General features: G+C 44.1%; 380 protein-coding genes, 6 tRNA genes, 3 rRNA genes, 9 pseudogenes and 1 riboswitch (2 of these 399 cut by a window edge). Of the genes and pseudogenes, 209 read left to right on the top strand and 189 right to left on the bottom strand.

What is annotated here, in order from left to right:
• Nucleotides 1–84, bottom strand: the start of a protein-coding gene (gene pepT, locus OCV44_RS18875) for a peptidase T (RefSeq protein WP_139685970.1). 1,149 nt of this gene lie to the left of the window's left edge; the window shows 84 of its 1,233 coding nt (coding positions 1–84); it begins with the start codon at nucleotides 82–84; its stop codon lies off the left edge, out of view.
• A gap of 349 nt (nucleotides 85–433) precedes the next feature.
• On the opposite strand from pepT, the gene OCV44_RS18870 reads away from it, so the two are divergent.
• The 3 genes from OCV44_RS18870 to OCV44_RS18860 all read left to right on the top strand — a co-directional run bounded on the left by OCV44_RS18870 (nucleotide 434) and on the right by OCV44_RS18860 (nucleotide 2,922).
• Nucleotides 434–580, top strand: coding sequence for a hypothetical protein (locus tag OCV44_RS18870; protein ID WP_170213753.1), 147 nt, complete (start codon nucleotides 434–436; stop codon nucleotides 578–580).
• Between the two features lie 423 nt (nucleotides 581–1,003).
• On the top strand, nucleotides 1,004–1,996 hold the full coding sequence (locus OCV44_RS18865; protein ID WP_246091825.1) for an aldo/keto reductase: 993 nt from the start codon (nucleotides 1,004–1,006) through the stop codon (nucleotides 1,994–1,996).
• Nucleotides 1,997–2,187: 191 nt separating this feature from the next.
• Nucleotides 2,188–2,922 (top strand): RNA methyltransferase, encoded by a 735-nt coding sequence (locus tag OCV44_RS18860; RefSeq protein WP_139685968.1) that lies wholly within the window; start codon nucleotides 2,188–2,190, stop codon nucleotides 2,920–2,922.
• A 97-nt stretch (nucleotides 2,923–3,019) separates the two neighbouring features.
• On the opposite strand, the gene fdxA is transcribed toward OCV44_RS18860, so the two are convergent.
• Nucleotides 3,020–3,343 (bottom strand): ferredoxin FdxA, encoded by a 324-nt coding sequence (gene fdxA, locus OCV44_RS18855; RefSeq protein ID WP_009844780.1) that lies wholly within the window; start codon nucleotides 3,341–3,343, stop codon nucleotides 3,020–3,022.
• A 254-nt stretch (nucleotides 3,344–3,597) separates the two neighbouring features.
• Here fdxA and OCV44_RS18850 point away from each other — a divergent pair, with 254 nt between their 5' ends.
• Nucleotides 3,598–5,229, top strand: a complete 1,632-nt coding sequence (locus tag OCV44_RS18850) for an NAD(P)/FAD-dependent oxidoreductase (protein ID WP_017098685.1) — start codon at nucleotides 3,598–3,600, stop codon at nucleotides 5,227–5,229.
• A 120-nt stretch (nucleotides 5,230–5,349) separates the two neighbouring features.
• On the opposite strand, the gene OCV44_RS18845 is transcribed toward OCV44_RS18850, so the two are convergent.
• From OCV44_RS18845 to bluB, 3 genes are all read right to left on the bottom strand, one after another.
• Nucleotides 5,350–6,816: a hypothetical protein gene (locus OCV44_RS18845; protein ID WP_139685967.1), complete on the bottom strand. Its 1,467-nt coding sequence runs from the start codon at nucleotides 6,814–6,816 to the stop codon at nucleotides 5,350–5,352.
• Between the two features lie 198 nt (nucleotides 6,817–7,014).
• Nucleotides 7,015–8,670 (bottom strand): ABC transporter substrate-binding protein, encoded by a 1,656-nt coding sequence (locus OCV44_RS18840; RefSeq protein WP_139685966.1) that lies wholly within the window; start codon nucleotides 8,668–8,670, stop codon nucleotides 7,015–7,017.
• Between the two features lie 132 nt (nucleotides 8,671–8,802).
• Nucleotides 8,803–9,459, bottom strand: a complete 657-nt coding sequence (bluB, locus tag OCV44_RS18835; RefSeq protein ID WP_009844776.1) for a 5,6-dimethylbenzimidazole synthase — start codon at nucleotides 9,457–9,459, stop codon at nucleotides 8,803–8,805.
• A gap of 433 nt (nucleotides 9,460–9,892) precedes the next feature.
• On the opposite strand from bluB, the gene OCV44_RS18830 reads away from it, so the two are divergent.
• The 3 genes from OCV44_RS18830 (at nucleotide 9,893) to OCV44_RS18820 (ending at nucleotide 12,314) form a co-directional block, all read left to right on the top strand.
• The gene (locus OCV44_RS18830) at nucleotides 9,893–11,089 is read left to right on the top strand and encodes a DEAD/DEAH box helicase (RefSeq protein WP_017109066.1); all 1,197 of its coding nucleotides are present in this window, start codon (nucleotides 9,893–9,895) and stop codon (nucleotides 11,087–11,089) included.
• Nucleotides 11,090–11,201: 112 nt separating this feature from the next.
• Nucleotides 11,202–11,606 (top strand): PPC domain-containing DNA-binding protein, encoded by a 405-nt coding sequence (locus OCV44_RS18825; protein WP_139685355.1) that lies wholly within the window; start codon nucleotides 11,202–11,204, stop codon nucleotides 11,604–11,606.
• 84 nt (nucleotides 11,607–11,690) lie between these two features.
• Nucleotides 11,691–12,314 (top strand): 3'-5' exonuclease, encoded by a 624-nt coding sequence (locus OCV44_RS18820; RefSeq protein WP_139685354.1) that lies wholly within the window; start codon nucleotides 11,691–11,693, stop codon nucleotides 12,312–12,314.
• Between the two features lie 69 nt (nucleotides 12,315–12,383).
• On the opposite strand, the pseudogene OCV44_RS18815 reads toward OCV44_RS18820, so the two are convergent.
• A pseudogene (locus OCV44_RS18815) lies at nucleotides 12,384–13,206 on the bottom strand (DUF6279 family lipoprotein).
• Nucleotides 13,207–13,471: 265 nt separating this feature from the next.
• On the opposite strand from OCV44_RS18815, the gene OCV44_RS18810 reads away from it, so the two are divergent.
• A complete protein-coding gene (locus OCV44_RS18810; protein ID WP_139685353.1) occupies nucleotides 13,472–13,645 on the top strand; it encodes an RNA helicase in 174 nt (57 codons plus the stop codon).
• A gap of 132 nt (nucleotides 13,646–13,777) precedes the next feature.
• Here OCV44_RS18810 and dbpA read toward each other — a convergent pair whose 3' ends face one another.
• From dbpA to OCV44_RS18765, 9 genes are all read right to left on the bottom strand, one after another.
• The gene (gene dbpA, locus OCV44_RS18805) at nucleotides 13,778–15,157 is read right to left on the bottom strand and encodes an ATP-dependent RNA helicase DbpA (protein WP_017074818.1); all 1,380 of its coding nucleotides are present in this window, start codon (nucleotides 15,155–15,157) and stop codon (nucleotides 13,778–13,780) included.
• A 176-nt stretch (nucleotides 15,158–15,333) separates the two neighbouring features.
• Nucleotides 15,334–16,242: an aldo/keto reductase gene (locus OCV44_RS18800; protein WP_139685352.1), complete on the bottom strand. Its 909-nt coding sequence runs from the start codon at nucleotides 16,240–16,242 to the stop codon at nucleotides 15,334–15,336.
• Between the two features lie 217 nt (nucleotides 16,243–16,459).
• The gene (locus OCV44_RS18795) at nucleotides 16,460–17,047 is read right to left on the bottom strand and encodes a hypothetical protein (RefSeq protein WP_139685351.1); all 588 of its coding nucleotides are present in this window, start codon (nucleotides 17,045–17,047) and stop codon (nucleotides 16,460–16,462) included.
• A gap of 211 nt (nucleotides 17,048–17,258) precedes the next feature.
• Complete coding sequence (locus tag OCV44_RS18790; RefSeq protein WP_139685350.1) at nucleotides 17,259–18,203, bottom strand: PstS family phosphate ABC transporter substrate-binding protein; 945 nt, start codon at nucleotides 18,201–18,203, stop codon at nucleotides 17,259–17,261.
• Complete coding sequence (locus OCV44_RS18785) at nucleotides 18,203–18,841, bottom strand: OmpA family protein (protein ID WP_139685349.1); 639 nt, start codon at nucleotides 18,839–18,841, stop codon at nucleotides 18,203–18,205. Before OCV44_RS18785 ends, OCV44_RS18790 begins: the two co-directional genes overlap by 1 nt.
• Nucleotides 18,841–20,154 carry a TolC family outer membrane protein gene (locus OCV44_RS18780; RefSeq protein WP_065678872.1) on the bottom strand — a complete coding sequence of 438 codons (1,314 nt, stop codon included), beginning with the start codon at nucleotides 20,152–20,154 and terminating at the stop codon, nucleotides 18,841–18,843. The genes OCV44_RS18785 and OCV44_RS18780 overlap by 1 nt, the downstream gene beginning before the upstream one ends.
• Before the next feature lie 34 nt (nucleotides 20,155–20,188).
• Nucleotides 20,189–21,514, bottom strand: a complete 1,326-nt coding sequence (locus OCV44_RS18775; RefSeq protein WP_139685348.1) for an HlyD family type I secretion periplasmic adaptor subunit — start codon at nucleotides 21,512–21,514, stop codon at nucleotides 20,189–20,191.
• Nucleotides 21,507–23,666 (bottom strand): type I secretion system permease/ATPase, encoded by a 2,160-nt coding sequence (locus OCV44_RS18770; protein ID WP_139685347.1) that lies wholly within the window; start codon nucleotides 23,664–23,666, stop codon nucleotides 21,507–21,509. The genes OCV44_RS18775 and OCV44_RS18770 overlap by 8 nt, the downstream gene beginning before the upstream one ends.
• Nucleotides 23,667–23,699: 33 nt before the next feature.
• Nucleotides 23,700–32,897 carry a T1SS-143 repeat domain-containing protein gene (locus tag OCV44_RS18765; RefSeq protein WP_139685346.1) on the bottom strand — a complete coding sequence of 3,066 codons (9,198 nt, stop codon included), beginning with the start codon at nucleotides 32,895–32,897 and terminating at the stop codon, nucleotides 23,700–23,702.
• A 252-nt stretch (nucleotides 32,898–33,149) separates the two neighbouring features.
• Here OCV44_RS18765 and OCV44_RS18760 point away from each other — a divergent pair, with 252 nt between their 5' ends.
• The gene (locus OCV44_RS18760) at nucleotides 33,150–34,997 is read left to right on the top strand and encodes a M3 family metallopeptidase (protein ID WP_139685345.1); all 1,848 of its coding nucleotides are present in this window, start codon (nucleotides 33,150–33,152) and stop codon (nucleotides 34,995–34,997) included.
• A gap of 93 nt (nucleotides 34,998–35,090) precedes the next feature.
• Here the strand turns inward: OCV44_RS18760 and OCV44_RS18755 are convergent, their stop codons facing one another.
• The 3 genes from OCV44_RS18755 to OCV44_RS18745 form a co-directional block, all read right to left on the bottom strand.
• Nucleotides 35,091–35,402: a hypothetical protein gene (locus tag OCV44_RS18755; protein ID WP_139685344.1), complete on the bottom strand. Its 312-nt coding sequence runs from the start codon at nucleotides 35,400–35,402 to the stop codon at nucleotides 35,091–35,093.
• Nucleotides 35,403–35,584: 182 nt separating this feature from the next.
• Complete coding sequence (locus OCV44_RS18750; protein ID WP_139685343.1) at nucleotides 35,585–36,625, bottom strand: porin family protein; 1,041 nt, start codon at nucleotides 36,623–36,625, stop codon at nucleotides 35,585–35,587.
• 171 nt (nucleotides 36,626–36,796) lie between these two features.
• Nucleotides 36,797–37,714 (bottom strand): DUF3187 family protein, encoded by a 918-nt coding sequence (locus OCV44_RS18745; RefSeq protein WP_246091784.1) that lies wholly within the window; start codon nucleotides 37,712–37,714, stop codon nucleotides 36,797–36,799.
• A 257-nt stretch (nucleotides 37,715–37,971) separates the two neighbouring features.
• On the opposite strand from OCV44_RS18745, the gene OCV44_RS18740 reads away from it, so the two are divergent.
• A complete protein-coding gene (locus tag OCV44_RS18740) occupies nucleotides 37,972–38,766 on the top strand; it encodes a response regulator transcription factor (protein WP_139685341.1) in 795 nt (264 codons plus the stop codon).
• 109 nt (nucleotides 38,767–38,875) lie between these two features.
• On the opposite strand, the gene OCV44_RS18735 is transcribed toward OCV44_RS18740, so the two are convergent.
• Nucleotides 38,876–39,709, bottom strand: coding sequence for a RecX family transcriptional regulator (locus OCV44_RS18735; protein WP_139685340.1), 834 nt, complete (start codon nucleotides 39,707–39,709; stop codon nucleotides 38,876–38,878).
• A 370-nt stretch (nucleotides 39,710–40,079) separates the two neighbouring features.
• Complete coding sequence (locus OCV44_RS18730) at nucleotides 40,080–41,684, bottom strand: mechanosensitive ion channel family protein (RefSeq protein WP_139685339.1); 1,605 nt, start codon at nucleotides 41,682–41,684, stop codon at nucleotides 40,080–40,082.
• A 252-nt stretch (nucleotides 41,685–41,936) separates the two neighbouring features.
• On the opposite strand from OCV44_RS18730, the gene OCV44_RS18725 reads away from it, so the two are divergent.
• The 5 genes from OCV44_RS18725 to OCV44_RS18705 all read left to right on the top strand — a co-directional run bounded on the left by OCV44_RS18725 (nucleotide 41,937) and on the right by OCV44_RS18705 (nucleotide 46,680).
• Nucleotides 41,937–42,185 (top strand): hypothetical protein, encoded by a 249-nt coding sequence (locus OCV44_RS18725; RefSeq protein ID WP_139685338.1) that lies wholly within the window; start codon nucleotides 41,937–41,939, stop codon nucleotides 42,183–42,185.
• Nucleotides 42,186–42,628: 443 nt separating this feature from the next.
• Nucleotides 42,629–43,105, top strand: coding sequence for a hypothetical protein (locus tag OCV44_RS18720; protein WP_139685337.1), 477 nt, complete (start codon nucleotides 42,629–42,631; stop codon nucleotides 43,103–43,105).
• Between the two features lie 95 nt (nucleotides 43,106–43,200).
• Nucleotides 43,201–45,264: a protein-disulfide reductase DsbD family protein gene (locus tag OCV44_RS18715; protein WP_139685357.1), complete on the top strand. Its 2,064-nt coding sequence runs from the start codon at nucleotides 43,201–43,203 to the stop codon at nucleotides 45,262–45,264.
• Between the two features lie 3 nt (nucleotides 45,265–45,267).
• Nucleotides 45,268–45,837, top strand: a complete 570-nt coding sequence (locus tag OCV44_RS18710; protein ID WP_139685336.1) for a protein disulfide oxidoreductase — start codon at nucleotides 45,268–45,270, stop codon at nucleotides 45,835–45,837.
• Between the two features lie 123 nt (nucleotides 45,838–45,960).
• Complete coding sequence (locus OCV44_RS18705) at nucleotides 45,961–46,680, top strand: DsbA family protein (protein ID WP_139685335.1); 720 nt, start codon at nucleotides 45,961–45,963, stop codon at nucleotides 46,678–46,680.
• Nucleotides 46,681–46,830: 150 nt separating this feature from the next.
• Here OCV44_RS18705 and OCV44_RS18700 read toward each other — a convergent pair whose 3' ends face one another.
• The gene (locus tag OCV44_RS18700) at nucleotides 46,831–48,096 is read right to left on the bottom strand and encodes an HD-GYP domain-containing protein (protein ID WP_139685334.1); all 1,266 of its coding nucleotides are present in this window, start codon (nucleotides 48,094–48,096) and stop codon (nucleotides 46,831–46,833) included.
• A 226-nt stretch (nucleotides 48,097–48,322) separates the two neighbouring features.
• Here OCV44_RS18700 and OCV44_RS18695 point away from each other — a divergent pair, with 226 nt between their 5' ends.
• Complete coding sequence (locus tag OCV44_RS18695) at nucleotides 48,323–48,868, top strand: GNAT family N-acetyltransferase (protein WP_139685333.1); 546 nt, start codon at nucleotides 48,323–48,325, stop codon at nucleotides 48,866–48,868.
• Nucleotides 48,869–48,986: 118 nt separating this feature from the next.
• On the opposite strand, the gene OCV44_RS18690 is transcribed toward OCV44_RS18695, so the two are convergent.
• Nucleotides 48,987–50,336: a sensor histidine kinase gene (locus tag OCV44_RS18690; RefSeq protein WP_139685332.1), complete on the bottom strand. Its 1,350-nt coding sequence runs from the start codon at nucleotides 50,334–50,336 to the stop codon at nucleotides 48,987–48,989.
• Nucleotides 50,329–51,018: a response regulator transcription factor gene (locus OCV44_RS18685; protein ID WP_139685331.1), complete on the bottom strand. Its 690-nt coding sequence runs from the start codon at nucleotides 51,016–51,018 to the stop codon at nucleotides 50,329–50,331. The genes OCV44_RS18690 and OCV44_RS18685 overlap by 8 nt, the downstream gene beginning before the upstream one ends.
• A gap of 538 nt (nucleotides 51,019–51,556) precedes the next feature.
• Here OCV44_RS18685 and OCV44_RS18680 point away from each other — a divergent pair.
• The 7 genes from OCV44_RS18680 (at nucleotide 51,557) to OCV44_RS18650 (ending at nucleotide 58,405) form a co-directional block, all read left to right on the top strand.
• Nucleotides 51,557–52,114: a hypothetical protein gene (locus tag OCV44_RS18680; RefSeq protein ID WP_139685330.1), complete on the top strand. Its 558-nt coding sequence runs from the start codon at nucleotides 51,557–51,559 to the stop codon at nucleotides 52,112–52,114.
• Between the two features lie 142 nt (nucleotides 52,115–52,256).
• Nucleotides 52,257–54,212, top strand: a complete 1,956-nt coding sequence (locus OCV44_RS18675) for a putative bifunctional diguanylate cyclase/phosphodiesterase (RefSeq protein ID WP_246091782.1) — start codon at nucleotides 52,257–52,259, stop codon at nucleotides 54,210–54,212.
• A gap of 358 nt (nucleotides 54,213–54,570) precedes the next feature.
• Entirely contained in the window at nucleotides 54,571–54,942 is a 372-nt protein-coding gene (locus OCV44_RS18670; RefSeq protein ID WP_139685328.1) for a GntR family transcriptional regulator, read from the top strand.
• Nucleotides 54,939–55,793, top strand: a complete 855-nt coding sequence (locus tag OCV44_RS18665; protein ID WP_139685327.1) for an ABC transporter ATP-binding protein — start codon at nucleotides 54,939–54,941, stop codon at nucleotides 55,791–55,793. Before OCV44_RS18670 ends, OCV44_RS18665 begins: the two co-directional genes overlap by 4 nt.
• On the top strand, nucleotides 55,793–56,650 hold the full coding sequence (locus OCV44_RS18660; RefSeq protein ID WP_139685326.1) for a hypothetical protein: 858 nt from the start codon (nucleotides 55,793–55,795) through the stop codon (nucleotides 56,648–56,650). The genes OCV44_RS18665 and OCV44_RS18660 overlap by 1 nt, the downstream gene beginning before the upstream one ends.
• Nucleotides 56,651–57,563: 913 nt before the next feature.
• A complete protein-coding gene (locus OCV44_RS18655; RefSeq protein ID WP_139685325.1) occupies nucleotides 57,564–57,851 on the top strand; it encodes a putative quinol monooxygenase in 288 nt (95 codons plus the stop codon).
• Nucleotides 57,851–58,405 (top strand): nucleotidyltransferase family protein, encoded by a 555-nt coding sequence (locus OCV44_RS18650; RefSeq protein ID WP_139685324.1) that lies wholly within the window; start codon nucleotides 57,851–57,853, stop codon nucleotides 58,403–58,405. The genes OCV44_RS18655 and OCV44_RS18650 overlap by 1 nt, the downstream gene beginning before the upstream one ends.
• 43 nt (nucleotides 58,406–58,448) lie before the next feature.
• Here the strand turns inward: OCV44_RS18650 and OCV44_RS18645 are convergent, their stop codons facing one another.
• Nucleotides 58,449–58,901 (bottom strand): NUDIX hydrolase, encoded by a 453-nt coding sequence (locus OCV44_RS18645; RefSeq protein ID WP_029405607.1) that lies wholly within the window; start codon nucleotides 58,899–58,901, stop codon nucleotides 58,449–58,451.
• A 291-nt stretch (nucleotides 58,902–59,192) separates the two neighbouring features.
• Between OCV44_RS18645 and OCV44_RS18640 the strand changes: the two genes are divergently transcribed.
• The 7 genes from OCV44_RS18640 (at nucleotide 59,193) to OCV44_RS18610 (ending at nucleotide 67,695) form a co-directional block, all read left to right on the top strand.
• Complete coding sequence (locus OCV44_RS18640; protein WP_139685323.1) at nucleotides 59,193–60,905, top strand: RluA family pseudouridine synthase; 1,713 nt, start codon at nucleotides 59,193–59,195, stop codon at nucleotides 60,903–60,905.
• Nucleotides 60,906–61,061: 156 nt separating this feature from the next.
• Nucleotides 61,062–61,442, top strand: coding sequence for a hypothetical protein (locus OCV44_RS18635; RefSeq protein ID WP_139685322.1), 381 nt, complete (start codon nucleotides 61,062–61,064; stop codon nucleotides 61,440–61,442).
• Nucleotides 61,443–61,754: 312 nt separating this feature from the next.
• The gene (locus OCV44_RS18630) at nucleotides 61,755–62,534 is read left to right on the top strand and encodes a hypothetical protein (protein ID WP_139685321.1); all 780 of its coding nucleotides are present in this window, start codon (nucleotides 61,755–61,757) and stop codon (nucleotides 62,532–62,534) included.
• A 179-nt stretch (nucleotides 62,535–62,713) separates the two neighbouring features.
• A complete protein-coding gene (locus OCV44_RS18625) occupies nucleotides 62,714–64,075 on the top strand; it encodes a DUF1254 domain-containing protein (RefSeq protein WP_139685320.1) in 1,362 nt (453 codons plus the stop codon).
• 163 nt (nucleotides 64,076–64,238) lie between these two features.
• Nucleotides 64,239–65,150 carry a LysR family transcriptional regulator gene (locus OCV44_RS18620; protein WP_170213733.1) on the top strand — a complete coding sequence of 304 codons (912 nt, stop codon included), beginning with the start codon at nucleotides 64,239–64,241 and terminating at the stop codon, nucleotides 65,148–65,150.
• A gap of 206 nt (nucleotides 65,151–65,356) precedes the next feature.
• Nucleotides 65,357–66,553 carry a multidrug effflux MFS transporter gene (locus tag OCV44_RS18615; RefSeq protein WP_446033456.1) on the top strand — a complete coding sequence of 399 codons (1,197 nt, stop codon included), beginning with the start codon at nucleotides 65,357–65,359 and terminating at the stop codon, nucleotides 66,551–66,553.
• A gap of 125 nt (nucleotides 66,554–66,678) precedes the next feature.
• Nucleotides 66,679–67,695, top strand: coding sequence for an alpha/beta hydrolase family protein (locus OCV44_RS18610; protein WP_139685318.1), 1,017 nt, complete (start codon nucleotides 66,679–66,681; stop codon nucleotides 67,693–67,695).
• A gap of 30 nt (nucleotides 67,696–67,725) precedes the next feature.
• Here OCV44_RS18610 and OCV44_RS18605 read toward each other — a convergent pair whose 3' ends face one another.
• Together OCV44_RS18605 and OCV44_RS18600 are read right to left on the bottom strand one after the other, a co-directional pair.
• Nucleotides 67,726–68,784, bottom strand: coding sequence for a helix-turn-helix domain-containing protein (locus tag OCV44_RS18605; RefSeq protein WP_139685317.1), 1,059 nt, complete (start codon nucleotides 68,782–68,784; stop codon nucleotides 67,726–67,728).
• Nucleotides 68,785–68,894: 110 nt separating this feature from the next.
• Nucleotides 68,895–69,851 carry a GlxA family transcriptional regulator gene (locus OCV44_RS18600; protein ID WP_139685316.1) on the bottom strand — a complete coding sequence of 319 codons (957 nt, stop codon included), beginning with the start codon at nucleotides 69,849–69,851 and terminating at the stop codon, nucleotides 68,895–68,897.
• An 89-nt stretch (nucleotides 69,852–69,940) separates the two neighbouring features.
• Between OCV44_RS18600 and OCV44_RS18595 the strand changes: the two genes are divergently transcribed.
• Entirely contained in the window at nucleotides 69,941–70,501 is a 561-nt protein-coding gene (locus tag OCV44_RS18595) for a cysteine hydrolase family protein (protein WP_139685315.1), read from the top strand.
• Between the two features lie 159 nt (nucleotides 70,502–70,660).
• Here the strand turns inward: OCV44_RS18595 and OCV44_RS18590 are convergent, their stop codons facing one another.
• From OCV44_RS18590 to OCV44_RS18580, 3 genes are all read right to left on the bottom strand, one after another.
• Nucleotides 70,661–72,004 (bottom strand): Na+/H+ antiporter NhaC family protein, encoded by a 1,344-nt coding sequence (locus OCV44_RS18590; RefSeq protein ID WP_139685314.1) that lies wholly within the window; start codon nucleotides 72,002–72,004, stop codon nucleotides 70,661–70,663.
• A 273-nt stretch (nucleotides 72,005–72,277) separates the two neighbouring features.
• On the bottom strand, nucleotides 72,278–73,042 hold the full coding sequence (locus tag OCV44_RS18585; RefSeq protein ID WP_139685313.1) for a hydratase: 765 nt from the start codon (nucleotides 73,040–73,042) through the stop codon (nucleotides 72,278–72,280).
• Between the two features lie 170 nt (nucleotides 73,043–73,212).
• A complete protein-coding gene (locus tag OCV44_RS18580) occupies nucleotides 73,213–74,997 on the bottom strand; it encodes an SgrR family transcriptional regulator (RefSeq protein ID WP_139685312.1) in 1,785 nt (594 codons plus the stop codon).
• A 603-nt stretch (nucleotides 74,998–75,600) separates the two neighbouring features.
• On the opposite strand from OCV44_RS18580, the gene rimK reads away from it, so the two are divergent.
• Together rimK and OCV44_RS18570 are read left to right on the top strand one after the other, a co-directional pair.
• On the top strand, nucleotides 75,601–76,506 hold the full coding sequence (gene rimK / locus OCV44_RS18575; protein ID WP_139685311.1) for a 30S ribosomal protein S6--L-glutamate ligase: 906 nt from the start codon (nucleotides 75,601–75,603) through the stop codon (nucleotides 76,504–76,506).
• 32 nt (nucleotides 76,507–76,538) lie between these two features.
• Nucleotides 76,539–76,967, top strand: coding sequence for an ATP-dependent zinc protease family protein (locus tag OCV44_RS18570; RefSeq protein ID WP_004733090.1), 429 nt, complete (start codon nucleotides 76,539–76,541; stop codon nucleotides 76,965–76,967).
• A 75-nt stretch (nucleotides 76,968–77,042) separates the two neighbouring features.
• On the opposite strand, the gene OCV44_RS18565 is transcribed toward OCV44_RS18570, so the two are convergent.
• Complete coding sequence (locus OCV44_RS18565) at nucleotides 77,043–77,831, bottom strand: MBL fold metallo-hydrolase (RefSeq protein ID WP_139685310.1); 789 nt, start codon at nucleotides 77,829–77,831, stop codon at nucleotides 77,043–77,045.
• Between the two features lie 353 nt (nucleotides 77,832–78,184).
• On the opposite strand from OCV44_RS18565, the gene OCV44_RS18560 reads away from it, so the two are divergent.
• The 8 genes from OCV44_RS18560 to OCV44_RS18525 all read left to right on the top strand — a co-directional run bounded on the left by OCV44_RS18560 (nucleotide 78,185) and on the right by OCV44_RS18525 (nucleotide 86,532).
• Nucleotides 78,185–79,216 (top strand): L-dopachrome tautomerase-related protein, encoded by a 1,032-nt coding sequence (locus OCV44_RS18560; RefSeq protein ID WP_139685309.1) that lies wholly within the window; start codon nucleotides 78,185–78,187, stop codon nucleotides 79,214–79,216.
• A gap of 170 nt (nucleotides 79,217–79,386) precedes the next feature.
• The gene (locus OCV44_RS18555; RefSeq protein ID WP_139685308.1) at nucleotides 79,387–79,989 is read left to right on the top strand and encodes a 2OG-Fe(II) oxygenase; all 603 of its coding nucleotides are present in this window, start codon (nucleotides 79,387–79,389) and stop codon (nucleotides 79,987–79,989) included.
• Nucleotides 79,990–80,263: 274 nt separating this feature from the next.
• On the top strand, nucleotides 80,264–81,556 hold the full coding sequence (locus tag OCV44_RS18550) for an extracellular solute-binding protein (RefSeq protein ID WP_139685307.1): 1,293 nt from the start codon (nucleotides 80,264–80,266) through the stop codon (nucleotides 81,554–81,556).
• Nucleotides 81,557–81,796: 240 nt separating this feature from the next.
• A complete protein-coding gene (locus OCV44_RS18545; RefSeq protein ID WP_139685306.1) occupies nucleotides 81,797–82,678 on the top strand; it encodes an ABC transporter permease subunit in 882 nt (293 codons plus the stop codon).
• Between the two features lie 38 nt (nucleotides 82,679–82,716).
• Nucleotides 82,717–83,559 (top strand): sn-glycerol-3-phosphate ABC transporter permease UgpE, encoded by an 843-nt coding sequence (gene ugpE / locus OCV44_RS18540; RefSeq protein WP_139685305.1) that lies wholly within the window; start codon nucleotides 82,717–82,719, stop codon nucleotides 83,557–83,559.
• Nucleotides 83,549–84,859: a sn-glycerol-3-phosphate import ATP-binding protein UgpC gene (locus tag OCV44_RS18535; RefSeq protein WP_139685304.1), complete on the top strand. Its 1,311-nt coding sequence runs from the start codon at nucleotides 83,549–83,551 to the stop codon at nucleotides 84,857–84,859. Before ugpE ends, OCV44_RS18535 begins: the two co-directional genes overlap by 11 nt.
• Before the next feature lie 56 nt (nucleotides 84,860–84,915).
• Nucleotides 84,916–85,635 carry a glycerophosphodiester phosphodiesterase family protein gene (locus tag OCV44_RS18530; RefSeq protein WP_139685303.1) on the top strand — a complete coding sequence of 240 codons (720 nt, stop codon included), beginning with the start codon at nucleotides 84,916–84,918 and terminating at the stop codon, nucleotides 85,633–85,635.
• A 159-nt stretch (nucleotides 85,636–85,794) separates the two neighbouring features.
• Nucleotides 85,795–86,532, top strand: a complete 738-nt coding sequence (locus tag OCV44_RS18525) for a sulfite exporter TauE/SafE family protein (protein WP_139685302.1) — start codon at nucleotides 85,795–85,797, stop codon at nucleotides 86,530–86,532.
• A 105-nt stretch (nucleotides 86,533–86,637) separates the two neighbouring features.
• Here OCV44_RS18525 and OCV44_RS18520 read toward each other — a convergent pair whose 3' ends face one another.
• The 3 genes from OCV44_RS18520 to OCV44_RS18510 all read right to left on the bottom strand — a co-directional run bounded on the left by OCV44_RS18520 (nucleotide 86,638) and on the right by OCV44_RS18510 (nucleotide 88,781).
• The gene (locus tag OCV44_RS18520; protein WP_139685301.1) at nucleotides 86,638–87,306 is read right to left on the bottom strand and encodes a L,D-transpeptidase family protein; all 669 of its coding nucleotides are present in this window, start codon (nucleotides 87,304–87,306) and stop codon (nucleotides 86,638–86,640) included.
• Between the two features lie 2 nt (nucleotides 87,307–87,308).
• Nucleotides 87,309–87,791 (bottom strand): GNAT family N-acetyltransferase, encoded by a 483-nt coding sequence (locus OCV44_RS18515; protein ID WP_139685300.1) that lies wholly within the window; start codon nucleotides 87,789–87,791, stop codon nucleotides 87,309–87,311.
• 213 nt (nucleotides 87,792–88,004) lie between these two features.
• Nucleotides 88,005–88,781, bottom strand: a complete 777-nt coding sequence (locus tag OCV44_RS18510) for a glycosyltransferase family 25 protein (protein ID WP_139685299.1) — start codon at nucleotides 88,779–88,781, stop codon at nucleotides 88,005–88,007.
• Nucleotides 88,782–89,330: 549 nt separating this feature from the next.
• On the opposite strand from OCV44_RS18510, the gene OCV44_RS18505 reads away from it, so the two are divergent.
• The 3 genes from OCV44_RS18505 (at nucleotide 89,331) to grxB (ending at nucleotide 91,617) form a co-directional block, all read left to right on the top strand.
• On the top strand, nucleotides 89,331–90,311 hold the full coding sequence (locus tag OCV44_RS18505; protein WP_139685298.1) for a Gfo/Idh/MocA family protein: 981 nt from the start codon (nucleotides 89,331–89,333) through the stop codon (nucleotides 90,309–90,311).
• 163 nt (nucleotides 90,312–90,474) lie between these two features.
• The gene (locus tag OCV44_RS18500; RefSeq protein ID WP_009846296.1) at nucleotides 90,475–90,636 is read left to right on the top strand and encodes a hypothetical protein; all 162 of its coding nucleotides are present in this window, start codon (nucleotides 90,475–90,477) and stop codon (nucleotides 90,634–90,636) included.
• Nucleotides 90,637–90,984: 348 nt separating this feature from the next.
• Nucleotides 90,985–91,617 carry a glutaredoxin 2 gene (grxB, locus tag OCV44_RS18495; RefSeq protein WP_139685297.1) on the top strand — a complete coding sequence of 211 codons (633 nt, stop codon included), beginning with the start codon at nucleotides 90,985–90,987 and terminating at the stop codon, nucleotides 91,615–91,617.
• Between the two features lie 127 nt (nucleotides 91,618–91,744).
• Here grxB and ppsR read toward each other — a convergent pair whose 3' ends face one another.
• Nucleotides 91,745–92,578 (bottom strand): posphoenolpyruvate synthetase regulatory kinase/phosphorylase PpsR, encoded by an 834-nt coding sequence (ppsR, locus tag OCV44_RS18490; RefSeq protein WP_009846294.1) that lies wholly within the window; start codon nucleotides 92,576–92,578, stop codon nucleotides 91,745–91,747.
• Nucleotides 92,579–92,756: 178 nt separating this feature from the next.
• On the opposite strand from ppsR, the gene ppsA reads away from it, so the two are divergent.
• Nucleotides 92,757–95,129 carry a phosphoenolpyruvate synthase gene (gene ppsA, locus OCV44_RS18485; protein WP_139685296.1) on the top strand — a complete coding sequence of 791 codons (2,373 nt, stop codon included), beginning with the start codon at nucleotides 92,757–92,759 and terminating at the stop codon, nucleotides 95,127–95,129.
• A gap of 92 nt (nucleotides 95,130–95,221) precedes the next feature.
• Here the strand turns inward: ppsA and OCV44_RS18480 are convergent, their stop codons facing one another.
• The 3 genes from OCV44_RS18480 to OCV44_RS18470 form a co-directional block, all read right to left on the bottom strand.
• Complete coding sequence (locus tag OCV44_RS18480) at nucleotides 95,222–96,544, bottom strand: IS4-like element ISVbsp1 family transposase (RefSeq protein ID WP_261900919.1); 1,323 nt, start codon at nucleotides 96,542–96,544, stop codon at nucleotides 95,222–95,224.
• 132 nt (nucleotides 96,545–96,676) lie between these two features.
• Nucleotides 96,677–97,474: a hypothetical protein gene (locus OCV44_RS18475; RefSeq protein ID WP_139686159.1), complete on the bottom strand. Its 798-nt coding sequence runs from the start codon at nucleotides 97,472–97,474 to the stop codon at nucleotides 96,677–96,679.
• A gap of 66 nt (nucleotides 97,475–97,540) precedes the next feature.
• A complete protein-coding gene (locus OCV44_RS18470) occupies nucleotides 97,541–98,896 on the bottom strand; it encodes a serine hydrolase domain-containing protein (protein WP_139686160.1) in 1,356 nt (451 codons plus the stop codon).
• Between the two features lie 94 nt (nucleotides 98,897–98,990).
• On the opposite strand from OCV44_RS18470, the gene OCV44_RS18465 reads away from it, so the two are divergent.
• From OCV44_RS18465 to OCV44_RS18440, 6 genes are all read left to right on the top strand, one after another.
• A complete protein-coding gene (locus tag OCV44_RS18465) occupies nucleotides 98,991–99,974 on the top strand; it encodes a helix-turn-helix domain-containing protein (protein WP_139686161.1) in 984 nt (327 codons plus the stop codon).
• Nucleotides 99,975–100,094: 120 nt separating this feature from the next.
• Nucleotides 100,095–101,432: an MATE family efflux transporter gene (locus OCV44_RS18460; RefSeq protein WP_139686162.1), complete on the top strand. Its 1,338-nt coding sequence runs from the start codon at nucleotides 100,095–100,097 to the stop codon at nucleotides 101,430–101,432.
• Between the two features lie 489 nt (nucleotides 101,433–101,921).
• Nucleotides 101,922–102,587 (top strand): helix-turn-helix transcriptional regulator, encoded by a 666-nt coding sequence (locus OCV44_RS18455; protein WP_211349785.1) that lies wholly within the window; start codon nucleotides 101,922–101,924, stop codon nucleotides 102,585–102,587.
• 24 nt (nucleotides 102,588–102,611) lie between these two features.
• Nucleotides 102,612–102,995 carry a RidA family protein gene (locus OCV44_RS18450; protein WP_102282131.1) on the top strand — a complete coding sequence of 128 codons (384 nt, stop codon included), beginning with the start codon at nucleotides 102,612–102,614 and terminating at the stop codon, nucleotides 102,993–102,995.
• 37 nt (nucleotides 102,996–103,032) lie between these two features.
• Nucleotides 103,033–104,439, top strand: a complete 1,407-nt coding sequence (locus OCV44_RS18445; RefSeq protein ID WP_102434078.1) for a cation:dicarboxylate symporter family transporter — start codon at nucleotides 103,033–103,035, stop codon at nucleotides 104,437–104,439.
• A gap of 77 nt (nucleotides 104,440–104,516) precedes the next feature.
• Complete coding sequence (locus OCV44_RS18440; protein WP_139686164.1) at nucleotides 104,517–105,839, top strand: CoA-disulfide reductase; 1,323 nt, start codon at nucleotides 104,517–104,519, stop codon at nucleotides 105,837–105,839.
• A gap of 197 nt (nucleotides 105,840–106,036) precedes the next feature.
• Here OCV44_RS18440 and OCV44_RS18435 read toward each other — a convergent pair.
• The 10 genes from OCV44_RS18435 to OCV44_RS18390 form a co-directional block, all read right to left on the bottom strand.
• A tRNA-Ser gene (locus OCV44_RS18435) sits at nucleotides 106,037–106,127 on the bottom strand.
• A 69-nt stretch (nucleotides 106,128–106,196) separates the two neighbouring features.
• Nucleotides 106,197–106,312: ribosomal RNA gene (rrf, locus tag OCV44_RS18430) — 5S ribosomal RNA — on the bottom strand.
• 125 nt (nucleotides 106,313–106,437) lie between these two features.
• A 23S ribosomal RNA gene (locus OCV44_RS18425) occupies nucleotides 106,438–109,331 on the bottom strand.
• 425 nt (nucleotides 109,332–109,756) lie between these two features.
• A tRNA-Val gene (locus OCV44_RS18420) sits at nucleotides 109,757–109,832 on the bottom strand.
• A gap of 68 nt (nucleotides 109,833–109,900) precedes the next feature.
• Nucleotides 109,901–109,976 (bottom strand) — tRNA-Ala (locus OCV44_RS18415).
• A gap of 25 nt (nucleotides 109,977–110,001) precedes the next feature.
• Nucleotides 110,002–110,077: transfer RNA gene (locus OCV44_RS18410), tRNA-Val, on the bottom strand.
• A 26-nt stretch (nucleotides 110,078–110,103) separates the two neighbouring features.
• Nucleotides 110,104–110,179 (bottom strand) — tRNA-Lys (locus OCV44_RS18405).
• A gap of 20 nt (nucleotides 110,180–110,199) precedes the next feature.
• A tRNA-Glu gene (locus OCV44_RS18400) sits at nucleotides 110,200–110,275 on the bottom strand.
• 123 nt (nucleotides 110,276–110,398) lie between these two features.
• Nucleotides 110,399–111,953, bottom strand: a 16S ribosomal RNA gene (locus OCV44_RS18395).
• Together the 16S, 23S and 5S rRNA genes with 6 tRNA genes alongside form the textbook arrangement of a ribosomal RNA operon.
• A 553-nt stretch (nucleotides 111,954–112,506) precedes the next feature.
• Entirely contained in the window at nucleotides 112,507–113,031 is a 525-nt protein-coding gene (locus tag OCV44_RS18390; protein ID WP_139683471.1) for a DUF3087 family protein, read from the bottom strand.
• Between the two features lie 419 nt (nucleotides 113,032–113,450).
• Here OCV44_RS18390 and trmY point away from each other — a divergent pair, with 419 nt between their 5' ends.
• On the top strand, nucleotides 113,451–114,050 hold the full coding sequence (gene trmY / locus OCV44_RS18385) for a tRNA (pseudouridine(54)-N(1))-methyltransferase TrmY (protein WP_139683472.1): 600 nt from the start codon (nucleotides 113,451–113,453) through the stop codon (nucleotides 114,048–114,050).
• Nucleotides 114,051–114,173: 123 nt separating this feature from the next.
• Here trmY and OCV44_RS18380 read toward each other — a convergent pair whose 3' ends face one another.
• From OCV44_RS18380 to OCV44_RS18365, 4 genes are all read right to left on the bottom strand, one after another.
• On the bottom strand, nucleotides 114,174–115,247 hold the full coding sequence (locus OCV44_RS18380) for an HlyD family secretion protein (RefSeq protein WP_139683473.1): 1,074 nt from the start codon (nucleotides 115,245–115,247) through the stop codon (nucleotides 114,174–114,176).
• A complete protein-coding gene (locus tag OCV44_RS18375; RefSeq protein WP_170213686.1) occupies nucleotides 115,214–116,530 on the bottom strand; it encodes a glycosyltransferase family 2 protein in 1,317 nt (438 codons plus the stop codon). The genes OCV44_RS18380 and OCV44_RS18375 overlap by 34 nt, the downstream gene beginning before the upstream one ends.
• Nucleotides 116,517–117,872, bottom strand: coding sequence for a TackOD1 domain-containing metal-binding protein (locus tag OCV44_RS18370; RefSeq protein ID WP_139683475.1), 1,356 nt, complete (start codon nucleotides 117,870–117,872; stop codon nucleotides 116,517–116,519). Before OCV44_RS18370 ends, OCV44_RS18375 begins: the two co-directional genes overlap by 14 nt.
• Nucleotides 117,873–118,278: 406 nt before the next feature.
• Nucleotides 118,279–119,379 carry a permease gene (locus OCV44_RS18365; protein ID WP_139683476.1) on the bottom strand — a complete coding sequence of 367 codons (1,101 nt, stop codon included), beginning with the start codon at nucleotides 119,377–119,379 and terminating at the stop codon, nucleotides 118,279–118,281.
• Nucleotides 119,380–119,612: 233 nt separating this feature from the next.
• On the opposite strand from OCV44_RS18365, the gene OCV44_RS18360 reads away from it, so the two are divergent.
• On the top strand, nucleotides 119,613–119,909 hold the full coding sequence (locus OCV44_RS18360) for an ArsR/SmtB family transcription factor (protein ID WP_004733042.1): 297 nt from the start codon (nucleotides 119,613–119,615) through the stop codon (nucleotides 119,907–119,909).
• On the top strand, nucleotides 119,893–120,492 hold the full coding sequence (gene sigZ, locus OCV44_RS18355; RefSeq protein WP_139683477.1) for an RNA polymerase sigma factor SigZ: 600 nt from the start codon (nucleotides 119,893–119,895) through the stop codon (nucleotides 120,490–120,492). Before OCV44_RS18360 ends, sigZ begins: the two co-directional genes overlap by 17 nt.
• 167 nt (nucleotides 120,493–120,659) lie before the next feature.
• Here sigZ and OCV44_RS18350 read toward each other — a convergent pair whose 3' ends face one another.
• A complete protein-coding gene (locus OCV44_RS18350) occupies nucleotides 120,660–121,274 on the bottom strand; it encodes a YitT family protein (RefSeq protein WP_139683478.1) in 615 nt (204 codons plus the stop codon).
• 396 nt (nucleotides 121,275–121,670) lie between these two features.
• Between OCV44_RS18350 and OCV44_RS18345 the strand changes: the two genes are divergently transcribed.
• The 4 genes from OCV44_RS18345 to OCV44_RS18330 all read left to right on the top strand — a co-directional run bounded on the left by OCV44_RS18345 (nucleotide 121,671) and on the right by OCV44_RS18330 (nucleotide 124,513).
• Complete coding sequence (locus OCV44_RS18345) at nucleotides 121,671–121,895, top strand: hypothetical protein (protein ID WP_170213679.1); 225 nt, start codon at nucleotides 121,671–121,673, stop codon at nucleotides 121,893–121,895.
• A 15-nt stretch (nucleotides 121,896–121,910) separates the two neighbouring features.
• Nucleotides 121,911–123,122 carry an MFS transporter gene (locus tag OCV44_RS18340; protein WP_065612846.1) on the top strand — a complete coding sequence of 404 codons (1,212 nt, stop codon included), beginning with the start codon at nucleotides 121,911–121,913 and terminating at the stop codon, nucleotides 123,120–123,122.
• 225 nt (nucleotides 123,123–123,347) lie between these two features.
• Nucleotides 123,348–124,073 carry a sulfite exporter TauE/SafE family protein gene (locus OCV44_RS18335; RefSeq protein WP_198589777.1) on the top strand — a complete coding sequence of 242 codons (726 nt, stop codon included), beginning with the start codon at nucleotides 123,348–123,350 and terminating at the stop codon, nucleotides 124,071–124,073.
• Nucleotides 124,074–124,150: 77 nt separating this feature from the next.
• A complete protein-coding gene (locus OCV44_RS18330; RefSeq protein ID WP_139683479.1) occupies nucleotides 124,151–124,513 on the top strand; it encodes an MmcQ/YjbR family DNA-binding protein in 363 nt (120 codons plus the stop codon).
• Nucleotides 124,514–124,567: 54 nt separating this feature from the next.
• Here OCV44_RS18330 and OCV44_RS18325 read toward each other — a convergent pair whose 3' ends face one another.
• On the bottom strand, nucleotides 124,568–125,314 hold the full coding sequence (locus OCV44_RS18325; RefSeq protein ID WP_139683480.1) for a phosphatase PAP2 family protein: 747 nt from the start codon (nucleotides 125,312–125,314) through the stop codon (nucleotides 124,568–124,570).
• A gap of 383 nt (nucleotides 125,315–125,697) precedes the next feature.
• Nucleotides 125,698–125,848, top strand: a riboswitch (FMN riboswitch).
• A gap of 186 nt (nucleotides 125,849–126,034) precedes the next feature.
• On the opposite strand from OCV44_RS18325, the gene ribB reads away from it, so the two are divergent.
• From ribB to OCV44_RS18295, 6 genes are all read left to right on the top strand, one after another.
• Nucleotides 126,035–126,691 (top strand): 3,4-dihydroxy-2-butanone-4-phosphate synthase, encoded by a 657-nt coding sequence (gene ribB / locus OCV44_RS18320; RefSeq protein WP_139683481.1) that lies wholly within the window; start codon nucleotides 126,035–126,037, stop codon nucleotides 126,689–126,691.
• A 325-nt stretch (nucleotides 126,692–127,016) separates the two neighbouring features.
• Entirely contained in the window at nucleotides 127,017–128,552 is a 1,536-nt protein-coding gene (locus tag OCV44_RS18315) for an ABC transporter substrate-binding protein (protein ID WP_139683482.1), read from the top strand.
• Complete coding sequence (locus OCV44_RS18310; protein WP_139683483.1) at nucleotides 128,545–129,558, top strand: ABC transporter permease; 1,014 nt, start codon at nucleotides 128,545–128,547, stop codon at nucleotides 129,556–129,558. Before OCV44_RS18315 ends, OCV44_RS18310 begins: the two co-directional genes overlap by 8 nt.
• Entirely contained in the window at nucleotides 129,555–130,430 is an 876-nt protein-coding gene (locus OCV44_RS18305; protein WP_139683484.1) for an ABC transporter permease, read from the top strand. Before OCV44_RS18310 ends, OCV44_RS18305 begins: the two co-directional genes overlap by 4 nt.
• Nucleotides 130,427–131,887, top strand: a complete 1,461-nt coding sequence (locus tag OCV44_RS18300) for an ABC transporter ATP-binding protein (protein WP_139683485.1) — start codon at nucleotides 130,427–130,429, stop codon at nucleotides 131,885–131,887. The genes OCV44_RS18305 and OCV44_RS18300 overlap by 4 nt, the downstream gene beginning before the upstream one ends.
• Nucleotides 131,888–132,345: 458 nt before the next feature.
• On the top strand, nucleotides 132,346–133,209 hold the full coding sequence (locus OCV44_RS18295) for a hypothetical protein (RefSeq protein WP_139683486.1): 864 nt from the start codon (nucleotides 132,346–132,348) through the stop codon (nucleotides 133,207–133,209).
• A gap of 130 nt (nucleotides 133,210–133,339) precedes the next feature.
• Here the strand turns inward: OCV44_RS18295 and OCV44_RS18290 are convergent, their stop codons facing one another.
• A complete protein-coding gene (locus OCV44_RS18290) occupies nucleotides 133,340–133,993 on the bottom strand; it encodes a cupin domain-containing protein (protein WP_139683487.1) in 654 nt (217 codons plus the stop codon).
• 149 nt (nucleotides 133,994–134,142) lie between these two features.
• Complete coding sequence (locus OCV44_RS18285) at nucleotides 134,143–135,048, bottom strand: LysR family transcriptional regulator (RefSeq protein WP_139683488.1); 906 nt, start codon at nucleotides 135,046–135,048, stop codon at nucleotides 134,143–134,145.
• A gap of 226 nt (nucleotides 135,049–135,274) precedes the next feature.
• Here OCV44_RS18285 and OCV44_RS18280 point away from each other — a divergent pair, with 226 nt between their 5' ends.
• Nucleotides 135,275–135,994 carry an SDR family oxidoreductase gene (locus OCV44_RS18280; protein WP_139683489.1) on the top strand — a complete coding sequence of 240 codons (720 nt, stop codon included), beginning with the start codon at nucleotides 135,275–135,277 and terminating at the stop codon, nucleotides 135,992–135,994.
• Nucleotides 135,995–136,105: 111 nt separating this feature from the next.
• Here OCV44_RS18280 and OCV44_RS18275 read toward each other — a convergent pair whose 3' ends face one another.
• From OCV44_RS18275 to OCV44_RS18265, 3 genes and pseudogenes are all read right to left on the bottom strand, one after another.
• Entirely contained in the window at nucleotides 136,106–138,019 is a 1,914-nt protein-coding gene (locus OCV44_RS18275; RefSeq protein ID WP_139683490.1) for a TRAP transporter permease, read from the bottom strand.
• A 73-nt stretch (nucleotides 138,020–138,092) separates the two neighbouring features.
• A complete protein-coding gene (locus tag OCV44_RS18270; RefSeq protein WP_139683491.1) occupies nucleotides 138,093–139,025 on the bottom strand; it encodes a TAXI family TRAP transporter solute-binding subunit in 933 nt (310 codons plus the stop codon).
• Nucleotides 139,026–139,237: 212 nt separating this feature from the next.
• Nucleotides 139,238–139,391, bottom strand: a pseudogene (locus tag OCV44_RS18265) (OmpW family outer membrane protein); the annotation flags it as partial.
• Between the two features lie 180 nt (nucleotides 139,392–139,571).
• Here OCV44_RS18265 and glgC point away from each other — a divergent pair.
• From glgC to OCV44_RS18250, 3 genes are all read left to right on the top strand, one after another.
• Nucleotides 139,572–140,795, top strand: coding sequence for a glucose-1-phosphate adenylyltransferase (gene glgC / locus OCV44_RS18260; RefSeq protein WP_139683492.1), 1,224 nt, complete (start codon nucleotides 139,572–139,574; stop codon nucleotides 140,793–140,795).
• Nucleotides 140,796–141,235: 440 nt separating this feature from the next.
• Nucleotides 141,236–141,592, top strand: a complete 357-nt coding sequence (hpf, locus tag OCV44_RS18255; RefSeq protein WP_009846260.1) for a ribosome hibernation-promoting factor, HPF/YfiA family — start codon at nucleotides 141,236–141,238, stop codon at nucleotides 141,590–141,592.
• Nucleotides 141,593–141,876: 284 nt separating this feature from the next.
• On the top strand, nucleotides 141,877–142,032 hold the full coding sequence (locus OCV44_RS18250; protein WP_139683493.1) for a DUF3012 domain-containing protein: 156 nt from the start codon (nucleotides 141,877–141,879) through the stop codon (nucleotides 142,030–142,032).
• Between the two features lie 50 nt (nucleotides 142,033–142,082).
• On the opposite strand, the gene dgcA is transcribed toward OCV44_RS18250, so the two are convergent.
• The 4 genes from dgcA to OCV44_RS18230 all read right to left on the bottom strand — a co-directional run bounded on the left by dgcA (nucleotide 142,083) and on the right by OCV44_RS18230 (nucleotide 146,115).
• Nucleotides 142,083–143,069, bottom strand: coding sequence for an N-acetyl-D-Glu racemase DgcA (gene dgcA / locus OCV44_RS18245; protein ID WP_139683494.1), 987 nt, complete (start codon nucleotides 143,067–143,069; stop codon nucleotides 142,083–142,085).
• A 57-nt stretch (nucleotides 143,070–143,126) separates the two neighbouring features.
• Nucleotides 143,127–144,134 carry an N-acetyltransferase DgcN gene (gene dgcN / locus OCV44_RS18240; protein WP_139683495.1) on the bottom strand — a complete coding sequence of 336 codons (1,008 nt, stop codon included), beginning with the start codon at nucleotides 144,132–144,134 and terminating at the stop codon, nucleotides 143,127–143,129.
• Nucleotides 144,135–144,225: 91 nt separating this feature from the next.
• Nucleotides 144,226–145,131: a LysR family transcriptional regulator gene (locus OCV44_RS18235; protein ID WP_139683496.1), complete on the bottom strand. Its 906-nt coding sequence runs from the start codon at nucleotides 145,129–145,131 to the stop codon at nucleotides 144,226–144,228.
• A gap of 147 nt (nucleotides 145,132–145,278) precedes the next feature.
• A complete protein-coding gene (locus OCV44_RS18230; protein ID WP_139683497.1) occupies nucleotides 145,279–146,115 on the bottom strand; it encodes an SGNH/GDSL hydrolase family protein in 837 nt (278 codons plus the stop codon).
• Nucleotides 146,116–146,393: 278 nt separating this feature from the next.
• On the opposite strand from OCV44_RS18230, the gene OCV44_RS18225 reads away from it, so the two are divergent.
• Nucleotides 146,394–148,454 (top strand): alpha-amylase family glycosyl hydrolase, encoded by a 2,061-nt coding sequence (locus OCV44_RS18225; RefSeq protein ID WP_139683498.1) that lies wholly within the window; start codon nucleotides 146,394–146,396, stop codon nucleotides 148,452–148,454.
• A 111-nt stretch (nucleotides 148,455–148,565) separates the two neighbouring features.
• Here OCV44_RS18225 and OCV44_RS18220 read toward each other — a convergent pair whose 3' ends face one another.
• Nucleotides 148,566–149,078 (bottom strand): RNA methyltransferase, encoded by a 513-nt coding sequence (locus OCV44_RS18220; protein WP_139683499.1) that lies wholly within the window; start codon nucleotides 149,076–149,078, stop codon nucleotides 148,566–148,568.
• A gap of 274 nt (nucleotides 149,079–149,352) precedes the next feature.
• On the opposite strand from OCV44_RS18220, the gene OCV44_RS18215 reads away from it, so the two are divergent.
• Nucleotides 149,353–151,014 (top strand): methyl-accepting chemotaxis protein, encoded by a 1,662-nt coding sequence (locus tag OCV44_RS18215; protein ID WP_139683500.1) that lies wholly within the window; start codon nucleotides 149,353–149,355, stop codon nucleotides 151,012–151,014.
• A gap of 100 nt (nucleotides 151,015–151,114) precedes the next feature.
• Here OCV44_RS18215 and OCV44_RS18210 read toward each other — a convergent pair whose 3' ends face one another.
• A complete protein-coding gene (locus OCV44_RS18210) occupies nucleotides 151,115–151,984 on the bottom strand; it encodes a LysR family transcriptional regulator (RefSeq protein ID WP_139683501.1) in 870 nt (289 codons plus the stop codon).
• Nucleotides 151,985–152,259: 275 nt separating this feature from the next.
• A complete protein-coding gene (locus OCV44_RS18205; RefSeq protein ID WP_139683502.1) occupies nucleotides 152,260–153,897 on the bottom strand; it encodes a methyl-accepting chemotaxis protein in 1,638 nt (545 codons plus the stop codon).
• Between the two features lie 256 nt (nucleotides 153,898–154,153).
• Between OCV44_RS18205 and OCV44_RS18200 the strand changes: the two genes are divergently transcribed.
• Nucleotides 154,154–154,579: a DUF3010 family protein gene (locus OCV44_RS18200; protein WP_009846243.1), complete on the top strand. Its 426-nt coding sequence runs from the start codon at nucleotides 154,154–154,156 to the stop codon at nucleotides 154,577–154,579.
• A gap of 265 nt (nucleotides 154,580–154,844) precedes the next feature.
• On the opposite strand, the gene OCV44_RS18195 is transcribed toward OCV44_RS18200, so the two are convergent.
• Entirely contained in the window at nucleotides 154,845–155,744 is a 900-nt protein-coding gene (locus tag OCV44_RS18195; protein ID WP_139683503.1) for a DMT family transporter, read from the bottom strand.
• 122 nt (nucleotides 155,745–155,866) lie between these two features.
• Here OCV44_RS18195 and OCV44_RS18190 point away from each other — a divergent pair, with 122 nt between their 5' ends.
• Entirely contained in the window at nucleotides 155,867–157,294 is a 1,428-nt protein-coding gene (locus OCV44_RS18190) for an aminotransferase-like domain-containing protein (RefSeq protein WP_139683504.1), read from the top strand.
• A gap of 216 nt (nucleotides 157,295–157,510) precedes the next feature.
• Here OCV44_RS18190 and yidZ read toward each other — a convergent pair whose 3' ends face one another.
• Nucleotides 157,511–158,479, bottom strand: a complete 969-nt coding sequence (gene yidZ, locus OCV44_RS18185) for an HTH-type transcriptional regulator YidZ (protein ID WP_139683505.1) — start codon at nucleotides 158,477–158,479, stop codon at nucleotides 157,511–157,513.
• Nucleotides 158,454–159,656: an MFS transporter gene (locus OCV44_RS18180; protein ID WP_139683506.1), complete on the bottom strand. Its 1,203-nt coding sequence runs from the start codon at nucleotides 159,654–159,656 to the stop codon at nucleotides 158,454–158,456. Before OCV44_RS18180 ends, yidZ begins: the two co-directional genes overlap by 26 nt.
• A gap of 481 nt (nucleotides 159,657–160,137) precedes the next feature.
• On the opposite strand from OCV44_RS18180, the gene OCV44_RS18175 reads away from it, so the two are divergent.
• The gene (locus OCV44_RS18175) at nucleotides 160,138–161,301 is read left to right on the top strand and encodes an amino acid permease (protein ID WP_139683769.1); all 1,164 of its coding nucleotides are present in this window, start codon (nucleotides 160,138–160,140) and stop codon (nucleotides 161,299–161,301) included.
• A gap of 135 nt (nucleotides 161,302–161,436) precedes the next feature.
• Here OCV44_RS18175 and OCV44_RS18170 read toward each other — a convergent pair whose 3' ends face one another.
• Nucleotides 161,437–161,874: a MarR family winged helix-turn-helix transcriptional regulator gene (locus OCV44_RS18170; protein WP_211349747.1), complete on the bottom strand. Its 438-nt coding sequence runs from the start codon at nucleotides 161,872–161,874 to the stop codon at nucleotides 161,437–161,439.
• A gap of 127 nt (nucleotides 161,875–162,001) precedes the next feature.
• Between OCV44_RS18170 and OCV44_RS18165 the strand changes: the two genes are divergently transcribed.
• A complete protein-coding gene (locus OCV44_RS18165) occupies nucleotides 162,002–162,424 on the top strand; it encodes an organic hydroperoxide resistance protein (protein ID WP_012601111.1) in 423 nt (140 codons plus the stop codon).
• A gap of 88 nt (nucleotides 162,425–162,512) precedes the next feature.
• On the opposite strand, the gene OCV44_RS18160 is transcribed toward OCV44_RS18165, so the two are convergent.
• Complete coding sequence (locus tag OCV44_RS18160) at nucleotides 162,513–164,492, bottom strand: methyl-accepting chemotaxis protein (RefSeq protein WP_139683508.1); 1,980 nt, start codon at nucleotides 164,490–164,492, stop codon at nucleotides 162,513–162,515.
• A gap of 425 nt (nucleotides 164,493–164,917) precedes the next feature.
• Between OCV44_RS18160 and OCV44_RS18155 the strand changes: the two genes are divergently transcribed.
• Complete coding sequence (locus OCV44_RS18155; protein WP_139683509.1) at nucleotides 164,918–165,091, top strand: hypothetical protein; 174 nt, start codon at nucleotides 164,918–164,920, stop codon at nucleotides 165,089–165,091.
• Nucleotides 165,092–165,218: 127 nt separating this feature from the next.
• Nucleotides 165,219–165,803: a TetR/AcrR family transcriptional regulator gene (locus OCV44_RS18150; RefSeq protein ID WP_139683510.1), complete on the top strand. Its 585-nt coding sequence runs from the start codon at nucleotides 165,219–165,221 to the stop codon at nucleotides 165,801–165,803.
• Nucleotides 165,804–165,923: 120 nt separating this feature from the next.
• Here the strand turns inward: OCV44_RS18150 and OCV44_RS18145 are convergent, their stop codons facing one another.
• Nucleotides 165,924–167,789, bottom strand: a complete 1,866-nt coding sequence (locus OCV44_RS18145; RefSeq protein ID WP_139683511.1) for a fructose-specific PTS transporter subunit EIIC — start codon at nucleotides 167,787–167,789, stop codon at nucleotides 165,924–165,926.
• Nucleotides 167,790–168,032: 243 nt separating this feature from the next.
• Here OCV44_RS18145 and OCV44_RS18140 point away from each other — a divergent pair, with 243 nt between their 5' ends.
• Together OCV44_RS18140 and OCV44_RS18135 are read left to right on the top strand one after the other, a co-directional pair.
• A complete protein-coding gene (locus OCV44_RS18140; RefSeq protein ID WP_009846233.1) occupies nucleotides 168,033–168,335 on the top strand; it encodes a PTS fructose transporter subunit IIB in 303 nt (100 codons plus the stop codon).
• Between the two features lie 7 nt (nucleotides 168,336–168,342).
• On the top strand, nucleotides 168,343–169,116 hold the full coding sequence (locus tag OCV44_RS18135; RefSeq protein WP_139683770.1) for a PTS sugar transporter subunit IIA: 774 nt from the start codon (nucleotides 168,343–168,345) through the stop codon (nucleotides 169,114–169,116).
• A gap of 150 nt (nucleotides 169,117–169,266) precedes the next feature.
• Here OCV44_RS18135 and OCV44_RS18130 read toward each other — a convergent pair whose 3' ends face one another.
• Nucleotides 169,267–171,045: a sodium:solute symporter family transporter gene (locus OCV44_RS18130; protein WP_139683512.1), complete on the bottom strand. Its 1,779-nt coding sequence runs from the start codon at nucleotides 171,043–171,045 to the stop codon at nucleotides 169,267–169,269.
• A 574-nt stretch (nucleotides 171,046–171,619) separates the two neighbouring features.
• Complete coding sequence (locus OCV44_RS18125) at nucleotides 171,620–172,459, bottom strand: helix-turn-helix transcriptional regulator (RefSeq protein WP_029223612.1); 840 nt, start codon at nucleotides 172,457–172,459, stop codon at nucleotides 171,620–171,622.
• Between the two features lie 378 nt (nucleotides 172,460–172,837).
• Between OCV44_RS18125 and OCV44_RS18120 the strand changes: the two genes are divergently transcribed.
• The 4 genes from OCV44_RS18120 to OCV44_RS18105 all read left to right on the top strand — a co-directional run bounded on the left by OCV44_RS18120 (nucleotide 172,838) and on the right by OCV44_RS18105 (nucleotide 178,200).
• The gene (locus OCV44_RS18120) at nucleotides 172,838–174,742 is read left to right on the top strand and encodes a PTS fructose transporter subunit IIABC (RefSeq protein ID WP_139683513.1); all 1,905 of its coding nucleotides are present in this window, start codon (nucleotides 172,838–172,840) and stop codon (nucleotides 174,740–174,742) included.
• A gap of 115 nt (nucleotides 174,743–174,857) precedes the next feature.
• The gene (gene manA, locus OCV44_RS18115; RefSeq protein ID WP_139683514.1) at nucleotides 174,858–176,075 is read left to right on the top strand and encodes a mannose-6-phosphate isomerase, class I; all 1,218 of its coding nucleotides are present in this window, start codon (nucleotides 174,858–174,860) and stop codon (nucleotides 176,073–176,075) included.
• A gap of 258 nt (nucleotides 176,076–176,333) precedes the next feature.
• Nucleotides 176,334–176,774, top strand: a complete 441-nt coding sequence (locus OCV44_RS18110; RefSeq protein WP_086969293.1) for a PTS sugar transporter subunit IIA — start codon at nucleotides 176,334–176,336, stop codon at nucleotides 176,772–176,774.
• Nucleotides 176,775–176,787: 13 nt separating this feature from the next.
• Nucleotides 176,788–178,200, top strand: coding sequence for a fructose-specific PTS transporter subunit EIIC (locus OCV44_RS18105; RefSeq protein WP_139683515.1), 1,413 nt, complete (start codon nucleotides 176,788–176,790; stop codon nucleotides 178,198–178,200).
• A 107-nt stretch (nucleotides 178,201–178,307) separates the two neighbouring features.
• Here OCV44_RS18105 and OCV44_RS18100 read toward each other — a convergent pair whose 3' ends face one another.
• Nucleotides 178,308–179,933, bottom strand: coding sequence for an ABC transporter substrate-binding protein (locus OCV44_RS18100; protein ID WP_139683516.1), 1,626 nt, complete (start codon nucleotides 179,931–179,933; stop codon nucleotides 178,308–178,310).
• A 158-nt stretch (nucleotides 179,934–180,091) separates the two neighbouring features.
• On the opposite strand from OCV44_RS18100, the gene mpaA reads away from it, so the two are divergent.
• Nucleotides 180,092–180,793, top strand: a complete 702-nt coding sequence (gene mpaA, locus OCV44_RS18095) for a murein tripeptide amidase MpaA (RefSeq protein ID WP_246091689.1) — start codon at nucleotides 180,092–180,094, stop codon at nucleotides 180,791–180,793.
• Nucleotides 180,794–180,941: 148 nt separating this feature from the next.
• Here mpaA and OCV44_RS18090 read toward each other — a convergent pair whose 3' ends face one another.
• Nucleotides 180,942–181,844, bottom strand: a complete 903-nt coding sequence (locus tag OCV44_RS18090) for a hypothetical protein (protein ID WP_139683518.1) — start codon at nucleotides 181,842–181,844, stop codon at nucleotides 180,942–180,944.
• A gap of 534 nt (nucleotides 181,845–182,378) precedes the next feature.
• On the opposite strand from OCV44_RS18090, the gene OCV44_RS18085 reads away from it, so the two are divergent.
• The 4 genes from OCV44_RS18085 to OCV44_RS18070 all read left to right on the top strand — a co-directional run bounded on the left by OCV44_RS18085 (nucleotide 182,379) and on the right by OCV44_RS18070 (nucleotide 186,210).
• Nucleotides 182,379–183,527, top strand: a complete 1,149-nt coding sequence (locus tag OCV44_RS18085) for an S-(hydroxymethyl)glutathione dehydrogenase/class III alcohol dehydrogenase (protein WP_017064961.1) — start codon at nucleotides 182,379–182,381, stop codon at nucleotides 183,525–183,527.
• Between the two features lie 153 nt (nucleotides 183,528–183,680).
• Nucleotides 183,681–184,520: an S-formylglutathione hydrolase gene (gene fghA / locus OCV44_RS18080; protein ID WP_139683519.1), complete on the top strand. Its 840-nt coding sequence runs from the start codon at nucleotides 183,681–183,683 to the stop codon at nucleotides 184,518–184,520.
• A 274-nt stretch (nucleotides 184,521–184,794) separates the two neighbouring features.
• Nucleotides 184,795–185,196 carry a hypothetical protein gene (locus OCV44_RS18075; RefSeq protein ID WP_139683520.1) on the top strand — a complete coding sequence of 134 codons (402 nt, stop codon included), beginning with the start codon at nucleotides 184,795–184,797 and terminating at the stop codon, nucleotides 185,194–185,196.
• Between the two features lie 276 nt (nucleotides 185,197–185,472).
• Nucleotides 185,473–186,210: an NUDIX hydrolase gene (locus OCV44_RS18070; protein ID WP_139683521.1), complete on the top strand. Its 738-nt coding sequence runs from the start codon at nucleotides 185,473–185,475 to the stop codon at nucleotides 186,208–186,210.
• Between the two features lie 142 nt (nucleotides 186,211–186,352).
• On the opposite strand, the gene exaC is transcribed toward OCV44_RS18070, so the two are convergent.
• Nucleotides 186,353–187,873, bottom strand: coding sequence for an acetaldehyde dehydrogenase ExaC (gene exaC, locus OCV44_RS18065; RefSeq protein ID WP_004732897.1), 1,521 nt, complete (start codon nucleotides 187,871–187,873; stop codon nucleotides 186,353–186,355).
• Between the two features lie 355 nt (nucleotides 187,874–188,228).
• Here exaC and OCV44_RS18060 point away from each other — a divergent pair, with 355 nt between their 5' ends.
• Complete coding sequence (locus OCV44_RS18060) at nucleotides 188,229–190,016, top strand: sigma-54-dependent Fis family transcriptional regulator (protein WP_139683522.1); 1,788 nt, start codon at nucleotides 188,229–188,231, stop codon at nucleotides 190,014–190,016.
• Nucleotides 190,017–190,423: 407 nt separating this feature from the next.
• Nucleotides 190,424–192,610: a methyl-accepting chemotaxis protein gene (locus OCV44_RS18055; protein WP_139683523.1), complete on the top strand. Its 2,187-nt coding sequence runs from the start codon at nucleotides 190,424–190,426 to the stop codon at nucleotides 192,608–192,610.
• 137 nt (nucleotides 192,611–192,747) lie between these two features.
• Here OCV44_RS18055 and OCV44_RS18050 read toward each other — a convergent pair whose 3' ends face one another.
• Complete coding sequence (locus OCV44_RS18050) at nucleotides 192,748–193,599, bottom strand: LysR family transcriptional regulator (protein WP_139683524.1); 852 nt, start codon at nucleotides 193,597–193,599, stop codon at nucleotides 192,748–192,750.
• Nucleotides 193,600–193,737: 138 nt separating this feature from the next.
• Between OCV44_RS18050 and OCV44_RS18045 the strand changes: the two genes are divergently transcribed.
• A complete protein-coding gene (locus OCV44_RS18045; protein ID WP_139683525.1) occupies nucleotides 193,738–194,385 on the top strand; it encodes a glutathione S-transferase family protein in 648 nt (215 codons plus the stop codon).
• 76 nt (nucleotides 194,386–194,461) lie between these two features.
• Here OCV44_RS18045 and OCV44_RS18040 read toward each other — a convergent pair whose 3' ends face one another.
• Complete coding sequence (locus OCV44_RS18040) at nucleotides 194,462–194,695, bottom strand: helix-turn-helix domain-containing protein (protein ID WP_009846209.1); 234 nt, start codon at nucleotides 194,693–194,695, stop codon at nucleotides 194,462–194,464.
• A gap of 10 nt (nucleotides 194,696–194,705) precedes the next feature.
• A complete protein-coding gene (locus tag OCV44_RS18035) occupies nucleotides 194,706–195,269 on the bottom strand; it encodes a DUF2975 domain-containing protein (protein WP_009846208.1) in 564 nt (187 codons plus the stop codon).
• Nucleotides 195,270–195,501: 232 nt separating this feature from the next.
• Between OCV44_RS18035 and OCV44_RS18030 the strand changes: the two genes are divergently transcribed.
• Nucleotides 195,502–196,944 carry an AGE family epimerase/isomerase gene (locus OCV44_RS18030; protein ID WP_139683526.1) on the top strand — a complete coding sequence of 481 codons (1,443 nt, stop codon included), beginning with the start codon at nucleotides 195,502–195,504 and terminating at the stop codon, nucleotides 196,942–196,944.
• A gap of 208 nt (nucleotides 196,945–197,152) precedes the next feature.
• On the opposite strand, the gene OCV44_RS18025 is transcribed toward OCV44_RS18030, so the two are convergent.
• On the bottom strand, nucleotides 197,153–197,560 hold the full coding sequence (locus OCV44_RS18025) for a hypothetical protein (RefSeq protein WP_026012354.1): 408 nt from the start codon (nucleotides 197,558–197,560) through the stop codon (nucleotides 197,153–197,155).
• A gap of 241 nt (nucleotides 197,561–197,801) precedes the next feature.
• Between OCV44_RS18025 and OCV44_RS18020 the strand changes: the two genes are divergently transcribed.
• The 3 genes from OCV44_RS18020 (at nucleotide 197,802) to OCV44_RS18010 (ending at nucleotide 199,808) form a co-directional block, all read left to right on the top strand.
• The gene (locus OCV44_RS18020; RefSeq protein WP_139683527.1) at nucleotides 197,802–198,503 is read left to right on the top strand and encodes a flavin reductase family protein; all 702 of its coding nucleotides are present in this window, start codon (nucleotides 197,802–197,804) and stop codon (nucleotides 198,501–198,503) included.
• Between the two features lie 90 nt (nucleotides 198,504–198,593).
• Entirely contained in the window at nucleotides 198,594–199,385 is a 792-nt protein-coding gene (locus OCV44_RS18015) for a CLCA_X family protein (protein ID WP_102514480.1), read from the top strand.
• 99 nt (nucleotides 199,386–199,484) lie between these two features.
• Complete coding sequence (locus OCV44_RS18010) at nucleotides 199,485–199,808, top strand: DUF4144 domain-containing protein (protein ID WP_139683528.1); 324 nt, start codon at nucleotides 199,485–199,487, stop codon at nucleotides 199,806–199,808.
• 84 nt (nucleotides 199,809–199,892) lie between these two features.
• On the opposite strand, the gene OCV44_RS18005 is transcribed toward OCV44_RS18010, so the two are convergent.
• The gene (locus OCV44_RS18005) at nucleotides 199,893–201,221 is read right to left on the bottom strand and encodes an anaerobic C4-dicarboxylate transporter (protein ID WP_139683529.1); all 1,329 of its coding nucleotides are present in this window, start codon (nucleotides 201,219–201,221) and stop codon (nucleotides 199,893–199,895) included.
• 411 nt (nucleotides 201,222–201,632) lie between these two features.
• On the opposite strand from OCV44_RS18005, the gene OCV44_RS18000 reads away from it, so the two are divergent.
• The 5 genes from OCV44_RS18000 to OCV44_RS17980 all read left to right on the top strand — a co-directional run bounded on the left by OCV44_RS18000 (nucleotide 201,633) and on the right by OCV44_RS17980 (nucleotide 205,732).
• Nucleotides 201,633–202,292 carry an HAD family hydrolase gene (locus OCV44_RS18000; RefSeq protein WP_139683530.1) on the top strand — a complete coding sequence of 220 codons (660 nt, stop codon included), beginning with the start codon at nucleotides 201,633–201,635 and terminating at the stop codon, nucleotides 202,290–202,292.
• 196 nt (nucleotides 202,293–202,488) lie between these two features.
• The gene (locus tag OCV44_RS17995; RefSeq protein WP_139683531.1) at nucleotides 202,489–203,115 is read left to right on the top strand and encodes an HD domain-containing protein; all 627 of its coding nucleotides are present in this window, start codon (nucleotides 202,489–202,491) and stop codon (nucleotides 203,113–203,115) included.
• 42 nt (nucleotides 203,116–203,157) lie between these two features.
• Entirely contained in the window at nucleotides 203,158–203,655 is a 498-nt protein-coding gene (locus tag OCV44_RS17990; RefSeq protein ID WP_139683532.1) for a GNAT family N-acetyltransferase, read from the top strand.
• A 180-nt stretch (nucleotides 203,656–203,835) separates the two neighbouring features.
• The gene (locus tag OCV44_RS17985) at nucleotides 203,836–204,522 is read left to right on the top strand and encodes a DNA-3-methyladenine glycosylase I (protein WP_139683533.1); all 687 of its coding nucleotides are present in this window, start codon (nucleotides 203,836–203,838) and stop codon (nucleotides 204,520–204,522) included.
• A gap of 328 nt (nucleotides 204,523–204,850) precedes the next feature.
• A complete protein-coding gene (locus OCV44_RS17980) occupies nucleotides 204,851–205,732 on the top strand; it encodes an AEC family transporter (protein ID WP_139683534.1) in 882 nt (293 codons plus the stop codon).
• A gap of 101 nt (nucleotides 205,733–205,833) precedes the next feature.
• Here the strand turns inward: OCV44_RS17980 and OCV44_RS17975 are convergent, their stop codons facing one another.
• Complete coding sequence (locus OCV44_RS17975; RefSeq protein ID WP_139683535.1) at nucleotides 205,834–207,093, bottom strand: hypothetical protein; 1,260 nt, start codon at nucleotides 207,091–207,093, stop codon at nucleotides 205,834–205,836.
• A gap of 22 nt (nucleotides 207,094–207,115) precedes the next feature.
• The gene (locus OCV44_RS17970; RefSeq protein WP_139683536.1) at nucleotides 207,116–207,364 is read right to left on the bottom strand and encodes a hypothetical protein; all 249 of its coding nucleotides are present in this window, start codon (nucleotides 207,362–207,364) and stop codon (nucleotides 207,116–207,118) included.
• Between the two features lie 302 nt (nucleotides 207,365–207,666).
• Here OCV44_RS17970 and OCV44_RS17965 point away from each other — a divergent pair, with 302 nt between their 5' ends.
• Entirely contained in the window at nucleotides 207,667–208,194 is a 528-nt protein-coding gene (locus OCV44_RS17965; protein WP_139683537.1) for a hypothetical protein, read from the top strand.
• Between the two features lie 198 nt (nucleotides 208,195–208,392).
• Here OCV44_RS17965 and OCV44_RS17960 read toward each other — a convergent pair whose 3' ends face one another.
• A complete protein-coding gene (locus OCV44_RS17960; RefSeq protein WP_086051367.1) occupies nucleotides 208,393–208,911 on the bottom strand; it encodes a hypothetical protein in 519 nt (172 codons plus the stop codon).
• Between the two features lie 337 nt (nucleotides 208,912–209,248).
• Complete coding sequence (locus OCV44_RS17955; RefSeq protein WP_139683538.1) at nucleotides 209,249–209,650, bottom strand: hypothetical protein; 402 nt, start codon at nucleotides 209,648–209,650, stop codon at nucleotides 209,249–209,251.
• Nucleotides 209,651–210,478: 828 nt separating this feature from the next.
• Here OCV44_RS17955 and OCV44_RS17950 point away from each other — a divergent pair.
• From OCV44_RS17950 to OCV44_RS17940, 3 genes are all read left to right on the top strand, one after another.
• Entirely contained in the window at nucleotides 210,479–211,219 is a 741-nt protein-coding gene (locus tag OCV44_RS17950; protein WP_139683539.1) for a MipA/OmpV family protein, read from the top strand.
• A gap of 525 nt (nucleotides 211,220–211,744) precedes the next feature.
• Nucleotides 211,745–212,191 (top strand): TetR/AcrR family transcriptional regulator, encoded by a 447-nt coding sequence (locus OCV44_RS17945; RefSeq protein ID WP_139683540.1) that lies wholly within the window; start codon nucleotides 211,745–211,747, stop codon nucleotides 212,189–212,191.
• 371 nt (nucleotides 212,192–212,562) lie between these two features.
• Nucleotides 212,563–213,477 (top strand): DMT family transporter, encoded by a 915-nt coding sequence (locus tag OCV44_RS17940; protein WP_139683541.1) that lies wholly within the window; start codon nucleotides 212,563–212,565, stop codon nucleotides 213,475–213,477.
• A 112-nt stretch (nucleotides 213,478–213,589) separates the two neighbouring features.
• Here the strand turns inward: OCV44_RS17940 and OCV44_RS17935 are convergent, their stop codons facing one another.
• From OCV44_RS17935 to OCV44_RS17925, 3 genes are read right to left on the bottom strand one after another with little or no spacing between them, the layout of a single operon-like run.
• Nucleotides 213,590–214,771 (bottom strand): MFS transporter, encoded by a 1,182-nt coding sequence (locus tag OCV44_RS17935; RefSeq protein WP_139683542.1) that lies wholly within the window; start codon nucleotides 214,769–214,771, stop codon nucleotides 213,590–213,592.
• On the bottom strand, nucleotides 214,761–215,936 hold the full coding sequence (locus OCV44_RS17930; protein ID WP_139683543.1) for a phosphotransferase: 1,176 nt from the start codon (nucleotides 215,934–215,936) through the stop codon (nucleotides 214,761–214,763). The genes OCV44_RS17935 and OCV44_RS17930 overlap by 11 nt, the downstream gene beginning before the upstream one ends.
• Nucleotides 215,937–215,947: 11 nt before the next feature.
• A complete protein-coding gene (locus OCV44_RS17925; RefSeq protein ID WP_139683544.1) occupies nucleotides 215,948–216,232 on the bottom strand; it encodes a GNAT family N-acetyltransferase in 285 nt (94 codons plus the stop codon).
• Nucleotides 216,233–216,547: 315 nt separating this feature from the next.
• Here OCV44_RS17925 and OCV44_RS17920 point away from each other — a divergent pair, with 315 nt between their 5' ends.
• Entirely contained in the window at nucleotides 216,548–217,294 is a 747-nt protein-coding gene (locus OCV44_RS17920; protein WP_139683545.1) for a flagellar brake protein, read from the top strand.
• A 120-nt stretch (nucleotides 217,295–217,414) separates the two neighbouring features.
• On the opposite strand, the gene OCV44_RS17915 is transcribed toward OCV44_RS17920, so the two are convergent.
• Nucleotides 217,415–219,775, bottom strand: coding sequence for a Lon protease family protein (locus OCV44_RS17915; RefSeq protein ID WP_009846167.1), 2,361 nt, complete (start codon nucleotides 219,773–219,775; stop codon nucleotides 217,415–217,417).
• Between the two features lie 240 nt (nucleotides 219,776–220,015).
• Here OCV44_RS17915 and OCV44_RS17910 point away from each other — a divergent pair, with 240 nt between their 5' ends.
• Both OCV44_RS17910 and OCV44_RS17905 read left to right on the top strand, forming a co-directional pair.
• Nucleotides 220,016–220,510 (top strand): hypothetical protein, encoded by a 495-nt coding sequence (locus tag OCV44_RS17910; RefSeq protein WP_009846166.1) that lies wholly within the window; start codon nucleotides 220,016–220,018, stop codon nucleotides 220,508–220,510.
• A gap of 12 nt (nucleotides 220,511–220,522) precedes the next feature.
• Entirely contained in the window at nucleotides 220,523–222,151 is a 1,629-nt protein-coding gene (locus tag OCV44_RS17905; RefSeq protein WP_139683546.1) for an ABC transporter ATP-binding protein, read from the top strand.
• A gap of 687 nt (nucleotides 222,152–222,838) precedes the next feature.
• Here OCV44_RS17905 and OCV44_RS17900 read toward each other — a convergent pair.
• The 3 genes from OCV44_RS17900 to OCV44_RS17890 are packed head-to-tail and all read right to left on the bottom strand — an operon-like array spanning nucleotide 222,839 to nucleotide 227,737.
• Nucleotides 222,839–224,107 carry a sigma-54-dependent transcriptional regulator gene (locus OCV44_RS17900; protein ID WP_139683547.1) on the bottom strand — a complete coding sequence of 423 codons (1,269 nt, stop codon included), beginning with the start codon at nucleotides 224,105–224,107 and terminating at the stop codon, nucleotides 222,839–222,841.
• Entirely contained in the window at nucleotides 224,097–226,451 is a 2,355-nt protein-coding gene (locus OCV44_RS17895; protein WP_170213680.1) for an ATP-binding protein, read from the bottom strand. Before OCV44_RS17895 ends, OCV44_RS17900 begins: the two co-directional genes overlap by 11 nt.
• A complete protein-coding gene (locus tag OCV44_RS17890; protein WP_170213681.1) occupies nucleotides 226,451–227,737 on the bottom strand; it encodes an ABC transporter substrate-binding protein in 1,287 nt (428 codons plus the stop codon). Before OCV44_RS17890 ends, OCV44_RS17895 begins: the two co-directional genes overlap by 1 nt.
• A 286-nt stretch (nucleotides 227,738–228,023) precedes the next feature.
• On the opposite strand from OCV44_RS17890, the gene OCV44_RS17885 reads away from it, so the two are divergent.
• Together OCV44_RS17885 and pyk are read left to right on the top strand one after the other, a co-directional pair.
• Nucleotides 228,024–229,400: an MFS transporter gene (locus tag OCV44_RS17885; RefSeq protein WP_139683550.1), complete on the top strand. Its 1,377-nt coding sequence runs from the start codon at nucleotides 228,024–228,026 to the stop codon at nucleotides 229,398–229,400.
• A gap of 150 nt (nucleotides 229,401–229,550) precedes the next feature.
• The gene (pyk, locus tag OCV44_RS17880) at nucleotides 229,551–231,029 is read left to right on the top strand and encodes a pyruvate kinase (RefSeq protein ID WP_139683551.1); all 1,479 of its coding nucleotides are present in this window, start codon (nucleotides 229,551–229,553) and stop codon (nucleotides 231,027–231,029) included.
• 895 nt (nucleotides 231,030–231,924) lie between these two features.
• Here the strand turns inward: pyk and OCV44_RS17875 are convergent.
• Complete coding sequence (locus OCV44_RS17875) at nucleotides 231,925–232,938, bottom strand: LacI family DNA-binding transcriptional regulator (protein WP_017631098.1); 1,014 nt, start codon at nucleotides 232,936–232,938, stop codon at nucleotides 231,925–231,927.
• A 97-nt stretch (nucleotides 232,939–233,035) separates the two neighbouring features.
• Nucleotides 233,036–236,110: a GH116 family glycosyl hydrolase gene (locus OCV44_RS17870; protein ID WP_139683552.1), complete on the bottom strand. Its 3,075-nt coding sequence runs from the start codon at nucleotides 236,108–236,110 to the stop codon at nucleotides 233,036–233,038.
• A 64-nt stretch (nucleotides 236,111–236,174) separates the two neighbouring features.
• On the opposite strand from OCV44_RS17870, the gene OCV44_RS17865 reads away from it, so the two are divergent.
• Nucleotides 236,175–237,122, top strand: coding sequence for an aldose 1-epimerase (locus OCV44_RS17865; RefSeq protein WP_139683553.1), 948 nt, complete (start codon nucleotides 236,175–236,177; stop codon nucleotides 237,120–237,122).
• 130 nt (nucleotides 237,123–237,252) lie between these two features.
• On the opposite strand, the gene OCV44_RS17860 is transcribed toward OCV44_RS17865, so the two are convergent.
• The 10 genes from OCV44_RS17860 to OCV44_RS17815 all read right to left on the bottom strand — a co-directional run bounded on the left by OCV44_RS17860 (nucleotide 237,253) and on the right by OCV44_RS17815 (nucleotide 251,733).
• A complete protein-coding gene (locus OCV44_RS17860; protein WP_139683554.1) occupies nucleotides 237,253–239,667 on the bottom strand; it encodes a GH36-type glycosyl hydrolase domain-containing protein in 2,415 nt (804 codons plus the stop codon).
• A 93-nt stretch (nucleotides 239,668–239,760) separates the two neighbouring features.
• A complete protein-coding gene (locus OCV44_RS17855) occupies nucleotides 239,761–240,852 on the bottom strand; it encodes an ABC transporter ATP-binding protein (RefSeq protein WP_008216689.1) in 1,092 nt (363 codons plus the stop codon).
• On the bottom strand, nucleotides 240,852–242,201 hold the full coding sequence (locus tag OCV44_RS17850; protein WP_139683555.1) for a GH1 family beta-glucosidase: 1,350 nt from the start codon (nucleotides 242,199–242,201) through the stop codon (nucleotides 240,852–240,854). Before OCV44_RS17850 ends, OCV44_RS17855 begins: the two co-directional genes overlap by 1 nt.
• A gap of 17 nt (nucleotides 242,202–242,218) precedes the next feature.
• Nucleotides 242,219–243,067 carry a carbohydrate ABC transporter permease gene (locus OCV44_RS17845; RefSeq protein ID WP_017061568.1) on the bottom strand — a complete coding sequence of 283 codons (849 nt, stop codon included), beginning with the start codon at nucleotides 243,065–243,067 and terminating at the stop codon, nucleotides 242,219–242,221.
• A gap of 46 nt (nucleotides 243,068–243,113) precedes the next feature.
• Nucleotides 243,114–244,100, bottom strand: coding sequence for a carbohydrate ABC transporter permease (locus OCV44_RS17840; protein WP_008216694.1), 987 nt, complete (start codon nucleotides 244,098–244,100; stop codon nucleotides 243,114–243,116).
• A gap of 67 nt (nucleotides 244,101–244,167) precedes the next feature.
• Nucleotides 244,168–245,415 carry an ABC transporter substrate-binding protein gene (locus OCV44_RS17835; protein ID WP_017631102.1) on the bottom strand — a complete coding sequence of 416 codons (1,248 nt, stop codon included), beginning with the start codon at nucleotides 245,413–245,415 and terminating at the stop codon, nucleotides 244,168–244,170.
• An 18-nt stretch (nucleotides 245,416–245,433) separates the two neighbouring features.
• Entirely contained in the window at nucleotides 245,434–246,441 is a 1,008-nt protein-coding gene (locus tag OCV44_RS17830) for a LacI family DNA-binding transcriptional regulator (protein ID WP_017068575.1), read from the bottom strand.
• 587 nt (nucleotides 246,442–247,028) lie between these two features.
• Complete coding sequence (locus tag OCV44_RS17825) at nucleotides 247,029–248,369, bottom strand: carbohydrate porin (protein WP_139683556.1); 1,341 nt, start codon at nucleotides 248,367–248,369, stop codon at nucleotides 247,029–247,031.
• A 374-nt stretch (nucleotides 248,370–248,743) separates the two neighbouring features.
• Nucleotides 248,744–250,804, bottom strand: coding sequence for a prolyl oligopeptidase family serine peptidase (locus OCV44_RS17820; RefSeq protein ID WP_139683557.1), 2,061 nt, complete (start codon nucleotides 250,802–250,804; stop codon nucleotides 248,744–248,746).
• A gap of 11 nt (nucleotides 250,805–250,815) precedes the next feature.
• Complete coding sequence (locus OCV44_RS17815) at nucleotides 250,816–251,733, bottom strand: LysR family transcriptional regulator (RefSeq protein ID WP_061015771.1); 918 nt, start codon at nucleotides 251,731–251,733, stop codon at nucleotides 250,816–250,818.
• Nucleotides 251,734–251,980: 247 nt separating this feature from the next.
• Between OCV44_RS17815 and OCV44_RS17810 the strand changes: the two genes are divergently transcribed.
• The 3 genes from OCV44_RS17810 (at nucleotide 251,981) to OCV44_RS17800 (ending at nucleotide 258,130) form a co-directional block, all read left to right on the top strand.
• Nucleotides 251,981–253,675 carry an L-lactate permease gene (locus OCV44_RS17810; protein ID WP_017071915.1) on the top strand — a complete coding sequence of 565 codons (1,695 nt, stop codon included), beginning with the start codon at nucleotides 251,981–251,983 and terminating at the stop codon, nucleotides 253,673–253,675.
• A 295-nt stretch (nucleotides 253,676–253,970) separates the two neighbouring features.
• Nucleotides 253,971–255,110 carry an FMN-dependent L-lactate dehydrogenase LldD gene (gene lldD, locus OCV44_RS17805; protein ID WP_102478988.1) on the top strand — a complete coding sequence of 380 codons (1,140 nt, stop codon included), beginning with the start codon at nucleotides 253,971–253,973 and terminating at the stop codon, nucleotides 255,108–255,110.
• Between the two features lie 164 nt (nucleotides 255,111–255,274).
• Nucleotides 255,275–258,130, top strand: coding sequence for an FAD-binding and (Fe-S)-binding domain-containing protein (locus OCV44_RS17800; RefSeq protein ID WP_139683558.1), 2,856 nt, complete (start codon nucleotides 255,275–255,277; stop codon nucleotides 258,128–258,130).
• A 120-nt stretch (nucleotides 258,131–258,250) separates the two neighbouring features.
• Here OCV44_RS17800 and OCV44_RS17795 read toward each other — a convergent pair whose 3' ends face one another.
• The 7 genes from OCV44_RS17795 to OCV44_RS17765 all read right to left on the bottom strand — a co-directional run bounded on the left by OCV44_RS17795 (nucleotide 258,251) and on the right by OCV44_RS17765 (nucleotide 266,200).
• Nucleotides 258,251–258,493 carry a hypothetical protein gene (locus tag OCV44_RS17795; RefSeq protein ID WP_139683559.1) on the bottom strand — a complete coding sequence of 81 codons (243 nt, stop codon included), beginning with the start codon at nucleotides 258,491–258,493 and terminating at the stop codon, nucleotides 258,251–258,253.
• A 114-nt stretch (nucleotides 258,494–258,607) separates the two neighbouring features.
• Nucleotides 258,608–260,344, bottom strand: a complete 1,737-nt coding sequence (locus tag OCV44_RS17790; protein ID WP_139683560.1) for an ABC transporter permease subunit — start codon at nucleotides 260,342–260,344, stop codon at nucleotides 258,608–258,610.
• A gap of 4 nt (nucleotides 260,345–260,348) precedes the next feature.
• Complete coding sequence (locus tag OCV44_RS17785; RefSeq protein WP_139683561.1) at nucleotides 260,349–261,860, bottom strand: ABC transporter substrate-binding protein; 1,512 nt, start codon at nucleotides 261,858–261,860, stop codon at nucleotides 260,349–260,351.
• Nucleotides 261,861–261,942: 82 nt separating this feature from the next.
• Nucleotides 261,943–262,794, bottom strand: coding sequence for an ABC transporter ATP-binding protein (locus OCV44_RS17780; RefSeq protein ID WP_139683562.1), 852 nt, complete (start codon nucleotides 262,792–262,794; stop codon nucleotides 261,943–261,945).
• Nucleotides 262,791–263,549, bottom strand: coding sequence for an ATP-binding cassette domain-containing protein (locus OCV44_RS17775; protein WP_019820142.1), 759 nt, complete (start codon nucleotides 263,547–263,549; stop codon nucleotides 262,791–262,793). Before OCV44_RS17775 ends, OCV44_RS17780 begins: the two co-directional genes overlap by 4 nt.
• Before the next feature lie 238 nt (nucleotides 263,550–263,787).
• A complete protein-coding gene (locus OCV44_RS17770) occupies nucleotides 263,788–265,122 on the bottom strand; it encodes an MATE family efflux transporter (protein WP_139683563.1) in 1,335 nt (444 codons plus the stop codon).
• 208 nt (nucleotides 265,123–265,330) lie between these two features.
• The gene (locus OCV44_RS17765) at nucleotides 265,331–266,200 is read right to left on the bottom strand and encodes an AraC family transcriptional regulator (RefSeq protein WP_019820145.1); all 870 of its coding nucleotides are present in this window, start codon (nucleotides 266,198–266,200) and stop codon (nucleotides 265,331–265,333) included.
• A gap of 115 nt (nucleotides 266,201–266,315) precedes the next feature.
• On the opposite strand from OCV44_RS17765, the gene OCV44_RS17760 reads away from it, so the two are divergent.
• The 4 genes from OCV44_RS17760 to OCV44_RS17745 all read left to right on the top strand — a co-directional run bounded on the left by OCV44_RS17760 (nucleotide 266,316) and on the right by OCV44_RS17745 (nucleotide 270,126).
• On the top strand, nucleotides 266,316–267,464 hold the full coding sequence (locus OCV44_RS17760) for an aminotransferase-like domain-containing protein (protein WP_139683564.1): 1,149 nt from the start codon (nucleotides 266,316–266,318) through the stop codon (nucleotides 267,462–267,464).
• A 314-nt stretch (nucleotides 267,465–267,778) separates the two neighbouring features.
• The gene (gene trhO, locus OCV44_RS17755) at nucleotides 267,779–268,768 is read left to right on the top strand and encodes an oxygen-dependent tRNA uridine(34) hydroxylase TrhO (protein ID WP_139683565.1); all 990 of its coding nucleotides are present in this window, start codon (nucleotides 267,779–267,781) and stop codon (nucleotides 268,766–268,768) included.
• Between the two features lie 467 nt (nucleotides 268,769–269,235).
• Nucleotides 269,236–269,493: a YdcH family protein gene (locus OCV44_RS17750; RefSeq protein ID WP_010432560.1), complete on the top strand. Its 258-nt coding sequence runs from the start codon at nucleotides 269,236–269,238 to the stop codon at nucleotides 269,491–269,493.
• Between the two features lie 96 nt (nucleotides 269,494–269,589).
• Nucleotides 269,590–270,126, top strand: coding sequence for a GNAT family N-acetyltransferase (locus OCV44_RS17745; RefSeq protein ID WP_139683566.1), 537 nt, complete (start codon nucleotides 269,590–269,592; stop codon nucleotides 270,124–270,126).
• A gap of 16 nt (nucleotides 270,127–270,142) precedes the next feature.
• On the opposite strand, the gene OCV44_RS17740 is transcribed toward OCV44_RS17745, so the two are convergent.
• Together OCV44_RS17740 and OCV44_RS17735 are read right to left on the bottom strand one after the other, a co-directional pair.
• A complete protein-coding gene (locus OCV44_RS17740) occupies nucleotides 270,143–273,058 on the bottom strand; it encodes an alkaline phosphatase family protein (RefSeq protein WP_139683567.1) in 2,916 nt (971 codons plus the stop codon).
• 113 nt (nucleotides 273,059–273,171) lie between these two features.
• On the bottom strand, nucleotides 273,172–273,510 hold the full coding sequence (locus OCV44_RS17735; protein WP_139683568.1) for a DUF1840 domain-containing protein: 339 nt from the start codon (nucleotides 273,508–273,510) through the stop codon (nucleotides 273,172–273,174).
• 333 nt (nucleotides 273,511–273,843) lie between these two features.
• On the opposite strand from OCV44_RS17735, the gene OCV44_RS17730 reads away from it, so the two are divergent.
• Entirely contained in the window at nucleotides 273,844–275,034 is a 1,191-nt protein-coding gene (locus OCV44_RS17730; RefSeq protein WP_139683771.1) for a GGDEF domain-containing protein, read from the top strand.
• On the opposite strand, the gene OCV44_RS17725 is transcribed toward OCV44_RS17730, so the two are convergent.
• Nucleotides 275,031–275,312: a hypothetical protein gene (locus OCV44_RS17725; protein WP_139683569.1), complete on the bottom strand. Its 282-nt coding sequence runs from the start codon at nucleotides 275,310–275,312 to the stop codon at nucleotides 275,031–275,033. The genes OCV44_RS17730 and OCV44_RS17725 overlap by 4 nt on opposite strands.
• Before the next feature lie 158 nt (nucleotides 275,313–275,470).
• Between OCV44_RS17725 and OCV44_RS17720 the strand changes: the two genes are divergently transcribed.
• Nucleotides 275,471–276,343, top strand: coding sequence for a pirin family protein (locus OCV44_RS17720; RefSeq protein ID WP_139683570.1), 873 nt, complete (start codon nucleotides 275,471–275,473; stop codon nucleotides 276,341–276,343).
• 211 nt (nucleotides 276,344–276,554) lie between these two features.
• On the opposite strand, the gene ppnP is transcribed toward OCV44_RS17720, so the two are convergent.
• Nucleotides 276,555–276,836, bottom strand: a complete 282-nt coding sequence (gene ppnP, locus OCV44_RS17715) for a pyrimidine/purine nucleoside phosphorylase (protein WP_086051398.1) — start codon at nucleotides 276,834–276,836, stop codon at nucleotides 276,555–276,557.
• Nucleotides 276,837–277,104: 268 nt separating this feature from the next.
• Here ppnP and OCV44_RS17710 point away from each other — a divergent pair, with 268 nt between their 5' ends.
• Nucleotides 277,105–277,569: a DUF2850 domain-containing protein gene (locus tag OCV44_RS17710; protein ID WP_139683571.1), complete on the top strand. Its 465-nt coding sequence runs from the start codon at nucleotides 277,105–277,107 to the stop codon at nucleotides 277,567–277,569.
• A 401-nt stretch (nucleotides 277,570–277,970) separates the two neighbouring features.
• A complete protein-coding gene (locus tag OCV44_RS17705; protein WP_139683572.1) occupies nucleotides 277,971–280,511 on the top strand; it encodes a glycosyl hydrolase family 18 protein in 2,541 nt (846 codons plus the stop codon).
• Between the two features lie 309 nt (nucleotides 280,512–280,820).
• Here the strand turns inward: OCV44_RS17705 and OCV44_RS17700 are convergent, their stop codons facing one another.
• Together OCV44_RS17700 and OCV44_RS17695 are read right to left on the bottom strand one after the other, a co-directional pair.
• Nucleotides 280,821–281,669 (bottom strand): alpha/beta hydrolase, encoded by an 849-nt coding sequence (locus tag OCV44_RS17700; RefSeq protein ID WP_139683573.1) that lies wholly within the window; start codon nucleotides 281,667–281,669, stop codon nucleotides 280,821–280,823.
• 197 nt (nucleotides 281,670–281,866) lie between these two features.
• Nucleotides 281,867–282,460, bottom strand: a complete 594-nt coding sequence (locus tag OCV44_RS17695) for a TetR/AcrR family transcriptional regulator (protein WP_139683574.1) — start codon at nucleotides 282,458–282,460, stop codon at nucleotides 281,867–281,869.
• Between the two features lie 161 nt (nucleotides 282,461–282,621).
• On the opposite strand from OCV44_RS17695, the gene OCV44_RS17690 reads away from it, so the two are divergent.
• Nucleotides 282,622–283,578: an AEC family transporter gene (locus OCV44_RS17690; RefSeq protein ID WP_139683575.1), complete on the top strand. Its 957-nt coding sequence runs from the start codon at nucleotides 282,622–282,624 to the stop codon at nucleotides 283,576–283,578.
• A gap of 122 nt (nucleotides 283,579–283,700) precedes the next feature.
• Nucleotides 283,701–284,741 carry an acyltransferase gene (locus tag OCV44_RS17685; RefSeq protein WP_139683576.1) on the top strand — a complete coding sequence of 347 codons (1,041 nt, stop codon included), beginning with the start codon at nucleotides 283,701–283,703 and terminating at the stop codon, nucleotides 284,739–284,741.
• A gap of 158 nt (nucleotides 284,742–284,899) precedes the next feature.
• On the opposite strand, the gene OCV44_RS17680 is transcribed toward OCV44_RS17685, so the two are convergent.
• A complete protein-coding gene (locus OCV44_RS17680; protein ID WP_139683577.1) occupies nucleotides 284,900–285,739 on the bottom strand; it encodes an AraC family transcriptional regulator in 840 nt (279 codons plus the stop codon).
• Between the two features lie 110 nt (nucleotides 285,740–285,849).
• Here OCV44_RS17680 and OCV44_RS17675 point away from each other — a divergent pair, with 110 nt between their 5' ends.
• Nucleotides 285,850–286,326: a YHS domain-containing (seleno)protein gene (locus OCV44_RS17675; protein ID WP_139683578.1), complete on the top strand. Its 477-nt coding sequence runs from the start codon at nucleotides 285,850–285,852 to the stop codon at nucleotides 286,324–286,326.
• A gap of 253 nt (nucleotides 286,327–286,579) precedes the next feature.
• On the top strand, nucleotides 286,580–287,215 hold the full coding sequence (locus OCV44_RS17670) for an START domain-containing protein (RefSeq protein WP_139683579.1): 636 nt from the start codon (nucleotides 286,580–286,582) through the stop codon (nucleotides 287,213–287,215).
• Nucleotides 287,216–287,256: 41 nt separating this feature from the next.
• On the opposite strand, the gene OCV44_RS17665 is transcribed toward OCV44_RS17670, so the two are convergent.
• The 4 genes from OCV44_RS17665 to OCV44_RS17650 form a co-directional block, all read right to left on the bottom strand.
• On the bottom strand, nucleotides 287,257–287,787 hold the full coding sequence (locus OCV44_RS17665; RefSeq protein WP_139683580.1) for a DNA mismatch repair protein: 531 nt from the start codon (nucleotides 287,785–287,787) through the stop codon (nucleotides 287,257–287,259).
• Between the two features lie 8 nt (nucleotides 287,788–287,795).
• Nucleotides 287,796–288,182: an MAPEG family protein gene (locus tag OCV44_RS17660; protein WP_139683581.1), complete on the bottom strand. Its 387-nt coding sequence runs from the start codon at nucleotides 288,180–288,182 to the stop codon at nucleotides 287,796–287,798.
• 647 nt (nucleotides 288,183–288,829) lie between these two features.
• Nucleotides 288,830–289,297: a YjiG family protein gene (locus OCV44_RS17655; protein ID WP_004737023.1), complete on the bottom strand. Its 468-nt coding sequence runs from the start codon at nucleotides 289,295–289,297 to the stop codon at nucleotides 288,830–288,832.
• Nucleotides 289,297–290,034 (bottom strand): nucleoside recognition domain-containing protein, encoded by a 738-nt coding sequence (locus tag OCV44_RS17650; protein ID WP_139683582.1) that lies wholly within the window; start codon nucleotides 290,032–290,034, stop codon nucleotides 289,297–289,299. Before OCV44_RS17650 ends, OCV44_RS17655 begins: the two co-directional genes overlap by 1 nt.
• 426 nt (nucleotides 290,035–290,460) lie before the next feature.
• Between OCV44_RS17650 and nhaD the strand changes: the two genes are divergently transcribed.
• A complete protein-coding gene (gene nhaD, locus OCV44_RS17645; protein WP_139683583.1) occupies nucleotides 290,461–291,900 on the top strand; it encodes a sodium:proton antiporter NhaD in 1,440 nt (479 codons plus the stop codon).
• Between the two features lies 1 nt (nucleotide 291,901).
• Here the strand turns inward: nhaD and OCV44_RS17640 are convergent, their stop codons facing one another.
• The 3 genes from OCV44_RS17640 to OCV44_RS17630 form a co-directional block, all read right to left on the bottom strand.
• On the bottom strand, nucleotides 291,902–292,285 hold the full coding sequence (locus tag OCV44_RS17640; protein ID WP_139683584.1) for a hypothetical protein: 384 nt from the start codon (nucleotides 292,283–292,285) through the stop codon (nucleotides 291,902–291,904).
• Between the two features lie 179 nt (nucleotides 292,286–292,464).
• Nucleotides 292,465–292,947, bottom strand: a complete 483-nt coding sequence (locus tag OCV44_RS17635; RefSeq protein ID WP_139683585.1) for a methylated-DNA--[protein]-cysteine S-methyltransferase — start codon at nucleotides 292,945–292,947, stop codon at nucleotides 292,465–292,467.
• 83 nt (nucleotides 292,948–293,030) lie between these two features.
• Nucleotides 293,031–294,407, bottom strand: a complete 1,377-nt coding sequence (locus OCV44_RS17630; RefSeq protein WP_139683586.1) for an AlkA N-terminal domain-containing protein — start codon at nucleotides 294,405–294,407, stop codon at nucleotides 293,031–293,033.
• Nucleotides 294,408–294,639: 232 nt separating this feature from the next.
• On the opposite strand from OCV44_RS17630, the gene OCV44_RS17625 reads away from it, so the two are divergent.
• A complete protein-coding gene (locus tag OCV44_RS17625) occupies nucleotides 294,640–294,843 on the top strand; it encodes a hypothetical protein (protein ID WP_017061519.1) in 204 nt (67 codons plus the stop codon).
• A 213-nt stretch (nucleotides 294,844–295,056) separates the two neighbouring features.
• Here OCV44_RS17625 and OCV44_RS17620 read toward each other — a convergent pair whose 3' ends face one another.
• Complete coding sequence (locus OCV44_RS17620) at nucleotides 295,057–295,947, bottom strand: LysR family transcriptional regulator (RefSeq protein WP_139683587.1); 891 nt, start codon at nucleotides 295,945–295,947, stop codon at nucleotides 295,057–295,059.
• Nucleotides 295,948–296,103: 156 nt separating this feature from the next.
• Here OCV44_RS17620 and OCV44_RS17615 point away from each other — a divergent pair, with 156 nt between their 5' ends.
• The 4 genes from OCV44_RS17615 to OCV44_RS17600 all read left to right on the top strand — a co-directional run bounded on the left by OCV44_RS17615 (nucleotide 296,104) and on the right by OCV44_RS17600 (nucleotide 298,670).
• Entirely contained in the window at nucleotides 296,104–296,457 is a 354-nt protein-coding gene (locus tag OCV44_RS17615) for a DUF413 domain-containing protein (protein WP_017097795.1), read from the top strand.
• Nucleotides 296,458–297,044: 587 nt separating this feature from the next.
• Nucleotides 297,045–297,845, top strand: coding sequence for a glucosamine-6-phosphate deaminase (nagB, locus tag OCV44_RS17610; protein WP_019819998.1), 801 nt, complete (start codon nucleotides 297,045–297,047; stop codon nucleotides 297,843–297,845).
• Nucleotides 297,846–297,948: 103 nt separating this feature from the next.
• Nucleotides 297,949–298,224 (top strand): hypothetical protein, encoded by a 276-nt coding sequence (locus OCV44_RS17605; protein WP_139683588.1) that lies wholly within the window; start codon nucleotides 297,949–297,951, stop codon nucleotides 298,222–298,224.
• A gap of 32 nt (nucleotides 298,225–298,256) precedes the next feature.
• Complete coding sequence (locus OCV44_RS17600) at nucleotides 298,257–298,670, top strand: glucosamine-6-phosphate deaminase (protein ID WP_139683589.1); 414 nt, start codon at nucleotides 298,257–298,259, stop codon at nucleotides 298,668–298,670.
• Between the two features lie 36 nt (nucleotides 298,671–298,706).
• Here the strand turns inward: OCV44_RS17600 and OCV44_RS17595 are convergent, their stop codons facing one another.
• The 3 genes from OCV44_RS17595 to OCV44_RS17585 all read right to left on the bottom strand — a co-directional run bounded on the left by OCV44_RS17595 (nucleotide 298,707) and on the right by OCV44_RS17585 (nucleotide 302,510).
• On the bottom strand, nucleotides 298,707–299,243 hold the full coding sequence (locus OCV44_RS17595) for an MltR family transcriptional regulator (protein WP_017100724.1): 537 nt from the start codon (nucleotides 299,241–299,243) through the stop codon (nucleotides 298,707–298,709).
• A gap of 50 nt (nucleotides 299,244–299,293) precedes the next feature.
• Nucleotides 299,294–300,442 (bottom strand): mannitol-1-phosphate 5-dehydrogenase, encoded by a 1,149-nt coding sequence (locus OCV44_RS17590; protein WP_139683590.1) that lies wholly within the window; start codon nucleotides 300,440–300,442, stop codon nucleotides 299,294–299,296.
• 181 nt (nucleotides 300,443–300,623) lie between these two features.
• Nucleotides 300,624–302,510, bottom strand: a complete 1,887-nt coding sequence (locus OCV44_RS17585) for a PTS mannitol transporter subunit IICBA (protein ID WP_139683591.1) — start codon at nucleotides 302,508–302,510, stop codon at nucleotides 300,624–300,626.
• A gap of 563 nt (nucleotides 302,511–303,073) precedes the next feature.
• Here OCV44_RS17585 and OCV44_RS17580 point away from each other — a divergent pair.
• From OCV44_RS17580 to norW, 4 genes are all read left to right on the top strand, one after another.
• A complete protein-coding gene (locus OCV44_RS17580; RefSeq protein ID WP_139683592.1) occupies nucleotides 303,074–303,940 on the top strand; it encodes a glycerol kinase in 867 nt (288 codons plus the stop codon).
• A gap of 323 nt (nucleotides 303,941–304,263) precedes the next feature.
• Nucleotides 304,264–304,920, top strand: coding sequence for an NAD(P)H-dependent oxidoreductase (locus OCV44_RS17575; RefSeq protein WP_139683593.1), 657 nt, complete (start codon nucleotides 304,264–304,266; stop codon nucleotides 304,918–304,920).
• A gap of 389 nt (nucleotides 304,921–305,309) precedes the next feature.
• On the top strand, nucleotides 305,310–306,815 hold the full coding sequence (norV, locus tag OCV44_RS17570; RefSeq protein WP_139683594.1) for an anaerobic nitric oxide reductase flavorubredoxin: 1,506 nt from the start codon (nucleotides 305,310–305,312) through the stop codon (nucleotides 306,813–306,815).
• Nucleotide 306,816: 1 nt separating this feature from the next.
• Nucleotides 306,817–307,986, top strand: coding sequence for an NADH:flavorubredoxin reductase NorW (gene norW, locus OCV44_RS17565; RefSeq protein WP_139683595.1), 1,170 nt, complete (start codon nucleotides 306,817–306,819; stop codon nucleotides 307,984–307,986).
• 113 nt (nucleotides 307,987–308,099) lie between these two features.
• Here the strand turns inward: norW and gltS are convergent, their stop codons facing one another.
• From gltS to OCV44_RS17545, 4 genes are all read right to left on the bottom strand, one after another.
• Nucleotides 308,100–309,326: a sodium/glutamate symporter gene (gltS, locus tag OCV44_RS17560; RefSeq protein ID WP_048660602.1), complete on the bottom strand. Its 1,227-nt coding sequence runs from the start codon at nucleotides 309,324–309,326 to the stop codon at nucleotides 308,100–308,102.
• Nucleotides 309,327–309,642: 316 nt separating this feature from the next.
• Nucleotides 309,643–309,999, bottom strand: a complete 357-nt coding sequence (locus OCV44_RS17555) for a YibL family ribosome-associated protein (RefSeq protein WP_086051420.1) — start codon at nucleotides 309,997–309,999, stop codon at nucleotides 309,643–309,645.
• A gap of 188 nt (nucleotides 310,000–310,187) precedes the next feature.
• Entirely contained in the window at nucleotides 310,188–312,152 is a 1,965-nt protein-coding gene (locus OCV44_RS17550; protein ID WP_139683596.1) for an acyltransferase family protein, read from the bottom strand.
• Nucleotides 312,153–312,230: 78 nt separating this feature from the next.
• Complete coding sequence (locus OCV44_RS17545) at nucleotides 312,231–313,409, bottom strand: O-antigen ligase family protein (protein WP_139683597.1); 1,179 nt, start codon at nucleotides 313,407–313,409, stop codon at nucleotides 312,231–312,233.
• 263 nt (nucleotides 313,410–313,672) lie between these two features.
• On the opposite strand from OCV44_RS17545, the gene OCV44_RS17540 reads away from it, so the two are divergent.
• The 15 genes from OCV44_RS17540 to OCV44_RS17470 all read left to right on the top strand — a co-directional run bounded on the left by OCV44_RS17540 (nucleotide 313,673) and on the right by OCV44_RS17470 (nucleotide 325,565).
• The gene (locus tag OCV44_RS17540; protein WP_139683598.1) at nucleotides 313,673–314,293 is read left to right on the top strand and encodes an LON peptidase substrate-binding domain-containing protein; all 621 of its coding nucleotides are present in this window, start codon (nucleotides 313,673–313,675) and stop codon (nucleotides 314,291–314,293) included.
• Between the two features lie 110 nt (nucleotides 314,294–314,403).
• A complete protein-coding gene (locus OCV44_RS17535; protein WP_139683599.1) occupies nucleotides 314,404–315,051 on the top strand; it encodes a sigma-70 family RNA polymerase sigma factor in 648 nt (215 codons plus the stop codon).
• Complete coding sequence (locus tag OCV44_RS17530; protein WP_139683600.1) at nucleotides 315,044–315,754, top strand: ChrR family anti-sigma-E factor; 711 nt, start codon at nucleotides 315,044–315,046, stop codon at nucleotides 315,752–315,754. The genes OCV44_RS17535 and OCV44_RS17530 overlap by 8 nt, the downstream gene beginning before the upstream one ends.
• A gap of 182 nt (nucleotides 315,755–315,936) precedes the next feature.
• Nucleotides 315,937–316,884 carry a YbgA family protein gene (locus OCV44_RS17525; RefSeq protein ID WP_139683601.1) on the top strand — a complete coding sequence of 316 codons (948 nt, stop codon included), beginning with the start codon at nucleotides 315,937–315,939 and terminating at the stop codon, nucleotides 316,882–316,884.
• Complete coding sequence (gene phrB, locus OCV44_RS17520) at nucleotides 316,881–318,326, top strand: deoxyribodipyrimidine photo-lyase (protein WP_139683602.1); 1,446 nt, start codon at nucleotides 316,881–316,883, stop codon at nucleotides 318,324–318,326. Before OCV44_RS17525 ends, phrB begins: the two co-directional genes overlap by 4 nt.
• Before the next feature lie 14 nt (nucleotides 318,327–318,340).
• Nucleotides 318,341–318,772, top strand: a complete 432-nt coding sequence (locus OCV44_RS17515; RefSeq protein ID WP_054546097.1) for a nuclear transport factor 2 family protein — start codon at nucleotides 318,341–318,343, stop codon at nucleotides 318,770–318,772.
• Nucleotides 318,772–319,503 (top strand): SDR family NAD(P)-dependent oxidoreductase, encoded by a 732-nt coding sequence (locus OCV44_RS17510; RefSeq protein ID WP_139683603.1) that lies wholly within the window; start codon nucleotides 318,772–318,774, stop codon nucleotides 319,501–319,503. Before OCV44_RS17515 ends, OCV44_RS17510 begins: the two co-directional genes overlap by 1 nt.
• A 2-nt stretch (nucleotides 319,504–319,505) precedes the next feature.
• Entirely contained in the window at nucleotides 319,506–320,777 is a 1,272-nt protein-coding gene (locus tag OCV44_RS17505; RefSeq protein WP_139683604.1) for an NAD(P)/FAD-dependent oxidoreductase, read from the top strand.
• On the top strand, nucleotides 320,774–321,589 hold the full coding sequence (locus OCV44_RS17500) for a DUF1365 domain-containing protein (protein WP_139683605.1): 816 nt from the start codon (nucleotides 320,774–320,776) through the stop codon (nucleotides 321,587–321,589). Before OCV44_RS17505 ends, OCV44_RS17500 begins: the two co-directional genes overlap by 4 nt.
• A gap of 100 nt (nucleotides 321,590–321,689) precedes the next feature.
• The gene (locus OCV44_RS17495) at nucleotides 321,690–322,970 is read left to right on the top strand and encodes an SAM-dependent methyltransferase (RefSeq protein ID WP_139683606.1); all 1,281 of its coding nucleotides are present in this window, start codon (nucleotides 321,690–321,692) and stop codon (nucleotides 322,968–322,970) included.
• Nucleotides 322,948–323,469: a DUF2878 domain-containing protein gene (locus OCV44_RS17490; protein ID WP_139683607.1), complete on the top strand. Its 522-nt coding sequence runs from the start codon at nucleotides 322,948–322,950 to the stop codon at nucleotides 323,467–323,469. Before OCV44_RS17495 ends, OCV44_RS17490 begins: the two co-directional genes overlap by 23 nt.
• Before the next feature lie 3 nt (nucleotides 323,470–323,472).
• Entirely contained in the window at nucleotides 323,473–324,060 is a 588-nt protein-coding gene (locus tag OCV44_RS17485) for a chalcone isomerase family protein (RefSeq protein WP_139683608.1), read from the top strand.
• On the top strand, nucleotides 324,057–324,599 hold the full coding sequence (locus tag OCV44_RS17480) for a DUF3833 domain-containing protein (protein WP_139683609.1): 543 nt from the start codon (nucleotides 324,057–324,059) through the stop codon (nucleotides 324,597–324,599). The genes OCV44_RS17485 and OCV44_RS17480 overlap by 4 nt, the downstream gene beginning before the upstream one ends.
• Nucleotides 324,600–324,930: 331 nt before the next feature.
• Nucleotides 324,931–325,194 carry a DNA polymerase III subunit epsilon gene (locus OCV44_RS17475; protein WP_086051435.1) on the top strand — a complete coding sequence of 88 codons (264 nt, stop codon included), beginning with the start codon at nucleotides 324,931–324,933 and terminating at the stop codon, nucleotides 325,192–325,194.
• Nucleotides 325,195–325,325: 131 nt separating this feature from the next.
• On the top strand, nucleotides 325,326–325,565 hold the full coding sequence (locus OCV44_RS17470; RefSeq protein ID WP_004732698.1) for an RNA recognition motif domain-containing protein: 240 nt from the start codon (nucleotides 325,326–325,328) through the stop codon (nucleotides 325,563–325,565).
• Between the two features lie 164 nt (nucleotides 325,566–325,729).
• Here OCV44_RS17470 and OCV44_RS17465 read toward each other — a convergent pair whose 3' ends face one another.
• The 3 genes from OCV44_RS17465 to OCV44_RS17455 all read right to left on the bottom strand — a co-directional run bounded on the left by OCV44_RS17465 (nucleotide 325,730) and on the right by OCV44_RS17455 (nucleotide 328,522).
• Complete coding sequence (locus OCV44_RS17465; protein WP_099165963.1) at nucleotides 325,730–326,074, bottom strand: ribosome recycling factor family protein; 345 nt, start codon at nucleotides 326,072–326,074, stop codon at nucleotides 325,730–325,732.
• A gap of 210 nt (nucleotides 326,075–326,284) precedes the next feature.
• Nucleotides 326,285–327,517: a MalY/PatB family protein gene (locus tag OCV44_RS17460; RefSeq protein WP_139683610.1), complete on the bottom strand. Its 1,233-nt coding sequence runs from the start codon at nucleotides 327,515–327,517 to the stop codon at nucleotides 326,285–326,287.
• 123 nt (nucleotides 327,518–327,640) lie between these two features.
• A complete protein-coding gene (locus OCV44_RS17455; RefSeq protein ID WP_102314784.1) occupies nucleotides 327,641–328,522 on the bottom strand; it encodes a LysR family transcriptional regulator in 882 nt (293 codons plus the stop codon).
• Between the two features lie 167 nt (nucleotides 328,523–328,689).
• On the opposite strand from OCV44_RS17455, the pseudogene OCV44_RS17450 reads away from it, so the two are divergent.
• Nucleotides 328,690–329,769 (top strand): annotated as a pseudogene (locus OCV44_RS17450) (NAD(P)/FAD-dependent oxidoreductase).
• 72 nt (nucleotides 329,770–329,841) lie between these two features.
• Here OCV44_RS17450 and OCV44_RS17445 read toward each other — a convergent pair.
• Nucleotides 329,842–330,309 carry an OsmC family protein gene (locus tag OCV44_RS17445; RefSeq protein ID WP_139683613.1) on the bottom strand — a complete coding sequence of 156 codons (468 nt, stop codon included), beginning with the start codon at nucleotides 330,307–330,309 and terminating at the stop codon, nucleotides 329,842–329,844.
• 56 nt (nucleotides 330,310–330,365) lie between these two features.
• Entirely contained in the window at nucleotides 330,366–330,758 is a 393-nt protein-coding gene (locus OCV44_RS17440) for a GFA family protein (RefSeq protein WP_139683614.1), read from the bottom strand.
• 238 nt (nucleotides 330,759–330,996) lie between these two features.
• Here OCV44_RS17440 and nagE point away from each other — a divergent pair, with 238 nt between their 5' ends.
• From nagE to OCV44_RS17420, 4 genes and pseudogenes are all read left to right on the top strand, one after another.
• The gene (nagE, locus tag OCV44_RS17435; protein WP_139683615.1) at nucleotides 330,997–332,475 is read left to right on the top strand and encodes an N-acetylglucosamine-specific PTS transporter subunit IIBC; all 1,479 of its coding nucleotides are present in this window, start codon (nucleotides 330,997–330,999) and stop codon (nucleotides 332,473–332,475) included.
• Between the two features lie 418 nt (nucleotides 332,476–332,893).
• Nucleotides 332,894–334,087 (top strand): AAA family ATPase, encoded by a 1,194-nt coding sequence (locus OCV44_RS17430; RefSeq protein ID WP_139683616.1) that lies wholly within the window; start codon nucleotides 332,894–332,896, stop codon nucleotides 334,085–334,087.
• Nucleotides 334,088–334,089: 2 nt separating this feature from the next.
• Complete coding sequence (locus tag OCV44_RS17425) at nucleotides 334,090–334,767, top strand: hypothetical protein (RefSeq protein WP_139683617.1); 678 nt, start codon at nucleotides 334,090–334,092, stop codon at nucleotides 334,765–334,767.
• 246 nt (nucleotides 334,768–335,013) lie between these two features.
• Nucleotides 335,014–335,148, top strand: a pseudogene (locus tag OCV44_RS17420) (type II toxin-antitoxin system prevent-host-death family antitoxin); the annotation flags it as partial.
• 18 nt (nucleotides 335,149–335,166) lie between these two features.
• On the opposite strand, the gene OCV44_RS17415 reads toward OCV44_RS17420, so the two are convergent.
• The 3 genes from OCV44_RS17415 to OCV44_RS17405 form a co-directional block, all read right to left on the bottom strand.
• Complete coding sequence (locus OCV44_RS17415) at nucleotides 335,167–336,453, bottom strand: sensor histidine kinase (protein WP_139683618.1); 1,287 nt, start codon at nucleotides 336,451–336,453, stop codon at nucleotides 335,167–335,169.
• A complete protein-coding gene (locus tag OCV44_RS17410; protein WP_139683619.1) occupies nucleotides 336,437–337,111 on the bottom strand; it encodes a response regulator transcription factor in 675 nt (224 codons plus the stop codon). Before OCV44_RS17410 ends, OCV44_RS17415 begins: the two co-directional genes overlap by 17 nt.
• 206 nt (nucleotides 337,112–337,317) lie before the next feature.
• Nucleotides 337,318–338,253: a LysR family transcriptional regulator gene (locus tag OCV44_RS17405; RefSeq protein ID WP_139683620.1), complete on the bottom strand. Its 936-nt coding sequence runs from the start codon at nucleotides 338,251–338,253 to the stop codon at nucleotides 337,318–337,320.
• A 134-nt stretch (nucleotides 338,254–338,387) separates the two neighbouring features.
• Here OCV44_RS17405 and OCV44_RS17400 point away from each other — a divergent pair, with 134 nt between their 5' ends.
• The 3 genes from OCV44_RS17400 (at nucleotide 338,388) to OCV44_RS17390 (ending at nucleotide 341,507) form a co-directional block, all read left to right on the top strand.
• Nucleotides 338,388–339,071 carry an SDR family oxidoreductase gene (locus OCV44_RS17400; RefSeq protein ID WP_139683621.1) on the top strand — a complete coding sequence of 228 codons (684 nt, stop codon included), beginning with the start codon at nucleotides 338,388–338,390 and terminating at the stop codon, nucleotides 339,069–339,071.
• A 101-nt stretch (nucleotides 339,072–339,172) separates the two neighbouring features.
• Nucleotides 339,173–340,366, top strand: a complete 1,194-nt coding sequence (locus OCV44_RS17395) for an MFS transporter (RefSeq protein ID WP_139683622.1) — start codon at nucleotides 339,173–339,175, stop codon at nucleotides 340,364–340,366.
• Between the two features lie 52 nt (nucleotides 340,367–340,418).
• The gene (locus tag OCV44_RS17390; RefSeq protein WP_139683623.1) at nucleotides 340,419–341,507 is read left to right on the top strand and encodes an alkene reductase; all 1,089 of its coding nucleotides are present in this window, start codon (nucleotides 340,419–340,421) and stop codon (nucleotides 341,505–341,507) included.
• A 296-nt stretch (nucleotides 341,508–341,803) separates the two neighbouring features.
• Here OCV44_RS17390 and rlmJ read toward each other — a convergent pair whose 3' ends face one another.
• From rlmJ to OCV44_RS17310, 16 genes are all read right to left on the bottom strand, one after another.
• Nucleotides 341,804–342,670, bottom strand: a complete 867-nt coding sequence (gene rlmJ / locus OCV44_RS17385; protein WP_139683624.1) for a 23S rRNA (adenine(2030)-N(6))-methyltransferase RlmJ — start codon at nucleotides 342,668–342,670, stop codon at nucleotides 341,804–341,806.
• Between the two features lie 232 nt (nucleotides 342,671–342,902).
• A complete protein-coding gene (secF, locus tag OCV44_RS17380; RefSeq protein WP_139683625.1) occupies nucleotides 342,903–343,826 on the bottom strand; it encodes a protein translocase subunit SecF in 924 nt (307 codons plus the stop codon).
• Nucleotides 343,827–343,828: 2 nt separating this feature from the next.
• A complete protein-coding gene (secD, locus tag OCV44_RS17375) occupies nucleotides 343,829–345,628 on the bottom strand; it encodes a protein translocase subunit SecD (protein WP_139683626.1) in 1,800 nt (599 codons plus the stop codon).
• Between the two features lie 273 nt (nucleotides 345,629–345,901).
• A complete protein-coding gene (locus tag OCV44_RS17370) occupies nucleotides 345,902–346,402 on the bottom strand; it encodes a hypothetical protein (protein ID WP_139683772.1) in 501 nt (166 codons plus the stop codon).
• 262 nt (nucleotides 346,403–346,664) lie between these two features.
• Nucleotides 346,665–349,481 (bottom strand): insulinase family protein, encoded by a 2,817-nt coding sequence (locus OCV44_RS17365; RefSeq protein ID WP_139683627.1) that lies wholly within the window; start codon nucleotides 349,479–349,481, stop codon nucleotides 346,665–346,667.
• 347 nt (nucleotides 349,482–349,828) lie between these two features.
• The gene (locus OCV44_RS17360; RefSeq protein WP_139683628.1) at nucleotides 349,829–352,591 is read right to left on the bottom strand and encodes a M16 family metallopeptidase; all 2,763 of its coding nucleotides are present in this window, start codon (nucleotides 352,589–352,591) and stop codon (nucleotides 349,829–349,831) included.
• Nucleotides 352,592–352,841: 250 nt separating this feature from the next.
• Nucleotides 352,842–353,666, bottom strand: coding sequence for a LytR/AlgR family response regulator transcription factor (locus OCV44_RS17355; protein WP_139683629.1), 825 nt, complete (start codon nucleotides 353,664–353,666; stop codon nucleotides 352,842–352,844).
• A 72-nt stretch (nucleotides 353,667–353,738) separates the two neighbouring features.
• On the bottom strand, nucleotides 353,739–354,773 hold the full coding sequence (locus OCV44_RS17350; protein WP_139683630.1) for a sensor histidine kinase: 1,035 nt from the start codon (nucleotides 354,771–354,773) through the stop codon (nucleotides 353,739–353,741).
• A complete protein-coding gene (locus tag OCV44_RS17345; protein ID WP_139683631.1) occupies nucleotides 354,773–356,065 on the bottom strand; it encodes a hypothetical protein in 1,293 nt (430 codons plus the stop codon). The genes OCV44_RS17350 and OCV44_RS17345 overlap by 1 nt, the downstream gene beginning before the upstream one ends.
• Before the next feature lie 9 nt (nucleotides 356,066–356,074).
• Nucleotides 356,075–356,869: an outer membrane lipoprotein-sorting protein gene (locus tag OCV44_RS17340; RefSeq protein WP_139683632.1), complete on the bottom strand. Its 795-nt coding sequence runs from the start codon at nucleotides 356,867–356,869 to the stop codon at nucleotides 356,075–356,077.
• The gene (locus OCV44_RS17335) at nucleotides 356,862–358,160 is read right to left on the bottom strand and encodes an ABC transporter permease (protein WP_139683633.1); all 1,299 of its coding nucleotides are present in this window, start codon (nucleotides 358,158–358,160) and stop codon (nucleotides 356,862–356,864) included. The genes OCV44_RS17340 and OCV44_RS17335 overlap by 8 nt, the downstream gene beginning before the upstream one ends.
• Nucleotides 358,148–358,846: an ABC transporter ATP-binding protein gene (locus tag OCV44_RS17330; protein ID WP_139683634.1), complete on the bottom strand. Its 699-nt coding sequence runs from the start codon at nucleotides 358,844–358,846 to the stop codon at nucleotides 358,148–358,150. Before OCV44_RS17330 ends, OCV44_RS17335 begins: the two co-directional genes overlap by 13 nt.
• 86 nt (nucleotides 358,847–358,932) lie before the next feature.
• On the bottom strand, nucleotides 358,933–359,613 hold the full coding sequence (locus tag OCV44_RS17325; RefSeq protein WP_139683635.1) for a hypothetical protein: 681 nt from the start codon (nucleotides 359,611–359,613) through the stop codon (nucleotides 358,933–358,935).
• 248 nt (nucleotides 359,614–359,861) lie between these two features.
• Entirely contained in the window at nucleotides 359,862–361,472 is a 1,611-nt protein-coding gene (locus tag OCV44_RS17320; protein ID WP_139683636.1) for a methyl-accepting chemotaxis protein, read from the bottom strand.
• Between the two features lie 439 nt (nucleotides 361,473–361,911).
• Entirely contained in the window at nucleotides 361,912–362,787 is an 876-nt protein-coding gene (locus OCV44_RS17315) for an NAD(P)-dependent oxidoreductase (protein ID WP_139683637.1), read from the bottom strand.
• Between the two features lie 12 nt (nucleotides 362,788–362,799).
• Nucleotides 362,800–363,702 carry a LysR family transcriptional regulator gene (locus OCV44_RS17310; RefSeq protein WP_139683638.1) on the bottom strand — a complete coding sequence of 301 codons (903 nt, stop codon included), beginning with the start codon at nucleotides 363,700–363,702 and terminating at the stop codon, nucleotides 362,800–362,802.
• A gap of 84 nt (nucleotides 363,703–363,786) precedes the next feature.
• Here OCV44_RS17310 and OCV44_RS17305 point away from each other — a divergent pair, with 84 nt between their 5' ends.
• Nucleotides 363,787–364,038, top strand: coding sequence for a DUF2798 domain-containing protein (locus tag OCV44_RS17305; protein ID WP_017099503.1), 252 nt, complete (start codon nucleotides 363,787–363,789; stop codon nucleotides 364,036–364,038).
• 165 nt (nucleotides 364,039–364,203) lie between these two features.
• Here OCV44_RS17305 and OCV44_RS17300 read toward each other — a convergent pair whose 3' ends face one another.
• The 4 genes from OCV44_RS17300 to phhA form a co-directional block, all read right to left on the bottom strand.
• Nucleotides 364,204–364,920, bottom strand: coding sequence for a YebC/PmpR family DNA-binding transcriptional regulator (locus OCV44_RS17300; protein ID WP_009846045.1), 717 nt, complete (start codon nucleotides 364,918–364,920; stop codon nucleotides 364,204–364,206).
• 96 nt (nucleotides 364,921–365,016) lie between these two features.
• Nucleotides 365,017–365,226, bottom strand: a complete 210-nt coding sequence (locus tag OCV44_RS17295; RefSeq protein WP_139683639.1) for a DUF3283 family protein — start codon at nucleotides 365,224–365,226, stop codon at nucleotides 365,017–365,019.
• A gap of 283 nt (nucleotides 365,227–365,509) precedes the next feature.
• On the bottom strand, nucleotides 365,510–365,848 hold the full coding sequence (locus tag OCV44_RS17290) for a 4a-hydroxytetrahydrobiopterin dehydratase (protein WP_102257696.1): 339 nt from the start codon (nucleotides 365,846–365,848) through the stop codon (nucleotides 365,510–365,512).
• Complete coding sequence (phhA, locus tag OCV44_RS17285) at nucleotides 365,838–366,632, bottom strand: phenylalanine 4-monooxygenase (protein ID WP_139683640.1); 795 nt, start codon at nucleotides 366,630–366,632, stop codon at nucleotides 365,838–365,840. Before phhA ends, OCV44_RS17290 begins: the two co-directional genes overlap by 11 nt.
• 205 nt (nucleotides 366,633–366,837) lie before the next feature.
• On the opposite strand from phhA, the gene OCV44_RS17280 reads away from it, so the two are divergent.
• The 3 genes and pseudogenes from OCV44_RS17280 to OCV44_RS17270 all read left to right on the top strand — a co-directional run bounded on the left by OCV44_RS17280 (nucleotide 366,838) and on the right by OCV44_RS17270 (nucleotide 370,430).
• Nucleotides 366,838–368,892 carry an acetoacetate--CoA ligase gene (locus tag OCV44_RS17280; protein WP_139683641.1) on the top strand — a complete coding sequence of 685 codons (2,055 nt, stop codon included), beginning with the start codon at nucleotides 366,838–366,840 and terminating at the stop codon, nucleotides 368,890–368,892.
• A gap of 15 nt (nucleotides 368,893–368,907) precedes the next feature.
• Nucleotides 368,908–369,054: pseudogene (locus OCV44_RS17275) on the top strand (carboxypeptidase M32); the annotation flags it as partial.
• 446 nt (nucleotides 369,055–369,500) lie between these two features.
• Nucleotides 369,501–370,430 (top strand): carbamate kinase, encoded by a 930-nt coding sequence (locus tag OCV44_RS17270; RefSeq protein ID WP_012601290.1) that lies wholly within the window; start codon nucleotides 369,501–369,503, stop codon nucleotides 370,428–370,430.
• 259 nt (nucleotides 370,431–370,689) lie between these two features.
• Here OCV44_RS17270 and OCV44_RS17265 read toward each other — a convergent pair whose 3' ends face one another.
• The 6 genes from OCV44_RS17265 to hppD form a co-directional block, all read right to left on the bottom strand.
• The gene (locus OCV44_RS17265) at nucleotides 370,690–371,895 is read right to left on the bottom strand and encodes an alpha/beta hydrolase (RefSeq protein WP_139683642.1); all 1,206 of its coding nucleotides are present in this window, start codon (nucleotides 371,893–371,895) and stop codon (nucleotides 370,690–370,692) included.
• 9 nt (nucleotides 371,896–371,904) lie between these two features.
• A complete protein-coding gene (locus OCV44_RS17260) occupies nucleotides 371,905–372,879 on the bottom strand; it encodes a DUF2860 domain-containing protein (protein WP_170213683.1) in 975 nt (324 codons plus the stop codon).
• A 222-nt stretch (nucleotides 372,880–373,101) separates the two neighbouring features.
• Nucleotides 373,102–373,800, bottom strand: a complete 699-nt coding sequence (maiA, locus tag OCV44_RS17255; protein ID WP_139683644.1) for a maleylacetoacetate isomerase — start codon at nucleotides 373,798–373,800, stop codon at nucleotides 373,102–373,104.
• A 21-nt stretch (nucleotides 373,801–373,821) separates the two neighbouring features.
• Nucleotides 373,822–374,859, bottom strand: a complete 1,038-nt coding sequence (locus OCV44_RS17250) for a fumarylacetoacetate hydrolase family protein (protein ID WP_135383522.1) — start codon at nucleotides 374,857–374,859, stop codon at nucleotides 373,822–373,824.
• A gap of 12 nt (nucleotides 374,860–374,871) precedes the next feature.
• On the bottom strand, nucleotides 374,872–376,002 hold the full coding sequence (locus OCV44_RS17245; RefSeq protein ID WP_017075602.1) for a homogentisate 1,2-dioxygenase: 1,131 nt from the start codon (nucleotides 376,000–376,002) through the stop codon (nucleotides 374,872–374,874).
• Entirely contained in the window at nucleotides 375,995–377,068 is a 1,074-nt protein-coding gene (hppD, locus tag OCV44_RS17240; protein ID WP_139683645.1) for a 4-hydroxyphenylpyruvate dioxygenase, read from the bottom strand. Before hppD ends, OCV44_RS17245 begins: the two co-directional genes overlap by 8 nt.
• 155 nt (nucleotides 377,069–377,223) lie before the next feature.
• Between hppD and OCV44_RS17235 the strand changes: the two genes are divergently transcribed.
• Nucleotides 377,224–377,406 carry a hypothetical protein gene (locus tag OCV44_RS17235; protein ID WP_139683646.1) on the top strand — a complete coding sequence of 61 codons (183 nt, stop codon included), beginning with the start codon at nucleotides 377,224–377,226 and terminating at the stop codon, nucleotides 377,404–377,406.
• Between the two features lie 93 nt (nucleotides 377,407–377,499).
• Here the strand turns inward: OCV44_RS17235 and OCV44_RS17230 are convergent, their stop codons facing one another.
• The gene (locus OCV44_RS17230; RefSeq protein ID WP_139683647.1) at nucleotides 377,500–378,159 is read right to left on the bottom strand and encodes an HAD family hydrolase; all 660 of its coding nucleotides are present in this window, start codon (nucleotides 378,157–378,159) and stop codon (nucleotides 377,500–377,502) included.
• A 353-nt stretch (nucleotides 378,160–378,512) separates the two neighbouring features.
• Nucleotides 378,513–380,921: a response regulator gene (locus OCV44_RS17225; RefSeq protein WP_139683648.1), complete on the bottom strand. Its 2,409-nt coding sequence runs from the start codon at nucleotides 380,919–380,921 to the stop codon at nucleotides 378,513–378,515.
• 88 nt (nucleotides 380,922–381,009) lie between these two features.
• Here OCV44_RS17225 and OCV44_RS17220 point away from each other — a divergent pair, with 88 nt between their 5' ends.
• Entirely contained in the window at nucleotides 381,010–381,768 is a 759-nt protein-coding gene (locus OCV44_RS17220) for a substrate-binding periplasmic protein (protein WP_139683649.1), read from the top strand.
• A 180-nt stretch (nucleotides 381,769–381,948) separates the two neighbouring features.
• On the opposite strand, the gene OCV44_RS17215 is transcribed toward OCV44_RS17220, so the two are convergent.
• Both OCV44_RS17215 and OCV44_RS17210 read right to left on the bottom strand, forming a co-directional pair.
• Nucleotides 381,949–382,509, bottom strand: coding sequence for an NADAR family protein (locus OCV44_RS17215; protein ID WP_139683650.1), 561 nt, complete (start codon nucleotides 382,507–382,509; stop codon nucleotides 381,949–381,951).
• Between the two features lie 190 nt (nucleotides 382,510–382,699).
• The gene (locus OCV44_RS17210; RefSeq protein WP_004732575.1) at nucleotides 382,700–382,894 is read right to left on the bottom strand and encodes a PA3496 family putative envelope integrity protein; all 195 of its coding nucleotides are present in this window, start codon (nucleotides 382,892–382,894) and stop codon (nucleotides 382,700–382,702) included.
• Nucleotides 382,895–383,255: 361 nt separating this feature from the next.
• On the opposite strand from OCV44_RS17210, the gene OCV44_RS17205 reads away from it, so the two are divergent.
• From OCV44_RS17205 to OCV44_RS17195, 3 genes are read left to right on the top strand one after another with little or no spacing between them, the layout of a single operon-like run.
• Nucleotides 383,256–384,080, top strand: a complete 825-nt coding sequence (locus OCV44_RS17205) for an ABC transporter ATP-binding protein (RefSeq protein WP_139683651.1) — start codon at nucleotides 383,256–383,258, stop codon at nucleotides 384,078–384,080.
• Nucleotides 384,081–384,089: 9 nt separating this feature from the next.
• Complete coding sequence (locus tag OCV44_RS17200; protein ID WP_139683652.1) at nucleotides 384,090–385,022, top strand: ATP-binding cassette domain-containing protein; 933 nt, start codon at nucleotides 384,090–384,092, stop codon at nucleotides 385,020–385,022.
• Nucleotides 385,019–385,564, top strand: coding sequence for a transcriptional regulator (locus tag OCV44_RS17195; protein ID WP_139683653.1), 546 nt, complete (start codon nucleotides 385,019–385,021; stop codon nucleotides 385,562–385,564). The genes OCV44_RS17200 and OCV44_RS17195 overlap by 4 nt, the downstream gene beginning before the upstream one ends.
• A 449-nt stretch (nucleotides 385,565–386,013) precedes the next feature.
• Here the strand turns inward: OCV44_RS17195 and OCV44_RS17190 are convergent, their stop codons facing one another.
• Nucleotides 386,014–387,993: a replication initiator protein RctB domain-containing protein gene (locus OCV44_RS17190; RefSeq protein ID WP_108202348.1), complete on the bottom strand. Its 1,980-nt coding sequence runs from the start codon at nucleotides 387,991–387,993 to the stop codon at nucleotides 386,014–386,016.
• Nucleotides 387,994–389,253: 1,260 nt separating this feature from the next.
• Between OCV44_RS17190 and OCV44_RS17185 the strand changes: the two genes are divergently transcribed.
• The 10 genes and pseudogenes from OCV44_RS17185 (at nucleotide 389,254) to OCV44_RS17140 (ending at nucleotide 401,635) form a co-directional block, all read left to right on the top strand.
• Nucleotides 389,254–390,471 carry a ParA family protein gene (locus OCV44_RS17185; RefSeq protein WP_086050453.1) on the top strand — a complete coding sequence of 406 codons (1,218 nt, stop codon included), beginning with the start codon at nucleotides 389,254–389,256 and terminating at the stop codon, nucleotides 390,469–390,471.
• 5 nt (nucleotides 390,472–390,476) lie between these two features.
• Complete coding sequence (locus OCV44_RS17180) at nucleotides 390,477–391,451, top strand: ParB/RepB/Spo0J family partition protein (protein WP_139683654.1); 975 nt, start codon at nucleotides 390,477–390,479, stop codon at nucleotides 391,449–391,451.
• Between the two features lie 93 nt (nucleotides 391,452–391,544).
• Nucleotides 391,545–393,677 (top strand): tRNA(Met) cytidine acetyltransferase TmcA, encoded by a 2,133-nt coding sequence (locus tag OCV44_RS17175; protein WP_139683655.1) that lies wholly within the window; start codon nucleotides 391,545–391,547, stop codon nucleotides 393,675–393,677.
• 531 nt (nucleotides 393,678–394,208) lie between these two features.
• Nucleotides 394,209–395,879 carry a FapA family protein gene (locus OCV44_RS17170; protein ID WP_139683656.1) on the top strand — a complete coding sequence of 557 codons (1,671 nt, stop codon included), beginning with the start codon at nucleotides 394,209–394,211 and terminating at the stop codon, nucleotides 395,877–395,879.
• Nucleotides 395,880–396,558: 679 nt separating this feature from the next.
• Nucleotides 396,559–397,134, top strand: coding sequence for a porin family protein (locus OCV44_RS17165; RefSeq protein WP_139683657.1), 576 nt, complete (start codon nucleotides 396,559–396,561; stop codon nucleotides 397,132–397,134).
• Nucleotides 397,135–397,362: 228 nt separating this feature from the next.
• A complete protein-coding gene (locus OCV44_RS17160) occupies nucleotides 397,363–398,985 on the top strand; it encodes a phosphoethanolamine transferase (protein WP_139683658.1) in 1,623 nt (540 codons plus the stop codon).
• A 327-nt stretch (nucleotides 398,986–399,312) separates the two neighbouring features.
• Nucleotides 399,313–400,248: a CorA family divalent cation transporter gene (locus OCV44_RS17155; RefSeq protein ID WP_139683659.1), complete on the top strand. Its 936-nt coding sequence runs from the start codon at nucleotides 399,313–399,315 to the stop codon at nucleotides 400,246–400,248.
• Nucleotides 400,248–400,787, top strand: coding sequence for a mechanosensitive ion channel domain-containing protein (locus OCV44_RS17150; protein ID WP_139683660.1), 540 nt, complete (start codon nucleotides 400,248–400,250; stop codon nucleotides 400,785–400,787). Before OCV44_RS17155 ends, OCV44_RS17150 begins: the two co-directional genes overlap by 1 nt.
• Nucleotides 400,780–400,869: pseudogene (locus tag OCV44_RS17145) on the top strand (AraC family transcriptional regulator); the annotation flags it as partial. The gene OCV44_RS17150 and the pseudogene OCV44_RS17145, both read left to right, overlap by 8 nt.
• Before the next feature lie 133 nt (nucleotides 400,870–401,002).
• Nucleotides 401,003–401,635 (top strand): esterase/lipase family protein, encoded by a 633-nt coding sequence (locus tag OCV44_RS17140; protein WP_139683661.1) that lies wholly within the window; start codon nucleotides 401,003–401,005, stop codon nucleotides 401,633–401,635.
• 143 nt (nucleotides 401,636–401,778) lie between these two features.
• Here OCV44_RS17140 and OCV44_RS17135 read toward each other — a convergent pair whose 3' ends face one another.
• Complete coding sequence (locus OCV44_RS17135; protein ID WP_009845992.1) at nucleotides 401,779–402,753, bottom strand: arginine deiminase-related protein; 975 nt, start codon at nucleotides 402,751–402,753, stop codon at nucleotides 401,779–401,781.
• 566 nt (nucleotides 402,754–403,319) lie between these two features.
• Here OCV44_RS17135 and OCV44_RS17130 point away from each other — a divergent pair.
• Nucleotides 403,320–405,170 carry an ABC transporter ATP-binding protein gene (locus tag OCV44_RS17130; protein ID WP_139683662.1) on the top strand — a complete coding sequence of 617 codons (1,851 nt, stop codon included), beginning with the start codon at nucleotides 403,320–403,322 and terminating at the stop codon, nucleotides 405,168–405,170.
• A gap of 297 nt (nucleotides 405,171–405,467) precedes the next feature.
• Complete coding sequence (locus OCV44_RS17125; protein ID WP_017100472.1) at nucleotides 405,468–406,172, top strand: DUF445 family protein; 705 nt, start codon at nucleotides 405,468–405,470, stop codon at nucleotides 406,170–406,172.
• 133 nt (nucleotides 406,173–406,305) lie between these two features.
• Here the strand turns inward: OCV44_RS17125 and OCV44_RS17120 are convergent, their stop codons facing one another.
• The gene (locus tag OCV44_RS17120) at nucleotides 406,306–406,794 is read right to left on the bottom strand and encodes an Lrp/AsnC family transcriptional regulator (RefSeq protein ID WP_086050466.1); all 489 of its coding nucleotides are present in this window, start codon (nucleotides 406,792–406,794) and stop codon (nucleotides 406,306–406,308) included.
• A gap of 279 nt (nucleotides 406,795–407,073) precedes the next feature.
• On the opposite strand from OCV44_RS17120, the gene OCV44_RS17115 reads away from it, so the two are divergent.
• Nucleotides 407,074–407,244 (top strand): hypothetical protein, encoded by a 171-nt coding sequence (locus OCV44_RS17115; protein ID WP_086050467.1) that lies wholly within the window; start codon nucleotides 407,074–407,076, stop codon nucleotides 407,242–407,244.
• Nucleotides 407,245–407,932: 688 nt separating this feature from the next.
• Here the strand turns inward: OCV44_RS17115 and putP are convergent.
• The 4 genes from putP to OCV44_RS17090 form a co-directional block, all read right to left on the bottom strand.
• Nucleotides 407,933–409,459 carry a sodium/proline symporter PutP gene (gene putP, locus OCV44_RS17105; RefSeq protein WP_211349748.1) on the bottom strand — a complete coding sequence of 509 codons (1,527 nt, stop codon included), beginning with the start codon at nucleotides 409,457–409,459 and terminating at the stop codon, nucleotides 407,933–407,935.
• 151 nt (nucleotides 409,460–409,610) lie between these two features.
• A complete protein-coding gene (locus OCV44_RS17100; protein WP_139683663.1) occupies nucleotides 409,611–410,315 on the bottom strand; it encodes a 1-pyrroline-5-carboxylate dehydrogenase in 705 nt (234 codons plus the stop codon).
• A gap of 11 nt (nucleotides 410,316–410,326) precedes the next feature.
• Complete coding sequence (putA, locus tag OCV44_RS17095) at nucleotides 410,327–413,482, bottom strand: bifunctional proline dehydrogenase/L-glutamate gamma-semialdehyde dehydrogenase PutA (protein WP_139683664.1); 3,156 nt, start codon at nucleotides 413,480–413,482, stop codon at nucleotides 410,327–410,329.
• 178 nt (nucleotides 413,483–413,660) lie between these two features.
• Nucleotides 413,661–414,488, bottom strand: a complete 828-nt coding sequence (locus tag OCV44_RS17090; RefSeq protein WP_139683665.1) for a helix-turn-helix domain-containing protein — start codon at nucleotides 414,486–414,488, stop codon at nucleotides 413,661–413,663.
• Between the two features lie 497 nt (nucleotides 414,489–414,985).
• Here OCV44_RS17090 and OCV44_RS17085 point away from each other — a divergent pair, with 497 nt between their 5' ends.
• The 3 genes from OCV44_RS17085 (at nucleotide 414,986) to OCV44_RS17075 (ending at nucleotide 419,241) form a co-directional block, all read left to right on the top strand.
• The gene (locus OCV44_RS17085; RefSeq protein WP_139683666.1) at nucleotides 414,986–416,095 is read left to right on the top strand and encodes a PEGA domain-containing protein; all 1,110 of its coding nucleotides are present in this window, start codon (nucleotides 414,986–414,988) and stop codon (nucleotides 416,093–416,095) included.
• 157 nt (nucleotides 416,096–416,252) lie between these two features.
• Nucleotides 416,253–418,082: a formylglycine-generating enzyme family protein gene (locus OCV44_RS17080; RefSeq protein WP_139683667.1), complete on the top strand. Its 1,830-nt coding sequence runs from the start codon at nucleotides 416,253–416,255 to the stop codon at nucleotides 418,080–418,082.
• A gap of 376 nt (nucleotides 418,083–418,458) precedes the next feature.
• Nucleotides 418,459–419,241: a PAS domain-containing protein gene (locus tag OCV44_RS17075; protein WP_390903462.1), complete on the top strand. Its 783-nt coding sequence runs from the start codon at nucleotides 418,459–418,461 to the stop codon at nucleotides 419,239–419,241.
• A 104-nt stretch (nucleotides 419,242–419,345) separates the two neighbouring features.
• On the opposite strand, the gene pdxH is transcribed toward OCV44_RS17075, so the two are convergent.
• Complete coding sequence (gene pdxH / locus OCV44_RS17070) at nucleotides 419,346–419,981, bottom strand: pyridoxamine 5'-phosphate oxidase (protein ID WP_086050475.1); 636 nt, start codon at nucleotides 419,979–419,981, stop codon at nucleotides 419,346–419,348.
• A 166-nt stretch (nucleotides 419,982–420,147) separates the two neighbouring features.
• Between pdxH and OCV44_RS17065 the strand changes: the two genes are divergently transcribed.
• From OCV44_RS17065 to OCV44_RS17040, 6 genes are all read left to right on the top strand, one after another.
• On the top strand, nucleotides 420,148–422,094 hold the full coding sequence (locus OCV44_RS17065; RefSeq protein ID WP_139683669.1) for a sensor histidine kinase: 1,947 nt from the start codon (nucleotides 420,148–420,150) through the stop codon (nucleotides 422,092–422,094).
• 76 nt (nucleotides 422,095–422,170) lie between these two features.
• Nucleotides 422,171–423,472: a sigma-54-dependent transcriptional regulator gene (locus tag OCV44_RS17060; protein WP_139683775.1), complete on the top strand. Its 1,302-nt coding sequence runs from the start codon at nucleotides 422,171–422,173 to the stop codon at nucleotides 423,470–423,472.
• A 112-nt stretch (nucleotides 423,473–423,584) separates the two neighbouring features.
• Nucleotides 423,585–424,976 (top strand): HlyD family type I secretion periplasmic adaptor subunit, encoded by a 1,392-nt coding sequence (locus OCV44_RS17055; protein ID WP_086050478.1) that lies wholly within the window; start codon nucleotides 423,585–423,587, stop codon nucleotides 424,974–424,976.
• A gap of 59 nt (nucleotides 424,977–425,035) precedes the next feature.
• On the top strand, nucleotides 425,036–425,704 hold the full coding sequence (locus OCV44_RS17050) for a transglutaminase-like cysteine peptidase (RefSeq protein WP_012600028.1): 669 nt from the start codon (nucleotides 425,036–425,038) through the stop codon (nucleotides 425,702–425,704).
• Nucleotides 425,705–425,709: 5 nt separating this feature from the next.
• Entirely contained in the window at nucleotides 425,710–427,620 is a 1,911-nt protein-coding gene (locus tag OCV44_RS17045; protein WP_139683670.1) for a bifunctional diguanylate cyclase/phosphodiesterase, read from the top strand.
• 17 nt (nucleotides 427,621–427,637) lie between these two features.
• Nucleotides 427,638–429,752, top strand: coding sequence for a type I secretion system permease/ATPase (locus OCV44_RS17040; RefSeq protein WP_139683671.1), 2,115 nt, complete (start codon nucleotides 427,638–427,640; stop codon nucleotides 429,750–429,752).
• A gap of 183 nt (nucleotides 429,753–429,935) precedes the next feature.
• Here OCV44_RS17040 and OCV44_RS17035 read toward each other — a convergent pair whose 3' ends face one another.
• The 4 genes from OCV44_RS17035 to OCV44_RS17020 form a co-directional block, all read right to left on the bottom strand.
• Nucleotides 429,936–430,232, bottom strand: coding sequence for a Bor family protein (locus tag OCV44_RS17035; RefSeq protein WP_139683672.1), 297 nt, complete (start codon nucleotides 430,230–430,232; stop codon nucleotides 429,936–429,938).
• 122 nt (nucleotides 430,233–430,354) lie between these two features.
• Nucleotides 430,355–431,674 carry a sensor histidine kinase gene (locus tag OCV44_RS17030; protein WP_139683673.1) on the bottom strand — a complete coding sequence of 440 codons (1,320 nt, stop codon included), beginning with the start codon at nucleotides 431,672–431,674 and terminating at the stop codon, nucleotides 430,355–430,357.
• A 36-nt stretch (nucleotides 431,675–431,710) separates the two neighbouring features.
• Entirely contained in the window at nucleotides 431,711–432,415 is a 705-nt protein-coding gene (locus OCV44_RS17025) for a response regulator (RefSeq protein ID WP_139683674.1), read from the bottom strand.
• 358 nt (nucleotides 432,416–432,773) lie between these two features.
• A complete protein-coding gene (locus tag OCV44_RS17020) occupies nucleotides 432,774–434,969 on the bottom strand; it encodes an EAL domain-containing protein (protein ID WP_139683675.1) in 2,196 nt (731 codons plus the stop codon).
• A 277-nt stretch (nucleotides 434,970–435,246) separates the two neighbouring features.
• On the opposite strand from OCV44_RS17020, the pseudogene OCV44_RS17015 reads away from it, so the two are divergent.
• Nucleotides 435,247–435,423, top strand: a pseudogene (locus OCV44_RS17015) (alpha/beta hydrolase); the annotation flags it as partial.
• Between the two features lie 16 nt (nucleotides 435,424–435,439).
• On the opposite strand, the gene OCV44_RS17010 reads toward OCV44_RS17015, so the two are convergent.
• Nucleotides 435,440–436,617 (bottom strand): IS3 family transposase gene (locus tag OCV44_RS17010; protein ID WP_249631935.1). Its coding sequence is split into 2 segments (ribosomal slippage): nucleotides 435,440–436,359 and nucleotides 436,359–436,617, totalling 1,179 coding nucleotides; the frame shifts between segments, so codons are not numbered across the junction.
• Between the two features lie 77 nt (nucleotides 436,618–436,694).
• Here OCV44_RS17010 and OCV44_RS17005 point away from each other — a divergent pair.
• The 9 genes and pseudogenes from OCV44_RS17005 to OCV44_RS16965 all read left to right on the top strand — a co-directional run.
• Nucleotides 436,695–437,615: pseudogene (locus tag OCV44_RS17005) on the top strand (alpha/beta hydrolase); the annotation flags it as partial.
• Nucleotides 437,616–438,045: 430 nt separating this feature from the next.
• Nucleotides 438,046–438,648, top strand: coding sequence for a transcriptional regulator BetI (gene betI, locus OCV44_RS17000; protein WP_139683677.1), 603 nt, complete (start codon nucleotides 438,046–438,048; stop codon nucleotides 438,646–438,648).
• 116 nt (nucleotides 438,649–438,764) lie between these two features.
• Entirely contained in the window at nucleotides 438,765–440,225 is a 1,461-nt protein-coding gene (gene betB, locus OCV44_RS16995; RefSeq protein ID WP_139683678.1) for a betaine-aldehyde dehydrogenase, read from the top strand.
• A gap of 72 nt (nucleotides 440,226–440,297) precedes the next feature.
• Nucleotides 440,298–442,025, top strand: a complete 1,728-nt coding sequence (gene betA / locus OCV44_RS16990; protein ID WP_139683679.1) for a choline dehydrogenase — start codon at nucleotides 440,298–440,300, stop codon at nucleotides 442,023–442,025.
• A 154-nt stretch (nucleotides 442,026–442,179) separates the two neighbouring features.
• Nucleotides 442,180–443,151 (top strand): choline ABC transporter substrate-binding protein, encoded by a 972-nt coding sequence (locus tag OCV44_RS16985; protein ID WP_139683680.1) that lies wholly within the window; start codon nucleotides 442,180–442,182, stop codon nucleotides 443,149–443,151.
• 108 nt (nucleotides 443,152–443,259) lie between these two features.
• Nucleotides 443,260–444,102: a choline ABC transporter permease subunit gene (choW, locus tag OCV44_RS16980; protein ID WP_012600072.1), complete on the top strand. Its 843-nt coding sequence runs from the start codon at nucleotides 443,260–443,262 to the stop codon at nucleotides 444,100–444,102.
• A gap of 2 nt (nucleotides 444,103–444,104) precedes the next feature.
• Nucleotides 444,105–445,316 carry a choline ABC transporter ATP-binding protein gene (gene choV, locus OCV44_RS16975; RefSeq protein ID WP_139683681.1) on the top strand — a complete coding sequence of 404 codons (1,212 nt, stop codon included), beginning with the start codon at nucleotides 444,105–444,107 and terminating at the stop codon, nucleotides 445,314–445,316.
• A 363-nt stretch (nucleotides 445,317–445,679) separates the two neighbouring features.
• Entirely contained in the window at nucleotides 445,680–446,162 is a 483-nt protein-coding gene (locus OCV44_RS16970; RefSeq protein WP_017111207.1) for a MarR family winged helix-turn-helix transcriptional regulator, read from the top strand.
• 445 nt (nucleotides 446,163–446,607) lie between these two features.
• Nucleotides 446,608–447,264, top strand: coding sequence for a Qnr family pentapeptide repeat protein (locus OCV44_RS16965; protein ID WP_139683682.1), 657 nt, complete (start codon nucleotides 446,608–446,610; stop codon nucleotides 447,262–447,264).
• Nucleotides 447,265–447,468: 204 nt separating this feature from the next.
• Here OCV44_RS16965 and OCV44_RS16960 read toward each other — a convergent pair whose 3' ends face one another.
• Nucleotides 447,469–447,684, bottom strand: a complete 216-nt coding sequence (locus tag OCV44_RS16960) for a hypothetical protein (protein ID WP_139683683.1) — start codon at nucleotides 447,682–447,684, stop codon at nucleotides 447,469–447,471.
• Nucleotides 447,685–448,260: 576 nt separating this feature from the next.
• On the opposite strand from OCV44_RS16960, the gene OCV44_RS16955 reads away from it, so the two are divergent.
• The 7 genes from OCV44_RS16955 (at nucleotide 448,261) to OCV44_RS16925 (ending at nucleotide 454,477) form a co-directional block, all read left to right on the top strand.
• On the top strand, nucleotides 448,261–448,521 hold the full coding sequence (locus OCV44_RS16955; protein ID WP_009845972.1) for a DUF5062 family protein: 261 nt from the start codon (nucleotides 448,261–448,263) through the stop codon (nucleotides 448,519–448,521).
• 467 nt (nucleotides 448,522–448,988) lie between these two features.
• Nucleotides 448,989–449,522, top strand: a complete 534-nt coding sequence (gene ectA, locus OCV44_RS16950; protein ID WP_139683684.1) for a diaminobutyrate acetyltransferase — start codon at nucleotides 448,989–448,991, stop codon at nucleotides 449,520–449,522.
• A gap of 35 nt (nucleotides 449,523–449,557) precedes the next feature.
• The gene (gene ectB, locus OCV44_RS16945; protein ID WP_102248727.1) at nucleotides 449,558–450,823 is read left to right on the top strand and encodes a diaminobutyrate--2-oxoglutarate transaminase; all 1,266 of its coding nucleotides are present in this window, start codon (nucleotides 449,558–449,560) and stop codon (nucleotides 450,821–450,823) included.
• Nucleotides 450,824–450,836: 13 nt separating this feature from the next.
• Nucleotides 450,837–451,223 carry an ectoine synthase gene (locus OCV44_RS16940; protein ID WP_009845969.1) on the top strand — a complete coding sequence of 129 codons (387 nt, stop codon included), beginning with the start codon at nucleotides 450,837–450,839 and terminating at the stop codon, nucleotides 451,221–451,223.
• Between the two features lie 79 nt (nucleotides 451,224–451,302).
• Nucleotides 451,303–452,727, top strand: a complete 1,425-nt coding sequence (locus tag OCV44_RS16935; protein ID WP_139683685.1) for an aspartate kinase — start codon at nucleotides 451,303–451,305, stop codon at nucleotides 452,725–452,727.
• A gap of 230 nt (nucleotides 452,728–452,957) precedes the next feature.
• Nucleotides 452,958–453,581 (top strand): HAD family hydrolase, encoded by a 624-nt coding sequence (locus tag OCV44_RS16930; protein WP_139683686.1) that lies wholly within the window; start codon nucleotides 452,958–452,960, stop codon nucleotides 453,579–453,581.
• A gap of 56 nt (nucleotides 453,582–453,637) precedes the next feature.
• Nucleotides 453,638–454,477: a hypothetical protein gene (locus OCV44_RS16925; RefSeq protein ID WP_139683687.1), complete on the top strand. Its 840-nt coding sequence runs from the start codon at nucleotides 453,638–453,640 to the stop codon at nucleotides 454,475–454,477.
• A gap of 99 nt (nucleotides 454,478–454,576) precedes the next feature.
• On the opposite strand, the gene OCV44_RS16920 is transcribed toward OCV44_RS16925, so the two are convergent.
• Entirely contained in the window at nucleotides 454,577–455,134 is a 558-nt protein-coding gene (locus OCV44_RS16920; RefSeq protein WP_139683688.1) for a sugar O-acetyltransferase, read from the bottom strand.
• Between the two features lie 152 nt (nucleotides 455,135–455,286).
• Nucleotides 455,287–456,285, bottom strand: coding sequence for an adenosine deaminase (gene add / locus OCV44_RS16915; protein ID WP_139683689.1), 999 nt, complete (start codon nucleotides 456,283–456,285; stop codon nucleotides 455,287–455,289).
• Nucleotides 456,286–456,405: 120 nt separating this feature from the next.
• On the opposite strand from add, the gene OCV44_RS16910 reads away from it, so the two are divergent.
• The 4 genes from OCV44_RS16910 (at nucleotide 456,406) to OCV44_RS16895 (ending at nucleotide 460,657) form a co-directional block, all read left to right on the top strand.
• Nucleotides 456,406–457,341, top strand: a complete 936-nt coding sequence (locus OCV44_RS16910) for a LysR substrate-binding domain-containing protein (protein WP_139683690.1) — start codon at nucleotides 456,406–456,408, stop codon at nucleotides 457,339–457,341.
• Between the two features lie 118 nt (nucleotides 457,342–457,459).
• A complete protein-coding gene (locus OCV44_RS16905; RefSeq protein ID WP_139683691.1) occupies nucleotides 457,460–458,914 on the top strand; it encodes a glutathione synthase in 1,455 nt (484 codons plus the stop codon).
• Nucleotides 458,915–459,086: 172 nt separating this feature from the next.
• A complete protein-coding gene (locus OCV44_RS16900) occupies nucleotides 459,087–459,605 on the top strand; it encodes a TetR/AcrR family transcriptional regulator (RefSeq protein ID WP_139683692.1) in 519 nt (172 codons plus the stop codon).
• Entirely contained in the window at nucleotides 459,602–460,657 is a 1,056-nt protein-coding gene (locus OCV44_RS16895) for an alcohol dehydrogenase family protein (RefSeq protein WP_139683693.1), read from the top strand. Before OCV44_RS16900 ends, OCV44_RS16895 begins: the two co-directional genes overlap by 4 nt.
• Nucleotides 460,658–460,744: 87 nt before the next feature.
• Here the strand turns inward: OCV44_RS16895 and OCV44_RS16890 are convergent.
• Nucleotides 460,745–460,996, bottom strand: a pseudogene (locus tag OCV44_RS16890) (peptide ABC transporter substrate-binding protein); the annotation flags it as partial.
• Between the two features lie 2 nt (nucleotides 460,997–460,998).
• Nucleotides 460,999–461,373, bottom strand: partial view of a Gfo/Idh/MocA family protein gene (locus tag OCV44_RS16885; protein WP_139683694.1) — the final stretch only. Its footprint extends 636 nt past the window's final position; the window shows 375 of its 1,011 coding nt (coding positions 637–1,011); its start codon lies beyond the right edge, outside the window — the gene reads right to left on this strand; the stop codon is at nucleotides 460,999–461,001.

Here is a 461,373-nt window from a genome sequence, read left to right as displayed (position 1 = left end):
TGAACTTGGGCAATGCTGATTAGAAGGATCGGATTTGGTATCAAAAGTAACGTAATTCAGAAAACGTTCTACAAGCTTTTCCATAATTCATCTCACCATGGATTAAATAATTGATTTACTGACTTTGTTCTTCATGTAGATAAGCGAGGCATTGTTAAGTTAATACGTACGCAGAGTCAGTCGCGAGGCTTTTCATCTTACGCCCCTGACCATGTATGTAATTGCTCTAAATCATTATTGTGCGAAATTAGATGTGCTTCCTATACTTGAAAACAGAGGGTTTCGTCAGTTCAATATTGCATACGGATGATAAGCGATCGCTTTGTACGCATTCTACGCCCTTCGCTCTCAGCCTAAAAAAAGTACAAAGTGGATGATGATCACAATTTATCCTTGATGCAGAATCTGTCATACGTTACACGGAGACACAGTTATGACGATTAATAAGTATTTCATTTTCTCTCCTCAAGCCTCTGAGGAAACGTTTCAACCAGTATTAACTGAGAAAGAAGTTCAAAGGCAGGAAGCTCTAAGGCTCGCGCAAACCCAAGGCGGGTTTGATACCAACGCGACCTCGTAACTCAATGAATACCTAGCAATATTATGAACCCCTATTAAAGGCTCTACTTCTCTCTGATGTAGAGCTTTTTTCCTTCAGCGCTTTTCTTCTCTATTTCTGTGGCGTCCTATTCAAGCGTCGAACCCATTCAAGCGTCGAACCTATTCACGCTTTGTGCCCCTCAGGCAGCCTCTCTATAATGTTTCGAATATACCGTTAGCTAATTCGCTACGCAGAGAAATCACCCACTAAACTTTCCCCAGCCATACCTTGTCGTGTCATTTTGTGCTAATAATTCATATTCGTTTTCATTCCTCACTCGCCCTCTTTTCAAATACTTTTATGCGAGTACCAGAGAACTTAACCACAGGAATCCCGAATTCAATGGAATATTCAAAGCTAGGAAGTAGTCAAATTCCCGTTTCCCGCATCTGTCTTGGTAGCATGACTTGGGGGCTGCAGAATACGCAACAACAAGCCGACCAACAGATCGAATACTCGCTAAGCCAAGGTATCAACTTTATTGATACGGCAGAAATGTACGCAGTGCCACCTTCACCTGATACCTATGGCAAAACAGAAGCGATCATCGGCAACTGGTTGTCTCGCAATCCGCAACGCCGCCAAGAACTGATCATAGCGAGTAAAATTGCAGGGCCCGGGCTTCCTTGGGTTCGAGATGGAGGCCCTATAACAGGTGAAGCCGTAATTGCAGCAGTTGACGCATCATTAATACGTCTACAAACAGACTATATCGACCTTTACCAACTGCATTGGCCAAACCGAACGACGCCTCACTTTGGCAAGCATTTCCCGAATCATATTCGATTCAGTGACATCGACCGAAAGCAGCATGAAGCGGAGATGTTAGAGATCCTTCAAGCACTAACGAGCTGCATTAAAGCAGGGAAAATCCGTCATGTGGGTTTGTCTGATGACACCACTTGGGGTATTAACACCTATCTCAAACTGAGCGAAAAGCATGATTTACCGCGAATGGTCTCTATTCAGAATGAATTTAGCTTGCTGCACGCAAAAGATTGGCCATATTTGATTGAGAACTGTGTGCATGAAGATGTCGCTTATCTGCCATGGTCACCTTTAGCTGCAGGCATGTTAAGTGGAAAGTACATCGATGGCGCAAGACCAGAAGGCAGCCGCTGGACTTACATGCAACGCAAAGGCATTTTCCGCGACACTGAGTCGGCTAATGAAGCCGTAAAAGGATATGTCGAAGTTGCGAACGCTCACGGATTTACACCGAGCCAACTAGCATTAGCGTGGTGTAACCAAGTTGATGGTGTCACCTCCACTATTATTGGCGCAACCACCATGGAACAACTGAAAGAGAACGTGGCAGCATTCAGCAAACCACTGTCAGAAGAGATCCTTACCGATATCAACACAGTGTTTAAGCGCTACCCTGCCCCATATTAATCATACAGGTCAGCTAATCTTGGGTTCAGCTTAATGTTAGATGAGTAAATCACATAAGAGCGCGCTATTTAGTGCGCTTTTCTTTTTTAAGTGGGTTGCTTTTGCTTTTTAGTGGATCGCATTGAGTTATCACGCTTTTGGTTATCCAACCTTTGCTCTATAATGCGCGGGCTTATATCTAGGATAAAAACATGATTTCAAAAAACCAATTAAAACTCCTTCGTGCTTTGGGCCAAAAGAAACAACGTAAAGCCCACGGCCTGTTTCTAGTTCAAGGTGAAAAAAACGTACTTGAGCTGTTCAATAGTGACTTAGTCGTAAAGAACGTCTTTGCTACGGCTGATTTTTTATCTGAAAATCACGCGTCACTGTTTGAGTTTGATTGTGTTGAAGCCTCGCTGGATGACCTAACCAAAGCAAGTACTTTGGTGAGTAACAACGCAGCGATTGCAGTTGTTGAGATCCCAACATTTGAACTACCAGAAGCAACAGGATTGATGATTGCGCTTGATGGAGTGTCTGATCCGGGCAACCTAGGTACGATTATTCGCGTCGCAGACTGGTATGGCATTAAGCATATCGTTGCGAGCAGCGATTGTGCAGATCCATACAGCCCGAAAACGATCAGCGCGACCATGGGCAGCTTTGGCCGAGTACACGTAAGCCAAACAGACTTACCTGAATACTTAGAGCAAGCGAACCTGCCTGTTTACGGAGCGTTCTTAGAAGGTGAAAGTGTTCATAAGACGGAATTTACTGCTAACGGCATTTTGCTGATGGGTAGCGAATCTCACGGCATTCGTGAACATGCGGCTAAATATGTGACTGATAAGATTACGATTCCAGCATTCGGTGGCGCAGAGTCTCTGAATGTAGCAATGGCGACAGGTATTATTCTCGACAACATGCGTCGTCAGCATAGCTAGATCTCATAAGCTAACGAGCCAGTCGACAGTGCTCAGATATTAAAAAAGGCGTATTGATTAAATCAGTACGCCTTTTTATTTGAGTTCTTTTCAACAATTACTTTTCTAGCATTGCCAACTTATCAGCGACACCATTCCACTTTTCAGCTTCATCCATCGGTGCTTTAACTTCAGTTTGCACTGGCCAAATCTCAGCAAGTTCGGCATTCACTTCAATAAAGATCTTTTGATCTTCTGGCAGATCATCTTCTTGGAAGATCGCTTGAGCGTCGCATTCAGGTACACACAAACCACAATCAATGCATTCGATTGGGTTGATTACCATGAAATTCGGGCCTTCATGGAACGCATCTGCGGGGCAAACCGCCACACAGTCTGTGTATTTACATTGAATACAGTTATCGCCTACGACAAATGCCATGATGCTCTGCTCTATAAGTTAGTCAAAATTTAAGAATGGAGGATAATACTCATCCCAAGGCAAAATTCAACATCATACGGCTCTAATATCGTGTCTATTTGCTCCATGTTTCCAAATTAGTATGACAGATAAATCAATTTCTCGTAAAATGCGCGCCATTGTGAGCTTATCGCTTCTTTCAACATCAGCGTTTTCATCAAACTCTGCGTTTAGAAGCGGTCTAGCTAAGACACCTATAAAGACGAGACATCGAAATGATACGTTTAACCGAAATTAAACTCCCTCTAGACCACGAAGAATCAGCCATTCAAGACGCTATTGAAGCAAAGCTTGGCATTAATTCTGATCAGGTACTTTCTTTTAATATCTTTAAACGTGGCTACGATGCTCGTAAGAAATCAAAAATCTTACTTATCTACACGCTTGATGTTCTAGTTGAAAACGAAGCTGAGTTGTTAGAGCAGTTCATTAGCGACCCGCACGTAAAAGTGACTCCTGACATGGAGTACAAATTCGTGGCTAAAGCGGTTGAGAACCAAACTGAGCGCCCTGTCGTTATCGGTTTTGGCCCTTGTGGTTTGTTCGCAGGCCTAGTGCTTGCTCAAATGGGCTTCAATCCAATCATCGTTGAGCGTGGTAAAGAAGTTCGTGAACGTACGAAAGATACCTTTGGTTTCTGGCGTAAGCGTACACTGAACACTGAATCAAACGTACAGTTTGGTGAAGGCGGCGCAGGTACATTCTCAGACGGTAAGCTTTACAGCCAAGTTAAAGATCCAAAGCACTACGGCCGCAAAGTAATCGAAGAATTCGTTGCTGCAGGTGCACCTGAAGAAATCCTATACGTAAGTAAGCCGCACATCGGTACCTTTAAACTGGTTACCATGATCGAGAAGATGCGTGCTTCTATCATTGAGCTAGGTGGCGAAATCCGATTCAGCACTCGCGTTGATGACGTTCACATGGAAGACGGTCAAATCACTGGTTTGACGCTTTCTAACGGTGAAGAGATCAAATCTCGCCACGTTGTACTGGCTGTTGGCCATAGTGCTCGTGATACGTTTGAAATGCTGCACGAACGTGGCGTTTACATGGAAGCTAAGCCTTTCTCTGTTGGTTTCCGTATCGAACATAAGCAAGCGATGATCGATGAAGCTCGCTTCGGTAAAAACGCAGGTAATCCTATCTTAGGTGCAGCGGACTACAAATTAGTACACCACTGTAAGAATGGCCGCACTGTATACAGCTTCTGTATGTGCCCGGGTGGTACTGTGGTTGCCGCGACTTCTGAAGAAGGTCGCGTAGTAACCAACGGCATGAGCCAATACTCTCGTGCAGAACGTAACGCAAACAGTGCCATCGTTGTGGGTATCGACCCAGAGCGTGATTACCCAGGTGACGCACTAGCAGGTATCCGTTTACAACGTGAATTAGAAAGTGCCGCTTATGTTCTAGGTGGCGAGAACTACGACGCCCCTGCACAGAAAATCGGTGACTTCCTGAAAGGTCGCGATCCAAGTGAAATCGGTGAAGTAAAACCATCATTCACGCCAGGTATCCACCTAACTGATATTTCAAAAGCGCTGCCTGATTTTGCTATCGAAGCGATTCGTGAAGCAATCCCAGCGTTCGAGAAGAAGATCAAAGGTTTCTCTACGCCAGACGGCCTACTAACTGGTGTTGAGACTCGTACGTCTTCTCCTGTATGCATCAAACGTGGCAAAGACTACCAAAGCATCAACCTTAAGGGCTTCTTCCCTGCTGGTGAAGGCGCAGGCTACGCGGGTGGTATCCTATCTGCTGGTATCGACGGTATTAAAGCTGCAGAAGCGCTAGCACTGTCTATGGTAGAACAGAACCAAGCTGAGAAGATTGAGATCGCTTAGACTCTTTCGATAAACCAAAGCTAAATAACGGTCAGCCAAAACTAAAAATCCAGTGCCTTGTAGACACTGGATTTTTTTATTGCATACGGATTATCTAGATTTACTCGGTATCGACGGGCTTTACTTACAAGTGTCTTTTGACCAGTTAACACCATCATTTGAACACTCAAACAGACTTGTTCCATTCTGGTAGTAATAACCTCTAGTCCAGTTCCCTTGGGAATATTTAGACGTTATCGTCTGAGTATAATCAAACGGTGTATTTTCAATTTGCGCATATTTATGACGAGTCCAGCTATCTGAACCGTGAGAAGTGTTCTCATTGAAATCAACTGATAGATAGTTTAATACATCAAAGTCGCTTCGTGAGATATTAGATAAAGTATCACTTAAATTGACCCACTCAGGGTAAGGAGCATTTGAACCATAATGGTACTTCACCTGAGTTTGAGTAAACTGGTCTTTATAATCACCAACAACATCTGACGTTAAAGTTTGGCTAAATCCATTACCCACATTTTGAGTGGAACAGCTTTCCCAATCAGGCTGTTGAGACCAACCACTATTCTTTACACCAAAGGTGGTTAGTGAATTGGGTTGCACCTGTTGTTTAATTGTTTCCTGAACTGAACACGAGTGCTGCGTTCCATCACTGCTCAATGAAAACCAAGCTTCCTTGTCATATTCCAAACCATTTTTCTTCTGGCTATTACGCTCAATGTGCTTATTTAATTCTAGTTCTGTTTGTAGATCAGCTGACACTTCATATTCAATAACAATCAGCTTGTCAGCAGTCATCACTGTTTTAACTTTATACCACTTATTAATTTCGTTCTTTTTAGAATAATCCCAATGCTCCCAGTAATAATCAACATAGGCTTGCTGAGCTTTGGGGTTTTCTTTTTGAATATCTTTAGTCTCTTGATACGACTTTTTAATGGCTGGCATCATTTTCTGCGCTAATTCATAAAGCTCAGTGTTTTGGGCTTTGACGAAGTCGCCATACAAGTCTTTCACTGCAATGTTATATCGATTCGCAATTCGGAAATCATGTTCCTTCACATTTTGGATAATGCTATTTTGAGTGTTTACAGCTTGCTTCAAAGCGGAACAACTGTTTAAACCACCTTTATATAGGTCGGCTTGGATCTGATTCCATAAAACGGTAGTAAGTGGCGTAGTAGATTTAATTTCTTGATCAGAACTCACTGTCATTACTGGTGGGAAGACTAATTGATAAGGTTCAGTAATCGGCGAATTAGGGCTATCCGCATCAATAGCACCGACCGGAACATTCACTACAATTGGGGCATAGTCCATACAGTCAGAGTTAGAACCAGTTAAAGACAATTGATAACTGCCTTCATCGTCCGTGATACTACTTGGCTCTCCCTCATCCAATACACCATTATAATTGATGTCTAGAAACGCGGTCGCACCGGAAATATACCCGTCAATGGCAACACCTTGTAAGGTTTTTGTTTGAGGAGCGGGAGCACTTGTACTGCTGCTACCACCGCCTCCTCCCCCGCCACAAGCAGCAAGACCACCAGCTATAAGTGCGATAGAAATAAGCTTAAGTTTCATTTAATTCGATCCTAATAAAATACATTAATAAGTAGGGTTGCCATTGGGGGGATGACCGAGAATGACTGTGATAGTCATGACCAGTCATAATAGCGATTGATATTCAAAAGAAACATGAAAGGGTGCTAGCCGATTCGTGCATGTTTTCATTTTGAACAGAAACTAAAAGATAGGGGAAATGGGGTAAAAATGGACTAATTACTTCTCGCTCGAAGCTATCCAAAGCTTATAAAAATCACTATAACCGGTTTGGTTAATCTCTACGCCATGAACCTCAACACTATTAAAAACCTTCTCTTTACCGTGAAATAACGGACAAAGTAACTTCTGTTGATAAAGCGAATCTTCAATCTCTTTCAAGTCGCTCATTGGGTTCTCGCCACTCACAGCAACTCTAACTCTCTCGCAATGCGCCTTCATCTCATAATTGTTGAAAATAAATCTAAGTCCAGAGGAAGCAAGTAACCAATCGTAAAGACCATAATCGGCTGGCTGTTCGATAATTTCTTCAATAAATAACAAGTCTGCCAACTCACTCATTGAGCTAGGATCACTAATATTAGGAAGCTCAACGATTTCAACCGTCACGCCAGTCTTTACAATCGTTTGAAGGAGCCAGTCCGCCATATCTTGAAGCAAAGGAATCGTCATTTTAGGTCGCGTTAATACAACTGCCCCCGTCAAAACAGGAATGAGATTACTGCGCGTTAATTCGCTAGGTGAAAAAGACAAGTCATCCGTCACCATATCAGCATCAAACTCTTTACTGCTGGACTTGATAAACGATACCAGCCTGTCGAGTTCTTCAGGGGTTATGCCTGAGTTTTCTCTACGATTAACCGCAAGGTACGAAAGAGCATTAATAGTGGTTTCTTCCGCAACACCCGATTTATTGAAACTCAGGGTGTGATCATTTAAGCCTTCGATGTCGGTGAGCGTTACCTGTTCTAACAAGGCATTTTGAGCAAAGTAACCTCGGTGACGTTTAAGAACCAAACACTCTTCGCTCCAATCATCCAATGAGAAAGGTCCTGTTCCGATATAGGCACTGCGGCCACTCGAAAAATAAATACGCTTGCGACGATAAATAGACGCGTGTGGACTAGTCAAAGCATAGAGAAACATTGGGTTTGCGTATGTCAGCTCAATAGTCAGTTGTTTATCACCCACCACTTGAACATCACTGACCTGATCAAATAAAGACTGTACCGGACCTTCAATATTTTTTAGCTGCAACAAACATTGAGCAACATCTTTGGCTGTTAAAGTTTCACCGTCATGGAATAACACATTCGGTCTCAACCAAAAATGCAGAAAGCGCCCTTCCATCTTCCAATGGTGCGCGAGGCTCGCTTGGGGATTTCCATCATGATCTTGGACTAGTAGCGTATTGTAGAGGCTTCTTAAGATGTGATGTTCAGCAGTTCGGTATGTTTTTGCTGGCTCAAGGTTATCGACCCACGGATATTGAGTGATCAGTAAATGGTCATGTTGTTGATTGAACAGACTATGTTTTTCAGTCGCTAGCGTCAGTGCCTTTATTGCCGCATCACCATAGCTTTCTAGAAGACGGGGAATAACATTAAAGCCCCCCTGTTCTAACTGAAGCGCTAACACTTGTTCTAATGCTTCGGGAAAGCTGACCAAAATTCTAAATTGGCTAAGCTTCCCTCTTCCTTTAGACGGAATCCAACAAATCCAGCGATATTCCGATAAGCATTTAAGAATGATCGAAGTGTTTCTGCGAGAAGTCGATAGCGAGTGTTCGAGATCATCGATCGTTAGATGATACTCTTCACCTATTTCATACTTTGCAATAAGTTGTTGAAGTCTACGTAAGTTAGCGTCGTTCATTGAATTCCAGACTAGAGCTGTATGTCAAATGTCATTAATATCAGTATGAATTTATAAATTCAACTTTACACTGAAATATCTATCACAAGTTTTGGCTTTAAATATCAATAAATTAGATAAAAAAGCCTTTAATCACTCCGTTTTACTAGGGCTCCACTTCCCTTCATGAATCGCTGAATTGACGTCTCTTCTTGGTAGCCAGCCCATGGTTTCAAGTTCGGGCTTATCTTTGAAGTGGTCAACGTAACCAATACACAGATACGCCACGATATCGATGTTTTCTGGGATATCTAATGCGTCTCGCAGTGTTGAGTCGTGAAGAATACTCACCCAACCTAATCCTAGGTTTTCGGCTCTTGCTGCTAGCCACAGGTTTTGAACTGCACACACGGTGCTGTATAGATCCATCTCTTGTTTGATGGTTCTACCTAACACAACTTTTCCGGTTCGATTACGGTCGCAAGTGACGCAGATACCGATAGGCGATTCAACAATGCCTTCAAGCTTTAGACGCTTGTACATTGCTTGCTTTTCATCGGTAAACATTTCTGCCGATTCAGCATGCGCTTGATTGAAGCCCGCTTTAATTTGTTGCTTAGTTTCGATATCACGGACAACAACAAAATCCCAAGGCTGCATAAAACCAACACTAGGAGCATGGTGCGCTGCGGTTAGCACACGCATCAAAACGTCTTCCGGGATCTCATCAGGAAGAAACTGACCACGAACATCTCGGCGAGAAAAAATCGTTTTATATACTGCATCGCGTTCATTCGGCGTAATTTCCATACATCCCTGTCTTATCGTCGTCTTATTGAGTCAGTATTATCCAACTAAAGTGTCTATGTTACTAGGGCGTGTTGACATTTCGTGGTTAAATTTTGTTCGAGATAAAAGCGTTTTAATCGCGGCGAGGGAGAAGTAGCCTAGTCATTCTAAGCAAATCTCCCTCAACAAAGAGTAAAACGCTTTTAGCCGAACCCTTCGGGCAGCGTTTGCTGGTCATTTCTACTACGTTATCGGCTTCTCATGTAGGCTAGCTACACATCAAAGCCTCTGCCTTGTATAAATACCCAGCAACTCGTTGCAAAAATCAGCTCGAAAGATCAACATGCCCTAGTAGTACACAAGCAACATGGTAGAATGCCGCCATTAATCTTATCCTTGTATAAGATTGTTGAACCTTTCCATCGCTATTTAGCCAAATCATACCGAGAAACTTATGCCATTTTCCAAGCTTGGATTAAGCTCACCTATTGTTAAAGCCGTTGCAAAACAAGGCTATGAAAAGCCAACTTCGATTCAAGAAAAAGCAATTCCGATTGTGCTTTCTGGTAAGAACCTAATTGCTGCTGCACAAACAGGTACAGGTAAAACTGCGAGCTTTGTTCTCCCTATCTTAGAAATGCTAAGTAAAGGTGAAACACAACGTAAAAAACGTATTCGTGCTGTTATTCTGACACCAACTCGTGAGCTTGCGATTCAGGTTGAACAGAACATTACTAAGTACGCAAAATTCCTAAACCTAACATCACTAGCGATGTACGGTGGCGTGTCTTACCAACACCAGAAAGACCGTTTGATTGAAGGTGTTGATATTCTGGTTGCAACTCCAGGTCGCTTGATCGACATGTACGGACAACGTGCCGTTCACTTTGATGAAGTTGAAGTATTGGTTCTTGATGAAGCAGACCGCATGCTAGACATGGGTTTCATCGAAGACATCAACAAGATCATCGCGCGTTTGCCACAAAACATTCAAAACCTGTTGTTCTCAGCAACGCTATCAACGCCAGTTCGAGCGCTAGCGAAAAGCGCAATCAGTGAAGCAGAAGAGATTTCAATTGCCAAAACTGACGCTTCTAAAGCGAACATCGAACAATGGCTAGTTACTGTAGATAAAGACCGCAAATCTGCACTTTTAAGCCACATGATCACTGACGGCGAGTGGGACCAAGCGCTTATCTTTATCGAGACTAAGCACGGCGCGGCTAAGTTGGTTGCTCAACTTGAAAAGCGTGGTATCGAAGCGGAAGCTTTCCACAGTGGACGTAGCCAAGCGATTCGTGAAAAGATTCTGGCTGATTTCAAAAAAGGTCGTCTGAAATATCTAGTTGCAACAGGTGTTGCTGCTCGTGGTATCGATATTGATAACCTAAGCCGCGTAGTGAACTACGACATCCCATTCCCAGCGGACGACTATGTTCACCGTATTGGCCGTACAGGCCGTGCTGATGCATCTGGTGAAGCGATCTCTTTCCTATCGAAAGATAACTTCAAGAACCTGTGTATCATTGAAAAACGTCTTGGTCACTTGATTGAGCGTCGCGTTGTTGAAGGTTTCGAGCCACGCAAAGAAGTACCAATTTCAGTATTGAACTTCGTGCCTAAGAAGAAAAGAGAACAGCAACAAGACTAAGTAATTTCAGCTATAGAAAATGAAAAAGTCGCGTTAGCCAAAATGAAAATAAAACGAAGCCCATGTGGCTTCGTTTTGCTCTTAGAAATACATATAAAGTTGAGGCAATAAGATGATCACTCCTATCGCAACGAGATTAACCCGCGGCCAAGACCTAAAGCTTGAGATCCAAAGGTTAGTGACCACACACAACATCTCGGCAGGTTCTATCGCGTCGTGCGTCGGTTGTGTCTCTCAACTCAATATTCGTTTAGCTAATGCGAACAACACCAAGCTAATCACAGCTCCATTCGAAATCGTATCAGTGATGGCAACGCTAACGCCTAACCACCAGCACGTTCATATATCCGTTGCTGATGAAAATGGCGATGTGATTGGTGGGCACTTACTTGAAGGGACGATTATCGCGACCACGGCTGAATTGATTGTTCACCGCTACGATACCTTGACCTTTAACAGAGAGCATGACGATTCGACGGGTTACACTGAGCTCACGATCAGCAGCAACACGCAATAGAACAACACCACGCAATAGATCGCCCCATAGCAACACTAAGCGCCCCATATAAAGCGATACAACCAAATAGTATTAGGAAACACGATGGCTCCAAACTCCGCAGACTCCGTTATCGTTCTCGATTTCGAAACCACAGGCTTATCACCAAACATGGGTGACCGAGCGATTGAAATCGGTGCGGTTAAACTCGTTAACGGCGAAGTCGTCGACACCTTCCAGCAACTCATGAACCCAGGATTTCGTGTTAGCGGGTTCATTGAAAGCTATACAGGAATCAATAACCGCATGTTAAGCACAGCAGCCAGTTGCAGCGAAGTGATGGATGAGTTTGCAGACTTTATCCAAGGCAGCCAACTTGTTGCTCACAATGCGTCGTTTGATAAACGCTTTCTCGATGCAGAATTAGACTTTATTGGCCGAGACTATACGGGTAAGTTTGCTTGCTCAATGTTGATTGCTCGCCGTCTCATCCAAGATGCGCCGACTCACAAGCTAGGCGACCTTGTGCGCTTTAAGAATATCGACAACGACGGTACTTTCCACAGAGCGTTAGCCGATTCAGAAATGACAGCACGGTTATGGTTATTGATGATTGATGAACTGCAACATGATCACGGTATTCAACAGCCGAGCTTTCAACTGATGCAAAAAATATCCAAGACAGCTAAAGCCTCTATTCCAAAACTGCTAATGAGTAACAGAGGCTAACTCTCTGCGTTCGGCTTTGAGTTTGTCAGAAGGCTAGTAGCAAACAGCCACTAGCCTTAAATAGCTACTCTACTCCTGCAGTGATTCAAACGTTCCTTTAAGGCTTGCTAATTCACTCATGAAATAAGCCCACTGCTTATTAGTACTGCTTTCTACAATATCGACTAGAAAAATGGCTGACGTTTCCATGTTCTTGTTAAGCTCAGACTCAAGTCCTTCAGGGTAATAAGCTTCATTGTTCAGAAGCAAATTCATGATAATTGGCTGAGCGATGCGTAAGTCGCTTTTCTTTTCCATCAGTGTCGATAAATCTTGATAAGTATTATTTTGATATTGACGCCAGCTATCATTGGTATTTACCCACTCTTGGGACCAATCCGAAAGAATCTGTTTTTGCTCTTCCGATACCGCCCCTAACCACCGCTCTAGCCTATCTTCTATTCGACTTCGATATCGCTCTCTCGAGTCTTTATCATTCAATGACAATCTTTCTTGGTAATACTCTTGCTGCTTTTCTCTAAAGTTCTTTAAAAATTCGTTATCTTGTTCAGGATTAAGCTGCATGCTTAACGCGTAAATATCGGGAGAGAACTTATTAACGATTGAGCGAATATGATCTTTAATTTGGTCACTTTGCAGAACTCATATCAGAACGGTCTGTGTTTAAGATCACTTCTAATTGCAATATATACAGAGGTAGTTGAGTTTCTTTATGCCATTGCTGCAATAAGTCGAGTCGCTCTTCGAGCTCCGATTCCTGACCATTGGAGAGAGTTACAAAGTCTTCAATATAGCTAACGGCAAACCAACTAATATTGTTATAAGCGAACTTGGTCCCACAGCCTGAGAATAGAAAACAGCTTAATAAGACTAACCAACGACACTTTCTCATTACACCCTCTCACAACATTTTACTGAACGACGAATCTCTAAACGTTCTTATAACACTAGCTACAAAATCAGGTTCTCGTAAAACTTTCAGATAAATTGGGACTTTGCCTTGCTAAATAGGCTGTTTCGGCAAATGCTTAAAATAAAATTAATTAGCTGTGGTGATGTTATTCATTTCTTATTAATCATTAAAAAAGCAACACAACACATATAAAACGGTATATGTTTTGCATAACTTCAAATGATTAGTATTTGGGAGGCAAGCTATGTCCGCAATTCCTCATCATACAAGCGAGTTAGAATATGAACTTTGCTATTTTGAAGATGGGAAAATAATCACAATTGCGATATTTGCTAATAATCGACAGGAAGCGATGGCTTGGTATCTTAGCGAAGGAAAACATATCAATGATCTTTATTCGATCAGACCGGATGAATAGATCTATGGTTAGTAGCTTGGGTGAATACGCTTAGGTAATAACTAATTAAGTTAAGATAATAACCAATTGTGGAACACCCTTTACTGCATTGCCATTAGAGTGACACTTGCAGTAAAGGGATACATTCTCGAATTATTTCAGAATTCGGGCGCGGAATTGACGACCCTTCATTTTACCTGATTCGATTTTACCTAATGCTTTCTTAGCCATTGATCTTTCTACAGCAACGTAAGCACGCATCGCGAACAAGTTGATCTTACCTACTGATTTACCATCAATGCCACCTTGGCCAGTCAACGCACCTAAAATATCACCTGCGCGAAGTTTCGCTTTCTTACCACCATCAATCTGGATGGTTACCATGTTTGAGTAGTACGGCTTAGCGATTGGTTTAGCTGGCAACTGAGACGGTTCGATTGGCATATCCATGTACTCATCAATTTGAGCAACACGGTGCATCTCTTTTTCGCTAAAGAAACTGATAGCTACGCCTTTGCTTCCTGCTCGACCAGTACGACCGATGCGGTGTACGTGAACCTCAGGATCGCGAGACAACTCAAAGTTGAACACAGCATCTAGGTTATCAACATCAAGACCACGAGCGGCAACATCGGTTGCAACCAAGATAGAGATGGTTTTATTCGAAAACTGAACCAAAGCTTGGTCACGTTCACGCTGTTCCATGTCGCCATGAAGCTCGATAACACTGAAACCACGGTGGCTTAGCTCATCATTTACGTTCTGCACTTCTTTCTTAGTATTACAGAACACAACCGCTGACTCTGGTTGATGATGAAGAAGCATTAGCTCTAGTGCGTCATCACGAGCTTCAGTACCTTCAACCTTATAAAAGTGTTGTTGGATACTTGAGTGATCGTGCGTTGATTCAACCTTCACCATTTCAGGGTTATTCATGATGCGGTCTGCAACAGATTTGATCTGTTTAGGGAAAGTTGCACTGAACAATAACGTTTGACGATCTTTTGGTGCTGCTTCAATAACAGCATCTAGTGCATCTTGGAAACCCATTTCCAGCATGCGATCGGCTTCATCTAACACAAGTGTGTTCAACTCAGACAGGTCAATACGCTCTCTCTCTAGGTGGTCCAGGATACGACCAGGAGTGCCCACAAGAATGTGTGCGCCATGCTCTAATGAACCAATTTGTGGGCCCATTGGCATACCGCCACATAGTGTCAGCACTTTAATATTGTGAATGCCACGAGCAAGAGTACGGATCTCTTTTGCTACTTGGTCTGCAAGCTCACGAGTCGGACATAACACTAAAGATTGAACACGAAAACGCTTAACGCGTAGGTTTTGCAGCACGCCTAAACCAAAGGCTGCTGTTTTACCTGAACCCGTTTTACCCTGACCGATAACATCCTTGCCATCCAGAATAATAGGAAGACTTAACGCTTGAATAGGCGTCATTTCAGTATAACCAAGAGAATCTAACGTATTTAGAAGCTCTGGCTTAAGGGCGATTGAAGAGAATTTTGAAGTGCTCAATGGAAATATCCAACTGGTGAAAAACAGAGTGCATTATGAGTGTTTTTGAAAATTATTCCACCTTAATCACAGTTTTGGAGCAACATGTTAGGCGAATACAAAAAAACCAGCTGGGGTGCTGGTTTTTTACGTTGAAACATCTAAGTCTGTGGATAAATGCCAGACCCCAAAGGTCTCTATGGCACACCGTGGCCTTTAGATTCAACCCATACGCGGTACCACTGCTCACGAGTCAGTTCGATTTTCAGTGCATCAACGGCAGTCTTGACACGTTCAATCTTTCCTGAGCCAATAATCGCAATTGGGTTAGACGGTAAACGACGAACCCAAGCGTAAATTACTTGGTCAATGCTGTCTGCACCCACTTCTTGGCGAATTGCTTCTAGCTCATCACGAACGCGAATCGCTTGCGCTGAATCGCCACTGAAGATGCTACCACCACCAAGACAAGACCACGCCATTGGACGAATACGGTTCATCTGCAGTTGATCTAAGGTACCATCATGGGCAACTTCGAAGTTCAGCGGATTGATTTCAACTTGGTTAGTCACCAGTGGCTTACCGAGTCGAGATTGCAGTAAGTCGAACTGACGTGGTGAAAAGTTAGAGACACCGAAGTGCTTAACTTTGCCGACTTTATGCAGTTCAGCGAACGCTTCTGCTACTTCATCTGCATCCATCAGTACATCTGGACGGTGAATCAGTAATACATCCAGTTCGGTTACACCCAAGCGCTCTAGAGAATTATTTACTGATTGGTAAATATGGTGCGCGCTGGTGTCATAGTGATTGATCTTGCGATCAGGAGTGTGGTCACCACACAAGTTGATGTCGCACTTGGTGACGATTTGGATATCATCACGAAGGCTTGGCTCAAGCGCTAATGCTTCACCAAACAACTTTTCACATTGGTAGTTACCGTAAATATCCGCGTGATCAACAGTTGTGATGCCAAGATCAATGTGCTGCTTAAGGAAAGTCAGGCGTTGTTTCGGGGTCATACCCCATTCTGCTGTACGCCAGTATCCTTGCACCAACTCAGAAAGTTCTGGGCCTTGTGGCGCTGTCGTTACTCTTGCAACCATGGGTTGTCTCCTTTATCAATACTGAACGTATCCTAAGCTCGTTTTACCGAAGGCTCAACGTATAACAAATGGCAAAGGTAAACGCTTACTAAAAATGTGAGAGCCACAGAAAAACGAACACTTAAATAAATAATAGCTTGCTGTCTGCCCATGAGTCGCTCTCCCAAAAGGCTTGTTGACTCTAATGAATTACGAAACTATCTATAAATTTGAGCAATTAAAGACGGTTTAGTTCAACCGTTAAGTTGTCGCCATCACTACGTAACTGAACCCAAGGAGAAGACGAACTAGCAGACGATGAGTTAGGAACGTTCCATAAACTCACTTGATCGGATGAATGGTGTGGCGCATTGATAAATTCTATGAGCTGCTTATCTACCTCATCAAAACCAACGCCCTCACGGTTCGCTTGCTCAAGTTGAGCGACCACATCGAACTCATCCTCTCCAATACGAATGGAGCTGAGCGCAAAGCCATCTTGGCGAAGGTACGCCTGAAGCTTTGTGTAACTTAGGTTCGAATATGGCAGGTTCAAGCGAACCACTTCAATGCTTGAGTCACCCAGCTCCAGTTCAACATAAACATCCAAATCGTAATATTGAGAGAGGTCACTGCACAATAGAGTGCCTTCGATTTCGCCACAATCCATGAGATCGATATCGTTAATATAGTCTTGGGAACTCGGTTGAGTTGGGCTGCTATTAAATACCGTTCGCAACCACCAGCTTTCACTCGCTTGCGCAGAAAATGAAAAGGTACTCAGAGCCAATAACAAAGGTAGGATTAAGCCAGGAAGAGTTCTCATTAATTGTGCTTATTTCACGCGGTATGGAGCGTGTATTATACGTGACCAATCAACAAACAACCGCTCAAGCCACAAATTTTAGGCGAAAAAAAACGGGCATACATGCCCGTTAGATAAATTCTATCGCCAAATAACGTAATCCGTCACGTTGAGAACCATTACAGAACTAACAATACCGTTCCGACGATCCACATACAGCATAGCGCACCAATTATTTATAACCACCTTCTATTGCAGGCTCTTCAAGCGACAATCTAACTTTGTTACGTTGAATAGCTTCCGGTGGCAAGCTGATAAAACCGTATTGGTTCAACACGGCTTGATGCTCTTCAGACAGAGTAAGCCCCACAAAGAACTTCTCTTGTTCTGTAAAGCCTTTGCGATGTGCTGGAATATTCAGGTACATATAGTAAACCGTTGCCAATGGGTAACGACCAGAGAGAATCGTTTCTTTGTTTAGGTCGTAATTCACACCTAGGTTGTCGACCACACTTAACCATTTCACATCCGAGATTTGGTCGGAGTAAACCGTGTAACCAATGGCGGCATCTTCGTCTTCTATCTTGTTAATCAGATCCGGCAGATCCGCTAAGAATTGAGTATTCGCATATTCCCCGTCAGCTCCACATTCGACCCAACTTGAAAACGTGGTATGGCCTTGCAGATTGTGGTCGATAGCGAAAGGCAACATGTGTGTGTCTAGGCTTTCTCCGTCACGAGTGTCACTGCTTGGTGTCCATTTAGGATGTTTAGGATCGCTAGAACAACCAAACACATCGATAAGTTCAGCAACGCTGATGGATGTGGCTGGGTTATTCTCGTTCGCTAGAATCGCAATCACGTCAGCGGTAAACATTAGCTCAGTCGGTCTGTAGCCGTAGCGCATGTCGAACCTAGCCATCTCTTTGTCAGTCCACTTTTTAGAAGTAATACCAACACGTGAACGTTGCATGATCATCTGCTCTGGGACACTGTCACTCAACAAGATTTCTAAGTCAATCTCTTGGCTCTTAAGCAAGTCTTCAACAAGGCCCTGCATATTCGGCTCAATTGCGACCAAACCAATATCACTGGCGTCATTCGCCAACGTTGATACAGAAAAAAACGCAGGTACAGCAGCAAGCAGTAAGCTCGATTTATTAGATAGACGTTTCATTACTGGCCTCCTACTGAATCAATCGATGTCTTAGATTCAACATCACTATTGCTGTCGAGTTGCATCTCTGAGGTAAAGATATTCCAAGATGGATTCACTTCCATGCTCTCTGTTTTTAACACTGCAATGGTTCTACGCTTACGCTTGTGAAGGTGCTGAGTTAAGCTGGTTATCTGAGTAAATTCTTGTTCGAAGATTCGCGCCCCATCGATGCCTCTGTCAATCAGAGCGTCTCGAATCACGCCAGTCCTTTTCTTGGCCAGTGCTTTGTTATAAACGTTGGTACCTTCTGAACTCGTATCACCCACTAAAGTCACTGATGCATCTGGCTGTTCACCAAGCAAACGCACTAATTCGTTGAGAACGGCTGTGTGCTCTGGTTTAAGCACATATTTATCGAAATCAAATGCCACGCTTAAGACTTCAACGTCTTCGACAATTTTCCAGTTTGCACAGCCTTTAATGTCTACCGTCACACCTTCTGGCGTATCAGCACAAAGGTCTCGTTGGTTAATCACACCGTCACGGTCATCATCCGCGAGATCATCAATTTGATGGCGAGTCATTGTCGTGTCGGGCGTTTCTGCACACCCCATCAGCAAGATTGAACTAAGTAGCGCTAGTTTAAAATGTCTCATTACTTGTTCTCCCCTTGCCATTCTTCTGGGTGTTCAACCCTTAATGCGTAGGTCAACATGCCCATCGCGTTCAATACGCGGTATGCCGCTAACGTTTGATCGTATTCAGTGCTGATGAAGTTTCTTCGAGCCAAGAACACTTCCACTTTTGCATCGAGCACATCCAGCAAGCTTCGTCTGCCAACATTAAATTGTTGAATATAGCCAAGCTCTGCAATTTTTGCTGCATCCACGTTCTGCTGAAGAAGAGACTTTTGTTGTTCAAGCATCTTATAGGCGTTCCAAGCTAGCTGGGTTCCCTCTTTAACCTCACGCTCCGTTCTTAATCTGATTGCTCTTGCTTCTTCAACTCGCCACGCAGATGATTCCACGCGAGAGTCGGTAGAGAAGCCATTAAACAAGTCGTAATCCATCGTTAACATGATACGCGCATCTTCATCAACACCACCCGGTGGGTTAGATACGTTGTCATTTTTGTTGGCATGAAGCTCGAGTTTAAGCTCTGGGTAGTAGTCTCCCTTCTCGCGGCGCATCTCTTTACGAGCGGCATCAATATCAAGCAAAGAGGCTTGGATTTCAGGGTGATTCTCGACAGCCTGTTCAAGCGCGACCTGTGCTGAGCTTGGTAACAGAGCATAATCAAAACGGGGATAAACCAAGTTCACAGCTGGCTTGCCGACTAAGCGAAGGTACTGAGTTTGTAAATCAAACAGGTTGTTTTGAGCTGCGATCAGTGAAGATTGCGCCGTCGCAACACGCGCAGAGATCTGAGCCAGATCCGAATTGCTACTCAAACCTTTGCTCTTTTTATCTTGGATATCTTGATAGATCTCTTGGTGCTCTTTTACGTTACGCTTAGACAGTTCAAGTAACGTCTCTGCCTTGAGAATATCGAGATAGTTTCTCACCACATCTAACGAGACATTTTCAGCGCGCGAAATCAGAGTTAGACGCTCAGCTTCCGCTTCGAAGGTTAATCGGTCGACATTCGACGTCGTTTTAAAGCCATCGAAAAGTAACTGGGAAACTTTAACGCCAATTTCGGTTCGCGTTAGCCCACGGTCGTCAGTATCGAGTTTGCTTCCGCTGTTATAGCGCGTCTCTTCATAGCCTGCCGCCGCGTACAAATTGACTTGTGGCATATACAAACCACTTGCAGCATCTCCGTCTCTGACAACCGATTGGTATCGGGAGTATTGCGCCAATATCTCTGGGCTATAGTCGATGGCAAAGGCCACGGACTCTTCTAATGAGGCTGCTTGAGACAGCCCGCTCATGAGTAAGCAAGAAGAGAGTAAGAATTTTGAATGCATTACACTTCCTTTTATATTTATGCTTTAACCCACTTCATCGTTCGCGAAGTGAGTTTTCCTTAGCTCGTAAAATAGGTTTTAACCAATAACTCAATACTGTTTTTTCTCCGGTCAAGATATCAACCGCGACTTGCATCCCTGGGATAATGCTAAAGGCAGAGTTTTGTTGCTGGTCTTCGTTTAACTGAATATGGGCGCGATAATAGGCATTACCGTCTTCCGTTTGTAAGGCATCGGCACTCACATAAGTGACTTTGCCTTTTAGGCCACCATAGATAACAAAGTCATACGCCGTGAATTTAACGGTTGCGCCTAATCCATTGTGAACAAACGCGATATCTTGTGGAGAGATCCTCGCTTCGACAATCAAATCACTGTTTGATGGAATGATCTCAATAATCGGCTCGCCGGGACGAACAACACCGCCAATAGTACGAACGAATATCTCTTTCACCGTTCCGTCAACTGGCGCTAAGATTTGAGTTCGTTTCAGTTGGTCGGCAATTGCCTGTTGGCTTTCGTTCAATTGCGCGATTTTGCTGGCCACTTCATTCAATTGACCTTGTACCTTGGCACGAAAATCGAGTGCAATACTGCGGTGATCGGCTATCGATTCTGAGTAAGCAGCAATCTGTTTCTGAGCCGCCACTTTTGAGCTGGCAATATCGCCTTTCAGCTTGACCACATCACGGTTCAGTTTCAGCAGCTCAACTTCTGCAACCGCACCGCTAGCAACCACATCTTTCAACATGTTGCGCTCTCGAATAACGATATCGAGGCTGCTTTCTAAAGTCTGAATATTATTGAGCGTATCGACACGCGCTTGGTCTTGTTGTTCAATGCGAAGTGCCGCTTCTTCCAGTTCCGATTTCAACTGACCTAAACGTTCTCGATAGTTGGCTTTGGCGTTCATTAATGCCGGATGGCTCGATACATCGATGACAATATCTTGTGGCACCAAGACCACTCGTTCAAACCACTCTTTTGCATCATTATTTAAAACGACTGTCGACAGCTCCGCTTTCAATCTTAATTGCTGAGCCAGCAAGGTATCCGCTTGTTGAGCCGACTCTAAAAAAGCCGCTTTAAAACGAGTATCTTCTAACTTAGCTAAAGGCTGTCCTTTCACCACAGATTGACCTTGTCGCACCATGATCTCTTGAACCAAGCCGCCCTCTAAACTCTGAATGGTTTGTACAGAAAGGCTAGGAACGACTTTGCCCTCGCCGATAACCACTTCTTCCAATGTTGCCCACGTCGCCCAACCGATAATCGAGACAATGAGTAGAGCGCTTAGCCAAATCAGCTTACGAGAACGGAATGCCAAGTGGTTGTTGGTCCATTGAATATCATTACTCATGACGGCCTCCCTTCACCACTGAAACCGTCTTAATTCGACTCGCCCCTTTGGGTACACTTTTCTTCTGTAGAGAGAGGATATCTTTTGGCTCACCCTCAGCTACGATTTGACCTTTATCCAACACAACCACTCGGTCACACATCATCAAGAATGAAGATTTGTGTGAGCTGATCAGCATTGAAGTTTCTCTTGGCATACTTTGAAGTGCATTGAAGAACTGTATCTCAGCTTGATTATCAAGTGCGCTAGTAGGCTCATCCATGATCAGTAATTTTGGACAGCGATAAAGCGCCCTTGCGATTGCCACAGCTTGTCGTTGGCCTCCTGAAAGCAATCGACCACCCTCGCCGACTGGCGTTTCTAAGCCGTTACTCAAGCGCCCCATATAACCGCTCAGCCCTGACTGTTGCAGCGCTTGTCTTAGCTTTTCTTCATCAACGTTAGTCGCACCTAAGGTGACGTTGTCGTAAACACTGCCAAAGATAAGATTAGTGGTTTGTCCGACCCAACCCATTCCGCTACGCAAAACACTGGTTGGCCATAATTGCCCATCGATCTCTTGGTAAAAAGCTTGCCCTGTTGTGGGCAAATACTGACGAGCCACAATCGATAAAAGTGTGGTTTTTCCGGCACCTGCCGCACCGACAAGACCAACTCGCTCGCCCGGCTTAATATCAAGAGAAATATCTTTCAACGCTGGGCTTTGAGTATCAGGATAGGTAAACGTGACCTCGTCTAATCTGACTCCACCAGCAAAATCACCCTTGTCGATCACTTGGTGCTTAGATTCTTCTTGTGGTAAGTCCATGATCTGGTTGAGGCCTTCAACGGCTGAGCGTGTTTGTTGGAACCTCAACATTAAAAGAGAAAGTTGATTCACTGAGCTCGCAGCACGCCCACTCAACATCACCACCGCTATCAAGCCACCCATGCTCAGCAAGCCTTCAGAGATCTGATACACACCGAATATGATCAGAGTGATGGTGACGATCTGCTGACTCGACTGAATGGAATGAGTCACGATATTAGAGTAATGACGAGATTGAGTCTGCCATTGAGAGAGCGATGAAATCGTCTGTTCCCAACGTTTCTGGGTAATACCCTCAGCATTGTTTTGCTTGATATCCGGAAGGATTGTTAAGCAGTCAAACAGCTGTGCTTGTCTTTGGGTCGACAAACGTGCGGTTTCATCGAATGTTTTCTCGACTTTACCTTTCATCGCAATGCTCAGCACAATCAAGACCAACATGATCGCGACAGGGATAAACATCATCGCGCCACCGAGCCAGCCGATAAGGAATAGGAATAACAAGGTGAACGGCAGGTCGACTAAAGTAACCAAAGAAATAGAAGTGAAAAAATCTTTAACGCTATCGAAATCTTGAAGCTGTCTGGCAAATGCTCCTACTGATTGAGGTCGATTTTCCAACTTCATACCAAGGACTTTAGAGAACAGCTGAGATGACAACTTGTTATCAATATAGCGCCCAGCCATGTCAGTCACTGAGCTTCGTGAGCTTCTCAACACCCAATCAAATACAACGACAATACCTACACCTGCCGCCAACACCCACAGCGTATTAAACGCTTGGTTCGGAACCACACGGTCGTACACATTCATGGTAAAAAGTGGAACCACCAACGCCAGTACGTTGATCAAGAACGAAGCGATAAACAGGTCTCTGTACCAGGGTTTTACTTCTTTGACGACACGCCACAACCAACGGGGGTTGGACTTATTCTCGCTGCGTTCATGGGATTGAACGCGAGCATCATCAAGCGCTTGAGCACCCACTTGCCAAACATACGATTCGACTTGAGCAACCAATTCTTTTAATGACGTTTGTTGGTTTGAGTTGGTTTCGCAATCCAATACTTGAAAATCGTCACCGGAACCTTGAATTACAACAAGGGGACTCCCTGTCGCGGAATTAACCGCAACAACAGGGAACTGACATTGAGTCAGTAATTCTTTTTTTACGTGGCTCAGAGTTAAGCCCGATTTCTCAATGGCTCTTGGGAAAAGGGATTCATTGAGCCTTCCTTTATCTAAAGGTAGGCCAGACACTATTTTAGAAGGATGGTTTCGAACATTAAAATGCTCACATAGCCACTCAACACAACCTAGCCAGCTGTCTTTTTGTTCTACCAATCTAAACTTCCTTTTATAGACCGTACATCTAACTTACAGCGTTAAGTTTTTGTCATCTATCATTTGTTGTAAAATTTGAGCTTCTAGTGCAATGCCACTATCACCTTGAGTCAGGTCATTATAAGTAACATCAGTTAACAAGATATTTTGCCTAACATCATCGTCTCCGTTAGGCTTAATGGAAATCTTCACGCCCTTACCAGATTCTTCTAAATCTAGGTACTGTGTGGCCCCCAAGCCCGTCGTAATTCCCAAATTTCCAAGAATCCCAGAGAGGTCAATGGCGTCGGTATTTGGCGACGCATCGAAGTCTTGAATCACATCTAAACTTGGCGCCTCTGTACTGCCTAAGCCTGAAGATTCAAATACAAATTTATCTGAGCCTGCGCCACCAATCAGTAGGTCGTTTTCATCTGTCGCTGTGATTGTAGAATCACCATTAGCGACAAATTCAACCGATAGTGTTTGAGGTAACCCTACTGCCTGGTTGTTGCCTATCTCTGCAGACGGCTCAATCGTTAGATCAAATTGATCTCCACTGTTGTAGCCCCCTGTTATCGCTAGGTTAGGTACATCCGCTAAATCCACCACGTATTGACCATCAACCATACTTCCGTGTGAAAACGTCAAACCTGCAGGGATATCATATATGGTAATAAAGCCTACTTCTGAATCAGCAGGATTTACAAGAGAAAGGTCTAAACCAAGAGGAACCGAGCCACTTGCTTCAGCCACAATTGAAGAGTATTCAACGCTTAGTAAAGGCGCATCAGGTTCTGGTGTAATGATAAGCGTCATGTCTTGCGAGCTTGGGTCACCAATATCTGTAACTAGATTGCCCAACACCGTATTCTTGTCGACAGTTTGACCTGTAATCGTGATATCAAGATTGCCAAATGCATCGCCCGCAAAGAACTCCAACTTATTGACAGAGCTTGCCTTAACAAGAATAGTCGCCTGCACAATATCACCGACACGAACAAAAGAACTGGTTTCTGAGCCAATTCGAATTCGATCTAATCCGACTAACCCTGACGGATCCGAAGTTGCATTAACCGTTACGGTAATTGATAAGAATTCATCGCTGTTGGTTTCAAAACTATTGGCATCAAGTGGGATAGTAATGCCATCATCTTCACTTCCAGTGAGCTGTTCTGGTAAATCGAAGAACTCAACTTTATCACCAATAGGATTCACACCCACGGTAAATTCAGATGCAGTATAACGAATATCAGTCGTGCCAATTTCTTGAGTAATGGCTTCTAGAGACAGATTAATATCACCACTGAAATCTCGTGGAGGTAGAATAACGAGGTTGGCAAGCTGACTAGGATCGAGCTGCCACTCATAGGTAGGGTTTCCATCGAAGGTTCCGCCATCGGTGCCGTTGTTGGGAACTAATTCGTAACTATCTCCCACCTTGATTGCTATAACAGCCCCTTCAGGAACACCTTTCAGAGACAGCGACATGTTTTCAGAACCATCTTGGTCAATCAGCTCTGCGCTAAGTGATGACAATGAAATGTAGTTATCTTCGTCGCCAAGAACATCCTGAGTCACCAAATTCGCAGCATCTGCTACTGGTTCAACGGTGATAGTCACCACGGTCGTTTTATCTTGAGTATTCGTTTCTGTAACACAATCCGCTTTATCGGTGATGTTAGCTTTTACCGTTAAAGTAAGCTCGCCGCTGTAATGCAGAGGCGGCGTCACCAACACATCACTCAAACGGCTAGGGTCATTGACAGTCCATGTCCCATCGCCATTATCAACAAGTAACCCGGTGTCAGTAGGAGTTTCAGATAAGGTTGCGCCATTAGAAATGCTTACCGTTAGAGAATTAACGGACTCTTTGCCAGTAGCGCTATTTCCCTGACCTGTGATTAATTGTCCATCTTCAACGCTGTCGCCAAGAACAAGCTCAAGATTAAGGTCTGTCGCGATGTCTTCTTGAATGGTTGTGGAGTCTGTCGACACTGTAATGTCGTCCACAACGGGTAGAACTTGAATACTGATGGTTTGGTCTGTGGTTACTGTGTCACCATTACATGGAGAGGTTTCAATAGTCTTAATTGTAAAGTTGATACAACCAGAAAAATCTTCATCTAACCCTGTTAACGTTAGCTTGGATAAACCGTCCGCGGTAACGGAGTAACCAACAACTTCACCAGATGCATCGTATTCGGCAATCACGCCCGCCCCTGAAATCTCAACGCCCTCAGGCAACGAGTCAGCAGGAAGGTAGAAGGATATCTCGTTATCGGAATCACTCGCGACATTGGTATTTAGGACTCCAGTCAGGTCAATATCTTCACCTTCTGGGGTCTTGATCTCACCATCTGGTTGAATCGGTTTTGGGGGACCTACAGGATCGCAACTGCCTCCACCACTATCATGCCCCGTAATTTGCAGCGGGAAAGTCGCATTAATGTATCTCGCATCTTCCCCATCAATCACACGAGCTCGGACAACAATATCCAGTACCGGGGTATCACTTGGACTGGAAATGGTCGCATTATTCAAAATATAAGCGGCAAGCTCTTGGAAAGAGTCACTGGTTAGCCCGGCAGCAGATATAATCCAATTCCCAGAGCTATCTTGCGCGGCACCATTGGGGTGCTCAACAATCAACGAATAGCCGTCAGGGATCTCAATCAAAATGTAATCTAAGTATTCTGAACCATCGATATCCACATCGACGAATGTCACTGCGCTAGATATATCAACGGGGGTGCCATCCGTACTCTGCAACAGCTCTGCCGAACCTTCCAATCGAGTGTCTAGCTCTACACGCGCATCAACTGTGACGCTAATATTCCCAGAAATATCTTTTAGAACAGTCGCTCCTGTGGGCGATGTATCAGTCACTTCATAAGTGATCGGAATTGAGAACGTACCACTCAAATCTTCTGTTGCTGTTACAGATAATCTTCCACTGTTTAAAAGCTCCGATAATGTTGGCGTTGTGCTGTCCAATAGGCTCTCTAAATCTAACCCTGAAGCAGATACTTCAATAACACTTCCATCAAAGTAAAGAGTCAGAACAGCCGGAAGGCTGTCAATCACATACCCAGTTAAAGACTCACTGCCGTCAATATCTTGATTCACAGAGGGCTCAAGATTCAAACCAATTTGGCTGTCTTCAATACCTTGAGTACTGATGACCTGATCATTTTTCTGATCAACAACAGGAGCTAACTCAACTTTTAATGTCATTGGGAACTCATCAGTATCGCCATCTGGTTCAGTCGAAATTGCGATGACCGTTAACTCAAATCCCCCGCTAAAGTCGCCAACAGGCTTCAAATACAATTCTGCAAGCTGAGTATTAGAAACTTGCAGAACAGGACCTGTAACGTCATCGATATATGCGATCGTCAATGATACGGGCTGCCCTGTTGAATCAACGAGTAATGTACCTGTAGGGATGTTAGTCAACAGAATGTTGATTTCTTCAGACAAATCATCATCCGTGGTTTGAACCACAAAATCGAGTTGTATTAACCCATCCTCATTTAAAACCGATTGGTTGCTAATAATTTTACTGTCGCTGTCGTATTGCCAATGACCATTGCCACCATCTACAGCAGTGGGCTCATCGACGACCCCTTTAAGGAAAATATTGATGGTTTTGGTGTCGCTCGAAGCTTGTCCATTAATAGGAACGAGTGAATCCACCGTCGACTCAGTAGCTACCGCTGTGACTTTTATATATAAATCTTCAGTAAAAGAACTGATGTCTTCTTTAGGTTGAATATAAGCTTTACCACTAGCAATTGCCGCAGCAGTGACTGAGTAAGAGTTATTTCCTATTTTTGCGGTACCTTCCCCTTCGATAGACCAACCATCTTGAACCTCGATAATGTAGCTTAACGATTCAGAGCCATCAGTATCCGTAAGCACACCATCAATCACCTCATTCAATACGATTTTTTCATCTTCTAATCCCTTGTAATCTTTAACGGAAACATGGGGAGCATCAGCATCAGGTGAAATTTTAACCGTTACTGTATGAACGGTTTCGGCCGTTTTATCGGCGGGGTCAGCGAAGGTGTTTCCCGCTTCGGTTGCAATCGCAGTAATCTCAAACTCGAATCGACCCGCAAGGTTTTCATCTGCTCTGATTTCCATCTTATCAATTTGGCTTTGTGTGTATTCTTTGCCCTCTTTAACGGCATTGCCATTCAAAGTGATATTTAACCCATCAGGGATGCCACTAATTTTATAACTCAGGGTTTCAGAGGGTGTCGGCGAATCTTGATCAAACAACTGTGCAGTGATGTTTAATTTAATAGCAGTGCTATCGTCTTCGACTGAGCGATAGCTAAATACCGAATCTGACCAATCTGGTACATCAGCCACGGGTAATACTGAAACGGCAACGCTTGCGGTCAACTGCTTTGGAAGCGTATCTGTACTAATGACTGCATTAACGGCTAAGGTGACTGTTGAAGTGGTATTCGATTCGTTTAGTGCTGGACGATAAGTAAGTTGGCCATTTGGCCCAGTAAATTGGCCATCTATTGCGACAAGCTTATCGCCCGACAATGTCACTTTACCATCGACCACCTTAAGCAACTCGCCATCTAGATAGAGGCTTCCGCCGTTAAGCGAAGCTTCAGAAAACTCAATCGCAGTAACGGTTTCATTTTGGTCCACGTCTCCAGTGGCTACGCTCACCACGATAATTGCGTCGTTATCTTCCGTCGTTTCAGAATCTTCATAACGAATAAAGCCTTCGTTATCATCTAGGATAAGTGTCGCAGTACTAGTGACTTCATCACCGTCTGTATCTCGGACCAGGTACTTAATTTCATCCACTAGCCTAGGATCATCTGGATCGGTCGTTACATTAGGGTTAGTCGTTAACTGATATGTTCCATCAGATGAAAGAGTAAACTTGCCGTATATAGAAGAAGGCTGCCCAGTTACGGAGTCATTAATTAGATCAATCTCGATTAACGTGATTACATCGGTAAAAGTGTAGGTAGTACCACGATAGTCAAAACTCACAATGACAGCGCCATCGGCACCTGCGAACTCTTCTGTCAGGAACTGTCCATTTAGGTTATCACCCTCAACCATTTCAATTGATCCTGAACGCGCAACCGGAATGGCATCTTTCACATTCACTACATAAATAGTAGGGTCAGAACTGTCTCCGTCAGCATCGTTAACCGTCAATTCAAAATCAAGAGCCAGATTATTTTCGCCATTGTCTCCGTATGCGTGATCAAGCGGAGCATATAAGTCAAACTCTGTCTTCCCGTCAGTATTAAAACGGATCCGAAATACATTCTTGTCATCAGAATCTTGCCCGTAATACCAACCGTTAGAATCAACAGGTTGAAGGGAGATTACTTTTCCACCACTTTTATACAAAAGAGCATCAAAAGCAGCCGTATTTACCGTTACAGAAGCGACATCGTCAGAACCCTCAATAATACCTAAAGAAGGAGTCGAATCTTCAACACCAATTTGTTCGCTATCCCCCAATAAACCATCTTCATCGACAGAAATTTTTCCAATAACAGAAATCTTAGGGTTAGTACCATCGTAAATTTTAATATTCGATTCTTGTGTATCTCGTGACCCATCGGAGTCTATCGTCACGATTGAAGCCGGTATTGTAAGCTCGGTGTCCTTCGCCCCAACCCCATGATCAATAGACTGATATAGCTCTATAACAATGGTTACGCTTGTTGAACCTTTAGCTTCAAGACTAAAATCTTCTGGTAACCTTATTTTGAAAACCGCATCTCCGTTAGCAAGAACAGCGTCGAATGTACCGTTGCCGTTATCACGCCAAGTCAACGCTTCACCATTGCGGGTAACAGCAACACTATCGCTGTCTAGTACAGCTTGCCCCGTCTTCACATCTAAACCTAAGAAAACCAGAGGATCATTACCTGCCGTAACAGCCAAACTCACATTTGCGGTTGATCCAATTCCCGGCGGGGTACTATCAGCAATAGGAATTTCACTCAATTCAACTGTCCCAGAACCAATCGTGGGGTTCCCGCCATCAGTAATCGAGACGTTCAAAGTTAATTGCGTTTCGTCGTTATCATCATCTCTTGCAGTGACGACGAAAGGGATTTGATCCGTTGTGGAGCTTTGATCCAGCCCTTTATTAAGAGTGAAGGTATACGTCACATCAGAATCGACTTGGCTATCTATTGGAGGAAAACTAAGCGTAAAAGCAATGTTTTCAGCACTAACGGAACCAATGTAACCCGTAAGTAAATTACCATTTGGAGAAAGGGTATAAACTATCTGTTCACCACCGCTGAACAACAATGGCTGATCTGCCAAGTTGAAAAAGAGAGCGCCCTCGTAATCACTACCTAAGTTGAGACTAAAGACACCGGTACTAGATATAGTGCCGCTAACAAGGTCTGATTCATTTATCGAAACATTGCTAACACTAACCAACTCAGGGTCAGTTCCATCTTTCACAATCCATTCAAATCGACCTTCACCTAACGGCGTGCCATCAAGATCATTACCTTCAATGATCATTGGTAATGTAAAAGAGTCCTTCACTAGTTCGTGATTAAGTGGCTTGTTCAACACAAGCGTGACATTAGCCAACACATCATCACCACTTGAAGAGCCTGCTAACGTCAACGTAAAGATCGTTTCACCACCGACCTGCGCGGTAATCACTTTGCCATCGGCCGATAGTGTGTAGGAAAGCGGTATCAAAACCTCACTCGTGGTTATGTTCAACGCATCAAGTTGATTCAAAGTATCGAGATTAAACACCAACGAGTCTGGATCTGGATTATCAGAACTGCCTAAAACGGTGAATTGACCGACAACAGTTTGAACACCATCAGAGACATCCGTTTCGATGGTTGTTGCGCTACCACCTACAATTTGGCCAGCAGCACCATCGGTAATATTGATAACAGCCGTACCGTTACCAAAATCATTACTGGCGTCCCCCGCCACGTAATTAAATGTAATATTTTGGCTGATGGTATGATCAAGATTTCGATTCGCGCTAAAGTTCCAATGGCCATTTGCAAAAACAGTCAATAGACCTTCGCTAGTCGTAAATGAAACCGGAGAACTGCCAGAAATTGTCTTTGTCGTTCCATCCACTTCGACACTTTTTATGGTCAGTTGTGTATCTAGGTCGATGTCGTTATTCAGTACATTTCCAGAAGTGAACGCTCCCTCTATCACATCATAGGATTCATCGAAAATTAACGGCTCTGAATCCTTAATCACGATAGGCAAATGACCAATAACCAACTCAGTAGTTTTGTCTGCGTCAGTTTGGAGACCTTCAATAATCAACGCTGTCTGAATTGAATCCAACCCAGCATCTTGATCGACTACCGTGTGAAATTTGATATTTACGTTACTACCAGAAATAGCCGCATCGAATACAAGCTGACCATCACTTCGTATTCCGGTCAGGCTTTGTTTGTCATCTGAGACTGTGACGGTTATCGAAAAACCTTGAGATGTTAGCAACTCGGCTAGATTTTGATCTTCACTAAACGAGAGTTTTGCAAAATCAATACGAATATCCGAAGTTTGGGTTTCGTCGCCAAAAATTCCAATCACATTTTCCCGGAACACAACAGACTCAGGAAGGATAATACTCGGCATGTCATCAACCGCTTCATTACCTATCGTATTGAAAATTTTCGCATCAACTGTCCATTCAGAAGATAAATTAAGGGAAGAGACATCAATATTTTCTACAAGCCAATTGCCTGACGCATCAACAACGCCCTCAAACACAAGTGTCTCAGAGCCATCATTGACTTCAATATAAACAGGAAGCCCCTCGGCAACATTGGTCGTACCTTGCATCGTCGTAAGTTGACCGCCACGAAATGCCAAAATGCTAAAGCCATCAAGTGTATCAATATCGATAATTGGGGAGACAGTATCAATGGTCACTTCTCCCGAACTGTTGGTCGCCTTAGCCGGGTTTCCTGCAACATCGAGCGTTTCAGCGGTAACCTTGATATCACCATCAGCAAAACTTGTTAGATCTACACCTTCCACCGCCCAAGCACCATTTACAACCGTGGCTGTTAGTACAATCACATTAGTCGTGCTATCTGAGATTCGGATATTGACCGTTTGGCCTTCTTCTACATTTTGTACCGTACCAAAGAATTTAGCCGATTGAATTTCGAAGCTATTGAGAACACCGTCTCCGCCATCATCTACCGCTGCGGTGATGCTCGCTAACGTATCTTTGATAATAGTGTCGGTCGCTGATATGGGGTTTCCCGCTATGTCTACGGTGCTAGCAACAACGGTCAATTCGCCTTCTGCGAAACTTGAGTAATCTTGAAGAGTCAGAGTCCAAGTTCCACCGGATACTGCTGCTGTGTATTCTTGTGTCGCACCTTGGCTATCGGTAACAGAAATACTGATGGTTTGCCCATCTTCTACATTGGCAATCGTACCAACTAGCATCCCATTCGATATTTCAAATTGATTGTAAAACTCATCACCAAAGCCATCGAAATCGACATCTATATTGGCGAGCGTATCTTTGATTGTGGCATCATTCGCTGTGATGCTATTACCAAAATCATCGTTAATGACTGCGTCGACCTTAAGATCGCCTTCAGCTAATGAGGAAAGGTCAACACCATTTACAACATAAGCTTCATTATTGGTAATTGCCGTTGTGGTAACCGTGTTTCCATTAACATCAGTGATTGTGATCAAGACGGTGCGTCCATCTCGAACGTCGACAGCGGTACCATTAATCGTAACCGAAGGTACTTCAAACTGGTTTTCGTAACCGTCCCCGCCATCTAAAATATCGACTGTTAATAATGCGCTAGGTAAAAGTATGTCTAGATTACCATCGCTTGATGCTCGAACTTCCTCGACATAATCTGTAGGCCGCGTATCAAAACCAGCATCTGCAAGCGTTTCTTCTAAAGTAGAACGGACATAAGCAATAAAAGAAGCACTGGAACTGGGCTGGTCGCCCACAGAGCTTGGCTGATCAGGTGCGCTTGCAATGTTATTGACCAGTTCGGTGACCACCTTTTCCAACTGTCGTTCAACAACGGCTATTTGTGGTTCAGTGAGAGGCAGAGCCTCTTCTAGATTCTGAGGTTCAATCGTGACGACTTGTACACCTTCAACTTTTATCTGTGCTGACGGTAATTGAAGCCAAGTACCATCAGGGAATACCTGCCAGACAACACCACCGACTTCGATATATAAAATAGGATCCATCCTAAACCTCTTCCGTAAAAAGACTCTGATTTGGCGAAGACTTCCGCTTTATATCAGCAGAACAAATAAGCAACTAGCCCCTTATCAATACTAGCAAAAAACAAATCATTAACAGTTAATTTGATACCATTGATACGCTGTAAAGTAAACTGATATGCTGTGACTTGCATTCCGTTATGATTACCGCCTAAAAATACACCCCGCGAATGTGTCATAATGTTGAAATTAGTGAATAATTTACAAGGAACGTCCATGACTGCCACGAACTATCTCAACCAATTAAATCAAAAGTATCTTGCGACTCATAAAGCGAAAGAAGACTTCTTTTGGGATACTTATATGGGGATCAGTGACGACCATGATAGCTCGACACTCGCGCAGACCCAATGGACTGAATTTCTTAGCTCTGCCGAGCAAATTGCTGCTATCGAAACGCAACTAGCTACTATCGAAGAAATTCAAGCCCCTCAAGAAAAAGAGAGCACGCTGACCGGGCTAAATGGTTGGTTAGCGACCTTTAGATCTCACGCTATTGAGTCTGAGCAGTCACAGAAGCTTAAAGCCGAACTCATAAAGTTTGAGGCTGAACTGTTTGAGAAAAAACAGAATCATGTAATGACTTACGTGAATGAAGCGGGCGACGACACAGAAGGGTCGTTACCGGTTCTAGGTTCAGCAATAAGAACCAATAGTAATGAAAAAGTTAGGCTTTCAGCTCACCAAACACTACTAGGTTTAGAGCAGTGGCTGCTGGCTAACGGCTTCATTGAACTCATCAAAAAACGCAACCAGTTTGCTCAATCGCTGGGTTTCAAAACCTTTTTTGATTATTCCGTCGTTAAAACCGAGCAGATGACAACTGAGCAACTGTTTGTAATTCTGGACGACTTCGAAGCACGTACACGTGATAGCCATCAGCAAAGCCTAGTCAATTTGGCAGAGCAGAAAGGCGAGAATGCACTTCAAGCCCATAACTTTACCTACTCTTTTGCAGGTGACGTTATGAATGATCTCGACCCTTATGTACCCTTTTCAAAATCACTGAGACGCTGGGTTGAATCTTTTGGTCGCCTAAACATCGAATACTCTCAAGCGACATTAAAATTAGATCTGCTTGATCGCAAAGGTAAGTACCCTAATGGCTTCTGCCATGGGCCTATCCCATCTTTCTACGATCAAAACACTTGGGTAGCAGCTCAAGTTAACTTCACGAGCAACGCCAAGCCCGACCAAATCGGCAGCGGATACGATGGTATCAACACGCTGTTTCACGAGGGCGGCCACGCTGCGCATTTCGCTAATGTTAAAATGAACGCGCCTTGTTTCTCTCAAGAATTTGCACCAACATCAATGGCATATGCCGAAACTCAATCCATGTTCTGTGACAGCTTGTTGAATGACGCCGATTGGCTAAAACAATATGCCCTGGATTCAGATGGCCAAGCAGTACCTGACGAGTTAATCAAAGCCATCATAGATAACAAACAACCCTTCAGAGCTTATCAAGAACGCAGCATTTTAGTGGTTCCGTATTTCGAGCGAGCACTTTACGAATTGGCGGATGAGGATCTGATACCTGAAAAGATCACTGCTCTTGCTCGTAGCAAAGAGAAAACGATTCTGGGATTGGCTTGTAGCCCTCGCCCATTGATGGCGATTCCACATCTACTGTCGGATGAAGCCTCATGCGCTTACCAGGGCTACCTATTGGCACACATGGCGGTGTATCAAACTCGTGCATATTTCACCGATAAGTTTGGCTACCTAACGGATAACCCAGAGATCGGCCCTTTGTTAGCTAAGCACTATTGGCACCAAGGAAATAGCGTCAACCATAATGGGACAATCGAAAGCCTGACTGGGGAAGGTTTTAATGCCAAGTACCTCGCTGACGAGTGCAACTTATCGCCAGAGCAAGCTTGGACGATTGAAGAGCAAAAAATCAAACAACTGTCGACAAGAGAACGAGCACCAGTCGCTGGCTTGAATGCGAAGATATCGATCGTTGATGGAACAACCGAGTTGGCGAATAATGATAAGTCAAACCATCAGATGTGTGATGAATTTGAAAACTTTATCGTTGGGCAATACGGCCGATAGCGGGTGCTGAGCATCTGTAACCAAGGTTGAACCAAAAAACTCAAATGAAAAAAGGACGATATTTAATCGTCCTTTTTATTGACAGCATTGGCTCTACACAGTGACACAACTCAACCGAGTTTTAACATCAAAAACAATGTCGACAGAATCAAGACTTCTTAGTGATTTCCTATGAATACTACATATCTGCCCTGTCAAAACAATATAGAACTTTTCTGTTTTGAGTAAATTCCAAGCTTCATCAAGAGATTCAGCATAAACCTTGTTCTTGAGATCTTGTGGGCGAGTACCTGCGACTCTTCCATGTTTACGCGCCAGTTCAAATAGTCCATTTCGATTCGGTTTACATATAAACAGAGTGTCATTTCCGTAAATAACACCCTTGGCAGTAATGCTCTTAACCATTACATTCTCCAGATCATCATCCACTCATAACACTGAGTGACAAACCACATATCTGCTTGTGGATGCTTAAACGGCAAAAGAGAGAAGATGGTGTAACGACCGGGCATGCGACACACCATAGCAATCAGATTTAAAGTTCTTAAGCTCTCAAAGCTATTAAGCTTATTAAGCTTATTAAGAGCTTAGAAGTAATAGTAAGCTGCTGCGAATACGTGAGTTTCTTCGTCGTACTGTGCGCTAGTTGAACCAATACGTGTACCATCGATATCTTGTTTGATATCAATACCCATGTCAGCATTGTCTGCAATACGGTACATTGCCGCGATGTTGATGTAAGAAGCATCTACATCCGCTTGGCCATCAAGTTCATTGTTGCTAGACGCGTAACCCGCTGCGATTGTTAGGTCTTCAGAAACTGTGTAACCACCTGAAACGTAGTAGCCTGTGTTCTTAGCAGAATCACTCTCTTCAATCCAAGAGTTCATACCTAGTTTAAGAGCACCAACCTTAACGTTACCTGTTACAGTGTAAACTTCGAAGTCAGCTTCGTAATCACGGTTTTCGTAACCAGCGTATAAGTTGAAGACTTCTTGCTCTAGGCCAATGTAACCGTTCACACCTTTGTCGAACTTATCATTGTTACGAGAGTCTTTCGTTTCAAAGTAAGAAATACCGTAAGCGATACCGTTTGTCGCGCCTTGGAATTTAACCACGTTGAAGCCGTCAGAAGCATCACCCGCAGAAGCACCAAACTCGTATGTGTTGTCGCCTGCACCATCCACTTTATCTAGCGCTGTATCGTTTTCCCAACCGAATGAAGCGATACCGAAACCAGTGTCGAAACCTAACCATGCTTTGTCTACGTCAGCTACAGGGCCCGTATCGATACCGTTTGTCCAACCAGAAGTTGCAGCGTCATTCGCTGAAACGTTGTTGTCTGTCGTGTAGTTCACCATCATGTCAGTTTCGAAGTAACCGACAATACGGTTGTTACGGTAGTTTACGGCAAGAGTAAGACCCGTTGCCCAGTCATCGTAGAGCGCTTTAGAACCCGTGTCGTAGTAACCACCAACACCGAAAGAGCCTGATACTGAGAATTGATCCTTGTGCATTGAATCGAATGAAAACATATCTTCGTTTTGGCTGTTTTGGCTGCTTGTATTTACAGCGAAAGCTGAACTTGAAATGCTCGCAATCGCAAGTGCTACTAATGTCTTTTTCATGATAACCACTACCTATATATATTGATTCGGCCCCGTTAATCCGGCCTTTGGAGTGGCGCTATTGTTCAAAAACTTGTGTCGTAGATATACCGTAAAACTACTGGAACTTTATCGTTGGGATGAATTTAATTACATATTGATATGTCGCACTTATTATCTGAAATCGGGCTTTTATATTGAGAAGCGTAACCCAATCGTAAACCCAATATCGGTGCTGTTATCCATATTACGAATATTCTCTGTCATCAAGGCTTCTAAACTAAACCTATTTAATCGGTACCGATAACCCAGCACCACTTCATTAGACGGCTCTGAAAAATCAGGATCATCTTTCCCCCAACCTTGATAATTCAACGATTCAATGACCAAGCTATGATGAGCATCGAATCGTAATTCATAGCCTACAGCCCAACTTGAACTGTAGTTTTCTAAGAGAGCAGAATAGTCATCACTATTACGGTGAACTAAACCAATAGTGACAAACATATTGTGATGCGCTGATACATAGCTGTAATTCAGTTGAACACCTTGCTCAAAACTATTCCGCTCAAACTGCCCTTCTCGAACATTGTTGTAAAACAGAGAACCACCAGCAGAAACAGAAGAAGGGCCTTCGGAATACAACAATAATTCATTGTATAGCGTGACAGCATTGGTCAGTTGATCACCTTCGAAATCAGAAATATGAACACCCGAGTTATTAAAATCCATAGTGAATTGGTCTTGAGGAACTTCATCCCGACCATTTTGGCCAATATTAAATAGGTCATGAAAGCCCATAACAAAACTATCAAGTCCGTTATCTTTTGCTGTTACCACTCGATAATCCAACTCCACCTTCCATGTAGAGGATGCCTGCCATTGAACAGCAATATTCGATTGGTTTTGGTAGTAATCGAGACCATATACGTCGGTATGAGCCCAAATACTGGCTTGAGTATAAGAGGACTTGAATTCAACCGCCCCAACCTTTGCTGGTTGAGCACCACGGAGCTGTGTAGAGAGAACGTTTGAGTGGATCGGCGACTGCGAATACACAAACATTGGGGATGTATTCGCGCTAACCGTAGGGTGAACAAAGATCAGCATCGATACTGAAATGGTAAGTAAGGTTCTAAAACGTATCACAGTATTTACTCGGTTCGATAAATACTCAATGTTATAAGCAACACCACTCATTTAATGCGGGAAGTTTACTGCTTATCACCTCACCTTTTAGAACAAAAAGTTATATAAAATTAAATACAATAATCACCCAACAATAACGAGATCTTATCTTGCACTGCATCACTCGAACGAATATCCTCTTTGTTATAAATACAGTGAAATGTTGATAAAGGAAAGATGTGTCGGCCACTAACCTAAGTTTTGAACAATTGTTGATGAAGCAATCGACGACTCTCATCAATTGCGATCCTAACTGTTTTCAAGCTACTTGGTCAGAGGCAAGCTTTGACGTACTCGATTGGTTCGGGATAGATCGTTTAACACTCTACCCTAATTCAATGGTCTTACTCGAAGACCGGAAGACTTGTTCAGTATCGAAAGCGAACATACCTCCGGTCAATAAACAGAATCTCATTGGCGGCAACTATCTTGATTATTTAAAGCTGCTAAAGACCCAAAAAACTTATCTCGCGTTTTCGAAAGACGACCTCGAGAAAACTCAGAATTACGTATTAAAGCAGTTGTATAAAGAGGGGGGCCGATGGCACTGCATCATTCCTTTGCAACTCTTTAACCAACGTTGGGGAGCACTGTCTTTTACTAACTTTCACGACAACGATACCACCTTCGACCTCGAAGACATCCAGCGCTTAAAGTTAGTGTGTGAGCTTTGGCTCTGTTATTGGCAGCACTCAACGCTAGCTAGGACACTAAAGCAAAATGAGAATCTGCTAGAAGACGACAGTGATAAATTACTCTTACTCACCAAAAAGCAGACCAAGGTGCTGTCTCTTATTGCTCAGGGCTTTAGTGCCAAAGAGTGCGCGGATAAGTTGCACTTGAGTCCCCGCACAATTGAATCACATAAGTACAGAATGCTTGGATTACTCGATTTGAACAACCACAATGACCTTCTTCAGTTCGCGTTGCGCAATGGATTAGGCATTACAGAAAACCTGCACACAACGCGTTAAAATAATCTGTTGACCCTGTAAATCATTCTGTGTTCGATGACCTTCAACTATTTATATCTGAAGGGTCTGTATTTATGAAAGCTCTATATTTCTGGTTTAAGGACACTGGCTACTCGTTACCTTCACTCAGAGCAAATTTGATTTCGTCAGAAGAAAAGCCTTTTCGACTCAACATTGCATACGCCTTGGAGCGTTCTTTATGATCGTTAAGGTCATAAGATTTCTTTTGCAGTTGTTCTAAACACGAAGAATAAAAGTCTAACTGATCTTCGTGAATTAACCGATCAACTAACGATGACAACTCACTGGTGTCGATTTGTCGCTGTCTAAGCTCTTGCTGGATAGCGGTCAAGCCTTTGCCTTTACGAGCATATTTGAGCACTTCTTTTTCCAAATCCGCTTTCTCAGCCTTGATTTGAATATTACTTTTCAGTTCATGCCCTTTTGGGTGCTGGTCAATGGCGGCTTTCACTTGTTGATAGCTAAAACCACGCTTTTGTAGTGTCGCAACCAGCTTTTCACGGCTCATGGTAAAGCTTGTGTAATAATGGTTGATTCTGTCTATTAGGATGGTCTGTTCATCAATAGACTTTTCGAAAGACACCTTGTGAATCGCATCTGCGATAATCGAATCCGTAAGCCCTTTCTTCTTCAGTTTTTCGACAATGTATCGAGAGCCAAATTCACCAGAGAAAGCTTGTTCCACGAACTGTTCTGCGAACACTTGGTCGGATTTTAGGTACCCAAAACCTTTCAGGGTACCTAAGGTTTCATCGATCCATTCTTGATTATCGGTTTTCACTTTCAGCTTCGCAATCAGCTCACTTTCCGTCATATCTCTCTGGGTTAAATGCCACATCGCAGAGTTCATAACACTTTCAATTCGTGTTGCTTTTCTTACCGTAGTGTTTCTACTGTTCGTTTTTTTCTGTGAATCATCCATTCGATTTCAACTGTCCAGATTGAGCCTACCCCATGATAACGTAATTCTAATGCGGGTGACGTGACATAAAAGAATGAAGCTCAATATAATACCAATCGTAGTAAATAACTGTTCACCCTAGCTGGTTAAAACGCTCGATAACGACGTTAGAACTTTTGATTGTAGAATAACTACTTATCAAAAATTTCTGCCTTGTTCTCAAGCCTTTTTCCTGCGCTATTTCTGATCACTTACTTACTGTGATTGGTATAAACTGACAGCCAATAAAAATGGACGCTGATTCAGCGTCCATTTGATATCACATGAAGAGTTCGACTTAGAGTTGAACTTAACTTTTTCGTAATAGCTCTTTTCTAAATAGCTTTTAGTATTAGCTCTCTTCGTGATTGTAAATATGTACATCTCGTTGAGGGAATGGAATCGTGATGCCTTCTTCATCGAAGCGTTTCTTCACGGTTTCCGTCACATCCCAATACACATCCCAGTAATCCTCAGTCTTAACCCAAGGTCGTACGACGAAATCTACAGAAGACGTATTTAAGGTATGAAGCTTGATCATATGCTCTGGTTTTTTAAGTACGAGAGGATGCGCAATAATAATCTCGTTCAACACCGCTTTTGCTTTATCAATATCATCTGAGTAACCAATCCCAAAGACCATATCAACACGTCTCACTCGTTCTGCTGTGATGTTGTTGATCACGTCACCCCAGATCTTGTTATTTGGGATCACCAAGCGTTGGTTATCGATGGTTTGAACGGTCGTTGATACTAAGCTCATGTCTTTAACTGTGCCTTGAACCCCTGCCACTTTAACCATGTCACCCACATCATAAGGGCGATAGATCAAAATCATCAAACCCGATGCAAAGTTAGACAGCGTGTCTTGCAGTGCAAAACCAATAATGACACCCGCAACACCGAAACCAGTAAGTAACGGTGCAAGCTCTATTCCTATCTGAGATAGGGCGATAAGCAAACCGATAAACACAACCGCTTTCGATGCGATGGATACAAAGAAGTCTTGCATCAATACACTGAAGTCCATCTTCGAGTGCGAGACACTCTTACGAACGGTCTTGCGAGCCACATTAGCAATCAGGCGAGTTACATACAGAATCCCGAGAAACAGAGCGAGTTTAACGATAAAAGATGGGGTGTTTTCAAAAGCCCATGAGCTGAACGAACGTAACCAACCATCCAATAGATCTAACGCAACATCGATATCCAATACATCAGCGTTAATGTCGCCGGTGGTCGCTAATAAAATACGCTTATAAGAGGTAACATCAACGCCAAACGGCACCATCATAGAGATACTTTTCTCTAAGCTGGCAACCATCACACTGGTTCGTTCGCTGAAACGTATTAACTCCGTTTTTATCGTCGCCTTTTCGTCTTCACTAACAAAAGACAAACGACGCTCTAGATCTTGACGCTGCGTGTCTGTATATAAAATCGCATTAGTCAGATATTGAGAGCGAGAAACTAATGCGGTTTTTAACTGATTTTCCGCAGCTGACACATCAACACCTCGATCTTTTGACCAACTTAAGGTCTTAGAGAGTTGCTGATAGTAGTCATCCATCATACCAATACGTTTTTGAATCAACAGCTCAAGACGTTTCTTAGCATCTCCATCAGCCGAGCGGTTTTCCTTACTCATAGAGACAATCTTAACGTCATTCAATGACAATAAGTGCTGTAAAAGCTCAACTTGCTGGGCAAGAACAGCGTCTAAACCTTGCTTCTTATCAGATGATAACTGGGAGGAGATCTCTTTACGTAGCGCTTGGTTTTTACGCCTTAATATATCTTCTAAAAACGGCTTTTCAGCATCGTGGGCTGTTTCTAATGTGGCTAGGTCCAACATTAGCTGGTCTTGTACTTCTGCTATTTTATCGACACTTTGCGCAAAACTTCCAAATGCGACAAACGCCAACATTAACAATAGACAACGCCAAACCTTCATCATACTAATTCCTATTATTGTCTAAATTGACCCTATAAATAGTAGTAAAAAGAAGATGGATAACAAGCATTTAAACGTATGTTGTGTTAAAACTTTGCAAAATATCAGTCCGTATCTAATATTTGAGAGTTCCAATCCCCGCTTATGACCTGTAGAGTACGCAACCAACAAAAAAACAACGGTCAATATCTTCACTTAGGCATATGCACTAATCGCCTTAAACTCGATGTTGCCACACAGCAAGAGAGCAAAAAAATGAACGACGAACTTGATGTTATTGAGTCTCTAGAAGAACTAGAGCGATTCCTAATTTCTGTAGAAGATGGCGGTTTAGGACTTGAAGGTGTTGAAGGCGTAGGCATGGCGACCAACAATTCAGACGGTCGTCATTTCGTTGCAGTATTCAACAGCAGCCACAAAGTTTTACTCGCTCGCTGGATCACTAAAGAAGTGTTTGAAAATGGTAAAGACCTAGTTCGTAACGGCCCTCGTCGCACTCATTAAGGCGTTCAAATAGAGCCTAGAACATTAAAGACTAATAGATTGAGCCCAATTAAGTTTCTAACGAGCGATTGGGCTTTTTTGTGTCTGCTGTTTAATTGATCTTTTTCAAACACAACCACACTGACCTCTCATGTATGCGTAGCTGGCGCGCTTAAAACGTTACTTTGAAACCGTCACCTTGAAAAAGCATCTTGGTTAGAAAAAACCACCTAGGCGAGAAATAGTGTCAGTTGATGAGAAAAACGGCGGTCAGATAAAAAGAACAAACTATTATGAACTTAAGCCGATACTTGATGCCTCACTCGCTAGGTTTGGCATTTATTCATCCCTTTTTCTTTGACAATTTTATGACTTGTAGCTCAGAGCAAAGTTATCTAAGCTAGCCACAATTCTACAAGCTCGCTTTAGCTACTAACTATTAACTGATTCGATTACTGATTGATTTGCTGAATACACCATTACTTTTCTTATCCAAACAAAATCGCCGACAAAAGCATTCGCTTTGGGCGCTGTTCCTTACCGGACTGGTTATCGTAACTTGTCTGGCGAGTACTCTGTCTGCAAACAAAGTAACCTCTTCAGCTTCCTTAATTGGACAATCAATACTTGTCGGCGCAGAAACCAGCCACCCACAAGCAATCGTCGCATCTTTCGATAAAATGTCTGAGCTTTATACTAGCGTTTTTGGTTCAGAAGCATCTAAAGCTCTGACAACACCAAATTCAAGTTCATGCAGCCTGAGTTCAAAAATGCTGACCTTTGCCGCCCCGAAAACCGGTTGGCTGATTCCATTCGTTTTACTTATCGCTGTTGCATTCAGCTTGTCTCCTCACATCTCGAGACTATCCAGTGAGAATCATCGCTCTTCTCGACCTACAAAACACCGCTTACACCTAAAGCACTGTATATTTAGAGAGTAAATAACCGGGCTACTACACCCTTTTATTTATTTTTTGGAGATACATTTGTGTACAACACACTACTAACTAAGTTTGTCGATTCGTTGGCATTCTGCATGCGTACATGCGCGAAAACGCTAGTCACTGCCCTTTTGGTTATGACGTCATTTACTGCTTTAGCACAGACGACGGGCTGGCTCAGCGTGCCTGAACATCCACCCGTCAAAATGCGAATGATGTCGACGGGTGAGCAATCGGATGACGGTTCTAAGATTCAAACCGTGCTGGATGTCGTTCTCGACGGTGATTGGAAAACCTATTGGCGTAGCCCTGGTGAAGGTGGTATTCCACCTAGTTGGGACTGGTCTGGTTCAACAAACATAGAGTCGGTAGAGTGGCGTTGGCCGATCCCTAAGTATTACGAACAGCTCGACGTAATGACGTTAGGCTACAAAAAGCACGTTAGCTTTCCTATCACCATAACGTTGAAAGACAACACGCAGCCTGCGGTATTCAGAGCCTCCCTCTCCTTCCCGTCGTGCACCAATATTTGTGTTTTGACTGACTATGACATCGAACTGCCCATTGATCCGCAAACTTTAGAGCTCGATGAAGAAGCAATGTTCTTGTTCAATCAAGGCATGAGCCAATCTCCACGAGAAGCTAACCGCACTTCAGTGAACGGCCTGTTCTGGGATAAAAGTAAACAACAACTGGTGACTCAGCTAACAAGCAAGGAAGGCTGGGATAAACCGATGGTATTGATTGATGGACAAGAAGTGCTTGATGACTTCTTCTCTCCACCAACCGTCCACATCACAGACAATACGATGACCGCAGTATTCGATGTGAGTAACTGGTTCGGCGAGGTCGACTTAACGGATCGCACAGTGAGTATTACCGTTTCAGATACTAACTTTGCCGAAGAGATGACCGCGCAAGTTGGTTCAGACCCGATAGCTTACCAAACAAGCAACAACAGCTTTCTAGTGATGCTTGGCTTTGCGTTAGTAGGCGGTTTAATCCTTAACATCATGCCGTGTGTTCTACCCGTGTTAGGGATGAAGCTAAACAGCATCATTCAGAACCAAGGTGCTTCAAATCGCCACATCCGACTCTCATTCCTAGCATCTGCTGCCGGTGTTATTACTTCGTTTGCGCTGTTAGCTCTAGGCATGACCGTTCTAAAAATGGGTGGCAATGCGATTGGTTGGGGAATCCAGTTCCAAAATGTTTGGTTCATCGGGTTCATGCTGATCATTACCCTACTGTTCTCAGTTAACCTACTCGGTCTATTCGAATTCAGGCTTCCGTCAGGCTTAAACACTTGGATGGCAACCAAAGGCGATGATTCCCATTCCGGTCACTTCATCCAAGGCATGTTTGCGACACTACTGGCAACGCCTTGCAGTGCTCCATTCCTAGGAACCGCAGTGGCTTATGCTCTGGGCGCAAGTTACCAAGAGTTGTGGGCTATCTTTATCGCACTCGGCATTGGTATGAGCGCACCTTGGTTGATCTTCGCGTTATTCCCAAGCCTAACTAAATTGCTACCAAAACCGGGCGCGTGGATGTTCAAAGTTAAGTTGGTATTCGGCTTAATGATGTTCATCACCAGTCTGTGGTTAACAAGCCTACTGAGCCCATTCATTGGCAAGTTCCCAACCATCTTGTTGTCACTGTTTATCGTCGTTTCAGTGTTAATTTGGATTGGCATGAAATTAGGACGCAAGGTACTGATTCCTATCATGGCAACCACAACCTTGGTATTTGGTGCTGCATTGATCGTCGGTAGTGTTACCGCTGATAACTGGGCAACGCCAATTGTCGATAACCTTGATTGGCAGAAACTGGATGCGAAACAAATCCCTCAGTTGGTCGAGGAAGGAAAAACCGTCTTTGTCGACGTGACTGCAGAATGGTGTATCACCTGTAAAGCCAACAAAATTGGCGTCATTCTTCAAGATCCTGTCTACAGCCACCTGCAACAAGAAGACATTGTTTTGATGAAAGGCGATTGGACAACACCAAGTGAAAGTGTCACTCAATACTTACAAAGTAATGGGCGATTTGGTGTGCCATTTAATATCGTTTATGGCCCGAGCTATAAAAATGGTATTCCATTACCCGTGATTCTAGACAGTGACACTGTTATTCAAGCCATCGACGCTGCGAGATAATTGATGAAGACGCCCAACAATGAACAAAAGCCTAGCTCTGCTGAAGATAACACTGTAAAGGCTGAAACCAAAAAGCCAAGCCGTCTTAAGAAGTGGGGAAAGGAACTCGTTTCAATGATACTGATCGTTGGCGTGGTTTCGTTTGCCATGGATTTTTACCACAGCAGAAGCATGCCTCAAGGAGACGCGATACCAATCGTAGGTCAGTCGATCCAAGGTGACGATATTGATGTTATCGAGCTAAGCAAAAGCGGTAAGCCCGTTATTGTCTATTTTTGGGCTACTTGGTGTAGCGCGTGCAAATTGGTGAGCCCGACGGTTAATAGCTTCAGCGACTCCCATCAAGTAGTTTCTGTCGCACTTTCATCTGGCCCAGACGAACGTGTTCAGCGCTTCTTAGACGCCAAAGAGTATGACTTCCCTGTTATCAATGATCTCTCTGGATCGATCAGCAGAAGTTGGGGAGTCAATGTCACGCCAAGTATTGTCATCATCAAAGATGGAAAGATCAGCAGTATCGCAACCGGCGTTACTTCCCCTATCGGCCTGTGGTTAAGAACCTACTTTGCATAACTCGCTCACTAAGAAAAACAGAGCAGAGCAAATGAACCGATTAAAGCCAATTTAACAAACAATAATACCGTGAGCGCGACCCAAAACGCGCTCACGATTATCAAGAATTAGAGAATAAATAACATGAAAAAACATCTGATAAGCACACTGATTTTAGGCTCACTAATGAGCACCAGTGCGTTCGCTGAGTTAAGCACAGAACAAACTCAGCAACTTGAAGAAATTAATCAGTTCCTTAAGGAGAATCCTTCTACGATTTCAGGGCTGCATACCAGTTTAGAGCAGTATGTAGCAGGCCAAGCGCAAGCAAAGAAAGCTCAAGCGGAGAGTCACGATTGGTTGTATAACAATGACACTCACCCAATCACGGGCAACCCTGACGGAAAATCAGTCATCGTTAACTTCACTGACTACAACTGCCCTTTCTGTAAACGCTTAGAGAAAGGCTTAGTGAAATTAGCTTCTGAAAATAGTGATATCAAAATCATCAATGTGTACTTGTCATTTAAGCAGCAACAAGTAGATGGCCTTGATACCAATGCGGCTCTATACGCGATGAAAGTATGGAAAGATAACCCAACAGCCTTCCCTGAAGTCAACCGACTGCTGATGGCAAAAAGTGGTAGCCACACAAAATCTTCACTACAAGCTGTGGCGAAGAAAACGGGAACAGAAGCCCAGTTGGACACAACAGATGAACAAAAGAACGCGCTAATGACCAACCATCAAACCTTTAACGCTCTGGGTTTAACAGGAACACCAACGATGATGATGAACGATCAGGTTCTACCGGGTTATGTGCCTTACGATCGACTAAAAGACATCGTGGATGATGCTTTTTAATCAAGTTTAGATAGAGATTCGAAAGAGTAGAGAATAAAAAGCCGACTAGCGTAACTCATAGTCGGCTTTTTCATTGTTTGAATAAAGTAAATAGTCCATTTATCTTCAATCTAGATTTAAAGGTGAATTGAATCCTAAAAACCACCAAAGCTAAAAAGCGTACATTCTTTTGTCCGTAGATAATTCAAAACAGTACTCTGCGTGCTTTCTAAGGCATTCAAACACTTCTCGGTCCAACTTATAATTATCAACTTGGTCCGTTAATATCGCTAGAGTTTCTTCCAGTGTCATACCTTTACGATAGGGGCGAGACTGGGTTAATGCTTGGAATACATCGACTACAGCAACAATTCTACTGGGTTGATCTAAATCTTCAGCCGTTTTACCCATCGGATAGCCTGAACCATCTAACCTTTCATGGTGATCGGAAGCCCACTGACACACCTGAGGCGAACTAAATAACTCCTGCAGCGCGAATCGCGTATCCGTCGCATGGCGTTTAATACAACAGTATTCTTCGTCAGTGAGCAAATCTGGCTTATGAAGAATGTCACCAGGGGTTTGCAGTTTGCCAATATCGTGAACTAAACCAGCTAAATAGAGCTTTCTCTGCGTTGTGTGTGAATAACCAAGTTGTTTAGCTAGATATTCAGAAATTTGCCCGACCTTCAACGAGTGCTTGAAAGTAAACGAACTTTTGGTATCAACGACATTAGCGATAAATTCAGCAAAGGCAACAGTCTCATCCAGCGACATTTGTTGAGAGAAAAACGGCACAGCCTCGAAGTTATCTCTCATGTTCTCGATGTAAGGGATCTCCATCGAGAACCAAAAGTCATCCAGGTCGACCAACTCACACATGTGCTGCACAAGGTTAGTTTCGAACATCTCACCCGCTTGTTCAGTCAAACGCTCAATAATGTTCGCTTTACCATCTGGAGTTAAGTTTCCATAACGATCAGAAGCGGTTATGCCATATAGATAGTCGACTCTGTCAGCAAGCATCATGATTGCGGCTAGATCCTTCTCTAATTCACTGATATGCACACTTTTTAGATCTAACCAAGAAGTATGATGATAAAGCACGGGTTTAGCGAATATAGAAAGAACAGGGCACTCCTTTAAAATTTGGTAACCCTTTTGGCAATGGTAATAAGTTGCGTCGGGGAAAAATCCCGAATTTAGTCGACGCTGCTCGTCAATTTGCGACACTCCACAATCGTGAATGAGTCCTAACGAAAATGCGAGTTGCGCTTGTTCCTCTTCCCACCCCACACTCAAAGCACACCGATATGCGATGTAACCGACCCTCTGCCCATGATTTTTGCTTTCAAAACCGACGTTATCAAGCGCCTTTGCAATACCAAATAGAGCCTTTCTTAGGTCTACTGTTACCTCTTGGCAATGTTGATTCATTAATTAAGCCTAGAATTATATAGTTTTTATATATTTTGGCTGCTAATACTAATGCATGACTAACGATCATACCCGCAATTATTATAAGGTTTAATATGTTTCGTGATAGATCTAACGTATCACGAAAAACCCGTGCCACAAGTGGTTGCATATTAAAAATTGTGCGACATTATTACCCGCCGACCAAAAAGACACTAAAATCATCAGCCAAAAGAAAAGGGAAAACATGTTTAAAACAGTTATCGATGAAGAGTTATCCATAGCTCTGGTTGAAGAGAACTTTGCTTCTCATTACGCGGAAATTTCACAAAGTCAGAATGAGTATCTAAGCCAATGGCTAGCTTGGCCGCCACATTGTCAAACTGAGCAGGACTTTAGGATCTTCATCCAGCGATCGCTACATGATTACGCGGAAGGCAAAAGCATGACCTGTGCGATAGTGTATAAAGGCAATATCGTCGGTAACTGTAGCTTTAACACCATTGACCACAGCAAACAGAAAGTCACGATAGGCTATTGGTTGTCTGAGACTTACCAAGGTAACGGGATCGTTACACGCGTAGTTGAGAAGCTCATTGATATTGCTTTCAATGAGTTAGACATGGAAAAGGTCGAAATATCAGCTGCAACTGGCAATCAGAGCAGTCGAAAGGTTTGTGAGCGCTTACATTTCACATTAGAAGATATCATTACTCGCAATGAGAACTTGAATGGTCGTATCGTAGACCATGCTATTTATGGCCTGCATCGTTTAAGCGGCAACAACACTTAGGCCTGAGTTTTTACTTAGTAAGTTTTGCTCATCGGTAAGTGAATGATAATAATAAGCCACGGCATTCAACCGTGGCTTTCATTTTTCACGAGCTTAGCAAGCCCTTTATAGAACCAATTTACGCGGTCTTTGGAATCAAGATACAGAACTTAGCACCACCGCGATTGCTATCGCAGATCCGAATGTCCCAAGAAAGCTTTTTAGCCGCTGAAATCGCTATCGCTAGACCTAACCCTAACCCACCAGTTGCTGATGCTCTGCTAGAATCTAAGCGAGAAAACGGAAGGAATACTTCTTCACGCCTGTCCTCCGGTATCCCAGAGCCATTGTCTTCAATCAGAACCAGCCAATTTTCTGAGTTCTCGTCCAGAGTTACCCAGACTTTGTCTTGTGTGTAATTCCCAGCGTTCTTAATCACGTTATCAAAAACCAAACGCGCCATCGAGCAATCACACTTAATTTTGCACTCTAGCTTTACTTTGGACTCAAAAATAACATTGTCTAACTCCGAGTAACGGATTCTATCTAAACAATACTCGCGAAGGTCAGCTTTCACTTTAACAAGCTCGAAGAAAGAGTTGTCCATGACATTCAATTTCGACAGCATGATAATTTCTGACGTGAGGTCGTTGATATCCCCGATGTAGGTATCAATATCATCGAAAAAAACCTGATGATGCTCTGGTGCTTCTCGCCTTAAGAGATCCGTCGCCAATTGAATACGGCTTAGCGGTGTACGAACTTCATGTGGAATCGCTTGAGCAAATATATGACTTTGTTTTACTTTGCTCTCAATCTCCTCAGCCATGAAATTGAAACTTTTGGCTAGCTCAGATACTGGGTGTATATCATCTACCTCAGAGCGAGTACTCAGCTTCCCTCTACCAAACTGCTTCTGTTTCTCAACAAGTAACTCTATTCTTTCTTGAAAACGCCTCACAGGTAAGTAAACACTTGCGCCAATAGCGAAGATAACGGCCAACAAAAGCCCAATAAGAAAGTTTCTTTCTGAATCTTCATACCATTCAATTTCTGGTGAGAAGAAATCGCCTACCTCACTGAACGCAAAGCTAAACCTAGAATTGGGTAGCTGAAATACTGCCGAATAGAGATTATTTTCACTTAGGTATACCGGTACACCATTCAAGGTGGTAAATAACTCGCATCGTTGGCACGGAGCCTCTCCCGACCAATTCTCCAACAGGCGTAAATTGAAAATATAAAATTGCTGGTAGCCTGTTCTGTCGAGTTCTTTATATAGTGAATTTTCTCGGTTGTGTTGACGAACATACTGCTCAGAAAAGTAGATTCCATCATTAAGGAATATTTCGATCTGGGTTCGCCGCATGTGCCCTTCACCAAGGTTCCAAAACAAAAATATCGTTGCCGACATCCCAGTCACGATCCCAAGGTATAAACGAGTAAACATAGAAACGGATTTAAGTTTCACAGCAATAGACTTATACAACCAGCATATACCCCTTATTGCGAACCGTACGGATCAATTGTTTGTCTTGCGCGTGTATACGCAGCTTTCGGCGTAACCCTGAAACGCGCATATCTATAGAGCGGTCGTTGAATGCGTAATCAATGCCTCTAAATAGCTGGCAACATTGATCTCGAGTAACAACTTGACAGATGTTACTAACAAGAAGATTTAAGATTTCAAATTCAGCAGAAGTAAGCTTAAGGTTCTGTCCATATAACGTAGCACTTTGAGCTGTACTGTTGATCACAATTTCACCTTGCTTTTCAACAGTCGCGTCAGGTTCAACAGTAACAGGGGCAGCTCGACGCAACAGTGCTTCAATTCGCGCCAATAAAGCGTGACCACGAATGGGCTTTGCAACGTAATCATCCGCACCAAACTTAAACAGACTGACTTCACTCATTTCATCGGCAGAGGCCGTCAATACTAAGATAATTCCATTGTAAAATTCACGAGCCTGTCGGCAAATCTGTGCACCGCTCAACCCCGGAAGCATCAAGTCCAAAAGAACGAGATCGGGTTCAATATTGCGGATCGCTTCAATTGCCAAATCTCCCTCATGAACAACGCTAACATTGTAACCTTCAGCTTCGAGGTAAAGCGTAGTTAAACGCGCTATCGCCTGGTCATCTTCGACAATCAGTACTTTGGTTTTCGACATTTCTATCACCAGCATTTATTAAAAGCGAGGGCAGTATATATACTGTTCATATATCATCAATATTGTTATTAAAGTCACCCACTTACCGTACGCAAAACATATTAATCGTTTTTGTACATACACGTTTACAAACCATCGTTCATCAACAAAAATGCTCACTTATTGATTGATTTTTAGTCAAAATCGAAAGGACTTAGACTCTTGAACGCTTACATTTGCTTACCTTCTTACGCACGCTTACATTAAAAGAATTTACAAAATTCATTCAAATCAACTTGCTAAACATTAATAACACAATAGTTAGTAACACTTCAAATCAACAAAATGACAGATTTTAAAACCGCGATCGTATTCTAAAAAATTGAAGAAAACGATTACTTAACCCATCAAATAGCATGTTCCATTATCAAGCTCTCTCCCCTCTATTAAGTAAAGTCTTCTTCAAGTAACATTTATTCGGCTAATCATTCACTCCAATAATAAACAACGGTGACTTACTGATTAAACAAAAGTCACTTTGTCACAAGGCCACTTAAAGATGAATAAATCGCTTTTAATGTTACTGACCATAACCGCTTTGTTGGCAACACGAGTCACCGCTGCTCCTAATAAACATGAGGTGATGAATCAAATCAAAGCGCAAGTAAGCTCTTGGATAGATATTCAAGTTACACCACAAAATAGTATTATCCAAAAGATGGTCTTCAACTGTAATTTCTACCTAACAACCCCAAGCATTAAATCTCCAGATGGCAGCGAAAGCAGCTCTGGTTCATATCGTTTTTATTCACATAATGGGGTAGTCGGCGCGATGACTGAACCTTTCACTACTCAACCCCTTCCAGAATTAACAATGTGCCTGAAAGAAGACTTCATCGTCACTAACCAAGATCAAGCCCAATTATTATTTGAAGCAATTGAGACGGTATACACAAATAATTCAATGTTTGACGATCGCTTCCCGAAAGAAATAATCAAGAATTCATATGGTTGGCACTTCATCAACGGTGAGATTTTTGGTGACAAGAAAGGTTATGTCATCGAAAGCACCTCTGAAGGAAAAGTGACCAAAATCATCCGTTCACTAAGCCTTTAAACGCTGTTTTAAGCACTTTATTTTTCTTTAACACAACTTCCTCGTTGCAGTTAAAAGTTCGTGTTCAATTTGCTAAACGATCTACCGAAGCATAAGCCCGGTATCGGTAAATCAACCAAAGTATGAGTCTCTCGAGTTCAATATGATGACCAGTTACCAACCTTTCGAATATCTAAAATGTCCTATCTGGATATATGACATTGATAATAAGCGAATAACCTGGGCAAACAGCAGTGCCCTCCCTCTTTGGGAGTCTGAATCTCTATTTGAACTGACCTCACGCGATTTAGGTGTTGAAATGTCGAAAGCGATCGAAGCAACGCTTGAAGAATATCAAAGACAATTTCAGCGAAATCAAAGTGTAAAGACTTGGTGGAACTTCACCCCAAAATACATTTCTAAACGCGCACTATGTCTTTTCTCTGGAATCCCATTACCCGATGGCCGAACAGGGATGCTAGCGCAAGTCATCGCAGAAGAAGAGAGCTTAAAACGCGATCTCACATACTCTGATGGTTCCAACCTCTCTCTTTTATTCAACAAAGAGGGAGGCGTAGTGAGTGCTAACTCAGCTTTTTCTAAAAACTACGGCTCACCGTTTAGTTGCCTGTCCGACTTTGTTTCAAGCGAAGAAATTGCAGACCAATGGCTGTTTTCCGCTCGAAACGGGCGCGACATTTTGGAAGAAGTCAGCTGTAAAATTGAGAATAAAACTCATCACTTCGATGTTCATGGAAAGTGGCTATTTGACAAGAATGAACTGCTGTTAAACCTGACCTGTACCACCAAGCAAAAAGAAAAGCTGATTAAAGCCCGATATAACGCCGAGCACGACTGTCTCACTGAGCTCTACAACCGCCGCGGGATCACCAAAAGGCTCGAATCGAGTATTGCCTGTCGATCGCCCTTTGAATTGATGTTTGTGGACCTTGATGGCTTTAAGTTGGTGAATGACACTTATGGGCATAGTGTTGGTGACCAACTACTCAAAAAAGTTGGCAAGCGTCTTAAACAGATCCTCGACGAAACATGCACAATTGGTCGCTTTGGTGGTGATGAGTTCATCGTTATTGCTCACGCCCGAAAAAATCAAAATATCCCGTTACTCTGTTCTCGCATTATCGATTCTTTGAACAAAAGCTTCCAAATAAAAGGAATTGGCACCTTATCTGTAGGTTGCAGCATCGGTTCTGCTCATTTTCCAGATAATGCCACGGATAAAGAATCATTGTTAAAGCAGGCCGGAATGGCGATGCATGTAGCCAAAGCCAATGGTCGGAACCGCTTCCAAACCTTTACTCCAAATTTAGCGCAGATTCTGCATCGGCAAATAGAGATACGCCATAGGTTAACTCTGGCACTAGAAGGTGATGACCTCAATCTTCATTACCAACCGATAATGGACACCAATAGCAATAAAGTTAAAGGGTTTGAAGCCTTACTAAGATGGTCGGATAAAGATCTTGGCAACATCAAGCCTGATGAATTTATTAGCCTAGCGGAAGAAACCGGACAGATAGTTCCACTAGGAAAGTGGGTCCTTAATTCTGCACTTAAGCAACTGTCGATATGGCACCGAGAATTTGATGACGAATTGGTAATGAGCATCAATATCTCGTGTATTCAGATGCACACTACTTTTGCCGAGCAACTATCGGCAATGCTCAACTTCTACAACATACAACCTAAAAGTATCGCCCTTGAGATCACTGAATCCTCAATGATCTTCAAACACGGTGAAGTAAGACAAGCATTAGACGATATTTCAGCGCTAGGCGTTGAGCTACACCTTGACGACTTCGGCACTGGCTACTCCTCACTATCTATGTTACATGACTTGCCAATTAGTACCGTTAAGCTAGATAAAAGCTTCGTCCATGGCACCTATAAAGGGAGCGAAGCGATTGTCCAAGCCACCTATGCTATCTGTGACAAATTAGGGCTAAAACTGGTTGCAGAAGGTGTCGAGACCGAAACGCAAAAAGATTTTTTAACCAGTTGCGGATATCAATATTTACAAGGATTCTTGTTCAGCAAACCTATCCCACCAGATGAAGTCGAAAGCCGGTTTTTGTCTATTAGGGAACCTGAATCATAAAGGTTTACTTATCAAACATTACGATGATTTATGAAGGTGCAGAAACGCGCAGGCAGTAATACACCTTGTATCCGTTGGGCTACAACTTGAATCAAGGCTATCTGTAAGTAGACCTAGTCACTCGGAGGAGTAATGATCTCCTACCCCATTTAAATATCGATGAGCCCCTTTTCTTATTTAATTGCCATTGATCATACAACGACTTGAGAGCCCACAAGGACGTAGGCCTCAAGTCCCCTCCCCACCAAACATGCTTTATCCAAATATAAATATATCCAATCCATTTTCATAAAATCCTTGCCAATTCGAATAAAAAGGATAGTGTTATACACATGTATATCACCATGCAATTTTAATTATGACCGAATGGAAAGACGACCAACCGATCTTTAGGCAGCTTGCCGCCAAGATCAGTGACCAAATTCTTCAAGGTGTTTGGTTAGAACAACAAGCATTGCCCTCTGTGCGCGTGGTTGCTGCCGATCTCAAGATCAATCACCTTACTGTCATGAAAAGCTATCAGTTACTGGTGGATGAAGGCTTGGTAGAGAAAAAACGCGGCCAAGGCATGTATGTGTCTGAAGGGGCGCTTCAAAAATTGAAAGAGTCTGCACACCAATCATTCATCAACACACAGATCCCAGCCATCGCTGAGACGCTAGGCATCATTGATATGAGTGTCGAAGAACTCGTGAAACAGCTAGCACAACATATAAAGGACAAGTCATGAGTACTTTACTTTCCGTGAAAAACGTAACTAAAACCTATTCAAATCAAGTGGGTGTCGAGAACATCAGCTTTGAGTTAAAGCCAGGGCAAGTACTTGGTCTGCTTGGCCACAATGGCGCGGGTAAATCGACTCTGATCAAATCACTGCTTGGTGGGCACAACTATCAAGGTGAGATTGAAGTAAACGGCTACCACCCTATCCACCAGCATGCAGAACTCATGCTGCACTTGTCGTACATCTCAGATGTTAACGTGTTACCAGAGTGGATGACAGTAAAGCAACTGCTTCGATACACCCAAGGCGTTCACCCAAGCTTCAACAAGCAAAAAGCAGAACAGACGTTAAGTAGCACCAACATTAAGCTGTCTTCAACGATCAAACAGCTTTCTAAAGGGATGAAGGTACAGCTTCACCTTGCAATCATTATCGCGACTGACACTCAAGTGTTGATCTTAGATGAGCCGACACTGGGCTTAGATTTGCTGTACCGCGATACTTTTTATCGCCATCTACTAGAGTGGTTCCACGACGGTGAACGCGCGATGATCATCGCTAGCCATGAGGTTTCAGAAATTGAACACCTATTAACGGATGTATTGATTCTGAAACAAGGCCATTGTGTGCTGCAAAAGAGCATGGAAGACATAGAGAGCGACTATTTCATTATCGATGTCGCAAACAACCATTCAAGCGAAATCCAGAAACTCAACCCACTGACCTCACAGCCTGGGCTAGGAACCACTAAGTGGTTATTGGAAGGCCAATACAAAGCGCAAGTTGAATCATTGGGTAACATCTACAACGTTGGTCTCGCAGACCTATTCCTTGCAACACAGACGGAGAAGGCATAATGCATCCAAGTTTTTACATGCTAGAAAAAGAACTGATCGAGCACAAAATTAACACTCGATTGCCTCTGTTTGTCGCGTTATGTGGTTTCTTACTGTTCGTTAGTCTGTTTTTCAATGGCGCAGCGCAACATGAGTTTTTCTTTGAAATGCAAGTGAATGGTGACGTGAGCGATATCCATAGAGAGTTCGCACAAGACCTCAACTCAGTGATCTACTTTGGCGCTGGCCTTATTTCACTGATACTTTCGACGCTTTACATCCCTAAAACACTGCGTAAAGAGCGCCAAGAAGGCAGTTCGATGTTTTGGAGAAGTATGCCAGTATCCAATGCCATGACTCACGGCGTGAAGCTAGGCTTCGGTCTAGTGGTTATTCCGGCTATCTGCGCGCTATTAGTTCTATTCGCTGACTTCTTGTTTTGGGTACTGAACGTTTCAAGCGAACAACAATTGGCATTGATAGTAGAGCAGCAATCACTGTTTTATGTGCTGAGCAATTGGTGGGTGTTCTTTGGACGAATGATGTTAATTGCGTTAGTTCTGCTGCCATTAGCAACGGTTACTCTGGCGATTTCACAACTGGTGAACTCTCCATTGCTTGTCATTTTCATCTCAAGCTATGCGATTAAGTTACTCTCGGTCGCCGTATTTGGATTCTATGGCATCAATGACTTCTTCTCTCTCATCGCATCACTACCAATAAAGGTACTAACGGCAAGCAACCCATTCAGCGCGATCGCAGAAGCGCCGGTTTTGTCTTTGGGTATTTATGTACTGATTGGTGTTGGCGGCTATCTGCTGAGCCTAAAGCTGAACCGAACCGATGATGTCAGTTTGAAGACGCTGTTCCAACGATAGAGTCACTTATTCTGAAACCTAAACGGGTAACCAAATCAGATATCAAAATCTAAATCAAAGCTTCTGAGAAATCGGGAGCTTTTTTGATCACGACTTTGCGATACAGGAATGGGAAACAAGGACAAAGGATCTTAGTTGGGAGTAACAGAGTGAAGAAACAAGAGAATCTAAGAGGAGGTATTAATGAGCTGACATTGAATTGCATTGTTGTTAATGCCTGTCAGCTCTTTGGAGAATGATTTCTTTAGTCGCCGACCAGATGAAGGTCCTTGAGAGTGCTAATGAAATCGATTTGTTGCGTTTTACATTTGATTAAGCTTTTCAGCTTTTTGTTTTAAAGCTTTACGATTTAAAGCTTATTTCTTTGAAGCTTCTTTCGCTGTGTCTTTCCAGTATTGGATGCGAACGCGATGAAGCTGTGCTCTTCTCATTTTTTTCATAAGGGATATTTCCTTTTCTTTAACTGCTCTTCATGAGCTATTTTTATTGCCAACCATTCGAATCTAACGGTGTTTGATGGCTAGTTCAATGATACAAGTCACAAAATTTATAGAGTTTCGAGTACCATTTACATCAAAGTATGACCTAGTTATCAACTATGACTCAGTTCAATCCTATGAGCCGCTGTTCGAAATTAAGGTTAGTTCTCTAAGATGACAAATTCATTTCAGTATCAATACAGTTCAATGATACTGATTTAATAGACCGGACTAACACGGATTTAGTTCCAACGTCTTATTTTTTATTGCTCACATCGCCCCTAAAGTTACGCCGTAACCAATACTATATTCAATGTGACGTATAATCGCCACATCAGCCTATACGTCACAACATCAAAATGGGATTATGTTTGTAACGGATAGGGCTTTTTATAGAATAAAGCAGTAGTGAATAAAATTAAATGGACGTAATTATGAGTAAAGTAATTCTGCAAGGGCATATTCTAGTGCCAGACAACGACCTAGAAGCCGTCACACAAGCCTTGGTTGTCCACAAAGAGCTGACACTGGAAGAACCTGGCTGTATTGTATTTCGAGTAAGCCAAAGTTCACTTCAACCTAATCGCTTTGAAGTGTATGAAGAATTCACTAGCCGAGAAGCATTCGAAGCGCACCAACTGCGAGTCAAAGCTTCTGAGTGGGGTGACATTTCGAAGAACGCAAAACGTCACTACCAAATCACCGATGTTCCTACATCATAATGATTGACCCGCTAGCCAACCGTATCATCACATTGATCAAACAAGATCCCTTACGAATACAGGTTTTAGACTGTGTCGCTCAGCTGGATTTTCCGCAGTGCTATGTTGCTGCGGGCTTTGTGAGAAACCTCGTTTGGGATCACCTACATGGCTATGCCTCCCCGACTCCACTCAATGATATTGATGTGATCTACTTTGATCCCTGCGATACCTCTTACGAATCGGATCTTCGATACGAGGCTCAGCTTAAACAAAGGTTACCCGAACTGAATTGGCAAGTTCGCAATCAAGCCTGCATGCACGCCAGAAATGGGGATGAACCTTACCAAAGCTCATTGGATGCGATGAGTTACTGGCCAGAGAAAGAAACAGCAGTCGCCGTAAAGCAAAGCCTGACAGGGGAAATCGAGTGTATTTCGTCTTTTGGCTTAGAGAGTTTGTTTGATTTGCAAATCACACCCAACCCCAATCGCAGCCGAGACGTGTTTGATCAAAGAGTCCAATCCAAGAACTGGCTAACCCATTGGCCGAAGTTAACGATTAGCCACAGTTAACTAACAGTCGAATTCAAAAGCTAAAGCCATTGACTAAATCGAGCTAGTTCAATTTCACTCGATAAAGCGGATTAACTGGCTTATCGACAAAGTATGACCAAATATGATCGTAGACGGCATGTTGGTTGGGGAACGGCGCAAGTGCTTTCGCTTCCTCTAAATCGCACCAGCGGTACTCTGTATGTTCGTCATTCAGTTCAATCGCTTGGTTGGGTGGGCATAGCACCGCAAACACAGGGATTAGCTGAATCACATTCACGTGAGCCTCGTAAAACTGCTCCAGAAACTGCGCGTTATACAAAGCTTCCACTTTAATTTGGGTCTCTTCTTCAAACTCGCGCACGATAGCCTGCCAGCCTGTTTCACCTGCTTCAATCGAGCCTGCGACATGGCACCAAAACTCGCCCTTCACACGCTTCATTAGTAGCATTTTCATTTGTCCGTCGATCTCTGAAATAGCGACACCGGAGACAATCGAAGTATTGAGTGGAATCATAACGTTACCTTAGGTTGAACAAGAGGGCGGCAAGGCTACCACCCTTCGTTTGTGAAGTTACCTTCTATGATTAAAAACGAGAAGTTACTCATCAATTAATGAAGTTCAAGCCAAAACTCATGAGTTCAGTGTTAACCATCTCGCTTAGCTACCCAGTAATAGAACCATTTCTTATTTGAGGCGCTTTTCGATAAAGAGTAGAATCGCCGCCTTGTAGTGTGTTTAAAACCTTTAAACATACACAGTAGACTCACAACCATTTATCACCACGATATAAGTATTAATACGACTATGCACTCATCAAAACCAACGCACGACTCAGAAAACAACCACACACCTGAGCATTGCTTCACTCGTTTTCAACAGCCGATCGAGTCATATTCGTTGCCTGAGCGTTTCACATTCCCGTTCTATTATGAACCGCATCCACTGTGTGAAATTGCCTCTCATCAGCTTCAACAGTATCTAGAAACGCAAACCGATTGGCAGCATGACTTCGGACTGGATTCTGACGCAGGCCGTGGCAAAATGTTTGGTGTGTTACTGGTGAAAAGCCCTGAAGGTGAGCTTGGTTACTTCTCTGCTTTCTCTGGAAAAATCGCCGACCAAAACCTACTGCCTCACTTTGTGCCGCCCGTATTCGACATGCTGAGCAGCGACAGCTTTTTTCATCAAGATACGGCCGATATGATGGCTGTAAACGCTGAGTTTAAAGCGCTGCAAGCAAACGCTGAATACCTCGAATTGTGCGAACAACTGGCACAACAGAAAGCACAAGCCGAGCAAGAGATCGAAGCTCAACGCCTATTGATTATTGAAGGCCGAAAAACACGTAAAGAACGACGCGAACAAGGTAAAGAGAACCTTGATGAGCAAGCTTTCGAACAACTGAATAATGAGTTAAACAAAGCTAGTGTTGCCGACAAGAATCAGCAGAAATATCTTAAGCTCAACTGGGAACAGATCCTAAATGAGTTACAAATCAAAGTTGATATATTCACTAATCAATTAGCTGAACTCAAAGAGCAAAGAGCACACCTTTCTCATCAGCTTCAGCATAAACTGTTTTCACAATACGCTTTCCAAAATGCGGAAGGTAACATTGAGGATCTCAACCAGATCTTTGAAGACACGCCAAACAAAATACCACCAGCAGGTTCTGGCGAGTGTGCAGCACCCAAGCTTTTGCAATACGCGTATTTAAACGGTTACACACCATTGGCACTGGCTGAATTTTGGTGGGGTCGTTCACCGAAATCGGAGATCCGTAAACACAAGAAATACTACGCCTCTTGCCAAAGTAAGTGTGTACCGATTTTAGGTCACATGATGAAAGGCTTAGAAGTCGATCCCAACCCATTACTAGAAAACCCAGCAGAAGGTAAAGATCTCGACATCCTGTTCCAAGATGAGCACATCGTGGTGGTACATAAGCCAGCAGGTTTTCTATCTGTTCCGGGCAAAACAATTAAAGACTCTGCTTACACACGCGTTCAAGAAATGCACCAAGATGTTGAAGGGCCATTTGTTATCCACCGTTTGGATATGGCGACCTCTGGAATTTTGATATTTGCTCTTACACGACGTGCGAACAAAAGCCTGCAGAAGCAATTCATTACTCGTGAAGTTGAGAAGCGATACGTAGCAATGATCGAAGGCGTTCTAGAGCAAGATGAAGGTTATGTTCGCTTACCGCTGCGTGGTGACTTATACGATCGTCCACGTCAGATTGTCTGCTTCGAACACGGCAAGCCAGCTGAAACGAAGTGGGAAGTGATTGAGCGAAACCAAGACACAACAAAGGTTTATCTGCACCCGAAAACGGGCCGCACACACCAATTACGTGTTCACTGTTCACACGAAGAAGGCCTTAACATGCCTATCGTCGGTGATGGCCTATATGGCAATAAAGCTGACCGACTGCACCTACACGCAGAAAGACTCGCGCTGCACCACCCTGTGACCAAGGAATGGATGGAGTTTCAGTTCGACGCTGAGTTTTAAACCTCTCATTAGTACCAAGCTGTGAAAAAAGGAGTCACAACCGCTTGTGGCTCCTACCTCTTTTGGGTATATCTCCACGCTTATTGCACTACATCAAGGTTCACTTTCTTGTGACGAGTAGCATTCGCCTCTTCTTCTTTCCTTGAGGCCTTTGATATGTCATCAGCTGCTTTGAATATACACCCCAACACAGCTACTTCTCCCGTGATCGCTTCGCAAACACTAAGCTTGAAACCACTATCAGACAAAAAGCCAGACTTAAACTCGGCAATGCTCAATCTGATTGAAGAAGTTAAAAACGAACTCCCTCTTTACGAGTCGGAGACGTTTATCTGTGGGCCAAAAGGAAACTGCTCGGGTTGCTCTAAGAAGCTGCTAGAGATGGTCGACAGTGAGTTGATGTACTGGGAACACAGTATTTCAATCGGCCAAGGACCAAACTTCGAAGAACTTCGCCGTTTTGGCAAACTATGCAGCAGTGTAAGACGCGGCTTAGAACGCAATGGCTTGGTAGAAAAGCGTCCGAGAAAAAGGTAGCGGATAACTCTCATACCTATTTTATTTAATGTAGAGGCTCGATTTGACCGTTTATATTTTATCCGGTCGAATTATTGGTACAGCCAAGCATTAACGAAAATCATCGGATAAAACAAGAAACCGCATCTGAAACAAGTACTTATCGAATCTCTCCACACACCCCTTGAATTTATACCAAATTCGATATAAACCCTACCCAATCAATAGCATAGCGGCATCAAGTCAAAATAGTTAACCTCCCGTCATCCATTAATTCAGCCACAGAGTAACCACTTAGGTTCAATAAACGTGGTTTATGACAATAGGTCTACTATGAAAAAAAACACTTACCTTTTACTCACTATCCCTCTGATATATTCCTTCAACGCTTTAGCGAATGACGTAAGCGAAGTTGAAGATATGTCAGATCCGTTGGCGGTATTTACTCAGGTGGGTGCAGGGATCACCGACAAAGGTATTAACCTGAAAATAGGACAAACCTACGATACAGGAAAAGAAAACCACGCCGGTATGAACGTGTTCGAGGTTAAAGGCATTGGTGGTGAAACCCTTGGATGGGCTGATGACGATCAACGTCCTGTAAATGATTCCATCGACTCCGTTCGCTATCGCAACTTCTCTGTAAACACTCTCACCGGTCGCGCCAATCAGATCGATCTTAACTACGATTTCAATAGCGAATCTGGTACTGCTTCCTACAGTTTCATTCAGGCTTTGCCTAAATTTGGACGACTTAACCTATATCCATTAGCTGGGGTAGGGACTGCATTTGGTAACAGCTTCGACGAGAATGGCGATGCTGTTGGAGGCTATAGCTTCCCAGGTACGTTTGCAGTAGTGGGTACTTACACTAAGTTTGAAGTCACCGATAACATTTGGATTAACTACAACCCAATGTGGATGACTACGCTTTCCGGCTCTGACGAATTCACCCAATACGGAATGGAAAACTCAGACAGTGTCTTCACTCATGAGTTATCAGTTTCTTACCAATTTACACCTCGTTTCAATGTTCGTTACTTCGCAAACTGGACAGAAAACACCGATTTCTCTGATGGTGACCAACGTATTGAGTTCAACTACCAACTCTAATCCCTTACGTCACAAACAGGTTTCCATCAATTTAAAATAACACCGTAATGCTGATACATGATTCACTTGTTTACACTTATTAATACCAATTTTGATATTAATTAAAACCAATAAATACCATTTAAGATAAATAACTGAGCGTGTACTCTTTCAAAATCACAACAACGAGAGTCAAGAGAATGAAAAAATCTTTTATCGCACTCGCTTTAACCAGCGCCTTATTTATTTCCCCTGCCATCGCGGGGAATTCGTCGGACACAATACGCGTCACGCAAGCAAACACAGCCATTCAACAACACGATACACAAAAGCTTGAGCAACTCGCTTACGAATACGCATACAGTATTGATGAAGCTTATAAGTACTTCTACGAAACAGTAGTGGAAGCCGACTACCCTTTGAACCGCTTCCAAAATATTCGCGTTTTGGCTGATGACACCTACACCTCTCATCCAACCATCAATAACGACACTTTGCACTTAATGGGCTGGATGGATCTAGCCGCTGAACCAGTGATCATTACAATCCCTGATCATGACGAGAATCGTTACTGGTTGTTCCATACTATGAACATGCAGCACTTTACTGACTCTGCGTTTGGCTCTCCTCAGCGCGGTACTAAAGGTGGAACCTTCATGTATGCCGTTGAAGGTTGGCAAGGTGATGTGCCCGCGAGTGTTGATCAAGTTATATACGTAGAGCATCCTCTGGTGAAAATGATGGGCCGTATTATGGACTTAGGTGGCGATGATTCAGCGAAAGCCCAAGCGTTAATGGACCATTGGACCATTCGTACGCTCTCTGAGTTCTTAGGAACAAAAGGCCCGAAACAAGTAGAGCGTAACTATCCAAATCCAGAAACCACCAATTGGGTTGAGCGAACAAACTTCGTTTTGGCTGAAGGCACAATGCGAGACCACGATGCAAAATTATTGAGCGACTTCGCTAAGCTCAAGCTAGGCGCACCAGTTGGCACGACCTTTACTGACCAAGAACAGAACATGATTGAGCTTGCACGACAACAAGGACTTGATCACATAAGTAACGCAGGTTTCGATGACTCTCGCGACATTCTGGGTACTCGTGAAGAGATGACAGTAGTGCCAAGCTTCCAGCACGCCTTTGGCACTTACATGGGTCAATGGGGGCTACCTGCTGAACATACAATGTATGGCGCTGACTATGTCGATAGCCAAGGTGATGCTCTTGATGGTAGTAAATACGATTACACGGTGACTTTCGAAGCGCCTGACATCGAAAAAGGCGGATTTTGGTCATATACAGCTTATAGTGCTGAGACACGATTTATGGAAAAGAACGACATGAACCGTCATTCTCGAGGCGATCGTACTCTCACTCCAAATGCTGATGGCACATATACTATTTTCATGAGCTCAAATACCGAAGGGCAAGCAGATAACGAGAACTTTTTACCGATTCCAGACCACGGATGGTACGCGGTGCTTCGAATGTACACTCCAGGCGATAAAGTAAAAAATGATGAATGGAAAGCAACGCCATTCACTCGTATAGATAAATAAGCAATCTAAAGCTTCTAACCTTTAACTCAATTTCCATCAATCACAGCGATTGCTCATCACTTTATCTGTGATTGATGGTCTATTACTTGAAACTACCGACAGTTTTGTATTGTGTTAGTCTTATTAGACCTCAATGCTACGTTGTCTCTTTCGGAATTCATTTATGGCAAAAATTGACTTGAACTTGTTGTTTACACTGCAAACTTTATTAAAAGTAAAAAGTACAACCTTAGCGGCTAAAGAACTCAATACGAGTCAATCCGCTATCAGTCGTTCATTGCTCAAATTACGGGAATTGATGGGTGATGAAATATTAGTACGCAGCGGTCAAAAGTTAGAACTGACCGTTAGAGGCGAAGAATTGGCGATTGAAGTCCCTCACCTTCTGTCTCAAGCGAGATCATTATTTGCACCACAAGAATTTGTTCCTGCAAACTGTAAAGAAAAGATCACAGTTGCGATGAATGCCTCCATTGCTGAATGGCTTGTTCCCCCATTTATCCAACTGCTTTCCCAACAAGCACCTGATATTGAATTAACAATCGAAGATTGGGAAACTTCTACACCCCACGCATTAGACAAAAAAGAAATTCGCATGGGTGTTAACTACTTCCCTATCGAATTACCAAAAAGCTTCATTCAACGTAAGGTCGGAAAAGACGACTTTGTTCTTGTTTGCCGTATCGACCACCCTCTAAGTCAACTTAAATACATAACTTTTGATGACCTAAAGTCTCAATCTTTCGCCTTTCATATTATGAAGGATTGGAATGATGATGCGCCCAAAGCGGAACGTGTGTTCAAACAAAATGGCCTAGAAATGAATGTACACCTACGATGTCGCCATATCAGCATAATCCTCAAAACAATCCTCGAATCAGACATGGTGTTTTTCTGCTCTTCTTTAGCTGCCAAGCAGTTTGACGAGCGGTTTGTCGCAATCCCTTTAGATAAAAACTTAGATACACCAACCGGTGATATAGGTTTGTTCTATTCCAACCAATACACCACTGATCCCATCACAAAATGGGTTGAAAACTTGTTACGAAAAGCTATAAAAGCCGAGAGTGTTTGATTTGACGCTATTTCAACTAACAAGTTGAACTTGTTCACTATTAGGGTGATAATATTTTGTAATACAATAAGTACTTAGACAAACCATTAGAGATTTTCTGCCAAGTTCTTGAGCGAATCCATCCTTCATGTCTGACGTGTCTTAAACCTTCTGAAAACCAACATCACATCCATTAAAAACCCTTTATTGGATAGCGGGGAAATACCTTGAAGAAACCACAACCAGTACTGGGTAAGACCGGTATGCTATTTTTCCTAGTCATCATCAGTGCGTTTCCTCCATTGACCATCGACTTGTATTTGCCAGCCCTTCCACAAATGGTTGAAGTGTTCAATACCGACCAATCGATGGTCAACCTAACCCTGAGCAGCTACTTCGTGACTTATGCTGTTGGCCTATTGTTCTGGGGACCGCTTAGCGAAAAGTTCGGGCGTAAGCCGATTCTACTCATTGGCATCGCAAGCTATATGGTGGCGAGCGTATTATGTGCCATGACCAATAGCATCGAGCAGTTGATTGGGGCTCGTATATTCCAAGCCTTTGCGGGCAGTGCTATCACCGTTATCGCAACCGCCATTGTGAAAGACCTTTATGATGGCCGAGAACGCGAAAAGATCATGGCGACTATCATGTCACTAGTGATCATCGCACCAATGGTTGCACCGGTATTTGGTGCGTTTCTACTGAAAATTGCATCTTGGCGAATGATGTTCGTTACCCTAGCCGTTTTTGGTGCGTTCGCATCAGTATTAGCGCTTTGCTACCGAGAGACACTTGAAAGCAAATACCAAGGCTCTATTTTCCGGTCATGGGGAAGGTTGGCCGTGGTCATGAAGAATCGTTCATTCATAAAGCTGCTGGTTATTTTCTCTATTACACCAATGGCGCTAATGGGCTTTCTTGCCGCAGGTTCTTATATCTACATCAATGACTTCGGATTGACCGAGCAGCAATTCAGTTACGCTTTCGCATTTAACGCATTATGTGCCTCGTTTGGGCCAACGCTTTATATGAAATTGTCCTACCGAGTGTCGGTTCAAAAAGTGATTTCAGCGTGTTTTGCTCTGTTAGCAATTGCCGGAATCTTTACGCTGACAGTCGGTGGTTTGTCACCTTGGTTCTTTATGTTTATCGCAGCACCAGCGACGCTGATGGTTATCATCATGCGAGTACCAGGCACCAACTTAATGTTGAACCAGCAAGATCAAGACACAGGCTCTGCCGTTGCATTGATTCAGTTCTTCAGCATGATTTGTGGCTCACTTGGTATGGTCTTGGTTTCAATCCGCCCAGATTCACTGATTGAAAACCTAGGCTTTATCCAATTATCGGTGGGAATCCTAGGCGGCTTGATGTGGCTGATGGTCAGAAACAAAGAGTATGTGACTAAGAAACTAAATTAGGCTTTTCCAAAATAGCAAAGTTTGTACTCAAGCACGATCTAGGGCGTCCTCGATCGTGTTTGAGGTCTCGCCCTCACTGGCTTTAGCGCATATTGACTCCAATTACCTCAACTGGAGTCAACCTCATGAAATGGACATATTTACGGTTCGCATCCCTACTTTTCTTTTGTACTTCTGCCATCGCTTCCGATGTCGGATTCACCCAGATAACCTTAAGAGACGACCTTAATCGCCCGCTCAACACTGCCATTTGGTATCCCACACAAGATGAATCAAACACGTCCTTGATTGGCGATAACCCAGCCTTTATAGGCACGAGAGTCATCAAAAATGCCAAGATCCAATCAGGCAAGTTTCCCGTTGTCCTCATATCGCATGGTTATCGTGGTAACTGGCGAAACCAGAATTGGTTGGCGACAGAACTCGCACATCTCGGATACATAGTCGCCTCTGTCAATCACCCGGGAACCACATCTTTTGACCAATCTCCAGAGCAAGCAGCCAAGTGGTGGGAAAGACCGCGAGATATCACACGAACTCTCGATTACCTATTAAGCGAAGTTCTATGGAAGCAATCTGTTAACGCCAACAATATCACTGCAATCGGACATTCATTAGGAGGCTGGACAGTGATGCAATTGGCAGGAGCGAACATCGATAGGGACACCTTTGAGGCCGAATGTCTTATATACCCTAACCCGCGTACTTGTGGGTTGTCTGATGAATTAGGGCTACCACAAGTCCAAACGGCTGAACCAAACAATAAAGACCTTTCAGACCCTCGAATACAGCGCGTGGTTAGCCTTGATTTGGGGCTTGCTCGTAGTTTTTCGGTGCAAAGCCTCAATGAGATCAATGTACCCACTTTAATACTGGCTGCTGGGATTGATATTGGCGACTTACCTCAGGCATTAGAGTCTGGCTACATGGCGGAGCATATACCTCTTAGTTTGAGACAATACAAAGTCTACGAAAACGCCACTCATTTCAGTTTCATTCAGCCATGTAAATCAGGAGCAAAAGCAATGCTTGAAGAGGAAGCCCCGGGCGATGGCATTATTTGTAAAGACGGCTTAGGAGCTTCACGTAGTGAACTACATCAATTGATATTGAATGACATTGTTGACTTTCTAAATCGATAAACTGAAAAGTAAACAAACTCAATCTAACACTTATGGCGAGCTCCGATACTCACTCGGAGTTTGCCCAGTAATCCTTGAAAACTCTCGATTGAAATTGGACTTGGTTTGAAAACCTGAATTAAGGAAAATATCGGTTATCGTCTCATCACTTTGCTTCAATAGAGTCTTGGCGTACTCAACTCGATAAGCGTTGATCACCTTCGAAATATTCTCATTATGAGTTTGATTAACTGCTGAGGATACTTTCCGAGCTGGGATGCCTAGCTTTCTCGCCAATCGATTTAAGGACAAATCCGGATCTTTAAACACCTGATGCTCTCTCATCAACGCATCAAACTTAGCGACTATCTGCGTGACGTCTTTGTCTTCGTCTCCATCTAAGCTTACCGTTGATATCAGTGCATCAGCTTCGTCAGGTAAGCTATTTAGTGTTGGAAGTTCGCTCTGTTGTTGATTTTGCTTCTGCATCGGAGATGTACTGGTGCTGACAACAATCACAGCCCCAATAATCGCGGGAATAAGAACTAAGTAGCTAATAGATAGGATCAAGTCAGTGTGTTGTGCGTTAAGCAGCAAAATATCATACGAGATAATACCGTCCACGAGAGCTGAAAACAACAAAGCAAAACCAGCAACACGTCCAGCAAGCAAAACATTCGATACATCACTCAGCCTGACGTGCTCTGGAAAGTTAAACGATGATTTCAACAACAAGCAGCCATAGCCGAGATATAGCGAGATCAGTAATATATCTATCGCCCCGCCCCAAAGATGCTCATACAAAAATGAGCCAACCAGAACAGCGACTGGACCTAACCAGTGCAAATGTGTATTAGGCTTACTTCGGTGAACCCCCGCAAAACAGAGCCATGCCGTTACAGGTACGCTTGCCCCTAGAACTGGCTGTAAGAAACGAAACATTGCGATATCTACCGTCCAACGTAACCCAACAACAGTAATCATCAACGCGCACAACATGATAAACCAAAATGGCTTTTGACTTGTTTGTGGGTGACGATATCGAAGCAAAACGGCCGTGATAAATAACAACAGAGCAGCAACAAATGGCAAGGGAATAGCAAGCATCAAAATTCCATTTATGTTCGAGGAAAGATCATTTCAATATCACGTCACATACTCAGTAAGTGAAGCATTGAATCAGTGCAAGTGATAAGTATTGAATATCAATCTATGGTAAATCATTCCTCAGATAGAAATCTAGAACGAAATCTTGATGGCGTTAAGCCGATGATTTTCATGAAGACTTTTCGAAAGCTGTTTACGTCCTCATAGCCCACTAGGTAGCTGATCTGCTCAACCGGTTTATGAGAGCTTTCCAATAACTCACATGCGCTTTGAATACGTACGTGTTGGATATAATTGATAGGCGTGTAGTTGGTCGCTTTGGTAAATTGACGAATAAAGGTTCTTCGAGTCATAAACGCTTCTTCAGCCAATTGATCAAGAGACAACGAAAGGTGATGGTTCTTTTGAATAAAACGCTGCACCGACACAATTTTGTCATTGCCGTGAGCATAGCTCGGCACAAAGCTCTGATAGTAGCGTTGCTCTCTCAACCCCGTATCAAGCACGAGGTATTTACCTAAATTACGAGTATTGGTCGGCGTTGTGTATTTGGTCAGGATAAACAAAGCGAGATCCATCCACGACATCAAACCACCAGCGGTGATAATGTCAGCGTCATCGATCAAGATTTTATCGACATCAACATCGACCTCAGCATATTGCTCCGAGAATTGTTGCTGTGCTTGACAATGTGTTGTCACGGTTCGTCCCTGCAACAACCCTGTTCCCGCCAAAATAAACACGCCCGCGCAAGCTGAACACAGTATCGTCCCTCGTTGATGAGACTGAACAAGATAATCCAACAACCCTTCATCTGGTTCTAAGTAGTAGCTGCCATCTAGGTTTGGCGGCACCAAAATGATGTCTGCTTTTGAGTTCTCGATTAATCCATCGACCGACTTAGACCAATCGTCGTAAGGCTTAATTTCAACATGAAACTGAACCTGCTCATTGGAAGGTTCGAGGCTATTCGCCAGTTGAAGAAACTCTTTCACTCCAAACACGGCACTTTGCAGAGAGCCTGGATAGTCGATGATTTCGACCATTACTGATTTTGTCACTATTGCCATAGAGTCTGTCATTTTTGACGTGAGATAAAAACTACAGAGTATTCATAATATCCCTACACCGCAACACACTAAATACAAAGGTATAGACTATGAAGAACACAGCCCTACTACTTATCGACTTTCAAAATGACTACTTCCCTTCATACGAGGGTGCAAAATGGGCGCTGTCTGAAACAGAAAAAGCAGCCGAAAAAGGTGCACAGTTATTATCCACTTTCAGAGACAAGCAACTTCCCGTGGTTCATGTACGTCATGAGTTTCCGACAAATGATGCTCCGTTCTTCTTGCCAGAATCAGACGGAGCTCAGATCCACAGCAGCGTGACTCCTCTAGAAAGTGAGTCAGTCATCGTAAAGCATCAAATCAATAGCTTTAGAGATACTGAACTGAACAAGGTGCTAAAGGATCAAAGCATTGAGAAACTGATCATCGTTGGCGCAATGAGCCACATGTGTATTGATGCTGTGACTCGTGCAGCAACCGATTTAGGTTATGAATGCCACGTAGCGCATGATGCTTGCACAACCTTAGATATGGAGTTCAATGGCGTTAAGGTTCCAGCAGCACATGTCCATGCCGCATTCATGGCTGCATTGAGCTTTGGTTACTGCAATGTCGCAACAGCCAGTGAACTTGAAAGCCAACTTTAGTCAGACTCAAAACCGCCCACACGGGCGGTTTTGACTAAATTTAAATAAAAGATCAGCTTCCGATCAATTCCTTCAAACACAAAAAAGGCCCCTTTCGGAGCCTTCTTATCACAATCAATAAGCACTCAGTTTATTCAGTTGCTACTAAGCGTTAGCCACTTAACGTGCTGGGTGTTTGATAAACACAGCGACCACAGCCACGATTGCAAGAGCAAAACAGTAGTAAGAGTTAGCCACGATATCCAAAGGCGATAGGTTAAATACCGAACCTAATAGCAATACCTGAGCACCGTAAGGCAACACGCCTTGAATCACACAAGAGAAAATATCCAACAAGCTTGCAGAGCGACGTGGAGACACATTGTTCTCTTCCGCCAATTGGCGAGCCACACTACCGGACACAATAATCGCTACCGTGTTGTTTGCAGTACATAGGTTCACCATAGACACCAAGCCAGCAATACCTAGCTCACTCGCACGGCCATTCGCTCGCTTAGAGTGTGAAGAGCCAAACGCACGAATCACACCACTTACTAAGTTAGTCAGGAACGCCAATCCACCTTGACGACGCATGAGCTCACTCAAACCGCCAATTAGCATCGACAACAAGAAGATTTCTTGCATGTTGCCAAAGCCAGCATAGATATCTTGAGCGTAATCGGTCAAACCGTAGTTCTCAACAGAACCTAGGCTCACACCACCCGCTAGCAAGATACCAATTGTCAGCACAACGAACACATTCATGCCCGATACCGCAAGAATCAAGATAGTGATGTAAGGCAGAACTTTCAGCCACTCGATTGGGCCTGTTTCAGGAACCTGAGTTGCCGTGCTATTGAAAGCAAAGATAACAATCGCGATAAGAGCAGCTGGAAGTGCTATGCGGATGTTCTCTTTAAATTTATCTCTCATCTCACAGCCTTGCGAACGTGTCGCGGCAATCGTGGTATCAGAGATAATAGACAGGTTGTCACCAAACATCGCACCACTCAAAACAACACCTGCTGTCAGTGGAATGCTCATACCTGCTGAATCTGCAATGCCCAATGCAACAGGTGCTACCGCGGCGATCGTACCCATCGACGTACCCATTGCTGTCGCGATGAAAGCAGAAATAAGGAAGATACCCGGCAGAATCATGCTTGTCGGAATCGCAGATAGGCCAAGGTTTACGGTCGCGTCGACACCACCAGAGGCTTTAGCTACAGCGGCAAAAGCACCCGCTAATAGGTAGATCATACACATTGCGATAATGTCTTTGTGACCGACTCCACCCAAGAATTGTTCGATAGCACGGTTCAATTTATCTTTGCTTAGCAACAACGCTAGCATCACAGCAGGCAAAGCTGCAATCGGAGCTGGAAGCTGATAGAAAGCAAAATCGACGCCTTGCAGTGACAAGTACGTACCTACGCCAATAAATAGCGCTAGGAAAACAATCAGAGGGATAAGCGCCACTGCCGAAGGGGCAATTACAGCATTAGAATTTTTTGAATTGGACATGGAACATCAACGCAATAGAACAGGAAGATGAGCAGACTAATGTCACACTTAGAGCTTGTCAACGTCTAGACGTCTAAACGCCCAATTTAATGCAAAGTAATAAGCACGCCATTGAACATCACATAATAGAAAAGGCTATTTACTCACCAGTAAATAGCCTTTTGAGAACAGAAAGCTTTTCGAGAACCTATAGCTTTTCGAGAACAAATAGCGTTTACACAGAAGCTCGCTTTTGCTTGCTTAGTGCTGTTGCTAACTTAGCTTTTTTCTTGCTTAGTTTTTTTGTTGGAACGTCACTTGGTATTCACCAATACCTTCGTAGTGGAAGGTCGTTGGCTTATCGAAGCCCATCTCCACGATACCGCAGTAAGAGCCTGTGATAATTGCTTCACCCGCTTGGAAATCCACACCACGACGAGTCATGGTGTTAATCAGCCAGTAAATTGGGCTTGGTGGCAGTGTATTCGGATGCTTACCGTCGAATGCTTGAACTTGCTCGCCTTGAGTTACTTCAATACTGATCTCAGCAGAAGTGAACGCTTTTTCGCGATCAATCTCTGGACCAATGAACAAACCTTGGTTTACTAGACCATCGGCCAGTTTTTCATAGAACTCAGCACCGCTGTCATCAGCAAAACGAGACTGCATCAGCTCAAGTGCCATGTGGCAAGAACCGATCGCATCGTTGATTTGCTCTTCGCTGTAACCTTCTTGACTTGCAGGCAGGCTCTTAGCAAGCGTAAACGCAATTTCAGGCTCAACACGTACTACGTCGTTGTCAGCAAACAGTTCGCAAACCTCGCCTTGTTGAACGCTGGCCGAGAAGATAGGCGCAACAATGAACTTCTCTTCAGCTAAAGGAAGCAAACACTTCCAACCACCGACTTTATCGCTCTTAAGATCGATCATTGATGATTGGATCTTCAGGGCATCTTCCAAGCTATTCGGACGGTACTGTTCGTCCAATCTTGATGCTTTGGTTCCCGCGACGCGGCGACTCAGCAGTTCTTCAGCTGCTTGCTCAAATACATTTGTCATATAATACCACCTTTAATTTTATGACCAGTATAATATCGGATTTCTTAAAGCTTGAATAGACAATTAAACAACGAGGTAATACCAATATTTCAAACAACAATTTTCACAGATTCCAAGCTCACGCATGAAGAATTACGGCTTTTATTAAACCAAAAACATCACGGCTGAAACTAATCAGCAGACCATACATTCTTGAAATCTGGCCATCCCCAGTTGGTGATGGCGACGTTTTTCAGAATCCCTTGGAAACGCACGGTCTGTAGGTGATGGAACATAGGTACTAGCCAATAATCAGAAATCAAAGTAGATGCGATAGGTTCTAGCTCAATCAAGTAATTAGGCAGTTCTACAGAGGCTTTATGACTATCTAATCGCTGTTTGAGCCAATCACTGTTCATCTCTCCCAAAGCCGAATGCAAAACAGGATCATTCATCATCCACGAAAACAGCGAAGACGGGGCATTGTCATCGAGATTCAGGTTGCACAACACCAAGTCTTCTTTTAAATCGCCACTCTGAGAGAGCTGCGCCAGTTCGCGAAAGCTGTAGGTGTTCACCTCAACTTCCACACCATATCGTTTCAATATGTCTGAAACGCAGATGGCACATCGGTACAACGCATAATAGTCGTAAACCGCAATGCTCATCTTTTTCGGCAGTTGTGCTTCTTTCGAAGGCGTTCGATACAACTTCTGCCAGTTTGGCAGTATGTTTTGAGCTAGAGAGACACTGAACAACCCCTTATTATGTTCCAACTGAGATAAAATCGCTTGTGGGTTGGTCAGTTCTGAAAGGTATTTTCGCTGCTCATTATTAAGCGGAGTTGCCGCAGAGTTTTGATTGAACAGGATAAATAAGCACCCATCCTCGACTCGGCTACGAAGGCCGTCTGTGTCTGCAGAAACAAGTTCCGTATCGCTTTTCCCTAACTGATGGAAACAAGAAGAATCTTCATAAGACGAGACTTGCATTTGGCTGTCATCAAACCGAGCACTGCCCGTCATTTGTTCCTCAAACTGCCAGATGGTCACCTCATCAGTTAACGAGCGACAACCATAATAGTGCTCAAATGCGGCGAGCTTGATTCGTTCATTATTGGTCTCAACCACTTTAAATGGGCCGGTTCCAATAACAGCATGTGACACCGAGTTTAATGGGGACGGTTCACCAGTGACTTGTGCCGCGGGTTGAATCGAGTACTTAACGCCAGCAAGTAAACCAGCAAAACCCGTGTCAGCTTTGGTGAGTTGGAAGCTGATCCTCAATGGTTGTTCACTGTAAACCGAAGCGACATGGGCTAGCTCTGTCTGATAGAAAGGTAGTAATTGTAAGGCAGTAAACAACGAAACTAGCTGCTTGGCGTCGACGGGGTGGCCATCGTGAAAGGTTAGACCTGGGCGTAAATAGAAAGTCCAAACCAATTTTTCAGCATCATATTCCCAATGGTGTGCCATTTCAGGCTTCAACTTGCCTTTGCCATTACAAGTGACGAGGCAACTGAAGACTTGCCTGATCAAAAATCGTTCGCTACTGCGGTGAATATGATGCGGGAAGAGATCTTCAAACTTACGTTTATAGGTTAATTGGACGTGCAGCAGCCCTTCACGCATCGTCGCGCCAGAGGTTTCTTGGAGGAGAGAGCCAAATACAGCGCGGTCGTTGTCTAGAATTGAGAGTGCTTTTTCGTATTTGCCCTGCTCTATCAGTTTACTGGCAACATGTTGAGTCAATTCTTGATTGCTAAGACGTAAAGTCAAATTAGAACGTTGATTCCTGCCGACTTTTGGTTCCCACACCACCCACTTAGCCTGATGCATTTTCCCTAACAAAGTTCGTGCATGGCGCAAACTGGTGAACAGCTTATCTGCAACCTCGGTTAAGGTCACTGAATGTGAGAGGTTAGGCTCGAACGAATCTAGCCTTGTGTAGTAACGCATCATGTTTAGATCAGACAAATAATGAACCTTTTTAGAAACAACCCTTCCTCATAAAGCCCATTATAAAACACATTAACCAAAAAGTAGCGCTAAAAGACGAAAACAGGAACATCCCAGTAAAAATCCATCTGTTTATTACTTCCTGTTAAATAACCATAATGAAAGGGTCAGCAAGGAACGACGAGTTCCCACCAAAGCCTAATACAAGAGAAGTAATCATCATGAGAAAATACTATCTTAATAAGCTTAAAAACACCGGCAGCCAGCTCGAAAGAGAAGCACTACGAACACTTATAGAGCTATGTAACTGGCGTTATTAGTACACTTTTAAGCACCGAGTTAACGCGAGTTGAGTACAACCTAATAGGCTCCTACCCCCAATATGAGTTAGGTCTCAACTCGCTTTTCCATTCCTAATACCCTCTCAACCCAGTTGTACCAATCACTCACGCATTCAATAAATTTCCGTTGTCGACTCGACAAATTTAATTCGTTTTCTTAGTCGAACGAAAAGCCTTAAGGTTCGCCCCGAAGCAAGCAAGGAGCCTAAGAAAAACTGAAAGCTCAGCTAACAACTAATTTATTTGCAGTTACCAATCAGGTATTAACTAAGGAAACGCCATGCGTATCGCAATTCTTTCTCGCAACGAAAACCTATACTCTACTTCTCGCTTAAAAGCGGCTGGAGAAGCTCGTGGTCACCAGGTCGATGTTATCGACACGCTGCACTGTGATATAGATATCGCGAGTAACAATCCGAAGATTCGCTACATGGGTGAAGAGCTACCTCAATACGATGCTGTTATTCCACGTATTGGCGCTTCCATTACCTTTTACGGCACTGCGGTTGTTCGCCAATTCGAAATGATGGGCACTTTTTGTATCAATGAGTCAGTAGCTATCAGTCGTTCTCGCGACAAACTGCGCTCACTACAACTGTTGTCTCGTAAAGGTATTGGCTTACCAAAAACAGGTTTCGCTAGCCGCCCAGACAAGATTCAAGACTTGATCAAAAACGTAGGTGGCGCGCCACTGGTAATCAAGCTACTTGAAGGTACTCAAGGTATCGGTGTAGTTCTAGCAGAAACAAACAAAGCAGCTGAAAGCGTTATCGAAGCATTCATGGGCCTAAAAGCGAACATCTTGGTTCAAGAGTTCATTGAAGAAGCTAATGGCGCAGACATCCGTTGTTTTGTTGTGGGTAACAAGGTTATTGCAGCAATGAAACGCCAAGCTGGTGAGGGTGAATTCCGCTCTAACCTGCACCGTGGCGGTACCGCTCAACTGGTTAAACTATCTAAAGAAGAGCGCGCTACAGCGATCAATGCAGCTAAAATCATGGGTTTAAACCTATGTGGTGTCGATATTCTACAATCTAAGAATGGCCCTGTTGTAATGGAAGTGAACTCTTCTCCAGGCCTAGAAGGTATCGAGAAATCAACAGGCAAAGATGTGGCAGACATGATTTTCGAGTTCATTGAAAAAAATGCAAAACCAAACGCTAACCGTACTCGTGGTAAAGGCTGATTAAACGCCGTTTACTCATGATTGGAAAAAACATGAACAATAAAATGATCATAGGGAATACAGAAGCACTTTGCTTACCAGAGTTAGGGATAACTGGACTACATACGCGTGTTGATACAGGGGCTCAAACCTCTTCTCTACACGTTGACAATCTACTATGTGTAAAAACAGACGGTGAAAACTTCGTTGAGTTCGATCTTCACCCAGACGTTTACCACCTAGAAGAGACAGTGCGCTGCAAGGCGAAGCTGAAAACGAGTAAAAGAATCAAATCATCGAACGGCGAAGTTGAACACCGTTGTGTGATTGAAACCATGCTAAAAATTGGTGGTCAGGAATGGCCTATCGATATCACACTAAGCAATCGTCAGGATATGACTTATATGATGCTGCTTGGTCGTCAAGGCATGAGTGACAAAGTGATTGTTGACCCAGCGGGCGAATTTCTAATTTCTCACTAATTGAACTGCTCCACAGCTCAAATAGTGAGTCAACAACACGTATTAATTAAGGCCAGTCTTTGAGACTGGCCTTAATTATTTATGGCGATTTTTTTTGTCTTTAAATCCAAACCGCCAAACAGATTTAACCAAACCTTTGAGTTTGATTTTAGTCACTCGCCAATGTGTCACGGGCCTTCTTGGCGCACTCATAAGAAGATGTTCAAACGCTTGCTCACTCAAATTCACTTGTCCCCCATGCGCCACCAGCAAGGTGTCGAGCTGCATGTCATAGATACGCGAGACCGACTCTCGATACTTATTGGGATGAAAAATTGGGAAAGGCGGAATCAGCTTCTTTTTCACTTCCACCATTAGATCTGCCACATAAGCAACGCTGTGAGATGGGCAATAGACAGAAAGATCTCTGTCGGTATGGCCTGGCGTTTCCAGAACCAACCAATCATCAAAACCCGGAATGCTCTCACCATCCGACAGCTTGTAATCCGGCTTTAACTTCCTCGAATACCATAGGTTTGCTTTAGGCTTACCCAAGCGATTCGCCATCCATCGTGCCAATGCCAGATCAGTCAAGTGCATAAAAATGCCATCAATGCCGTGATACCAATCCTTATCTCGATTTGCTGCCACCAAGTTACAGTTCGTTAGCTTTCTGAGCTTGTGCGCTGCTCCTGCGTGGTCTGGATGCATGTGCGTAACCACAACCGTATGCAAATCAGCAAAATCACGCATAAGCTCAGTTTCGATGAAATCCTTCAAATGCGGGATGTCGGCTCGACACGCACCATCAAGCAAGAGCAACCTGTCAGGGTACTCTACGAGATACATGTCTTGGATATAGCCTTTAATGGTATGCAGCTGCAAAACCTTATTCCTATTCGTTATTCCTGCCGTTCAGAACAAATTAACAGTTCAGCAACAAGTGGTCTAACCAGAATATAGCAAAGATCAACGAAATGTGGTTTTGTGAGTTCAAAATTACTAACACTGATAACAAAAAATGAACCTGTTGCTCGATAAAGGTAATCACAACATTACAACCCCTTCATCATTATGATTTTTAAGAACTAAATTCAATTTAACTGATTATCAATACGCATTGATATGAATATGTTAAAGCTAATTATCAAATTTCTTTTGAAAGTGTAACAAATACAACGCTGTTGATGATTGTTAACCCATTGGTAACATTTACGTAAATTATCAAGGAAAAGAAAATGAAAAAATCAATAATCTACACCGTACTAGCGAGCGCAATTTTGTCTACTTATGCACATGCAGAGGCAAATATCACTCCAAAACAAGCTACCGTGGTCGCGACCATGACTGAACGCCCAGGTAACCCTTCGGTTACACCAGATGGGCGTTTATTGTTAAGCGTTCATCCGCTCGATCATCCAACGACTAAAGTCATCGAGTTAAGCGTGGCTGGAAATCAAACGCCATACCCGACGATGAAATATGCACAAGGTGAAAACTCTCAATTTAAGGCTGTCATTGCCATTCGTACCGATGATAACGGAGTCGCGTGGATTCTCGATCTGGCAACTCATACCATAACGGGCTGGGATACTCGCAATGAAGCATTAGTAAAAACGATAAATATACCCGCCTCTGTTCTAAAACCGACAAGCTTTCTACAAGACTTTGCTCTAGACCAAAAAAGACAACGTATTATCATTGCTGATATGACCCAGAACGATCTAAAAAGTGAAGCCATTCCAGCCTTTGTAACGGTTGACCTAAAGACGGGAGAAGCGGTTCGAGTGGCAGAAAACCACCCATCTATGAAGGCCGACAGTAAAACTGGTTTTGCGTTAAACCCAATCACGATCGATCCATCTTACGAATGGGTCTATTTCGGAGCTGTCAACGGACGCACTATTTATCGAGTGAAAGCGAGTGAGTTCGATAACGATGGAAAGACTGTCGCAGACAATATTAAAAGATACGCAGACAAGCCTTATTCAGATGGTATTACTGTAGACAGTGCTCAGAACGTTTATGTTACGGATATTGAGAACAATGCAATTGGTGTGTCCACACCAAAAGGGTACCGAATTATTGCGACGCTGTCAGAGAACCAAACTTGGCCTGATGGCATGTCATTTGGTCCTGATGGCTATGTTTATGTAACTGTCAATCAGCTGAACCGAACCGCAGCTTTAAATAACGGCAAAGATACTGGCATCAGACCATTCGAAGTCGTAAAAATCAAAGCACTGGCGACAGGAAAGACCGGCCGATAATCAAACGAAAGTGAGCCTTTTATACTGGCTCACTTTCCTTTCTGAAGAGCCCCTTCCCTATTTCTACGAGCAAACGAAAGACATTTATCGTAACGACAAAACATGTGATTTGGTGACCTGAGTTATTCGGACTATATATGCGCCTCTAATTTATTGTCTGAGTGCTATACATGAACCAACTTATCGATGCTCTTTCTACCCAAGGTTACTTTGTTTGGGATGACTTCTTAACTCACGAAGAAGTAGTGGCATTGAGGGATTGCATTCCAGAGAACTGGAAAAAGGCTAGGATCGGCCGTAACGATGATGTAGCACGAGAAGCAACGATTCGTAGTGACAAAATTCAGTGGGTACGCCGTGATATGGGTCAACCAGCATCTCTGTTTCTAGACAAAATGGAGCAAATTCGTTTAGAAGCAAACAGAGCGTTCTTTTTGGGTCTGTTCGAGTACGAAGCGCACTTTGCGAAATACGAAAAAGGCGACTTCTACCAGAAGCACCTAGACTGCTTCAAAGGCAATGAAAACCGCCGCCTGACCACAGTGTTCTACATGAATGACGAATGGTCTGAGCAAGACGCAGGAGAGCTCGTGGTTTACGATCTAAAAGATAATCACATCGCGACCATTCCACCAAAGTCAGGCCGCTTATTTGTGTTCTTATCTGAACAGTTCCCACACGAGGTACTGCCGACAAACACAGAGCGGTTCAGTATCGCGGGTTGGTTCCGTATTAACGGTGTGAAAGACAACCAATTGGACATCGCGCATTAAAACGCTACCCACATCGAACCTTCTTCTAAACCTCTCCATTGAGAGGTTTTTTTATGTCCAAAAAACGTCTTACAAGCCAAATACATCAAACGTCAAAACCATCAATAACTTTTCTCTTAAATAAAATCGAAATGAATCTTTCATATCACTGAAACGGTTTAGCCACGTAAGTGAAATATCCCCTGTTCAAGATAGCTTCAAACGATACCCCTACCGTCTCGTTAATACTCAAATTCAATACCTCTATATCGATTTCATCCAAAAGGAAAAGAAGATGAATAAGCTAATTTTGGCAGGCGTTCTTTCTGCAACAGTAGCAATGCCGGCGTTCGCAACGACTCAAGTCACATGGTGGCACGCAATGGGCGGCCAACTTGGAGAAACAGTAAACAAAATTGCGACCGACTTTAATGCGTCACAAGATGATTACGAGATCACACCAATCTACAAAGGTTCATACACAGAGACCTTAACAGCAGGTATCGCGGCATACCGAGCAGGTGAAGCTCCCAATATTCTACAAGTCTTCGATGCCGGTGCTGCAACCATCATGAATGCTAAAGGTGTCGCAAAACCGGTACAGGATATTCTGGTTGAATCGGGCTACAACTTTAATTCAAACGACTACCTAGCTGGCGTTCGTAACTTCTATGCCGACAGCCAAGGCAAGATGGTTGGTATGCCTTTCAACAGTTCGACACCGGTTCTTTACTACAACAAAGACCTTCTCTCAGAAGTGGGGGCCGAAGCGCCTAAAACTTATGAAGAACTCGAAGTGGTTGCTAAGAAACTGAAGGCCGAAGGACACATCGCGTTTTCTCAATCTCTAACGCCATGGATCATGTTCGAGAACTTCAAGTCTCGCCATAACCTACCAGTCTCTGACCAGAACAACGGCTACGACGGCCTATCCACTAAAATCATGTTCAACACCAAAGATATGATGATGCACGTTAGCAAGATGAAAGAGTGGTCAGATCTAGGTTACTACAAGTATTACGGCAGCGACTGGGATGCAAACCAAACGCCTTTCGAACGCCAAGAAGTGGCAATGTGGATGGGTTCTTCAGGTTCATTCGGTGGCTTACGTAACCGCGTACCTTTCGAGTTAGGCACCACATACCTTCCATACTGGAAATCGGTTAACCCAGATGCTGGCTTAACCTTCATTGGTGGTGCCGCTCTGTTTGCATTGAATGGCCATGACCAACAACAAGACAAGGGTGTTGCCGCGTTCTTTGATTACCTTACAAAGCCTGAAACTCAGGTTTACTGGCACAAAACGACAGGCTACGTACCAGTAACAACAGCCGCTTATGATTTAGCGAAAGAATCAGGCTACTACAAAGAACAACCGGATGCGGAAGTTGGCGTTAAGCAACTAAGCCTGAAATCGGGCGAGTGGACTAAAGGCTACCGCCTAGGTTATTACCCGCAAATCCGTGAAGTGATGCACCGTGAGTTCGATAACATCTTCGCTGACCGCTCTAGCGTCGAGAACAGCCTAGACAAGGTCGAAGATGAGAGCAGCAAACTGCTGAAACGCTTCGCTCGTACGATGAACTAATTCTGCTTTTTAACCAAAGCAGATTAATGAGTTAAAGGCTTAACAACCGAGAGCCGTTCATTGCTCCTCACCACTTGTCACTGCGTTATTAAAAACGCAATGGCAAGGTGTGAGGAGATTCTTCCCTAGCGCCATTTCTTGCTCCAACAACGATAACTCAACGGGGTGCATGCCTTTATATCGCGCTAGTGGTAACGGTCGCAAATAGTGGCCACTGTAACTATTTTTAGGGATTACCCTGTGGAACGACGTCAACAATTCTTTCACTCTCCGCTGCCTTACCTATTTTTGGCACCTCAGATACTCATCATTGCGGTTTTCTTTATCTACCCAGCGGCAAAGGCGGTTTACCTTTCATTTATGCTGGAAGACCCTTGGGGAACCTCATCGATATTCGTATGGTTTGAGAACTACCAAATGCTATTTGAATCGAGTGAGTATCTGAACTCGATTGGATTTACCTTGATGTTCGCGACTGTAGTCTCTTTCCTTTCGCTTGCCTTAGCTCTGCTGCTCGCGGTGAAAGCTGACAACATCATTCATGGTCAAGGGGCTTACAAAGTTACCCTCACTTGGGTTTACGCGGTTGCCCCTGCAATTGCAGGCGTTATCGGTGCTTTCTTGTTTAATCCACATATTGGCGTGTTCACAGAAATCTTTGCTGTTGTGGGTTGGGATTTTAGCTTCCAAACCGATCCCGTGGATGCCACGTTTGCTCTGATTTTAGTGTCGGTTTGGAAACAGGTTTCGGTGAATTTCATCTACTTTCTAGCAGGACTTCAATCGATCTCTTACGCGGTAAAAGAAGCAGCGATGCTGGATTGTATCAGTGACTCGAAACGTTTCTGGACCATCACTTTCCCACTACTGGCCCCTACTGGCTTCTTTCTGTTGGTCATCAACCTCACCTACTCATTCTTTGAAACCTTTGGCGTGATCGACACCATGACTAATGGCGGACCGGGTGGCGGCACAACGTCGTTAGTCTACAAGGTGTATCGAGATGGTTTTGTTGGCGCAGATTTAGGCGGCAGCTCTGCACAGTCTGTTGTGTTGTTACTGCTGGTACTCACCCTGACATTTATCCAGTTTCGCGTTGTAGAAAAGCGTGTTCATTACTAGCCCACGACAGCTAGGTTTTAACGCGACAGGAGTTATTTATGAAAAGTAATAAGGTCTCAGACCACCTAATTTTAATTGCTGGGATGCTATTTATGTTGATCCCTATCTGGCTAATCTTCGCCAGCTCAACCCATAACCCAAACACCATTGTCAGCGAAGGTCTGCAATGGCTTCCAGGCGATAACTTTACGGCAATTTATAACGAAGCTTGGAACAAAAGCATGGGCTTTAGTGGCGAAGTCACCGCCAGTAAAATGATCGCCAACTCGATGCTCATGGGGCTAGGTTTTGCGATCGGTAAGATCATAATTTCGATGATGGCCGCGTTTGCTTTGGTCTACTTTAGACTCCCTTACGCCACGGCGTGGTTTTGGCTGATCTTCGTGACGCTGTTACTGCCATTAGAGGTTCGTATTATCCCTTCCTATGAAGTTGTCGCTGGGCTTGGTCTTCTTAATAGCTATACAGGATTGATTCTGCCTTTGATCGCATCAGCCACCGCGACCTTCTTTTTTAGGCAGTTCTTCAAAACCATCCCCGATGAATTGTTAGAAGCAGCTCAACTAGATAACGCAGGTCCATTTCGATTCTTTGTCGATATCTTACTGCCGCTATCTAAGACCATGATCGCTGCGATCTTCATCATCATGTTTGTGGTGGGTTGGAACCAATACTTATGGCCGATCATGATGACTACCGATGAAGGCTACAACACCATCGTGATGGGCATCAAACAAGTACTCAATAATATCAATGAAACCAGTTTACCGCGCTATGACTATGCTTTCGCCATGGTGATTTTAGCCATGTTGCCACCCGTATTAGTGGTGGTTGTATTTCAGCGTTGGTTTGTAAAAGGGCTAGTAGAAAGTGAAAAATAATAACGACACAACTCAAATGAACAATAACCGCATTCAATCACTCGATAAGTACAAGACGTCTCACCAGCCTTCTCACCAAGCTATCCACAAAAATACAGAGGACAACCCGATGCCAAAGCTAAAACAAACGTTAGCGCACAACCAAGCCACTCACGATCGTACGCGCAAAGCTCCCATCATGCTGGGTATCAAAAACTTGGTAAAGACGTATGAAAACGGCCATCAAGCCGTCAAAGGAGTCTCGCTTGATATCGATGAGGGTGAGTTCCTTGTTTTGGTGGGTCCTTCTGGTTGTGGTAAGTCTTCTATCCTACGTTCCATTGCGGGTTTGGAAAGCATTTCTGGTGGCGAGATTCACTTAAGTGGTCGCCGTGTTGATAACGAAAAGCCAGCTCAACGTGATATCGCAATGGTCTTTCAGAATTATGCGCTCTACCCGCACATGTCGGTTTACAAAAACCTAGCTTATGGCTTAAAGAACCGAGGTGTTAGTCAGCACCTTATTGAAGAGAAAATTGAGAAAGTCGCCAAAACGCTGAAGATCGAAGAATATCTAGACCGCAAGCCAGCCAAGCTTTCGGGTGGTCAACGTCAACGTGTTGCCATGGGGCGAGCGATTGTACGCGATCCGCAACTTTTCCTGTTTGACGAGCCTTTGTCTAACCTAGATGCCTCACTGCGCGCTCACATGAGATTAGAAATCAAAAAGCTACAACGCGAGCTAGGCGTGACGAGTGTTTACGTGACTCACGACCAAGTCGAAGCGATGACACTAGCCGATAGAATCGTGGTGCTCAACAAAGGTCAGATAGAACAAGTCGGGACGCCACGAGAAGTCTACCACCAGCCAGCCAGTACCTTTGTGGCAAGCTTCATTGGCAGCCCTGCGATGAATTTCTTACCAGCAACACTCGATGACGGATACCTTGAGATTGGTGATCAGCAAATGTACTTACCCGAATACGCTCACGTAAAAAATACAGCCATCACACTTGGTATTCGTCCAGAGCACTCTGAAATTGGTTCAGAATTGATGATGAATACCTTGCCTCTTGAACTGCGCATCAGCGTGGTTGAGCCTTTGGGTCCGAATCAATTGGTTCATGGTCTGGTGAACGAGCAACCCTTCATTGCAGTAACACCCGAAACGACACTGTGCCAAGCCGTCCCTCTAGGGCTAAGAATTGATAAGTCCAACCTGCATATTTTTGACCGTTATGGGAAGCGTATTCAGCCGAATAACTTTACGTCACAAGAGTCACACCAAGACGCGATAAGCATGACGACGGCTCTCGCTTAATCGAGTACACTGATATTTAATGCGTTTTTACGGTGCGTCTTTAAGAAGGAGCAATTATGTCGTCTATCATCGTAGGTCATCGGGGGGTCGCAGGTACTCACCCAGAAAATACCAAAGCAAGCATTGAACAAGCGGCGAAACTCGGCTTGAAATGGATTGAAGTTGATATTCAGCCCACTCAGGATGACCAACTGGTCGTTTGTCACGATCACACGCTTGAGCGCTGCAGCGATGGCAAGGGTCGTGTCGACGAACATACCCTTGCAGAACTGCGTCAGCTCGATTTTGGCCGTTGGAAGTCTGAGCAGTTTTCGGGTGAGAAAATACTGACGCTGGAAGAGTTGCTCGCGCTTGTTGAGCAGTATGATCTCAGCGTCAACCTAGAGATTAAAGTCGATAGTCGACATCAAACACCTCATGTCGTTGATTTGCTGCACACCGAGTTGATTCGTTCAAATCTAGACACCGACAGAGTTTTGCTTTCAAGCTTCAGCCATCAAGTGGTTGCTGAATTGGCTCGTCATTTGCCTAGATACCGTGTCGGTGTGATCACAGAGCAACTGACTCAAGACGATCTTATGCTGATTGATGAGGTTAAAGCGTTCAGCTGTCACATAAACTACGAGCACCTGAAGCAGAGCGATCTTGATACACTTGGTGAAGCAAACATTCAAACATGGTGCTACACCGTCAATGATCCGTCTCGCTTCAAATTCCTCTCAAAAGTAGACGCTGTATTTACTGATTTTCCGAATCAATTCAAGCCCATAAATTGACCTCGTAAATACCGAAAAAATACCCCCCGAGAGACTTTAAAATTAACCCTGAAAAACCTGAAAATTTGGTAGCAAACACAAGTGAGTAGGAGTACATTCCGCTACTCACTTGGTTTCACTAGCTCGCCTTATTAGACAGCTTTATTGGTTACTTAATTTATGGATCTCATTTTTAGTCCAACCTTCCCAATTTTGGGTGCAATCTTCATTTTCGCTGCGATTGTTCGTGGCTTCTCAGGTTTCGGTTTCACCTTAGTGGCACTGCCATTGAGTGCGTTATTCGTGCCTGTTATCGAACTGGTTCCCGTTTTCATGCTGATCGACCTGTTAGGCAATATCCAATTGCTGCCGAAGGTTAAACACCATGTAAATTGGCGCTGGGTTTCAAAGGTATTTGTCCCTTGTTTGGCCTTCACTCCGGTCGGCCTACTTCTGCTAAAATCCGTTAGCCAAGACACGATCATCTTGATCATCAGTGCCTTCATTTTTGCGTCAGCAATCATGATCTACAAAGGGTTCCAATACAAAAGCGAACCTAGATTTGCTCCCTATATTCTGGGCAGCCTTGCAGGAATAATGAACGGCGCAGCTTCAATGTCAGGGCCTCCGATAGGCACACACGCATTGGCAAGCCCAATTGCTCCGCACATTGCCAGAGCTGGCCTGATTGCGTTCTTTGTACTAGCTGATTCTAGTGCGTTTGTATCGGCATCAATCGCAGGGTTAGTCGATCGTGATGTGGTCTGGCTTACTCTAGCACTCTTACCAAGCAGCATGTTTGGCGGCTATGTCGGTTCGAAACTGTTCGAGAGGTTTGGTGGGGCGAAGTTCAAGCCAGTCACGATTGCATTGCTGATCGTGATTGCGATATTCAGTGCAGGTCGAGTCTTACTGTAACTGGCTTTAACGGTTAATTTTGGAAGTTGTTTTTACGAATTGATTACGGAAATTGACTGCGCGAATTGATTTCGGAAAATGATTAAGAAAAGAGGGTACCAATTACTACCATTCAATATGGATCGGGGTACCCATTTTTACGAGTTGAATGAACTCATCCATATCTTGATTGGTTAATGCAATACAACCATCCGTCCAATCAAAACTTTGAATAAAGCTTGGAGAACGGCGCTCACCGTTTTTAATACCGTGGATCTTGATGTTCCCTCCAGGGTCTACATCATTTTCTTCAGCCCACTGCATATCCGAAGGTTGCGGGTAGCTGATATGTACCGAGCGATAAAAATCCGATTCTTCCATCACATAATCGAGCTGGTATTCCCCTTCAGGCGTTCGGTTGTCCCCTTCAAAACGTTTATGCCCTTTCGGTTGTTTACCTAGCGCAATACGAAACTCTTGAATAACCTCATCACCTTTAAGTAGGTACATTCTACGTTTCGATTTATCAACTCTAACCAAAGTAACCACTTGCGACAGCGAATCTATCTCAGAAGAGGAATCGGGTAGAGTGTAAAACGGTTGAGAGGAGCTTGGAGATGGACGTTGAGAAAAGGAAGAGGTTGGTACACGTTGAGCGTGAGACGGTGCCGACTCAAATACAATGGTCTCGATCGCGGTCGCGTCAGACACGATCTTTTCAACGACAACCTTCTCAGCTTGTACATTCGAAGCGACAAACAATAAACACAGTGATAAAGGCAAAAACAGGCGCACCCTTAGCTCTCCTCAAAACGCATGGACATGGTTAGTGACTGAGTTTCCATTCCTAAAGACTCATAGAACCCCTTAGCTTGCTGATTAAACTCCATCACTTCTAACCTAAGCTCAATAGCACCGTTCGCTTGCGCCCACTGATTAAAAGAATTCATCAACGCTCTGCCAACGCCTTGGCTCTGAAACTGATCGTTTACCACAATCGTATTCACTCGTGCTATTTTGTGAGACTGAATGAAGGTTACCCCTTTGTTCTGCGTAACCTTTCCTGCTAAGAAACCAAGAACTTGTTGCTCGTCAACGGCAACTAAGAAAGAACCAACAGGATCCAGCATCAACCCTAACCAATACTCTTCACTATCAGCTAAGCCATGAGAAGCGGGAGCAAATACCATAGGGGCACCAAGATGATGTTGACGATTTATTTGCATAGAGAGCTCTAAGATCGAGCTAATATCAGTTACCTTGGCGTTTCGGATTTGCATGTCGTTACCTTACTTGAATTCAATAACACCTTAGCAAAAATAGCGTAATTGTGCACCGTCCTACTCTTTTCAACCAAACTTTAGAGCTAGAACTTAATACCACTAATTACATCACGCGCTAACGAAGAACAGCTCCCAATTGGGAGCTGTTCTTATATCTAAATCTGGGTTCGTTCTGAACGAATGATATTAAATCAATCAACTAAGTGACGATCAAAAACCGTTAAACATTTTTGGTCGGCTTTTTTTGATTATTACCGTATAGGTCAAATTGAACAAACCATTCATAGCGACATCTCTAAACTTACTTAGAAATTTTAAAGTTTTAATGCGGAGTGATTTTTTAATACGGAATGTTCTTTCTCCGATAACAGAGTCGGCAGCCCCTCCAGTTAAACCAGCAGGAGATACACCATAGGTTGGTTGCTTATGAAGCCATACATTTCTAATGAAGACGTCAACTGGGTAAAGGAATCGATCGCTTTTTTCTATAAACGTTTTCGCCACATGCGGCGTGATCATATAAGCAGTCATGCATAACGGTGTTTTAATATGTCGCACTAGACTTTGTTCGTCATCTAGATTTTCAACAACATAATTATACTCTCTTTTGTTCGAGTAATTTTCTAACCGAATATAGCCACACTCTTCAATATGCTCACTGGCATGTTGAACCGTTTTTTCAAATACATCAACATCAACCATAACATCATCTTCAAAGATAATAATCGGCTGATTCAGTTCAATACACCTTTCCCATGCCAAGTAGTGGCTACTGTAACACCCGATTTCACCAGGAACAGCAACCCGCCCATTTAATGCATAAAAGGCAGCGGCATCATAACGATTCATCAGAGGGTGGTCTTTAGATAAGCTAGCATCAACGCCACTCAGCTTTTCTATGTCTAGTTTCTTAATATTTAAAAGTTGTTCTTGGCTAGATAAAAATCGCTCTGACTTTCGCTCCAACGAAATGATGATAGACTTCACAGTAAAAACACCCACTACTAATAATTGAACCCTGAAGAAATTAATATAAATATCAGAAAAAGTAACCCCCCGCCCCCCCCATAATTACAACTAATTTAAAACAATCGTTGTTCATTATTCCTATTATGTTCAACTTCGTGACTCTGTAACGTAAATAACCATCAATCTAGGGGGCGTTGTTTAATTTTCTCTACCGATAAATAAAGCGGCATTCAAAACCAACAAGGCTAAATACAACCTCAGGTGCATATAAACTTGGCGTACATGGTATTACTCAAGAACTGTCGGGCAGAATATAATCAATAGACATTCATTCTTTGGATATTGAGTATTTTATATTGAAACACTTCCAATAAACCAGCACCTCCCACGCCCTAACCGGCACAACAAAAGACTTTATTATGACGCTCCGCATGCTCAGGTATGGACGAGTTAATATTAATATCAGGCTTAAGATCTTGGAGAATTGTTCCGCAAATCTCGGAAACAATGCTAGCCATTGAGTGCTACTATCTTCATAGAATTAATATACTAACTAGTGGATACCTTATGATTAAGTTCGCTGTAATTGGAACCAATTGGATTACACAGAAATTTGTTCAAGCTGCTCATGAATCAGAATCGATGCAGTTGGCTGCTGTTTATTCACGAAATCTAGACAGCGCGGCACAGTTTGCCCAAGAATTTAACGTTGAAGCGACGTATGACTCACTCGACGCATTGGCAAATGACAACACTGTTGAAGCCGTGTACATCGCTTCACCAAACTCACTGCACTGCGAGCAATCTATCTTGATGATGGAACACGGCAAGCATGTCATCTGTGAGAAGCCTGTCGCATCGAATATTGAAGAAGCAACACACATGTTTGAGGTCGCTCAGAAGAACGGTGTGGTGCTGTTTGAGGCGTATAAATCTCAGTTTCTACCGAACTTTGAGCAAGCTCAACTCGGCTTAAAAAAGATAGGCAAAGTGCATAAAGCGCACATCAACTACTGTCAATATTCATCGCGTTACCAGAAATACTTAAACGGCGAGAACCCAAACACCTTCAACCCAGCTTTCTCTAACGGTTCATTAGTCGATATTGGCTTCTACTGCGTAGCCGCGACTGTTGCTCTGTTTGGTGAGCCAGAGAATGCGCAGGCTTCGGCAAAGCTACTTGACTCCGGTGTGGATGCGCATGGCTGTGCGATCTTCCAGTATCCAGAATTTGATGTAACCCTTGCGCACTCTAAAGTCAGCGACTCTTACGCACCAAGCGAGATCCAAGGCGAACAGGGAGCGATCATCATCGATCACATTGCAGAATGCACCGACATTAAGATTCGCTATCGTGATGGCACGGTAGAAAACCTTACTCAAGCACAAAGCGAAAACTCCATGAGTTACGAGGCCCAAGCCTTTGCAAACTGCATTGCTGGTGACAAAAACACACAAGCTCAAGCCCAACTGCGTGCTTTAACCGTTGCCAAGTTAATTACGGAGATGCGTCAGCAAGTTGGTGTCGTTTATCCCGCCGACAAATAACCCCCCAAGCATGTTAACCAACTGATTTTTAAGAAATGCCGATTTATGCATAACTAAATTTAATCTTTACGACAAATAACCGGATTAGTTGATTGGGATACCATCTGTTTAAATCCGCGTTCGATATCTGTCGTATTTATTTATTTTATTGAAGGTGTGTAAAGTGTTTTCAGTTGATGATCGCGTTGTTGCAACAAAAGGTGTTGAGCTAGGTGAAATGGTAGTAATTGGCCTAAGTGCTGGTGGTGGCTACGTTCATGTTACAACAGTAGAAGGCGCAATAATGACGCTTACTTACCCTGCAAAAGACCTTAAAAAAGCATAGTTTAACCGCTCCGCTCTTTTAGTAGTCACTCTGCTAAAGGTAACAAAATTGAGGCTTTGGCTGACTTCATTCTTCTGCATTAGAGTGAACAGCCAGAGCCTTTTTTGTGCCCGTGATTTACCCACCAGCTTCCCCACTAATTTACTCATTACAATAAAGTCCATTCCAACGGACAATAGAATTCAGTAAAAAGTATCTACACTAAATACTTATTGTCTGGTTGTGCATTCTGTTTATTAGTGCAGGGCGTTTACTGGAACTTGGCATTTATTGATGCTTAGTATTCGTAAGAGTTTCTGATACATTAGCATTATCTTATACTTGTAATGACCATAAATGAGGGAAGCTATGAAGCTTTACATTTACGACCACTGCCCTTTCTGTGCAAGAGTTGCCTACATTGCTCAATCTCTTGGCTTGAATATCGAACTTGTTTCTGTGGATTATGATGACGCCCAAACCCTTATCGATCTGATCGGTAAAAAGATGGTGCCTGTCTTACAGAAAGACGATGGCTCTATCATGGCGGAAAGCTTGGATATCATCGCTTACTTCATGGACTTGAAATCAAGTGATGAGCAGCGTGAACCTTCAGAGCAGGCTACTCTTTTCCAAAGCCGCTCTTTCCCTCTCACTCAACAGATCGGACGCCCACGTTGGTGGAACCTCGACTTGGCTGAATATCGTTCGGCTGGAGCCAAAGAAGCTTGGCGTGTTAGTAAAGAGACCGAAGGCTTTAATTTTGAAGAACTCTTAGAAAAGACCCCACAATACGTTCAACTGATTAACCCATTACTGAAAGATGCAGAGCTTCTATTGGATCTAGAGAATGGTGAATCATCACTGCCTTTGGTTGATCAAGCTCTTTATTTCTCAATGCTTCGCGGTTTCTGTGTTGAACCAAGTATTACATGGCCAGCAGCACTTGAGCGTTGGTTGGAAAAACAGAGTAAAACGTTAGGCATTAAGCTTCTTCGCTAATTTGCTACTTTGCTACTTTGCTAAAACATTAGTCGTTAGTCGTTAACAACTAGCCTAAACGAAAAATCGAAGCTCCCCGAACCATTGTCCGGACGAGCTTCGACTTTTATGACTTAATTATCTTTTTCTAAAGCAAGCGCCTTCTCAATCCTGTACGTTCCAAGATTCGTGTCGAAATCTCTTCAACAGACAGTGACGAAGTGTTGATGTATGGAATGGCTTCACGTCTGAACAAACCTTCTACCGTTTGCAACTCATACAAGCATTGAGAGTCACTCGCGTACTCACTGCCTGCCAATCGATTTTCTCGAATCTCGGTCAGCCTTTCCGCATCAATCGTCAAACCAAACAACTTATGGCGATATATCTCAAACTCCGGTAACAACCTTAAGCGAGCAATATCATCATGGATAAACGGATAGTTTGCGACGCGTAAACCAAACTGCATTGCCATGTACAAGCTCGTTGGCGTTTTACCGCTGCGAGAGACACCCAACAAGATAATGTCTGCCTCTTCCAAGCCTTTTAAAGTAATACCGTCGTCGTGCGCTAACGTGTATTCGATAGCAGCAATACGGTCGAAGTATTTGTCCGAGTCTTTATTGACGCTACGAGAACGCTGCAGCTTCGGCTTAGGCGCCATTTTCGTATCATCTTGCACTTTCTGCACGATACTTTCTAACACGTCATAACAATGCGCTGGCGCATCTAACAGCTTCAGTTTTATCTCCGGAATCACAATCGAGAAAAAGACCAAAGGTTCATGGCCTGTTGCTCGATATGAAATCTCGATCTCTTTCAATAAATCAGAAAGTTTGTCTTCACTTTCGACAAACGGGAAGGTTTTTTCATTAGCTTCGAATGGGAATTGACCTAGAACAACATGCCCTAAAGTCTCACATGTTATGGCCGTTCCATCAGAAACATAGAATACATCACGACTTTGAATATCAATTTGCATTTTTTATTTAATGTTTAAAATTATTTTGAGTAGGATGGGAACCATAATATATATAACGAAACCCTGCTGACTATTACGTCCCCCACAGCTTTTAAAAATAATTTACATTTTTTTAAACTGATACGTAATCGTTTGCCTTTAAATCCCTACAATGCTTGCTATGTTTCTGGAGAAATAAATGCAAAATAACACCCTATGGTTCAATGGCCTTTCCATGGAAGATGTCGACAAAGTCGGCGGTAAGAATGCTTCACTTGGCGAGATGGTTTCTAACCTAGCCAACGCTGGCGTATCAGTACCTAATGGTTTTGCTACCACATCTTATGCGTTTAATAACTTTCTTGATTACAAAGATCTTGATGAGCGCATTCACCAACTTCTTGATGAACTTGATGTTGAAGACGTTGACGCACTGCGTAAGACAGGTGCAACGATTCGACAATGGGTTCTAGACGCACCATTCCCAGAATCACTAGAGCAAGACATCCGTGATAACTACCGCGAACTGATTGAAGGCAACGAAGAATTGTCTGTTGCGGTTCGCTCATCGGCAACGGCTGAAGACCTTCCAGATGCTTCTTTTGCAGGCCAACAAGAAACCTTCCTTAACGTGAAAGGCATCGATGCAGTTATCGAAGCGACTAAACACGTGTTCGCTTCACTGTTTAACGACCGTGCTATCTCTTACCGAGTACACCAAGGCTTTGATCACCGAGGCATTTCATTGTCTGCGGGCATCCAGCGTATGGTTCGCTCAGATAAAGCTTCTTCAGGTGTGATGTTCACGCTTGATACTGAGTCAGGCTTCGACCAAGTGGTATTCATCACCTCTTCTTGGGGCCTAGGTGAAATGGTCGTACAAGGCGCTGTGAACCCAGATGAGTTCTACGTTCACAAGCCAATGCTAGAAGCGGGTCACTACCCAGTGGTTAAAAAGACGTTTGGTTCTAAGTTGATCAAGATGATCTACTCAACCAACCAAGAGATCGGCAAGCAAGTTGATATCATCGACACAGATACTCAAGAGCGTAACGAGTTCTCATTGAACGATGAAGAGATCAAAGAACTAGCAAAACAAGCGATGATCATCGAGAAGCACTACCAACGTCCGATGGACATTGAGTGGGCAAAAGATGGCATCGACGGCAAGCTTTACATCGTTCAAGCGCGTCCTGAAACCGTATGTTCTCAAAGCGACCAAAACGTTATCGAGCGTTACGAGCTAAACAACAAGGCGGATGTCTTGGTTGAAGGGCGTGCTATCGGTCAACGTATCGGTTCTGGCCCTGTTCGCTTGGTTGACTCTCTAGACCAAATGTCACTGGTTCAAGAAGGCGATGTACTGGTAACCGACATGACAGACCCAGACTGGGAACCTGTAATGAAGAAAGCCTCTGCGATTGTCACTAACCGTGGCGGCCGTACTTGTCACGCAGCAATCATTGCTCGTGAGCTTGGTATCCCTGCAATTGTTGGTTGTGGTACCGCGACAAGCAGCCTGAATGATGGCGACACCGTAACAGTGTCATGTTCAGAAGGCGAAACTGGCTACGTTTACAACGGCGAACTCGACTTTGAGATCAAGCGTTCTGAGGTTGATGAGCTACCAATGCTACCAACCAAAGTAATGATGAACGTGGGTAACCCAGATCGTGCCTTCGACTTCGCTCAAATCCCGAACGAAGGTGTTGGCCTTGCTCGTCTCGAATTCATCATCAACAAGATGATTGGTATTCACCCTAAAGCTCTACTGAACTTCGATGAACAAACGGATGAGATCAAAGCAGAAATAAACCAGCGTATTCGTGGCTACAAAGATCCTATCGATTTCTACGTAAGCAAGCTAACAGAAGGCATCGCGACTATCGCGTCTGCATTCTGGCCTAAACGTGTGATCGTACGTATGTCTGACTTCAAGTCAAACGAGTACAGCAACCTTGTTGGCGGTAAAACGTTTGAACCACATGAAGAGAACCCAATGCTGGGCTTCCGTGGTGCATCTCGTTACATCTCTCCAGTATTTGAAGACTGTTTCGAGCTTGAAACTCAAGCACTGAAACGCGTTCGCAACGAGATGGGATTGAAGAACGTTGAAATCATGATTCCATTCGTTCGTACTCCAAGCGAAGCGGCATCGGTTATCGACATTCTGGCTAAGTTCGACCTGCGTCGTGGCGACCAAGGTCTGAAAGTCATCATGATGTGTGAGCTTCCATCGAATGCGATTTTGGCTGAGGAATTCTTGAAGTACTTCGATGGCTTCTCTATCGGTTCAAACGACATGACACAGCTGACACTTGGCCTAGACCGAGATTCAGGTGACGTTGCACATTTATTCGATGAGCGTAACCCAGCAGTGAAAGCGATGCTGAAAATGGCTATCGATGCCGCAGCTAAAGCGGGTAAATACGTGGGTATTTGTGGTCAAGGCCCATCTGACCATGACGACCTAGCTGAGTGGTTGATGGAGCAAGGCATCAGCTCGGTTTCACTAAACCCAGATACGGTTATCGACACGTGGTTGAAACTGGGCAACGTAGCAAATAAATAACTAAGCAAGTAAATAACTAAATAAGTAACGCTTCGCGCGATACCTAAACGACAAAAGCCAGTCACGATGACTTAATGCCGTTCGGATAAGCATTACTGCTTGAATCTGAACGGATATTTGGCTGGGACAAAGAGGACTGAACGTGGAAACGTTCGGTCCTTTCTTTTATCTGGAAGAATGAAGTGACTCAAACTTTCTCTCATCCTTTTCAGTTTTACAGGTAAAGTTCCGTCTGGACTTAAAGCTAACCAACGTAATTGCGCATCAATAAGGTTAATTGCGGCGGTAAAACTGACCCTAGTCGCTCGAACCCCGGCTTCTGAAGCTATCTTAACCATCTCTAATCGCACTAAGTTATAGGCAAGTAATACGCCCCAAAGCTCTTGCTTCACACCGGCAGAAAAACGACTTCGTAAAGTGACGTGACTTTGCAGTTGAGTCTGTTTAATTTCACCATAACCTTCTTCTATCTCCCAGCGTTGCCAATAAATACGCAGCAGGCTTTCTAGCGAGTATTTACTAGGGTCTGTAAGTGAAGTAATAAAACCTTTTATCTCACCTTTTGGCTCTTGATATAGGACTAATCTGGCTTCCCAACGTGCGGGTAAATTCGGATTCTGCCGTTGAGCTTGAGGAGAGATAGGCATTGAGATAAGCATGTCGTTCTCCGCATATTTCTCCAACACTTCATAGCGTAGTTTACGTTTTGCAGGCATTAACCAGTGCGCATTTTCCGCACTCTCTTGCCAGGACAGCAAAAGGTCTGCCGAGAAATAACAACGATCAAATAAGGTCAATGAGTGTGCGGGGATGTCATTGAATAGGCGCTTAGCTAAGGTCGTTTCACCGACATGACAACCATCAAAAGCCGCCCCCATAATCATTCGAGTTTCTGTTGACATCAAAGCGACTAAACGAAGTTGAGGGTAAGGTTTCAATTTTTTGGAGATGAACCCAAATTGTTCAGCGTTCTCTGGGGAATCCTGACACCGAAATGTTGTTCCATCGACAGCAAGAACATTAAGCTCTAAGTCTTTGTCTTGTTGAAGGATATCTCCGTTCCAAGCCTTTACCGTTGTGTGAAACAGAGCCGCTAACGGACTCTCATCTAGACGTCGGCGTGAATCAGTTAGGACACTGGGTGCAACACGAGACCAGCTATCTTCAGGTTTAGGCTGAAGTGCAATGTCTAATGAACTGCATACCTCTTTGATAGACATGTTGCGTTGCAGCCCCATCCAAATAACTAACCAGACAGCTTGCTGAGCGGGAAGTCGGCGTCGTCTTATGCTCGCTTTATTGGTTTCAAGAAGAGCTTGTTCTATCCACTCAATCTGAATGGCGTCGACGACAGATTCATAATTGTCGGCATCTTCAATGGTCTCGTGTGCCATTGCTAATTCTTGTTCAAGCATAAAAAATCCCCATCAACGTTGTTGATGGGGATTATCTGCTAACTGCAAGATCGTTCAAGTCTTCTTAAACGATCGGCATTAGTCACGATGACTGGCTTTTTTAGGTTCTTTGAAAATTAGCAGGATAGAGCGTTAGAAGTAGTATCTCACACCAACCCAAGCCTCGGTTTGCCAATCATTCGGCATTGACACACCTTTCACATCAACATCCGCTTTGGTAATGTCATAACGCGTATTCAACCACCAAGTTCTTGCGGTGTTCATCGGCACATTTAACGATGTTTTAAATGAGAAGTTTTGCATGTCGATGTCGCTACCAGACAGGTCTTGCCACTCAGGTACTAAAGAGACATAAGCGCCAGAGTCACCGAGATGCTTCGCGGTAATCAAACCAAGCGAGTATCCAGTTAAATCATCTTTAGATGAGGTAATACCAGGGATCTCCATACTACCCGTCATCAGCCCTGCTCTTGGAAAGACTAGGAAACCACCGGTGTAAGCAGGATTAATCGCAACAACCCCACCAACCGACAACAAATCGTTTTTAATGCTAGTACGCGTATTAATATAGTCCAATGAAAGACCCACTTTAGGTGTCGCTTCAGCGCCCGTTTCAAAGACGTGGAAATACTGGATTCTAGAGTTACTATACTCAGTACCAAACTTGTCTGGATCGCGAAGCGCTGTGTTACTTTCGTCGACAAAGGTCGCTTCAGCAAGTAGTGCAAACTGCTGACCATTATCCATCCCACCAGAAACTTGTCCCTGAAATTGGATATCTGAACTACCATTCAACATCAATGCAGCTTGAGTATAAACTTTAGTGACATCAGCAGGGTCGATAACTCGTTCTGGATCTGAATCTGAATTTGCATGTGCAGGAAGGGCTAGGCCTAAACTCAACGGGATTAATAGAGCAAAATTTTTCATTATATCTCTCGAAAGGCATTTGCTTCCTCCTTGAAGCCTGGAACATCCTGTTGGGTAATAAATTGATTATTTGTCAGCAAGTAGTTTTGCAGCTGAACGCATTAGTGCTGGACCTTTATTCTCACCAAAACCTGAGTGGTATGGGTTGGTTGAGAACATCACACCCACAAAGTCACGCGCAGGATCGATGTAAATAAATTGTCCTAGGTTGCCGCTTTTCGACATCGCACCATCATTGAAAATGAAATCAAACTGGTATGCGTTGTAGTCCGCTTTTTCGTTGTAAGCGTGCAGTGAGCTGCTCTCTTTGCTGGTACCTACGAATGCTTTTGGGTCACCTCCGTTACGAATACGATCAATCACAGCTTGTGAAACCACTGGCTCATCAGCCACCGCTTCCCAGCTAGGTGTGAATAGTGTGCCCCAACGAGCCATGTCTTCTACCGTTGTCGACACCAAACCCACGGCGATCGCCATGCCATCAGGCGTTAAGTTGAATTGCATTGATTGACGTGCGTGTACTTTTGACCAAACACGATCTTCGAATACTTGAGTCCATGTTTTGTTTTCAATGTTTTCAATTAACTTAGTCAGTACCATGGTATTGATAGATGCGTAACGGAAATGGTCACCTGCTTTTTCACCGTCAAGCTTTTGTGCGCCCTTAGCCACGTTCATCCAAGTTTCCATCTCACCCGTCTTAGCTCTTGGTGAGTTAAACGATGCTGCGAAGAAACGCACCACGTCAGAGTCTGGGTTCAAGATAGACTCTAATGTCTCTTCGTTGTCTAGAGCGGTCGACATGTTCAGAACTTGGTGTACTGTGATCCCATCCCAGTTCGTTCCTTTCAGTTCAGAAACATACTCTGTAATGTCCTTTTCAGGATCGACTTTGCCTTCTTCCACTAACATCGCGATTACAGTACCAACCGTCGTTTTTGCAGTAGATGCCCAAACATGCGTGTCTGTCGGCTTCATACCTGGGTAAGCTTCGTAAACGATCTCCCCTTTGTGAATCAACATAAAGCCCTGAGTACGGAACTGCTCATCCGCCAAGTACTCATCCATTGTCAACTGCCCTTTGCTTTCAGTGTCAACTTTGAGTGCTGCGAGTCGTGGGTCGATATTTTTGACTAAAGGCTTGTACTCTTCGTTTGGAGCCGCCAGTGCCGTTGGTAGAAACTCACTCATATGCATGTTGTAGTAAACGCTGTGGTCGCCGCCCATCTGCCAGTGGAAGTTGTTGAATAACTCACGAGCTGAATCAGTAAAACTTGGGGTGAATGCTGTACTCGCCTCTTTCACTGTTAAGGTAACTTGAGCACCTTCTACTTTCAGTGCTTCTTCAACTGGGTTTGCTGCAAGAGCAAATGACGATGCGGTCGCTAACGATACTAGAACGGCAATGTGTTTAAGTTTCATAATTGTTCTCCTGTTTGGGTTAGGAGAAGTATAGAGAGATGCGTTACACTTAATTAGGTCACTTGGTGACATTTAACGGCAAGCTCAGAAAGCTATGAAAACTAAGAAAGCATCATCGAACACCAACAACATACTGCTCACCTCGACCAGTAACATTGCTCCGTATATTCAGTATTGTGACAAACATAATCTGGATTGGCGTGCCGTCGCCGTTGCGTGCGGTCTGCCCATTGAGCTAACACAATCCAATCAATGGCTTCCTACACAAGATTTGATTCGCTTCATTCATGGCCTTGAACGCAAGTTTGGTTATTCGATAGGGATTAAAGTTGGACGCAGAGCCTCTCTTGAGCAGTTATCACCCGAGCTAGACCGAAAAATTGGCCAATGCACGTCACTAGAGCAAGCGGTACGTTGCTTGATTAACGAAATATCCACCTTAAGTAATCACGTCACTATATGGACAGAGAAAAACGATGGGTTCTGGTGGCTGTGTCATCGGAGTTGCTATCACCCGTCGACCTCTGGCTTTGAGCAAGCCGAGTGGTTTCGCGCTCTAACTGTGATTAGTCTCTGTCGTAAATTTATTGACAGTCATTGGCAACCATCACACGCCAAGTTGGTCTCTAAGAACAACAGCGCACGTAAATTACCTAAGCATTTCTTTGATTCTGATATTCAGTTTGAAGAGCAGTATGGTGCATTCACTATCCCACTCCCTGATGATTATCGTGCCATTTCAGAACACAATAGGACCCAAGATTGGCATCACGCCGTCGAGACACTGATAAACACTTACGCGACCTTGCCTTGGTTCAATATTGAATGGTTTGCCACCATGCTCGGCATGACAAAGCGAACACTGCAACGAAATCTGAAGAGCAACGGAATCCTCTTTAAGCAGGCCAAAGAACAGGTTCGGGAGAGTAAAGCCAAGCAGTTGCTCGATGAAACCGACCTTTCAGTGCAAGAGATCAGTTGGCAAGTAGGTTACAGTGATTTGAGTAACTTTAACCGTGCTTTTAAGGGTTGGGTTGGCACTACTGCGCCAAGTTATCGACTTAAAGCAAAACCTTAGAAATAAGAGTTCTGGTAACAAATATTGGTATCACTCCAACCTTACGTTATCCTTTACACAATTCTTCATTGAGAGGTTTGTCATCACAACAAACCTAACTTCAAGACCGATAAGAGCGTTATGAATTCTACTACCGCAACTCCCTCGCCTTCACTTGGCCGACAACTCTATACAATGACATGGCCAATGCTGTTTGGGGTGCTTTCCCTTATGAGCTTCCAGCTTGTAGACAGTGCTTTTATTGGCCAACTGGGCGTGCTACCACTCGCTGTTCAGGGTTTCACTCTTCCTATACAGATGATCATCATTGGTATTCAGGTCGGGTTAGGTATCGCGACGACTGCGGTAATCGCGAGAGCCATTGGAGCAAATGAAACGCGCTACGCTAAGCAGCTTGGTGGATTAGTGATTGCGATGGGCAGTGTGAGTGTCGCGCTTTTCTCCGTCATCATCTATCTGCTGCGTGGGCCAATTTTACAATTATTGGATGCGCCACCGACGGTATTGCCAATCATTGATTCTTACTGGATCTATTGGCTAGCCAGCTCTTGGACAGGGGCGCTTCTCTACTTCTTCTACAGTGTGTGTCGTGCCAATGGTAATACCATGCTGCCCGGTTCAATGATGATCGCGACCAGTATCATCAACTTGATATTGGACCCGATTTTCATCTTTACTCTCGACATGGGTATCAATGGAGCCGCCATTGCGACCATCTTGGCGTTCGGTGCGGGTATCTTTATCGTTGCTCCTAAGGTGACTAAGAAGCATTGGATGACGTTCGACTGGCACGATCTCGACATTGGTAAGAGTGTTCGCTCCATTGGTAACATTATGGGGCCTGCTATGATCAGTCAGTTGCTGCCACCTGTTTCATCAATGTTCGCCACTAAGCTGCTTGCTGGCTATGGCACCGCTGCCGTTGCAGCTTGGGCGCTGGGTTCACGTTTTGAATTCTTCTCGATTGTCGCTGTACTGGCACTAACAATGTCGATGCCTCCAATGATTGGCCGCATGTTGGGAGAGAACAACCTCGAAAACATACGTAAGCTCGTTAAGATTGCGGTGATGTTCGTATTGGGTTTCCAGTTGGTGATTGCACTGGTGACTTGGTTATTCTCAGGCGGACTGGCAAACCTAATGACCAGTGAAAGCGAAGTCTCAACGATTTTGAACTATCACCTACTGATCGTGCCTATTAGCTTGGGGCCACTGGGAATCTGTATGCTGATGGTGTCTGTCTCTAACGCTCTGGGCAAGTCCTACACCGCCTTGACGATTTCAGCGCTGCGCCTGTTCGCCTTCTTCTTGCCTTGCTTGTGGGTTGGTTCGCAGCTTGCGGGTATTGAAGGCCTATTCTGGGGCGCAATGGTAGGTAATGTGCTTGCCGGAACCTGTGCATGGTTTATGTATCAGCGCGCGCTAAAACAAGTCGAGCTTAAGCTGCCAAGCGAATAATCAAACAGAACACTCCAAAATAAAGCAGCAACTTCAGCTGCTTTTTTAGGATCTAAATCCTAGTTTGCATCCTATTAAAAAGCTGTTTTTTGTGAATTTAACTCTCTAATACAACCTCATTTTCAATTAACCACCTATCTTTACTTACCACCACATTCGCAAGGTAAATGCTTGATTGGCATGCATTTGCAACGCCAATCAATCCAACTTTTCGCCTTTCCTTATAACTTGTCCTAGATCATCAAAGGGTTCAAAAATGCAACCTTTGGTTTTAAATATGTAAACCTTGATGCGGTTTAAGAAATTAAACCTCATTTGGCTACCTTTAGTGATCTTGTTCAAATTCCGCTCGTAATATAGGTCTAAAACTTACGATTTGTTGATGTTTTGAACGCTCACTTCAGGTTTACAGAAGTTTACCGCACCTTGTGGGAATACCACCAAAGGAGTAGATTTCAGTTATTGAGTTCAAAAATGTAAACCGAAATCATGAATGTAAAACAAGTTCGATTCACCGATGAAGACAGAGAATGCTTAAGCAATTACTTCCGCTTAGCAGACACTATCGCCGATTTGATTGGTCCTTACTGCGAAGTGGTTATCCATTCATTTGAAAGCTTAGAAAACTCAGTCGTGAAGATCGTCAATGGTCATCATACAGGTCGTGAAATTGGGTCACCAATCACCGATTTAGGTTTACGCATGTGGAGCACATTCGAGAAAACTGGCGAAGTTTCTCCGAAAAGCTATTTCACCAACTCAGCAGATGGTTCCCTACTTAAATCGACCACCTGTGTGCTTGCTGGTCCGAAGAAAAAACCTATCGGCATGCTGTGTATCAACATGAACTTATCTTTCCCATTCCCAGAAATCGTCAAAACGTTGATGCCGCAGTGCAATGTGCCGCAAACCATTGTCAGCGAGACATTCAGTAACAATGCGAATGACGTCATTCAGCAAGCGTTGAGTTCAGCCATTAAAGAAGTTGACCAAGACGAGACGATTTCTTCCAAAGGTCGCAATAAAGCCATCATCCGTTGTTTGTTTGATAACGGCGTATTTGAGCTAAAAGAGACGACGACACAAGTATCAGAGAAACTTGGGATCAGCCGACAGGCGGTTTACAAGTTTATCCGTGAATTTAAATCAGAATAAAACCAATAATTTAGGAGTTACATCGTGAAACAGATCATTGCCACTGAACAAGCACCTGCAGCTATCGGCCCTTACTCACAAGGTACGTCTTACGGCGACATGGTTTATACATCAGGTCAATTACCTCTCGTTCCAGAAACCATGCAGTTTGTTGAGGGCGGTATTAAAGAGCAGGCTCGTCAGTCTCTAGAAAACTTAAAAGCTGTATTAGAAGCGAGCAATGCGGGATTAGACACAGTGTTGAAAACAACCTGCTTCCTATCAGACATGGAGAACTTCATAGCATTTAACGAAGTGTATACAGAGGTGTTTGGTACAGAGAATGCACCCGCTCGCTCTTGTGTTGAAGCAGCACGACTACCAAAAGACGCACTGGTTGAAGTTGAAGCCATCGCATACAAAAAATAACCGATTTAGGTATTAATGGGTATCATAGGAGATTCTCATGAGCGTTTCATTTATAGGATTAAGCATACTGTTCTTTGGGTTCTACGCACTGCTGTCGAACTTCAAAAAGCAAAAGAAAAGTTTTAACTTCCGCGTACTGAGTGCACTTGCTGCTGGCTTACTGTTCGGTGGCGCTATTCAACTTGTTTTCGGTGTCGGTAACGTTGCGACATCTGGGTTTGCTGAACTGATTTCAGTGTTCGGTAAAGGCTACATCAAACTTCTACAAATGATCGTTATCCCACTGGTATTCGTGGCGATGATCTCTTCGATCATGAACGTTGAAGGCGGTGGCGCGTTATCTCGTATCGCACCCAAAATCATCGGTATTCTACTTTTCACTTGTGCAATCTCAGCAGCCGTTGGTATCGCAAGTATTTACCTATTTGGTATCGATGCGAACGCGCTAGTAAGCACAATCGGCACAAACAGCGCTATTGAAGCTCGTGGTGATTCACTGGTAGCAACACAAGATGCAATGGCAAGTAGTGGCCTGTCTGGTATGGCTTTATCTATCATTCCAACCAACATCTTCGACATGCTAACAGGGTCTCAACGTACTTCTACGCTATCGACTGTACTGTTCGGCATGTTCCTAGGCTTCTGTATCCTACAAGTGAAAAACCGTAAGCCAGAGAAAGTGCAAAACTTCGTTGATTTCATCAACTCTGCAAAAGAAGTGGTTCTTTCAATGGTTCGCGAAATCCTGAAGCTAACGCCTTACGGTGTATTCGCTCTAATGACCACGTTCATGATGACGAATGACCTATTCGCACTAGCTGAAATGGGTCGCTTCCTTCTAGCAAGCTACGTAGCAATTGGCGTTATGTTCGGCATCCACTTCGTAATGGTGTCAATGTTCGGTCTTTCTCCAGCTAAGTTTATGAAGAAAATCTGGCCAGTGTTGGTGTTCGGCTTCGGTTCTCGTTCAAGCATGGCAGCTATCCCACTAAACGTTGAAACACAAACTCAACGTCTAGGTGTAGACGAAGAAACAGCAAACATGTCAGCGACATTCGGTACCAGTATAGGTCAAAACGGCTGTGCAGGTATCTACCCAGCAATGCTCGCTATTATGGCAGCACAAGTAATGGGTATGCCTGTAGACTTAAGCTTCATCTTACAGTTGATTGCAGTTATTGCGATTGCTTCATTCGGTATCGCAGGTGTCGGTGGCGGTGCAACGTTCGCTGCTGTAGCGGTACTAACCATCATGGGTCTAGATATCACAGTGGTTGCGATTCTAGTGTCCATTGAAGCACTGATTGATATGGCTCGTACCGCACTAAACATCTCAGGCTCTATGTTGTCTGGTGTACTAACGGCTAAGAAAAACGGCTCGCTAAACACAGAACAATACGACGCTGACGTTACAGCGACTGTATCAAAAGAAGCAGCAGTATAATTCTCAAACTTAATTAAGAGCACTCCACTTGAGTGCTCTTCTGTTTTTCCTGAGTTCAGGTTATTTAGGTAGTAAATATGAAAGTTGTTGTTATAGGCGGTAGCGCCGCTGGTATGAGTTTCGCAGCAAAATACAAACGTAATCAGCCATCAGACGAAGTCATCGTTTTAGACAAGCGCAGTTACATCTCTTTTGGAGCATGTGGTCTACCCTACTTTGCAGGCGGCATGTTTGATGACACAGAACGAATGATCTCTCGCACGCCAGAACAAGCCATTAAATCTGGCTTGGATGTAAGTGTAGAAACAGAAATGGTGTCGTTCGACCGCACTGAAAAGCAAATTACGGTACGTCACCAAAATGAAGAAAGCGTCATCGATTACGATATGTTGGTGATAGCGACAGGCGCACGTCCGATCGTTCCATCATTCGGTGAATTCAATCCAGAACACGTATACACACTAACAAGCATGGAAGATGGCTTGGCGGTTAAAGCAGCGCTAAAGGATAGTAACAAGCAGCGTGTGTGTGTTATTGGGGCTGGCTTTATCGGCCTGGAAGTATTCGATGCGGCACACGGCTTAGACAAACACGTGACGATCATCGAACGTGAACAGCACATCATGAGCCGTCAGTTCAGCCCAGAGATCATTGAAGTAGTCGAAGGGGCAATTCGAGAATCCGGTGCTGACCTTAAAACAGGTTGTAGCGTGTCTGCAATTCGCGATGCGGAACAAGGTGGTTACATAGTAGAAACCGATAATGGCAACGTAGAAGCCGATGTCGTGATCCTGTCACTTGGTTTCAAACCAAACACGGAAGCATTCGAACTGCCAAAAGCTCAAAATGGCGCGTTGTTGGTGAATGAATATGGTGCCACTGAAGACGCTTACATCCACGCAGTCGGTGACTGTGCCGTTGTCCATCATATGGCACTAGGCAAACCTGTTTATGTTCCTCTAGCAACCACAGCCAATAAGCAAGCGCGTATGATGGCAGACAAGCTAGCAGGTAAAGATACCTACATGTCGGGCTTCTTGGGGTCGTCTTGTTTGAAAGTACTCGATTACGAACTGGCGTGTACTGGCGTAAATGAACTTCTAGCGAAAGAACACTGCGTAGATGTGAAAGTATCGACCATTTCAGATAAGAACCAAACCGATTACTACCCAGGTCAAGAAGACATCAAGGTGAAGTTGGTTTATCACCCCGAAACTAAGGTCCTTTTAGGTGGTGAGATCGTAGGTAAGAAAGGAGCCGTTGGCCGCATCAATGCACTGGCCGTAGCGATCACAGCCAAGATGACTACTCAACAACTAGGCTACATGGATTTCTGTTATGCCCCACCTTTTTCACGTACTTGGGATGCTCTAAACGTGGCAGGTAACGTCGCTAAATAAGCGAGTTGATTGTACAAATTCCAAAGCGTATTCATTGAGACATCAAAGCAGAGCGATTACGCTCTGCTTTTTTAATCCCTAAACTCTACGAACCTTATAACTAGATAAGATAACGACTTATCTAGTATTTTTGAGTTCTCTTTTGCAAATTCAAGATGTAAAAAAGCCCGCTGATTTCTCAGCGGGCTTTCTAATGGTGGTGGAGGGATAGGGATTTGAACCCTAGAACCGCTATTAACGGTTGCCGGTTTTCAAGACCGGTGCTTTCGACCACTCAGCCATCCCTCCAACAAATTGTCATCAACAGATTTGTGCACTGTTGAAGTTGTTGTTTGCTATGCAAACAACGAAATTAAAGCCTGGCGATGTCCTACTCTCACATGGGGAAACCCCACACTACCATCGGCGCTATTGTGTTTCACTTCTGAGTTCGGCATGGAATCAGGTGGGTCCACAATGCTATGGTCGCCAAGCAAATTTTGTTTAATTGACGCGTTAGCGGCAATTAATAATTCGGAAAACTGATTTAAAAGTCTCTCTTCAAACTCATTCAAGCGTTTGGTATTTCTTTGAGTCCACAAAACCCCTTGGGTGTTGTATGGTTAAGCCTCACGGGCAATTAGTACAGGTTAGCTCAATGCCTCGCAGCACTTACACACCCTGCCTATCAACGTCGTAGTCTACGACAACCCTTTAGGACACTTATAGTGCCAGGGAAAACTCATCTCAAGGCTCGCTTCCCGCTTAGATGCTTTCAGCGGTTATCGATTCCGAACTTAGCTACCGGGCAATGCCATTGGCATGACAACCCGAACACCAGAGGTTCGTCCACTCCGGTCCTCTCGTACTAGGAGCAGCCCCTTTCAATTTTCCAACGCCCACGGCAGATAGGGACCGAACTGTCTCACGACGTTCTAAACCCAGCTCGCGTACCACTTTAAATGGCGAACAGCCATACCCTTGGGACCGACTTCAGCCCCAGGATGTGATGAGCCGACATCGAGGTGCCAAACACCGCCGTCGATATGAACTCTTGGGCGGTATCAGCCTGTTATCCCCGGAGTACCTTTTATCCGTTGAGCGATGGCCCTTCCATTCAGAACCACCGGATCACTATGACCTGCTTTCGCACCTGCTCGAATTGTCATTCTCGCAGTCAAGCGGGCTTATGCCATTGCACTAACCACACGATGTCCAACCGTGTTTAGCCCACCTTCGTGCTCCTCCGTTACTCTTTGGGAGGAGACCGCCCCAGTCAAACTACCCACCAGGCACTGTCCGTAATCCCGATTCAGGGACCAACGTTAGAACATCAAAACTACAAGGGTGGTATTTCAAGGACGACTCCACCACATCTAGCGACGCGGTTTCATAGTCTCCCACCTATCCTACACATGTAGGTTCAATGTTCAGTGCCAAGCTGTAGTAAAGGTTCACGGGGTCTTTCCGTCTAGCCGCGGGTACACTGCATCTTCACAGCGATTTCAATTTCACTGAGTCTCGGGTGGAGACAGCGTGGCCATCATTACGCCATTCGTGCAGGTCGGAACTTACCCGACAAGGAATTTCGCTACCTTAGGACCGTTATAGTTACGGCCGCCGTTTACCGGGGCTTCGATCAAGAGCTTCGACCGAAGTCTAACCCCATCAATTAACCTTCCGGCACCGGGCAGGCGTCACACCGTATACGTCATCTTACGATTTTGCACAGTGCTGTGTTTTTAATAAACAGTTGCAGCCACCTGGTATCTGCGACTCTCGTCTGCTCCATCCGCAAGGGACTTCACTGATAAGAGCGTACCTTCTCCCGAAGTTACGGTACCATTTTGCCTAGTTCCTTCACCCGAGTTCTCTCAAGCGCCTTGGTATTCTCTACCCGACCACCTGTGTCGGTTTGGGGTACGATTCCTTACAATCTGAAGCTTAGAGGCTTTTCCTGGAAGCATGGCATCAATGACTTCACTACCGTAGTAGCTCGACATCGTATCTCAGCGTTAATGAAAGTCCGGATTTACCTAAACTTTCCGCCTACGTACTTGAACCTGGACAACCGTCGCCAGGCCCACCTAGCCTTCTCCGTCCCCCCATCGCAATTGTAAGAAGTACGGGAATATTAACCCGTTTCCCATCGACTACGCCTTTCGGCCTCGCCTTAGGAGTCGACTTACCCTGCCCCGATTAACGTTGGACAGGAACCCTTGGTCTTCCGGCGAGGGAGTTTTTCACTCCCTTTATCGTTACTCATGTCAGCATTCGCACTTCTGATACCTCCAGCAGCCCTTACAGACCACCTTCAACGGCTTACAGAACGCTCCCCTACCCCACATACCCTAAGGTACGTAGCCGCAGCTTCGGTGTATAGCTTAGCCCCGTTACATCTTCCGCGCAGGCCGACTCGACCAGTGAGCTATTACGCTTTCTTTAAATGATGGCTGCTTCTAAGCCAACATCCTGGCTGTCTGAGCCTTCCCACATCGTTTCCCACTTAGCTATACTTTGGGACCTTAGCTGGCGGTCTGGGTTGTTTCCCTCTCCACGACGGACGTTAGCACCCGCCGTGTGTCTCCCGGATAGTACTTACTGGTATTCGGAGTTTGCAAAGGGTTGGTAAGTCGGGATGACCCCCTAGCCTTAACAGTGCTCTACCCCCAGTAGTATTCGTCCGAGGCGCTACCTAAATAGCTTTCGGGGAGAACCAGCTATCTCCAGGTTTGATTGGCCTTTCACCCCTAGCCACAAGTCATCCGCTAATTTTTCAACATTAGTCGGTTCGGTCCTCCAGTTGATGTTACTCAACCTTCAACCTGCCCATGGCTAGATCACCTGGTTTCGGGTCTAATCCTAGCAACTGTACGCCCAGTTAAGACTCGGTTTCCCTACGGCTCCCCTAAACGGTTAACCTTGCTACTAAAATTAAGTCGCTGACCCATTATACAAAAGGTACGCAGTCACACCACGAAGGTGCTCCTACTGCTTGTACGTACACGGTTTCAGGTTCTATTTCACTCCCCTCACAGGGGTTCTTTTCGCCTTTCCCTCACGGTACTGGTTCACTATCGGTCAGTCAGTAGTATTTAGCCTTGGAGGATGGTCCCCCCATATTCAGACAGGATATCACGTGTCCCGCCCTACTCGTTTTCACTGATTATGAGATGTCGATTACGGGGCTATCACCCTTTATTGCGGCACTTTCCAGAGCCTTCATCTGTCTCATTAAAAGCTTAAGGGCTAATCCAATTTCGCTCGCCGCTACTTTCGGAATCTCGGTTGATTTCTCTTCCTCGGGGTACTTAGATGTTTCAGTTCCCCCGGTTTGCCTCCTGTTGCTATGTATTCACAACAGGATACTTGCTTATGCAAGTGGGTTTCCCCATTCAGGAATCCCAGACTCAAAAGGTTATTACTACCTAATCTGGGCTTATCGCAAGTTATTACGCCTTTCATCGCCTCTGACTGCCAAGGCATCCACCGTGTACGCTTAGTCACTTAACCATACAACCCGAAAGGGTCTTAGCGTATGGCAACTAACCAAGGTTTTTGGTTGTCATCAAGAAGGGTTAATTCTTGATGACTATTTGCCGGACTCAATTTACTTTTTGTTTCCACTTTTTAATAAAAAGTAGAATCAAAAAATGAACAATCATTTCTGATCATTCGAATACAAGACACTTGAATGTGTTTGTTGTGTTTATACCGTTCTTATAAAATAAGAGCAGATAAACATTGAGAACTTTTAAATTTGATTAACTTAATCACAGCATTGAGCTGTTTGATTTCACTTTTTAAAGTGAAAACCAATTAAGTAATCAGTCAGCTTTCCAAATTGTTAAAGAGCAAGAGTTTTTCAAGTTTTAAACTTTCAAAACCATTTTTAAATACACTCAGCTTTCTATTACTAAGAAAAATGTGCTTAAAGATGGTGGGCGATACCGGGCTCGAACCAGTGACCCCCTGCTTGTAAGGCAGGTGCTCTCCCAACTGAGCTAATCGCCCATGATAGTTTCTTTTGTCTTCACTTTTTAAAAAGTGAAAATAAAAGCCATCCTTACATGGAGAAAGAATGGTGGAGCTATGCGGGATCGAACCGCAGACCTCCTGCGTGCAAGGCAGGCGCTCTCCCAGCTGAGCTATAGCCCCATATTTTTATTTCCTTGGGAGGAAATGGTGGGCGATACCGGGCTCGAACCAGTGACCCCCTGCTTGTAAGGCAGGTGCTCTCCCAACTGAGCTAATCGCCCCAAATTTTTATTTCCTTGGGAGGAAATGGTGGGTCGTGCAGGATTCGAACCTGCGACCAATTGATTAAAAGTCAACTGCTCTACCAACTGAGCTAACGACCCTTTTTACTTCTTGAAGGAAGTGGTATCCCGTAGGGGAGTCGAACCCCTGTTACCGCCGTGAAAGGGCGGTGTCCTAGGCCTCTAGACGAACGGGACACTGCTAATTTATCTCCACTTTAAAAGTAGAAACAAACTTCGAAGAACCTTGGGAGTTCTTCTTCTCTTTGCTTTTCTAAACCTAATCAATCTGTGTGGACACTCATCGTGACTATCTTCGTATAAGGAGGTGATCCAGCCCCAGGTTCCCCTAGGGCTACCTTGTTACGACTTCACCCCAGTCATGAACCACAAAGTGGTGAGCGTCCTCCCCGAAAGGTTAAACTACCCACTTCTTTTGCAGCCCACTCCCATGGTGTGACGGGCGGTGTGTACAAGGCCCGGGAACGTATTCACCGTGACATTCTGATTCACGATTACTAGCGATTCCGACTTCATGGAGTCGAGTTGCAGACTCCAATCCGGACTACGACGCACTTTTTGGGATTCGCTCACTATCGCTAGCTTGCTGCCCTCTGTATGCGCCATTGTAGCACGTGTGTAGCCCTACTCGTAAGGGCCATGATGACTTGACGTCGTCCCCACCTTCCTCCGGTTTATCACCGGCAGTCTCCCTGGAGTTCCCGACATTACTCGCTGGCAAACAAGGATAAGGGTTGCGCTCGTTGCGGGACTTAACCCAACATTTCACAACACGAGCTGACGACAGCCATGCAGCACCTGTCTCAGAGCTCCCGAAGGCACACCTGCGTCTCCGCTGGCTTCTCTGGATGTCAAGAGTAGGTAAGGTTCTTCGCGTTGCATCGAATTAAACCACATGCTCCACCGCTTGTGCGGGCCCCCGTCAATTCATTTGAGTTTTAATCTTGCGACCGTACTCCCCAGGCGGTCTACTTAACGCGTTAGCTCCGAAAGCCACGGCTCAAGGCCACAACCTCCAAGTAGACATCGTTTACGGCGTGGACTACCAGGGTATCTAATCCTGTTTGCTCCCCACGCTTTCGCATCTGAGTGTCAGTGTCTGTCCAGGGGGCCGCCTTCGCCACTGGTATTCCTTCAGATCTCTACGCATTTCACCGCTACACCTGAAATTCTACCCCCCTCTACAGCACTCTAGTTCACCAGTTTCAAATGCAGTTCCGAGGTTGAGCCCCGGGCTTTCACATCTGACTTAATGAACCACCTGCATGCGCTTTACGCCCAGTAATTCCGATTAACGCTCGCACCCTCCGTATTACCGCGGCTGCTGGCACGGAGTTAGCCGGTGCTTCTTCTGTTGCTAACGTCAAGATGCGCAGCTATTAACTACACACCCTTCCTCACAACTGAAAGTACTTTACAACCCGAAGGCCTTCTTCATACACGCGGCATGGCTGCATCAGGCTTGCGCCCATTGTGCAATATTCCCCACTGCTGCCTCCCGTAGGAGTCTGGACCGTGTCTCAGTTCCAGTGTGGCTGATCATCCTCTCAGACCAGCTAGGGATCGTCGCCTTGGTGAGCCATTACCTCACCAACTAGCTAATCCCACCTAGGCATATCTTGACGCGAGAGGCCCGAAGGTCCCCCTCTTTGGCCCGTAGGCATTATGCGGTATTAGCCATCGTTTCCAATGGTTATCCCCCACATCAAGGCAATTTCCTAGGCATTACTCACCCGTCCGCCGCTCGACGCCCATTAACGCACCCGAAGGATTGTTAGTGTCGTTTCCGCTCGACTTGCATGTGTTAGGCCTGCCGCCAGCGTTCAATCTGAGCCATGATCAAACTCTTCAATTTAAGATTTTGTGACTCAACGAATACTGACTTCAAAACTAATATTTACCGAAGTAAACATGTAATTCTAAAGCTATTACCATTCCAACAGAATGGTAATGAATTGACTGTGCCAAATAACCGAAGTTATTCGTATTGGTCACTCAGTTCATTGAAATCAATTTTGATTCCGAAGAATCTGTTTTATCTAACGATAAAACGTTTTGATATTCATCAACGAGTGCCCACACAGATTGATAGGTTTAAATTGTTAAAGAGCTTTGCTTATCGAAACTTTCTTTTTACAAAGAAACCCTTGGAAGCGGACGTGAATTCTAGCGATTTAATTTTAAGTGTCAAACACTTTTTAAAATTAATTACTTTCGAACTTTTCGTCTTACTGATTACCGCTGAAGCCTTGTAGCGTCTGCGGTGTCAGTGAGGCGGCATTATAGAGTTCATCGAAAACATGGCAACCCCTTTTTTGATAAAAATTCAAAAAAATTGCTTAAGCGTCTACTTTTACGTCAAAACCCTCTTTCATAGGCCAAAGCTCATACAATCAAGAGCATATAACTTAGAATTTCGCGACTAGATCTTTCGAGAATGCCTCTATATCCAGTTCGATACGCCACTTTTCACTTAGCTCCACTATGTTATCTAGCGATTGCTGAACCGTTTTTATCGTCAATGTATTGTTATCTAGGTCGTATACCTGTTTTTGCGTAGTGTAATAGAAGTAAAGGATAGTTAATGCTTCTCGATCGCCTTGCTCAGCTTTCGGTTGAATACGCTTGAGCTTACGATAGATTTGATTGTGAGTTTGTTTGAGGTTCCACACATAAAGCGCTTCTTTAAAATACTCATGCCCTTTCACTCGGCTTGCGATAAACGCATTCAAAGCGACAGATAAGATCACCCCAAGTACATTCAAATGGAAATTACCTGTCGCTTCCCCAGTAACGGATCCAGCTGAACCAAAAAGTTCAATTAGAATGCTACCGAATACGATAGCAAACAATGCAAGTGACCCAACTAATGACACCAACAACAGGTTCATCTTCTTTCTATATTCTTCTTTATTAATCTTCTGTAACTTCACCGACAGCTTCCTTATATAATACCAATCGTAGTAAGTAACGGGTCATCCTAGCTGGTTAAAACGCTCAATAACTGCGTTAGAAACTTTGATTGTAGAATAACTACTTATCGAAAACTTCTGCCTTGTTCTTAAGCCTTTTTCCTGCGCTATTTATGATCTCTTACTTACTGTGATTGGTATAAGTCACCTAATAATTTGCGCATACTATCTATGTAAACCTTGCTTCGCTTCAACCTTTACCATCTTGTAATGTGGTCACTCTCTATTTAATACGTATAGAGGTTCTCGTCAGTACTATACATAACTCCATTTGACTTCATTAATAGAAAAGAGTTACATACCGCCATAATTTTGGTTATTCATCAATTCATGTTGATAAAGCCTGTTTCGCTTTATCACATACTGACAAGGTACATTCCATGCGTTCATTTGTATTACGCGCTCGCGCAGCCCCTACAGAGAGCAAACTTATCTTAGAAGGTGTTGGGCAAGACGCTCATACTGAGATTCTGGCTCATACTCTGATGAACACGATCTTCGTTGCTCAATCTCACCGTGAGAATGTCACCGTGCACCTTGTGTTAGAAAGTACTAAAGACTTTTCACGTACCATTACTTTCGATTCAAATGAGATCACCAACATTGGTGGCTTTCATGAATCGGCATTGTTATCAGCGGTAGTAAGAGCGGTTGATGCTTCTCAAGGTATGACAAAAGAACAGACACGTCAGGTTGAACCCGGTATCACTGTTCGTACGATGAGCTTTGAAAAGTTGGTTAAAGAGTTAGCTGAAGACCACCAGCTGTACATGATGGATAAGAAAGGCGACTTTATCCGTGATGCAGAGATTGCACAAAACCCATGTTTCCTTCTAACTGACCATATCCCTATGCCGAAGAAAAGCTACAACAGCTTGAAGCGTTTAGGGACAGAGAAAATCAGCTTAGGCCCGAACATGCTTTTTGCTTCTCAGTGTGTTGTGTTGATCAATAATGAACTGGATGTGCGTGGTTTTTGATATCAACAACTCTCTCTAAAGCAGAAGGTCACTCTAAAACAGCAGCTCGCTAAAAAATAGCTAGCCCTAAAACCATAAATGGAGCGATATACGCTCCATTTATTGTCAATGTAGTGTGCTCAATTAAAAACGCACTTCGACAGTCATCCCTTCAATCCAATACTCTGTGGGTAAATCAGCCATAAAGTTCAAAGCTACTTTTAGATAGGCAGGTTGCCCTTCAAAAGGGCTTGCTAATTGAGTCGGTAACTTGCTCACAACTTCGACCGAATCTGCAATCTCAGCTTCAAAAGTACTACCATTAGGAAATCTTACCTTGGTATGAGCTCCAATTATCGCGTTTTCTAAATATTTAGGGTCTAAATACGCAACCACTTGCGGGGTAGCATTCTTCGCTATCGTTACCAGTTCATCACCTTCAAATACTCTCTGCCCTTCAACAACATGAATATCGACAACGCGCCCCGCATAAGGAGACTTAATTGACAATTCTTGTTCAACAACACGTTTAAGTGCTAGATCTTTCATTAATGCACGCCGAGCCTGACTAACCGGGCCTGCCAACCCTCTTTCCTGCTCAGCTAATTTCGCATTTTGATAATCAAGTTTTTGACCATTGAGCTGACTATTAAGTGAGTTAGTCATCCCCACTATGCTTGCGTAATCCACATCGGAAACTTGGCCTTTCTTCCTATATTCTTCATAGCGCTTTTGAATTTGCTGTACCGTGTTTAGATTACTGCGCGTTTCTTCAATACCTTTCAAGTGCAGTAGGCCAATATCATCAGCAACGCGGACTTCTAAATCTAGTAACTCAGCATGAAGAAATTCGATTTGCGCTTCTACTTCCTTATTCGTCAACTGAATCGCTGTCTCTGATTTTAATATTTGACTTCCATCTTCTACAGGAATCGGGCCGACTACTCCTGCAACCTTAGAGGTTAAGGTCACAGGGTGTGAGGTAATAATTGCCGGAGCAATAACCAAAAAATTAGTCTTAAATAAAAAATACGCCACGAATAATAGTGGGCTAATAACCAAGCTTAATATCAAGTACCAACGTAAACGGTAGCCTCCTCTTTTCGCTTGTCCGTATGCAACTTTGACACCATCATCCGATTGAGGTTTATTCTTTTTATCAAGATGAAATTTCACTTTCATTGTTAAAACCTTTTGCCTTTTTTCAATACCCACCAAGGAGCCATACTGGACTCTTCATGACTTCTTCTAAATAACTCATTAACCATTGAGAACGCGGTAATCAATCGCATGAAGAACTGATAAAACGGATACAAGATTAGCCATTTTGCCATCTTAATATCTTCTTTCACTCTTTCGGAAACCAACCCAATATAGACAGTAAAAAACAACAACACTGTCGACAAATAGACGCAGTAGATAAGGATCAGAAGTGCAGCAACAAAATCGAAGGGGTAAGCCCAAAATATGTAAAACATGAATAGCGAAACTAGAATGGGCAGCAATACGTTTTGTAGAACGCCATAAACTAAAGTAAATATAAAATTTCCCCAACCGAGTAATCTAGGGGTTAGACCTTCATTGTGTTTCCTTAAAAACAGAAATAATAAGTCTCCATCCCATCTTAGCCTTTGTTGTACCAACCCTTTCAGTGTATCGGGTACATCAGTATGGCCCACAGCTTTAGGTGTAAAAGCGAGTTTATTGTTTGGATGTCTTTTCTTGTACTGTTTGAGCCTCATCGTTAAGTCGAGATCTTCAGCAGTATGAGTATCCCACCCTCCAACTTGCTTCAGAGTGTTCTTTCGAAAGGCACCAAATGCTCCCGATATATTATTGAGAACACCCCAGTTGGATAGCCCCGTTTTACCAGCTTGCATTGATAACATATATTCAAGAGACTGCATTCGCGTAAGCAAGTTTTCTTGCCAGTTTCTAACGCGTAAAGCACCTCCAGAAGCAATCACATTCTTATCAGTAAATTGCTTCATCATTTGTAACGCCATGTCGTTATCAAAAGAAGTATCACCATCAACATTAATAACAAAATCACCAGTAGCGTTATCTAAACCAGCATTTAACGTTGATACGCGACCTCCTCTTTGCCACTTAGGAATGACACGAACATCTCTGTTTCTTACCGTTTTATGTCTTTGCTCCCCTCGCATTGCAGCTAAGTAGGTATCTTCATTTTGAGTTGCTCCATCGACTACAGCTAAAATCTCAATTTTTCCGGGATAAAGCTGTTCAACAAGCGTGTCGATCGTTATCTCAATTGCATCTCCTTCTCCATAACAAGTAATGACAAACGAGATGCTTGGGTATTCTTTTATCTCTATATCACTGGCCGAATAAGACCAGCGAAAGATTCCACTTAACACAAGCAGAAAGAGTGGGAGCTCCACCATAATCATCATGGGGAAAAGCATTAGCCAAAGCTCAGAGTTCTCTAAAAGCATCCCCCAGAAGTACTGTTGGAGATCAAGGCTAACTGACAGCATAGATTTCACTGACTTTACTTTCTAACCAATAACCAACATCTTCTTTCATTGTTGGATCGGGTATACCCCATGCAAAGACATTCAGCGTGAAATCGTCATCTTCGATTAGAGAACAAAGTGCTTCTATTTTCCCGCGTAATACTTCTATATTTTCCATCTTAGCTTTGGGCATAAATACAAGAAGAACATCGCTTTTAAACTGGCAACAAATATCAGAATCTCTAAACAAGCCGTTTAAGCGCTCTGTAATTTGCTCGATTAAAGCAAACATTTTGGCGTCTCCATTTTTAGACACATACTGAGCTAAATCAGGTAAATATAACCCCAGTAATAGGTGCTCTTCTTCATGGCGAAGTGCAATTCTATTAACCCAACTAAGAAGATTAGAAAAATACCCGCCGTCTACTTTCCCGCTTAATGTCAGCTCAGGTGCAGATAGCTTCACTCCATGACGGAATATATACTCTCCCTGGGCTCCAAGTTTCAGCGAATAAATCTTCCTGACAACCAACTTTGAAATCTCGTTTTTTGTGCCACACTCGAAACAAGAAGCTAATGTCTCAGCCTCTGCAAAAGAGTGAGAGCACGAGTTACATGCATGGGTTTCTAAAGGACGATCATAGTCCACACCAATATGGCGAAGCTGCGTTAAACATTTAGGGCATTCTAATTTTTGATTACGTTTGAACTGCCCTTGCTCTGCAACATGACCACATGTAAAACAATGAAGAGAGGTACGCTCAGTAATATCAATGTCTTTGCAAGAAGGACACGCTTCGATGTAGTTTAAGTGGGCACTGGCACATTCATGACACACTCTAACTCGATCAATTAAGTCCTCAATATCAAAAGTGTCTCGCTTAGTCTCTGATAATACAAAACGATAAGTTGAACTTAACTCCGGATAGTAAAGCTCCACTAACGGATAGGAATATATCGATTTATGAGACAAATATTTGTGAGGTGATAATCGACGTGTTTGGTCCAAGCCTAACCATCCAACAAGAGGGTCTAATGTATCCGATGAGTCGATAATACTTTCTAACGTTCTTCGGTGTTGAATCACCTCTTCTTCAACACTTTCTGGATTTAAAGTGCCGTCTGATAAACACTCTGATAATGCACTATTGTCTAAAACATAAATCTTCCAAGACCAAAATTTCCTGCTACGGTGGAGTTGGCTCATCACGTCGTCTTGCGAACTAAGATCGCCATTTAGAACTATGACGCCGCCCAATAATTCAGGGAGTTGATTAATGTCACTGACTGGCACGAGCTCAAATGATTCTCTGGTTTCAAGTGTAGGGGTTCCAAGGCAGTAAATTTTCAACTTATCTTTCATTCATTAACTCCAATTTCTTGACGCTATCACCGTCAAATAAACGTAACATTTGAAATTTCGAGCGATGCTATTGCATTATTTACCCTTATACAAATACTAGATATCGATATGAAAACCGTCCAATCATTAGCCAAAAAGATTAAATAAGCCCACCAATTAATTAACACCAGCGAAACATGAATACTGTTAATGGTTGTTATCAAATCGGTTACATTCAAATCAAAAAATAGGTGTTGATGAGTGTTAATTTCGATTGCAGTACTTCCGGAAGAATAGCGTTTTCAAACAAATTAAGCCTAATGCCCATGCTTTTTTGACCACCTAAACAAAAAAAGAGCTCAACTAAGTGAGCTCTTTTGATTATCTATCTCTCGGTATAGATGGTGTTATCTCAGAATCGGCCTGATTAACCAAAGATGAAGCTGTATAGGAAGCCTGCACCCATCGCCATGCTTAGGATAACGAATAGGAATGCTGCAATCATTTGGTTTTTGAAGATTGATTTAAGCAGGATAACTTCAGTCAAACTTGCACCCGCACTACCAATGATCAATGCCATTACCGAACCTAGCGCCATACCTTTTTGTACTAGAGCAGCACTTAGTGGGATTACTGCTTCAGCACGAATGTACAGTGGAATACCAATTACAGCCGCTACAGGAATCGCATACCACATACCTTCACCAGCGTATTCTGCAATTAGGTCTGTAGGAATGAAGCCGTAGATGAATGAACCAATCGCGATACCCATCATTAGGTAAGGGAAAACTTGTTTGAAGTCTTTCCAAGTTGAGAACCAAATTCTCATCCAACGGCTAGGCTCTTTCTTCTCTACGATTTCAGCCGTTGCGCTACCATCCGTTGAGCAGCATGAAACAGTGACTTGTGGTTCTTCTTTTTTAGAATCGCAGCAAGATGTCTCTTTCGCCATTACTGGTGCAGGTTCACCACATGCACTTGTTCCACATGAAGACTCTGCCTTCGCTGGCGCTGCTTTCTTAGGAGCAGAATCACCACAGCTAGTGCCACAGCTTGAAGCAGAACCTGTCGATTCATACGCTTCAGGTTTTACGTAACGCTCAAAGCCAAGCTTCTCAAGTGCGTAACCTGCCACTACCGATACCGTCATTGCGACTAAGAAGTAGAACACTGCAACTTGCCAGCCGAACGTAATCACGAACAAACCAATGATCACTGGGTTCAATAGTGGGCTACCGAATAGGAACACCATCATTGGACCAAAACCCGCTCGTGCACGCAGCAATCCTTTAAGGAAAGGGATCGTCGAACATGAACAGAAAGGCGTAATCGCACCTAGTAGCGCTGCAACCACATAACCCTTGCCGTTACGCGAGCTCAGAATCGATTGAATCTTTTCTGGCGTAAGAAACTCTTGCAGAATCCCAACAATGTAGCTGATCGCCAAGAAAAGGATGATTAGCTCTACTGCTAAGAAGGCGAACATATCAAGTGCGTCTTTTAGCATTGTTAACATTTCATTGCTCATAATTAACTCCAAACTGGATTGAAGGCCGGACTCTATGAGAAAAGTAACCAACCCTTAATTTCGAATATTCTCGAATTATAGAAATATCTCGTAACAGATCAAGTTTTATTTCGACAAAAGTAGAAATAATTTTTAAAGGGTTTGTTTTTCAATAACTTAATAAATTACGGTCTTTACATTTGTATTTAAACCACATTTCGACTAATATCGAAATTAAATCTTGAGGAGTTAATATGAACTTAGAAGTCGTAGCGAAAGCACTTAAAGAGTTGGGTCACCCTATTCGCCTAACTATTTATAAGAGTGTCGTTAAAGCTGGCTACCAAGGCATTGCAGTTGGCGGCCTACAAGAAGAGCTCGGTATCCCTGGTTCTACCTTGTCTCACCACATTTCAAGCCTAGCGTCTGCAGGCCTCATCAGCCAGAGACGAGAAGGAAGAACTCTATTCTGCGTGGCGGAGTATGAGTGCCTAGAAGGTGTGATTGATTTCTTACAAGACGAGTGTTGCGTAAATGAACAGTGCAACTGATGCACCTTTGAATAAGGCACCTTTAAAGCTCGAACAAGTCTGGGGCGAGTATCAGCAAGCATTAAAGTCATTCCTGCATTCAAAGGTCAACAATTCTGCGGATGTAGACGACTTGCTCCAAGATATCTTGATTAAGACCTATCAGAACTTAGACAAGGTACAAGATGCGAGCAGTGTTAAGGCTTGGCTGTTCCAGTTAGCCAACAACACCATTATCGACTTCTACCGTAAACATGCACGCCAACAACGTGATAGCCAAATTGATGCTGAAGATCTGTGGTTTACCGATTTAGACCACGACTCTGAATTTAAGCAGAAGCTCTCATTGTGTATTGAACCTTTTATTCAGGCACTGCCAGAACAAAGTTCATCGTTACTGCTCGCTGTCGATATCAAAGGCCAAAGCCAGAAAGAGATCGCAGAGGCGCAAAACGTCAGCTACTCAACGGTTAAGTCTCGCGTTCAGAAAAGTCGTGGGGATCTTAAAAGCTTGTTTGAAGAGTGCTGTAACCTGTCACTTGATCAACAAGGCAATGTGATTGACTGCGAGCTCAAACCAGACAACGATTGCAGCAACTGCTAATAACTAATAACTAATAACTAACTCGAACCTGTTATTCAAATACAACAAAGCCAGCAATTGATGCTGGCTTTGTTGTTTTCATAATCTGTAAATCACCTTGCTTCAGCAAACTTAGTACTTAAGCGAATCTAATGCTTGAGCGAACCTCGCTACTCTGCTTCCACTTACTACGCTGCTTCCGCTTTAACAACTGCTTGATAGCGCCCCGGTTTATGATTCATTGCTAGAATCAAGTTGGTGACTATCGCACCAAGCACAGACAATAGAACCAAGGACACATCAACAATAAACAGTGAAAGCACGACAATCGTGCAGTCCAGTGCCATCTGAACCTTACCCGCTCGAATTCCAAAACGTTCTTGTAAGAACAACGCCAGAATATTGAAGCCACCTAAGCTCATTTTGTGACGGAAAATCACCAACATGCCGGTACCAATTAAGCCACCACCAAGCAAAGCTGCATACAATGCATGGATTTCAGCAATCTGAATCACGTGATACAAATGATCCACGGCGAACGAGACAATCGAAACGGCAATAAAGGTATTGATGGTGAAACGCCAGCCCATACGAGCAACCGACAGAATATAGAAAGGTAAATTAAGCGCGAAGAACACTTGGCCAAAGCTTAGATCTGTTACTTTGGTAATGAAAATTGCTAGACCAGCCGTGCCTCCGGTGAGCAAACCGACTTGATTGAAAAAGATAACGCCGAGTGAAACCAATGCGCTACCTAAGAGCAGTGCCAGTAAATTTTCGCGAAGGCTATGATCTTTATCCATGTGAATGACTCTCCCTGAATCTTTTAACATCGCATTTCAGTAGTTTGAAACGATTTATATCCAAATTTACGATGTTTAGCAGATAAGTCGAGCGAACAGCCGATCTTGCGAGGTGATTAGTTTGTATATTAGTTTTTACAGCTTTGTGAAATATCTCAATAAAGCAATTAGTTACGAGCATGAAACCAAGTTTCCATTCTGAATTACACGCTTCTACCGTTGAATCAGCTAGTTTAGAGTTTTCCTATTTATTGGTCATGTTTCATCCCAATTCCAGCGATGCATAAATCTATGCATAAAACGCATAGACTAAATCACAAATGGTCATTTGATACATATCTCACTCGTCATTATGATGCGCGACTTCTTACAACATAGAGCGCATGTAAACACCTTATGTTTTCACAATCTCTTTTTGCCCAACTGGCCAGAATGACGCTATTTCTCGTCATTAGTTTGGTTATTGTGCATCACAGTCAGCCATTGATTGATCTCTTGGCTCAGCATGCCGTGAGCAGTGGCTGCCACCAGCAGTCAGCGCATGAGCACTCCGATCACGAGCATCACCATGATATGACTGAACAACCCATATCAGAGCAAGACCACTCACACCACCATTAATTTAAGAGTATTAGAATGAGCATTTTCCGTTTTCCTTTACTGGTATGGCTTGGGATAGGCACACTTATTATCAGTCTAGGGATCAGACAATCATTCGGCATTTTCATGATGCCAATTTCAGAGCATTTCGGCACAGGTCGCGAGTTTTTCAGCTTCGCGATTGCGCTACAAAATCTATTGTTCGGCGTGTTCCAGCCATTTGTTGGTATGGCAGCTGACAAATGGGGAGCCAGACGCATCATTATTGCTGGCGCATGTGCTTACGGTTTAGGTTTACTTCTTACCTCAATTTCTACCGAATCGAGCATGCTTTACGTTTCACTAGGTGCACTGGTTGGCCTTGGGTTAAGCGCGACAAGTTATGTGATCGTGCTTGGCGCAGTAGCGAAAGTAGTACCGGCAGAGCACGCGGCTAAAGCGTTTGGCTTAACCACGGCCGCAGGTTCATTTGGTATGTTCGCGGTGATTCCGGGCGCGCAATACATGTTGAACGAATTTGATTGGCAGAGTGCAATGCAAGTGTTTGGCGTGCTGTGTTGTTTCATGATCTCTTTTGCCCTGTTTATGCGAGCGCCTAAAGCAGCCTTAAACAAACAAGCGCAAGCAGAAGAGAACCAAACACTGAAAGAAGCACTGTCTGAAGCGTTTGCTCATAAAGGTTACTGGTTAATTCACGCGGGCTTCTTTGTGTGTGGTTTCCATGTAATGTTTATCGCAACGCACTTACCTAGCTACTTAGCAGATAAGAACTTGCCTGCGAGCAGCGCTGCTATGGCACTGGCTTACGTTGGCATCTTCAACATCTTCGGGTCTTACTTCTGGGGTGTGATGGGCGACAAGTTCAGCAAGCGCCACGTTATGTCTGCACTGTACTTAGTGCGTACTGTAGTTATCGGCGCGTTTGTCACTCTACCAGTAACGGAATCAACGGCTGCTATCTTTGGTGGGGCGATTGGTTTCTGTTGGTTGGGTACGGTTCCGCTAACGTCTGGCTTAGTTCGTCAGATCTTCGGTGCTCGTTACCTGTCGACGCTTTACGGCTTGGTGTTCTTTACTCACCAAGTGGGTAGCTTCTTAGGCGCTTGGGTTGGTGGTCGTATTTACGATTACTACGGATCTTACGAGCCAATCTGGTGGTCAACAGTGGTACTGGCATTTGCGGCAGCGCTTATCCATTTACCGATCAACGACAAGCCGATTGAGCGACTGAAATTGGCAATGGCTTAACGTTATACGCAGACTCCCCCCACTAGCGTAAACAACAAGTCGTTCCAATAAAGCGAGTGAATATTGAAAGGAAGTATCCTGAGATATTCACTCGCTTTTTTGTTGGTCGTTATAATCGAAATGATAACTAGCGAAACTTGCACAAAGCTCAATGAATATTAAGACTATTCTTTTCGTTTTAATTTATAGTACTCACTCGCTCCTTTAAAACTAACCCGCAGGCTTATGGAATACCTAGATCAGACTGTCCTTATCGCAATGGCACTCATTTTTGCTGGCTCGTTTGTGCAAACCGCAATCGGCTTTGGTTTGGCTATTGTTGCAGCCCCACTGCTGTTTTTAGTCTCTCCAGACTATGTACCTGCACCTATCTGTTTAATTGGCCTATTTATCTCGTTATTCAACGCTTTTAAACATCGAGCGAACATCTCTATTGGCGGATTAAAAATCGCATTACTAGGACGCATTCCAGGCTCACTGGCAGGCGGTGCCTTGCTGGTGATGGTTTCAACAAGCGTGCTGTCTCTGTGGTTAGGTTTATTGGTGGTATTTGCCGTGATTGTTAGCCTACTACCATTCAGACTCGAACCAACCCCGATCAAGATGGGTATTGCAGGGTTCTTCTCTGGGTTCTTTGGCACCAGTTCTGGTATTGGTGGTCCACCGATGGCGCTACTGCTGCAACACCAAGATGCCAATCAACTGCGTGGTAACTTGTCTGCCTTTTTCGTATTTAGTTCCATCATTTCATTACTGGTACAGATCCCTATAGGCTTCTTCACTATGCACCATTTGATCATCACAATCCCGTTACTGCCTGCGGCTTGGTTGGGTTACAAAGTGGCATTGATGACGACACAAAGCATCCCTAAAGAGAAGATACGCATTGGTTCATTGCTGCTATGTTCTATCAGTGGTTTTACTGCAATCTGGCAGGGGTTAGCTGGTTAGCGATAAAGACCGGGAAGAAGAGAAATTCTTAGAAAACCAAAACAGATCAAACACCTAATAGATAAAAAGGACGTTCTATGACTTACGACGAATTCAATGCATTCTGCGAGTCACAACCTGCCACTAGCTATGTGATGCAGTGGAACAACTCGCACGTTTGGAAAGTAGGTGGCAAGGTGTTTGCGATTGGTGGTTGGGGACCGAAAGATGAGCCTGCATTTATCTTCAAGGCATCCGATCAGAATTTTGATTTTCTCAAAGAAGAGCAGGGATATAAACCCGCGCCCTACTTTGCTTCGCGCGGAATGAAGTGGATTCAGCTTTTTGATAGCACATCAGAAAGGGATGAGGAGCTAAGATATTACCTCACTGAATCACACCGAATTGTTTCATTAGGGCTAACCAAAAAGAAACAAGCAGAACTAGGGCTCAATCAATAACGTTTATCACGTATTGTTAATCTGAGCCCTTCTTTTTGCCGTGAGGAAGGATCCCTAAGAAGTCTGTTTCAAAAATTCAGGTAAATAGCGTTCTATTTTTTGCTCTGAGATAAGCGGCACCAATAGATAAATTAACCCCGCAAAGGCGATAGATCCGGCTAAGTCTTCAGGGCGGTGCATACCAAGCCAAACGCGGCTATAGGCGACACCACCAGCCCAAACTAGCAAACCGCCGACTAAGTAAAAACGTTTCGCTTCCAGGAACAAGCCGCCAAAGAACGCCAGACACACGCCAACGAAAATCATGTGCCCAGATGGGAAAGAATAGTCAGTTTCACCTAGCCAATGACGTGTTCGCCACTCACTCACCTTATCTTGCACAGATGCAATCGCTGCGTTCTTTTCTACCAATGGCAGTTCGTAAAACAGCTCTGGCATTTCAACGACTTCTTGCGTCACCAAATACTCAGAATAAGGGCGCGGGCTTTCTGTAGAGTGCTTTAAGAAAGTTTTTGCTGCAAAGCTGAGAACCAACAACAAGCCGAGCTGCATACAAAGGCTGACGAGCTTAGCTTTGGAGAATTTCATCGTGAGCAATACCAAAGACAAAACAGCTAGCGTTACCAAGAACCCTTGATTACCCGCCGAGTAAGTCACAAACGTTATGAAGGCGCCTTGGAAAGGCGAAACCGCAGCCCCAAGGTCAAAATAAGATCCAAAGATCAAAAACGGTACGAGAGAAGACAAACTTAAAACGAGCAGTAGTAAGCCTTTGGATTTGTTAGAGAACGGAGATGTCATGACTAAGATCTTTTGGATAAAGTGGATGGATGCTAGCGCAGCTTAGCACTGCCAATATCAATTTTATGTCAAAACGGTCATTAAGCCGTCATGGTCTAACAATGTTCGATTGATGAACCTCTTGAGTATTGATTCGGTGAACGGCTACGCCAGCACCAATAATGTTCGACATCCACTTATGTTCATAGAGCAACAAAGACCACTCAAACCAGCTGAGACAAAGGCATTATCCCACTAAAGACTGCCGGACACGTTCTGCTGATAAAGTGAACACTTACCCGATTATAAGGCTGGAATCTGAAAAACTTTGCTGTCAGTCCTTTAAATCCACTATTGAAAGGATTACCATTTGGTCTGCTTTAAAAGCAAAACAGATTATTAATTTTTATTCTCAGGGCGGGGCGAAATTCCCCACCGGCGGTATGTTTTTAGCAAAATCTAAAGATAAGCCCGCGAGCGCTCGATTCGTCGAGGTCAGCAGATCTGGTGAGATGCCAGAGCCGACGGTCATAGTCCGGATGAGAGAGAATGAAAACACACTCGTTTAAGTTGGAAAGGTGTACCTATTTATTAGGTTCATGCCTCCAACTTAGACGGGTGCATTTCGTTTTGGATAAAACCATAATGAGCTAAAGTCGACTTGTAATGAGTCTGCTTTGTTGTGCTCGGTTGAGATCCCTCATACAGCCCTGATTCTGGTGATATTTTAGGAGTTTAACCATGAATCAGTCTTCACTACTTGCCGAATTTGGCGAACCAATCACTCGCGTTGAAAACGCACTGCAAGCTCTACGCGAAGGTCGTGGCGTACTTCTACTTGACGATGAAGATCGCGAGAACGAAGGCGACATCATCTACTCAGTAGAACACCTAACTAATGCGCAAATGGCGCTTATGATCCGAGAATGCAGTGGTATTGTGTGCTTGTGCTTAACAGACGAGCAAGCGAACCAACTTGAACTTCCACCTATGGTTGTTGATAACAACAGCGCAAACCAAACTGCGTTTACCGTCACTATCGAAGCAAAAGTCGGCGTAACAACAGGTGTTTCTGCCGCTGACCGTGTAACAACGATCAAGACAGCTGCAAACCCAACGGCTAAGGCTACTGACCTAGCTCGCCCTGGCCACGTATTCCCATTACGCGCTCGTAAAGGTGGTGTACTGGCTCGCCGCGGTCACACAGAAGGTACTGTGGATCTAATGCAAATGGCTGGTCTTCAATCAGCAGGTGTACTGTGTGAAGTTACCAACCCAGACGGTACGATGGCAAAAGCACCAGAGATCGTTGCTTTCGGTAAAATGCACAACATGCCAGTACTGACCATTGAAGATATGGTGATGTACCGCACTGAGTTCGACCTAAAACTGGCTTAATGCTTAGTGCTTAGTGCTTAGTATCCCGATATTTACTCAAGCGCATTGATCTAAACAGATTTAGGCTCACCAATTGAGCAAAGCTTATTTTAAGCAGGGTATAGTGACTGTCACTCAAACAGCTTTTACAGCTGATTGATACCGTCAAGTAAACCCTGTTAGCGTCTGAATAGCATCCCAAATTAGAGCCTCACTGATTTCAGTGGGGCTTTTTTCATACTCACGTCCGATAAAAAACCGATCCAATTAGCAACTATTATCATTAACAACACACAGCTGTTATGTTATAACATTGCAAATCATTACTCATCACTAGGATAAAAGCATGAAAAAGCTTGCCGCACTGGCGCTACTTTCCACCAGTGCACTACTCATATGGATATTTGTACCATCGAAAGAAACACAACCAACAACACTCAACATTTCAGGTCCCTTCGAGTTTACTGACCAAGATTTGTCGAAAAACGGCTATTTATTTACACGGTTACAAGTTGTTGAAGCGCTTACTGCTATCGACAAGTCAGGCAACGTCACACCGTTATTAGCGAAAGAATGGACAACGAGCGCAAACCATTTACGTTGGGAATTTACATTACGCCCAGACGTTGTTTTCCACGATGGTTCACCGCTTACCGCGCAAGCTGTTCAAACATCTCTTTCTCACGCTTTACAAAAACCTGGCGTATTAAAGCGAGTACCCATCAAAGAAATATCAGCTTCAGACAACCTTCTAGTCATTGAGCTATCTCAACCTTATCGACCATTACTGGCCGTACTAGCGCATTATACGGCAGCGATTGCAGCACCAAGTTCGTTTGATCAACAAGGGACAGTGGCGCAATTGAGTGGTACAGGCCCTTATAAAATCCAAGAATTACAAGCTCCTCATAAAGCGCATGTGGTCAAAAATGCTGACTACTGGGGTACAAAAGCCACGATTGAACATGTTCACTACCTTGCCGGTCACCGCTCTGAAAGCCGCGCTTTATTAGCACAAACCGGTCAAGCCGATCTAGTTTACACACTCGATCCAGCCAGTATCGACCTACTTGAGTCAGCAAAGAATGTTGAATTGGTGATGGAGTCCATCCCCAGAACGATCCTAATTAAGCTGAATAATGAACACCCACTTTTGAATCATTCAGATGTGCGTCAGGCGATAAGCCTGGCTTTAGACCGAACGGGTATTTCAAAACAAATCGTCCGCGTTCCTGGCTCTGAAGCGTATCAACTGTTTGCCCCTTCTCTTGGTGCATGGCACATCAATAACCTTGAGCAAACTCAGCGCAATATCGACCAAGCGAAAACATTACTCGCAGGGCAAGGTTGGCAGGAAAATGAGGAGGGTGTCCTTTCGCGCGAAGGTAAACCATTCGATATTACATTAACCACCTACTCAGACAGACCAGAGCTGCCTATCGTAGCTACCGCGATTCAAGCTCAGCTTAAAGAAGTCGGTATTCAAGTGAATGTTTCTATCGACAACTCAAGTGCAATTCCATCGAAACACAAAGACGGCACCTTAGAAATGGCGCTCGTGGCGCGTAATTTTGGTACTACGGCGGATCCCCTAGCCTTACTAATGCGCGATTTTGCGAGCCATAAAGGCAGTGATTGGGGGCCGATGAACTGGTCTTCTGATGAGTTCAGCAGCTTACTTCAACGTCTATCGGTTGAACCGAACCAAGACCACTATAATCAAATGACTCAAGAGGCTTCATCCATATTAGCGGATGAAATGCCACTGATTCCTGTGACTTTCTACACTCAGTTAGTTGCGGTCAATGAACGTGTTAACCACTTCTCTTTTGACCCATTTGAAATCAACTACCGCATCTCAGAGATGACGATTAATGATTAATATCTTAATCCGAAGATTACTCCAAGCCGGCTTTGTGGCTTGGAGTATCGGAACACTCACTTTCATTTTAATGCGCTTGTTACCCGGCGATTTTGCTTTTCGAATTGCAGCGGGTCGTTACGGTTACGATTATGTGGATGCAGATGCGGCACAAGCGGTTTACCAAGAATTAGGGCTTGATCGCTCGGGCTTGCAACTATACCTCGAATGGCTGTGGGACCTTCTTCATTTTGATTTGGGAACATCATTGATTAGTGGCGTCCCCGTCATTGACGAAATCAGCCACCAGCTCGGGCACTCAATTCTACTGGCAGTAGTCGCGACCATCATTTCTCTTGTCATTGCTATCCCAATAGGCATTTATTGTGGAAGACGTACCAACTCTTTTGCAGACCACTTCTCGCTATTAGGTTCCATCATCTTAAGAGCTCAGCCAGTCTTTCTGATTGGTTTGGCTTTGGTGATTATTTTTGCGTTACAGCTGAATTGGCTTCCTGTGGCAGGCTTTGGTCGAGTCGAATTTATTATTTTACCGGCCCTCGCCTTAGCGCTATCGCTGGCTGCAATGTCTAGTCGCCTTATAAGAAATGCCACTCACGATGCCATCACAGCACCGCACTTTTTATTCGCTCGTTTAAAAGGACTCAGTGAGGCGCAAGCTTTTCAGCATCACGCTCATAAACACATCGCTTTGCCTGTTATTACTTTTGTTGGCGTTCAAGCAACAGGGTTAATTGAAGGGATCATTATGATCGAGTCATTATTCTCCTGGCCGGGGATTGGTCATGCGTTAGCGCATGCGATTTTTCGCAGAGATATTCCAATGATTCAAGGCTCTGCGTTGCTGATGGGGTTATTGTTTGTGGTCATCAATACCTTAGTCGATCTTGTTAATTACCAATTAGATCCTAGGCAACGCCCCAATAAAACTTCAGGTCTATTTTCAAAATTCGCACCTGATAAACAGCAAGTAGAATCCGAGAACAAGAAGGTTAAGATCGTATGAATTTAACAAAGCCGCAATGGTTAGGCTTGATTATCCTAGCCGCCTTGTTATGCGTGGTCATTCTAGAACGGACTGTCTATCAAGGTGATATTGCCAAGCAAAACTTAGACCTCGCCTTCACAACGCCTTCTGTCGAAGAACCTTTAGGCCGAGACCATTTTGGGCGCAGTAATTTAGCGAGACTCAGCCATGCCATCAGCACTTCACTTTCCATGGCGTTGGTCAGTATTACCACCGCGGCGTTATTGGGAACGTCAATGGGAGTAATAGCCGGTTGGAAGCAAGGATGGTGGGATAAAATCTTTTCATTCAACGTGAACATGATACTCGCTATGCCCGGCCTAATTCTTGTTTTACTTTTTGCAGCTATGGTACCGGGATCATTTCTCATTCTTTACATCGCCATATCGCTCATGCTGTGGGTGGATTTTTTCCGTGTGTCACGTAACCGAACTTTGTCACTCATTCAATCGCCTGCTGTAGAGGCATCACGACTTTATGGGTTCAACCACTGGTATATTTTCAAACGTCACTTGTGGCCAGATTGCCGAAATGATCTATTCACCCTGTTCTGTTTTGGTACGGGTAATTCAATACTGGCACTTGCATCTTTAGGCTTTCTGCATGTTGGGCTTAAGCCGCCAGAAGCTGAGCTAGGCTTGATGATGGTTGAACTATTTCGTTACTACCACCAAGCCCCTTGGGTTTTGATTCAACCTGTACTGACCGTTTTTCTTCTCGTATTAAGTTTTCATTTATTAGCTCAAGGTAAACGTCTAACTCAGCAAAATAAACATTCGCATAATGAACCGAGGTCTAAACAAGAAAAGTTACAACCAGGAAAACAAGCGGACAAAGGAGTAACAGCATGAACGCAATGTTAAAAATTGAATGCCTGTCGATTCATACTGACACTCAAACCTTAGTCCAGAACTTAAGTTTAGATTTATATCCGCAGCGTCCGCTCACCATTTTGGGAGAAACAGGCGCGGGGAAAAGTCTAATCGCTGCAGCCGTCGCGGGCACATTGCCTGATGCGTTAAAACCAGAAGGCGACATTACTTTATTTGATGAGCTTAACCCTTTGAATCGAGAACGATTTTGGGGCAAAGAAATCGCATTATTACCTCAAGAACCTTGGTTAGCACTCAACCCGCTTCGTACTATAGGCGCGCAAATAAGCGAAGTTCATAAGCTGGTTTTAAACAAAGATCATCCCCAGAGTAGCGCCCTCACCCACCATGCACTTCAACAAATGGAACTGGACAAAGATGGAGATAAACACCCATTTGAACTCTCGGGCGGAATGGCACAACGTGCTGCGTATTTATGTGCGACTCAAGCCGGAGGCAAACTGTTAATTGCCGATGAACCCACAAAAGGCTTAGACGAAAGCCGACGTGATCACGTTGGGCAACTTCTCCTTTCTCACTGCCAACAACTTGAAAATGACAAACCCGGTGGCCTGCTCACCATCACTCACGACATTAAACTGGCTAAAATGTTAGGTGGTGACATCATTGTCATGAAAGAAGGGGAAATTGTTGAAAGAGGTGACGCTAAAGCCATTTTAGAGCAGCCACAAGCTGCCTATACAAAAGCGCTTATCCGAGCACAACCTGAGTATTGGTCACTTGATCAGCCAACTTCCTCACCATCTTTAAATGAATCAGGTAGTCACTCTGAACCCTCAGAGCTTGGTATACAAAGCGGACAGAAGCCACTGCTTGAAGTTGAAGATTTATCTATCTACCGCGATCAAAGAACGCTCTTTTCAGATCTCACATTCTCACTATCACAAGGTGAAATATTGGGAGTTTATGGTGACAGCGGATGCGGAAAATCGTCTCTTGCCGACACTTTACTAGGGTTGCACAACGACTTTTCCGGCAATATCGACTGGCTTCAAAAAATCGAAAAAGGACAACGCCTTAAGCTTTACCAAGATCCACCTAGTGCGCATTCCCCTCACACAACACTAAAAACGTTACTTGATGACTTATGTGCGCTTCACAAGCTCAACCGGTCCAAGATACCCGCACTTCTAGATAGATTGAGCCTTGATTCAGCTTTGCTTGAACGTCCAGCAAGCCAAGTATCAGGAGGAGAACTACAGAGGTTCGCGATTTTACGAGCGCTACTGATGAGCCCAAAATTGTTAATTGCAGATGAGCCCTCATCACGATTAGACCCCATCACTGCAGCACAAACGCTAAAACTGATTGTTGAAGTATCGAAAGAAGCGAATTGCGGCCTAATTTTGATTAGCCATGATCAACTGGCTTTGAGTAAGTTGTGTAATAAAGTGATCGACTTGTCGCGCTATTAATTAATGGATCTATTGATTCATGGATCTATTGATTAATGGATCTCTTAACTTATCGAACGATTGAGTTATTTAGCTATTTGGCTATCGACTTAGCGAACTATCGGCCTAAACGCGCTTCGCGGTTATCTGTCTTCTCAGTGACACATTCGTCGTAAATCTTTAGTCATATCTTCACCATCCACTCACTGAATATACATCTCTGTGTAACCCAATCTGACTAACCTTGTGTAAGAGGTTAGCCAGATTGTAGCTATTTAAGCTTCAGCCAAATCAAAGTCTAGGAACTGTAACAACCTATAACCTCTTCTATTGTTCTCACTCGAATGGTGAGGTGATGCACCAGTGTTGGTCATCCACAAGCGACCGTAAAACATAAGCCATTGAAATATAATGCTTATCAATTTTGGCACAAATTGTGAACTACCACTAAATAGGTATTCAGATATTAGGAGTTGAATATGTTGGTCGTTATTTCAGTGGGTTTATCCCTATTAGTACTTGCAGCGCTGTTTCATTTCTCAAAGAAAAGACAAACAGCGCTATCACACAGGTTTGAAACCTTAGTTCTACTCAGACAGTTATTGTTGCTATCACGCAAACATCGCGCGGCAACGCATTATGCTCTGGCTTATAAATTGTCTAGCGACTCAATTCGCAAAGTGAATGCGATTTACGACAACATACTTGAGGTGTCTGAACTGCTTCAATCTCATGTTTCGTTCGATAGCCGTCCTATGTACCGCATTTATCACCTCAAGCTCATCGCCATGCACAGTGACTGGCAAAATCGTAGCTTAGTACGTAACCAATCGATTCATGGCAAAACGATTCGTCACAGCATGTTTTTGATGGATGAGGTAATGATCATCTGGTTGATCCAATCGGAACGAGAAGAAATGAGCCGTGAGTACCACATGAACTGGCAACAGATCTTGGATTGCATGGAGACCCTAACCAAGTTACGAATGTCTATCCCTGGAATAGAAAAGGCGGATATGGAAAAACCTGAGGAGTATGCGAGATTCAAATTCTATGCATCTCAGACACACCGTAAACTCAACCAATTATCAATGATCTGCCCTATCAGTAGTGGCTCACCGATTTGTACACGTGCGATGCATGCACTCACAGAAATCGCATCGAGCAACGAATTAACCCAACCGGCAGATAGCTTATACGAATTAACCAGTGATATTTCTAGCATCGTATCGCAAGTTTACGACCAAGTATTATCTGACATGACCAAAAGCTTGTATCAACCTTTACCTGACATCAACGATAAGGCGATAAACACCCGATTATCGGTACACAGATACGTGTAAAGACTTCGTGAGAGGAGAGCGTGTGGAACTCTGAATTATTGAGTTCAAATCCGATATCACCTTTGATATCGGATTTTTGTATTTATGCGTTTATTCTGCATGTCTTTCTATAAAAATATTGGGGTCTCAATTATACCAAAGGCAGGTGACCTGTTTTCACTAGGATAACCGTCTCCTCTTCCACATAAGGGAAATGCTCGCTCATGTGCGGGCTACGCATCCATGTGTGTTTTGGATACTCGCCATGTTCATCTTTGAAAGTGCCTGACAACACAAAGATTTCTTCACCACCAAAGTGACGATGTAGCTGAAAACGTTCGCCAACTGGCCACTTCACTAACGCGACATGCTCGTGTTCGAACTCATGCAGAGGCATTACTTGCAAGCCACCAATGCCCGGAAGCCACTCCGTTTCTTGGGTATTGATACGAACTTGAGTTAAGTCTCTCGCATCAAACTGATTAAGCTTAACCAAGATCGTGCAGCCATTTTTGCTTGATGGAGAGTGCGCACTTCCCGGGGGATTACGGATATAAGTGCCTACAGGGAAATCTCCAGTTTCATCAGAGAAAACACCGTCTAATACGAATATCTCTTCGCCTTGCGGATGTGGGTGCTCAGAAAACGAAGATTCAGGATCATACTTCACAACGCTGGTCGTGTGACCAGACTCTTTCTCTTCTCTTTCTAGCGGCTTACGCCATACCCCTTTGGCAGGGCTCGCGATCCAATCTAATGATTCGGTTTCAATAACCAGTTTCTGTGAAAAGTCCATGTTGAACATAATAGCGACCTTACTCTTGTTATCGTTATGTCTTTATTCTGGGTAATTGTAGTGGCACTTGATGATACCTTTCTAACATTAGCACTCGCCCTACTGGCTTCGACATATTAACTATTAACTATTAACTATTAACTATTAACGGCAAAATATCAGCTAACCGGCATTTGCTCAAAACGTCCTTTCACAAAATCAATGAAGGTTCTGATTCTGCTTGGTTGATAGCGGTCTCGATGGTAGATCGCTGAAAAGTCCACTTTAGGCACCACCCATTCTTCAAATACTTGCAACAGTTGCCCGTCATTGAGCTCTTGTAAGCAATAGATGGTTGGAACACGAATAATTCCATTGCCTGATTTCGCGCCCTGTACCAACACTCGACCGTTTTTACATTGCAGCCTACCCGTCACATGCACATCGACCGTTTTCTTAGTGTCGTCCACCGCGTGAAAGCTCCACTTGCGCACCGAACCGGTTAAGCAATCATGATGGATCAGTTCTTTAGGGTGATTGGGCCTTCCTTTACGAACGAAATACTCTGGGCATGCGAGTGTTCCCATTTCAATGTCCAATAGTTTTCTTGCGATAAAACCCGCATCTTCAAGACTCCCCATACGAAAAGCGATATCGAAAGCGTCTTCAATCAAGTCGACTCGGTTACTACTAAAATCAAGGCTAATACTGATGTCTGGGTAGAGCTGCATAAACTCATTCACTAGATCCGCAATGATCACTTCACCCAGATAACCGCCGACACAGTTTACTTTTATGTCGCCGCGCACTTCTTCGACATCGTCCACAGCAGCAATCAACGCTTGGTCTATATTATCTAAGGCTTGTTCGCATCTCGCGTACAGATCTTGCCCTGCGTGCGTCAGCCTCAAGGTTCGAGTGGTGCGGATAAACAACGTCACACCCATCTGCTTTTCTAAACTACTCACTTGGCGTGATACGTGAGAACGCGAAACATCGAGTTCCTCCGCCGCTTTAGTAAAGTTACCTAAACGAGCGATAAGCACGAAAGAACGAATATCAGACAGGTTAATTTGATTGAGCATGGCCGCCAACTTACTTGTGAAATTACTAAGATATGAAGCTATAACGTAAACATCTTTATTGTTGCAATACAGCAACAGTGTTTCAAGTAAAGCGCTATATATCAACAATACTATTTTCCTTAATATACCTCCATCGCAACGAAGCAAGGCAACAAACACTTGATTCGAATGCACTTAAACAACACGTCGTAGACAAGCGACGCAATAAAAGTACAGAGGAAATAAAATGAAAAAACTAATCGTAATTACAGGTGCAAGCTCTGGTATTGGTGAAGCAATCGCTCGTCGTCTAAGCGATGAAGGTCATCCTCTGCTACTTTTAGCTCGTCGTATTGATCGCCTTGAAGCACTAAACCTACCAAACTCACTATCAGTGAAAGTAGACGTAACAGACAAAGCGTCTTTTGATACAGCAATCGCACAAGGTGAAGAGAAATTTGGCCCTGTAGACGCGCTAATCAACAACGCTGGTGCAATGCTTCTTGGTCAAATCGATACTCAAGACGCTCAAGAGTGGAAGACAATGTTCGACGTGAACGTAATTGGTCTTCTAAACGGCATGCAGTCTGTACTTGCTCCGATGATGGAACGCAACACAGGTACTATCATCAACATCAGCTCTATCGCGGGTAAGAAAACATTCCCAAGCCATGCAGCTTACTGTGGTACTAAGTTCGCGGTTCACGCTATTTCGGAAAACGTTCGTGAAGAAGTTGCCGCTTCAAACGTTCGTGTTACTACAATTGCACCGGGTGCTGTAGAAACTGAGCTTCTGTCTCACACAACATCTCAAGAAATCAAAGATGGTTACGACTCTTGGAAAGAAGACATGGGCGGCGTATTGGCAGCTGACGATATCGCTCGCGCGGTATCATTCGCTTACCAACAACCACAGAACGTATGTATCCGTGAAATCGCTCTAGCACCAACTAAGCAACAGCCATAAGCTTCAGTGATTAACTTGCATAGCGTCTGCGTTTAATTGACGTATAAAGAAAGGGACCTTTACTAGAAATAGTAACGGTCCCTTTTTTCTTTTGTCCGAACTCAATAAACACTAGGTTTGTTTTACGACCTCGCGACCACGCCATTGAATCACAATCAGTGCGACAATAATGACAATACCCAAAGGTCCTATCCCGAATGGATTAAGTAGCAACAGGGGAATGGCTATTAGTGCGGCTAAGCGCTCAACCATGCTCAGTGAACGAATCAAATACCCTTCAATTGCGATCGCTATCGCGACAATAATAGTCAGCGTCTGGATGATTGACAAAAGCAGCGCAGGCATTCCGTCGTCCGGGTTCACAAGGCTTGTGTATGCCATCATAATTGGGATGATGAACAGACCACCCGCCAACTTGAACGCTTCTACCGAAGATTTCATTGGGTTCGCATTCGCCACTCCTGCCCCAGCAAAAGCAGCCAAGGCAATAGGTGGCGTTACGTTCGAGGTTTGAGACAGCCAAAATACGATAAGGTGAGCAGTTAACAATGGTAAGCCAAAGTCGCTTAGCATTGGCACAGCCATAACCGCCAACACAATATACGCCGCTGTTACGGGTAAGCCCATCCCCAAAATTAAAGCCACTAAACTGATTAAGCCCAATGCAATAAGCATGTAGCCACCAGAGAAGTCCATGACAAACTGAGTAAACTGCAAACCGATACCTGTTTGCCCTACCACACCAACAATAATACCTGCCGCACCACAGGCTGCAGAGATCGGCAACGCCATCAGTGCACCATTTTTCATCCCTTCAATGAACTTCTTCAATCCGACTCGGCTGTGTTTACGCAGCGCCGCGGTTAGTAGAATTGCACTGCAACCCGCGACACCAACTAGCAAGGGTGAGTAAGCCATCATTAAGAGTACGGTGATCAGAATCAACGGAATCAGGTGGTGAGCGCCATCTTTCATCACCGCAATCACGGCTTCTGTTTTGCTTACTGCTTTGAGGTTCAGCTTGCACGCCATTAGATGAACGTAAAGCAGAGTACAGAAGAAATACAAAATAGCTGGAGCAATCGATGCGATCATGATTTCGCTGTAAGGCACACCAGTAAATTGCGCCATAACGAACGCACCAGCCCCCATAATTGGTGGCATAATTTGCCCACCCGTTGAGGCAGCAGCTTCAATACCTGCGGCTTGCTCTGGTTTATAACCGAGCTTCTTCATCATAGGAATAGTAATCGAACCTGTAGTCACCGTATTCGCAATCGCAGAACCGGAAATAGATCCCAAACCTGCCGATGCCAATACCGCGGCTTTCGCAGGACCGCCACGGTATTTACCCGCGATGGAGAAAGCGAGATCGATAAAGAACTTACCGGCGCCAGTCACCTCTAGAAATGCACCAAACAACACAAAGATGAATACCGTTGTCGCAGCAATCCCTAACGCAGAACCAAATACACCATTAGCTGAGTAAATCTGGAATTGAATCAACTCTTGTAGCGTATAAGCCTTAATCGAAAAGCCACTTGGCAGCATGTCACCGAACGCGCTATACGCAAGGAACAACGCTGCGATTAACACCATCACCCAGCCAACAGTACGTCGACACCCTTCTAGAAGCAGTGCCAACAAAGCACTACCAGCAAACATGTCGGCAAATTGAAGCCCATAGAATAGATGATTGATGTCGTTATAATCGAATATCCATAATCGGTAGCCAGCAAATACCACCACGGCACACAAGATCACATCGATCAACTTGCCAAAAATAAAAAGCTTATTCTTTCGGTTAGAGACCAATGGATAATGAAGGAAGATCAAGACCAGTACCCAACATAAGTGGATAGGTCTAAAGTAGGTTGCTGAGATCGTTGAACTCACGCCTTGCCATATCTGAAAAGCCGATAGTGCTACGGCAACAATTAGAGTCAAGTAGCCCATTGTTTTAACGAGTTTCTCATAGGGTAAAAGCTGAGGTGACACGTTTTGATTATCAGGGGTAATATCCATATTAATGCCTACTGGATAAGAACGAATTGCTAAAAAGGGTAAGTGAGATTTCACTTACCCTGAGGTAGAAGTGTTACTTGCTTACCGAATCTAGGTACTTCTGAGCACCTGCATGAATAGGAACGCCTTGCAGTCGAGAAGCATTCTCTGGTGTGGTCATTTCAGCCATTTTCACGACTTTACGAATATCACCAATGTTCTCAAAAGCGGCTTTAGTAAGATTGTATGCCATGTCATCACTCATGTTGGCATTAACCACCAATACGTTCCAAACACTAAGTGTCGATACTGGATCAACCTTATTGTAAACACCGGCTGGAATGTCGTAAGCACTGTAGGCTGGGTATTGCTTCATGAAGTTGGCACTCTCTTGTTCAGAGATAGAAATCACCTTAACGTCGTGAGTTAACGCAATCTGTGTTACCGCGCCAACACCTTGACCACCAACAATGAAACCCACATCGATTTGACCGTTTGCCAAAGCATTAGTGGTTTCGGAATAGTTAAGGTAAACCGCATCAATATCTTCTTTCACATCAATACCCATCGACTCAAGTAGTGCTGCAGATGTTACTGCCGTACCACTAGCAGGAGCGCCAAGGGAAACTCGTTTACCTTTGAGTTGCGATAATGAGTCAATTCCAGAGTTTTTGAGAGTGATGGTGTGAACTAGATTTGGATACAGAGCAAACAGCGTTTTTACTGGCATTTTCTTAGGAAATTTTCCTTCGCCATTGTAGGCATCCAGAACCACGTTACCCATAGCAATACCGGCGATCATATCGCCACGCACGACCTTAATGGTGTTCTCGACAGACGCTGCTGTCACTTCGGCTTTTGCAGTCACATCCGATACGTTTTCAGACCAGACTTTAGCCAATGCGCCACCGAATGGGTAGTAGATACCACTTTGACCACCAGTGCCGATTGAATAGTTTTCTGCACTTGCCATCGTAGGCAGAATCGCGAGTAAAGCGACTAATAAGTTACGTTTAAGCACAATCATCTCCTTGATTATTAACCGTAATTAGATAGACACCTAACTACAGGCTTTATTTTCTGTTCGTTTTTTGAGCTGTTCAAACATTACATGCGATCGAATATTGTGCAATTAAATACTATGCAATTGTGAAGCAAGTGTTAAATTGATCACTTATCAATAAAAAAGCGCCCAAGCTAGTTGGTGCTTGAGCGCTTTTAATAAACTGAAGATGTTGATTAGAAGTTATAACCACCACAGATCATGAATACCCATGGGTCAATATCAAAGTCTGTTGAGTGCTGTTTCCCCACTAGCCTTGTACTTGGCTGCAGTATCAATGTCTGCGTACCAGACGGATGCGTTTAAAAACCAATCGTCGTTGATCATGTAACCCCTTCACCTTGTCCGGATCTGTTTGTATCAAAATAGAGCAAGCCAACATCTCGTACGCATCAATTTGGTGCAGACCTACAAAAATCAATCTCACCTCACTTAATATTCAATGAGTTACATTTGGCGCAGCGCTTGCAAGTCTATGTTCATAATCATAAATACATTGAGGTTCTGACCATGCAAGACACTCTAACAATCGTTCTGGCCGGCGGTGTTGGCTCTCGGCTTTCTCCCCTCACCGATAACCGAGCAAAGCCTGCGGTACCTTTTGGCGGTAAATATCGAATCATCGATTTCACGCTCGCGAACTGTTTGCACTCTGGGCTACGCCAAATTTTGGTGCTGACTCAGTACAAGTCTCACTCTTTGCAAAAACATTTAAGAGATGGTTGGTCGGTGCTTAACCCCGAGCTCGGCGAATACATCACCAATGTTCCCCCACAAATGCGAACCGGTGATAGCTGGTATAGCGGTACAGCCGATGCCATCTATCAAAACTTGTATCTGCTTTCTCGTAGTGAAGCTAAGCATGTGGTGGTGTTATCCGGCGACCATATCTATCGCATGGATTACGCGCCAATGCTCAAACAGCACAAAAAGAACGAGGCCGATCTAACCGTAGCGTGCATGGAGGTTTCGATTGATGAGGCCAAAGAGTTTGGTGTGATGGAGATAGACGAATCTCTAGAGATCAATAACTTTACCGAAAAGCCACGTTACCCTGCATGTGTCCCCGGTAGACCGACTCGAAGCATGGCTTCAATGGGCATTTACGTCTTTGATAAAGAGGTGTTAACACAAGCGCTACTGGCGGATGCCGAAGATCCGAACTCAAGCCATGATTTCGGTAAAGATATCATTCCTAAATTGGTCGGTAACAACAGTGTTTACGCATACAAGTTTGGTGATGAAGAAGGCCGAGTGACCCAAGATGCGTACTGGAGAGATGTGGGCACGATCGACTCTTATTACCAATCCAATATGGACTTATTAAAGCCCGCCTCACCTATCGATTTATACCAACCAGATTGGGCGATTCGAACCTACGAGCCGCAACTTCCGCCTGCGCGAACCATAGCTTCTGTAGAAGGAAATCAAGGAATATTCATCAACTCAATGATAGCGAATGGGGTGGTGATTGAAGGAGGTTCGGCGCAAAACTCTATCTTCTTTCCTAAAGTGAAAGTCAGCAATGCCGCGATTGTGATTGATAGTATTCTGTTTGAAGATGTTGAGATTGGAAAAAATTGTCACATTCAAAACTGCATCATAGATAAGAACGTCAAAGTGCCAGATGGCACTCAAATCGGCATTGATAGGCTTGCCGACACTAAACGCTTTCACATATCGAAAAAAGGCGTGATTGTGGTGCCCTCTTCTTACCAATTTGAAGAGTCATAGCTATCACTAACACCTGATGGCGCTATAAAGGCAGCCCATAGCTGCCTTATTCAATAGTCGCGTTAACGGAGCTTCGCTTTTTATAAAAACCACACTTTTTATATCAACCACAGTGATTTAAAAAGAAAGCATCATCGGCATCAAACTAGCAATAATTTTAAAACTTAAACTAGAATAAGTATTTGAGCTAACGTTTGGTTAAGGCGATAAAACCTAGGCTGGCAAGGTAGATTAGAGGAATGCTTCGCGAGTGAGGTATTTTTGAACATGTATTGAAAACACGAAACATAATATGCGATCAGTTCTTCGGACTTTCAAGGGAGTAAAGGGAGATTATTTGATAACACTGAAGTGAATCACACATGTGCTATTTCGCAGTTGGTTAAACTAACCGATGTTTGCTACGTTTAAATGACACAGTCATTGGAAAGGTATGATTTATGAAAATAAATGTTCAAACACATCATGTATCAATTAACGACGAGTCACGCAAAGACATCGAAGGTAAATTCGAGAAGATATCTAACCATTTCCCATCACTGATCAGCTGCGACATCATCATCACAAAAGAACACGGTCAACACCAGGTTGAAGTGTTCACCAACTACGAAGGTGTACGTGTAAACGCAAAAGCTACAGATGACGTTATGTATCCAGCTATCGCTTCAGCACTCAAGAAACTTGAAGCCGGCCTAAGTAACCGTAAAGGACAATTGAAATCAGACTTACACGAGAAACCAACGAGCACGAAGCCAGAAATTGCTTCAGACATCATCCAAGAGATGAAATTGGTATAACTCGACTCATAGTTGAAGCGCACTAACGAATAAAAGTGCACAAGAATTACAAAGCCAGCACACGTTGCTGGCTTTTTCGATCTACCCCTCAATCACTTTATCAATCAACCTATCACTTTGATTTTGTCTGTCACGAGTCACTAAATCCCCTTCGCTTCCAACCTTAGAACACAGCCCAACCCTAGATTGTTTTGACCAACTTATGTCACTGGCTGCTATAACAATCCCTAGCCGTATTTGATACAGTTGTAAGCAAGGATTTAAACAAGAAAAGAATGTTTATTATGAAAAAAATCGCATTAATTCTATTTCTCACGACTCAACTTATGGCCTGTACAGAAGTAGGCAGTGAAGCTTGGTGTACTGACATGAAAGAGAAGCCGAAAGGCGACTGGACTGCCAATGATGCGGGTGACTTTGCTAAACATTGTATTTTCTAGTCACTTTATTTGGCCCAATTTTTATTGCTAATGGGCAATCCTAAATCATCTTAGAGAATAATCATCCCATCTCGATAAGTCAGTGCTGGCGAAACATCCTGCCCAAGTAATACAGGGCCATCAAGGTCGACGATTTCAGATTGCACGGCGATAGGCAGAGCTGCACGCATCGCCAAAGAAGTACCAAGCATACAACCAGACATCAGAGTAAATCCTAGCCTTTGAGCTTCTTCTGCAAGAACCAATGCTTCAGTCAAACCACCGGTTTTATCGAGTTTGATGTTAACCATTTCATACTTGCCCAACAGCGATGAAAGCTGTGAAGTGGTATGGCAACTTTCATCGGCACACAGCGGAATTGGGTGCTCTATATGTGCCAATGACGCATCGTGTTGCTGCGGTAAAGGCTGTTCGATCATTGCAATATCAAACTCTGTTAGTTGATTAAACAACTCTTCGAGATTCAGCCCCGTCCACGCTTCATTGGCATCCAGTACAATCTGAACATCTGCCGCGGCTTCTCGTACAGCACGAACACGCTCTACTACCTGCTCACCATCAAGCTTTACTTTTAGAAGCTTCGCGCCATTCGCCACATAATCTCGTGCTTGGGTCGCCATCGCTTCTGATGTGCCGATGGAGACTGTCATTGCTGTCACCATTTGATTCGGTAACTCAAACAGGCTATTTGGGAAGACCTGGTCATGTTGTTTGGCTTCAAGCTCCCAAAGCGCACAATCGACCGCATTTCGCGCTGCCCCTCCGGTCAATAAAGACTGAAGATGATCTCTTAACTCTGCCGGATCGGTAACGCCTCGTTCAAACATGGCTTCAAGTGCGCTAGACGCTTGTTGGATTTGCGCTAACACAGACTCCGATGACTCGCCGTATCGTGGGTAAGGCGTACATTCGCCCTGAGCTTGTTTGCCACCATGTTCAATGTAAACACGAACAACGTGACACTCAGTTCGGCTGCCACGAGAGATGCGAAAAGGTGTTTGCATCGCGATAGTAATGGGTTCTGCTGTAATCTTCATAATTTCACTCGGTTGATGTTCGCTTTAACAAATGGAAACGTAGAAATGATGAAGCCGTTAAAGTGAATGTCGCAAATGATCAGTAATGTGTTGTACACCAAAACGAACCGGGTCCGTCACGGGTACTTGATAAAGTGTGGTCCATTCTTGGCACAATGTCTCAGCATCTTCAATGCTAATCGCCGATGTGTTTAAACAAATACCGACCAGTTTCACGTCTGGATTCGTCAATCGCGCGGCTTGCAAGTTAGCTTCAATGGTATGTTCAATCGTTGGTAATTTGGCATGAGGAAGGTTGCGAATATGTGGTCGCCCAACTTCATGACACAGCACCAAAGCATCAGCTTGTACGCCATGTAAAAGACCCAAACTCACGCCTGCAAACGAAGGGTTAAATAACGAACCTTGGCCTTCAATGATGTCCCATTCGTGGTCAGTAAAATCGGGGCTAATCGCTTCAACCGCGCCAGAAATGAAATCCGCAACCACCGCATCAATAGAAATGCCTTTGCCTTCAATCAAGATACCTGTCTGCCCTGTCGCTTTAAACTGAGCAGAGATTCCTGCTTGTTTAAGCGATTTTTCAATGGCCAACGCCGAGAACATTTTTCCTACTGAGCAATCTGTTCCGACTGTGAGAAGGCGTTTACCTTGTCGTGGTTTGCCGTTACCAACCTTTAGATCACCATCAAAGTGTCGTACATCATGAAGCTTAGTCAATCCTAGTTGCTGCATGTCAGCAAGCGGTGAAAGTTCACTCAATCGTTGGTGCATGCCAGATGCAATCTGAAATCCCATTTCTGCCGCGGCCATTATGGTTGGCTGCCAAGAATCAGGAATAACACCACCAGGGTTTGCAGTACCAATCACTAGCGTTTTCGCCCCCTGCGCTTGAGCCTCTTGCAAGGTCATGTCCGTTAAGCCTAATGAAACGGTATCGTCTGTTAAACGAAGCTGACCTAGGCAAATTTCTGGTCGCCATTGGTGGATACCGCGAGCTGTTTTTGCGGCAAGTGGGTCGGTAACATCCCCAAGAAAAAGAAGGTAAGGTTGAGCGATAGACATGAGTATTCCTAATTAATAAATCCTTGTATGGATTTACTTTAATTAAGAACTTAGAAGCTGCCGAATACCTATTTATGGCGAGCCTATAACCTTAAGTTATAGGGTGAGTATGGCTCTTCAATGAAGCGATAAATTGCTTAACGGAAATAGACTGAGGCGTATGTTCAGCACATAAAGTCGAGACTGAAAATGGAATAGCTGGCTGCAGTTGCAATACGCGAACCGAGTCGTCATTTTGATATTGCTCTGCCGTCCACGGATCGACAATCGCAAAGCCTGCTTGGTGCTTCACCAATTCCGCGGCCGCGCTATATCCGCGCACAGATATCGGATGGTGATAATGCTCATCTCGCGCAATAAGGCTTTGATGTAACAGTAGGCCTAATGGATCGCGGCTATCAAGCCCGATGATTGGCAAGGGATAATTGATCAGATCATCAAGGGTTAATTCCGTAGGTAACTGTTCAACGGTGTGGGAAGGAACCAGAACCTTGAGTGATTCAGTTAAGAGTGTTTCACTTAATATGGCAGGCGGTGTTTCGTCCCCAAACGCGATGGCAATATCAAGATCATACTTTAATAGCCCAGCACAAAGTTCATCACGATTTGCTGTCAGCAACTCAAAAGAGATAGCTTGTTTACTGCCATTTTGTTCGCGAGACATTTGGGCTATTACCGGAGTCAGCAATTTAGTCGCCAGAATCGGTGGCGCACCAATACGTAAATGCTGATGGCCTTGCTTGACTTTGTTGGTCAAAGAACGAAATTGACCCAGTTGCTGATACACTTTTTCAGCTTCGGGCAGCAAGGTTTTCGCCTCTACCGTTGGCACTAATCGCCCTTTAACACGTTCGAACAATCCAAACCCAAGTTGTTGCTCAGTGTGCGCCAGAATACGAGTCACGTTAGGCTGGGACACATGCAAGCTGCGCGCGGCTCCAGATACGGTTCCGGTCTGCATAATGGCGTAGAAGACTTCCAACTGTCTTAGGTTCACATTGATGTCCTTGTGGTTCGCGAAACAAATCTAGGGGTTAGCTTTTCTTGTATTAGCTAAGCTGTTTATCGGTCTAGCTGTTTAATTAGCTGTCTATTTATCTACTCGGCTATTTGGCTATTTGGCTATTTGGCTATTTGCGTGAGTTTATTTTAGTAACTCAGCTATCGTAGGTTGAAGCACCTCAGCCCAAGCTTGGTAAGCCTTCGCATTCAAATGTAAGTCATCACACGAGTACTCATTCGACAAAAGCTGATCCGGTGACAATACTGAATTCACATCTAAAAACGTAATGCCTTGCTGGAAACAGTACTCGCTTATTTTGCTATTGAGCAGTTCTACCGACGGATTCAAACCTTGCAGTTTAGAGCCAACATAAAGCGTTGATTGCACCAATATTCGAATATCGTTTTCTTGCCACACCTTAAGCATATCAATGTAGTTCTGGTAGATATGATCGACATCATAACCTTGCGCTAAATCGTTAATTCCCGCCATAAAACACACCAGCTTTGGCTTCACATTCAGCGTGGTATCAATACGGCGCAACATACCGGTTGTGGTATCGCCTGCTAGGCCACGATTGACCATCGAAACATCGCGAAAAATATCTGCCCATGGAGCCCATTCGGTGATCGAATCACCAAACATCACTAAGTCTGCATTCGGAGAGAAATGGCGATGATTGTCTGATGTCATGATGTAACGGCTCATGCTGTGGCCTCGTTGCTGAATCTCAGATTGAAGTGCAATCGATTCGAGGATTTCACTATCTGGTGTAGTGCTATCAAACTGAGCCAGTAACCCTTCGATGTGAGGATTGAAAGGGCTAAGACGTGTACTTAGTTGATGCTGTTCTTTAAGGGAAGATAATCGCTCTAATAAAGCATATAGAGATTGGTTTTGACCGACTTCTTGGAATAACTGATATAAATCAAGGACAGGATTCTGTTGCAGTGCGGCAAGTAATTGCTTGTCTTCCATGGTGTTATCTAACCCTTCAATTATCTGATAATGGACTCAAGATAATATCCGATTGCGTACGGGATAGATAACATTAGAAACAGAGAATGACTGATTCTCAACAAGGCTGTTTACATACCGCATAAAAATATCTTCTTGTACAAATCTCGTTCCGACTCAAAAATCAGCACTTCATCATAATATGTATAAGAAATTAGCCACATATTGTGACCTCAGTCTCTCAGCCTACCGTCTACTCCTATTGCCACTATTTAACGGAGGATTTATAGAATATCAGGATGGTGAATAATAAGTTAAATCATAATAATAAGGACCTTAACGTGAAACTTTCTCTATCCAATACCGCGTTGGCCGTTACCGCCATCCTACTTGCAGGTTGCCAATCTGCACCTGAATCTGTTCAAGTCCCAACGGCATACCAATGCCAAACGAATACCAATGCCGACGTGAATGACTTGAGGATCTATCAAGTGATGGTCGAAAGCTTTGTCAGTGGCGATGACTCAATTGGTCATGGGACAGGCTACGGAACCAGTCACCATAACGGAGATATCCAAGGTATTATCGACTCACTTGATTACATTGAATCTCTTGGCATGAACGGTATTTGGCTGACCCCAATCTTTAATTCAGAGCCTATCGAAAACCAAGACCATTGGGCTGATAGGTTGGATGCAACTGGTTATTTTGCCACTGATTATTTCAATATCGACCCGAGATTCGGCACGATAGAAGAAGCTAAAGCCTTAGTTGAAGAAGCGCATGCTCGAGGGCTTTATGTCTTCTTTGATGGCGTATTTGGCCACCACAAAAAAAACGTAGTGCCGTCACCAACAGGTAAGCTGCCCCAAGGACAGGATAATCCAGTCTCATACCCTGAGAGCCTAGCCTTCTATCAAGAAGTTGCCGAGTATTGGATCAAAGAGCTCAAAATTGATGGTTGGCGCTTAGATCAAGCTTATCAAGTGCCAAAAGAAGCTTGGAGTCAAATCAGAGAAACGGTAGACACCGCTTCTTCCCAAGTCGAATACGTAAACAGCGAAGGTAAAACCGTGAACCCTCTGGGTTATATGGTCGCGGAAATTTGGGCTGGTGAGAACCGCATTATTGAAACAGGCTACGGTTCAAATGAAGCACCGGCCTTATGTTCTGCGTTTGATTTCCCTATGCGCTACCGCCTGACGGAAACCTTTGCTGTAAACGAAGCTGGCGTGGGGAACAAAGGTGGAGAGTGGCTTGCAGAAGGCATGTCTTTACATTCGTTATACCCAGACCACGCAAAACCAAATTTAATGATCGGTAACCATGATCTTGTGCGCTTTGGTGACTTATTACAGCGCGGTGATATCGCTTCTCCACAAGACAAAGAGTATTGGCAGCGCTATAAAGCGGCATTTTCATTCCAAGCAGCTTATACCGGCCCAATTACCACCTACTATGGGGACGAAATAGGCGATCAACTAGAAGGGTTTGCCGATAAAGTTTGGACTGATGACTGTGCAATTAATGGCCTGTGCGATGACCACGTAGCCCGTACTAGCGGTAAAGTAGAAGGTGTCACAGCCCAACTCAATGCGCACGAAAAAGACTTAAAGCAATACGTGACAAACTTGATGAAACTGAGAGAAACGCACCCCGCTCTATCACAAGGTAAACGTACAAACCTGATGGCCAATGATGTCGCGTATGTCGATCACAAAGCCTATGAAGGCGATGCTGTTGTCTACGCAGTGAACGTTACCAATAAAGAACAGACCATAAAACTAACCAAAGAAAAAGCAGGCTCCATAGCTGATCTGACGGATATTGAATCCAAGCAATCGATCTCAGAAATTGATGGTAATTACTCTATCGCCCTTAAGCCATTTGAAGCGCGTTTCTTGTCGATAACGCAGCCAAGTAAAAAAGGTCCTATAGCGACTATAATGGCGACAGGAAATGAAGTTGGACAAGGCTTCATGGCTCAATGTGACAATCCAACAATAAAAGCTGAAGGTCCTATTTCGAGCCCGCTTTATGTGGTTGGCAATTTTGCGGATTCAGGTTGGAAACATGTCGATCTACGAGAGTTTGAATATAAAGGTGACAACACTTACCAAGTCGTCACCACTGAAAAACCGGGCAGTTATCGCATGCAATATGCATCCAAAGCTTGGTCACCACAGTTTACAGCGGATGGGCTTAACCTAAAGTTGGGACAGCTTAACTCATTAATTAAAGGTGGTTACGGACAAGATACCGCTATCACTATTCGTAATGCTGGGCAGTATGTATGGAGCTTACAATTCGATGATGCGGGGCAACCACTGCAAATTATGGCTTCCAAATGTGCTGAATAGCCAAACCTAAGATCCGAGATAAACCAAGTAAAAACCCCTTATTCCTACGAATAAGGGGTTTTCTTTAATCTGCATTGGATATTAAGAGACCATACACGATTAGAACGATATCTACCCCTGCTTCACTTGCAGGTGATTACGGTTATCGCGGCTTTTCTTGATCAGATCGTTGCTCTCGTCCATTTCATCTGACTTAGCAAGGCGATCATAAAGTAGCACATTCACTGTTGCTGCTAGATTCATGCAACCAACGGTTGGTACATAAACAACATGGTCAGCTCGGTCAGCGACATCTTGAGAAATAGAACCATCTTCAGGGCCAAAGATATAGATAGCGTTCTCTGGGTGTTTAAAACGTGGCAATGGTGTTGCACCTTCAGCCAACTCCACACATACAATCTTAGTTTCTGAATTAAGGTTATCTAAAAACGACTCGACACCAGTAAGCGGAATAGTGCGCGTTGCACTCTTGGTATCGGTGTGAAATTTTGCAGCCTTATCGTAGCGTTGCCCTGTGTATTTAACTTCGTCGACTTGGTAGCAACCCGCCGCACGCATAACCGCGCCAACGTTTGTCGGGCTCTTTGGGTTAGTTAAACCAATAGTCACATGGCTCTTGTTCATGAATCTTTCTCACTTAACGAATAGACATAGCAGGGTGCTACAAAGCGTCGCATTCTACCAAAGCAGCGCCAAATTCAAAAGCATCGAAACAAACAGCTCTCTTTACCATTAAGTCCCTACCCACAAGGTTTATCACTTCAAAAACTTAACCGTCATCATATTTATCAAACAAAAAGGTTTCTGGATAACAATTCAACAACAAGTCCGTTTACATTTCGAAACCACATTAATAATGTGTTGAAAATTGCCTGAGACAATCACATAGGAAGTGCTAATGACCCTCACCATCAAAAACCGCCTTTATATTCTCTCTTTTATCCCTTTGCTACTAATGGCAATTGGGATGATGAGCGTGACGTATATGAAGAGCACTGAGCTAACCGCACAACAAGTAGAATCGACGCGTAGCAATATGATGGCGATGAAAGAAAAGGAACTCAAAGCGTACCTGCAAATGGCTAAGTCTTCGATAACTCCTTTCTTAGAAAAAGGTGCCACGCTTGAAGAAGCATTACCCACATTAAAAACTCTAGAATATGGTGAATCTGGTTATATTTTTGGCTACAACTCTAAGGGTGTAAGAATCGTCATCGGACAAGGTACCGATGGCATTGGTAAAAATTACTACGACCTTCAAGACAAACAAGGCAATTACCTAATCCAAGACCTGATTAAGAACTCAAAAATTGGGAAATTCACCACTTACTACTTTCCTAAGCCAGGTCAATCCATTGCGTTACCAAAACTCAGCTACTCAATCTTTATCCCACAATGGGATTTAATGCTTGGAACCGGATTTTACACTGACGATATTGACGCAGTGATCAGTGAAATGAAAGAGAGCTCGAATGCTGCGCTACAAAGCTCACTGACTGCCATTGCAATTTTCTGTGGCTTGATTGCCTTAGTAGTAGCGGTTTTCGCTGTTGCAGTTAACCGTACCATCATGCAACCACTCGAGCAATTTGACCGTTCGATCAGTGCCTTTGCAAGTGGTGAGGCCGACCTAACGGCTCGAATGGAAACATTCAAAGCGCCTGAGTTCGCCAAACTCAGTGAGAATTTCAATGCCTTTGTTGCGAGCCTACAGACCATCATTCGTAGCGTGAGCGATGTTGGTCAGCAAGTTGTATCAGAAACGAGCAGCATGTCTTCTCGCGCCGCTCAGGTCGACGAGATAGCCACAGGTCAACGTGAAGAGACAGAACAAGTAGCAACAGCGATGACCGAGATGACGACAACAGCGCAAGAGATCTCAAGCAACGCAAGCCAAGCCGCTGACTCAGCAAAACTTGCAGAGAACAATGCGAAAGAAGCTCAGCAAATAGTCAACGCTGCTGCAGGGTCTGTAGCAGACCTTGCGAGTGAAGTATCAGAAGCAAACACTGTGGTCTCTCGCCTTGAAGGAGATGTACAGAACATTTCATCTTCATTGACTGTCATTCAAGATATAGCGGAACAGACCAATCTATTAGCACTAAATGCGGCGATTGAAGCTGCTCGAGCTGGTGATCAAGGTCGAGGTTTCGCCGTAGTTGCGGATGAAGTTCGTAAGCTTGCAAGCCGCACACAAGAGAGCACGGGCGACATTCACAAAATGATCCAACAGCTAAAATCCGCTTCAGATGCCGCGGTAAAAGCAATGGATTCGAGCCAAAGCCGAAGTGCTCAAACGGTAGAAGAAGCGAACGCAGCAGCTGCAGCACTTGCTAAAATTCAAGATTCGATTGATACCATCATGGACATGAACTCACTGATTGCGACAGCGACTGAACAACAGAATATTGTTGGCCAAGAGATCTCTCAGCGTATTGTGGTGATCTCAGACCAAAGCTCTCAATCGGCATCACTAGCAAACCAAAACCGTACCGGTAGCCAAAACCTCAACAGCCGAGCAAACGAGCTTTACCACTTGGTTGATCGCTTCACGGTTTAATGCTTAGCAAGTAAACGCGATAAAGCAAAAATAAAAATGGGCTTCAGAATCTTTGTTCTGAAGCCCATTTTCTTATCCGTATTGTCTTGCCATCACAGAACTAATCCAATTGCTCAGACAAAAAATCGACTAACAAGCGAACCTTTGAAGACAAATTACGGTTCTGTGGATAAAGCGCCCAGATCCCCTCTTTATCGTCTCGGTAATCAGATAACACCTCAACCAATTCGCCAGACTCAAGATCTTCACTCACGTAATATTCTGGTAGCTGCACTAAGCCAATACTCTGTTTCGCTGCGTCTTGTAAGGCTAAGCCACTGTTACATTTAATGCGTCCATTAACCCGAACTGAGCGAGGTCGTCCATTTTCTTTAAAACGCCAATGCTCAAAGCCGCCGACTAAACATTGATGATGACTCAACTCAGAGAGCGTATGCGGTTCACCGTAACGTTCAATATATTCAGGGCTGGCGCACACGTAGAGTTGGCGTTGAGACAGCTTCTTTGCCACAAGGCTCGAATCTTCTAAGCGACCAAGACGAATAGCGACATCAACACCTGAATCAATAAGGTCGAGCTTTTGATTGGTCAGCATCAGTTCAAGTTCGACTTGTGGGTGGAGCTTTAAGAATTGATGAAGTATTGGGGCGAGTTGACGCTCACCATAAGTCACAGGTGCCGTTACTTTCAGTAAACCTTTTGGTGTGGATTGCATCTGCGTGACGGCTAGCTCGGCAATTTCTAAACCTTCGACCAACAACTTACACTGCTGATAATAGAGTTGCCCAGCCTCTGTTAGAGAAACCTTACGAGTCGTTCGATTGAGTAGTTTTACTGCGAGGCGTTCCTCGAGATTTGCCACTCTACGACTGATTTGAGCCACTGACGTAGCGAGTTTCTGTGCGGCACCAGTAAAGCTTTCGCGCTCTGCCACTGCAACGAACTCACTAACCCCTTCCCAATTGGCCATGCCTTTACCCTATATTGAACTATGGTTACCCACACAGTGTATTGAAGATATAGAGCAGTGTCACCTTGCTTAATAGGCACCACGCGCATAGATTCGTCATCGACAATTAATTGCCCTCACCTACCTAGTCCGAATCAACTTGGTATTGAAAATGTCGAATAAAAAAGAAAACCCGCACTCATTGAGTACGGGTTTTATTGTTATCCATTACAGATGAATGAGGACTAAAATTAGAAATGATTAGTCATTCACTCTTACCTGTTCAGTTTCAAAGATTACACTTCAAACTGAGAAACTAGGCTATCAAGCGCTTCACACTGCTCTGCTAATGACAGACATGCGTTCTCAGCACTGCTTGCCATCTCAACCATTTTCATGGTGCTTTCCGCGATGCGTTGAACATTCTTATTCACTTCTTCAGACACCTGAGACTGCTGCGAAGCCGCTGTTGCAATTTGCGTGTTCATCTCATTCATCTGACCGATTGAATTACGAATCTCGCTCAATGAAGAAGCCGCAGTACCCGCTTGAACAATGGTTTTCTCGCCACTTGCCTTGCTTTCTGTCATCACGCCAACGGCATGTTTAGCGCCAACTTCTAAGCGTTCAATCATTGACTGGATTTCACCCGTACTGTCTTGAGTTTTGCTCGCAAGCGCACGGACTTCATCAGCCACTACCGCAAAACCACGACCTTGCTCACCAGCACGCGCTGCTTCAATCGCCGCATTCAATGCCAATAGATTGGTTTGCTCTGCAATGCCTTTGATCACGCCAAGAATAGAAGCAATGTTCTTCACATCAGTATCCAATTCCTGAACCACACCGCCTGCGTTCTCGATGTCTTGTGCAAGGCGTTCAATAGAAGTCACGGTTAGGCCCAAAGTGCTGTCTGCTGATTCCACTTCATTATTTGCAACGTTACTTGCTGTTGCTGCATCTAATGCGTTACCGCTTACCGTTTCACTGGTCGCTTGCATTTCATGAACGGCAGCCGCTACGACTTCACTTTCTTTCTGTTGATTCGAAGAGAACTCAGCCACATTTTGTGTGATTGATTTGATGTTTTCCATCTCTGCACGTACGGCATTTGATGTCAGAATCACTTGTTCAACAGTGGTATGTATCTTACTAACAAACTTGTTAAACGCTGCACTTAAACGAGCAATCTCATCAGAACCTTCCACTTTCATTCGCTGAGCTAAGTTACCGTCACCCGATGCGATTTCATTCATCGCTTTCTCTACATTCTGAATCGGCTGAACGATATAGCGGTTAGATAACCACATCGCAAACAACGCAGCGAGTACAGCAACCGCCATACCCACCTCGATGATCACTTTGCTTTCTTCAATTGAATCATCAGCTTGCTGACGAAGCTCTTTTTGCTTCATTTCAATCACAGCTCTAACATCACGAAGTTGAGCGCGAATAATCGCAAACTCAGCTTCCAACATCGGCGCGTATTCGATGTTGTATTGAAGAGCGTTGGCAGGGTCAGCAAACATTGGTTCATGCAACGCTACCCACTTTTTCATCGCCTTCACCAGTTTCGCTAGCTCGTCTTGAGAAGATGAGCCTAACACGCCTGCGGTATATAGGGTTTGAACGCTTTCAAAGCGTGGAACGGCTTTGTAAGCGTTGTCTTTAAATTCGAATTGTTGATATTCAACTGCCTCTTGATCTTTCGCAAGCAACAGACCTTGAGCAGATGCGATGACTTGATAAATGTCACGATACCCGTCTTCCAAATTATCAAGGACAGGCTGAAGCACATTATTGAGCTCATGGTTAATTGCGGCTTGGGCGTTAGATTTAATCACGTTAAGCACAGTAACAGTTGAGAAAACAATCACGATAACCATTAGAGGGATCGCAATTTTACTCTTAATAGAAAGGTTGTTGATACTCATAGAGGGTTAATAACCACACATAAAATAGGGACGAGAATAATATACAGTATCGTTAAAAAAGCCAGCTAAAGTTTTGTGAATCTCGTCGCATATAAAAATAAACAATAAAAACTGCAGCTTCTCATTTAACCAGACGTCAACCTGAATGGCTTTTTGTGCGAAAACTTGAATTTATTTACTACAGATATGTTCTACTACTGGAGAAGTGATAGAAATAACACCATAATATAGGGCTCTAAAATAAGTAGGTAAGAACATGAAAATTTGTGGTGTTGAAATCAAAGGTAACGATGCAGTCATCTGTCTTCTTTCTCTGTCAGACGGTGTATTTAACATTCCTGATTGCCGAGTTTCTAAAGTTGCGATTAGCGACGCAAACGACACACAGAATATGAAAGATTTTCAATTTTCTTTTGCAAAGTTAATGGAAGATTACCAAGTAGAAAAAGTGGTAATTCGTCAACGCCAAACTAAAGGCAAATTTGCTGGCGGTGGCTTCGGCTTCAAACTAGAAGCAGCAATTCAGTTGATCGACGGCCTAGACGTAACCGTTGTATCTCCGAATGAAATCAAAGAAAGCCTTAAGCGCAACCCTCTTATGATGAAGTTCAAAGAAACAGGCCTTAAGCAGTACCAAGAAGCACCGTTTACCACGGCTTACGCTTGTTTAATGCAGCGCTAATCAATAGTCGCTAGCCAATATTGATACAGATAGAGCCTGAATATTCAGGCTCTTTTTTGTTTCTAGCAATCTATTTCAAGTCGAGTTATACCAATCACAGTAAGTAAGTGATCAAAAATAGCGTAGGAAAAAAGCTTGAGAACAAGGCAGAATTTTTCGATAAGTAGTTATTCTACAATCAAAAATTCTAACGAAGTTATCGAGATTTTTAACAAGCTAGGGTGACCAGTTAGTTACTACGATTGGTATAATTTTGGTAGACAAATTACCTCTCTAATGCTGTTCGTCTACGGAACTTAATCAACTCAGGCTTTTTCACCACCAGATAAACAGCGGTCGCTGACAACGCGAAGCCTATGGCGCCGTAAATGTCGAACGACTCTCCGAAGATAAGCCACGCTTGAATTGCAGTTGTGGGTGGAACGAGGTAAAACACCGATGCCACACTTGAAGAAGCACCATGCTCTACCATGTAAAGCAGCAATAGAATGGCAATGCACGATAAGACAATCACTAGCCAAGCCAGAGTTAACGTGAACTCAATAGTCCAGTTCACCTGCATAGTTTCGTAACGCATTGCAAAAGGTAAGAACAATGCTGCTGCAGCCAAGTACTGCACCATCGCGCCACCGACCATATCTGTACCCTGACAAAAGCGCTTCTGATACAAGGTACCGACCGTGATACCAACCAAAGAAACCAAACACAGTAACGTTGCCATGCCTTTTTGGTCGTCTGACTGCCACTCAATATTGCCCATCAGCACCAAGCTAATACCTGCGAAACCAAGGGCTAAACCTAACCATTGTGCGAAATTAAAACGCTGCGAGGTACAGCTGATCATTATCAATGCCGTCAGAATCGGTTGTAAGCCAACAAGCAGAGAACTCAACCCGGCAGGCATACCCATATCAATCGCGAGATAAGTGCCACCAAGGTAGAAGCCATGAATCAAGATACCCACCACACAAGCGTGGAAAAATGCTCGACCACGAGGAATACGACGCTTAAGGATTGAAATCAAAACCAAGAATAGCGCCACGTTGGCTACCATCCTAAGTGAAAGTAACGTTGCGGGTTCAGCGTATTCAACACCAAGACGGGCGCCAACAAAGCCTGACGACCACAATAGTACAAACACAAACGGAATCATTTTAATCAGCATTACAAACCTCTGGTCAACTCTTCATCAATGCTGTTACCTTAGTTGGGTACAGATAACTAATAAAGATACAGATATAACACTTTAAATGGTTACAGATTAAGTGTGAGTAACAAGGGGAAAACGTGGAAGCAGAACTCAGCGGCAATAAATATCTCGCGATAGAACAACATATTAAGGCTCAAATCGATAAAGGGCTCTTTCACCCAGACGACCGCTTGCCTTCCATTCGTCAACTCAGTGAACAACTCGGTGTGAGCAAAAACACCGTGATTCGCGCTTATCAAGAACTGGAAGCGACGGGCTGGGTTTATTCTGTGCCTAAATCAGGCTATCGTGTAAAAGCACCGAACACCACCATCTGGGATGCACCGAGTCAGCCTCAAAAAGTCGATCTCTTGTCGGTCACCAAATCTGTACTCTCTCGTCCCAAAGGTCGTTTAAAGCTTCTAGCTGGCTCTGCACACCCGAACATTAATAACCCGGCTATTCGTAGCTTGTATGCCGAAATCGGTCGCCATAGCCGTTTGCAAACTCAGCTTCCCGGTTATTACCAATTACCTCCCGGTGATGAGCAATTAGTCAAGCAGTTGTTAAAGATCACCCATGATCTAGGCGTACCTGCGGGATCGAATGAGATTGCGATTACACATGGTGCTCAACAGGCGATCAGTCTGGCTTTACGTGCATTAACCAAACCGGGAGACATCGTGGCGGTCGAGTCGCCCTGTTACTTTGGCAATCTGCTTTTACTTGAATCGCTTGGTTTGCAAGCACTAGAAATTCCAAGCAGTGTGAGCCACGGCATTGATATTCCATCACTACAAAGTTCGTTGAACAAATGGGAAGTAAAAACCTTACTGCTAACACCAAACTTTACCAATCCAACAGGTTCACGAATGCCATTGGCTAACCGAAAGGCATTACTGGAGATAACCGGATCTTTACCGATTATCGAAGACGATGTATTCGGTAGCTTGTCGTTCGACACACCGATTGCCAGCCTAAAAGAGTTAGATGATCAAGACAGAATCATTTACGTCAACTCTTTGTCCAAGACCTTAGATTCTCGCTTGCGTATCGGTTGGTTACTCTCAGGGCGCTATCAGCCCTTGGTCGAGAAGTATCTACTATGCGATAACATGGGCAGTTCCAATCTTATGCAATCGGCGGTTGGACAATTCCTCACAACGGGCAAATACCGCAGCCATTTATCTAAGATGAAACGGCTCTATCAAACCAATCAAAAGCAGTTCCAAAGCCTATTAATCCATGCATTAGATAGCTACCCTCACCTTGTCGGCCGCTACCACCTATCAAAACCTGAAGGCTCATTTTTAAACTGGATAACACTACCGGAATCGGTCGACAGTTATGCCGTCTATCAAGATTGCTTAAAACATAAATTAGGGATTTTACCTGGTACTGTCTTTGGTACACACGACCAATACAAACACTGCTTACGCTTCACGGTCGCGAACATTGAAGAGAACAAAGATTGGAAAGAAGGGGTTGTGACGCTGGCGAAGATAATCGCCAAACATACACATTAACCGTTCACTTTCCTCAATTAGAACTGACACCAACAAAAAGCCCCACTCAACCCATTTGAACAGTTCTGACCCTACCTGCATGATTTAAAATGAAAAACCCATCAGGTAACACTTGATGGGTTCTGTTCTAAGTCTGAATTCTTATTTAAATCAACGATCCAATATTAACGGCACAAGCCCTCAGGTGATCTAATCACATTTAATCTCATCACAAGGTTAGACATTTTCACCTTCAAACTGGTAAAGATCTCTAAGCGTGTCTTTTAGCCATAGAACGATTGGGTTGTAGGCATTACGCTTATGCCAAATCATGGTGAATGGGATCAGCAACTTATTGGCATTTTCTTCATCTAGAGGGATAGGTAAGCAGGTAAGATTGGGGTGAAGCTGCTCTACGTAACGTCGGCAGTAATTCGGTGCCATGGTAGTCATGGTGTGGTTTGACTGAGCCGCCATAAACAAAGACTGCTCAAAACCCGCTAGCGTAAGTGCGATATGTCGGTCGAGTTGCAAATCTGTGAGAATTTCATCCAACGCCCATGTTTCACTTTTCTCCCACACAATATTGATGTGAGGGTATTTGAGGAAAGCCTCAAGGTTCCACTCTTCTTGCAAGGCAGGATGGTCTTTTCTTAGATACACGACAGGCAAGTCGTGGAACAGAACCTCGAAGTCGATGAAGTATGGCAACGCGTCTAGAGATTCTTTCGAACGCGGGTGGCTTTCTCGCCCTGAAAATCCAATATCAGATTCGCCACGTACGATGGAATCTATCGAATCGTAGTCCCAATTACGCATTTTGATTTTTGCATCTGGATAGCGTTGGTACACGCTTTGCGTCAGCTCATTGAGCATGATTAGCGACAGAGGAGATTCCGCCTCGAGATTCAAGCGCAGATCTTTAGGCGCATCGTCGCCACGAGTCGTCAGTATTTGGCTTCCAATCTGCAGCCAGTCTTGAAGATCTTTCACCATGCTTAGTGCGAGTGGTGTCGGCGTTAAACCTCTTGGTGTTTTCACGAACAGAGGATCATCGAACCAGTCTCGAAGCTTGGTCAGTGATTTACTCACCGTTGAAGGCGTAACATTAAGCTTTTTAGCAGCTTTTGAAACACTCTGCTCTTGCAACAACAATTGCAGAGTGAACAACAGATTCAGATCAAGACGGGCTAGTGGCTTCTTCATAATCACTTTTAACTTGGGAAGGACCTACCCATAGTATTAGAGCAATACTGATAACTCCACCAGCAGCCAGTATAAATACCAACATATTCAATGCACTGAGTCCGATAGCGCCCATCAACCAGATAAACAATGCCGACGTGCACACCTGAGAAACGCCCAATATCGAACTCGCGACACCTGCTCGTTGTGAATAACAGCTCAATGCTTGGCTCATTGCAACACCAAAACCTAACGAGAAACCACCACACACAAATGCAAAACCTAGCAGGGTTACATAATGCACTAACCCACCATCAATCGATGCAAGCAACAAGATAGCCGCAATAACAAAGCACGTTTGAGATGTCAGCATCAGGCTTTTCTGCTTAAACACATTCAAGGCAAATGGCGCCGAGAACGACACCAACATACTTACCAATGCAGTGAGAGCCATGGTATAGGAGTATTGACCACGGTCGAAGCCAAGCTCGGTCATGATCAGCATTGGAGAAACATTCACGTAAGTCAGAATCGCCGTCACGCCCAAGCTGGTCATGATCACTCGGCTGATAAACAACGGGTCTTTGAACGTTTCAGTTGAAGTGGAGTGAGACGCAGAAGCTTTGGTCACTTCAGAATCTTGACCATTCGGCTTAGTTTCTCTTAGTACTATAACCGACAGTAAACACACGATAACGCCCATACTCGCCATAGTCGTGAACAGGCTCGGCCAAGGATAAACAGTCATGATTAAGTGGCCAATCACGGGTGCAATCACTGGTACGATGCAGGTAATACCGTTCATCATCGACAACACCTTGGCACGTTTTTGGTCGTCTAACACATCTCGCAAAATGGCGAATGCCACTACATAGCATGAACCCGCACCAACGCCTTGGAAAAAGCGCACCGCTAGAAACGGTTCCGCGCTAGTCACAATTCCACCGAAGATTGAAGAGGTCGCAAAGACAATCGCACCGAAAATCGCGACAGGCTTTCTCCCTACATTGTCGGCAAATTTACCGGCGAACAGCATGGTGGTTGCCATGCCCGCAAGGTAGATAGAAAACGCCACATGGAGCTGCGCCTCAGAGGCATTTAGGTCAGCAGCGATTTGAGGCAAGCCAACCAAATACAAATCAATCGCCGTTGGATACAAGAGAACAAGCGCGAAACTACAAAACAGAAAACGATACATAACACCCCCACATAATTGGTGTGAGGATAATAAGAGCGAAACGTCAAACTACCGAGTGGCATCTACGACAACGGATCTTTCCATTTACGACAAACCCTCATGCTACAACTGGATAGCCTCTTAATTGAGGAGATCCAATTAGTACTCATAAAATAAGGGAATCCGGCAGGAAGTCATCAAATAAACAAGGTTTTGACTTGGTTTCACTGAGATTAAGGCATCCGTTAATCAGCCGTATAGAACGAATGATTAAACGGCTGGTAATGATCATAAGTTATCAGAAAGATAAAACAACTCACAAGATGAATACCAAAAACAACCAGCCATATACAGCGCAAATCTCTTCGTAAATTTTTTAGAAAAATTCAAAAATAATTAGGATTTAACCCCTAACTTTACTGAGTATTTTGTTAGTCTTGGAAACAATTATTTACAATCCAAACAAAAATTAATTGGATCGCTAGAGGTTGTTTTTTTGAATATGAAATTATTCGGCAGTTCCCTAATCCTTTCAGGAACTGCATTAGGGGCAGGCATGCTTGCTATTCCCATGGTGTTGGCCCAGTTTGGCTTCATGATCAGCTCAGTGCTGATGCTACTTATCTTTATCGGCACCACCTACTCAGCACTCCTCTTGGCAGAAGCGTGCACCAAAACCAAAGACAACAGTGGCATGAGCAGCGTTGCTTACTTAACGCTAGGCAGCAAAGGTAAACACTTTATCAATGCACTCTTTTACCTGCTGTTGGTGTGCATGCTCATCGCTTATATCTTGGGTGTCGGCGACATCATTCATAAGCTACTGCTCGATGTCGGCGTAGACATCTCTGCATCCGCTGCTTATACCGTTTTCAGCCTATTAATGGGTGTGATTGTGGTGGCGGGTAAGTCGTATATCGACAAGTTAAATCGCGGTTTATTCATCACGATGATGGTGATGCTGCTTATCGTTATCGCCTCTTTGTTTAGCAACATTCGCCTTGATTACCTGACTCAAGCTAGCAAATACACGGCTAATGACGTGGTGCAGTACAGCGCAGTTATCTTTACCAGCTTTGCCTCTATGGTGGTGATTCCGTCACTGGTTATATACAACCGAGAAGCGACTCAAAAGCAGATCCGCAATATGATTCTGCTAGGCTCTGTTATTCCACTAATCTGCTACCTCACTTGGTTATTCGCGATTATCGGTAACCTTGGTACAGACGCTATCAGCCAATTCCATAACATTTCAGAACTGATCTCGGCGTTTAGCGGGCAGTCTGCTTGGTTAAAAGTAGTGATTGCGCTGTTCTCAGTATTGGCATTGGTAACCTCTTTCCTTGGTGTGTCTATGGCGCTGTACGACCAGAACAAAGATGCAGTCACCAGCAACAAAGCATTGGCTTATGCCCTAACCTTCGTTCTACCTTTGGTATTAGCTAAGTTATTCGCTAGCCAATTCGTGAGTATGTTGGATTACGCGGGGATGGTGTTGGTGTTCTTAGCTATCTGGGGACCACTTGCAATGGTGGTTAAAGTTCGTAGGCCAGACTTTCCTCACCTACAAACCGAAGGCAGCTATACTGCAGCTGGTGGCGACACAGCACTAATGGCAACATTCGGCTTTGGTGCGTTGATTTTCGTATCTTGGTTTATGGGATAAATCCCAAGTGAATACACTATCTGTTGCCATTTAGAAGACAGCAGATACAAAAAGCCCGTTAGTCCGATTATTACCAGCCGGACTAACGGGCTTTTTATTTTCTGATTATCATTACCGTGAGTTAAACGGTCTTTCTTACTTGGTCAAATGACCAAGCAACTGCTCACACTGTGCTTTTAGTGATTTAAGCTCATCTTCATTCATCTTAGAAAGACATAGCATTTCAACTGGCACGGTCTGCGCTTGCTCTTTGAGCTCTATCCCTGCAGGCGTCAGTGTAGTAACTCGAACTCGTTCATCTTCAGCACTGCGAGTTCTAAGCACGTAACCTTTCGTTTCCAAGCGCTTGAGTAAAGGCGTCAACGTACCTGAATCCAAATGCGTTTTTGCGCCTAGGGCTTTGACATTTATCTCTTTTTCTTCCCACAGCACCATCATCACAATGTACTGCAAGTAAGTAAGGTCAAGCGCTTTCAGTAAAGGTTGATACGCTCTACTCATTGCATTCGATGCACTATACAGCGCAAAACACACCTGATTATCCAGTTTTAGATAGTCATCTTGGTCGCTCATGATCACCTCACCAATAAATTAAATTGCGCACAATATACTTGCGTGCTCGAATTTTATCAATTAAGCTAGCTTTAAAATTAAGTTGCGCGCAATTTAATTTCACACAATTCAAACAAGGACTAAGACAATGACAACACTCTACACAACTTCTGCTACAGCTACTGCAGGTCGTAACGGCCAAGTTTCTACTGATGACAACCTGCTTTCAGTGGCGTTGAGCTACCCTAAAGAGATGGGCGGAACAGGTGAAGCGACAAACCCTGAGCAACTGTTTGCTGCGGGCTACTCTGCGTGTTTCTCAAATGCTCTACTTCATGTAGCTAAAGAGATGAAAATCAAAATCGCATCGGCGCCAACGACTGCAACAGTCGGTATTGGACCAAATGAAAACGGTGGCTTTGCTTTAACTGTTGCTCTATCGATTGAACTGGATCTAGAGCAAGAACAAGCTGTGACGCTTGTGAAAACGGCGCACCAAGTTTGCCCTTACTCAAACGCGGTTCGTGGCAACATTGATGTGAAATTGTCGGTTAACGGACAAGCGCTTTAGCCGCTTCATCCCCCCCTCCCGCTAAAAAATGTCCCGCACTAGGCGGGACATTTTTTATATGCGATAGAAAGCTTCTAGCTCTGAGTTGCTAACTCTTAAACGTATTCGAGAGCTCTTTCAGCGATGTTGCCAACTCAGCCTGCTCTTTCGCTGTTGCAGCAATTTGCGTTGCGCCTGTCGTAGATTCTGTCGACTTCTGCTCTACCGCGACAACGTTCTGAGCAATATCTTGAGTCACTACTGCTTGCTCTTCAGTTGCGGTTGCGATCTGCTCTGCCATGCTGAATATTTCGCTCACAGCCCCTGAAATATCTTGCAGGGTCTGTTCTACTCCTCGTGAGTCTTCAACCGCTCTTGAAGACATCTTCTTGCTGTTATCAATCACATTGAACGCTGTTTGCACGTCAGATTGTAGCGAGTTAATGAAGCCTTCAATTTCCGAAGTGGACTGTTGCGTACGCTGAGCCAAAGTACGAACTTCATCGGCTACGACAGCAAAACCACGACCTTGTTCACCAGCTCGAGCGGCTTCAATCGCTGCATTTAACGCTAACAAATTGGTTTGTTCGGCAACGGATTTAATCACATCAATCACACTGTTAATGTTGTTGCTACTTTCGTGTAGATGAGTGATTTTTTCAGCGAGGCCGTTAATCTCAGAAGCCAAGGTTTCTATCGACTCATAGGATTGTTGAACCGTGCTTAAACCTTGCTGTGATTGTTCATCAGCGATCTTCGCTGAGCTTGCCGTTTGCTGTGTTTTAGCCGCGACTTCATTCACCGTCGCTGATAGCTCTTCTGTTGCTGTCGCAATCAAGCCAATCTGGTCTTGCTGTTCAACTAAGGTGCTTGAGTTGTATTGGCAAGTTTGCGCCGTCTCTTCTGCTGCTGAAGCAAGTGTAAGGCTAGATTGAGATAGGTTATCGATAACTTGAGAAAACTTCTCTAATGTTTCATTAAGCGACGATGAGATTTGACCCAGTTCGCTATTACCTTCGTAAGTCGCACGAACGGTTAAATCATTGTCATTTCGGACTTTAGAAAGTACTCGCGTTAGATCTCTAACTCGAGTCGTTAAATCAGTAATGGCTTTGAAGCTAACAAAAGTTGCGAACAAAGTGATCACAACAAACATCACAATGCTGCCCATCATTGCTGATTGAGCTTGCTGAGTTTTCTGATCAGTCAGTTTAATAAGAGACTCTGCTAACTGATTTTCGGTCTTCTTCAACTGAACAATGCGGGCTGTGGATTGAGCAAACCAATAAACAGGATCGACATCAAAACCACTCATTTTCGATTCAGCCACATCACGAAGTTTTTCCACTTCAGCCACCGAGCGATCATTCAGTTGTTGTTTAAAGAAATCAACGTTATCTGGGTTACCCAAAACTTCAAAGTTCGCAAAATATGTATTTTGCTCGGTTACCAAAGAGATGAATTTAACCAGCATTCCCGGGCCAAATTCATTTTTAGAAAAGGTGTTGTTGAGAACCGCACGTTCGATACCCGCACGCTCTTTGCCTTGTAGAAAGTTATAGTAGGCGATGGTTTCTGCCGTGATAGTGGCATCAGTACTTAGCTCAGCAATTAATGCAGATACACTCAATAACTTAGCATTAAGTTTAGTGTAGTAACCTAATGCTTCAGAAAGGGGAATCGATTGAGAATCTACTCGATTACGAATCGAAGTGATTTGGTTAAGACTTTGGTTGATTTCAGTATTCAGACGCGTGATCTGCGATAAATCGATGTCTTCAGACTGCCAGTACTCGGTTCTTTGACTGCGTTTGCTGTCTGCGTTAATTCTTTGCGCTTTTAGTTCACTGCCAAACTTGTTTCCCTGTGAGCCGATAAAACCAGCGGTCATACCACGCTCTTTTTGTAACTCGTGCACCAATTCACTGTACACGACTGACAAACGCGTAAGTTGGTTTAATGATGACATTTCACTGGTGGTTTCTACGCCTTTCGAAATGGCAGAAACACTAAGCCATAAAAACCCTAAGATCGGTAAGATAAGCAAAGCGATGATTTTTTGCTTAAATGACATATCGGTTAAATTCATTATTATTTCCCTAACAACTAACAAATCTTTTTCAGTCACAAACTAAGCTTCCTACTAACGAGCACGCCTTAATTGTAACCCTATAATTATTTGAACTGATCCATATTAATAGTGACCTAACCACACTGATCAGATGAGCAAACGGTAACATTTAACCTTATAAAACTCATTGGTTTATGAATAAAACTGTTAACTATCTGACTTAACCAGACGAAAAATACGTGTAACAACATTTCCCTGACGCAGTGACTAAAAATTGACAGTTTTTGCATAATCATAAAGTGGTAGATCAGCACTTACGGTGTAATCCTTACCAAGCATTTCACCCGCGAACATCTATATATTCAGCATCAAATATGTATACTTCCGAGCCCGTTAAATAGAGACTCGCTGTAAATATGCGATAACCACTGAGAGATATTTTTATGGATTGCCCCGCTTGCGAAAAACACATTGGTTGGGAATGGGTAGAAGAGGAAGCAATCGAACCCAATGAAGAGTTCGACTGCCCTGAGTGTGAAGAAACTCTGATGTACGCTATCGATGAAGGCACCTATTACGGCGCGCAGCATAAAACCGTCGAAGTTGTTGATGAATAGAGTTTTTTATTACCGATTGATGCTCTCGATCTTGGCGAGATTGCCAGAGTAATCAGACACTCCTTTACTGGAACGAACGTTCAGCATAAAATATTGAACATATGTTCAAATTAATGAAGTAAATGTTATGGCCAAGACAGCGAAGTTCGATAGACAAGACGTAGTAGATAAAGCGACTAACCTGTATTGGGAAAAGGGCTTTCACGCAACTTCTATGCGCAACCTGCAAGACGTGATTGATATGCGTCCGGGCAGTATTTACGCGGCTTTTGGCAGCAAAGAAGGCTTGTTTAAAGAAACATTAGCTCGTTATACCGAACTTGGCATTCTCAACCTGAACCGCTTTCGCAGCGAAACTGACTCTCCAATCAAAGCGCTCGAAAATTTTGTAAAACGTGCCGTTGTCGAATCGAAACAAAGCGCGCCTAACGGCATGTGTATGCTGGCTAAAACAGTAGCTGAACTGACGGATGAGCACGCTGAATTATTAGAAGAAGCCAAGAAATCACTGAAGATCATGGAAGGTGAGTTCGCTAAGCTGATTGCCGAAGCACAAGGTTTAGGTGAGATAAGTAAAGATCGAGAACCCGCTAAACTTGCTCGCCACGTTCAGGTTCAAATTGCAGGGCTACGCACTTATGCAAAAACCTGTGACGACATCGATTTGCTTAACTCAATGGTTGAAGACGTATTTAAGTACCACCCTTTTTAAAAGCTGAACTTGTTTTAGCAGCCATACAAAAAGACTCCACTGTTAGCTAAAGGCTAGCGCGGAGTCTTTTTAGTTTTGATCTAGTTAACTTTATAGATGATAAATTTCACTGTTTAAGGATTACACCTTTCTCATGATCAGCGCCTGCGCATTAAGCATCGCCTCTTTGGTGCTGACATCTAACGTTTTCACGTTCGCAAAGCGTTCGATCTCTTTAATCGCCACATCATGAGCAAAAATCACCAACCTCGCCCGCTCAATGTCTTTCTGTGTAATGCGATTGCCGATTCCGTTGGCACCCTGCGTTTCGACTTTAATCCGAACCCCAAGATGATGAGCCGCCTTTTCCAAAGACTTAGCCGCAAGAAACGTATGAGCAACACCAGATGGACAAGAAGTGATCGCCAATACATCCGCTTGCCCTTCTTCCGTTATCGAGCCACCCGTAAACTGATTAGAATTTGCTTCGCCTTCGACCACGTTCTTTTTCAGTAGTATCACGATCAGAGCCGTCGTGAGTGCTCCTGCTAATGTCCCGACGATATAGCCAATTTTGCCGTCAACCACCGGCAACACTATCCAGCCGCCCCATGGTGCATGGTTGATGACATGGAACATAAAGCCAACCACATTACCGACAATGCCACCAGCAACAACAGCAGGCAGAACTCGCGCAGGATCGGCGGCAGCAAAAGGAATCGCACCTTCACTGATGCCGATCATGCCCATAATACCCGCTGCTTTTCCGGCTTCGCGTTCGTCTCGTTTGAATTTCTTAGGTGATATGAAAGTGGCAAGCGCCATGCCTAATGGTGGCGTACAAATGGCAATACCGACGCCCCCCATTAGCCAAGGTTGAGTGTTCACCTGCGTTTGAGCAAACAGCGTCGCCACTTTGTTGATTGGGCCGCCCATATCAAAGGCCGTCATCGCCCCTAAAATACTGCCCAACACCACTTTTCCTGAGCCCGCCATGCCAGTCAGCATTTGGTTCATCTCAAGCATCACATACGCGATAGGAGAGCCAATCACCCACATCACCACCCCACAGGTTACAAAGGTGCCGACTAATGGATAGATGAAGATCGAACTCAGCGAGATCATACTGTCTGGCAGTTTGATCTTCTTGAGCACATTAACCACAAAGCCAGCGAAGAATCCGACCACAATTGCACCAAGGAAGCCGGTACTGTACTGATTCACTGCGAGCCAAGAACCAATCATGCCCGGAGCTAAGCCCGGTTTGTCGGCCATTGAATATGCAATGTAACCACCGAGCACGGCGGTAAACAGGGTTAGCCCCGCGATACCCATTTGTGCTATGTCAGCCAGAACACCGCTCTCAGGCACTGCGCCATGGCCAGACATCATTACCGACAAAGACAAAAGTACCCCACCCGCGACCACAAATGGGATCATGTGCGAAGTACCGTACAACAAGTGTTCTTTAAGACGATTAAGAGACTGAGCCCACGGGCTTAATGGTTCGCTGTAAACTTCATGATGACTAGAAGCGTAGCTATCGAAAGATTCAGAATTCGCTTCGAGAAACAGCTCTTGAGCTTCCTCGACCGACTCTACCGCCTTTAATTTTGTAACAAAACCATCTTCGATCAATCGAGTTGAGATCTGAGCCAGAACCTCAATATGATGATCATCGCTATTGTCTGGCGACGCGAGCATAAAAAACACATCCGACAGTTCGCCGCCGTCTGCGCCATAATCGATACCCGTTCGGCTAATACCTACCGCCACAGCAGGTTTAGCTACAGCAGTGCTTTTCGCGTGTGGAATCGCAATACCATCATCAAAGCCCGTATTGCCGATGGCCTCACGCTTCCAGATATCATCAAGGAATTCACTTTTATTGGAGAGCTTGCCCGCACGGTCAAGCAGTTCGACAAGCTCTTCAAATACCGCCTGTTTTGAGTCTGCCTTTAAATCCAGACAGATAATCTCCGGCTCTATAATGTCAGTGATGTCCATGTGCTGCCTCGTCCGAGTACCAATTTAAGTAAATGAGATAAAGAGGTTAATAATATGAAAAGACTAACGAGGCAAGGCCGCTCGATATATAGGACGAAAGGTGCATTAACTGGATAATTGTAACCAAGAAGCAAGAGTGTGACGTTCACCTTTGAATTAAAAACGGGAATCCATAAACTTCCTAGATTCAGATAGTCCCATCGATCCAAGTAAACTGTCGATCTAAGCACACCGAGAATAATAATGAGAATTGTAGCGGTAACTGCGTGCCCTACAGGCATTGCGCACACCTATATGGCAGCTGATGCACTAAATAAAACAGCCCCAAAATTCAATGTTTCAATCAAGGTTGAGACTCAAGGCGCTATGGGGATTGAAAACTTACTGACAGGCCAGGATATTACCCTCGCAGACAAAGTGTTGATCGTCTCTGATATCGACATCGAACAACCAAGCCGATTTGACCCCGCGAAAACCGTCTTCATTCCCATGGAAGAGGTGTTATTGAGTGTCGATAAAGTCTTTATCAAGCATTGTCGAACTTAAACCTTTTATGAACGAATACCAGATCACCTTCTTCGTTGACGACCCTGCCGCAAACTCACACGTCGCGCAGCCGCTTACTCGCTTAGCGAAGAAGTTCAAAAGCAACATCCGCATTATCAACATCACTCAAAATCGAACCGCTGATCTATCCAAATCCGTCGCGATGCTACAAGTAGGTTTACTTCGTGGGGATTTATGTCAGATCACCGCGGTGGGGATTGATGCGGAGCTGGCCTGTTTTGTTCTTAAGGACGTGATCGCCGAGCATTACGCCATGGTTGGCTCACAAGTGAATCATGAATTCTCTAGCGATTTAATCCAGCGTATGCCGCAGATATGTCCACCGTGTGACATCAAATGGCACCATGCCAAAGCACAAACTCAGCTAACAAAATTTGAATGCTTAAAAGGGCTCGCCCACCTCGTTTATCCAGAAGATCCAGATGAGCTGATTCTGGCATTTATTAAGCGTGAAGAACGTTCCTCAACCTGCGTATCACCGGGCATCGCACTGCCCCATGTTATGTTTGAATCGACTCAAGATCTCTCGATCGCGGTCATCGTCAGCGACGAAGCGATTGATTGGGCATCTCAAATTGGCGAAGTACACGTTGCTATCGCACTCGTTCTGCCAACTAAACCAGAACGAGCACATATTGTGGCGGCTACCAACTTAACTAGAAACCTACTTCACGATCAGGTCAACGAGCGTTTGCAAAAGACTCGAAGCAGTGTCGATTTGCAAGCCTTGTTGATGTATATCTCATCGCGTCTGATTTAGTTCTTCTCTCCCTTTCAAATTCAATTTATTAATCAACTAAGTTACTCATTCCATTGGTTATAATCTCCATTGTTCACACAATAAAAAACGGCTGAGCAATCACGCTCAGCCGTTCTATTTCTAAATTGCTTATCTTGTAGGTTTAGTTACCTAAGCAGTTTTGTTCTCTTGTTTCGCATCTTCCACCGAGTCGTCCACGGCTTTCACCAGCATCAGACCAACGATAAACACGATACCACCACACAGTACAAACATCATTCTTCCCCAGAATGGGTTCGGCAGAGCAAACATCGCCATTACTGCCACACCAGACACTGCAATCAGTGAGCCCAGCATGTGGCGTTGCTTGTTATCCAGTTTCTTCTGCGCTGTTGATTCAGAAACCAAAGGTGTCGCAAGGTTGTTGAAGAAGGTGTCTACATCTTTCTGACGAGACGCTTCTAGTGGTTTGTAGAACAACGTCGACAGAATGAAGAAGCCGCCTGTAAACGTTAAGTGAGCAATCAGACCTACCGCTACTTTCAAATCAGACCATTCACGGCCTGTTAGCGGCTCTAGGTTGAACCAGTTTTGTAGCATTTCAGCGGTAATCACGAAGCCTACGATGTAAGACACAATCGCACCGACTACTAGCGTGCCCCAACCTGCCCAATCCGGAGTCTTCTTAATGAAGAAGCCACAAAATGCTGGAATCGTCATTGGGAAACCGATTAATGCACCGACGTACATCATGGTGTCGAACAGGCTCAAACCTTTCAGAGAGTTTATAAACAGTGCGATAAGGATGATAGCGATACCAAACACCGAAGACATCAACTTAGACACAACCATCAACTCTTTCTCTGTCGCGTTTGGACGAAGAATCGGTTGGTAGAAGTTGATAACAAAGATACCTGAGTTACGGTTTAAACCTGAGTCCATTGAAGACATGGTTGCTGCAAACATCGCCGCAATTAGAAGCCCTACCATACCTGCTGGCATGTATTGCTCTACGAAGTATAGGTAAGCGAAGTCGCCCGCTTTAGAACCTGCATCTGGGTAATGCGCCGCAAGATCAACGCCTTGTCCAGCTACAAACCAAGGTGGCATGAACCAAATGATTGGACCAATTGTCATCAGAATACATGCCAACAGAGCCGCTTTCTTCGCGTTCTTTGAGTCTTTTGCCGCTAGGTAACGGTAAGAGTTCAACATGTTGTTGGTGATACTGAACTGCTTGAAGAAGATGAAGAATGCCCAGATTCCGAAGATGCTTACGTAGTTCAGATTGTTACCAGAAACGAATGATGCGCCTTCTGCTACTGGGAAGTCATTAATGATCTCAGTAACACCGCCACCTTGCACAATAGCGACCGCAGCACACGTTACCGTTACCGCCATGATGATAACCATCTGCATGAAGTCAGACGCGATAACCGCCCATGAACCGCCTGTCACCGACATCACAAGTACGACAAGACCAGTTAGAACGATGGTTGTCGTCATGTCGAAGCCAAAGATGCCCGATGCGATAATCGCCAAACCGTTTAGCCAGATACCCGCAGAAACAATACTGTTCGGCATGCCAGACCAAGTAAACACTTGCTCGTTAAAGCTACCAAAGCGCATACGAATCGCGTCAATTGGCGTGACTACACGCAGTTGACGGAATTTCGGAGCGAAGTACAGGTAGTTCATCAGGTAACCAAAGGCGTTCGCCAGGAAGATAACCGCGACAGCCATACCATCGGCATACGCTTTACCTGCTGCGCCAGTGAAGGTCCAAGCACTGAACTGAGTCATAAACGCAGTCGCGCCAACCATCCACCAAAGCATGTTACCGCCCCCGCGGAAATAATCACTGGTTGTACTGGTGAACGTTCTAAACATCCAACCTATTGCAATAAGGAAAAGGAAATAAATTCCTACGATCAGAGTATTGAGTTCCATGTATAAGTCTTCTTTATTATTAATATCTGAAGAGCATATTATCCGTAGAAACTTTAATTTGTAGTATTATAAGTCAAGATTGTGATAAGCCGTATAAACCTGAATATTTAATTTTTAGACCTGAATTACACGTTAGTGAATAAAGAATATAAAGATACAAACTAAACATTAAAAATCAATAGATTAAAGACATTCCAATCAGTAATCCAACCAACAACAACGGGCTTTTATCGTCTCGACAAATGAATTTTAATTTACTTTAAAACCATTCAATGCATCCAGTTAATATCTAAACCCTTAGACGTTCAATCCAATTAATAGAGAGCGAAAAATAATAAGCAACTCGCACAATCAAACCTTGTTGTTATTAATTGGAGCTATTTAGAGAATCACAATAAATACACCAAGCGCAGAGAAAGGTTTGATAATAGATAAGGAAAAACGGTAGAGAAGAGAAAGCTTAGAAGAAAACACAAAGCAAATTGATCACCACCACACAGAGTCAGTTATGATGATCAAGTCATACAAAATTCGCTCGTCTAAGATCAGATCGAGAAGATAATTTGAAGCGGTATCAGATTGACCCACGATATTCGGTTGGGGTTCTTCCTGTGCGATTCTTAAACACTCGACAGAAGTAGTTCACATCCTTAAAACCACAACGCACAGCCACTTCATTGAGCTTGAAGTTGTACTTCTTGAGCATGAACTTGGCGCGATCAACACGAACACGAGTAATGTACTCGGCTAACGTCATATGACCTTGCTGGCGGAACATTCGCGACAAGTGATTGGATGAAATGCTAAAGCGCGAGGCAATGCTGTCTCGGGTGATCTGGCGGTGGAAGTTTTCTTGAATGTAGATACAAATCCCCTGATACACATCCTGTACTCGGCTATGAGATTTTTCTACGGGCGCTTCCAGCATGGTTTTACTGTATTGCAGTAGAGCTTGCAGCAATAACTCATCCATCGGCTGCTTGTTACTCTCTCTCGCTAACGAGCTGAGCGCCTCCAAAATGTTATCAATCGCAAACCCAGAGCGAGTCTGAATACTGTGTTTTTGAATATCGTAGAAGCTCTCTTCCCCTTTGCGCTTGCTCACCAAGCTTAAACCCAGTTGACGACGACCAAACAACATACTCAACACTGAACAATCGGTATCCCAGTTAGGTTTATTCCAACAGTTGGGTGGGATGAAAATCGCATCTCCCGCTTTAGCAATAACGTTAGTGATCTTACGATCATGACTCTCCATTTCATTAATATACTCTCCGTCTAGCACTAACTCTAAGCGCGGAAAGTTCACCTGATAACTGCATGCTGAAGGCGTGTGAAAATCTCCAGCAAACCAGATGTTATGAAACGGTTCTCGCTCGTTTAATACAGACGAGATTAAGTCATGAAATATCATTATTCGAACTCTTAAGGGCAGCAATAAGGCTACGGAAATAGATATACCTGTAACTGAAACATAGCGCTATTGAGCAAAATCACAATTTGAGATCTAGGCTACAAAAATCCAGTCACGGAAATAAATTTCCAGTAACGAAACTGACCTAGCTCGTTCCTGCCCTGATAAACAAATACGCTACAGCCCTTATAAATAAAAGCCTCAACACATCTTAAACTCTGTCAACACCGCCTTAAAAACGACCACTCGACCGATCAAAATCACACTCCACTTATAACGCAACAATCATCCAGTAAATGCGTTTTTTCTTCACTACAGAAGGTAAGCCGTAGATTCCAGAATACCCCTAACAAAATAAAAACAGAGTAGGGGTTCATTATGATCACGACATTGATCAATCAAGATTTGATTAAGCTTTCGCTTAGCGCTAATTCAAAAGAAGACGTATTTAAAGAGCTGATAGACGTGCTGTACGCACAAGGCAGAATCTCAGACAAAGCACAGTTTCTTGCCGACATTAAGGCGCGTGAAGAACAAGGTAATACAGGGTTTGAAGAGGGCATTACCCTGCCACATGCGAAAAGCAGCGCGGTGATCAAACCCGCGGTTGTTATCGGCGTCCACAAGCAGGGTATCGAGTACGGCGCCGATGACGGTCAGCCATCAAAACTCTTCTTCATGATTGCCTCTCCTGATGGCGGCGATGATCACCACATCGAAGTATTGGCAGAGCTTTCTTCAAAACTGATTGAAGAAGGCTTTATCGAAAGCTTCATGAATGCTCAATCTGAACAAGAAGCATTAGAACTACTGCTTACCAAACCTGAGCCTTCAGAAACGGAAGCCAACGTTGAGAAACAAGGTTTCATCATTGGTGTCACTGGCTGCCCAGCTGGCGTTGCACACACTTATTTGGCAGCTGAAGCACTAGAGAAAGGCGCAGCGGCTCTTGGCTACGACATCAAGGTCGAAACCAACGGCTCGATAGGCGTTAAAAACAGCCCAACTCAAGAAGAGATCGAACGCGCAGACGCGATTGTCGTCGCTTGTGACAAACAGGTCGACATGGCTCGCTTTGCCGGAAAACGCGTTATCAGCACCAACGTGAAAGCGCCAATCAAAGACGCGCAAGGCTTGATTAAGCAAGCTCTCAATGCACCTAGTTACCGAGCTGAACAAGCGCCGACCAACCAATCTGTTGCAGAGAAAGCCTCACAAGCACGTTCAGACCTTTATCGTTACTTGATGAATGGCGTATCACACATGATCCCATTCGTGGTGACTGGCGGCCTATTGATTGCCCTTGCACTGGCGATTGGCGGCGAGCCAAGTGAATCTGGCATGGCGATTCCTGCTGGCAGCATGTGGAACCAAATTCTAGAAGTCGGTGTGGTTGCGTTCACCCTGATGATCCCAATCTTGGCGGGCTACATTGCTTACGCGATTGCTGACCGCCCTGCTCTAACCCCAGGTTTGATTGGCGGTTGGATTGCTAACAACGGCTCTTTCTACGGCGCTGACGCAGGCACAGGCTTCATTGGCGCAATCATCGCAGGTCTATTAGTGGGTTACTTCGTTAAATGGATCACCTCGTTCAACTACCACAAATTCGTTCAACCGCTTGTGCCTATCATGATCGCTCCGATCACTGGCTCTTTGTTCATCGCAGGCTTATTCATCTTTGTGATTGGCGCACCTATCGCTGGATTGATGGATGCTCTTACTGCACTACTAACGAGCATGAGCACAGGTAACGTGGTTCTGCTTGGCATCGTATTGGGTGGCATGGCCGGTTTCGATATGGGTGGCCCATTCAACAAGGTCGCGTTCCTTTTCTCGGTCGGCATGATTGCCAGCGGTCAAACTCAGTTCATGGGTGCAATGGCGTGTGCAATCCCTGTCGCTCCATTGGGCATGGCTATCGCAACCAGACTCGGCCGTAAGTTCGACCTGTTCGAATCTTCTGAAATTGAAGCCGGTAAAGCAGCAGGCGCAATGGGCTTGGTGGGTATCTCTGAAGGTGCAATTCCTTTCGCGGCTCAAGACCCGATGTCGGTTATCCCTGCCAACGTGCTTGGCTCAATGACGGCAGCAGTAATGGCGTTCTCATTCGGCATCACCAACAGCGTGGCTCACGGTGGTCCTGTGGTCGCTCTACTAGGTGCAATGAACTACCCAATGCTCGCTCTTCTGTGCATGGCATCAGGTGCGGGTGTGACTGCGGTTACTTGTATCGCGCTTAAAAACCTACGCAAAGCCAAGCTAACAGCAGCAGCGGCTTAAGCCATTTCAACTCCAATGGCTTGAGCACCTCTACTCTAATTTTTTAGTAGCTAATACTTTAGTTGCAAATAGGCCGAATAGAGCTCAAGCCATGTTTCCCTTCATGGTGATTTCGATGTCTGATTTTTCTTTAGCGAACGATTCGTTCGTACAACGCTTTTTCTACCCTATGACTAACGTGATTCAAAACTACGCATGGGGTAGCCCTTCTTCGTTCAACCAACTGTTTGGTATTGATAACCAGTCTGGTGAGCCACAAGCCGAGATATGGATGGGTGCTCACCCTAATGGTTGCTCGATGGTGACTGATAACGGGCAGCAGACCACATTGTCGAGCTTGATTTCTAAGAACCTGAACCTGTTTTTAAGCGAGAAAGTGGCAAGTCGCTTTGGCGAACTGCCTTACCTTTTCAAGGTGTTAGCGGCTGAGAAAGCGCTATCTGTTCAAGTTCACCCAAACAAGCAACAAGCGGAATCTGGGTATGCTCTTGAAGAGCAGCAAGGCATTCCGATGACGGCTGGCAATCGTAATTACAAGGATGCCAACCACAAGCCAGAACTGGTGTATGCCCTAACTGACTACACCGCGATGAATGGTTTTAGATCAATCAGCGAGATCCTTGAGCACTTCCACTACCTTGATATTCCAGAGCTGCATTCGATGGTCAATGACCTAGAGGGCGACCAAACTCCCAATGGATTAGCGAGCTTCTTCGCGAGCTTATTGTCTTTGCAAGGAGAACAAAAAGGCATGGCGCTGACCATGTTGCAGGTGAAGGCGAAGCTTTCAGATACACCTGTGTTCCAGTTGATTTCAGAACTGGAAGAGCAATACCCGGGTGATGTCGGGTTGTTTGCTCCACTGCTATTGAACGTGCTCACTCTAAAGCCTGGGCAAGCCATGTATCTGGATGCAGAAACGCCCCACGCCTACATCAAAGGAACTGGATTAGAGATAATGGCGAACTCTGACAACGTACTCCGCGCAGGATTGACGCCTAAATACATGGACGTGAATGAACTGGTTTCTTGTACGAGATTCAATGAAAAGCCGGCGGATAGGTTACTGCTCAGCCCAATAGAGCAAGGTGATGTGATGGAATACCAAACTCCAGTTGAGGATTTTAAGTTCTCTATCGTGCAGAATTCTCACCAGAGAAAAATCACCACCGAAGGTGCAGAGATCCTACTACCTCTCGATGAATCCATGGTGCTAACCCATCAATGTGGTGAAACCTGCGTGATAGAGAAAGGCCAATCGGTGTTCATTCCCGCTTACGCTGAGAGTTACAAACTCGATTGCGTTGGACGCGTGGCGCGTGCTTACAGCTAGCTCTACAAAGTAAATACAAACACTGATCATGCCCTGCTTTGCGGGGCATTTTTGTTTCTGAGGAGGTCGCTCGGCGTGTCAAAAACCTAATCAAAAACGCCATCAAATATGACCCATCTCACACTGCATTAATGATGCAAATCACACTTAATTTTGCTGGATACAAATGTACAGTGAAGGGCTTTTATTTGCTATTTCGCGAATCGGGTTAATCCATTAATTTTAATTCAAGAACTTCAATAGTGAATGAGTTAATAAATGATCACACAGCTAACTAACGTCAACTTAATTAATAACAATCTTCAAGCGAATAATAAAAAAGAACTGTTTGAAGAATTGGCGGGCATGTTATTTGAGAACAACCGAATCAATTGCAAAGATACTTTCTTATCAGGTATTGAAATTCGTGAATCTCAAAGCATCACCTCAATGGATGGCATCGCTTACCCTCACTCCAAAAACCAAGCGGTTACAGAGCCTGCCATTGCTGTCGGTGTAAAACGTGAAGGTATTGAGTATGGCGATGAAGACGGCATTAACCCAACGGTATTTTTTATGATTGCATCACCAGATAACGGTGCTGACCATCATATTTATGTACTACAAGAACTGTTTGGAAAATTCAGCGATGAATTTATCCAGAATATCCATAACGCAAAAGATGAACATCAAATCCTTAATATTTTAATTAATTCATAAGGCGTAGACAATTATGAGCACCCTAGCAAATCAAGCTACCAATACTAGCAATAAAAATAGTAGTAGCGACTATAAAAAAATCCTAAGTACCATGAAAGGCCATCTGCTTTTCGGTACATCACACATGCTACCTTTCATCGTAGCCGGTGGTGTTCTATTGGCTTTAGCGGTAATGGCATCAGGCAAAGGCGCTGTACCTGCAGACGGCCTGCTAGCAGACATCTCTAATATCGGTATCAAAGGCCTTGTTCTTTTCCCAATCATTCTTGGCGGCTTTATTGGTTACTCAATTGCAGATAAACCGGCACTGGCACCTGCGATGATCTCTTCTGGCATCATGGCTGATATGGGCGGCGGCTTCCTTGGTTGTATCGTGGCAGGCTTTATCGCCGGTGGCGTGGTGTTCCAACTTAAGAAGATCCCGCTTTCTGCGAACATGACAGCGCTGGGTGCTTACTTCATCTACCCGCTTCTAGGCACGTTAATCTCTGCCGGCATCGTACTGTGGGGCATTGGTGAGCCAATCAAACTGTTCATGTCTTCAATGAACGAGTTCCTAGCTTCAATGGCTGGCGCGTCTAAGATGGTTCTGGGCACAATCCTTGGTGGTATGACGGCGTTTGATATGGGCGGCCCTATCAACAAAGTCGCAACTCTATTTGCTCAAACTCAAGTAGACACACAACCATGGCTAATGGGCGGTGTAGGCATCGCGATTTGTACACCACCTCTAGGTATGGCATTGGCGACTTTCCTATTCAAAAACAAGTTCTCTAAACAGGAGCAAGAAGCAGGTAAAGCAGCAGCAATCATGGGTTCTATCGGTATCTCTGAGGGTGCTATCCCGTTCGCAGCGAACGACCCAATGCGCGTACTTCCTTCAATCGTTGCCGGTGGTATCGTTGGTTGTGTGTTTGGCTTCATGACAGACGTTCTACTTCACGCACCATGGGGCGGCCTAATCACTGCGCCAGTATCAAGTAACATTCCAATGTACGTGGTCGGTATTGCACTAGGTTCACTAACTACGGCGGTTATCGTTGGCTTCTGGAAACCTGTCGCGGTTGAAACAGAAGAAGACATGGTTGAAGCGCCAGTACAAGCTCAAACAGCTCCTGTAGCTGGCGAAGGCGAGTACGACATCGTAGCCGTAACATGTTGCCCTTCTGGTGTTGCACACACCTTCATGGCAGCGAAAGCACTGGAAAAAGCAGGCTTAGCAGCAGGCCTTAAGATTAAGGTAGAAACTCAAGGTCAAAACGGTATTCAGAACCGCATCAGCGACCTAGATGTAGCGAACGCGAAGCTAGTTATCTTGGCTCACGATATTCAAGTGAAAGACGCTCACCGCTTTGCTAACGCGAACGTGATTGAGTGTTCAACGAAAGAAGCGATGAAGAAAGCCGCGGACATGGTGGCTATTTAAAACCTGAAACAAGTTAGAAGATAAAATTACTACCCCCTAGTAACTAAAATCCCTATTCGCCTTGTCAGCGAATGGGGATTTTATATTTATATAATGTTCAAAGCTTTTTACTGCTTGATATAAAGATCCTTAGAATAGATTCGGCCTTCTACGTTGTTCTTGGCAAACCCACCGACACTTGGTCGCACTAGGCGAGCTTGCATGTAGTAGTAGATTGGCGCGATCGGCATATCTTCAGCCAGTAACTGCTCCGCTTGGTCATAGAAACCTTGGCGTTCTTGCTCATTAGTTGCAGCCAATGCGCTATCCATTGCTGAGTCGTACTTTTCGTTGTTGTAACGAGCAAAGTTACCCGAAGACTCAGATCGCAATAAGCTCAAGAAGGTAGATGCTTCATTGTAGTCACCACACCAAGACGCTCGCATCACATCAAAATCACCTTGGCGACGTGATACTAAGTAAGACTTCCACTCTTGGTTTTCCAACTCAACTTGCGCGCCTAGATTACTTTTCAGCATGGATGCAATCGCCACCGCAATCGACTTATTCGATTCACTGGTGTTGTAAAGCAATTTAAAATCTAGCGGGTTAGAAGCATCGTATCCGGCTTCTTTCAGCAACTCTTTCGCCTTTTGGTCACGCTCCCTTTGAATCCATGTACTGTACTCAGGTTGAGTGGCATCAAAACCTGCCGTGTATTCATGAGCAAAGGTATAAGCCGGTAAGTTACCTACTTGAGTCACTCCATTAGTAATCACATTACGCATCATGGAATAAGACACCGCTTTACGCACTCGCGCATCATCAAACGGAGGGCGCGTGGTATTGAACGCGTAATAGTAAGTACACAATAAAGGTACCGCTGTATACGCGTCTTGATATTTCATTTTTAGCTGCTGCGCCATGTGTGTCGGCACATCAGACGTAATATCGACCTCGCCCACCGCATAGCGATTAATCGACGCATTCTGGTTCTCAAACGGAATGTAAGTCACTTGGGTTAAGTGCGTATCTGAACTGTCCCAATAGTTAGGGTTCTTCTCCAGTTCAATGCGCTCGTTAACCACCCACTCGCCTAAAACAAACGCACCATTACCAACAAACTGCTTCGGATCGCTCCACGGCTTATCGCTGTTTTCTAGCGTAGCCTTGTGAACGGGCATCATTGAAGTGTGGCCTGTCATCGCCACAAAGTATGGCACTTTGCTATCGAGTTCGAATTTCACCGTGTGCTTATCAACCGCCGAGATACCGAGCTCTTCAACGGGCTTCTTACCTTCTGCCACATCAGCGATGTTGTTGATTTGAGTCAGCTTAAGATACCAAACATTCGGCGAAGCGAGTTTCGGATCGACCGCGCGTCTTATCGCATACACGAAATCATCGGCCGTCACCGGATCGCCATTCGACCATTTAGCATCTTTACGCAAGTGGAATACAAACGTCTGGTTGTCTTCGGTTTCCCAAGATTCCGCAACACCTGGGGTGATATTGCCATCGCGATCTTGGATCACTAAACCTTCAAACAGGTCACGTAGAATATGCATTTCAGGCAAGCCTTCTGCCTTTGCCGGATCGAGTGTCGCAGCTTCTGCATCATTGGCTCGCACCAAATGTTGGTCTTTTGCCAGTGAAACACCAGCAGGTAAGGTATCAGCAACGGCAGTCACTGAGATAAAAGGGGTCAATAAAGATGAAATGAGTAAAGCCGTTGAATGTTTCTTAAAATCCATGTTTTTTTGCTCTCCTAGCCTATCTTTGAAGCAAAGTAATAAAATTAACAATGCGACGGTTGACGAGTTTTGACGCTATGGTTTATTTAATAGAGGTCATCTAAATAGTAGTGACTCTTTGATACTACTTGATCAATCAGGAGATTAAGGTGAGTTTAATTCCAAGAACGGAAAGAGCTGCGTTTTCAATAAAGCCGCTGTTATATGGAAAGTCGGTGTTGGGTGCGCCTTTGCTCTATTTCCCCGCGCAAATCGAAAGCGAAGCTCGCGGGCTAATTTTAGCAGGCACACACGGCGATGAAACCGCTTCTATCGCAGGTTTGTCTTGCGCGCTAAGAAGCTTACCGGCTGCCAACTTACGACACGATGTGATTCTGTCGATGAACCCAGATGGCAATCAGCTAGGTACTCGCGCCAACGCTAACCAAGTCGATCTGAACCGCGCCTTTCCAACTCAAAACTGGACAGAAAACGGCACCGTCTACCGCTGGAGTTCTCACACCCCTGTCAGAGATGTAAAAGTAAAAACGGGGCAAGCCGATCAGCTTGAACCGGAAGTGCAGTCGCTCATCAACCTCATTGAGCAACGCCAACCCAAGTTCGTCATATCTTTCCACGAACCACTCGCCATGGTCGACGACCCAACTCAGTCAGAACTCGCCTCTTGGCTAGGCAAACAGTTCAACCTACCACTCGTCGAAGACGTTGATTACGAAACCCCAGGCTCATTCGGCACATGGTGCCAAGAAAGAAGCCTACCGTGTATTACCGTAGAACTGCCGCCAGTGTCTGCTGATTTGACTATCGAGCAATATTTGGATGCGTTTGTGACTGTGTTGGGGTGTGAGGGGGTTGTTTAAATGAGATCCTTTAGGCTGAAGGAGTTTATTAACACTTACCTCAGTCATTGTTGTTCCAATCTCAGTATCCCCTATTACAAATAAGGCACTGGTTACTACAAATATAGTTACAACTTACACTCTCCAGGCTATGTAACACACACTACGATTACTGAGGAGGGTAAGTACTAGCATCAAAAGCTGAGTGATCTATTGTGTGTGAGTTCTTTTCCATTATGTATTCAATTGTTTCTAGTAGACGTGTGTGATTGATCGGTACTCGCTTGTTTCCTTCATATATAGCCTTATCTTGAGATTCTGGAAACAGACTCAAAAGGTTTTGCTCTAAAAAACGATTAGATTCATAGACCAAATCTCTATATGTACTTCTGTTTAACTGATGAAGCTCCGCAACCCCAGTGATAAACTGATCAAGAATTCGATGCAAATCTAAGCCCTTATCTTTATAACTGTTAGCTTCCATAACGGCTTGCAATCTTTTCAACTTCGCTTTTGACGGATCTCGACTTTCGATGAATTCTAACAGCTTCGTTTGATCGACACATGAATACAAAACAATCGTCTTTTTGTGAAAACCATATGTAAAAACATCCATTAACATAGCTTGATGTTGGACATAGTTCCGCAATTCGTCCCCCACCGCGTAGCCATCATTAGTCTCAAACAATTTATTCCTGAAGACTTTAAATTCTTCGTGATTTTTATCCTGCCCAGTTAATTTACCTATAAATGAAGTATTGGCTTTGTGTTGATAACACTTGTCTAAATACAACTTGCTCAGATTGAGAGTTGTTAACAAAAGTCTGTTTGCCTTAAGTCTCCATTCATAAGCTATGTGCTTAGGTATCAGTCCCATGCCTGAAAACTGTATACATGCATGGTACAAATGTGTTTTATAATCTGTATAAGACTGAACAACCTGATCATGAAGCTCTTCAAATAGATAAATCTTTTGCAAAGTTTCAAGACCTTTCTTGTACCTTACAAATTCTTGCTCGCTAAGCTCATGTTTAATTTGGTTAGGGTAAGCGCTGAAGAAGTAATACTCCATTATGTTTTGTTCCCAATCTGAAGACTGCTCCTACTATACCATAAACATCTGAATTATAAGGAAGTATGTCTTTCCCAAAAATCCTCACAGTTGAAAATGACCGACTTGCTTATCCTTTGAAAACAGATAATTAATAGGGAAAACTTAGCTGTAATACTATGAGATTTAACCTAAAGACATAGTTTTCACTGTGAGAGACAACAGATAAAAGCATGTTTGAGTCTACAACGAGAAAATAGGCGGAAAGCTTACGTCCCATTTGTTTCTAATAAATGTCTTACCTACATAGTTCCTGTTTACTGTGTCCTTAGATTTTCTGAGTAATCCCCCCCTCTCCGAACTCCTCTGAATACACCAATTATTACAAATAAGTAATAATCATTTTCTATTTAAGGGGATTATCAAAACATATACTCACACCTATACTAGCTCCAACAAAACGAGAGAGCGGAAACAATTAAGCTCAACTACTCTTAACGGGTTGAATTTAATTGCACGGTTATCCGCTGTACTGACATATATAGGAAACATCCAATGACAATCGAAATTAAACCTGGTCAAACTCATATCAAATCAAAAGCAATGGTTGCATGGGCAGCTGGCGAGCCACTAAAAATGGAAGAAGTTGATGTACAACTTCCTAAAGCTGGTGAGGTTCTAGTTCGCATCGTTGCTACTGGTGTTTGTCACACTGACGCATTCACATTATCAGGTGACGATCCAGAAGGTATCTTCCCTTCAATCCTTGGTCACGAAGGTGGCGGTATCGTTGAGATGATCGGCGAAGGCGTTACCAGTGTTGAGATTGGCGACCACGTTATCCCACTTTACACCGCTGAATGTGGCGAATGTAAATTCTGTAAATCTGGTAAAACTAACCTATGCCAAGCGGTTCGTGAAACGCAAGGTAAAGGCCTAATGCCAGACGGTACAAGCCGCTTCTCTATCAATGGCGAAACGATTTTCCATTACATGGGTTGCTCTACTTTCTCTGAGTACACAGTACTTCCAGAAATCTCACTAGCAAAAGTAAGCAAAGAAGCACCGCTTGAAGAAGTTTGTCTTCTAGGTTGTGGTGTAACTACGGGTATGGGCGCGGTACTGAACACAGCTAAAGTTGAAAAAGGCGACAACGTTGCTGTATTCGGCCTTGGCGGTATCGGTCTTTCTGCAATCATTGGTGCTCGCATGGCTGGTGCTGACCGCATCATCGGTGTAGATATCAACGAGAGCAAATTCGAGCTAGCAAAACAGCTTGGCGCGACCGACTGCATCAACCCAACTAAATTCGACAAGCCAATCCAAGACGTTATCGTTGAGATGACAGACGGTGGTGTTGAGTACTCTTTCGAGTGTATTGGTAACGTAAACGTGATGCGTCAAGCACTTGAGTGCTGTCACAAAGGTTGGGGCGAATCAGTAATCATTGGTGTTGCAGGTGCAGGCCAAGAGATCGCAACTCGTCCATTCCAACTAGTGACTGGTCGAGTATGGCGTGGTTCTGCTTTCGGTGGTGTTAAAGGCCGCTCTGAGCTTCCAGAAATCGTTAACCGTTACATGGCGGGTGAGTTTGGTCTTCAAGAGTTCATCACTCACACTATGGGTCTGCAAGACGTAAACGAAGCATTCGACCTAATGCACAAAGGTGAATCTATCCGTACTGTTCTACACATGGATAAGTAATTCTCCTTGGTCTCGATACTTAGGTGTCGAGGCCAAAGCTATAAATGAAAAGCAACAAACTGTCTTCACCACCTCCTGCCCGGTGGGTGGTGAAACTTTAAGTGATATAGACAAATTTACTCCCAAAACCATCAACCTAACGGAGCACCATAGATGACAATCGAAAACATTAGCCAAGCAAAGGTTGCTGGTGGTTGGCACAAACAATACACCCACTTTTCTGCAACGCTTGACTGCAACATGCGTTTTGCGATTTTCTTGCCACCTAACGCAAGCAAAGAAAACCCAGTTCCTGTTTTGTATTGGTTATCAGGCTTAACCTGTACCGATGAAAACTTCATGCAAAAAGCCGGCGCGTTCAAAGCTGCGGCTGAGCAAGGCATTGCCATTGTTGCCCCTGATACAAGCCCACGCGGCGAAGGCGTTGCCGACGATGAAAGCTACGATCTCGGCCAAGGTGCAGGCTTCTATGTGAATGCCACTCAAGCACCATGGGACAGCCATTACCACATGTACGATTACGTGGTAACAGAGCTCCCAGCGCTGATTGAATCGTTCTTCCCTGTAACATCAGTGAAATCAATTTCTGGTCACAGCATGGGCGGACACGGTGCCCTAACGATTGGTATCAAAAACGAAGATAGCTACCGTTCTATCTCCGCATTCAGCCCAATCACCAACCCAATGCAATGCCCTTGGGGACAAAAAGCATTCAACCAATATCTAGGCTTAGATATTGAAGAGTGGAAGCACTACGATGCCTCTGAGCTTCTAAAAACCAAAGGCACTAAACTGCCAATGTTGGTTGACCAAGGCGAAGCCGATAACTTCCTGATTGAGCAGCTTAAGCCTGAACAATTAGTCGAAGCGGCTAAGGTAACCAATGCCGATTTAGAGTTGCGTATGCAGCCAGGTTACGATCACAGCTACTTCTTCATCTCTAGCTTTATTGATGAGCACATTGAGTTCCACGCTGCTTACCTAAACAAATAGTCACACCTATTTAGCCCACACCTTGCAAAAGCGTGAGGTGTGGGCTTTTTTGTGCCTGCTGTTTGCTTACATTCATCAATCAAAACTGAGGGTTGCATGCAGAGAGGGCATAGAGTAGTAAGCTAAGATTTAAAACGGTAAGTTATGAACAGTGTGTCAATTCGTTCAAGTTTCCTAACAGACAGGTGTCGCCTTCACTTATTCATACTCTTACAATCAGCAAATCAAACCTGTTACCATAGCGTCTTCAACATCACCTATTTTGAAGGTTGCTATGAAAGCAATTAAGACTCTTTTCTTCCTGATGGTTTTATTAAGCGGTCTGTTTACCGCTTGGCTGTTTATCCCGACTCCAGCGATCATGGACAAGCAAACGCTCGACCTTCCATTAACGGAACCATTCAAGCTTGTGGCATATCGCAGTAACCCGAATGATGCAAGCAAGCCGCTGACTTACCACTACTATGTGATTTCAGATGTGGTTGGCGTGGACGACATGGACCCGTTCCTGATTACCACAGACCAGTTCGTGAAGCTTGGCGAATTCGACGAGAATACATTCAACTTAACGGTTAACGGTAAGATCGAGAGTTACACCAATGATCTGTGGATCCAAAAGGCCGACGGCAAACTGCAACACTTGTATGTAAGTGTTGATGCTAACTATGTCCGCTAAGATCAAGCAGCAATAAACCTCATTTCTAAAACTGCGCTTTGGCTTCCAAGCGCAGTTTTTGTTTCTAGCGTAATTTTTGTTTCAAGCCGCCTGCTTTCACGCTCCTCTTATCCTCTTATTCTCTTTTTTCCACTTTCACCCGCGACTGCCCTTTCTCTCAAGGTGATAAAAACAATCTAAATGTCGCAAGCCGCATAGGTGTTATAAGCCCTTAAGATGTTATAAGCTCAGGTTATGCTCGACTCCCTATAAATCAAAAATAATAAAGGATCACTCGTGGAATTTACGCTCGACAAATTTAACGGCATCATCATCGACCCAGCAACCTCCCCTCACGATGCTGACTCATTCAATGCCGAACTCAGCGAGATCACCGAATTTTCTAAGCAGAATAACAAAGGCATCATTTGGATTAGTTTACCTATTTCTCTCTCGCACCTTATTCCGGTGGCGACTGGGCTTGGCTTTGTATTTCACAACTGTTTGGAAGACGAAATTACACTGATCCACAAATCCGAGATTGTAGAGTTTGTGCCTTTCATCCCTACCCACACCTTGGGTGCTGGCGCGTTGATCACCAACGAACACAACCAAGTGCTGATGATTAAAGAGCACGGTATGACTGGCTACAAGTTACCTGGCGGCCATATTGAGTTGGGTGAAGGTATTGAGGAATCGGTTGTTCGGGAAACCTTGGAAGAAACCGGTATCGAGGCAACGTTCGTTTCTGTGGTTGGCATGGCGACAAGACACCCGTATCAATTCGGTAAATCGAATCTCTACTTTATTTGTCACCTTATCGCTCAAACTCAAGATATCGCGATTCAAGACACCGATGAAATTGCAGAGGCTAAATGGGTTGATGTTGAAGAGTACATTAACAACCCTGACAGTTACCCGTTTAACCGCCAATTAGTCGGTTCTCTGATAGGGAAACAAGGGTTAGAGCTTACTCAGCTAGAAGGTAATTCAGGCCCAACCCACAAGCCCGAAATCTTCTTTTCGCAAAGCTAGAGCGATTCAGATATAAAAACGCCCAACTCAATTGAATTGGGCGTTTTGGTTTCTAGCTTTTGTTTTCTTAATTAAGCCAACTGCGTTGTTAGTTATTCTTTGTACCCATGATTGATTCTCATACTTTTAGAACGAACCTGTATTAGAAGAAGCCTAACGGATTAGTATCGTAACTGATCAACAGGTTCTTAGTATTTTGGTAGTGATCGAGCATCATCTTGTGTGTCTCACGGCCAATGCCCGATTTCTTGTAACCACCGAAAGCCGCGTGTGCTGGGTAAGCATGATAGCAGTTCACCCAAATACGCCCCGCTTCGATGTTGCGACCCATGCGATACGCTAGGTTTGCATCACGCGTCCACACGCCAGCACCTAAGCCATACTCGGTGTCATTAGCGATCTCTAGCGCTTCAGCTTCGTCTTTAAACGTCGTCACCGCGATAACAGGACCAAAGATCTCCTCTTGGAATACACGCATCTTGTTGTGCCCTTCCAGCATGGTTGGCTGAATGTAGTAACCGTTGCCGAGATCATCTGGTTGCTGCGCGATTTCACCACCGGTTAGCACTTTCGCACCTTCTTGACGACCGATTTCTAGGTAGCTCAAGATCTTATCAAACTGCTCTTTTGACGCTTGTGCGCCAACCTGCGTATCGGTATCTAGCGGGTTACCTTGTTTAATAGTTTGAGCACGCTCGACCACCTTGGCGATGAACTTGTCGTATACCGATTCATGAATCAACACACGTGATGGACAAGTACACACTTCACCTTGGTTGAAGAACGCCAGCAACATACCTTCGACACACTTATCGAGGTATTCGTCTTCATGGTTAAAGATATCTGGGAAGTAGATATTTGGAGACTTACCGCCAAGCTCTACCGTTGACGGAATCAAGCTTTCAGCCGCACATTTCAGGATGTGGTGGCCGACTTCTGTCGAACCGGTAAAAGCTAGCTTCGCCAAACGATCGCTGGTTGCTAACGCTTGACCCGCTTCGCTACCAAAACCATTCACGATGTTGACCACGCCTGCTGGTAGAAGATCAGCGATCTTCTCCATCATCACCAAAATCGATGTCGGTGTTTGCTCGGCGGGCTTCATCACCACACAACAACCCGCCGCTAGCGCAGGTGCTAACTTCCAAGCCGCCATTAGAATCGGGAAGTTCCAAGGAATGATCTGCCCCACCACACCAATAGGTTCTGGGAAGTGGTAACTCGCGGTGTTTGAATCGAGCTCAGCTGCGCTGCCTTCTTGTGCTCGGATACAACCCGCAAAGTAACGAAAGTGATCAACAACCAAAGGGATATCTGCCGCCAGAGTTTCTCGTACAGGCTTGCCGTTTTCCCACGTCTCGGCGACTGCGATTTCTTCTAGGTTCGCTTCAATGCGGTCGGCAATTTTAAGCAGGATGTTCGAACGTTCTGTCACACTAGTCGCCGCCCAACTTGCACGAGCTGCGTGCGCCGCATCGAGTGCCAAGCTAATGTCCGCCTCTGTTGAGCGCGCGACTTGGCAATACACCTGACCATTCACTGGGGAAGTGTTATCAAAATACTCGCCGCTGACAGGCTTCACCCACTCGCCACCGATAAAGTTATCGTATTGCGCTTTAAAGTTAACCACTGCGTTATCACTACCCGGCTGTGCGTAAATCATAGTTAGATCCTTCTTTGATTTTTAGTCGTTGTTTATTCGTTATTGAGCTTATGTTGTCGAGCTAGCATGGCGGCTTCCCTTGAGAACAGATCTCGTGAGAAGAAAGCTCGTAAGAAAAGAGCCACCATGTTTATGCTTTCTGTTTAAAACACTGATACTTCGTGTTTTCTTCACAACAGTAACAACGCAAATCACACGCCAGAACTTCAAAACTTGTTGTTAATAAATTGTAAAACTATGATTACCAAACGTTTACAACCCAAAGTGAGTTGGCATTGAACGGACGTCTGGAAACCACACCAGTGTTCAACTGTTCCAAATTGGTACACCCTCACTGTTACGACATGGAACAGTCATGCACCTTCAACAAGCAAACACCTCAGATTGGCTTTCATCCTCTTGGCACCGCAGCACAGAAGCGGGTCTAAAACAGAGACGACTTCCCGAAGACATTCGCCTGCCACAATCGATTCTTAAACAGCGACGTCATCAATCGTCTGACTTGATTCATATTGTCGAACGTAATGCGCTGCCTTTGTTCAATCAGATGTTTTCTCGTACCGACAGTCGCTTAATTCTGACCGATATTGAGGGGGTGATTCTGGCGAGTTGGGGACAAGAAAGGTTTAAGGAGAAGCTGACATCAATTGCACTCAGCTCTGGAGCGTGTTGGCAGGAACAACTCAAAGGCACTAACGCGATAGGCACCGCCATTGTTGAAGCGAAACCCGTATCCATCATTGGCGAACAACACTTCATCCACCAGCATCGATTTATCAGTTGTTCAGCAAGCCCGGTGTTTGATCATCAAGGTCAAATGGTTGGCGTGTTAGATATTACTAGTGAGCAGCAGCAAGACGACAATTCCGTCCAATTGCTGGTTCAGAATATGGTTCAACTCGTTGAGAATCAGCTATTGAGTCACATCCCGCAAGGCACCACTCGTATTGACCTCGCGTGTGAGAAATCTTTATTACACAGTGGTTGGCAAGGAATTGTGATAGCCAATGAAGCTGGCGAAGTAGTAGCGCACAATCAGGTCGCCTCTCAACTGTTAGATCAAACCTCGATCGTCGGCGAATGCATCGAGACTCTCTTCAATCGAGACTCATTTGATGCACCCTTTGTATTTGAGAAACAGCACCTCAAACAACAAACCACCAAACGTACGCGCTCCATTTCAGCGTCGTGCGATTTGCACCATGGCGAACAACAAATTGAACACGCTTGGCAGCAAGCCAACAAGGTAATAGACAAAGGGATCAGCTTGTTGATCTTAGGGGAAACAGGCGTTGGCAAGGGTGAATTTGTTAAGGCGTTACACAAGCAAAGCCAGCGTAAATCGTCGCCATTAGTGGCGGTAAACTGTGGGGCACTACCGAAAGATCTTATCGAATCCGAACTGTTTGGCTACGCGCCGGGGGCGTTTACGGGCGCCAGCCACAAAGGATTCCAAGGTAAGATCCGCCAAGCAGATAAGGGGATTCTGTTTCTCGATGAAATTGCCGATATGCCTTTGGAGGCTCAGTGTCGATTACTGCATGTTCTGCAAGACAAATCTGTAGTGCCTGTGGGTTCGAACCAAAGCTACCAAGTCGATTGTCAGATCATCGCAGCCACACATAAAAACCTAGATCAGTTAGTTGCAACTGGAGAGTTTCGACAAGATCTCTTTTACCGCCTGAATGGCTTGGCCTTCATCTTACCAAGCTTGCAACACCGACAAGACAAGCACGCCTTAATCGAGCACATTCATCGTAAATACGCGGAAGCTGAGCAGTCAATTTGCCCGCATTTAATGAGCTTACTGTGCGCCTATTCATGGCCGGGTAATATCCGCGAATTAGACAACTTGCTTAAAGTTGCTGCTCTGCTAGCGAGTGATGAAACACAGCTCACACTCGAGCATGTACCGAGCCACCTTGCTCAACATCTCACGTTATTAGCGCAAGATAATCAGCATCAACTGACGAAACCTAATAGCACCACAGACACAACGAATACCAATTTAAGAAGTACCGTTGAGGAAACCTTGCTGCAAACGTATCAAGCCAATCAGGGCAACATCAGCAAGACATCGCGAATACTGGGTATCAGCCGCAACACCATTTATCGAAAACTAAAGAGCTTGGGGATTCTTTAATAATGAACATTAACAGTGGCTTGGTTACTCCGATTGAGCATGCAAAGTATAAATACGTACTTTTTAAGTGGGTACTCCGCACTTCGGACTAAATTAAAGTGTGACTGATATCATATAATGAGTAATATATATTCAGAACGCCCGCAAACTACAACCTCTTGATTTACCAGAAAATAAAAAACGGCATAAAGTTTAAAATATTAATAAATACAATTAGATAATAAAACAAATACAGCCACACACCTATCTTATAGCTCCCTTCTAAAAGATATAATCCGGAGCGCTACACGTTCCTATTTATATTTTTAATCACCCTATTCTTATTGTGTTCATTATTTCGAATTTTCCATTCACGTATCTTGTTTAAAATCTCTGAAAAACTACCACTATTTGGTTAGAGAGATTATATGTTTAACAGTATACGAACGCGAATTGCGGTGAGTGCGGGCGGAGCGATGGCTTTCACTCTGTTAATCGCCATGGGAATGACGACCAACGCATTTACCGATGTGAATAAACAAGTCACTGAAAAAGTAAAAACGCAGCTGACAGAGGCCACTGCTACGGATTTACAAAACACGGCACTTCAACAAGGTTTGAACATCGCTAACCAGCTTAACCCCGTATTAGCGAACCTTAAGCAAGTGCGCTCAATCATCGAATTAAGTTCAGAAACCGACGCAAGTGCAGAGCTTATCGTGAAACAGTTTACTGCGGCACTGGAAGCACAAAACAAAGCGGTATTTGCGGGTTACATGGTTTGGGAAGATAAGACATGGTCACAACAGTCCGTCTTGAATAACGAGCTCAACGTGAACAGCGAAAATGGCTCAGATACGTCGCTGATTTCAGATAACCAACAAGACTCGAATATCGAATCTGGCTCAAACACTGAGTTAGGTTTTAACAGTCAGGGCTACCTTGCGCCTTTCTTCTCTCCCAATGACCAGAACAGCTTTGATGCTGTCGCAATGGAAAGCTTTAGCAATACCGATCTCAACAGCAACGGTGAGCGCAAAGATGACTGGCACTTAATGCCATATCAAACGGGTAAAACGTTTGTGATGGAACCGTATTTTTATTCAGTGCGCGGCAAACAAGAACTCATTACCACCATCAGCCAACCAATCAAACATGACGGAAAAATCATCGGCTCGCTAGGCTTTGATTTATCCCTACATGAACTCCAAAGCCAAAGTGCGTTACTTGCGCGTAACTTGTTTGATGGTCAAGGAAAAATCCTAATCACTTCATGGAAAGGCATTACATTGGCCAACAGCCGAGCTGGAAATATGGTGGGTAAAAAAGTCTCTTCTGAATTGGAATCTGAATGGTCAAAGATTCAGTCTATCGCTAACAGAGAAGGCGCCGGTCTTGTGACTTTCGGCGGCGATGAGTACGCGATTACCGCAATTGATACCAGTGATGCGCCATGGGTAGTCATGGTGTCTGTTCCTAGTAGTCACCTAGCCAAAAGCGTAAATGACTACACCGAGTGGAGTGATGCTCAGAATTCAAAAGCACTTGAAAAAGGTGTGTGGGCGGGAATCATCGCCGCTCTTCTAGGCATTGCCTCAATGGCATTCATTGCTAACTCTTTGGGCAAGGTTTTGAACAATTTAGTGGAACGCTTTAAAGATGCAGCACAGGGTGAAGGTGACTTAACTTATCGCATTGAAGTGAAAGGTAAGGATGAAACCGCTCAGCTTGCACACTGGTTCAATACCTTCCTATCTCGCATACAAGAGATGCTACTTACCGTGATGGTAACGGCTGACCAAGTGGATAAAAACGCGACAGAAGGCCAAGCTCGTGCTGAAGTTTCACGTGACCAGCTGAATTCTCAAGTTAACGAAGTGAACTCACTTGCCACTGCTATCAATGAAATGAGTGCAACAGCGCAAGAAGTGGCAAACTCAGCGGTTCAAGCAGCTGCAGCAGCAAGCCAAGTGCAGAGCAACAGTCTCAATGGTATGACGCGCATGGACAATGCCGCCAGTGCTGTAGACAGCTTAGCTGTGCAGGTTAACGATGCGCAGCAACAAACGCAGAACTTAGTCGATTCGAGCACCGCTATTCAGGGTATCTTGAGCGAGATTGGTGGTATTGCAGAGCAAACTAACTTACTTGCACTGAATGCAGCGATTGAGGCAGCTCGTGCAGGTGAGGCTGGTCGAGGCTTTGCAGTGGTTGCTGATGAGGTTCGTAACCTAGCGAATCGTACTCAAGGCTCGACTGAAGAGATTCGCTCTATGTTGGCTCGCTTAGAACAAGAGACTCAATCTATTGTGGTACTGATGGAGCAAAGCCAGAATCAAGCGAACAACACAAAAAGTGAAACCGAAGCTGCACATCAAGCCTTGTCTGAAATCAACCAAGCGATTGAAGTGATTAATGACATGAACAATCAGATCGCTTCCGCGGCTGAAGAGCAAAGCTCTGTGTCAGAAGAAATTAACCGCAATGTAGTGATCATCAATGACACAGCAGTGGAAGTGATGGACACCATGACATCATCAGTAGCAATCAGTAATGAGCTGACAGTGAAAGCCGGAGATTTACACGGTGAACTGAGTAAGTTCAAGCTTTCTTAATTACCAACAACGTCTAACAATAACTAGGCCGAGAAACACTATGTTTTAGGAGAAACGCAACGTTCTCCGCGAAACAGCATGTTCTCGGCCTATCTATTTTAGCTCCGCACTCAACATTACCCTCACCGAGAAAAAATCTAATTGGAGTCCAACTCCACAAGTTGATTGAGCACTTCTTTGTCTAACACTGGGTGATGTTTGCTCGCTAAAATCAGCACAATATCCACCGAAGGCAGTGGTGGCATATCTTCCAGAATGTTCAGATCAGAAGTCACACTCAGCTTACCCATCGCGCCAATCGCTAAACCTGCTTTAACAATGGCACGTTGCGCCGAAGCGGTATTACTGCACGCCAACAACTGATAAGGCGTACCCTGTTTAGTTAGGCCATTCACTGCCGCTGCGTGATACTTACAATCGGTCTGAAACAAGGCTAGTGGGACGGGTTTAGAATCATCGAACACATAGTCTGGGCTGCTTATCCATACTCCCACATCACTGGTAAGCCAATAGCCCTCTTCACTGTCAGGCGATCGGGTGACAATTGCAGCATCAAGCCTGCCATCATCCAACCACTCTCTGAGCGTAATGCTTGGCAGGCTGAATACTTGAATAGAACAGGTGGGTTCTGCTTTCTGCAACAGGCGAATCACTTTTGGCAGAATAGTGTCATTGTAGTCTTCAGGGCAACCGAGTCTTAAAGGTTGTTTGTCTTCGTAACGCTTTACTTGCTTGAGGGCGGTATTGTGGAGGGCGACCAACTGCTCCGCATGAGAACGCAGCGCTAAGCCAGCCTCTGTCAGCACGAGATTACGGCCTTCTTTCTGGAAAAGGGTCACGTTGAGTTCTTCTTCCAGTTTGCGCATCTGCGCACTGAATGCCGATTGGGTGCGATTGATCTGTTTCGCTGCACGAGTAAAGCTACTGGTTTCTACAAACGCGAGAAAGCCTCGCAAAGCATCAATATCCATATTGAAATCACCACCCATCGTTTTTATTAATGTATTGCATCAAAATTATCCGTTAGTGCGCCGCAATACAATCCCCTAAGCTCAAATGAATTCCCCTAAGGCTCAATACCTTACCCTAAGTCTCAAAGCATCCACACTAAACGCAAGGAAGCAACTATGCAGCTTTATATTGGAAACCAGAACTACTCAACTTGGTCATTGCGCGCATGGCTAATATTCGACAACTACAACCTCAATGCGGAAGTCATCAAGCTCAAGCTATTCACTTCTGATTTTTACGACACACTAGCTTCAGTGACACCAACAGCCAAAGTTCCAACCCTGGTTGACGGTGACGTTGCGGTGTGGGATTCACTGGCGATTCTCGAATACGTTAACGAAGTCTACTTGGACGGCGCAGCATGGCCTAAATCCGTGAAAGAACGCGCCCATGCCCGAGCGATTTCGGCAGAGATGCACTCTGGATTTTTTGCCGTAAGAAATGAAATGCCGATGAACTGCCGAGCTCAACGAAAGCTTGCTTTGAGTGAAGAAGCATTGAAAGACATCGCCCGTATTGATGCCATATGGTCGACGCAAATGGAGCAATATCCAGAAGGTTGGTTGTTTGGTGAATGGTCGATTGCCGATGCGATGTTTGCACCCCTTGCATTGCGCGTAGAAACCTATGGTATCAAACTTTCAGAGAAGGCATCACAGTATCAGCAACGTGTGCTCAACAGCCCATCAGTACAAAAATGGTTGGCAGAAGCGAGCTTAGAAACCGATGTGGTTGAAGAGGACGAGGCGGGAGAGCCGGTATAAATAGATTAAAAAGAGTCTCGATGCGATATCGAGACTCGTTCATTATTAGATGATTTGAAAGCGATTTCCTTACTGGCTATTCTGCCGCAACGCCGTCTTTATGATCATTCGGTTCAAATTCTAAAATATCACCAGGTTGGCACTCTAAAACTTCACACAGCTTGTCGAGCGTCGATAGCCTTACGGCTTTGGCTTTATCATTTTTTAATACGGACAAGTTGGCTTCTGTTATCCCAACTTCTTTTGCCAATGTCTTTAATCGCATTTTCCGTTTGGCCATCATAATGTCTAAATTAATGCGGATAGTCATGACAAGTCCTTTAAATGGTTTGGCTGTGTTCGTCAGCCAGAATATAACCTTCTTTCATCACCCACGAGATGATCAAAATAATTATACCTAATATCAGTGTTAAAAAGTCCATACCAACAAAACTAATCTCAAAGATACGGTCACCTGGTGGATTATTGAACGACAGTATCACTGACATCAATGAACCATAGATAACTGAACCTAATACCCAATAAAACAAGCTATATCCGAGTTTCTGATAGGACATTGCGTTTTCTAAAGAGAAGATTTCACCTCGCTCATAGTTACGGAATAGGCGTATCAGAACCGTTAATGCATACATAAGAATGCTCGACATCGCCAAACTGGTGAACATTGCGATGATTCTTGTTGTCGTAGTAAGTGGAGAGACTGTGAGTGGAGAGGTTATAAAGTAATCCATCTCGATGGAAAACTGAATAATGCCCATCTCACTAAGAAAGTCATAGGGTGTTTGAACTGTTAGCCAGAAGTAACACACCATGATCGGAGTGAGTGCAAGAAAGGACTGAAGTAGCATTCGCACACGGCGACTTTGTTTTTGAATCTTAGACATACTTATATTCCTGTTGAGTTGATGGAAGAATATTAAGATCAAAACAAACGATGATCAACAATAAATTATCGACAAACGATAATTTATTGTTTATTTGCAATATTAAAATGAGTAAAGCCCACATAATCCTTCATCTACACCACAATAATTTGGTCGATTGTGATCGCCTAATCACAATGTGCAGATGTGATTGTTTATATTCAACTAAATTCAAATAGTTAAGATAAACGTTATGTTACGAGCAACCATCGCATTACTCAGTGTCACTAGCTTGACCGTATCTGCCAATGTCACCCTTCCCTCTGGAGAAGACTGGATCAATCATGCTTCTGAAGGGCTCGCACCTTACTGGCTTATGCCGAGCGCACAGGGAGAACCGATAGGCAATTTCCCTACTTTCCGCTGCGATGATGGTACCTTGCTCGATGTATCTGCTGTGTGTCCTGAATTGAACAGAGGCTGGATCACTCCCCACTTTGGCAAGGAGTTTACGCGTATGAAATCACGCCAAACTTATGCCTATGGCGTGCTCTATCACCTTACTGGAGAGAAACAAGCTTTAGCACTTGCCAAGCAAGGTGCCTACTACCTCATTGATCAACTAGAAGATAAGAAAAATGGTGGCTTTATTGGCTACACAAAAGAGGGAAAAGCGGGTCAAGATTGGCAGCAACGTACCTCTCAAGATCAAGCGTATGCGCTGGTTGGACTCGCGATGTACTACTACCTGACCCAAGACAAAAAGGTAGAAGAAGCACTCATCGCCCAACAAGCTTTTATCTTTGATAAATATCGACTTAGCGACAACAGCGGTCTTGCTTGGGTACTCGCCGACGGTGAAGATGGCAGTGCAAAACGACGTGAACTGGTCGCGCAACTTGATCAAATAAACGGCTACCTGTTGTTAGTCGCTCCTCTGCTCAAAGAGCCCGTCAAAGCCAAATGGCTTGATGACTTAAACTGGCTCACGCAAGCCATGATTGATCACTACCACTCTGAAGATGAACAACGCTTCTACGGTGCAATTCACGACAAAGCGGCAATGATGCCGAATGCCAATCACAATGATTTTGGGCACACCATTAAAGCGTATTGGATGACCTATCTAACTGGTCATGCATTAAAAAATTCCGATTGGTCTGAGTTTAGTTTAGACGGTATGAAACACACTTTGGCTCAGGCGCAATATCAAAAAGATTTTGCCAATGTATCTAACTATTTTGGCGAACGACTTCAGAAGGTGTGGCAAGGGCAAGATATCACGGGCTGGCAAAGCAGACCGTACAGCCAATGGGCGTCATCATGGGAATGGGCTGAGCTTGATCAAGCTGCGATGACGGTATCGCTTATCGATGGTTCAATGAAAGACGTACTACAATACACCCTGCCCACCTTTCATGATGTATGGGTAGATCATAAATACGGTGGCGTTGGGCTTGAGCCTAAGCGTACTAAAGCTTTCCATTGGGGCAATGGCTACCACCAATTTGAACATGCGCTGATTGGCTATTTATATGCTCGACAAGAGGAAGGTAAACCCGCTGTACTTCACTACGCAAGGCCAACCAACAGCAAGATGCCAATGGAACCTTATTACTATCAAGGAGATGTACTTAAATTAGAGAATCAGAGCGATGGAACGCAAAAGGTCAGTTTCAACAACATTCGACCTTAATACCTGATATTCACTCATCGGTATTTTTAGAGGTGGTTAACGACTAAGACGGAGCTGATGAGTGGCTAGCTGTTAGCAAAGCCTGAAAAGAAGATCTTCAGGCTTTTGAAATACCGTTGAGCAACATTTATTGGTAGGATTTTAAATGAATACATAAGCAAGTGAATCTTGTCGGATCTTCAGTTAAACCATATACGGCATCACGAAATCACTTCTTATTATTTTGCTCAACCAACTTTTCATTCCACGCTTCGTTGCCGTCTCGCTTACTGACATCATATTCAGAGCAGAACTGCGATATGGTCATGTTGTTATCGCCAGTTGCTAACTTTAATGCCAATTGAACTTGTTGAAGTTTGCTTTGCAGACGAAGGTTTTGACCTGCCTTTGGGCTTTTTTCTTTAGCAAACTTTAAAGCAGCATGTTTACGTTCGGCAGCTCCCGCTCGGCGATCCGCTTCTGATAATAGATATTTTAGCTGCGCGACACTCTTGCCTTTCTTAAAGGCAGGCTCAAGCAACTCAACGCATTCATCAAATGATGGATTTATAACATATGGATCAATTCTATGCGCTTGTTGGCGCATCCACTCTAGCGCGAGCTTTTCATCTGACATAATTACATCTTTACCAAAGAAATAGCCGTACATGGTATCGCTCAATAGCAAACCGCTGCAACAACAAATTAAGCTACAGTGTCACATTTAATTTCAAGGAAATTGCAATTTTCTAAAAGAATCCTCCTTTCACTACCACTTATTCAAACTGGATGATCGGAATAAAGCGATGCTGCGTAGATATGTTTTAGTTTGGTTAGTGAACAAGTCGTCGAAAACAAAAATGAGAAGAAGAGAAGATATGAAGGCAATGACCCTTTCAAGACAAGATATCAACGCAATGGACCAGCGTGAGCGCGCTCGCTTAATTAACTCCTTATCAGGGTTTAAAAGCGCAAACCTTATTGGCACTTGCGACAAACAAGGGCTAGAGAACCTTTCAGTGGTGAGCTCTGTGATTCATTTGGGGTCAAATCCACCTTTGCTTGGCTTCATCGTCCGACCTGCAGAAAGTCGCCGTCATACACTAGAAAATATCCTAGAAACTCAGCACTTCACCATCAACAGCATTGGTGCTGGGTTTGTTCGAAAAGCGCATCAAACTTCCGCTCGCTATCCCAAATCAATCTCAGAATTTAACGCGGTCGGACTCACGCCCTATTACGATGATGTGTTCCCTGCTCCGTTTGTCTTGGAAAGCCCTCTGAAAATAGGCTTAGCCTTCAAAGAGCAGATAACAATTGAAAGTAACCAAACTCAAATGTTAATTGGTGAAGTTGTTACGATTCACGCGCCAAAGCGTGCTGTGATGCCGGACGGCTACCTAGATTTAGAAGCGTTAGATTTAGTCACAATTTCAGGGCTAGACAGTTATCATGTCACGCAGAGGTTACATCGTTTAAGCTATGCCAAGCCAAATAAGTCGCTGTTTCCACTGACCCATGAAGGTAACCCAACCTCATGGGAGGCTTTCGAACACAATCTCACTCATTTTGTTCGGTAATTTACGGACAAAAGTGCTAACTTTCCCAGCTTAACCCTGTGCACCACACAACAGCGCTAAACTACATCTCCCCCATTTCCAAGGATCCTTTTGAAGTTAACCCACTTTAAATACAAAACGCGCAAAGGCCCAGACTACCGACATGGCGATCAGGTGTCATTCATGGACATCAAACAGACCTTCGGTATGGGCAGCATTCGTGTGGGCGCTTGGGTAACGAAAGAAGAGAAAGAGCTTGCTGCAAATCTGATATTCGACTCTTTAGCAGACTTGGCTTACATCTTGGCTCTGCCACCAGAAGCGATTGGTCTGCGCGGCACATTAGGCTTGGCGTTCGGCAGTGGTGGCAGAAAAGGCGTACAAGCACACTACGCACCAAATCAAAGAGAACTCGCTCTAGCTAAGAATGCCGGAGCTGGTGCGTTAGCGCATGAGTTTTGGCATGCGTTTGACCACTATATCGCGGAGAAAGCATTTGAGATTGGTGACACCTCCGGTCCTCGCAAGCAAATCTTGTTCGCCAGTGATTGTTGGTTACACGATAGAAAGGTGCGACCTCATCCATTAAATGAGAGTTTGATGTCTGTATTCGATGCCACACTACTCAGCGACAATAACCTAGACAAACACGACTACGTTGCACGCAGTGTCATTGCAGACAAGGCAACGTCGGCTCGTTACTTCTCACTACCAACAGAAATGATGGCGCGAGCCTTTGAAGCTACGATTGAATCCTGTTCAGATATCGAAAATTCTTACTTAGTCGATGGCACGACCAAGCCGGATATGTTCCCTCTCTATCCAGACCTCAAGCATCGCAAAGAGATTTATGAAGCGCTTCAAGGTTATTTCGCGCCGTTGGGTCGATCTCTAAGTAAGTAACGTTCGAGTCGTTAGAGGTTAGAGGTTAGAGATGATCCATCAACGAAAAGTGTTTATAGTCGGAAATCAAACTTCAACATCCATGATTGAGAGGCAGTAATGATCAGTTGGCCATCTTTGGTAAAACTCGACGGCGATGATGAGCTTATTTACGTCGCGTCCGAACACGAATTTCAAGCAGAATGCTCAGACATGATCTTGGGCGAAGATGATTGTCTCATCGATTCAGAGGGCGACAGCTATTCGCTGCAATCGAGCTCAAACCAACTGTCTCTAGCGAAACGAGCAGACCAGTATTCAGTTGAAAGCGTAACCAAACTGATTCGAAATCACGAGTTCCAGAAGGCAGAAGTATGCCTAATGAAGATCCATTTCCTAACGATAGAAGAAGCGATTCAGTCGTTGGCTTTTGAGCCTCGTTAATATTGGTTTAAATTCGCATCAAAACAGAACAAACAAAAACAGCGCCAATTTAGGCGCTGTTTTTCATTTCACTTCGTTAACGGATTAAGCGATAAAAATCTGTGCCAGTGCGTAGCCTAAACAGCATGCACCGACTACACCGATTAAACCAACCGACATGAATGAGTGGTTGAAGTACCACTTACCAATCTTAGTGGTGCCAGAAACATCGAAGTTCACTGTTGCGATATCTGATGGATAGTTCGGGATGAAGAAGTAACCGTAAACCGCTGGCATCAGGCCAATAAGCAGTGCAGGATCTAATCCTAAGCCAAGGCCAACCGGTAGCATCATACGTGCAGTCGCGGCTTGAGAGTTCACCACAACCGATACAATGAATAGCGCTAATGCAAACGTCCATGGGTAGTTGGTCACCATTTCCACGATGCCAGATTTAAACTGAGGCATTGCGTATTGGAAATAAGTATCTGACATCCAAGCGATACCGAAAATAGCAATCGCTGCCACCATACCCGATTTGAATACCACGCCGTTTGGCACGTCACGTGGGTCGGTTTTAGTTGCCAGTAAAATGATACCGCCGAAACAGAGCATCATCATTTGGATGATCACCGACATCTTGATTGGTTTGTCGCCGTCTACGATAGTTCTGATCTCTGGCACCATTGCCACGATAACAATCACCACAATCGACAATAGGAAAATCAATACTGCATTACGAGCCGAAGTTGGCAGCACTTCATCCAAAGAGGTCGCGGTGGTGCTTTCAATGCGCTTTTTCCACTCAGGATCTTTTAGACGCGCTTGATATTCAGGATCGTCAGTCAGTTCTTTACCGCGTTTCAAGCTATACAGAGAAAGCAAAAGTGTGCCGAACAGCGTTGCAGGAACCGTCACCATCAAAATAGAAAGCAGAGTGATGGAGTGTTGAATATCAGATAGCTGCGCGAGGTAGTACACCACAGCCGCAGAAATTGGAGATGCCGTAATTGCTAGCTGAGACGCAACCGATGCAGCCGCCATTGGGCGCTCAGGACGAATACCGTTCTTTAGTGCAACATCGCCGATGATCGGCATGATTGAGTAAACCGCGTGGCCAGTACCCAATAGGAATGTCATCGAGTAAGTCACAAACGGTGCTATCAAGGTGACGCGTTTCGGGTTCTTTCTCAGTACCCTTTCCGCGACTTGCAACATGTATTTCAAGCCACCCGCCGCTTCAAGAATAGAAGCACAGGTAACAACAGCGAGGATGATCAGCATTACGGTGACAGGTGGAGACGTTGGTGGCATCTTGAAGACAAACACCTCGATAACCAAACCAATTCCCGAAACAACACCTAAGCCGATACCGCCATATCGAGAACCGATATAGAGAACGACAAGTAAAAATAGAAACTCAAAATACAACATAAGCAACCCTGCTAAAAATGTGGACTAATGATATTTTGTCCCTAAGTTCCAGCATTTACTTATTGCTTGGTCACACTATGATTGCGGGCTTTCGTAAATTGTTTTTTCTAAGATTATGGTCACGCTAACTGACCCGTAAGTTTATGAAATGTAATAGGAAGACAGACTCTAAACCTAAATTTGTTATTTACGATAACCATTATTGTGTCTGTTAGATCTGTATGGCCTATAAAGTGCTAGATTCATAACTTAACGATATTATTTCATTCACAATCAATCACATACAAATCCTCTCAGAGGCATATTTCCGTTCTAATTAAGAATATTCTTACTGAACACTGACTCGCCTATCCCGAGACACTATGTCAAAATACTCGCCCTCACCACGACAACACATAAAGAACCACGGATATGAATTTTCAAGCTGCTATTTTTGATATGGATGGACTGTTACTCGACACCGAGCGACTTTGTATGCAGATTTTTGAAGAAGCATGTCACGCGCAAGGTGTTCCGTTCTTGCAAGATGTCTACTTAGGCATCATTGGTTGTAACGCAAAAACCATCGAACAGATTTTTAGAAATGGCTACGGCGAAGGGTTAGATTACCCAGCGCTGAACACCGAATGGCGCACTCGCTACAGTGCGATTGTTAAGCACCAGGCTATCCCAATAAAAGATGGCGTTATCGAACTTCTTGAATGGTTAAAATCAAACGGCATTCCAATTGCGGTGGCGACCTCCACTCAGCTAGATATCGCAAAGAAAAAGCTTGAGTTAGCAGGCCTAGATTCTTACTTCACCTCATTAAGCACCGGCTGCGAAGTGACTCACGGTAAGCCTCATCCAGAGATCTACTTGCTGGCGGCAGAACGCTTAGGTGTTGCCCCTGAAACCTGCCTAGCGTTTGAAGATTCGAACAACGGTATTCGCGCATCAATGGCAGCGAATATGATTAGCTTCCAGATCCCAGATTTGGTTGAGCCTTGCGAAGAAGTGAAAGCGCTTGGTCACACCATCAGCCCTTCTCTGCATGATGTGTTAGCAAAACTTCAACAAGCTGCAGCTTAGGCTCTGATTACCGTTGATAACGCTTTAGTCAACACAGAATAACCTTTCTATTAAGCCGACTCACAGAGTCGGTTTTTTTGTGGGTATTCCTTTTATAAAAGATAAAAACTCGTGCTTGAAACTGTTAAAGTCGATGTGAAATATATGCTAAGTAATAAGCAAGATTGCTAACGTCTAGAAAGGGAGAAAGAGACGCGTGAAGGAAAAACTTGAAAGCCAACTGCTTGATTTTGCAAAGCAAGAGATGACACAAGATGCCGCGCACGACATCAGCCACATCAAACGCGTAGTCAAAACCGCCAAATCTTTGTGTGCTCAAGAACAGGCTAAGCTTGAGGTCGTTCTACCCGCCGCTTACCTTCACGATTGCTTCACCTTTCCTAAGAATCACCCAGACAGAGCCCAAAGCTCGCAAATGGCGGCAGAGAAGGCGATCTCTTTCCTCAAATCTATCGAGTATCCCGCATCCCATCTCGACGAGATTCATCACGCGATTGTCACTCACAGTTACAGCGCCAACATCACACCAGAAACCTTGGAAGCTCAAATCGTTCAAGATGCAGATCGCCTAGATTCTCTCGGTGCGATTGGCATTGCACGCTGTCTGTACGTGGGTCAGAGCTTTAACGCAGAACTCTATAAACACGAAGACCCATTCGCGAAGCAGCGTGACTTGGATGACAAGCATTACAGTGTCGACCATTTCTACGTAAAGCTATTCAAGCTGGCGGAAACCATGAATACAGAATCCGCCAAGTTAGAGGCCAACAAGCGCACCGACTACATGCGTGGCTTTCTTGAGCAGCTGGGCTCGGAAGTTTAGCGGCTTAGAAAAAGAAGCAGGCAATAAGGAAGAGAGAAAGATATGGAAATAAACCGCTTTAAAGCGTCCGACGCCGACGAAATCGTCACTTGGTTCACATCCCTCGAAGACTACGTACTATGGGGTGGACGAACCTTTGGTTGGCCGTTAAAAGCCGCCTCCATCATCGAACGCTCTCAAGAGCCACATGTCGAGCTTTACACCTTCTCCACGCCTAGCACTAACTCGAATGCCAATGACTTGCTCGGTTTTATGGAGTTTCAACGAATGTCAGACAGCGAACTTCGCTTCTGCAGAGTTGCGATTCACCCCAACCTTCGAGGTAAAGGGTTAGGACAATCCATGATAGAAAGTGCATTAGAAACGGCGAAACAAATACCCAATGTCACCACCATCACCTTGGCGGTATTCAAGCAAAATATCGGAGCAAAGCGCTGCTACGACAAAGCGGGATTTCAGGTAGTCGACAAAGAGCCAAGCGTTAAAGAGTTCAATGGCAAAACGTGGCCCTTGTATCAGATGGAATTAAAGCTCTGCTAGTTCGTTCTAATTGTCAGACTGGTTTTGATTAATAAGATTGTTTTAATTAGTAGACTTACTTTAGTTAATAGACTTGTTTTAGTTAATAGACTTGTTTTAGTTAATAGACTTGTTTTAATTGCCAGATTCAACCCCATATCATTAAGCATTGGCTACACAAGATGTAATTTGGAACCTTCAATGACTCAAGAAAAATTCGACACTATTTATCAACGTGCGGCTCACCGTAAAGGCGGAGCGGCCGAGCTCGAAAAGATTGTCCGTGCGCCACTGTCACAAGCCGAGTTATCGCAAATCACCGACGACCGTTGGTTGGCCGCCTTTACCGAAAAGGTATTCCAGTGTGGCATTTCATGGAATGTGGTGAGAAAGAAATGGCCGCAATTTGAAGAGGTGTTCTTTGAGTTCGACATTGAAAAGATGCTAATGCTGCCGAATGAGATGTGGGAACAAAAAGCGCAAGACCCGCGCATTATTCGTCACCTTACTAAGGTGATGACCATTCCTGCCAATGCCACCATGATCCACAACGCCAAGCGTGAAGCCGATTCATTCTCGCAAATGGTTGCCGACTGGCCATCAGAACGCATTACAGAACTTTGGGATTACCTGAAGAAACACGGCAAGCGATTAGGCGGTAACACCGGTGCTTACACCTTACGTCAAATGGGTAAAGATACCTTCATCTTGTCATCGGATGTTGAAGCGCACCTACGCAGTACCGATTTGGTGGATAGCGGTCGTAACACCAAGCGAGCACAAGTTGCGGCGAGTAAGGCTTTCAACGAATGGCAGCAACAGTCAGGTCGTAGCCTAAGCGAAATCAGCCAGATCGTTGCCTACAGCTGTGGTGATAATCGAGTCTAATTTTAGGGTGAATGACTTAAAACTCAAAACGAGATAAGCAACAACTCTAACCGCATTTAGAAGACAAGATCGGTAACCGTCATTAATTAAAGAATCCGTCCCAGATTTTTCTAGCCTTTAAAGACCCGTTGCTGATGCCACTGGTCTTTTTTGTGCTTCATTCAAAGAAATATAAATTAACCGCTCACAGACAACGATCTTCGGTGACGCCAACTCATTATATTGATAGGTTAATACTTATACATTTCGACTTCATACGTATCTATATCGCTCTCTAAAACATTCGTTTCTCCGCTAAATGGAGGTACTAAACCTAGAAAGGAATTCTATGTTCGAACAGGTCATCAGCATTCTGTTTCCCGTTTTTGCTTTAGCCAGTGCTGGCTTTGCGGTCGGTCGTTGGCTCAAACCCGATTTTAAGCCGATCAATCGCATCAACATGGATGTGTGTATTCCTGCGCTAGTGTTTGCATCGCTGACCACTATGCCTCTCGACACCGAGCAATTGCCACTCATAACCGCTTCTTTGGTCGCGGTGTTAGTGCCTGCTTTATTGATGATTCCGATCTGTAAGATATTTAAGCTCAATTTCAAGGCTTGGGCCCCGCCACACATGTTCCGTAATAGTGGCAACCTAGCAATTCCTCTATTCACCTATACCTTTGGCGAGAGCGCATTAGCCCCTGCGGTATTACTATTTGTGGTATCGGCATGTGTCCATATTAGTGTTGGCTTAGCGTTATTAAGCGATGGCAATCCGATCAAACAGATCTTAAAAATGCCGATATTCTTAGCCGCAGCATTAGCGATGACGCTGAATCTGTCTGGCATTTCGGTGTGGAATCCAATCTATGAAGCTACATCTCTGCTTGGGCAAGCTGCTGTTCCTATTATGCTGCTGTCGCTGGGTTCACAAATGGTCAACTTGAGACTGAGCGGATTAAAAGTCGGCTTGTTGTGCACGGCTCAATCGCTGTTAACAGGGGCGATCGCTTTTACCATCATTTACTTCTTTATCCCACTGCCTACGCTGCATCTTCAGATGATGGTGCTGTTCACCATGCTGCCACCCGCAGTGATGAACTACCTGTTTGCAGAGAGGTTCAATGTCGAGCCCCCTAAGGTCGCGTCTATGGTGTTATTTGGTAACTTCCTAAGTGTAGTTACCCTACCAATCTTGTTGTCGTTTGCGCTGTCTTTGTCGAGTTGAGACGTATTGACTGGCACGTAATATTCAAATTGTAACAGACATAAAAAATGGGCAGATAAACTGCCCATTTTTGTGTTCAGAAAGTTAGGAATTAGAGTCAACTACTTCCAGAATTGAATGCTATTGAAGTCTTTGTATTGCTTTGTCGCTGCATCATATTTCGCTTTCATTGCAGTAAACTCAGCATCCGTTAAACCAGAAGCTGATGTAGAGTCTAGCTCCACTGCCTGAAGAATATCAGACGCACTTTTTTTCAAGCTAGCAACCGACACTTTCTTACTGCCATCATTAGTAAGAGTAGAAGTGGTCACTTTCTTTTTACCAGCAAGGTCAGCGGCTGTTGCTGAACAATCCTTTCCTCGATTAAATCCAGTGTACCAAGTTACCGTTGCCTTACCGTCAGCAATTTGCTGAATCGTACAAGCATCAGGGCTCAGACCAACTAATTTATTCGCATTGTTGAAGTTGTAGGCGATCAAATCAGACGGTGATTTGCTAGAGTACGTATCCTTTTGTTGAATATTTTTGTCGACAGAAGAACGCGCTAAACGGCTAACCGCTGCAGCAAAGTAGAAATTACCGTTAGCATTAGAAGGCGCTACATGATCCTTTATAGCCCAATGAAACGCTGTCTTTTTGTTGTCCAACGTAACTTTCGATCCGTAATGGTATGACACAGAGTTAACTACCGCTTTCTGGCCATCTTCCATGTCGTCAGCCCATTGATACGCCTTAAAACCAATCTTAGTCCCGTCTTCTGGGCCAGCATCTACGTAATGTTCAACGGTATACTTGCCAGCTGGACTCATCTTAACCTTGACGATATCACCTAGCAATTTACCCTTAGATGTATACAAGAACGTATTAGAAATATCTAAACCAATAAGGCTTATCTTATCAATGGTATATTGAGTCTCTTCGCCTGTTCCATAGCGTTTAAAGAAAACAAGTTCTTTAGACGTTTTGGCCATTGCTTTGTGTACTTTATCTAAATCAAAGGCACAAGTCGTCGCACTATCATCAGCTTCGAAGGCAATCGTCGCGCCATCTTTAGATATCACACACACTTTATTGGTTAATTTGAACTCTTTAGCCTTCGACACAAACACATCACTGTGTGCTGGCTTAGAATTAGCGAGATCATCAATAGAAACTAGAGTTTGCGGAGAAGTGCTAGGGGAAAGTGTAAGCGCCTTATCTAAGTTCATAAATTCAACTTTGTTTTGCTGAATTTTATCTACAGCAAACTTTATCGCCGCCTTAGATTTATAGTAGCCCTGTAGATTAATATCTTCGTTTGCATGAACCATTGTCGCAAGTGAAGAAACGCCTAGCACTAATGCTAATAGTGTCTTTGTCATATTTTATGTTCCTTCTAGTGGTTTATTTGGACTGACTTGGAGCTTCAAACCCAGTAATGCCTGCAGATGAGAAAACAACAGAGTTCAATTTCTGTACATCACCAACACTAAGTTTAAGAACAGAACGCTCGGGCGCTTGAGTAGAAACTGCGGTACTACCACCAGTGCTGCCGCCAGTATTGCTACCACTGCTGCTAGTCGCACCGCCACCGCCGCCTCCACCGCATGCAGTAAGAGAGGCTAACAAGATTAAACCAACGATTTTCTTCATACATTTATTCCTAAAACGAAATTTAGACCGCTTGTCTGCTTTCAATTAATTCAAGTGAGAATCAGAACATAGAGCGCTATAAAAAAAAATTAAAATCGTTGTTGGTTATTGCAGTTATGTTTAATATACAACCATCAAGGAAAGGAATGGTTTTTCACCCCCCTATACAGTGCAATGAATATGGATATGAAAAACACATATTGTCTTTGACTTAACTTTCGAAGAATTTCATCGCTTTGGCGTGACAATAAATAATGCACGACCAGCGCCTTACTCCACTATTACTATCTTTTGTAAGTCATATGAAAATTAAAAATGTAATACCTCTACTGCTGTGCCTCTTCTCTCATCAAGCTATATCTGCGGCAAATTTCACAACGGACTTTGTAGAACTTGGGATGCAAGCAAAGCCTATGGGGTTAAGCGTGGATGCTGGACGCGACATCAACGATAGCTTGGCGATTTTGGGCGGTCTTAGTACCAACACAGCTGAAGATGAAAGTAACTTTGATGCGTACATCGGCCCTCAAGTTTATGGTCCAATAACTCAAGGGATCGACTTAAATACGCAGCTGCTACTCCATTTCAACAAAAACTCATATGCAGCTGGAGAAACGAAAACTTATGTCGAATTTAATGCGGGTATTCGAGCGTGGATCACTCAGAGAGTAGAAGCCCATGTACTTGCGGGTTCTAACGGAGAGCACTCAATCTTTACGTTTGGTTCTAGGTTCCATGCCACAGATAAAGCCGTGTTTTCAGTGGCTTCCAAAAACAACGGTCTTTACGGCCCTCAATTACAACTTTCGGTTAGATACCAATTTAAGTAGCCACCTTTTTAAACAATTCTCCGCTACTGTTGGATCCAACATAAAAATAGCGTCAGTAATTCAATACTGACGCTATTTTTTGTTATCTCTAATTCAGACACATCCTATTTATACGCTTACCTAAAGTTATGCGCTTGCCTAACTATTGAGTTACCCATTGATATAGCGATGAACCTTGAACTACAAACATTCAGTGAACTATGAGCATTTATCCAACTTGAGCTCTGCTGTCACCTTAGTAAGACGTAGCGCAATCGCGAAACACACTAAGTAAGGACTCACATACCAAAAGATACTTTCTAGCGGCTGCTTCACCTGCGCTTCTCTGGTTTTGATATATTGGTTTTTCTGCTTTTCATACTGACTCAGCATACCATCTACCCACACCGCATCACTTTCAACTAACGACACGCTAGGCGCTGGAACCGTGAAATCCGATGCATTGGGTAACAAGGTGAAATCGACATCTTTAAACGTAATCGCCGTATTCAAGTACCACAAACACGCGTCGTGGTGCTGAGCGTGATTATCTAAAGATGGTTGACCTGTACAGGTATCACTTCTCAGCTTATCCAAAGAGAACTGCTGAACAGATTCTAAAATCGCCACCGCTCTGGTTTGTTCTGTCTCGACCCAGTCACCTGCTACTTTCGCTCGAATCTCAGACACGGCACCAAGCATTCCGATACCGGCTAAAAACGGCCATAAATAATCCATACGCTTCCACTTTCTTCGGCTCAGGTTGAACCCACACCAAATTGGAATATGTAAGAGGAGCGTTAGTCCAAGTGACAGCAGAACGAAGTTCAAGGAGCTAGAGAGCATGAGCTCGCTATCGAAAAAGTTCTTCATAATGATAAGCTTGCCTGTATAACCAAGAGAAATTTGATACTAGGTTCGATATAAGAAAAGTGTGTAAGGGGAAAGTAAAAACAGCACTAGGAGTTGGTGTTAACGCTGTTTATTTGGGCATATAACCACCGATGGCTGAGCTTAACCACTCATTACTCAGAAATGGTTCAGTGGTTCACGATACACAAGATGCTAAAGGTTCTTACGCGCCAGACTTGATATAGATACCGACTTCTCTTAGCTGTGCTTTAATGTCTAACATTTGGACGTGAGATAGCACTAATTGGATCAAATTGAATATTGCTCCAGCGAACATCAAACCCGCGACATAACCAGACCATGCTTGGTGATCAACTTGATACAGAGTATTGAACGAAAGAACGAAGAAGATGAGACTGGAAAAACCAATAGCATACTCATTACAGTTGTAGACGTATGAATTCGTCGCGTAATCGTATTTGATTTTTACCTTTCCACCCGCTCTGCCTAGCTTAAGATTAAGAACATTTCCGCTAGCCTCATATTCCAATCCATTCATTGATACAACGTGCTCTACTTTCTCAAGCATATCTGTTTTTTCCGTATTATTTTGAATACTGTCCATAGTCGTACCCCATTCCGTCACCTAAAAGCTAATGAACTCAATCACTAGCGACTGAAACATGTGCTGAAGAAATGAACTTAATGATCTAAGAAATGTGAGGATCACGTCTTCCACTTTCTATGCTAATTCTAGCCAACTTGGAATAAAGTGCCATGAGTAGATATTCATATCAACGGCTTTATACGGAAATGCATGCGCAATATATATTTTAAAGATAGACACTCACCACCCACATGCCGTGAGTCACTGTGTTTTCTTAGCCGCCAACAAGTGATATTACTTTTCGCACAAAACGACTGTTCCAATATAATAACTACAGGCTCAACAACCTAAGGCTTGATTGTTAAACCATCAAGTATTGCTCTGCTAACGATTTGATTTGACTTGATCATTACCCACCCTCGATGTTCAGCGTGATCATTCGATAAATTAGAAACGCAGCAACTATGCATAGAGCACTGATCACGATGCTGCTAATACCAAGAAAAACGTAAACTAGTTCCACTTCTTCTCCCATCACTCTCTCCAGAAACAAGCTTCGACGACTCTACAACTGTCAGTAAAGTACTAATATTTAAAGTTATTTAAGAGGTTGCCACCATTTAAAATAAGGTGTTTAGGTTTTATATTTAATTATTCATTAGCCAAATCTAACGAACTGTTGTTATACTCGCAAATAAAGGGTGTTGCCCTTTATTTTGAAAGTCTACGTTTAGTTACACTTATCGTCAAGATACTTCGTAGCCAAAAATCAGAGTAATCGCATCAACTCTATTGGAGTTGGCTCCCTAAGTTTGAAAACACGATCACCTCTTACAAGAGAAAAACATGAAAAAAATAGCACTCACTTCCCTCATTTTAGCCATGTCTTTATCGGCACCAATTAACGCTGAAATTGGCGTGGGCCTAACTGCCAGTTACTCGCCAAATGTATACAAAGGAGGCGATACCGAAGTTACACCCTTTCCTCTAATTAGTTACGATAATGGACATTTTTTCATTGAAGGTGTCCAAGCTGGCTATCGCTTGGCTCCCAAAGGCAGCGTGCACAATGTTGTATTCTTTGCGGCCTACGACCCACGAACCCTAGATGCGAAAGAATCCAGTGATCCTGATATCAAGAAGCTGAATGATCGCGATCCTTCATTCATGGGCGGGGTAACTTATGTATTGACGACAAATATCGGAGAACTCAGAGCGGGCGTAGGTACGGATATTGGTTCTGTTCACAATGGCCTTTATGCAGAAACTCGTTACAGCTACCACATCAATATGGGGTCATTTGGTTTGATTCCAGCGCTAGGGTACTCAATCAATAGCGAGAAGTTAAATGAGCATCTGTATGGTGTATCGGCATCTGAAGCGGCTAATACACGCTTTGAAGAATTTAACCCAAACTGGAGTGGACGTTACTTTGTCGGTTTGACCGGTTACATGCACTTATCAAAACAATTGCGTTTAACAGGTGGAGTTAGATATGAAAATCTCGACTCTGAAATAGAGAAAAGTCCGATACTTGAAAGTACGACATCAATGATTGGGAATGTTGGAGTAAGTTACACTTTCTAACGTGCTTGGTCGAATTTAACAAAATGAGACATCAGTAAACTGGTTTAGAAAAAGGATTTTCTACAACCTTGAACACAAGTTAAACCGCTATACGTACAGATCTATTTTGTTCATTTTCTTAACCACATCTTCCCCTTGTATCCTTTTTAATACCGTTCCGTTAGACGATGAGATGACAATTTGTTTATGGCTATCTAACTTGGCCGATAGGCCAGCTTTGTTCGCTGAAAAAGTCGAATTTATGTAATTGGTGGCGCTATTCAGTTTGTGGCCGCTCAATGGAGAATGTATCAAGTTGGTCATAATTTAAAGCCGCCCAAAGATAAAGGATGATACCCTTTATCTTATATGATAAATATAAAATTTCAATAGCATGAACTCGATAAGGGCTGTTTGAGCCCAATAATGTTCAGTTACTCAACGATCGATTGTAACGTAAGCTTTGTGCCTTTATTCTACGGCTTGCTACTGCTTATTATCGATGGAACATAAAATACAACCATCATCTAACGTTTGGAGGCTAGAATGGGAAGAGCAAGCGCTGCACAAGCGGTTATTACACGACAAAAGATCATTGATGCTGCATTTGATATTGCATTAAATGAAGGTTTTGATAAGGCCACCTTTGCTTATATCGCTAAAAAAGCCGGTGTATCTAAGTCAGGGATTAATGCTCACTTCGACAGAAAAGCCGATATTGCCAAAGAACTCGAGCCTATGTTTTCAAAGATCATCAATGAGCACTTAAGCTACGAATCGCCCGCTGTTTTTTCTAAGTCATGGCAAAAAGCCATTGATAGCGAACCGAATTTTGTCGCGGCTATTATCGCATTTGGCCCTATTATGCCAACCGAGAAAGGTATTAAAGGGCTGCAAGCCAAGATCCAAGGCGAAGAGCAAGAAGTACTCGATTGCGTCTATCACTGCATAGGCTATGCGGTTTGTAATATTCAATCTCGCCAATCCGCTTAATTCGTCTTTCTTCAATCCGCAGGTTTCACAAATAAAGCGACCGGTATCCAGCTTCCTGTTTCTCTTTCCTATATTTCGATTTTTCAAAAAACACCCCGGTTATAGGAATCGGGGAAACAGGGTGAGATAAGTTTACCGCGCGCCCGAAAACCAAACAAAATTAGACCTTACAAAGAACAATGCTTTTAACTTAATCCATTTTTATAGGAAATATTTACAGGATATAACTTAATTAGAGATTTAATTTCCACAAATAGCCTCAATTAGAGATAAAAAGACAAAACTTTTCTCCGACGACCTCCTTATACTGTGCCACGTCATTAGGGCGCCACAAGCCTATGATTTAAAATAATTATTAATGAGTAGTCACCATGAATTCGAAGTCGCTAACTATCTTGCTTTTTGTCTCTGTTTGCCTAATTTGGGGAACCACTTGGTTCGCAATGGAAGTGGCATTGCATTCTATCCCACCAATTTTTGCTACTGCATTGCGCTTTTTACTCGCAGCACCTCTGCTTGCGGTATTAGCGAAAGTCTTCAACCAGCCACTGCTGTTTCCTAAAGGCAAGCGTCAATGGTTGCTGATTGTTGCGCTGATGTACTTTGCGATTCCATTTACTTTGATGATCTATGGCGAGCAATACATCTCTTCTGGTCTAGCGTCGATCATCTTCGCTAACATGCCGGTCGCTGTGATGTTGATGTCAGGCCTGTTCCTAGGCCTACGATTGGCTAAGCACCAAATATTTGGTTTGGCTACCGCTGTTGTAAGCCTATGTTTGATCCTCGGCAATGAAATGCAGATGGGTGGCGATGACTACCTAGTTGGTACGGTTTGCTTAGGCCTTGCTGTTGCCATTCATGCCGTTATGTATGTTTTGGTTCAAAAGCACTGCAAAGGTATCGAAGTACTGACTTACAACGCCGTACCGAGCTTAATTGCCTCCCTATTCTTGTTCGCAGTGTCAGCGATGGGCGAAAGCGTTAATGTTGCATCTTTCACTTGGGATTCAATCTCAGCGGTGGTTTACCTAGGCTTTGTGGCGAGTGTTGGCGGCATTGTTGCCTACTTTAAACTCGGACAAGTTTCGACGCCGTTCCAAGCGTCTATCTGCTTCCTGATTTTCCCTGTGGTTGCACTACTGATCTCTTGCTACATCAATGGAGAAGTGCTGTCTGAACAGTCACTGGTTATGATGATTCCTCTGCTTTGTGGCATCTTGTTGACTAAGGCACCAAAAGGAATTTTCAAGTTACGTGGTGTATTAAAAACCGCAAGAAGCTAATCCTACTGACTGAAAGCTAACCCTACCGGCAGCTGACTAGATATTTCCATCTAGCACATACAAAAAAGCTCCAATATCACTATTGGAGCTTTTTATTTGTCTTTATCCAGAGTTAGCGCCAGCTAAACATTCGCACTTCATTGCCCTCTTCAGGCTTCTTAGGGATATTTAAAGACAACGCTAGAGATACCGCTGCCATCACCGCACCTATGTAGAAAACCGTTGCAGGGGACGATAACCAAATCACACCGAACGCGACTGGAATAACGACTGCGGCAATATGGTTGATGGTGAAAGAGACACCTGCGGTCGATGCCATGTCTGCCGGGTCGGCGATTTTTTGGAAGTAAGTTTTAATCGCTAACGCCAAAGCAAAGAACAGATGATCGACCACGTAAAGTGCAGCCGCCCACTCAGCACTTTGCACCAAGCCATAACCAACAAACACACCGATCAAACCAACATACTCGAAGATCAACGCTTTGCGCTCACCCACCACACCGATAAATCGTCCAATGCGTTTCGCGAACAAGAAGTTAAATAGGTAATTCACCAAGAACAGTAACGTGACATCGGCAGCCGAGTAACCAAACTTCTCTACCATCAAGAAACCAGCAAACACGGTGAAGATCTGTCTTCTCGCGCCACTCATAAAGGTGAGCGCGTAGTAGAGCCAGTAACGCTTTCTCAGCACCAATTTCTTATTTTGTTGAGTCTTGGTTTGAAACTCAGGAAAACCAAAGGTCATCACCAAAACTAGAATAAATCCAATACCGCCAGTAATGCCATACACCCATGCAAAATCGAGCTTAAACTGTTCTAACATCACCCATATTGAGCCATAAGTGATTAATGAGGCCAACGCGCCAACAGAGATCATTTTACCCAGCATCTCAGGGGCTTCTTCTTTACTCAGCCATTGCAGTGACAAAGACTGCTTCAGCGTTTCAAAATAGTGAAAACCCGTCGACATCAAAATGGTGGTCAGCAGTAATCCAGTAAGTGAAGGGAACAGACCGGTAATCGCCGTACCTATGGTCAGCATCGCCAGCGATATCAACATAAAGCGTTGTTCGCGAATGAACGCCAACACAAACACCACGGTAAACGCTAAGAAGCCCGGGATCTCACGAACACTTTGCAGTAAACCAATATCCGCACCATCAAAATTCGCTTTCTCAATCACAAAGTTATTAAGCAGCGCCATCCAACTCGAAAATGCGATAGGGACAACAATCGAAATCAGTAATAAGAAGTTTTGCGGCGTTTTCCAGCTCGCGGTTTTATCGAACATTGACGGACTCCTGTTCGTCTAATTGGTTAAGCACTCGTAAGGTTAGTTGCTCGGTATACGGGTTGATCTTCCAATGCTCAGGGCTCCAACCTTTAACAAAACGTTGAAAATCGGCCCACGCGACGTAAAACATTGGTCGCCATGCAGCTTCAACATCATCGAACGAAAGTTGTGGTTGATAGTGTGTGAGAGCCTCTTTCAAGTGCTGGAAATAAGCCTCCAGGACTTCTGATTCAAGCTCTGCGTAATCTTGCGGCCTAACCGCGCTGCTCATAAACAGAGCCACATCTTTCATCGCACAACCACGCCCAACGTATTGGAAATCAACGGCAGCAGCGCGCTCGCTTTTTAAATCAAAGCAGAAGTTGGCGAGCTTGGCGTCACCATGTACCAAGGTTTGATATGGGCACGCCCTTAATAGATTATCAATGTGCTGCGCTTGGCTCTTAAGCGGTAAATCAGCCAATGCGTTTAACTCGTCAGGCCGAGTGTCTAAATGCCAATATGTGCCGACTTGCCACAATGAAGCTGAATGTTCTTGATCTACATTGATGTGCTTTGCGTGAAAGTTAGCGAGCCATTTAAGGCAAGCATCGCGTTGGTTTTGCTCTTCTAGTGTGTAACCAGACGCCAGATCAGGCTGGGTATCTTTGGTTGCCAGATCGTCAGTGGCAGCAAGCACATCAAACTGAGAGGTCAACGGGAAGCCGATTTCGGCCAAGTCTTGCATAACGATAAGCCACTCGTTCTCTTGTAGCTCACATTGCAGCCCCACAGGTACAGGACAACGCTCATCCCACTGTTGGGTAAATGACTGATACCACGCGGTCTCAACTTGGTAAGAGTGCACCTTTCGTTGATGAGAAAGTTTGGTATTCCAACCCTTCGGGTGTTCTGCTTTATCTGGCAATGCGACATGTTTAACAATTACGCTGTTCATCGAGGTACTATTATCTTGAGCGAAGATCAAGCGAACTAACTCGCCGTAACCACCCCACAAGCGTTGAATCACCTGGACATCAAATCCTTTATAGCAACCCAGAGAGGTCGCTATTTTTTTATAAAGCTCATTTTGATAAAGCTCTTGTTGATAAAGCTCTGGCTGGTTTTGACTTGAAACCGCTGCTGGTTGAGCGAGATTTTTTGACGATATTGATTGAGACATATAACTCGTTGCTATGCTTTGTCAGATAGAAGATGTGCCCACTGTGGTTGCCTATTCATATAGTGAATCACATAGCTACAAATCGGTACAATTTTAAAACCTGCTTGTTCAATTTCAGGTAATACCGACTCCATCATCACCTTACCAAAACCCTTGCCTTGCAGCTCATCAGGAATACGTGTCGATGTGATATGTAGTACATCTCCGTCCATTTGATACTTAACAACCGCGAACTGGTTGGGTACTAGCTCAACTGTGATCTGGTTAGCATCTTGATCCCATTTTATTGCCTGCATTCTCAACTCCTGAAAATAATTGACACGACAAACAATAAAGATTTGAAGTATCAATTTCTTGTAATAGACTAACTCAAGTGCATACAAATAGAACTAAGTACTTACAAACAAAGTAAATAACTCAGTGCCATCGGCTTAATAATGAATCATTATAGATAAAGGCACTCCATAAATACATGTGAGTACATACACACAGCTTATGTAATTACACTTAATTTATGTAATTGCACCTGCTAAATCTAGCACGTATTTACCCCTTATTAGCAAGTTACCAATATAACTAACAGACGCATGTTGGCGCATGGAGAACATATAATGAACGCACCACTGAAGAAGCCTTTGGAGCATAATCAGGCACTTCAAGATCCTCGTAACCGTACCGTTTCTACGTTAAATAGCACTGATGCACTGGCCATGATTGAGCACGGCAGTGAACTGACGTTAAATGTATCGACTCCGGTTGGCACCAAGTTTCTCGCCACCACAAAATTTATCGGTACACACAGTGATAACTGCATTGTGGTTGAGGTTCCCGACGTATCCAACGATGATCTGAGCTTTTATTTTCAAGAAGGTTTTTGGATGACAGCTCGTGCGTACTCTCTGCGTGGAGAAGGCGCTCTTATCCACTTTAAAAGCCAAATTCACCATAGAATCGGCGATCCCTTCCCTATTCTTGTGCTTTCTACTCCAAGCTCGATGCAAGTAACTCAACTGCGTAAAGAGACACGCTACGAGGTAAACTTAGCTTCAAAAATCATCTTCAACGACCAACGCGCAAACTGTGAGATAAGAGATTTATCGAAAAGTGGTTGTCGTTTTGTCACCTCACCGACTTCTCGTGCGATTCAAATTGCCGATCGAGTATCTATTGAAGTGACACCTGAGAACTACAATGGCCCACTTATACCGCCATTGAAAGGCATCATCTGTAATCTCCAAAAATCAACGCACTACGCTCGATACGGGGTAGAATTTGATGATATTGGCCGCTCTAATGCCAAGCAATTGTTAGCGAAGCTAAAGTTCGATGGCACCAAGCTCTGTTTGCGTAATGCTTAAGCGTCCGCCATAAAAAACCAAAGAAAAAGAGCCCAAACAAAAAACAGCCATCGATATTCTCGATGGCTGTTTTTCATTTACGACTAACCGTTGTTTGGTTAGTTTACCCAAGGCATTAAGTTATTTGCGTAGCGCATTGAGTTTAGCTTGAGCGATGCCAAAAATAGTATCGATTGGGTAACTCCCCTCATCACTCGCCTCACCGGCCGCTTTGCCTGTAAACAGCTCAATCGCTTCGGTCACATGGTCGATAGCCCAAATATTAAACTCGCCCTTTTCAACCGCTTTTACGATGTCATTACGCAACATCAGGTTGTGAACATTTGAACGTGGGATGATCACCCCTTGCTCATTTGAACGTCCTTTGATTTCGCACACATCAAAGAAGCCTTCAATTTTCTCATTCACACCACCAATAGGCTGAGACTCACCGAACTGGTTCATCGAGCCGGTAATCGCGATGTCTTGGCGGTTTGGCTGCTTAGAAAATGCAGACACCACTGCACAGAACTCAGCCATACTCGCGCTATCACCATCGACGCCACCATACGATTGTTCGAAGGTGATATTGGTAGTAAGCGGTACTTTCGCTGTCTTACCAAATACCGAAGAAAGGTAAGCCGATAAGATCATCACGCCTTTCGAGTGAATACTGCCGCCTAGATCTACGTTTCTCTCAATATCAATCACCTCACCGTCACCATAAGCCGTGGTAGCCGTGATTCGGTTCGGTGCGCCAAACATATGGTCGGTGGTGCTGAGTACAGACAGCGCATTGACCTGTCCAACCGCCTGACCATCCACATGAATCAGTGTTGTACCGTTGGTGAAAGTTTCCATGACGCTGTCTTGCAGTCGCCCGACACGCATCTGTTGGTTCGATAGCGCCTGGTCGACATGCGTAGCACGAATCAGGTTCGACTTCGCCCCTTTCGCCACGTAGTTTGACTCGCGAAGCAGGTTAGCAATGTGTGCTGAGTGCAGCGACAACTTACTTTGGTCACCCGCCTGACGAGAACTGTGCTCAATAATGCGAGCAATCGCTTTGCGATCACAATGCAGCATGTTGTTGTCGTGCACGATGCTTGAAATGAAGCGTGCGTAATGCATTTCAGAATCCGCAGTACGCTTCATCTCATCTTCAAAATCGGCCGTCACACGGAACAATTCACCAAACTCCGCATCGTAATGTTGCAGTAGTTGATAAGTTCGATAATCACCAAACAGGATGATCTTAACGTCCAATGGAATAGGCTCAGGATCAAGTGATACCGCTCCCGTTAACGTGACCTCTTTTTCTAATGATGTGAAGCTCAATTGACGCGAACGCAGCGCGCGCTTCAAGCCTTCCCACACATAAGGTTGTTCAAGTACTTTGACCGCATCCATCAGCAAAACGCCGCCATTGGCTCTATGTAAGCTGCCGGCGCGAATCAAAGAGAAGTCCGTAAATACGGTGCCTTTGAACGTTGCCGTCTCGACATAACCAAACAGAGAGTGATAATTCGGATTCTCTTCCACCACGATCGGCAGAGTCTCCTCCTTCTGGCTCACAATCACGTTAACCTTGTAGCGACGTGGCATTTTCTTATCCAAAGAGGCAGTTGCAACTTCTGCTTGTTCTGTGCTCTCTTCCAAGAAAATATCTGCGTTGTCGACAATGTCTTTACGCAGTGCTGTCAGATACTTTTTGATATCAGGATATTGGCTGTAATCTTGCTTCAATTGCTTGATGAAGTGGGTAATAACATCTCGCGCCGTATCATCATTCAACTTTTGAACTTTCTCTGTGTACGTCTCTTCAAGCTCAGTCAGTTCACGAGAAATGGTCCGCAGCCCGACTTCCAATCCATCAATGGTTTTATCGAATTGATCTTGCTCTTCTGGTGTGAGCAAGTCGAAGCTCTCTTCGGTATGAAGATCATCGCCATTCATCGCGACAAATTGGTAGTCACCCTGAGTCGTGATCGTCAGGTTGATGCCCTTATCTTTTGCTTCTTGACTGATCGCTTCTAACGCCGCTTGTTGCTTAGCGGCCAACTGATTTTTTAATCGGTCAGCGCGGTTAAAGTACATCTCGTTATCGAATGCGAGTGGCATTGCTTTAAGAAGCTTACGCATCAGCTTCTCAATATCTTGCTTCAAACTGCTGCCAACACCACGAGGTAATTTCAGCACCTTAGGTGTACGAATGTCTTCAAAATTCGCGATATAGCACCAATCAAAAAGCTCCTGTACTTCTTGAGGATGTCGGTTTAGGTAGCGCAAGATCATGGTACGTTTACCCAGACCATTTCGACCTATCGCATAAATGTTGTAACCCTTTTCCTTGATTGACATCGCGAACTCAACGGCCTTTTGTGCACGTTCTTGCCCGACGATTTCGTCAATAGGAGCCAGTTCTTTGGTCGACTTACATGGTAGCTTATCGAGTTCCGCTACCTTATACAGCTGTTCTGTATTGAGTCTTTGCATCGCCATCGCCGCCTCCTTAGTCCTTCATTACTTGGGTGTAGATAAAATCAGTGTAGATGTAATTACCTATAAATTTAGTGACTTACGCTGCACAGCTGTTCAACTGAACAAATAACACTCAATTTACCTCGTTTTTAGCATTAATCAGAGATTCAATTCACCAACTTAACATGTGAATGATTTTAATTTGCAATTGATAATAAATATCATTAACATTTTAGGATATTTAAAATTAAGGATGTGGACATGGAAATTGAACGCTGCTGGATGCACTACCTAAAAGCTGAACAGTTAATGGAACAAGGTCATTGGCCCGAAGCACAGCGCCTCTATAATGATGTTCTCACCTCTCTTCCTCATCACATCCAAAACGCGGCATACCAAAGTGACATCAAACCCTGCCAGTTTGCTTGCTTAATTTCAGGCCTTAGAGACGCCAGTGTCGCTCAATCAGAGATTCTCAATCGTTTAGGCCAACAGCAACAAGCCTTCGACACCTTGAACCAATCTTATGCATTGATGCAATTTATCTCTCTTGAGGGTACAGAGTTGATTCAGCGTACCTTTAGGTTATTAGAAAAGCAGAGCGAAGATTTACTCAATCACCTGATCGCATTTTGCAGTGCTCAGCGCAGCTCACATTGGATGCTCGAGCTAGAACAAATTCAACGCGCTCATCACCATTTTGGGCAACTTAAAACCACTTCAGAAGTTCAATCTTCACCTAATGTCTTAAATTGATAAGGATATATCATGTCGGACCGGGCCATTCTTAAAGTTAATAATCTCTCCGTTAAATTCATAACCAATGATGGAATCATTGATGCGGTAAAAAAGATTAACTTTACTCTTAATTCTAGTGAAACCTTGGCCATTGTTGGCGAATCGGGTTCAGGTAAATCTGTCTCTTCAAACGCTTTAATGCGTTTGCTTCCTGATAACGCGATTATTGATGCTCAATCGGAAATCGAATTTGAAGGTCAGTCGATACTCAAAAAGACTGAACGAGAGATGCAGTCAATTCGTGGTGACAGGATCGGAATGATCTTTCAAGAACCAATGACCTCTCTCAACCCATACCTGCGCGTGGGCACACAAGTGTCTGAAGCCATTATGTGTCATCGTAATGTATCGAAATCTCAAGCGAAGCAGCGTGTGCTTGAGCTTTTCAACCTTGTGCATCTGCCAATGCCAGAACAGGCCTACAACAAATACCCACATGAGTTTTCAGGCGGCCAGTTGCAACGCATCATGATCGCAATGGCTCTGATCAATGAACCAGACATTTTGATTGCAGACGAACCGACTACGGCTTTAGATGTAACGGTTCAGGCTGAAGTGCTTTCTCTTATCAAAGAAATTCAAAGCAAGATGGGCATGGCAATTTTGTTCATTACTCATGATCTCGGTGTAGTAAAACACTTTGCCGATCGAGTACTCGTGATGTGTAAAGGGGAATTGGTCGAAGAAGGACTCACTCAAGAGCTATTCGAAAATCCTAAGCACGATTACACACGCATGCTGATTAACTCAATTCCGAAAGGCGCTAAGGTTCCTGTAGAAGCATCGGCACCAGAACTACTGTGTGCCGATGATATCCGTGTTCAATTCTTGGTGAAACCCCACTTCATTAAGAGTAAGAGTCAATATTTCGAAGCCGTAAAAGGCATCTCATTGACCCTAAAACAAGGTGAAACGTTAGGCATTGTTGGTGAATCTGGATCAGGTAAATCAACGCTGGGGCGCGCACTGATCGGCTTGCTGCCAAGTACCGGACGTATTGTTTACAAAGGCCAAGATGTGAGTTTGTTAACCGATAAAGAACGTCACAAGCTCAAGAAAGATGTACAGATGGTATTCCAAGACCCTTATGGTTCTTTATCACCACGCATGACCGTTGGGGAAATCATCACCGAAGGCTTAACGGTGCATCAACCTCATCTATCCAAGCAAGAACGTTTAGAACGAGCACGCAAAGCGCTTGTTGAGGTTCGCTTAGAACCCAATTCAATTAACCGCTATCCACATGAGTTCTCGGGCGGACAAAGACAACGTATTGCGATTGCTCGCGCGTTGATACTTGAGCCATCTTTCATTCTATTGGATGAACCGACTTCAGCACTCGATCGCTCTGTACAACTGACGGTGATTGACCTGCTAAAAGACATTCAAGCCAAGCACAATATCGGCTTCCTATTCATCAGCCACGACCTTTCGGTAGTCAAAGCCTTATCGGATCGTGTATTGGTGATGCAGAAAGGTGAAGTGATGGAAGAAGGGTCTGCAGACGAGATTTTCAATGCACCGAAAAATGACTACACCAAAAAATTAATCGCAGCGTCATTCGACTTAGAAAACAAATCGAAAAAAAATGCCGCGTAAAGGGAACTAATCAACATTAACAGCGTCTTATAAGTACGTTCTGAATATGTATCGCTACTCAAAATAGTTGGAGTTGCAGCTAGGCAACAAATAAGTTTAGCCCTCTGAACATAGGGGCTCTATGTGATTAGGGTGAACTTAGGCAGTTAACAACGCTGCGGCTCCAAATATGAAGAGTAGAATGGATTGCACTCTAGAATGGATATAGCAAAACTGGTTTGGCCGCCAAAAGAAAAATGTCGCATGAATGCGGCATTTTTCGTTTCTGGCGTATATGAAAAATCAACTCAATGATTCGAGCCCGTGATTATGAAGGTTTGCTAAAATTAACGGACTTTAAACAAGGTTAGCTAGTAGTCGGATCATAGTCGTAGAGCGGCTTCGTTCAACTCGTTTTTGGACATAAATGAGTTAGGTGTTGTTCAAAAATACAGATTTACGAATTACTTGCAGCAATCAGGTCAGGCTACACAATCTAAGGACTCACGCAATTGTGAATCCTTAGAAATGGTATTTTAGAACGCTTTTATATAAAAACTATGACTTTGGAGTTTACCTCTAGATCATGCCTTTATTGGGTTTCAATAACTAAAATGTCATCACCTATACGTCACATTCGTTTTCATCACTACTTAAATGACATAAAAAGTGCCTGAGACTAATGATGCAGATCTCAAACCTTTTATATTATCTCGACTTGTAATTGCCTTTTTCGATCCCGTGTTTCTTCATTCTTAAATACAGCTTTTTTCGGGGTATTTGTAGATGACTAGCGGCATCGGTAACTCGCCCAGAATGCAAAAACAGCGCATCTTCTATGAGTTGCTTTTCGAAATCGTCCACCAATTCATCTAATGGAAGCTGAATATCATTTTGTGAGTAGATACGCTCTTTACCTGTCAGCTTGACAATCCCTATAGCGTACAACTCAGCAATGTTTCGTAGTTCACGGATATTACCTGGCCACGGGTAACTTCTCAAAAGAGCGAGATAGTTAGAGTCTACATTTGGCAGTGCTTTACCCAATTTCTTACAACTCAATTTCAAGAAATAATGAAATATCTCCACGATATCATCTGGTCGCTGGCGCAAAGGAGGGACGTGAACCACTCCCTGATTAAGCAGATAGTATAATTCTGGCAACAATTGATTCTTAGTGATGTACTCTTCCGGTTCGGACTCGAAAATTGTCACTACACGCAGATTTTTTTTACCACAACGCTCACGCGCTAGCAGCAACTGAGCCAAATGCCGTTGCACCTCTTCAGGCAATTCGGGTAAGTTATCTAACACAAGCACACACGGCGCCTGCTTGTTAGTCGCATCATCAATACACTCCATTGTCGTGGTACTGCTGAGCGCAAGAGTGAGATATTCCATCTCTTCGTTGTTCGTCATCATATCTTTGATGATCCCAGCAACACTGTGACGCCCAGTGCCTGACTCACCATATACTACCAAGTGCGTGTCCAACAAAGCGTATTGCGCGACATATTTTCGGATTTGCTCCATATGTGCGGACTTACCAATGAGTGAACGTGAAATTGATTTCTCCGCCTGACGCTGCAACTCTACCTGACCAGTGCGAGTTTCAAGCTGGTTCTTAACCAATGTTAAAAGACCCGCAGGATTAATCGGCTTTTCTAAAAACTCACACGCACCTTGCTTCACAGCATCCACAGCTATCGGAATATCGCCGTGCCCAGTGATCACAATAACGGGTATTCGCTCATCAACACTTTTAATCAGTTTCAGCAATTCTAAACCATGCATCTGTGGCATATACATGTCTAGAATAACAACGCCCGCCCAGTCAGGAGAGACGTATTGCAACGCTTGTGTTGGGTCGTTAATGGCCTTCGACTTTATCGATGAGATGTTCATTAGATAAGAATATGAATCCAAAACATCTTGATCATCATCGACTAATAATACTGAATATTGGTTATTGATCATTAGGTAACTCCAACACAACCATCGCACCTTTTTCTAGTGAGGACGCGAGGTAGATATTTCCTTTATGCTTTTCTATTAATGATTTACAAATATTCATTCCTAGACCTAACCCAACCTCTTTTGTCGAAACAAAAGGCTGAAAAATCCGTGGCACAATCTCTTCGCCAAAACCAACAGCATTGTCACTGATCGCAACCAGTGTGGTTTGCTTACTCCGGTCCACCAATTCCATTTTAATTCGTTTTTTATCTTCTCTTGTGCTTTCCATTAGCGCATCGCAGCCGTTTACTAAGACATTGATGAAAATCTGTTCTAACGCCAACATATCACCTTGAACTTTCACATCATCAGGTAACCTATTTTCTATCGTGATCTGTTGACGTTTTGCACGCGTATTCACTATGGTCGACGCTTGCTCCGCGACTTCATGAATAGATACAGGCTTCGCTTCACTCTCACCGACTGGCTTCCGTGCGAACTGGCGCAAACTGTTGATAATTTTGCTCATCCGAGTCGTTAAGCCCTCGATATGTGTGATCGACTCGCTGACCTTATCTGGGTTGTCTTGTTGAACAAACATTCTCGCGCTGTACAAATACGTCGACATCGCATTTAGTGGCTGGTTAAGCTCATGCGCTAAGCTCGTCATGGTTTGGCCTACAACCGCCATTTTCGCAGCTTGAATGAGTTCATCTTGTGTTTTTTTAAGATTGTCTTCAGTTCGAATTCGCTCTTCGATTTCGTTTTCTAGCTGCTGGTTCTTCAGCAATAAGTCTTGCGTTTTTTCTAACACTCGACTTTCCAATGTTCGCGTAGCAACTTCTTGATGAGTCACATCAGTGATAGTCATGATAAGTTTGTATTCAGCCCCGTGGGCAAAAGGGCGAATATCGAAACGTACGTATTTAGGCTGCTCTCCTCCAAGTGACAAGGTCACATGAACTTTTCCCAGTTCAATCCACAAGTGCGAGCCATCGAATACCTTTTTTAGCTGTTCTCGGCAACTTTCTGGGAAATACTCCCAAATCGAGCAACTTTTGTTTACTTCACCAAGTTTCAATAACTTACGAGCACTCAAATTGGCAGATTCCACCACTCCGTTGAGATCACTGGTGATCAAACTCGCCGTGGTATTGTTGATTAAACTCAAGGCATTAGTTCGCTGAATTTCCTGAACCTTTTCACCATATTCGATGAGCTTTTCACTTAAACGTCCGATTTCATCATTTCCGTCCACCACAACTGGATGATTTAGGTCATTTTTGATGATGGCATCAATACTGTCACCCAGTCCTATCAAACGCGCCACAATTCGGCGATTGATAAAGTAATACGTCAAGAACATACTCGTCATGATCGAGATACTGAAACAAACGAGCAAAACGTGATTGCCATATGACACACGCTCGGCCGTTTCAGTTTTCACTTGCTTGAACGTGTAGTCGGCGGTAAGAACCAATTCACCGATTTGTTGATGAATGGCATCCATACTAAGTGCAATCTGCTCTTGCATCTTTTTGATGCCACCGTTGAGTTTCACCAATGACATAAGTTGTTTTTCGAATGCACCATCAGGGCTCAACACAACGACAAGTTCTTGCTGCAACTGTTTGTAAGCTATTGAGGTTGGTTGGTTCATTAACGTTGTGCTGCTTTCTTGAAGATCCAACAGGCGAAAGTAAATCACTTTCATACCATTATCGACCTGTTCTGGCATTGAGGCTTCTGAAACGTCAATGGCCATGTCATACACAGCCGATTCAACGTCGATTACCTTTTGTAATGTACTCAGTTGAGCCAACAAACTCTGAATATCTTTTGGATCGTTTACCCGCTCAATCTGCCAATGCACCTCTTGACGAAGAGGTTTGAGCTCGGAGCGAATATCTTGGTGAAGCCAGTTAATTTGTTCCATCAGTTGATCGACACGCCGATTTTGATCAATTCGAGTGGAAATCAGATCAACATACTTTGCCAGTAACGAGGTAAGCCCTGCTTCCGATTCAAGCAACTGATAGAACTCAGAATTCATTCTATTGCTTTTTAGAACCGTTGAAATTGAAGCTAGCTCCTCATTCACCTGTATAGCTTGTTCATTCAGCTGTACTTTGTTATCAACGACTTGAAGCGCTTCAACGCGTCGGTTTATTTCACTCGTTTTACTTTCGAGAAAATAGCTGGCGTTGTATTTGGGCACGCTATCTTCCAACAAAATCCTCACCTGATTGTCTAAGCTGTTCCAAGTGGCCCAAGCAACCACACACACCACCGTGAGTAAAAGCGTACTGCAAGCGAAAGCTGCAACTAAGCGAGCCCCTATGGTTTTATATTTCGGGTATAACACTATTTCCCTAGCCCCCGACAGTGAGCCAATTGTTGATTTACGTTGTCCAATTTTTCCGACATCGCGCGCCCCAATTCATGAGAAAACTCCGCCAACAACGCTTGGTAGTGCGTCATACCAACTTCGGAGTCTTTATCCATTGTCGCCAACTTTTGAGCAATGGTCGTAATTTGCTCTTCGCTCAGTGGCAGTTCAAACAACTGGTTCTCGATCGTCTTGAGAGAACACGGTTGTTCAGGATTCTCTCCAATAAGCAGATTAAGTTTAATGAGGGTGAGCCAAGCGTCTTGTAACTCTGGAAGACGCTTTGTAATCGCGGTATCAAAAATCAAATTGATCAGTGCTTCTCTCGGCATCACCTGTTTTAGGTCGAGCACTGGATTATCACCACTGTATCGAGCCGTATCATAGAGGGCCGTTTTTGAAATTGCGCTGCTTTCCATTTGCTCTTGAACTTGTTTTGAAAGCAAATGCGCAACAAAGGCTTCTGCCAATTTGTCGCTCTCACCACGATTTATCTGGGCAATGTAAGTTGGCATGAGCGTAAAGTCTTGATCATAAGCAAAGCCGACATAATCAAATTTACGCTGGGAAATCAAAGCATAGCTGTCAATTGTAGGCCCAATACCTAACTTGCCTTTGGCAATATAATCCGCAACTCCGAAGCTGCGAGATGAAATCGTCGCTAAATTCGCTCCTACGTTGAGCAATATACGCCAGCCCTCTTTCCAACCATATCGACTAAGTACACTCTCAACCATCAATTGAGTTGTTCCTGAGCGACTTGGTGTACTCATGGTGACATGTCCAAAGTACAGAGGGTTTGTCAGATCTTGAAACCACTTCGGTTCTGGTAAATGGTTAGCGGCTAAATAATCTTTATTCCAAACAATCCCCGCTCCAGAATATCCAAACGCAACAACTTGTTCGTTATTCGGCAATAGATAGGCTGATAACCATTTCGGAACTTGTACGTTAGACGACATATCAACTAAGCGATGCTCATTAGAAAGCTCTTGCATCAAAAATGGAGATGAGCTTAATACCAAGTCGATATCCTTCATATAGCTTTTGCTTAGCAATTGCAGACTCGATTGAGTACGACGATGCACGATTCTGACTTCCGCATCAGGATAATGTTGCGTAAAGTCATCCACCAAAGCAGTAATAGGCGCTTGAGAAAAAGTAGTGAGTATTACCAGCTCTTTATCTGCTGCGATTGTGAGTGGTGTATAAAGCGCGGCGCCCAGAAGTAAACAACGCCCTAATTGCTTGAAATCAGCCATCAGATTAACCAAAAACCTTAAATAATGTGCGGTAACTCAAATCTATTAAAGATCGTTAAAAATCTCACAGAGTATGTTTGAGTCAGTATTGACGCACTTCAACCAAAACTACGTATATTCTATCAGTAACAAGTATCAGCCTACCGTTCTAAATTCCCGTTTTTGACCCAGCCAAAATATCAATATGAGTCAATTCTGCCTCAAATTCATACCTTTGTACTGTGCAATCTGTCACTCCAAGATAGCCCTGCAACAAAACATTTGTAATTAAAACTTGGAGTGCAACATGTTTAATTTCTTTAAAACACGCCCTGACCTCCCTCTTTCAGATGGCTCGAAAGAGGAGATGCAGGCGCGTTTCAAACGCTACCAATGGCAGGTATTTTTAGGCTTGGTTTTTGGTTACGCAGTTTTCTACGTAGTACGTATGAGTTTAGGCGTTGTTAAAAAACCAATGCTGGATGCAGGCATCGTAACCATCGAAGAACTCGGCATCATGGGTTCGGCTTTTTTCTTCACTTACGCTTTGGGTAAGTTCTCGAACGGCTTCCTTTCTGACTATGCCAACATTGGCCGATTTATGTCGTTCTCACTGCTACTGTCAGGCATCACTGCAGTATTCATGGGTTTTAATACAACGGCCCTCTTCTTCATTCTACTGTGGGGTTTGAACGGTTGGTTCCAATCTGTTGGTTCAGCTCCTTCTTGTGTATCTCTGTTCCAATGGTTCTCACCCAAGCAACGTGGTAGTCGATACTCTGTCTGGGGTGGTTCACGTAACATCGGTGAAGGTATCACCTGGATCTTAACTGCATCTCTAGTGAGCTACTTCGGCTGGCGCGCTGGTTTTATCGGTGCTGGTATCGCTGCGATTGCCGCAGCACTATGCATGTTCTTCATCCTAAAAGATCGCCCACAAACTTATGGTTTGCCAGATGCCGCTACGGCGTTTGATGAAGCGACTGAAATGAAGAAAAATAACGACCCGAAAGAAACTCGTCGTGCTCAAATGTTCATCATGAAGCAACCGACGGTTTGGCTCATTGCTGCAGCGTGTGCCGCGATGTATATCTCTCGCTACGCTATGTCTTCTTGGGCTGTTCTTTATCTTCAAGAGGTAAAAGGTTACTCGTTACTCGATGCTGGTTTTGCAATGTCCACTTACCCTATTGCTGGTCTAGCAGGTGCAATACTATCGGGCATTGTCTCTGACAAGCTGTTCAACTCTAACCGCCACATTCCTACTCTACTTTACGGATTGGCAAACATTGGCGGTATGTGTTTGATGTTCTTCGGCCCAGACCACCGCATTGTTGATGCTGTTGCACTAGGTTTAATTGGTTTCGCTATTGGTGGCCTGGTTGTGTTCCTTGCTGGTTTAACTGCATGTGACTTAATGCCTAAAAATGCCGTAGGTGCAGTTAAAGGCTTTATCGGACTGTTCTCTTACATCGCCGCTTCTGGTCAAGAGTTAGTGTCAGCTTCTCTTATCAAAATCACTGAGGTTGATGGCGTAACCAAATACGACTTCTCGCAAGCACAATACTTCTGGCTAGCCGCTGGTGTAGTTTCTCTGCTTCTTGCTTTGACAGTTTGGAATGCGAAGAAAGTGGTTGATATCGACCCGGCTAAAGAAACAGAACTAGAGGTTCGTCCTAGTTAGTAATTCATCACAAAAGCGGGAGGCAACTCCCGCTTAATTCACTATTTTCTGACGTTCTCCATTTTCTTAAGTTCTTTTGCAAAGAGTGCTTACGAAATTGATAGACCCCTTATTTCTATTTTCTTTTTTATGTGTCGATTGAGGTGATAAATGTGTAAAACCAAAATTTTGGCCACGCTAGGTCCAGCAAGTGAAAGCCGTGAAACACTGACTAAATTAATTCGAGCAGGTGCTAACATAGTGAGGCTAAATTTTTCACATGGAACAGCGCAAGAGCACATCGCACGTGCACACTTGGTTCGTGAAATCGCGGCTGAACTTGACACTTATGTTGGTGTACTTGTTGATTTACAAGGTCCTAAAATTCGTATTTCTTGTTTCGAAAATGACGCAGTTCAACTCAATCAAGGCGACACATTCACGCTGAGCGGAACACTCGATGCACACGCAGGTAACCAAGAGATGGTTGGCCTTGATTATCCAGAGCTTATTCAAGATGTAAACAAAGACGACATTCTGCTGCTGGATGATGGCCGCATTCAGCTGAAAATTAACCAAGTGGATACTAACGAGCAATGGATAAGAACTACGGTATTGAATAGCGGTAAATTATCTAACCGTAAAGGCATTAACTTATTAGGTGGAGGTCTTTCTGCACCGGCCCTTACCGCTAAGGACGTTCAAGACATTGAAACCGCAGCGAAAATCCGTGCCGACTTCCTTGCTATTTCTTTCCCTCGTAATGCACAAGATATCGAATACGCTCGTAGCTTAGCGCATAAAGCAGGTTGCGATGCCAAGATCGTCGCGAAGGTGGAACGTGCAGAAGTCGTGGCAACCAAAGAAGCCATGGATGACGTGATTATCGCATCAGATATCATAATGGTTGCTCGCGGCGATTTAGGTGTAGAGATTGGTGACGCGCGATTACCTATGGTTCAAAAATCACTAATAAACCGCTCTAAGTATTGGGGTAAACCAGTGATCACCGCTACACAAATGTTGGAATCAATGATCGATAACCCACTTCCTACTCGAGCAGAAGTGTTAGACGTGGCAAATGCGATTATTGATGGTACAGACGCCGTGATGCTCTCAGCCGAATCCGCGGCGGGTAAATACCCTATCGAAGCAGTCGAAGCTATGGTTCGTATCGCAGAAGGTGCAGAACACGAACTAGAATGTAACCATGATTGCTGGGATACCCTTCAACATTTATGTTCTAACCCAGGTAAAAGCTTTGCGCTTTCATCGATGATTTCAGCTTCTCGCGCTCATCAAGATCTTGGCGTTGCGATTCTAACCAAACAGGGAGAAACTCCGCTGTTAATGTCTCGCTGTCAGAGCAAGGCTATGATTTGGGCTCTTAGCGATAATCCAGCGTTGCTTGCACAAATGACAATCTTACGAGGGGTTGAACCCTTGTACTTCAAAGCTGAAGGAGCCAAAGTCGAACTCGCACCGCAGGTAGTAAAATGCTTAAACCAGAAAGCTCAAGAAGCTCAAATCTCATCAATTTTAATGACTCAGTTAGATTCTATAGAAGGCATGGGGGAAGTTAACGCCTGTCGCTTACTAAGCTTGAATATGACTTCTCAAATCAAGCCTGCCAAAGAAATCGCAGCTTAGGTCGACCTCCCCCCTTATTCAAGCTCTGACTTGAATTTATCGCCCATAACTTGCTCCACAGGGATTTGGCCTGCCACATGGCAGGTCCTTTTTATTTCGCACTATCTATCTAACCTTTACATACTCGTTAGGTAAGGAACTTAAGTTAATAAAAGTACAGTCATTAGTTGTTATTGTAGAGCGATTGTTATCTCCAAAAGCGCGCTAATGTTGAAGAGTTAGCATCCCATCCAGGTTTTCTCCTCTGGGACGAACTGACTTCGGTGCTTAATCCGGACAACTTATTGTAGGGCAAATTCATAATAGCAAGATATGAATAAGTATTTATTCTGAATGAATTTGGGGTAGATAGAGCTGAATTGCCGATTTTACTAATTTACTTGATTGTGGATTGGCTGATGTAGCGTTGAGCAGTAAACGACACCACCACTCTACTTATTTAGAATTGCACTGTAAGCACTAAATTCAACTTGAACTTAGAATGCCAATAGTAACAAATCTGTCTTATCGATTTACTAGGTTACTTTGTATTACGTACCAATTTGTTACCATCTTCTGGTGAACGCTTAATCTTTTGGGGTTTAGAAAGCTAAAACTGTATGTAAATACCTTGCGCTTTACAGACGTAACTCTTCCGTATCTACGTTTTTATTTTGTTGCTGTCGTCTATGATGAGACTCAATAAGTATAATGCTATTGTGTGAATCGAAAGAGATATTCGTAAGAAGCCTACCAAAAACATCCGTACATATGGATTGGTTTAATTTGTTCTATTCTAGAACGTTCGGCGGAGCTAAAAAGAGTGGGGCAGAAGTGTTTTAGCTTACCTGCACCATGGTTCGCATTGCCATCGATACGAATCATCACGGGGCACCGCCTTCATGCTTTCTTTAAATTAACGATACAAAGATTTGGTCGACTCTCTCACAATTAAATCAATTGGAGGCAACCTTGCTTCATGCCTCTCGCCAGATAACAAGTTCAAGATCGACTGAGCACACACCTCACCAATCTCTTCAATCGGCTGCCTTAAGGTCGTTAATGCTGGTGTGAAATACTTCGACGTTGGCAAGTCATCAAAGCCAATCACCGACACATCTTCTGGTACTTTGTAGCCGTGATCATGCAACGCTTTAATCGCGCCGTAAGCCGTTTGGTCATTGGCCGCGAACAGAGCAGAAAAGTGAATCTTCGACTCAATCAATTCAACAGTTTTTTCATAGCCAGACTCGCTACTGAAATCACCCTGTTTGACGAGTTTTGGCATCACCTTGATACCCGCTTCTTGCAGCGCTTTCTTATAGCCTTCAAAGCGATTACCCGCATCTGGTTGGCTCGAAAGTCCTTTGATATGAGCAATATTCACATGCCCCTGTTGGAGCAAGTGGAGGGTTGCCATGTAACCGCCCAGTACATTATCGATATTGATTGAACGAACGTTGTCTTCAGCGAAGTCATAACCGACCGCGACAATCGGGATGTCTTGCGCGTACTTGGCAATATCCTCTTTGGTGATGCTGCCTGTCACGATGATCATGCCATCGACATTGCTCTTAGCCAGATACTCTAAAGCGTGTATCTCAAGCTTTTTTTGCCAATGCCCGGTAGCTATCACTAACGAATAGCCTTGAGCTATCAGAGTTTTCTCCATGTCGTTGAGGATGCGGCTGGTATAAGGGCTGTCAGGGTGTTGCACCAATACGCCTATCGTTAATGAACGGCGATTGATGTTCTCCTGCATCTGAAAGTTGGGCTTGTAGCCTGTGTCTTTGATGGCCTGCTCGATGTTCTGACTTTTATCATCCGACACATAAGTGGTTCGATTAAGAAAACGAGAAACCGTGCTTGGGGAAACACCCGCGAGCCTCGCTACATCGTATACGGTGGTTTTTTTAGTTTTCGTGCGCATCTCGATACCCTAATCCAGTGACATTTGGGGAGCCCTAGAGCTCCCCATCCATTTCAACCTGCATACCACTGCTTTCGTTGAAATACGTGTCATTAAGTTAATACATGTAGGCGAAGATCATCCCCGGTCTGAAGTAACGACCAGCGGTATATTTCAACCCTGTGCTCAGAAGCCATTTATGAAGAACCATGGCTTGCTCAGTGGAAATTTCGCCTTGCAGCATACTAACAAATTTATCACTGTCTTTAGTCAGCTCAGGATTAACTCGACCGTCAGACAGCACACACTTTTGCAATTTAAGTGCAGTAAGCCACTTTTTCGCATCATTTTGTGACAATTCAAAAGATTCTGTAAGATCTTGCTCATTGAAAGAGACAGAACAATTGAAGCCTTCTGGTGCGGCAAATGGAATTTTTGAATAGTCATACAGCGCGGTATACACGGTATCCATCAATGTTTCTGCTTGCTGAGATTTACCCGCTAGACTCAACGCTGTTGCGACACTAAATTGCACACCAATCCATACATCTTGAGCCTGAAAAGCCTCATGGGGTGAGCCGTCTGCCAATGTCATGTTCGCCACACCCAGCTTCGGGCTGTTGATCTCAAAGTTATGTTTATAAACATAGTCCAATGCGCGTTGAATATGCTCTTGCGGGAAAATACCTTCTAAGCCAATCAACTTTAGATAGCTGTCGGCAAGCAGTGCATCGCCAAAGCTGTTGTCTGAATCGGGGACTAATTCTAGATATTCTTGCGTAAAGGCTTGAGGTGCGGTCTCACTCAGTAAGCGTTTCTTAGAGACTCTTTGAGATACCTTACTGATGTTGATGGAAGTATCCGTCTCATTGAGATAAGCATTGAGCGTATTCTTGTCAGCAATCGCATCGCCCGTCAAAGTCAGGCCTAAGGTTTCCAGAGCCTGGTAGCCTTCACCCGTTAGATGCTTGGCTTGAACTGGCGTCACGAAGAAGTGGTAGTAGCCTTCTTTTTCATCCCACAAGCTTTGTTCAACCGTCGCTAATGCCTTTTTAGAACGTGTTAGATAACCCGCACCTAGTTCGTTTTCACCCATCAATTGTGCAAGTTCACTCGCGGCTTGAAGGCCAGCAACCCAAAGGCTCGCACAATAAATAGAGATGCCGTGAGACGCAAGGTTATCGAAGGTGTCGTCTGTGCCTCGGGTTAGCGGTAAATCATCGCCCTCAGCAATCAAGTTCGATAAGAAATCGATGCTCTCAGTCACAGCCTGCCAGCACTCTTTAACCACAGAAATATCTTGTGTGTTTTGATAGTGACGGTACACCATCAGAATGTATTTCGGCGCTAAGTCCTTCCATTCCTTAACATTGTGCCAGCTATACGCGTCAGGCTGGATGTCGAACGGGCTACCTAAATCATGAATAACCGCACCTCGAATAGCACGCACACCTTGGTACTTCTCATCGATAAGCTCAGCATTCGGTGTCGCTTCGTATTCCCAGTAACGCCGCTGAGTGAAGTCTTCGGCCAAGATGGCTTTTGAGAACTCTTTCATCACACAGCCATCAAGCTCTGGCAGCAAGTAAAGCAGTGAAAATGAGCCGTAGAAATACACATCCAGAGAGTTAAAGAATGGGTAATCGACACACTCTTTCACCAAGAACTTATCTTCTTTATCCCACACTGTGGATTCAGATAAAAATGATAGTGAGTTCATCGCCATCGTCGCATAGCGCAGTGCCGATTCAGGTTGTGAAATCTTGCTTTGGGCCTGCTCTAGGAAAGACGTTTGTTGCTTCACGATCTTCTGCTCAATGCTCTCTAGCTTTGGCAGAATATCCTCTAACATCGGCAGAGCCGGTTTCGCTTGCGGGTAGAATTGAGTGTAAGCCTTGTCTGAGTGCCAGCCATTGAGCATCACTTTACTGTGTGCCATCACCTGTGCGAAACGCAGGTCAACGGATTCGCCCGGCTCCAGTTCAACCTGAACCACAACCAATGCGCTCAATGCTTCGCGCCCTGTGTAAATGCCAGTTTGGAATTCAGCGTTAGTACGGCTGGTTTTCAATGCGAACTCGGTTTGCTGGGTCACTTTCGAAGTATAAAGCGTCGGCTTAACAGACACCGATACCTTGCCTGACTCCGTCAAACGGTTTTCTGCTTGGACACCAAACACCACCTCACCCTCAATATCACTTTGATAAGGGGACTGGCTAGTGAGCTGAACACCGCTAAAACTGTGACTTTCGCCATTCACGTTCACCGCTTGATGCTGCTGAGCTATCGGGTTTTGAGATAAGGTACACGCCGAATCTTGGATCCCATCGCGACCTTTTCGGTAGGTTGAACCAATCAAATTCTGTAGAGGTTGAGCAAGCGTAATCACGCGAGTTTGCTGTGATTCGTTGGTAAGCTGGAAGTGGTTCCAGTGCATCGGTAAAGAGCAGAGACGTTTATCGTCTTTAACGATCGGCGAGACTACCTTTCGCTTTATATTAATACCGTCAAAACTATTATATTGATATTCAGCTAATGGATATAAAGCCTTATATTCTATATCGCTACCATTAACACCTTCTATATCACCATTATTTCCCGCAGTTAGTGATAGCTGTCTCGTTGTATCATTTATTAATAAACCATTAAAGAAATCTAAGGCTACATATAATTGACAATCAATCGACGATGAATCCGATTCAATTAATAATTGAGTCTTATTAGAAAACTCAACATTCCACTTTATAAATCTCTCTCTATTTTCTTTATAGAAGTTGCCATTTTTTAATGCGTTACGAATGAGGTTAATCGCATTCGAATTATTTTCTGTATCTATTTTCTTGCCATCGAATAGCGCTGGGTAGAAATTCAGGTGAACACTGAGCTCTTGTTCGTTAAGAATCTGAAGCTTTTCAATGGTCGGCACATCCATAACCGAAGCATAAAAATCATTAAAATTAATCACTTGCTCTGAACAATCAACAAATATACCGGGAATAAAACTGAAGTTCGGCGTGTTGCCGTTTGGCGTCAGTGTAAATGTATTGCCAATACCGCCCACAGCCATACCAGTATTTTCTGGTGTTGTAGAAATTGGCGTGTACCAAGGTTGAATAAATTCAACTGCATCACCTTTTTTACACAGGTGTTTTGAATTTCCTGAATAGCTTGTATATGGAATTTTATTATTCATTTTAAAACCGCCATTGAATATTTTTTTCTTCTTGTTAATATCTTTCAAAAATGGAGACATCAACATGTTTAAAATTATAAATGAAAAGTTTGGAAATATTGACTCTGTCACATTAATAAACCACCAGCATGGTATAGAACTTCAAATAATCAATGGATTTGGTTCTGTTATAAATAAATACATTGTAAATAACAGTCCATTCTCTTTTATTTGTGGTTATCAGAATTATGATGAACTGATCAACCAACATCCGTTCTTTTCCCGCAGTGCTAAATTATTCCCTTTTCCAAACCGTTTAAACTTAGGTCGTTACTGTTTCGATAACCAAAACCATCAGCTCCCGGCTAACTTTCCTTGGTCTGATCACGCCGTACATGGCCTGCTCTACAACCAACCTTTTTCAATCACAAATAGCGTAGCCAATGATGAGTCAGCCAGTGTGACGCTGCAATATCAGACGTCATCTTTGCACCCTGCTTTCCCGTTCGCTTTTAACCTTGAAGTCACCTTCACTATCGACATCACAGGCAAGCTATCTTGCTCGACAACTGTCTCTAATTGTGGTGATTTCGCCTTCCCATTCGGTGATGCTTGGCACCCTTATTTCTCTCTTGGCACTGAATTGAAACAGTGTGGGCTTACCATTTCACCTTGTGCTGAGGTCATACATGAGAACGACCTGCCTAATGGTGAAAAACAGGCTTTTGACCGTTTGTCTTTGGATGATTCCCTGACCAATCAAAGCCTAAACCACTGCTTTGAATTTGATTCGAAGACAACCAACCAACTGACTTTTACACGCTCAGATTCATCTGCCGCGATTCACTATCAACAAGATGCAAGCTACCCATTTGTTCAGCTGTACACACCTACAAGTGAGCAAAGTATTGCAATAGAACCAATGACTTGCCCTGCCGATGCTTTCAATAACCAGATTGGCTTATTGACGCTTAGCCCGAACCAATCTCAAACCTTCACTTGGCAATGCCAAGCTGCCTATCAGCCACAATAAAGCAACCAAAGTAGCCGAACGAAGCTAAAGCGACTGCTAAACGTGAAACCAGCCCCCCAGAGAACGCATTGCTAAAGAGAAAACCGAACGAAAGAAGCAATAAAGGGCGCATAACGCGCCCTTCTCTTTGTTAACCTAAAACCACTTCTACCGTGTGCTCACCCGATGTAAATACCGGTGCTTTGTTGCCTGAAATCAGGTCACCATTGACCTTCATCTCAACCACACCTTTACACACGTTATTCGGGTTCGTGACATGAATGTTGTATGTTGCACCTCGGAACTGACGACGGACTTTAAACTCAGGCCACTCAGCCGGAATGCAAGGATCCACCAACAAGCCATCTACTTCAGGACGAACACCCAGAATCCACTGCGTACCAGCAACGTATGTCCAAGATGAGGTGCCAGACAACCATGCATTACGCCCTAGGCCGAACTGTTTATGTTCATCACCCAAGATGTTTTGTGGGTAGCAGTAGGGTTCAGACTCAAAGGTATCAATGTCGTCGTTCTTAGAAGCAGGATTAATTTGACGGTAGTATTCGTAAGCACGCTCGCCGTTGCCCATTTTCGCTTCTGCGATCATCACCCATGGGTTAGAATGCAGGAAGATACCGCCGTTCTCTTTCGCACCCGGTGGATATGTCGAAACGCCACCCAGTTGTGGATCAAAACCGTTATAACCCGGAGTTGAAAGCTTGATACCATTGGTCGTGTTCAGCTTGTTGTAAACCGAATCTAACGCTTGTGTAGCACGCTCTTGAGTCGCGAAACCAGAGATCACAGGCCAGCTTTGACCGTTTGTGTAGATCTGCCCTTGCTCGTTCTTGTGAGAACCAATTGGCAGACCTTGCTCATCAAAGTAACGCACAAACCATTCGCCATCCCAACCGCACTCGTTCACTGTGCTCTGCATCTGTTGGTACTGATCTTTAAACTTAGTTGTTAGCTGCGCTTCGCCACGTAACTCACAAAGGTCCAGCATATCGAGCAGGGCCTTGCCATACATGTTGGCTACCATCATCGACTCAGCACCCGTTGGTAGGTTCACCGTGTCATTCCAGTCTGCAAAACCTAATAACGGAAGGCCGTGTTCACCAGTATTGGTGTAGGTAAATTCAATCGCGCGGCACAAGTGATTCCAAACCGTTCCAGTTTCAACTGGGTTGCCCGCTTTATCTTTTTGATAGAACGGAATCGCTTTATTCAAGAAGTCAGCGTTGCCTGTCTCTTTCACATATTGAGTCACCGCGTAGATGATCCACAGATGATCGTCACCGTAATAGTCAGGGCGATCTTCTTCTTCTCGTGAGTCACCCGCGTTCGCTTCCATGGTTGATGGGAAGAACTGGTGCATCGCAGAACCATTGGTGTTTTGCACAGACAGCAGACGCTCAATGAACTCGCGCGCCTCTTCTGGCATGTGAGTAATCACGCCCAACGTATCTTGCGAAGAATCACGGAAACCGATACCACGAGCGCCATAGCCAAGTTGATACAAAGACAGGTAACGAGACCAGTTTTTAGTGGTGTGACACTGGCGTGGGTTGTGTACGTTAAGCATCGAGTTCATAGCAGGGTCAGGCGTTTCAACCTGAACTGCTTGTAGGTAACTATCCCAGTGCTCAGCCAGTTCAGCGAAAGCCAAATCGACCACTTGATGGTCACGATATTTAGCCAATAGAGGCAATGCAGCTTCTAGGCTCTCTTCTTGTGCAATTTGTACAACCGTACGTTCTGTCTGCTCTGGAGATAACCACCCTAAACGAAGGTTTAGCGCACCAATGTTATCGCCACGCAGACACTCTGTGTTGCCAAGCTCATCATTTTCTAACGCTTGTGGCGCAGCCCATGTACCGTAACCAAACTGACCAAGGAATGATTGGCGATCACCGTCAAATGAAGTCGCAGGACGATCCGCAGTCATCAGGTTTACGGCGTAGTCACGCTTCATGAAAGCATACTGCTCAAGTACAGTGTGACTCGATTCTTGCTGGTGTGCTTTCAGCGTCATGGTTTGTGGAACCCAATCCGCATTCAATAGCTGCTTTAGCGCATCGAAGTGAGTGAATTCGTACACAGGCACTACATCAACATGCAACGCTTTGTCTGAAATGTTGGTGACTTTGATGTCTTGTAATAGCACTTGGTCAGCTTTTGGTACGAAGAATGTCGCTTCACAACGCACACCAAACGCTTCTGCAATGATGGTGGTGTAAGACAAGCCTGTGTGGTTTTCAAACTTATCCAGCGGCTTCAATGTTGGTGTGTAGAAGGGTGAAAATACTTCCACGTTGCCCGCTTCATCACGCACCTTAAGGTATAGGGTCGAGCCTTTGAAATCTGAGTTTGGCAGCTGGGCAATGTACTTGGTAATACGGTTCAGTGCAGGGTCACCTTTACACAACAACACACCGCCGTTGCTATCAACAATGCCACCAAAATCTAATGTGCCCACATAGTTACACCATTTGATTGGTGTACATGGTGTGGTTGCTACGTATTCTTTGTTTTTATCGTCAAAATATCCGAATTTCATCATCACTATCCCTAGCCCCTCCCAAATCAGGAGGAGCCAAAACAATTTGTCGTAAGTTGGTTGGTGTCAGCTCAATGGCTGATTTGAATTGACTGACTAGCTCGCTAGCGAGTTCTCACTCAGTGCGTCAAACAGGTGGAAAGCATCCAAATCCAAGTAAAGTGTCAGCTCTTTCACATCCACTTCAGCGGCTTGGGTCTCAACCATCAGCGGTTGACCGCCGATTTCTGTTTTCAGAAGAATGCTCGCGCCTAGCAATTCCTTGTCTTTGATTTTCACAGGGAATGGCAGTACGCGATCGTGATCCACTTGCTCGGCACGTAAGTGAATATCTGTTGGACGAACACCAAAATGCAGCGCTAGGTTTTTAGATGCTAGAGACTTAAAGCGCTCTGGCAGTGGGATATGAACATCGCCAAGTTCAACGAAGTATTCGCCTTCTTTTTCAATCAGCTTAGCTTCCAACATGTTCATTGACGGGTTACCAATGAATTGCGCGACAAACTTGTTAGCTGGGCGTTGGAACACCTCAGTTGGTGTGCCCACTTGAGCAACATAACCGTCTTTCAGAATCACGATGCGGTCTGCTAGCGTCATCGCTTCGATCTGGTCGTGTGTAACGTAGATCGTGGTCGTTTTCAGCTCGCGGTGTAGGTGTTTGATCTCTTCACGCATCACGCCACGAAGTTTTGCATCTAGGTTAGATAGCGGCTCATCAAACAGGAACACTTTCGGAGTACGAACCATCGCGCGGCCCATAGCTACACGCTGACGCTGACCACCAGAAAGCTCTTTTGGCTTACGGTTCAGTAGTGGATCAAGCTCTAGCATTTTTGCCGCTTTTAGTACTTCTACGTCGATTTCTGCTTTCGGCATGCCTTTCAGTTTTAGTGCAAAGGCGATGTTCTCGTAAACCGTCATGTGTGGATACAGCGCGTAGCTTTGGAATACCATCGCTAAGTCACGGTCTTTTGCATCAACCTTGTTCATCACTTTGCCACCAACCACGATGTCACCAGAACTGATGCTTTCTAGGCCTGCAAGCATGCGAAGGGTAGTCGACTTACCACAGCCAGATGGGCCAAGGAAAACCACGAATTCACCGTCTTCAACCGTAAAATCAAACTCTTTAACCACTTCAACATCACCGAATGATTTCTTGATGTTTTTGAATTCTACTTTAGCCATTATCTGTTCTCCTCAGCGCGCTCTTGAAGCATGTTTCGGTACGCAATTGCGCTCTGTTTCAGTGTTCTTTCTTGGGTGGTGTAATCAACATGGACGATGCCAAAGCGTTGGCAGTAGCCGAATGCCCACTCGAAGTTATCCATTAAACTCCACGCAAAGTAGCCATCGACTTTCACACCGGCTTCAACTGCGTTGTGAACCGCTTCAATGTGGCCTTGGAAGTAACGAACACGTTGGTCATCCATCACTTGTCCGTTAACACGCTCGTCGTTACCTGCTGCACCGTTCTCTGTAATGTAGATAGGCGGCATGTTTTCGTAACGAGCATCCAGCCTTACCAATAAATCGGTTAAACCTTGTGGGTTAATTTCCCAACCGATGTAAGTGTGTTCAGCGTCAGTCTGTTTTACTGATTCAATGTCGCCGTTCTCGTTGAAGCGAGCGACATTGCGTGTGTAGTAATTGATACCGATGTAATCAACAGGAGCACTAATGATGTCTAGATCGCCTTCTAGAATCATTGGCATGTTCATCGCTTGGCGCTCGACAACCAGCTGTGGGTATTCACCTTTCATTACAGGGTCGATGAACCAGTGGTAATTCTCAGCTTCGCAGTAATCTGCTGCGCCTTGATCTTGTGGTGTTAATGGGTAAGCCGGCGTCGCGTTAAATACCACGCCATGCTTAGCATGAGGCGCATTCTTACGAAGAATCGGCATCGCTAAACCGTGTGCCAACATTAGGTGGTGAGAAGCTAAGTAGCCCTCTTTCTCACCCTTGATGCCTGGCGCATGCTCGCCCCAACGGTAGCCTAGGAATGCAGACACAAACGGTTCGTTCAGCGTTGTGTAAACATCAATCTTGTCGCCAAAGTAGTTACTCACCACTTCTGCGTATTCTGCGAACTTGTAAGACGTTTCACGGTTCAGCCAACCACCTTTATCTTCAAGGTATTGCGGCAGATCCCAGTGATAAAGCGTTACGTAAACCTTCATGCCACGAGCATGGCACTCATCGATGATCTGCTCATAAAACTCTAGGCCTTGCTGATTCACCACACCGTCTTGCGGCAGGATACGTGGCCAAGCAATGGACAGGCGGTAAGCATCAACACCTAAGCCTTGAATCATCTCGATATCTTGTTGCCACAAGTGGTAGTGGTCGCACGCCACATCACCATTGTCGCCGTTATCTACCTTACCCGGCTTCTTACAAAACGTGTCCCAGATAGACGGTGTACGACCGCCCTCTTCAACGCCGCCTTCAATTTGGTATGAAGATGTCGCGACACCGAATACAAATTCCTTACTGCGTAACTTTGAATCACTTGGAAGTTGAAATTTATTCATTGTTATAACCCTTAAACCTAACCTTTAACTGCGCCGGACGTTAAACCACTGATCATCTGTTTCGATGCGAACAGGTATGTAATCACGAGTGGTAAAATAGAAATTGTGGTACCTAGCATTACCGCGCCCCATGGCGTATTCGGAATACCTTGAACACTTCGTAGTGCTTGTGTGATGACGTAATTGTCTGGGTTGTTCAGTACCACTAGAGGCTGCATAAACATGTTCCAGAAGAAAACGAACTGCACGATAGCAAGTGTTGCTAGTGCTGGTTTCATCAGTGGCAGTACCACACTCCAATACGTTCTGAACTCCCCCGCACCATCTAACTTCGCCGCTTCTAACAGCTCTTTAGGAATCGATGCAATCACGTGCTGACGCATCAAGAAGATACCAAATGGCGTGGTTGTGAACGGTAGCCATACCGCCATGTGGTTATCCAGCAAGCCTAAGAATTTCACGATCATGAAGTAAGGGATCAAGCTAAGCACTGGCGGAATTGCCATTGAGCCAACCAACATGCCGAACAACACGTTCTTACCGCGGAACTTAAACACGGCAAATGCGTAGCCACCCATGCTACAAAACAGCAGCGAGATGGTAGTGCCTAAGAAAGCCACGTAAATCGAGTTAAACATCGCTTTCCAAAACGGCATGATTTCCAGCAGTTTTGCGTAGTTCACCATTAGGCTATCGCCAATCGCAAAGCTGATGCCCGAACCGAAGATTTCCGAACGGTCACGTGTTGAAAGCAGAGCTGACCACACAAACGGGAACACCGTAATGATTGCGGAAACAATCAGTAATATGCCGAGCATGACCATCAAGATCTTAGTCATGATGTACATGGTGCGTTCGCTTGGCATTAGGCCACTTAGTGGTGAGGTATTTGTCTTAATTGATGTCGACATCTTAATGTTCCCCTAAGCCTTTCTTACCGAAGAATAAAAATTGAACCAAAGTACAAGACGCGATCAGTGCAAACAGAAGCCATGAAATTGCTGACGCTGTGCCCATTTCTAACCATTCCCAACCCACTTTGTAGAGGTACATAGAGATAGTTAAACCAGATTGACCCGTACCACCTGTACCACGCGTTAGAACGAACGGTTCTTCAAACATTTGCAGGTTACCGATGATGGTCATGGTGATTGCAAAGAAGATGAATGGACGAATCATTGGTAGTGAGATGTTCCAGAAGCGGCGGAAGGCATTGGCACCATCCATACGTGCAGCTTCTAAAATGTCTTTAGGAATCGTCATTAAACCTGTGGTGTAAAGGACGATGTTAAAACCGGTGTATTTCCAGAAAACCATGATCGCGATAGACGGCTTCACCATAGTGGCATCGTCTAACCAGCGGATTGGTTGAAAATCGTTAACCCAAGCAAATGCCCAACCAAACAGTGTGCTATCAGCCAGTGCCATCAGCGTTTGGTTAATGATTCCTGAGTTAGGAGAGTACATATTGAAGAAAATCAGTGACGCTGCGACCGTTGATGTGATGAACGGTAGAAAGTACGCCGATGTTAGCCAGTGACGCATACGGTCACCCATTGAAACCAACATGTAAGCCACTGGAATAGCAACTAAATGCTGAGCCACACCCGATGTGATTGCTAGCCACAATGTGTTCTTTAATGAACGCCATAGCCACGGGTCAGTCAAGGCAATGTGATAGTTCTCAAAACCAACGAACTGCATTGCGTCCATGCCCTGTACTGGGTTCCATTCGTGGAACGACAGGTAAACAGAGAACAACAGCGGGAAGATCCCAAATACAGAAAAAATGATCAGAAACGGCAGAAGAAATCCATACGGTGTAAGCGCTTTCAAATTTAGACGAGAAAAAAAGCTTGGCTCCGAAGGTTCTATCGTTGTGCTCGCTGTATGATTCATAGTAACGACCTCTTAAAAAAGGAAGCGCGTTATCCACGCTTCCTCACTTACTCAAAGTAATAACAAATTAAAGATTACGCGTACGACGCTTGATTAGGCGCTCTGCCTCTTTCAATGCAGTCTCGATGTCCTTGCCTTCATCAAGTACTTCCATCAATGCGTTCTCTAAAATTATAGAGCGTGCTACGTGGTCGCCTTGAGCTGGAGATACTGGTTTGATGTTCTGTGCCACTTCAGCAAACAGCAGACGCGCTTTCTGTCCACCTAGGAACTCCATCTCTTCTTGGAAAAGCTCATCGTCATATGTCGTTACGTTCGCAGGGAAAGCCGCAATCGTTTCGAAGTGCTTAAGTTGAACATCACGGTCAGTCGTCATGTATTCAATAAGTGCCCATGCTTCATCTGGGTTGTCAGATTGAGTTGGAATCGATAGGAATGAACCACCCCAGCTGCCGTAAATGCCATCAGGTAGGTTTTCTACTGCCCACTTACCTTTGGTTTCAGGAGCGATCCAGTTGTTTAGGTGACCAAGTAGCCAAGCGCCAGAAAGTTGAGTTGCAAATGTGCCGTTGCGGAAGCCCTCGTACCATTCGTTAGACCAAGCCAAAATACGGCCATCTAAGCCTTTGTCGCGAATCTCTTTTGCTACTTCAAAAGCGTGAACAAAACGCTCAGATGTCACAACTGGGTTGCCATCTTTATCGAAGTAAAGACCTTCGCCTTCAGGAACTGTTGTGAAGATGATCGCTTGTGCCACGTCGGCTGCTGAAGCGATAAGTTGTACATTTTGCTCTTTCAGTTTTTCACCCGCAGCGATGTATGAATCCCAATCTTTGATTGCGTCTTCTACATTGATTCCCGCTTTTTCAAACACGTCGGTACGGTAGTACATAACACCTGGACCAAGATCGACAGGGATGCCGTACATGTCGCCGTCAGCGCCTTTGCCTTGTGCCCATGCGTAAGGTGCGAATCGTTCTTCGTATTTATCTGCACCGTAGTTTTCAGACAGGTTAACTAGGCCACCAGAGCCAACGAACGGACCGATTTTCTCAACGTCCACAACAATCACATCACCCGCACCTGAGCCAGTTGCTAAGTTAGTGGTTAGTTTTGTGTGGTGGTCACCATGGTTGTTCATAAGGTAATCAACTTTGATCCCTGTTTCCTTTTCGAAATCAGGCAGTAATACCTTCAGGCTGCTATCGAAATCAGGGAAACCGTCGAAACGAATCTCTTTGTCAGCCGCGTTCACAGCTGTAGTACCTAATCCTAAAGCAACCGCGCATGAAAGCGCCAAGGTCTTAAATTTCATGTTCTATCCTTAATATTTTTATAGGGTAACGAGTAAATCCGATACCGAGTTTCTAGTGACCAACGTCGGCAGCAATTTAAAGTTCACGTCATGTTTGATTTTTTTTAGCTTTTGTAGAGTGAGCTGCACTGCTTCGATGCTCATCTCTTCAATGGGGAAATTAATGGTGGTCAAACTAGGGGTCAGATAACGCGCGAAGATGGTGTTATCGAAGCCGACAAGAGAAACGTCTCTCGGAACAGACAGTCCCTCTTTATGCAAAACTTCGAATGCGCCAAATGCCATGTGATCGTTTGAAGCAAATACCGCCGTAAAGTGGCATTTTCTATTTATCAACTTCTTCATGGCGCTGATGCCAGTCTCTTCAGTAAATCCCGCCTCAGAGACTAAAGCTTCATCGTATGGCACACCGGCTTCTTCCAGTGCCTTGCGATAACCCTGCAAACGCCCCCTAGCATCTGCTTTATCTAAAGGCCCGGTAATACACGCGATATCTGTATGTCCCTTTTGCAAAAGATATTGAGTAGCGAGTAGCCCCCCGACTTCGTTATCAATATCAATGCAACTCATCGCCATTTCTGGGATGAAGCGGTTAATCAAAACCACAGGGGTCCCCTGTTCTTCCAATTCAATTAAATAGTCATCACTGAGCAGTTGAGTATGAAGAATCAAAGCATCGACACGACGCCCCAACAGAAACTCCACAGACTCGCGCTGCCCTTGTTCGGTGTTCGAACCCGCTGTAACCACAGCGTGGTAACCAAAGCGGCGTAGGTTTTCCTCTATGCAATGCAAGATGCCTGAATAGAAAGACCCGCCCAGTTCTGGAACAACAACACCCACACTTCCGGTACGACTTGAAGCCAAAGCCTGAGCGATAGAGTTCGGGCGATAACCCAATTCTTTGATCGCTTTTTCAACCTTTAACTTCTTGTCGTGACTCACTCTACTGGTGCCATTGATAACCCTAGACACTGTCGCTTGAGACACTCCTGCATGTTCTGATACGTGTTTAATTGTTGCCACTCGAACCTCGATACTTCATTAGCTTGTAACCGCTTACAAAACGATTATTAAGAAATTACGTTTTAGTTAAAGTGAGTGTCATCACACTAAACTTGGAGTTAAAAAGGCCAGTTATTGAAATCATGAAAGCGCTTACAGATTCACTTCGTCCCATGAAACTGTTTCATGGGATCATGAATCCATAGTTAGTCAGTTTTGTTAAAGCCCTTAACTCCATGAAGGAGTTTCAATATACCTATTGGCGTATCAAATACGATTGATATCTAGCATTATCACCACCTAAAATATTGATATATAAGGGTCAAGATACAAATTAGTCATTGCGATCACTAGGGATAAAGCAGGGTACGCGAGGTAAGTTAAAATAATATGAAAAGAGGTATTGAAGACCTCATGGAGAATAGATGAGAGGTAATCCCAAATGATAGAACAGATATTCAGGATGAAAAAAGGGCACATAAAATGTGCCCAAGAATGGAGTTAATTGAAACGTGCCCTAATCAATCTGCCTTTAGGGCTAAAATGGACAGTATTACGTGCTCTTAATAAGCATAGGTATTTCAACGTATGCTCTTTCTATCTGTTGATTACCACCATGCTTCAAACATTGCACCGAATGACAGGGTATCTACGTTACCATTGTCTTTTGGAGCGCCTTTAGTTTCTACGTCACCCACTGTTGTGTAGAAGCGAAGCATTGGACGGCTCCAAGGTAAGCCACCTAGAGAAACGTTTTGAGAAAGTGTTACTTTCCACGCGTTCTCTTCACCGTCGTCATCGTAGTCAACCATGCCGTAGCCCGCTTCTAACCAAGTAGAATGAACATCATTCCATTGATACTGTGGACGAACGATACCCGCGTATTCGGTGTTGTCGCGAGTTAAATCTGCACCAGAGTTGTCTTTGTACGACACTAGGTAATCAATGATGAATTTATCCGATGCTGCGTAGTTACCTTCAATACTTGCGTAGAAAGTTTTATAGTCGCCTTTCAACTCAAATACCGATGAATCTGCACCGTCACCATATTTCACTATTAATCGATTGGAATCGCCTAAGCCTAACGTCGCACCCACTAAGTAAGCCGTTTCATCACTGACTTTAGTACCAGGTGTTACCACTTTTTTCGTTAAACCTGTATCTTGATCGATTACGTACTCAGTAGAGCTTGCTGTATCAGCTTCATCAGAAGCAAAACCGTAGTTCGCGTAGAAATCTAGGTTACCAATACCTGCATCAATACTGTGCAGTTTCGCTGTCACCGCGTATCGACCATTGTCATTTACGAGGCCGCCTTTCACTTGACCGACAAAGCCCATGTCTAGCTTAGCGCCACCGAAATCTAAGTTGTTAAAGCCTGCACCTTGACCATCATGTGTCATCCAGAAATAATCGTTCAAACCTTGTTGCGGACGTTGGTGGAAGTCACGACCAGCCCACATATAAAGTTCTGGTTGGCTCTCAAATACGTTGGTTACACCAGCGTACATTTTTTTCATGCTTAAGCCGCCGTCGTCAGCCCAAGCGTCTGCCTCCCAGTGGTCTGCCATGAATACAACGTCCCAAATCGCACCATTGTCAGCTTCGAAAAGTTTAGCTAGCTGAACCTCACCACCATTGGCTTCGTTACCTAAACGACCGACAGAACGACCTGTTGTACCTATGTCTACGTAACGTTCATCACCGCTCTTGTAGTGAGCGCCGTAACGAGCATAACCAGAGAAGACAATGCCTTCTGGAACCTTAGTTTCTGCAGTTAAAACCGCGGGTTGTTGATCGTTAACATAATCAATATCAACAACCTTAGATTCTAACTCTTGGATCCGTTTTTCTAGTGCTTCGATATTAGTATCAGCAGCAAAAGAAGAGAGTGAAGCAAGCGAAGCCGCCACTGCGACCGTTATTGGCAAAAGCTTAAATTTTTGCATTGTATTTCCCTATTATTTTTTTGAGTTTTCATCGGACAGGGAAATATTAAGCAATGAAAGCGTTGAAAAGTTAGTTGCTGTTCACACTGATAAATCAGCCCAAATGCCATGAAACTTTTAGAGTTATCACCAGATATGGTTATCTATTTACAATCAGATAGATAGACGTAGAAATTTGTAATAATACAGCTTGAAATCGCTTTCATTTCATCAGTAATGGTGGCGGCTATCACGGAAAAGGGTGTGGTGAAATTAGGGAAATATGGTGCAGTTATGATTGGTTTTCACAAATATGAAAAACCTCAAAATCTAAGGTAGATTTTGAGGTCTCTTAGTCTGAGTCAAATACCTAATGATCTAAAATCAAGTATTGGCTAAAGTGAATCTAGAGACTCTATTCCCATATTGAACAGAGTAAATGCGTAGATATCAGCAGTGAGTTCAATCGCTTTGCTCAGCGGCATACCGGCACCGTGGCCAGCATTAACATCGATACGAATCATCACGGGCGCACCGCCTTCATGCTTATCTTGTAGCTCTGAGATGAACTTATAAGAGTGAGCTGGCACTACGCGGTCATCGTGATCAGCGGTGGTAACCAATGTTGCAGGGTAATCGACGCCACGTACCACATTGTGAACTGGCGAATAGCCAAGCAGATATTCGAACATCTCTTTACTTTGTGCTGACGTACCAAAATCGTACGCCCAGCCTTCACCAGACGTGAAGGTGTGATAACGCAACATGTCCAACACACCAACCGCAGGTAAAGCCACTTGGAACAGCTCAGGCCTTTGTGTCATACAAGCGCCTACAAGCAAGCCTCCGTTAGAACCGCCGCGAATCGCTAGCTTGTCGCTACTGGTGTAGTTTTCTGCGATTAAGAACTCGGCTGCGGCAATGAAGTCGTCAAACACATTTTGCTTTTTCTGCTGAGTGCCCGCTTTGTGCCACGCCTTGCCGTATTCGCCACCACCACGTAAGTTCGGCACCGCATATACGCCACCCAGTTCTAGCCAACTGCCCACCGTACCCGAGAAAGAAGGCGTTAGGCTGACATTGAAACCACCATAGGCGTACAACATGGTTGGGTTATTGCCATCTAACACTAATCCCTTCTTATAAGAGATAAGCATCGGAACCTGAGTACCATCCTTCGAGGTATAGAAGACTTGTTTAGACTCAAATTGCTCCGACTCAAACGGAGACTCAGAGCGTTGGTAAATTTCAGAACTGCCTGATTCAACATCAAAAGAGAAAATGGTTGGCGGCGTAACATAGTTGGTGAAGGTGTAATAAAGCTCGGTTTGCTCTTTTTTACCACCTAAGCCACTGGCCGTTCCCAGCCCAGGCAAATGAATTTCACGAACGAGGTTGCCTTGGTAATCCAACTGCTCAATTTTCGACACCACATCCACCATATAGTGGGCAAACAAGTAACCACCACCAGTGCTGATGTCTAATGGCTGTGGCTTTTCCGGAATGATATCGAGCCACTGTTGATTGCGAGTATCAAAGCTCACCACCTTGCCGTTTGGCGCATCGAGATTGGTGTATAAGATGAAGACTTCGTCTTGGTTATCAATGAGGTAAGTATCGCTATCCACATGATCAATCAGCGTATTCAGTGATTGTTCCTCTGAACCTAAATCGATATAGAACAGTCTGTTACCCGATGTCGACTCTCGACCTAGGATGAGCAAGTAACGGTCGTCTTCGGTGGTGTAACCCGACACATAGCGGTGTTGCTCGGCGTTGTTCGCACCAAAAATCACTTTGTCGCTGGCTTGCTCGGTACCCAGTTCATGGAAGTAGAGTTTGTGTTGTTCGGTACGCGCAGAAAGCAGGCTGCCGTCTGGCTTATCGTAACTAGAGTAATAAAAGCCGCGATTACCTAACCAAGAAATGCCGGTAAACTTCGCATCGGTGATTTCGGCTTCAAGCTGCTTTTTAGTCTCAGTATCAATCACAAAGATCTTACGCCAGTCACTACCACCCTCTGAAATGCTGTATGCCACTAGGCTGTAGTCTTTCGAAAATGAGACTGAGCCTAGTGATGTGGTGCCATCTTCCGAGAAGGTATTCGGATCTAGGAATACTTCCATCGGCTGACCTTCTTTCTGACGATAGAGAATACTGTGATTCTGCAAACCATCGTTCTTATAGAAGTAGGTGTAATCACCTCGCACAAACGGCTGTGAGCTCTTTTTGTAGTCTTGCGCTTTCGCTAATCGCTCTCGCAGTTCTGTGCGATACGGGATTTGAGCAAGGTAATCGAATGTGACTGCATTTTGGCTCGCCACCCACTGCGCGGTTTCGTCACTTCTGTCGTCTTCTAACCAACGATATGGGTCTTCGATTATCTGACCAAAATAGTCATCGCTGACGATCTGTTTGTTGGTGATTGGATATTGATACTCTTTTAAATAGCTCATCGTGATCCTTATTAAAAATAATGTGAAATCGTCAGGTAACGCGTTCTGATGTGTTCAATCAATAACTTAATCTTGTTTGGCGGCTGGCGAGTAAAGGGGTACACCGCATAAATACCGAGCTTTTTACCCACCAAATCTGGAAAGATGTCCACCAGCTGGCCGTTACGAATGTCGTGATAAACCAGACAACGCGGTACGTACGCCACACCATGGCCACCCAGCGCCGCTTTTCTTAATGCCGTCGCGTTGTCGGTAGAAAATGAACCCGAGACACGCACGATGTATTTGTCGTTGTCAGTACAGCCATCTTTACTGTGCAGGAACTGCCACTCGCTGGCACCCGTTGTTTGATAGGCATATTGCAAGCAATTGTGCTGCACTAAATCTTTAGGCAGCATCGGTTTGCCGTTTTTAGCAATATAAGATGGCGAAGCGCACACCACCCATTGTGAATCCAATATATGACGAGCGATCAAGCTAGAATCTTCTAGGTAGCCCGTACGAATCACCAAGTCGAGACCATCCTCAACCAGATCGACAAAGCGATTGTTCAGAGACATATCGACCGTTAAACCTGGGTGCATATTACAAAACTCGGCTACGGCGTCTGCAAGTATCAAATCTCCGGAGATAGTAGGCACTGACATTTTGATATGACCACTGACATTTTCACCAAAGCCTGAAACTGCATCCATAGCCTCTTGAGCCGCCTGCTTCACATTTTTGGCGCTATGTAGCATTGCCTTACCTGCCTCGGTCAGGGTCAATTTACGCGTGGTTCGATACAATAATTGCACGCCAATCTCTTCTTCTAAACGTGCAATTCTTTTACTAACTACCGAATTTGTAAGGTTATTTTGCTCTGCAACCTTACTAAAACTGCCCAATTCTACGACCTGTGAAAACAGGATCAAATCGTCTGCTCGCATTTGATTATGCCAATTTTGGAATTAATTATTTTCATTATTTCCCTATATCAATAAAAAATAAAGGGGTAAATTCACGCCAAATTAACAAAACAATTACAAAAACAGCTTTTGCAATCACATCGGTTACAAATAAAGCGACTCTAATTACAACAATTGAATCCTCGAGATTCAGATTACACCTACAAAACTAATGACGTGTTATTCACTTCAAACATGAACGTTTGAAAACAAGTACGAGGAAGTACCCATGAGTGAAACTCTACTAGCATTATTGGCCTTTTCGCCAATAGTTGTTGCAGCGATTCTGCTGGTTGGCCTTAACTGGCCTGCAAAAAAAGCGATGCCAGTGGCATTTGCATTAACCGTTGCTATCGCCCTATTCGCATGGGATATGTCTAGCACTCGCGTGCTGGCTTCAGTATTCCAAGGCTTCGGCATTACCGTATCGGTTCTCTGGATTGTGTTTGGCGCCATCTTCTTATTAAACACTTTGAAACACACCGGAGCTATCACCACCATCCGCAACGGCTTTACTGATATATCAGCAGACCGTCGTGTGCAAGCGATCATCATTGCTTGGTGTTTTGGTTCATTCATTGAAGGTGCATCCGGCTTCGGCACACCCGCTGCAATCGCCGCTCCATTGTTGGTTGCAATTGGCTTCCCAGCATTAGCTGCGGTACTGATGGGCATGATGATTCAATCTACGCCGGTATCGTTCGGCGCGGTTGGTACACCTATCATCGTTGGCGTAAACAAAGGTTTGGATACGCACAACATCGGTGAAAGCTTGATTGCCAATGGTTCAACATGGGACGCTTACCTACAACAAATCACGTCAAGTGTTGCGATCATCCACGCCTGTGTTGGTGTGATGATTCCTGTATTGATGGCGATGATGCTGACTCGCTTCTTCGGTAAGAACAAAAGCTGGACTGAAGGTCTTGATATCCTGCCATTCGCACTGTTCGCAGGTGCCGCTTTCACCATTCCTTACGCACTAACGGGTGTTTTCCTCGGTGCTGAGTTCCCATCGCTGATTGGTGGTTTGGTTGGCCTTGCTATTGTTGTAACAGCAGCAAAACGTGGCTTCCTAGTACCTAAATCAAAATGGGATTTCGAAAGCGAAGACAAGTGGCCAGCTGAATGGCTAGGTTCTTTGAAAATTGACCTTGATGACAACAATCAAGGCCATAAGAAGATGAGCATGGCGATGGCATGGGCACCTTACGTGCTGCTCGCTGTAACTCTGGTTGCTAGCCGCGTGAGCCCTGAGTTCAAAGGGCTACTGAAGAGCGTTAGCCTTTCATTCAGCAACATCCTTGGCGAGACAGGCGTAAGCACAGCGATTCAACCTTTGTATCTACCGGGCGGCATCTTAGTCTTTGTCGCGCTAGTTGCGGTTCTAATGCAATCTCGCAGCGCAACGCCACTGGCTAAAGCTTTTGGTGAATCAAGTAAAACACTGATTGGTGCAGGATTTGTGTTGGTGTTCACCATCCCAATGGTACGTATCTTCATTAACTCTGGTGTGAACGGTGCAGATTTAGCAAGTATGCCAGTAACCACGGCAAACTTCGCAGCTGACCTCGTTGGAAGCGCATTCCCAGCATTGAGTGCAACGGTTGGTGCGTTAGGTGCCTTCATTGCAGGTTCGAACACTGTTTCAAACATGATGTTCAGCCAGTTCCAATTCGAAGTAGCGCAAACTCTGACTATCTCTAGTGCTGTGGTTGTCGCTCTGCAAGCTGTTGGTGCAGCAGCAGGTAACATGATTGCGATTCACAACGTGGTAGCGGCATCAGCAACCGTTGGCTTGCTAGGACGCGAAGGTGCAACCCTACGTAAGACAATCATTCCAACGTTCTACTACTTGGTGATGACAGGCATCATCGGCCTAGTGGTTATCTACGGATTCAAGATGACAGACGCACTTATGTAAACCATAAGTCGTTCCAAAAGCACTTGGCGTTAATACTCAATTCCCCGACAGCGACACCGTCTAATAAGACAGTTGATGAGTTCCGGGATGGATACTAGAGCACATCAACACCCTCGAGTATTAACGCCATTTTCCCGCTTTGCAGTTACACAGCTTATTTGCTTCATAGATTCGTTGCTTCAAAGCTTAGTTGTTTCAAAGCTTAAGAAAGACAAAACACTGACTCTCAGAATTAAAGCAGCCCAAACCAAGCTCTCATAGAAGGGCAACATCCCAAGAATTTAGGACTGAAATTATGATCATATCCGCATCGACTGATTACCGCGCCGCAGCAAAAGCGAAATTACCACCGTTCCTTTTTCACTACATTGATGGCGGTTCTTACGGAGAACATACCCTACGCCGCAACACGGCTGACCTCGCTGAGATTGCGCTAAAGCAACGTGTACTCAACGATATGTCGGATCTCAATTTGGAAACCGAGTTGTTTGGCGAGAAGCTAGCGATGCCAATCGCACTGGCTCCTGTGGGTTTAACAGGCATGTACGCGCGACGTGGTGAAGTTCAAGCAGCCAAAGCTGCCGACAACAAAGGCATCCCTTTTACCATGTCGACAGTATCGGTGTGCCCGATTGAAGAAGTAGCACCCAAGATTGAGCGCCCAATGTGGTTCCAGCTCTACGTACTTAAAGATCGTGGTTTCATGAAGAACGTTCTTGAGCGCGCAAAAGCAGCAGGCGTGACCACCTTAGTTTTCACCGTTGATATGCCCGTACCCGGTGCTCGCTACCGTGATATGCATTCCGGAATGAGCGGTCCAAACGCCGCTGTTCGTCGGGTATTCCAATCTATGCGTCATCCTAGTTGGGCTGTGGATGTTGGCTTGTTGGGTAAACCACATGACCTAGGCAACATCTCAACTTATCGTGGTTCTCCCACCAAACTGGAAGATTACATCGGTTGGCTGGGCGATAACTTCGACCCGTCAATTTCATGGAAAGACCTAGAGTGGATCCGTGATTTCTGGGATGGCCCAATGGTCATCAAAGGCATTCTTGATGAAGAAGATGCAAAAGATGCCGTGAGATTTGGCGCAGACGGCATTGTGGTATCAAACCACGGCGGCCGCCAGCTTGATGGCGTGCTATCAAGTGCTAAAGCACTGCCTGCAATTGCAGACGCAGTCAAAGGCGACACCAAGATTCTGGTCGACTCTGGTATTCGTACTGGCTTGGATGTGGTTCGCATGATGGCATTAGGCGCAGATTGCACCTTGCTTGGCCGTTCTTTCGTTTACGCATTAGCAGCGCAAGGACAAGCAGGTGTTGAAAACCTACTCGACCTTTACGACAAAGAGATGCGCGTTGCGATGACATTAACAGGCGCTAAGACAATCAAAGACTTAACTCGTGAATCTTTGGTGGGGCTAGACTAAATCTCCATGACTAAGATTCAGACTCATGCTTTGGTCTACTTAGGCTGAAGTTCAATCGGTGTCACAGCAATTCCACTGTCGTTGTGACACCGTTTAAGCACTGGAAAGTAAAACAAAAAACAAAAAACAAATCAGTGCCAAATAAGAAGCACAAGGAAGCAAAGATGGAGACAAACACATCCCATGAGCGAGTAGTAGATGCCAAAGCTTATCAACAGCTTGAAGCAATACTGGCTCAAAAAATAGAAACGGAACGCATTGTCACGCAAGAGGCGAAGCGCTTGGCTTACGGCACCGATGCGAGTTTTTATCGCTTGGTGCCGAAAATGGTTCTAAGGCTTAAAGACTTAGACGAAGTGATATTCACGATTCAAAGCTGTCGTGAACTCGGTATTCATTTTACCTTTCGCGCGGCAGGCACCAGCCTTTCAGGGCAAGCGGTTTCAGACTCGGTACTCATCACCCTGACCGACGACTGGCGCGGCCATGAGATTGTCGATAACGGCAATCAAATCATCCTTCAACCCGGTGTAATTGGCGCTGATGCCAATAAATATCTTGCCCCTTTCCAACGTAAAATCGGCCCAGACCCGGCTTCCATCAACACCTGTAAAATCGGCGGTATTGCGGCGAACAACGCCAGTGGCATGTGTTGTGGTACTGCGCAGAACTCCTATCGCACCGTCGAGAGCATGAAAGTTGTATTGAGCGATGGCACCCTGCTCGATACCGCAGACAATGCTAGCGTTGAGGCATTCAAGCAATCACACAAAACGCTGTTTGATGGCATTGTTGAACTGCACCGTCAAACCAGCTCGAATAAAGAACTCGCCGACAGAATCCGCCACAAGTACCGCCTCAAAAACACCACGGGCTACGCACTCAATGCATTGGTCGATTACCACGACCCAATCGAAATCATTAAACACCTGATGATAGGCTCCGAAGGCACACTAGGCTTCATCGCCGAGATCACTTACAACACGGTGATTGAACACCCAAATAAAGCCTCAGCTCTGTTGGTGTTCGCCGACATCGAGCAAGCTAGTAAAGCCGTAACTACCCTATCAAAAACGCCAGTTGCTGCTGTTGAGTTAATGGATGGCAGAGCGCTACGTTCTGTCGCGGATAAACCGGGTATGCCTACGTTTATGCCAAACTTGGATTTAGAAGCGGCCGCTATTCTGGTTGAATCACACGCCAGCTCCCAGCAGGACTTAGATTTACAATGTAAATCAATTTTGGATGCATTAACTGATTACACGATTGTTGAATCTGTCCCTTTCACGTCCGATCCCAAAACTGTCGCGACGCTTTGGGGCATCCGTAAAGGCATGTTCCCTGCAGTTGGCGCTGTGCGTGAAGTCGGCACGACAGTCATCATTGAAGATGTTGCTTTCCCAGTAGAGAACCTTGCGAACGGTATTCGAGAGCTCCAAGAGCTGTTTGATAAATACGACTACAGCGAGGCGATCATTTTCGGCCACGCCCTAGAAGGCAACCTGCACTTTGTATTTACTCAAGGCTTTGACAGCCAAGAAGAGATCGACCGTTACGGCGGATTCATGGATGACGTAGCCGAGCTCGTCGCCGTGAAATATCAAGGTTCCCTGAAAGCGGAACACGGCACAGGCCGTAACATGGCACCGTACGTCGAGTTGGAATGGGGCAAAGATGGTTACACCTTGATGCAACAAATCAAAGCACTGTTTGACCCAGAAAGACTGCTCAACCCCGGCGTTATTATCAACGACAATCCAAACTCCCACATCACCGACCTAAAACCGATGCCTGCTGCCGACGACCTTGTTGACCGCTGTATTGAGTGTGGATTCTGTGAGCCTGTTTGCCCGTCTCGCACACTGACCTTATCACCTCGCCAACGTATTGTGTTGTACCGAGAGCTACAACGCCGCCGAGAAGCAGGGGAAGAGATAGAAGCTAGCGAACTAGAGAAAACCTTTGAATACCAAGGCATCGATACCTGCGCGGCAACTGGCCTGTGTGCCGAGCGTTGTCCGGTAGGCATTAACACCGGCGACTTAGTGAAGAAGCTTCGTGTTGCCAAATATGAGAAGTTCACACCAATCGCTAAGTGGACAGCAGATCATTTCTCGACCACCACTAAGCTGACCAAGGCAGGGCTCAAAACCAATCAAGTAGCGAGCAAAGTACTAGGCGCGAATACGGTCGGCAAGCTCACCAATGGCTTGCGCTCAATGACCAAAGGCGCAACACCAGTTTGGATGCCTGAGATGCCGCAATCCAACAGCCACTCACTCACAGCTTCAACAATGACAGCCGAAACATCGAATAACACTAAGAAGGTGGTTTACCTCCCTTCGTGTGCCAGTCGAACCATGGGGCAACAGAGCGATGCGGGAGATCAACGCCCTCTTACTGAAGTGACCATGTCTCTACTTAACAAGGCGGGGTTCGAGGTAATTCTGCCGAAGAAATTAGATGACCAATGTTGTGGTATGCCTTACGACAGCAAAGGCATGACCGACCTAGCCCAATCTAAAGCACAACAGCTAGAAGAAGTGTTGTGGCAAGCGAGTCGTCAGGGTGAATACCCAGTATTAATGGACACTAGTCCATGTGCCAAGCGCAGTATTGAGCAGTTCACCAAGCCATTAGAAGTGCTAGAACCGACAGGGTTTGTGAATCAATATTTGCTTGAACACCTGACCCTTGAACCACTGCAAGAAACCGTAATGCTGCATGTCACTTGTAGCTCTCGCCGAATGGGTTTAGAAGGTGCAATGTTAAACCTTGCTCAAGCCTGTACCGAAGAAGTGATTGTTCCAGAGCATATACAATGTTGTGGTTGGGCAGGTGACAAAGGCTTTACTACGCCAGAGTTGAATGAGGCAGCTGTGCATCCACTTAAGGAACAAGTACCGAGCAACTGTACTCGTGGTTTCAGTAACAGCCGAACCTGTGAGATCGGTTTATCACATCACAGTGGCATTCCGTATCAATCAATCTTGTACTTGGTGGACGAAGTGGCGCAGTAGCTCCATTCATACTGCGAGCGACATGCTCTAGCTTAAAACGAAAAATGGCAGCCCAACTAGGCTGCCATTTCTTTGTTCAATTTAAATATGATGTTGAGCTAGATGTTATTGAGCTTACAGTTAGAGAGCTAAGCGCATCAACTTTTCTGGCGAGTAGTGTTCAGCTTCTGCGCCTTTGGCGATCAGGTCAATCACTTGGAACTCGCTCATATCACCAAACTCTTTGGTCAAATAATCACGAAACGCTTTCTCATTTGGCCATTTACCTCGCACGATATAGCCATCTTCTTTGTCAAAATCTTCCGTTTCAAAGAAAGAAAAGTCAGTCATACCAATATTGTGGCAATACAAAACGAGATACATGTTGAATCCTTTACACTTAACTAGGGTCTATTGAACTTTCGAGCAGTTCTACAAGCAGGCTTAAGGTTACATCATATTCAGCTAATCGAAAACTTAAGCCCTCTTCCTTCTTCGTTAATCATCAAACATCATGTTGATGGCAACGCCCAATAAGATCAGCCCAATAATAGGCCCCATGACAGCCAGTGGTGCACGCTCAATGTATGGCAAGTTCTCTGCAATCATCAAACCCCATTCCGGTGTTGGTGGTTTTGCCCCTAACCCGATGAAGCTCAACGAAGTCAGGCTTAGAGTGATTACAGGAAGCCTCAACAAGGCGTGCCTTAGCAACGGCGGTAACACATACGGAAGCAAATAGAAGCGGAAGATTCTCAGCTTACTAGTACCCCACAATGGCGCGAGGTGCGTATAAGGTTGAGCCTTGGCTTCCACAATTAAACTAGAGCAGTGCGCCGCTAATGGCGCCCAAGATACCAATACAATCGCGATTAATGCGCTGTTCGGATTCATCCCTGTTAAGCCCGCAACCAAGAGGCCAGCAATGATGTAAGGAATGCCCTTAGTGATCTCGATAAGGCCTTGGCTAAAACGAGTATTGAAGCCCATGATGATGCCCGTCACCAAGCTCAGGAACGTTGCCAGAATGCCCGCTTGGAAGGTCGCGACCATACCAGAACCGATTCTCGCTAACAGGTCTCGCCCGATGCCGTCTGCACCCAAAGGCGCTTGCCAGCTCGGTGATGCCAAGCGCGCGAATTGGCTGGTGTATGGGTCTCGGAATACCGCCCATACCACGATAGCAATTAGGAATGAGAAGATTGCAAAAGCAGTGACACGTTTAGCGCGGCTCTGCGTAAAACGAAACGAAGAGTGACTACTGATGAGCTTGCCGCTTTTCAGGCTGTGGCCTAGAATCAACTGCTGAACAAACAGGCTGATGCTACTTACTGCAATCGAAAACAGCAGCAATACCAGTAAGCCGCCTTGTAACATCGGCAGATCTTGCGCCTTTGCAGCACCAAGAATCATGCGCCCGATACCCGGAATCGAGAAGATAAGCTCAACCGCGACTGCGCCACCAGTTAAACCAATCACGATCATCGCGATTTGTGGGATCAAGCTGCTCAGCGCTCTTTTCAGCGCAAAGCGAATAATTTGATTGGAGTGAACGTTGGCACTGAGCCAAGTGATCACCCAAGGTTCATTAAGAACGCGTTGTAAACTGTCTCTGAGTAGACGACTAAACAGGCCGCTAGCAGGCAGTGCGAGCGCTAAACTCGGTAGCCAAATGTCTTGCCAGCCTTGCCAACCATACGGTGGTAACCAACCTAACCAGATTGAGAATACCAGTATTAATACCGAGGCCACCACGTACTCTGGCAAGGATATTAATACGGTGCTTAAACTGCTGTAACTCTGCCCTAATTTGCCCTTCTTCCAACTGCGTAAGGTAGCCAGTAAGCCAGCACCGCACAGTACGAAAGTCATCACCAATGCGCTCGACATCAAAAACAGAGATGTAGACGCTGTTTTTTGAATGCCTAATGCAACCGAAGAGCCATCAATCCAAGATTTACCTAGATCACCGGAAAAGGCACTTCCTATCCAGTCGATCAAGCGCTCGCTTGCCGAACGGTCAAGCTGAAGATCAGCACGTACCGCCGCTAAAGCTTCAGGCGTAAGCAGGTGTTGTTGCCCCGCTCTCGCACGCAGAATGGATTGGCTTGGGTCGATACCTGCAATGTCAGGCATCAAGCCAACAAGAATCACCACCACGATCAGTGAGGCGATTCTTGATAGCCAAGGCGTCAAGATAAATAAGGTTCGACGCAGAGTCTCAGCAGATAGCATTTATTTAGTTAACCTGTGTTGCCGCGTTAACTTGGGTCGTTTGATCAACCAAGCGACGTTCACTTGGGTCACGAACTACATTGCTTACACGCTCGCTTTCACCTTGAATCACACGTTCGTGAAGCAATGGAATAGCAGCGAAGTCGTTGAGGATTTTTTGCTCAGCTTCGATGATCGCTTGCTGACGCAGCGCACCTAATGGTTGTAGGTCAGCGTGAGTCAGTGCTTGGTCGACTTCTTGAGAGCAGAATTGACCAAGGTTGAATGAGCCCTTACAGCCAAAATCACTCATCATGTATGCCACTGGGTCACCAGAATCTAGAACGGTTGCACGAGAAAGGATGAACGCGTCAAACTTACCTGACAGTGCATCGTTTTCAATCTGAGCGTATTCACGGATATCCAGCTCAACTTTGAAACCAGCCGCTTCAAGTTGTTGTTTAAGTAGTGCTGCCACTTCTGGAAGCTCAGCACGGTCGGTAAAGGTACCGATAACAATGCTTTCACCATTTGCTTTTAGCGTTTTATCTACTGCTTGACCTTCAGGTCGAATCGGCTCAGCCCAAGCAAGTGCAGGACCTAGTAGGCCTTGCGCGATATCCGCGTGGTTTTCATAAACAGTATTCACGATTTGCTCACGGTCTACTGCAGCAGCCGCGACTTTACGTAGTTCAATATCGCTAAATACGCCTGACTTATTGTTCAGGTAAAGCGTGTTGGTACGAGGCATTGCTACTTCGTAAAGCAGGTTCGAATCAATGGTCGCGATTTGTGAAACTGGCACAGCTTCAACAATGTCAGCCGTACCGGTTCTTAGAGCTGCAGCACGAGCAAAACCGTTAGGAACGTATTCTGCAATTACAGATTCAACTTGCGCTTTTTCACCCCAGTAACCATCGAAACGTTTTAGTTTCGCGCTAGTTGTACCGTTGATTTCAGTCAACTCAAACGGACCTGTACCTGCACCCATTGGACTAACTCGACCATCTTCTTGGTACGCGCTTGCTGCAAGAATCGCTAATTGAGGGCTTGATAAACGGCTTGGTAAAAGAGGGTCATCAAAGCTAGTTTTGATCTCTACGCGGTAGTTGTCCATCGCTTTCACTTCTAGCTCTACACCATCTAGGATGCGTGGCTTAGGTGCCGCTTCTAGAGCTTTCTGTAGAGAGTTCACAACAGACTCTGCTGTTAATGTAGAGCCATCGTGGAATTTAACACCTTGGCGAACCGTGAATTGCCATATCAGAGGCTCTACCTGTTTCCAATCCGTTGCCAGCATTGGCTCAGCTTCTGAAGTTGGGCTCAGGTTCACTAGCGTTTCAGCCGTGCTCCAACGCGATAGTTTGAACGCGTCATCAGAAAGTGGCGATAGACCTGTTCTTGGTGGCTGCATCATCGCAACACGAATTTCAGATTTGACCGCCGCATCGCTCGACTCTGGTTGAGAGTCAAAACAGCCCGTCAAAGGCAAGGCCAGCGCTAGAGCGCAAGCCAGTTTGATTGAATTAAAACGCATAGTTATTTTTCTCTGTAAGCTGTGCTTCGTTGATAAACTGTATTTTGTTAATAAGCTGTATTTCGTAATAAATAAGGTTGTATTAACAAGTAGATTTCGAAAGAGGCTGAGATTGAATCAGCAACTGAGTCACGGGATGAGCAGGTACGCTCATCACTTGAGGTGTCGGTCCATGCTCGACCATCTCGCCATGGTCAAGAACCAGAATTTCTTCACAAAGCGCTTGTGCTGCGCCTAGGTCGTGTGTCACCAAAATAAGGCGCATATCACGCTTCTTTTTCAATGAATTCAATAAATCGAGTAGCCTCTGGCGATTCACCGGATCTAGGCTACTGGTTGGCTCATCGGCAACTAATACTGCGGGTCTAACGACAAGTGCCCGAGCAATGGCCACACGTTGAGCTTGACCCGTAGAAAGCTGATTAGGCTTTAGTGATAACAAAGTGGCAGGTAAGCCCACGTCCAACAGCGTCTCTTTAATAATGCTTTCATGGTTACCAGAAACATCTAGGTTGCTTAGCGGCTCAGCTAAGATCTGTCGAACGGTGTAGTAAGGGTTAAGACTAGTGTGTGGCTCTTGTGGCACCAACTGGATCAAGCGACACACAGCTGCTTGCGCTTTGCTATTGCGAATAGGCAGCGAATGACCAAACAAGCTGATGCTACCGAGAGTTGGCGCTTTCAAACCAAACAGCAGTTCAATCAGCGTAGATTTACCGGCACCAGAACGCCCAACAATAGCCAGGCTTTTGTCTTCAACATTGAGGTCGATGTTCTGTAGCGCTTTGAACGCCTTACCACCCAACCAACTTGGCACTGAGTAATAATGAACCCCGACATTCTCGAACTTAATCTCAATCGGTGTTTGTGTTTCTGAATCAATCACAGGCATTGACGGTGAGACTTCTGAATTTAGTGATAAGGTCGAGCTCATTCGATTAGGTCTCTCAATGAACAGCAGAAAGCGTGAGAGCTCGATTCTAGCGCGTGTTTCGGTGCACCATAAGCCACCACACCGCCATCATCTATCACCAATAACTTGTCACACGCCAAGGCACTGTGCAGGTCATGGGTAATAAGCAAACCACCAATTTGGCGTTGCTTTACATTGTCTCGAATCAGCTTAAGTATCTCTTGCTCTGTTACCGGATCTAACGCGCTAGTCGGTTCATCTGCAATGATGATATCGGCGTTACTCAACAAGCCAATCGCAATACACACTCGTTGACGTTGTCCTCCAGAGATTTGGCTCGGATACAACGGCAAGATGGTTTCTGGGTTTGGGAACCCTAATTGCACCAACAGTTCAGTGAGCTTGGTTTTGTCTTGTGATTTAAGCTTAGTGCGAGTCCCCGTCAATGCCAAACTGAGTTGGCCTTCAATAGAAACAAGAGGGTTTAACGCTTGAAGTGCATCTTGAAAGATAACCGCTGGCCTTTGTGCTGCCGTTCGTTGCAACATCGGCAAACCACACACAGCCTCACCAGATAAAGAGATATGACCTTCAGCCTCAACCGTTTCTGGCATAAAGCCCGCGATCGCACGTGAAAGCATCGACTTACCAATGCCTGAAGGACCCATGATCGCCAACAGTTCTCCTCGATACACATCGAAGTGGATATCTTGGAAAAGTGTTCTTGAAGAGGTTTTGATCGTTAGTCGGTCAACAGACAATAATGGGGCGTTCACGCAGATACTCATAGATAGATGTTATAACATAACAACTTTATCATTTAGCTGAAGTGATGAAAAGAGAACATTGAACCGTATCGCATTTTATTTGCTATTTAATTGACCAGTTTTCGTTAGGGCGAGTTGACCTTTCGAGCTGATTTTTACAGATACAAAAAAGCGCCCTCTAAATTTATCGTATAACGATAGTCAGGCGCTTTCATAAAGTCTTAGAAATGGCGGTGGGCGTTCTAAATTAATGACACGCCGCTGAGGTATCTTCTGCTGGGAAACACTTTTGTTTAACCTGAGAGATAAACGGGTACAGGAATGCGATACGCCCAAGATAGAACAGAGTAAACGCTAGCCACAAACCATGATTGCCCCACGCTCCAACCGCAAACGCTTGAACAGCCAAGAACACCAACAAAGTAGCAATACTAGAATCTCGAACCGGACGTGTGGTTCCTGTTCCGGTAAAGATGCCGTAAACCGTCAAGCCAAAGCCTGCCACCAGCGGGAACACAATCAACCACGGAGCCATCTCTTGATACAAGGCAACCAGCGCTGGAATATCGGTAAACAAGAAAACAATCATGTCCTTAAACATCAAGGTTAAAAGCGTCAGCGCAGCAATGAAACCAGCTGTCCATTGGAAGTTAAGCCTTAACACACGATCCAACATCGACGCATTTTTCGGCCCCACTGCTTTACCCGCAAATACACTCGATGCGTTGGCAATACCATCAAACATGTAACTGACGATAAAGGTCACCTGCATCAGAATCGCGTTAGCGGCCAGAACATCGGTACCCAATTTAGAACCAGTACGCGCCATCATGTTGAAGAACACCAAGATGCAAATTGTACGTAACAGTAAGTCAGTATTCGAAGAGATGATTGTCGACAGGTCTTTCTTGGTCATCTTCGAGCCTTGAAGGAACTCAGAGACCGAGATGTTGCTCGTTTTCATAACCAGCGTCATACCAATCGCAAAGGTGGTGATTTGTGCAATCAAACTTGCGTATGCCACTCCCGCAACACCTAAGTCGAAATAGAGTACGAACACCGCATCCAAGACAATGTTCAACACATTGCCAAACACTTGTGTGTAAAGGACTTCTTTGGCCTTCGCCTGCCCCATCAACCAACCGATAATGGTGTAGTTGAGCAGTACAAAAGGCGCGCCATAAATCAAAATACTGAAGTAGATATGTGCTTGCTCAGCCACGTTCGCTTCAGGCTCTATCACCCACATCGCACCTTGCCAGATGAGCGGTTGTATCAAGATAAAGATTAAGCCTACCAAACCAGACAACACAAATGGGCGCATCAAGCTGCCCGCTAGCTCAGAACGATTCCCTTTCCCCAATGCCATCGCACTTTGCCCTGTCGTGCTGACACGGAAAAAGCCAAACAACCAATACATGGTGTTCATGATGATGGTGCCGATCGCTACACCACCGATCAGTTCAGCGATGCCAAGCTGACCAATCACGGCTGTATCCACCGCGCCAAGCAGAGGCTGGGTAACCGTTGAGATGATGAAAGGGAAAGCGATTTTTAGATAATCTTTGTGGGTAATGGTCATATTCTAGCGAGTGATATTAAGAACTATTTGCAATTAGAACGGAATGCTATCGTTTAATCCGTACGTTGTCATCATTTACTGGGGTAAATTATCAACAAAACACCTTTATCTTAGTTCACCTGCATAGAATAGTTAGCAGCTATTGGTCGTGCTAATTTGTCTCAACAAAAGATCAAAGTCTGGTTCAACAAAACAGCACAACCATCGATTAGTAAAAACTCACGGGAAGGTAGAAGTCGAGCTCGAAAACTTCATCGGTGTTAAGAAAGTGATTCTGATGATAATGCACATAAGCTGGAGTCGAACGCTGCTTGAAGCCAGACGTAGGTAACCACTTTTCTAATACCATGCTGATCTGTGGGAGCAGTTCTCCATAACGACCATTGAGTCGAAACACCGCATGTAAACCGCCCGGAATCACCATCTGATTAACCACGCTGCGATACTTAATCGGTTCATTGATCGCGATACACGCCACGTAGCGACACTGATCCATCTCAACCCAAGCAGGGTTTGAGTGATGCAAACCAAATTGGCTCGAGAAATCGCGTTGTTCGGAGTTCGCCCACGCTTTCAATATCAGCCAAGCGTTGCGAATGGAGCGGTTATAACCCGTATGTCGAACATAGGCTGCCATGCGTTCAGGCACTTCAATGATCTTAGGTTCCGGTAGCACTCGCTGCGCGACATTCAAATAGCCCGCCGCTACTTCAGGATCTTTCAAGTAGGGCTTTTCGGCGATCTGTAAATCGTGTTTACGCCACTCACCTGGCGACATGTTAAAGGTCGCTTTAAACGCGCGGCTAAACGAAGACACCGAACTAAAACCACACTTACTGGCGATTTCTACCACCGAGGAGGTGGTATCGAACATCAACTGGTTGGCGGCATACTCCATTCGGGTGCGTCGAATGTATTGATGTAACGACTCCCCGACCACGCTTTTGAAGGTGCGATGAAAGTGCTGTTCAGAATAAGCTGCAATCTCCGAGAGCGCTTTTGCCGACAAAGGCTGGCTAATGTCTTGGTGAATATGGAACAGAACATCATTGATTCGAGATATGTGTTGACGCGACATCGTTTAAATAGCATAAATGGACATGTTTAAGAGCATAAACGGACACGCTTATTTTTACAATTGCCGTGTAATATCAAGCGATAGAATAAAAACGAAAAACGACGAGACACAACACATGGAAATCGCACAGTCATTACAACAGATTCAATCTTCATATATTCGAGAGATCCTCGCTGCCGCAAGCGATCCAAATGTCATTTCATTAGCCGGTGGCTTACCGGATGAGAAAACATTCCCTATCGATTTGATGAAGCCAACGCTAGAAAACCTAGCGAACATGCCTGAAGTTTTCCAATACGGTTCGACTGCGGGTTACGGCCCGTTGCTTGAGCACCTTACGCAAAGCTACCAATTGCCAGAGACTCACACAGCAATGATCTGTACTGGTTCTCAGCAAGGTTTGGATTTGATTGCACGTGCGTATGTTGATCCGAATGATGTGGTTGTGATGGAAGCGCCAAGCTACCTAGGTGCGATGCAGGTGTTTGGTTTGGTTCAAGCGAACATTGTGACTGTGTCTCAAACAGAATTTGGCCCGAACCTAGATGAACTAGAAACGTGCTTTGAACAGCAGTCGCCAAAGATGTTCTATGCCGTACCTGATTTCCATAACCCAACTGGCGTTTGCTGGACAACAGAAACTCGTCAAAAAGTAGCTGAGCTGTGTATCAAATACAACGTGGCATTCATTGAAGATGCACCATACCGTGAGCTACGTTTCACAGGTACAGAACTGCCGTTAGTTTCTTCGTTCTGCCCTGACAACTCTATCGTTCTTCGTTCATTCTCTAAAATTGCATCGCCAGGTTTACGTATTGGTGCGGTAACAGGTAAGCGCAGCTACCTTGAGCCACTGATCAAAGTGAAACAAGGCGCTGACTTACACTCAAGTGTACCTATGCAAGCGCTGCTTGTCGGTCTTCTAAAACATGAAGACTTCAACGTACATATGGAAAACATTCGCACACTGTACAAGTCTCGTTATGAAGTGTTATTTTCAGAACTAGAAAAAAAACTGCCTGCAGATTGCGTGTTAAAAGCCGTAGATGGCGGGATGTTCATTTGGGTTGAAATCCCAGAGTGTGACACCTTTGAACTGGCTAAAACTCTACTCTCCAATGGTGTGGCGGTTGTACCAAGCCCAGTATTCTATCCAAAGGCCGATGAAGCAAAAGCCGCACTGCGCTTAAACTTCACCAACGCCAACCCAGAAGAATTGACGGAAGCGGTGAAACGCTTAGCGGAAGTACTGAACCAAGCGTAATCGCCGATTAAGTAAAACGGACTAGATACCAAGGCCCTGCTGTATTTTTACAGCAGGGCCTTTTTGGTTTGGGAATACATGTCGTAATTCGAACCAGATAAAACGGTTTCATTGCATTTCTTAGTCTATAAACCACACAAACAGAAATGATAAATAGCCCTACTTTTGGTTGGTTTTTGTCCTTCCTTGGCTTGGTTATACTGCGGCGGATTTTAATAAGCCAATATGGGCAAACCTGAGTGAATCAAACTCAGTCTGTATCATAAAAGGCAACCGCTCTGGATTTACGTTCCAGCTCGCAGAAAGGAAAAACCATGTCTCAATATGTTGTATGTGCTCTGTATAAATTCGTAGCACTTGATGATTACCAAGAAATTCGCCAGCCACTCACTGACGTGTTAGAAGCCAACCAAATCCGCGGTACTTTGTTACTTGCGAGTGAAGGTATCAACGGCACCGTTGCAGGTAAGCGCGAATCTATCGACGCTCTTCTTAAATGGTTCAAACAAGATTCTCGTTTGGCTGATGTGGTTTACAAAGAGTCGTTCAACGAAGAACAACCATTCAACCGCACCAAGGTTAAGCTTAAGAAAGAGATCGTAACCATGGGTGTTGAAGGCATCGACCCACGCCACGTTGTCGGCACTTACGTGAAACCAAACGAATGGAATGCGCTGATTTCTGATCCTGATGTGATTCTGGTTGATACTCGTAACGACTACGAAGTCGATATCGGTACATTCAAAAATGCTGTAAACCCAAACACAGAAACCTTCCGTGAATTCCCTCAATACGTTGAAGAAAATCTCGATCCTAAGAAACACAAGAAAGTCGCGATGTTCTGTACTGGCGGTATTCGTTGCGAAAAATCAACAGCCTACATGAAAGAGCAAGGCTTTGATGAGGTTTACCACCTTGAAGGCGGCATTCTTAAGTACCTAGAAGAAGTACCAGAAGAAGAGAGCATGTGGGAAGGCGACTGCTACGTATTTGACGGTCGTGTTGCAGTTAACCACCAGCTAGAAAAGAGCGGTTACGATGTGTGTAACGCTTGTCGTCTGCCAATCACTGACGAAGACAAAGCCTCTGAGCACTTCGAGAAAGGCGTAAGCTGCCCTAAGTGTGTTGATAAGCACAGCTACGAGCAGAAAGCCCGTTTCCGCGAACGTGAAAAGCAAGTTCAACTGTCGAATGCTCGTGGCGAAACCCACGTAGGTGGCGATGCTGCTCACCTTATCGATCAACGTAAGAAAGAGAAGCTAGCACACAAAGAGCAGCAACGCTCTGGTAAGAAAGCGAAGTAAGCTTTCTGCTTTCAACACACATAGTTCTAAACATGTAACGACAAATAGTTAGCTATATACATACAAAAGGGCGCAAGTTCGAAGATAATTCCTCGAGTTTGAGCCCTTTTTTGATCGCTTTACGGCTTTGTGTTTTGAACCACATTTCTTTCGAAAAATTACTTCTATACTGTCAGGGCGTGTTGACCTTCCGCGGTTGGATTTTGTTCGAGATAAAAGCGTTTTAATCGCGGCGAGGGAGAAGTAGCCTAGTCATTCTAAGCAAATCTCCCTTAACAAAGAGTAAAACGCTTTTAGCCGAACCCTTCGGGCAGCGTTTGCTGGTTATTTCTACTACGTTATCGGCCTCTCATGTAGGCTAGCTACACATCAAAGCCTCTGCCTTGTAGAAATACCCAGCAATTCGCCGCAAAAACAAGCTCGAAAGATCAACACGCCCTAAAAATCCGACTAGAGAGGAAGTGCCAATGCTCAATGAAAACCATGCCTTTATCTTAGATTTCCCAGATCTTAAATTAGACATTGTTCAGCTCAACCACGACGACGAAAAATTCAAAGCAGACATGCAGAAATACCACCAACTCGACTACGACATCCGTCAGCTAGAAATCTCTGGCAGCCCTATCGATGACGACAGCATGCACAATCTCAAAGTTGAACGCATGGCGCTAAAAGACTCGCTGCACAAACAGCTCACGCGCCATCACGCACTTAAGATCGTATAGAAAAATCAGTCCAAGACTTTATTCTAAGCCATGCATCACGCATGGCTTTTTGGTTTCATCACATCGCAAATCTAAGCTAATTAGGCTTCTTCAATTATGTTACTGTTTGCTTATTCAAAGGCGTTTGATAAGGAAGTGGACACTGTGGCAAGACAAGAAGAAAATATACAATTCCAGCTCGTTTCAAATCATGAATTCGAAGAACTATTTGCGTGTGTGAAACAAGGTATATTCATACACGTAGATGATGTTTTCGGTTGGGATGACGACTTCCAACGTCAACGGCTTTTAAACGATTACTACCCCTCTTGGTTTCATTGGGTATACCTAGGAAAACAAAGGGTTGGACTTGTGTGTTTTAAGCCTTATGACAACGCATACCATGTTCATCTGCTGATCATTTTCCCTCAATATCAAGGCCGCTCACTTGGCAAGCAAGTCATGACTCTCATACATAAGAGAGCCATGGAAGAGCAACTAAGCCAAGTCACTCTATCGAGCTTTAGAAGTAACACTCGCGCCATTCGCTTTTATCAGTCACTTGGCTACCGAGTTGTTGATGAAGAAGATGATGATTTTATGGGATTGGCTCTCAGCCTCGCTAACCATAGAGAAAATACAGATAGCGAGTAGATAGAGAGCGTTTACTTTAGCGCGCGCTTGAAATATCTAATTTCTCAATCAACGACGGAAAACCCCAACCGTTCTCACCTTCGACCACAGGTTCTCCGGTCAAATACTCAAACAGCGTTGGCGCTAAAGATCCATTAGCTTCGATTTTCAATTTCTGAGAGTTATCGCCAATTGGCACTCCCCAGAATCCGATGAAAGCATCTTTCTCTAAGTAATCCTCACCAGCATGACGCCCCGGTACCTTGGTGTTGTAGCCAATTCCCGCTTTAGGGAACAAGTTAACCGTGCCAGCCCTATCTTCAAGGTAGATATTAGCCAGTTGATTCACTGAATCTGGTCGAGGTGTTGGTTGCGTCAATGAAGTCCACTCAGCACTGCTACACCACGTTGTCACATCCGCCTTAACCGCTCGGTTAATACATTTTTCGACCAATTGAGAATACTGTGCAAAGTCGGCTTCGCTTGGTGATGCTAGGTATGGATTTAACCTTTGCGTATTGAGCAAAATCGGCGCTCGGTTGTCTTCCAATGACTCATAGAAAAGCTTGTCACCTTCACGTGTGATCAATTCATCGACCCGTTTTAAATCACGGTTGCCAATCACACGAACAGCGCAGCGTTGTTGATCACATTCGCTTTCTCTTACGACCATATAATCAAGACTTTCAGGCAAGCGCTGCGCTATCTGATTAATGACGTCTATGTTCTGACCATCTGGCGCTGCAATCGGAGACCACTGCGTGAGTTCTTGGTAAACCGGTTGAACCTGCCACCCTTGCGTCGAATTAAAGAAGTCCATCATGAAGTTACCACCAGCAGTCGAGGCGACCACTACATCCAATTCTTTCGAGCTTGGGTAACTTAGAGCATTGGTAATTTTAGGCCCTTCACCCTCGTCTGAAGATATCTTCTTAACCATAACTGGATACGCTAGCTCTGCTTGTAAGCCTTCAAATACCTGCTTTTCGGGATTGAGCGCGTAGAACACCGGCGTTAAACCATGATCCCCTGCCATGCCCCACAGCGTTTTATCGTAAACGCCGGCACTGCGATAGGTCGCTTCAATCTGGCGAATCCAATAGTCCAGTCGATTGAGCTCTCCAGTCGGCATCAGAATTTCGTCACTAAAAGGGCCGGTAAAGTGTGCGAAGTGATCCGGCCATGGGTTATAAACCAAGGTGTAGTCTGGCATCCCTTTTCCATCTAACTCGGCAAACTGAGTGATAGACTGTTTAACCAGAGCTCTCTTTGAAAACTTAGTGAAAAAATCAAAGCCAGATATAGACTGATACGCTTCAATATCTTCAATCAAGGCTTGACGCTTTTCTTGCAAAACCACTTCGACTTCTGAACGTTCTTGAAGCTCTTTCACGCAACGTTTCTCACCATAATCACGCAGTGACTCACCCAAACCTAGGTTTACTAACCCATCGTAAGTGGTGTGAGCATTCCAATCATATTGAGCGTTGCAGTTCAGCGTTTTAAGGTAATCAAGGCGGTCAAACATGGTTTGAACCTTGTTGTCTGCCATCAACACATCTAACTGCAGGGCATCATTACCAAAGAAGTAATACGCTCGGTCGATCTCTCGGTCGACAAAGTGGAAATTAGGGATGCCCGTACCACCGTTACCAGACACTTTTGCGCCCGTTTTAATGATAGGTAGGTTACGTACGCTGATTGTGGGAGTTGACGAGATACCCACTCGGCTAATATTGTCTCGATGCTCTTGATAGAGATTTTTGAAGAACGGAAGGTAATTCGGATCACGGTAGGTTTGTTCTGATAGAACTTCCATGAACCGAACCTGCTGTTGGTGCTCAGGCTCAATCACCGTTTCTAACTGAGGTTTGTACTGCGCTCGTTTTTTATGATTTTGGTAAGCCACTGAGATGAAAGGCGCATTCTCATCTACCAAACCTTCGATCAATCCTTGCTGTAAACCATCGACGGTCACTTGGACCGCAAAACGTTTGTGCTGTTGGGATTCTAAGAATTGTATTAGCGCATCAGGCTGGTCACTGAACGCTTGTTGCATCCAATCATCGAGCGCTTCTGCACGTTCTTCTTTAAACACAAACTGTCGGTAGGCTTTCAGCAAGTTTAAGCGCACAAAATCAATAAGCGTGATGGTAAGAGCTTGTGCTTTGTTATTCGGCTTATCAGCGTTTTCTGGTTTACCATCTTCTGCAATCGCCAACATTGCAGACTTCATGTCGCCGTCATCCATTCCCAATGCCGCTTTACCGATCAAATCAACAATGATCGGTTGAATCTGAGCGATGATCGCTAGATCTTCAGGGCTATTGGTTAAGTATGTGTAATTCGCAGGGAGCGTGTCCATATCCTGCCAAACACCAATTTCGAATAACGCATCGTAGATAACCACCATGTTAGCAATGAACTGCTCATCGATACGAATACCTTCATGATGTCCCGTTGCTTCAGTCGAGGTATCTGGCTCGTGATGCTCTGAGGTTGGCTTATCTCCAACATGATAGAGGCTATGTTCAAAGCCCTTTAGCGCCTGCTTATCATAAACCGTCGACAAGTAAGATTTGAACACATCTTCACTGTCCAAGCCTGAATAGCGGTCGTAATAACTATAGAGAAAATAACCCAGAGGAATTGAGTACGTCGGGTTAGATAACTGAGCAACGACTCTGGCTTTTGTTTTGACATCTAAAGGGAGAGCGAGAATATACGCATCTAATGTAACGCCACCAATCGTGAAAAGAGCTGCATCACGAGTGAGTTTGGCAGAATAACTTAGGCTTGAAAGCACCTGATTTTTCAACACTTCACTGGAGCTAAAAACGCCACCAATGACGGGCGTTGTTGATATATCAGCGGCACTCGGAGCTGACGCAACCACCAACGATAAGACACTGAATAAACTGGCGTAACTGCGAACGTGAGAATAAGAACTCATCAAATTTCCTTTAGATCAACACACTTCTATAAATGCAGTGTATTGTTTCAGTTTGCATTTATTAGTCAACCTATGAAAACGTTTGTTTTCTGATTCGAAGAGCTCGAATACTCTTACAATCGCTTACCGCTACCGTCTTCCCACATCACTTCGCATTCGTCTTTAATGGCCGCTTTCAATAGTTCAACTAACGGGAAAGCTCGGCTACCGATATTAACAGGCGCTTCAACAACTGCTTCTTCACTGTCATCATCGGCATTTTCTTGCTCTACCAGCTTGCTCTGCTCAGCGGCGATCGCAGCACGCAAATTGCTTAACGCTTGAGAAACCTCTGATGCATCAATTGCTCCTGGGATAGTGCCACTATGTCCGAGCATCTTAATGAACTGAAGACCGACTTCACCAAACATCGTGACGCTAGCATGAGCTTTGCAACTAAAGGTAATTAACATTATGAGCCTCTCCTAATTTAGGTATCTATAAACATTAGCTACCCACAGACTATGTTGAGTAACACTTTGGAAAGCAAGTAGATAATAGCCAACTCAATTCTGGCAACTATAACTTTAATTGTCTCACTCACGGACATCCCTGCACCGTTAGTGACGCACATCACTATTTATTGTGAACCACTTATTATTTAAATATGAAACCTTGATAGTAGTCACACTAAAAAGATCACTAACACTCTGCTATCACTTTTATTTAATCTACTATTAACACCAATTATCGAAATCTTTGGCACAAATCACATGAAAAGGCTCGTCGGCAGACACCTAGAAGAAATGGCGGACATACGATCCACTCGCAAGCAAAAAATTGTCCACTCCTTTTCACTGGCTGCCGCTGCGTTATTCACATTCTACACTTGGGCTTACTTCCAAGGTCAGCATTACACGCTGTCAATTTTCGAATTGTGTTTTGCACTTATCGCTATCTCCAATGCATATTACGCAAAAAAAGTCATTACCCCTGAATATTCCGAATTGATTCTGAGCGGTGTTCTGCTAGTTCAAGGGGTCATTCTATTCTTGTACAGTCACGCCATTCCGGAGCGGACACTTTGGCTCTACCCGATTCTGGCTGCCGTCATTTTCATAAACGATTTCAGAATTGGCATTATATTCAGCACCTCATTTTGTGTATTTATCAGCACCTTAATTACAGCCATACCTAGCAGCTTTTCTTTACCTTTTAGCAGCTCACACCGGTTTATTCTTAGCTTGTTTACAATGAGCTTGGTATGTCACACATCAGCTTATTACTACACAAAAGCCGTCAGCTATATTCAACGTCTATACAAAGAAGGGATTGAAGATCTGGCCTATAGAGATCAGCTAACGGGCTTGGCAAACCGTTGGAGTTTTGAACGCTGGGCAACAGAAAAGCTTGCAACAGTGGATAGTGATAGATCTCTGACTGCCTTAGTGTTTTTAGACATAGATGACTTTAAAGGCATTAACGATAGCTACGGACATGACGTCGGAGACAGTGTCCTGCAGCATTTTGCGAACCGTTTAAGCAACAACATCCGAACCAGAGATAGGGTAAGCCATGAATACGATTATTCGATTGCGCGCTTTGCTGGAGATGAGTTTGTTTTGATGCTCTATGATGTGCCAACTCGTAAAGATCTAGACGGTATTTTAGATCGGATTTGTGGGCTATTCGAAAGTGGTTGCCAGACAAACGAGAGAATCAAGGAATTGACACTCAGTGTTGGGGTTTCGTTGTACCCGCAAGATGCCACAGAATTACATGAGCTGACGAGATGTGCTGATAAAGCGATGTATGTTGCCAAACATTCAGGAAAAAACCGATACGCTTATTATCACGACAATCCCGTATCAACCTTGATAGAAGAACTACCGACGAATCTAGCGTTCTCAAAATCGGAATCATCTGAGCTTGAAGGTTGTCTTGAAGCGAAGGTCGAAGGGAGCAATGTTACGTTATTAAAAACGCGCCCACGCTAGCCTGCCATATACATGGCCCATAAACTCACTAAGCCAATAACAATAATCCAAACGACTTGTCGTACTAAGTTTCGGTTTTCGTTCTTAGATTTAGCAACCGTTTTGAAAGCGGCTTGCTTGGCCGAGTGTATAAAAGGCTCATCTGCCTGGTGCTTTCTAACACGGCGCTTAACCGCTTTATTCGCAACCTCTGTAAAACGCTGACCTTGCTCCGTTGTAAAATCGTTATCAAAGCCCATCCGACCTTGCCTTTCGCCATGTTTTTGCTGTACTGCCATAGCGGCCTCCTTGGCGGTCTGCTCTCTATTCAAGTATAGACATAATTTCATATTCTTACCTGTTCAAAATTTTCGAATAAGTCACTCAACACTGTGCCATCTTCTTTTTAAATCAAATTACATAAACTACAGCTATTCAAGTTTATGAGGATTTCAAAATGACGAGTGTAAGAGCGGTAGATCATGTGATTGCAGCACACGCTACCTCCGATGGTGATGGCGTAAAAATACAAAGACTCGCTGGTTTCAATAACACGCGTTTCTCTCCATTTTTGATGATTGATGAACTTAAGTCGGATGAAAGCAAAGATTATGTTGGCGGCTTTCCTCTACACCCTCACCGTGGGATAGAAACGCTCACTTACATGCTACAAGGTCATTTCCAGCACAAAGACCACATGGGGAATGTTGGAGAGCTACGCAGCGGTGGCGCACAGTGGATGGCCGCGGGGCGTGGTGTGATTCACAGCGAAATGCCAATGATGGAAGAAGGCGCACTGCATGGTTTTCAAATTTGGATAAACCAACCTGCGTCAAACAAAATGCAGCCAGCGCAATATCACGACTTCCAAAATGAAAGCATTGCAGAACACCAAAGTGAACAAAGTGGTTTGTTGAGAGTGATAGCCGGTGGGTTTGAACTGCATAACCAAACTAACGATGATTCAGAGGCTTTACGAACGCAAGGCCCACTGCAACAAACAGGTGTGCCGTTAAGCGTAGCGGATTGGCGATCTCATTCTGGGCAAAAAATAACATTAGGGACAAATGTTAATCACAATGCCATGACTTACGTGTACCGAGGCAGTATTAAGATCAGTGGTAAAGTCATCAACCAAGGTCAACTTGCGTTACTCACTAAAGCTGACTTGCTGTCTTTGGGTAGCTTAAAAGATTCAGGTGTACTGATTTTTTCTGGTGAACCGATTAACGAACCTGTTGTGCACTATGGTCCGTTCGTCATGAATTCGATGGAAGAGATTGAACAGACGATTCAGGATTACAACAACGGCGTATTTGAGACTTACTGATTTACAGATGCTGTCTTTGCGCTTAGCGTTTTTCGCTTTGAATTAAAGATTGAAAATTGAAAATTGAAGAGATTTTGCAACGAACAATAAATTTTGGTCATCCATTTGATGACTGCAAAAACAAGTGACACTATCCACTGCCGGTTACTATCACTTATTTAACCACGCTTTGAGAGCGTGGTTTTTTCTTATTGGTCAGTCAGAGACTAATTTACAGGTACTCACACAGGTAAGCTGTCGCTTCTTTGACCTGTAGATCAAATGACGAGTCACCCGCAACGTCAAAAGACTCACCAGATTGGTATGTCGTCCAGTCATCATCGCCAACACGCTTTACAACCAAAGCACCTTTAACAACAGTCATCTTTTCCGGAGCTGCGGTACCGAATGTGTATTCACCAGCGGCCATCACACCAACACTTACGTCAGCACCAGACTGGTTAAACGCTAACGACTTAACGCCACCTTCAAAATATGTGTTTTCTTTAATCATTGTACTTCCTTGTTATCTCAAAATTGCAATTATTGGGCTCAACGAATAAGCCTATGCGTAAATTTAGGTGATAATTGTTTTAACCAATTCGAGACTGTCCTACAAGAAATAAATGCACATAGCTTAGGATCTGTTGGCAAAAAATCACTGATGGAGTTCGAGTCAACGGAACATTCGATCCTGCTTCTAACTTTTATAAGAACCTTTGCAACCTATCGTTTTATTTTATAGAATCATCACCAGTATGAGTAACTAAAATGAAGAGATAATGGCTAAAAATACCACGAAAAGCAGCGATATATTGGCCAACTCGTTACTCTACGCCTTCTTAATGGCTGGCTTTATACTTACTCTCACTGTTGGCTATTTCGGCTACCAAGCCTATCAACAATCTGTAAGCCCAAGTAACGTCCATGGCACATGGATCGAGATTGGTGCTCCTCCTTACAAAACCGATATTCTTACACTTTCCGATGATGGTGTGATGATGAACTATCGTTTCATCAGTACCTCGTTTGATTTTGATGGTCAAGATGTCACGATCAACACAGGCTCAGGCCCAACGGTTTATACCATTAGCGGTACCTACGACTCACCTCGTTTAAAGCGCTTAGTACCTAACACACCATCCAAGCAATTCATTAAAGAAGGTTATGAAGATACTGCAACGGGTGATACTCAAGGCCTCATGCAGCAACGACGCACAGTATTAGCTGAGCAATTCAAAAAGTAGCACTTTCAACAACACTCGATGTAACAACACCCTTTGCATCAATATTCCCCACATTCTCCAAGCCCTCGTTTGACGAGCTTCAACTTGTGATACTGCTTCAGTTCGCGATATTTTCTTATAGCTTGCCGCACTTTTTCATCACTTCATGTCGTGTAATTTCACTTATGAGACTTTCCTTCTGAGTGAGGTTTTATTTTATAAAACATGGACTCAGCATCTCATTCATTCAGCAACAGAATTGTAACAAGATACAATTTTTTAGTTGTCCATCGAAAACGGATTTATTTTCAATCATGAAATTAAAACTCTCTCGAATACTGACGGGGAAGCTCCTTCAAAACTAACGGGAGCCGCTTATAGGACCACTTGGTTCTAAACCTTCAAGGAATGAGAGAAATAGTATGATTCGTATAAACACCTGTGCTGCGAGTATTGCTCTAGCGCTATCTGGTACAGCATTGGCCGCGCCAACAGCACCTAGCATCGACATGTACGGTTCCAACAACCTACAGTTTTCTAAAATTGAGCTCGCGATGGAAACAACCTCTGGCTACAACCAGATGGTTAAATATCACGACAAAGCAAAGGTCGACGTTAAATTTAACCAGTGGAGCGGAACGTCAGGAAACACCTACAACATCTACTTTGACGGCGTTAAAGTTGCAACAGGCCCAATTACTGGCAGCCAAACCACAGCTTCATTCGAATACGGCCAAGGCGGCTTATTTGAGATGAAAATCGAAGCGTGTGATGAAACAGGCTGTGCCAAGAGTGCACCCGCTCAGATCACCATCGCCGATACCGATGGCTCACACTTAGCACCTCTTGCTATGAACATTGACCCGAACAACAAGTCATACAATACAGATCCAAACACCGTAGTAGGTACTTACTTTGTAGAGTGGGGCATCTATGGTCGTGATTACACGGTGGATAACCTACCCGCAGATAACTTGACCCATATCCTTTATGGCTTCATCCCAATTTGTGGTCCTAACGAATCAGTAAAATCAGTGGGCGGAAACAGCTATAACGCCTTAATGACGGCATGTCAGGGCGTTAATGATTACGAAGTGGTGATTCATGACCCTTGGGCGGCTTTCCAAAAGAGTTTCCCTCAAGCCGGTCACGAATACAGCTCACCTATCAAGGGTAACTACGCAATGATGATGGCGCTAAAACAGCGCAATCCAGATTTGAAGATCATCCCATCGATTGGTGGCTGGACGCTGTCTGACCCGTTCTTCGATTTCACTGCTAAAGCCAACCGTGACACCTTCGTCGCATCGGTTAAGAAATTCCTTAACACATGGAAATTCTACGACGGTGTAGATATCGACTGGGAATTCCCTGGTGGAGGAGGTGCTGCGCCAAATCTTGGTGACCCCGTGAATGATGGCCCAGCTTATATTGCACTGATGGCAGAGCTTCGCACTATGCTTGATCAACTAGAAGCCGAAAACGGCCGCACTTACGAGCTAACGTCTGCGATTGGTGTCGGTCACGACAAGATCGAAGACGTGAACTACGGCGAGGCTATCCAGTACATGGATTACATCTTTGCAATGACTTACGACTTCTACGGCGGTTGGAACAACGTTTTAGGTCACCAAACAGCACTCAACTGCGGTAACTTCATGCGCCCAGGTCAATGTGATGGCACAGGCCTTGATGAAAATGGCGAACAGTACACTGGCCCAGCCTACACTACAGACAACGGCATCCAATTACTTCTTGCGCAAGGCGTTCCAGCGAACAAACTTGTGGTTGGTACAGCAATGTACGGTCGTGGTTGGGAGGGCGTATTACCCTCATCACTTTCAGATCCTAGCGATCCAATGACAGGCGTGGGTAATGGCAAACTGACCGGCAGCTCTGCGCAAGGCGTATGGGAAGATGGCGTTATTGACTACAAAGGCATAAAAGCGAACATGCTTGGTGCAAACAACCAAGGCATCAACGGCTTTGAATATGGCTACGACGAAATGGCAGAAGCGCCTTACGTTTGGAACCGTACTTCAGGCAAGTTGATCACATTTGATGATGACCGCTCAGTAAAAGCAAAAGGTGCATACGTTCGTAGCCTTGGCCTTGCGGGTCTATTCTCTTGGGAAATTGATGCGGATAACGGCGATATCCTAAATGCGATGCATGAAGGTCTAGCAGGTGGTACGACAGATCCTGTCAACCGTAAACCAACGGCAGCTGCGGGCGCAGACCTATCGGTTGAAGGCCCTGCTTCTGTTTCTCTAGATGGCAGCGCTTCAAAAGACAGCGACGGTACAATTGCGAGCTATGCTTGGTCACAAGTAAGCGGTACGGCGGTAACGCTAGCCAGCGCGAATGCGGCTGTTGCTAGTTTCGATGTGGTTGAAGTAGCACAGCAAGAAACGCTGACCTTTAGCCTAACCGTGACTGACAACGAAGGGGCTACTTCAACTGACACCGTTGTGGTCACGGTAAACCCTAAGAACACAGGCCCAGTCAATACCGCTCCGGTAGCAGTGGCTACGGCTCCTTCTGAAGTCAATGCGGGTGACGTTGTTGTGGTTGATGCTTCGGCTTCGAGCGATGCGGATCAAGACACATTAACCTTCACGTGGGATTTACCAGCAGGTATTAACGCAACAGTACAAGGCGCTTCAGTAAGCTTTGTTGCGGCAGAATACACGCAAGATACGGTTCTGAACTTCTCTGTGACAGTCAGTGATGGTACAGAGACATCAGTCGCGGCTACTTCAGTGAAAGTTCTTAAGAAAACCACAGGCGGTGGCACGTGCACTAACGCTTGGGATTCAAGTGCGATCTACAATGGCGGTGATCAAGTGACTCAAGGTGGTAAGGTTTGGGAAGCGAAATGGTGGACAACAGGTGAAGATCCAACAACGACAGGCCAGTGGGGCGTGTGGAAAGAGATCGGCCCTGCAAGCTGTGCAAGCTAAAAATAGGATTTAGCTCAACGCTAACTAAGTGTCGACTAAACACCTAAAAACAAGGCCAACCAGATAATATCTGGTTGGCCTTTTTAGTGTTTGTTTTCTTAATTGGCGTTCTACTTGCTTGCGCTCGTTATACCAATCACAGTAAGCAAGTGTTCAAAAATAGCGCAGGAAAAAAGCTTGAGAACAAGGCTGCTCTTTTCAATAAATAGTTTCGATAAGTAGTTATTCTACAATCAAAAAATCTAACGACGTTATCGAGATTTTTAACAAGCTAGGGTGAACAGTTATTTACTACGATTGGTATTAGACTTAGCCAATCAAGTTATCAAAGCTCTCAAATACTTGTGGGCACTTCATCACTCGTCCGTGACCTTGGCCTTGAGTGGCAATCAAGGTGACGCGGTCCATTTCATTGGCAGCGCGCTGAGACACATCAAACTTAGTAAACTTGTCTTGTTCATCATGAACAATGATCGTTTGAGATTCACGAAGCGCCAGTTTTCCATAGGGATCAACAGACTGAATTGGGTAGTTAAACTGCTCTTCTACTTCTCCGACTACCGCTTCAAACAGCTTCATTGAATAACCAGAACGCGCAACGCTGCCAAATAGGTTTTCTAGATAATCCAATACAGGTGCAATCAGCAATAACGGCTTGTTTTCCAATTTAACATGCTTACATTCCAATGCAGAAGCGGTACCCATGCTGTGACCGACCAAACCTGCTACCTCTCCCACTGAATCGAGAATGGCTTCAAGACCGTTCACAAACGCAGGGATATGACCATGTACCCCATCGCTACCACCATGAGCAGGATGATCGTAAGCTAGAGCCGTAAAACCTTTAGCAGCAATGTGCTCCATTAAAGGGAAAAACTGACTCGCGGTGCCAGACCAGCCATGAGTCAGTACCCAAACTGGCCCCGTACCCAAAGAATACGTTTTTAAGACGCCATCACGACCTTTGATTTCACTCTTGATAAGCCCTTGCGGATCGGCATTTTTCTGCTCGGTACGCATTGGAGTGAGCAGCAGTTTACGCGCAGTTTTCTTTGCATGACTTGGCGCTAAAATGTAGTGCAGACTGGTTGTTGCGCCAATTAAGCTTCTCTTGAAGCTAAACTTGTTCGATGTATTAAAATAAATTTTGTCACTCATGACCGTTCCTTATGTCGCCATATTCACTGGCGGGTCGAGCTCGGCCCTAAAAATCGAACGACCGTGCTATTTGTTGATATAAAAAATGACGCTGCTACTTATAGACGTTTATCGTAGCTTTCCGCCATTTCTCTTAAAATTATTTGTCACTGTTTCCTAGCTTAACTTACCTAAGCAATGCTCCGCTTAAAAACGAATTAAGCGACTTTCCAGCTAGCGATTAAGCGCCCTACGCCACTCCAAAAGTGGGTATGGCTCGCTTGTTGGCCTCGTAACGAGTAGAACAAGTTCGCGCTCAAATAAAGCCCATACAATTCAAAGGTAGCCTGCTTCGGGTCTAAATTGGCTCTGAACTGTTTGCTCTCAACCGCTTTTGCTACCTGAATCGTCAAGTAATCAATCCACACTGAAATGGTTTTCTGCAGTGCTTTCTGAATCACAGAGGTTTCGCTGCCTGCATCTTTCCAAGCATCAATAAACATGCAGCTGCCTTGGAACGAGTGGTTCCAGCCCAGCCAGTTATCGAGCAGTTGTTTAAGCTTGGCTTCAATATCAGCATCCCCCAGCTCTCTTGCGGGAATAATGACTCTTTCAGTGAATATGGCGTTGGAGTACTCGAGTACAGAGAGTTGCAGGTTCTCTTTAGAGTTGAAGTGTGCAAACAAGCCACTCTTAGACATGCCACACTGCTTGGCTAACTCGCCAATCGTCAAACTCTCAAGCCCATTCTCACTCGCAAGCGCGAATGCATGGCTCAAAATATACTCTTTGGTTATCTTTCCTTTGCTCATTATTCACCAATAATAAATCTCATGCTTTATTTTTAGCACGTTCGTTCTTTTTTTCAATTTTTATTTGCAAAACACTTATTTTGTTTTCTCTGATGTCAGAAACTGTGGAAAAATGCGACAGTATTCAAAAGAAATTGAAATCGACTAACAAAGGAAAAAAAATGAACACACTTTGGGAACAGTTTGCGTTTTCGGCGTCAGTAACAGGCCCTATCTGTTTAATGCTGTTTCTTGGTGTGATGCTTAAGCGGATCGGCTTAATCAATGACAATTTCATTGATGTCGCATCTAAGGTGGTATTTCAAGTCACCCTACCCGCGATGCTATTTCTTAGTATTGTTCAATCAAATCACAATTTTTCAGCCAGTAGCGCACTAGTTGCTTTTGGCGTCATCGCTAACTTTGTGTTTTTCTTGTTCACGATTTTCTCAACCAAACTAGTATTCAAAGGTTCGAAAGATCAAGGTGTGATTGTCCAAGGTGGATTCCGCGCTAATACCGCGATCATCGGCCTCGCCTATGTGGCTAATATCTATGGTAACCAAGGCGTAGCATTGGCTGCTATCTATGTCGCATCCCTGACCGTGCTGTATAACATTCAAGCCGTAATTGCACTGACACCCAAAGGCGAAGACACTGGCGCGAAAGCCATTAAAGTGATCGCCAAGTCGATAACCAAAAACCCGTTGATCATCGCTATTTTCTTAGCGGTCATCTTCTATGCGCTTTCGATTCCTATCCCCAAAATGGTCACTGACGCTGGTCAATACTTTGCCAATATGACTCTGCCTTTGGCTCTGCTGTGTACTGGTGGCTCGCTAGATATCAGCTCGCTTAAACAAGAAAAGTTATCGACGTGGTTCGCCTCTAGCTACAAGTTAATTGCCTCACCTTTACTGACTACACTGGCTGGGTGGTACTTAGGATTTGAAGGGCTCGATCTCGGGCTTATTTTCTTGATGAGCGCAGCACCAACGGCAGCAGCAAGCTATGTTATGGCGCGTGCGATGGGAGGAAACTCAACACTCGCGGCTAACATCATCGCCCTTACTACTGTCGTTTCGCTTATCACTTGCACACTTGGCATATTTGCATTAACTGCAATGGATTTAATATAGCTGCGACAGGCTTCAAAAAATCAATATAAGCCTTAAATCAAAGGCCTCCAGCTTTGATTTAGGACTAACTGATTCCGCATAAAGACTGTTAGATTTTACGAAATTTTTCTTAGAGATCTGATATGTCTTCCGTTCAACATACGCCTTCACAACGCATCGCCAGTATCGAGTTAGGTCGAGTGATTGCTATCTTGGCGATCATTGGCTTACACGGCCAGATGGCACTCACTTATTGGCAAATAGATGAAGTGCCTTGGATCGGTTATGTGCTCAACCAAACCGCTCGTTTTGCCGTGCCTCTGTTCTTCCTTATTTCAGGCTATCTGATCCAACCTAAGCTCACAGCATCGCCTTGGACAACCTTCATCAATTACTCTAAACCACTACTTAAAGTTTGGTTGGCATGGAGCATCATTTGCTTAGTGATGCCATTCAATCTCGCGAAAGTAGAAGAATTTGGCTATCTAGGTGAACGTGAAGGCTATTGGGGTTTCTTAATGAATACCCCACTCAACTCTTTCTTAGAGGGTGGGTTGGTACATTTATGGTTCATTCCCTCCCTTGTGTGCGCGGTTTTGATCATCGCCTTAATGGTAGAGATGAAACTCGATAAGCTTCTACTACCGGTGGCCATTCTGCTTTACGTCTATGGTGTATTAGCGGGTAGCTACACAAGCTTAACCGACCTTAGTGCCCCTTTCTTCACTCGTAACGGTCCGTTCTTCAGCACGTTAATGGTGACCTTAGGTTTCCTCATTCGTCAGCATCAATGGAAAGTGTCCTCTGCCAAAGCATTAGGGTTATTGGCGTTAGGCATGATCATCCACTTTGCCGAAGCGGCATGGTTAACTCAATTTGATATCGCCTTTAATATTCACGATTTCTTATTTGGTACGGCTTTGTGGGGGATTGGTGTGTTTATGTGGCTTCTGGCTAATCCAAACATCGGCGATTACGCATGGCTTCGCGCTATCTCGAATCGTATGCTAGGTATCTACGTTTGCCATTTGCTGATCATTATCGTGTTGTTCAATATCTGTGGAATATTGGGCATCACTGAACTCGCTAAAGATATCACCGTGTTCTTCGGCACCTTTATCCTCAGTTTTATATTGATCGCTGGTATAGAAAAAACGCCACTGCGCCACTGGTTACTTCGTTAGTACTCATCTAGCTAACGACACATTACAGGCCTTGTGACAAACCTCTGTCTGTAATTTTCCTTGCTACAACATTCTTTTGTGTAACGAGGTTCGCCTTGCCAGTGAAAGCACTAACTCGCTTTCACTGGCAGCCTTAAGCTTCAACATGCCTTTTCCACTTATGCGTTACTCTCTTTTAACCACTGACGTGGAGACACACCCGATACATGCTGAAATGCACGTGAAAAACCTGAATAACTGCTGTAACCCACTTCATCAGCGACCCAGTTGATGGGCTTATTTTGCAGTAGCAGAGATTGAGCTACGGAAACGCGCCACTTTTGCACGTAATCTCCCGGTGTTTCACCCACTTCACGCTTGAACGTCTCAATAAATTGAGTACGAGACATCGCGGCCAATGACGCCATTTCTGCAACCGAAAAGTGACGAGCAGGCAACCGGTGAATAGCCGTCACCACAGCAGCAAGCCTTGGGTGTGCAAGAGCAGAGAAAACGCCGCTATCGATTTTTTGTTGTTCAATGAGATGACGAAAAATCAACGCCATCAACGCATCACTCAACTTGTCCATTAGGTATTGCTGCCCTGACGATTGTTGTCCTGAAGATGCTTGCCCCGACTCTCGAAACAGCACCTCAATCACAGGCATTAAGTTCGGTGCATCTTCAAACGGAATCACTATCATGTCGGGCAGAGCCGATAATAAAGGATTCATCTGCCCTGAACGATACTCCACGTTCGCACACACAAGCTCTGCACCTTCTCCCACACCTTCAATTGCATGTGGTGTGCTATTCGGCAGATAAATAATACACGGCTGAGAAAGCTGCCTGCATTCCGCATGAGCACCAGACAAGGTCAACTCCCCCGCGCTCAATACATGAAGATGCCCTTCTTTTCCTTGTTGCTCGTTAAATGACGACACCCCACACAGGTTTCCAGAATAGAAAACACCTGTGCGTATCGAGAAGTGTTCCATTAATTGTGACAGCAGATCCATGCACCCTCCGAACGATTCGCTTAGTTTTTAGTTCTTTTGTCCCTTTATAGACCGGACAAGTGGGCTAAATTACTTCAAACAAAATAACCAACACTGACAAGGAACTTGATATGTCACACATGAAATCGACCAGTCAAAAAATCACTCTATTGGCCGCGTTACTAGGAACCAGCTTTTCGTTAATGGCAGCAGACCTTGATATGAGTGTCGACAACAATGATCTCGCGATCAAAGGCTATGACCCTGTCGCTTACTTTGCCAATGAAAGTCCACTTAAAGGCACATCTGAATTCACAGCGACTTATAAGAATGCGATTTATAACTTTGTGAGCAGTGAAAACCGAGATGAATTCCGATCTAACCCATCGGCTTATGCACCTCAATATGGTGGCTATTGTGCCTTTGGTGTGGCAATGGGTAAGAAATTTGAAACCGACCCTCTCGCTTGGAAAGTAGAAGATGGGAAGCTGTACTTGAACTTAGATAAGTCAGTTCAAAAGCGTTGGCTGGAGAATACGCAAGAATTCATCCAAGACGCCAACAGCAATTGGACCACTATAAAAACCGTGGAAGCCTACAAGCTTTAAGCTTTAAGCTTTAAGTTCTAGGTTCTAGCCTTCAACGTTTACCCATTGCCCACTAACAAAAACGGAAGCGACCGAACGCTTCCGTTTTTATTTTCACGGCTCAAATACAGATAAGCTGCCAATTATTGATAACACCAAGATAAACAGCGATGTAACGCTCAAATCAGAGATAAATCAATGCGATTTCAGCACGAATCAAAACCATTTTTATTCTATACTCCTAAAGATAAGCTTTTCTTTTCATGGAAGAATAATGATATTACCTAAGATTTTAGCTATCGGGCTCTATGCTTTATCAACACTGACTTACGCTGCTTCATGGCAGTTCGTAAAAAGTGAAGATGGCATCATCATTGATAAGAGACCTCACACTGAAGGCTTGGTAGAAATACGAGCACAAATGCAAACGCCCACCACTTATTCTGGTTTTTTGCTGTTATTGGAAGACAGCGAGAACGTGCCAAACTGGATAGATAACGTATCGGAAAGTCGTGTCTTGATGCAGATATCTGAGGATGAAAATATCGTCTATACCCAGTTCAAAGCGCCTTGGCCTGCTAGAGACCGAGATATGGTGACCTACTCAAAATACAGTATCGAGGATGGGCAGTTTGTCTTGTCGATCAAGGATGCGTCTGATTATTTGGCGAAAGAGTCGGGGTACATTCGAATTTATGATGTAGATGCCTTATGGACTCTGCAACCGCTCACCAATGGTAATACCTACATCACCTACACCGCTTACGCGAACGCAGGTGGCATCCTGCCAAATTGGTTGATGAACAAATTATCGATTGATAGTGCACTGAGCACGTTTAAAGGGCTAAAAGAACAATTACAGAAGTACCAAGGCCAACAACACCCTAACCTGCCAAGTGAGTCTCGCTAGCGGAACAAGTAGATAAGTAAATAGGGGAATAAGATTAAAAGCTAAGGCCTTCTAGCGAGGTCCCGAGCTAAGATAAGTGCCAAACCAAACACCTGAAGAAACAGCGCAATATTCTTATAGAAAGCCATTTTCTCATCGAGCCTTTGGATTAACTCAACCAAGGTAAGATTATCCAGATAATAGTCATCGATACGTGAGCGTTGTGATTCTTGAGCACTGTTTATCAGCATCATAAGCTTGGGTAAATTTGCCAGTGAGATAGCCGGTACCTCATCACTCACCCAACTCCGAAGTTGGCCGCGAAGCGCTTCATCAAGAATAGTGACGGGTTGTGCGGCTTCCTTAGATAACTTATCAAGGTGAATAAGAATAGCTTCACGCTTACGCTCTAGGGTTTCGATCGTATTCCAGGCCAATTGTATAGAGTACACATTGCCGTATTTACGATCCTTGTATTCCGATTTCTCCGCTTCAATTTTGTCGAGCACCAAGCTCGACATGACAATCGCCATGATATTGAGTATTAGCCCCGCAAGGACAATCGCCCAAGCAGGGGGAAGGCGTAATGCCATAATGCTCCCTAGAACATTTTATCAAAAGGTAGGTAAGCTAAGTTTAGGACAATCAAAGAGATCATGCAGATAAGCGTTAACACCATGCCCACTTTTCTACCTTTGAAGTTTTTTGCCAAAATGCCTTTTGCATGAATCACTCGCCCCAGAATAAATGCGACACCAATGGCATGAATAAGCCACACACTGGCACCATTCACCTCTAAAAACCCCATCAAAATAACCGTGATTGGGATGTAATCCATTGCGTTACTTTGTGCGGAACGTGCTATCTGTAGCGACTCAACACCGCCATCGGCATGGGCAACCAGATTGATTCGTCTTTGCTTAATGACTTCTATCGCCAACCAAATCATTACGACCGTCAGTAAGGCTGCGTAAAGTGCTGTAACCATTATATTTTCCTATTACTTTGAGTTTATTGAGCGTATTTTGCTCACCTATCGAAGGATGGGGTCAACAAAGTATGATATTCGCGCCCGAACATTTGTAAGAGATCTCTCACACCGAACGTAAGAGATCACAATCAAGCTTCGCAGAAAATCCCTAAAATACAAACCCAACTCCTTGTTTTATATGAATCCACGCATATTTATTTTGGTTAACGAGAATATTTATTTCCTAAGGCCAATTGCGAATAAAGGTTCCAAAGTGTTTAATACACATGTCGACAGGGAGTTGGCAGGAACAGGAAAAAGCCTAACGGATTAGGTATCTTCAGGATGAAGATTTGATGACTTAGGATGAGTTATCAGCAAGGAAGTTATGCTCTAGGATTGAGCCACTTGTCAGGATGATGAGTTAGCAAGGACACCGCTAGGAAGGCGATGGGTTGGATAGGTTAAAGGATTTAGCCAAATCAAGGAACGATGCAAGGAGCATACGTGACCTTATTAAAAAATAAGTAACAACGTCAGTAGCAGGATGGCTACGAAAAAGAATAAACCCCGTTTGGTGAAAGCCAAGCGGGGTTTCTTTTTTCAACAGCTAAAAGCTATTAGTAACTAATCGTTCAAATAGTAGCTATCCGTGAAAAACCACGTTACAAAATAATGTTCATCAAAAACATAGCACCAAACGCATTCAATACTGAAATCGCGATCATCACAGGGATATAACGACCTTCAGTACCAATTGGTCCCATGATGCGTCCCATATATTGCACCTGAGAACCCATCAAGTAGATAGCTGGCGCCAAAATAGCAATATGGTTGCCGTTCAGAATGCCTTGGTCAAATAGCGTGATAACCACACCGACTGCACCACCCATCGACATCCACGCGCCAATCAATACTGCTGCCGCTTCGCCCGGTAAACCAAATACCGCCATGATAGGTGCAAACACACTACCCATCAGATCCAGCGCGCCCGTAATCTGCAACGCCTTAATAATCACAAACGCCATCAGAACATTAGGTACTGTAGAGGTTGTGGCAATCACCCAGCCTTTCTTAGCACCTTCAACGAAAATATCAGTAACCATTGGTTTCTTTGCTTTAACTTCGCTCATTATGCTACTTCCTCTTCCAGTTTTTGTTCTTTGTCTGATTTTGTTTTGTCTTCTTTACCTTCAGTAATGTTGAGGTAGAGGCGGAATAAGTTCGCACCAACAAACTTGAAGATAAACATCACCGCAACAGCCAAACCAATTGACGATGTCACTGCCAAAGAACCATCCATCGCTGTCAGAGTAAACAGCACTGCGCCTGAAGAGAAAAAGTTAACGATTGCCGCACCCGCAGTGAATTGAAACATCGTAAACACATCGGTTTCACGCTTAGTGAGGTGCCCTTCATCTTTGAGCTGACGTGTCATCGCTGCACCAGCATCGGTACTTTGCAGAGAAGCAATCAGTGCCAAGCCTGAGTTACCTGGAATGCCCATCAAAGGACGAAGCAGAGGTGTCAGTAGTTTACGAGCCGCATCCAGTGCGCCGTAGTGCTCAAGTACGTTGATCATACCCAGTGCAAACATCACGGTCGGAATAAGTGTCAAAGCAAAAATGAAACCGTCGCGAGCACCACTGCCGCCTTTACCACGCAATGACGTGGTAGCGGCTTGAATACCATCGGCCGACTCACTCACATCGTAAGCAACCTTACCGAATGAACCGTTAAGCGTCGTAAAATCGAGCACTCCATACCATTCATTGGACTGCATTAAGCCTGAAAAGAACACAATCGCGAACGCGAGTGCGATATAGCTGCCGATCGTGACTTTACGATCGGTTTTGGTTTGATTAGTCATAAGGACCTCTATACATCTCGTTTATGTGGAACAGAACACGTATAGATAGTGCAAACTAATGAGAAAAAGGTTAATGACCAAAATCAAATAGTGCATCGGTTTAAATAAAAGAATCTAAGCAACATATAAAACTGTGATTAGTATTTAAAAGCAGAAGCATACGCTAAATAGATTAGAATATTTCTCATACAAAACTAAACAAACCTAGCTTCAACACCGCAACCAAAAGGGCACACAATTGTCACAATAATCAGGCTTCGAATAGAAAGCCAAAAAAAATCTTTCACCGTGATCTCTCGTTTTCACCCAATCTACTGTTTTCAATATAATCTATTGAATTATTAAGATATCTATCACACTGCACAGGATTATTTAGGTCTACGCTTTTACCCGTGTTAATAACTTATTAACTTCGGAGCGTAATCCATGTTAGGTATCCAGCTTTCTGCTGTTCTCTCTTTATTATTTTTTTCTACGGTAGCAGGCGCAGCCACTTCTCAGTTAGGAGAACCGCTCAAGCTAACTAGCTCGTTTGCTGGCTACCTATCGCTGACCATTTTCGTTGTCGCCTACATCGTGGTGATGATGGAGGAATACCTAAAGCTCCGAAAGTCCAAACCCGTTCTGCTTGCTGCAGGCCTGATCTGGATAATCATTGGTTTCACCTACCAAGAACACAACCTTGTTGAAGTGGCTAAACAAGCGCTTGAACACAACTTACTCGAATACGCCGAACTGTTACTTTTCTTGCTCGTAGCCATGACATACATTAGCGCCATGGAAGAGAGAAGACTGTTTGATGCGCTGCAAGCGTGGATGGTAGGCAAAGGCTTTAACTTTCGCTCTTTGTTCTGGATAACCGGTATTCTGGCCTTCTTTATCTCACCTATTGCCGACAACCTCACGACAGCTCTACTGATGTGTGCTGTGGTTCTTAAAGTGGCAGGTTCTAACCCTAAATTCGTCAACCTAGCCTGCGTGAATATCGTGATAGCCGCCAACGCTGGCGGTGCATTCAGTCCATTCGGCGACATCACAACGCTCATGGTGTGGCAGGCTGGTTATGTGAGTTTTAGTGAGTTCATTCCTTTGTTTATTCCTTCGGTGATGAATTACCTCGTCCCTGCTTTGATCATGTCTTACTTTGTACCCACCACCCAACCTGACACGGTTCATCAACACGTTGAATTAAAACGTGGTGCAAGACGAATCGTATTCTTGTTCATCATGACAATCGCGACCGCTGTTGCTTTCCATGCCGTACTCCACTTCCCTCCTGTGATGGGGATGATGATGGGGCTCGCCTATCTGCAGTTCTTTGGTTATTACTTACGTAAGACCTTACCCAACTCACTCGCGAAGAAAAAAGCGGTGGCGATCGCCAATAACGATGAAGGTGCCCTGAAGCGACTTGGTTCTGTTGTGCCATTCGATGTATTTCGAAGAGTGTCGCATGCCGAATGGGACACGTTGCTGTTCTTCTACGGCGTGGTAATGTGTGTCGGTGGCTTGAGTCTACTTGGTTACTTGGAATTAGCTTCGGGCGTGATGTATAGCCAATGGGATCCAATTTGGGCCAACGTCATGGTGGGGATATTATCGGCGATTGTCGATAACATTCCGGTGATGTTTGCGGTGTTATCCATGGAACCCCAAATGTCGATGGGCAACTGGCTACTGATCACTTTAACTGCAGGCGTTGGCGGTAGCTTATTGTCTATTGGTAGTGCCGCGGGTGTGGCATTGATGGGAGCGGCGCATGGTAAGTACACCTTCTTTGGCCATTTGAAATGGATGCCAGTAATCATGATTGGCTATGCGGTCAGTATCGCCGCTCACCTATGGCTGAACGGTGATATGTTCTAGTCTAAGGCATATCAACTAAAGGCTTATCAACACGTGTCCAGACGTTGCTTAACTGCACTGCTGGACACTGGTTACAGGTTAACACCGCGCCTTCTTGTTGAATTCGCATCATCAAGCCAGAATCCACTCGGCTATTTCCTGAATTCAACTCAATGTTAATCAAATCATTTTCAATACGATAAGTTCTAGTGACCGTATTGCCGATTGTTTGATAGGTCATTTTCCCTGACTCAAAAAGCAGATAGCTATTATCATCCGCGTTCTCATACATCCCTTTGAACAAAACAAGCTGCGGTACTTCAAAGGGGCGACTGGTATCAGTTAAACAACCAGTCAGCAATAACACACTAGTGAAAGCTATTATCAGAGAATGATGGTTATTCATTTGGGCATCCTTGCCTAGAAAACATGGCTAAATAATATGCAACCAAACAGGTATTTTCCAGAAAGTAGCGAATTTATTGCAAAGTCACGCTTGAGCTCTCTTAATGTTCACCCTGAGTCGTACAAACCTTCAACCTTAATCCACAGAACAACGCTTCAAGTCGCTAGTTGTACAGCTTCCTAATCTTGTTCTCTTCCCTCAATCACCAATAAGCGCTGTTTACGTTCGACGCCACCCGCATACCCGGTCAGCTTGCCATTTTTACCTATCACACGGTGACACGGCACAATCACAGACACTGGATTTTTGCCATTGGCGAGTCCCACTGCGCGCACCGCTTTCGGGTTACCGATCGCATCCGCCAATTGTGCATAGCTCCATGTTTCTCCATAAGGAATGGTAGTAAGCGCCTGCCAAACTGACTGCTGAAATGGCGTTCCCTTGGCTGCGATCGGCACAGAAAACTGGATAGCTTCACCTGAGAAATAACGATTAAGCTGCTCGGTAGCCAACGCAAAGATCGGAAAACCATCATCTCGAACGCCTAACTGCTCTGGCTTGGTAGTGTATGTTTCAAACCAAAGACCGAGCAGTCCTTCATCGTTAGCCTGTAACGTCACGGCTCCCAATGGGCTCTCATAATAAGTAAAACGGTTAGCCATAATATCTCCTAGCTTAGTACTTCTAATGTTTGTTCATTGCTTTCTATATCAGAGAGGTCTCTCAATTCCACTTGAAACATCGTTTAAGACTGATTCCAGCAATGGAATGTGGCGTAACTTCCCCAAGGCGAAACACTCTGTGTATTTATGGCGGGGCGATGCTCGATGAATTTCTTCACCACCAAGTCACCAACTATCAGATGGTTTGGTTCGCTTAACCCGCGAAGTAGCGCGTATTGAATTGTCCAAGGTCCAATGCCTTTTAGTTCAATCCATTTGGAAGGGTGTTCAGTTTCATTGACGACCATGTATTGGGCAAAACGCTTTAAGGTTTCCTTACGACTTCCAGGCATTCTTAGAAAGCTCACATCAGCATCAGCTATTTGTTTAGGCGTTGGGAAGCTGGCTTTCTCATGCTCACCAGAAAGCTCTTTGACCAACAAGTTAAGCTGACCAATGGCTGCGGTTACCGAGACTTGCTGCCCGAGAATCGCTCTTACTCCGGCTTCCCAAGTACTCCACACGCCAGGAATGCGGATGCCACTCTTAGCCACCAAGTTGGGGTCAATGGTTGTAAAAAAGGCCTCGACCTTGGCAATATCGACATCAAGGTCGAACATGCGTCGAATGTTAGCAATCAAGCTTCTTAATTGACTTATATCGTCCAACTCAAATTCAATATCCAAGCGGTTTTCTTTGGCTAAAGTCGCCTTGAACCAACCCTTTGACCCGTTCACATTTACCGTGCGCTTATAATAGTCTTCGCCAACGTCCTCTACGCCTTCAATCATTCTTCGTCGATAGAAATCCAGCAAATGCTTCCAGTTTAATGGTCCGTGAAAGCCTAGCTGAATATGATTGCTCAAATTTCCACTTGGCTTAGAACGTCGGATTTGGCTTGGCGAGAGCTGCAGTTCTTTTAGAAAGGCATCATTGAAACGACGCGTGCTATTAAAGCCACTCGCAAAGCCTACATCGGTAATGCTCATGCTACTGGTGTGCAATAACTGCTTGGCAAACATCAATTGGCTATAAAGGCTATATTGCTTTGGTGACACGCCGATGTAATTGTCGAATAAGGTTCGTAAATAGCGATCTGAAATACCTAAACGCGTTGCAAGGTCGAGGATAGATCCTGAGTTCAGCGCACCATGATCAATCAACTGCATCGCACGTAAGAAAGTGGTTTCAACCCCTTTCCAAGCAGGAGAGAAAGGAGCACTGTCGGGTCGGCAGCGTAAACAAGGGCGATATCCCGCTTTTAAGGCTTGAGCTTGATGAGAAAAATACTCGACATTTTCTTCTTTGGGCGGGTTTGCAGGGCAAATCGGACGACAAAAAATCCCGGTGGTTTTCACCGCTGTGAAGAACATTCCATCAAAGCGAGCATCTCGCGCATATCGAGCCAAATGGCACTGCTCGCTCGTTAACGCGCTGTTGTGATGAGTATTCTTAGACATACTGTGTCCTTCCCGTTAGCCATACTGTGATCCAATAACTAAAAGTTTACCGTGAACTGGTATTGTCGCTAGCCATTTTCGGAACTGAAGGTTAGATAAATCACAAAAAAGGGTTTTCTTTTCGCTCAATTCGACTAAATTTAACCGTGAGAAAGGATTATTCTCACAACGTCAACGAACGGTACTCAGCACATTAAGATGCAGAGACCTATCGAATAATAAGGAAAAGGCTATGGTTCTTCACACATGTCGTATTGTTTTATCAAACCAACAGGTTCTCACCAGTCAATCAGTCGAGCAGTCTCTCAGCTTTCTTGAAGACAAAGCAGACAACGGGATTTCTATGATTGAGATTGACGCAACGGATGGCAATCAAATCCATTCTTACATGTCACACTCTCTTGAAGAGTCTATCGAGAATCTAATGAATCTCTAGAATTTTCGAAGAATAGTGCTTTGAAGTGATAGGGCTTTTAAAAGGTTACGCATACCAGGCTTAAACTGATTTATCAGAATTAGAGGCTCACTCTGATTTGGAAGAGAAGATCATCTCTGGTTTAAAACGAAAATGGCTCCCAACTATATAACTAGTTAGGAGCCATTTTTTATTTAATCTAATCAACAAAGCCGTTGCTTACCGCGAATGCCGTTACTCTGGTGCTTGTTCAGCAGCTTGTTGCAACGTGTAGGCAGTCGATGGGTCAATCTCATTAACCAACTTCTCAACCTGCATGATCGCATCAACCGAAGTACTGCTTTTACGGTAGCTCAGGTAAATTGGGCGATACCAGTCTTCAACCCCTTTTACCTTGTGCAATTGACCCGACTCGATAAAAGGTTCAACCATAGAAACAGGTAAATACGCACTGCCACCTTTCTCTAAAATAAAATCGAGCGCGATACGAGCTGTAGAGGTACGTAGATATGGTGCTGGAACTTTAGGGTGACGCTCTGCGTGTTCTGAACCGAAGCGCGTTCCCCAATCGACATACACATACTTATGTTGGAATACAGACTCAAGGTCATCTTGCTGCGTTGATACCAACACCAACACCAAATCAGCGACTTTTTTACAGTTCAGCTCTTCCGCTTTGATCTGATCAAAAGCGAAAGCCATATCTAGCGTTCGCTCTAGCAAATTACGGTTCAGTTGTTCGCGCCCCATCACCTCGGCCATAAAGCCGTAACCACCAAAAGAGTCAGTCACCACACTTAAACAGTTTTGTAGATACGCATCCCAAATATTCGGCGTGCCACCCAGTGTTAGCTGCAAGGCTTTCCCACTTTCTAACGACAGCTCAAATTTGGCTTGCTGTAAGGTGGACACCATCACTTCAGCATAACCAATCAAACGCTCACCAGAAGAGGTCAGCTTGATGTTATTTCGGTCACGAATGAAGAGCTGAGTATCAAAATAGCCTTCAAGCTGTTTGATCCGCGCACTCACCGCCGCTTGTGTTAAATACAAGTTTTCAGCTGCGCGCCCAAAATGGCGCACCCTTGCAACCTCAAGAAAGGTTCTAAATACTTTCACATCCATCAAAAATACATCTCTGTAATAAATCTGCTAACTAGCCGATCTAGGATTGTTTATCGTAAAGGCAAAAACGTTTTGCTTCCTATTTGAGCCTTTTAACAATATTTTCGCGTGAGCAATAAACACTAATTTCTATCTAACCACATTACTGAGGCTGATATGTCTGAGACCGAATTCCGACACGGAAAAAAACGTTTTTATGACACCATTAAATTCCCACGAGGGTTTGCTAAGTCGGGTGATTTTACTCTTTCAGAAGAGGAAATCCTAACCTTGTTTGGTGACACCATGCTTGCACTTGAGACTGGCGAACTTTCGCCAAGCAATTCAGAAGAAAAACACTTCATCAAAGTGTTGTCTCACCCTCATAAGGCAAAGTCCAAGTTAGAGCGTGTTTGGTTGAAGTACATTCAACTGGCTCGTGGACGCCGTCGCTTTCATACCCTAAACGGCTGCAAACGCAGCGAAGTTTCTAGGGAAGAATACGAAAGAGAGTTAGTGTTAGAAGATTAGTAAAACTGCTCAAAGTGATACCTCATCACTTTGGGCTTTTTTTGTTCATCGCGAGTTAGCGGGAACTTAAGGAAAGCCTCTTCACTAGAACAAAGTCTAGTCAACCTTCCCCAAAAAACCAATATTTATATAACTTTCATGGCGATAGCGTGACTAAAACACAATTCTCGTTCTATCTCATGGGTATTCACTCCCCAATGAAATTCATCGTTCTTGATCCCGCCCGCGTTTTATCACGATAGCGCTCTATTGCCATCATTATTTTTCTTGCTTCAACTACAATACTCTCAACGCTTATTGTTACGGTGAAGGACGTTCATACACTGAAGCGTATCAATACATCAAAGCACTCCAACCTTTCAAGCGCTGAATTAAATCCACACTACTGTATATGACAAACGTATTAACCTTGTTTAACCTCACCAAATATCCATACAATAATTGTGCAAATTTAAGAGTTCTAGTCACAGATATGATCAAAAAAGCAAAAACTTGACCTAAAACAATAGCGGAATTTGATAACTTATTTTATAATGCGAATTAATGTTTCAGAACACTATAAAATTTAATTTCTAGGGGCAAAATCAATGAGACTTATTCCATTAAGCAACAAAGCAAAAGTAGGTAAATGGGCTGCTCGTCATATCGCAGATTCGATCAACAAATTCGCTCCAACTGCTGAGCGTCCATTTGTACTAGGTCTTCCTACTGGTAGCACACCTTTAACTACTTACGCTGAGCTAATTGAACTTTACAAAGCTGGCGAAGTAAGCTTCAAGCACGTTGTAACATTCAACATGGATGAGTACGTTGGTATCGAACCAAACCACCCTGAGTCTTACCGCACATTCATGCACGAAAACTTTTTCAACCACGTTGATATTCAAGCAGAAAACATCAACCTGCTAGACGGTAAAGCTGAAGACATCGATGCTCACTGTGCAGCATACGAAGAGAAAATCCGTTCATACGGTAAAATCAACCTGTTCATGGGCGGCGTAGGCATCGACGGTCACATCGCATTCAACGAACCAGGTTCTTCTCTATCTTCACGTACTCGTATCAAAACGTTGACTGAAGACACTCGTATTGCGAACTCTCGTTTCTTCGATGGCGACATCAACCAAGTTCCTAAATACGCACTAACTATCGGTGTTGCTACTCTTCTAGACGCTGAAGAAGTGATGATCCTTTCTCTAGGTCACAACAAAGCGCAAGCGCTTCAAATGGCTATTGAAGGTTCTGTAAATCACATGTGGACTGTTACGGCTCTACAGATGCACCGTAAAGCTATCATCGTTGCTGATGAACCAGCTCAACAAGAGCTAAAAGTTAAGACTCTACGCTACTTCCAAGAGTTAGAAGCTGAGAACATTCAAGACCTATAATTTGATGTAGATCTTGATTACAGAATTAAAACCACTTCTTCTATCGGAAGTGGTTTTTTTTTTATGTCACAATCGTTATCAACTAGAAAATATGGAAATAGACATGTTGTTGAATGAAATTGTCGAGGTCATCGAACTGACTGACAGTGATCACCTCTCAGAGGCATTAGAAGAGTTTAACCTACACGGCGTAGTTCACTCTAGCCACCTTCCTTTTTTAAATGTTGTCTACGATAACGCCAAGCCTAATCTTCTGAAAAAGCTGGGGGATATTGGATTTAAAGGCAAGGTTCAATACACAAAATTGGTAAGCGGTGACTATATTATTTTCAATGCAGACACCTATACGCCCGAACAAGCTAGCTCAAAATTCAGGTAAAACAGACTTCAATTTATTAGGAACTGACTTAAATGACAGATACAACGAACCTAAGCAGTGAACAGCTATCTCTACTTGGACAAGCTCTGCTTTCAGTACAAAGATTAGAAAATTCACTCTACCAATCGATTAGAGCACTTTGTAAACAAAACAGCTCTAGCGATGCCCAAGCCATTGAAGACCAGACTGCAGAGCAGTTCCTAAAGGGCACTATTGTAGAGTTAAAACCGATTATAAAACGGCTACATGATGTATTTGGTGAATCTCTTCCGCTTTCATCAACGGAGCTAAGTGAGTTTCTATACAAAAGAAACCTAGTCTCACTGAGTTTTTGGCAGGTAACGACAACAAGTATAAAAGGAAGTGAAAAGCTTGCGAACCCAACTCTATTTTTGCAAGAGCTCATCGCTCAGTGTGATCTGTGGTTGGCAAAGGTAGAGTCATAAGTAGCACCGAACTTACTTTCACTACCTAAAAATAGCTTAAGAGGTCAGGACATTCTCTTTCGCTAACTGCTGATGTATATCATTAACCGCTAGCACTATCGTAGAGCGCACTTTTTGAAAGTGACGCTCTAAAAACATACGCTTCATATCATCAGACATGCCTTCGACCAACTCCGGGTCATAGTCGATTGGCATCATTTTTTGAATAGCATTTATACGATTAAGTTCAAAAACAACATCTTGGTCCCAGAAATTTACCTGACCTTCTTGAATATTTACCCACTCTTTTAGAGTAACGAAAACTTCAATATCGTCATACACCTCTTTACTGATCACACCTAACCCTAACAATAGTTTTGTTCGAACAAGAATTTCGCCTAAAGGGCCATCAGTGGTAAGGAGAGGGTCAACAACAAATTTTACTGCGTAGTCATCTTTATAGAAGATACTTTTCAACAAAGCGTCCAGCATGTCTTCTAAGACATCGTAGGCGCACAACAGGCACTCCGCAGCATTAGCTGATTCGGCTAGTTCTTCAAGTAAATCTGATTCGTGTGTTGTATGTATGGGCATGGTTGCTCTAAAAGAATAAAGTGCCACTGGTGTGGCACTTTGATGGTTTATCATTTCAATGCTAGATAAGCTTGTTCCGCTAGTTTAACAACTTCTGAGTCACTATTCAGCTCAGAATAATGCGCTAATGTCTCAGCAAAACCTTTTTCTGCGAACATTGCTTGAAGTTCAACCGCTTGCGGATCATCTTCATTCTTGTAATGGAACGCAGCGGCGATCGCTTTTACTAGATGAGCATTTGGTAGCCCGTATTCTAACGTACCATTCAGTGGCTTGACTAGGCGATCTTGTGGGCTCAGCTTACGAATAGGTTGACGACCAACGCGATCCACTTCATCACGTAGGAACGGGTTAGCAAAACGACCTAGAATCTTTTGGATGTAGGCAGCGTGAGCTTCTGGATCAAAGCCGTAACGCTTAATCAGAACCGCACCGCTCTCTTCCATCGTTGCTGTTACCTCAGCACGAATTACGTCATCTTCGATAGAATCTTTGATTGTCTCGTGACCCGCAAGCACACCAAGGTATGCCGTAACCAAATGACCTGTGTTTAGCGTGAACAGTTTACGCTCAACGAACGCCATTAGGTTGTCAGTGCATTCCATACCTGGGATCTTTGGAATCTCACCTTTGAATTGTGTTTGGTCTACGATCCACTCGCTGAACGTTTCAACCGTTACCGCTAGAGGATCTGTTTCGCCCGCTTCTGCCGGTGGAACAATACGGTCAACCGCTGAATCAACAAAGCCAATGTGCTCTTCAGTGAAGGCTTTCATTTCGTCAGAAAGGTGCTCTAACACTGCTGCTTTTAATTGGCTAGTACCGCGAACCATGTTCTCTGCCGCGATGATGTTCATTGGTGCAGTGTTGTTTGCTGCAGCACGCTTTTCAATGCCTTGAGCGATAGACTTAGAGATGATTTTAAGAACCGTAGGACCAACGGCTGTCGTCACAAGATCAGACTCAGCAATGCAATCTACAACTGCGCTTGTCGCCGAGTTTACTGCTGTCACATTCTTAACAACTTCTACAACACACTCTTCGCCAACAATCTTAACTGGGTATTCCTGGCGTTCAATTAACGCATTTACAACCGTTTCATTTACGTCAGCAAACGTAACCTTCATACCAGCATCAGAAAGAAGCTTACCAATGAAACCACGACCGATATTACCTGCACCAAAATGTAACGCTTTCATAATTTTGACCTTATAAATATTTGAATCTAGATAGCTAACTGCTTAACAACATGCCTTGACGATGTGCGCTAGGCATTAAGCACTAAGCTATTCAGACTGAATCTCTTAGAGAGATTAAGACCGAAAATGAGGCCAGTAGGGGGATACCGGCCTCCTTCACTCAGGAGCTTGACTAGAGCTTTTAGTTTCCGTTTAGAATACGTAGAACATCATCTGGGTTAGTTGTGTTCTGTAAGCATTCCACTGCTTCTTCGTCATCAAGTGAATTGGTAATAGCCATCAGCACCATGTTGTGCTCATCGCCTTGTGCTGCAATACCGATAACCATCTTCGCGATATCATCTTCATCTTCGCCCCACTGAATACCTTCAGGGTATTGGCAGAAAACAATGCCTGTTTTTTGTACGTATTGTTTTGCTTCGATTGTGCCGTGTGGTACCGCGATAGACTCACCTAAGTAAGTAGACACGAGCTCTTCACGAGCAAACATACCGTCTACGTATTCAGGTAATACGTTGCCAAGTTTTACTAATTGGTCGCCAGCAAACTTAATAGCGTCTTCTTTCTGAGTCGCTTTAAGGCCAAGGAATATGCTGTCGTTAGTCAGTTCAAGCTTGTTGTCTTCTTGTGCTGGAGCTGCTGAAGGAGCTACTTTCGCTTCACCACTTTGCGCATTTGTCAGTTCTGCAACTAGCTGGTCATAGACACTACCGTCTAGGAAGTTACTCAGAGACATGTGTAATGCACCTGGTACTGTGTTACTAGCACGATCTGTTAAGTCTTTATGCGTAATAACAATTTGCGAATCAGCCGGTAGATTGTTGATTGCGTAATTAGTTACTTCAATGTCTAGGCCTGCTGCTGCTACTTTTTTACGAAGTAGACCCGCCCCCATCGCACTTGAACCCATACCTGCATCACACGCTACATACACTGCTTTTACATCGGCTAGATTCACGTTTGCTTCTGATGCTGCACCTTTAGAAGACGCTTTCATGTCTTTCATTTGTGCTGATGCTTTTTCTAGTGAATCTTCGTCATCGCCACCTTGAGCTGAAGTCTTAAGTAGGATTGAAGCTACGATGAAAGACACAGCGGTTGAAGCGATAACTGAAAGTACGACACCTAGGTAAGAGCCTTTTGGCGTCATCAGTAAAACTGCGAAGATAGAACCTGGAGATGCTGGAGAGATAAGACCAGAGTCAAACATTACGTTAGTGAATACACCCGTCATACCACCTGCGATAACAGCAAGAATTAGACGTGGGTTCATCAGTACGTACGGGAAGTAAATCTCGTGGATACCACCTAGGAAGTGAATGATAGATGCACCGGCGGCAGACTGTTTCGCGCTACCTTTACCAAATACCATGTAAGCAAGTAGAAGACCAAAACCAGGACCTGGGTTAGCTTCAATTAGGAAGAAGATTGAACGACCAATCTCTTCAGATTGCTGGATACCTAGTGGAGAGAAGATACCGTGGTTGATTGCGTTGTTTAGGAAAAGGATTTTCGCAGGTTCAACAAAGATAGAAGCTAGAGGAAGAGCACCTGCTTCAACCATTGCGTTAACACCAGCAGCAAGTCCGCCAGATAGAATCTTAACCGCAGGACCAATCACGACAAACGCGATGATCGCGCAGATCATGCCGATGATACCCGCAGAGAAGTTGTTCACTAGCATTTCGAAACCGCTCTTCACTTTACCGTGAACAGCTTCATCGAATTTCTTAATTGCGATACCACCTAGAGGGCCGACAATCATTGCCCCCATAAACATAGGGATATCTGTACCAACGATGACACCCATCGTCGTAATTGCACCAACAACCGCTCCACGGTCGCCGCCAACCATTTTACCACCGGTGTAACCGATCAATAGCGGTAGTAGGTATGTGATCATAGGACCAACCATTGATGCTAACGTTTCGTTAGGCCACCAACCTGTTGGGATAAATAGTGCAGTAATGAAACCCCACGCAATAAATGCGCCGATGTTTGGCATTACCATATTGGATAAGAAACGACCAAAGTTTTGAACCTTAATCTTAGCTTCTGGTGATAACATAGGTAGAACCCCGTAATGTATTGGTTGGTCAAATGACCGAAAGTGTGTACTCAAAAGTCATTTAAAATGTATCACAACATTTCTAAAATGCACCCCGACCCAATTTTAGTGATGAGCATCACACTCAAAAAACACTTTAGGGTTAACAAGAGCAATTCGGATCACAAAAACACCATGAATTAAAATTACAAAGACAAATTAGCGAGAATAACTCTCATTTAATGACGATGTAGATCACACTTTATTTTGTAATACTTAAAAATAAATAGTGATTTAAATCACACTTAATAAAAGACAGCATCTAGAAAGCATATAAACCGTATAAAAGAGCATCGCACCATGTATAGAAAACATACACCCAGGTGAATCAAGCTGCTGATTGTGTAATTTAATTACACCTTGAGCTGCGTTTTCCTAAAATACAAAAGAGAGCAAACACTCATTAAAAACATAGACCAGTGAACTGCAGTTAGCATCAACAGTTGTGTTATTGTATTTCCCTATTCTATACAACAGCCCCTCAACATTAATCAGCAGTTCTACTGCTAATTGAGAAACAGACTATGCCAGACAAGATTTCCACATCAGCACTAGCCAAACAAAAAGGGATAGAAGCGAAGGCTCTATTCAGTGATTTGAAAACAGCTGGCTATATCGTGCGTTCACAGGAGCGTTGGGTACTCACAGAACGAGGCGAAAGCTTTGGTGGGGAATATATCGAACATAAGAAGTTTGGTGTCTTTATTGTCTGGCCAGAAAAACTACTCATCGACCTAGATTCTTTTTCTGGAAAAACGCTAACGGCAACTCAACTAGGCAGTGCCTTTCAACTTAGCGCAAAAAAAATTAACCTGCTGCTCAGCGAGCTTGGTTGGATAACAAAAGAAGACGACGGCTGGCATGTCACCTCAACAGGCTTAAAAGCAGGCGGTGAGCAAAGGGAAGATAAAACGACTCAAAACCTATTTGTGGTATGGCACGATTCGTTGGTTCGCAATAAACGTTTGAAGCAGTCTGTTGTCGAATTTCTAGGGCATGATGCTGAAAGCCACTCTACCGATGTTTCGTTTTCTAGCTTTCGTCAGAAATTTGAGGCGAAACACCGAACCTTAGATGGGCATTATGTTCGCTCAAAGGGAGAGCTGATCATCGATAACTGGCTTTATATGGCAGGAGTAGTTCATGCTTACGAGCGTCCGCTGCCGATCTCAAAAGAAGTGATCTGCGATTTTTATCTGCCAAGTGGCAAAGTGTACATCCAGTTTTGGGGAACCGATTCTGCGCCAATAACCGAAGACAAGCGTATAGAGACAAGAAAAATATACCAAGAGCACGGTTTTAGCTTGATTGAACTTAACCCTGAAGATATCCCAAACCTCGACAGCGTACTTCCCTCTTTATTACGCCAATATGGAATCAAAGCTTACTAACTGGCTGATTTCCGAAAACCAACACACATCCAGATCACACTAATCAAATCATTATGGATATTTTTCACCATAGTGATTTGATGTGTTCGCTATTTTTCCCGAGTCATTCTTCTATTATCTTACACCCATCGACTTGAGCTACCGCAGATACTCGATTTATTGGGGCATGTTCGATAGCCATTTAAGCGTTCGGTCTTTTAGAGGCTGACTGTTCTAGAAACGACTTCTATAGAGATATAGCCTAAATGCGTTATCCGTTTATTGTTGACGTTACCGAACATAAAACCCTACAACATTTATATTGATAGATATTAGGATTCAACATGACTCATCCAATCATTTCAGATCTAAACACTCGCTACACAGCTAAAAAATACGATGCAGAAAAACGCATCTCTGCGGAAGACATGGAAGTAATCAAAGAAGCACTTCGTTTGTCTGCTTCTTCTATCAACTCTCAGCCTTGGAAATTCATCATCATTGAGAGTGACGCAGCAAAAGAACGCTTCCACAATACTTTCGAGAACATGTTCCAGTTTAACCAACCACATGCGAAAGAAGCGTCACATACGATCCTGTTTGCTCACGATCCTAAATACACTAAAGAGAAATTCGCGAAGCGTGCTGATACAGAAGTAAGCTCTGGTCACCTACCTGCTGAAATGTATGAGCAATTCTTAGGTGCTTACGCATTCGCAGAAATGAACACAGACGAAACGGGTTTCAACGGTAACTGGACTAAGTCTCAAGTGTACATAGCACTAGGTAACACCATGCATACACTGGCTCGTCTTGGTATTGCATCAACACCGATGGAAGGCGTAGATGCCGCTATGATCGGCGAAGAGTTTGCTGACGAACTAGACGGTCACGTTGTTGATGTAGCGCTAGCAATCGGCTACCACAAAGACGGCGAAGACTACAACCACGGTAAACCAAAAGCACGTCTAGCTCTTGATGAAATCGTGACGACGCTTTAACGCGTAATTAAGATGACGAATGAATCAACAGCTATAACACGTTAAACAGTTAAATCGCTTAACTGCTACAACGCTTTAATTTTTAAAACGCTTTTTCGTTTTTCAAAAATATAGTTTCAACAGCACTTTAGACTGTTAAATCGCACTGCCTTTTTTGGCCAGACATTCGTCTGGCCTTTTTTATTCCTGCAATTTAAGACCTTAATTCACTTTAAAACAACCATTAGTCATAAAGACTCTTTGAATTCGTTTTGATTACACATAACGCACAGTCAAAAAGACACGATAGAAAATTAAAACTAAAATAAAACCATTTAAAACAATAATTTAAAAACATGGCACAACTAGTGCAATGATGACCTTAGATATTTAAATAAGGTATTATCATTATGACTATTCACGTTAAATCAAATGTTCACTGGGTTGGCGTCCACGATTGGGAAACAGAACACTTCCATGGTAAGGAATACCACATGAACAAAGGTACCAGCTATAACTCGTACCTGATTCGTGAAGAGAAAACGGTGCTTGTTGATACCGTTGATCATCGCTTTACTGAACAATTCCTTGCAAACCTTGAGATGGAAATCGACATCAACGAGATCGACTACATCATTTGTCAGCATGCTGAAGAAGACCACTCAGGTGCCCTTTCAGCACTATTAGCCAAAATTCCAAACACACCCGTCTACTGCACAGAAGCTGGCGTTAACTCTATTGTTGGCCATCACCATCAGCCTAACTGGAACTTCCGAACCGTTAAAACAGGCGACACCCTCGATGTCGGTAACGGTAAGCAACTCATTTTTGTTGAGATGAAAATGCTGCACTGGCCAGACTCAATGGCAACATACCTCACAGGTGACGAGATCCTGTTCAGCAACGATGCGTTCGGTCAGCACTACTGTGATGAAAACCTATTTAACGATCAGCTAGACCAAGTAGAGCTGCACGATCAATGTCTGCGTTACTTCTCGAACATCCTGACACCTTTCGCGCCTTTGGTGAAAGCGAAGATAGAAGAAGTATTGAGCTTAGGTGTGCCTATCGATGTTATCGCCACCTCTCATGGTTGTATTTGGCGCGACAACGCGACGCAAATTGTTGAGCAATACTACGAGTGGTCTAAAGCCTACAAAGAAGATCGCATCACCATTGTTTACGACACCATGTCGAACAACACTCGCATGATGGCTGACGCAATCGCAAAAGGTATCCGTAAAGGCAGCCCAGAAACGGCAATCAAGGTCTTCAACATTTCAAAGCACGACAAGAATGACATCCTTGCCAATATCTTCCGTTCAAAAGGGGTTCTAGTCGGCTCATCGACCATGAACAATGTGATGATGCCACAAATCGCTGCACTACTAGAAGAGATCCACGGCCTGCGCTTTGCTGGTAAAAGAGCCGCAGCATTTGGCTCTTCTGGGTGGACTGGCGGCGCAGTAAAACGCATCGATGCTCACTTACGTGAAGCCAACTTCGAAGTGAGCGCACCTCAGCATATTCACTGGAAGCCAGATACAGACGCACTTCGCCAGTGTATTGATTACGGCATGACACTGGCCGAGGTTTGGCGTGTAGAAGCAGATGAAGTGAGCACACCGAAACAAGTATCACGTAATGTAACACCGCTTGAAGCCACACCAGCACCGGTAAACACCACAGCCGAGCTCAAAGACACAGCAGAGCTGAAGCCAGAAGAAGAGCAAGCTAAGCCAGTGCACAGTGCAGACTGCACTTGCTGGCGTTGCACAGTGTGTGAATGGGTGTACGACCCACAATTGGGCGAACCCTACCAAGGCGTCGAACCTGGAACTCCTTGGGCGCAAGTACCTGATGATTTCCTTTGCCCTGAATGCCATTTAGGCAAAGAAGTGTTTGTGGGGAAGTAGCATGTCGAACATTGTTATTGTGGGTGGCGGTTTCGCTGCCCTACAAACCATCAAGATGGTACGTAAGCTTGACCAAGATATCGCGATTACTATGATCACCGCCGATGACGGGGTTGAGTACAGTAAGCCGAATCTTTCGCACGCGTTCAGTCAGGAACAAACGCCGGAAACACTGGCAGTACATAACGCTCAACAATTGGCAGAGCAGTACAACGTGGTCATCAAAACCAAAGCACTTGTGAGCGAGATAGATACTGAGCAGCAGTGTGTTCATGTTGATGGCCAAATCATCCACTATTCAAAGTTGGTATTAGCGACGGGCGCGACGCCTTTTATACCACCAGCGGAAGGGCTTAAACGCAGCGCAACCATTACGTTAAATAGTTTGGAAGAGTTCGATAAACACAAAGCTCAGATCGATGGCGCTCAACGCATCACTGTGATGGGTGGAGGCTTGATTGGGGTCGAGCTCGCATTCGACCTTCAAACTGCGGGTAAAGATGTCACGATTATCGAACCCGCAAATTATCTATTGAATAACCTAGTGCCACCTTTCGTTTCGCTTGAATTGGAAAGGGAACTAACAAAAGCAGGGGTTACCGTCGAAACCGATTCTGCAGTGTGTCGCGCAACGTATCTCCCAGATGGAGTGAGGTTGCAAACCACTTCTTCTCGATTAATACGAACAGATATCGTAATTGCCGCAGCAGGGCTAAGACCAAACACACAGTTAGCCACACAAGCGGGAATAGAAGTAAACAAAGGGATTGTGGTCGATACCATCATGAGAACCAATGTCGAGAATGTGTATGCGATTGGTGACTGCGCCGAAATAGAGGGCCGTGTGATGGCTTATCTTCAGCCCGCTATTTTGTCCGCAAACGTGTTGGCGAAGCAGCTGGCTATGGGTAAAGGAGAGCTCAAAATGGGCGAAGGAAAGCTCCGCTTGCCCCACATCATCACTAAGGTGAAAACACCGAGCTATCCTATTCAACTCGCAGGGCGCGATATTCAAACCGCTCAGAGTCGGGAAACGCGATTCGACCCGAAAGGCATTATCGCTAAAGGCTTCAATGAAGATGATCAGTTGGTTGGATTCATTGTCACGGGAGAACACACCAAAGCCGCGCTCCCTCTGCTTAAAGAACTACAAACCAGCTCACCGACATAAGATAAAATCTATAAGTTCGTATACGCTAGACAATAAAAAAGCCAGTCAACTGACTGGCTTTCTTGTATTCATCTTATTGCGACTAGCTCATCGCATTTAAGCAAGGACGAACATTAACCGATAAACGAGATGTAGCCTTGAAGGATAATCAGGTTAACGATATCGATAAAGAAGGCACCCACGATTGGCACAACCATGAAGGCTTGTGGTGAAGGACCAAAACGGTTCACCAAAGAGCCCATGTTCATTACCGCTGTTGGTGTTGCACCTAGGCCGAAACCACAGTGACCACCCGCCATAACCGCTGCGTCGTAGTTAGAACCCATTACTTTGAACGTCACAAAGTAAGAGAAGATACCCAACACCACAGCCTGAACCGCAAGGATAGCCAAGAACGGAATCGCAAGGTCAAAGATGTTCCAAAGCTTAAGGCTCATTAATGCCATCGCTAAGAACAACGACAATGACACCGTACCAAGAATATCGACCGTTTCGCTGTCAGTCTTATGCAGCTTAGTCACTTCGAACACGTTAGTGATGAACACACCGATAAACAGCGCGTAAACGAAGTCTGGAATCATCAACCAAGAAATTTCAAAAGTCGCTACCCACTGCTCTAAATATTTCGCACCTGTAATACAGATAAGAAGAATGAACAATACTTCAATCACCTTCTTCGCCGTCACCTTGTCTTCTTCGTACTCGTTGTAAGTAACAAGTTCCGGGAAACGTTCGTGCGTTTGCGTGCCAGTGCCATACTCAGATTCAAGTTGATTTTTATCAATCAACTTTTGCGCGACTGGGCTACCGATAATACCACCGATAATCAAACCAAAGGTTGCTGAAGCCATCGCGATTTCTAGAGTATTCGCAATGCCAAACGTGTCTGCAAAGGTTTGAGACCAAGCTGCGCCCGTACCGTGGCCACCAGAAAGCGTGATAGAGCCAGCAATCAAACCCATTAAGGGTTCAAGGCCTAGAGCCGTCGCAAGTGTTACGCCGACACCGTTTTGGATAATGATGTAAACCGAAGCTACCCCTAAAAATAGGAATACTTTGGCACCACCTTTCATCAGCTGTGTGTAGTTCGCCGCAAGGCCAACCGTTGCAAAGAACATCAACATGAAAGTGTTCTGCAAGGGCAAAGAAAATTCAAGATCAAGGCCGTTAAAGTGCAGGGCTGTAATAGCAAAAGCGACAATCAAGCCGCCGACAATGGGCTCTGGGATATTGTACTTTTTGAGAACAGGAAGCTTTGCATTGACGAAATGACCTAGAAACAAAACACTAATCGCGATTAGGAAGGATTCTAGTGGTCCAATTGAAATTAATTGATTCATATAACCTCTATTTTTTTACGTTCTCATCTTCCTTAACGAGTCTAGTTTTATCTGTAATTATTTGTGGTGCTCTACCTATATTTATACAAACTGGAGAGAAATTGTAGATTCGAAAAGCGAACACATTACTGCGTTCACCTGGTGCCATGTTAGTGGCGCGTTAACTTTTACAGGAGATAAAAGGATTTGTGACAACAATCACCTCTAAAAAGTTGAAAACGGCGTGAGTATTCTTGCCGCTGACTCCGCTTTTTTAATACCTAAAAAAGCAAAAAGGAGCTATTGCTAGCTCCTCTTTCATCACCATCGCTGGTAATTAGAATTTTTTCGGTGCGTAACCCGTCATAACCTCAATACGAAGCTCTTTACCGATTTTCGTCATTGGGTGAACAATCACGAGTCCTTTAACAGACTTCTTAAGTTTACCCATATCCGCTTGCTCAGCCTTAGTAATCTCACGCTTAAATGGCATATCAACCAGAGACTTACGCTCTTGGTTTACATCAAAGCTTTCTTTATGTTTCAGCTGGGCGATTTTCTTGGTTAGCTTCTTAATCTCATCTTCAAATTGACGAACAACAGGACGATCATTACGAGTTTTAGCAGCCGCTAACTTGTTGCGACACTTGTCTAGACGGTTGTTAATTTGTTGAAGTTCGTTTTTAACACTCATAATAATTTCCTAAGATTTAACAAGCCAATTCGGATTGGGGCGCGGAGTATAGCACAAGGATTCACTTGAACCGAAATTTATCTTAAACATCGCTACCTAAACGAATCATTTAAGACCAACACAATAGATCCAAACACAGAAACGCCCTTATTCTTCGGTTGTAAACAATAAGGGCGAATAGGCATTTCCTACGGAGCTGATTGACCCCATATTTTTTCGCGAAATTGAGGAATAAGTTGGCTAGCACCAAATTCATTCAGGTGATCGTCATCAACGTATGTTGGGTGATTGTTGATATCCCCTCGGCACTGTTGATCATCACAAAATATCGGTTCAGGGTCTATAAGAGTAACTCGACAGTTTTGGCTGATTTTTTCATAAGATTTCGTAATCAATGCGGTTCTTTGTCGGTACTCTTCAAGAGGAATGGAAACCGAAATATCAGCTTGATTTAAAATCGAATACTTATACATAGTTTTAGGTACATCTTTCTTCAGTTCAGGGACTGGCTTGACCAAATAAACAGGGTTAGATTGACTAAGTTCGCACATGGTCTTTTCAAAACTGGATAAGATCGAGTTTAAGTACTCTTCCGATCTGCTCTGAAATCTTTTATCTCCTGCGATTAAACTGATCTTTTCGTTCTCACTTTGCCATCCATCTTCATTCGAACCATATAGATAGCCGCCCATTCTGTTAATGACAACAACAGGAACGTTAGGGTAATTAGTTTTAGCTTTAATTAACGATGCTGAGACAAAATCCCCACACTCTTCTGATAACTCACCACTTGAGAGCACTCTTTTGATACCTGAAATCGTCGGACATGCGCTTCTCGTCCAGTCGATGACCGATGTATCGTTAGGCGCTGACGCTTCAACACTTCTCACTATCGATGCGCCATGACTATCGCCTAAAACAATCGCGGATACGGGTCCTGATCCATAGTGACACTCAGGAGACGGCCCGAATTCGACGTGGCACTCTCCGCTTCGTGGATTCCGGTCATAGACACTTTGTGCAATGACGAGCTGTGTTTTATCCAGGCGCCAAAGTAATCCTTCACTTTCATAAATAACCTGCCCTATCAAGGCAACAGGGATAGCAAGAACTACGGGATAATAAGCCACAAAAAGACTAGCGCCTTTACGCGTTTTTTTAGGTCGGTAACTTTCAATGAATTTAAATGAAAGGATACCCATCAATACCGATACAAGAACTCCGATTACATTGTGGGCAATAGTGTTATTTGTGAGGTTCTTAATGAAAACATTTATAGGCCAATGCCAGAGATAAATTGAGTAGGAACATAACCCAACCCCTTGTATCAGCCGTGATTTATGAAAGGTAAAATTGAGGTCCAAATTCAAAAGCAGAATTATCGCGGTAGCAATGACCGGAATAAGCGTCACATGACTAGGCCAAAGTGTGCTGCTGTCGATCATGAAAGGAGATATAAACAGTGAGGCAATAGCAACTAACAGCAATAACTGAACATTGGATTTTTTGAATTCAATGGGCTCTCTTTTCAAAGCAACCACCGAACCAGCGAGCAGTTCCCATGCGCGAGACGGTAATGTGTAATAAGAAGCCGAGCTCCCTAAATTCGCATAGTTATAAGCTAGACTTCCTATTAGAGTCGTTCCAATAGCAACGGCTGCACCTTTAGCTCCGAATAACTTGTAGGTCGCCATTAAAACGAGAGGATATAATACATAGAATTGCCATTCTACGGATAAAGACCAAGTATGAAGCAACCACTTGCTTTGCGCGGTCACATCAAAGTATCCCGACTCTTTTAAATAGGTATGGTTAGAGACAAACCCGACACTGGTGAGAATATGCTTACCCAGTTTTCTTAACGCCCAAGGGTCTAGGTAAATAATGCCAACGAGTAACACAACAAGGCACATGACCACTAAAGCAGGAATAATGCGTTTTGCTCTCGCTAAGTAAAAGCCCTTTAATGAGAAGGTATTAGTTTCCAAACTCGATATGATAATCTTTGTCATCAGGAAGCCTGAAATGACAAAAAACACATCCACACCTAAAAATCCGCCAGTGATAAAACTCGGGGAAAAATGGAAAATGACGACGATTGAGACAGCTAATGCACGTAATGCATTGATGTCATACCTAAAATTTTTATTCATTATTTGTTCGTTATAACCTTAAATCTATAAATGCACTAAAACTAGCCACCATGAAATTAGCGTAATATGCTAGTTTCATTACGCTTCTTTTCTCACTTGCAGTTTTAGTAGTACTCCAATAAACACAAAGTACAACACAGCTAAATCACCATTCCTGAAAGGTGAATCGAATAGACACATCAAAGAAAAGTATACGACCGGTAACAATACAATAGGCGATAGCTTGTATCTCGAATTAAACAACGGGTACATAAAACTAAGCATGAGTAGGGCAATACCTACCAAACCAGATGATGCTGCTTTATCAATATAATTGTTATGAAGGTGTGCATTAACGATAAACCTCTTTCCCGAGTTTGTTGGCGTAAATGAGAGTTTATCTAATTGCTCCTCTTTATCACCTCCGATGCCGAGTAGGGGACTATCCACAAAAAAGTCGATACCAGCTTGATACATTTGTAATCTCAAACCAATCGACGTATCCATGTTGCCTTGTGATATCTGATGGTACTCATGCAAGGTATAATCAATACGTTTACTTACCACTTCATACTTAGACATCAAAAACACAGAAAAAATGACCATGACACTAACAGCAAACAGTGTCTTGAACTGACGATGCCGTATCATCATTTTGAATAGGACAACTAAACCAATAATAATAACGGCTAGTAGAGGTCCTCTTGAGCCCACTAAAAACATGGATAGAAAGCCTATAAATGCCAAGATAGCCATTGTTTTAGGCCTTTTCCCTTCATACGAAATACAGCCTAGAGCGAGCAATAAAATGATAGAAAATCCTTGAATCGAAGCAAAAATAAGGGCATTCGATGGTAAGGTCCCCCGCACCCCAGAAAGAAAGAAGATATAGTAAGCAACGAGGACAGTTGTACTGACAACAGAAGTGAAACATAAGTTCTGTATATCTGATAATTTAACAAAGCCATTTCGATAAAAAAGGAAAAATACCAGAGCGATCAAAGTTGCCCTCAGTTCTTGACTACTGAAGCCATGTAACTCGTAAGAGATAGCTGCAAAAATAGAGAGCAAGAGCAATACCCATAACCAACCATCTTCAAACCAGTTATGCTTCTCCTTATTTTTTCGGTACAAAAGAGCACAACAGGCCGCAATCAATAAAGTGATAGCCGCAAGAGGTTTATTTCCCTGACCTAACCACACCTGAACGGTCACAATCCAAAACAGAGGCAGTGTAATGAGTATCTTTTGAATTAAATTCGTGTTGATTCTAACCATAACTAATCTAAAAATGCTGAGAAGAGTTGCACTCTAAAACAAACTTGCTACTGTCGCAAACGAACTGTAGTGACATACAGCGGAAAACAAAGAAACTCGTCCCTTTAGGGCATTATCCATGAATCATTTATCCCACGGTTTATATGTCCTAGCTAAGCCAATCAAGCGGCTTTAGCACTTACATAAAGAGCCATACGAATTGATCGAACACCACCCTCCCCGCGTATATCTTCTCAAATTACATTTGAACTAAGGAGTGCCATGTGCCGAATTCAGCTGAGAAGATCACACGGATAGAAACCGAATCAGAAACACCCGTAGAGACTTCTCAAGAGCTTGCGGTGTTTCCTCTACCGTTATTCATTTTGCCAAGAGGCAGACAAAGACTGCGTATTTTTGAGCCCAAGTATTTGAAAATGGTTGCTCACGCGGCGCAGGGAGGCGGCTTCATCATTGCGACTCAAGACGACACCAACTCCGAACGTCTGAGTTCTTGGGGGACAAAAGTGTCTATTGTTGATTTCAACATGTCAGATGATCAAATTCTAGAAATCGATGTTGAAGGTGAACAATTGGTGCAGCTTCACTCATCCTTCCGCGACACTGATGACCTAATCAAAAGTGATTTTAGCCCACTGCCTCACTGGCCGCAACACAGCTATAAGGTGCCGAACGTGGTGACTGCGTTTCTCGTCGAGTTGTTTCGAGAACACGATTCAATTAGAGCACTTTACCCCACTCCCGACTTTGAAAGCCCTCAATGGGTCTGTGCTCGACTACTCGAAATGATGCCTATCCCATTGGAAAAGAAAACCAAATTCACAGAACCCGCTAGTTTTCCGTCGTTAGTTCCCTTTTTGAATCAAATCATTGCAGGGCAATAAGCACTTTTATTCACTATAATTTTGTATAGTAGAAAATAATTTAAAATAAAGTGATCCCCACCTTCACTCTCCACGTAGTGTCTATCAAATTCGCATGATGGTTAATTACTATGCAAGTGGAAAGCAGAAGAACAGGGAACGGCAAGGAGCATGTCATTATCCCCGACAACAAACTACCTACTGAAAGTAAGGTACCTACAGAACTCTCAAGCTGGCTGATTTTGGTTGGTTCAGACAGAGATAAGCAAGCATTTACGTGTTTGTTTAAGTTCTTCGCTCCCAAAATTAAGCGTTTTGGCATCAGCAAGTTGGGTGGTGAAGCCGCTGCCAACGAACTAGTCCAAGACACAATGACTAACGTTTGGAAGAAAGCGCATCTCTACAATGAAGAGAAAGGCGCAGCGACCACTTGGGTATACACCGTGATGCGAAACGCTGCTTTCGACATATTAAGAAAGGTTAAAGCCAAAGCAGAGCAAACCATTGCTGACGATATTTGGCCGATTGACGCCATGGTAGCCGAATCACAAAGTGAGCAGCTTCCATTTGGCGATCATCTAATGAGCCGCCACGTCATGACTCAAATAGAAAAGTTACCTCTCGCTCAGAAAACCATTGTGAAAGGTGTCTATTTCCAAGAGTTATCTCAAGAACAGCTCGCCCAACAACTCGATGTCCCGCTTGGAACTGTTAAATCACGTCTAAGACTCGCACTCGCCAAACTAAAAGTTCACATGGGGGAACAAGACCATGATTAAACATCACCCAAATGCGGCAATCTTGAAAGATTTTGTCGATGGCAATCTAGCGGATTCGGTTTCTCTGATTGTTTCTAGCCATGTAGAGCTTTGTGAACACTGTCAAAAACAAGTGAGTATGCTGACAGCGCAAGCTGCTGACTCAGCCTTTGAAAGCGACACATCTGTCTTTGAAAACGACACAGCAGGGCTAAAACTGTCTGACAGCGGAATGGATGCATTTCTAGCTAACGACGGAGAGTTTGATTTTGACGCGATTAATCAGATCACGGCAGATTTGTCACAGGCTGTCGAAGTCGTTGTTGAAGCTCAACAAGAAACCGTATCTAACACGACTTTCACGATTCCTCGCGCGCTCAACTCAGTGGTAAGAAAAGATTGGATGAACTTGGGCAAAATTTCTCGCGCAAGACTCGATTTCGATGACGAATCACACCACACCAGCTTGCTACACATAGACAAAGACGGACAAGTGCCTTGCCACACTCATAAAGGCTTTGAGATTACGCTTCTTTTAGAAGGTAGCTTCGAAGATGAAATGGGCGTCTACAACAAAGGTGACTTCATCTGGTTAGATGGAGAACATACCCATCAGCCTGCGACCAAAGAAGGCTGTGTGTGTCTAACCGTTTCAAGTGATGCGCTTTACTTCACAAAAGGGGTGAGCCAGTTATTTAATCCACTAGGTAGATATATCTATTAACTTAGTTGCACGCTATAAATATACAGGATGGCATGAAGCTATCCTGTATATCGTCAATACATCTGGCTTAAAACACCAATGGTGTTGAGATTTCAAACGCACCTGGCTCTGTAAGTACGATTAGCAATGTTGAAATAAAATAAAAAACAAATAGCTCAAAGCAAGAGCAAAGGAGTTGGCCAATGGAAAAAAAAATTAAAATAGGCATTAGTGCATGTGTTGCAGGACATAAAGTACGCTTCGATACAGGTCACAAACGCTCTCGTTTTTGTACAGATGACCTTGCAGATTATGTTGAACTAGAACCGGTATGCCCAGAAATGGCAGTGGGTCTTCCAACACCTCGCCCAACCATTCGCCAAGTTCGTCAGCTAGACAATATCATTCACGTTTCTAGGCCTGACGGTTCTGGTGATGTGACCAATGATCTGATCGAGTTTGGACAAAACTATTCAAAGAGCAACCAGCACATCGCAGGATTCATTGTGTGTCAAAAAAGCCCAACCTGCGGTATGGAAAGAGTAAAAGTATACCACCACCACGGTCGCGGCTCTGAATCGACAGGCGTAGGCATGTTCACCAAACAAGTGATGGAAGGCAACCCATTACTTCCTGTTGAAGAAAATGGTCGCCTCAATGATCCTATTTTGCGCGAAAACTTCATGACACGTGTCTTCACTTATCAGAAGTGGCTCAACCTGGTTGATGAAGGTGTAACCAAACACAAGCTGATTCAATTCCACAGCGCTCACAAGTACTTGGTAATGTGCCACCACATTGAAGGCTACAAGAGTCTGGGCAAACTTTTAGCGAGTAACGATTTAGAGATCGACGAGCTGGCTGAAAAGTACATTAAAGGATTGATGACGGCGCTAATGCATCACGCAAATCGCGGCAGTCATGCTAATACTCTGCATCATTTGCAAGGTTACTTTAAGAAACAACTGAGCAGCGCTCACAAACAAGAGCTCACGAATCAGATTTCATCATTCAGAGAAGGGCTAGTTCCTCTGTTAGTTCCACTAACGCTGATCAACCACTATCTGATGGAATACCCAAACGAGTACCTAGAATCACAAGTTTACCTAAACCCACACCCACAAGAACTTAAGCTGAGATACGGATATTGAGCGACATTCTATGGATAAGACGAGACCTGCGTATTCACGATAACCCAGCACTCGTCGCGGCAGTTGAACACTGTGTAACTAACGCCGTTTTCATTTCAACACCGCAGCAATGGCAACAACACCATCTTGCACCAATCAAAGCGGATTTCATTTATCGTCACCTAAAGCAACTTGAATTACAACTCGCTGAATTCGGTATCACTCTGCTGCACCTCAAAGCCACAGACTTTGACGATCAAGCTACTCAACTCATCAACTTATGCAAACAGGTCGATGCGAAGTGTGTGTATGCCAATTCAGAGCCGGAAGTGGATGAGCAGTTAAGGGACAAACGCTTAATTGCAAGCGGCATCAAACTGAAGATAACCGACTGCGATACGATTCTGCCATTAGGTAGCGTACTGAACAAACAAGGCGAGATGTTCAAGGTTTTCACACCTTTCAAAAACGCATGGTTAAAAGAAGTGCAAGCGAAAGGCATCATTTGCAGCCACGCTCCGGTGCATTCGACAGTATCAGCGCAAGCAGGTTCATCTGAAACGGATTCGCTTCAGAATCTATCACAACTGAAACAATCGTTAAGTGGTTTTTCTGGCGAGTACGATTTCGACTTTCCGCGTACCGATTCAGAGCGTTGGCCACTAAGCCAAGACGTCCTTGAGAGCGTGATTCCCAATTTCTTAGCCAATAAAGTTAACGATTATTCTCGCCTTAGAGATATTCCATCGGTAAAAGGCACGTCTGGCCTTTCCCCTTACTTAACCATTGGCGCTGTGAGCCCTCGTTGGTTAGCGATTCAATTGATTCAACAACAGCCGGACTTGTTATTTGATACTCAGTTGCCCGCCTTTTCTTGGCTTAATGAATTGATTTGGCGAGATTTTTATAAGCATTTGATGTTCCACCATCCTAAACTGGTTAAAGGTGCAAACTTTCAGCAGAAATACAACGGCTTAGATTGGTATCACGACAACCCTAGTTTCAAGGCGTGGTGCGAAGGAAAAACAGGCTACCCATTAGTTGATGCAGCGATGCGTCAATTGGTTGAGACAGGCTGGATGCACAATAGGCTCAGAATGGTGGTAGCAAGCTTCCTAACCAAACACCTGCTGATTGACTGGCGCTGGGGCGAACGCTTCTTTATGTCGCACCTTATCGATGGTGATTTCAGCGCGAACAATGGCGGTTGGCAATGGGCTTCAAGTACTGGCTGTGATGCTCAACCCTACTTTCGAATTTTCAATCCGATCACGCAGAGTGAAAAGTTTGATCCAAAAGGAATTTTTATTCGTAAGTACATACCAGAGCTGCAAAAAATTCCTGACAAACATGTGCATTTTCCACATGATTACATTGCAAAAAACGGAATTAACAGCGAATACTGGCAACCCATCGTTGAACACAAAGAAGCACGATTGAGAGCCTTAGCCTTTTTCAAATAATTAGAGTGAATATTATGGACAACTCTCTATGGCTTGATAACTTTCTCAACATGTATCGAGAACTCGGAACCGACAATTTCGACGTGCTAAAGACGGTTTATCACCCTGATATCGAATTCCAAGATCCGCTGCATCATGTCAGCGGAATTGCAGCGCTTACCCACTACTTCGAGAACCTCTACACTCAGGTAACGAGCTGTTACTTTCATATCGAACACACTTTCGAAGCGAACGACGAAGCTTCTGTTTACTGGACGATGCAGTTTGCTCACAAGCAATTAAATGGACAAAAGCCAATCGAAGTACAAGGACACAGCCACCTGAAGATGCTCGACGGCCAAGTGGTTTATCACAGAGACTATCTTGATGTCGGATCTATGTTGTACGAACACATTCCAGTGCTGGGCTGCGCCATCAAATCCATCAAAAAGAGAGCGAGCCAATAATGCGTATTATGATCACAGGCGCGACCTCAGGTATCGGCCAATCACTCGCTATCGATTACGCTCAACAAGGGCATCAGGTGATTGCTTGTGGCCGTAACCCAGACAAGCTGCAAGCCTTAGTTGATTCTCACGAGACAGACTTATCGCACTCGTCAATTGACCCACTCTGTTTTGATTTGACCGATTACCACAATTTCCCAGCACTCGACCAAGATAAACCGCTCGACCTACTGATCTTGAACGCGGGTGATTGTGAGTACATCGATGATCCTGTCAATTTCGACGCAGAGTTATTCGAGCGCGTCATCAACATCAACCTAATTTCAATTGGCTATGCCCTTAAAGCTTGGCTAAAAAACATCAAGCCCGGCGGCCGCTTGGTTTTGGTGAGTTCAAGCGCGAGCTTTCTACCACTGCCAAGAGCCGAAGCTTACGGCGCTTCAAAGGCCGCTCTCACCTACTTAGGTAGAACGCTCTCAGTTGATCTCGCCGAGCACAACATTCATGTCTCAATTGTGCACCCAGGCTTTGTTGAAACACCATTAACCGAGCGAAACTCCTTCGCTATGCCTATGATTATTAGTAGCGAGGCAGCCACTCAACGAATCGTAAATGGTATTGCTCAAGGAAAGAGCGAGATCGATTTCCCAAGACGATTCATATTAATAATGAAATTACTAAGAATGCTACCGACTCCAGTGTGGCAAAAACTCGCTTCAAGGATGGTATAACAATGAAAAAAATCGCCATTATAGGTTCAGGCATCTCTGGACTGACTTGCGCACATGTATTAGATAAGCACCACGACGTTACGGTATTCGAGAAAAATGACTACGTCGGCGGGCACACTGCTACGGTTGATATTGAACACCGAGGCACGGCGTTTTCAATTGATACTGGCTTCATCGTTTTCAACGACAGAACCTACCCAAACTTCAACAAACTGCTTGAGCAACTCGGTGTAGAAAGGCAACCCACCGAAATGAGCTTTAGCGTACACAACACCACAACTAAATTCGAATACAACGGCCACAGCATTAATTCGTTATTCGCCCAGAGGAGTAATATTTTCAAACCTCAGTTCTGGTCTTTAGTTTCTGACATTCTCAAGTTCAATAAGTTATGTAAGGCCCAGTTTGAAAGCAATGAATTCACACCAGATGTCACCCTTGGCAGCTTCCTAAGCGACAACCAGTTTTCCGACTTTTTCAGCCAGCACTACATCTTGCCGATGGGTGCGGCTATCTGGTCGACAAGCTTAGAAGAGATGGAAGAGTTCGAACTTAAATTCTTTATTCAGTTCTTCTACAACCACGGCCTGCTCGACATTGCTAACCGCCCGCAATGGTATGTAATTCCTAAAGGGTCGCGCTCTTACGTTGAAATTATTCTTTCACACTTAAATAAACCCGTAGCGTTAAATACATCAATTAAACAAGTGACTCGCCAAGAAACGGGCATCACGATTGAATTCGAAGACGGCGCTACACAAGACTTCGACGAGGTAATATTTGCGTGTCACTCAGACCAAGCCCTGCATTTGCTGGGCGATGCGACAGAGCAAGAGAAACAGGTTCTAGGCGAGATCCCATACAGTCGTAATGAAGTGGTTCTGCACACTGATACCCGCTTACTGCCAGATAGAAAGCTGGCTTGGGCAAGCTGGAACTACATGTTGGATGGCGACAGTCAGCGACCTGCCTGTGTGACATACAACATGAACATTCTGCAAGGCATCGAAAGCCAAGATACCTTCTGCGTAACCCTAAACCAAAGTGACGCGATAGCGCCTGAGAAAATCATTCGCAGCTTCGTTTATCATCACCCGGTACTTAACTCGAATACGGTAGAAGCCCAGCATAAGCGCGATCAGATCTGCGGCAAAAACAACACCCACTTTGCAGGTGCTTATTGGTACAACGGATTTCATGAAGACGGTGTTCACAGTGCACTCGATGTCACGAAGCGCTTTGGCTTAGATTTGAGCACGAGTTCAGTACGATGAACACTCACACCATGACATCCGACATGGAGATAGCATCAGAAAAGAGTGAAGAGCTCAGCGGCATTTACTGGGGCAACGTACGCCACCGCCGATTTGGCGATATTACTCATGAATTTAGCTACCAGTTATACATGATGGGATTAGATCTCGATGAAATCCCTCAAACAACAACTCGCAGTCGTTTGTTTGGTACTCAATGGTATAACCCGATTCGCTTTGTCGAATCGGATTATCTCGCTGAAAAAAAAGAAAATGCCACCACAGATGAACCAAAATCACTTAAACAACGTATAGCCTCTAAAGTGCAAAAACTTGGTGGGGTGTGGTCTGATTCAAACCGTGTGACGATGCTGGCTCAGTGCCGCTGTTTAGGTATCTATTTCAGCCCAATCAACTGTTTTTTCTGTTACGACGAGACTGGTGATTGTCGCTACATGTTGGCCGAAGTGAGTAACACGCCATGGCGGGAAAGACACTATTATCTCATCGACATGCACAAAGAATTGAAAGTAAAAAAAGAGTTTCACGTTTCGCCGTTCATGGATTTAGACATGAACTACTTGTGGAAAATAAAGCCACCAACGAAACGGACGTTAGTACACATCGAGAGTCATCGTAGCGATAAAATTTTTGACGCCACGCTTGCACTCTCAAAGCAGTCGGTAACAAAAGCAAACATTAGGAAAACGGTACTGCGGATCCCAGCAATGACAATCAAAGTTGTAATGGGTATCTATTTTCAGGCTCTCAAATTATTTCTGAAAAAAGTACCGTTTGTGGCGCATCCAGATTCAGCATCTAAAACGCCTTAAAGATGTCTAAATTGAAGGCTTGGGTAAGCTTAACGAGACAAACAGTTCTAGCCCCGAGTCAGTAAAACTAAATTTAAAACAATTTCTCAGCGAGGTTTCCATGGAACAGCTTGCCAAACAAAACAACAACGTAGAACAACAAGCTAAAGCCGTTGCTGTTTCAAGCAACTGCAAATATCGAGCTCTGATTTTCAAGGTTCTAGAACGTCTGCAATTCGCAAAACTCGAAGTGATAGAACGAGACCAACATTCGGTGTTTGGAGACAGAGAAGCGACTTTAAGCGCTCAAATCGTTATCCATGATGCGAGCTTCTATCGAGACGTAGTAATGAGCGGCAGTATTGGGGCATCGGAGGCCTACATTGACGGCAAGTGGACCAGCCCCGATCTCACTCGCGTGATTCAAATCATGGCGCGAAACCAAGCTCAACTGGATGAACTGGACGACAAAACACAGTGGATTTCTAAATTCAAAAATCTACTTCTTCGTCGTAAGAATTCCAACACCGAACAAGGCTCAAAAAGAAATATTCTTGCCCACTACGACATCGGCAACGAGTTGTATGAACGCTTTCTTGATTGCTCAATGCAGTACTCTTCCGCTATCTACAGCGAAGAAGCAGAAACCCTATCCAAAGCTCAGCAAAACAAAATGAAAACCATCTGTGAGCGATTAGAGTTGTCAGAGAAAGATAACGTGGTCGAGATAGGCACAGGCTGGGGTGGCTTAGCTATATTCATGGCGCAACACTACGGATGCCATGTCACCACTACCACAATCTCAGATGCCCAACACGCGCTTGCAGAACAGAGAGTAAAAGCGCTTGGCTTAACCGACAAAATCACCCTGCTTAAAGAGGATTATCGTAACCTCACTGGTGAGTATGACAAGTTGGTCTCTATCGAGATGATTGAGGCGGTCGGTCATGAATATCTCCAGACCTTCTTTGAGAAATGTTCATCGCTACTTAAACCTTCAGGCAAGATGCTGATCCAAGCGATTACTATTGCCGACAGCCGTTACGATAAATACCGTAAAGGTGTCGACTTTATTCAAAAGTACATCTTCCCCGGCGGTTGCCTACCTTCGGTTTCAGTGATGACCCAACACCTTGCGACCAGTACAGACCTTGTTGTCCAAGAAATCGATGACATTGGCCTGCACTACGCTCGAACGCTTAATGATTGGAATGTTGCCTTTGAAAACAGTTGGGAAGAGTTAGAGTCTCTCGGCTATTCAGAAGAGTTTAAGCGCTTGTGGATCTTCTACTTCTGCTACTGTGAAGGTGCATTCAAAGAGCGCGTGATCAGCACTCATCACTTAGTTGCTAGAAAACCTCGTTACTTTGGAGCAAAAGATGAAACGGTTTTGGATTATTAATCTCGTTCTGTTTCAAGCGACCTGGGTTTGCAGCGCGTTCTTTACCGAGCAAGCCCCGTTCGTGGCGCCACTGATTGTGGCCGTTCACTTCCTTCTCTCCCCTACTCGCAGTAGCGATCTGAAAATACTCATTTTATTACCATTAGGGCTGTTGCTTGATAGCCTCTTGCTTCACTTCGGCGTGTTTGCCGTCGACTCTGAAATTGCTAATCAATCGTGGTTCCCGGTGTGGCTTGTTTGCCTGTGGATCATGTTTTTAATCAGTTTTAACCACAGCCTAAATTGGCTTTTAAAATGCTCGAAAGTGATCTTGTTTGTCATAGGGTTCGTAGCAGGTACTAGTAGTTATTGGGGAGGCATCAAAGCAGGCGCCCTTCTTACTACTTGGCCAGATGCATCGGTAGTTGCTGCCCTTGCAATAAGTTGGGGGATTTTGTTGCCCTTACTGGTGGCCGCTTACTCCAACTTAGTACAACCCAAAATGGCAATCACGAGGTGACTTATGGCTTATTCACGCAACCCTACGCAAGCGTTCAAATCTGAGAGCGATGTTAGTCGCGTTCGCACTCAAACAAGCGAGCAATCAAGAAACCGACTATTTAGCTTGGTCACCCTAACCCTCATTTTCGCAGCACTCCTATTTACCGGAAATGCCAAAGCTTCTGCTGTCGATGATCTAAATAAACGCGGTCAAGGTGAAATGAGTTACCTGTTTTGGACTCTCTATTCAGCCGAATTCTACACCACACCTTCAAACTCTGAGCGAGCATTAAAGATTGAGTACTTTCGTTCGATTGATAGTAAAGATCTGGTAGACGCAACCAAAGATCAGTGGAGTAAGCTTGGTTACTCAAATAACAACATTCAACGTTGGTTGAAACCGTTGTACGCGATGTGGCCTAACGTGGAAGAAGGAAGCACACTCACGATTCGTGTCGCTGAAGATAACGTGAGTCGTTTTTATTTCGATGAGCAACCCATCGGTACCATCCAAGACAAACAATTTGGTGAAGCCTTTCTCGCGATTTGGTTATCTGAAAACACATCCGAGCCGGTTCTACGCAAACAACTTTTAGGTCTGAATAAATGAATCAAAAAACAAAAATACTAAAATTCGCCTTAGCCATTTTGACATTCACTTGGCTAGTGGGTTGTGGCTCTGCAAGTTTAGAAAATCACGTAGACACTACGCCAGAGCTTAAGCTTGAAACCTTTTTCAACGGTGAACTTAAAGCCTATGGCATGGTTCTCGACCGTTCGGGCGATTTACTGCGTCGCTTTGATGTCAAGCTCGTCGCGACTTGGGACGGTGACAAAGGAGAAATCAAAGAGTGGTTCTCTTTTGCTGATGGCGAGCGTTCAACACGCGTTTGGAACCTGGTAAAAACCGGCGAAAACACCTATTCAGGCACCGCCAACGATGTCGTTGGAACCGCTTATGGTGAGACCCAAGGTTCTGCTCTGTATTGGAAATATGACTTAGAAATCGAAGTAGACGGCAGTACCTATGAAGTGGTACTCGATGATTGGATGTTCTTGATGGACGACAAACGCTTGTTCAACAAAACCGAGATGTCTAAGTTCGGTTTTAAAGTGGGCGAAGTGATCTTGTATATCGAGAAGATTTAATTTAACTGGCATTTCTGATTCTCAGTTTCTTCAACGATAACCTTTACCCCAACAGATAATCTCAGCCCTTAATATAATCTCAGCCTACAATGCAATCTCAAGCCACAATATAAGATCAGCCCACAATAGAAAACTGTGGGCTGTTCTGTTTAATCCCTCGAATAGCATACCTGTATGCTCAAGCCTTTGTGCTAAGATGCGCCACCAGCATACATATGGGCTAAACTCAGTTGAGCGGATGTGATACACAGTTCCACCAATAAAGAGCACTTCCCCGTTGTTTCGCTAAGCGTAGATTCCCTACCATGAATAATTGAAAAGGCTTTAAAGCATGAGCAAGTTGACCTCAGCGGAGCGTAAAGCTCGCGACAATGAACGTTTCTCACAACGCGTAAACGACCGCAGAGAAAAAGGCGAAGACGTAGTTGCTTACGCATTGACCAACAAAAAAGCTGTAAAATTCCTGACTAAGTCAGAGAAAAAACGTTTCAACGAAACGAGAGCAACACTTCAAGAAGAGAAGCGAGTTAAAGAACAAGAAGAACTGAACCGAATCGAAGACGCGTTCACGACCAAACAGTTCGACGACGAATAATCACTTCTGCTCACTCAATAACGCAGGCTCTGCTTAGCAAACCTAAGTAAACGTGATCGTAAATTATTATGTCCGGGTGAGCACAAAAGTGTGCGACAATGCTCGGCGTAAATTCATATTCAAGGTTTATTATGAAACTTCTAGTTCGTAACCTATCGCGCTCTACTGCTGAGCAAGACATCCGTGTTCTATTTTCTGAGTTCGGCTCAGTAAAAGAGTGCAGCCTAGTTTTAGACCAAGAAACTGGCGAATCTAAAGGCTTTGCATTTGTTGAAATGCCTGAGCACGAAGAAGCTAAAGCTGCACTAAACAAGCTGAACTTGTCAAAGCTTGGCAAAAACACGATTCGTGTAAAAGTGGCTAACTCTTAATCGAGTAAACGCTTTATAAGCCACATGGCTTAGCTTAACAGCAGCACAAGCACAGATGATAAAGCCCGTAACGATATGACGTTTTCCAACGCAATATCGTTACGGGCTTTTTGCTGCTCACGATTCTCTTTTCACAACACGACCGATTCACTTATCGTTTGCGCTTACAACCCTTCATGTTCATCAATGGCACGCCTTGCTTCTGCCATTGAGCATCCAGATTCCATCACCAGCTGGGCGACCGTCATCGAGGGCGTAGCAGCTAACAACGATGCCAAACACACCACAGGCTTAGGCAGTACTTTGTCTATTGCAGTTGCTATCCAATCGTCTTTTTCATGAGTTAACATGGTTTTAAATTCAATGAGTTGATGATCTTGAGCCACCAACAGCCAGTTGCGTGAACGTCGAACTCGCTTCAACTGGCATCCACACTCAGTCGCATTCGCCATCACTTGGCTTTTATCACTCACACGATGTACAAAACTATTCAGTGGGACACTAAACATAACTCTCTGCCAACCAACCTATACCAATCATTCAAGCGCTCTCTAACTACCACTCGGCAACTCAAAATTCTCTATCAATAAAATCATGCTTAGAATTACACAGGCACAAAAAAACCGCCAGTGATGCGCTAGGCAGCCTCGCGGTTTTTCGTTCTTTAAAGCCCAAAGCTCAGCATCAGCGGCTAAGCATTTTCAATTCAACATGGATAATCAGCAGCAGCTTTTTGAATTGCCCTGATCACAGCAGTTTGAATTTTCCAGGCCTCCTCGCTCAAGACCCTCAATCGCATCAGCCAACGCAGCAAATGATTGCTCAATATTGTCACGTGAAGTCGCGATGTTCATTCGCATAAAATGATAACTTTCAGCGCCAAACCAACCGCCCGGCGTTAACCCCATTTTAGCTTGTTCAAACACCACACTTTTCAATTCATCTTCCGAAAAGCCTAAGCCTGAAAAATCAAACCACACTTGGTAAGTGCCTTGCGGTTGGAAGACTTTTAACTGAGGAATTCGCTGCTCTGCAAATTCGGAAATCCACTTAACTGTGTCTTGCAGATACGCCAACATACCATCTAACCACTCTTCACCCTTTTCGAAGGCAGCAATCGTCGCAAACGTCGTCAAGGCATTACCATGGTCAAGATACATCGCCGCGACATGGGTTTTGAACGCTTCAAATAGCTCATTGTTGTTGGTGTACACATAGCCGTTTGAGATGCTGTGCATGCCGAAGGTTTTCGCCGGAGAGCCAATCAAGGTGATGACCTTATCGTAATCAAAGCTGGTCAAGCTAGTGAAAGCGTGACCTTCAAAGATAATGTCTGAATGGATTTCATCACTGATGATCAACACATCGTGGCGCTTGGCGATCTCGATGACTTGTTCAATTTCTTGCTGTGTCCACACACGACCCGTTGGGTTGTGAGGATTACAGAAAATCATCGTTTTTACTTTGTGTTCGATTATCTGCTGTTCCATACCATCGAAATCAATGCGGTAACCTTGCTCATCATTAATCAATGGGCTGCTCACCACCTGACGATTAGCCTTGTCCACCAAGTTAGAAAACTGGTGATACGCTGGCGTATGGATTAGCACACCATCACCTTCATTGGTGAACTGGCGCAGTAACAATGCAATACCAGAAAGCACACCCGGCACCTGAACGAACTTATCAGCAGCTAGGTTCAAGCCATGACGCTTTGAATACCATTGAGAAAGCGCTTCAAACACCGCCTGCTCATGAAACTCGTAAGAGTACACACCGCGCCCAACCAAACGATTCAGCTCTTGAGTGATCGGTTCTGCTACCTGAAAATCCATATCAGCCACCCAATATGGGAAGACATCAGTGGTGTTGTAGATACCTTGTAGCATCTGCGGTTTACTTTTAATAAACGCATTTTCGCCGTAGTTAGATGCACTGTTAAAGCTGGTCATATAGATTTCCCAAAGTTTACATTCGATAATTTGTAATCAAATCGATCACACTCATATCAGTAAGACGTTTTCTTTTTTGAAAAAGACGAAAAATGCACAAAAAAACGTCATTAAAAACACGATTTATATCTTAAAGTGAGTGGGCGTTTGCTGATCGCCCCTAAGAATCTCTATAAAGGCTCTGATTTTCTTCAAGTTATACATATCGCGGTGCACCAAAGCCCAAACAGGCATTGGCCAAACCAAACTGGAAGAAACTGAGATCAAATCCTCATCTCTCTCCACAAATTCCCTGGGCATAACCGCAATACCACACCCCGACTCCAAAGCTCGTGCGGCTACCTGAACACTCGAACACAGAAATACAACCTGCGTTTCTGGAACCGTGTCGTAGATCCATTCATTCCACAGCAGATGTTGCGGCCTCTCTTTCATGGCGATAAAACGATGCTGCTGCCAGTTATTGTCTTGCGGTAATCCATACTGCTCGATATAGCTTTTGTGCGCGCACAACACCATCTCCACACTGGCGATTGGGAACACGATATTGTCTGGTGTCGTAGGTTTATCGCCACTACGAATCGCAATATCCGCCTCACCATATTCAAGGTTAAATTTCCTCAAATCACCAATAAAATCAACACGCATATTGGGGTAACAACGCTGATATTGTTGGATAACAGGCATCAGCATACTTGCCATATCGTTTATTGCAGTAACGGTTAACGTGCCAGAAAGTGCCTGTTCTTTACTTTTGATTTGTGCGCCTAATTGCGAGAAGTGATTCTCTGTCACCTCACCTAAGCGCATGATCTCTAGCCCGGCTTCAGTCGGTAAATAACCTTTGTCATTTCGTTGGAACAACAACACACCAAGCTCAGCTTCGAGAGTGTCGATATGCCTCATCACGGTTGAACGGTGCACGCCCATTTCTTGAGCGGTAGCACTCAGTGTTTGGTGTTGAGCCAGCTTGTAGGCCGTTCTTATCTCATTCCACTTATCCATTTTCTCGCCTTTTCATTTAGCTGCCTCTCGATGTTGCACGTTGCAAAAATGCACATCTCCGTTTTATTTTCGCTCATTTATTACAAATATGAAACGCACTAAGCTATTTCCCCATAGATAAGTGGCTTCTGTGGTCGACAAACGGCCTGCCGCAAAAAAGACAAAGTATGAATAAAGGGCAAAATATGAAAAAGGTAGACGTACTCATTATTGGTGGTGGTTTCGCTGGCGTAGCAGCTGCGCAAGAACTTGAGAAAAAAGGCGTGAGCACGTTATTGGTTGATAAAAAAGACTACTTTGAAGTGACCTACGCGACTCTTCGTAATGCTGCTGCACCAGCGGTGACCAAAGACGATGCGAGAAAGCCCTACCAATCTTTCTTGAAAGGCGCTTTTCTTCAAAGTGGTGTCAGCGAATTAACACGTAACCAAGCCACATTGGATAATGGAAGTACCATTGACTTTAAGATGGCGATCATTGCTTCAGGTACTCGCTACCCGAGCATGCCAATCGCGAAATAGAGCTCTGCGTTCAACCTAACCGATCGCAACAACGAACTATTACAGCACAATCAAAACATCCAAAATGCAGAGAACATATTAATCATTGGTGGCGGGGTCGTGGGGGTGGAGCTGGCAGGAGAAATCGCACACGCCTTCCCTAGCAAAAAATTGGTTCTCGCACATAGAGGTGAAGCATTGCTTGATGGCTTCAAGAGCAAAACCAGAAGAGTCGCATTTCAGCAGTTAACAGCACTAGGTGTCGAAGTAGAATTTAACACGGGTTACCAAAACATCTCGGGAAGCTATATCGACCAACGAAGCGGTAAAACGGCGACCGCAGACATCGTATTCGAGGCGGTTGGCACCTTACCCAATAGCGAGTTCCTGCAAGCTCAGTTGCCACACGTGTTAAATAACAAAGGCTTCATCAAGGTGAATAGCCAGCTAGAGGTGTCAGGAGAAGACAACCTATACGCACTCGGTGATGTCGCCGATGTTGGCGAAGCTAAGCTGGGTTATCTTGCTCAGCAACAAGGGGAGTACCTCGCTCGCCTGATCAGCAACAAGCTAAAGAGCAAATCGACAAAAGGTTACAAGCGAAATCCATTAATGGCACTGATTCCAACAGGGCCAAAAAGCGGCGTTGCCGAGATGCCTTTTGCTGTTACAACTTTTAAACCCTTGCTCAATATGAAGCAAAAAGATTTGTTCATTAATAAAGTTTACAGTGCCTTTGAACGCTAAGCGCGTACTGCCAATTGGTTTTGACAGCGTTACGCATGCTTTATGACGCTACTTATGATGGGGTAGCATTGCTTAGGCTTTAGCCTCTACCACAATTTCTGTTTTTACCGAGTTAGCGATAAAGCAGTTTTTGTGCGCCAAATGATGCAGTTTGTCGAGTTGTTTGGCGGTTGGTATCTTAGAACCGGAGAACACAATGTCAGGTCGCAAAGTCACCTTAGTGACCGATGAGCGGCCTGATTCATCTTCCTCAAGCACACCAACAGCATCATCCACATAAGAGTCGACCACATACTTCTGCTTTCCAGCAATACCCAAAAACGTCAGCATATGGCAGCTAGACAGTGCCGCAATAAAGGCTTCTTCTGGATCAACGTTGGCCTCAACTGAAAACGGCAGTGGCACAACATGAGGAGAAGACGAAGCAGGCACAGTGACACCGCCATCGAAATCCCACATATGCCCTCGGCTGTATTGGTTATCACTAAAGGCTTCATCGTCACCACGAGCCCAACGAATCACCGCACTATATTCAGACATAATCCCTTCCTCTATCCATTAGTTATCAAATAATTGGTTCTCAAACGACGAGTTATTTAGCGATCAGCAGGGTGATTGACACCATCATTAGTCACCACATCGCCAATATCAAAAGGGTTCACCCCTTCCAAACAACCGGTGTTAAACCCATATTCATTAGGGCTTGAACGGCGTTGATGATGGGTATAGATACCGCAGTTTGAACAGAAGTAATGTTTCGCGGTGTTGGTATTGAATTGATAAAGCTTAAGATGCTCAGCGCCTTTCAAAATCTTAATACCATCCAGCGCCACAGACCCCACAATCGCCCCTCTACGACGGCAGATAGAACAGTCACAACGGCGCGGCTTTTCTATTCCGTTAGGTAGGCTGAGTTCTAACTCAACTGCACCACAATGGCAGGTGGCTTTGTGAAAAGGTTGGATAACCGTGTTACCGACGACTTTCATTTCTCTCTCCATCACGTCCTTGTATCGAACTATCTTAACGAGAACCATTTACCTTGTCCGTAACCAAGCTTTGAATTTAGCATTTTTAGAACAATCAACTTATCCATAAAATCTTCAATAGTTCTCAGTTTTACAACGATATCGCCCTACATTAATAATCGTTAATCTAAGCACAACCGATCCTTAATCCTTATGCAAGTAAGCTCTCTCTATCAATAAAAATAGAGAGAGAAAAAACGTGAATATACTTGGATACTTACAAAAAATCGGCAAAGCACTGATGGTGCCGATCGCCGTACTGCCTGCTGGTGGTTTGATGCTAGGGCTCGGTTATGCCCTTGATCCATCAGGTTGGGGAGCTAACAGCGCTTTAGCAACCATACTCGTATACGGTGGCAAGGGCATTATGGATAACCAAGCGTGGTTATTCGCGGTTGGCGTCGCTTATGGTTTAGCGAAAGACAATAACGGCGCTGCTGCTCTATCTGGCCTATTAGGTCTGCTCATAGTGGAAATGATCGTGGGTAACGTGAATGTTATCTCACAAATCACCGGTGTCCCTGTCGACCAAATGAGCGCATCTGAACTTATCGCCTCCAATGCAGCGGTGAGTGCATTCACTGGCATCATGATAGGTATTGTCGCCGCCACTCTATATAACCGATTCCACACCATAAAACTGCCTGCTGTTCTTGGGTTCTTTGGCGGCAAGCGTTTCGTTCCAATCATCACTTCTCTGGCCGCGATTAGTATCAGCTTAGTCATGGTTTATGTGTGGCCTGTCGTCTACGGAGCACTGGTTGAGTTCGGCATTTCTATTTCTGAAATGGGCGCGACAGGCGCTGGCCTCTATGGTTTCTTTAATCGCTTACTTATTCCTGTTGGCTTGCACCACGCACTTAACCAAGTTTTCCTATTCGATTTAGTGGGCATCAATGACATTTCTAAATTCTGGTCGGGCACCGGTGAACTCGGTGTAACAGGTATTTATCAAGGTGGCTTCTTCCCTGTTATGGGTTATGGCTTACCGGCTGCATGTTTAGCGATGTACCACTGTGCAAAACCAGAAAACAAAAAGAAAGTCGGCGGTATTCTAGGTGCTTCCGCATTAACCGCTATCTTAACCGGCGTAACAGAACCGATTGAGTTTGCCTTCATGTTTGTAGCACCTGTGCTTTATGTTATTCACGCGCTTCTTGCCGCTATGTCGCTATACATTGCTGCCAGCATGCAGTGGATCGCTGGCTTTACCTTCAGTGGCGGGTTAATTGACTTCGTGTTGTCTTACAATCTTCCACTCGCAGTCAAACCTTACATGTTGATACTTCAAGGTCTGTTCTTTGCGACGATTTACTACTCAATATTCCGCTTCGCCATCCTAAAGTTCGATTTAAAAACACCGGGACGTGAAGATGTAGACGTAGCAGAAGTAAACCAAGTTTCATCGAATGAGAAAGCGGCGCAATACTTAAAAGCGCTAGGTGGACATGCGAATCTAACCAGTATCGATTCATGTATCACAAGACTGCGCTTAACACTTAAAGGCATCAGCATTGTTGATGAAGCGACACTGAAAGCGATTGGTGCAATGGGCGTGGTAAAAATTGGGGCTAACAACCTTCAGGTTATTATTGGCACAGAGGCAGAGGAGATTGCTCATGCGATGACTCAAATCCCTAAAAGCCAAGACCTAACATCGGTCCCACTTCCGAGTTAAACCCAGCGTCACTAAAGTACTGCACACGTTACTGTGCACATTACAACACTCAGGCCAAAGCGATTCGCTTTGGCTTTTTTTGTAGGCGGTAATGTGTGCTTGCACGGTTACTCACTTAAAATTTAGGACGACTATAGATTATATGCATAGCATTCAGTTGGTTATAAGCAATAATCTTGATATGTTAAGCGGATGAATTCGTGTATATACGATGTTAAAATCGTTATAACAGGTTCAACGCAGTATCTGTGCAAATCTTGGGCATTTTTACTATGCTGTCATAATTATTATGGAATTAGCATGCATATCAGCTAGTTAAACCGTATTGTTTAACCTCTTTAGAGGTGACCTTTTTTTCTCGTGATGTTATTCTACTTAAGATATTTCAGATAAAATCTGGCCTAAAAGGATTCATTGTATGCTTAAGCATCTAACTGTAAAAAACTATAAATCAATCAATCGGTTAAACCTTGATCTAGGTAGGGTCAACGTTTTCATCGGTGAAAACGGCTGCGGTAAAAGTAACATACTAGAAGCATTGGCTCTTGTTGGTGCGGCTGAAGCTAACAAGTTAGATAATGAATTTTTGTCCAGTCGCGGTATTAGAGTTACTTCACCAACATTAATGCGTTCAAGATTTTCTGATTCAAATATTGATAAACCGATAGAGATTTCCGTAAATTTTTCAAGTAATGCTAATCCTCATGTCTACAAATTGAAAAATGATAATGAACCTTACTCAAAGTGGACATCTTCTTCAGGTGAGCGTATTAGCTTAACTAAACTAGAAATTACAGAACTAGCTACAGCATTAAATGATTTAAAAGATAAGTCAGATGAAAGTTTTGAAATAGATGAAATTGACCCTAAAAGTATAAAGTCTTTATTTGAAAGTTACTTTAAAGAAAGAATGACTTTTCTAAAAGATGAATCAAGCGACGAAAAAATCAACCTTAAAGATTTCATTATATTTTCACCTGAAAATACAGCTTTAAGAAATTTTTACCAAGAGGGGCAAATAGAACCTCTTGGTATAAATGGTGAAGGGCTACTTAAATTATTAAAAGTTATCAATGATAAAAAATCAGATCAAATTGATGTAATTAAGAAGTCACTGAAGCTTTTTGGTTGGTTTAAATCGGTAACTATCCCGAATGAGTTGTGCGAACAAGATGATAAAATCGTTATTAATGATAAGTATTTAGAGTCAGCAAAATTTGATCAAAGAAGTGCAAATGAAGGGTTTTTATTTATTCTTTTCTATATGGCGCTGATTGTATCTAATGAAACACCAAAAATATTTGCAGTTGATAATATCGATGCCTCATTAAACCCTAAAATGTGTACAAAAATAATTAAAGATATAGCGTTATTGACAAAAAAATACGATAAACAAGTGTTTTTAACAACTCATAATCCTGCCATCCTTGATGGACTCGATTTAAATGACCCAGAGCAGAAATTGTTTGTAGTTTCAAGAACTCGTTCAGGTAGCACTAGAGTTAAAGAAATTACAATTGATAGTAAGCCGCGTTCGTCTTCTGACGAAGATCTCAAGTTGTCAGAAGCAATGCTTCGTGGCTATCTTGGTGGATTACCAAAAGGATTTTAATTATGTATTTTGGTCTTGCATGTGAAGGTACGACAGATCAAATTGTATTAGAAACGGTAATCTGTGGTTATTTTGATGATGAAGATTTAGATGATGAAATACATCAGTTTCAACCACCGTTTGATGAGAGCAAGAGAAAGCAAGCTGGGTTTGGGGGCTGGGAATTATTATTAGAATATTTACGATCAACTCGTTTTCGAGATGATGCATTGAACTGTAATTATATGGTTGTACATGTTGATACTGATATCTCAAAAAATATTGGATTTGATGTTCCTCATGTTAACGAAAGAAATGAAGAGATAACAGTTGATCTACTTACTGAAAATGTAATTAATCGATTAACTCAGGAAATCAATTCAGGTAAGGCTGGGTTTTATGATGAACACTCAGAAAAAATCATATTTTGTATTGCAGTTCATTCAATAGAATGTTGGCTTAACGCTTATTACGATACGAAAAAATTGAATAATCCAAAAATAAAAAACTGCGAAAAAGGCTTACGCTATATTTTGGTAAATAAACATTCGTATAAAGATCGAGAGATTGTAAAAGATTATGATTTTTATAAGATATTATCTGAACCACTCTTGGATAATCGAGTTTTAGAAAAGTTGAAAGCTAAAGATCCTAGCTTAAGTCACTTTGTTGGTCAATTAGACGCTATTGAAGCACCCTAACTTGTTATAACAAATAAGGATTAAGGTGTTGTGTAGCCAACACTAAATCCCGAATATTGAACAAGCCCGAAGCCACTTTATTAAGTAAATTGTACAATTAAATTTGAAGGGCGCATCGCTTTGAGGTTCTTCTCAAGGCGAACGAGGCCAAGGTAAGGTTGTAATAATAATCTTATCAAACAGTTAACCAATTTTTGTTTCTTTCTTCGTCAAGCCTCCTCTGATTTCGTACATGTGGAGGCTCTTATGAGAATCGTATCTTTTACTGAAGTTAGAAATAGTCTCAAGGCTGTTTGGGATGGTGTCGTTAATGATGCTGATACAACAGTCACTACAACACGTCGTGATTCTGAAGATGCTATGGTTATGTCTTTAGACTACGACAAACATTCCCTAAGGTTAACGTTCAAAATAGAGGCGAGCTCTTAACCCTGGGTTGTTGTCTCTTAAAATAAGGTGAGCGTGGTGACGCTTTACTACTGCATCAACCAGAGACAAGCCAAGGCCATTGCCAAATTCCGTTCTACTTTTATCTGCACGGAACATAGGCCGACACACATTCATCTTATCTTTGTCTGATATCCCTATACCGTTGTCTGCCACCGTGACACCAAAGTAATCAACCACCACTTCAATTTCGCCCTTTTCCGGTGTGTATTTCACTGCGTTTTCAACCAAGTTGAAGACAGCCCTGAAGAGTAAACTTTTATCCCCCAATACTTCGCACTCTTGGTCTAGACGACAAACCAAACTCTGTTGTTTCATTTCAGCAATAGGGCTAATAAATTCAATCGCATCTTGAGCTATTTTCCCAAGGTCCACGCGCTCTGTGGCGATCAAAGTTTGCCCGCTATTCAGCTTAGTGATCTCTAACATACTATTGAATAGCGATAGAATGAGTTCCAGCTCATCATGGCAAGCAGAGAACTGCTCTTGATGTTCGTCGGTCAATGTGGAATCCGATAATACCTCTTCTAAGAGTAGCTTTAGCCGAGCCATGGGAGTGCGCATATCGTGAGCCATGCCTACTGTTAACGACTTCAATGACTCTTCATTTTTAGCCATTTGCTCAATCATGAAGTTGAGATGGATCGCCAAAATATCAAATTCATCGTCTTGTTTGGAAACAGGGATTTTTACGCTTTTTTCACCACACAGCACTCGATTCATCGCTTGGTTGACTCTTTCTAAACGCTTTAAGATCAGAACCGTAAAAAACAGAGCCGCGATCAGCATAACTGCAATAGGCAGCACGATGCCAGAAAATACAATCGGGATCAGGGTTTTTCGATACTCTTCCACCGCCTTTATATCAATACCAATCACCAAGCGATGCGTATCTCCAATGCTAATGTTGGCGGTTTCAGACATAAGAGAAATAACGGGATAATACGTGGTTATTGAAGGACTTGTTTGCTCAGAAAGGCGATAGTAAAAATTGGTGTCGGACGTTTGCTTTACGGCAAGTAACCTTTCAACGTCCTCTTTACTTTGATTGGCTGCATAACTGAATTCGGATGACTCATCTTGCAGCTGTCGAATCAACTGCGCTCTATGAAACGCATCTGAATCTTTATATACCTGCCTAATCACGACGACATTAATCACTGTCACCAACACAAACAATCCGACTAGAGTCTTAAATACGGAGGAGCGAGTGAGGGAGTAATCATCGACGAAGGACATAACCTGCCCCTCTCACTGTATGAAGCAAATCAGGGCAACCTGCTTCTTCAAGCTTCCTTCTTAAATTGGCGACATGAACATCAATGACATTGGTTTTCGGGTCAAAGTGGTAGCTCCAAATAGCCTCAAACAAGCGCATTCTTGAAACAACTTGCTCACTGTGCTCAACGAAATACTGAATCAGTTGAAACTCTTTCGGCTGCAATTGGAGATCTTGGTTTTTACACACTACTCTATGAGCGCGTAAATCGATTTCTAAGCAGTCATATATCAAATTTGTCTCAGTAACGGGTTGACGTTTAGTTCTATTGATAATGATGTCTACTCGTGCAACAAGCTCAGCCAGAGCAAAAGGTTTTATCAGATAATCATCACTTCCTGCTTGAAGGCCATTCACGCGATCTTCCACGCTGTCCATGGCACTCAAAATTAATACCGGTAAATTTTCTTCTGTCGCTTTGATTGCAGAGAGAACTTTCATTCCATCCAAATACGGTAACATGCGATCAAGAATCACCAGTTGATACTCGGAGCTTAACGCCATCATTAAGCCTTTTTTGCCATCTTCTGCTTGGTCGACCGCATAACCATGTTCTTCAAGACCTTTGGCCACAAATTCTCTTGTGGTGGTGTCATCTTCGATAATTAGTATTTTCACTACTTCCCCCTTTATCGGAGATAAATATTATCGTAAACCAAACACTTATCGCCAAAAAAAAGAAAGGCTCGCGTGACTAATGCGAGCAAGATGCAACTTAGGGGGTAAACTGCAATTCGGTAATAAAGTTTATTTGATCAATAAAGCTTCAAAGGCACTATAGATCTATCGTCATTGAGGTTTCATTTTCAATAGATTAACGATAATTAATCTCTGCCTGATTTCTCGACCAAGTCATTAAAATTCTCAAACAGATAATCCAAAAACAGCCGAATACGTTTCGGCTGATATTTCTTGCTGATATACACCACATTCAAGTCGGCGCTCGATACTGACGTCGAGGTGTTGAAGTTCTTCATGTAGCCATTAAGTAGCGTCACAAGGCGTTGGTTATTGATGTCATCTTGCACATCGAGTACCGACTTCAACGCAATCCCTTCTCCTTGCAATGCCCAGTATCGAATCACTTCACCATCGTCTGAAAAGCGCTTCGGCACAACCGTCACAGCCTTCTTCATATCATGATCTTGAAAGTGCCATGTCTTGAGCTCTTCATTGCTACGCAGCATAGCCAAACAGTCGTGCTCGACCAAATCTTGTGGTGTTAACGGCGTTCCATGCTTGGCAAGATATTCTGGTGAAGCACACAGCACTCGTCGGCTTGGTGATAAGCGTCTTGAGATCAAGCTACTGTCGACCAATTCCCCATAACGGATCACGATGTCCATGCCTGATTCAGCGATATTCGATAGGTGATCGTTCAAATACAGGTAGGGAATAACGTCTGGATACTGCTGACAAAACTCCGACAGAATAGGAAGGATGTACTGTTTTCCGATGTCTTTAGGTGCCGCAATCTTTAGTGGGCCTTTAACCTCTTTGACGCCATTTTGAATCAGGTTTTCAGCCTCGCTGACGTTATCCAATATCTCCAGACACGCCTTGTGATACAGCTCGCCAGAGTCAGTTAAAGACACATGTCTTGTGCTTCGGTTCAGCAGTTTCACACCATATCGCTCTTCCAACGCCTGAAGCCTTGCTGTCATGGTCGCAGGAGAAAGCCCTAACTCTCGCCCCGCCGCAGCTAACCCGTGATGCTTAACAATGCTCACGAACATCGCCATGTCTGAAAACTTATCCACTCTTCGTCCTTCCTTTCCCTTTCATTCTTATTGTTCGGCATTACTGAATAATGAATTTATATTTTAGCTAATTATCAAATTTAGTCGAATAAATATAATAGCAACCATCAGCAGAACATGCAGGAATTCAAAACATGAAAAACGAACTTACGAACCAAGAAAAGCACACTTTCGTCATCATTGGTGGCACATCAGGTATAGGTAAAGCATTGGCGATGCAATTGAGAAACGAAAACAACACAGTACATATTGCGAGCCGACACACTGGCGTTGATATCACCAGTGAAAAATCAATTTGCGAATACTTCGAATCGATTGGTCCTTTTGAGCACTTGATAGTCACAGCGGGTTCATACGCTCCCGCAGGAAAAGTGACAGACGTAGCTATAGCAGACGCAAAAGCCGCATTTGATACCAAGTTTTGGGGAAGCCTAAACGTAGCCAAGCACGCCGCACGTTACATGCCTCCAAACGGCTCAATCACACTAACCACGGGCATGCTGTCACGCAAAGTGGTTGCTGGTACATACGTAAAAACCACGATTAATGCCGCGCTAGAGAGCGTAACTAAGGTGCTTGCCAAAGAGCTATCACCGATTCGAGTCAACGCCGTCAGCCCCGGCCTTACCATGACTGAAGCCTACAAAAATATGGATGATTCCGCTCGTGCAAGCATGTACGACAACGCCAAAAACAACTTACCCGCCGGCAAGGTTGGCGAAGCTTCTGAGATAGCGATGGGTTATCTGTTCGCGATTAATAACCCGTACGTAACCGGCTCAATCATCGATATCGACGGCGGCGCTTTGCTCAATTAAGTACTCATCACTAAGCCCATCAGAAACAGTAATCAACATTTAAGCGAGGGCGCCCAACATCGCGCCCTGTGCTACCCAAGTTTAAAAATAGGTACAACGTCATGAAACAAGAAAAGATCCCATTCCAAGTTTGGATACTGACACTCGCAGCGTTTGCAATCGGCACGGCTGAGTTTGTTATCGCAGGCATTCTGCCACAAATTGCGACATCCCTTTCGATCACCGAAGGTCAAGCCGGATACCTAATCAGTGCTTATGCGTTAGCTATCGTTATCGGCGGGCCTATCTTAACCATCTATCTAGCACGCTTTAACAAGAAGATGGTACTGATTGGCTTAATGGCACTGTTCATCATTGGTAATGTCTTATCTGCCCTTGCGCCAAGCTATCCACTTCTACTTACAAGCCGTGTTATCGCAGGCTTAGTGCAAGGCCCTTTCTATGGCATAGGTGCGGTTGTCGCGACCAACTTAGTATCTGAAAAAATGGCAGGTCGTGCTGTTGGTCAAATGTTTGCTGGCTTAACACTCGCTAACGTTCTTGGGGTTCCCGCTGGTACTTGGGTTAGCTTGCAATTCGGTTGGCACACCACCTTCTTTACCGTGGCAGCACTTGGCACCATCGCCATGATTTCAATCTTAACGTCAATAAAATCTTCAGGTCACAGCGAAGCGAAAGACATCAAAACTCAGCTGTTGGCATTCAAAAATCCAATGCTTCTCATCAGCTTGGCAATCACCGCTTTTGCTTGGTCTGGCTTCATGACGCTTTACGGTTACCTTGCGCCTATCGCCATGCACATCACGGGTTACGGTCAAGAATCAGTAACTTGGATCTTAGTGATTGTTGGTGTCGGCTTAATCATCGGCAACACCTTGGGCGGACGCTCTTCTGACAAAGATTTAGGCAAAGCATCGATGTTTTGGGCTATCGCGATGATCGTTTCATTAATAGTGGTAGGCCTTGTTGTAGACAACAAAATCCTATTCGTTGCCGCTGCATTTGTCTTTGGTATTGCATCATTTGCGAACGTTCCTGCTATGCAGCTTCGAGTAATGAATCACGGTGGCGAAGGCCAAGAACTAGCAGCAACCGCGAATATCTCAGCCTTTAACTTAGCCAATGCCTTTGGTGGATTCCTTGGTGGCATGGTACTCGACAGCCAACTAGGCGCAGGCATGATTCCGTTCGCAGCCATTGTTGTCCCAGTGATTGGTTTGTTTCTTATCGCAAAAGCCAACCGAGCTGAAAAGCCACAAAACGACTCTATCTTCAGCCCTGCGGAATCGAAATAGTGACCACCGCACGCTAAATCAATCAACACATGACCGACACAAGGTAAATACCATGAGCAAATTATTCGAAACAGCAGAACTCAAAGATCTAGAACTACAAAACCGTGTGGTTATGGCTCCCATGACACGCGCTCGTACAAGCCAACCTGGAAACGTGCCAAATGAAATGATGGCGACTTACTACCAACAACGAGCCAGTGCTGGGCTAATCATCACTGAAGCGACACAAATCTCAGATGACTCTCAAGGGTACTCATTCACGCCCGGCGTCTACACAAGCGAACAAGTGAAAGGCTGGCAAGGTGTCACCTCTGCCGCTAAAGAACAAGGCGCAGCGATATTCTGCCAACTATGGCATGTGGGGCGCGTGTCTCATCCAACCTTCCAAAAAGGTGAGCTGCCAATCGCGCCTTCGGCACTGGCTCCGGTAGAAACTCAGGTTTGGATCTCTGATGAGAATGGAAATGGCAACATGGTTGATTGCATTCAACCAAGAGAAATGACCCAAGCCGATATCGACCGTGTTGTTCAAGATTTTGCTCACTCAGCGAAAAGAGCAGTCGAGGCCGGGTTCAACGGAGTGGAAATCCACGGTGGTAATGGCTACCTGATTGACCAGTTCCTAAGAACCAACTCAAACAAACGCACCGACAACTATGGTGGCAGTCGTGAGAATCGACTTCGCTTTCTAATTGAAGTAGTTGATGCAGTGATTGACGCGATTGGTGCAGATAAGGTGGGTGTTCGTTTAGCCCCGTTCATCACCTTCAAAGACATGAATTGTCCAGACATCGTGCCAACGATTCTAGAAGCATCAAAAGCGCTGCAAGCTCGTAATATCGCTTATCTGCACCTATCAGAAGCCGATTGGGATGACGCGCCTGTGATACCTGAAAGCTTCCGCGTAGAACTAAGAGAGTTGTTCTCTAACACCATCATCGTTGCAGGCAGCTACACACCAGAACGCGCCGAAGAAGTGTTAAGCAAAGGCTACGCCGACCTTGTCGCATTTGGTCGCCCATTCGTAGCTAACCCAGATCTCGTATCACGCCTACAAAATGGAAACGAACTATCCGATCTTGATGGTGCCACTCTGTTCGGCGGCAACGAAAAAGGCTATACCGATTACCCAGCGTTGTAGTGGATTTTGAAGTGCTAACAATGCCTTAAGTTTTCTTTCAGGCAAAAGAAAGGCTCGCGTGACTAGTGCGAGCCTTATGCAGTTTAGGGGGTAAACCACAATCTGATATTAATTTGGGTAATTATTTAACTTATGAGCCAGTATGCACCTGTGCGCATTGATGTACTATTTTTATATGATTCATCGCGATAAATCAATCGATAAAAGTTAGAGTTTGGTCAATTTAAACCATACAGATTGAAATGATTTAGCGATCTACATCTCGAAAATCATCATAAAACCCATAAAAATCAGATCTATAGGCTTCTCATTTGCCAGTAGCCTTCACCATTGGTCGAGAGTTGGCTGTGTAAATAATCAAGCGTATCTGCGACTATTCCTGAAATGCCTTGTGGTGGGTTGAATAACAACAAACCACTGCCGATTAGACGATCATCACCCTTAGGGTCTCGAAGGCGAAGTTCCGACTTAATCGGACTTGGCAGCAAATCATCTTTCACTGCAGTAACACAGTGATTCAGAATCAGTGAGCTCTTGTCATCCGTGTAAAGCGGGTACCAAATTAGTGCAGATACCTTCTCAGATTGTTGATACGCCTTAACCAAGGCATCGATCACCGCTAGATATTCAGAATCGGTTTCATAGGAAGGATCGATAACAATCAGGTGATGATTATCGTGTTTTGCTACGTCGTCAGGCAACGCTTTAAGCCCATCACCCGCAGAAATAGTCAGCTTGCTTGAGACATCAAGGTCACGTTGTAACGTCTCAATATTAGTTTGCAGTAAATCAGCTTCATCTTGCTGAATATCTGAAAAATAGAAACTATCTTGGCTGCGGCCTTGTTGGTAAGTGATGGCTGCTGAGCCCGGATAGAGAGAGATAAGTTGATTCGGATTGTAGTATTCCAAGACCGACATAAAAGAACTGAATGCCGACGGAAGATAAGCCTTGTTGCGCCATAAGTACCCGACCCCTTCAGCGAACTCACCCGCGTGATTACTTGGCGCGGTGGTTAGGTCGTAACACCCTGTTCCTGAGTGCGTGTCGATAACATTGAGGCGAGAGTGTTGCTGCATTAATGATTTAACCAGTGCACTCAATACTGGATGCTTGAGTGCATCACCGTGGTCGCCTACATGACATTGATGTCGATATTCCATTCCCTTGCCTCATTTCTACTGACGTCATATAAACATACTTCATATAATGAGGGCTTGCCTGCTCAATCCATTGTTTTTTGAAATAGCCTCTCTTTTAACTAACTGACTGACTCTTATAAAAAATAAAGCCCTTCGTCTTGCTACAAACGAAAGGCTTTGCTGAACTCACTCGTTAGTCAATGAGGACTAAGGCTGAGCGCTATCTAATTAGAAAACTTAAGCAATCAGGAAACTAAGGATACTCACCCTCAACTTCTACTACTGGTTTCACCTGATAGTGACAAGGCTGCAATCCAAGTAACTTAGGTAGGGTGATGCCTACTGAAATGGAGGACCACGTACCGCTGACAATACCCACAACGAGTGCAATAGCGAAACCTTGCAGTGCCGCACCACCAAGTAGCCAAAGCGCAGATACGGTGATTAGCGTCGTTCCTGACGTCACCATAGTGCGTGAGAAGGTCGCTTTAACCGATTCATTGAGCAGGTTGTCAGTATCACCGTTTGGATTGCCGCGAAGCATTTCACGCACACGGTCGGCAATGATGATCGAGTCATTCAATGAATAACCGAGAATCGCTAACACGGCCGCCAATACGGTTAGATTGAACTCAAACTGAGTAAAAGCGAACAAACCTAAAATAAGCGTCACGTCATAAATGATTGCAGCAAGAGCACCAAGTGCCAAACGCCATTCAAATCGTACACTCAGGTACAGCATGATCATTAGGAAGCACACCAATACCGCCAAGCCGCCTTGGTCAACCATGTCTTGACCCACCTGAGGGCCAACCACGCTGCTGTTGAGCACTTTTACTTGGTCACTTACAGAAGACAAAGCATCCACTAAGTTTGGCTGTGGCGCGTCTGTCAGTTGGCTGTAACGAATTGTCCAGCGATCCTGTTCTGCCATGCCAACCACTTGTACGTCTTGTTGGAAATCCGTATCAAGTTTGGTTTTTAACGCATCTTTGGTTACTTGATCAGAGAGTTGAACCTCAGCAACTACACCGCCAGTAAAGTCCAAACCCCAGTTAAAACCTTTCACCGCCACCAGCATCACAGAGCTCATGAACAGCACAATAGAAATCACAGACATCACCTTACGAAGGCGAGTCATGTTGCTGTTTGAAATAGTCATATTTGAAATACTCATGCTTAAATTCTTACATCGTGGCGTTGGTCACGCCCCCAAACCAAATTGATGATCGCTCGTGAAGCAAAAATGCCTGTGAACATACTGGTCAGAAGACCTAAGCCCAGTGTCAGAGCGAAGCCCTGAATCGGTCCATTACCAATGGTATATAGAGCCACAGCAACGATCATGGTGGTGACGTTAGCATCGAAAATTGACGAGAATGCGCTATCGAAACCACGGTCGATAGAGCTAGCAAAGCTGCGTCCCTCTTTCATCTTGTCTCGAATACGTTCGAAGATAAGCACGTTGGTATCTACCGCCATACCGACGGTCAGTACTAAACCAGCAATACCCGGCAGAGTTAATACCGCACCCGGTAGTAGCGCAATCAAACCAAACAATGTGGTCATGTTAACCACCAATGCGCAGTTCGCGACCCAACCAAGACGGCGGTACCATAGCGCCATAAACGTTAGCGTAAGGCCAAGGCCAAGCGCCAGAGCAGCAAAGCCGTTAGTGACGTTTTCCGCACCCAAAGACGGACCAATAGTACGTTCTTCAATGATAGTCACTGGCGCAGTCAATGATCCCGCACGTAACAGTAGGGCTAACTCTTGCGCTTCGCCTAAAGTGCCAGCCCCTGTGATTCGGAAACGGCTACCCAGTTGAGACTGGATGTTTGCCACACTGATCACTTCACTGTCTTGCTTGCTGTTGCCCGCTCTATCACGACTGTACTCGCTGTACACGGTTGCCATTGGCTTACCGATGTTATGACGTGAGAACTCAGACATTTTCTTACCACCAGAAGAATCTAGGGTAATGTTTACTTCTGCACTGCCCATCTCACCAATGCCACTACGAGCATCAATAATGTGTTCACCGCTCAGTACTGCTTTGCGAGCGACAACGACACGATTGCCATCTGTATCTTTTAGCGTTTGAGTATTGCGAGTTGCATTGTCGTACACCGAATAGAACGCTAGTGAAGCCGTAGCACCGATAACATCTTTCGCAGCTGCAGGGTCTTGTACACCCGGCAATTCGATACGAATTCGGCTTTCACCTTGGCGTTGAATCGATGCTTCTGTGATGCCTAATTCTTCAATACGGCTGCGCATGATTTGCAGGTTTTGTTGAACGGTTAGGTTGCGTAGCGTTCTTTGCTCTTCTTCAGACTGAGTTAACGTCAGTGACTTATCTGAACGATCACGTAGCCAATGTGGGAACTCTTCACGAATCAGCTTTTGTGCTTTTTCGAAATCGGCGTCGGTACGGAAATCAAACTGAACTTGGTTGTTGACCACTTTACCGCGTGCATAACGCACCTGACTGGTCACCTCATCGACCATCGCTTGCGCTTGTGCGTGGTAAACCGGTTCCATGTCCACTTCTAATAAGAACTGCACACCACCACGTAAATCAAGACCTAACTGAATCGGTGCAAAGCCCATGTCAGTCAGCCATTTAGGTGCTGCTGGCTCCATAGCAAGCGCAACCGTCGCGTTGTCGAGGAAGCGCTCATTGAGTACTTCTTTGGCTTTCGCTTGTTGCTCAGCGTCTTCTAAGATCACCACTAAACGTTTGTCTTTTTGAAAGGCTGATTTGGCTTGAATACCTTCGCTAGCAAGATATTGAGTCACTTGAGTAGCGTCGATCGTCCGTTCAGAGCGGTTACTGATTTGAACCGAGGCATCTTCGCCAAACCAAGAAGGTAGAGCGCTTAGAATCATGATGATGATGGTGGCGATAAGCACCACGTATTTCCACTTTGAGTAGTGGTTAATTTGTTTTCTTGGAATGCGTTTTTTCACAGTCAAGATCTCTTCTCTTTACCAATCACCGTAAACACGTGCTCAAAAATAGCGCCGGGAAAAAGCAGTGATCGAGCGTTTTAACCAGCTAGGATGGCCAGTTATTTACTGCGATTGGTATAACTAATGTTTTGCGAACACGAACGTCAACTAGTCACAACCAAAACAAGCTGATTGAGTAATAGTGAGGCTAACAATTGTGTGTCGCTATATTGGGTTAATTGGCGAGTTCAACGGACACAAGGCGACCATCGATACGACCAATTTAAGGTCAAACGATTAGCTAAGAAGTTCTCGGAAATGCGAGTATTGAATATTGCCCTCTTTCCACCCAGAAAGCCGGGAGGACGGAGAACTCACAATGCTGGTCCAATGCTGCTTGGAATCCAACAAAGGTGTATTCAAAAGCAGAGAAGCCAGTAATGAAGGGGGCGAAAAGTCGATCAGTAGATGATAAGCAGGCTCAAGATCGGCCACGCTTTCTTGCTCGTTGCTGAGCATACGTCTGAAGTTTGCAGCTTGGAGGCTCGACTCGGTGTCATGATAGTTGGAACTGTCACCATAAGGCACGGTACCAAACGGAACCTTATCGCACTCTAAGTAGCTCGACGGATTATCCGTAGTGGCTTGTTTACACTGTTTTTTCGAGGAAGATTGTTCATTTGATGAAAATTGTTCATTCTGCGAAGATTGCTCTTGAGCCGAATGAATTTGAAATGGCTTAGAAGGAAACGAATAGCCGTTAGAATTCACTAAGCCAAAGCTCAGTAAAAACAACATTAAGACTAATCGGGTACCTAGTTTAAGCAATTAACAATAATCCTGAATGGTAAACACTGCGACAATATATAACAGCTATGAAAGTTACAATTGATTTAGAAACACAACCGAACACATTTGACACTACGCTGACAATTGCTGACCTCCTAGCGCTGTATTCACGAATCCAAAGTCGTCAAAAAACAAAAAGCCAAGCAATCAATGCTTGGCTTTGAAGGGGTATTTGTCGAAGCACTTTTGGCTATCGTTTTCACGCTCTACGTTAGGCTTTAGGACGCATGATGTTCTTAACCTTACGGCTGTTCTCACCAAAAATACGCTGTATTAGAGCATTCATATCTTCAGTGGATATCGATCTCGCCACGCGCTCAACTTGAGACAAGGCTTCGATATCGTAACCATGAAGTAGATAACGAGACACATACCACGCTTGGTCAATAGAGCTCATCTCGAGAGGCGTGAAGTCAGCTTCAAACTGTTTCACAACCGCTCGCATTTCCTCTTCAGAAACGCCTTGTAAAAGGTCTGTAATCACCTTATCAATCGCCACTTCCACTTTATCAACGTTCTCTGGCGCTATCATCGCACCGATAACCCACTCGTTACTCAACTCACTATCTGCTGACGCTGAGAATGTATAAGGTGAGTAATCTAAGCTCAACTCTTCACGAATATAGGTATCTAAGCGAGTCGCTAACAAACGTTCCAGAATGCTTTCCATGAAGATATCTTTTGACGTAATAACTTTTTCAACCGTGGTTACAGTACTAGGTTCAGCAATGACTCTTAAGACGTACTCCGCGCTATTCACGTTGTTGATGGCTAAATCAATGCGTGGTTCTGATGGTTGCTTGTAAGCCACCTTAAAGTCAGGGACTAGAGCTTTTTCTAATGGAATAGAAGCCAAATATTGCTGAACCAAAGGCTTCAATACGCTTGGATCAATATCACCAACGATCACCAATTGGTTATGCCTCATTTGACCAAACAGTTGCTGATGAAGGTGGCTGATATCTTCCACAGAAACCACTTCAACACGCTCTTTATTAACAAAGAGGTGACGGCTTTCTTGACGATAAATATTTTGGTTTATTGCACGTTCAAACTGGCCAACAGGGCTGCTCAAGAACGATTCTTGACCTTGTACAAACTCCTGCTTCACAGCTTCTAGCTGCTCGGGACTTATTTTAGGCGCGGTTATGAAAGTATAAAGCGCAGCAAACGTATCTTTTAGCCCATATTTTTTGATATTAAATTCAACACCATGACGAGTATTGCCTATAAAAGAATCGGCTTGAATATTTTCACGGTCAAAGTACGCTTGAAGTTCAGAACCGGTCAAATCACCCACACCACTTCGAGCAAAAGTAGGCAATGCAACCTCAACCGCTGGGTATAAGCTTGGCTCCAAAGCAGCCTTTCCACCCAAACTCATGTACATCACGCCAACATCATCATTCGCCAGTGAGTCACGTAAGTACCACATATCAATGCCATTACTTAACGTCCATTTTTGAATGTATGGATCGACAGATATTTGTTCAACCAACACAATATCGCCTTGCGAACTCGGTACCGCAAAAGCACTGCCCGCCGCTGCAACCAACGGCGCGGTACCCGTTTCTCTATTAGTACCTATTTTGCTATTAGTACTCATGTCGCCAAAGGTGGCTTTTAAGCTCTCTAACGAGTTATTGATTGCGGCTCTATTTTCAGTCTTACTCATGCCAATGATCATGAAATAATCACCAGAAAGTATGCTTTTTATGTTGTCATTAATAGCTTCAAGACTGAAGTTGGAAATGAAACCTCCCATACTGGCCTGATAATCTTTCTGTGATTGAACGATTCGACCGGTCACTAAAGCACTTGCTTTATTGTTCGCATGGTCGACACCGTCTTCTTTATCCCAGTCATCCTCAATATTATCGAGTAAGTTTTGGTAGTAGTGTTGCTCACCGACGATCTCCGCTTTCGACACACCGTAATCACGCAATGATGCCAACGTCGAGAGCATCTTTTGCTGAGTCACTTCACGGCTTCCAACAGGGAATCCAATACTTGTTGATGAATAAAGCAGAGCACCCATTTCAAGACTGTCTGACGCTATCCATTGAGTAGGCAAAGCCGCATCATTAAATACCGCTTCAAGTCGTTGTTGAATCAATAACTGGGAGGTTTCATCCAACCAACGTTGGTGCTGTTGATCGTGAGTTTCAATGATGTTTGAACCTCGGTTAAACGTCAGTGAAATACTTGGGGCTTCTCTCTTCGTATACTCAACATAGTCACCTTCGTTGAAAGTGGTGACTTTCTGTTTCACTGGTTTAGGCGTTTCACCACGCTGCCAACTAGAAAACTTCGCTTCGATTAATGGGATCACGGTTTCGATATCCACATCACCTGAAACAACAAGCTCTACGATTTGTGGTTGATACCAAGTCTGGTAAAAATTGGTTAGGGTTTGAGAAGTCGCATTTACAACCGATTCTTTAGTTCCCAATGCGTCTTGGGATTCATACGGTCCACCTTCAATAAAGTGGTCATAAAACACTTCTGGGAATGACTTATCATCAAGGCGAGCCATACGAAACTCCCCAAGAACCACACCTTTTTCTTTTTCAACTTCTGAACTGGCGAGATCCAATCCATCACCGATGTCTCGCATCCACGTTAGGGCAGACTGTAATTGGACGTTATCGGGTAAATCTAGCTGATATACCGTCTCTTCATAAGAGGTGTAGGCATTAATATCAGCCCCAAAACTAGCACCTGCATCTTCAAATAGGCGAATCACATCGTTTTGCGAGAAGTTCTTACTGCCATTAAATGCCATGTGTTCGACAAAATGCGCATAACCTTCTTGTTGACGAGTTTCTTGAATAGAGCCTGCATGTACGACTAAGCGAACAGAAACTGGCGCTTCATGATCAGGATAAACATGATAGGTAAAGCCGTTCTCTAGCTGGCCTGAAGTCCAAGCCGAGTCCGGTTGGATGAAGGTGTCAGTCGTTTTTGATGTTGAACTACAGCCAACCAAGGTGAGGCATATTGCCGTCGCTAAATAATATGTTTTCATAACAACCTCTTAATGTCATTCATCGACAATATACAGATTGAATTAATGATTATTATTTAATATTGAACCGGATGAGTATCTTTGTGATCTGGATCTTTATTTTATAAATTGCACTCGGTTATATAAGGCGCGAATTGCGAGCATTTAAAAGTCACTACCTAGTTTAAAAGTCACTAACTAATCTAAAAGTGACAAGCTTAAAAGTAACGAGTTTAAAAAAGTAACAAGTTTAGAAGACTAGCTCCAACCTAACGAAAAAGCCAAATGACTTAGCATTTGGCTTAGATTCGACATCATATATTCAGGGTGAAAGCGACTTTTCTGAAAAGTCACTTTACTCAATCAGCTTAACTTTGTGGCCTTAACAAGTTCTTCAACTGGTAGCTGTTATCTCCAAAAATTTCTTTAGCATACTCAGTCATATCTTTACTAGAAATTGAATCTGTCGTTCCTTGTAAGTCAAACAGTGCCTCAACACCATAGTCATGAATTAAGTAACGTGAAATAAACCAAGCTTGTTGAGTAGGCTTATATTGAAGTGGCGTGAGGTCAGCCACTAGCTGTTTAGCTGCCGTTCGAGTCTCTTCTTCAGAGATCCCTTTGACAGCTTCAGCAATAATTTTATCGATCGCCTGTTCAACCTGATCTAAGTTTTCAGGGGCTGTTAAGGAGCCCACCAACCAGTCGTAACTTGGCTCACTGTCTTGAGCGACCGAATACACGTAAGGTGCATAATCCAAGCCTAACTCTTCACGAACATAAGCCGTTAGGCGACTCGACAATACGCGCTGCAGCATATCATCCATAAACACATCTTTTGCTGTTTTATCCCGAGCTTGCTGGGAAATTACACGCAACAAGTACTGACTGCTGTCTTCATTGTTGATCGATACATCTATTCGCTCTTCTGAATCCGTTTTATAAGCCACCTCATAATTAGGAGATTCAACCGCTTCTAGTGGCAATGAAGCAACATATTGGCGTACGAGGGGCTTAATTTCAGATGGCTTAATATCAGCAACGATGACAAGCGTATTGTCTCTTAACTTCTGAAAGAGTTGATGCTGTATATCAAGTATATCTTGAGGTGTAACAGCTTCAACATCTTCACTTTCCAACATGATATGACGACTACTATCTTGATAGCTGTTGCGATTCACCATCTGGGTAAACTGTCCCAATGGGGTTTCTAGGTAGGCAGTACGACCTTGCGTGAATTCAGACTTCACTGCCTCAAGCTGATCGCTGTCGATTTTAGGTTCGGTCACAATGGTATACAGTGCAGCCAAGCCTTCTGCGAGCGTCTTCTTCTTAGTGTTTATTTCCAACCCGTGATGAGTGAAGTTAATGAAGGGGTAAATTTGGATGTCTTTACGTTTCAAATGGGAATTTAATTCCGAGCCACTGAATTTACCAACGCCACTGCGATTCGAAGCTGGAATGGCCACCTCTAGCGCAGGAAATAAAGAAGGATCTAGGGCTGACTTACCACCTTCACTGGCATAATAAACGCCAACATTATTACCCACCTCAGGGTTTCGTAAATACCAAACCTCGATACCATTGCTCAATGTCCATTGCTGTAAGTTAGGATCCTCACTCACCTGAATTTGTTTCACAATGTCGCCTTGAGATTCTGGCACGCTAAACGCAGAACTTGCGGTAACGAGCAGTGGTTTGTTACCCGTCTTTTTATAGGCTTTTCTGACATCTTTTAGCTCATTCTCCATGGCTTGAAGATCTTCCTTAGAAGATAAACCTAACCCCAAAATGTAAGGGCTAGAAAGCAAATCATCTAAGTTATCATTCACGGCCTCGAGATCCGTATTCGCAAGAAACGTTTTCAAACTCGACTTATAATCAAGCTGTGATTGAACGGGTTGGTTAATCACCAATGCTGTCGATTTACCATCAGCATGAGCCACAGCATCCATTTGATCCCAGTTTAGTTGAATATCGTCAAGGTTCGCTTGGTATTGCTGAAGCACACTCGCCAACTCATATTCACTTACGCCATAATCACGCAAAGAGGCGAGAGTAGAAACAAACTGCTGCTGACTTTGCTCTCGGCTACCAACAGGAAAACTGACCGTAGTAATCGAATACCTTTGGTACTCTAATAAGTAGGGTGTTGAAAAAACCCACTGCACAGGTAACGCAGCGTCAACAAAGTCAGAATTCAACCTTTGTTGGATAAGTTGTTGAGCAATATTATCTAACCAAAGCTGATGTTGTTGCTCATGGCTCTGTGTCACTCTTTCCCCACGATCAATGACTATCCCGATGCTCGGTGGCTCGACAGCAGATCCATACGCCACAAAATCTTGAGTATTGTAATCCACTGACGTGTTCTTCACGGGAACCGGTGTTGTGCCTCTTTGCCAATCAGAGAAAGTGTCTTCAATCAAAGGGATCACTTCTGCCAGTGTGATATCACCAGAGACAATCACTTCGGTTAACTGAGGTTGATACCAGGTTTGGTAATAGTTCTTTAATTCTTGAACATTCGCTTTAGAAACGGATTCTTTATTGCCAATAGGATCGTTACTTTGGTAAGTCGTCCCTTCAACCAGATGATCGTAGAACTTAAACGAGAGAGGCTTATCTTCAACTCGCGTGTATCGAAACTCCCCAAGTATCACACCTTTCTCTTTTTCGATCTCAGCTCCGGACAGCAATAAACCATCGCCAATGTCTCTAAACCAAGCCAGCGCTTTGTCTAGGTTCTTATTGTCGGGCAGATCTAATTTATAGAGGGTTTCTTGGTAAGAGGTGTAAGCATTTAAGTCTGCACCAAAACTGGCACCAGATTGCTCAAATAGCTCGACCACCTCATTTCCGGAAAAGTTCTTGCTGCCATTAAACGCCATATGCTCAACAAAGTGGGCGTACCCTTTCTGTTGTTCGCTCTCTTGCAAAGATCCGGCATGCACGAGTAAGCGTACCGAGACAGGTTGTTCTTGGTCAGGGTAGACATGGTAGGTTAATCCGTTATCTAACTCTCCTTTGACCCAGTATGGATCGGATTTCAATAACGTTTGCTGCTGGGGAGTAGAGCTGCAACCTAGCAATGTGGAGCTCAATACGACGACTAAATAGTATGCTTTCATAACGATCTCTTTGAAGGGCTTTCCTCCAATATATCCGATCGCAATAGCATAATAATTTCATATAAATTCAGTCATTTAAATTTTGAGAGACAATCTAAACATGCATGAAACTGTCAACTTTATAAATTACAAAATCTGATCGTCATAGATTGTAGATCCGGGTCATCAGGTCCTCTTAAATTCGCTTCATCTCCAAGCTTATGATTCGATTCCTTTAAACTAATTTATTGGATTCCTTTAAACAGGTTTCTCACATCCCTTTAAAAAGAGCTTGTGAAGCGCGGCTGATCGGTAACTTCTCGCCGGAGACATAAGCCGACATCTGGCCTGAGAGCACTTTCTTCACCTTATCAATGGCGGAGACTTTCACCACCACTGAGCGGTGGATCTGCCAAAACTCATCAGGATTGAGCTGAGCGATCAGCTCTTTTAGAGACACGCGAAGAATGAACTCTTCTAGCGAACCTCCTTGGCCCTTTTTAAATATAGACACGTACTTGTCTTCGGCTTTGAAATACGCCACATCATCGACGGCAATCAGGTGAATGTCTTCACCGACACTGGCTTTGAGCCACGTTAGATATTGAGGTTGCTGTGAGGTTGACTGGGATAGCTGTTGAAGCTGATTCATTAATGCCGCGATATCAGGCTGTTCCGGCGTGCTACCTGATTGTGTTTGATTGCTCGACAGACGTGCTTGAACCTTCTGACAGGTAGCGAGTAGACGCTCTTCGTTGATTGGCTTCAGCAGGTAATCCATCGCATTTTGTTCAAAGGCTTTAACTGCGTATTCGTCATAAGCCGTGATAAACACAATCAATGGCGGCGAATCTAGCTTGTTGAGTTGTTTTGCTAGTGAGATTCCATCCAGCTCAGGCATACGAATATCGAGAAACGCCACATCGGGCTTAAGCTGCTGAATGCTTTGCATCGCCTCCAAACCGTTTTGTGCCTTGCCGACGATCTCTAGCTCCGGCCAAACCTCAGCCAAACTCTTGTCTAGGTGATGTCTTAACAGTGCTTCATCGTCTGCGATAATCGCCGTTACGCTCGGCTGTATTGCTGGGTTGTTCATGGTTAATCCTTTAAATTCACACTGTAAATCGTCTATTTTTCGTCACTGTTCTGTACTTTCTGGTGTGTCGTTCTAGACAACTGCGTCAGTCAGCGGTAACAAGATCGTCGAGACTACCCCGCCTTCAGCGTGTTCAGTAATCATTAGGCTCGCCTTATCGCCATAAAGGGTTTCGATTCTTTGACGAATATTGCTTAACCCAACACCGTGCCCCGTATTCGCACAGGACGTTTTCAACCCAGCGCCACTGTCTGACACTTCAATCTTCAACTGCTCGGCTTGTTGAGTAATACGAATATTCACTTGGCCACCGGCGGCTTTGGGTTCGATGCCGTGCGTGAGTGCATTCTCGACCAAGGGTTGAATCAAGAACGGTGGAATCACCTGTAAATTGCTAATCTCGTGTGTTTCAATCGAGAACGTTAAGCGCTCACCCAAGCGTATCTTTTGGATATTAAGATAAGCGTCTAACAAGTCGACCTCTTGTGCGATGGTCGATTGCTCGGTGCGGCTGTTTTTCAAAGTCACACGCAGCAAGTCGGTGAGTTTTTCGAGCATCAACTTAGCTTTCGCGCTATCACTCTCAATCAACACATTGATGGTCGCAAGTGTGTTGAACAAGAAGTGCGGTTCAATTTGGCTTTGCAGTTGCTTAAGCTGACTCAGTACCACCACCTTTTCTTGATCGGCCTGACGACGCTTGGCCACTTCCAATTCGTTATCAGCGCGTAGTTGTTGCTCTCGTGTATAGAAGTAGTAATAGCAAACCGAACAGAAGATCACACCGAGCAACACGACAGATTTAAGGTCAGAAATATTGGCTCCGAAATATCCGTTCAGCCAATAGTGCGCGTTCAAGGTACCAAAGGTCATCGCGAACACCATTGAGATGCCCACTTCAAGCGTTCTGGATGTTCTCTTGAACAACTTCACTAAGATGAAAGAAGAACCCACGGCGCTATAACCAAAACCAAAGCTTATCGCGAGGTTAACCACAAGGTCTCCGCCCCAAATTGTCTGGGTGGTGATGGCGATGACGAAACAAAACAGAGTGGTCAGCGTGAAGCTTTTAATCCATGAAAACTGACTGTTTGAAGAAGTGTTCATTAAAATCGTCCTTTGATATTTAAAAGAATCATATGACTATCGGGTAAGTTGGCGTAAGCAGAATCACTTTTACCGCCTAGAAAGCGTGCAGCAAGTTCCAAATCCAACGATGAATTGCCATTATCTAACGCCTGATAGTTGAGCCACTGGGTAGCAATAAAGCCGCCGTCTTGTGGAGACAACATGACATCGAATGTCGGCGTGATATCTTCAAGCCAGCCATGTGTCGAATCCAATGACCAGTGAAACATGATGTTGTGTTGAACCAAATTAGCGTGTTGATAACCTTGAGCGTAAGAACCAGCCAGTGATGCTGTCATCGGATTAACCGACAATGACTCGGCACTTTCTATTGCGCTTTTCCACTCAGAATGACTCCAAGCACGGCTATCAAACCAATATTCCAACACCACATTGTGGCCAGTGTCATTGGCCCATGTTAGTCCTGCCAACGCTTGATAAGCTTCGCCCTGGTCTTCAAGATAAACCTGTTTAAGCAGTGAGTTGGGCTGACTGTAGCCAAGGCTTTGTCGTTGATAGACCACCGAGCCATGAAACTCCCACGCGAGGTTTAATACCGAAACCAAACTCGCCCCAAGTAAGCCGTGGCGCACATCGTCATAATAGGCGACCCATTGATATTCGTGATCGCCCACTAAATTGTAACGACGTAAGCCAAAGCCTTGCTGCTGATTCAGCTTTTCGAATTCATTTACATCTTGGGAAGTCCATGATGAATCGCTGTAAAGCAGTGTCCACTCACCCGTCATATCGAACAGTGACGCAGAGGCCACACCCGCACCTTCCTCTGCGACAATACCCACCGGGTTTTGTCGATAAGGCTTGATGATGTCTAAAGGTCGGTAGCCATAACCCACGCCCCAATCCAAACGAACCTTGCCAAGCGTGACATCGAGGTAGTGATCACCAACGACTGAATTAGACAGTTCAACACCACCTTGCCAAAACAACTCACGCACAATGAATTCCGATTCAAAGCTCGCCTCTTGTTGTTGAGGGTTGTTGCTTAGAATATCGTTGGCTTTCACTGCGAACAGACCAAGCCAATTGTTATATCCCACCTCTAGATCCAGCAAGCCATTGAAAGACTGACGATTATCAGACGCTAAAGGGCTGAATGGCGACTCTCTCGATTCAACGGCTTCTGCACTCAGTTGCCAGTCCCACGCCAAGCTCAGATCATCCGCTTGAAGCTTGTTACTCACGCAAGACAAGGCAAGCAAAGTAGCGATTGAAGACTTGATGTGGAATCGGCGATTAGAAGCTTTCATGACGTCCACCTACAGCCCAGACACGCTGTTACGCGATAGATACGCAGGGTTGTAGTACTTATCAGCCAAGCTTTGATCGCTCACCTCGCGATACTCAATCACGGTTTTCTTGCTTGGCTGAATCTTATCGAGCAAGGTCATCGACACCACTGTTGGTAATCCATCACGCACGCCTTCAGTAAACCAAGCTTGCTTGGCTAGCTTTCCTGAGCGCAGATACAGATCCGCTTTAACTGGGAATGCACGGTCTGCTGTTAACCACAGTTCAATCGACTGGTAACTCGCCCCCTTGGTTTTCGCCGCAAGCTTTAAGTGATGGGTATCGAGTGTCTCGCCAGTCGGCATCTCAACTTGTTGCTCGGCAACCCACTCACCTTGGTAGTCTTCGCTCCACGTCAGTGTCGAGATATCGCCCACCGAGGCTTCACCCAATAGTTTTTGCATCGGTGTGATACGAATTGGACGGCGCGATTTCGGCATCAACAACCAATAATTATCTTCAATCATCAGCATCTTTTGCCCAGCTTCGACGGCTGATTTGAACACCACTAACGACTCTCGGTTTGGCCTTGTGTAGACGTTGTATTCACGGGTTTTATCCAGTTGTTCGTCTTGATACAGCGCCACCAAAGACACTACCTTAGAGGCTTGTGCACTGTTCAATCGGTAGCTATCCGCCTTGGCAATCATCTCGGTAACTTGTTGTGAATCGACTGCCCAGCTTGGAGTTGATGCTAGAACCAACACAAAGCCCAACGCGAAAGCCAACCCCAAGGTATTGAATGAACGAGTTAATTTACACATAAACCAGTGCCTCCGTGATTGGCTTATTCACGCCTTTGTGAGCAGAGAAATAAGCAGCCAGCAAACATATCGTCAGCACACCTAAGGTGGCGTAACCAACCAATTCTAATGAGAAGTAAATGTTGAGTGGGTAGCCTTCGCTTCGACCCGGAGGTGGTGGCATTTGTATATCAACCACCAGCAATAACACCGACACTAAGCCACTCACGATTGCGCCTATTGCACTGCCAATCAGTGCCAGTAACCCCGCCTCTTTTAAAAAGCCTGCGACAATTTCAGAGGGGTAACTACCCAGTGCCGACAAGGTGCCGATTTCACGAGTGCGTTCCGTCACCGACATGGTCATGGTGTTAAACAGCGACACGAACACCACCAACGCCATGACAGCACCCATGATGCCGAAGATCCGGTCGTAAAGATCTTTAACCTTGGTGTAGAAAAACGCACGATCTTGCCATGGGGTGATCTCAATCTCTGTGCCTTGATCGCTTTGGCTCGCGCTATTTCGATCTAAAGCAGTTTGAATACGCTGTTGAACAGTAGAGGTCTTGCTGGTTTCAAATAGGAACACCGACAAGGTACTGACTTTATCTGAGGCCAAAAGCTCTTGAGCGGTGGTGATATGAACATACAGCTGACGCTTATCCAGCTCAGGCACACCCGTCGAATAGATACCCTGCACCTTAAAATCAAAAGCATTCAAAGCACCATCACTGGTGGTGGCAAGCAGTGTCACCCAATCACCAACGGCAACTTTGAGGTTACGAGCAAGATCAGTTCCCAGCATCACTTGTGGCTCTTGGCTATCGTATCTTGGAGATCTCACATCAGAGAGAGTTTGCCCACTGCGCACATCAAGGAACGGCCCTTTCATGTCGAACTCACGCTCATTCACGCCCGTTCCCATAAAAATGGTCGACTTGCTGCCATTAGAAACCAAGCCACTAAAATAGACTCGCGGCTGCACACCACGCACATCACTATCGCCAATGATGCTCTTGGTTAGCGCTTGAACGTTGTCCAGACCATTGCTCAGCGGCATGTCTTCATCTTGTTCAAAATATCCCGGCGTGCTCAAAGTAAGATGACCAGTATCGCGCGCGGTCGATTCTCTCAAAGATTCGTAGGTGTAAAGCCCATAACCACCAGCACTGGTCAGCGCAAATACCGCAATCGCGATAATCAACACCGAGAGTAGACTACGGCGACCATTTCTTAATAGATTAAGCCACGCCAAACGCACCGAGGTTGGAAGTAAAAACGAGCTCATTCTTTGTGTTAACTTGCCCATGAGATCGCCTCCGTGGTTGTATCTTGTGGCGCCAGTTGACCGTCGATAAGTTCAATGACTCGATCGCAGCGCTGCGCCATTCTTGGGTCGTGCGTTGCGACGATAAAAGTCGTGCCCATTTCGTGACCGAGCTCTTTCATAATGTCGATCACAAGGTTGGCAGTGTGACTGTCTAGGCTCGCGGTCGGCTCATCGGCAATCACCAAGCTTGGGTTGTGAATCAACGCTCTGGCTATCGCGACACGTTGCTGTTGGCCTCCAGAAAGATTATCTGGGCGATGATGAACATAATCCCCCAATCCAACACGCTCCAGCATATGTTGTGCTCTGGTCTGCTGTTCTTGTTTCGAGCATTGGTTCAACATCAATGGGTAAGCGACGTTTTCGAGGGCTGTCATCACCGGAACCAGATTGAAGCGTTGAAACACAAAACCCAACGACTGACAACGAAAACGTGCAGCGGCGATCTGCTCTGTTGGGTACGGTTGGCCATCAATGTTTATCTCACCTCGATAGTCCATATCCAACAAACCAAGGATGTTCAACAGTGTGCTTTTCCCTGACCCAGAAGGGCCACACAACGCCACCATTTCACCGCGTTGGATGTGTCCACCGACCCCGTTTAATGCATCAACACGTTGACCGCCAGTCACATACGCTTTGCCGATACCTTTAAATTCAATCATTTCGTTGTCCTCTGATTACCCATCATTCTTAAGCGTTCGCAGTTGTTAATGAGCTTTAGTAAACCACTATTTAGCATTCGCAACGGTTATTTGGCTTTCGCTATTAGGGCCTTCGCAGTCATAGTTTCGATATTGCCAGCATCGGCAGTTTCCATTTTTTCAAGCCACACCTGTGCTTGCTTAAGATCTTCAGCACGAATCGACGCCGTGATTGCGTAACGGTAAATCCACGAGGTCGCAGCGAAGTGTTGTTGCTGGAAATCATCTTCCGCAAGTAACGAGAGGAACAGGTCATAGCCACGATCGAAATGGTTAAACATGTCTGGTAGAGAGGTGTAAGTCACCGCAGCCATGGCGCGAGTTAGGTAAGAGTCTGGTAGCCCTTGAACACGAGGTTGCTCATGAATCGGTTGGTCTTCGTCTTTAAGAAGCACTAGTGATTTATCAATGGTTGATAAGCCTTTTTCCACATACTTCATCTTGTTCCAAGGCAAAAACGCATCACGCCCCATCAAGGTTTCGGTGCTACCTAGGTAAACCAAAGTCAGTGGCGTAGCACCGTCTTGTTGCAGCGTGTCATTCAGGCGTTCATAAGCCACCTCAACCAAGTCTTCATTGCCTTGTGCCGCTTGGTTGTAGATATCGAGCACATCTGAACTTGGGTTCGCCTGCGCCAAAGTGGGTGCGAATGAAACAAGTGCAATCAGTAGTGAACGCTTAAGCAGAGAAGAGGTAGAGCCTAAATTAAATGAGTGTGAAGTAGTCATGATTTCTAATCCCTTTCAAATGTTGACGTTGAAAGGTTAACGAGAATTTGTCATGCCGTTTTATCAATGCGACGAATGGTAATAACGAGGAGTGAATGGTTGAGAGGCGGTGTGAATGGTGAAAGAGAAACAAACCTACAGACAAAAAAATAGCCGCGCAATGGCGGCTATCTTGTCGTGGTCTAAATTACTACATCTAGATCAAGGGTGCTTAATTTCTAAAGAAAAAGCACACTAGCATCGACTGGTTATTTATCTAGCTTAAAATAGCTTAGTTCTGAGTTGAGTTCTTTCGTCACTTCAACAACGCTTTGGTTTGCTTGAGCTGATTGATCAATGCCTTCAATATTTTGTTGAACCAGTACGTTCATATTTTCAAGCTGTGTCGATATATCTGTCGTAACTGCACTTTGCTCTTCTGATGCCGTCGCAACGATGGCATTCACTTCAGAAATGCTTAAAACCTTTTCTGATATCGAATGAAAAGATTGAGCAAGCTCATCAGTGGTAGACTTTGTTAAGCGCATCAACTCGACGTTTTTCACCATAGATTCATCCGCTTGCTTAGATTGGTCTTGTAACTGCGCAATGATTTCTTGAATATCGATAGTGGACTGCTGCGTTTTCCCTGCCAAGGCTCTTACTTCATCAGCAACAACAGCAAATCCTCTTCCTTGCTCACCGGCTCTAGCCGCTTCAATCGCAGCATTAAGCGCTAACAAGTTAGTTTGCTCAGAGATGTTCTTAATCACCTCAACAACACTGCTGATACGCTCTGAGTGCTCTCTAAGTAAATTCACGACCGTCTGAGTTTCTGATATTGATTCAGAAATTTCTTCTGTCGTGTCAGTTGAGTTTTTCAATGTTCCATGGCTCATCTGAATAATGTCATTCGCTTCCATCGCTGACTGCTCAGCTCTTTGTGCGTTGTCAGCAACGTCTCTCGCTGTTGAAGATAACTCAGTCGCGGCCGTCGCGATTTGCTCTACCGATGATAATTCATTCAAAGAGTTGCTCTGGGATCTCTCTATCAGAGCCAAAGACTCTTCTTGCTTTTGGTTAATTGAATTCATGCTTACACCTGCCTGTGACAGGATATCATTCAATTTTGCAGACAATTGAGACAAAGAATCTGAAATAGTGTCGAGCTCATTTCCACCCTCTTTCAATTTAACGTCCGATAAACGTCCATTCTCAAGGGCTTTAATCCAATTTACGATCAATGGTAAATTTCTTAATTCTCTTTTCACTAGGAAATAAGATGAGCCAGAAGCAACGATAGAAGAGAAAAGAACCAGCCACCATGAGAAAGAAGAGTTCGACTCTAATACTGAATCAGAATGGGCTAATTCTTCCTTAGCGACGTCCAATTGCAATGAGATCAATTCACCAAGAACACCTCCCATATCATCGACAAGGATATAAAGCTGAGTGATCATCTCAGAATCATCAATCATCATATTTCTATGTTTATCAAGAATTAATGGTACTTCTCGCTCCACCTTATCTATTTTAAGTTGAAGCTCTTTTGCCAACCCCTCTTCTTCTCTTGTTAGCTGCGTTGCCAGATAATGAAGGAATAGCTCATGAGCCTCTTTCATCGCAACAGAAACACCAGAATAAAAAGCCGCCTGCTCTATCATTCCCACATGGTATTTATTCGCCGCATCAATCACACTTACCGCATACAAATCAGAAATACTTTTCAAATCAGATAACGGAATGACTCGGTCCTCGTACACAGAGTGAAAACTGTCCATAACCTCATTTGAGGTAGCTTCGCTTTTTAAGTTGCTTACCACTAAAAAGATAGAAAAGAGCAGTGGAACTAGAAGAAGCTTTGTTGATATTGATTTCATATAATCCTGAAAAATAATTTATGATAATTTACTAATAATGATAATTATATCACGTTTTTTTATTATTTTATCATTGACTTATAACCCTACCACCTAACAGATCAGTTCAGGCAGTGATCATTTCTCAACTATTTTGTAATGAAATGGCAATATAATTCAAACAATTAAACAATTCACAGCATAGAGTGAAGTGAAATTGATACAGATCTCGCAGCACACGAACGGTGCTGATGGACTTTCAACCAAAACAAGCTTACAACCACTTACATTGTTGAAAAATATGTTATTTTCTTTTTGATTAAAAATAAAAAATAGCCGCTAGTTAGCGGCTATTTTGTCAAAACAGAACGAAGCTTCGACGAGATTTAGTCTCTCTACTTAATCTCGTCTACTATTCAAACTCTTCTATTTCTTAGTTTCTTCTACTTTTTCGTCTCTTCTACTTCTTAGTCTCTTCAACGACGGCTTTCATCAATACTGATGTATCCATGCGGCCTTGTCCTTGGGCAGACAGTGCCTTGTATGCGTTGTTGGTCTTTTCCGTCAAAGGAAGTTGGATGCCTTGGCGTTCTGCTTCATCTAGGCAGAAACCTAAGTCTTTGATCATCCAATCAATGGCGAAGCCGAAATCGAACTTGTCTTGCGCCATTGTGGTGGCGCGGTTTTCCATCTGCCATGAACCTGCTGCGCCGTTTTTAAGGCAATCAACTAGCGTTTGGATATCCAAACCTGATTTCTCTGCAAGTACTAAGCCTTCAGATAAGCCGTTCAATACGCCTGCAATGCAGATCTGATTAACCATTTTTGCACGTTGGCCTTGGCCGACTTTACCCATAAGAACTGACGATTTACCGTAAGCTTCGAACACAGGTTGAAGGTCATTGAATAGCGCTTGTTCGCCGCCACACATGATGGTTAACACGCCGTTTTCTGCACCCGCTTGGCCACCAGATACTGGTGCATCCATAAAACGAACACCCGCTTTCTTCGCTGCCACTTCAAGCTCTTCAGACAGAACCGCAGACGTTGTGGTGTGATCAACAAGAATCGCGTTTGACTTCATTGCAGCCAGAGCGCCTGTTTCGCTGGTTGTCATGCTGCGAACGTCATCATCGTTGCCCACGCAAACCAATACCACGTCAGCTTCTGCCACACACTCAGCCACAGATTCTGCCGCTTTACATTGGTGTTTATCAGCCCAGTCTAATGCTTTGCTGTGAGTGCGGTTAAATACCGTTACTTCAAAACCGGCTTTGACTAAGTGGCCTGCCATTGGGAAACCCATAACGCCTAGCCCGATAAAACTAACTTTCATTTCTTTCTCCTTTTATTTGACCAAGCCATCGCTATGGAAAGATCGAACACTCTCAATCAACGCATCAATAAGCAGGGTCAAAGCCTTTGGCTGATATTTTCTTTCTTTGTACACTAAATACGCTTGGCGATCACCCCGATGATACTCAGGGAGCACTTGAATCAAATTCATCTCGGGGGATACATGACGAAAAGGCAATGAAGCAAGCCCCAAGCCTTTTTGCGCCGCGGCCGCTACCGCATGAATATCGTTGACAATGAACTTGGGCTTAATCGTGATCATCTGTTCCAAGCGGTCGGATTTGTAGAGTGGAATATCAAACACATCATCAACGTTGATCCAGTCCTGAAGCTCTAGGTCGTCCGGCTTTTCTATTGTTGCACGCGAATCCAAGTATTCTTGGCTCGCGAAAAATCCGTGTTTGGCTTTGAAAAGTGGACGAGCAATCATGCCTTCCATCTCTGAGATCTTAAACGTGATCAGTAAATCACGGTCTGTCTGCGGAATGAACTGTTGTTGGCTCAAGGTAAGGTCAAGCTGAACGTTCGGATATTGAGTGAGGAATTGCTCTACCATCGACCTTAAAAAGCCACTATAGAAGTTGTGAGGTACGGCGAGCTTTATCTTGCCTTGAATAGCGTCACGCTCTTCTAGCAAGCTATTAAAGCCCTGATGAATCGACTCCATGCCGCTGCTCAGTGCAGAAAAGGCCGCCTCGCCGTCTTTGGTGGCCACCAGCTCACGACCTTTCTTTTCTAAAAGTCGGATATTCAGGCGATCTTCCAATGCGGTTAGCCTACGCGACATAGTCGACACTGGGAGTTGCAGCCGTTTAGAAGCCGATAGCAAAGAGCCCTCTTCAACCACTGCACAGAATAAGAACAGATCATCAATGTTTCCAAATATGGAATTCATACTTCTATATGTGCCTATTTTTCTCATTAATGGATAGATGTAACCTTATCTCATCAACAACAGAAAATCACGGGAGAACACAGTATGAACAACAAACAATTTTGGGTAACCGCGATTTTATCCTCCCTGACCATGGCGACTATCATGTCTGGGTTAATTTCTGGCTACAAAATGGGATTCAGCCCCGAGTGGCCGCCAATCTGGCTGCAAAGCTTTTTCATTGCTTGGCCGTGTGCTATCACGCTCAACCTCACCGTGCTTCCTTTGATCAGAAAACTCTCAGCATGGATTTGTCGCCCGAGAACGCTTTGCGTGCCTGAGATCACGGAACGATGATCAAGGGCTTATGTTCTAGGAGCTATGATCTAGAAGCTGCGATCAAAGAGTCATGCTCACGGATAAACGTCTGAATTACGCCCATAAAAAAACCGAGCACTAGGCTCGGTTTTTTGTATTCTACATTCTACTCACAAGAGCAAAGCTATCAATTATAAATTAATATTACAGCTCAGCGTTGTGGTAAACCTGCTGAACGTCATCACAGTCGTCAAGCATGTCTAAGAACTTCTGGAATTTCTCAGAATCTTCTTCAGCTACTGGCGTAGTTGTTTGAGGAACGAAAGTGATTTCCTCAACGTCTAGCGTTAGGTCTGGGAACGCAGCGTTTAGTGCTGTCTTCGTTTTGAAGAACTCAGTCGTTGGAGCGAATACAGTGATAACACCGTCTTCTAGCTCAACGTCAGTCACGTCTACGTCTTCCATCATTAGCGTTTCTAGGATGATCTCGTCATCTTCGCCAGCAAACTGGAATACAGCTTGGTGAGCGAACATATGAGAAACAGTACCTTCAACACCGATTTTCGCGCCAGTCTTAACGAAACATTGGCGAACGTCTTGGAAAGTACGGTTACCGTTGTCTGTTAAACAGTCTACGATTACGCTTGTGCCACCAGGGCCAAAACCTTCGTAACGAGCTGGTTGGAAGTCTTCACCGCCGCCGCCGTTCGCTTTATCGATCGCTTTGTCGATAACGTGAGCGGGTACTTGGTCTTTCTTCGCTTTAGCAATCAGGTGCTTAAGAGGTAGGTTCATGTCTGGGTCAGAGCTGCCGTTCTTAGCCAGTACGTAAATCTCTTTACCGTATTTAGAATAAACTTTAATTTTTGCGCCTGCAGTTTTCGCCATTGAGGCCTTGCGCACTTCAAAACTTCTTCCCATCGGGATCTTCTCTCTGATTCAATTAACGGTGCAAATTCTAGCAAATTACTGCGTCATTTCAATTCAACAGCTTTGCTGGGTAAGGTTTATCTGCGTTTATGCGACACCCATTACCCGTTTGTATTTTTCTACAGACTGCTCAAACCAAGTCTTTTCTTCTGGATCACCTAGCTTCATTGCTTCTTCAACAATGGCTTCAGGGCCACATTTCGCTTGCTTCAGTTTCCATACAAGAAACGATGCTTGCTTATCCAGTTCGATTTTATTTTTCTCACTGGGTGGGAGGAGTGAAAGGTTGATAGACATTATTAGCCTTCGTCTGTAATACGCTTGGCCGAGAAATATATCATAGAGCAGCCTCATAAAACCAATACTATGAGCAATAGTGGGGGTTGTAGGACGAGAAAGCAGCAAGTCGCTGATGCAGGTCAAGCTAGTTTGAGAGAAGTTATACCCTTGATGAGAAAGTATCGCTTATTCAACTCATACCATGAGCCGTTTAAACAGTTATTCGACTCACCTAATGAGCCGAATAATTAGATAATCGCATCACAGAACCAAGAAAGACGCCTCCTCGAACCCCAAAAGTCTATTCACTCACGGCGAACACATCGCAACGTGAGGCGCAGATGAAGTCATTTTTGTGCAGACCTTTGATTGAGTGGCTCCACCAAGTGACGGTGACTTTGCCCCACTCCAGTAAGATCGAAGGGTGGTGAAACTCTTCTTCCGCCAATTCTGACACTTTGTTGCTGAATGCCCACGCTTGTTTGTAGTTCTTAAACTTAAACACCTTCTCAAGCTGTGGGATGCTGTCTCTTTCGATGATTTGCCAGTCAGACAACTCCAACAATAAAGACTGTTGCTCGTCTTTACTTAGGGCAATCGCGTCGATACTGCAGGCTTCGCATTGTTGTTCATTCAACATGTGTTGGTTCCTTGGGTTCAAAAAGTGGTGGTAGTAGCCCCGCGTCGATGGCGAGATCAGCTTGCTGTAATAGGTTTTCCTGACTGATTTGGAAGAGCTCAGACAGTTCGTCGATCACGTAATATTTCGGCTGCATGATGTCGATACGATAAGGCGTTCTTAACACCGTTTGCAGATCGAACCGCTCACGAACCGCCAAATCACCACCCAATGCATACATGGTTTCCGCCGGAGACGAGAGAATACCACCGCCATAAATTTTCAGTTTTTGTCCCTCTTTTACTAAACCGAACTCAACCGTAAACCAATACAAACGGGCAAGATAGGCGCGCTGTTTAGATGTGGCGGCTTGGCCTAGTTTTCCATAATGCTGAGTGAAAGCCGCGAAATCGGCATTGGTGAGCATGGCACAGTGGCCGAAAATTTCATGAAAGAAATCAGGTTCTTGTAAGTAATCGAACTCATCTCGCGTTCTCAGAAATGTCGCAACTGGGAATTTTTTATTGGCGAGCAAATCAAAGAATCGGTCGAAATCGATCAATGCGGGCACAGGCTGAACCTGCCAACCTGTTGTTTCCATTAGCACCTTGTTTATCTCTGGAAACTGAGGGACTCTGTCTAATGGCAGATCCAGCAGGGTCAAACCGTGCAAATAAGCATCGCATGCGCGGTCATTAATGACGTCCAGTTGCCTTTTCACTAAGTCGTGCCAAATGGCGTCTTCTTCGAGGCTCCACTCAACCCATCCCTCTTGGCTCACGGGCTTAGAATGATATTGAGTCATTACACACCTCCTTTCGAATGTCTCACTTTAAGCCTATCTCCACTCCATATATCCGCCAATTTGCGCGATTTTTCGAAACAAGCGATCGTGTAACATTTTATTTACACAGTTCCGCCGCACCCTTATTTTGCTGATCTTTTGACTTTGTAAAACCTAAATACCAGACTGAAATCGTTAACGTTTTGTTAAAGGTAAAGGTAAAGGAATGCACGAAAGCAATAAGCCAGTTTGGCAGCCTAGCGACCAGCGTATCGCACACGCCAACGTAACCCGATTTATGGATAGCCTCACTCTGTCAGGATTAAAGCCACAAGACTTAAGGCTAGGGACGGAATGGAAAAACTACACGGAGCTTCATCAATGGTCTGTGGAACATCCCGAATCGTTTTGGCAGAACGTTTGGCAGTTTTGTGGAATGGTGGGCTCGCAAGACAGTATTGATAACGCACAAAGAGAGCTCATCAAAACTCAAGGCGAGAGCCGTTGGCAACAGTCAAAATCGAATCGCGATGCGGTGTGGTTTCCGAATGCTCAAGTTAACTACGCCGAAAACTTGCTGCACTCATCAAAAACGTTACCAAACGAGCTTGCGATTTGGTTTGAGAATGAGCGTGGCGAGCATCAAAGCTACACATGGCAAAACTTGTGTAAGGAAGTATCTAACGTTCAACAATGGCTTGTCGATATAGGTGTTCAACAAGGTGATGTAGTTGCTGCTTATACCCCTTACCTTCCTCAAACCGTGATTGCGATGTTGGCAACTACTAGCTTGGGTGCGATTTGGACATCGACTTCGCCTGATTTTGGCGTCGAGAGTGTGATTGAGCGATTTGGCCAAGTGAAACCTAAGGTACTGTTAACCTGTGATGGCTACACCTTCAATGGCAAAACGTTCGATATGACGGACAAGAACCGTGAAATCGTTGAGCACTTAAACGAATTAAAACAGGTGTGTGAGATCGGTTATTTGAAACCGACTCGTGATTTAGAGAAGGGCGATTTAAAGAAAAACGACGTTAAACATGGTGTGTCGATCCAAAGTTGGAAAAACATCATTAGTCTCTATCAACCAAAGCCTCTTCGATTTACTCGTGTGAACTTTAATGAACCACTGTTTGTACTCTATTCTTCCGGCACCACCGGCAAGCCAAAGTGCATTGTGCATTCTGTCGGTGGCACCACCATCAATCACCTAAAAGAGCATCAACTTCACTGCGATGTTAAGCCAAACGATCGCGTATTCTACTACACCACTTGTGGTTGGATGATGTGGAACTGGCACGTCTCTGCCCTCGCGAGCGGTGCTTGTTTGGTAATCTTTGACGGCAGTCCAGTTTACCCACAACCCAATGTACTGTGGGACTTGGCACAGCGTGCGAATGTATCGCTGTTTGGCACCTCAGCCAAGTATCTAGAGGCGATTGAGAAAGCCGAACTCTCGCCAATCGACAGTCACTCACTTCCTCATTTAAGAACACTGTGCTCTACGGGTTCAGTGCTCTACCCTGAGCAATTCGATTACGTCTACAAACACATCAAACAAGACCTGCATTTAGCCTCAATTTCTGGAGGGACAGATATTTGTGGCTGCTTTGTTTTAGGCAACCCTATCTCGCCGGTGTATCGCGGTGAGTGTCAACAGGCAGGGCTCGGTGTCGACATAAAGGTGTTCAACTCTTCTGGTCACAAGGTCGATCACGAACGTGGCGAATTAGTGTGTACAAATTCCCTCCCCAACTTCCCCGCAGGCTTTTGGAATGACACCGGAGAGCGCTACCACAGCACCTATTGGGATAGGTTCGATAATGTGTGGCATCACGGTGACGAAGTCGCACAGAGCCAGCATGGCGGCTATCTGTTCTACGGGCGAGGCGACACCACACTCAACCCAGGTGGGGTAAGAATTGGGACTGCCGAGATCTATCAACAAGTGAACACCATTGAGGGCATCATCGATTCCATCGCAGTCGGTAAAGACATCGACCGCAATGAGCAGATATGGCTGTTTGTTCAACTGCAGCAAGATGTGAGTCTAGATGAAACGTTACTGACAGCCATCAAAAGTAAACTCAAGTCCTCTTGCTCGCCAAGGCATGTACCAAGCCAGATATTTGCGATCAGCGATGTGCCAAAAACACGCTCTGGCAAACTGGTGGAATTGGCGGTGAAACAGGTGATCAATGGCAAACGAGTAGAAAACCTCGGAGCAATCGCCAACGCAGAGGTTTTGGAAGAGATAAAGCGCGTTGTTTCGCCTTAGTATTTAGACCAAGAACGTGGCGAGCTATCTCCAATTTTCACGTGGCTGTCAGATAACATCCAAAGTAAAGGCAGCCGATTGAAAACCGATAACTTCGTGAAGCAAACAACGGGAGAAACACTAAATGCTGAACACTTTAAGCAGCACTTGATTAGCCGATAAAAACCGAATCGAAACCACTCTTTAAGCTTATGCCCCCTCTCCTATGTTTGGCTTCGCACATTTTCTAAAGCTCTTAATGCGATCTGAGCGTCATATTTAAAACAAAAGTGTTAAATTAATCATTTTATAGCCAGAGATAATATTCACTAAAGACGAATCATTTATACCAAAAAAGACGCCACCGCTAGATTACACACAAGCTTATGGATATTTAATCGAATAATAATAATTTCCTTTTCCACCGCTCCATTTCTAGTGAAATGATAATTTGATGGCTATCACATTTAGAACGATTATTTTCCCATACTATCTCGGCATGTTAATTACTTAAGAGTAATTAAAAAACCTAGTCATTGTTATTAATAAGCTTGAATCTAATTAGAAACAAGCGGTTAATCCCTACGTAAAATAACTAAAATCATTATTAAATGATCGGAGACATTATCATGCGCATAGTATTAGCTTTAGGCGGTAACGCTCTTTTAGCAAGAGGCCAAGCATTAACGGCTGAGAACCAACGTGAAAATATCATCAAATCAGCGGCGAGTATTGCTGCGATAGCACGCGAGCATGAGATTGTTATCGTTCATGGTAATGGCCCACAAGTGGGTTTGTTGATGGAGCAAAACGCAGCTTATAGCGAATACTCTCCAGAGACGACACCATATCCAATGGATGTGCTCGGATCCCAAACCTGTGGCATGGTGGGCTACATGTTACAACAAGAGCTAAGAAACATTGACCCTGAATTAGACGTAGCTACGCTAGTCACGCAAACTGAAGTATGCAAAAAAGACCCTGCGTTTGCTAACCCGACGAAATTTGTTGGCCCTGTATATACAGAGCAACGAGCTAAAGAGTTAATGGCTCAAAGCACAATGCAGTTTAAAGCTGATGGCGAGTACTACCGACGCGTTGTGCCTTCTCCTATGCCAAAAAGCATTGTTGAAATTCAGCAAATTGAGACACTTCTAGATACAGAAAACCTGGTTATCGCTTGCGGCGGCGGCGGTGTTCCCGTGAGTATTGAGCAAGGTAAGAGTACTGGCGTAGAGTGCGTCATTGACAAAGATCTTACGGCCGAACTACTCGCTGAAAAAATCCATGCTGACTTATTTATTATCTTAACCGATGGTTCAATTTTCCGTAACTATGGTAAAGAAGACCAAGCAGAAATGAAGCAAGCAACGCCTGCTGGTTTAGCAGAATTTTCATTCCCTGCTGGTTCTATGGGGCCCAAAATTGATGCCGTTTGTAAATTCGTTGAAGCTGGCTTAGGTAATGCGGCGATTGGTTCATTATTTGATTTAGATAAAATAATCACCAATGAAGCTGGCACTCTGATAACGAAAGGCGAAGGTATTGTTTATTACTAATCTTATCGAGTGATAAATACTACTAATATGAAATCTATTACAAGCCTCTTATTTAATTATAATGAGGCTTATTTTATTAGTACCATTTCAATGCTAAATGAGATAAATATTAATAAAATTAGAAATTAAACCTGAAATGAATGAATACATAAAGTCCAGAAATATAACAAACCATAACGTCGAAATAAGTAGCCCTCCAAGGATTTAACACCATGAAGGGCTTTTCGTCATAGAATTTATTCAGCTTGGCTTAATTCCGTTAAATATTGTCAGATAAAAACTGAATAATTTTGTCGCTAGCCGCTTTGCTGTCTGGGCAGTGGCCAAATTCATCAGAAATGTAGACTTCTCCCTTACTCGATAATGAAGCAGTTTTCTTCACATCCTCTGGCATCGCAATAGGATCTTTTTTAGTGTTTATCGCGAGAAGAGGCACATCGATTCTCGCCTTTCCGTCAAACAGCCCTTTATTGTTTAAAGAAAACTGAGGAGCCATCTGTTCGAAATAAGACATATCTGAAATATCGCCACCGATTCTCGCAATGAAAGAGTCCGATGACATTCGAGGGATAAACTTCAGTGTTTCAGTTTTGCCAATCGGTCCATCGACTAACGCGCACCGAGCAACCACAGCTTTTAAGCCTTTTTGGTTCAGAGCAAAGTCCAAGAGAGATGGGCCTGCGCCAGAAGAGCCTAACACTCCAATGCGTGTGCTATCGACTTCCTGAATGGAGCTTAAGAAGTTAAACGTCGCCACATGAGAAGCTCGCTCATCGCCAACTTCTATATGGTTTTTATAGTCTAAGCCTGCTCCCGGAATATCAAAGGTTAATACGGCATAACCTTTGTCGATCATCGGCTTAATACTGTGTTTGTGTTCGATTAATGTTTTATCAACACCACCCGACCACATTACTGCTGGCAAGTTGTTAGTGCTTGTCTTAGGGAGGTGCAAAAGACCTACGATGCTTCGCCCATCCTCTCGCTTCATCATCACCTTTTGCACATTTTCACCGCGTATTTCAGCGGCTTTTAGGTACATCTCGACCGCTTTTTCCATCGCAATGATTTCATTAGGTCGATGAAGGTTCGGGTACGCCGCGACAAGATAAGCCGCTGATGCTCGATCGTAGCTTTCAGCCAGATTGTGTTGAACTGCTTGAGTCTCAATGGCTTGTGCCGACAGAGTAAACTCGTAAGTCCAGAAACCTTTTCTATTCTCATTGTTACTATCGAGCAAACCATCTTTCGTGCTGGATTTAAGACGCTTCACGGTATTGGTAAAATCAGATTTTTCTAACCCCATATCTTCCCATTCACTAACACGAAGAGAACGGTAAAAGTGATCTTGATTTTCGGCCAAGTCAGACTTAAATGCGGTATGTGCCGTCATGTTGTCATCCTGGGCAAGTACTGGAGTCGCTACCGCGTAAGAGATAAGGCTCGCGAGAAGTATTTTTTTCATATCGACCTCTTAGAATTTATAGGTTGCGCCAACGCCAACAATGAGTTCAGATTTCTCGTAAAACTCGATGTTTGACGTTGTGACATCGTAGCCTGCAAGCGCGTTAAATGAGACATTCTCCCAGCCCATTAACTTGTCAAACTCATACGCGCCAAAAGCCCCAAACTTGCTGTCTTTTTGCTTTTTGTTGAAAAAAACATGCGTATCATCGAAGCTCACTGAACTGTATTTGCCCGATAAAGCAAAAGCGTGGCGACCATAAAATGCTTTGTAAGTTAGCTCTGTGCCAATCTCAGCATTAGACATCGCGTCACCATCGGCAGAGAACGTCTTGTACAACACAGAAGGTTCAAGGATCGAATTAGAACTTAACTGATGGGAGTATGAGATCTTTGAGTAAAGACCATTGCCATCTCTATCCAGAGATTTAATGGCCGAGCCCGTTTGGAACATACCTGAATTTTCTTTATCAAGTTCAATGGTGTAGTAAGCAAAGTCCGCAGAAAAATTTGAATCCAAAATGTTGTCGTACTTTGCACGATAAGCATTGCTTGAAAAGTCAGTAACTTCACGGTCGTCACCAGTAATAAACGGGTCAGCCCACGTTTCACCCCCCATGGACGGTAAATAAGAAAACGCGATCGACGAGTTTTCACCAAAGCCGTGCTTGTAACCGAGTTCTAAAACGAAATCACCCACCGCCAAATCGTCTCTAGATGTACCAGTAAACACTTGATGATTGTTGTCCGAACCGAATGTGTAACGAATCTGTCCCAGAGGAGCGGCCGCTAGCCCAGAATCTGATTCTCCTTTGGTATTGAGAACGCCCGTTTTTTTCTTGGTATCAGTATTGAAGTTTGATGTCTCAGAGCTCATTCCGATAAAGCCAGAAACCTCTCCACTAAAACCAGATTCGCCAAGTTCATTCGCGTTAACCGCAAAAGATACCGACAGTGCAATAGTCGTCAACGTTAGTTTTTTCATGCGTTCCTCTTTCATTTCGCTTAAATTTAAAGGACATAACCCTCTGTTTGAGAAATGATAGGCAACGCATTGTGAAAAATAAGTCAAATTGACAATGAAATTCAAGGCAACCGATGAGTTCTGCAAATGAAGAGCAAACAAACGAGCCGACACAGCTTTAATACTATGAAGGCCTTTCTACTCTTATCACTCGCTAAATCTGAGATCCGCTTTTAACTGTGGCTATTCGTTCATATCAACTTGATTCTCAGGCATCGCCTCAATAAAAGCGGGTAACTGGTTACACGCTTCAACAATCGAATTAATCAGCGGATACGGCGACATATCAACGCCAAAGCGCAGCGCGTTATACACCTGCGGCACTATGCAAACATCGACGATACAGGGCGAATCCGTGAGGCTATAAACTGAATCGCCATGTGCTTTTCTGTGCTTCGCTAACTTCTCTTCAACTGCTCGAAAACCTTGGCTCATCCAATAGTGAAGCCAATCCATTTTCATCTCTTGTTCGCAAGATAATTCTCTCTCCAAATATTGCAACACGCGCAGGTTATTAAGAGGATGAATTTCCATCGCAATATCCTGAGCCATCGCCAGTGCTTGATAGCGCAGTGGTGTTTGCTCAGGAATCAGCGAGACTTCCGGGCTACTCTTACAAGAATAGTGCTCATCGAGATACTGAAGAATAGCCAGTGACTGATTGAGTTGAACGTCACCATCCACCAGCACAGGCACTAACTCACTGGCATTGAGTTCGCGATATTGTGGATCATGTTGCTCGCCGCCATTACGCACCAAATGCACCGATTTCGACTCATAGTTGAGTTGCTTTAGGTTCAATCCAATACGCACTCGATAGGCTGCGGACGAGCGCCAGTAACCGTAAAGTATAATGTTCTTGTTCACGATGCTCTCGCTCATACTGAAACCCTATTACGTGGATTATAGCCCTCGATACTGGCTCACTTTTTGGTCTATCGCGCCAAAAATAGAATCACCTGCCGCATCAAACATCTCAAGCTTGATCGAATCGCCAAACGACATAAATTGAGTCGAAGGTTTACCATCGCGGATGGTCTCAATCATACGAACTTCAGCTATGCATGAATAACCCACACCGCCCTCGGCAATTGAGGTGCCATGGTCAGTGCCTTGCTTATTGGAAACCGTGCCCGAGCCAATGATTGCACCGGCCGATAGTGGGCGAGTTTTCGCAGCGTGAACAACTAATTCTGCAAAGTTGAAGGTCATATCCACACCTGCATTCGGGCATCCAAAAGGTGCGTCGTTGTAGGTTGAAGTCAGTGGCAGATGCACCTTGCTGCCTCTCCATTGCTCGCCAAGCTCATCAGGTGTTACCGCAACCGGAGAAAACGCCGAAGACGGTTTAGACTGGAAGAAGCCAAAGCCTTTCGCGAGCTCAGCCGGAATCAAGCCGCGCAGCGACACATCGTTCACCAACATCAGTAATCGAATCGACTCGTGCGCCTGTTTAGCACTTGCACCCATTGGCACGTCACCGGTCACAATCGCGACCTCACCTTCGAAATCGATGCCCCATTCGTCGCTGGCAAATTCGATATTGTCACGAGGGCCGATAAACGCGTCTGAGCCGCCTTGATACATTAATGGATCGACCCAGAAGCTTTCTGGCATTTCAGCACCACGTGCTTTACGCACCAATTCAACGTGGTTTACATACGCGCTGCCATCAGCCCATTGATAAGCACGGGGCAGAGGTGATTCACAATACTGAGGTGCAAACACTTCACTGCCTGTGACATGTCCGTTGTTTAACGAGGTGTATAACTCTTCTAACTGAGAAGCCACGCTGTCCCAGTTATCCAATGCTACCTGCATGGTTGGCGCTAGATGCATCGCATGGAAAATTTCGGTGGCAGCTACACATTGTTTAAGATCTTTACTTACGACCATCAATAGACCGTCGCGAGTGCCATTTTTCTTGGTTGCTAATTTCATCCTTGTTGCCCCTTACTTCTCTTGCCAACTGTAGACATATTCTTTGTTCTCAACGCTATCGAGTTCATCAGAGAACTGCAGCGCATGGCGAGTATCGATCATCACCGCCACTTCGTCGGTAAACTTCTTCTTATGCGCCTGACCCGCTTTAAAAGCCTTTGGATGAGGCCCATGCGTGAAACCCGCGGGGTGGAAAGTCACCATGCCCGCTTCAATATTGTCGCGACTGAAGAAGTCACCAGCGTGATAGAACAGCACTTCGTCGTAGTCATCATTGTTGTGGTAGAACGGCACTTTCAATGCACCTGGGTCGCTCTCAATCGGGCGTGGTACAAAGGTGCACACTACAAAGCCTGCGCCAACAAACGTCGTATGTGCAGAAGGTGGCAAGTGGTAGCGATGCGACATCAGCGGTCTGATATCGCGCCAATTCACTTTCACCACCGCTAAGTCGCCATGCCAGCCAATTGCATCCAATGGATTGAACGGATAGGTGATCACGCTGACTTTGTCGTGGCGCTTCACCTGAACCTGAGTCTGGTTTTCTGAATACTGAGCGCGGAATTGATCATTGATTGAAGGGATGTCGAGCACCGCCGGATCAAACACCGCGTGATTACCGACCATGCCTTTCTCTGGCAAGGAGTAAGCCGCGTCAGTGTTCTCAATCATCAAGATAAACATCGGCTCGCTTGGCTCTAAGCGCCAGTTGGTCGAGCGCGGGATCATCACGTAATCCCCTTCACTCACCGCTAGATGACCATAGTCACAATAGAGATCGGCGCTGCCTTGATGAATGAACAGCAGCTCATCACCATCGGAATTACGCACTAAGAAATCCATCTTCTCATCCATGCGCCACACACGAATTTTGCAGTCCGCATTGTGCAAAAGATGAGGCACCGCCCAAGGCGTTATCTGGCTGGCTTTCTCCACCAGCGTAAAATCAAAAGCGCGAGGGCGTAAATCGCCCTCCCACTCCGACCAACCTGTTGGGGCATGTTGGTGGTGAAAATGAGCGGCAGGGCCGAAGAATCCACTTCGGCCCGCCTCTCGCTCATAAATTGCCTCTTCGGGGAAGTCGGCATGCGCTTGTTTAGAGCACACACCCTCCCGATGAGGAAACGAGATCCATTTATGCATCGTCTAATACTCCTCGACGAATCTGGTCCTCTTCAATCGATTCAAACAGCGCCTTGAAGTTACCTTCGCCAAAGCCTTCGTTGCCTTTACGCTGAATGATTTCAAAGAACACAGGCCCGATTACCGTCTGCGTGAAAATTTGCAGCAAGATGCCGTCTTTGGTCGGTGCGCCATCAATCAGAACGCGTAGGTCACGCAACAGATCAGTGTCTTCACCGTGTCCTTTCACACGATCGTCAACTTTCTCATAGTAGGTATCTGGGGTTGGCATAAAGTCCATGCCGCGATCACGCAGAGTCTTCACGGTTTTGTAGATGTCATCGGTGGCGAGTGCGATGTGTTGGATACCTTCGCCGTTGTATTCGCGAATAAACTCTTCGATTTGTGATTTGTCGTCGGAAGACTCATTGATAGGAATACGGATTTTGCCACACGGTGAGGTCATGGCGCGGCTCACAAGGCCTGTCAGCTTGCCTTCAATGTCGAAGTAACGAATCTCACGGAAGTTACCAAGACGCTCATAGAACCCAGACCACACATCCATATTGCCTTGCTTAACGTTGTGCGTGAGGTGGTCGATTTCATACAAGCCAACGTTAGCTTCTGCCATGCGCTGTTCTGCATCATCATAGAATCGGAAATCGACGTCATAGATGCTCTGCTTGCCATAACGATCCACAAAATAGAGCAGGCTTTTACCGATGCCGTAAATGGCAGGAATGCTCAGTTCCATCGGCCCTATTTCTGTCTTGTACTCTTCACCACCGCCCTTAAACGCTTGCTCCATTGCCGCCGTTGCTTCGTTGACACGAAAAGCCATGCTGCACACCGATGGCCCATGCACTTTAGCGAACGCTGCCGCTTGGCTGTGAGGCTGTTCATTGACGATAAAGTTGATGTCACCTTGTCGATACAGCCAAGCCTCTTTTGAACGGTGCTTGGCGACCTCAGCAAAACCAAGTGACACAAACAGCGCTTTAAGTTGCTCAATTCCCTTGTGGTCAACAGCCGTGTATTCAACAAACTCGAATCCATCCGTGCCAAGCGGGTTGTATGACTCCACCATGAACTTTCTCCTTGTACCTATTGGTTTTGTATTACGTGTTTTTATTTACGTGACTTCTTATTGCGTGCTTTCTATTACATGACTTTTTCTTACGCGAAAGATGCTGTATGTTTTTTGTCCTTAATTAAATTTGGCCCACAAGCCGAGATAATGGAATGGGTGGAGGAAAATGGGCAATTTCGATGAAACCCCGTCAATTTGTAAAATATTTGTTACACGCAAACCATCAAGACAAGAAAGTGAGTGCTATCAAGGGATTGAAAGATGGTGGTTTGATTTACAGCAGAGTAAGAGATGTTATTGAATTGTTACATGCATCCTTTTGTCAGCTAAGGTAATAAATCGAACATTAGACTGATGACGCAAAAAAGCCGCTGTGTCAGCGGCTTGATGAGTTCTAGAACGAAGCTAATTCGAATATAGGATTCGCGTTAATCCCAGTTGAGAATCGACCAATTCGGTTGTTCAGCCAGTGCTTTCAAACGCGGGCATGGATTCACCAAGTAAGCAAAGTCAGCGTGTTCACACAAAGGTAAGTCGTTAATTGAATCCGTATAAAAGTGAATGTCTGAGTAGTTGGTTTCTTGATTGTCTAACCATTCTTTTAAACGGGTGACTTTACCTTCACGGTAGCTTGGCACACCTGATATTTGAGAAGTAAAACGGCCTTGTTTTTCAATCAAGTCGATACCGAGTGCGTTCTCAATACCAATCTTGCGACCGACCGCTTCTACTAGGAAAGTGACGCTGGCAGAGATAATCAACATGTCGATATCATCATTATCAAGCTGCTCAATCAAAGGTTTCGACTGCTTGAACTGTCTAGGCAAAATATGCTGTTCAACACACTCTTCCACCAATGCGGTGACTTGCTCTATTGGCATATCGGCTAACGGCAGCATGGAAAATGTTAGGTAATCTTCCATGTTCAGTTTGCCTTCCGAATACAGGCCCATTAAGCGCTTATCTTCTTCAATAAAATTGGGCGCAGTGGCAATGCCCTTTTCAACCAAGAACTCATTCCAGAGCATCGCTGCATCGGCATTGATCAGCGTTTCATCCATATCAAATACATACAAAGGTTTGAACATCTTAGGCTCTCACAGGTTGAATTTCGTTAAGGTTAAAACTAAACCATAGTTCTAGTTGGCTGCATGCTATAACGGGATTGTGACATTAAGAGCATATTTTCGTGGCAGTTGTATTTCACGGCTATGACAATCACCACATGCTTGTTTTCTTAAATACAACAGCTTATGGATTCAATCAGTATTGATACACATAGTTATTTAACTATATGTATTTAAATAACTATGTGTATTTAGCTAACGAGATGTATTGGCTAACCAAGTGCTCATTAGCAAAAAAAAAGAAACTCCGACTGATTCTGTCGGAGTTTCTTATAGAGTTGGATATGCTTTAGCGAGACATCAGCTAATTGAACCTACACTATTTTTTGCTCATGCTCCTTGCTCGACTCACTACCTTTCGACAAGAAACTGACAACGATCTCTCTCAGCTTTCCTTGGTTAACAGGCTTTGGCAAAAACTCATCCATTCCTACATCGAAACACAAATGCTTGTCTCGTTGCACGACGTTGGCCGTCAGCGCAACAATTGGGACATGTTTTGACGAACCCTCTTCGAGCGCTCTGATCTGTTTAGTCGCTTCGAAACCATCTAGAACCGGCATCTGGCAATCCATGAAAATCATCACATAGTCGTTGGCCTTAAATTTCTCGACACCAATTTCACCGTTGTCTGCAATATCCACCTCAAACCCCAGCTTCTTAAGCATCATTTTAGCGACTTGTTGATTCACTCTAGAATCTTCAACGACCAAGACTTTGCCGCTAAATTCCTTGGCAACCGCGACAGGTTTTGATTCTTCTTTGATTGGAGCTTGTTGACCGGATTGTTTGGTTTGAGCAGAGGTCGCTGATGTGGTGAGTGGCACTGGCTCGTTGTCTTTAAACGCGACCTCACCTCTATTTGGATAGGTAAAGGTTGAGGTATCAGCCGCTCTCGCCAGAACTTCACTCAGCGTCCATTTAAGCTGATTATCTTGATAAGGGCGAGCAATGTAGGCTACAAAACCCACTTGCTTGGCGCGTGCTTCATCTTGTTTTCGTGGGTCGGCAGAAATCATCACTAGCTTCGGACAAGCTTTGTCAAAACGCTCAATCAAACTTCTTGCTAATTGGAATCCATCAATAGACGGCATCACTTTATCAATCAGCACCAGATCATAAGGCAACGACTTCGCCACAGACTCTGAAACAAGCTCTAACGCTTGAGTGGCGGTTTCACAGCACTCGGATTTAACGCCGAATGATTGAAGTTGTGTTGAGGTAATACGCATGTTCAGCTGGCTGTCATCAACCAGAAGTACCGAGACTTTATTAAAATCTATGTTGCTCTCGTCAACGTCTAAGCTCGGGTCAAAGTCAGCGGTAAAGTAGAATGTACTTCCCTTACCTACGACACTGGTTAGCTCAAGCTTACTGCCCATTAAGGTCACGATCTTATCGCATATCGTAAGACCAAGCCCCGTGCCTCCGTAGATGCGGGTGGTGCTACCGTCGGCTTGTTGAAACTTATCGAATACCGATTGTTGCTTATCTTCTGCGATACCAATACCACTATCTGTCACCTCAAATTTCACTCTGAGCTTTTGTTCCGGCTCTATGACTTCTTCTAAACGAAGTGAGAGCATGACATGACCATGTTCGGTAAATTTGATGGCATTGCCAACTAGGTTATTCAGTACTTGTCTTAACTGAGTGCCATCGCCAATCACCATGGTTGGGATCTTAGGATCAATCGCCAGTTGGAATTTGAGGCCTTTTTGCTCGGCTTTAACTCTGAAAGTCGACTCTACATCGGCAGCAATACCCATCATTTTCATCGGTTCTTGCTGAAGCTCTAAACGACCCGCTTCAATCTTCGAGTAGTCGAGAATGTCATTGATTAAATCAAGTAGAGTGAGCGAAGAGGTGTTGAGCATGTCGACATACTCTTTTTGCTCTTTCGGCATATCCATTTCAGAAAGCAGAGACGATAACCCGATAATCCCGTTCATTGGAGTGCGGATTTCGTGGCTCATGTTGGCAAGAAATTCACTCTTGTTACGGTTCGCTACCTCAGCAGTATCTTTGGCTTTTTCTAATTCTTGGTATTGTTGACGAATACGTTCAATCGACTGATTGTAGCTACTCTCTAGTGTCGAGATCTCATCACTGTATGTAGAGTTAGTGGGTGTTAAAAATCGCGGTTTGTTGTCTTCAACCTGTTGATGGTTGATCTGAGAAGACATGGTCATTAAGCGCTTGACTACAAGGCGGTAGACGATGGTTAAACATACCAAAGACAATAAGAAGATTTTAACTGCTTCGAAGGCGAGCAATAATAAGACCCGATCTTCAAAGTCGTTGAGAATCATACTCAGATCAGACTGCACCGTGAGCGTCGCCAGTTGGAACTCTGAGCCTCCCATCTGATGCACCATATCCCAAGATTGAGAATAAGACTGACCGGACGTCTGTTGACCTAATTCTAAAATTTTTTCATCGGGGCTTTCTATTAACAGATAACTGACCGAGGGTAAGCGGGAGATACCTTCAGCTTGCACAAACAGTTGCTCTCTGTCTTCAACCCACAAACTGGCGGTTAAGCCGGAAAGATAACCATCCTTAACCTGTTCGATCTGAGAACTGATAAAAGAAACTCGATTTTGGTACTCCACATACAAACCTAGACCTGTCACTATGACTGTGAATAAGGTACTGATTGCGATGATTACCCCGATCAACTGTCGGGAGAGTCCAATATATCGTTTTCCTTTATTCACCATACAAAAATTACCATTATTGTTATCCTAGCAAACTACAATTACTCAACTAGTATAATAGTAGTCATTCATCAAATAACTAGGGAAGGTTATGAAAAAAAATCTAATAGTTGCATCCATAGTCAGTTTGTTTTCAAGCAGTTATGCTTTTTCAAGCGAACCTGTTCACTACTACATTATTGCAAGCCAAGCGCAACCTTTTCAGATCGAAACTGACGGGTCATCTCACAGAGGAATGGTTTCGGATATTGTTGAAGCCGTATTTGACGACAGCCAATACGAGATCGATTACCACACCTACCCTTTCAACCGAATGATCGACAAGCTCGATGCGAGAGAGAACCCAAACTGGGTCACCTATGGCAGTCCGAGCTGGGGAAATATCCAATCTGTTAATCTGTCTAAAGATCCGATTTACAATGTAAAACACGTGTTGCTCAGCAGCGGTAAGAAGCCATTTGAGTTCAGCACTATCGATGATTTAAACGGAAAAGCAGTGGTATTGCTGGTGGGGTTTGAATATCCGAATCTAGAGCCATACATCAAACAAGGTAAGCTGAACGAGATTCGAGTTAAAGATTACAGTGCGGCTTTTCGTGTATTAAACCGAACTCCGGGTGATACCGTTTTTGTTGAAATGGAATCTCGAATCAAATACAACCTAAATGAGCAGAAACTCAGTATTGATGACTACCAGATGCAAGAGTTTGGCTCAGTGATCAATAACTACCCCATCCATTTAGCATTTGACCCAGAGATGGATCCTAAACTGCAAAGCTTCATCGACCAGCGCCTCGACCAAATGAAAGACGATGGTCAGCTCAACGACATCGTACAAAACTATCTATAGCACTTGGCTAGCTCTAACTTGATTAGCCAATTACTCATGAATGACTTCGCGACACGTTTTTGTACTTTGGGTCAACCTTAGAAAACTGACAATAAAAAGGCCGCTCTGTAAGCTTACAGAGCGGCCTTAATTTATTAGTGATAGATCACAAACGTATCCATAGAGCTCGAGTTGATTCATTTAATGCGAAGCGATCAAATTCAGCTGCTGAGTACGAAGCTCTTGTCGTACTGCCATCAGAATCTTGCCTAAATGGTTCTTGCCGGTTCCATCGCCACCATCCCCCCAGAAGTGGTCTTTGTGCGAATGTTCTTTGATCACCGAATCTCCGGTATTGACAAGAAACAGCGCAAACTGTGGATTCTGCTTGAACTTCTCTGTGACAATGAACTGCATAACTTCAACACGAATGTCATACCAATCTTCCCGAACTTGGTCTTCATAATCACGGCTTAAAGAGAATGCTTCGGCAGGTGTGCTAGCTTTCAGAATAGTATTGCGAAGTATCTTGGAGGCAAACTTCATCGCTTGATAATAATGCTCGCTGGTCGCCCAAACTTGATCGTCAACTTTGATAGGACAAGCAGCAAAATTTGACAAGTACCCGTTTGGATCTTCAGGTTCATAGAACAGCACTTCTTTGGCTCTAGCCACCGAATTACACATAGCCTTCTCCTTACCAACAACATCGCATATTTTTGCTTTAACTTTAAAATTAGTGGCGTTGCATATAACTGTCAAACAACTTAGTTAAAGAGTATGCCAAGGGCATGTTTTTAGTTGAGAACAAATAATGTAGAGGAAGGACAATGGATTTAAATAGTGAGAGGCAAGGAGAGTGGTTTACTTATAAAAAGCACAAGTCTCTTTAAAAAAGGCATATAAATCAAAGGGTGGCGGTGCGCCACCCTTCTAAATGCAATGGGGATTGTTAATGAATTAGACCTAGCTCCCTCGCTTCTTCCAGACTAAAACCGCTTTCTCTGATTTCTCTTAGAGCTTCAATACGACGACGAGCTTCAGCAGACTTCATTTTCTTTTCTGGTTTGAAAGATACTTCTTCTTCAGCATCCCACTTATTTGCAATATTTGTCATTTCGTCATGGTTGATAGAATTAATGGACATGTTTTCCTCCGAAAAGCACCATGTAATGGACAGGTAATCTGTAGCAAATGCTATTTCGCTTGTTAAGCAATTCTGTACTGAAATGTGATGATTCCGACGCTTCACAAAGCTAATTAATAAATGCCTCATTTAAACTTTGCCAAAGCCATTTTCTGCCATTACATTTAAAAGATTCCCCATAAGAAATGTGGTTTGATCCACCTCTCATTTTCCTCGTTCTCATTTCCTATTTCCCGCTGAAACTTCATGAAATAACCAAAAAATAATTCGAGTCACTTCATTCTTTTTGTGCTCTTCTCTTTCACTAAATTCAACACATGCTAATGATAATAGTTATCAATATCATAACTGAGTGTTTATCATGTCTAGGGAAAATTCAGAGACACCTCTTCTCGAAGTGAAGAATCTATGTGTCGATTACATTACCGATGACGGCGATTTTAATGCCGTAAAATCCGTAAGCTTTAACATAGGCCAAGGCGAGATTTTTGGTTTAGCGGGAGAGTCAGGATGTGGCAAAAGTACCATCGCATTTGCCATTAACCGCCTGCATAAGCCACCGGCTTTCATCTCTGGCGGGCAAATACTGTTTGGCGGGCAAGATCTGCTGAGCTTATCGGACAGCAACTTGAACACCTTACGCTGGAGTGAGATCGCAATGGTGTTCCAGAGCGCGATGAACTCGCTTAACCCTGTACTGACCATTGAAGAACAGTTTGCCGATGTATTGCGCCACCACAAGGGTATGAACAATGAGCAAGCCAAAGATCGCGCCGAAAAGTTACTCGACCTAGTCAATATCCCTCGCCACCGTCTAACCGAGTACCCGCACCAGTTTAGCGGTGGGATGCGTCAACGTTTGGTTATTGCGATAGCTCTCGCGCTCAACCCTAAGTTGATTATCATGGATGAGCCGACAACAGCACTGGATGTGGTTGTACAACGCGAAATTCTGCAGCAGATACATCAACTCAGAGAAGAGTTTGGTTTCTCAATATTGTTTATCACTCACGACCTCGCACTAATGAGCCAACTGTGCGATCGCATTGCCATCATGCGTCATGGACAGATAGTTGAAGTCAACCAAGCCCATGAGATTCGCAATAACCCTCAGCACTCCTACACCCAAAAGCTATGGAGTTCTTTCCCTAATATTCACGAACATGCTCACGCAACAGCGTGCTAGGAGAGCTCCATGTCACAACCTATTTTTCAAGTAAAAAACCTCGTTAAAGAGTTCACTGTTGGAGGTGGATTTGGCAAAGAAGAGATCTTTAGAGCACTGCATGGGGTAAGTTTTGATTTACATGCAGGTAAAACATTGGCACTGGTTGGCGAATCAGGTTGCGGGAAAAGTACATGCGCCCGACTGATGACCAAGGTGTACCCGCCAACAGAGGGAGAAATACTGTTCAATGGCAGAGATATTTCTACCTTAAAAAGTCGTAAAGATATTTTGGATTACCGAAGCCGCGTGCAAATGATATTTCAAGACCCATTTGGCTCACTCAATCCAACCCACACCATTGAACACCACTTAACGCGACCGCTTAAGATCCACAAGCAAGTAGCTACGAAACAAGCTCTCACAGAGCGTCTCAATGAGTTATTAACGCTGGTGGAGTTGCCCATAGAAACTCTCGCTAAATACCCTCATGAGCTCAGTGGCGGCCAAAGACAGCGGATTAACTTAGCAAGAGCGCTTGCTGTCGGTGCTGAGGTTATCCTTGCCGACGAACCCACCTCGATGCTGGATGTTTCAATACGGCTCGGTGTTCTAAACCTTATGCAGAGAATGAAGAAAGAACTAGGAATAGGTTTTTTATATATTACTCACGATCTCGCAACAGCACACTACATCGCTGAAGAGACGGCAGTAATGTACAAAGGGCAGATCGTTGAATGGGGATCAACCCAGTCGATCTTAACCAACCCACAACACCCGTACACTAAGTTATTGATCTCTGCCGTGCCCGATCCCGATCTACCATTTGGCGAACTCGTCAAAAATGAGCCAAACTATTCCATAGACGCAGATCGTATTCGAGAGCAAAGCAGTGAAATACAGAGTGAGATCAAGCAAATATCTGATAATCACTATGTAAAACAGTGGGATAACGTTGCATGAATGAACTAGACACTTGGTTAGAACGGATCGGAAATTGGTACAAAAACCGAAAGCATGATCAAGTGGAACAGTTAGAGCCTTTGATCTTAACGCCTCCAGACGCACTCTGGGGGCCTTTGATCACGGATGAACAGAGCAAAGGTATCGCCTGCTGGTTAGACGGATGTCTGAGAATCTTTGCGTTTTATCGACATAGAGACGAAACGTTAACGACATCAGCAATGCCTCCAACATCAAGCCCATCATCGCTCTCAAACGAACCGAATGGCTCGCACCATCAGGAAAAGGCTTTCCAATACCTGATGTTTGCCTATAGCAAGCTGCAAGCTGTGTCTTGCAATCCAAAATCAGAACCTGATTTACAAGAGTGGTGTACACAGCGGCTACAGCACTTATGCGTATTGGCTTTGGAGTTTACTAACCAACAACAAGAACCGCACTGGAAAGAAGAATCAGAAAAATTGATCGAATCGCATGTACGCTTTATGGCAAGTCAACACCAGAACGATGATCAAGGCACGGCTCTACGTCAACTGCACTGATCCACTCCTCGATTCAGCCATGTTTGATCAAGCATCAAAGCTGAACCCCATCAAAAATAAGCTCCATAGAAAGTATGATCTCGCCTTGATCATGCTTCAGGAACCGACTCCATAATCTGTAGAATTTAACTGGTAAGCTTTTGAATATTAATGATTATCCGAATTTCAGGCAAAAAAAAGCGAGTCCCTTAGGAACTCGCAAAAATCTATTCAGTATGATGTAACAAAATATGAGCCAATCTATTAATCATAAGAAAGGACAAAAGGTTGTCTATTCGGGATAAATAATAATCAACTGGATGCGCTACATTGTCATCACTTTGTCAGCGTTAGGTGCGGTTTTAATCAGCACCTAATGTGTTCAAACTGTCTATTCGTCGGCCGTAAATACAGGCTTCTTTCGGATGAGTAGTCACTAGTGATCAGTGACAGTGATTGGTGGTTAGTGACTAGTGGCCAATCGCCATTTCGTCGAGCGCTAAGAACACGTTTTCGTCTAAATGACCTTCGTGAACTTGTTTACACACTTTACGACGCACAGCTAAACCAGAGATCAAACGCTCGATGGACAAGTGTCGATTGCTGGTGCTATCACGGTCGTTATAAAGCTCAATTAAACGACTCAGTGTTTCGTATGGGATAACGTCCTCCCCTACTCTCAACCAATCAAGCTTCTCAATGAGCTCTGAGCACTCTTCTTTGATTGAAGCATGTGAGTGCCCTGTCATAGCAGATAAAGCCGTTATGCTGCGTTCTAGAGCCTCTGCAGAGGTATATTTAGAGAGAGTTATCATGATCTCGTCAGCGTTAATCTCAACAGAGTGTTTACGCTGCTTAACTCGACGTCCCAATTTGCCTCTTGGTGACGGTGCTTTGCGCTGAATTGGCTCAAACTCACCATCGATAATCTCGGATAATTCTTCCAACTTCTGCTTAGACACCATTTCGTTACGCAATGGGTTCGGTAGCGTTGGCGCCATATTACGTTTGCCTGCGTTGGTGGTGCGTGCTCTTGAGTAACGTAAGACTTCTTCCACATTACATTTGATATCAACCTGATAATCGGTCGTTTTGCCTTTTTCGATCAACGCGGTGATCGTCAAGTGATAACCCCAAAGGTTAACCAGGAAAGTATCTTCTTGATCCCCTACTTCACCCAGCTTTCTAAGCTCGCGGATCAGATCCATCGAGAAACGACGCCAATCAATGTTACGAGCTAACTTCTGGTTGAGCTCGCTGAGCAGCATACAATCTGAATGGCGACGTGCCATACGGCTTCTAAAGTACGAATACATTTGGAAAACCAAGGTATGTTGCTTCAGGATTTCTGGCGGGAATAGGAAGAAATAATCACGAGTGAGTAGCTCTTCGTAGAACGAAGGTTCCCAAACAAGGATGTATAGATTCGGTTTAATGCGAATTTCGCCGTCAGAGCCCTCTGTAGGCGCTTCTTCCGATGCGGTAATGGTTCTAGCTAAGAATCGGAAACGATCACTCTTAAAGCCTTCTGGCATGTTCTCACTAAGCCAACGGCCTGTAAGCTCATGCAATTGGAAATCCGTAAATTCGATACGATCAATACTGTCGCGAATCGAGTCGCGTGCTGGGCCGCTGTCTTTCTTGCCACGCAAAGACAAAATATCCGTGATGTACAGAGGGGTTTTGTTCGGTGTGTGTTTAGCGTCTAAATGATAATCATCTTGGTGATGATCATGATACTGAACAGTAAGCGTGAATAACGCGAACAACGTCATCAGATCGTCAACCGTCATGATATTTTTAGAAGATCGTGTCTCGATCACTGCTCGAGTGCCTGAGATCGAAACCATAGATTTCTGGTAACTCTTACGCGTTCTAGGTGGCGCCAAGGCTTGATCAATAATCCCCGCCCAATTGGTTGGTGAAACAATGAATTGATCCGCTTCGTCTTTCATCGTTGGAGGAGTATTCAGTCCGTGTTCATTCAGTAAGCGCTTGTTGACTTTGGTTTGAGCTAAGGCTTTAGAGCGCTTTTGCTTCTCGTTTTGCTTGACGCTTTCTGTCACCAAGCTGGTGGCACCTAGTACCGATATCAATTGATTAGGGTTTACAAAGCGATGCAACATGGTTTTACCGGCCAAGCCTTCTTCAAAGCGAACCGGGATTTGCTTGAAAAGACCTATACTTACTGCCGCTCTTAACCTTTGCTGTAAGGCAGCACGAGTAACTTGACCATCGGTTGATTCAATAATTTCGGTAGTGGAAACGTAACCGTCTTTACTGCTAAACCCACGAAGTGAAATTAGGTTAAGAAGCTCAACGATGCTTTTGGTGACACCTTTAAAGTGTTGATATTGCTCTATCCATTCAACGGCTGTTTCAGATACCTCGAATAAATGACCATCTTTGTGGCTTCGTGCCTTAATTAATAATTTCTCTTCTGGTTTCATTATTGATCCGTATCACACTAACCGTAATTTCACTATAGTTCCTGAATGATAAAGAAAGAATGATCATAAATAAAGAGAATTTATTGGCTTTTAAATAACTGATCTTTTTGATTAATATGATCTTAAATGATTAAGTGATCTAATGATCCGGGTGTTCTTTTGGTTTTAAGTTGCTGAATTTAAAGGTGTAAAATAAAAACCCTTGGAAAGCATGATCATAATAAACCCGAAACTATGATCATTAAACCTAAGAAAGCATGATCACAGAACATCAGAAGTATGATCATTAAGTCATTGTAAGCATGATCATTATTGGCTCGAAAGCATGATCATTATACTTATACAGCTTATCCACAGACCGGAATTTAACATCATCTTCTAAGTCACTTCATACTCATCAATGTGGATATTTTTGATGGCCAATCTATCGGAACAATGATCAAGTGATGGTACTTTTTTATCGTTCCCGCCCTATTGAGTACAAAAATCAGTCTGTATCTGTTGAAAATGGATTGCTTTGATGTATTTAGCGTTGGTGGGCGCTAAATAGGAAGCATGATCATGAAATTGTTATGTTTGTGTATTCTCGCTCTGTGCAGATGGAATTTCTAGCCAAGGAGGTCTTATAGGCGTTGAATCCCCATTACAAAAGCATTTGTCCGTAAGTTAGCTCTTAAATTATATGCTTCCGGAACTATATTTACTTGATCATTTTTCCGGAAGTTGATCATTTCTAATGTGCAGTTGCTCGGATCAATATTGCTCAGTTTACGCCTTGATCATGCTTCATAATTTGGTGTGACTAATTCTCTTACATTAGATGTGTTCCTTGATCATTCTTCCGTCCTGGCTCTAATCCTCTGTTGTTTTTTGACGCTCCATTATCTCTTCTTTTTTGAATTTTTTGTCCATTGAACGTTTTTAATTTTTTGTGATTTGAAAATCTATAAATTCGAATGCAAATAACACTAACCGTAATCTATGGTTGTGTTTCAATCGTTCCGAAGATTTTTAGTTGTATTTACATTTACATTGTAAATAAGTGATGCTGTAACATTTTAAATGTAAGCTAGAAATAGCATGATTATGCATGATAAAAATAATGACTTTTAGCATTAATTTGATGCGATGTTTCATCACATTGTAAAAAAACTGTCTATTTTATGTGATTTTGCTCATAAATGAACGTTCATGTTTTTGTTGTGTTTGTTGTTAATCGCTGTACAATTTGTGCTTAGTTAATCATTACGGAAACTGGCAATGAAAAGAGAACAAACGATTGATAAGCTCTATCAGCTAGCCGAACAAACTCAACAAGTTCAGGCTGACCGAATTGAGATTATTTTGGAAGAGCGAAGTGATGAACATTTCCCTCCAATGTCTAAAGCTATGATGGAGACTCGTTCTGGTTTAACCCGTCGTAAACTCGATGAAGCGATCACTAAACTTGAAGCTGATGGCCATCAGTTTACAAAGAACAACGCCAATCACTACTCGATTTCATTGACAGAAGCTCATATGTTGATGGACGCGGCAGAAGTGCCAAAGTTCCACCAACGTAAGCAGCATGCTGACAACAAACCATGGATTATCAACGTACAAAACCAAAAGGGTGGTACGGGTAAATCGATGACGGCAGTTCACTTAGCTGCTTGTTTGTCTCTAAATTTAGATAAGCGCTACCGTATCTGTCTGATTGACTTGGATCCACAAGGCTCTTTGCGTCTGTTCTTGAACCCACAAATTAGTGGTGCAGAGCACGACAGCATTTATTCTGCAGTCGACATCATGTTGGATAATGTGCCAGAAGAGCAGGATGTTGACCTAGAATTCTTACGTAAGAACGTGCTGTTACCAACTCAGTATCCAAACTTGAAGACTATTTCTGCGTTCCCAGAAGATGCGATGTTTAACGCTGAAGCATGGCAAAGCCTGTCTAGAGACCAATCACTTGATATTGTTCGTCTTTTGAAAGAAAAGCTTATCGATAAAATCGCCGATGATTTTGATGTGATCATGATTGATACTGGGCCACACGTTGACCCGTTAGTGTGGAATGCAATGTACGCGTCGAACGCACTTTTAATTCCATGTGCAGCCAAGCGTTTGGACTGGGCTTCAACGGTTAACTTCTTCCAGCATTTACCAACAGTTTATGAGATGTTCCCGGAAGATTGGAAAGGGCTTGAGTTTGTTCGTCTAATGCCAACCATGTTTGAAGACGACAACAAAAAACAGGTATCGGTTCTGACTGAGATGAACTACCTGCTGAATGACCAAGTTATGATGGCCACGATTCCAAGAAGTCGAGCCTTTGAAACTTGTGCCGACACTTACAGCACGGTTTTCGACCTCACGGTCAGCGACTTCGAGGGCGGTAAGAAAACTCTGGCTGTCGCTCAAGACGCAGTACAAAAAAGTGCTCTAGAATTAGAGCGTGTATTACATAGCAACTGGCCTTCACTTAATCAGGGATAACAAGAATGGCAATTAAAACATCTGACTTAAATGCAAAGCTATTTGGTAAAGCAAACAAACGTCGCGTAGCTACGCCACAAGAAGCTCAAACAGCGGCAAAAGAACAAGCTCAAGTGATCGAGCTTTCTGTTGCGGGCGAAGACTTAGTTTCATTTGAATTAGTTCGAATTCCTGCGGCTGATGTAGCAACACGAACGGTTGTTTTCGAAGAGAATGCACGTGAGCAATCTTTCTTAAATGAACACGCGCTTTCCGACGTACTAACGACGCTTAAAGATCGCGGTCAGCAATACCCAGCGGTTGGTCGTAAGAACAAAGACGGCAAGATTGAAGTTCTTGATGGTAGCCGTCGTCGTATGTCATGTATTTTGGCTGACAAAGAGTTCCTAATCTATGTCGCTGAAAACATTAACGGTGAGCACGCTAAGTTTTTATCCGATGTAGCTAACGCTCATAAACCACTTTCTCTCTATGAGAAGGGTAAAGAGATGCAAGCTAAGCTTGATAAAGGCGAAGCTGAAGACCAAAAAGCACTCGCGAAAATGTTCCAGTGCAGTGAAGCTTTGGTCAGTGGCGCATTAAAAGCGGCCGCTCTGCCGCTTGAATTACTACAAGCTTACCCAAATGTAAGCGACCTTGGCCGTCCGACTATTGTTAAGCTACACAAACAATTCAGCGGTCTTACTACTGAGCAGCAACAAACATTACTGACCAAGTGTGACGCTTCTGAAGGTTTTGTGTGGCAGCGTAGCGAAGCTCAAGGTGTCACTCGTTTAACAAAAGACGTTACAGAGACTTTAGAAGGTTGGGTTCTTGAATTGTCACCAGCCCCCGCGAAGAAAGCTTCTCCAAAAGTTGAACTTATTAAAGGCCGAGCGTCATATAGCCGTAAGGGTTCAAACTTGGCGTTGAACCTTAAGAAAGTTGATGATGCAACAATGCAAGAAATCCTCGCATTCGTTCAATCTAAGCTCGACTAAGTCGACGACTTTTCATTACTCCTCTAAAGCCGCTTTATGCGGCTTTTTATTTGGCTGTGATAAACTGTGTTTAGATGAATCTGGACGCTAACTATGACAAACCCAAGCAACACTTTTCTGCATACACTTTTTAATATTGCTCAACACAATGGTCACCGTTACGGTGTGGTCTTTGATGGCGACTTTAATTGGCAAAACTCTGCTGTTTTTACCTTCCTTCAAAATTCATACACTCCGAGCATCTTCCAGATTGGCGGTACTCCATTTGAAGGTGTGATCCATGCTCCAGTCAAAAAAGGCCAACAACTGCTGGGTCGTGAGTGCCAAGTTCTTGTTTGTGATTTTAGAGAGCAGTTTGATGCGAATGGCTTTAGCGCCGCACTTGGTTCGTTAGTCGGTGGCGGACTGATGCTGGTGCTGCCGCCAAAAGTTGATGACTCCGAAGATAGCGAGAGCTTTGGCCAACGTTGGTTAAAGGGGCATTTCGATAAGCTTATTTCTGTTTCACAAAGCAATGAAGCTGACGATATTGTTCAAGCGACTAACGCACTTCCTCTGAAGAAAGACGTTGAAAATGGTTTGGACAAATTTGAACAGCAAAATCTGGCTGTTGAGTTAGTTAAAAAAGTGGTGTTTGGTCATCGTAAGCGTCCTTTGATTATCACCGCGGATAGAGGGCGTGGTAAAAGCTCGACATTAGGTATTGCGGCCGCACAACTTTTGGTTGAGCGTGTTGGGTTAAATATCATTGTGACTGCGCCTTCAGTAAAGGCCATTGAGCCGGTTTTTTTCCATGCGGGTCAGCGACTCAAATCCAACGAAATGATTAACGCTACTCACATTCGCTATCAAGGCGGAAGTTTAAGGTTCATCGCTCCAGATGAATTACTTAAATCTAAGCCAGATTGTGATTTGTTATTGGTTGATGAAGCGGCTGCCATTCCAATTCCAATGCTCAAATCTATGGTTGGCATTTATCATCGTATGGTTTTTTCAACTACGGTACACGGTTACGAGGGCAGTGGACGCGGTTTTGGTATCAAGTTTGAATCTTGGCTTTCAGAGCATCGTCCGGGGTGGAAAAGCTTTAAGCTTGAACAACCGATTCGTTGGAATAAAAACGATCCGCTAGAGGCTTGGTTGTTTGATTGCTTTTTACTTGGTAATAACGCATTACTAAGTGACACGGCGGTTAATGAATTAAATGACTTTTCTGCTGATGCAATTAACCAATTAAATCTGGTCGAGTTATCAAAAGCAGAATGCTTGGCTAACCCTGATCAGCTACAACAATGTTTTTCTCTGCTTGTGGATGCTCATTATCAGACGTCACCAAACGATTTAATTCAGTTCTTAAATAACCCCGCAATCCACCTGTATGCAGCTTGGCATCACAATGAATGTGTGGGTTGTATGTTGGTAATTGAAGAGGGCGGGTTGGATAGCGATCTGATTGCTCAGATTCAAGTTGGAAAACGAAGACCTCAAGGTCACTTGGCTCCAGTATTACTCGCAAACCAATTGGGTTGTACACAAGCGGCGACCAGTCGTTGCCTTCGAGTTATGCGTATTGCCGTTTCAACACGTCACCAAGGTTCGGGGATTGGTCGCTGGATGTTAGGTCAGTTATCTCAGCAAACCAATCAAGTGGATTATCTTGCGACAAGCTTTGGCGCGACCAGTGAGTTGATATCTTTCTGGTGTGGCAGCAAATTTGGAGCAGTGCACATTGGCCACCAGCGCGATCAAGCAAGCGGCTGTCACTCGGTATTGATGGTTAAGCCACTCAATGAAGACGCACAGGATTGGACCTACAATCTGATAAGTCACTTTGAACGTAGTTTCTGTTTTCTCACTTCTGGTTCTTTGGCTTCTCTCGAAGTTGATATGGTGCGCGCATTATTGCCAAGGCAAGCGGAATCTATGGCTGAGTCTGAAATCCAACTCCTCAGGAATTATGTCGATGGTGGTAATAGTTATGACAGCATTGGTTTCAGTCTCCTGAATTTGATTCTCCAGTGTAATGGTCATCAAGCGCACATAGCTGAATCTGACGCTATAATCGATATAGGTTTCGTTGTTTCAGACTTACTTATCGCGAAAGTCGTGCAGCAGAAAGAGTGGGGGACTTGTGTCGAACAGTTTAATCTAGTCGGACGAAAACAAGCTGAGCTACAGTTTAGAAAAGATGTAGGTACTCTTCTATCAAATTTACACTGTAAATAAGTAGGTCAACGATTGTCACTAAATTTGGAACGATAGAGCATATGTCGAGCTGTTAATTAGATTTACAGTGTAAATTAGAATGCCGGATTTACACTGTAAACTGAACTGCTGATTGTAGAAATCTAAGTAATTCCAATTAGCCAATCGTTATGTAGATTTCCCCTTTGTTGAGCATATCCACCATGACGCTCATTTCCGATCTCAATTCTACCAATCTAATTGTCGCCGTTGTTTGGAAGCTATGATTTCGGATTATCACATTAATTCATCCCGAATCATTTGGTGATGAGCTCCGTCGCTGTATTGCGATTTTATGCTCATATCCAATACTCATGGTTTGAAAAAAATCGTGAAAGAATCTTTTTTGTAAAGGTGCAGTAGAGCTTAGAATGGGGCAGTCTTATTTATGAGTCCCTTTGCAAAATCGAAAGTAAGTGATGTGACGCTGATTATTATACTGTAGTGATTCTAAGCACTGAGCGAATTATATAGACTGCATAACAATAGAGTTATTAAGGGTACACAATTCGAATGTGGGATAGCATCGTTACATTGTCGGAAGATAAGAAGCAAGTGATGGCATGCCTGCCGTCTGGGTTCGTGGTCAACGCAAGCTTTGACAATAAGACATTGCCAACAACCTTAGAAGCTTTGAACGCATCAAACTATTTTATTTTCGAAGAAGAGATTCTGCGTTTTGTCACTCTTGCTAAAGAAGGTAAGGGAGAAGCTTATCAAGGAATATTGATTGCTGAAGTTCGTAATTCCAGTGTTGCGGTTGAACTTTCTGATGATGAGATGCTCGCAAGTCTTGTTGTGACAGGGGCATATAATGGGCAGGCGTTACGTGGCAGTGATATCATTCATTGCTTGGCTCAGGCTCACATAACGAAAGGAATTAATAAGCTAGCACTTAGAAAAGTATTGATGATGAGTAGCAAGCTAAAGCCGGGTGAAAAATTTACTCAGCCCGTTGCCAAAGGTTCTCCAGCTGTGAAGGGTAAAGATGCTAAGTTTTCAGCATTGGTTGAAGATATTACTCATCAAGTATTAAAGCCTCGCAGTAAAGACGCCGGTAAGATCGATATGCGAGATCTCGGCGAAACCATTACCGTTGGTCAGAATGACCCGCTAATGAAACGAACTCCTGCCACCAAAGGTATTGCGGGCTTTACCGTCCAAGGTCGAATTATCCCACCCCTTCCGGGGCAAGACAGTTTGATTAAGCCTGGGAAAGGCACCCACATTTCCCCTGACGATCCTAATTTATTACTCTCTTCATCCTCTGGTCTGCCCATTATTAAAGAGCGAAGTATCGAAGTAGATGACGCCTTATGTGTTAGCAATGTCGATGTATCTACTGGGCACGTTAAATTCAAAGGTAATGTGTTTGTTTCTGGAAACATAGAACCCGGAATGATAGTGAAGGCAACCGGAAGCATTACGGTTGGTGGTTTTATTGAATCTGCAGAAGTTCAGGCTCAGGGAGATATCAAAGTCGCGAAAGGCATTATTGGCCATACGACCAAAGAGGACGAGCCAAAAAGTTGTAAGGTACTTAGCAAAAGCTCTATCACAGCAAGCTACGCACAGAATACTGAACTGCAAACCGCTAATGACATTCTTCTCAGTCTACACAGCATGAGTAACGACATTCGTTGTGGTAACAATCTCATTGTGATGGATACCTTGAAAAAGCATGGCACGCTCAGTGGCGGTGAGGCTAAAGTCGGCGGTAAAGTGGAATGTCTTTTCTTAGGTGTTGAAGGGGATACAGCAACTAAGGTTCATGGTTTTGCACGCTACGATGGGTATCAAAAAAAGATAGCTCAATTAAAGGAAATTTATAAACACGCTCAAGAACAAACCATGGATGTCATCCGGCAAGAACTTGAATTTAAGAAGCGACCAAAAGCTGAAAGAAGCGAAGAGAAAGCGTTGGAAATTGAACAGCAACGAGAAAAAAACAATCAAGCGATAGAGAATACTAAGTCGCAGTTGGATACGCTCGAAGCTGAATTTGAGACAAACCTTGCTGAGTGCACAGTAGAGGCGCACGAGAAAGTGTACACCCGTGTATCAGTTTTGTTTGGTGATGAGATGGTGACAACGAAGCGGACGCATGGCGGCAGTGTTTTCTCGTTCAATCAATATGAGATTCAATGTTCTTTCAAAATGGAAAAAGAAGATCTCTCATTGTAATTGAACATTTTTCATTAGGGGTGTTTGAGGTGCTTTTTACTCAAGCAAACCAATCCTAGCAGGGGGAGGGGATACCCTCAGGCTGGTAAATTAAGTATCAACTGTCCCGCACTGAAATGTACTTTAGGAGGCCTTATCGTTTAGCGATAAGGCCTCTTTTTTTGCTCGCGTGATAGTTATATTTACGGTAAGACCGATCAATAACATTTCATCTAAACTTACGAAAACTCGGCATCATGCTGCTAGGGTTTCTGATTATAGGAATTCTACTCTCCGAAACGACTTATCCAAAAGCTGCACCTTGTTCCGAGGTTTATTCCTACACCATTTCTGAACACCTACTACGATGATTAATACAACTTGGTTTTGATACTGTCACTGCTTCGCCAGATATGACCTCAATTCAAAACTCTCAAGGGCAGTTGTAAAGAACGCTTCTCGCTATCTCAGATGATAATTAAAAACATCGTTTTATTTAGCAAGTTTAACCTTTTGTCAATATGTGAAATTTATTTATAAAGAATATAACCAACAAATATGACCTTACCTCTTGATAAATCAAGGGCTACAGATAGTCACTTTATCAATGAAAAAATAGGTTTCATTTGTGAGGGTTTTATAAATCACCCATCGGAGATACTGTGACTTACATCACAGGATGAGTAAGTAAGGTATTATCATGAAAAAATCAGTATTAGCACTTGGATTAATAGGTCTAGTTTCACTTCCAACTTTTGCAGCAGGTACAGACGGCGGAGCGTATGTAGGTGGTGGACTTAGTGTCTATCAAGACTCCGATACGGATGGTCACGGTAGTTTAGATTCTGACGGTATGGGCTACAACCTATACGGTGGTTACCAATTCAACCGTATTGTTGGCGTAGAACTTGGCTACAACGATTATGCAGATTACAAAAATGGCGCAAAAGAACTTTCTCCAACGTCTATTTCTGTATCCGCAAACCTCGGTTATACGTTCGACAACACCATTCGCCCATTCGTATTAGCAGGTTTGAGTTCTGTTGACCTTAATGCAAATAGCGCTGCAGAATATGGCGATGATAGTGGTACGGGTTTCCACTTTGGTGTTGGCGTTGAATACACGCCAGTTGAACACTTAACACTTCGCCTGATCTCGCAAGCTGATGCGGTGAGTGTGGATGACTACTCTATTGGAAGTAACGGTGCGTTCAAAAGTGATGATCACACGTTGGCATTCAACAGTGTTAGCTTCGGCGGCTCATACAACTTCTAGTGCGTCCCTAGCGATCACATAGTAAATAAATCAAATTCACTTTGCTACTCTGCCCTGTGATGAGGCGGCACAGTAAAGTGAATTTTTGTATCTACACACCTTAGTGTCATTTCACTTTAGCCAGTTTATCGCTCAGCGTCGTCTATTTGAGCTTTATGCATTGATATTAGAGCTTTCTTGGTAGCGAGACTAAAATAAAGGGATAAGTGACGCAGGAAAACAAAAATTATGAACCTTCCAAGCTTAAACATGTCGATAAACAAGCTTCCTTTTGTGTTGGCTGTGTATTATCTGCTTGTCGTCAACATCCCTCTCTCCCTAGAACTGTTTAGTATTGTTCAGGCATCAAAGTCTGAAAGTGTCGCGTTTCTTATATCCATCCCGATCTTCTTCCTTGCTGCCTTCAATTTTATCTTCCAAGTTTTTAATTGGCCGATATTCTCCAAGCCGTTTTTTATTTTGTTGCTGATCACCTCGACACTCGTCAGTTACAGCATGTTCAATTACGGCATCTATGTAGACTACGGGATGATAGAAAACGTATTCGAGACCAATAGTGGTGAAGCAGCAAGCTATGTAAGTACCCACTCCATCTTATGGTTACTTGCGATGGGCGGTATTCCGTCGCTCACCCTCTTGTTCACCAAACTTGAAAAAGAGTCTTGGAAAGATTTCTTTGTCTGGAAGTCGATTGGGCTGCTCTCTTCCTTAATCGTCATCGCCATTATTGCCGGGTTTTTCTACAAAGATTACGTATCAATTGGTCGTAATCATTCGCACATCAAAAAGATGATTATCCCGACCGAGTATGTGTCATCAACGGTCAAATACATCAATAACACCTACATAAAAGAGCCTATTCCTTATCAAGAGTTAGGGTTAGATGCGCAGCTAAAACCAGAAGCTAAACAAGCAGAAAAGCCAACGTTATTGGTGTTTGTTCTTGGTGAAACCGCACGTGTATACAACTACCAATATTATGGCTATGAGAGAGAAACCAACGCTCATACCAAGCCTTACAACCCGATATTTTTCTCTGATGTTCAGTCGTGCGGAACCGCCACCGCTGTTTCTGTGCCGTGTATGTTCTCGAACATGAATCGCAGCAACTACGATCGCGACAAAGCCTACAACCAAGATAACGTGGTCGACATTATGAACCGCGCGGGCATTCACTCTATCTGGCGAGAGCATGATGGTGGAGACAAGGCGGTCGCACACCGAATCAAAGAGATGACGCTCGTCGCCAAAGACAGCGACCCATTGTGTAATAACGACATATGCTACGACACTGCGATGCTAGAGAACTTTGAACAAGATACTCAAGAACTCAAGCAAGATAGCATCATTTTCTATCATATTTCGGGGTCTCACGGGCCTACGTACTTTGAACGTTACCCAGACGAACATAAGAAGTTTACGCCAGACTGCGCTCGTGCAGACATTGAAAACTGTACCAAAGAGGAAGTGGTCAACACCTACGACAACACCATTTTGTACACGGATTTCTTTCTCTCACAAGCTATGCAAAAGCTTGAGAAGCTGACCGACAAATACAATGTGGCGTTGATGTACGTGTCCGATCATGGCGAGTCACTAGGAGAAAATGGCGTCTACTTACATGGCATGCCTTATTCATTGGCCCCGAAAGAGCAAACCCATGTGCCTATGATCATGTGGATGTCTCATGGTTTCGCCGAGCAGAAAGGGATAAACCAAACCTGCTTGAGAAAGGCAGGCAAAGAACAGAGCTTCTCCCAAGACAATCTGTTTGACTCGCTGCTCGGCCTAATGGACGTGCAAACCAAAGAATACCGAGAGAGCCAAGATATCTTTGCACCGTGTCGTTAGCGATTTTGCTTATGTAAATCATCGAAAAATTCGAGTTGCTTGAACAAGCTCTCCTCAACTACCTCTAAAAAGAAAAGGCCTCGGTCTTTTCTTTTTTTCGTCGCTAACATAGAGCCAGAGTGCTAATTTATAACAACGAAACAATGAGCTACATTTAATGGAGACAATAATGGAAGAGTCCATCGTGCTCCAAAGGCCAACTTGTCTTATTAGACTTTATCTCACTCACATCGCTCATTGAACTTACCACGATTAAACTCAGTTCAATACGGCACCTGAATGGCGCCATAATATTAATGTTTACGTCATATCATTAAGGACAAGTGAATGGACGCTTTCATAATTTCTAGCTGGCAATTTTCAGAGGGTGTCGCGTATGAGTACACCACGACCCCAGCACCATTCGAGCAATCAACTTGGTATCACTGCCAAAGAGATGCTGACGGTTTGAGAGAATGGCTTCACAGTAATACGGTTCCAAATGCCATCATCGATTCATTACTCACCGATGATACCCGCCCTCGATTTGAGCAGTTTGGTCACGACTGTTTTTTGATGATTCTGCGAGGCATTAATCTAAACGAAGGTGCTAACCCTGACGACATGCTTAGCCTACGTATCTTATGGTACAAAGGCACTTTAATATCGACACGCAAAGTTCCTTCAAAAGCGGTCAGTAATCTGATATCCGATCTCAAAGAAAACCAAGGCCCGACATCATTACCAGATGTCTTACTTGGAATGATCCGTGGAATTAACCATTATATATCAAGCTTCTTGACTCCCGTCGAACAACTGATTGATGAGCTAGAGTCTGAATCTCATATCGATATTAAGTCCATCAATGCTCTGCATTCAAGGTTACTTAGACTAAGGCGCTATTTGAAGCCACAGAAATATGTTTTTGAGGATTTAATGAGTGAACTGCCAGCTCCATTGAGTAAGCACAACAGTCATATAAAGAACAGCCTTGATACCATCCTGAGAATTAATGAGTCTGTTGAGTTTTACATCGAACAAATCAATGTGTTTTTGGCGAGCCTAAGTCAGCAGCAAGCTGAAAAAATGAATAGAAATACGTACCTATTTTCAATCATTGCGGGTATTTTCCTCCCCGCTGGGTTTTTCACCGGTTTGCTGGGTGTCAATATTGCAGGAATACCCGGAACAGATAACCCAATAGCATTCCCACTATTTTGCGTTGGGCTGCTCGTGGTCATCGCGGCAGAGGTCATTATTTTGAAAAATTTGAGGTTTATTTAATGGTTGAGTTTTGGCAATCCAATATGTGGCTTAAACAAGTGAGTTTAGGTTTACTTCTTATCACTGTGTATTGGGTGATAAAACGCTTGGGGAAAAACTGGATAGAAACATTAGCGGAAAATAAACGCGTCGAATTGAAGCGAAAGCAGTTCGTGATTAAGTGTTTCAATATTGTTTTGTTTCTACTCTTCATCGCTGTGTTTACGATTGTTCTTAACTTAGGCTTTGGCGATATTTCGCTATTCTTATCATCCATATTTGCGGTGCTGGGTGTCGCTTTATTCGCGCAATGGTCGATTCTAAGTAACCTCACAGCCAGCGTACTTATATTTTTCGTATTCCCTTATCGCATTGGCGACAGAGTAAGAGTCGCGGAGAAAGACGAAGACATCAGTGGTGTGATCATCGATATCACCATGTTCCACGTTATTCTTCGACACAGTTCGGGCAATCTCATTACCTACCCTAATAACCTGATCCTACAAAAAGGTGTAATCAAGGTTTTGGTTGAACCTGAAGCAAAAAGTGAAGCTTCATAAGGTAACAGGCCTAACACCGAATACCTATGCCAAACAAGGTGGGTTAACCATTGATGTGTATGGAGGAGTGAGATCAGAGTAACCCACTCTTTGTCTATAACGCACATTCTTTCTATAGCGAAGGCTCTGTCTATTGTGTCCCATTAGCCGCAAGTTTTATTGAGTTTAGATTTGCGACTAAATATACTAGGGGCATCATCAGGCGGAGGACAAAAATGAATAATAAAAACAAACATATAGTTTTAACTCATGGTCTATATATGCCTGCGTTGATCATGCAATATCTGGATAGGAACTTCAAAAAACGCGGCTTTACAACGCACAAGTTTGCCTACAATTCGCTGCGTTTCCCTTCTGCAGCCAAACGTCTCAATCGTTTCGTGAATGCTCGTTTTAATGAGTATGATGAGGTCTATTTTTTCGGTCACTCACTGGGTGGCTTGCTGATTCGTCATTACTTTAAATTCTACCAACCACACTTCGCCGACACCTGCATTATTACAGCAGGCACTCCGCACAATGGGGCAACCATCGCCAAAACACTGTCTAATCATGGGCTTGGATTTATATTTGGTTCGAGCAAAATGATTTTAAGCGATGGCTTGGGTGACTACGATATTGATGTGCCGATTGGCGTAATTACGGGTACCTACGACGCCGGGGTAGGACGCATTGTATTGGGAAGAAACCCTGGGGATGGCACAGTAACACTCGAAGACGCCAACCTTAGAGGAGCCACTGATACTTACGCCCTCAAACTCAACCACACAGCGCTTGTCTACTCTAAGGAAGTCGTAACACTGTCGGCTCAGTTCATTGAACACAGAGCTTTTAAGGGCGCTTCATAGCTTTTTTTCGTTAGCTTTTACGCGTTGATTCCTGTATCGAGCTCTTGTTCTCTTATTTGTGATAGATAAAAACCAAAATACCACTCTGCGATAAGAGTGGTATTCGAAGATCCATTACTGGAAATGAGCGCTTGCTATACTTTCTACAGACGATTCACTCGTGTTGGTAAGAACACCTCACCCAACATGCATCGCACCGAACCACCACCAATATCTTCAATCGTTTTCACATTGAATGGTAGCAGCTTACCGTGTGTCGAAAGCTGAGCTAACTGAGCTGGAGAAAACGCATCGTAAGCCGATTGAGACATCGCGATCACCTTGTCGCCATTCACGGTTTCCAACTGTAGGATGTTGCCACAGAATCGGTTCATCTGATCGATTGAGATAGAGATAACCTGCTTGTCTTTAGCAAGCGACTTCACCACAAAACGACGTTCAAATTCAGGGATAACTTCATCACAGATCACGCAGAAGTTATCACCAATCGCCATCATCACATTGGTATGGTAAATCGGTTGACCAGACGGTAATGCCGTTTGGAACGAGACCACGCGAGAATAGCCAATGCGCTTCGCGTAATCTTCCAATACTTCGCGGTCACAACGTTGTGAAAGCGCAGCATAAATAGTCTTATTAATATGATCGATAACCATCACACCAGTGCTCTCTAGATAAGAACCTTGAGCAACGTACGACTCCATAGACTCACTGTGATTAACAATGCGACCAGACGCTTCCAACGCTTCAATAAGTGCATTCGGCTTAACTTCATTTTGACGGTTTTCACACGCCATAGGGAAAGTGAATAGGCTTCCATCACTACAAGTACTGAACCAGTTGTTTGGGAACACTGCGTCAGGGGTTTCAACACCCAGTTCCGGATAATCAAACTCTACAACTTGCACACCTTCTTTACGTAGCGAAACCACCATAGCCTTAAACTCGGCCATCGTTTCTAACTTTACCTCAGCTTCAGTCAGATCGACTCTGTGCTGAAACTCGTTATCACGGGCTGTTTCTTCGTTAAATTTAAATTCTTTTGGCGGCACCATAACAACGCAATTTGCGTTTTGAACATTAGTAATATGCAGTGATTTTTTGTGTAGGTTTAACATTTTAACCGTCCCTATCTTTTATTTACCTCAGAATTGTAAACAACTTGTTACGACAAAATTCACTGAAAATCACAATGATTTGAATATTTATCCCAAGTAATTACTGCGAATTTTAGATTAGTCGGTAATTTTTACTGCAAGATAACAGCACATCAGAAAGAACCAACTGTATGCATATTCGTTAAAGAATTTACTGGATAAATATTCTCATTTCATTTTTCAACTCCACACGAGTTTTGATTACAATTTAATCCATTTAACGTTAGGATTATCACCGTTGCATAACCATCAATTACGTTTGAAATAAGCTTAACTTTTCCTGTCTAATTCAATCTAAAATTAGCTTCATGAAAGACACTCTTTGGAAGTGTTCTGTGTCGCTTAAACCAAGTACTTACATAAGAACTAAACAAAAATCTATCGAATGGCTTAATACTTATAAGAACGCGTTGGCACTTATATAATTTCAAACTAAAACTGAAAAATTCAAATCAAGACTATAAAAACAAAGCTGCACATCACGATGCTCTAGCATCAAAGATGCAGTAGCTTATAAAGGGAAAACTATGTACAAGAAATTTGAAGGCTTTACTAAAGCCTTTCCAAAGGAAGAGCCGATACAACCTCCTGCTGGAATAGTGGCATTCTGCCGCCATTACACCCGTGGTTTTGAAAAACCGTTGATCTTACTCGGCCTAATGAGCATGACCATCGCGATCATCGAGGTCGCGCTATTTGGTTACATGGGACAACTGGTTGACTGGCTATCAACAAGTAACCCAGACACCTTCTTAGCAGACAACCAATCCACATTGATGGGGCTTGGTATCCTGCTGTTGGTCGTGATGCCAATCTTGATCAGTGTTTATTCGCTATTGCTTCACCAAACTTTGCTGGGCAACTACCCAATGTCGATTCGTTGGCTAGCCCACCGTTACCTTTTGAAGCAAAGCTTGTCATTCTATCAAGATGATTTTGCCGGGCGTGTCGCGACCAAAGTGATGCAAACCTCGCTCGCAGTGCGTGAAACCGTAACCAAAATGGTCGATGTATTCGTCTACGTGACGGTTTACTTTACAGCGATGCTATTCATGCTTGCAGAATCAGATTGGCGCTTGATGGCTCCGATGTTGATTTGGTTGTTCATTTACGTTGGCATTCAACTGCACTTCGTACCAAAGCTGAAAGACGTGTCTTCAGAGCAAGCGGATGCTCGCTCGTTGATGACGGGCCGCATTGTGGATAGCTACACCAATATCGCAACGGTTAAACTGTTCTCACACAGCAAAAGAGAAACCGAATACGCTGAAGAGGGCATGGAAGGCTTCTTAGATACTGTCCATCGCCAAATGCGCTTGGTGACCGGTTTCAACATCTGCGTTGAATTTGCGAACTACTTGTTGGTATTCAGCATTGCCGGTATCTCTATTTACCTGTGGCTAGACAACGCAATCACCGTGGGCGCAATTGCCATCGCAGTCAGCTTGGCTTTGCGTATTAACGGCATGTCGAAATGGATCATGTGGGAAATTGGTGGCTTGTTTGAAAACCTAGGTACTGTAATTGATGGCATTAAAACACTGTCTAAGCCTATCGCTATTGAAGACAAAAAAGACGCGAAGCCTTTGGATGTTCCACAAGGCGGCATCAACTTCGATAACGTGAGCTTCAACTACGGTGAGAACAAGGGTGTGATTAACAACCTTAACCTCAACATTAAGCCGGGTGAAAAGGTGGGCTTAGTAGGCCGTTCAGGTGCGGGTAAATCAACCTTAGTTAACCTACTGCTGCGTTTCCATGATGTAGAAAGCGGTCGCATCTTGATTGACGATCAAGAGATCTCAACAGTGACGCAAGACTCGCTGCGCAGCAATATCGGTATGGTGACCCAAGATACTTCACTGTTGCACCGTTCGATCAAAGAGAACATTCTTTACGGTCGACCTGAAGCATCCGATGAAGAAGTTTACGCGGCGACTAAACAAGCGCACGCTCACGAGTTTATCGAAACGCTCACTGACCCATTTGGTAACGTTGGCTACGATGCTCAAGTAGGTGAACGTGGCGTCAAGCTTTCTGGTGGTCAACGCCAACGTGTGGCTATCTCACGCGTACTTTTGAAAAATGCGCCGCTGTTGGTTCTAGATGAAGCAACATCAGCACTCGATTCTGAGGTCGAAGCAGCGATTCAAGAGAGCTTGATTGAGCTAATGGAAGGCAAAACGGTTATCGCGATTGCACACCGTTTATCGACGATTGCAGCAATGGACCGTTTGATCGTACTCGACCAAGGTAATATCGTCGAAGAGGGCACGCACCAAGAGTTGATTACACAAAATGGCATCTATGCTCAATTGTGGAATCACCAAACGGGCGGGTTTATTGGTGATGATCTTGAGCAGGCAACGAGTGCTTAATTAATATTCCATTTTAAAAGTGCGGCGTAATTCACACCAAAATGTTAAATACTAGTAAATTACACATGGCAGAATGTTATGTCGTAATCATATAATGACATTAACAGCAATGACGCTTCGCTTGCGCGTTCTGGAATAAGGCTAGACTTCGGGGGGAGGCTAGCCTTTTTTATGTCTGTTATTCTTCGCCCCTTTCTCATCTGTTTTCATTGGTTCTATAAACTTCATCGATCCTTTTGTTTTTTTCTTGGCATTTTTTTCTTAAAATGCGCGCAGTATTCTTTTTAGAGATCAACCATGAACAAAAGTGTCTTAACTAACGTTATTGCGTTAGCGCTGCTTGCTGGCGGCTATGCGACAGCAAACCAATACTTACTTTACGCAGGCTTATTCGCCTTTTCTGGTGCCATCACCAACTGGCTTGCGATTCACATGTTGTTCGAGAAAGTACCCGGTCTATACGGTTCTGGCGTTATTCCAGCACGCTTTGAAGAGTTCAAGGCAGCCATCAAGCAATTGATGATGGAACAGTTCTTTACTGAAAGTAACATCGACCGTTTTCTTAGTAGTGAGATGACCGGGAAGTCACTTAACCTAGAGCCTGTGATCAAGAAGATCGACTTTAACCCTGCATTCGATTCACTGGTGCATGTTATCGAAAACTCACAGTTTGGTGGCATGTTAGCGATGGTTGGTGGCACAGAAGCACTACAGCCAATGAAAGCGCCATTTGTTGAGAAGATGCAAGAATCTGTGATTGAAATCAGTAAGAGTGATTCTGTAAAAAATGCCATCAAGGATGAACTTGAATCGCCTGCAATGATGGATGAAATTAAAGAGAACATTGAAGCGATCATAGATCAGCGCTTGAATGAACTGACACCAAAACTGGTTAAAGAGATGGTTCAGACCATGATCAAAAAACACCTTGGTTGGTTGGTCGTTTGGGGTGGGGTATTCGGCGGTGTGATTGGTTTAATCTCTGCCGCAATTACGTTATAAGCAGTTTATCTGTACTCATTCTATTTGCTCTAACTTAATCTGCTCCCTTTTATCTGACGTTCAACAAAAAATGGAAGCTTATTGGCTTCCATTTTTTATATCTAAGTAATCTTGGTAAGGTGAAAGCAGGCCACTATTTTAGGGTTGCCAATAGCTCGGGGTTCACGCCAAAACCTTTTTTATGCTCTTCAATCACCACTTCACTGCGCGTCTGAATTACTCCGGGTAGGGTACCCAGCTTAGTTGCCATAAATGCTTGGTACGCCTTCATGTCTTTTACTCGAACCTTGATCATTGTGTCAAAATCCCCCGACAGCGAATAGCATTCTTCGACTTCTGGCATCGTTTCAACCGCTTGGGCAAATTTATCAAAAATGGAAAAGCTAGTTTGATCGAGACGAATATGGATAAACACTTGGACATCGAGCCCCAGCTTTTCTGAACAAAGCTCAGCATGATAGCCAGTGATGTAACCCGCTTTTTCCAATCGCTTCAACCGATCAGAGCACGGTGAAGTCGTTAGGTTGACCTGTTTGGCCAGCTCGACCACAGGCAAACGGCCTTTCATATGCAGAATTCTTAGTATCTCTTTATCGATACGATCGAGTTGATGCTGAGACATAACATTCCTTAAACATTCTAGATTGCGCTCAGTATATTCCATACTAAGAGCAATCGAAGAAAACCGCGCTCACACATTTAGAAAACTAAATAGGCCATTCGCATTCACGTTAAATATAAAACCACACAGAGTGATAACAACCCTTATAAATCAAACTCCGGGTATTAACAAATTATTATAGGAATGACCTGATTAACAAATAAGTTGAGCCAGAAACGAAAGAAAGGATATAGGCCAAAGTGAATAATAGAATTCTCAAAGAGAAAGGATGACTCTATTATGAAAACGCAAGAACTCGCATATAAACCTTACGGAATCGGTTCATGGACACACGTAACGGTATCAAAAGATGTTGCCCAAGCACTCGCAAGTGAATACTCAAACTATGGCTGGGAAGTTAAAGTTGATGGCAATGTCGTCGAAGCAGAACCTGCACGAAAAGCGGCATAGAAACGAAAAAAACCTCCATCAGGGAGGTTTTTAAATCTAAGTTAGTAAGCACTTACTACAATCTAAGCCAGACCAACTTGGGGAACTGTAGTTCCTGTTTCACAACGACAGTTGCACGTTCGACAGAAGTGCTGAGTTTCCATGTCGTAGTACAGGTTTCCACTAAATAGCTTTGACGTCCATTGCATCATACGGCCAGAGGTTGTCTCAGGCTCAGATTCACAACGTTTCATTATAGACTTATGTAGTGTTGTTTTTTTACATCCTTTGCAATAGAGATCAGGCATACCTTTGTCCTATAGGTCTTTAGTGGTTACTGATAATTGACACATGATGTCCAATTCAGTGTAATAATTCACCGAGCTAATAACAAAAGTGAGCGCCAAGTTCAAAAAATAGCCATTTTATCGTTTATTTTTTGACATCAAGCGCTATAGAAAGTCTCTCTCTTCTCTGTTTTTCTTCTATCATTTGGTTTCAATTTACATTGTAAACCTCACAACCGCCTTATTTCCCCTGTATTCAGCAGAATTTTTAATAAGACAAAGGTAGTACCCGCATAAAAAAATAGAGCCACCGAAGTGACTCTATTGCTTTTATTTTTCAATTATTTTTTTTCAATTACTTTTTTACAATTGCTTTTGAGCTCATGTTCTTTTGCTAATTCACATGTGTTTTACAATGTAAATTAGTCTAGCTCAACTAGGTTCTTCTCGAACTCTGCGTGTTGCTTCTTAACTTCGTCTTCTGGTTCGCCCGTAATTAGGCTCACGATAACGATAGAAAGCGTCGATAGGATGATTCCCGGTACGATTTCGTAAACATCGAACCAACCGCCCGTCAATTGCTTCCAAAGTACAATCGTAACACCACCAACTACGATACCCGCTAGAGCGCCGTTACGGTTCATACGAGACCAGTACAGGCTTAATACGATTGCAGGGCCGAATGCAGCACCAAAACCAGCCCATGCGTAAGATACAAGGCCAAGTACTGAGCTGTCTGGTGTCATCGCCAGAACAAGAGCAACAAGAGAAATTAGAATAACAGCGAAACGGCCGACACGAACAATCTCTTCCGACGTTGCGTCTTTCTTCAAAACTTGCTTATACAGATCTTCTGCCATTGCAGATGAAGAAACAAGAAGCTGTGAATCCGCAGTACTCATGATTGCCGCTAAGATTGCAGCCAGTAGGATACCGGCGATTACTGGGTGGAACATCGCGTTCACAAGAAGCATGAAGATCTTTTCGCCATCGTCTAGCTTAGGTGCACCAGAGTTAGTCACATAGATTAGACCCACAAGACCGACTAGCATTGCACCAACCATAGACAGTGCAGTCCAGATCACTGCAATGCGACGTGCCGCTGTTAGGTCTTTATTACTACGTGTTGCTTTGAAACGTGCAAGGATATGTGGCTGACCGAAGTAACCCAAACCCCATGCCGCGAGAGAGATGATCGCAATAGCAGAAAGAGGCTCACCTTTCGCATCATTCCATAGCGTAAGTAGCTCTGGGTTGATGTTGTGTAGGTCGCTAGAAAGCTGACCTAGGCCACCGTTCATTGCCGCGATGGGTACAATCAATAGCGCTGCAGACATCAGTAGACCTTGAACCAAGTCAGTCCAAGATACCGCAAGGAAACCACCAAACAGGGTGTAAGAAACGACACAGACTGTACCGATAATTACCGCTGTTGTGTAATCAAGGCCGAATACTGTTTCAAACAATTTACCACCAGCTACCAAGCCTGAACTTGTGTAGAAAAGGAAGAATAAAAGGATAAAGAAAGCAGAAATTGTTTGGATCAGCTTAGAATTATCATTGAAACGACGAGATAGGAACTCAGGCAGCGTCAGTGATTCAGTTGTAATGCTGTAAGTACGTAGACGTTTTGCACTGATTAACCAGTTTGCCCAAGTACCAACAAGTAGGCCACCAGCAAGCCAAAATGCTTCAAAGCCAGCAGCGTAAGCGTAACCAGGCAGGCCAAGTAGCAACCAACCACTCATGTCTGATGCACCAGCAGAAAGTGCAGCAGGCCATGGGCCTAACGAACGACCACCTAGGAAGTAGTCAGTTGAGTTAGATGTACGTTTGTAAGCAATAACACCGATCGCTAGCATCATAATTAGATACGCAATGAACGTCGTCGTTATTGCAAAACTGTTTTCTATCATTTGATAGTCCTCATTTTGTAGAAAGCCTTCCATGCCTAATTCAATGCAAGACACTCACCGTAAAGGCAAGCGAGTGCATTGAGTTAGGTATTGAGGCTCCAATGCACTATGAATTAAATCCAAAGATGGAGAAAACCCAACAATGGAAAAAACCAAAAGTGCTTAGAGCCAATTTTACTGAAGGTTAGTGAGCTTCGCTTCCAAGTTCGAGCAAGGTCGCGTTACCGCCCACGGCTGTTATATTTATAGTTCGCGTACGCTCGGTAATGAAGCGCAGCGATAGGTGTGGATCATTAGCAACATTCATTGTCACCAGATCCGTTTCAGCCACTAAACCGACGATTGCACCGTCACGCTTAGCAAGCTGTAAATTGATAGCTTGTGCCGTTTGTGAATTACCCACGTAACCCGCGCTTCGGACATCGCAAGACAGCAGCTGTTGAGCAGCGTCATACGAGGCAACCTGCACCAAGTTGGTTGGTAGATTCGCTTGTTTTGCGGCGTCAGCAATTAAGGTATTGAACTGCACATCATCACTGCACAATTGGACGCTGTTACCAGCCAATAGTGCAGCGGTAATCAGAGCCATTGCCGTTTGTAGTGCTGGCAGTTTGTCTTGGCAATCATCAACAATCACCAAAGCCACACCGCGGCCTGCGGCATACAACTCATTGGTTTCGCCCGTAGGGCCAGCCATTAGGTGATGTTCAGAAAGCAGCGCAGAGGCCTGCTCTAGATGATAAGTCGCCACCGTCGCCAAAGGCGCAGATTGGCTTTCGATCTCTGATTTCAGCGCAAGTACCTGAGCACTCTTATGATCAAAGTCGGTAAGATTCCATTGTTCCCACGCTAACAAAGCATCAGAAAAACCTGTCACTTGATGAACCATGATAATGCTCCTTATGCCTTGTCTTGTGATTGAGAAAAATGAACATCAGTAAAGCGATATAGGTAGTGAGGACCACCCGCTTTAGGGCCTGTGCCCGACAAACCTTGACCGCCAAATGGTTGAACACCAACAACAGCGCCGACTTGGTCACGGTTGATGTAGCAGTTACCCACGCGCACGTGCTTTTCGATCCAACGGTAAGTTGTCTCGTTACGGCTGTGAATACCCATGGTTAAGCCAAAGCCCGTTTGGTTAATTTGGTCTACCACTTGCGCCAATTCACTCGCCTTGAAGCGAACGATGTGCAGCACAGGGCCAAACTGTTCTTCTTTCAAACAGCTGATGTCATCGATTTCGAATGCACTTGGTGGAACAAAGTCACCATGTTCACAATCAGAACCTAAAGAAAGTTGCGCCACCTTCTTCTGGGTATTAGTCATGTTTTCTAAGTGAGCCAACAACTTCTGTTTCGCATTTTGGTCGATAACAGGGCCAACATCGGTTTTATGAAGGTGTGGAATGCCAACACTCAGCTCGTCCATTGCACCGTGAATCAATCCAACCACGCGGTCTGCAATGTCTTCTTGGATGTAAAGCACACGTAGTGCAGAACAACGCTGACCTGCTGAAGCGAATGCTGAACGAATCACATCACGAACTACCTGTTCAGGCAGTGCAGTACTGTCGACGATCATCGCATTCTGGCCGCCTGTCTCCGCAATAAACGGAACTGGCTTAGCATTACGACTTGCCAATGACACGTTGATACGTTGTGCAGTTGGTGTTGAACCCGTAAAGGCAACGCCCGCAATTGCATCATGACTGGTGAGCGCACTGCCGATCTCAGCACCGCGACCCGGTAGTAGCTGAATCGTGCCAGCAGGGAAGCCCGCTTCATTCATCAGTTCAACCGCACGAGCAGCAATCAAGCTTGTTTGCTCGGCAGGCTTCGCCACAACCGTGTTACCCGCCACTAGTGCTGCAGTAATTTGGCCAAGGAAGATCGCTAGAGGGAAGTTCCAAGGGCTGATACAGACGAACACACCACGACCTTGTCGAGAAGCGATTCGTGTTTGGCCATCAAAACCTTTTAGTTCGAAACCTTGTAGATTGTCAGCTTGTTTTGCGTAGTAACGACAGAAATCGACTGCTTCACGTACTTCATCAACACTATCGTGAATTGTCTTACCCGCTTCTTGATGACAAATCGCCACTAGCTCAGCGAGGTTGTCTTCCATCAGATCAGCCAACTTATCAAGTGCAGCCGCTTTGGTTTCAACCGAAGTTGCGTTCCAATCAGCGAATGCAGCGTCTGCGCCAGTGATCGCTGCGGAAACATGATCAAGGTTAGCAAAAGCCACCTGACCCACATGAATACGACGATCATAAGGTGCCGTCACTTGCTCAACGTTCTGATCAGCCTTGATCATGCTTTCGGCAAGAGATTCACCGTTGATCACAGGGCCCGCAGTCCATTGATTGTTTAAGAAGCTTTTTACTTGCTCTTCAAATTGATGCGCTTCGCTTTCAATATCAATGTTCACACCGTAAGAGTTCTTACGCTCAGGGAATACCGCTGGAGGCAGAGGAATCTTAGTGTTGTGCAATGTATCGAATGCCAGAAGCATATCGACAGGATGCTGAGTCAGCTCTGCCACAGGGCAACACGCATCAACTAGACGGTGGACAAACGAGCTGTTTGCACCGTTTTCTAGCAAGCGACGTACTAGGTATGGCAGTAGATCTTTATGGCTGCCAACCGGTGCGTAGATACGTACCGATTGTTGGTAAGCTTCCATTGCATGGTTGTACAGAGAATCACCCATGCCGTGTAAGCGTTGGAATTCAAAGTCTTTATGCTCGGTCATTACTGCAATAGCAGAAACTGTGTGAGCATTGTGGCTCGCAAACTGCGGGAAGATATTGCCACGAACACTTGGGCTCAGTAGGTAACGCGCACAGGCAAGGTAAGCAACGTCTGTCGCTTCTTTGCGTGTGTAAACTGGGTAATCAGTAAAGCCAGCTTGCTGTGACCATTTGATTTCGCTGTCCCAGTAAGCGCCTTTTACTAAGCGAAGCGGGATCAAATCACCCTGCTCTTTCGCCAAGCGGTTTAGCCATACTAGAACCGGTAGTGCACGCTTTGAGTAAGCTTGAATAACCAAACCAAATTTACCCCAACCTTTTACAAGGTCAGTGCGGTACAGTTTTTCGAATAATTTAAGAGAAAGCTCTAGGCGATCCGCTTCTTCCGCATCAATCGTAATCGCAACATCGAGCTCTACTGCGCGGCGCAATAACTGCTCTAGCGTGTCGCAAAGTTCAGTCAGTACGCGGTCTTCGTTCGCCACTTCATAACGTGGGTGAAGCGCAGAAAGCTTGATAGATACCGATGGCGCAGGGCTTGATTTTGAAGAGACATTCGATTGTGGAGAAACATAGCTGTCTCGACCTACGGCTTCAATCGCCATTAGGTAATCTTTGAAGTATTTATTTGCGTCAGCAGTGGTCAGTGCCGCTTCACCTAGCATGTCGTATGAGTAGGTAAAACCTTTATCACGCATCGACTTACCGTTCTTTTGCGCTTCAGCAATGCTGCGGCCAAGAACAAATTGGTGACCCATCACCTTCATAGCTTGGTGCATCGCTTTGCGAATTACCGGCTCAGAAAGCTTGTTCACTAAACGGTTAACCGCTTGACCTGCGCTCTGCTCTTTAGATGAAAGTCCAACCACCTTGCCTGTTAGCATTAATCCCCAAGTGGATGCGTTAACAAATACTGAGTCTGAATTCTTTAGGTGAGATTTCCAATCCGCAACGCTTAATTTGTCACGAATCAGAGCATCAGCGGTTGCTGAATCAGGAATACGCATCAAGGCTTCCGCCAGACACATTAGCAAGATGCCCTCTTGAGTATCTAAGCTGTATTCAAGCAACAATGCATCGATCATCTGGATAGAAGTCTTATCCGCACGGATAGCTTCGATCAATGATGTCGTTTTGTCTGTGATCTGCTGCTTTTCTGACTCAGAAGGGGTAGCTAGCGGCAGAAGTTGCTCTAGCCATTGGGTTTCATCCACCATATATAATGGTGAGATAAGCGTCCAAAGATCATCAAGCGACTGCTCGTTGAATTCTGGCTTTAACACATCAGTAGCTGTAAACATGCGTTTTCCTTAATCTCACACCCGGAATTAGCCCGGGATCTCTACAATGGCTGCAGTGTATTTAGAGTATATAAGGATTACTTGTCAAAAACTCCGAGTTTTTTGCTAAAAACTCGCTTTATTAACAAAATAAACACAAGGTCACACATAAAACTTTAATATAATATGCCGTTTTGTTTCATTGTTTAACAGAAGTTTGCTTTTTGTATTGAGATGGTGACATGCCTTGAAGGCGAGAAAAGGTGTGAGTAAAGGAGGATTGACCGGAAAAACCGGCCAGTTCAGCGACCTGACCAAGGCTGAGGTTACCTTGTTCGATTAAACGACGAGATCGGTCGATACGCTTACCAAGAACGTACTGGTGAGGGGTAATGCCCATTTGATCTTTGAATAGCACGTGGAACTGGCTTTCACCCAGAAACACACTGCCTGCAAGCTGCGCGACAGAGATCTTGTTCGCGAGGTGTCGCTCAATGTAGCGATCCAATGCCTCAAGATCAAAACGCGAGTCTTTAATCGGAGTTTCGAATGCCGAGATGTGTCTTTGCATCAGCGCGATCACCGTGTCATTACAGGCTCGGCTTAGTAGAAGATCATTAGGACTGGCCTGCATTTCTTGCACCAACATATGGATAAGCTTTTGAATTTGCGCGTCTAATTGGAAGTAAACGTTCGATGATTCTAACTGATTGATCTTCTCTAGCATCAGAGGGTCATCATCCGTTGGCACTGGCATATTGAGTACTAGGATGTCCGACTGACCAACCACACCACCGAAAGCATGATCAGAGCTCGCCGTTACCACACAACCTTGACCGGGGCCGACAAGATTGCCTTTACCGCTGACTTCAAATTCAGCCTGACCTTTCAGACCAATCACCACCTGCGAATAATGATGATCGTGACAATCCATATGCGAAGGCAAAGTAATGATTTCCGCTGGTCGAGGGCCTGTAAGCCCTAGCGGAGACAAGTCTAGGTTTGGAAAGGGTAAAGGTTTTGGCATGACAGCAAAGTACTTAGGTCGACATAATAAGAATAATACTCTGAAATCTGCATAAGATGAATTTGTAAATGATCATGAGAGTCGTTTTCTCTTCTTTAAAGAAAGATCATTACTGATAACCACTTGATCATGCCTCCGGAAATATGATCAAGTGTGACCAAACTACGGACTTTGTAAAACCAACCTTCCAATCTTTCGACCACTCTCTTCATCTCAATATTAAAGAAATCAGAACACCAAAAGTCAAAGCAAGTCACAAATGGAAACCAAATGACTACACCATAACGACAATATTTTCTTATATAGCTCAATTATTTCGGTGTAAATATGTAAAAAGTGTATCCGAAGTACCGAAACTTAGCTTTTGAGTAGATTGGAGGGCAATAAAACGGTATAAAGACGGGTACTGTGTTAATTGCTAATAACTAGTGACTCACAACTAGGAAGTAGACACTTTATTAACGAGCCAATTTTAAATATACAAGTTGCAGGGACCTATGACTAACTTTCGAATTTCAGCGCTTTTACTTGCGCTATCCCCACTTTGGGTATCTGCATCGTTATCAGCTGAAGAACTGAATCAAGTCGATCCCGTTTCAGCTATCGATGCAAAGCTAACAGAGAAAAACTCAGATATTGAGCGTATTTCAGCGACCAAAGTATCGGCAACTGAGACCTTAAAACAACTACAAAACCAGAACAGTAAGTTGTTACGTGAAGGTGAAGAGTTAAAGGCAAAACGTAACCGAGCTAAATCTGTACTCGACAAACAGTACAGTCGCTTACTTGATGATCCAGAAACAGATCTGGTTTCTTTTCAGAAAGGATACCAAGATGCTTGGGCTGCGGTTAAAGAGAATCAATCGTCTCAGCTAGATAATCAGCAAGCGATGAATGAGAACGAAATTTACCTTTCTCAAATTAAGCAAAAGCAAGCTCGTTTGAATAATGAGCTGGCTAACTTGAAAGAATCAAAAGTTGAAGCTCGCGTTAAACGTATTGCAACAGAACTTCGTGAAAGTGCGGTTCTTGAAACTAGCTACACCACCACATGTTCATCAACAATGACGCTGGGTGAGTGTATTGCTCAAGGTAAACATCTGACGAAGCAGAAAGCGGTACAAAACTTCAAGAGCAAATTACTTGAGCAGCTCACAGAAAGCACGTTAGCGAAGCAAAATTTACAAGGTGTTCAATTGAACATTCATGTTCAAGACAGCCAAGCAATCAAGAGCGGTTTCTCAGGAAACAACTCTTACTTTGTGCAGATGCAAGCTCAACTTCAAGCAAAGCCTGAAGCGATTGCAGCATGTAACTTATTGAACGTTTCAACTCGCTACTGTTTAACGGACAGCGACGTTAAGGTTGCAAAGAAGAGCGACAAGCAGTGGGCAAACGTGATGGTTCGTTCTGATCAATATAATGACTCAGTAACTATCAACGGCATTAAATACGGCAGCACACCTCTAGAGGTTTCGCTACCGAGCGGTCGTCATCAAGTAACCATTTCAAAAGAAGGTTACGAGTCATATAACCGCACAGTGACTATCAACGGCAGCGATACTATTTGGGTTAAACTCCTTCCTAGTAAGGAAAATGAAATCTAAATATATAGGCTAAGCCTGATATAAATAGCCGTGCCTATTTCACAATAGCTGAATGAATACTCGCCATCTTGTTGTAGTTATAGAAAGTAGCTTCAAACGAAATGGCGTTTTCGTTAGAATATTCAATTAACCTAAATTACGACTGAAGTAGCCCAACATGCGCCAAGGTTTTCCTACTCTATTATTTGCACTTGCTCCATGCTTAATGACGCCTGCTGTTTTCGCTGAAGCGACATCGCCAGCAATCACGTCATCAGTCATCGACATTGAAAGCTCTCTTTTCGAAGAACATGCCAGTTTAACGGCTATCGAGAAGAAGATGGCGGACAAACAAAATCAAGTCGACAACCAAGCACAGCAAATGGCACGTCAAGCCAAGTTATTAGCTCAATCAGAGCAAAAACTCGCAACGGCGAAAACTAGCCTAGAGCAAGATTACACTCGCATGATTGATGAGCCAGGTTTCGATATTTCACCTGCTCAAAACCATTTTCAAGACGCCTGGAAATCGGTAAAAGAGCACAAGCTTACGATTTCGGATTCTGAGCAAAAACTGCAAAGTTTAGTGAAGGAGCTAGAGGCCATCAAAGCAGAAAAATCGGCTGTAGAAATGTCTATCGCACATTTGAATCAAGACAAACTAAGAGCAAGAGCTGAGAGATTAAGAAGCGAGGTTACTCAAACACAAGAGCACACCGTTAGCTTTACTAACCGCTGTAGCAGCGATATGACCTTAGCTCAATGCTCAGACCAAACGGTAGCTTTAACACTTCAAAAAGCAGTAAAACAATTTCAAAATAGCCTTGTAGACAACGCGACAGAATCAAAAATAGTAAAAGAACACCTAGCGTCTGCATCTTTGAATATTCACGTTCTGCAACACAGCGTGAAATCATCTGGCTTCTCCGAAGATAACCGTTACCGAGCAGTGGTTGCTGCGAATTTAGAAACTCGTCCAGATAAGAATACTCCTTGCCGCTTACTTGGCATTCAATCCTCAAACTGTTTCGATCAGAGCGATCTGCAAGCCGATGATCAGCAGAAAGAAGTTGCATGGGTTAACTTGGTGGTTCGCTCAAATCAGTATAATGACAAGGTTTCTATCAATGGTGTGAACTATGGCAGCACTCCGGTTGAAGTGATGTTACCTACAGGGCAGCACATGGTTACAATTGAGAAAGAAGGTTATCTTTCTTTCCACCAAGAGCTGAAAATAGCCCGAGATCACAACCTAAGAGCAGTATTACAAGCGAAGCAGAACTCACTGAATGTGGGGACTAAGTTTGCTGACCCAATGGGCAGTGGTACTCAAAGTCCAGAAATGATTGTGGTTGGATCCGGGACTTATCTACTCGGTGAAAACAATGCTGAGCAAGTCACGATCAAACAGCCATTTGCATTAGCGGCAACCCCAACTCGTGTTCAAGATTTTAAAGCATTTGTGAAAAATACGGGTTACCAGACAGACGCTGAGTTGATGAACACTTGTGACACCTTCGTCAATGCAGAGATCACGACTGTGTCAGACAATGACTGGAAAGCTCCTGGTTTCAAGCAAGTCGATAGCTCGCCTGTTGTATGCGTTAGCCAAAGCGATGCGAAAGCGTATACGCGTTGGTTATCTAAAAAAACAGGCTTTACTTACCGTTTACCAACACGACAAGAGTGGGAAGCGGCGGCAAGAGCAGGGCAAGATACCAGCTTCTGGTGGGGTAACAAATTCCGGTCAGGCAGAGCCAATACTGGTTGGTCTGGCACACAGTGGTCAAACGTCAGTACTTCTCCCGTTAAATCATTCTTGCCAACGCCAACAGGTTTCTATGACATGGTGGGTAACGTTTGGGAATGGACTGCAACTCAGAAAGGTATCGCTAAGGGGGGCGCATGGAGCTTCTCTCCTGAAGAGGCAAAGGTGTTTACTGAACTGTACGTTTCGCCTTCTACTGCCGCGAACTATCTAGGGTTCCGAGTATTGCGAGAGCTGTAAGCTCTTGGTATTACTCAAAGCCCTCAAATATTTACCTTAGATTCTCCTATTATCATATTGAGCCTGCGTTTATAGGGGAATTCCCTCCTTATATTCGGTCTCGCCTAGGAGTAAATTCGTCGATAGAGTAGTAAGTCACTCTGGGTATCTATCTGATACCTCAGCTTAATTTACATGACCCTCGTAAATTAAACTGGAAATCTTCTACGTGTCGACAAGGTATATCTTGTCTTTGGCCAGCCCTTCTTCAGGCTGGCTTTTTTTTGCTTTTTCTTTACTCTTTTTGTTTAGGTATTGATCGATGGCAGCGTGCTTAAACGGCATGCCGTTCAACTATTGATCATTCTCCATTTCTGATGCGTAACTCGGCCTCTAATTGTCATTGCAGCTCAATAAGAAACTGATATCATTGCAATACTTCCTCTTACGAGATAAAGCCTTGCCGGATCCCTTTGACTCCATACATCGCTCTTTATTTGAACAACTTCCAGGTTGCTGGGGTTGCAAAGATACTGACTCGGTCTTCGTGTATGCCAACCTTGCTTACAATCAATTAATTGGCTTAAAACCCAACGAAACTTGTACGGGCTTAACCGATTTCGAGATGCCTAGTCAAACAACCGAATGTGCTCAGGATTTCAGGGCTCAAGACAAGCATGTAATGGATACACGCAGTACTCTTAAAATCCTCGATATTCACCCTTATCCAGACGGACGCTGGCACGCTCATATTTTTACTAAAACCCCTTGGCTTGATTTGAATGGCGAAGTTCAAGGCACCATTTTTTATGGTCAAGAACTCACCGATACGGCCATTTTAGAGGTTGGCCATTGGGTGTGTCAGGCGACTTGCGAAAAAGACAACCAAGTGTCCATTGCAGGATCAAAACCACGCGTGTCAAAGCTCCAAAAGCGACTGACTTCGCGAGAATCAGAAGTACTGTTCTTGTTACTATTTGGCAAGAAACCACAGTACATCGCGTCTACGTTGAACATTTCAATCAAAACGGTCGAAGGGCATGTCGCCAGGTTGAAACAGAAATTCGATGCGCGCAGTAAAAGCCAGTTGATTGAGTATGCGTTGGATTCTGGGTTAGGCTCTGTGATCCCAGAGACTCTGCTTAAAAAGCAGATCTCGGTTGTTCTGCACAGTGACTAGTTATTGGTTTGATGAGGTGCAGACAAAAAAATACCGTTGATTTGCTGAGTTTAAGCTCCAAATCAACGGCATCTTTATATCTATAAAGCAGGCGGTTAAGCTGACTATGGTGCTAGGCGATCAATATCCCAGCTATTGTCTTGGCGTGAGAACAAGAAGCGGTCATGCAAGCGGTGTTCGCCACCTTGCCAGAACTCAATGCTATCTACACGCACACGGAAGCCACCCCAGAAAGAAGGAACCGGAATCTCTCCTTTTGCGAACTTCTGTTTAAGCTCTAGATATTTGCCTTCTAAAATCCCGCGAGCAGAGATACGGCTACTTTGCTTACTTGCAATTGCGGCCAATTGGCTCTCTTTTGGTCGTGACGAGAAGTACTTCATGTTTTCAATCGCTGTTAGCTTTTCAGCCGTGCCCGTAATATGAACTTGTCGTTCAAGTGGGTGCCATGGGAAATGCAAACTGATTTTACTGTTGTGACCAAGCTGATGTGCTTTACGGCTACCCAAGTTGGTGTAAAAAACGAAGCCGTCTTTATCAACATTCTTTAGTAGAACAATTCGTTGGAATGGCTGACCATTTTCATCAACCGTAGCAACTGTCATGGCAGTAGGGTCCGTCAACTTAGCTTCAATAGCTTGCTCTAGCCATAGATTGAATTGTTCAATCGGGTCTGCGGCTAAGTCTTTACGTCTCAATCCACCCTTAGCGTATTCGCGACGAATATCGGTCAGTTCCATTTGGTTGCTCCTTTCAATTTTTTTTGATTTTGCTCTGTAATCCTTTGAAACACAAGTCTAAGCCATGGATTTGTCTCACAGAAGGCGCTCTGTGTTAACAAGATCTCGGTACTCTATCCATCATATTGATAATCTTTATACAAACCGATGACACGCTGAGATCCGAGTGACTAAGATACTGCCTAACCTAATGACTCCTTTTGTTTTATTCTCGTTGTTACTGGGAGCCGCAGGGCTGACCGCAACCCACTTTATGGCCGTACAGTTCCAAGAAAAAATCGTCACTCAAAAGCTCAGCGAAGCAGCCAATAAAGCGAACCTACAAATCGATTCTGAACTGGATAAGTTCAAACAGATCCCTGATTTGCTCAGCCATGACCCGCGCTTGCTTTCTTATTTTGACTCATCACCACGAGCAGATAAGATTCCTGTTTCACAGCTTAATCAATTGCTATTTGAATGGTCGAATCAGAGTCAAGCCGACACCATCTATATCCATGATCCTAGTGGTACTGTCATCGCTTCAAGTAACTACCAAAAGCCTAGTACTTTCGTGGGTGAGAACTTCTCGTTTCGTCCTTACTTCGCCTCTGCAATTAAAGGCAGCAACACACACTATGTCGCACTGGGTGCACGCTCGAATGTACGCGGTTACTTTTTGTCTTCACCACTGTATATAGAGAATGACATTGTTGGGGTTATCACCGTTAAAGTGAGTCTAGAGAACCTTGAAAATATCCTAACCAGCGATGATTTTGAGATTTTGGTACTCGACTCTAATCAAGTGGTTTTTCTCTCGAGCCAAACTCAGTGGCTTTATCACTCGTTGTTGCCATTAAGTCAGAAGCAACAAACCGATATTGCTCTGCAACGCCAATACGGTCAAAGCGAAATTTCGATCATAGAAGCTTTTCGCTCTTCCAACGATCAACCACAAGTTAACGACGCTAATCAGCCCAACAATATTCAACCAAATCGAGAACAAAAAGAACTCACGGCAAACCAATTGTTTAAACTTGGGGCGTTCAATCTTTACCCCGCAGCCTTCAGTAACAATCAGTACCAAGTTGTCGCATTAAAAAAGGCCGAAGCAGAGCTTATAAAAGTGCTGCAGATCGATGTCATCTTCGTGGTGATTTACAGCTTGGTGATGCTCATCGCGTGGTCGTGGCGCCAGACTTACCTCGCGAAAGTGGCGCTGACCCGGCTCAACCAAAATCTAGAACAAACCGTTGATAAACGTACTCACTATTTGAAGAAATCCAATCAACAACTTCAGCAAACCATTTTTCAATACCAAGCGTCGCAGTTAAAGCTGAAACAGACAGAACAAGAGCTGACACAAACCGCAAAATTAGCGGTACTCGGAGAGCTGTCAGCCAGCATTAACCACGAAATCAACCAACCGCTTGCAGCGCTTCGAACCTACAGTGAAAACAGCTTAAAGCTGCTAGAAATGGAACGAACCGATTTGGTGAAAAGCAACCTTGATAAAATGATTGCTTTGAATACCTCAATTACCGACATCATCGCGCGTCTTAAAGTCTTCACTCGCAAGGTCACTAAACAAGAACATCATGTCGCGAACCTGCACCAAGCGGTCAACAACGCCACCAGTATTCTCAGTGCGCTGATGATCAAGCAAGGCATTACACTAAGACTAAGTACGGTGCCAGATGAGATTAATATTGCGATTCACCCAACCGAACTCGAACAAGTGTTGGTGAATCTGATTCACAACGCGACCCAAGCGCTTCAACAACAAGTTCTTGAACAGAAAATCTTGCAGGAGCAGCATAACCTGGAAAACGTTGACCAACAGGCCAGCCCACAGATAGGTATCGAATGGCAACTGCATCATAACTCTTGTCAGTTGATCATTTGGGATAACGGAATTGGTATGCCGAACGATAAGCTAGAACAGCTGTTCGACCCGTTTTTTACCACTAAACCGGAAGGCTTAGGGCTAGGGCTTTCAATATCGAAACGGATTATTGAAGCGTATCACGGCACGATCTGCGCCAACCGATTAGAGCCTTCAGGCATGGTATTCTCGCTAAATATCCCGTTATATAAAGATAAAGACCAACGTGCCGTTGTTATCGTTGATTAGAAAATGAATGTTACATACTGCTAGTTTTATATATAGCTAACCTCACATACTGTTAAGGATTCGACTTTTGCACTCTATGCCTAAACTCTATTTTGTCGACGATGAACCTGCCATCCGAGACTCCGTAGAACAAGCCATGCTCATTGAAGGCATCGATATCGTCTGCTTCCCCAATGCCATTGAGGCACTAAAGAAAATAGATGTGACGCAAGCTGGGATTGTGATCACCGATATTCACATGCCAGTGATGGATGGCATCCAATTGACGCAAAAGCTGCTGAATCAAAACCCTCATTTTCAGATCATCGTACTGACAGGTCATGGAGACGTGCAAACAGCCGTATCCGCGATGAAAGCCGGCGCCTACGATTTTCTGGAAAAACCATTTGTGGTTGATGCTCTTTTAACGGCAGTCAAAAAAGCGGCCGACAAGCTCGCCTTGGTAGAAGAGAACAACCTACTGCGTAAAGAGTTGGCGGTGCAGAATCAGGTAGGGCCAAAACTGATTGGTCAATCGCCATCAATGCAGGCATTACGCCGAGAACTGATCTCTCTAGATACCAAAACTAATCCACTTCTACTGTTTGTCGGTGATTTAGGGACGGGTAAAAGAGTTACGGCGCAGTACACGCACGATCTTCACAGCCATAAAGCTGCAGAGCTTTGCCCTGTCGCAGCGTTTAATTTACCACGCCGTGACGAAGCGACATTCCATCAGTTTGTTTTACAACTGTTCTTGAAGCATCAAGGTGGAACGCTCTATATACATGAAACAGAAGCATTAACTCAAGACCAATGGCAGTGGTTAGCGAACTTAAAACCCACTCTACTTCGTGAAAACTCATGCAAAACCAATGCAACTTGTATCATTTTAGCAACCACAGCACTTCCTACTACAATGGTAAGTGAGTTCCGTCGATTTGACTTGCTACCGCTAGCGCAACGAACAGAAGACATTGGCTCTTTGTTTAAGCACTTTGCTCGTGGTGCGGCGAGTCGATATCAGTTGCCTCCCCCGGTGATTACAGAAAAAGAGGTTCAACGATTGATCGCCACTCATTGGGGTGAAAATATTAGACAGCTTCGCCAACATGCTGAACTCAGAGTGTTGACTAAACCCAAGCTGACATCGCTTGAACCAGAACCTAATAATCAAGAGCAAAACGATGAGAACCACATTGTTCTAAAGACTGAAGAGCAACAACGGTCATTAAGCCAACGTACCGATAGCTTTGAGCAAATCATCTTGATAGAGGCACTACATCGTCATCAAGGGCGTTTAAAAGAGGTACAGCAAGAGCTGCAAGTGTCACGAAAAACGCTTTATGACAAGTTGAGAAAGCACCAACTTGATAAAACAGATTTCAAAAACCAATAAGAGTTAAAAAATATATAAATTCAAAGATTTAAAGGAGCAAAGCCTTAACATTTATCAAAAGTAAGAATACACTCACAAAGCTTGCACTTTTATTTAGCGAACAAGGACTGTTATGAGTCAGAAAAATTTCAGCAAATTGAACGAGACCGAACTTGAGTATGTCGATGACAAAACAGCGGCACTGCTCCTCAATACGCCCACCAGTGCGCGTATTATGTTGTGGGTGATCGTGCTGTTTTTTATTGCTGCTATTGGGTGGTCTGCTTGGGCTGAAATCGACAAAGTGACAGTTGGCCAAGGTAAGGTAATCCCTTCTTCTCAGATTCAAGTGGTGCAAAACCTTGAAGGTGGTTTGGTTAAAGAAATTTTAGTCAAAGAAGGGCAACGAGTTCAAAAAGGGCAACAATTACTATTAATAGATGACACTCGATTCCGCTCTGACTTTCGTGAACGTGAGCAACAAGTTGCGAACTTAACGGCTAATGTACTCATGCTGTCCGCTTCACTGACCAGTGTTGTGATCAATGAAGAATTCTCAGTAAAAGAGTGGAAAAAAAGTGTCTTGCTTGACTACGGTAAACTTGCCTTCCCACCACTATTCTACGATCTGCACCCCAAATTGGTTAATCGCCAAAAAGCAGAATATCGTCAAGATTTGAATAACTTAAAAAACCAACTTTCCGTTTTTGATCAACAGGTTGGACAGAAGCAGCAAGACCTAGTTGAAATAAAGGCGCGTGTTCAGAATTTAAGACAGAGTTACAACTTTGCCCGCCAAGAACTGGATATTACCAAGCCTCTTGCTGATGAAGGGGTGGTGCCAAAAATTGAACTGCTCAAGCTGCAAAGACAAGTTAACGACACTCGTCGAGAAATGACTTCTAGCGAACTCAAAATCCCTCTTCTACGTTCAGCAATCAAAGAAGCGATGCTCAGTCGTATCGATGCTGCATTGAACTTCCGATCAGAACAACAAGAGAAGCTAAACCAAGCACAAGATAAGCTCTCTGCAATGACGGAATCAGCGGTTGGCCTTGAAGACAGAGTTAATCGAACTGTAGTAGTTTCTCCAGTAACAGGAACCGTCAAAACGCTTGGTATTAATACCGTAGGCGGTGTTATCCAGCCGGGTATGGACATTGTTGAAATTGTACCAACTGAAGACTCCCTATTAGTTGAGGCGAAAATTGCTCCACAAGATATCGCATTTTTGCGTCCTGAATTGAGCGCTGTGGTTAAGTTCAGTGCCTATGACTTTACTAAATACGGTGGTTTAGTAGGTGTGTTAGAACACATCAGTGCCGATACCACTCAAGATGAAGAAGGCAACAGCTTTTACATCGTGCGAGTGCGTACCGATAAGTACAGCTTTGGGGCTAATGAAGAGCTGCCTATCATTCCAGGTATGACCGCTTCTGTCGATATCATCACTGGCAAAAGAACCGTGCTTGAATATATGTTGAAGCCAATTTTGAGTGCTCAAAACAACGCACTAAAAGAGTAAGGACGGTTAATGCTTGAGAACGTCTTCCTACATGCAGTGAAAAAACAAGAGCAGCGGCAATGAAATCTCGGTTTTCGTTATTGCTGCTGTTCCTTACCTCTTTTACTTCCGGGGCACTGAACAAGAGTGACCAAAGGTGGATAGACGCAGTCTCTGTAACCTACGGAGAAAGAGCAGGGAAACGAGTATCGACATGGCGCTCGAATATGACGTCGTACGCAGGGTTAAGTGAAAAAGAGAAACTCGATTCGGTAAACCGATTCTTCAACCAAATGTACTTTGTCGATGACAGTATACTTTGGGGAAAAAATGACTACTGGGCGACACCGCTGGAATTTTTGGGCAGTAACGCGGGAGACTGTGAAGATTTCACAATTGCAAAATACTTCTCTTTACTTGAATTGGGCGTTCCAGATAAGAAATTACGATTAGTGTATGTAAAAGCACTTGAGTTAAACCAATTCCATATGGTGTTGGCTTACTACTCTACACCCAGTGCAGAACCGCTAATTTTAGACAACTTAAACCCTGAAATAAAACGCGGCTCCAAGCGCAGAGATCTACGACCGATATACAGCTTCAATGGTAAAAACCTTTGGTTAATCAAGTCGGCGGCTGGCAGCGGTAAGTTATCAGGAAAATCTTCAAGATTGAGCTTATGGAACGACTTACGTTCTCGTGAGCGCTCTCTAAAATTAAACAAACCCATTATCAATTACGATGAGTAGGTACAATGACTTTATATAAACAGCTTGTGGTCGGGATGGTTGCAGTGTTCATACTGCTGATGACGTCAGTTTTTATGATCGAATTCAATACCACCCGTGGATACTTAGAAGAGCAGCAACGCTCTGAAGTAAATAATACCATTAATACTGTTGGACTGGCGCTCGCCCCTTACCTCGAAGAAAAGGACCAAGTGGCTGTAGAGTCTGTTATCAACGCACTGTTTGATGGTAGTTCTTACTCTGTCGTACGATTGATTTTTCTAGACACAGGAGATGACATTCTTCGCTCATACCCTGTGAAACCAACAGGTGTACCACAATGGTTTACCAACCTGAATTTGTTTAAACCGATTCACGATCGCCGTGTGATTACCAGTGGTTGGATGCAACTTGCCGAAGTTGAAATAGTGAGCCACCCAGGCCCAGCCTACACGCAGCTTTGGGAAGCATTTACCCGACTAGTGACCTTCTTTGGAGCGATTTTCTTACTGGGTTTGATCTCGATTTCATGGATACTCCAGCGAGCACTACGCCCGCTGTCATTAATCATAAAAAAAATGAATCAGATTGCTAAAAATCAGTTCGGAGAACCTCTGGCTCGCCCTAAAACAAAAGATCTCATCTTAGTCGTCGACGGTATTAACCACATGTCGACTCAGGTAGAGCAGGCCTTTAAAAATCAGGCGCAAGAAGCTCAACGACTTCGTGAGCGCGCGTATATCGATCCTGTTTCTCAATTAGGTAACCGTGCTTACTACATGTCTCAATTAACTCAGTGGTTAGAAGAGTCTAGTTTAGGTGGCCTGGCGGTACTAAAAGCCGAATTTATTAGTGAAGAATATGATGACAAAGGTTATCAAGAAGGCGATGCCTTAGTTCACCAATTAGCTGAACAGCTACAGGCTTCTATTTCATCTCCAGATATTACTATTGCACGTATCTCTAGTGATGAGTTTGGCTTCATTATGCCGAACATTGATGAAAGTGAACTGAAACTCGTCGCGAGCAGCATCGTAAATTGCATTCAAAATCTAGGTTCAGATCCCACAGGTATGGCGAACCCACACATTGCTCTCGGTGTGACATACAGCAAGAAACGTAAAACCAGTACTGAAATCATGTCTTTGGTCGATAACGCACTGTCTAGCGCTAAAGCGAACCGTGAGCTCGCTTACGGTTACGTAACTGCTGACGACCATGGCGCTGTAATGGGTAAACAGCAATGGCGAATGTTGGTCGAAGAAGCAATCATCAATGACCTAGTAACTTTCCGCTTCCAAGCTGCAAATAATAGTTTTGGCAAAACCTATCACCAAGAAGTGTTCTCTGCGATTGAGAAAGAGGGGGTTCGTTACGGTGCTAACCAATACTTATACGCATTAGAACAGCTTGAAATGAGCCACATCCTCGATCAATACGTTATCGAGAAGATGATTGATAAACTGAATGCAAAAGAGCTTACTAGCCCCGTTGCTATCAATATATCGCCAAGTAGTATTTCTCAGCCAAGCTTCATCCGTTGGATTGGAAAATCTCTTGAAAAAAATGCTTCAATCGCTCATCTATTACATTTTGAAATTCCGGAAAACTGTTTCGTCAATGTTCCGCACTACACGGCATTATTGTGTAACACCATTCGCAACGCTGATGCGGTGTTTGGTGTCGATAATTATGGACGCAACTTCCAATCGCTCGATTACATCAACGAGTACCGCCCTAGCTATGTGAAGCTGGATTACCTATTTACTCATAACCTTGATGACGAAAAACAGAAATTTACGTTAACGTCTATCTCAAGAACGGCTCATAACCTTGGTGTGACGACTATTGCGTCACGAATTGAAACTCAGACTCAGTTAGATATTTTGTCTGATAACTACGTAGAAGTGTTCCAAGGCTTCATTGTTGATAAATAGTTGTAAGGTTATATCGCATGCAAGATCCACTATTAAACTCACTGATCTACGTTAGTCGGTATTACGGGTTAGCTAACTCGCCCGAAGCGTTGATCAATGGGCTACCACTCTCTGATGGAAAGCTAACCCCTTTCCTATTCCCTCGCTCTGCAGAGCGTGCGGGGTTAGTGGCCAAAGAAAACCGTTCCGATCTAGAAAACATCCCTCACCTGATTCTGCCAGCCGTATTGTTACTCAAGCAAGGTGAGGCTTGCGTTCTTAATAGTATCGATATTGAGAAGCAAGAAGCCGAAATCATCACAACGGAAAGTGGGATGATGCCTATCGTCATCCCTATCGAAGAATTGAAAGAGCAATTCATCGGTCGTTACTTCTTAGTAAAAAAACAATTCCGTTATGATGAGCGCTCGCCAGAAATTTTAAAAACCCGCGAAGGTCACTGGTTTTGGAGCACAATTTGGCAATCTAAAAAAATCTATCGTGATGTGCTGATCGCCTCAATTCTGATCAACCTTTTCGCTATTGCAGCTCCAATGTTTACCCGTTTGGTGTACGACAAAGTGGTACCAAACCTAGCGTTTGAGACGCTATGGGTACTCGCGAGTGGTATTTTTGTCGTCTTCCTCTTTGACTTGCTTTTAAAGTTAATGCGAAGCTACTTTATTGACGTTGCGGGTAAGAAATCCGATATCCTGATTTCATCTAAGTTGTTCAGTAAAGTGCTCGGGATTCGTATGGAAGCGAAGCCTGCTTCTGTCGGTGCTTTTGCTAAAAACCTGCAAGAATTCGAGTCAATCCGTGAGTTCTTTACTTCGGCAACAATAGGCTCATTAATCGATTTGCCATTCGCTCTTATGTTCTTAGCGTTAATTTGGTTGATGGCTGGCAACCTTGTGTTTGTTCCTGTCGCTGGCGTGGTGATTCTGATCATCTATGCATTGCTAATACAAGGTCCGCTGCGTCGTACCATTGAAGAAGGTTCTCGTCTTGCTTCTCAGAAGTACGCAAACTTAATTGAGAGTTTAGCGGGACTAGAAACCGTTAAGCTATTCAGCGCTCAAAGCCAGTTCCAATTCCGCTGGGAAGAAGCTGTCGCGCACATGGCGAACTGGAATATCAAGAGTCGTCGCATTACCGATAGCATCCAAAACACCGCAGGCTTTGTTCAACAAAGTACCAATGTGGGGATGATCATTTTTGGTGTGTACCTAATGGCAGAAGGCACTCTTACAATGGGTGGCTTGATTGCCGCTACTATGTTGAGTGGTAGAGCAATTGGTCCTCTTGTCCAGTTATCATTGCTTTCTACGCGTTATAACCAAGCGAAGTCATCAATGACTTTGATTGAACAAGTCATGTCGATGCCCAGTGAACAAGAGGAAGGTAAGCGATACATCCACCGTCCGATTATTCAAGGGCATATCGCGCTTGATAAAGTAACATTCCATTACCCTGATTCGCCAATCGCGTCTATAAGAGACCTGACTCTTAATATTAGTCCAGGTGAAAAGGTCGCGATTATTGGACGAATTGGTTCAGGTAAAAGCACACTTGAACGCCTGATTATGGGCCTGTATAAGCCCACAGAAGGTCATGTACGCATTGATGATACAGATATGGAACAACTTCACCATGTCGACGTACGACGCAATATAGGCTGTGTGCCGCAGGACAGTAACCTATTCTATGGCACGGTAAGAGACAACATTACCTTGGGACGCCCGTTGGTTGACGATCGTGATGTTATGGATGCTGCCAACCGAGCAGGTGTTACCGCTTTTACTCAGCAAGATCCCGCAGGCTTAGAACGCCAAGTAGGTGAAGGTGGTGGTTTACTCTCAGGAGGTCAACGTCAGTCGATAGCCATAGCTAGAGCCTTCCTAGGGCGCCCTCCTGTATTATTGATGGACGAACCTACCAGCGCTATGGATAACCGTTCAGAGATGCACATTAAGCATCAGCTGAGCCAGCTGTTACCTAGTGAGACTTTGATTCTTATCACCCACAAAACGTCGATGTTGGATATCGTGGATAGAGTGATTGTGATGGAGAAAGGCAGCATTATTGCCGACGGACCAAAATCACAAGTCCTGTCAGACTTGAAGCAAGGTAAGGTAAAAGCGGCAAGTTAGGTTGTTCTGAATTTTCAGCTCGCTTGAGGTGAATATCTTCAAGCGAGTTGAAAGTAATTTAAACCAAAGCTGGTATAAGTCAAATCCGACGAGGCTGTTCCGCTTTCATGCTGAATATCAGGCAGAAGCTTCCAATATCAACCTTTAGAGTCGTAAGTTTGGTATTGGACAATTAACGACAAGTTAAGCTTTGCAGTAAACGCGAGCTTCACGAGGTGTATAAATACCGAAAGTCAAAGTCGCTAGTAAACCATTTACGAATGTCTCTTGAACTTCAACTTTAGCTACGTTGTCGATACCGTTACATACTTCAGCTGCATCAATTTGTTTTTTCTGTGCTAAACCGTTGATGAAGAAGTGGTGTGACTTTTCAGCTGTTGGGGCTGTTGCTTCGCTCTCTTGAGGGGCCATTACGAAAGTTTGTTGAGCGCAACCTGTTGCTACAAGTGATAGTGCCGCGATGATCATTAATTTTTTCATGTGTATCTCCTGAGATAAAATTCAACTCACGTTAGTTAGGGTGAACGAGTGTTGTCTGCTTTGAAGGAGATACCTAGCTCCCCTTCACCGATGTTGAACATTATTCCAGAGATGATTGGTCGTTACTGTATGGGTTTGTCAGTCGAATCGTTACACAGTGGAAAGGCTATAATGAATACGGCGCCCTTTAAAGTATTACTTTGCGCAACTTGCACTGTTGCACCGTGTTGAACACAGATCTTCTTGACGATAGAAAGCCCTAGACCATGGCCACTCTTGGCTTTGTTACGCGCTTTATCTCCAACATAGAAAGGTTCGAATAGGCGAGCCCGGTGCTCTTTTGCTACGCCATCTCCATCGTCATGCACGGCGATTTTAAGCTTATCTTGGTACACGGTTGCTTCAATCGAAACTTGTGAGCGTGCGAATTTCATCGCGTTACGTACTAGGTTATCTAACGCGCGGTTAAGCAGCGTATCATCCGCTAATATCAAGCGAGGCTTTTCTGGTAGTGATAGGTCAATATTAAGTTCCGTCTCTTTGTTCCAACGACTCATGGCGTGATCGAGAAAATCTCTTATTTCTAATGGCTGTTGTAAGTTATCTAGGTCACAACTGTCGAGTTTTGCGTAATACAGTAGCTCATCGACCATTTTTTCCATCTCTTCTGTGTCTTCAACAATGCTTTCGATAGTACCTTGCTGCTCCTTGTTGAGTGGCGTGTCTTTAAGCATTTCCGCTTGCCATTGAATACGGAATATTGGCGTTCGCAGTTCATGAGCTACCGCGTTGGTCAGCGAGCGATTACTCTCAATCAAGCGATGAATTCGGTCGGCCATCAGATTAAAGGATTTATTCAATGAACCAATGGCGCTGCCGCCGGAAGTCTCTGCTCGTGAAGATAGGTCACCTTCAGAAAAGCGCAATGTGGCAGTTTCGAGCTTTTTGACCCGTCGGAAAATAATTATCAGGTGACCTAAACCGTACACGATGAAGCTCGCGACAAAGAATACCCAAAGTAGGTTGTCTTCAAGCTCTATTTTTTGACGAACGAGCGACTCGTCGTTGGGTTGGTAGTGATAAGTGTTTTCAGTGCCAGCTAAGCGAAACCAGAGCTCTCGATACTCATCGTGAAAAATAAGGCTATTGGGGTGAGCTATAAAGAAATCAGAAACAGGAGTCGGTAGTTCATCATTTTGATTGAACGTAACGAGGGTATTACGGGTGGTGTCTACAAACTGATTTATTGCTTGGTGGGCGGCATCAAATCCTTGATTGTTAGCAATGTTTTCTATGAGTTGCTGGTGGGCCGTTGCTTCGTAATCTTGCAATATATATTCATAGTCGGTATTGAGCTGATAGACGCAAATCTCGTAGGCGAGAAGACCAACAATAAAGCAAGTTAACAGCCCTAGTAGGGACTCCAAATAGATACGTCGCATAATCGCTCTCTTTCATTGCGCCCGTACTGAGCGCGGTTAATGCCAGGCGGTCGAAACAAATAAGTAACCTTTTCCGCGAATGGTCTGAATTTTATCTGCTGGTGTTTTGTCATCACCAAGTATCTTTCGCAAACGCACCACTTTGTTGTCAATCGTTCGGTCGATCCCGTCGTACTCGATCCCACGCAGCGTCTGAGTTAAGTAGTCACGTGACAGTGGAGTATCTGGGTTGGATGCTAACAGCCAAAGTAGATCAAATTCACTGTCAGTCAGTGATAACACCGAACCTGAAAGTTGACACTTTTTATATGTGTTTTTTAGCGTAAGCTGATCGAACTGAAGGCAACTTGAATCATCAACTATAGGTGTATTGGTTTCTTGACGTCGTAATAGCGAGCGGACTCTTGCCAACAGAACTCTTGGTTTTATTGGCTTGGTGACATAATCATCAGCGCCAGTCTCTAAACCAGCGACGTGATCAAAGTCATCATCGCTGGCGGTGAGCATTAAAATTTTACCCTTAAAGAGCGTACGGGTCTGTCGGCAAATTGTCAGTCCGTCAGTTACAGGAAGCATTAAATCCAATAATACGATATCTGGCTGTTCGGCAAGGATTATCTGCGAGGCATCACTGCCGTCATCTAACGCGGTAACATCAAAATCTTGCGCTACAAAGTAATCCTTTAGCATTCGCTGAAGTTTCAAATCGTCTTCAACGATGATCATTTTAGGTTTTGTCATTCCGTTATCAGCCTTGTTGTGCGTTTAATTTATTGAGATTACGTGACCGCATTTAATCTTGGTGGTTACTGTTGTTGCATATTAATCGCAAATGCGTCACGAAGAAATTCCTGATGCGAATGATTAAACACTTTCCACGCTAGTTCAATGCCGATTTGTGATTTTTGCTTGGGTTTTTCAGTAGGTTAAAAGGGGGTTTTAGTCTGTTGGCGAAGAAAGCCGGAAATGGGAGCTCTAATGTCGAGTTTTTGATTTAATAACAAAAGAGCCAGCCATGAAGTATCTTTTTTAAAGAGGTTTCACGGCTGGTTGGAACTTAATTGGATTTTAAGTTAAATATTAAGGCTACGGTTTGAACCTAAGCATGCGTATTTCTCTGTTCCGAGTTATGATTTTTGGCAAACAGAACAAAATCGTCTAGTGGCATTGGTTTTGCGAAATAGAAGCCTTGTACTTCGTGACACCCGGCGTGGTCTAAAAAATCAAGGTGCTCTTTTTCTTCAATGCCTTCGGCAAGTACATTGAGTGAGAGTTCGGTTGCGAGCTTACAAATCATGCTCAAGATAGCTTGGTCATTGGTGTTGTTAAGTAAGTCCTTTACAAACTCTCGATCTATTTTTAATCGATCGATAGGGAGTAGTTTCAAATAGCTAAGAGATGAATAACCAGTACCGAAATCATCTAACGCTATTTCAATTTTTAACTTCTTTAAGTCATTCAATACAGCCACGACCTTCGACACATCACCCAACATGGCACTTTCTGTTACTTCTAATTCCAGTAAATTCGGAGAAAGGCCAGTCTTTTCTAAGGTTAGTTGTGTCAGGTCTAAAATGTTCTGTTCGGAAAACTGAATGCTCGAAATATTAACGGCAACCTTTACACCAGCAAGCGCTTTATGTTTCTGCCACTGTTGGCAATCAGAGGTAGCTTGTTCAAAAATATGAGCACCCATTGGAATTATTAAGTGGGATTGCTCTGCCAGCTCTATAAAAAGGTCAGGCCTTACGAGGTCTCCATTTGTTTTTTTCCAACGCATCAGCGCTTCGGCACCAATGATACGATTGGTCTTTAAGCAAAGCTGAGGTTGGTAATAAGGAATAAATTCTCTGTTTTCAATCGCATTGTTTATCTCTTTGATTAATGCTATACGTCGCAACGTAGCATTTGATAGTTCAGGCTGATGCTTAACCGTAATGTCATCGCCTTTTTCTTTGGATACATATAGAGCGATGTTCGCTTGAATGAGCATTTCAGAACTGCTTTGTGCGCCATTTGAACTGCAGGTTGCACCAAGGTTAGCCACTAGTTTTATCTTGTTATCATCAATGATAATTTCATTTGAAACCATATCAATCAACATAGCAAAAAAAGCATCCGCACCTTCATTACCATTGTGTTCTTTTGCAGGTACAGCAATACAGAACTTATTTTCATCCAATCGAGCTAAATTAAAATCAACCATGGTTGTGCATGCGGATAAGCGGTTGGCTAGATGAAGCAAGATTGTGTCCCCGGCTTTATAGCCGAGTGTATTGTTGATATCTCTAAAACGTTTAATATCAATGATTAACACGGTGACGCGTTCATTTTTTTCTTTGTATTTATTGAGCAACTCATCAAGCGATCGCAAAAACCCAAGACGGTTCGGCAACTTAGTGAGCGAATCATAGTAAGCCAGTGTTTCGATTTCTTTTGTTAATGCTCTACGTTGCTGCTCTTTATCATAAAGGCTAGAAAAAGCACTTTGTAGTTCCGTTATCTCGTAATATTTTGCTGGTGGTAAAGATGCACTTTCTTCTTTACCTTGTGCCAATAAACTAAGAGAGCGAGTGATGTTTTTTAACGGAGTCGATACTCGACGAGCGATGGCAAAGTTAATAAACATCACCGTCATAAAGCTGATTATGCTAATAGACATCAAAGATTGATTGATCATCTTTCCATATTTTAGCCATTCATCTACAACTGTATTTACCTCGAGAATCCCTCGTACATCGTTGAGTTCCCAATCGTGTTTAGGAGAGTCGGGGTGGCTATTGTGGCAGTTTACACAAGTTTGGTCATAGAGGCGGTCTGCCCGAGCGACGCGTACTCGGGTTCTGTCTTGCTCTTGTACAAACTCGACGTAGAACTCATCTGGTTTCTTGTTAATCGCTACCCACGCCCGTTGTTGAAATTCGTCAAAAAGCCTACCTTGACGGTTTTTAAAAGGATAAGGGCTGGTAAACGAGGTCGTGATGGTGAGATCTTTATCAGATTTATCAAGCATTTCGATTAAGAAGGTAGCAGGAACCGGAATACTGTTCTCTAAGGATTGGTGCTGGGCTGTTGCCACGAGTTCTTTACTATCAACAACTTTCTGAACGACATTTGATGAGTAATAGTTACGAATACTATGAAATGTAGTCACATAGTTCTTTGCATTTTCAACCGACACTTTTTGAACGAAATCTTCAAGGATAACGGTCGATATTAAAGAGAATAGTAAAATACAAGCAAGTGCTATTCCTATGATTGGATAAATAATGGTCCAAGATAGTGAACGCTTCATTGTCTACCTTTATTGATATTTTTAATTGCCTGACACTACTGAAGTGGCTTTCCATGTGGCTTGTTGATGATTTGTTAGCATTATATATAATTTTAGAGTGGCTGAATGTAAGCTCGTGTAACTGGTCTTATGAGTTGATTTGCACTCTGAGGTGAGTGTTTTTAGCAAGGAAGGGGGCGAGGACATAGATGAAATACATTCCATTACATAGTTACGACAGATAATTTAATTGTTAACCAATAGAATTTCTCCAATCAAAATTTTGGGGAATAATGGTATGAAATACTATCGAAATACGTGGCTAGCGTTACCTTTGGCTCTCTTGGCTGGCTGTAATTCAAGTTCAAACGCGGGACAATCAACCACCATTTCGCAAAAGAAACCTAAGGCTGACTACGTATTTTCTTCAGCTAAACTTGGTGAATTGTATCAAGAGAGGCAAGAGCTCCAAGAAGAGGCTATTGTAGTGGTCAAGTAAAACTGGCCACAGTTTTATAAGGGAACCAAAACTGTCGTTCCGACTCATTTGGTGTTAATCCACCATTGTATTGATGTGGACGATGCTGGTTGTAATAACCAACCAAATAATCCGTTATTGCTTTCTGTGCCTCTGTAAAACTTCTATAGCCATTCTTTGGTACCCATTCCGTTTTTAAACTTCTGAACACTCGCTCCATAGGACTATTATCCCAACAGTTCCCTCGACGACTCATACTTTGAGTGATTCGATATCTCCATAGCAACTGACGATATTTTTTACTCGTATAGTGGCAACCTTGATCCGAGTGGAACATTACACCAGACGGCCTTCCGCGGCTCTCATTGGCCATGGTCAGCGCCTTGCCAGTCAATACACTATCTGGTGAGTTAGACATTGCCCAACCGATGACTTTTCGTGCGAACAAGTCAATAACAACGGCTAGATAAGACCATCTCTCCCCCGTCCAGATATAAGTCACATCGCCACACCAGACTTGATTCGGCTCAGTCACCGCGAACTGACGATTTAACCGGTTAGGTATATGAACATGTTCCTGCTGTGTTTTTTTGTACGTATGTTTTGCTAGCTGGCAACTGACTAAGTCTAGTTCTTTCATGAACTTACTTGCTCGGTAACGGCTAAGTCGAATACCTCTTGCTGTGACTATGTCAGCAATGGTTCTCGCTCCAGCGGAACCATTGCTCAGCTCATAAGATCGGCGAACTTCGGCACGAACAAGCACATGCTCTGACGACAGAGATTTATCTCTATTTGCCCAATAACGATAACTACTGCGATGAACCCCGAACACTTCGCAAAGCCGTTTCACAGCATAACTCTTCTTGAGTTTCTCGATCATCGAGAACCGTTCAGGGAGTCTGACATCAAGAGAGCCGTAGCCTTTTTTAGAATTTCCTTTTCTTCTTCAATGCGTTTGATTTTCTTTTTAAGGTCACGAATTTCTCTTTGCTCTGGAGTGAGTGGTGATGAATTTGGTGTCTTACCAGCTCTTTCAGCTTTGAGTTGCCTTACCCAGCTTTCTAACGTAGTTTTTCCAATCCCCATTGCTTCGCAGGTTTCTTTATAGGAACGTCCCTGGTCAAGCACTAGCTGAGCGCATTCAAGTTTAAATTCTGGGTTAAAAGTGCGTCTTTCACGCTTAGTCATAATGTCACCTGTTTTAGTATCGAGATGATCATACATCACCTCTTAATCAGGTGGCCAAATTAACTATGCCACTACATATGAAGCTCTCTTACGATGGTATTTTGTATGAAAAAATTCAGTTTGCTGAAGACATTAGTGATAAGCAAAAAGTGATTAAGCTTTCGGATGGCTTAGGCCAAAGTGTTGATCTGTACTTTCCTGAAGCTGGGTTTGATAGTTGTGGTATTTATACAGAGAGCAAGGGCTTGGATCTATTTGATTGTGATGCAGCACTGCGCTTTACTTCTAATGATACTACGTCAATAAAAGCAATGACGAAGGATAAAAAAGTCTCCGTTAAGCTTGAATACCAAAACGAGTTGTCGCAATACGTGACGAGCCTGGGTTCGACGATTCTGAGTAAATCCAAAAATGGTAATAAAGTCACCATTACCACATCGTTTGCCTTCAACGCTTTTTACCGCGATGTGCTCAACGAGACTGGCGTTGTTGAGCGCATTACTTCCACTCTAGGCGCATCAACCTATTCTCAGCTTTTTGATATCGTGAAGTTATACCGAGGCAGTGAGATGACGTTGAAGTTCACTAACCATATCGGTGGCAGTGCTGATGATGAAATCAACATGTACACCGGGCGCATGATCAATAACAGCAAGATGACGACGGTTGTGACTCCAACGGGTTCGGTTTTCTCGGGTGGTACGGATCTATTTGCTGCTGGCAACTCACGTATTTTGCAACGCGCTGATACTACCAAGGCCATTGAACTGAATAAGCAGGTGGGTGTGCATAGTTGGGCTGAAGGGAATAAAACGGCCAAAGAATTCCCATACACCAATGAGAGTCATCGTCAGCAAGCGACCTATTTTAAAAAGGTGATGGGAGAAAAAGGGATAGACTTCTATATCTTCACTTTAGATTCTGCACCTGCTGCTGGTGAGCACTGGATGACCAAAGCAGACTCTGATAAGTACGGTTTCATTACACGTATTGAGTAGCTTAAGCTCGGATTAAAATAGAAGCGATTTGAGAAGGTTGGTGATGACGTTGTTGTCACCAACCTTTTTTGTTCCTTTATTTACTCGTCACTTATGTTGAGTGTAGATTTCCTAGTCTTAAATTTCAGTATAAAGACTCATTGATACTACCTTCCCACTTCCCCTCAAAAAGTGTCTACACGGATTCCTACTGATTTATTTTTTGCTCTTTCCAAGCAAAAACTTTTGACCCGTAACCATCACACCTCAAATCTTTAATGATTTTATTTAGTGGTCTAAATGATATTTAAAGCATTGTTTTAAAATGACTTATTTGATTTTGAATAGTGTGTTGTTACGAGTTTGTTTTAAATAATCATTTGAACCCTAATTAAATTTCTGTCATTTTATATTTAACTGAACGTTCAATGAAAAATAAAAGGACTAAGAAATGCCCAAGGTAGGGATGCCTGATATACGCAAACCACAGCTCGTCCAAGCTACGATGACCGTGATTGATCGAGTGGGTTTACATGCTACGAGTATTGCTCTTATCAGCAAAGAGGCGGGCGTGTCGACAGGGATCATTAATCACTATTTTGGTGGGAAACATGGCCTGCTTGAAGAGACCATGCGAGAAATACTGCGTCAACTTTCGAATACCGTAACAACAGAATTAAATGCGCTCCCTGCTGATGCTCACCAGCAAAGGATCAACGCTATCATCAACGGTAATTTCGAAGGCTATCAAGCGGAAAATAAAGTGTCGAAAACATGGCTCGCATTCTGGTCTTATTCGATGCATGACGCTCAACTCAAGCGTCTTCAGCGCGTGAATGAAAAGCGTTTGATTTCTCACTTACTTATTGAATTAAAATCGATTTTTCAACCTGATCAAGCGGAATTGATCGCACACGGCATCGCATCATTAATTGATGGCATCTGGCTGAGAGGGACGCTCAATCCTGAAGGCATTAACGCCGATAAAGCTCGTGCAATCATCAATGACTACTTAGACAAGCAGCTTACGTTTTACTCGTGTCAGCGCGATTAATGAGTCATCAAAAATTCTAGTGAGTGAGCTCAAAAGGCTCGCTCTCAACAACGATATGCATTCACAAATACATAGACCGATAGAGTCTAACAACAATAATTAAGTCAGAAGATCAAATGGAAATGAACTCGTTATACATCGATGGTAAAGCGGTTGACGCTACCTCAGGCGAAACTTTCGTCAGCATTAACCCTGCAAACGGCGAACCTATCGCAACGCTTGGCCAAGCTTCTTCAGCTGACGTTGAAAATGCGATTGAATCGGCGAAGCGCGGATTTGCGGTATGGTCAGCAATGACAGCCGTAGAACGCAGTCGTATTCTTTTAAAGGCGGTAGAGATACTTAGAGCTCGAAATAATGACCTTGCAAACCTTGAGGTTGTTGATACGGGTAAGCCACTGCAAGAAGCGATTGAAGTGGATGTGGCATCTGGCGCCGATGTGATTGAATACTTCGCAGGCCTTGCGCCTACGCTACAAGGCGATCAACAACCCCTTAGTGAATCTCAATTCTTCTACACTCGTCGTGAACCGCTTGGCATCTGTGCAGGCATTGGCGCGTGGAACTACCCTATTCAAATCGCGATGTGGAAATCGGCTCCCGCATTGGCTGCGGGTAACGCGATGATTTTCAAACCTTCCGAAGAAACCCCGCTAACGGCACTTAAGCTTGCTGAAATCTTCACCGAAGCTGGCCTTCCTGATGGCGTATTCAACGTAGTTCAAGGTGACTACCGAGTGGGCCAAATGCTAACAGCTCACCCCGACATCGCTAAAGTGTCGTTCACGGGTGAAACCGGTACAGGCAAAGCGGTAATGTCAGACAGTGCAAAAACACTCAAGTCTGTAACGATGGAGCTCGGCGGCAAATCACCCATGATCATCTTTGATGACGCGAAATTGGACGATGCGGTGTCAGCTTCGATGGTCGCTAACTTCTACACCCAAGGCGAAGTGTGCACTAATGGTACTCGTGTCTATGTACACGAAAACATCTACGACGCATTTATCGACCAACTTAAAACACGCACTGAAAAGCTCATCATTGGTAACCCGATGGATATGGAGACTCAGATCGGTGCGTTGATTTCTAAAGAACATCTTTCAAAAGTCCTTGAAGCGATTGAGCTAGCAAAACAGTCTGGCGCTACATTGCTGACTGGCGGTTACCAAGTGACGGACAACGGCTTAGCAAACGGCAACTTTGTTATTCCTACGGTATTCACAGATTGCCATGACGACATGCCTCACGTGCAGCAAGAAATTTTCGGCCCTGTTATGTCGGTGTTGAAGTTCACTGATGAAGACGATGTGATTCGTCGTGCTAATGATACTCAATATGGTCTTGCTGCTGGCGTATTCACGCAAAACCTTTCTCGCGCTCACCGTGTTATTCATCAAATGCAAGCGGGTATTTGTTGGGTTAATACATGGGGTGACTCACCTGCAGAAATGCCTGTTGGTGGCTACAAACTTTCAGGTGTTGGCCGTGAAAACGGACCAGAGACTCTACTCCACTATACGCAGACTAAGAGCATTCTTATTGAACTTGGCGACTACGCCAGCCCTTATGCCTAACGCGTAACACTCAATTTTATGAGCTAGCTTAACAGAGCTAGCTCCACTGACTCATCTCAGGGAAATCAAAACATGGAACAACGCTACGATTATATTATCGTCGGCGCGGGTTCGGCCGGCTGTGTGTTAGCGGATAGGCTAACGGAAAGCGGTGAACATAGCGTTTTATTACTGGAAGCGGGTGGTACGGATAAGAGTATTTTTATCCAAATGCCGACTGCGCTTTCTTACCCGATGAATACTGAAAAGTACGCTTGGCAATTCGAGACTCAACAAGAACCGGGCCTTGATGGACGTGAACTGCATTGTCCACGCGGCAAGGTGTTGGGTGGCAGCTCATCGATCAACGGCATGGTTTATGTTCGTGGCCACGCTTGTGACTTTGACCAATGGGAAGAAGAGGGCGCAGCCGGTTGGAATTACCAAGCTTGCTTGCCTTACTTCCGCCGTGCTGAATCATGGAATAAAGGTGGTGACGAATATCGTGGCGACAATGGCCCTGTCGGCACTTGTAACGGTAACGATATGGAGCTCAACCCGCTTTACCAAGCATTCATTGATGCAGGTAAAGACGCAGGTTACCCAGAAACACAAGATTACAACGGCTACCAGCAAGAAGGCTTCGGCACCATGCATATGACGGTAGACAAGGGTGTTAGAGCCTCAACCTCTAACGCTTATCTGCGTCGTGCATTGAAGCGTTCAAACCTTACCTTGAAAAAAGGCATCGTGGCGCGTCGTTTCTTACTTGAAGCACTCGTCGTAAAAGACCAGTCATCAGAAGGTCAATCAGGCTTGAAAGCGGTTGGTGTCGAGTTTGAAAAGTCAGGTAATACCCAAGTCGCGGTAGCGAACAAAGAAGTGATCTCTTCTGCGGGCTCTATTGGCTCGGTTCAACTGCTGCAGCTTTCTGGTATCGGCCCGAAAGCGGTACTTGAAAAGGCAGGTGTTGAGCTGAAACACGAGCTGAGTGGTGTCGGTGAAAACCTACAAGACCACCTAGAAGTGTACTTCCAATACCACTGTAACGAACCCATCACGCTCAACAGCAAGCTTGGCTTGATCAGCAAGGGCATGATTGGAGCAGAGTGGATTCTGACTCGTAAAGGTTTGGGTGCTACCAATCACTTTGAATCGTGCGCGTTCATTCGTTCTCGCAAAGGTTTGAAGTGGCCAAATATCCAATATCACTTCCTGCCAGCAGCGATGCGTTACGACGGACAAGCGGCCTTTGATGGTCACGGCTTCCAAGTACACGTTGGGCCTAACAAGCCAGAGAGTCGCGGTACGGTTGCGATCACTTCGGCTGACCCGCATGCCAAGCCAGAGATTATTTTCAATTACATTTCGACCGAACAAGACCGCCAAGATTGGCGCGATTGTATTCGTCTGACGCGTGAGATTTTGTCGCAACCTGCGATGGATGTTTACCGTGGCGAGGAGATTCAGCCAGGTCTTAGCGTCACTTCTGATGAAGCGATCGATGAATGGGTTAAGCAGAACGTTGAAAGTGCGTATCACCCTTCTTGCGGCTGCAAAATGGGCGCTGATGATGACCCAATGGCGGTACTTGATGAAGAGTGTCGTGTTCGCGGCATTGATAACCTGCGTGTTGTCGACTCGTCTGTTTTCCCTGTTATTCCAAACGGCAACCTGAACGCACCCACCATCATGGTGGCTGAGCGTGCCTCGGATCTGATTCTGGGCAAGCCCGTTCTAAAACAGCAAAACGTTCCGGTATGGATAGCACCGGAATGGGAAGAGACACAAAGAATCAATAAGCCAGTACGAGAAGCGTAAGCCTCTGTTATTGGCTAAAAATAGCAAAGAATAAAAACAACAAGTAACAAGCAAAAAATAACAAAACTAATTAGTCAAAAGTCAAAAGTCAGAAGAACTGCTCTCTATCGGTGTTGATATCGAGTAGAAAAAGGAAAGATAAAAAGGAACCATTATGACGACTCTAAATATTCAGAAAGTGACAACAAAAACGTTAACAGCACTAGCCATCAGTTCATTTGCATTTGGTGCTAACGCTTCTATCGAACCACAACAATGTGAAAACGTACGCTTCGCTGATGTTGGTTGGACAGACATTACCGCGACAACGGCTGTCACTTCAGAGCTACTGAAAGGTCTAGGCTACAAAACCAAAACCGACCTACTTTCAGTTCCGGTCACTTACTCTTCAATGGCCAATGGCGACATTGATGTCTTCCTAGGTAACTGGATGCCAACAATGGAAGGCGATATCGCGAAGTACCGCGAAGCAGGAACGGTTGACACTGTGCGTGCCAACCTTGAAGGCGCAAAATACACGCTTGCTGTTCCTAAATACGTGTATGACGCAGGCGTAAAAACCTTCGCTGACCTAGCAAAAAATGCCGACAAATTTAAAGACCGCATCTACGGTATTGAGCCGGGCAATGATGGCAACCGTCTAATCCAGTCAATGATCGACTCAGACGCTTTTGGCTTGAAAGATTTCAGCTTAGTTGAATCAAGTGAAGCGGGCATGGTATCGCAAGTATCTCGCGCTGCTCGTCGTAGCCAGTGGATCGTTTATCTAGGCTGGGCACCGCACCCAATGAACAGCAACGTTGAGATGGAATACCTATCAGGTGGTGACGACTTCTTCGGCCCGAACTACGGCGGAGCAAATGTTTACACCAATGTTCGTTCAAACTACGTGTCTGAGTGTGCAAACGTCGGTCAACTTCTGCAAAACCTAGAGTTCTCTCTAGAGATGGAAAACCAGTTGATGGAAGAGATTCTTAACCAAAAAGTGAAGCCAGAAAAAGCGGCGCAACAGTGGTTAAACGCTAACCCACAACAAGTTGAAGCTTGGTTAGACAACGTAAAAACGCATAAAGGTGAATCAGCGACGCAAGCGGTTACTGAATACCTAAAACAAGTTAAAGCTTAGTTTTACCTTGCTATCGATCTATTTATCAAAGCTCTATAAATAAAAAAGGTGGGCTTACCAATTGTTCGATTGGTTTGAAGTAGCCCACCCATAATAAAAGGCAATACTGTGAATTTTATTACGGAAAACAAAATCCCTGTTGGTCAATGGATGGAAGCGGGTGTTGATTGGTTAACGATCAATGCAGCAGGATTCTTTGACGCTATTTCGATTTTTTTAGAAACCGTCATTATGTTTTTAGTCGATGTATTTAAGTGGATGCCACCGGCTTTACCAATCGTTATTACTGCGGCGATTGCATGGTACTTACACCGTAAACCCTCGCTTGTGATTTTCGTGGTTGCAGCCTTGCTGACCATTTTAAACCTCGGCTACTGGCAAGAAATGCTGGAAACCTTTGTCCTCGTGTTTGCAGCGACAACGATTTCCGTATTAATTGGCGTTCCAGTTGGCATTATGGCCGCGCATCGCCCTTGGTTATATACCGTGCTTAGACCCATCCTTGATTTAATGCAGACGGTTCCGACTTTTGTGTATCTGATTCCGACGTTGGTTTTATTCGGCTTGGGCATTGTTCCTGGCTTAATCTCGACCATCATCTTCGCCATTGCCGCACCAATTCGTTTGACCTACTTAGGCGTCACCAAAGTCCCTGAAGAGTTGATTGAAGCGGGTAAAGCGTTTGGTGCGAGTCGAATGAAATTGCTGATGAAGGTGGAATTACCTGCAGCCTTACCAAGTATCATGGCGGGTGTCACACAATGCATTATGTTGTCGCTTTCGATGGTGGTTATCGCCGCTCTTGTCGGTGCTGACGGCCTTGGTAAACCAGTGGTTCGTGCATTGAACACAGTGAACATCTCACAAGGTTTTGAAGCCGGACTGGCGATTGTATTGGTCGCGATTATTCTTGATCGCTTGTGTAAGACACCAAACCAGAAGGAAGCTTAATCATGTCTAACTCTCAGGGAAAAAAGACAATGGACGCGATTACCATTAAGAATCTCGATGTTGTGTTTGGTAATAAATCCAAACAAGCACTTGAGCTACTCGACCAAGGTAAAACTCGCCAAGAGATCATTGATGAAACTGGTCAAGTTGTCGGCGTAGACAATGTGTCGCTGACGGTGGAAGAAGGCGAGATTTGTGTATTGATGGGTTTGTCTGGTTCTGGTAAATCATCTTTGCTGCGTGCAGTTAACGGTTTGAATGAGATCAGCCGTGGTTCACTGACAATCAAAGACGGTGACCAACAAGTCGATTTAGCGCAATGTGATGAAGCGACTCTGCGTCATCTTCGTACTGACCGCGTATCAATGGTTTTCCAAAAATTTGCTTTGATGCCATGGCTTAACGTATTAGACAACGTAGCATTTGGTCTTGAAATGCAGGGTGTAGCGAAAGATGTTCGTCGTGCAAAAGCGCGTGAACAATTAGACATGGTCGGCCTAGCTGAATGGGAAACCAAATTTCCACATGAGCTTTCCGGCGGCATGCAGCAACGTGTTGGTTTGGCGCGTGCGTTTGCAATGGACACCGACATTCTGTTGATGGATGAACCGTTCTCGGCGCTTGATCCACTGATTCGTGCTCAGCTGCAAGATGAATTGATCACGCTGCAAAACAAACTCAACAAAACGATTCTGTTCGTGAGTCACGACCTAGATGAAGCACTGAAGATTGGCAATAACATTGCGATCATGGAGTCAGGCAAACTGATTCAACACGGTAAGCCTGAAGAGATCGTGCTGACGCCAAAAACAGAATACGTAAAAGATTTCGTGGCTCACACCAATCCATTGAATGTACTTAAAGGTCGCTCTTTGATGCAGCCTCTTGATTCACTGACGCAAGAGGATGAAAGCTGGAAGATCTGCGATTCTAAAGATCTCTGGATTGAACAGAGTGAAGGTGCTTTATCAGTGAAAGGTGAATCGACTTTAGCGCTTGTTGAGTGGAGCGAGTCTGACGACCTAACCGCGATTAGCGCGTCGAGTGTGGTAGTGGCAAGCCCGGAAATTGGCATGCGCGATGCGATTAAACTGAAGCAGCTAAGTAATCACCCGATTTTGCTGGTGGAAGACAATAAACTGGTCGGTATTTTGGATAACAGTGAATTTTATAATGCGCTTACTGGTAACTTTCAGATGAATACAGCCGCGTAAAGTTTCGTTTTTCAGCTTAGCTATTGGGGCTGGTTTTTTATTGGGTGGAGAGGGTTAAGTCTCTCTACCTCTATGATTATTAAAATATATTATTCTTTGAGTTTGTATTCTCTGACTCATTATTTTTGTCTTCATTGAAGCTTTGATTCCCCCTTCATTAAGCAAAAGTGCCGTACCACGCAAGTTTAGTGGTATAGAAAAGATTGAGAATAGTATTAACATCAGTACAATGCGGAAAAATCAATGAAGTAAATTATCAATTTACAGTGTAATTCGAGCGTTCCTAAGCTGTTCAGTTTGGAAAATCTCATCGCCACGGCACTGTAAAGTCACTCACAGTATATTAGTACAAAGGTCTGCATCTTGGATAAACATGACGAAATCTTGGTCGCTATTCGCCAAATTATTCGCGCTATCGATTTACACTCGAAAAAGCTGAGTAAAGAGTATGGTTTGACGGGCCCTCAATTGATTTTAATGCGCGCAATCCAAGAGATGGGTAATGTGACGATCAAAGAATTGTCTAATCAAACTAATGTGAGTCAAGCGACGACAACGACGATCATCGATCGTCTAGAGCTTAATGGTTATGTGCAGCGTATCCGTAGTGTTGCTGATCGACGTAAAGTTCATGCGAATTTGACGGAGAAAGGCCAAGAGCTACTTAATAATGCGCCACCACCGCTACAAGATAACTTCGTTAAAAAATTCCAAAATCTAGAAGCGTGGGAGCAAAGCCTGCTGCTTTCTTCGATGCAAAGAGTGTCTGCAATGATGAACGCAGAAGACATCGACGCTGCCCCAGTTCTACAGCTTGAAGGCATTGCCAACGTTGCTAAGAGCTAATTAGCTAGCTGAGTTAATTGTTTAAAAACAATGTATTAGAATAATATTTAATGGTCGCTTTGAGCGGCCATTTGTGATCTTGGCCTCCCAATTTTTCTGACTTTACTAATAAAAATCATCTTTTAGTTGTAGCCTATCGATATAAGCTAAGGTTTTCGAAAGACTAAGTATCAAGCGAAGGTATCTATATAGGCTATTGTATCAAGTTTGTGCTGACATATGATGAGCTTCTCGTTGTGTCTAACCTCCCCCCACTTCTAAGCGACAAAACTTCTTTCAAGATAAGTGCATGCCATAAAACGAGAATAACAACCTTAAACGGCTCGTTTGGTGCCTTAAAATGGCCAAATTGGGGTGTTTTAAGTTGCTGTTTTTGTTGGTTTTTAATTTGATGTTTTCTTAAGATCACAATGGTAGTCTTAGCTTAATTTCTTTAGGGGGCTAAATGGACACCAATAACAGCACTTATCATCAGCACAGTTTTGCTCAGCAAGATCTATCAGAACTTACCTTTACGGCCTGTACGTTTATCCGTTGTGATTTCAGACGTTCGAACTTACGTGATGCAACGTTTATTAACTGTAAGTTTATTGAACAAGGCGATATTGAGGGATGCCACTTTGATATTGCCGATTTACGAGACGCAAGTTTCCAGAATTGCCAGTTGGCGATGGCGAACTTTAGTAATGCGAATTGCTATGGGATTGAGCTGCGTGAATGCGACTTAAAAGGAGCGAATTTTACTCGTGCTAATTTTGCCAATCAAGTAAGTAATAGGATGTACTTTTGCTCTGCATATATTACGGGCTGTAACCTGTCATACGCCAACTTGGAGCAGGCCTGCTTGGAAAAGTGTGAGTTGTTTGAAAACCGCTGGATAGGGACTTACCTTGGTGGTGCGTCACTGAAAGAGTCGGATCTCAGCCGAGGCGTGTTCTCCGAAGATGTATGGGGGCAATTCAGTATGCAGGGGGCTAACTTGTGTCATGCGGAATTAGAAGGGTTAGATCCTCGCAAGGTAGATACGACAGGGATTAAGATTGTCGCTTGGCAACAAGAGCAGCTGCTTGAAAGCATGGGGATTGTTGTTATGCCTGATTGATTGATTGATTGATTGATTGATTGATTGGTTTTCCAATTCTGCATATCACGCTGCAAGACTCGGTTGTCGTATCACTCGGTCGTAATCAACTACAGCAGTTAGAAGAAAAGCCCAAAGTTAATAACTTTGGGCTTTACCGTATCTGGAAACTGGCAGTTTATTAACGATGTTTGAAAATAGACGGCGAGTTAAGATTATTCGAGTTTAGTGCATCCCTGAACGCATTTTGTCGGCAAGTGCAAAGAAAACAAACAGCACAAAACACACTAGCGCAACACACAATGAAACTAAGATCGTTGTTGCGTCTTTTGATAACAATGGAATAGCGATAGAAGCAACCGCTACCAAAATAACAAAGATATGAACGATTCGTCCGATGATGGGATTTTTATGACAGTATGAGGCCCAACGATAACGCATTTTTAACACCAGTATAATATTAGAATTTTTATTCTATTCTATTTTATTTTACTAATGAGAACTTTGTAAATTATTTTTAATTGTTGGGTACGGTAAATGTGATTAAAGCAAAATTAATATAAAACTAGTTAAATAACAGCGCATTATGTGACAGCTGTTGTCTATTTGGCTGTGGTGGCATTTTTACTCTTCAGGAAGTGATTATTAATAAGAGATCCATTGCTTATTGTTATTTGCCTCGTCAATGTTATTGGAATTAACATTGATACCTAATGCAAATCTACCAATCGTAGTAAATAACTGGTCACCCTAGCTTGCTAAAACGCTCAATAACGGCGTTAAAATTTTTGATTGTAGAATAACTACTTATCGAAACGTCTTGTCGAAAAGAGCTGCCTTGTTCTCAAGCTTTTTCCCTACGCTATGATTGATCACTTACTTACTGTGACTGGTATAAATGATGATTAATTTTATGTTATTTATCAAAGCGGCTCCTCAAACTGAGAGCGAAGTAATCTTGTGAGTTTTTCGGTTTGATATACTCAGTGTTCATTCGATTAAGATGATGGAGATGATATGTCGAAAACCGCGAAGATCATTAATGAAGATAAATTGCTCAAGAAAGCTCTGGAAGTCGGTTCTAAAATGGCAAAGTTACAAGGCTTTGATTTGCCACACTCATCTCAACCTATAAAAGTTAAGGCTGTGTACTTGTTTCTTGTTGGAGTTAATCAGATCACGCCTTTACCTGAAAGTAAGCTTGATGGCGCGAACATTAAAAAGCGCCTAGCGTTATGGATACACAAGGCACTGCCTGATAATGATCCTTTAAAGTAATTCGCGTTGAACTCAATTGATTCAAACTCGTTTCTTTTGATTACCAGGCAATTGATTTTATTTGAGAAACCTAGCTATCACACGCTAGGTTTTTTTTTGTTTTAGGTATCTGCGTTTCAATAATAGAGCCTCAACCGACTCTTGTGAGAGTGTGACGGTTCATTTCCTTCCACATTGGATTCGATAGTTTTTTGATTCCGGGTATTTCCCGAATAGGCACTTGAACGCCGTATTTTACGAATTGCACTAACGATTTTCTTTCGTCTATTTCCTTCAAGACACTCAGTTTTATACCGTCCTAATAAATACATTAGAACTCAAAGTATTATTAAATACATGCAACAGGTCTTAAAGTGTGATCTGAGTCGCTAAAATTTGATTTTAAGAGTTAAGGTGTTGATCTTTGTGTATGGAAAATGCTCATAATTAAAAGGAATTTAATTAGAGTTCAAAGGAAATGTCTCGGTATGATTACGTCAGCGCCTTGGGTTCTGTATCCAGAGGTTGTAGAAAAGATGATTGAAAAATGGAATTTTCGTGAGCCAGAAGTTTCGGATGGCAACAACATTTATCAATTAATTTCAGAGTGCCCTCCATTAGATACTAACTCTTCATATTGCAATTTTTTGCAGTCTACTCACTTTAGTAAAACTTGTATTTTAGTGGAGCATAAAGGTGACCTTGCTGGCTTTATTTCTAGTTACCAAAAGCCCTGTGAGCCCAATGTTCTCTTTATTTGGCAAGTGGCGGTGGCGCCTAAGTTTAGAGGCAATGCTTTAGCCTACAAGATGCTGAACACCTTACTTAAACGAGAGGGTCTAAAGAGCATTGAAGCGATAGAAACGACTATCACTGAATCAAACCAAGCGTCTTGGGCATTGTTCAAAAAGCTGGACGAAAAAAACGGTAACACCGGGAAAGTGACTATTTTCTTAGATGAAAATCTTCACTTTAACGGGCAGCACGATACCGAATACCTCTATCGAATCCTCCTTAAATAATCAAACACTTATAGGAATTAAATAACGGCATTATCATGGATATTTTTAAAAAGCAGGAATCTAACGTACGTTCATACTCGAATAGTTTTCCAGTTACTTTTAGTAAATCAAAAGGTTGCTGGCTTGAAACGAAACAAGGTGATCGTTACATCGATTTTCTTGCTGGAGCAGGATCTCTCAATTACGGTCACAACAACCCAATACTTAAGCAAGCCTTACTTGATTACATTGAAATGGATGGGATTACGCACGGCTTAGATATGCATTCAGAAGCCAAAGCTGAATTCTTAGAAGCACTTACTCGCTTAATTCTAGAACCACGAGATCTCAATTATAAAGTTCAATTTACTGGCCCAACAGGAACCAATGCCGTTGAAGCCGCGATTAAATTGGCTAAAAAAGTGAAAGGCCGAAGTAGCATTGTAGCGTTTACCAATGGTTTTCATGGTTGTACTGCAGGTGCACTGGCTGCTACGGGTAACCAGCATCATAGACAAGGCGCGGGTTCAAACCTGAACAACGTTACGCGTTTGCCATTTGAGGGTTACGCTGGCATTGATGGATTAAAATTGTTCGAAACGATGTTAGCTGATAATTCTGCCGGTATGGATAAGCCAGCAGCCGTCTTATTGGAAACTGTTCAAGGTGAAGGTGGATTGAATGTCGCTTCAAATGAGTGGCTACAGCGCTTGAATAAAATTTGTAAAGCCCACGATATCTTACTCATTGTCGATGATATCCAAGCGGGTTGTGGTCGAACGGGTACGTTCTTTAGCTTTGAACCATCAGGTATCAAGCCAGATATAGTCACGCTGTCTAAGTCGATAAGTGGTTATGGCTTACCGATGGCCGTCGTTTTATTAAAGCCTGAATTAGACAAATGGCAGCCGGGAGAACACAACGGTACCTTCCGTGGTAATAACCATGCGTTCGTTACCGCTACGAAAGCGATAGAAATGTATTGGTCAAATAATGATTTTGAAAATCATATTCAACGTAGTTCAAGCATGGTCGATGATGTCATTCAACGCAATATCAAGCGTTTCCCAGAGCTATTCGTTCAACGCAAGGGACGTGGAATGATGATTGGCATTGAATGTAAAGATGGAAACACGGCTGACGAAATTGCCAAAACGTGTTTTGAAAACGGTATGGTCATTGAAACAGCTGGCCCTAACGATGAAATAGTGAAGTTCTTTTGCCCACTGACGATATCTGAATCGGAACTGATGCAAGGTTTAACCATCTTCGAAGATTCAGTAGAAATTGTAGCAACTAAGTATTTCAAGAAAGTATCGTAATAGGGACAGTAAAATGATTGTTAGAACACTTGATGAATGTCGCAATAGCGAAAGACGTATTGTTTCGGATAATTGGGAAAGTACTCGCATGTTGTTGAAAGATGACAACATGGGTTTTTCATTTCATATCACGACAATTTATGAAGCGACGGAAACACATATTCATTACCAAAACCATTTAGAATCAGTATATTGCATGAGTGGTGAAGGCGAAATTGAAGTGGTTGGGGGTGAGACTTATCCCATCAAACCTGGGACGCTTTATATCCTTGATAAGCACGATGAACACTATTTACGTGCGTATAAAAACAAAGAAATGGTTATGGCGTGTGTATTCAATCCGCCAATTACTGGCGCTGAAGTTCACGATGAAAACGGCGTTTATCCTCTGGTTGATTAACCGACTTTTTCTGGGGTGAAATCTCACCCCAATTTCCATTTATCTAGTCTTTATTACTTCTCTATAACTAAGGTCTTTTATGACATTTACCGTAGAAAAAATCGGCGGTACATCCATGACAGCATTTGATGCTGTGCTCGACAATATTATTCTCCGCCCGAAAAATCCGTACAATCGAATTTTTGTTGTGTCTGCTTATAGCGGGATGACAGATGCACTTTTGGAGTGCAAAAAAACAGGCAAGCCAGGTGTTTATCAATTGATCGCAATGCGTGATGATTCTTGGGAAGAAGCGTTATCTTACATTGAAAGCCGTATGTTATTGATCAATGAGCATATTTTTGCAGATCCTATGAATCGTGCGCGTGCTGATAAGTTCATCCGGTCGCGTATTTCAGAAGCGAAGAACTGTATTACAAATATCCTTGAAACGTGTCAATACGGTCAGTTTTCATTGAGGCATTACTTGCCTCAGATCCGCGAGTTTCTCTCTTCAATTGGCGAGTCACATAGTGCGTACAATACGGCTCTTAAATTGAAAAATATTGGCATTAACTCAACCTTTGTTGACCTTTCTGGTTGGGATAACAAGACTCCTCAGAGTTTGGACGATACCATTAGAGACGCTTTTTTAGACATAAATGTGGCTGAAGAGCTACCTATAGTGACGGGTTATGCCTATTGTAAAGAAGGTTTGATGCATACTTATGATCGTGGTTACAGTGAGATGACGTTTAGCCGTATCGCGACTATGACTAAGGCATCACTGGCTATTATTCATAAGGAGTATCACTTTAGTTCGGCCGATCCAAAAGTCGTTGGGGTTAGCTCAGTTAAACCAATTGGAGCGACTAATTATGATGTTGCCGATCAGTTAGCAAACCTTGGTATGGAAGCTATTCATTCTAATGCCGCAGCAGGGTTGCGCGAGAGTGGAATCGAACTACAAATAAAAAACACTTTTGAGCCAGAGCATGAAGGTACACTGATTTCTTCAGATTACCGCCCTGACACCAATCAGATAGAGATTATTGCCGGAAAGCAGAAAGTATATGCGTTGCATGTATTTGATCAGGGGATGGTCGGTAAGGCTGATAACGTCAGTTATGAACTAATGGAAATTATCGCGGATGCAAGAGTTAACCTTATCGGAAAAGAGATGAATGCTAACTCTATTACGTATTATCTAGGCGGCAGTTCAGAAAGTTTAAATAAGGTGTTTTATAAGGCAGAGAAGCGATATCCGAAAGCATCTATTTCGGGACGTATGGTCGCTATCATTTCGGCGATCGGCTCTCAAATTGACACCAATAAAACGCTAGCGAATGGTGTATTGGCTTTGATGAGCAATAGTGTTACGCCCATTGCGTTACATTCGTCGATGAGAAACGTGAATGTACAATTTGTTGTGAGTGACGATAAGTATCAAGAGGCCATTTGTGCATTACATGAAGAGTTTTTTGAACAAAAGCAAAAGGTCACATCATCCGTGAATGCAGCTTAAATAAAGATCGGTGAGCCTATCCCATCTGCTAAGTGAACGTTTTAGCTGTAGGGTTTGAGGCTGCAACAAATTCTGCGTGAAGGCCATTTTTATGATGGCCTTTTTCGTACCTGCTCGATGACATATTGTGATTTCAGTCCTCATTTTGTAAAACAAGGTTATGAACTTTTAGGTGCGGCATTTAATGTCGGTGTTGTTGTTATTTCACGCGAATAATTCAGGAGTAAGGTATGAGTTCTCATCAAATAAAAAATGTGGTGTTTGACGTCGGCAATGTGATTGTACGTTGGTCGCCGCTAGAAATTACTCGCCTGAATTTCGGGGAACTTGATGATCTGGAAACCCAAGCGCGTTCAATTTTCCAAAGTACGATTTGGTTGGATTTGAACAAAGGGTTCTTAACCGAAAATGAAGCCAAACTTCGCTACCAACAAGAGTTAGACTTATCTTCATTAGAGTGCGAGCGCCTGTTCTACTACGTAAAGCAAACGCAGATCTTACTGTACGGTTCTATTGACCTCATCAAGCAAGTAAAACGAGCAGGTTATGCCGTGTATGCGTTAACCGATAACGTGGTTGAGATTGTTGAGTACCTAAAAGCCACCTACGAGTTTTGGCCACTGTTTGATGGTGCAACGGTATCGGCAGAGTTGGGCATGCTCAAGCCTCAACCTGAAATTTATCATGCTCTACTATCACAACATGGTCTTGATGCTTTAGATACGGTGTTCATTGATGATATGCCCTCTAACGTTGAAGGGGCAAAGGCTGTAGGTATGGCCGGTATCCAGTTTAGTGATGTGTCTCAGTGTGAAAGAGAATTGCTTGCACTGGGCATTGATTTGAATCGTTAACGGATTTGATGATTTCGGGTTAACGATTTAACTCTTTTTTCTAAGGGTTCAACAAGATGAAAAGATACTCAGTAAGATCAATGATCACTTTTTTGGTTCTCGCTTTATCTGGATTGGTTCTTATTATGGCTGCAATACTGCAGATGCAAGTTGAAGAACCCTGCCATAATTGCTATGAATCAGATAAAGGGCAGTTTAAGTATGTCCTTTACGATGGAACCTCACCTTCGATAATTCCAAGTATTCACAACGAGCTATTGCTCAAACAGGCTCCTTTGATGAAGAGCTTTGGCCTTGATTTAATACCAGTCATAACGGTGAGAGTATGGCAAAGCCAAAAGGCTTACTTAGATGAGCAGGAGCGTAGCATTGGGAAGCGATACGCGTTTTCTACAGGCTATATCGACCCTAAAAGCAATGAAATTAGGCTGCTCTATTTTGGTGGTGAGATCCATAAAACCGCACTGCATGAGTTCGTACATTTACTGACTCTGCAAGTGAATCCGAACTTTGCGAATAATCCGCGTTGGTTGTGGGAAGCTATCGCTATCTACAAATCTGAAGATTATTGGTTTCACGTCAATAACAGGACTGCCATCAGTCGCCGTTTCGATGGGCTAGTTCAGGACTTATACCATAAGCCAAACAGTAGCTCAGCTGTTTATGAGCTTGGCTATACGGTCGGTGAGTTTATTGAACGTTCATGGGGAGAGCGGGCGTTTGTTGATCTCATTAAAAGCAATGGGGATCCATCACAGTTTACCGACCAGCCAATAGAATCGCTGTTTTCTGATTGGGAAAAGTTCGTCAAAACCACGTACTTGAGTGGCCCGAAAAGTGAGTATGAAAAGGCCATGGAACGAAATCCATTCGATAGAAGAGACACGTCTAACTAATCAAAAAAGAGGTGATGTTTTATATGAACATCGCCTCTTTTCCATTTGTTGTTCTAAGTGGCTTCATTCTACTGATACGTTTTATTCTTCTATTTAGCTTTATTGTTCAGTATTCAGATGTCGAATCAACTTGGCTGGTGTACCGCCGTATAGGCAATCTGGTGGTACATCACTGTTGACCACTGAGTTGGCTGCGATAACTGAGCGAGCCCCAATAGTCACGCCTTGGTTGATCACTGAATTACCGCCAACCCACACATCATCTTCGATTGTTATTGGTAAACAGAAGGTTTCCCATTTACGGCGGCTACGGTAATCAAGGGAGTGTGATGGCGTATAGAATTGGGCATTTGGTCCAATTAAAACATTGTTACCGATCTTGATGTTCGCACCATCTAGCATTACTACGTTCATATTAATGAAGGTGTCGTCGCCAATCTCGATGGTTTTTCCAAACTCACAATGGAAAGGAGGACGCACAACACTGCTGCCGATTTTGCCAAATAGATTTGCTTGAAGGCTCGGTTGTTGAGTGTCGTCGGAACATTGATTGAAATCTGACAGAGCTTTACTTGCATGAGTGCGCATTTGGTCAATCTCATGATCGGCACCGTCAAAAACTTCGCCAGACAGCATTTTTTCGAGTTCTGTTTTCATTGTTTATATCTTCCGAATCAATATCGGTATTAGCATACTTATATACAGAAATAAAAAAAGAGAAAAGCCTCAGCCTTTCTCTTCCTGTTTTGTGCTTTAAGCACTAATGCTAAGTGAGCTCTGCTATTCAGCAAAAGGCGCACTTTGCCAAATTAGATTTGCTCAACGAAACCCATTAGGTGTTGTTTCACTTCGTCTGAAGCAAAAGCGCTCTCTACAGAGTATTTGTAGATCTCTGCGTAGTCTTCTTGTGTTAGAGCGAACGTTTCACACACACGCTTCACTTCGTTGGTCATGGTTGTGTTCGACACAGTACGGTTGTCTGTGTTGATCGTAACAACGATGCCGTCTTTCTTGAATTCAGCAATTGGGTGGTCGCTGAATTTGTGAATACATTTAGTTTGCACGTTACTTGTTGGGCAAGTTTCAAGCGCAACCTGTTTCTCTTTAACGATGTTGTACGCGTCTTCGTTACCTTGGATATGAACACCGTGGCCGATACGTTCAGCGTCAAGCATTGTCACTGCATCGTAAACGTTTTGACCGTGCCATTGCTCGCCAGCGTGCACGGTAATGCGGTAGCCTTTTTCAAGAGCGTATTGCGTGTATTCAGGGAACTCAGCACAGAAGCCTGGCTTTTCGCCGCCTGCGATATCAAACGCCACAACACCTTTACCTAGGTAGGGTTGGCCTGCGTCGATTACGTCTTTGATAGAATCTTTAGGGAACATACGAAGCACAGACATGATGTAGTTGCCTTTGATGTCGTATTTATCTTCAGCGCGCTTCATGCCTTTTACTGCACTTGCAATGATCGTATCAAGAGACAGACCTTTATTTACGTGCAGGATTGGCGCAAAGCGAACTTCTAGGTACTTAACGTTTTCTAGTGCAGCGTCTTCGTATAGCTCGAAAGAGATACGTTCAATTGCTTCTTCAGTCTGCATTACTTGTAGTGGCAGGCTGAAACAAGCTAAGTACTCATCTAGGTTTTTGCAATCTTCTGGCACCGTTAGAGATTGAACAACCGCGTCGCGATCTTCAGGTAGTTCGATATTGTACTGTTTTGCTAGGTCAATAATCGTATCTGGGCGAACACTTCCGTCTAGGTGGCAGTGTAAATCAATCTTTGGTAGTGCTAGAAAATCCATGAGTATTCCTTAATTCTATTATTATTTGAGCGTGTTAACTCACATGCGCTAAATTTACCAAGACAATGATATGATTTAAAGTGACAATTAATCATCATTAACCTGAATTTAGGGAATATCATGGTAGATGTTAAAAGCTTACTTAAATGCGATATGAATTTGCTGCTTTGCTTACACGTTCTGATTGAAGAGCGCAGCGTGAGCAAAACGGCAGAGCGACTCTTTTTGAGCCAGTCTGCGGTAAGTAAACAGCTCACCAAGCTCAGAGCTTTGTTTGATGATCCGCTGTTTGAGCGAGAATCCAAAGGGCTATTCCCAACCCCTAAAGCACTCGCATTAGCACCTAAGATCCACCAAATCTTGCTGCAGATCGAAAAACTAACTGTTCCCGAAGTTTTCGATCCTAAAGACAGTGAGCGTACTTTCACTATAGACCTTGTCGAAACCGCCTACACGGCGATCTATCCGCACTTTATGCCGACAGCGCTTGCTGATGCACCGCACATCACCATCAACAGTTCAACGTGGAGCAGCGACAGCTTCAAGCGCTTACTCAAACGTGAAGTGGATTTTGGCATCGGTATCTTTGAGCTAGATGAGCGCGCTTCTACCCATGTGCAGTGTATCCCTGACGAGTTGGATTACGTGGAACTGTGCTTGGATTATTCTGTATGTTTGATGCGAAATGACCATCCAGCCTTACAAGAAGAGTGGAACCTCGACACCTTCTTGAAGTACCGACACATACAGTTGGTGACGGGCGGAGCGGGGGATTGGCTTCTAATGGAAGTTCTAAATTCCAAGCAATTGGAAATCAACAAAGCCGCTAACGTGTCAGACATCACCAGTGCCATTAAATTGTGTAAGCAGAGTGATCTGTTGATGTGTTATCCATACAACTCGGTACGCGATTACATTGATAGCGGAGAGTTGGTGATGAAGCCGGTTCCGGTCGATTTAGTTCCGGGAGGCTTGTTCCTGTTATGGCATAAATACTTCGATTCAGAACCGAGCCACAAATGGCTACGAGAGTTGATTATCGAGCAGATACGTTAATTTTTTTCAATTTGGCCTTCTGAAAGTCAAATGAATGAGTAAAAAACAGAGTTTATTTCGTCTTTTGGAATCAAGCTTCGTCTTATTTTAGGTGCTATTTTTTATTAGAAGATGAGATATGACAACTTCACTGTTACCACAACAAATTATTGAAGACGCGTGTGAGTGGGCGATCATGCACGGTGTCGCGTTTCGCCAGTCAGATAATACCGCGAGGCATTGTCCTTTCAGCATTGCTCCTATGACCATGGAGCGTGAGGTGTATGAACACTTGTTGAAGGTGACACCGTTGATCACTAAGTTAATCAGCAATGTTTCTGAAGATCATGATTTCTTGCAGTCGTCATTGAGTGATATGGCCAAGGCTGATCCGTTTTTTGGCCGTTTGATGGAGCTACATCAACAAGCACATAGCGATCTGTCTCATCGTCTTTATCCTGCTCGCCAACCGTTGTTGTTAATGCGTACTGACTTCATGGACGATCGCCAACACGGTGCGAAAGTGATTGAGTTTAATGGCATTGCAGCAGGGATGGCACCATTTGGACAAAAGGCTACAGAGTTCCATGATTACATGCAAAATCAATGGCCTGAGACTTATCAGAGCTGGCTAGAAGATCAGTCGGCAACACCTGCAGAGAACCAAGGTTTAACCCAGCTAGCTTATGGGATCGCTAATGCTGCAAGGCAAGTTAAAGCGGACTTCAATGAGCAAGGCAAACCGGTTTTCTTGATGGTGGTACAGAAGAACGAAGACAACGTTTATGACCAACATTTACTTGAAGTCGAGCTACAAAAGCAGGGTGTACGTACGGTTCGCCGTACTTTTGAACAACTGAGCTGTCAGCTTTCTTCTGGTGATAACCAACGCTTGTTACTGCAAGATGTCGGCGCGGTTGATGTGGTCTACCTAAGAGCGGGCTATCAGTATTCAGACTACTGGGCACCAGAACTCAACGAATCGGTTTGTTGTCATACACTAAGCCAAACGCGCGTGTTTATGGAACAACACCATGTCGCAATGAACGCGACCATCAGTCAACAATTAGCGACCAGTAAAACCATGCAAATGCTGCTGACCATGATGCCAGCATCTGAATACGCACGCTGGGGTTTAACGCTAGCAGAAGCCGAACTGGTGAAGAGTGTATTGGCCGATATGAAGCCAATCACCAGCGAGTCGATTGAATGGTTTAACACGCAAGCTGATAAGCAAGAATGGGTGCTGAAAAACCAAGGCGAGGGCGGCGGCCATTGTGTCTTTAGTGACGACATCAGCGAACAATTGAGCCAACTTAAGCCACAAGAGTACGACGCATGGGCATTGATGCAACGGTTGTATCCACACGAACGTGATGTGCCAACCATTGCGGTGCGTGACACTCAACAAACGCTAGTGACAGACTTAGTCAGCGAAGTCGGTTTGTTCACCGCCTATTACCAAGGTAAGCCAGTCACTCAACTTGATGGTTATGCGGGATACTTGATTCGCAGTAAACCTGCTAGCGAGAACGAAGGTGGAATCCACAGTGGAAAAGGGATTTTGGATTCGTTGGTGTTGATTGAGCCCTAGTCTCATTAAGCATTAAGTAAGTCGCTTTGATAACTGAAATCCCGCTCCTACTTGGTTGCGGGATTTTTCGTTTATAGGACGACAAAAAGATCTTATTGACATGGGTAGAATGATCGCTCTACCATGTATGTAGAACAATCATTCTACTTTTGGTTAGGTATAAGAGATCAGCATGCTAAGAGAACAAATTGCAGAGAGCCTTGAGGTTGCGTTTAGCCAGCATGGTTTTGCAGAGCCGAGTGTGGCTCAACTAAAGACGGCATGTAATGTCAGCCTACGTACGCTCTACAAACATTATCCATCGAAAGAAGCGATGATAGTGGGCGCCTTAGAGCACCGTCATCACCGCTACCTAAATTTCCTATTAGAAAATGCGCCTGCTGATGGCCTGGCATCCATACTGGATATCTTCGACAAGTTACAACAGTGGATGGAAGAGTATGCACCACACGGTTGTATGTCGATGAATGCGATGGCGGCTTTTCCTGACAACGAGATAATTAATCAAGCTGTTACTGAACATAAACGAGAAGTAAAAGCACTTCTGGGGAAGCAGAGTCAACGAGACGATCTGTCTTCAGAGCTTTTTCTACTTCATGAAGGTGTATCAAGCGCGTGGCCAGTATTAGGCGAAGAAGCGGTGGTATCAGCACAGAATATGGTGACAAAATTACTCAAGGAAATACGATGAAATTCGAACTACCGAAAACAATGAAAGGCGTAGAGATGTTGGGTCATGGCGGAGCAGAAATGCTTGGCTACCGTGAAGATATCGCTGTTCCTCAAATTGAATCTAATGAAGTGTTGATCAAGGTGATGGCCGCAGGTGTGAACAACACCGACATCAACACACGAATCGGATGGTACTCAAAAAACGATGATTCAGACGACGCCAGTTGGTCGGGTGAAGCGCTAAAGTTCCCTCGTATCCAAGGTGCTGACGTGTGTGGTTTAATCGTGGCAGTCGGCAATGAAGTCTCGGCTGATCGTATTGGTGAGCGTGTTCTTATTGAACCTTGTTTAACGGAAGTGTACGGACGAGATCTACCACAGCCATGGTATTTTGGCTCTGAGTGCGATGGTGGTTTTGCTGAGTACACAAAAGTGGCAGCGAAACACGCTTATGCGGTGAACAGTTCTATGTCGGATGTAGAGTTAGCGTCTTTCCCATGTTCTTACTCAACAGCAGAGAACATGCTGACTCGCGCAAATGTGGCTGAAGGTGATCGCGTGCTTATCTCCGGAGCATCGGGCGGTGTGGGTTCAGCGGCGATTCAATTGGCGAAAGCACGCGGTGCTTACGTGATTGCAATTACTAGCCCAAGCAAGAACCAACAGTTACTTGAATTGGGTGCTGATGAAGTGATTGCTCGTGACGCTGATTTGGTGGAAGCATTAGGTGTAAATAGTGTGCATGTGGTTATCGATTTGGTTGCCGGTGACAAGTGGCCAGAGTTTCTTGAAGTCCTAAAATCGCATGGTCGTTATGCCGTCTCTGGTGCGATTGGTGGTGCGATGGTCGATCTCGATGTTCGCACTCTGTACCTGAAAGACCTTAGTTTTTTTGGTTGCACGGTTTTAGAGCCTCAAGTATTTCAAAACCTGGTTAACCGTATTGAGAGACAACAGATTGGCGCAATTGTCGCGGAGTCTTTCCCATTGGCTGACATCCATACTGCACAAGACGAGTTCTTGAAGAAAAAACACGTCGGCAAGATAGTGTTGGAAGTGGCTCAGAGATAAAGTAACGGTACGCGACACTAGACTCGCTCCATTACGTGAAAGTAGGAAAGGCTACCAAACTTGTCTAGTCATAAATCACAAATGGTTGACCCACAATTCGACTCGATTGAGAATGGGCGTGCTGTGTGAATAGGCGCTATTGCGGCTTAATCTCAACATCTTGCTTGAGAATATGTCTAATGAGAACGCGCCAGAACCAATCAACCTATCAGTCGGTGATGAGGGATCAAATACGGAGGCTTCAACTCTGGAAAGTAAGCGCGGTAAATGCCAATCTGGTTGATTCAATTTTACGACAACCACATTACCAGTCGAGACAGAGACCTCATCAATTTGCTTTCCTAACGACGAGGTTGAGTTAAATGTGGATAGTTAGAGTCAATGAGTGCCTTTTCCATCGTATCGAGAACTTGAGAGGTTATCTCTGAGCTTAGGATATCCGACTCAGTTTTGCCTTGAAGCACCAATCCTGAAAAATGGTCGATTTCAAATTCGAATCCATTCCCCGTCACTTGGTTGGTGATGGTCGACTTTTTCCCTTGATGTTCAATGTCAATAAAGGCCGGATTCCACCATTTCTCGTGGATGGTGATCTTGGTATCAGGCCCACTCAAATGTGCTGTTCGGGGAAGGTTCTGCACCGTTGATGCCGATATTTTTCCGTTCATATCACCAGAGAATGTAAAGCATGCATCGGTATCAACATTCGCCCCCTC

Source organism: Vibrio tasmaniensis (assembly GCF_024347635.1).
Lineage (GTDB): Bacteria > Pseudomonadota > Gammaproteobacteria > Enterobacterales > Vibrionaceae > Vibrio > Vibrio tasmaniensis.
Note: the sequence above shows the minus strand (reverse complement) of the source record. Positions and strands in the feature narration are given on the sequence as shown.

Bases quoted from the DNA above. Each gene is read 5' to 3' on its own strand.
- OCV44_RS18845 (WP_139685967.1), bottom strand. From the start codon at position 6,816: ATGAAACTTAAGCTTATTTCTATCGCACTTATAGCTGGTGGTCTTGCT.
- lldD (WP_102478988.1), top strand. From the start codon at position 253,971: ATGATCATATCCGCATCGACTGATTACCGCGCCGCAGCAAAAGCGAAA.
- OCV44_RS17060 (WP_139683775.1), top strand. From the start codon at position 422,171: ATGCCTAAACTCTATTTTGTCGACGATGAACCTGCCATCCGAGACTCC.
- OCV44_RS18345 (WP_170213679.1), top strand. From the start codon at position 121,671: ATGTTTTCACAATCTCTTTTTGCCCAACTGGCCAGAATGACGCTATTT.
- OCV44_RS17765 (WP_019820145.1), bottom strand. From the start codon at position 266,200: ATGTCGCGTCAACACATATCTCGAATCAATGATGTTCTGTTCCATATT.
- gltS (WP_048660602.1), bottom strand. From the start codon at position 309,326: ATGAATCAATTAATTTCAATTGGACCACTAGAATCCTTCCTAATCGCG.
- OCV44_RS17545 (WP_139683597.1), bottom strand. From the start codon at position 313,409: ATGGTTAGAATCAACACGAATTTAATTCAAAAGATACTCATTACACTG.
- OCV44_RS17055 (WP_086050478.1), top strand. From the start codon at position 423,585: ATGAGTCAGAAAAATTTCAGCAAATTGAACGAGACCGAACTTGAGTAT.
- OCV44_RS17425 (WP_139683617.1), top strand. From the start codon at position 334,090: ATGTATTTTGGTCTTGCATGTGAAGGTACGACAGATCAAATTGTATTA.
- OCV44_RS18620 (WP_170213733.1), top strand. From the start codon at position 64,239: ATGGCAAAAATTGACTTGAACTTGTTGTTTACACTGCAAACTTTATTA.
- OCV44_RS18700 (WP_139685334.1), bottom strand. From the start codon at position 48,096: ATGAATCAACATTGCCAAGAGGTAACAGTAGACCTAAGAAAGGCTCTA.
- OCV44_RS18025 (WP_026012354.1), bottom strand. From the start codon at position 197,560: ATGTCAGATGAAAAGCTCGCGCTAGAGTGGATGCGCCAACAAGCGCAT.
- OCV44_RS18120 (WP_139683513.1), top strand. From the start codon at position 172,838: ATGATCACGACATTGATCAATCAAGATTTGATTAAGCTTTCGCTTAGC.
- OCV44_RS17655 (WP_004737023.1), bottom strand. From the start codon at position 289,297: ATGAGCGAAGTTAAAGCAAAGAAACCAATGGTTACTGATATTTTCGTT.
- OCV44_RS17760 (WP_139683564.1), top strand. From the start codon at position 266,316: ATGGAAATCGCACAGTCATTACAACAGATTCAATCTTCATATATTCGA.
- OCV44_RS18600 (WP_139685316.1), bottom strand. From the start codon at position 69,851: ATGGCAATAGTGACAAAATCAGTAATGGTCGAAATCATCGACTATCCA.
- OCV44_RS18480 (WP_261900919.1), bottom strand. From the start codon at position 96,544: ATGCTTGAACAAGAATTAGCAATGGCACACGAGACCATTGAAGATGCC.
- OCV44_RS17985 (WP_139683533.1), top strand. From the start codon at position 203,836: ATGACTCAAGAAAAATTCGACACTATTTATCAACGTGCGGCTCACCGT.
- OCV44_RS18550 (WP_139685307.1), top strand. From the start codon at position 80,264: ATGAATAAGCTAATTTTGGCAGGCGTTCTTTCTGCAACAGTAGCAATG.
- OCV44_RS18005 (WP_139683529.1), bottom strand. From the start codon at position 201,221: ATGTTGTATTTTGAGTTTCTATTTTTACTTGTCGTTCTCTATATCGGT.
- OCV44_RS17090 (WP_139683665.1), bottom strand. From the start codon at position 414,488: ATGCCAAAACCTTTACCCTTTCCAAACCTAGACTTGTCTCCGCTAGGG.
- OCV44_RS18360 (WP_004733042.1), top strand. From the start codon at position 119,613: ATGAACTTAGAAGTCGTAGCGAAAGCACTTAAAGAGTTGGGTCACCCT.
- ribB (WP_139683481.1), top strand. From the start codon at position 126,035: ATGAATCAGTCTTCACTACTTGCCGAATTTGGCGAACCAATCACTCGC.
- OCV44_RS17665 (WP_139683580.1), bottom strand. From the start codon at position 287,787: ATGGCATTACGCCTTCCCCCTGCTTGGGCGATTGTCCTTGCGGGGCTA.
- OCV44_RS18655 (WP_139685325.1), top strand. From the start codon at position 57,564: ATGAGTAAAGTAATTCTGCAAGGGCATATTCTAGTGCCAGACAACGAC.
- OCV44_RS17950 (WP_139683539.1), top strand. From the start codon at position 210,479: ATGAAAAAAATAGCACTCACTTCCCTCATTTTAGCCATGTCTTTATCG.
- OCV44_RS18285 (WP_139683488.1), bottom strand. From the start codon at position 135,048: ATGCTCAATCAAATTAACCTGTCTGATATTCGTTCTTTCGTGCTTATC.
- OCV44_RS18785 (WP_139685349.1), bottom strand. From the start codon at position 18,841: ATGAGACATTTTAAACTAGCGCTACTTAGTTCAATCTTGCTGATGGGG.
- OCV44_RS18230 (WP_139683497.1), bottom strand. From the start codon at position 146,115: ATGGAAGACAAGCAATTACTTGCCGCACTGCAACAGAATCCTGTCCTT.
- OCV44_RS17605 (WP_139683588.1), top strand. From the start codon at position 297,949: ATGTTGTTGAATGAAATTGTCGAGGTCATCGAACTGACTGACAGTGAT.
- OCV44_RS18850 (WP_017098685.1), top strand. From the start codon at position 3,598: ATGATACGTTTAACCGAAATTAAACTCCCTCTAGACCACGAAGAATCA.
- OCV44_RS18250 (WP_139683493.1), top strand. From the start codon at position 141,877: ATGAAAAAAATCGCATTAATTCTATTTCTCACGACTCAACTTATGGCC.
- OCV44_RS17865 (WP_139683553.1), top strand. From the start codon at position 236,175: ATGTTTAAAATTATAAATGAAAAGTTTGGAAATATTGACTCTGTCACA.
- OCV44_RS17515 (WP_054546097.1), top strand. From the start codon at position 318,341: ATGGACAACTCTCTATGGCTTGATAACTTTCTCAACATGTATCGAGAA.
- betA (WP_139683679.1), top strand. From the start codon at position 440,298: ATGGAACAACGCTACGATTATATTATCGTCGGCGCGGGTTCGGCCGGC.
- OCV44_RS17225 (WP_139683648.1), bottom strand. From the start codon at position 380,921: ATGGTGAATAAAGGAAAACGATATATTGGACTCTCCCGACAGTTGATC.
- OCV44_RS18780 (WP_065678872.1), bottom strand. From the start codon at position 20,154: ATGCATTCAAAATTCTTACTCTCTTCTTGCTTACTCATGAGCGGGCTG.
- OCV44_RS18745 (WP_246091784.1), bottom strand. From the start codon at position 37,714: ATGCTGATCTTTGTTCACCCTACGGTTAGCGCGAATACATCCCCAATG.
- OCV44_RS17165 (WP_139683657.1), top strand. From the start codon at position 396,559: ATGAAAAAATCAGTATTAGCACTTGGATTAATAGGTCTAGTTTCACTT.
- OCV44_RS17745 (WP_139683566.1), top strand. From the start codon at position 269,590: ATGTTACTGTTTGCTTATTCAAAGGCGTTTGATAAGGAAGTGGACACT.
- OCV44_RS17535 (WP_139683599.1), top strand. From the start codon at position 314,404: ATGCAAGTGGAAAGCAGAAGAACAGGGAACGGCAAGGAGCATGTCATT.
- OCV44_RS17740 (WP_139683567.1), bottom strand. From the start codon at position 273,058: ATGAGTTCTTATTCTCACGTTCGCAGTTACGCCAGTTTATTCAGTGTC.
- OCV44_RS18665 (WP_139685327.1), top strand. From the start codon at position 54,939: ATGAGTACTTTACTTTCCGTGAAAAACGTAACTAAAACCTATTCAAAT.
- OCV44_RS17305 (WP_017099503.1), top strand. From the start codon at position 363,787: ATGAACAACAAACAATTTTGGGTAACCGCGATTTTATCCTCCCTGACC.
- OCV44_RS17590 (WP_139683590.1), bottom strand. From the start codon at position 300,442: ATGAAAGCGTTACATTTTGGTGCAGGTAATATCGGTCGTGGTTTCATT.
- OCV44_RS18160 (WP_139683508.1), bottom strand. From the start codon at position 164,492: ATGAATTTAACCGATATGTCATTTAAGCAAAAAATCATCGCTTTGCTT.
- OCV44_RS18155 (WP_139683509.1), top strand. From the start codon at position 164,918: ATGGATTGCCCCGCTTGCGAAAAACACATTGGTTGGGAATGGGTAGAA.
- exaC (WP_004732897.1), bottom strand. From the start codon at position 187,873: ATGATTTACGCACAGCCGGGTAGTGATAACGCAGTGGTTAACTTTAAA.
- OCV44_RS17935 (WP_139683542.1), bottom strand. From the start codon at position 214,771: ATGTTCGATAAAACCGCGAGCTGGAAAACGCCGCAAAACTTCTTATTA.
- OCV44_RS16935 (WP_139683685.1), top strand. From the start codon at position 451,303: ATGACATTTACCGTAGAAAAAATCGGCGGTACATCCATGACAGCATTT.
- OCV44_RS18205 (WP_139683502.1), bottom strand. From the start codon at position 153,897: ATGAGTATCAACAACCTTTCTATTAAGAGTAAAATTGCGATCCCTCTA.
- OCV44_RS18150 (WP_139683510.1), top strand. From the start codon at position 165,219: ATGGCCAAGACAGCGAAGTTCGATAGACAAGACGTAGTAGATAAAGCG.
- OCV44_RS18515 (WP_139685300.1), bottom strand. From the start codon at position 87,791: ATGCAAATCCGAAACGCCAAGGTAACTGATATTAGCTCGATCTTAGAG.
- OCV44_RS17390 (WP_139683623.1), top strand. From the start codon at position 340,419: ATGAGCAAATTATTCGAAACAGCAGAACTCAAAGATCTAGAACTACAA.
- OCV44_RS18290 (WP_139683487.1), bottom strand. From the start codon at position 133,993: ATGTTCAACATGGACTTTTCACAGAAACTGGTTATTGAAACCGAATCA.
- OCV44_RS17725 (WP_139683569.1), bottom strand. From the start codon at position 275,312: ATGGCAGTACAGCAAAAACATGGCGAAAGGCAAGGTCGGATGGGCTTT.
- OCV44_RS17325 (WP_139683635.1), bottom strand. From the start codon at position 359,613: ATGACTACTTCACACTCATTTAATTTAGGCTCTACCTCTTCTCTGCTT.
- OCV44_RS17150 (WP_139683660.1), top strand. From the start codon at position 400,248: ATGGTTGAGTTTTGGCAATCCAATATGTGGCTTAAACAAGTGAGTTTA.
- OCV44_RS18225 (WP_139683498.1), top strand. From the start codon at position 146,394: ATGGTGAATAATAAGTTAAATCATAATAATAAGGACCTTAACGTGAAA.
- OCV44_RS17730 (WP_139683771.1), top strand. From the start codon at position 273,844: ATGGCGGACATACGATCCACTCGCAAGCAAAAAATTGTCCACTCCTTT.
- OCV44_RS17045 (WP_139683670.1), top strand. From the start codon at position 425,710: ATGACTTTATATAAACAGCTTGTGGTCGGGATGGTTGCAGTGTTCATA.
- OCV44_RS17220 (WP_139683649.1), top strand. From the start codon at position 381,010: ATGAAAAAAAATCTAATAGTTGCATCCATAGTCAGTTTGTTTTCAAGC.
- choV (WP_139683681.1), top strand. From the start codon at position 444,105: ATGTCTAACTCTCAGGGAAAAAAGACAATGGACGCGATTACCATTAAG.
- norW (WP_139683595.1), top strand. From the start codon at position 306,817: ATGTCGAACATTGTTATTGTGGGTGGCGGTTTCGCTGCCCTACAAACC.
- OCV44_RS18145 (WP_139683511.1), bottom strand. From the start codon at position 167,789: ATGGACATCACTGACATTATAGAGCCGGAGATTATCTGTCTGGATTTA.
- OCV44_RS17975 (WP_139683535.1), bottom strand. From the start codon at position 207,093: ATGACAAAGACACTATTAGCATTAGTGCTAGGCGTTTCTTCACTTGCG.
- OCV44_RS17675 (WP_139683578.1), top strand. From the start codon at position 285,850: ATGTCACACATGAAATCGACCAGTCAAAAAATCACTCTATTGGCCGCG.
- OCV44_RS17500 (WP_139683605.1), top strand. From the start codon at position 320,774: ATGAACACTCACACCATGACATCCGACATGGAGATAGCATCAGAAAAG.
- OCV44_RS17400 (WP_139683621.1), top strand. From the start codon at position 338,388: ATGAAAAACGAACTTACGAACCAAGAAAAGCACACTTTCGTCATCATT.
- hpf (WP_009846260.1), top strand. From the start codon at position 141,236: ATGAAAATAAATGTTCAAACACATCATGTATCAATTAACGACGAGTCA.
- putP (WP_211349748.1), bottom strand. From the start codon at position 409,459: ATGGAAGGCTTTCTACAAAATGAGGACTATCAAATGATAGAAAACAGT.
- OCV44_RS18055 (WP_139683523.1), top strand. From the start codon at position 190,424: ATGTTTAACAGTATACGAACGCGAATTGCGGTGAGTGCGGGCGGAGCG.
- OCV44_RS18695 (WP_139685333.1), top strand. From the start codon at position 48,323: ATGTTTAAAACAGTTATCGATGAAGAGTTATCCATAGCTCTGGTTGAA.
- OCV44_RS17915 (WP_009846167.1), bottom strand. From the start codon at position 219,775: ATGGCGATGCAAAGACTCAATACAGAACAGCTGTATAAGGTAGCGGAA.
- OCV44_RS17130 (WP_139683662.1), top strand. From the start codon at position 403,320: ATGTACAAGAAATTTGAAGGCTTTACTAAAGCCTTTCCAAAGGAAGAG.
- OCV44_RS17685 (WP_139683576.1), top strand. From the start codon at position 283,701: ATGTCTTCCGTTCAACATACGCCTTCACAACGCATCGCCAGTATCGAG.
- OCV44_RS17710 (WP_139683571.1), top strand. From the start codon at position 277,105: ATGGCTAAAAATACCACGAAAAGCAGCGATATATTGGCCAACTCGTTA.
- OCV44_RS18085 (WP_017064961.1), top strand. From the start codon at position 182,379: ATGACAATCGAAATTAAACCTGGTCAAACTCATATCAAATCAAAAGCA.
- OCV44_RS18200 (WP_009846243.1), top strand. From the start codon at position 154,154: ATGAAAATTTGTGGTGTTGAAATCAAAGGTAACGATGCAGTCATCTGT.
- OCV44_RS17600 (WP_139683589.1), top strand. From the start codon at position 298,257: ATGACAGATACAACGAACCTAAGCAGTGAACAGCTATCTCTACTTGGA.
- OCV44_RS17335 (WP_139683633.1), bottom strand. From the start codon at position 358,160: ATGGGCAAGTTAACACAAAGAATGAGCTCGTTTTTACTTCCAACCTCG.
- OCV44_RS17585 (WP_139683591.1), bottom strand. From the start codon at position 302,510: ATGTTATCACCAGAAGCTAAGATTAAGGTTCAAAACTTTGGTCGTTTC.
- OCV44_RS17210 (WP_004732575.1), bottom strand. From the start codon at position 382,894: ATGTCCATTAATTCTATCAACCATGACGAAATGACAAATATTGCAAAT.
- OCV44_RS18465 (WP_139686161.1), top strand. From the start codon at position 98,991: ATGAAAACTAAGAAAGCATCATCGAACACCAACAACATACTGCTCACC.
- OCV44_RS17485 (WP_139683608.1), top strand. From the start codon at position 323,473: ATGGCTTATTCACGCAACCCTACGCAAGCGTTCAAATCTGAGAGCGAT.
- OCV44_RS17900 (WP_139683547.1), bottom strand. From the start codon at position 224,107: ATGATCAATAACCAATATTCAGTATTATTAGTCGATGATGATCAAGAT.
- OCV44_RS17960 (WP_086051367.1), bottom strand. From the start codon at position 208,911: ATGGATTATTTATGGCCGTTTTTAGCCGGTATCGGAATGCTTGGTGCC.
- OCV44_RS17670 (WP_139683579.1), top strand. From the start codon at position 286,580: ATGATATTACCTAAGATTTTAGCTATCGGGCTCTATGCTTTATCAACA.
- OCV44_RS18140 (WP_009846233.1), top strand. From the start codon at position 168,033: ATGAGAATTGTAGCGGTAACTGCGTGCCCTACAGGCATTGCGCACACC.
- OCV44_RS17490 (WP_139683607.1), top strand. From the start codon at position 322,948: ATGAAACGGTTTTGGATTATTAATCTCGTTCTGTTTCAAGCGACCTGG.
- OCV44_RS17845 (WP_017061568.1), bottom strand. From the start codon at position 243,067: ATGCCAAGCGAACGCACCATGTACATCATGACTAAGATCTTGATGGTC.
- OCV44_RS18705 (WP_139685335.1), top strand. From the start codon at position 45,961: ATGAAAAAACATCTGATAAGCACACTGATTTTAGGCTCACTAATGAGC.
- rimK (WP_139685311.1), top strand. From the start codon at position 75,601: ATGCGTATCGCAATTCTTTCTCGCAACGAAAACCTATACTCTACTTCT.
- OCV44_RS17835 (WP_017631102.1), bottom strand. From the start codon at position 245,415: ATGAAATTTAAGACCTTGGCGCTTTCATGCGCGGTTGCTTTAGGATTA.
- fdxA (WP_009844780.1), bottom strand. From the start codon at position 3,343: ATGGCATTTGTCGTAGGCGATAACTGTATTCAATGTAAATACACAGAC.
- nagB (WP_019819998.1), top strand. From the start codon at position 297,045: ATGAGACTTATTCCATTAAGCAACAAAGCAAAAGTAGGTAAATGGGCT.
- OCV44_RS16960 (WP_139683683.1), bottom strand. From the start codon at position 447,684: ATGCGTTATCGTTGGGCCTCATACTGTCATAAAAATCCCATCATCGGA.
- OCV44_RS17640 (WP_139683584.1), bottom strand. From the start codon at position 292,285: ATGAATAACCATCATTCTCTGATAATAGCTTTCACTAGTGTGTTATTG.
- ppsA (WP_139685296.1), top strand. From the start codon at position 92,757: ATGCAAAATAACACCCTATGGTTCAATGGCCTTTCCATGGAAGATGTC.
- OCV44_RS17970 (WP_139683536.1), bottom strand. From the start codon at position 207,364: ATGAAGAAAATCGTTGGTTTAATCTTGTTAGCCTCTCTTACTGCATGC.
- sigZ (WP_139683477.1), top strand. From the start codon at position 119,893: ATGAACAGTGCAACTGATGCACCTTTGAATAAGGCACCTTTAAAGCTC.
- OCV44_RS18040 (WP_009846209.1), bottom strand. From the start codon at position 194,695: ATGACTATCCGCATTAATTTAGACATTATGATGGCCAAACGGAAAATG.
- ectB (WP_102248727.1), top strand. From the start codon at position 449,558: ATGGATATTTTTAAAAAGCAGGAATCTAACGTACGTTCATACTCGAAT.
- OCV44_RS18325 (WP_139683480.1), bottom strand. From the start codon at position 125,314: ATGACATCTCCGTTCTCTAACAAATCCAAAGGCTTACTACTGCTCGTT.
- OCV44_RS18175 (WP_139683769.1), top strand. From the start codon at position 160,138: ATGAAATTATTCGGCAGTTCCCTAATCCTTTCAGGAACTGCATTAGGG.
- OCV44_RS18750 (WP_139685343.1), bottom strand. From the start codon at position 36,625: ATGAAAAAGACATTAGTAGCACTTGCGATTGCGAGCATTTCAAGTTCA.
- OCV44_RS18275 (WP_139683490.1), bottom strand. From the start codon at position 138,019: ATGGATATTACCCCTGATAATCAAAACGTGTCACCTCAGCTTTTACCC.
- OCV44_RS18715 (WP_139685357.1), top strand. From the start codon at position 43,201: ATGCGTACATGCGCGAAAACGCTAGTCACTGCCCTTTTGGTTATGACG.
- OCV44_RS17300 (WP_009846045.1), bottom strand. From the start codon at position 364,920: ATGGGAAGAAGTTTTGAAGTGCGCAAGGCCTCAATGGCGAAAACTGCA.
- OCV44_RS17780 (WP_139683562.1), bottom strand. From the start codon at position 262,794: ATGAGCTCGACCTTATCACTAAATTCAGAAGTCTCACCGTCAATGCCT.
- OCV44_RS16910 (WP_139683690.1), top strand. From the start codon at position 456,406: ATGGTAGATGTTAAAAGCTTACTTAAATGCGATATGAATTTGCTGCTT.
- OCV44_RS17415 (WP_139683618.1), bottom strand. From the start codon at position 336,453: ATGTCCTTCGTCGATGATTACTCCCTCACTCGCTCCTCCGTATTTAAG.
- OCV44_RS18795 (WP_139685351.1), bottom strand. From the start codon at position 17,047: ATGAGAACTCTTCCTGGCTTAATCCTACCTTTGTTATTGGCTCTGAGT.
- OCV44_RS18825 (WP_139685355.1), top strand. From the start codon at position 11,202: ATGATCACTCCTATCGCAACGAGATTAACCCGCGGCCAAGACCTAAAG.
- OCV44_RS18030 (WP_139683526.1), top strand. From the start codon at position 195,502: ATGTTACGAGCAACCATCGCATTACTCAGTGTCACTAGCTTGACCGTA.
- OCV44_RS17295 (WP_139683639.1), bottom strand. From the start codon at position 365,226: ATGTCTATCAACCTTTCACTCCTCCCACCCAGTGAGAAAAATAAAATC.
- OCV44_RS17175 (WP_139683655.1), top strand. From the start codon at position 391,545: ATGACAAACCCAAGCAACACTTTTCTGCATACACTTTTTAATATTGCT.
- OCV44_RS17155 (WP_139683659.1), top strand. From the start codon at position 399,313: ATGGACGCTTTCATAATTTCTAGCTGGCAATTTTCAGAGGGTGTCGCG.
- OCV44_RS18870 (WP_170213753.1), top strand. From the start codon at position 434: ATGACGATTAATAAGTATTTCATTTTCTCTCCTCAAGCCTCTGAGGAA.
- OCV44_RS18830 (WP_017109066.1), top strand. From the start codon at position 9,893: ATGCCATTTTCCAAGCTTGGATTAAGCTCACCTATTGTTAAAGCCGTT.
- OCV44_RS17910 (WP_009846166.1), top strand. From the start codon at position 220,016: ATGGAAATTGAACGCTGCTGGATGCACTACCTAAAAGCTGAACAGTTA.
- OCV44_RS18760 (WP_139685345.1), top strand. From the start codon at position 33,150: ATGACTGCCACGAACTATCTCAACCAATTAAATCAAAAGTATCTTGCG.
- phhA (WP_139683640.1), bottom strand. From the start codon at position 366,632: ATGACTCAATATCATTCTAAGCCCGTGAGCCAAGAGGGATGGGTTGAG.
- dgcN (WP_139683495.1), bottom strand. From the start codon at position 144,134: ATGTCTATCGCTCAACCTTACCTTCTTTTTCTTGGGGATGTTACCGAC.
- OCV44_RS18650 (WP_139685324.1), top strand. From the start codon at position 57,851: ATGATTGACCCGCTAGCCAACCGTATCATCACATTGATCAAACAAGAT.
- OCV44_RS18460 (WP_139686162.1), top strand. From the start codon at position 100,095: ATGAATTCTACTACCGCAACTCCCTCGCCTTCACTTGGCCGACAACTC.
- OCV44_RS17690 (WP_139683575.1), top strand. From the start codon at position 282,622: ATGAACACACTTTGGGAACAGTTTGCGTTTTCGGCGTCAGTAACAGGC.
- nhaD (WP_139683583.1), top strand. From the start codon at position 290,461: ATGTTAGGTATCCAGCTTTCTGCTGTTCTCTCTTTATTATTTTTTTCT.
- OCV44_RS18195 (WP_139683503.1), bottom strand. From the start codon at position 155,744: ATGCTGATTAAAATGATTCCGTTTGTGTTTGTACTATTGTGGTCGTCA.
- OCV44_RS16920 (WP_139683688.1), bottom strand. From the start codon at position 455,134: ATGAAAACAGAACTCGAAAAAATGCTGTCTGGCGAAGTTTTTGACGGT.
- OCV44_RS18685 (WP_139685331.1), bottom strand. From the start codon at position 51,018: ATGTCGAAAACCAAAGTACTGATTGTCGAAGATGACCAGGCGATAGCG.
- OCV44_RS18270 (WP_139683491.1), bottom strand. From the start codon at position 139,025: ATGATTGTGCTTAAACGTAACTTATTAGTCGCTTTACTCGCGATTCTG.
- OCV44_RS18610 (WP_139685318.1), top strand. From the start codon at position 66,679: ATGAAATGGACATATTTACGGTTCGCATCCCTACTTTTCTTTTGTACT.
- OCV44_RS18530 (WP_139685303.1), top strand. From the start codon at position 84,916: ATGTCGTCTATCATCGTAGGTCATCGGGGGGTCGCAGGTACTCACCCA.
- OCV44_RS17595 (WP_017100724.1), bottom strand. From the start codon at position 299,243: ATGCCCATACATACAACACACGAATCAGATTTACTTGAAGAACTAGCC.
- OCV44_RS18630 (WP_139685321.1), top strand. From the start codon at position 61,755: ATGAAAAAAAACACTTACCTTTTACTCACTATCCCTCTGATATATTCC.
- OCV44_RS17245 (WP_017075602.1), bottom strand. From the start codon at position 376,002: ATGCATAAATGGATCTCGTTTCCTCATCGGGAGGGTGTGTGCTCTAAA.
- OCV44_RS17440 (WP_139683614.1), bottom strand. From the start codon at position 330,758: ATGAAAGTCGTCGGTAACACGGTTATCCAACCTTTTCACAAAGCCACC.
- OCV44_RS18590 (WP_139685314.1), bottom strand. From the start codon at position 72,004: ATGTCCAATTCAAAAAATTCTAATGCTGTAATTGCCCCTTCGGCAGTG.
- OCV44_RS18735 (WP_139685340.1), bottom strand. From the start codon at position 39,709: ATGGATGATTCACAGAAAAAAACGAACAGTAGAAACACTACGGTAAGA.
- OCV44_RS17810 (WP_017071915.1), top strand. From the start codon at position 251,981: ATGAGTGAAACTCTACTAGCATTATTGGCCTTTTCGCCAATAGTTGTT.
- OCV44_RS18370 (WP_139683475.1), bottom strand. From the start codon at position 117,872: ATGAAAGATAAGTTGAAAATTTACTGCCTTGGAACCCCTACACTTGAA.
- OCV44_RS18860 (WP_139685968.1), top strand. From the start codon at position 2,188: ATGATTTCAAAAAACCAATTAAAACTCCTTCGTGCTTTGGGCCAAAAG.
- OCV44_RS17230 (WP_139683647.1), bottom strand. From the start codon at position 378,159: ATGTTCAAACCTTTGTATGTATTTGATATGGATGAAACGCTGATCAAT.
- OCV44_RS18305 (WP_139683484.1), top strand. From the start codon at position 129,555: ATGAATTTAACAAAGCCGCAATGGTTAGGCTTGATTATCCTAGCCGCC.
- OCV44_RS17860 (WP_139683554.1), bottom strand. From the start codon at position 239,667: ATGATGAAATTCGGATATTTTGACGATAAAAACAAAGAATACGTAGCA.
- OCV44_RS17125 (WP_017100472.1), top strand. From the start codon at position 405,468: ATGAACAAAAGTGTCTTAACTAACGTTATTGCGTTAGCGCTGCTTGCT.
- OCV44_RS17695 (WP_139683574.1), bottom strand. From the start codon at position 282,460: ATGAGCAAAGGAAAGATAACCAAAGAGTATATTTTGAGCCATGCATTC.
- OCV44_RS18555 (WP_139685308.1), top strand. From the start codon at position 79,387: ATGAACCAACTTATCGATGCTCTTTCTACCCAAGGTTACTTTGTTTGG.
- OCV44_RS18295 (WP_139683486.1), top strand. From the start codon at position 132,346: ATGTTGGTCGTTATTTCAGTGGGTTTATCCCTATTAGTACTTGCAGCG.
- OCV44_RS18335 (WP_198589777.1), top strand. From the start codon at position 123,348: ATGGAATACCTAGATCAGACTGTCCTTATCGCAATGGCACTCATTTTT.
- OCV44_RS17795 (WP_139683559.1), bottom strand. From the start codon at position 258,493: ATGTATCTCGTTTTGTATTGCCACAATATTGGTATGACTGACTTTTCT.
- OCV44_RS18165 (WP_012601111.1), top strand. From the start codon at position 162,002: ATGACAACACTCTACACAACTTCTGCTACAGCTACTGCAGGTCGTAAC.
- OCV44_RS17890 (WP_170213681.1), bottom strand. From the start codon at position 227,737: ATGGCTGATTTCAAGCAATTAGGGCGTTGTTTACTTCTGGGCGCCGCG.
- OCV44_RS18800 (WP_139685352.1), bottom strand. From the start codon at position 16,242: ATGGTTGCAAGAGTAACGACAGCGCCACAAGGCCCAGAACTTTCTGAG.
- OCV44_RS17080 (WP_139683667.1), top strand. From the start codon at position 416,253: ATGCGCCAAGGTTTTCCTACTCTATTATTTGCACTTGCTCCATGCTTA.
- OCV44_RS17855 (WP_008216689.1), bottom strand. From the start codon at position 240,852: ATGGCTAAAGTAGAATTCAAAAACATCAAGAAATCATTCGGTGATGTT.
- manA (WP_139683514.1), top strand. From the start codon at position 174,858: ATGTCTGATTTTTCTTTAGCGAACGATTCGTTCGTACAACGCTTTTTC.
- OCV44_RS18210 (WP_139683501.1), bottom strand. From the start codon at position 151,984: ATGGCCAATTGGGAAGGGGTTAGTGAGTTCGTTGCAGTGGCAGAGCGC.
- OCV44_RS16900 (WP_139683692.1), top strand. From the start codon at position 459,087: ATGCTAAGAGAACAAATTGCAGAGAGCCTTGAGGTTGCGTTTAGCCAG.
- OCV44_RS18440 (WP_139686164.1), top strand. From the start codon at position 104,517: ATGAAAGTTGTTGTTATAGGCGGTAGCGCCGCTGGTATGAGTTTCGCA.
- OCV44_RS17825 (WP_139683556.1), bottom strand. From the start codon at position 248,369: ATGCAAAAATTTAAGCTTTTGCCAATAACGGTCGCAGTGGCGGCTTCG.
- OCV44_RS17350 (WP_139683630.1), bottom strand. From the start codon at position 354,773: ATGAACACTTCTTCAAACAGTCAGTTTTCATGGATTAAAAGCTTCACG.
- OCV44_RS18865 (WP_246091825.1), top strand. From the start codon at position 1,004: ATGACTTGGGGGCTGCAGAATACGCAACAACAAGCCGACCAACAGATC.
- OCV44_RS18035 (WP_009846208.1), bottom strand. From the start codon at position 195,269: ATGTCTAAGATTCAAAAACAAAGTCGCCGTGTGCGAATGCTACTTCAG.
- OCV44_RS17965 (WP_139683537.1), top strand. From the start codon at position 207,667: ATGAAAATTAAAAATGTAATACCTCTACTGCTGTGCCTCTTCTCTCAT.
- OCV44_RS16925 (WP_139683687.1), top strand. From the start codon at position 453,638: ATGAAAAGATACTCAGTAAGATCAATGATCACTTTTTTGGTTCTCGCT.
- OCV44_RS18470 (WP_139686160.1), bottom strand. From the start codon at position 98,896: ATGAAACTTAAACACATTGCCGTTCTAGTATCGTTAGCGACCGCATCG.
- OCV44_RS17510 (WP_139683603.1), top strand. From the start codon at position 318,772: ATGCGTATTATGATCACAGGCGCGACCTCAGGTATCGGCCAATCACTC.
- OCV44_RS17680 (WP_139683577.1), bottom strand. From the start codon at position 285,739: ATGGATCTGCTGTCACAATTAATGGAACACTTCTCGATACGCACAGGT.
- OCV44_RS18840 (WP_139685966.1), bottom strand. From the start codon at position 8,670: ATGAACGACGCTAACTTACGTAGACTTCAACAACTTATTGCAAAGTAT.
- OCV44_RS17315 (WP_139683637.1), bottom strand. From the start codon at position 362,787: ATGAAAGTTAGTTTTATCGGGCTAGGCGTTATGGGTTTCCCAATGGCA.
- OCV44_RS18100 (WP_139683516.1), bottom strand. From the start codon at position 179,933: ATGGATTTTAAGAAACATTCAACGGCTTTACTCATTTCATCTTTATTG.
- OCV44_RS18310 (WP_139683483.1), top strand. From the start codon at position 128,545: ATGATTAATATCTTAATCCGAAGATTACTCCAAGCCGGCTTTGTGGCT.
- OCV44_RS17205 (WP_139683651.1), top strand. From the start codon at position 383,256: ATGTCTAGGGAAAATTCAGAGACACCTCTTCTCGAAGTGAAGAATCTA.
- OCV44_RS17330 (WP_139683634.1), bottom strand. From the start codon at position 358,846: ATGATTGAATTTAAAGGTATCGGCAAAGCGTATGTGACTGGCGGTCAA.
- OCV44_RS17615 (WP_017097795.1), top strand. From the start codon at position 296,104: ATGTCTGAGACCGAATTCCGACACGGAAAAAAACGTTTTTATGACACC.
- OCV44_RS17850 (WP_139683555.1), bottom strand. From the start codon at position 242,201: ATGAATAAATTTCAACTTCCAAGTGATTCAAAGTTACGCAGTAAGGAA.
- OCV44_RS18315 (WP_139683482.1), top strand. From the start codon at position 127,017: ATGAAAAAGCTTGCCGCACTGGCGCTACTTTCCACCAGTGCACTACTC.
- OCV44_RS17495 (WP_139683606.1), top strand. From the start codon at position 321,690: ATGGAACAGCTTGCCAAACAAAACAACAACGTAGAACAACAAGCTAAA.
- OCV44_RS17735 (WP_139683568.1), bottom strand. From the start codon at position 273,510: ATGTTAATTACCTTTAGTTGCAAAGCTCATGCTAGCGTCACGATGTTT.
- OCV44_RS17705 (WP_139683572.1), top strand. From the start codon at position 277,971: ATGATTCGTATAAACACCTGTGCTGCGAGTATTGCTCTAGCGCTATCT.
- OCV44_RS17370 (WP_139683772.1), bottom strand. From the start codon at position 346,402: ATGTTGTTTTTACTGAGCTTTGGCTTAGTGAATTCTAACGGCTATTCG.
- OCV44_RS17940 (WP_139683541.1), top strand. From the start codon at position 212,563: ATGAATTCGAAGTCGCTAACTATCTTGCTTTTTGTCTCTGTTTGCCTA.
- hppD (WP_139683645.1), bottom strand. From the start codon at position 377,068: ATGGTGGAGTCATACAACCCGCTTGGCACGGATGGATTCGAGTTTGTT.
- OCV44_RS18640 (WP_139685323.1), top strand. From the start codon at position 59,193: ATGCACTCATCAAAACCAACGCACGACTCAGAAAACAACCACACACCT.
- betB (WP_139683678.1), top strand. From the start codon at position 438,765: ATGGAAATGAACTCGTTATACATCGATGGTAAAGCGGTTGACGCTACC.
- OCV44_RS18130 (WP_139683512.1), bottom strand. From the start codon at position 171,045: ATGGAACTCAATACTCTGATCGTAGGAATTTATTTCCTTTTCCTTATT.
- OCV44_RS17820 (WP_139683557.1), bottom strand. From the start codon at position 250,804: ATGAGCTATTTAAAAGAGTATCAATATCCAATCACCAACAAACAGATC.
- OCV44_RS18755 (WP_139685344.1), bottom strand. From the start codon at position 35,402: ATGGTTAAGAGCATTACTGCCAAGGGTGTTATTTACGGAAATGACACT.
- OCV44_RS17250 (WP_135383522.1), bottom strand. From the start codon at position 374,859: ATGAAATTAGCAACCAAGAAAAATGGCACTCGCGACGGTCTATTGATG.
- OCV44_RS17170 (WP_139683656.1), top strand. From the start codon at position 394,209: ATGTGGGATAGCATCGTTACATTGTCGGAAGATAAGAAGCAAGTGATG.
- OCV44_RS17345 (WP_139683631.1), bottom strand. From the start codon at position 356,065: ATGAAAGCTTCTAATCGCCGATTCCACATCAAGTCTTCAATCGCTACT.
- OCV44_RS18180 (WP_139683506.1), bottom strand. From the start codon at position 159,656: ATGTATCGTTTTCTGTTTTGTAGTTTCGCGCTTGTTCTCTTGTATCCA.
- fghA (WP_139683519.1), top strand. From the start codon at position 183,681: ATGACAATCGAAAACATTAGCCAAGCAAAGGTTGCTGGTGGTTGGCAC.
- OCV44_RS18790 (WP_139685350.1), bottom strand. From the start codon at position 18,203: ATGAAACGTCTATCTAATAAATCGAGCTTACTGCTTGCTGCTGTACCT.
- OCV44_RS17235 (WP_139683646.1), top strand. From the start codon at position 377,224: ATGGGTGGAGGAAAATGGGCAATTTCGATGAAACCCCGTCAATTTGTA.
- OCV44_RS17025 (WP_139683674.1), bottom strand. From the start codon at position 432,415: ATGACAAAACCTAAAATGATCATCGTTGAAGACGATTTGAAACTTCAG.
- trmY (WP_139683472.1), top strand. From the start codon at position 113,451: ATGCGTTCATTTGTATTACGCGCTCGCGCAGCCCCTACAGAGAGCAAA.
- OCV44_RS17480 (WP_139683609.1), top strand. From the start codon at position 324,057: ATGAATCAAAAAACAAAAATACTAAAATTCGCCTTAGCCATTTTGACA.
- OCV44_RS17120 (WP_086050466.1), bottom strand. From the start codon at position 406,794: ATGTCTCAGCATCAACTCGATCGTATCGATAAAGAGATACTAAGAATT.
- OCV44_RS18505 (WP_139685298.1), top strand. From the start codon at position 89,331: ATGATTAAGTTCGCTGTAATTGGAACCAATTGGATTACACAGAAATTT.
- OCV44_RS17135 (WP_009845992.1), bottom strand. From the start codon at position 402,753: ATGTTAAACCTACACAAAAAATCACTGCATATTACTAATGTTCAAAAC.
- OCV44_RS17355 (WP_139683629.1), bottom strand. From the start codon at position 353,666: ATGAACAACCCAGCAATACAGCCGAGCGTAACGGCGATTATCGCAGAC.
- OCV44_RS17580 (WP_139683592.1), top strand. From the start codon at position 303,074: ATGCCAGACAAGATTTCCACATCAGCACTAGCCAAACAAAAAGGGATA.
- OCV44_RS17180 (WP_139683654.1), top strand. From the start codon at position 390,477: ATGGCAATTAAAACATCTGACTTAAATGCAAAGCTATTTGGTAAAGCA.
- OCV44_RS17770 (WP_139683563.1), bottom strand. From the start codon at position 265,122: ATGACCATTACCCACAAAGATTATCTAAAAATCGCTTTCCCTTTCATC.
- OCV44_RS17930 (WP_139683543.1), bottom strand. From the start codon at position 215,936: ATGTCTCAATCAATATCGTCAAAAAATCTCGCTCAACCAGCAGCGGTT.
- OCV44_RS17815 (WP_061015771.1), bottom strand. From the start codon at position 251,733: ATGCGAGCAGACGATTTGATCCTGTTTTCACAGGTCGTAGAATTGGGC.
- OCV44_RS18635 (WP_139685322.1), top strand. From the start codon at position 61,062: ATGTCATCAGCTGCTTTGAATATACACCCCAACACAGCTACTTCTCCC.
- OCV44_RS17270 (WP_012601290.1), top strand. From the start codon at position 369,501: ATGCGCATAGTATTAGCTTTAGGCGGTAACGCTCTTTTAGCAAGAGGC.
- OCV44_RS18445 (WP_102434078.1), top strand. From the start codon at position 103,033: ATGAGCGTTTCATTTATAGGATTAAGCATACTGTTCTTTGGGTTCTAC.
- OCV44_RS18670 (WP_139685328.1), top strand. From the start codon at position 54,571: ATGACCGAATGGAAAGACGACCAACCGATCTTTAGGCAGCTTGCCGCC.
- OCV44_RS17555 (WP_086051420.1), bottom strand. From the start codon at position 309,999: ATGAGTGTTAAAAACGAACTTCAACAAATTAACAACCGTCTAGACAAG.
- OCV44_RS18350 (WP_139683478.1), bottom strand. From the start codon at position 121,274: ATGGATAAAGATCATAGCCTTCGCGAAAATTTACTGGCACTGCTCTTA.
- OCV44_RS17395 (WP_139683622.1), top strand. From the start codon at position 339,173: ATGAAACAAGAAAAGATCCCATTCCAAGTTTGGATACTGACACTCGCA.
- OCV44_RS17030 (WP_139683673.1), bottom strand. From the start codon at position 431,674: ATGCGACGTATCTATTTGGAGTCCCTACTAGGGCTGTTAACTTGCTTT.
- OCV44_RS18220 (WP_139683499.1), bottom strand. From the start codon at position 149,078: ATGAACAAGAGCCATGTGACTATTGGTTTAACTAACCCAAAGAGCCCG.
- OCV44_RS17040 (WP_139683671.1), top strand. From the start codon at position 427,638: ATGCAAGATCCACTATTAAACTCACTGATCTACGTTAGTCGGTATTAC.
- OCV44_RS18560 (WP_139685309.1), top strand. From the start codon at position 78,185: ATGAAAAAATCAATAATCTACACCGTACTAGCGAGCGCAATTTTGTCT.
- OCV44_RS16905 (WP_139683691.1), top strand. From the start codon at position 457,460: ATGACAACTTCACTGTTACCACAACAAATTATTGAAGACGCGTGTGAG.
- OCV44_RS17875 (WP_017631098.1), bottom strand. From the start codon at position 232,938: ATGCGCACGAAAACTAAAAAAACCACCGTATACGATGTAGCGAGGCTC.
- OCV44_RS18595 (WP_139685315.1), top strand. From the start codon at position 69,941: ATGAAGAACACAGCCCTACTACTTATCGACTTTCAAAATGACTACTTC.
- OCV44_RS18050 (WP_139683524.1), bottom strand. From the start codon at position 193,599: ATGGGTGGTGATTTCAATATGGATATTGATGCTTTGCGAGGCTTTCTC.
- OCV44_RS17885 (WP_139683550.1), top strand. From the start codon at position 228,024: ATGTTTAATTTCTTTAAAACACGCCCTGACCTCCCTCTTTCAGATGGC.
- OCV44_RS18340 (WP_065612846.1), top strand. From the start codon at position 121,911: ATGAGCATTTTCCGTTTTCCTTTACTGGTATGGCTTGGGATAGGCACA.
- OCV44_RS18645 (WP_029405607.1), bottom strand. From the start codon at position 58,901: ATGATTCCACTCAATACTTCGATTGTCTCCGGTGTCGCTATTTCAGAG.
- OCV44_RS18300 (WP_139683485.1), top strand. From the start codon at position 130,427: ATGAACGCAATGTTAAAAATTGAATGCCTGTCGATTCATACTGACACT.
- OCV44_RS18765 (WP_139685346.1), bottom strand. From the start codon at position 32,897: ATGGATCCTATTTTATATATCGAAGTCGGTGGTGTTGTCTGGCAGGTA.
- OCV44_RS17340 (WP_139683632.1), bottom strand. From the start codon at position 356,869: ATGTGTAAATTAACTCGTTCATTCAATACCTTGGGGTTGGCTTTCGCG.
- OCV44_RS16955 (WP_009845972.1), top strand. From the start codon at position 448,261: ATGTCGAAAACCGCGAAGATCATTAATGAAGATAAATTGCTCAAGAAA.
- OCV44_RS17310 (WP_139683638.1), bottom strand. From the start codon at position 363,702: ATGAATTCCATATTTGGAAACATTGATGATCTGTTCTTATTCTGTGCA.
- OCV44_RS16930 (WP_139683686.1), top strand. From the start codon at position 452,958: ATGAGTTCTCATCAAATAAAAAATGTGGTGTTTGACGTCGGCAATGTG.
- OCV44_RS17100 (WP_139683663.1), bottom strand. From the start codon at position 410,315: ATGGTTCATCAAGTGACAGGTTTTTCTGATGCTTTGTTAGCGTGGGAA.
- secF (WP_139683625.1), bottom strand. From the start codon at position 343,826: ATGAGTATTTCAAATATGACTATTTCAAACAGCAACATGACTCGCCTT.
- OCV44_RS17905 (WP_139683546.1), top strand. From the start codon at position 220,523: ATGTCGGACCGGGCCATTCTTAAAGTTAATAATCTCTCCGTTAAATTC.
- OCV44_RS17280 (WP_139683641.1), top strand. From the start codon at position 366,838: ATGCACGAAAGCAATAAGCCAGTTTGGCAGCCTAGCGACCAGCGTATC.
- OCV44_RS18365 (WP_139683476.1), bottom strand. From the start codon at position 119,379: ATGAGCAATGAAATGTTAACAATGCTAAAAGACGCACTTGATATGTTC.
- OCV44_RS18660 (WP_139685326.1), top strand. From the start codon at position 55,793: ATGCATCCAAGTTTTTACATGCTAGAAAAAGAACTGATCGAGCACAAA.
- OCV44_RS17620 (WP_139683587.1), bottom strand. From the start codon at position 295,947: ATGGATGTGAAAGTATTTAGAACCTTTCTTGAGGTTGCAAGGGTGCGC.
- OCV44_RS17140 (WP_139683661.1), top strand. From the start codon at position 401,003: ATGAATAATAAAAACAAACATATAGTTTTAACTCATGGTCTATATATG.
- putA (WP_139683664.1), bottom strand. From the start codon at position 413,482: ATGTTTACAGCTACTGATGTGTTAAAGCCAGAATTCAACGAGCAGTCG.
- OCV44_RS17505 (WP_139683604.1), top strand. From the start codon at position 319,506: ATGAAAAAAATCGCCATTATAGGTTCAGGCATCTCTGGACTGACTTGC.
- OCV44_RS17920 (WP_139683545.1), top strand. From the start codon at position 216,548: ATGAACGCACCACTGAAGAAGCCTTTGGAGCATAATCAGGCACTTCAA.
- OCV44_RS17430 (WP_139683616.1), top strand. From the start codon at position 332,894: ATGCTTAAGCATCTAACTGTAAAAAACTATAAATCAATCAATCGGTTA.
- OCV44_RS17785 (WP_139683561.1), bottom strand. From the start codon at position 261,860: ATGCGTTTTAATTCAATCAAACTGGCTTGCGCTCTAGCGCTGGCCTTG.
- OCV44_RS17525 (WP_139683601.1), top strand. From the start codon at position 315,937: ATGGAAAAAAAAATTAAAATAGGCATTAGTGCATGTGTTGCAGGACAT.
- OCV44_RS18125 (WP_029223612.1), bottom strand. From the start codon at position 172,459: ATGATATTTCATGACTTAATCTCGTCTGTATTAAACGAGCGAGAACCG.
- OCV44_RS17020 (WP_139683675.1), bottom strand. From the start codon at position 434,969: ATGAAGCGTTCACTATCTTGGACCATTATTTATCCAATCATAGGAATA.
- OCV44_RS17955 (WP_139683538.1), bottom strand. From the start codon at position 209,650: ATGGACAGTATTCAAAATAATACGGAAAAAACAGATATGCTTGAGAAA.
- betI (WP_139683677.1), top strand. From the start codon at position 438,046: ATGCCCAAGGTAGGGATGCCTGATATACGCAAACCACAGCTCGTCCAA.
- OCV44_RS17460 (WP_139683610.1), bottom strand. From the start codon at position 327,517: ATGACCAGCTTTAACAGTGCATCTAACTACGGCGAAAATGCGTTTATT.
- pyk (WP_139683551.1), top strand. From the start codon at position 229,551: ATGTGTAAAACCAAAATTTTGGCCACGCTAGGTCCAGCAAGTGAAAGC.
- OCV44_RS18010 (WP_139683528.1), top strand. From the start codon at position 199,485: ATGATCAGTTGGCCATCTTTGGTAAAACTCGACGGCGATGATGAGCTT.
- OCV44_RS18280 (WP_139683489.1), top strand. From the start codon at position 135,275: ATGAAAAAACTAATCGTAATTACAGGTGCAAGCTCTGGTATTGGTGAA.
- OCV44_RS17790 (WP_139683560.1), bottom strand. From the start codon at position 260,344: ATGCTATCTGCTGAGACTCTGCGTCGAACCTTATTTATCTTGACGCCT.
- OCV44_RS17840 (WP_008216694.1), bottom strand. From the start codon at position 244,100: ATGAATCATACAGCGAGCACAACGATAGAACCTTCGGAGCCAAGCTTT.
- add (WP_139683689.1), bottom strand. From the start codon at position 456,285: ATGGATTTTCTAGCACTACCAAAGATTGATTTACACTGCCACCTAGAC.
- pdxH (WP_086050475.1), bottom strand. From the start codon at position 419,981: ATGGAACTGACCGATATTCGTCGCGAATACGCTAAGGGTGGATTGAGA.
- OCV44_RS17870 (WP_139683552.1), bottom strand. From the start codon at position 236,110: ATGAATAATAAAATTCCATATACAAGCTATTCAGGAAATTCAAAACAC.
- OCV44_RS17475 (WP_086051435.1), top strand. From the start codon at position 324,931: ATGAGCAAGTTGACCTCAGCGGAGCGTAAAGCTCGCGACAATGAACGT.
- OCV44_RS17200 (WP_139683652.1), top strand. From the start codon at position 384,090: ATGTCACAACCTATTTTTCAAGTAAAAAACCTCGTTAAAGAGTTCACT.
- OCV44_RS17470 (WP_004732698.1), top strand. From the start codon at position 325,326: ATGAAACTTCTAGTTCGTAACCTATCGCGCTCTACTGCTGAGCAAGAC.
- OCV44_RS16940 (WP_009845969.1), top strand. From the start codon at position 450,837: ATGATTGTTAGAACACTTGATGAATGTCGCAATAGCGAAAGACGTATT.
- OCV44_RS17720 (WP_139683570.1), top strand. From the start codon at position 275,471: ATGACGAGTGTAAGAGCGGTAGATCATGTGATTGCAGCACACGCTACC.
- rlmJ (WP_139683624.1), bottom strand. From the start codon at position 342,670: ATGGAATATCGACATCAATGTCATGTAGGCGACCACGGTGATGCACTC.
- ppsR (WP_009846294.1), bottom strand. From the start codon at position 92,578: ATGCAAATTGATATTCAAAGTCGTGATGTATTCTATGTTTCTGATGGA.
- OCV44_RS18060 (WP_139683522.1), top strand. From the start codon at position 188,229: ATGCACCTTCAACAAGCAAACACCTCAGATTGGCTTTCATCCTCTTGG.
- OCV44_RS17115 (WP_086050467.1), top strand. From the start codon at position 407,074: ATGAAAACGCAAGAACTCGCATATAAACCTTACGGAATCGGTTCATGG.
- OCV44_RS17700 (WP_139683573.1), bottom strand. From the start codon at position 281,669: ATGAGTGACAAAATTTATTTTAATACATCGAACAAGTTTAGCTTCAAG.
- OCV44_RS17360 (WP_139683628.1), bottom strand. From the start codon at position 352,591: ATGAAAGCATACTATTTAGTCGTCGTATTGAGCTCCACATTGCTAGGT.
- OCV44_RS17265 (WP_139683642.1), bottom strand. From the start codon at position 371,895: ATGAAAAAAATACTTCTCGCGAGCCTTATCTCTTACGCGGTAGCGACT.
- OCV44_RS17085 (WP_139683666.1), top strand. From the start codon at position 414,986: ATGACTAACTTTCGAATTTCAGCGCTTTTACTTGCGCTATCCCCACTT.
- OCV44_RS18075 (WP_139683520.1), top strand. From the start codon at position 184,795: ATGAAAGCAATTAAGACTCTTTTCTTCCTGATGGTTTTATTAAGCGGT.
- OCV44_RS17465 (WP_099165963.1), bottom strand. From the start codon at position 326,074: ATGTTTAGTGTCCCACTGAATAGTTTTGTACATCGTGTGAGTGATAAA.
- OCV44_RS16985 (WP_139683680.1), top strand. From the start codon at position 442,180: ATGACGACTCTAAATATTCAGAAAGTGACAACAAAAACGTTAACAGCA.
- OCV44_RS17260 (WP_170213683.1), bottom strand. From the start codon at position 372,879: ATGAAAAAACTAACGTTGACGACTATTGCACTGTCGGTATCTTTTGCG.
- OCV44_RS17320 (WP_139683636.1), bottom strand. From the start codon at position 361,472: ATGAAATCAATATCAACAAAGCTTCTTCTAGTTCCACTGCTCTTTTCT.
- OCV44_RS18475 (WP_139686159.1), bottom strand. From the start codon at position 97,474: ATGAAAAATTTTGCTCTATTAATCCCGTTGAGTTTAGGCCTAGCCCTT.
- OCV44_RS18725 (WP_139685338.1), top strand. From the start codon at position 41,937: ATGAACGACGAACTTGATGTTATTGAGTCTCTAGAAGAACTAGAGCGA.
- OCV44_RS17195 (WP_139683653.1), top strand. From the start codon at position 385,019: ATGAATGAACTAGACACTTGGTTAGAACGGATCGGAAATTGGTACAAA.
- ugpE (WP_139685305.1), top strand. From the start codon at position 82,717: ATGAAAAGTAATAAGGTCTCAGACCACCTAATTTTAATTGCTGGGATG.
- OCV44_RS18135 (WP_139683770.1), top strand. From the start codon at position 168,343: ATGAACGAATACCAGATCACCTTCTTCGTTGACGACCCTGCCGCAAAC.
- OCV44_RS18775 (WP_139685348.1), bottom strand. From the start codon at position 21,514: ATGAGTAATGATATTCAATGGACCAACAACCACTTGGCATTCCGTTCT.
- bluB (WP_009844776.1), bottom strand. From the start codon at position 9,459: ATGGAAATTACGCCGAATGAACGCGATGCAGTATATAAAACGATTTTT.
- OCV44_RS18585 (WP_139685313.1), bottom strand. From the start codon at position 73,042: ATGACAAATGTATTTGAGCAAGCAGCTGAAGAACTGCTGAGTCGCCGC.
- OCV44_RS17660 (WP_139683581.1), bottom strand. From the start codon at position 288,182: ATGGTTACAGCACTTTACGCAGCCTTACTGACGGTCGTAATGATTTGG.
- grxB (WP_139685297.1), top strand. From the start codon at position 90,985: ATGAAGCTTTACATTTACGACCACTGCCCTTTCTGTGCAAGAGTTGCC.
- OCV44_RS17925 (WP_139683544.1), bottom strand. From the start codon at position 216,232: ATGCAGGCAATAAAATGGGATCAAGATGCTAACCAGATCACAGTTGAG.
- OCV44_RS18675 (WP_246091782.1), top strand. From the start codon at position 52,257: ATGATGACCAGTTACCAACCTTTCGAATATCTAAAATGTCCTATCTGG.
- dgcA (WP_139683494.1), bottom strand. From the start codon at position 143,069: ATGAAGATTACAGCAGAACCCATTACTATCGCGATGCAAACACCTTTT.
- OCV44_RS17190 (WP_108202348.1), bottom strand. From the start codon at position 387,993: ATGAAACCAGAAGAGAAATTATTAATTAAGGCACGAAGCCACAAAGAT.
- trhO (WP_139683565.1), top strand. From the start codon at position 267,779: ATGTCTCAATATGTTGTATGTGCTCTGTATAAATTCGTAGCACTTGAT.
- OCV44_RS18170 (WP_211349747.1), bottom strand. From the start codon at position 161,874: ATGAGCGACCAAGATGACTATCTAAAACTGGATAATCAGGTGTGTTTT.
- OCV44_RS17800 (WP_139683558.1), top strand. From the start codon at position 255,275: ATGGAGACAAACACATCCCATGAGCGAGTAGTAGATGCCAAAGCTTAT.
- OCV44_RS16895 (WP_139683693.1), top strand. From the start codon at position 459,602: ATGAAATTCGAACTACCGAAAACAATGAAAGGCGTAGAGATGTTGGGT.
- OCV44_RS17550 (WP_139683596.1), bottom strand. From the start codon at position 312,152: ATGAATAAAAATTTTAGGTATGACATCAATGCATTACGTGCATTAGCT.
- OCV44_RS18455 (WP_211349785.1), top strand. From the start codon at position 101,922: ATGAATGTAAAACAAGTTCGATTCACCGATGAAGACAGAGAATGCTTA.
- ectA (WP_139683684.1), top strand. From the start codon at position 448,989: ATGATTACGTCAGCGCCTTGGGTTCTGTATCCAGAGGTTGTAGAAAAG.
- OCV44_RS17365 (WP_139683627.1), bottom strand. From the start codon at position 349,481: ATGAAAACATATTATTTAGCGACGGCAATATGCCTCACCTTGGTTGGC.
- OCV44_RS16965 (WP_139683682.1), top strand. From the start codon at position 446,608: ATGGACACCAATAACAGCACTTATCATCAGCACAGTTTTGCTCAGCAA.
- OCV44_RS18110 (WP_086969293.1), top strand. From the start codon at position 176,334: ATGATCACACAGCTAACTAACGTCAACTTAATTAATAACAATCTTCAA.
- OCV44_RS17160 (WP_139683658.1), top strand. From the start codon at position 397,363: ATGAACCTTCCAAGCTTAAACATGTCGATAAACAAGCTTCCTTTTGTG.
- OCV44_RS17750 (WP_010432560.1), top strand. From the start codon at position 269,236: ATGCTCAATGAAAACCATGCCTTTATCTTAGATTTCCCAGATCTTAAA.
- OCV44_RS18000 (WP_139683530.1), top strand. From the start codon at position 201,633: ATGAATTTTCAAGCTGCTATTTTTGATATGGATGGACTGTTACTCGAC.
- OCV44_RS18730 (WP_139685339.1), bottom strand. From the start codon at position 41,684: ATGATGAAGGTTTGGCGTTGTCTATTGTTAATGTTGGCGTTTGTCGCA.
- OCV44_RS17290 (WP_102257696.1), bottom strand. From the start codon at position 365,848: ATGTTGAATGAACAACAATGCGAAGCCTGCAGTATCGACGCGATTGCC.
- OCV44_RS18625 (WP_139685320.1), top strand. From the start codon at position 62,714: ATGAAAAAATCTTTTATCGCACTCGCTTTAACCAGCGCCTTATTTATT.
- OCV44_RS17980 (WP_139683534.1), top strand. From the start codon at position 204,851: ATGTTCGAACAGGTCATCAGCATTCTGTTTCCCGTTTTTGCTTTAGCC.
- OCV44_RS18525 (WP_139685302.1), top strand. From the start codon at position 85,795: ATGGATCTCATTTTTAGTCCAACCTTCCCAATTTTGGGTGCAATCTTC.
- OCV44_RS17185 (WP_086050453.1), top strand. From the start codon at position 389,254: ATGAAAAGAGAACAAACGATTGATAAGCTCTATCAGCTAGCCGAACAA.
- glgC (WP_139683492.1), top strand. From the start codon at position 139,572: ATGCAAGACACTCTAACAATCGTTCTGGCCGGCGGTGTTGGCTCTCGG.
- OCV44_RS17530 (WP_139683600.1), top strand. From the start codon at position 315,044: ATGATTAAACATCACCCAAATGCGGCAATCTTGAAAGATTTTGTCGAT.
- OCV44_RS18105 (WP_139683515.1), top strand. From the start codon at position 176,788: ATGAGCACCCTAGCAAATCAAGCTACCAATACTAGCAATAAAAATAGT.
- OCV44_RS17635 (WP_139683585.1), bottom strand. From the start codon at position 292,947: ATGGCTAACCGTTTTACTTATTATGAGAGCCCATTGGGAGCCGTGACG.
- OCV44_RS18090 (WP_139683518.1), bottom strand. From the start codon at position 181,844: ATGGAGTATTACTTCTTCAGCGCTTACCCTAACCAAATTAAACATGAG.
- OCV44_RS17625 (WP_017061519.1), top strand. From the start codon at position 294,640: ATGGTTCTTCACACATGTCGTATTGTTTTATCAAACCAACAGGTTCTC.
- norV (WP_139683594.1), top strand. From the start codon at position 305,310: ATGACTATTCACGTTAAATCAAATGTTCACTGGGTTGGCGTCCACGAT.
- OCV44_RS18375 (WP_170213686.1), bottom strand. From the start codon at position 116,530: ATGCTGTCAGTTAGCCTTGATCTCCAACAGTACTTCTGGGGGATGCTT.
- OCV44_RS17945 (WP_139683540.1), top strand. From the start codon at position 211,745: ATGGGAAGAGCAAGCGCTGCACAAGCGGTTATTACACGACAAAAGATC.
- maiA (WP_139683644.1), bottom strand. From the start codon at position 373,800: ATGAGCGAGAGCATCGTGAACAAGAACATTATACTTTACGGTTACTGG.
- OCV44_RS18045 (WP_139683525.1), top strand. From the start codon at position 193,738: ATGCAGCTTTATATTGGAAACCAGAACTACTCAACTTGGTCATTGCGC.
- OCV44_RS17630 (WP_139683586.1), bottom strand. From the start codon at position 294,407: ATGTCTAAGAATACTCATCACAACAGCGCGTTAACGAGCGAGCAGTGC.
- OCV44_RS18215 (WP_139683500.1), top strand. From the start codon at position 149,353: ATGACCCTCACCATCAAAAACCGCCTTTATATTCTCTCTTTTATCCCT.
- OCV44_RS18570 (WP_004733090.1), top strand. From the start codon at position 76,539: ATGAACAATAAAATGATCATAGGGAATACAGAAGCACTTTGCTTACCA.
- OCV44_RS17445 (WP_139683613.1), bottom strand. From the start codon at position 330,309: ATGTCTGAATATAGTGCGGTGATTCGTTGGGCTCGTGGTGACGATGAA.
- OCV44_RS17455 (WP_102314784.1), bottom strand. From the start codon at position 328,522: ATGGATAAGTGGAATGAGATAAGAACGGCCTACAAGCTGGCTCAACAC.
- OCV44_RS18820 (WP_139685354.1), top strand. From the start codon at position 11,691: ATGGCTCCAAACTCCGCAGACTCCGTTATCGTTCTCGATTTCGAAACC.
- OCV44_RS17050 (WP_012600028.1), top strand. From the start codon at position 425,036: ATGAAATCTCGGTTTTCGTTATTGCTGCTGTTCCTTACCTCTTTTACT.
- OCV44_RS18810 (WP_139685353.1), top strand. From the start codon at position 13,472: ATGTCCGCAATTCCTCATCATACAAGCGAGTTAGAATATGAACTTTGC.
- ppnP (WP_086051398.1), bottom strand. From the start codon at position 276,836: ATGATTAAAGAAAACACATATTTTGAAGGTGGCGTTAAGTCGTTAGCG.
- OCV44_RS18330 (WP_139683479.1), top strand. From the start codon at position 124,151: ATGACTTACGACGAATTCAATGCATTCTGCGAGTCACAACCTGCCACT.
- OCV44_RS17035 (WP_139683672.1), bottom strand. From the start codon at position 430,232: ATGAAAAAATTAATGATCATCGCGGCACTATCACTTGTAGCAACAGGT.
- yidZ (WP_139683505.1), bottom strand. From the start codon at position 158,479: ATGAAGAAGCCACTAGCCCGTCTTGATCTGAATCTGTTGTTCACTCTG.
- OCV44_RS17990 (WP_139683532.1), top strand. From the start codon at position 203,158: ATGGAAATAAACCGCTTTAAAGCGTCCGACGCCGACGAAATCGTCACT.
- OCV44_RS17650 (WP_139683582.1), bottom strand. From the start codon at position 290,034: ATGACTAATCAAACCAAAACCGATCGTAAAGTCACGATCGGCAGCTAT.
- OCV44_RS18020 (WP_139683527.1), top strand. From the start codon at position 197,802: ATGAAGGCAATGACCCTTTCAAGACAAGATATCAACGCAATGGACCAG.
- OCV44_RS18680 (WP_139685330.1), top strand. From the start codon at position 51,557: ATGAATAAATCGCTTTTAATGTTACTGACCATAACCGCTTTGTTGGCA.
- OCV44_RS18710 (WP_139685336.1), top strand. From the start codon at position 45,268: ATGAAGACGCCCAACAATGAACAAAAGCCTAGCTCTGCTGAAGATAAC.
- OCV44_RS17575 (WP_139683593.1), top strand. From the start codon at position 304,264: ATGACTCATCCAATCATTTCAGATCTAAACACTCGCTACACAGCTAAA.